Genomic DNA, 461,373 nt, shown 5'->3' on the forward strand with positions numbered 1-461,373 from the left:
ATCCAGAACGAGGTCTTCGGCCCCGTCATCACCGTCCAGTCCTTCACCGACGAGGACCAGGCCGTCAGGTACGCCAACGGCGTCGAGTACGCGCTCGCCTCCTCGGTCTGGACGCAGAACCACGCCCGCGCCATGCGCATGTCCAAGAACCTCGACTTCGGCTGCGTGTGGATCAACACCCACATCCCGCTGGTCGCCGAGATGCCGCACGGCGGGTTCAAGAAGTCCGGCTACGGCAAGGACCTCTCCGCGTACGGCTTCGAGGACTACACCCGCATCAAGCACGTCATGACGTCCATCGAGGACTGATCCTCGAATCGTCGTCGCGGTCGTACGGCCCCGGGCTCCGGCCCGGGGCCGTACGCGTGTCTGGACAAGGTGTGCGGGGTGGACCCGCGCGGCTGGACGCTTGGTCCATTGTCCGCGCGAGCGCCGACCGGCATTCTGCGCGGGTGCGAGCGATCAGGAAGAACCCCATGTCCCGCCGGTCCCTGCTGCGCGCCCTCGGGGCGGGAGCGGCCGGTGCCACGCTGGCCGGCTGCGGGGTGCCCGCGGCCTTCGTCGAGCCGGGGGACCGTGCCGGACACGACAGTTCGGCCACCGACCACACCCTGCACTTCGCCAACTGGCCGCTCTACATCGACACCGACGACGAGGACGAGTCGAAGCGCCCCACCCTGGACGCCTTCTCGAAGCGCACCGGGATCTCCGTGACGTACACCGAGGAGATCAACGACAACGACGAGTTCTTCGGGAAGATCAGCCCCGCGCTGATGAACCACCAGCAGACCGGCCGGGACCTGATCGTCATCAGCGACTGGATGGCCGCCCGCTTCGTCCGGCTCGGCTGGGTCCAGGAGATGGACCGGGCGAAACAGCCCAACGTCGCCAAGTACCTCGACCCCCAACTGCGCACCCCCGCCTTCGACGAGGGGCGCCGCCACAGCGTCCCCTGGCAGTCCGGCATCACCGGCATCGCGTACAACCGCAAGAAGCTCGGCCGCGAGATCCGGTCCACGGGCGACCTGTGGGCCGAGGACCTGCGCGGCCGGGTCACCCTGCTCTCCGGGCTCGACGAGTCGTTCGCGCTGCTGATGCAGGGCAACGGTGTCGACATCACCCGCTGGACGGCCGACGACTTCCACACGATGTGCGAACAGGTCGAGAAGCGGGTCCGCTCGAAGCACATCCGCCGCTTCACCGGCAACGACTACATCAAGGACCTCGCCACCGGCGACGTACTCGCCTGCCAGGCCTACTCCGGCGACGTCATCCAGCTCCAGGCCGACAACCCGGACATCGAGTTCGTCGTCCCCGAGGAGGGCGCCGAACTCTGGGCCGAGTCCCTGATGATCCCCAACCTCGCCCGCCACAAGCGCAACGCCGAGAAGCTGGTGGACCACTACTACGAACCCGAGGTCGCCGCCGAACTCGCCGCCTGGGTCAACTACGTCTGCCCGGTCCCCGCCGCCCGTGACGTCCTCGCCTCCGCCAAGGACGAGGAGACGGCCGCACTCGCCGAGGATCCCCTGATCTTCCCCGACGACGCGATGCGCGAACGGCTCGCCATCGCCCGCGACATCACCTCCGAGGAACGGATGGACTTCGCCAAGAAGTGGAACGGCATCGTCGGCTTGTGAAGCGGTAACAGGGGTGCCGTAAAGGGGCGGTAAACACGGGCGTACGCTGCGGATATGAGCGAGAGACAGGCCCTCACCCGGGGGATACGCAGGTGGCTGGTCTTCTTCATCGTCTGTCTGGTGCTGAGCGGGCTCACGGCCTTCCCGCTCGTCACCGAACTCCGCTGGACGGAGGGCCTGCTGAGCGCCTCAGCCTCGCCGGTCCCCGACCACTTCCCGGCACTGATGGAGTGGATCACCCGGGTCCGCGAAGGACTCGACACGGTCGACCGCGAGCAGCCGTTCATGCTCTACGGCACCGACTGGCTGGCCTTCACCCACCTGGTCATCGCGGTCGCCTTCTACGGCCCCTACCGCGACCCGGTCCGCAACATCTGGGTCATCGAGTTCGGCATGATCGCCTGCGCCGGGATCATCCCGCTCGCCCTCATCTGCGGATCGATCCGCGGCATACCGTTCTGGTGGAGCGTGATCGACATGTCCTTCGGGGTCCTCGGCGTCATCCCGCTGCTGATCGTCCGCCGCATGATCAAGCGGCTGGAGGTGCTGGAGCGGGCGGCGACCGCCGCGAACCCGCCGGCTGTTCCGGCGGGCGCCTGAGTCCCTCCCGGTGACCGCCCGCGCCCTTCCGGCTGCCGTCGCGCCCTCCCGGTGACAGCCCGGGTCAGGCCGCGGGTGGCGGGCCGAAGGCGGCCACCACGATGCCCATCGCCGTCGCGTTGGCGTCCTTCGCCTTCGCGTCCGTCGCGTCGACGCTGTAGACCAGCGTCCGGGAGAGGTCACGCGTGGCCCCCACCGCCGTGTTGTACCCCCAGCGGCCGCCGGACTTGCCCCAGACCTGGCGGCCGCCCAGGGTGAGCACCGAGAGACCGGCGCTGAACTGCGCCGGCTTCCCGGAACCGTACGTGCGCACCTTGGCGTCGGGCAGCGTGAACATCTCCTCCAGGAGCGGCCCGCGCACCACCCGCCCGCCGAACAGGGCGGTGGTGAAGCGCTCCAGATCGGCGGTGGTCGAGATGATGTCCCCGGCCGCCCACCCGTCGGTCGGCCCCCACACCGTGACATCCCGCAGCTCGGCACCCCCGCCCGGCGCAGCGAAGACCTGGTAGCCGCGGTTGTGCGGGCCACGGATCTCGGGGTCGGCGCCGGGGAAGTACGTGGACCGCAGGCCGAGCGGGCCCAGGATCCGGTCCCCGACCTCCCGCTCGTAGGTGTGCCCGGTGACGCGCTCGACCAGCAGCCCCAGCACCGTGTAGTTGATGTTGAGGTAGTGCTGGCTGGAGCCCGGCGCGAACTCCCGCTCCTTCGCCGTCGCGGAGGCCACCATGGCGCGCGGCGTGTGGACGTCGAAGCGGTGCGCGTACCACTCCTCCAGGTTCGTGCCCGGCAGATCCGCCGCGGGGATGCCGCTGGTGTGGTCGAGCAACTGGCGTACGGTCACCTCCCCGTACGAGGCCGGGATCAGGTCCGGCAGGTAGTGCCGGGCGGTGCGGTCCAGGGACAGCTTCCGCTCGCCCGCCAGTTGCAGCACCGTGGCCGCCGTGAACACCTTGGTCACCGATCCCGCGCGGAAGCGGGCCGCCGGATCCGCCGGCCGGCCCGAGGGCAGATCGTGCAGCCCGGCGCTGCCGCGCCACGATCCGGCGCTGCCGCCGACCCGGACGAGCGCCGCGACGGCGTCCTCGCGCGGCAGCCCGGCGATCGCGGCACGCAGGGCCCGGACGTCCGGAGCGTCCTGGGACCGGGGCGCTCCGGATGCCGCCGGACGGGAGCCCGGAGCTCGGTCGGCCGGGGCGCCCGCGGAAACGGGGCCGGCGGCCCCGCCGACGATGCCGAGGGCCAGAGCGGTTGCCAGGAGCGTGCGGACAGATCTGTTCACCGGGTGCCTCCGAGAAAGGGAAGTCGTCAACTGCGTCGCGACTTGATCCTGTTGGCTCGGCCGCCCCGGCGGATCACCCGCCCGGGCGGTCCTCGGCGGGGATGCGGCTCCCGCGCCCGGGGGAGGGCGCGCCGGTGGCTCCCCCGTCCGAGGGAGCCACCAACCCGGTCTCATAGGCGCAGATGACGGCCTGGACGCGGTCGCGCAGCCCCAGCTTGGACAGCACGTTGCCCACATGGGTCTTCACCGTGTGCTCGCTCACCACGAGAGCCGCCGCGATCTCCGCGTTGGACAGGCCCCGCGCCAGGTGCAGCAGGATCTCCCGCTCCCGGGCGGTCAGGACCTCCAGCCGGCCGGCCGACGGCGCGGGCCGGCCCGCCGGGCGCGCGGTGTACTCGGCGATCAGCCGCCGCGCCACCGACGGGGCGACCAGCGACTCCCCGGCGGCCACCACCCGCACCGCGTGCACCAGATCGTCCCGCCGCACATCCTTGAGCAGAAAGCCGCTCGCGCCCGCGTGCAGCGCCTCGTACACGTACTCGTCCGCGTCGAACGTGGTCAGCATGATCGTCCGGCAGGACCCCGCGGCGGCGATCTCCCGGCACGCCGCGATCCCGTCCAGCACCGGCATCCGGATGTCCAGCAGCGCGATGTCCGCCCCGAGCCGGCCCACCGCCGCCACGGCCTGCGCGCCGTCCCCCGCCTCCGCCACCACCTCGATGCCGGGCTGGGCCTCCAGGATCATGGCGAAGCCGCTGCGCACCAGCTCCTGGTCGTCGGCGACCACCACCCGGATCGCCATGCCCGCACCTCTTTCGCCCCGGGCGCGGGCGGCAGCCCGACGACCAGCTCGAAGCCCCGGCCGCCGGGGCCGCCACCGGCCCGCACGGTGCCGCCGTGCGCGGCGGTCCGCTCCCGGATCCCGATCAGCCCGAGCCCCTGGGTGGTCCCGGGGCCCTGCCCGTCGTCCCGCACCGTGATCGTCAACTCCCGCTCCCCGTATTCCACGTCCACGTCCACGCGGTCGGCCCGCGCATGCTTGACGACGTTCGTCAGCGCCTCCTGCACGATCCGGTACACCGTCGCCCCGGTGTCCGGCGGCAGCGCCCGGACCGGCCCCCTCGTCGTGAGGGCGACCTCCGGGCCACCCCCGCGCACCCGTGCCAGCAGGGCCGGCAGCTCCGCGGGCCCCGGCTGCGGCGAACGGGGCGCGGCCACCTGCCCGGGGCCCTCCTCGCGCAGCACCCCGAGCATCCGGCGCAACTGCACCATCGCGTCCCGGCCCGTCTCGGAGATCGCCTCGAACGCGGCCTCCGCACGCTCGGGGGCGGCGCGGACCGCCACCGGACCGGCCTCCGCCTGCACGATCATCAGGCTCACCGCGTGCGAGAGGATGTCGTGCATCTCCCGTGCGATCCGGGCCCGTTCGCGCGCCGCGGCCCGCTCCGCCTCGATCCGCCGGCCCAGCTCAGCCTGGCGCGCCCGGTCCTCCACCGCCGCCACATAGGCCTTACGGGTGTGGCTGAGCCGCCCGAAGGCGTACGCGGCGCCGAACACGAAGAGCGAGAACAGCAGCTCCCGGGCCTCACCCGTGTTCCACGCCACCGACGGGAACACCGCGGCGGCGACCAGCACCGCGACGGCCAGCTGCGCGCGGGGCGGCGACAGCTCGGCCACGGTGTAGAAGGTCACGAGACCGGCGTACGGCAACGGCTGGCCCGGACCGTCGACGGCCAGCGTGTACAGCGCGCCGGCCGCGAGGGTCGCCAGCAGGACGGTGACCGGCGCGTGCCGCCGCGCGACCAGCGGCAGCACGGTCAGGGTCGTCAGACCGTACGCGCCCCAGGTCGCCTCCGGCAGGTCCGGTGCACGCGGCACGACGAACGGCATGGTCACCGCCGCCTGCACCGCGAGAGTGATCCACAGATCGACGGCCCACGGCCCGCGCAGCCGCGCCGGCAGGCTCGCGAGGCGGATCAGGGCTTCCGCGCCACCGCACCGAACTGCGCGACCTCCGGCTCCCGCGGGTTCGTCCGCCAGCGGGAGCAGGAGACGATCCCCGGCTCCAGCAGCTCCAGACCGTCCAGGAACGAGGCGAACTCCGCACGGCTGCGGGCGGTGATCGGCGGGGTGGCGTTCTCGTTCCAGAAGCGCATCGCCGCCTCGTTGCCCTCGCCGCCCAGCTCCAGCGTCGGGTGGGTCAGCACCAGGTGGCTGCCCGGCGGAACGGCCGCCATCAGCGTCCGCACGATGGAGCGGGCCTCGTCCGTGTCCAGCACGAAGTTCAGGATGCCGAGCATCATCACCGCGACCGGCCGGCCCAGGTCCAGGGTGGGCTGGGCGGCCCGCAGGATCTGCTCGGGGCGGTGCGCGTCCGCGTCGATGTACTCGGTCGCGCCCTCCAGCGAACTGGTCAGCAGGGCGCGGGCGTGGGCCAGCACGATCGGGTCGTTGTCGACGTACACGATGCGGGCGTGCGGCGCGGTGTGCTGGGCGATCTCATGGGTGTTGTTCCCGGTCGGCAGCCCGGTGCCGATGTCGAGGAACTGGTCGACGCCCGCGTCGCCCGCCAGATGGCGCACCGCCCGGCCCAGGAACGCCCGGTCCGCGCGGGCCACTTCACCGATGCTCGGGTACATCCCGGTGACCCGGTCGCCCACCGCCCGGTCCACCGGGTAGTTGTCCTTGCCGCCCAGCCAGTAGTTCCACACCCGCGCGTTGTGCGCGACGTCGGAACGTATCCGGGGGGAAGCTGTCTGCGGGCGGGGGTCCATGACGGTCGGCTCCTCGGTGACGGAGGGGGCCCGCATGCCGCGGGGGGCGGTGCGGCGGCGGGCGGTGCGGGCCCTCCATCATGCCGGACCGATCAAGAGCCGCCGAGCCCGGGCGAGTTGGCCAGGAGGCGGTGGAGCGTGTCGATGCGGTTGGTGGTGATCGAATCGACGCCGCGCTCGATCAGCTTGCGCATCGTGCGCTTCGTGTCTGCCGTCCACGCGGAGACGAGCAGCCCGTCCCGGTGCGCCCGGTCCGTCAGCTCCCGGCTGATCAGGCCGAAGCGGTAGTTCAGCCAGCGCGGCTTCACCGCGGCCAGCAGGTCCGGGCGCGGCGGGGCCAGTGTGGTCCAGGTCAGGGCGATCTCGGCGGACGGGTCGGCGGCGCGCACCCGCAGCATCGCGGCCGAGTTCGCGCAGTAGTACGCCCGCTCGCCCGCACCGCACTCGCGGACCGTCCCCACGATCTTCCTCACCGAGGCGTCCGTGGAGCCGGGCAGGTCCACCATCACCCGGTGCGCCCCGGCGGCGAGCAGCGCGTCGCGGAGCGTGGGCACCCCGCCGCCGGTCAGCTCCTTCAGCTCCGCGTGGTCGATCCGGTCCACACGCCGGTCATGGCCCCACAGCCGCTCCAGCGTCGCGTCGTGCAGCAGGACCGGCACCCCGTCGCGGGTCACGCGTACGTCGATCTCGACCGCGTCCGCCCCCCGTTCGAGGGCGGAGCGGATCGAGGGCAGCGTGTTCTCACGGGCGAGGTACGGATCGCCGCGGTGGGCCACGGCGGTGACGCGGGAGACGGTGTTGGCCATGAGGCCATTGTGACGACCGGGGTCAGCTGCCGGGTGCCCGGAGCCAGTTCGCCGTGTACGTGTCGATCTCCTCGGCCAGCTTCCGCTTGCCCGCCGGGTCCAGGAACGAGGCCTCCACGGCGTTCTTCGCGAGGTCCGCGATACCGCGCTCGTCCAGCTCCAGCAGCCGGGCGGCCACCGCGTACTCGTTGTTGAGGTCGGTGCCGAACATCGGCGGGTCGTCGCTGTTGACCGTCACCAGCACCCCCGCCTGCACCATCTCGCGGATCGGGTGGCGCTCGATGTCGGTGACCGCGCGGGTGGCGATGTTCGACGTCGGGCAGACCTCCAGGGCGATCCGGTGCTCGGCCAGGTGCTCCAGCAGCTTCGGGTCCTGCACGGAGCTGGTGCCGTGCCCGATGCGCTCGGCGCGCAGCGCGGTCAGCGCGTCCCAGACCGTCTGCGGCCCGGTGGTCTCCCCGGCGTGCGGCACCGAGTGCAGGCCCTCGGCGATGGCCCGGTCGAAGTAGGGCTTGAACTGCGGGCGCTCCACCCCGATCTCCGGTCCGCCGAGACCGAAGGAGACGAGCCCGTCGGGGCGCCGTTCCACCGCGAGCCGGGCGGTCTCCTCGGCTGCCTGGAGCCCGGCCTCCCCCGGGATGTCGAAGCACCAGCGCAGGACGACGCCCAGCTCGGCCTCGGCTGCCTTGCGGGCGTCCTCCAGGGCCTCCATGAACCCGACCTCGGGGATGTTCCGCTTGGTCGAGCTGTACGGGGTCACGGTCAGCTCGGCGTACCGGATGTTCTGCCGGGCCATGTCCCGCGCCACCTCGAAGGTGAGCAGCCGGACGTCCTCCGGGGTGCGGACCAGGTCCACCACCGACAGGTAGACCTCGATGAAGTGCGCGAAGTCGGTGAAGGTGAAGTAGTCGGCCAGCGCCTCCGGGTCCGTGGGGACCTTGGAGTCCGGGTGGCGGGCGGCCAGCTCGGCGACGATCCGGGGCGAGGCCGACCCGACGTGGTGGACATGGAGCTCGGCCTTGGGCAGCCCGGCGATGAAGGGGTGCGGATCGGTCATCGGAATTCTCCCGGTTCGGCGTGACATCGGCCGGGCGTACCGGCCGCACCGATCATCGCAGGCGCGGTCCGGGCCCGTCAGGCCTGGCCGTAGCATGACGGGACCACGATGGGGGAGGCCCATGTCAGACAACACAGAGCAGCCCGGGGGCGGGGCCGCGCCGCGCGATCCGTGGGCACCGCCGGACAGCACCAGGGTGGATCTGGGCAAGCAGGGCGGGCAGACGCCGCCGCCCGCCGCACAGCAGCCGCCCGCGGTCCATGACCAGCCGACCGTGACGTCGATGCCGAGCGCCGGACCGGGGGACGGCACCGGACCGATACCCCAGGCCGGCGGCTTCGGGCCGGCGCCCTCGGACGTACCGCCGCCGCCGGTAGGCCCGAACGGCCCCGGCCACGCGGGCCCGCCGCCCGCTGCGCACTACGGCTACCCGGCCCCGCCCGCGCAGCCGTACGGCGGATACCCGGGCTACGGCGCCTACGGCGCCGGTCCGGCCGCCTGGGGCCCGGCGCCCAACAACGGTCTGGGCACGGCCGCCATGGTGATCGGCATCATCTCCGTGGTCGGCTTCTGCCTCTACGGCCTCAACATCATCCTCGGCATCCTCGCGCTGATCTTCGGCATCATCGGCCTCGGCCGTGCCAAGCGCGGCGAGGCCACCAACCGGGGCATGGCGCTCGCCGGGGTCATCCTCGGCTCCGTCGGCATCGTCGTCGGCGCCGCGCTCCTCGGCGTGATCATCTGGGCCGCCACGACGGCCGACGACCGGGACAGCGACTACAACGACCCCTACGACGACCCGTTCGCCACGTCGCTGGTCGTCGAGGACCGCCGCTAGCGGACCTCGCGGCGAACGCCGCGACGACCGGCCGGGCAGGGAGCGATCCCCGCCCGGCCGGTCGTCGTAGCAGAGTCTGTACGAAGACGCCTCAGCCCGTCGCGCCCGCCCGCAGCCTCTCCCGGGCCTCCATCAGCGCGAAGCCCAGCAGATTCAGCCCCCGCCACTCCTGCGGCCGCTCCGCCCGCTCGTCGTCCGCCGCGAGCCCGATGCCCCAGATCCGGTCCAGCGGGGACGCCTCCACCAGCACCCGGTCCCCGGTGGACAGCAGATAGCCGGCCAGCTCCGGGTACTGCCCGAACTTGTGCACGCTGCCCGCCACCACCAGGGCGAACCGCTCCCGTATCCACACGTCCTCGTCGAAGCCGCGCACCAGCCGCCCCGCCTTCTTCGCCGCGGCCGGGCTCTTCGCCGTCACCGCCGCCGCCTCGGCCTCCGGATCGCCGAAGATCCGCGCCTTGCCCGCCATCATCCAGTGCTCGGCGCTCGCATACGTCACGCCGTCCACCGTGAACGGCGACGGCCACCACTGACTCAGACAGCTCGCCCCGATCCGTCCGTCGGGACGCGGACGGTGCCCCCAGAACGGCAGATACTTCACCCGCTTGCCCCGCGCCACGTCCGCCAGAAGCTCATCGATCGGTCCCATGGCATGTGAGTGTGGCATCCGCCACTGACACTCCGTACGGGGATTTCCGCACCGACACGACACATGGTCGACAGATTCCGTCGCGTAACCAAAAGGCAACAACGGAATCACTTGTTGGGCTTGAACCCCTCTGTCAGGATCGGCACTCAATTCACGAAGAAGCTACGCCGACCCCGCCCAGCGGGTACAGCGGCGGAGGAGAGCGTCATGAGCAACGGCTTCCAGGTTCAGGACCGCTTCGCGGAAGGTGCGCAGTACATCGGCGGCAAGCTGCTCCCCGGCACGTCCGGCCGCCACCACGACATCGTGAACCCCGCGACCGGCGCGAGCGTGCTCCGCTACGAGCTGGCGGGCACCGAGGACGTGGACGCGGCCGTCGCCGCCGCCCGCGCCGCCTTCCCCGGCTGGTCCGGCGCCACCCCCGGCGAGCGGTCCGACGCCCTGCACCGGTTCGCCGCCGTCCTCGCCGAGCAGGCCGACGACTTCGCGTACGCCGAATCCCTCCAGTGCGGCAAGCCGGTCAAGCTCTCCACCGAGTTCGACGTGCCCGGCACCGTCGACAACGCCGCGTTCTTCGCGGGCGCGGCCCGCCACCTGGAAGGCAAGGCCGCCGCCGAGTACGACGGCGACCACACCTCCTACGTACGCCGCGAGGCGATCGGCGTCGTCGGCTCCATCGCCCCCTGGAACTACCCGCTCCAGATGGCCGCCTGGAAGATCCTCCCGGCCGTCGCCGCGGGCAACACCATCGTCCTCAAGCCCGCCGAACTCACCCCGCTCACCTCGCTGATGTTCGCCCAGGCCGCCACCGAGGCCGGCATCCCCGACGGCGTCATCAACATCGTCACCGGCGCGGGCAAGGACGCCGGCGAGCACCTCGTCGGCCACCCCGACGTCGTGATGACCTCCTTCACCGGCTCCACCGCCGTCGGCAAGCGGGTCGCCGAGGTCGCCACCGCCACCGTCAAGCGCCTCCACCTGGAGCTCGGCGGCAAGGCCCCCTTCGTGGTCTTCGACGACGCCGACCTGGAGGCCGCCGTCCACGGCGCGGTCGCCGGATCCCTCATCAACACCGGCCAGGACTGCACCGCCGCCACCCGCGCCTACGTCCAGCGCCCCCTCTACGACGCCTTCGTCCGGGACGTCGCCGCGCTCATGGACACCGTCCGGATCGGTGACCCCTTCGACGCGTCGACCGATCTCGGCCCCCTCATCAGCCACGCCCAGCGCGACCGCGTCGCCGCCTTCGTCGAGCGGGCCCGCGGCTACGCCCGGGTCGTCACCGGTGGCGAGGCCCCGGGCGGCGACCTCGCCGACGGGGCGTACTACCGGCCGACCCTGATCGCCGGTGCCGCCCAGGACAGCGAGGTCGTCCAGTCGGAGATCTTCGGCCCCGTCCTGGTCGTCCTCCCCTTCGACACCGACGACGAGGGCATCGCGCTCGCCAACGACACCCCGTACGGACTGGCCGCCTCCGCCTGGACCCGCGACCTGTACCGCGCGAACCGCGCCACCCGCGAGATCCAGGCGGGCTGTGTGTGGGTGAACGACCACATCCCGATCCTCTCCGAGATGCCGCACGGCGGATACAAGGCCAGCGGCTTCGGCAAGGACATGTCGGCGTACTCCTTCGAGGAGTACACGCAGGTCAAGCACGTCATGTACGACAACACCGCGGTCGCCCGCAAGGACTGGCACCGCACGATCTTCGGGGACCGATAGCAGCTGCCGCATCCCGGGGCCCGACCACGACCGCGGGCCCCCGCGGCCTCCCACCCGAAAGGGCATACAGCGTATGGAGAGTTACGAGCCCGAGCGCCTCACGCCGGTCCAACTGGCGGCCATGAGGCGGTCCCTGACCAGCGGCAGGGGTGCCCTCACCCGCCGCTCCCTGCTGCGCGCCTCCGGCATGGGCGCGCTGGCCGTCGGCGGCATAGCCACCCTCGGTGCGTGCGGCATCCCGCCCGCCAAGCGCGCCGACGCCGGCCTGGCCTCCGACGACCACTCGGCGAAGGAGAAGGTGCTGAACTTCTCCAACTGGACCGAGTACATGGACGTCAGCGAGGACGAGAAGAGCCGCCCCACCCTGGAGGCGTTCACCGAGCGCACCGGGATCAGGGTCAAGTACACCGAGGACATCAACGACAACGTCGAGTTCTTCGGGAAGATCAAGCCGCAGCTCGCCGCCGGGCAGGACACCGGGCGCGACCTCATCTGCGTCACCGACTGGCTCGCCGCCCGCATCATCCGGCTCGGCTGGGCGCAGAAGCTCGACCCCTCGAACCTCCCGCACGCCTTCGCCAACGTCTCCGCCCAGTTCCGCAGCCCCGACTGGGACCCCGGCCGCGCCTACTCCTATCCGTGGACGGGCATCCCCACCGTCATCGCTTACAACAAGAAGGCGACCGGCGGCCGCAAGGTCGACTCCGTCACCCAGCTGCTCGACGACCCGAAACTCAAGGGCCGCGTCTCCTTCCTCTCCGAGATGCGCGACACCGTCGGCATGACCCTCCTCGACCAGGGCAAGGACCCGGGGAAGTTCAGCGACGCCGACTTCGACGGCGCGATCGGCCGCCTCCAGAAGGCCGTCGACAAGAAGCAGATCCGCCGCTTCACCGGCAACGACTACACCGCCGACCTCAGCAAGGGCGACATCGCCGCCTGCGTCGCCTGGGCCGGGGACGTCATCCAGCTCCAGGCCGACAACCCGGACATCGAGTACGCCATCCCGGCCGCCGGATACATCACGTCCAGCGACAGCCTCCTGGTCCCCGCGCAGGCCCGGCACAAGACCAACGCCGAGAAGCTCATCGACTACTACTACGAGCCCCCGGTCGCCGCCCAGCTCGCCGCGTACATCAACTACGTCTGCCCGGTCGACGGCGTACGCGAGGAACTCGCCAGGATCGACGAGTCGATGGCCTCCAACACGCTGATCCTCCCCGACAAGGAGATGGCGGCGAAGTCCCGCTCCTTCCGCTCCCTGAGCACGGAGGAAGAGACGGCGTACGAAGAGAAGTTCGCCAAGCTCATCGGCGCCTGACCCGGCCGCCACCGGTGCCTCACCGGCCCTGCCCTCTCCGAACTCCCCCCGAACACACTGGGACTGCGACCCATGACACAGCAGCAGCAGACCGCGGGCGGCGATGTCCGCCTCGCCGGGATCAGCAAGACCTACGGCTCCTTCACCGCCGTGCACCCGCTCGACCTGACCGTTCCCCAGGGCTCCTTCTTCGCCCTGCTCGGCGCGTCCGGCTGCGGCAAGACCACCACCCTGCGGATGATCGCGGGCCTGGAGGAGGCCACCACCGGCACGGTCTTCCTCGGCGACAAGGACATCACCGACCTGCCCCCGTACAAGCGGCCCGTCAACACCGTCTTCCAGAGCTACGCGCTCTTCCCGCACCTCGACATCACCGAGAACGTCGCCTTCGGGCTGCGGCGGCGCGGCATCAAGTCCGTGAAGAAGCAGGTCGACGCGATGCTGGAGCTGGTCCAGCTCGGTGACTTCGCCCGCCGCAAGCCGCACCAGCTCTCCGGCGGCCAGCAGCAGCGCGTCGCCGTCGCCCGCGCGCTCATCAACCACCCGCAGGTCCTGCTGCTCGACGAACCGCTCGGCGCGCTCGACCTCAAGCTCCGCCGCCAGATGCAGCTGGAGCTCAAGCGGATCCAGACCGAGGTCGGCATCACCTTCGTGCACGTCACCCACGACCAGGAGGAGGCCATGACCATGGCCGACACCGTCGCGGTGATGAACGGCGGCCGCGTCGAGCAGCTCGGCGCCCCGGCCGACCTCTACGAGAACCCGAGCACCACCTTCGTCGCCAACTTCCTCGGCACCTCCAACCTCATCGGGGGCGAGATCGTCTCCACCGGCGAGAACCTGGTGGTGGCCGCGGGCGGGGGCAAACTCTCGCTGCCCCGCGAGCGATGTTCGGCCTCCTCCACCGCCGCCGGCGGCCGTCTCCTCCTCGGCATCCGGCCGGAGAAGATATCCCTGGCCCACGCCGACGACGCCGATGACATCCCCGCCGGCCGCAACCGCGTCACCGGCCGTATCACCGACTCCAGCTTCATCGGCGTCTCCACCCAGTACGTCGTCGAGAGCCCGGCCGGAACGGCCCTCCAGGTGTACGAGCAGAACATCGACAGGCGCGCGGGACTTCTTCCCGGAGCCGAGGTCGTCCTGCACTGGAACCCCGCCCACACCTTCGGACTCGACGCCGCCCAGGACATCGACGCGGGCGCGACGAGCGTGGAGGACGCGGAATGAGCGTCACCGAGGCGCCGCCCGCGCCGACCCCTGAGGAGCCCCGGGAGCTCACGCTCCGCAAGCCCTCCACCCGCAAGCGGCTCGTCCCCTACTGGCTGCTGCTCCCCGGCATCCTCTGGCTGGTCGTCTTCTTCGCCCTGCCGCTCGTCTACCAGGCCTCCACCTCCGTACAGACCGGCTCGCTGGAGCAGGGCTTCGAGGTGACCTGGCACTTCCAGACGTACGTGGACGCGCTGCGCGAGTACTACCCGCAGTTCATCCGGTCCCTGCTGTACGCGGGCACCGCCACGATCCTGTGCCTGCTGCTGGGCTACCCGCTCGCCTACCTCATCGCGTTCAAGGCGGGCCGCTGGCGCAACCTCGTCCTGGTGCTGGTCATCGCCCCGTTCTTCACCAGCTTCCTCATCCGTACGCTGGCGTGGAAGACGATCCTCGCCGACGGCGGCGCGGTCGTGGACGTGCTCAACACCCTGCACGTCCTGGACGTCACCAGCTGGCTCGGCTGGACCGAGTCCAACCGGGTCCTGGCCACCCCGATGGCCGTCGTCTGCGGTCTGACGTACAACTTCCTGCCGTTCATGATCCTGCCGCTCTACACCTCGCTGGAGCGGATCGACGGCCGGCTGCACGAGGCGGCGGGCGACCTCTACGCCACCCCCGCCACCACCTTCCGCAAGGTGACGTTCCCGCTCTCCATGCCCGGCGTCGTCTCCGGCACCCTGCTGACCTTCATCCCGGCCAGCGGCGACTACGTCAACGCCGAACTGCTGGGCTCCACCGACACCAAGATGGTCGGCAGCGTCATCCAGAGCCAGTTCCTGCGGGTCCTGGACTATCCGACGGCCGCCGCGCTCTCGTTCATCCTCATGGCGATCGTCCTGCTGATGGTCACCTTCTACATCCGCCGCTCCGGGACGGAGGACCTGGTCTGATGCCCGTACTGCGCTGGATACGCCGGAACCTGGTCGTCATCGCGGGTCTGCTGACCCTCGCGTACATGATCCTGCCGAACATCGTCGTGATGGTGTTCTCGTTCAACAAGCCCAAGGGGCGCTTCAACTACGCCTGGCAGCAGTTCTCGCTGGACGCCTGGAAGGACCCCTGCGGCGTCGCCGACCTGTGCGGCTCGCTCTCCCTCTCGCTCCAGATCGCCTTCTGGGCGACGCTCGGGGCGACCGCGCTCGGCACCATGATCGCCTTCGCCCTGGTCCGCTACCGCTTCCGGGCGCGCGGCGCGATCAACTCGCTGATCTTCCTGCCGATGGCGATGCCCGAGGTCGTCATGGCGGCCTCCCTGCTCACCCTCTTCCTGAACATGGGCGCCCAGCTCGGCTTCTGGACCGTGCTGATCGCGCACATCATGTTCTGCCTCAGCTTCGTGGTGACCGCTGTCAAGGCGCGCGTCATGTCGATGGACCCGAGACTGGAGGAAGCCGCCCGCGACCTGTACGCGGGCCCCGTGCAGACCTTCGTACGGGTGACCCTTCCCATCGCCGCCCCCGGCATCGCGGCGGGAGCGCTGCTCGCTTTCGCGCTCTCGTTCGACGATTTCATCATCACGAATTTCAACGCGGGCTCCACCGTCACGTTCCCCATGTTCGTCTGGGGATCGGCCCAGCGCGGCACGCCCGTGCAGATCAATGTCATCGGCACCGCCATGTTCGTCATTGCGGTACTGATGGTTCTTGTCGGACAGCTCATCGCGAGCCGCCGCAAGAGCAACGCTCGAAACTGAAATTCCTGAAGGAGTTGGAAACCATGGCCCCAGCTGCCATGCGTACTGCTGCAGAATCCCTTTCCGGCGCCAAGCCGGTCTCCTACTGGCTCGACGACCCGGCCAAACCCGACGCGCTTCCCGCCCTCACCGGCGACGAGCACACCGACCTCCTGGTCGTCGGCGGCGGCTACAGCGGACTGTGGACCGCGCTCATCGCCAAGGAGCGCGATCCGGAGCGGGACGTCGTCCTCATCGAGGGGCACGAGGTGGGCTGGGCCGCCTCGGGCCGCAACGGCGGCTTCTGCGCCGCCTCCCTCACCCATGGGCTGGCCAACGGCGTGGAGCGCTGGCCCGACGAGATCGCGAAGCTGGAGGAGCTGGGGGAGCGGAACCTCGACGCCATCGAGGCCGCCGTCGCCCGCTACGGCATCGACTGCGAGTTCGAGCGGACCGGTGAGATCGACGTCGCCACCGAGCCCCACCAGCTCGAAGAGCTGCGGGAATGGCACGAGGAGATCGTCAAGCTCGGTATCACGGGCGTGGACTTCCTGGACCGTGACGCCCTGCGAGCCGAGGTCGACTCGCCGACCTTCCTCGGCGGCCTCTGGGACCGGCGCGGCGTCGCGATGCTGCACCCGGCGAAGCTCGCCTGGGGCCTCAAGCGGGCCTGTCGGGAACTGGGCGTACGGATCTACGAGCACACGCGCGGCCTCGACCTCGTCCGCTCCGGGGAGGGGATGGCGGTCCGCACCCCGTACGGCAGGGTCTTCGCCCGCCGGGTCGCGCTCGGCACCAACGTCTTCCCCTCGCTCGTCAAGCGGGTCCGCCCGTACACCGTCCCGGTCTACGACTACGCGCTGATGACCGAACCGCTCACCCCCGAGCAGCTGGAATCCATCGGCTGGAAGGGCCGCCAGGGGCTCGGCGACAGCGCCAACCAATTCCACTACTTCCGGCTTTCCGCGGACCACCGGATCCTGTGGGGCGGCTACGACGCGATCTATCCGTACGGCGGCCGGCTCAGCGCCGATCTCGACCAGCGTCCGGAGACGTTCCTGAAATTGGCCGAGCAGTTCTTCACCTGTTTCCCGCAGCTTTCCGGGCTGAATTTCACCCACGCCTGGGGCGGCGCGATCGACACCTGTGCCCGCTTCACGGCCTTCTTCGGAACGGCCCATCAGGGGCGGGTCGCCTACGCCGCCGGATTCACCGGACTCGGCGTCGGATCCACCCGCTTCGGCGCCGATGTGATGCTCGACCTCCTCTCCGGCGAGGAGACCGAACGGACCCGTCTGGAGATGGTCCGCTCCAAGCCGATGCCCTTCCCGCCGGAGCCCTTCGCCTGGGCCGGGATCGAGATCACCAAACGGTCCCTGGCCCGCGCCGACAGCAACGGCGGCCACCGCAACCTGTGGCTGAAGACCATGGACAAGCTGGGTCTCGGCTTCGACAGCTGACACCCTGTCCAGCAATGTGACTCACGTCACGGTCATTCGTGGCCCCAACCCGCGTCATAGCCGGGGCCGAACGCCCTCTCGCACGTGTACCCACCGGTAGAACCCTGCCGGTGTTCACGTCAACGGGAGGCTGGTCATGACGGGACCGGAAACGAAAGCCGCGGTCGAGTGGCTCACATCGGTGGCACCGGACCCCAGCGCCTGCCGGTGGGAATGGGAGCGCAACCCGCAGGGGATCGCTCTTCTTCCCGCCGGCAGGCGCTGGGACGTGCTGATCCTCCCCGGTGGGCTGGGCTATCCGACGCTCGACGTCCTCACGCGCCTCATCGACCGCCCGGGCCCGGTCCTCGCCGACTTCGGTGAGTCCCGCATGGGCTTCTTCGTCCCGCCGGGCACCGTCTCCCGCTGGATCGGCACCGGGATCAGGGGCTGCGGCCAGGGCACCTGGATCGTCGTCCCGTACCCGGGGCGGGCCACCGGGGGAGTGCGCTGGCTCATCCCGCCGGACGGCACGGGGACCCTCACCGACGCCGCACTCCTCGAAGTCGCGATGCACGAGGCGGCGGGCGCCGCGGCCGGCGAGGCCCGTGGCGATCGCGACGCCCGTGACGATCGCGGCCGCCCGGAGGGCTGAGAGCGACTGCCAGAGGTCTTGACAACCTGATTGGTCTGGACCATGTTGTGCGCACGTCACTCGCCGACTTCCCCTGCGCGGAGGCTGTTGTGGAACGCACCGGACCAACCGTCAGATTCTCCGGACTTCTGGCCGCCGTCACGGCCGCCGTGCTCGCCGCCGGTGCCCTGGTCGCCACGGCGCCGGCGGCCGGTGCGGCGGACGTGGACCTGGCCCGCAACGGCGGATTCGAGTCGGGGCTCGACGGCTGGAGCTGTACGGCAGCCAGTGGGGCGGTCGTCTCCGCCCCGGTGCACGGCGGCACCAAGGCGCTGAAGTCCACCCCGGCGGGCAGCGACAACGCCAAGTGCTCCCAGACCATCACGGTCAAGCCCAACTCCTCGTACACCCTGAGCGCCTGGGTCCAGGGCAGCTACGTCTACCTCGGCGCCACCGGCACCGGCACCACCGACGTCTCCACCTGGACCCAGTCCTCCGGTGCGTGGAAGCAGCTCACCACCACCTTCAGGACCGGCCCCTCCACCACCTCGGTGAGCGTCTACACCCACGGCTGGTACGGCACCCCCGCCCACTACGTCGACGACCTCACCCTCGTCGGCCCCGGCGGCGACCCCGTGGTGATCCCGGCCGTCCCCGCGGGCCTGAAGACCACCGCGATCACCTCCTCCTCCGTGGCGCTCTCCTGGAACGCCGTGTCCGGCGCGAGCGGCTACAACGTCTACCGCGGCGGTGCGAAGGTGGCCACCGCCACCGGCCCTTCCGCCACCGTGACGGGCCTGACGCCCTCGACCGCGTACAGCTTCCAGGTCAGCGCCACCAACGCGGCCGGGGAGTCCGCGAAGTCGGCGGCGATCGCGGCGACCACCACGGCGGGCGGAGGAGGCGGCGGCGACACCAAGCTCCCCGCCCGCGCGCTCGTCGGCTATCTGCACTCCAGCTTCGCCAACGGCTCCGGCTACACGCGGATGGCGGACGTGCCCGACTCCTGGGACGTCATCAACCTCGCCTTCGGCGAGCCCACCTCCGTCACCTCCGGCGACATCCGCTTCTCGCTCTGCCCGGTCGCCGAGTGCCCGAACGTCGAGTCCGAGGCGGAGTTCAAGGCCGCGATCAAGGCCAAGCAGGCCGCGGGCAAGAAGGTGCTGATCTCGATCGGCGGCCAGAACGGACAGGTGCAGCTCGCCTCCACCGCCGCCCGGGACGCCTTCGTCACCTCGGTCTCGAAGATCATCGACACCTACGGCCTCGACGGCCTCGACATCGACTTCGAAGGCCACTCGCTCTCCCTCAACACGGGAGACACCGACTTCCGCAGCCCGACCTCACCGGTGATCGTCAACCTGATCTCCGCGGTGAAGTCCCTCAAGGCGAAGTACGGCTCCGACTTCGTCCTCACGATGGCGCCGGAGACCTTCTTCGTGCAGCTCGGCTACCAGTTCTACGGCTCGGGCCCCTGGGGCGGCCAGGACCCGCGCGCCGGAGCCTACCTCCCGGTCATCCACGCGCTGCGCGACGACCTGACCCTGCTGCACGTCCAGGACTACAACTCGGGCCCGATCATGGGCCTGGACAACCAGTACCACACCATGGGCGGCGCGGACTTCCACATCGCGATGACCGACATGCTGCTCGCGGGCTTCCCGGTGGCGGGTGACACCACCAAGGTCTTCCCGGGCCTCCGCCCCGACCAGGTCGCCATCGGGCTTCCGGCCTCCACCCAGGCGGGCAACGGCCACACCACCCCGGCCGAGGTCAACAAGGCGCTCAACTGCCTGATCAAGAAGACCGACTGCGGCTCCTACCAGACCCGCGGAACCTGGTCCGACCTGCGCGGCCTGATGACCTGGTCGATCAACTGGGACCGCTTCAACAACGGGGAGTTCAGCCGGAACTTCGACGCCTACTTCGGCAGCTGACCCACCACAGGGGCGCCAGCACCAACGGCCCCAGGCACCAACTGGCCAGCACGTCCAGCGGCCAGTGGTAGCCGTGCAGCACCAGACCGATGCCCGTCGCCGTGGTCAGCAGGATCGCGGCGACGGGCATCATCCACGCCCGGGGCCAGGAAGCCTCCCGCAGCCACGCCGGACGCGGCAGGGCCAGCAGCACCAGGGCGGTCGCCCCGTACGCCACGGCGGCCGTCGCCGTATGGCCGGAAGGGTAGTAGTTGACGGCCTCCGTCAGCGGCCCCTGCCGGGCGGTGGCCACCTTCAGCGGAATCACCAGCGCGGGCACCGCCGCCATGGTGAGGGCCGCGTACACGGCGAGCCGCAGGGCACGGCGCCACAGGGCGTACGCGATCGCGCAGGTCAGCACCGGAAGCGCCACGGGCATCCCGCCGAGGTCGGAGAAGACCTGGGTCAGCCCGGCCGGACCACGCTCGAACAGCTTCGCCCCCACCCGCTCGTCCAGCCGGAAGAGCGGGCCTTCGACGGCGACCTGCCAGGTGATCAGCGCGAAGAGGACCGCGAGCAGACCGAGGACGCCGGAAACGAGGGGGGCCGGCCACCCGGGAACAGGGGGGGTTGTTCCGGGATGGCCGGCGAGATCGGTTCGCCGCGCGCCCCGGGGGGTGTGGGGCGGGCGGCCGTCCGATCGGTGAGGAGTCCCGGAGCCATCGGCTCCGGCATGCGCGAACGCACGCTCCGGACGGCGCTGGGGAAGCCCCGACCCGGAGTCGGCCGCGGTTTCCCGAGACCGAGGTGTTTCTCTCATCTGCAGAAACCGTACGGCAGGGGAGGGGCGGCCGACAGTCGCCACGGCCTCCCGCCATCGGCCCCGCACACGTTCTTCACAGGCCCTCACCCGGATGCCGTACGGCAGTGGCGCGGAGCCGCCGCCGTGCGGCATCCGGGTTCGAGGAATCAGAGTGTGCCGAACGCCCGCTCGATGATGTCGAGGCCTTCGTTCAACAGGTTCTCGCCGATCACCAGCGGCGGCAGGAAGCGCAGGACGTTGCCGTACGTGCCACAGGTCAGGACGAGCAGACCCTCGGCGTGGCAGGCCTTCGCGAGCGCGCCGGCCGCCTCCGGGTGCGGGTCCTTCGTGCCGGACTTCACCAGCTCGATCGCGATCATCGCGCCGCGGCCGCGGATGTCACCGATGATGTCGCCGTTCGGGAGCTTCGCCTGCATCTCGGCGAGGCGGCCCTTCATGACCTCCTCGATCCGCTTGGCCTTCGCGTTCAGGTCCAGCTCGCGCATCGTCTCGATCGCGCCCAGCGCACCGGCGCAGGCGACCGGGTTCCCACCGTACGTACCGCCCAGGCCGCCCGCGTGCGCGGCGTCCATGATCTCGGCGCGGCCGGTCACGGCGGAGAGCGGCAGGCCGCCCGCGATGCCCTTGGCGGCGGTGATGAGGTCCGGGACGACACCCTCGTCCTCACAGGCGAACCACTGGCCGGTACGGCAGAAGCCGGACTGGATCTCGTCCGCGACGAACACGATGCCGTTGTCCTTGGCGAACTGCGCGATCGCCGGGAGGAAGCCCTTGGCCGGCTCGATGAAGCCGCCCTCGCCGAGCACCGGCTCGATGATGATCGCGGCGACGTTGTCGGCGCCGATCTGCTTGGTGATCGCGTCGATGGCCTGCGCGGACGCCTCGGCCCCGGCGTTCTCGGCACCGGTCGGCCAGCGGTAGCCGTAGGCGACCGGGACGCGGTAGACCTCGGGCGCGAACGGGCCGAAGCCCTGCTTGTACGGCATGTTCTTCGCCGTCATGCCCATGGTGAGGTTGGTGCGGCCGTGGTAGCCGTGGTCGAAGACGACGACGGCGGTGCGCTTGGTGTAGGCGCGGGCGATCTTCACCGCGTTCTCGACGGCCTCGGCGCCCGAGTTGAACAGCGCGGACTTCTTCGCGTGGTCGCCCGGCGTCAGCTCGGCGAGCTGCTCACAGACCTCGACGTACCCCTCGTACGGCGTGACCATGAAACAGGTGTGGGTGAAGTCGGCGAGCTGCGCGGAGGCCCGCCGCACGACGGCCTCGGCGGACGCGCCCACGGAGGTCACGGCGATCCCGGACCCGAAGTCGATCAGCCGGTTGCCGTCCACGTCCTCGATGATCCCGCCGCCGGCCCGGGCGGTGAACACCGGCAGGGTGGAGCCCACACCTGCGGCGACGGCCGCGATACGACGAGCCTGCAGCTCGATGGAGTTCGGGCCGGGAATGGCGGTGACGACGCGGCGCTCCTGCGGGATTGCGGTCATGCGGGGCTCCTGGGGGTGTTTCGGACGCTCTTCTTTCTGCAGGCTAGGGGTGGGGGAGGGGTGCGGGCATGCTCCGATCGGGAGTGGTGGGGGGTGTGTCCTTGTCCTTGGCGGACAGGTGGGTGGCAGGTGAGGGACCTGCTCGCCGTGTCGGCACGGGCCGGGCCCACGGCGGGCCCGACGGTCACTATCCGGGCGCGTTGCTGAACTCACCGTGTACGCGCACTAGATTGACCGGGGCAGCGGACGGACCGGCAGGTCAAGGGGGCAGTGGTTCATGGACGACGACGGCACGCGGGGTGTACGGGGACCGAGCGCGGACAAGGCCCCCGGGCCGGGCGTTCCGCCACCGCCCGCGCATCCGCCGCGGGTGCCGCACCCCGCCACCGGCACGCATCCGGCCGACCGGAACCAGACCGATCCCGTTCCGGGCGACCGGAACCAGACCGATCCTTATCCTGGCGACCGGAAACAGGCCGACCGCCACCCGGGCCCGTCGGCGGAGCAGTGGCGCGCGGGGGCCGCGTCCGCCCCGGCGGTGGAGCACCGCCAGGCCGGGCCCGCCCCGACGGCCCCGCCCGCCGAGCAGCCCGCCCCCGGATCCCCGGTCGACGCCTGGCTGCGCACCCCCCGCCCGCAGCAGGAACCGGGCGTCTGGCGGTACGGGTACACCCCGCCCCCGCCCGAGGAGTCCGAGCGGGTCTCCGACCGGTCGCTGCTGGTCGGCGCCCTGATCGCGCTGCTCTCCGCGCTGCTGCTGTGGTCGCTGTGGCGCAACGGCTACCTGCCCTACCGCCTCGTCCCGCTGAAGCTCTTCACCCCTGGTGAGTGGTGGAACCCGGGCACCTCCGGCGGCCCCCGCACCATCGAGGGCAGCGACGCCCTCACGGTGTACGAGGCGATCCTCTTCGGTCTGCTGGCCTACGGCTGCGGCCGGATCGGCAACTTCTCCGAGCTCTTCCGCCGCCATGTCGCCGAGCGCGGCCAGCCCTTCCTCGCCCTCGCGGCGGCCGCCGCGGCGGGCCTGACCCAGCTCCTCGTCTGGAAGGAGACGCTCCCGGTCGTCCGTCCCGTCCTGGTGCTCGTCGCCTCCGTCGCGGGCGGCGAGATCTACCAGAGCCAGACCGTCGTGAACGTGATCTACGGGCTGATCGCCGCCGCCGTCCTCTGGCCCTTCGCCCGGCTCGGCCGCTGGCGCGAACTGATCGCCGCCCGCCGGGGCGGTTCTGCCCCCGCGCCCGCCGACCCCTCGGCCCCCGCCACCACGACCTCCGCCGACCAGTGGCCCGAGCTGCGCGCCGCGGGCTGGACCGACGCCGCGGACACCCTCACCGCCGAGGTCCGCACCGGCCGTATGAACGATGTGGACGTGGCCCGGCTGCGCCACGCCTGGCGGCTCGCCACCCGGCGGCCCGACCGGCTCGGTCCCCTCGCGGAGTCCGTCCTGCGGACCGGCGGCGCCGCCGCCCTGCACCCCTCCGGCCACCGCGACCTCCCCCGGCGCACCGCCCGCCACGACGTGCTCACCGGCCAGGTCAGGATCGGCCGGTGCGCCGACGACCCGCACAACCCCTACGTCCGCCGGGGCACGGGCCTCGCCCTGGACCCCGCGCTGCTCGGCACCTCCCTGCTCGCCGTCGGACCGCCCGGCGCCGGGAAGTCCGCCCGGCTGGTCCGGCCGGTCGTCGAGGCGCTCGCCCTGCGCGCGCTGGCCGGACAGGCGGCGGTTCTCGCGGTCGGCGGAGCGGGTGAGCCGCTCGGCCCGGACGAGGCCTTCGACGTCGTCGTCCGGGTCGGCCACCCCGGCTCCGCCCACGACATCGACCTGTACGGCGGCACCACCGACCCCGACGAGGCGGCAGCCGTCCTCGCCGAAGGGCTCGTCGGCGATGTCGGCAGCCTCGACAGCCGCCGCGCCGCCACCGTCCTCGCCCAGCTGCTCGGCCCGTACCGTGCCGCCCACGGCCACTTCCCCTCCGTGCCCGAACTGCGGGAACTCCTCGACGGCACACCGGCCGCGTTCGCCGGGCTCCGCGCCTCCCTCGAAGCCGCCGGTCACCACGCGATGCTCCGCGAGCTGGACGCGCGGTCCCGGCAGGCGGGCGGCCCCGGCGATCCGGCGCCCGCCCTCGCCGACCGGGTGGCCCTGCTCGACCGGCCCACGTTCGCCGGGTTCTTCGCCACCGGTCCGGACGCCCGCCCCTTCGAGCTGCGTGCGCTCGGCCAGTACCCGCTGCGGGTCCGCGTCGACCTGCCGGAGCGCGGCCACGCGGAGGCGTCCCGGCTGCTGACCCGGCTGCTCCTCGCCCAGTTCACCGCGATCACCGCCGCCCGTACCGACACCTCGCTCTTCGTCTGCCTGGTCCTGGACGACGCCACCCACGCCGTCACCGCCGAGACCGTCCGGGGCATCCGCCGGCTCCGCTCGGTCAACGCCGGAGCGGTGCTGGCCCTGCGTACCGTCGACGACGTTCCCGAGCCCCTGCACACCCCGTTGCTCGGCGCGGTCGGCTGCACGGCGGCCTTCTCCGGCATCACGACCTGGGACGGCAAACGGTTCGCCGAGGCCTGGGGCAAGGAGTGGGTGGAGACCCGCGAGGTCGCCCAGCACACCGTCTTCGCCGACCAGCCGTTCACCCGCGCCCTGCACGCCCTGCGCAAGCTGGTCACGGGCAAGGCGGTGACCACGGACGCGGTGACCGTACGGCAGGTGGAGAAGGAGCGCTGGTCGGCCTCGGAACTGGCGTACGCGGTTCCGTCGGGTCACGCAGTCATCCGGTTGGCCAATGTCGACGGCGAACACGCACCCCCCCTCCTCGTCCACCTCGACGGCTGACACGACCGAACCGGCTACCCGGAAGTAACGCGACGGTCGACGGAGAGCGGTTACCGCCACCCTGCCAGCCTGGCAGAATCGGAGGGAGCCGTTCATACGGGACGGCGAAATGCGGGCCATCGTCGCGGCCGGGGATCCGGTCGTCCGTGCGGCGGCACCCGCGACCTCATCCCCGACCCCGAGGGTTCCCGGCTCATGCCCCCCACGCTCGCCTCGCTCGTCCAGCACTCGGCGCTCAAGCTCACCGTGCGGGCGGGCGCGGACCGGCTCGGCACCCCCGTGCGCTGGGCCCACGCCAGCGAGCTCGCCGACCCCGTCCCGTACATGGACGGCGGCGAACTCCTCCTCGTGACCGCCACCAACCTCGACGCCGAGAACGCCGACTCCATGCGGCGCTACGTTCGGCGGCTGGCCGGGGCCGGAGTCGCCGGGGTCGGCTTCGCGGTCGGGGTCAACTACGAGGACATCCCGCAAGCGCTCGTCGACGCCGCCGAGGAGGCCGGCCTGCCGCTCCTCGAAGTGCCCCGCCGCACCCCGTTCCTCGCCATCAGCAAGGCCGTCTCCGCCGCCATCGCCGCCGACCAGTACCGCGCGGTCACCGCCGGCTTCGAGGCCCAGCGCGAGCTGACGAAGGCCGCGCTCGCCGGGGACGGGGCCACCCACATCCTCGCCCGGCTCGCCGCCCACATCGACGGCTGGGCCGCCCTGTACGACACCTCCGGCGCGGTCCTCGCGGCCGCCCCCGACTGGGCCGCCCGCCGCGCCGCCGCCCTCACCCCCGACGTCGAACGCCTCCGGGACAGACCCGCGCCCGCCAGCATCGTCGTCGCCGACAGCGAGGACCGGGTGGAGCTCCAGTCGCTGGGCACCGGCCGCCGGGCGCGCGGCGCCCTGGCCGTCGGTACGGGAGCGGCGCTCGGGACCGCCGAGCGGTACGCCGTGCACTCCGCCGTCGCCCTGCTCACCCTGACCACCGCCCGCTCCCGCTCCGTCCAGGGCGCCGAACAACGCCTCGGCGCCGCCGTCCTGCGGATGCTGCTCGCCGGGCAGCCCGACCACGCGCGGGCCGTCGCCGGGGACCTCTACGGCGGGCTGCTCGACGCACCGTTCCGGCTGCTCATTGCCGAGGCCGCCGCGCCCGCCGGGCCCGAGCTGTTCACCGAGACCATGGAGGCCGCCGCCGCCCGCAGCGGCGAGGCGCTGCTCCTGGTCCCCGAGGGCGAAGGCGAACGCGTCGTCGTGCTCGCCGCCGACGGCGGAGCCGCCGTGGCCGCCTGCGCCGCCTACGCCGAGGCCCAGGATGACCGCGCCCCGCGCGAAGGCGGCGCCGAGGACAGCGACATCGTGGTGGGGCTCTCCGCCCCGGCCGGCCCGATCGCCGTCTCCGCCGCGTACAAGCAGGCCGAACAGGCCCTCTCCGTCGCCCGCCGCCGGGGCAGGGCCCTGGTCGAGCACGAGGAGCTGGCCGCCGGTTCGGTCCTCCCGCTGCTCGCCGACGACGCCGTACGGGCCTTCGCCGACGGCATGCTCCGCGCCCTGCACGAGCACGACGCCAAGGGCCGCGGCGACCTCGTGGCCTCCCTGCGCGCTTGGCTCTCCCGCCACGGCCAGTGGGACGCCGCCGCAGCCGATCTGGGCGTGCACCGGCACACCCTGCGCTACCGGATGCGCCGGGTGGAGGAGATCCTCGGCCGCTCCCTGGACGACCCGGACGTCCGCATGGAGCTGTGGCTCGCCCTCAAGGCGACGGCGGCGACCACGCCCGCCGAGGACTGAACGCCCCCGCCGCACGCCCCCGCCGAGGACTCCGGAGGGCTGAACGCCGCCCGCCGAAGGACCGAGCGCCGCCCGTCGAGCGCGCGGCCCGCGCTCCCCGCACACCCCTGTGCCGCCCGTCGAGCGGGCGGCCCGCGCTCCCCGCACACCCCTGTGCCGCCCGTCGAGCGGGCGGCCCGCGCTCCCCGCACACCCCTGTGCCGCCCGTCGAGCGGGCGGCCCGCGCTCCCCGCACACCCCTGTGCCGCCCATCGAGCGGGCGGCCCGCGCCCCACGCACACCCCTTCCGCCGATTCGGCGCACCCGGCCCCCGCTCCGCTCCACGCCGGACAAACGCCCTGAGCGCCTTCTCCCTTACCGTGGGACCGCAGAGGGGAGCCTCCCGGGCGCCCACGACCTCCGTCACGACTTCGGTCACGACCTCCTCACGACCTCCGAAGGGCCGGAACCTCCATGACTTCGCCCCACGCCTTCTGGGTGGCCGGCCGCCAGGCCACCGGTGCCGACAGCTTCGACGTCACCAACCCGTACGACGGACGCCTCGTCGGCACCGTCAGCGTGCCGACCGACGCCCAGGTCGAGGAGGCCGTCGCCGCCGCCCACGCCGTACGCGACGAGTTCGCCGCCACCCCGGCGCACGTCCGGGCCGCGGCCCTCGACCACGTCGTACGGCGGCTCACGGAGCGCACCGAGGAGATCGCCCAGCTGATCTCGGCCGAGAACGGCAAGCCGATCAAGTGGGCCCGCGGCGAGGTCGGCCGGGCCGTGTCCGTGTTCCGGTTCGCCGCCGAGGAGGCCCGCCGCTTCAACGGCGGGGAGGCCCAGCGGCTCGACACCGACCTCGGCGGCACCGGCCGCCTCGGGCTGACCCGGCGCTTCCCGCGCGGGGCCGTCCTCGGTATCGCGCCCTTCAACTTCCCGCTGAACCTCAGCGCCCACAAGGTCGCCCCGGCCATCGCCGTCGGCGCCCCGATCATCCTCAAGCCGGCCCCGGCCACCCCCATCTCCTCCCTGATCCTGGGCGAACTGCTGGCCGAGACCGACCTTCCGGCCGGCTCCTGGTCCGTCCTGACGGTCCCGAACGACAAGATGCCCGCTTTGGTCCAGGACGAGCGCCTGCCGGTCATCTCCTTCACCGGCTCCGGCCCGGTCGGCTACGCGATCATGGAGTCGGTGCCCCGCAAGCACTGCACCCTGGAGCTCGGCGGCAACGGCGCGGCCGTCGTCCTCGGCGACTACGCCTCGGACGAGGACCTGGACTGGGCGGCCACCCGGATCGCCACCTTCTCCAACTACCAGGGCGGCCAGTCCTGCATCTCGGTGCAGCGCGTCATCGCCGACGCCTCGGTCCACGACCGCCTCGTCCCGAAGATCGTCGCCGCCGTCGAGGCCCTGGTCACCGGCGACCCGGCCGACGACGCGACCGATGTCGGCCCGCTCGTCAGCGAGGACGCCGCCAAGCGCGTCGAGTCCTGGGTCGACGAGGCCGTCCAGGGCGGAGCGGAGTTGCTCACCGGCGGCAAGCGCGACGGCGCCACCTACGCCCCGACCGTCCTCGCCTCCCTCCCCGACGACGTGAAGCTCTCCTGCGAAGAGGTCTTCGGCCCGGTCATGTCGATCCAGAAGGTGGACGGCGAGGCGGAGGCGTTCGCCGCCGTCAACTCCTCCAAGTACGGCCTCCAGGCAGGCGTCTTCACCCACGACCTCCAGACCGCCTTCCGCGCCCACCGCGCCCTGGAAGTCGGCGGCGTGATCATCGGCGACGTCCCCTCGTACCGCGCCGACCAGATGCCGTACGGCGGCGCCAAGCAGTCCGGCGTCGGCCGCGAGGGCGTCCGCTACGCCATGGACGACTACACCTACGAGCGCGTCCTGGTCCTCACGGGCCTCGCCCTTTAACACCCCGGACGACCCCCGCCCGCCTTCCGCCCGGACAGCGAGCGCGGGCGGGGGCGCGCAAGAGAACGGCCTGAGCCCACTGTGCGGGGGCTCAGGCCGTTCGCGTACTCGTGCGCGGGGTCTGGTGCGGGTGCCGAACCACGGGTACAGGGGTTACATACGGACCAGTAGGCAGCGACTAGCAGTCCGTGCGTCCCGGGCGGCCCATCCCTCCGGGTCACGCGCGGCGAGGTGAGGTCCCTCATGTCCGCACCACACAACACCCCCCAGGTACCCAAGGCCCCCAAGGTCACCGAACGCGAAGCGCGACGGGTCGCCGAGGCCGCCCGGGAGCAGGACTGGCGCAAGCCCAGCTTCGCCAAGGAGCTGTTCCTGGGGCGCTTCCGGCTCGACCTGATCCATCCGCACCCTCTGCCACCGCCCGACGACATACGGCGCGGCGAGGAGTTCCTGGCGCGGCTGCGGGCGTTCTGCGAGACGCACATCGACAGCGCGCGCATCGAGCGCGAGGCGAAGATCCCCGACGAGGTGATCAGTGGGCTCAAGGAGCTCGGTGCCCTCGGGATGAAGATCGAGACCAAGCACGGCGGCCTCGGACTCACCCAGGTGTACTACAACAAGGCACTCGCTCTGGTCGGCTCCGCCAGCCCCGCGATCGGCGCGCTGCTCTCCGCGCATCAGTCGATCGGCGTACCGCAGCCCCTGAAGATCTTCGGCACCCAGGAGCAGAAGGACGTCTACCTGCCCCGGCTGGCCACCACCGACATCTCCGCCTTCCTGCTCACCGAGCCGGACGTCGGCTCCGACCCCGCCCGCCTCGCCACCACCGCGGTACCCGACGGGCCGGACTACCTCCTCGACGGCGTGAAGCTCTGGACCACCAACGGCGTCGTCGCCGACCTCCTCGTGGTCATGGCCCGGGTACCCGCCTCCGAGGGGCACCCGGGCGGCATCACCGCCTTCGTCGTCGAGGCCGACGCCCCCGGCGTCACCGTGGAGCACCGCAACGCCTTCATGGGCCTGCGCGGCATCGAGAACGGCGTCACCCGTTTCCACCAGGTGCGGGTGCCCGGAGCCTGCCGGATCGGGCCCGAGGGGGCCGGGCTGAAGATCGCCCTGACCACCCTCAACACCGGCCGCCTCTCGCTGCCCGCGATGTGCGTCGGCGTCGGCAAGTGGTCGCTGAAGATCGCCCGCGAATGGTCCGCCGTACGCGAGCAGTGGGGCCGGCCCGTCGCCCGACACGAGGCGGTCGGCTCCAAGATCTCGTTCATCGCGGCCACCACCTTCGCCCTGGAGGCCATCGTCGACCTCTCCTCGCAGATGGCCGACGAGGACCGCAACGACATCCGCATCGAGGCCGCCCTCGCCAAGCTGTACGGCTCCGAGATGGGCTGGCTGATCGCCGACGAACTGGTCCAGATCCGCGGCGGCCGCGGCTTCGAGACCGCGGAGTCGCTGGCCGCCCGCGGGGAGCGGGCCGTGCCGGCCGAGCAGATGCTCCGGGACATGCGGATCAACCGGATCTTCGAGGGCTCCACCGAGATCATGCACCTGCTGATCGCCCGCGAGGCCGTCGACGCCCACCTCAAGGTCGCGGGCGACATCATCGACCCCGACAAGCCGCTCTCCGCCAAGGCGAAGGCGGGCGCCAACGCCGCCGGGTTCTACGCCCGCTGGCTCCCCAAACTCGTCGCCGGACCGGGGCAACTGCCGCGCACGTACGCCGAGTTCCACCCCGCCGGGCACCGCGACCTCTCCGGGCACCTCCGGTACGTCGAGCGGTGCTCGCGCAAGCTCGCCCGGTCCACCTTCTACGCCATGTCCCGCTGGCAGGGCCGGATGGAGACCAAACAGGGCTTCCTCGGCCGGATCGTCGACATCGGCGCCGAACTCTTCGCCATGAGCGCCGCCTGCGTCCGCGCCGAGCACCTGCGCGGGGCGGAGGAGCACGGCCGCGAGGCCTACCAGCTCGCGGACGCCTTCTGCGAGCAGGCCCGCAACCGGGTCGAGGAACTGTTCACCCGCCTGTGGTCCAACACCGACGACCTCGACCGGCGCGTGGTCGACGGGGTCCTGTCGGGGACGTACACCTGGCTGGAGGAGGGCGTCATCGACCCGAGCGGCGAGGGCCCCTGGATCGCCGACGCCACCCCCGGCCCCGCCGTCCAGGAGAACCAGCACCGGCCGGTCCGCCAAGGCCTGCCCGGCCCCTGATCCGCCGGACACCTCCCAGAGCCGCCGTACGGGGTGCGTCCACCGCGTCCACGCACCGGACGCACCCCGCCCGTCCCGCCCGCCGCAGGGCAGGATGAGCGCGTGAGCGTCATCGACATCCCCGGCTCCAAGTCCGTCACCGCCCGCGCCCTCTTCCTGGCCGCCGCCGCCGACGGCACCACCACCCTGCTGCGGCCGCTGCGCTCGGACGACACCGAGGGCTTCGCCGAGGGGCTGAAGAGCCTCGGTTACGCCGTCGAGCAGGAGGCCGACCGCTGGCGCGTCCAGGGGCGTCCGGCCGGGCCCGCCGCCGACGACGCCGACGTGTACTGCCGCGACGGCGCGACCACCGCCCGCTTCCTGCCCACCCTCGTCGCGGCCGCCGCCTCCGGCACGTACCGCTTCGACGCCTCCGCCCAGATGCGCCGCCGCCCGCTCGCCCCGCTCACCCGGGCCCTCACCGCCCTCGGCGTCGACCTGCGCCACGGGGGAGCGCAGGGGCACCACCCGCTGACCGTGCGCGCCGCCGGGATCGAGGGCGGCGACCTCACCCTGGACGCGGGGGAGTCGTCCCAGTACCTCACCGCGCTGCTGATGCTCGGGCCGCTCACCGCGAAGGGGCTGCGCATCGAGGTCACCGAGCTGGTCTCCGCGCCGTACGTCGAGATCACCCTCGCGATGATGCGCGATTTCGGCGTGGAGGTACTGCGGGAGGGGAACACCTTCACCGTCCCTCCCGGCGGCTACCGGGCCACCGCCTACGCCGTCGAGCCTGACGCCTCCACCGCGAGCTACTTCTTCGCCGCCGCGGCCCTCACCGGCCGCGAGGTCACCGTCCCCGGCCTCGGCATCGGCGCCCTCCAGGGCGACCTGCGCTTCGTCGACGTCCTGCGGGACATGGGCGCCGAGGTGAGCGTCGGCGCCGACGCCACCACCGTCCGCTCCACCGGCCGGCTGCGCGGCACCACCGTCAACATGCGCGACATCTCCGACACCATGCCGACCCTCGCCGCGATCGCGCCGTACGCGGACGGGCCCGTCATCATCGAGGACGTCGCCAACACCCGCGTCAAGGAGTGCGACCGGCTGGAGGCGTGCGCCGAGAACCTCCGCGCCATGGGCATCACCGTCCACACCGGTCCGGACCGGATCGAGATCCACCCCGGCACGCCGAAGCCCACCGAGATCGCCACCCGCGGCGACCACCGCATCGTGATGTCCTTCGCCGTCGCCGGACTGCGCACACCCGGCCTGACGTACGACGACCCCGGCTGCGTACGCAAGACGTTCCCGCGCTTCCACGAGGTGTTCGCCGACTTCGCGCACGACCTCGAAGGGCGCTGAACGGGGTCGCGGGACCGGCTCACCCGGGACGCGCTGTCCTCGCACACAGCCGGAGCGGCAACAATGGGGGACATGAGCGAAAGCCCCGCCCCCCTCGCCGATCCGCATCTCCTCTTCGACGCCGCGGACGGCCGCCGGGATCTCGTGATCCTCGGCTCCACCGGGTCCATCGGCACCCAGGCCATCGACCTGGTCCTGCGCAACCCCGACCGCTTCCGCGTCACGGCGCTCTCGGCCGCCGGCGGCCGGGTCGCCCTGCTGGCCGAGCAGGCCCGCCGGCTGCGCGTGAACACGGTCGCGGTCGCCGCCGAGGACGCGGTCCCCGCCCTGCGCGAGGCGCTGCGGGACCAGTACGGGGCCGGTGAGCCGCTCCCCGAGCTCCTCGCCGGACCCGATGCGGCCACCACTCTCGCCGCGAGCGCCTGCCACACGGTGCTCAACGGCATCACCGGCTCCATCGGGCTCGCCCCGACCCTCGCCGCCCTGAAGGCGGGCCGCACGCTCGCCCTCGCCAACAAGGAGTCGCTGATCGTCGGCGGCCCGCTGGTGAAGGCGCTCGCCGCCCCCGGTCAGATCATCCCGGTCGACTCCGAGCACGCCGCGCTCTTCCAGGCGCTGGCCGCGGGCACCCGCGCCGACGTCCGCAAACTCGTCGTCACCGCCTCCGGCGGACCCTTCCGGGGCCGTACGCGCGAGGAGCTGGCCGACGTCACCCGCGAGCAGGCGCTCGCCCACCCGACCTGGGCCATGGGACCGGTCATCACGATCAACTCCGCGACCCTGGTCAACAAGGGTCTTGAGGTCATCGAGGCGCACCTCCTCTACGACATCCCGTTCGACCGCATCGAGGTCGTGGTCCACCCGCAGTCCTACGTGCACTCGATGGTGGAATTCAGCGACGGCTCCACGCTCGCCCAGGCCACCCCGCCGGACATGGGCGGCCCCATCGCCATCGGTCTCGGCTGGCCCCAGCGGGTCCCGGACGCGGCCCCCGCCTTCGACTGGTCGAGGGCCTCCACCTGGGAGTTCTTCCCGCTGGACACCGAGGCCTTCCCGTCCGTCGGTCTCGCCCGGCACGTCGGCGGGCTCGGCGGCACCGCACCCGCCGTGTTCAACGCCGCCAACGAGGAATGCGTCGACGCTTTCCTCGCCAGGCAGCTGCCCTTCAACGGAATCATGGATACGGTCACGGCTGTGGTGTCCGAACACGGCACCCCCGCCCCGGGAACCTCGCTCAGCGTCGCGGACGTCCTCGAAGCGGAAACGTGGGCCCGCGCACGGGCCCGGGAACTCTCGGCGAAAGCGACAGCGGAGGCGCACGCATGAGTCTGACCTCGATCCTGCTGACGGTCCTGGGGATCGCCGTCTTCGTCGTGGGCCTGCTCTTCTCCATCGCCTGGCACGAGCTGGGCCACCTCTCCACGGCCAAGATGTTCGGCATCCGGGTCCCGCAGTACATGGTCGGCTTCGGCCCGACGCTCTGGTCGAAGAGGAAGGGCGACACGGAGTACGGCATCAAGGCCATCCCGGCCGGCGGCTACATCCGCATGATCGGGATGTTCCCGCCGGGCCCCGACGGCCGCCTCGAAGCCCGCTCCACCTCCCCGTGGCGCGGCATGATCGAGGACGCCCGCTCCGCCGCCTTCGAGGAGCTCCAGCCGGGCGACGAGAAGCGGCTCTTCTACACGCGCAAGCCGTGGAAGCGCGTCATCGTCATGTTCGCCGGCCCCTTCATGAACCTGGTCCTCGCGGTCGCCATCTTCATGGGCGTCGCGATGACCTTCGGCTTCCAGACCCAGACCACCGAGGTCGGCGGCGTCCAGCAGTGCGTGATCGCCCAGAGCGAGAACCGCGACAAGTGCGCGCCGAAGGACCCCGTCTCGCCCGCCAAGGCCGCCGGGCTCCAGGAGGGCGACAAGATCGTCGCCTTCGCCGGGGCGAAGGTCGACGACTGGGCGACGCTCTCGGACCGCATCCGCGAGACGATCGGCCCCGCCACCATCGTCGTCGAACGCGACGGCAAGGAAGTCACGCTCAACGCCGTACTGCTCAAGAACGAGGTCGCCGAGAAGGACAGCAAAGGCGAAATCATCCCGAAGAAGTTCGTCGATGCGGGCTACCTCGGCTTCGCCGCCCGGACCGAGATCGTGCCGCTCGGCTTCGGCGACTCCGTCGTCCGCATGGGCGACATGATCGAGAACGGCGTCGACTCCATCATCGCGCTGCCCTCCAAGATCCCCGCCCTCTGGGACGCGGCCTTCAGCGACGGCGAACGGGCCGACGACTCGCCGGTCGGCGTGGTCGGCGCGGCCCGGATCGGCGGCGAGGTGATGAACCTCGACATCCCGGCGCAGAACCAGGTCGCGATGATGCTGTTCCTGCTCGCCGGCTTCAACCTCTCGCTGTTCCTGTTCAACATGCTCCCGCTGCTCCCGCTCGACGGCGGGCACATCGCGGGCGCGTTGTGGGAGTCTCTGCGGCGCAATGTGGCCAAGGTCTTCCGGCGCCCTGACCCGGGCCCGTTCGACGTGGCCCGGCTGATGCCGGTCGCCTATGTGGTCGCCGGACTCTTCATCTGCTTCACGCTGCTGGTCCTGGTGGCCGACATCGTGAACCCGGTGAAAATCAGCTGACCGCCCCTCGCACCCCTCGCGCCCCACAGGTGTCGGCCGGGCACACACGTCGTGTCCGGCCGGTCACCGAGGGGTGGACATGTCGACACGGGTGCGTCCGCCCGGGCTCCGGTGCCGTAACCTCGAAGCCTGGAGCCCGCCGATCTCGGGACCTTGATCCACACCTTGGGGATGCACAGCGCATGACTGCGATTTCTCTCGGAATGCCGGCCGTTCCGACCAAGCTCGCCGACCGAAGGGTCAGCCGACAGATCCAGGTCGGCACGGTCGCGGTCGGCGGCGACGCACCCGTTTCCGTGCAGTCGATGACGACGACCCGTACGTCGGACATCGGCGCCACGCTCCAGCAGATCGCCGAGCTGACGGCGTCTGGCTGCCAGATCGTCCGGGTCGCGTGCCCGACGCAGGACGACGCCGACGCGCTCGCCACGATCGCCCGGAAGTCGCAGATCCCGGTGATCGCCGACATCCACTTCCAGCCGAAGTACGTCTTCGCGGCGATCGACGCCGGCTGCGCGGCCGTCCGGGTCAACCCGGGCAACATCAAGCAGTTCGACGACAAGGTCAAGGAGATCGCCAAGGCGGCCTCCGAGACCCGCACCCCGATCCGGATCGGCGTCAACGCCGGCTCCCTGGACGCGCGGCTCCTGAAGAAGTACGGCAAGGCCACCCCCGAGGCCCTCGTCGAGTCCGCCCTGTGGGAGGCGTCCCTCTTCGAGGAGCACGGCTTCGGCGACATCAAGATCTCGGTCAAGCACAACGACCCGGTCGTCATGGTCAACGCCTACCGCCAGCTCGCCGCCCAGAGCGACTACCCGCTCCACCTCGGCGTCACCGAGGCCGGACCGGCGTTCCAGGGCACCATCAAGTCGGCCGTCGCGTTCGGCGCCCTGCTCTCCGAGGGCATCGGCGACACCATCCGCGTCTCCCTCTCGGCCCCGCCGGCCGAGGAGGTCAAGGTCGGCCTGCAGATCCTGGAGGCGCTGAACCTCAAGCAGCGCCGCCTGGAGATCGTCTCCTGCCCGTCCTGCGGCCGCGCCCAGGTCGACGTCTACAAGCTCGCCGACCAGGTCAGCGCCGGCCTGGAGGGCATGGAGGTCCCGCTGCGCGTCGCCGTCATGGGCTGCGTCGTCAACGGCCCCGGTGAGGCCCGCGAGGCCGACCTCGGCGTCGCCTCCGGCAACGGCAAGGGCCAGATCTTCGTGAAGGGCGAGGTCATCAAGACCGTCCCCGAGTCGAAGATCGTCGAGACCCTCATCGAAGAGGCTCTGAAGATCGCCGAGCAGATGGAGAAGGACGGCATCGCGTCCGGCGAACCCCAGGTCTCCATCGGCGCCTGATCTGCGCCTTTCCACGCCATGACCGCCCCGCCGGGCTCCGTGCCCGGCGGGGCGGCGGTGTCTCCGGGAACCGGCTCCCGGACTCCAGCGGTGTTCGAGAGGTTTGTCGGTTACAGTGCGGAAATCAGCAGACCGTATGGTGAGGCCCCCTCGTGTTGACGCAGACCACCACCCGGGTCCTCGAACCCAGCGACCTCGGCGCCGCACTCGCCATTCTCGAGAGCGAGCCCGTGGCCAACGCCTTCGTGACGTCCCGCGTGCAGGTCGCGGGGCTCGACCCCTGGCGCCTCGGCGGCGAGATGTGGGGCTGGTACGCCGACGGCAGGCTCCGCTCCCTGTGTTACTCCGGCGCCAACCTCGTCCCCATCTGCGCCGGACCCGAAGCCGTCCGGGCCTTCGCCGACCGGGCCCGCAGGGCCGGCCGCCGCTGCTCCTCCATCGTCGGCCCCGCCGAGCCCACCACCCAGCTCTGGCGGCTCCTCGAACCCACCTGGGGGCCCGCCCGCGAGGTCCGCGGCAACCAGCCCCTCATGGTCACCGAGAGCCCGGCCGCCGACGTCACACCCGACCCGCTCGTCCGCCGCATCCGCAAGGACGAGATGGAGGTCCTGATGCCGGCCTGCGTCGCGATGTTCACCGAGGAGGTCGGCATCTCCCCACTCGCCGGCGACGGCGGCCTCCTCTACCAGGCCCGCGTCGCCGAACTCATCAGCACCGGCCGCTCCTTCGCCCGCATCGACGACGGCAAGGTCGTCTTCAAGGCGGAGATCGGCGCGGCCACCCCCCAGGCCTGCCAGATCCAGGGCGTCTGGGTCGCCCCCGAACACCGCGGCAAGGGCCTCTCCGAAACGGGCATGGCCGCCGTTCTGCGCTACGCCCTGGCCGACGTGGCCCCCGTCGTCAGCCTGTACGTGAACGACTACAACACCCCCGCCCGCAAGGCCTACCAGCGCGTCGGCTTCCGCGAGGTCGGCGCGTTCATGAGCGTCCTGTTCTGAACCGCCGCGCTTACCCGGGAGCCCGCCCCGGCCAGTAGGGTTCCGGCATGGCAGCCCCCGCAGAAGGCCCCCCAGCACCCGACGCCGAGATCGGCCCCGTCGACCTCGCCGCCCGCGTCGACGAAGCCCTGCACGTCCAGGCGGCCGCCTTCGGACTCAGCCAGGACGAGATCGACGTACGCCGCCACATCGTCCTCAGGCACCTGGAACACCCCCGCGCCCGGGCACTCGGCGCCACCGCCCCCGACGGCCGGCTCCTCGGCTTCGTCTACGGGCTGCCCAACGACCGCACCCAGTGGTGGTCCACCGTCGTCGAGCCCTATCTGCGGGCCACGGGGACCGACGGTTGGCTCGACGACTCCTTCGTCATCACCGAACTCCACGTCCTCCCCGGCCACCAGCAGCGCGGCATCGGCCGCACGCTGATCACCACCATCACCGACGCCGTCGACCACCCCCGGTCGATCCTGTCGGCGATCGACAAGGACAGCCCCGCCCGCGCCCTCTACCGCTCGCTCGGCTACCGCGACCTGGCCCGCCAGGTCGTCTTCCCGAGCGCCCCGCAGCCGTATGCCGTCATGGGCGCACCCCTCCCACTGCTGCGCCCGAGCTGAATGGATTTCCGCCCGCCCGCACCGCCCGGTTAACCTCGGGCTCACCACTTTCGCGAGCAGGAGTTCACCATGGCCCAGGTCCAGCGCATGTCCCGATTGATGATCAAGACACTGCGCGACGACCCGGCGGACGCCGAGACGCTCAGCCACAAGCTGCTGGTGCGCGCCGGATACGTCCGCCGCAACGCGGCCGGCATCTGGTCCTGGCTGCCGCTCGGCAAGAAGGTCCTGGACAACATCTCAGGCGTCGTCCGCGAGGAGATGGACGCCATCGGCGCCCAGGAGGTCCTGCTCCCCGCCCTGCTGCCCAAGGAGCCCTACGAGGCGTCCGGCCGCTGGGAGGAGTACGGCGACCTGCTCTTCCGCCTCAAGGACCGCAAGGGCGGCGACTACCTCCTCGGCCCCACCCACGAGGAGATCTTCACCCAGACCGTCAAGGACCAGTGCACGTCCTACAAGGACCTGCCGGTGATGCTCTACCAGATCCAGACGAAGTACCGCGACGAGGCCCGCCCCCGCTCCGGCGTGCTCCGCGGCCGCGAGTTCCAGATGAAGGACTCGTACAGCTTCGACACCACCGACGAGGGCCTCGCGCACTCGTACGCCCTGCACCGGGCCGCGTACATCAAGATCTTCGAGCGCCTGGGCCTCGACCACCGCATCGTCTCCGCCGTCTCCGGCGCGATGGGCGGCTCCGCCTCCGAGGAGTTCCTGGCCCCCGCGGCCGCCGGTGAGGACACCTTCGCCGACTGCCCGAACTGCGACTACGCCGCCAACACCGAGGCCGTGACCTTCGCGCTCGCCCCGGTCGACGGCTCGGCGCACGGTGCGGTCGAGGAGCTGGACACCCCCGACACCCCGACCATCGAGACCCTCGCCGAGCACCTCGGGGTCCCGGCCTCCGCCACCCTGAAGAACCTGCTGGTCAAGGTGGACGGCGAGATCGTCGCCGTCGGCGTCCCCGGCCACCGCGAGGTCGACCTCGGCAAGCTGGGCGAGCACCTGGCCCCCGCCGTCGTCGAGCTGGTCACCGCCGAGGACTTCGTCGGCCGCGACGACCTCGTACGCGGTTACGTCGGCCCCCAGGGCCTGGAGAAGGTCCGCTACCTCGCCGACCCCCGCGTCGCCCCCGGCACCTCCTGGATCACCGGCGCCAACAAGGAGGGCAAGCACGCGAAGAACGTCGTCGCGGGCCGCGACTTCGAGGTCGACGAGTACCTGGACGTCGTCGTCGTCGAGGAGGGCGACCCCTGCCCCACGTGCGGCACCGGCCTGGTCCTGGACCGCGCCATCGAGATCGGCCACATCTTCCAGCTCGGCCGCAAGTACGCCGACACCTTCCAGCTCGACGTGCTGGGCCAGCAGGGCAAGCCCGTCCGCGTCACGATGGGCTCGTACGGCATCGGCGTCTCCCGCGCCGTCGCCGCCCTCACCGAGCAGACCGCCGACGACAAGGGCCTGTGCTGGCCCCGCGAGATCGCCCCGGCCGACGTCCACGTCGTCGCCGCGGGCAAGGCCCTCCAGACAGAGCTGGCCCTCGACGTCTCGGAGAAGCTCAACGCGGCGGGCCTGCGGGTCCTGGTCGACGACCGCCCCGGCGTCTCGCCCGGCGTGAAGTTCACCGACTCCGAGCTGATCGGCGTGCCCAAGATCCTGGTCGCCGGCCGCCGCTCCGCCGACGGCGTCCTGGAGCTGAAGGACCGCCGCACCGGCGAGCGCGAGGAACTGACCGTCGACGAGGCCATCGCCCGCCTGACGGCCGACCTGGCCTGATCCCCCGGATCGCGTACGAGGAGGGCCCCCGCACACCGTGTGCGGGGGCCCTCCTCGTACGTACGGCGAACCGTTACAGCCAGCCCGCGAACTCCAGGTTCACCTCGCCCATCTGACGCCGCCCCTCGGCCAGCGCACGGGTGCCCGACTCGACCGCCCGGAACAGCGTCCAGCCGTGCAGCCGCGCCTGCTCCACCTCCAGCGACTCCGCCAGCTTCCTGACCCGCCGCCGCGCCGTCGCCGGGCCGCCGGGGGAGGCGATCAGATCCTCCGCCCGGTCCCGCACCAGCCGCGCCAGGTCGTAGGCGCGCTCGCCCACCAGCGGCTCGGGTCCCACCGTCAGCCACGGCGCGCGCTCCCCGGACAGCACCTTGCTCTGCCGGAAGTTGCCGTGCAGCAATAGGAGTTCGGGCTCCCCCTCGACCAGCTCCGCCCGGGCAGCGAGCGCCGCGTCCACCAGCGGCGCCAGCTCCGGGTCGGCCGCGGCGGCCGCCCGCATCCCGGCGCTCTGCCGTTCGGTCCGCGTGGCCACCGTCTCGAAGGCGTGCCCGGCGGGTGGCTCCACCCACAGCCGGCGCAGCGTGCCCGCCGCCTCCAGCAGGGCCTTCGCCTCCGGCAGCGAGCGCAGCGACACCTCGTGGTGCAGCCGCTCCAGCAGCAGCGCCCCGGACGCGTCGAGCTCCGCTCCGGCCGGTGCCGGGGAGTCCAGCGGCTTCACCGCGCCCCAGCCGTTCCAGTGCTCCAGCGCCGCCCGCTCCAGCTCCGGCCCTGCGACCGGCGGGGCGAGCTTCAGCGCGGCCGGGGTCCCGTCCGCCCGCCGTACCAGGGCCACCAGGGAGCTGCGCCCGCCGGGGGCGGCCACCCGCTCCACGGTGAGGCCGTCCTCGGCGGCCAGCGCCCGCTCGGTCAGCGCGGGGAGCCCGGCCAGCCAGTCGGCCGCCGCGGCGTCCCCGTACATCTCACCGAGAGCGCGCACCAGGCGCTGCGGCGGTTCGCAACCCATACGTCGTGTGTTCCCTTTCCCGATCCTTCGGATCAGCGCGTTCCGTCCGCGCCCGCGGCCTCCACCGGCCCCGTCTCGGCCGGATCCGCACCGGCGGCCCGCTCGGCGAGCCCCGGAAAGGCTACGTTGCCGCCCCGCCACCGGGCCGACCGCACCGCGGCCTCCCGCAGCGCGCCCGCCGCGTCCCCCCGCCGCTCACCCTCGGTGGCCCGTACGAGATCGGCGTAGGCGCCCGCGATCCGGTCCTCCAGGACCGCGGCGAGCCGCACCGCGGCCCGCTCGTCCGGCACGGCGAACGGCAGGGCGTACGCCGCGTTCGCGGCCACCGGGCGCCCGCCCAGGTCCCGGGCGGTGCGCGCCAGCGCGTCCCGGCGGGCCCGGTGCGCGTCGTGCGCCGCGCGGGCCTCGGCCCCCTGCTTCCCGTCGAGACGGCCGCCGAGCACCCCGTACCCGTACACCGCGGCGTGCTCGGCGGCCAGGGCGGCCTGGACGGCGGTCAGCTCGGGGGAGTCGGCGTCGGAGTCGTCATCGGACCGCCGGATCGAACGGGTGCTCATACGGCTGTCTCCTCGGCCAGTTCGGTCAGCAGATACGCGTGCGCCGCGGCGGCCGCCGCCACCGAGGCCAGCAGCCGGGCCGGCTCCGGCCCGGCCGTGAGCAGGGCCTCGCCGTACCCGTCGGCCCGGCGGCGCTCGGCGGCGGCCAGCTCCCGCACCGCGGTCCTCGGGTCGGCCGACACCGGACCGGCGGGTGCCGGAGGGGCGTCGTCACCCTTCGGCGCGCCCTTCTTCGGTTCGCCCTTCGCGCGCGGCGGTGCCAGTGCCTTCCCGTGCTCGGCCACGGCCGCCCGCAGCGGTTCGAGACCCGCCGCCGTGGCCGGATGCGCCTCGGCCACCAGGTCGTACTGCGCCAGCAGGAGGGCGCCGTCGCGCACCGCCTTCTCGCGCAGCGCCCTCTCGGCCTTCGCGGTGGCCCGCGCGGGCTTTTTCCCCCCGGCGTCTTCGTCGTCGCCCCCGCAGCCGGTCAGCACCGCACCCAGGGCCAGAGCTCCCGTCGCGGTGAGCGCCCCCCTGCGCGTCGTCCCCGTGCGCCGCACGTTTCTCCTTCGGGCCTGGACCGGTCCTGACAGGATCTGTCCTGATGTGATCACCGCAGGCGAGCGTACCCGCGGCCGAGCGGCAGGCGGACGGCAACACCCCTGGCGACCGGATACCCTTTGACCTGACGCACGACGATCCCCACAACAGCACACGCGGCCGAGGAGTCACCCGGATGAGCACCACCCAGAGCGAGAGGCTGCGCGGGCTGCTGGAACCGCTCGTCAGCGCGCAGCAGCTGGACCTCGAGGAGATCGAGGTGTCCCGGGCCGGCCGACGGGGAGTGCTGCGGATCATCGTGGACTCCGACGAGGGCGTCGAGCTGGACGCCTGTGCGGAGCTGAGCCGCGCGATCTCCCAGAAGCTGGACGAGACCGACGCGATGGGCGACGGCGAGTACGTCCTCGAAGTCAGCTCCCCCGGCGCGGACCGCCCGCTGACCGAGCACCGCCACTACGTACGCGCCACCGGCCGGCTGGCCAGATTCCATCTGACCGGCGACGGCTCCGGTGAGCTGGTCGCCCGCATCCTCGCCGTCGACGAGGACGGGCTCGACCTCGAAGTGCCCGGCGTCAAGGGCCGCAAGCCCACCGCCCGCCGCCTCGCCTTCGACGAGATCGCCAAGGCGCGCGTGGAGATCGAATTCAACCGCAAGGACAAGAAGGAAGAGGAGGCGTAGCCGTGGACATCGATGTGAAGCTTCTGAAGGGCTTGGCGCAGGACAAGGAGATCCCCTTCGACGTGCTCGTCGGGGCGATCGAGTCGGCCCTCCTCATCGCGTACCACCGCACCGACGGCAGCTACCGCCGCGCGCGCGTGAAGCTCGACGAGAACGGCCACGTCACCGTGTGGGCCAAGGAGGACCCGGCCGACCTCGAAGAGGGCCAGGAGCCCAAGGAGTTCGACGACACCCCCTCCGGATTCGGCCGCATCGCCGCGACCACCGCCAAGCAGGTCATCCTGCAGCGGCTGCGCGACGCCGAGGACGACAAGACCTTCGGCGAGTACGCCGGGCACGAGGGCGATGTCGTCACGGGCGTCGTCCAGCAGGGCAAGGACCCCAAGAACGTCCTGGTCGACATCGGCAAGCTGGAAGCCATCCTTCCGGTGCAGGAGCAGGTCCCGGGCGAGGAGTACACCCACGGCCTGCGTCTGCGTACGTACGTCGTCCGGGTCGCCAAGGGCGTCCGCGGCCCGTCGGTGACGCTCTCGCGCACCCACCCCAACCTGGTGAAGAAGCTCTTCGCGCTGGAGGTCCCGGAGATCGCGGACGGCTCGGTGGTCATCGAGGCCATCGCCCGCGAGGCCGGTCACCGCACCAAGATCGCCGTTCGCTCCACCCGTGCGGGACTGAACCCCAAGGGCGCCTGCATCGGCCCGATGGGCAGCCGGGTCCGCAACGTGATGGCCGAGCTGCACGGCGAGAAGATCGACATCGTGGACTGGTCCGACGACCCGGCCGAGATGGTCGCCAACGCGCTCTCGCCCGCCCGGGTGAGCAAGGTCGAGGTCGTCGACCTCGGCGCCCGCTCCGCCCGCGTCACCGTGCCGGACTACCAGCTGTCGCTGGCGATCGGCAAGGAGGGGCAGAACGCCCGCCTCGCCGCCCGCCTCACCGGCTGGCGGATCGACATCCGGCCGGACACCGAGACGGACGAGGAGCGGGAGAACGCCGACCGCGAGCGGGCCGAGCGGGCCCGGGAGCGCTCGGAAAGGCGTTGACCCGGAGCCGCTCCAGGGAATAGATCTTGGACGCACGCCGCTGAGATCACGACAACATCCGTTCGATTTTTGCCCCAAAGGGGTGAGGTCGGTACGGGGAGGTAGACTTAAACGTGTCTGGCCGGACGCAAGCCCGCGCTCGCCCCGAGCGAACCTGTGTGGGATGCCGGGAGCGAGTGATCAAGAGCGAGCTGCTGCGCATCGTGGTGGACGAGGGCGCCTGCGCCCCTGATCCACGCGGTACGCTGCCCGGCCGGGGTGCATATGTGCACCCCACCTCTGTCTGTCTCGACCTGGCGGTTCGCCGCCGGGCGTTCCCCCGGGCCTTCAAGGCCAAGGGGCCGTTCGACACCGCGGCACTCACGCGGTTCGTCGAACGGGTGACACCGTAAGAAAGTGAACGGCACGGGACCCCGTGCGGTCAGGTACCTCGCGAGTTGGAAGTAGGTCGAGATTGCGATGAGCACTCGATGAGTACGCGATGAGTACGCCCATGAAGTAGCGACGGTCCGGCGGTAACCCGGACCTCAAAGGAGCGAAGTGGCTAAGGTCCGGGTATACGAACTCGCCAAGGAGTTCGGCGTCGAGAGCAAGGTCGTCATGGCCAAGCTCCAAGAACTCGGTGAATTCGTCCGTTCGGCGTCCTCGACGATCGAGGCGCCGGTTGTACGCAAGTTGACCGACGCACTGCAGGGGCCCGGCGGCAACGCCGGCAAGCCCGCTGCCAAGCCTGGCGCGCCTCGCAAGGCGACGCCCGCGAAGCCCGCAGCGCCCTCCCCGGCCGCTGCGGCACGTCCCGCTGCCCCGAAGCCCGGCGCCCCGGCCCCCAAGCCGGCCGCCGCCGAGGCCCCCAGCAGCACCCCGGCAGCGCCCTCCGCGCCGTCGGCGGGCCCCCGTCCGGGCCCGAAGCCCGCGCCGAAGGCGGCCCCGGTGACCCCGGTCCCGGCCGCCGAGTTCTCGGCTCCGGCGCCCGAGCGCCCGGCTGCCCCGCAGGCCCCGCGTCCCGCCGGCGCCACCCCCGGTCCCCGTCCCACGCCCGCCCGTCCGGCTCCGGCCGGCGGTCAGCGTGACGGCGGCCGTGACGGTGGCCAGCGTGACGGCGGCCGTGGTGGCGAGCGTGGCGGCGACCGCCCCGCGCGTCCCGTCGGCCAGGGCGCCCCGCGCCCCGGCGGCGCCCGTCCGGCCGGTCCCCGTCCGGGCAACAACCCCTTCACCTCCGGCGGCTCCACCGGCATGGCGCGCCCCTCGGCGCCCCGTCCCGGCGGTGCCCCGCGCCCCGGTGGCGGCTCGGAGCGCCCCGGCGCCCCGCGTCCGCAGGGCGGCCCCGGCGGCGCCCCGCGCCCCCAGGGCGGTCAGGGTCAGGGCGGTGCCCGTCCCACTCCGGGCGGCATGCCCCGTCCGCAGGCTCCGCGTCCCGGCGGCGGTCCCGCCGGTAACCGCCCGAACCCGGGCATGATGCCGCAGCGTCCCGCTGCCGGCCCGCGTCCCGGTCCCGGCGGCGGTGGCCGTGGTCCCGGCGGTGGCGGTCGTCCCGGCGGTGCCGGTGGCGGTCGTCCCGGTGGCGGCGGCTTCGCCGGTCGTCCCGGTGGCGGCGGTGGCGGCGGCTTCGCCGGCCGTCCGGCCGGTCCCGGTGGTGGCGGCGGTGCCGGTCGTCCCGGTGGCGGCGGCGGCTTCGGCGGTCGTCCCGGCTTCGGTGGCCGTCCGGGTGGTCCCGGTGGCCGCGGTGGCACGCAGGGTGCGTTCGGCCGTCCCGGCGGTCCGGCGCGTCGTGGCCGTAAGTCGAAGCGGCAGAGGCGCCAGGAGTACGAGGCCATGCAGGCCCCGTCGGTCGGCGGCGTCATGCTGCCCCGCGGCAACGGACAGGCCGTCCGGCTGTCGCGCGGCGCCTCGCTCACCGACTTCGCGGAGAAGATCAACGCCAACCCGGCGTCGCTCGTCGCCGTGATGATGAACCTCGGCGAGATGGTCACCGCCACGCAGTCCGTTTCCGACGAGACGCTCCGGCTTCTCGCCGAGGAGATGAACTACGTCCTGGAGATCGTCAGCCCCGAGGAGGAGGACCGCGAGCTGCTCGAGTCCTTCGACATCGAGTTCGGCGAGGACGAGGGCGGCGAAGAGGCTCTGGTCTCCCGTCCGCCGGTCGTGACCGTCATGGGTCACGTCGACCACGGTAAGACCCGACTCCTCGACGCGATCCGCAAGACCAACGTGGTCGCGGGCGAGGCCGGTGGCATCACCCAGCACATCGGTGCCTACCAGGTCACGACCGACGTCAACGACGAAGAGCGCAAGATCACCTTCATCGACACCCCGGGTCACGAGGCGTTCACCGCCATGCGTGCCCGTGGTGCGAAGTCGACCGACATCGCGATCCTCGTGGTGGCGGCCAACGACGGTGTGATGCCCCAGACGATCGAGGCGCTGAACCACGCCAAGGCGGCCGAGGTGCCGATCGTGGTCGCGGTCAACAAGATCGACGTCGAGGGCGCCGACCCGACCAAGGTGCGCGGTCAGCTCACCGAGTTCGGTCTGGTGGCCGAGGAGTACGGCGGCGACACCATGTTCGTCGACATCTCCGCCAAGCAGAGCCTCAACATCGAGGCGCTGCTGGAGGCCGTCGTCCTCACCGCCGACGCCTCGCTCGACCTGCGGGCCAACCCTGAGCAGGACGCGCAGGGTATTGCGATCGAGTCCCACCTCGACCGCGGTCGCGGTGCCGTCTCGACCGTCCTGGTCCAGCGCGGAACGCTGCGCATCGGCGACACGGTTGTCGTCGGCGACGCGTACGGCCGCGTCCGCGCCATGCTCGACGACAACGGTCAGAACGTCCAGGAAGCGGGTCCCTCGACCCCCGTCCTGGTGCTCGGTCTCACCAACGTCCCGGGCGCCGGCGACAACCTCCTGGTGGTCGACGAGGACCGTACGGCCCGTCAGATCGCCGAGAAGCGCGCCGCCCGCGAGCGCAACGCCAACTTCGCCCGCAAGGGCGTCCGGTTCTCCCTGGAGAACCTGGACGAGGCGCTCAAGGCCGGTCTGGTCCAGGAGCTCAACCTCATCATCAAGGGCGACGCGTCCGGTTCGGTGGAGGCTCTCGAGTCCTCGCTGCTCCAGCTCGACGTCGGTGAAGAGGTCGACATCCGGATCCTGCACCGCGGTGTGGGTGCGGTCACCGAGTCGGACATCAACCTGGCGACGGGTTCCGACGCCATCGTGATCGGCTTCAACGTGCGCGCCGCAGGGCGTGCCGAGCAGATGGCCGAGCGCGAAGGCGTGGACGTCCGGTACTACTCGGTCATCTACCAGGCGATCGAAGAGATCGAAGCGGCCCTCAAGGGCCTGCTCAAGCCGGAGTACGAAGAGGTCGAGCTCGGCACGGCGGAGATCCGCGAGATCTTCCGCTCGTCCAAGCTGGGCAACATCGCCGGTGTGCTGGTCCGCTCCGGCGAGGTCAAGCGCAACACCAAGGCGCGCCTGCTGCGCGATGGCAAGGTCATCGCGGAGAACCTCAACATCTCCGGTCTGCGCCGCTTCAAGGACGACGTCACCGAGATCCGCGAAGGCTTCGAGGGCGGTATCAACCTCGGAAACTTCAACGACATCAAGATCGACGACGTCATCGCGACGTACGAGATGCGTGAGAAGCCGCGAGGCTGATCCGCGGGAGATCCGGAGGGGGTGCGTGAGTCACTCACGGACCCTCCCCACCCCGGTTCCGCAAGGAGCCGGAGGGATTTCGGAGGGGCTCCGCGAGTCGACTCGCGGAGCCCCTCCACCACGGTCGGAGCCGGTCGACGGGTCGTATTTCCGTCGATCGGCTCCGGCCGTTCCGGTACGGTTCTGATGTCCCCGGCAAGCTCTGGCGGGGCACGAACCCGAACCGGCGGGACATCCGGACACACATGTATGTGGGGACCCTGTCCTTCGATCTGCTCCTCGGCGACGTACGGTCGTTGAAGGAGAAGCGTTCCGTCGTCCGCCCGATCGTCGCCGAACTCCAACGCAAGTTCGCGGTGAGTGTGGCCGAGACCGGCGGGCAGAATCTCCACCGCAGGGCCGAGATCGGCCTTGCCGTGGTCTCCGGTGACACCGGACACCTCACGGACGTGCTGGACCGCTGCGAGCGGCTGGTCGCGGGACGCCCCGAGGTGGAGCTGCTGTCGGTCAGACGGCGGCTGCACACTGACGAAGACTGACAGTCGAGCGAAATCAGAAGGAAGAGTGACGGACCGGTGACCGACAACGCGCGGGCCCGCAAGCTGGCCGATCGCATCCAGGTCGTGGTCGCGGAGACCCTGGACCGGCGAATCAAGGATCCGCGGCTGGGATTCGTGACGATCACGGACGCCCGGGTCACCGGCGACCTGCGGGAGGCCACGGTCTTCTACACGGTCTACGGCGACGACGAGGAGCGCGCGGCCTCCGCGGCCGCGCTGGAGAGCGCCAAGGGCGTTCTGCGCTCCGAGGTGGGCCGGCAGACCGGGGTGCGGTTCACGCCGACCCTGGCCTTCGTGCCGGACGCCCTCCCGGACAACGCCCGCACCATCGAGGACCTCCTCGACAAGGCGCGGGCCAAGGACGCGGAGGTGCGCCAGGTCTCCACCGGAGCGACGTACGCCGGTGAGGCCGACCCGTACCGCAAGCCCGAGGACGAGGACGACGAGGCGGACACCCCCGGCTCGACCGACAAGAACGAGGGCCCCGCCTCCGCATGACCGAGCAGACCACCACGCCGGACGGCCTTGTCATCGTCGACAAGCCGTCCGGCTTCACTTCGCACGACGTCGTCGCCAAGATGCGCGGCATCGCCCGTACGCGACGCGTCGGCCACGCCGGCACGCTGGACCCGATGGCGACCGGGGTCCTGGTGCTCGGCGTCCAGCGGGCCACCAAGCTCCTGGGCCACCTCGCCCTGACCGAGAAGGAGTATCTCGGCACGATCCGGCTCGGCCAGGACACCGTCACCGACGACGCCGAGGGCGAGATCACCTCGTCCACCGACGCCTCCGGGGTGACCCGGGAGGGCATCGACGCCGGGGTGGCCGCGCTGACCGGCGCGATCATGCAGGTGCCGTCCAAGGTCAGCGCCATCAAGATCGACGGCAAGCGGTCCTACGCGCGGGTGCGCGGCGGCGAGGAGTTCGAGATCCCGGCCCGCCCGGTGACCGTCTCCTCCTTCCGCGTCTACGACGTCCGCGAGGCGGTCGCCGAGGACGGCACCCCCGTCGTGGACCTCGTCGTCTCCGTCGTCTGCTCCTCCGGGACGTACATCCGGGCGCTGGCCCGCGACCTGGGCGCCGGGCTCGGCGTCGGCGGCCACCTGACGGCGCTGCGCCGCACCCGGGTCGGCCCGTACGGCCTGGACGCGGCCCGCACCCTGGACCAGCACCAGGAGGAGCTGACCGTGATGCCGGTCGCCGACGCGGCGAACGCGGCCTTCCCCCGCTGGGACGTCGACGAGAAGCGCGCCAAGCTGCTCCTCAACGGCGTACGGCTGGACATGCCCGCCTACCCGCCGGGGCCGGTCGCGGTCTTCGGGCCCGACGGCACGTTCCTCGTGCTCGTCGAGGAGGAGAAGGGCAAGGCCAAGAGCCTCGCCGTCTTCGCCTGACCCGAGGCGTGTCCGGCAGACTCGCTGACTGCCTGTCGCCCACGCGCCGACCGCTTGTCGTGGAGCGGGCACCACCCCCCAACCGGTGCCCGCTCCACCCTTTCCCCTCCCCGGCACCATCCCTGCTCCTCGGGGGACACGCTTATTCACCCCATTGGACGGGCGCTCGGAGTGAACAGCGGGGGCGCGGGGGGCGCTTTCCCCGTCCGCGCGCTCCGGGCGATCACCGGCGGCCTACCGTCGGACCATGGGCAGTGGGGACCGGTCGAAGCTGGTAAGAATCTGCGATCAGGCCGGCCGGCCGCGAGGGACGGGATTCGTCGCGGACGAGCGCGGCACGGTCGTCACCGCCCATCAGGCCGTCCTCTCCCCGGGCCCGCTCCTCCTGCACGGCACCGGCGGCCGCACCTGCTCCGTCGCCCCCGACGACATCACCGCGCTGCCTGCCCTCGGCCTCGCCCTCCTGCGCACCGGCGGACCCGACACCCTCGACGCCGAACCGCTGCCCATCGCCGGACGCGACCGCGCCGAGCCCGGCGGCTACGTCGACATCGCCGCCCACGGACGGCGCGAGGCCCGCGTGCTCGGCACCACCCCCGCCACGTACACCGCACCGGACGGCGTCGGCCACCCGGTCCCCGCCGCCCTGGAGCTGGCCCTCGGCACCGACGGGCGCGACGCCCTGCGCTCCGGCGGCGCGGCCATCGGCGGACCGGTCACCGACCCGGCCACCGGAGCGGTCCTCGGCATCCTCACCACCACCCTCACGGCCCCGCACGAGGCGGCCGGCCTCGCCCTCCCGATCACCCGGGGCACGGACGACACCCTGGACGCCCTGCTCCGCCGCAACGCCGCCGTCGCCCCCGCCTACGGCCCCCACCTCAACCTCGCCGGGGCCCTCCAGCTCACCGCCACCTCCGTCGCCTCCGCGGACGGCCCGAAGGCCCGCACCGCGCCCGTCGAGCGCGCGGACGTCCACGCCGAGCTGGCCGCCTTCGCCGCCGGTACGGGCCTGGTCCTCGGCCTCGTCGGCGCACCCGGCACCGGCCGCACCACCGAGCTGGCCGCCCTCGCCGCCCGCCGCGCCGACGGCGCACCCGCCCCCACGCTCTGGCTGCGCGGCGCGGACCTGCTGGCCGAGGACGTCTCGATCGCGGACGCCGCGAGCCGTACGCTCACCCGCTCCGCCCGGATCGTCACGGCGGCGGGCGCCCACGGCGACATGAGCACGGCCACCCCGGAGCGCGTCGCCAAGCTCGCCGCCGACGCCGGACACCCGCTCCTGGTGGTCCTCGACGGCCCCGAGGAGATGCCGCCGCTGCTCGCCCACCGGCTGGCCGACTGGACGCGCTCCACCCTCGGCTGGCTCCGCGAGAACACCGTCCGGCTCGTCGTCGCCTGCCGCCCCGAGCACTGGGAGACCGCGGGCGCCCTCTGGCCCCCGGACGCCCTGCACCGCCCGCACCGCCCCGCCCGCCGACTGCCGCCCGCCCTGCGGCTGGCCGACCTCACCCCCGAGCAGGCCGAAAGCGCCAAGGAGGCGTACGGCATCCCGCCCACCGCCCTGGCCCCCGGCCACGACCGGCACCCGCTGACCCTGCGGCTCCTCGCCGAAGTCCGCGCGGCTCTGCCCCCGGGCGTGCCGGGCCGCCCCGACACCGAGGACGTCTTCGGCGCCCACCTCGACCTGCTGTGCGTGCGCGCCGCTGTCCGGATCGCGGCCGCCGCCGACGAGCAGCCCCGCGGCGCGGCCGTGCGCCGGCTGGCCGCCCGGGTGGCGGGCCAGGTCCACGAGGCGGCCCGCCGCTGTCTGGGCCCGGGCCAGGGCGAGCTGGACCGGGCGGCGTTCGAGGAGATCTTCCCCTGGCGCACCGGCTGGGCCTCCGCCGTGCTCACCGAAGGGCTCCTCGTCCCCGCCGGGGCGGGCTACCGCTTCGCCCACGAGGAGCTCGGCGACTGGGTGCAGGGCGCCCACCTCGACCTGGACGCGGCCCTGCGCTCCCTCGTGCACCGCTGGCACCGGGGGAGCACCGGGACGGTGCGTCCGCCGAGCGCCGAGGGCGAACCCCGCTCCCTGCCCGTGCCCCGGCACCGCATCGGGCCGGTGATCCAGGCGATGGTGCTCCTGGGCCGCCGCCAGGGCACCGCCGCCCTCGCGCACCGGATGGCCGACCTCATCGAGGCGCTGGACCGGCTCTGGACCGACGAAGGACCGCGCGACGAGGACGCCGCCTGGTGGGCGGCCCACCTGCTGAACGGCAGCCTGCTGCGGGTGACCGACGCCCGCCCGTATCTCGGCGTCCTGCGGGTCCTCGCCGGGCGTATCACCCGCCGCTCCGCAGCCCCCGAAGGACCCGGGGACCTCGGGGCGTACGGCGAGTTCGGGCCCTGGTTCTGGCGGCGGCTCCGGCTGCCCGAGGAGGACCGGATCGACCTGCTCCGCCGCCTGGTGCCCGCCGACGGGCTGCCCCGCACCGACGGCGACGAACGGTATCTGGACGCGGTCGCCCGCCGCCTCGCCCTCGACGCCCCGGCCGTCCAGCCGCTGCTGTGCCGCTGGTTCACCGACGAACGCCCGCTGCTCGTGGGCCCCGACGCCCCGGACGTACCCCTGCGCCCCACCGTCGCCGCCGCCGCGCAGGCCCTGCTGTACGCCCGCCGCGAGCTGGACCTCGACGGCCTCGCCGACGCGCTGATCGCCACCCCGCACCAGCGCGCCGGAGAGCTGCTCGCCGCCCTCGCGGAGGACGAGCCGACCGCGCTCTGCCGGGCCGTCGAGCGCTGGGCCCGCGACGAGGACCGCCCGGCCCGCCGCTCCGCCGCCGCCCGCTACGCCGGACTCCTCCAGCAGCGGGTCACCGCCGAGGGCGACCGGGCCCTGCTGCGCTCCGCCGCCGAGATCCTGCTGGAGCGCCCCGAGGACGCCGGCCTGCACGCCGCCGCGCACACCCTCCTCGTCCGCGACCCGAAGGCCCGGGGCCGTCATCTCCCGGGCGCCCTGCGGGCGTTCGCCGCCGGAGACCCCCGGCTGCCCGTCGAACTGCTCGCCGAGGTGTTCCCGTCCCACCAGGAGCCGGTCCTCGCCGCCCTCCGCGCCCGCCTCGCCCGCCCCGGCGACGGCGGGGGAGCGGTGCTGCGGGCCCTGGCCGGCCTCGACACGCCCGCGCTCGCGCTGCACGTCGCCGGGCTCGTACGGGAGTACATCGACGCCCACCCCGACGACGGCACCCACGCCGCCGAGTACGTCGACCTCCGCCTGGAGCACGGCCCGGCCGCCCGCGCCCTGCTGCTGCCCCTGGTCACCGGGCTGCTGAGGGACCGCCCCGCACCGCCCCCGGTGCGTGCCGCGCTCGCCGCCGTCCTCGCCGGGCCGGGCAGCGCGGACTCCCGGCCGCTGCGGGCCGAGCTGCTGGAGGTGCTGCTGGAGTTCGAGCAGACCACCGGCCGCAACCCGGACGTGCTGGAAGCCCTGCTCCGGGCCGCCGCTCTGGGCTCCGAGCGGCGCCCCGAGATCCGTACCCGCGCCCTCGTCCACCGCACCGGCATGCTGCTGGTCCGCACCCCCGAAGGCGCCGCCCGCTTCGACCGGGGCCTGGTCGAGTGCGCCCGAGAGGTGCCCGGCTTCGCCGCCCTCGTCACCCGCTGGCTGGCCGACGCCCCCGAGGTGTGGGCGGCGGTCGTGGGCCCGAGCGCCCGGCGCACGGTGGAGGCGTTGGAGACATCACGTCCGTCCATGCCGATGCCGATGCAGGCGGCGGGACGTGAGCATGGCAGTCTTAGACCTGCGTAATCGACATACACACGTACACAGGTTCGGGCGAGGAGCGGTCACAGTGCAGCGCTGGCGTGGCTTGGAGGACATCCCCCAGGACTGGGGACGCAGCGTCGTCACCATCGGCTCCTACGACGGCGTGCACCGCGGCCACCAGCTGATCATCGGCCGGGCCGTCGAGCGCGCCCGTGAGCTGGGCGTCCCGTCGGTCGTCGTCACCTTCGACCCGCACCCCAGCGAGGTCGTCCGCCCCGGCAGCCACCCGCCGCTGCTCGCCCCGCACCACCGCCGCGCGGACCTGATGGCGGAGCTGGGCGTGGACGCCCTGCTGATCCTGCCGTTCACCGCCGAGTTCTCGAAGCTGTCGCCCGCCGACTTCATCGCGAAGGTCCTCGTCGACCGCCTCCACGCCAAGGCCGTCATCGAGGGCCCCAACTTCCGCTTCGGCCACAAGGCCGCGGGGAACGTCGCGCTGCTGACCGAGCTGGGCGCCACCTACGACTACACCGTCGAGGTCATCGACCTGTACGTCACCGGAGAGGCGGGCGGCGGACAGCCGTTCTCCTCCACGCTCACCCGCCGCCTGATCGCCGAGGGCGACGTCGCCGGAGCCGCCGAGATCCTCGGCCGCCCGCACCGGGTCGAGGGCATCGTCGTGCGCGGCGCCCAGCGCGGCCGTGAGCTGGGCTTCCCGACGGCCAACGTCGAGACCCTGCCGCACACCGCGATCCCCGCCGACGGCGTGTACGCCGGCTGGCTGGAGGTGGACGGCGAGTCGATGCCCGCCGCGATCTCGGTCGGCACGAACCCGCAGTTCGACGGCACGGAGCGGACGGTGGAGGCGTACGCCATCGACCGCGTCGACCTCGATCTCTACGGGCTGCACGTGGCCGTCGACTTCCTCGCGTACGTCCGCGGCATGCTGAAGTTCGACTCGATCGACGACCTCCTGGTCGCCATGGCCGCCGATGTGAAGCGCTCCAGCGAGCTGACCGCCGCGTACGACCGCACCCACTGACGTACGCCGGGGGCGTGCGCCCCGCTCCGCGACGACGGATGCTGACAGGGTGCGCGACATCCTGCCCGACCTCCGTGCCCGGTGCGCCGACGGCGTCCCCCTCGCCCTGGCGACCGTCGTCGCCGTGCACGGCAGCGCGCCCCGCGACCCTGGCGCCGTCATGGCCGTCGACGCGGCGGGCACGGTGGTGGGCAGCGTCTCCGGGGGCTGCGTCGAGGGCGATCTGTACGAGGTCGCCCGCGAGGTCCTGGCTGGTGCGGGACCGCGCGTGGTGGCGTACGGGATCAGCGACGACGAGGCGTTCGGCGTCGGGCTGACGTGCGGCGGCACCATCGAGGTGCTGGTGCGCCCATACGTCTCGGCAGCCGAACTGGCGGATCTCGCCGCTCTCCTGGACCTGATCGCCGCCGACCGTCCGGTGGCCGAGGCGACCGTCCTGTCCGGCGCGGCGGAGACCGGGGCCCGCCTGGTGGTCCGCCCCTCCGACGCCGGGCCCACCACCGGCACGCTCGGCTCCGAAGGGCTCGACGCCGCCGTCACCGACGACGCCCGCGGCCTGCTGGCCCAGGGCCACACCACGATCCAGTGGTACGGGACGCACGGCCAGCGCCGGATGCAGGAGGTGGCCGTCTTCATCCGGACGTACGCCCCGCCGCCCCGCATGCTCGTCTTCGGCGCGATCGACCACGCGGCCGCCACCGCCCGCATCGGCTCGTTCCTCGGCTACCGGGTCACCGTCTGCGACGCCCGCCCCGCCTTCGCCACCCGGGAACGCTTCCCCACGGCCGACGAGGTGGTCCGCGCCTGGCCGCACACCTACCTGGAGTCCACCGAGGTCGACGCCCGCACGGTGATCTGCGTCCTGACCCACGACCCGAAGTTCGACGTCCCCCTGCTCCTCGCGGCCCTGCGCACGCCCGCCGCGTACATCGGAGTGATGGGCAGCCGCCGCACCCACCACGACCGGCTCGCCCGGCTGCGCGAGGCCGGGGCGGACGAAGCGGCTCTCTCCCGCCTCGCCTCACCCGTGGGTCTCGACCTCGGAGCCCGTACGCCGGAGGAGACGGCGGTCTCCATCGCCGCCGAGGTCATCCAGCACCGCTGGGGCGGGACGGGACGGCCGCTGGGGGAGCTGACGGGGGCGATCCACCACGGTGAAACGTCATGACACCGTCTTCGCACCGTCCCGAGCCGCTTCCTCCCGTTGCGCGCCGTCCTCGCGGGAGCGGTCCATGGCCCGCCACTCGGGCCGCACTCCGGCCAGGGTGGTGGTGAGGAAGTACGCGGCCCCGCAGACGAGCAGCACCGGAGTCAGCCCGGCGGCCGTCACCGCCGCCCCGGCGAGCAGCCCGCCTAGGGGGATGCCGGACCAGGCCAGCGAGTCCCCGAGGGCGTTGACCCGGCCCAGCATCCGGCGCGGCACCCGTTCGACGAGCACGGCACCCAGGACGGGGTTGATGAACCCGGCCCCGAACCCGCTGACGGCGAAGACGGCCAGCACCACGGCCAGGGGGGCGTCCACCGCGAGGACCAGGAACCGCGGGGCCCCGGCCAGCAGGAACCCGAGGAGGAACACCGCCCTGCGGGGCAGCCTGTGGGCGGCCATCGCGGCGATGAGGCTCCCTCCGACCGCTGCGGCCCCCAGTGCTGTGCTGACCAGGCCGATCGCCGCCGGGCCGTTCCCGGACTCCTCGGCCCACACAGGGACCATGAGGGTGGTCAGCGCGGCGTCCAGCAGGTTGGTGATCCCGACCACGACGATGACGGCGAGCAGCAACGGCTCGCCCCGCAGGAAGGTGAAGCCCTCGCCGAACCGCCGCCAGTAGCCCGGTTCCTGGGCGTCGGCGGATGCTGCCGGGTCCACGGCCGGACGCCCCGTGCCGCGCGGCAGTGCGACCGCGACGATCACCGAACCGAGGACGAAGCAGCCCGCGTTGACGACCAGACCGGTCATGGGGCCGAGCAGCGCGACCAGGACGCCGCCCGCCGCCGGGCCGATGGTGGAGGCGAGCCGTTCGATCACGCCGGACAGGCCCATGGCCCGTTCCAGGGGTGTACCGGCGCGCTCGGCGGCCTCCGGAACCATGACCTCTTTTGCCAGGTCGCCCGGGCCGCGAGCGGCCCCGATCACCGCGACCAGGCCCAGCAGGACGGGGAAGGAGAGCAGGTCCAGGGTGTGCAGCAGAGGGATCGACGCGGCGGCGGCCGCGCTCGCCAGGTCCGTGGTCCAGGAGACGGTCCGGGGGCCCGTCCGGTCCACCAGTGGGCCGGACAGCGCCTTGACCAGGACGTACGGTGCCATCTCGCAGAAGGCGACCAGCCCGGTCCGGGTGGCGCTGCCCGTGCTGACGAGGACGAACCAGGGCAGGGCGATCAGGGAGATCCGGGTGCCGGTGACGGAAGCGGCGATGGCGGCCAGTACCCCGGCCAGCGGCCGTAAGGACCGCTTGCCCGATAGGGCGGGCCCTTCGTGCGTCACGGTGTCTCCTCTTCCGGAGCGGGCGTGTTCAGCTCGGGCAGGATGTGCGTGATGAGGCCGACGCGCTCCGCACCCGCCGGGGCGGTCGCCGCGTTCTCCGGGGTGTCCCGTCGGTAGCGACCGATGACGTCCCCCAACTCCTGGTAGAGCGCGGCAGTTTCCTCGGGGGTGAGGCGCAGCACCCAGTCGCTCAGATCGAACCGCTCCCGCCAGACGCGGGGCATCGTCTGGAGCTCGTTCAGCGTCTGACGGGTGCGCAGGGCGTAGATGGAGGCGACGGACTGCTGGTAGGCGAGGGCGGCCTCCGGTTCCCGCTCCGCCAGCTCCGGGTCGTTGAACCAGGTCGACCGGTGCACCGAACGCCACCAGCGCTCGCGGGCGTTGCCGCGCTCCGTGTCCTCCTCGACGAAGCCCGCCGCGCCGAGCTGACGGAGGTGGTAGCTGGCCGTCCCGGAGTTCACCCCCAGCCGCTCCGCGAGCCGGGTGGCCGTGGACGGGCCGTGCTTCCGCAGCAGCCCGACCACCTGCACACGGACCGGATGCGCCATGGCGCGCAGCCCTTTGGCGTCCAGGACGACCGATCCCTCGTCCTGTGAGGGGTCGTCAGAAAGGTGCGACGTGGTGTCTGTCATGCGGCAGACTCTAAACCGCAAAGATTTCTTCGCAAAGACTTATTCGCGAAGAACTCTTTGCGGTCGGTCGCGGCGGGAGCGTCGACGCCTTGCCGACCGATGAATTCCTCGGGGCCCGGCGGTCATCATCTGAGGACCGCCGGAAGACGCGCGTCCGTACCGAAGGAGACGCCGTGGCCAAGCTCATCTACTCCATGATCACCTCGCTCGACGGCTACGCCGAGGCGGCGGAGGGCGGCCTCGGCACCGGGGCCGAGGATCCGGAGGTCCACACCTTTGTCAACGACCTCTTCCGGCCGGTCGGCACCTACCTCTACGGCCGGCGCATGTACGAGACGATGGTCTACTGGGAGACCGCGCTCGACGAGCCGGACCAGCCCCCGCACATCGCGCAGTACGCCCGCGACTGGCAGGCCGCCGAGAAGGTCGTGTACTCCACGACGCTCGACGCGGTGTCCAGCGCGAAGACCCGCATCGAGCGGTCCTTCGACCCGGACGCGGTGCGCCGCCTGAAGGCCGAGGCGGACGCCGACCTCACCGTCGATGGCCCGAACCTCGCGGCTCAGGCCATCGCGGCAGGTCTGGTGGACGAGTACCACCTGTTCATCACCACGAGCGTGGTCGGCGGCGGCAAGCGGTTCTTCCCCGACGGCGTGCGCCTCGACCTCGAACTGGTCGAGGAGCGCGCCTTCGCCGCGAGCGGGCTGATCTACGCCCGCTACCGGACCCGCTGAGGGCCACCGGCCTCAGGCCGTCGGTACGTCGGCGTGCCCGCCCACGCCGTCTCCGGCGCACGCCGCCGCCCAGTGGCACGCCACCTGCGCCTCCCCGCCCCCGTTCAGCACCGGCAGATCCACCGTGCGGCAGGCCTCGGCCACGCCCGCCCGCTCCGCCTCGCCCGAGGCCAGGACCTGGCAGCGGACGTGGAACCGGCAGCCCGAGGGCACCTTCGAGGGGTCCGGCGGCTCGCCGGCCAGCACCACCGGTTCGCCCTCCGCCTCCGGGAGGACGGACAGCAGGGCCCGGGTGTACGGGTGCTGAGGGGCCGTGAGCAGTTGCTCGACCGGGCCCGTCTCGACGATCCGGCCCAGATACATCACCGCCACCCGGTCCGCGATGTTCCAGGCGAGCCCCAGGTCATGGGTCACCACCAGCGCCGAGAGCCCCAGCTCGTCCCGCAGGCGCAGCAGGAGCGCCAGGATCTCGCCCCGTACCGACGCGTCCAGCGAGGCCACCGGCTCGTCGGCCACGATCAGCTCCGGCTCCAGCACCAGCGCCCCGGCGATCACGACGCGCTGGCGCTGACCGCCCGACAGCTCGTGCGGGAAGCGCAGGAAGAACCGCTCCGGGGGGCGCAGGCCGGCCCGGGAGAGGGCATCCGAGACGGCCGCCCGCTCGTCCCCCGCGTACCCGTGGATGCGCAGGCCCTCCGCCACCGCGTCGTACACCGTGTGCCGGGGGTTGAGCGAGCCGCTGGGGTCCTGGAGGACCAGTTGCACGCGTTTGCGGTACGCCTTCAGCGCCCGGCCCGCGTAGTCGAGCGGGGCGCCGCCGAAGGTGACCCGCCCCGAGGTGGGCGGGACCAGGCCGAGCAGGGACCGGGCCAGCGTGGTCTTGCCGCACCCGGACTCGCCGACCAGCGCGACGATCTCGCCGGGCCGGATGTCCAGGTCGACGCCGTCGACGGCCCGGGCGGTGGCGGCCCCGCGCCGGCCGGGGAACGCGACCTTCAGCTCCTCGGCGCTGAGGAGGGGGGCGGTGCTGACGAGGGGCGAGGGCGTGGTGCTCAAGAGGTGCTCCTTGCTTCGTCGTCCCCGGGCTGTGTGCCGTCCGCGTGTGCGCCCTTGGCGTCGGGATACGCGCCGTCCGGGCGTGCGCTTGTGGCGTCGGGATACGCGCCGTCCGGGTGTGCGCCGTCCACGTCCACCAGGACGCAGGCCGCCCGGCGCTCCGTCCCGGCCTCCCGCAGCTCCTGGTCCTCGGTGTCGCAGACGTCCAGCGCCACCGGGCACCGCGGATGGAACGTGCAGCCGCCCGGCAGCGCGGCCGGGTCCGGCGGGTCGCCCGGCAGCCCGCGCGGGGCGTGCCGCGAGGACAGGTCCCCGATCTTCGGGAACGCGGCGGAGAGGGCCTTGCCGTACGGGTGGCGGGCGTCCGTGTACACCTCCGCCGCCGGGCCCTCCTCCACGACCCGGCCCGCGTACATCACCGAGAGCCGGTCGCAGGTGTCGGCGAGCACCGCGAGGTCGTGGCTGATCATGATCAGGCCGACGTTCTGGTCGGACACCAGCTGCTCGATCAGGCGCAGGATCTGCGCCTGGATCATCACGTCCAGCGCGGTCGTCGGTTCGTCCGCGACGATCAGCCGCGGATCGCAGGCGAGCGCCATCGCGATCATCACGCGCTGGCGCTGCCCGCCGGACAGCTCGTGCGGATACGCCTGCGCGCGGGCGGCGGGCAGGCCCACCTGTTCCAGCAGCTCTCCGGCGCGCTTGCGGGCGGCGGCCGGGGTGGCCTTGCTGTGCAGCAGGATCGGTTCGGCGATCTGGTCCCCGACCCGGTGCACGGCGTTCAGCGAGTGCATCGCGCCCTGGAAGACGATCGACGCGCCCGCCCAGCGGACCGCCCGCAGCCGGCCCCACTTCATGGTGAGGATGTCCTCGCCGTCCAGCAGGATCTCGCCGCTCAGCTTCGCCGTCGCGGGCAGGAGGCGGAGCAGGGCCAGGGCCAGGGTGGACTTGCCGCAGCCGGACTCCCCGGCGATGCCGAGCTTCTGCCCGGCCTCGACCCGCAGATCGACTCCCCGCACGGCGGGGACGGCGTCGGCCCCGCCGCCGTAGGTGACGGTCAGATTCCGCACCTCCAGGAGCGGGGGATCGCCGACCGGCTCCGAGAGGCCGGGCGATCCTGACGGGTCCGGGTTCGGCGTGGTGGTCGTGGTCGTGGCGGTCAACGGGACACCCCCAGCTTGGGGTTGAGCACGGACTCGATGGTGCGGCCGCACAGCGTGAAGGCGAGGGCGACCACGGCGATGGCGAGTCCGGGCGGAGCGAGGTACCACCAGTTGCCGGAGGAGACCGCCCCGGCCTCACGGGCGTCCTGGAGCAGACCGCCCCAGGAGACGATCGTGGGATCGCTGAGCCCGAGGAAGGCGAGGGTGGCTTCGGTGAGGATGGCGGTGGAGATCACGAGCGTGGTCTGGGCGAGCACCAGCGGCATCACATTGGGCAGGACGTGCCGCGACATGATGTGCCCGTGGCCGCCGCCGAGCGCCCGCGAGCGTTCGATGTACGGGCGGGACTCGACGGACAGCGTCTGGGCGCGGACCAGGCGGGCGGTCGTCGGCCAGGTCGTCACGCCGATCGCCAGGATCGTCGTCCAGATCGACCGGGAGAGGACCGTGGCCAGGGCGATGGCCAGCACGAGCGTCGGCATCACCAGGAACCAGTCCGTCACCCGCATGATGACGGTGGCGTACCAGCCCTTGAAGTGGCCCGCGGTGATCCCGATCAGGGTGCCGATCGCCACGGACAGGAAGGCGGCGAGCAGCCCGACCGTCAGCGACACCCGCGTGCCCCACAGCATCAGGGCCAGCAGGCTGCGCCCGAACTGGTCGGTCCCGAGGGGGAATTCACCGCTCGGCTCCTCCAGCGGGCCGCCCGGGGCGTTCGTCACGCTCTGCGAGTCGGCACCGACCAGCAGCGGGGCGGTCAGCGCCAGCAGGGCGATCACCGCGAGCACGGCGAGCCCGACGAGGCCGGCGCGGTGCGTGCGGTACTGCCGCCAGAAGCGGGCCACCGCCTGCCGCCGCCGGGCCCGGGTCAGGGCGCGCGGGCTCTGTGCCCGTACCTCCCCGGGGGGCTTGCGGGCGTCCGGCTCCTGCGGTTCGGAGGGCTTCTCCGTCGACGTCGTCATCGGCCCACCCGGGGATCGAGCAGCGGATAGATCACATCGGCGAGCGTGTTCATCAGGATCACCGCGGCGGCGAACACGAAGAACAGCGCCTGCACCAACGGCAGGTCGGGCACGCTCAGCGCCTGGTAGAAGAGGCCGCCGAGGCCCGGCCACGAGAACACCGTCTCCACCAGGATCGCCCCCGCCACCGTCGTACCGAGGTTGACGAAGAGAAGCGTCACGGTGGGCAGCATCGCGTTCGGCACGGCGTGCTTCCGGCGCACGAGGTCGTCGCGCAGTCCCTTGGCGCGGGCCGTCGTCAGGTAGTCGCTGCCCATCTCGTCGAGCAGCGAGGAGCGCATCACCAGCAGGGTGCGCGCGTACTCCACGGCGACCAGCGTGACGACGGGCAGCACCAGGTGGTGGGCGATGTCCAGCACCCGGTCGAAGCCCTCGGTGTCGCCGGACTCCATACCGCCGGTCGGGAACATCCCGGGGATCGGGCCGATGCCCACCGACAGGGTGATGATGAGGAGCAGACCGAGCCAGAACGACGGCACCGAGTACAGGGTCAGCGCGAACGCCGTGTTGACCCGGTCCCCGGCACTGCCGTTGCGCCACGCGGAGCGCGCGCCCAGCCAGATGCCGAGCAGCGTGTAGATGACGAAGGCGGTGCCGGTCAGCAGCAGAGTGGCGGGCAGCGCCTCGGTGATCTTGTCGACGACCGGGGCGCGGAACTGGTACGACGTACCGAAGTCGCCGGTCAGCGCCTTGCCGCAGTACTGCGTGAACTGCTGCCACAGCGGCAGGTCGAGCCCGAACTCACGGCGCATCGCCGCGATCTGTTCGGTCGACACCTGACGGCCGCCGGTCATCTGCTTGACCGGGTCTCCGGGGATCAGGCGGAAGAGGAAGAAGCTGGTGACGAGGACGGCGAAGAGGGAGACGGCCGCCCCGGCGAGCTTGCCCGCCGCGTAGCGGGCGTAGGCGGCCGTACTGCGGGAGCGCGGGGAGCGGGCCGACGGCCCGGCCGGAGCCGGCCCGCCGGATGCGGTGCTCTCCACGCCCGCCGCGCCCTTCAGCAGGGCGGGGGTGCTTTCTGAGCTCATGGACTATTCACGGTCTTCCGCGGTGGAGCGGCGACGCATGGCGAACAGGAGTCCGCCACCGGCGAGGACGACGACGGCGATCCCGACCCCGACGAGCACCCCGGTGGAGGAGCCACCGGAGTCGGAGGAACCGGATGAGGAGGCCCCGGCGGCCGGGACCGCCGACCACCAGCTCCAGTAACCGTCCTGGCCGTAGATGTTGCCCGCGGCCGACGGCATGGTGGTGATGGACTCGATGTGGTCGGTGCGGTAGGCCTCGACGGCATTCGGGTACGCCATGACGTTCATGTACCCGGTGTCGTACAGCCGCGACTCCAGTTGCTTGACCAGATCCGCCCGCTTGGCGGGGTCGTACTCCGCCAGTTGCTTCTTGTAGAGGTCGTCGTACTGCTTGTCGCAGATGAAGTTGTCCGTCGCGGCCGATTCCTTCGCCTTGGCCGGCAGGGCGGCGCAGGTGTGGATGGAGAGGACGAAGTCGGGGTCGGGGTTGACGGACCAGCCGTCGAAGGCGAGGTCGTACTCACCGGCGTACCAGGGGTCGGAAACGTTGTCGAGGCAGTCGACCTTCAGCCCGATGCCCTGCTCGCCCCACCACTCCTGGAGGTACTTGCCGATCGCCTTGTCGTTGGGGTCGGTGGCGTGGCAGAGGATGCGGAAGTCGAGCGGCTTGCCGTCCTTGCCGACGCGCTTGCCCGCGCCGTTCTTCTTGTACCCGGCCTCGTCGAGGAGAGAGGCCGCCTTCGCCGGGTCGTAGGCGAGCTTCTGACCGTCCGCGGGCTTCCAGAAGTAGTTGCCGAAGCGCGGCGGGATGTAGCCCTCGCCCTCGACGGCGTGGCCCTGGAAGACCTTGTCGATGATCGTCTTGCGGTCGACCGCCATGAACAGTGCGTGCCGCACCTTCTGGTCCAGCAGCGCCGGGTGTCCGTCGCCGAACTTCTGCCCGTCCTTGGTCCGCGCCCCGGGGTTGACGGCGAGCGCGAAGAAGCGGCGGCCCGGCGCGTCGTTCACCTTGATGTCCGGGGCCTTCTCCAGCGAGGCGGACTGGGCGGGCGTCAGGCTGGGGCTGCCCGCGACGAACGAGACCTCACCCTTGCGCAGGGCGGCCACGGCCGCGTCCTGGTCCTTGTAGTAGCGGAAGACCAGCTCGTCGAACTTGGGCGACCCGCGCCAGAAGTCCTTGTTGGCCTTCAGCTTCACAAAGCTGTCGACCTTGTAGTCCGTCAGGATGAACGGACCGTTCCCCACGACGGGGAAGTCCTTGTCGTTGTTGAACTTCGAGAAGTCGCCGACCTTCTCCCAGACGTGCCGGGGCACGATCGGGACGTCGAGCGCGGCCATCGTGGCCTGCGGCTCCTTGAGCTTGATGACCAGCTTGTCCTTGCTGGGGGCGGTCACCTTCTCGAAGTTGCCGACGAAGCTGCCGTTGGAGGTGGCCGCGCCCTCGTCGGTCATCATCTTGTTGAACGTCCAGGCCGCGTCCTCGGCGGTGGCCTGCTGCCCGTCGGACCACTTCGAGTCCGAGCGGATCGTGTACGTCCACGTCAGCTTGTCCGCGGAGGGCTCCCATGCGGTGGCCAGGCCCGGGATCGCCTTGTTGTCCTTGGCGTCGTAGTTGGTGAGGTAGTCGTACATCAGCCGGTGGATGCTCGTGCTGACGAGTCGCTGCGCCAGGAACGGGCTGAGGGAGTCGACGCTCTGCGCGACGGCGACCGTGAGCGTCGTCTTCCCGTCGTCGGCGCGGGCCTCGGAGGGCGCGGGCGCGAGCGGGTTGCCCGGGACGACGGACCCGGCGGCGAGCGCCAGGGCTGCCGCTCCGGAGGCCAGCAGGAGGCGTAGGCGTCGGCGTGGCCGGACGGAGTGGTGAGGAACTCTTGTGACCATGGACGGGGACCTCGCGTCATCACTCGCTGAAGAAGGCGGGCAGATCTCTGGTTCGCCAGTTGGTGATGCGAAGGTCTATCAGCGGTGGTCGAGCCTCGTCAACGGTGTGTCAAACCGCGTGTGGGCTGCGGGAATGCGGAAGGGCTCGCACCGCGTGAGCGATGCGAGCCCTCATTGGTCTAAACCACTTCGGCCGTTTCGGCGGCCCTCCCGCCGGCCTACTGCTGGGGTGCCGGCGGCGGCTGCGGAGGCGTCTGCTGCCAGCCGGCCGGAGGCACGGGGCCCTGCAGATCGGGCTGGCCTGCCGGGTTGGCCTGTCCGCCCTGCTGCTCCGGCTGCCCCTGCTGCGGCATGCCTGCCCCGGGCGCACCGGGCCCGCCCTGCGGGGGAGGCGACTGCTGCCATCCGTTCTGCGGTCCGCCCGGTGCCGCCTGCGGCGGGTAGGGAACCTGGGACGCGCCCGGCTGACCGGCCGTCTGATATCCCCCGTACGGCGGCTGCCCGCCGTAGGGCTGACCGCTGTAGGGCTGCTGGCCCGGCTGGCCCGGCTGGGGCTGCCCGGGGTGCTGCGGCTGCGGGGCCTGCTGCGGGTAGGGCTGGCCGGGGCCGGGCTGCTGCGGCGCGTACGGCTGCTGACCGGGGATCTGCTGGCCCGGGGTCTGCCGGCCGGGGAACTGGTGGCCAGGGACCGGCTGTCCTGCTGCGGGTTGTCCGGGCATCGGCTGGCCGGGGGCGCCCGGCTGGGCCGGGACCTGCTGGCCCGGGGCCGGATAGCCCTGCTGGCCGGGCATCGGCGGGGCGAACTGCGGCGGCGGGTTCTGGCCGTCCGCCGTCCACAGCCCCTGCTGCTGCTGGGCCCGCGCGAAGTCCTCGGCCACCAGCGCCGAGAGGTGGAAGTACGCCTCACGGGTCTTGGGCCGCATCATGTCGAGGTCGACCTCTGCGCCCGCCGCCAGGTGCTCGTCGAACGGTACGACGACTACGCCGCGGCAGCGCGTCTCGAAGTGCTGCACGATGTCGTCCACCTTGATCATCTTGCCGGTCTCGCGGACCCCGGAGATGACGGTGAGCGAACGCTGCACCAGATCCGCGTACCCGTGCGCCGACAGCCAGTCCAGCGTCGTGGAGGCGCTGGAGGCCCCGTCGACCGAGGGGGTCGAGATGATGATCAGCTGGTCGGCGAGGTCGAGGACCCCGCGCATCGCGCTGTAGAGGAGGCCGGTGCCCGAGTCGGTGAGGATGATCGGGTACTGCTTGCCGAGGACCTCGATCGCGCGCCGGTAGTCCTCGTCGTTGAACGTCGTCGAGACCGCCGGGTCCACGTCGTTGGCGATGATCTCCAGACCGGAGGGCGCCTGCGAGGTGAACCGGCGGATGTCCATGTACGAGTTGAGGTACGGGATCGCCTGGACCAGGTCCCGGATGGTCGCCCCGGTCTCCCGGCGCACGCGGCGGCCCAGCGTGCCGGCGTCCGGGTTGGCGTCGATGGCGAGGATCTTGTCCTGCCGCTCGGTGGCCAGCGTCGAACCGAGGGCGGTGGTCGTGGTGGTCTTGCCCACGCCGCCCTTGAGGCTGATGACGGCGATGCGGTAGCAGGACAGCACCGGCGTACGGATCAGCTCCAGCTTCCGCAGCCGCTCGGCTTCCTCCTTCTTGCCGCCCAGCTTGAACCGGGAGGCGGCGGAGGGGTTACGGCTGCTCTTGGCCTTCTGCTTGCCCCGCACCAGCCGGTCGGAGGAGAGCTCGACGGCCGCGGTGTACCCGAGCGGGGCGCCCGGCACGGACCGCTCGCGCTGGTCGTGGGCGACGGGGGTGGGCCAGGCGCCCCCCGCACGCGGGTCGACGGGCTGCTGCTGCTGATGCGGCTGGGGCTGGGCTTGGGGCTGCTGCCCGTACGCCTCCGGCTGCTGCGGGGCGACGGGCGCGGGGAGATTCGGGGTGCCCTGGGAGGGGAAGGGCGCGTGGGGCTGCGGCTGCTGGGGTGCGTTGGGCGACTGGCCCGGCTGACCCTGCTGCTGAGGCTGCTGAGGCTGCTGACCCGGCTGGCCGGTCTGCGGGAAGCCGTAGCCGCCCTGCGGCGGGAAGCCGTAACCGCCCGCGTTCTGGGGGGAGTGAGGGTGGGCCTGCGGCGGAAGCGATGCGCCCGGGACCTGGCCGGGGAACGGCTGCTGCTGGTGCGCCGGCTGGGGCGTCTGCGGCGGCTGGGCCGCCGGGCCCGCCTGGGGGAAGCCGTAGCCGCCGGGCACCTGATGCGCCGGGGCGGCACCGGGCCACTGCGCCGCGGGCTGCGGTGTGGAGGGTGCCGGAGCGGCCGGCTGGAAGGCGGGCGGCAGGGGCGGCAGCGCGCCGCCCTGCGCGGGCGGCGACCACGGCACCGGTGGGGCGGCGGCCTGCGGGGCGTCGGTGGCGGACGGAGGCGCGTCCTGGGGGGCGGCGTCCTGCGGCACGACGTCCTGCGCGCCCGCGTCCGTAACGGCGGCGTCGGGGGCGGCGGGTGCGTCACCGGCGCCCGGAGTCCCGTCCGTGCCGGTCCCGGCCGCATCGCCGCCCTTGGGGGCCGAGGCGTCCGCGGAGGCGGCTTCGGTGAGGGAGGCGGGGGAGGCCGACGGCTCGGAGGACGTACCGGAAGAGGACGTACCGGAAGAGGATGTACTGGAAAGGGGAGCGTTCTCGGAGTCCGTACCGGAGGAGGCCGAGGAGCGGTCGTTCTCGTCGCCCTTCGCATCGGCGTCGGACGCGCTGTCCGCGGCGGAGCCGGAACCGGCCCCGGCCTCGGACGCCGCCGCGTCCTCCGCCTCGCGCTCAGCGATCTCCCGCTTGAGCGCGGCGGGCGAGAACCGCATCGTCGCGCCGCTCTCCACATCGCCACCGCCGAACGGGCCGGCATCCGCGCTCTCCGCAGCCGGAACGGCAGGAGCCGGAGCGGCAGGAGCCTGCGCCTGCGGAGTCTCCGGAGCGGCGGGGGCGGCTGGGGCCTCCTCAGCCGCGGGGGCAACCGGCGCGGCGGGCGCCGGCGGAGTGGGCGCCCAGTTGGGCTCGAAGCCGCCGGGCGTCGCCGACAGGTCGGGCGAGGACAGGGGCGCACCGACCGGCGGCGGAGGGGGCGCCAGATGCGAGCCCGCTCCGCCCGACGAGTCCCCCGCCGCGTTCTGCGTGTACCAGGCGGGAGGGGTGTAGTCGATGGTGAACTCACCCGTCATCTCGGCGGGATCCGCGTCGGACGACTCGTCGACGGGCAGGTCCCATCCGCCGCGGATCTCGTCCCGATCGCCGTTCACTTTGCCTCCTGGTGTGGTCGAGCACCCTTGTGCCGTGGTGGGTGGGGGCGACCGTTCCCGATGTGCCGGTCCGCCCGGCTCTCCCCCTTGTTCGACGCGCATCACCTGCTCGCAGGTTTCTTCATGCCGCGCCCCACCCACCCTAATCGCCATCCGGCGAACTCAGGCAGGGCGTAGGGCACGGCAAAAGCCGCCCCACCGGCCATGTGTCACAGCCCGGTGAACCCCGTGTGAGGGAAGGGCGGTCGCGAGCCGGGCATTACCGGCCATACGCGCACAAGGCGAAGGGTGGAAGCTCACTTCGGCGGCCGTCCACCACCACGCCCGGCGTCCCCGCGGTGACGAGACCGCCCGACGCCGGACCTACGTGAGGTCGAACTCACCGTCGCGAGCGCCCAGGACGAACGCCGTCCACTCCGCCTCCGTGTACCGCAGGACGGTGTCCGGGTCCAGAGAGGAACGCATGGCGACGCCGCCGCCCGGCAGATGCGCGATCTCGACGCGCTCCTCGGCCTCCTCGGTGCCCGGGGCGCTGAGCCAGGTCACGTCGGAGATGTCGAGAGCGTAGAGCTCGTCCTTTTCCTGCTGGGTGCCCATGACGGCGTCCCTTCGATCGAACGGATTCGGTGCGTGGTCCATGTTCCCCGGCGCCAAGGGCGTTCGTGGGCCGAACGGGACAGGAATCAGTCCATCCGGCGAGCTGTGCCCAGCAGACCGGTCTCGGCGTCGGTCGGGTTCGTCATCACCCAATGGTGTTCGCGCCCCGCGACCCACAGGGTGACCCCGTCCGCCAGCGTGGGCAGCGCCTCGTACTCGGCGCGCGCGAGCCCCAGGATCCGGCCGATCTGCTCGGCCTCGCCGGGGGAGACCCGCTGGACGCCCACCAACGCCGAGGACCGCATCAACCGCGGTGCGACGGGGCTCAGATAGGGGAGCAGCGTCAGCACGGACTGCCACGGCGAGGACACCACCCGGCCACGCGGCGGCCGCATGCCGCAGTCCCGTACGACGACCACGGGGCTGCCCACGGTCGCACCCGTCGGCGGAACGCGGCCCACGTCGTACAGGGACACGCACTCAAGACCGGCGCCCGCCGCCTGGGCGAGCGTCGTCCAGGCCTGGACGCGACCGGTCTCGACCGCCACCCGGGCGCCGGTGCCCGCCGCCCGCAGCGCCAGGACCTGCGCCGTCCACAGCCCGCCGATCAGGGTGACGTCGTACGGCACCGGGCGATGGAACCCGATCAGCTGCGGCTTGTTGTTCGCGTCGTTGCCGATGATCACGCCGTCGTCGCCGACCGGCAGTGACAAGGCGCCCAGATGGTCCGCGGCGACGGTGTGCCCCGCGTGACGGGGGCCGCGCAGCCCGCGCCGGGGCTCGGTCCGGTTGCTCACTGTGCGCCTCCCAGCGGGAGCGTGGCCAGGACACCCGGCAACTGCTCGCGGTCCAGCCGTACCAGACCCACCTTGGCGTGCCGGGCGGCCTGCTCCAACGTCCGTCTCACACCGATGAGTTCGGTGTCCGAACCGCCGGTGACCCGGACATGGCCGGCCACACTCGTCGAGCCCTGGAGAGCCCCGCGGCGCACCGTCAGGCTGAACGTCGTCGCGTACGCGGGCACCGACGTCAGCAGCGCGACCAGCTGCGGCAGCGGCGTCGCACCCCGGCCCAGCTCGGGCCAGCGGTCCACCGCGTACGTGGTGTGCCAGCGGTCGTCGCACCGCCAGACCCGCGACGTCTCCGTGGTGCGCCGCTGCGGTGCGGCGTCCGGACGGCCCGCCCGCCCCGACAGGATGGGATTGGCACACGCGGAGGTGGCCACCGCCGAGTTCAGCTCGTCCTGGTCCAGCACGGCGGCCTGGAAACCGGCGCCCGTGACCCGGCTCGCCACATGGTCGGCGACCCGCACCAGACAGCGCTGCGCCCCCTCCATGCCGCCGCCGCGCGCCTCGATGGCCTCACGGCACAGCTCCGGATCCAGCTTCACCGCCACCCAGGTCATCCGCAGGGCGGGCGCACCGGTCTGGTCCTGCAGCGGCGCGTACGACAGCCGGGCCACCGACTGCTGCGGCAGATGAGGAGCGGGTGCGCACCGCACCTGCTGCACCAGCTGCGCCGACTCCGCCACGATGTCGTCCACCGTGAGGGCGTCGCCGAGCAGAGACAGCGGGAGCGACCGGGCGCCGAACGCGGGCCGCAGCGACTCGCCGCTCGCCTCGACCCGCACCACGGCGGTCAGGAACGTACCGTCGCCGAGCATCCCCACCGTCCGGTGGTTCCGGTCGACGTAGACGTGCGGGGCGAAGCCGGGAACGTTCTCGGCGACCGGGGCCAGCATCGGCTCGGCGTCCGCGGACGCCGGGGCGGCGGCGGCCCGGCGCCGGGCCCGGAGCCCGAGCGCGCTCGACGCCCAGTCCTGGAGCGCGCGGCCCCGTCGGCGTACCACCGCGAGCGCGACCAGCAGGCAGAGCAGCACGAGCGAGGGGATCAGCCACGCGCCGCCCAGCGCCGCACCCACGGCGGCGATCACGAGGCCCGCCTCGACGATCACCAGCTGCCGCAGCACCGGGCGCACCCGGTCGGTCCGCGAGATCGAACGCAGGGTCGCCGCAGCGGGCGCGGTCTGCCCGGGGGCGGCGGAACGCGAGGACGGATCGGCGGCCGGTGCGGGCGACTGGTTGCTGCGTTGCCTCCGGGAAGTCCCGGCGGCTCGACGGCCGGTCCGCCCGGTACGCTCGCGCGTAGCTGAACCCATCGCCGCGTTGCCCCCTCGTGTCCGTATTCACCGCTTTTTACACGGGTGTTGATCGGGTCGTCACCCTACCTGAGCACGGGGAGCGGAGCCCCAGCAGGCATAGTAGAGGCGCGATACGGCAGCGGGGGCCGACGGTGCTTGTGGGACCCTGCTCCGATCACTTTCGATCACTGGGGACGAAGGGTCAGCGGACACATGGCATCACGGCGGGACGAGCTCAACGCCTATACCTTTGCGAAGCGGAGGTTGATCGCACAGTTCCTGCAGCCCAACCCCACCGGTTCCGAGGAAGGCGCCCCCCGGCCGCTGCGTGCGGTGCTGCCCGGGGCCATCATCGCCATCGTGGTTCTCGCCGTGTTCGGCGCCTGGGGCATGTTCAAGCCGGTGGCCCCCCAGAAATGGGACACCCCCAAGGAACACGTCATCATCGCCAGCAAGTCCACCACCCGGTATGTGGTGTTGACGACCGACGGCAAGAAGCAGCTGCACCCCGTGCTGAACATGGCCTCCGCCAAGCTCCTTCTCGCCCCGGACAAGGGCACCGTCGTCAACGTCAACGAGTCCGTCCTGGACAGCGGCAAGATCCCGCACGGCGCCACCCTCGGTATCCCGTACGCCCCCGACCGGCTGCCCGACTCCAAGGAAGCGGGCGCGGCCAAGCGCTGGGCGGTCTGCGAACGCCCCGGGGAGGGCGGCAGGGCCATACAGAAGGCGACCTTCATCTTCGCCGAGCGGGAAGAGAAGAAGACCGAGGGGAAGAACGCCCTGCGGGGCGGCGAGCTGATGTACGTCGAGGGCCCGGACCGGACCCGCTACATCGTGGACGCCTCGGGCAAGGCCTACCCCGTCCAGAAGGACGAACTGCTCCTGCGCACCCTGGTCGACCAGAACCCCAAGCCCCAGCGGGTCTCCGCCGCCTGGCTGGCCACGCTCCACACCGGGGACCCGATCACCTTCCCGACCGTGGACGGCACCCCCGGAGCCCCCGCCGGCGCCCCCGGCATCCTGGACGCGCAGACGAACCGCGTCGGTATGGTCCTGACCGCGACGGCGGGAACCAGGACCCAGAGCTACGTCGTCCTGCCGGGCAGGGTCGCCCCCGTCTCGGACTTCACAGCCAAGCTCCTGCTCAGCAGCCGACAGTTGGTGTCCCTCAAGCAGGCGGGCACAGCGAAGCCGGTCAGCGCCGCCGAGATGAAACCGGGTGCCCCGTTCGGCCAGGAGAGGGACTGGCCGGTCGACCGGCCCGAGTCCGTCAACTCCCCCGACGTCAAGAAGGGCAGCCGGAACACCGTGTGCAACGTTCTGCGAGGCGTTGACGCCGACAGCGGCGCCACCACACTGAGCACCTGGGTGGGTACGAGCTTCCCCGCGACGCTCCCCACCGGCTCCAGCAGCGCCTACGTCACCCCCGGATCAGGTGAGTTCTTCCGCCAGTTCAAGGGGTCCACCACCAGCGCGGGCCCGCTCTTCCTGGTCACCGACACCGGCCTGCGCTACGCGATGCAGTCCAACAGCGACAGCGGCCAGGACGACTCCGGCATCGGCGAATCCGGCAGCAAGAAGGACCGGGACGAACAGCGGCTGGAGGAGCAGCAGGCGCAGAACCGGCTCGGCTACAAGGACGTCGACCCCAACCCCGTACCGGCGACCTGGTCCGCGCTCCTGCCGACCGGCCCCCGGCTCTCCACCGGCGCGGCCGGCCAGCCGCAGGGCTCGTGACGATGGCAGACACCTTTACCGTCGGCCGGACGACCCGCCGCCTCCTGACGGCCACGGCGGCAACGGCTGTCCTCCTGGTCACCCTGCCGGTGGCCCCCGCGGCCGCGGAGGACTCGACCCAGTGCACCTTCCCGTCCAAGAAGTACCCGGGCCGCCCCTGGGCGCTGCAGCGCGTTCTGCTGGACGAGCTGTGGAAGCAGTCCACGGGCAAGGGCGTCCGCGTCGCGGTCATCGACACCGGCGTCGACATAAAGAACGACCAGCTCACGAAGGCGGTCGACGTCAAGGCGGGTCGCAACTACCTGCCGAAGGGCCTCAAGACCGACGACGGCATGAAGATCGAGCGCGGCAAGGAGAACGGCACGACGGACACCGTGGGGCACGGCACCAAGGTCGCCGGCATCATCGCCGCCCGCGAGGCGAAGGGCACCGGCTTCAGCGGCCTCGCCCCCGACGCGACGATCATCCCGATCCAGCAGAACGACGCCGAGGGCCACGGCAACACGGCGACCCTCGCCAGGGCCATCACCTACGCCGCCAACGAGGCGGAAGCCGACATCATCAACATCTCCCAGGACACCGCAGACGCCGTGAAACCGTCGGCGGCCCTGAAGCAGGCCGTCGACAGCGCCCTCGCCCGGAACATCGTGGTCGTCGCCTCGGCCGGCAACGACGGCCTCGGCGGAAACGTCAAGGAGACCTACCCGGCCTCCTTCAAGGGCGTCCTGGCCGTCGCCTCCTCGGACCGCAACAACGAACGGGCGCCCTTCTCCCAGTCCGGAGAATTCGTGGGCATCGCCGCCCCCGGGGTGGACATGATCTCCACGGTCCCCGGCGGCGGACACTGCGCCGACAACGGAACCAGCTTCTCCGCCCCGTACGTCGCGGGGGTCGCCGCCCTGATCAGGGCGAAGCACCCCGACTGGACACAGGCGCAGATCGTCGCGCAGATCCAGCAGACCGCGGAACGCTCCATCGCCGGCCACGACCGCGCGGTCGGCTGGGGCGTCGTCGACCCGGTACGCGCCCTCACCGAGGACGACAAGCCGATCGACCGCCCGATCGCGACCGAAGGCATGAGCAAGGGCAAAGCCCCCACCCCCGCCGAACTCCACCTGGGCGAAACGGCCGACGAGCGGAACGCCCGCCTGGCGACGTACGTCATGGTCGGCGGCGGCGTCCTGGTGGCGGCCATCGCGGGCACGGCGGTGGCGGTCCGGGACAAGCGGCGACGCACGGGGCGGGTGGCCGGGTGAGGCGGAGCGGAGAGACGGTGAAGGTTCGTCATGGGACCGGTCATGAGACAAGTCACGTGGCCACCAAGTCGATTGGCGCTGTCGTAGGCAGTGACTAGAGTTGTCACGATGAGATCGGATCGGACCGTGTCAGTGCGATAGCAACGCGGAACGAGTCGAGCAAACGGGGATGCAGAACGGGGAGGTCGGCGCTGTGGCCGAAGACGGTACGGGGGATCTCAAGCGCGGGGTCGGCGCGCTGGAGAAGTTCAAGAAGAGCGTCGACGCCCTGCTGGCGGACTTCGAGGGCTCGGCGGCCAGCAAGACGAAGGTCGCCGACCAGAAGATCACGCGGGCCTCACTGAGCGGCCAGAACGCCTGCTTCGCGGAGGCGGACGGCCTGTACACCCAGTACAACCGGGTCCACTCCTCCCTTGTCTCGCTCTCCAAGTCGCTGGGCGACCAGATCGAGTACCTGAGCTTGGGGGTGCACGCGGCGGCGGTCGGTTTCGACAATGTTGAGGACGACGTGAGGCGGCGCTTCCACGCGATCCAGGCTCGCTTGGACAAGGAACGCGAGGAGCACGCGAAGTCTGAGAAGGCCCCTGAAAAGACCAACGATGACAAGCAGGTCGACTCCGGGTGGGGAGCGGAATGAGCGACGACAAGCCGGAGAACCTGACGCCTGCCGAGCAGCGGGTGCAGGACCAGGCGCAGGTCAAGATCCAGATGGCGCAGACGGACATCTCCGAGGCCATCGGCCGGATGCCCTTCGCCGGCGGACCCGTCGGCCGTACCTCCTTCGAGGGATTCCAGCTCAACTCCATGATCGACCTGGTGGAGAACACCAAGCCGGAAGACCTGGAGAACGCGGGGAAGTCACTCTGGGACGCCAGGGACGCCATCAAGAAGGCGGCTCAGGAGCTGGAAGACAACATGAAGGGGGTCGACTGGCACGGCGAGTCCGGTACGGCCTTCCGCGCCTTCGGTAAGGGCCTGGTCGCCCACGCCCGGAAGCTGGGCGACTTCGCGGACGTGGCCGGCACACAGATCACGGTCGCGGGCACCGGCCTGGCCTCCGTGCGCAGCGCCATGCCGCCCCGCGACAGCCGTCAGGTACGCAAGGACCCGGACGACATCGAACTCCCGGGCCGGGTCGCGGACAACCCGGAGTACCAGGCCGCCCTCAAGGTGGAGAAGGACCGCCAGGAGGCCATCAACCAGATCAATCGGCTGGCCTCGTACTACTCGGTCTCGGGGGAGCGGCTGGAGGGGCAGGAGCCGCCGAGGTTCGAGAAGGACCTGGGTATCAAGATGCCGCAACCGATTGGGGGCGGCCCGACTACTCTTCCTCCGTCGGGCACTTCCAATGGGGGCCCCGAGACTCTCGGCAGTAGTGCTGCGCCAGGCCCTTCAGGACGCTCTTTCGCGGAGGGGTCCGCTCCAGCAGGGGCAGCCGGCCGACCACCGGCCGAGGTTCTCGGCTCGGCACCTCTGCCGGACAGAACCATCGGCACGGAAATCAACACCGTCGCGCCTCCGCAAGCTCCGACGCCGATCACCGCCACGCCACCGCAACCGTCACCGACGCCCACGACGGGGCCGCCCGGGGTCCCACCGACGTTCATGCCGCCCGGCCTCACCAACCCCGTGCAGGGCGGCACACAGCGCTCGACGGGGCCTACGGGCCGGACGGTAAGTCAGGCCGGCCAGGGAATGGGCAAGGCTCAGCCCACCGGGGTAGGTCCCGTCGCCAAGGGGCAGGGCGGCGCTCCGATCGGTCGTCCCGGCCCGATGGGGGGCGGAGGAGCGGCCAATGGTCGTCCGCCGGTCGGACCGCAGTCGCAGGTGCCGACTGCCGGTCGATCCGGTGTGACGGGCGGTCGGCCCGCCCTCGGCCCCGGTGGTACGTCCATCGGCGCCGGTCCCCGTGCCGGAGGCAGGAACGGCATCGTCGGGGGAACCCCCCAGCAGACGTCGGGTCAGGGCCGGGCCGCAGCTGGAGGTGCCGGTCAGCGCGGAGTGATCGGGGGACGTGGAGCAGCTGTTGCTGGCTCTCGTCCCAGTGGGCGAGCCACTCCCGCTTCCGGCGCCAACGGAGTCGTCGGCGCACCCCGCAAGGCTGCGGGAGTCGGCTCGAATGCCAAGGGCTTCACCGCCGGTGGCGCGGGCCTCGTTCGGGGACCCGCAGGCCGCCGGGACAAAGGCCGGGAGGACGAGGCCAATGGGTCGAACCGTCCCGACTACCTGACAGAAGACGAAGAGACGTGGAATGCCGGTCGGCGCGGGGCCGTGCCGCCGGTGGTCGAGTAGCAGTCCCAGGGAAGGTTCGGAAGCCGGGATGACAGCAGGAATGAGCCGACCTCGGGGGCGCGTGCGTGTGCTCGGTGCGCTGGCTGTGGCCGCTTCGTGGAGTGTGGTGTTTGTCGGCGCGGCTCAGCCTGCCGCAGCCGACACACAGTCGAAGCAGTGGTACCTCGCCTCTATGGAGGCAGAGGACATGTGGAAAGTCACGACCGGGGAAGGCGTCAAGGTCGCTGTTGTCGACACAGGGGTGAACCCGTCCACGCCGTCGCTGCGGGGACAAGTCCTCAAGGGCGTCGACGTCACTGGGGCCCCTGGTGACGAAACCGACGACTACCACGGTCACGGTACGACGATGGCCGAGCTGATCGCCGGAACAGGCAAGGGAGACGGCCTGAAGGGACTTGCTCCAGGAGCCGAAATCATTCCGGTGCGTATGAGTGATGTCGACTTTATGGCGAAGCGCAACACCGTCATTGGCGACTCGGCGAAAGCCATCCGAGCCGCAGCTGACAGTGATGCACGGATCATTAACGTGTCCATGGGCGATGTTCTCTCCCAGCGCGAGGAACACGAAGCGGTCAAATATGCCGAAAGCAAGGGAAAGCTGGTCATCGCAGGCGTCGGCAACGAGGGACACAAGGAGAACTGGCGGCAATATCCAGCCGCATACCCTGAGGTAGTGGGTGTGGCTTCAGCGGACCGTGCGGGGAAGGTTTCGTACTATTCGCAGCACGCGGGCACGGTGGATGTCGCTTCTCCCGGAAGTGACATCCCCAGCTGGTGCGACAACTCCTTCAAGAGCTACTGCGAAGGCGACGGCGGCACCAGCGCCGCCACCGCCATCACCTCCGCCTCCGCAGCCCTCGTCTGGTCTCTCCACCCTGACTGGACCGCCAACCAGGTCCTTAACGTCCTCTTCGACACCGCCGCCCGCGACTGGAAGGACGGCAAGCGCAGCAAATACCTCGGCCACGGCCTCATCCGCCCGTCCATGAACGTCCTCAAGGGCAAGGGCGACCCCGGCGCCCCCGACATCAGCCCGCTCACCAAGGAGAAGACGACCGGCCCCGCCAAGTCGTCCGAGCCTTCCTCCTCCACCTCCGCCTCCCCGCAGCCCGCCAAGAACGGCGCGGAAGGCGAAAAGGCAGCGGCGGTGAAGGAGTCCAACTCCTCCGACAACGGAAACCAGTTGGGCCTCATCCTCGGTGTGGTCGCAGCCGTGGCCGTGCTCGGAGGGGTCGCCTACGCCGTGGTCCGCAGGCGTAAGGCCGCTTGACCACACGTTCCGCATGTACCCGTCGGCAGCCCATGCCGGCCCCGCAGAACCAACCGAAAGGGAAAGAGAACCATGGCAGACCAGAAGGTCTCAGATGCCGCACTCCTGAAGCTGGAGAACGACCTCACCATCAAGTTCAACTCGGTGCAGGGGCAGCTCAAGAGGCTCCACGCGACGATCGATGGCCTCGAAGGCAAGTGGAAGGGCATCGGCGCCAACCAGTTCAACATCACGCAGACCGAGGTCAACAATCGGATGCTGAGCCTGGCCAAGCAGCTCACCCGCTACCAGGAAGCCATCAAGGCCGCCCGCACGATCTCGGGCAACAACGAGGACGAGATCCGGGACGCCCTCAGGGGTGTGGACGTTGTCGCAGGTCACAACGACAAGGCGAAGGAAAACTCGTCCAGCCTGAACGACTTCTGACCCTCATCTCGTAACTCGAAAGCAGCGGAGGACCCCATGGGAAACAACGACGGTACGACGGTTGTCACTTACGCGAGCCTGGATCTCGCGGCCGCCGAGATCAAGAAGCAGGCCAAGCAGCTCGCCCAGGACCTCGATGAGATCAAGTCCATGATCGCGAAGGTTTCGGAGCTGTGGGAGGGTGAGGCGAAGCAGGCCTACATCACCGCTCAGCAGAAGTGGGACTCGGACGCTCACGCCGTCCGCTCCAACCTCGACGACATCGCTCAGAAGGTTCTTGCGGCGTCGCCCACTTACCGCGCCGGTGACAAGCGCGCGGCGGCGAACTTCTGACCGAGTTCCAGCACAGCAGCACATCAGGGTGGACATGCGCGGGAGATGTCCACCCTGAACTGTTGCAGGACGCGGTGTAAGCCGTCGCTCACCAAACGGAGAAGGTGCGGAGCCCCAACGGCCCCGCACCTTCTCTGTTCTTCGGTCCGGCTCTGTCCTTCGGTCCGGCCCCGGACCGGCCCTCCTACCGCTCCCCGTCCATCACCCCGGTCTGCACCAGCGGGTTCCCCCGCCGCCGCGTCACGAAGATGCCCCGCCCCGGCGGCATCGGCCGCGGCCGCACGTTGCCCATGATGTCGCCCTCGCCCGGATCGCCCGACAGCATCAGACCCTGGGCGCCCAGCTCGATCATGCGCTGGAGGAAGGGTTCGTACAGGGCCCGGCTGGCCCCCGCCGAACTGCGGGCGATGATGAAGCGGACGCCCACGTCACGGGCGAACGGCAGCATCTCCGTGATCGGCGCCAGCGGGTTGCCGCTCGACGTGGCGACCAGGTCGAAGTCGTCGATGACGACGTACACCGTGGGGCCCTGCCACCAGCTCTGGTCGCGCAGCTCCTGCGCCGTGACGTCGGCCGACGGCGTGCGGCGCTTCATCAGGTCGTACAGCGCCGTCATGTGATGTTCCATGTTGTTGGACATCGGGATGTACTCCGCCAGGTGCGAGCGCGGAGTCACATCCAGCAGCGAACGCCGGTTGTCGATGACGAAGAGCTTGCACGAATCCCCTTCGTACCGCTCGGTCAGCTGCTTGATGATCAACCGCAGCAGGTTGGACTTCCCGGACTCGCTCTCGCCGAACGCCAGGAAGAACGGGTCCTGTTCGAAGTTCAGGTACACCGGCTCCAGGTTGTTCTCGTCGATACCGAAGGCGATACCGCGCTCCGGAACCGCGTAGCCGGCCGGGAGCTCGCTCGCCGGAAGCTCGCGCGGCAGCAGACGTACCGCGGGTGCGGGCGCCGCCGTCCAGTGGCGGGCGACCTCCTGGTTCATCGCCGCGGTGGCCTCGGAGAGGTCGCTGTCGGAGTTGATGCCGTCGATCCGCGGCACCGCCGCCATGAAGTGCAGCCTCTCCGGCGTCAGACCGCGGCCCGGCACCCCGGCAGGCACGTTGGCAGCCACCTTGCGGTCCAGCTCGGAGTCCATCACGTCGCCGAGCCGCAGCTCCAGGCGGTTCATGAGCTGGTCCTTCAGGCTGGCCCGCACCTCCATGGAACGCGACGCCGTGATGATCAGGTGGATGCCGTAACCCAAGCCGCGGGCGGCGATGTCCGTGACCGCGTCCTCCAGACCCTCGTAGTCCGCGCGGAAGTTGCCCCACCCGTCGATGACCAGGAAGACGTCACCCCACGGCTGGTCCGTCACCGAGATGTCACCGCGCGCCCGCAGCCGGCGGAACGTGGCGATGGAGTCGATCCCGGCGCTGCGGAAGTACTCCTCGCGCCGCGCCATGATGCCGTACACCTCCGCGACCGTACGGCGCACCCGCTCGGGGTCGAGGCGGGACGCCACCCCGCCGACGTGCGGCAGACCGGCGATGGAGGACATGCCGCCACCACCGAAGTCGAGCCCGTAGAACTGGACCTCCGCCGGCGTGTGCGTGAGCGCGAAACCGGCGATGATCGTCCGCAGCATCGTCGACTTCCCCGACTGCGGACCACCGGTGATCTGCATATGACCGGCCGCCCCGGAGAAGTCACGGTAGAGGGTGTCGCGCCGCTGCTCGAACGGCTTGTCGATGACGCCGATCGGAGCGACCAGCCGGCCCGCCCCCTCGAAACCGGGCTGCGTCAGCCCCCGGCCCTGCACCGGCGAGAGGCCCGGCAGCAGCTCGTCCATCGACGGTGGATTGTCCAGCGGCGGCAGCCACACCTGGTGGGCGGAGGCCCCGCGGCCCTCCAGCCGGCGCACGATCACATCGAGCACCGTGTCCGCCAGCGCGTCGTCCTCCGAGCGCTGCTCGGGTACGCCTACGGCCTGCGCCGCCGGCTGGACGTACCGCACCGCAACCGGGGCGGCCGTGAACGGAACCGGCCTGCGGTCCACCGGCAGCGGAGCACCCGGCGCCGCCGCCCGGTGAGCGCCCGAGCGGTACACCCCGGAGACGTACGCGGCCTTGAACCGGACCATCTCCTCCGTACCGAACTTGAGCAGCCCGGAACCGGGCACGTTCGGCAGGTGGTACGCGTCGGGCACGCCGATCGCGGCCCGCGACTCCGCCGCCGAGAACGTCCGCAGACCCACCCGGTACGACAGATACGTCTCCAGACCGCGCAGCCGCCCCTCCTCCAGCCGCTGCGAAGCCAGCAGCAGATGGACGCCCAGCGAACGGCCGATACGCCCGATCTGGACGAACATCTCGATGAAGTCGGGCTTCGCGGTGAGGAGTTCGCTGAACTCGTCGATGACCAGCACGAGCGAGGGAATGGGCTGCAGCGGCGCACCGGCCGCCCGCGCCTTCTCGTAGTCGTGGATGTTGGCGTAGTTGCCCGCGTCGCGCAGCATCTCCTGCCGGCGGTTGAGCTCACCGCGGATGGAGTCACCCATGCGGTCGACCAGCGTCAGGTCGTCCGCGAGGTTGGTGATCACGGCCGCGACATGCGGCATCTGCGCCATTCCGGCGAAGGTCGCACCGCCCTTGAAGTCGGCGAGGACGAAGTTCAGCGTCTCCGAGGTGTGGGTGACGGCCAGGCCGAGCACCAGCGTGCGCAGCAGCTCGGACTTGCCGGAACCGGTGGCGCCCACGCACAGGCCGTGCGGGCCCATGCCCTCCTGCGCCGCCTCCTTCAGGTCCAGCATGACGGGGGAGCCGTCCTCGCCCACACCGATCGGCACCCGCAGCCGCTCCGCCTGCGACCGCGGCCGCCAGGTCCGGCTGACCTCGATCGACGCGGCGTCCCCGAGGTTCAGCAGATCGGTGAACTCCAGGTTGGCCAGCAGGGGTTCGTCGTCGTCCCCGCCCGTCGCCATGTGCAGCGGGGCCAGCTGCCGGGCGAGCGCCTCGGCCGCCTCGTAACTGAGCAGGTCCGGAACCCCGTCGTAGACCAGCCCCTGGCCCGACTCCAGCTGCAGCGTCTTCGGCTGCACCACGACGGACAGGCCCCCGCGGGCCCCGGTCACCTCGCCCGGCACCACCTCGATGACCGTCACGCCCTGCAGGCCCTCCGCGGATGCCAGCACCGACATGGGCGGCACCGACTCACCGTCCAGGACCACGACGACATGCGGCTGCTCCACGAGCGGCTGCCCGCCGGGCTGGAACCGCGGCCTGCCCTCCAGCCGGCCGGCCAGCAGATCCTCCAGGGCCGGCAGACTGGTCGTGATCAGCCGCCTGCTCCCCGCCCCGTCCGCGGGGCCCGGAGCCTGCGCGTGCGGCAGCCACTTCGCCCACTCCCACTGCGGCGCCGCCTCCGTACCCGTCGCGACCGCGATCACCAGGTCCTCGGGGGAGTGCAGGGAGGCGAGACCGCCGACCATCGCCCGTGCCGCCGAGCGCGCGGACTCCGCGTGACCGCTGATCGTCAGGTGGTAGAACGCCCGCAGCGAGACGGCCATGGGCAGACCGTCCAGCGTGGAGTGCGTCGCCAGGAACTGCTGCATCGCCCCGGCGGCCAGCGGCTCCAGCTCGTCCACGGGCGCCGTCTCGGGCGCGATGAGCGGCGTCGCCAGCTCCTGACTGCCCAGACCGATGCGCACCTGCGCGAAGTCCCCGTCACCCGCGCGCCGCTCCCACACCCGGCTGCCCTCGGCGACGAGCGCCCACAGCTGCTCGGGAGAGGGGTGGAGGTAGAACTGCGCGTCGCGCTGCTTGCGGGCCGTCTTCAGCACCGCACGCCGGGTCTGCGTCAGGTACTTCAGGTAGTCGCGGCGCAGATCCGCCAGCTCGCCCTGGGTGCCCCGCCGGTACCGGACGAGCATCGCGATGGCCATACCGAGCGTCGAGGCGATCATGATCATGCCCATGATGCGCATGATCGGGTTCGGCGTCATGAAGAAGAAGACGACGGAACCACCCATGCCCAGCATCGGCAGGAGCTGCATCAGCGCCCCCTCCTGCTGGCCCCGGGGGAGTTCCGGCGGAGGTTGCAAGTGCACCTGCTCGACCGGCACTTCGGTGGGCAGGGCCCGCGGTGGGCGCTTGACGACGATCTGGCTCACAGCTCACCAATTCCCTTGCCGGACGGAAGTGTTCCTATCGGCGCCCCCGTGGCGACGGGCTCCATCCGCGGGAAGGATCCTACTGGCGTGGCGCCACCCCCATGGCGGTAGGGTGTCGCGACGCGTGTACGCATCCGCTAACTGTCGCGCGAAGGCGGTCATTCGGGACGAACGCGGAAGCCGATGCGCAGAACCGAGCAGAGCGACGCAGAAGAAGCGCGTCACCAGCTCACGGAACAAGCGCATCGCGACCTGACGGAACAGGCGCGGCACAGCCCAGAGCAAGCGCAGTACAGGGCAGTACACGTCAGCAGGCAGTACACGTCGGTACCAGTAGGCAGTACAAGTCAGTAGTAGGGGGAGCACCAGGTGACCATGACGGCCCAAGCGGCAGCCACCGGATCCGGTCGGCAGAGTCACGGGACCCCGTCCGGCAGCAGCACCGGATTCTGCCGGGTCACGGTCGTCGCGCCCGACGGCCGGGTCGATGTGGCCCTGCCCGAGGACATCCCCGTCGCCGACCTGTATCCGGAGATCCTCCGGCTGTCCGGCCAGAGCCCCGCCCCCGGCGCCCCGGTCGGCTACCACCTGGTCCGCCGCGACGGCACCGTCCTGGACAGCGCCCGTACGCTCGCCGGCCACCGCATCCTCGACGGCGAGCTGCTGTCGATGCGGCCCTTCTCCGAATCGCTGCCCCCCGCGGTCTTCGACGACGTATCGGACGCCGTCGCCACCGCCGTGGCCAAGGACCGCACACTCTGGGGCGACTCGCTCATGCGCGGCGCCGGCCTCTTCGGCGGCTCCGTCCTGCTGTCCCTGCTCGGCTTCGTGCTGTGGACCGCCGACCCGCGCCACGACATGAACGGCCTGCCCGGCATCCTGGCCGCGGTCGTCGCCCTGCTCCTCCTCGCGTTCGCCTGCGTGCGTGCCCGGGTGTACGAGGACCGGGCCTCGTCGATCGCGCTCGGCATCGGCGCCCTGGTCAACGCGGCCGTCGCCGGTTCCGGCCTGCTGTCCCTGAGCGCCGGGCAGGGCATCGGACGGCTGCAGTTCCTGCTCGCCTGCGCGGCGGTGCTCGTCGTCGCGGTCATCCTGATGATCGTCGCGCCCGGCGGGGACGGCCCGTTCGTCGCGTTCGTCTTCGCGAGCGCCGTCGGCCTCCTGGTCACCTTCATCGCGATCATGACCGGCATGCGGCCGATCGAGGCCGCCGCCGTGTGCTCCCCGCTCGCCGTCGGCGCCCTCGCCTTCCTGCCGGGACTCTCCACCCGCTTCGCCCGCATCCCCATCGGATTCGAGCCTCCCCGCACCACCGTCGGCGACTACGGGACCTCCGAGCCCGGGCCCACCGGCCCGGTGGACGCCGAACGCCTCGCCGCCCAGGCGCGGCGCGGCCACGAACTGCTCCTCGGCCTGGTCGGCGGCTGCGCCCTGGTCGCCGTGGCGGCCGCCGCCGTGCTGGGCTTCTCGGACAACGTCTGGGGCCAGCTGCTCGCCCTGGCCACCGGCGTCGCCATGCTGATGCGCGCCCACCTCTTCCGTTACACCGCCCAGGTCGGCTGCGCGCTCGCCGCGGGCCTCGCGTCCCTGGTGCTCCTCGGCCTCGGGCTGTCCCTGAACCCGCCGGTCGCCATCGTGCGCGACGCACTGCGGGGCGACGGGGCCGCACTCGACATCCGTACGGTGTGGCTCGCCGCCGCGGTCGCGGGCGTCGCCGTACTGATCACCGCCATCGGCCTGATCGTGCCGAGCAAGGGCGTCACCCCGTTCTGGGGACGCTTCCTGGAGATCGCCGAGACGGTCGTCCTGCTGACGCTGCTCCCGCTCTGCCTCGCGGTCTTCGACGTCTACCACTCGATCCGGGCCCTCACCAGCTGATCACCGGGTCACGCCCCGCCGGACAAGCAGATGACCGGCGGGGCGTGACCCGAACGGCTGGTAGTCTGTGCGGTGGCCGTTTGTGTACGCGCCCTCGGATCATCCTGGGGGCTGCGCTCATCGGACCTTCGCCTCCGAGTCACGGAAGCTCCCCTGAGATCAAGACCAGGGGCACTCGTGGGCGCTTCGAACATCAAGAGGAGTACGCGTGCCGCTCGACGCCGCTACGAAGAAGCAGATCATGGCCGAGTTCGCCCAGAAGGAGGGTGACACCGGATCCCCCGAGGTCCAGGTCGCCATGCTCTCCCGCCGGATCTCGGACCTGACCGAGCACCTCCGGACGCACAAGCACGACCACCACTCCCGTCGTGGTCTGCTGATCCTGGTCGGCCAGCGTCGCCGCCTCCTGCAGTACCTGGCCAAGAAGGACATCCAGCGCTTCCGTGCGCTCGTCGACCGCCTCGGCATCCGCCGTGGCGCGGCCGGCGGCGCCAAGTAAGGACGCTGTGGAGAGGGAGCGGTTCCCGCGTTTGAGGGGACCGCTCCCTTTGCCGTACGTGCAGGACCGGTGTCAAGCTCAGTAACCTGGGTGCAGCGACACCCGCACGACCCGTAAGACCCGCGCGACGAAACACGCGCGACCGCATGATCGAGCAAGAACGAGGGAGAGGCGCTACGACGCCGCCGCCGGTCCTCGGTAGTGGCCTCCGGGAACATGCCCGGGAGCTTCGATCGAAGACCGGCCCGCATCCACGGTGCGCCTCTCCCGCACCGTCCCGCGCCACACGGGCGCGCGGACGAAAGACGACGAGTATGGAGAAATCACTAGTGGAGAACGAGACCCACTACGCCGAGGCCGTCATCGACAACGGCACCTTCGGCACCCGCACCATCCGCTTCGAGACGGGCCGCCTGGCCAAGCAGGCCGCCGGCTCCGCCGTCGCGTACCTGGACGACGACACCATGGTGCTGTCGGCCACCACCGCTTCCAAGCGGCCCAAGGACAACCTCGACTTCTTCCCCCTCACGGTGGACGTCGAGGAGCGGCAGTACGCGGCCGGCAAGATCCCCGGCTCCTTCTTCCGCCGCGAGGGCCGCCCCTCCGAGGACGCGATCCTCACCTGCCGTCTGATCGACCGCCCGCTGCGCCCGTCCTTCAAGAAGGGCCTGCGCAACGAGATCCAGATCGTCGAGACGGTCATGGCGCTCAACCCCGACCACCTGTACGACGTGGTCGCGATCAACGCCGCCTCCTGCTCCACCCAGCTCGCGGGCCTGCCCTTCTCCGGCCCGATCGGCGCCACCCGCGTCGCCCTGATCAAGGGCCAGTGGGTCGCCTTCCCGACGCACACCGAGCTCGAGGACGCCGTCTTCGACATGGTCGTCGCCGGTCGTGTCCTGGAGGACGGCGACGTCGCGATCATGATGGTCGAGGCCGAGGCCACCGAGAAGACCATCCAGCTCGTCAAGGACGGCGCCGAGGCTCCCACCGAGGAGATCGTCGCCGCCGGTCTGGAAGCGGCGAAGCCCTTCATCAAGACCCTCTGCAAGGCGCAGGCGGACCTGGCGTCCAAGGCCGCCAAGCCCGAGGGCGACTTCCCGGTCTTCCTGGACTACCAGGACGACGTCCTGGACGCCCTCTCCAAGGCGGTCACGCAGGAGCTGAAGCAGGCGCTCACCATCGCCGGCAAGCAGGAGCGCGAGACCGAGCTGGACCGCGTCAAGGAGATCGCCGCCGAGAAGCTCCTCCCGGAGTTCGAGGGCCGCGAGAAGGAGATCTCCGCCGCGTACCGCGCACTGACCAAGAAGCTGGTCCGCGAGCGCGTCATCAAGGACAAGGTCCGCATCGACGGCCGTGGCGTCACGGACATCCGTACGCTCGCCGCCGAGGTCGAGGCCATCCCGCGCGTGCACGGCTCGGCGCTGTTCGAGCGTGGCGAGACCCAGATCCTGGGCGTCACCACCCTCAACATGCTCCGGATGGAGCAGCAGCTGGACACCCTCTCCCCGGTGACCCGCAAGCGCTACATGCACAACTACAACTTCCCGCCGTACTCCGTCGGTGAGACCGGCCGCGTGGGCTCGCCCAAGCGCCGCGAGATCGGCCACGGAGCGCTCGCCGAGCGCGCCATCGTGCCGGTCCTCCCGACCCGCGAGGAGTTCCCCTACGCGATCCGCCAGGTCTCCGAGGCGCTGGGCTCCAACGGCTCGACGTCCATGGGCTCGGTCTGCGCCTCCACCATGTCGCTGCTGAACGCCGGTGTGCCCCTCAAGGCCGCCGTCGCCGGTATCGCCATGGGCCTGATCTCGCAGGAGATCGACGGCAAGACCCACTACGTCGCCCTCACCGACATCCTCGGTGCGGAGGACGCCTTCGGCGACATGGACTTCAAGGTCGCCGGTACGAAGCAGTTCGTGACCGCGCTCCAGCTCGACACCAAGCTCGACGGCATCCCCGCCTCGGTCCTGGCCGCCGCGCTGAAGCAGGCCCGTGACGCGCGTCTGCACATCCTGGACGTCATGAACGAGGCCATCGACGTCCCGGACGAGATGTCCCCGAACGCCCCGCGGATCATCACCGTCAAGATCCCGGTGGACAAGATCGGTGAGGTCATCGGCCCCAAGGGCAAGATGATCAACCAGATCCAGGAGGACACCGGCGCCGACATCACGATCGAGGACGACGGCACCATCTACATCGGTGCCCAGCAGGGCTCGCAGGCCGAGGCCGCCCGCGCCACGATCAACGCGATCGCCAACCCGACCATGCCGGAGGTCGGCGAGCGCTACCTGGGTACGGTCGTCAAGACCACCACCTTCGGTGCGTTCGTCTCGCTCATGCCGGGCAAGGACGGTCTGCTGCACATCTCGCAGATCCGCAAGCTCGCCGGTGGCAAGCGCGTGGAGAACGTCGAGGACGTGCTCGGCGTCGGCGCCAAGGTCCAGGTCGAGATCGCCGAGATCGACTCCCGCGGCAAGCTCTCCCTCATCCCCGTCATCGAGGGCGAAGAGGACGAGAAGAAGGACGACACCGACAAGTGACGTCCCGTAGTTCCGCGACGACGGCCCGCACCTCCTCGGAGGGGCGGGCCGTCGCCCGTACCCAAACGCTTCTCAAGGGCAGTAACGGCATCGGAACGGTCCGCCGGACCGTCCTCCCCGGCGGTCTGCGGATCGTCACCGAGACCCTGCCCTCCGTCCGGTCCGCCACCTTCGGAATCTGGGCGAACGTCGGCTCCCGCGACGAGACGCCCACCCTGAACGGCGCGACCCACTACCTCGAACACCTCCTCTTCAAGGGCACCGCCCAGCGCACCGCCCTCGACATCTCCTCCGCGATCGACGCGGTCGGCGGCGAGATGAACGCCTTCACGGCGAAGGAGTACACCTGCTACTACGCGCGGGTCCTCGACACCGACCTGCCGCTGGCCATCGACGTCGTCTGCGACATGTTGACCGGCTCGCTGATCGCCCCCGAGGACGTCGACGCCGAGCGCGGCGTGATCCTCGAAGAGATCGCGATGACCGAGGACGACCCGGGCGACTGCGTGCACGACCTGTTCGCGCACACCATGCTCGGCGACACCCCCCTCGGCCGCCCCGTCCTCGGCACCGTCGACACGATCAACGCCCTGAACCGGGGCCAGATCGCCCGCTTCTACAAGAAGCACTACGACCCCACGCACCTGGTCGTCGCCGCCGCGGGCAACGTCGACCACGCCACGGTCGTGACCCAGGTCCGCCGCGCCTTCGAGAAGGCCGGCGCCCTCAGCCGTACGGACGCGGTGCCCATGGCGCCCCGCGAGGGCTCCCGCACCCTGCGCGCCGCCGGCAAGGTCGAGCTGCTGAACCGCAAGACCGAACAGGCCCACGTGGTCCTCGGCATGCCCGGCCTCGCCCGCACCGACGACCGCCGCTGGGCCCTCGGCGTCCTCAACACGGCCCTCGGCGGCGGAATGAGCTCGCGCCTCTTCCAGGAGGTACGGGAGAAGCGCGGCCTGGCCTACAGCGTGTACTCGTACACCTCGGGCTTCGCCGACTGCGGCCTCTTCGGCGTCTACGCGGGCTGCCGGCCCAACCAGGTCCACGACGTCCTGAAGATCTGCCGCGACGAACTGGACCGGGTCGCCACGCACGGCCTGGACGACGACGAGATCACCCGCGCCATCGGCCAGCTCTCCGGCTCCACCGTCCTCGGCCTGGAGGACACCGGCGCGCTGATGAACCGTATCGGCAAGAGCGAGCTGTGCTGGGGCGAGCAGATGTCGGTCGACGACATGCTGGCCCGTATCGCGGAAGTCACCCCCGACGACGTACGGGACGTGGCGGGCGAACTCCTCACCCAGCGCCCCTCGCTCTCGGTCATCGGCCCGCTCAAGGACAAGCAGGCGGACCGCCTCCACGAAGCGGTCTCCTAACTCCCCAGCGCTCGCACCCTAAGGAATCAACCATGACCAAGCTGCGCGTAGCCGTTCTCGGTGCTCAGGGCCGGATCGGCTCCGAGGCCGTACGGGCCGTCGAGGCCGCCGAGGACCTGGAGCTGGTAGCGGCCCTCGGCCGGGGCGACAAGCTGGAGGGCCTCGCCGACGCGGGCGCCCAGGTCGCCGTCGAGCTGACCACCCCCGCATCGGTGATGGGCAACCTCGACTTCTGCGTCCGGCACGGCATCCACGCCGTCGTCGGTACCACCGGCTGGACCGACGAACGGCTCGCGCAGCTGAACGGCTGGCTGGACAACTCCCCGGAGACCGGCGTCCTCATCGCCCCGAACTTCTCCATCGGAGCCGTCCTGACCATGAAGTTCGCGGAGCAGGCCGCCCGCTACTTCGAATCCGTCGAGGTCGTCGAACTCCACCACCCCAACAAGGCCGACGCCCCCTCCGGCACCGCGACCCGCACCGCCCAGATCATCGCGGCGGCCCGCGCCAAGGCCGGCAGCGCGCCCCAGCCGGACGCCACCACCACCGCCCTGGACGGCGCCCGCGGAGCGGATGTCGACGGCGTACCGGTCCACGCGATCCGCCTCCGCGGCCTGCTGGCCCACCAGGAAGTGCTGCTCGGCGGCGAGGGCGAGACCCTCACGATCCGGCACGACTCCCTCCACCACAGCAGCTTCATGCCGGGCATCCTGCTCGGCGTCCGCCGCGTGGTGACCACTCCCGGCCTCACGTTCGGCCTGGAACACTTCCTCGACCTGAACTGACGGGCCCCCATGCGCGCGAAGATCACCTACTTCATCACGGCCGCCGTCCTGGTCTTCTACTTCGTCCTGGTCGGCAGCCGCGGCCTGATGCTCATCCGGCACGGGACTCCGGTCACGGTCACGTTCGGCGTCGCCGTGCTGATCCTGCCGGTGATCGGCGTCTGGTTCCTGTGGAAGAACACCCAGTTCGTCCGCCGCGCCAACGCCCTGGCCGCCGAGCTGGACGCCGAGGGCGGCCTCCCGGTCGACGACCTGGCCCGCACCCCGTCCGGCCGCATCGACCGGGACGCCGCCGACGCGGTCTTCACCCAGCGCCGCGAGGAGACCGAGGACGCCCCGGACGACTGGCGCACCTGGTTCAGGCTGGCGGTCGCCTACCAGGACGCGAGAGACACCCCGAGGGCTCGCAAGGCCATGCAGAGGGCCATCGCGCTGCACAGAACAAGCCCGTCCGGCGCTTGAGGACGAATTCAAGCCCGTCCGGCGATTGAGGACATCTTTCCCGCCGTACGCACGTGAGCCCGGGACCCCACAAGGGCCCCGGGCTCACTCACTCACAGTCGGCGACAGCCAACGGCTCACCCGAGCCGATACTCATCCGCCCAGGCCTCCACCGCATCCGTGGCCCGCTCGAACGCCTCCTCACGCCCGAGGAAGTCCGCGTTGTGGTCGGTGGCCAGCGGCGGCAGCGTCTCACCGCTCCGCCGGACCACCACGAGCGCCTGGCCCTGGACCGTACGGGGAAAGCCCATCCACTTCACGGGCTGCTGGACCGTGCGAACCGCCGACGTGTCGCTCCAGGCCACCGTGACGGTCCGGAAGAACCCGACGCGCCGGACACCGTGGCGGCTGACCCACGCACCGGCCCGCAGCAGCCGCAGGGCGGCGGCGATCACGGCACCGGCGAGCAGCAGACACACCGTGGCGCCCGAAGGCGCTCCGGCCACACCGATGATCATGGCCGCGAGCAGAACGAACGAGGCCAGCAACAACAGGGTGGCCGCCGCCGCGACCCGCCACGGACCGGGGCGGTAGGGCCGCCGCCAGCTGTCGTGGTCGTCGAACGGCAGCGCAACGTCCTCCGCGCTCGCGTCGAATGCGCGGTCGGCCGTCAGAAAGGGCAGGGGCACGACTCATCCTCACTCACAAGCACGCTCGATTGCTGTGCCCGGTGAGGCTACCGAGCGGGCCCCCGGCCCGACCACCCCAGGGGGTCCGTACGAGTCAGCGGCCCACGGCTCAGCGGCCCTGAGACGCGGTGGACTGCTTGTCGTGCCCTGCGGACTGCTCGGCGTCGAGCGCCGGGAGGCCCAGCAGCAGGGAGCCCACGAGACCGGCGACCACGGTCAGCCCGACGAGGGACCGCCCCAGCAGCTCGGGAACGGTGGCGCGGGCGGTGGGAGGGGGAGTGACATTACTGCGGAACCGGTCGGACTCGGCGACGAACGAGAACGGGACGGCTTCACGCCGGCGGAACATGAGGAAGCTCTCCTTGATCTGCATGACGGGTGCTGCTATTGAGTCAGACGTACGACAGCCCGAATCGGTGCCCGAATCGCCGTACTTGTTGGGGGAACTCCACGAACGGCTGCCCGAGACCGCTCCGTACATGCACGGTCCTTCGGCCCGTAAAGTGGTCGCCGCCCGAGCGATGCCCCTGGAAGGACCCCCGTCGGTGACCGACACCCCCGAACCCGCCAAGCCCCACTTCCGCAGTGACGTCACCGTCGAGCTGGTGAAGAGCGACGCGCGCGACGCGGACGTGCTGTTCGCCGCCCGGGTCTCCACCGCCGGCGAGCAGTCGCTCGAAGAGGTCACCAAGGACCCCGAGCGCTCCAAGGGACTCATCAACTACCTCATGCGGGACCGGCACGGCAGCCCGTTCGAGCACAACTCGATGACGTTCTTCATCAGCGCCCCGATCTTCGTGTTCCGCGAGTTCATGCGGCACCGCGTCGGCTGGTCGTACAACGAGGAATCGGGTCGCTACAGGGAGCTGGAGCCGGTCTTCTACGTCCCCGGAACCTCCCGCAAGCTGGTCCAGCAGGGCCGCCCCGGCAAGTACGAGTTCGTCCAGGGCACCGAGGAGCAGTACGACGTCACGACCCGGGCCATGGAGGAGTCCTACCGGGCCTCCTACGAGGCGTACCAGGAGATGCTGGCGAAGGGCGTGGCCCGCGAGGTCGCCCGCGCGGTCCTCCCCGTCGGCCTCTTCTCCTCGATGTACGCCACCTGCAACGCGCGCTCGCTGATGCACTTCCTCGGCCTGCGCACCCAGCACGAGCTGGCGAAGGTGCCGTCCTTCCCGCAGCGCGAGATCGAGATGGTCGGCGAGCAGATGGAAACCCACTGGCAGCAGCTGATGCCGCTCACTCATGCCGCCTTCAACAAAAATGGACGGGTCGCCCCATAGGCGGTGTCCGTATTGCGGCGTTTCGAGAAGTTCATCTAGGCTGATCAAACGGACCCGGCACTGCTTGAACCCCCGAGCAGGCAGTGCCGGGCTCCTCTTCCCCGTCCCCCCGAGGGGACCCCGCGCGCTGAGCAGCGAGTAGCGTGTTACCCATGGCTCCGATCTCCACTCCGCAGACCCCCTTCGGGCGGGTCCTCACCGCTATGGTCACGCCCTTCACGGCGGACGGCGCTCTCGACCTCGACGGCGCCCAGCGGCTCGCCGCCCACTTGGTGGACGCAGGCAACGACGGCCTGATCGTCAACGGCACCACCGGTGAGTCCCCGACCACCAGTGATTCGGAGAAGGACCAGCTCGTACGAGCGGTCCTCGAAGCCGTAGGAGAACGGGCCCACGTCGTCGCCGGTATCGGCACCAACGACACCCGGCACAGCGTCGAGCTCGCCCGGACGGCCGAGCGCACCGGTGCCCACGGTCTGCTCGCCGTGACGCCGTACTACAACAAGCCGCCGCAGGAGGGCCTCCTCCGCCACTTCACGGCCATCGCCGACTCCACCGGCCTTCCCGTGATGCTGTACGACATCCCGGGCCGCAGCGGCGTGCCGATCGACACGGAAACCCTCGTCCGGCTGGCCGACCACCCGCGTATCGTCGCCAACAAGGACGCCAAGGGCGACCTGGGCCGTGCCAGCTGGGCCATCGCCGAATCCGGCCTCGCCTGGTACTCCGGCGACGACATGCTCAACCTGCCACTCCTCTCGGTCGGCGCGGTCGGCTTCGTCTCCGTCGTCGGCCACGTGGTCACTCCCGACCTGCGGGCCCTCATCGAGGCGCACCTGAGCGGCGACGTCCAGAAGGCCACCGAGATCCACCAGAAGCTGCTCCCGGTCTTCACCGGCATGTTCCGCACGCAGGGCGTCATCACCACGAAGGCCGCCCTGACCCTCCAGGGCCTCCCGGCCGGACCGCTGCGCCTGCCGCTCGTGGAGCTCAGCGCCCAGGAGACGGCCCAGCTCAAGATCGATCTCGCCGCCGGCGGGGTAGAGCTCTGATCACAGACTTCACAACTGAACAGCAGAACAGGCGAGGCAACTCGCCAGGGCACTACCCAAGACAACAGCAAGTGCACGAATGACATGCGCGCCACGTGCCTCAGCGGTACGTGGCGTGCGTGGTAAGGAGAGTCTTTTGAGTCATCCGCACCCTGAACTCGGTACCCCGCCGAAGCTCCCGAAGGGCGCCCTGCGGGTCACCCCGCTCGGCGGCCTGGGCGAGATCGGCCGCAACATGACGGTCTTCGAGTACGGCGGCCGCCTGCTCATCGTCGACTGCGGCGTCCTCTTCCCCGAGGAGGAGCAGCCGGGCATCGACCTGATCCTGCCGGACTTCACCACGATCCGGGACCGCCTGGACGACATCGAGGGCATCGTCCTCACGCACGGCCACGAGGACCACATCGGTGGTGTCCCGTACCTGCTGCGCCTGAAGCCGGACATCCCCCTCATCGGCTCGAAGCTGACCCTCGCGCTCATCGAGGCGAAGCTCCAGGAGCACCGCATCCGCCCCTACACCCTTGAGGTGCAGGAAGGGCAGCGCGAGCGCATCGGCGGCTTCGACTGCGAGTTCATCGCGGTCAACCACTCGATCCCGGACGCGCTGGCCGTCGCCATCCGCACCCCTGCGGGCATGGCCGTGGCCACCGGTGACTTCAAGATGGACCAGCTTCCGCTGGACGGCCGTCTCACCGACCTGCACGCGTTCGCGCGCCTCAGCGAGGAGGGCATCGACCTCCTCCTCTCCGACTCCACGAACGCCGAGGTTCCTGGCTTCGTGCCGCCGGAGCGGGACATCTCCAACGTCCTGCGCACGGTGTTCGCCAACGCCCAGAAGCGCATCATCGTGGCGAGCTTCGCCAGCCACGTGCACCGCATCCAGCAGATCCTGGACGCCGCCCACGAGTACGGCCGCCGGGTCGCCTTCGTCGGCCGCTCGATGGTCCGCAACATGGGCATCGCCCGTGACCTGGGCTATCTGAACGTTCCCGCCGGGCTGGTCGTCGACGTCAAGACCCTCGACGACCTCCCGGACGACGAGGTCGTGCTGGTCTGCACGGGTTCGCAGGGCGAGCCGATGGCGGCCCTCTCCCGGATGGCCAACCGCGACCATCAGATCCGGATCGTCCCCGGCGACACGGTGATCCTGGCGTCGTCCCTCATCCCCGGCAACGAGAACGCGGTCTACCGCGTGATCAACGGCCTGACCCGCTGGGGCGCCAACGTCGTCCACAAGGGCAACGCCAAGGTCCACGTCTCGGGCCACGCCTCGGCCGGTGAACTGCTGTACTTCTACAACATCTGCAAGCCGAAGAACCTGATGCCGGTCCACGGCGAGTGGCGCCACCTGCGGGCCAACGCCGAACTGGGCGCCCTCACCGGCGTGCCGAAGGACCACATCGTCATCGCCGAGGACGGAGTGGTCGTCGACCTCATCGACGGCAAGGCGAAGATCGTCGGCAAGGTCCAGGCCGGTTACGTCTACGTCGACGGCCTCTCCGTCGGCGACGTCACCGAGACCTCCCTCAAGGACCGCCGCATCCTCGGCGACGAGGGCATCATCTCGGTGTTCATCGTGGTCGACAGCTCCTCGGGCAAGATCGTGGGCGGACCCCACATCCAGGCCCGTGGCTCCGGCATCGACGACAACGCGTTCGCCGGCGTCACCCCGAAGATCCAGGAAGCCCTGGACAAGTCGGCGCAGGACGGCGTGATGGAGCCCCACCAGCTCCAGCAGATGGTCCGCCGGACGGTCGGCAAGTGGGTGTCCGACACCTACCGCCGCCGCCCGATGATCCTCCCGGTCGTCGTCGAGGTCTGACCCTCACGACCGCCTGACCTGGAGCGGGGCCCTCGATTTGCATCGGGGAGCCCCGCTCCAGTACGTTGACGTCTCCGCCTGAACGGGAAGCACCGCGCGCACTCGTGCGCCGTGAGCACCCTGCAAGGAGTGGGAATTCCGACTCAGAATCTCTGATAAAGTCGGGTCCGCTGAAAGGCAAGGCCACTCCACAGGCCACCGGAAATCGAATTCGGACCGGAAACGGAACGAAAAAGAGTCTGGTAAAGTTGGAACCGCCGGAAAGGGAAAACCGCGAAAGCGAAGAACCTGGAAAGCGAAACTGCACGGCCCGCTTCGACCGGGAATCGGACGCGAAAGAGTCTGATAGAGTCGGAAACGCAAGACAGCAGGACAAAGAAGTAAAGACGAAGGGAAGCGCCCGGAGGGCCCCGGTGATACGGGACCGAAGGAAGCGTCCGTTCCTTGAGAACTCAACAGCGTGCCAAAAGTCAACGCCAGATATGTTGATACCCCGTCTCCAGCATCACGCTGGGACGCGGTTCCTTTTGAAATACACAGCGAGGACGCTGTGAACAACGGGTCTTATTCCGACCGGTTGTTCCGCTCTCGTGTGTGTGCACCCGATTACGGGTAAACATTCACGGAGAGTTTGATCCTGGCTCAGGACGAACGCTGGCGGCGTGCTTAACACATGCAAGTCGAACGATGAAGCCCTTCGGGGTGGATTAGTGGCGAACGGGTGAGTAACACGTGGGCAATCTGCCCTTCACTCTGGGACAAGCCCTGGAAACGGGGTCTAATACCGGATAACACTCTGTCCCGCATGGGACGGGGTTGAAAGCTCCGGCGGTGAAGGATGAGCCCGCGGCCTATCAGCTTGTTGGTGGGGTAATGGCCTACCAAGGCGACGACGGGTAGCCGGCCTGAGAGGGCGACCGGCCACACTGGGACTGAGACACGGCCCAGACTCCTACGGGAGGCAGCAGTGGGGAATATTGCACAATGGGCGAAAGCCTGATGCAGCGACGCCGCGTGAGGGATGACGGCCTTCGGGTTGTAAACCTCTTTCAGCAGGGAAGAAGCGAAAGTGACGGTACCTGCAGAAGAAGCGCCGGCTAACTACGTGCCAGCAGCCGCGGTAATACGTAGGGCGCAAGCGTTGTCCGGAATTATTGGGCGTAAAGAGCTCGTAGGCGGCTTGTCACGTCGGATGTGAAAGCCCGGGGCTTAACCCCGGGTCTGCATTCGATACGGGCTAGCTAGAGTGTGGTAGGGGAGATCGGAATTCCTGGTGTAGCGGTGAAATGCGCAGATATCAGGAGGAACACCGGTGGCGAAGGCGGATCTCTGGGCCATTACTGACGCTGAGGAGCGAAAGCGTGGGGAGCGAACAGGATTAGATACCCTGGTAGTCCACGCCGTAAACGTTGGGAACTAGGTGTTGGCGACATTCCACGTCGTCGGTGCCGCAGCTAACGCATTAAGTTCCCCGCCTGGGGAGTACGGCCGCAAGGCTAAAACTCAAAGGAATTGACGGGGGCCCGCACAAGCAGCGGAGCATGTGGCTTAATTCGACGCAACGCGAAGAACCTTACCAAGGCTTGACATATACCGGAAAGCATCAGAGATGGTGCCCCCCTTGTGGTCGGTATACAGGTGGTGCATGGCTGTCGTCAGCTCGTGTCGTGAGATGTTGGGTTAAGTCCCGCAACGAGCGCAACCCTTGTTCTGTGTTGCCAGCATGCCCTTCGGGGTGATGGGGACTCACAGGAGACTGCCGGGGTCAACTCGGAGGAAGGTGGGGACGACGTCAAGTCATCATGCCCCTTATGTCTTGGGCTGCACACGTGCTACAATGGCCGGTACAATGAGCTGCGATGCCGCGAGGCGGAGCGAATCTCAAAAAGCCGGTCTCAGTTCGGATTGGGGTCTGCAACTCGACCCCATGAAGTCGGAGTTGCTAGTAATCGCAGATCAGCATTGCTGCGGTGAATACGTTCCCGGGCCTTGTACACACCGCCCGTCACGTCACGAAAGTCGGTAACACCCGAAGCCGGTGGCCCAACCCCTTGTGGGAGGGAGCTGTCGAAGGTGGGACTGGCGATTGGGACGAAGTCGTAACAAGGTAGCCGTACCGGAAGGTGCGGCTGGATCACCTCCTTTCTAAGGAGCACTTCTTACCAGGCTTCGGTTTGGTCAGAGGCCAGTACATCGGCGAATGTCCGGTGCTGGTTGCTCATGGGTGGAACGTTGACTATTCGGCACGATGATCTGGTCACTACTAGTACTGCTTCGGCGTGGAACGTGGTGAACGGGGCATCGGGCCGGGCACGTTGTTGGGTATCTGAGGGTGCGGCCGAATGTGGCTGTCCTTCTGATCCGGCCCCAGTGAACTCGTCTGCAAGGACGGGGTGGTGGGTGGCTGGTCGTTGTTTGAGAACTGCACAGTGGACGCGAGCATCTGTGGCCAAGTTTTTAAGGGCGCACGGTGGATGCCTTGGCACCAGGAACCGATGAAGGACGTGGGAGGCCACGATAGTCCCCGGGGAGCTGTCAACCAAGCTTTGATCCGGGGGTTTCCGAATGGGGAAACCCGGCAGTCGTCATGGGCTGTCACCCGCTGCTGAACACATAGGCAGTGTGGAGGGAACGAGGGGAAGTGAAACATCTCAGTACCCTCAGGAAGAGAAAACAACCGTGATTCCGGGAGTAGTGGCGAGCGAAACTGGATGAGGCCAAACCGTATGCGTGTGATACCCGGCAGGGGTTGCGCATGCGGGGTTGTGGGATCTCTTTTTCATAGTCTGCCGGCTGTGAGACGAGTCAGAAACCGTTGATGTAGGCGAAGGACATGCGAAAGGTCCGGCGTAGAGGGTAAGACCCCCGTAGCTGAAACATTAACGGCTCGTTTGAGAGACACCCAAGTAGCACGGGGCCCGAGAAATCCCGTGTGAATCTGGCGGGACCACCCGCTAAGCCTAAATATTCCCTGGTGACCGATAGCGGATAGTACCGTGAGGGAATGGTGAAAAGTACCGCGGGAGCGGAGTGAAATAGTACCTGAAACCGTGTGCCTACAAGCCGTGGGAGCGTCGCTGGCAGCACTTGTGCTGTCAGTCGTGACTGCGTGCCTTTTGAAGAATGAGCCTGCGAGTTAGCGGTGTGTAGCGAGGTTAACCCGTGTGGGGAAGCCGTAGCGAAAGCGAGTCCGAACAGGGCGTTTGAGTTGCACGCTCTAGACCCGAAGCGGAGTGATCTAGCCATGGGCAGGTTGAAGCGGAGGTAAGACTTCGTGGAGGACCGAACCCACCAGGGTTGAAAACCTGGGGGATGACCTGTGGTTAGGGGTGAAAGGCCAATCAAACTCCGTGATAGCTGGTTCTCCCCGAAATGCATTTAGGTGCAGCGTCGTGTGTTTCTTGCCGGAGGTAGAGCACTGGATAGGCGATGGGCCCTACCGGGTTACTGACCTTAGCCAAACTCCGAATGCCGGTAAGTGAGAGCGCGGCAGTGAGACTGTGGGGGATAAGCTCCATGGTCGAGAGGGAAACAGCCCAGAGCATCGACTAAGGCCCCTAAGCGTACGCTAAGTGGGAAAGGATGTGGAGTCGCAGAGACAACCAGGAGGTTGGCTTAGAAGCAGCCACCCTTGAAAGAGTGCGTAATAGCTCACTGGTCAAGTGATTCCGCGCCGACAATGTAGCGGGGCTCAAGCGTACCGCCGAAGTCGTGTCATTCGTACATATATCCCCAACGGGAGTACGGATGGGTAGGGGAGCGTCGTGTGCCGGGTGAAGCAGCCGCGGAAGCGAGTTGTGGACGGTTCACGAGTGAGAATGCAGGCATGAGTAGCGATACACACGTGAGAAACGTGTGCGCCGATTGACTAAGGGTTCCTGGGTCAAGCTGATCTGCCCAGGGTAAGTCGGGACCTAAGGCGAGGCCGACAGGCGTAGTCGATGGACAACCGGTTGATATTCCGGTACCCGCTTTGAAACGCCCAGTACTGAATCAGGCGATGCTAAGTCCGTGAAGCCGGCCCGATCTCTTCGGAGTTGAGGGTAGTGGTGGAGCCGATGAACCAGACTTGTAGTAGGTAAGCGATGGGGTGACGCAGGAAGGTAGTCCAGCCCGGGCGGTGGTTGTCCCGGGGTAAGGGTGTAGGACGCACGGTAGGCAAATCCGTCGTGCATATAGTCTGAGACCTGATGCCGAGCCGATTGTGGTGAAGTGGATGATCCTATGCTGTCGAGAAAAGCCTCTAGCGAGTTTCATGGCGGCCCGTACCCTAAACCGACTCAGGTGGTCAGGTAGAGAATACCGAGGCGTTCGGGTGAACTATGGTTAAGGAACTCGGCAAAATGCCCCCGTAACTTCGGGAGAAGGGGGGCCATCACCGGTGATAGCACTTGCTGCTTGAGCTGGGGGTGGCCGCAGAGACCAGCGAGAAGCGACTGTTTACTAAAAACACAGGTCCGTGCGAAGCCGTAAGGCGATGTATACGGACTGACGCCTGCCCGGTGCTGGAACGTTAAGGGGACCGGTTAGCTGCCTTTCGGGGTGGCGAAGCTGAGAACTTAAGCGCCAGTAAACGGCGGTGGTAACTATAACCATCCTAAGGTAGCGAAATTCCTTGTCGGGTAAGTTCCGACCTGCACGAATGGCGTAACGACTTCTCGACTGTCTCAACCATAGGCCCGGTGAAATTGCACTACGAGTAAAGATGCTCGTTTCGCGCAGCAGGACGGAAAGACCCCGGGACCTTTACTATAGTTTGATATTGGTGTTCGGTTCGGCTTGTGTAGGATAGGTGGGAGACTTTGAAGCGGCCACGCCAGTGGTTGTGGAGTCGTCGTTGAAATACCACTCTGGTCGTGCTGGATGTCTAACCTGGGTCCGTGATCCGGATCAGGGACAGTGTCTGATGGGTAGTTTAACTGGGGCGGTTGCCTCCTAAAGAGTAACGGAGGCGCCCAAAGGTTCCCTCAGCCTGGTTGGTAATCAGGTGTTGAGTGTAAGTGCACAAGGGAGCTTGACTGTGAGACCGACGGGTCGAGCAGGGACGAAAGTCGGGACTAGTGATCCGGCAGTGGCTTGTGGAAGCGCTGTCGCTCAACGGATAAAAGGTACCCCGGGGATAACAGGCTGATCTTCCCCAAGAGTCCATATCGACGGGATGGTTTGGCACCTCGATGTCGGCTCGTCGCATCCTGGGGCTGGAGTCGGTCCCAAGGGTTGGGCTGTTCGCCCATTAAAGCGGTACGCGAGCTGGGTTTAGAACGTCGTGAGACAGTTCGGTCCCTATCCGCTGTGCGCGTAGGAATATTGAGAAGGGCTGTCCCTAGTACGAGAGGACCGGGACGGACGAACCTCTGGTGTGCCAGTTGTCCTGCCAAGGGCATGGCTGGTTGGCTACGTTCGGAAAGGATAACCGCTGAAAGCATCTAAGCGGGAAGCCTGCTTCGAGATGAGTATTCCCACCCTCTTGAGGGGTTAAGGCTCCCAGTAGACGACTGGGTTGATAGGCCAGATGTGGAAGCCCGGTAACGGGTGGAGCTGACTGGTACTAATAGGCCGAGGGCTTGTCCTCAGTTGCTCGCGTCCACTGTGTTAGTTCTGAAATAACGAACAGCCGTGTAAACATCCGGTGTTCATAGTTTCATAGTGTTTCGGTGGTCATTGCGTTAGGGAAACGCCCGGTTACATTCCGAACCCGGAAGCTAAGCCTTTCAGCGCCGATGGTACTGCAGGGGGGACCCTGTGGGAGAGTAGGACGCCGCCGAACAATCTTTGGGGAAAGCCCCGCACCTTCTGGTGCGGGGCTTTCCTGCGTTCCGGACCTTTTCCCGGGCCCGGGGCCCGGACCAGCGGGCCGCGCGGGATCTGAATCTGCGTGCCCACCCGCCCCGCCGATCGCGATTATGCATATCCCCCTGACCCCGTGTATGGTTTACCTCGTTGCCACAGCGCAACGAGGCCCCAATAGCTCAGTCGGTAGAGCGTCTCCATGGTAAGGAGAAGGTCTGCGGTTCGATTCCGCATTGGGGCTCGGAACAACGAAAGGCCCCCGCCACACGGCGGGGGCCTTTCGCGTTGAAGTGGAGCGGACGGGAGTCAGACGAGAGGAGGCTCCGGGACACGCATGGCCAGGATCGCCATGTCGTCCGAGGCCGGCTCGGCGGCGAAGCGTTCCACGGCCCGCAGGATGCGTGCGGCGACCGCTCCGGCCGTCAGGCCCGTACAGGTCGACAGGACGTCCGCCAGGCCGTCGTCGCCCAGCATGCGGGTTCCCTCGCGGCGTTCGGTGACGCCGTCCGTGACGCACAGAAGGACGTCGCCCGGGTTGAGGACGACCTCCTGCTCGTACAGGTCGAGATCCTCGAGCACGCCGAGCAGGGGCTGCGGTTCCGCAGCCGATTCCACGGAGCCGTCCTGGCGCAGGCGCAGCGGCAGCGGGTGGCCGGCGCAGACCACCTTCAGGAGGGCGCTGCCGTCCTCCTGGGGCCACAGCTCGCCGTACAGCAGGGTGAGGAAGCGGCTGCGGGCGCCCTCGTCGAGGATCGCCGCGTTGAGGCGCTCCAGGACCGCCGGGCCGCCGAAGCCCTCGCGGGCCAGCAGGCGCAGTGCGTGGCGGGCCAGACCCGTGACGGCGGCCGCCTCGGGGCCCGTACCGCAGACGTCGCCGATGGCGAAGCCGTACGCACCGTCGCGGATCGGGAAGACGTCGTAGAAGTCGCCGCCTACCTCGTTGCCCTCGCCCGCGGCGCGGTAGATGACCTCGATCTCGACGTTCGGCACGTCGGGGAGGCCCGGGGGCAGCAGACTGCGCTGGAGGGACTGGCTGATCGCCATGCGCTCCGAGTACAGGCGGGCGTTGTCCAGGGCCAGTGCGGCCCGGCGGGACAGGTCCTCGGCCAGTTCCAGGATCTCCTGGCGGAAGTGGTCGTCCGAGGGCTTCCCGAGCGTCAGCATGCCGATCACGCGGTTACGGGCGACCAGCGGGAGGACCACCGTCTCGCCGCCGACCGCCTGGGCCGTGGCGAGCGTCGTGCGGGTGGCCGTGCTCATGCTGAGCGGGGCGTCGTGGGCCAGGCTGCGGGTCGACGTGGACAGGGCGGCTCGGTGGCCCGCCTCCGCAGGGGCGGCCCAGACGCGGGCACCCGGGGTCGGGACCGGATCCGGCGGGGCGATCTTCGAGAGCAGGGCCTTGAGGCCGTCGATGAGGTCCTCGTCCTCGTGGAGCACGTACGAGAGGTACGGCTCGGAAGACTGGTCCGCGATCGTGTAGACGGCGCACCAGGTGGCCAGGGTCGGGACCGTCATCTGCGCCATGAGCGCCAGGGTCTGGTCCCGGTCGAGCGTGCCGGCCAGCAGGTCGGATGCCTCGACGAGGAAGGAGAGGGAGCCGCGGCGCAGCCGTTCCAGCTCGCCGAGGCGGGCGGACTCCACGGCCAGCGCGATGCGGTCGGCGGCGAACTGGAGGCGCAGGGCCTCCTCGTTCGAGTAGCGGCCCGCGCCCTCCGCCGCGACGCCGAGGGAGCCGGTGAGCCGGCCCTCGACCTTCAGCGGGACCGTGACGACCGAGCGCATCCCGGTGTCGGTGAGGAGCGGGACGGCGCCCGGGACGGCGGTGAGGTCCTCGTGGACGGCCGGCATGCGGGCGGAGCCGTAGCGTCCCGTGCCGGCTTCGACGGGGACCCGGGCGAAGCGCTGGCGGGCCGAGGGGAGGCCCGTCGTGGCGCGGACCTCCAGCTCCGTCTCGTCGTCGGTGGCCAGGAGGAGGAACGCGGCGTCGGCGTCGAGCATGTCGCGGGCGCGCTCGACCGTCCGCTGGAGGAGGCCGTCGAGGTCGTCGGGGGCGGGGGAGCCGATGAAGACCTCGAACGGGTCCGCGGTGCGGCTGTCGGAGGAGGAATCGGAGACCGGGGCGCGGACCGGAGTCTGGAGGACGGCGCGCTCGTCGTCGCGGACGAGGAGGCAGACCGTGGACGGGGCGCCGTCGGTGTCGCGGACCCGCAGGTGCGAGGCGTAGACGGCGATGGTCCGGCCGTCCGCGCCGCGGATGCCGTAGCTGCCCTCCCAGCGGGAGAGCTGGAGGGCGTCGGCGATGCCGGTGTTGGTGCCGGGGGTGTGCGGCCAGGCCACGAAGTCGGTGAACTGCTTGCCGGTGACCTGCTCCGCGGTGTGACCGAAGACGTACGCGGCGTCGTCGTTCCACGCGCTGATCGCGCCGGCGCTGTCGATCTGGACGACGGCGACCCGGATCCGCTGGTCGGTGACCGGCAGGAGCGAGGTGGGCAGGACCGGGCCGGCGGAGCGGATCCCCACGGGCCGGTCGGGCAGGTCCAGCTGGAACCAGACGTGCTTGCGGGTGGGGGAGTACTCGACGCCCCAGCGGGAGGCCAGGGCGGCACAGAGCAGCAGACCGCGGCCGTTCTCGCGGTCCGGGCTGCCGAAGTCGAGGGCGCTGCTCTGGAGCGGGACCTCGCGTTCCGGATAGTGGTCGGAGACCTCGACGCGGACGCCTTCCTCGGTGCGCAGGCACAGGACGTCCGCCGCCGTCCCCGCGTGGATGACGGCGTTGGTCACGAGCTCACTGGTGAGGACGACGGCGTCGTCGACGACATCGTTGTAGCCCCACCCCTGGAGCGTGTCCCGGACGAAGGCGCGGGCGGTCGCGACCGAGCGCCCGACCGGTTCGAAGGTGGCGGCCGCGCGCGCGGTGATCACAGCACTCCCCATATTGGTGTCTCGTCGCTTCCCCGAGTCCTGTGCCCGTTTATCGCCGCTTCGATTCGCTTGCCAGGCTAGACGTATCTCAAGGGTGCCGGGTACACGAGGGCCGAGTTCGGGACAAGTCGCCCCGGTGGTGGTGCGCGGGCGCACAAGTATGGACTCCCGGTGCAAGGGATGGGGGGTAACCGGTACAGGTTCCCCCCGGACCTGTTCCGGCCTGGTACGTTGCAACGATTTGACGTCCGCCCGGTCACCCGTTGACGGTGTGCTGTGGCGGTGAGCCAAAGTGGAACTGGGCAAGCTTCCGGATAGGCCCGAGTGAAACGGTCAACCCCTGCGGGAGGGACACGGTGGAGTCTGGCGTGGCGGCGCAGGGTTCGAAGGCGCGTACAAAAGGCGGACAGTCCGTGAAAAAGCAGCGCAATGGCACCGTCGAAGTGGACGCGGCAGCTCTGAACAGAGTGCTCGCGGGCCTCGTGGCGATGCGCGACGGCAATTTCCGCAGGCGGCTCACCGTCTCGGGCGACGGTGTGATGACGGAGATCGCGGCGGTCTTCAACGAGGTCGCCGACCGGAATCTCCACCTCACCGGTGAGCTGGCGCGCGTACGGCGGGTGGTCGGGCGGGAGGGCAAGCTCACGGAGCGGCTGGAGACGGGCGCCTGTGAGGGTTCCTGGGCCGCCGCCATCGACGCCTCCAACGAGCTCGTCGACGATCTCGCGCGACCGGTCTCCGAGGTGGGCCGGGTCCTGTCGGCGGTCGCCGACGGTGATCTGGAGCAGCGGATGGAGCTGCGCTCGCACACCCAGGACGAGACGGTACGGCCGCTGCGCGGCGAGTTCCTGAAGGTCGCCCGTACGGTCAACAACCTGGTCGACCAGCTGTCGGTCTTCACCGAGCAGGTGACCCGGGTCGCCGTCGAGGTGGGCACCGAGGGCAAGCTCGGCGGCCAGGCGCAGGTGCGGGGGATGTCCGGGTCCTGGAAGGACCTCACGGACTCCGTGAACACCATGGCGTACCGGCTGACGGCCCAGGTGCGGGACATCGCGCTGGTGACGACGGCGGTTGCCAAGGGTGATCTGTCGCGGAAGGTCACCGTCCATGTGGCCGGTGAGATGCTCCAGCTGAAGAACACCGTCAACACGATGGTCGACCAGCTGTCCTCGTTCTCCTCCGAGGTGACGCGCGTCGCCCGTGAGGTGGGTACGGAGGGCGAGCTGGGCGGTCAGGCGACCGTGCCGGGTGTGGCCGGTGTGTGGAAGGACCTCACCGACTCCGTCAACACGATGGCGGGCAACCTCACCTCCCAGGTGCGCGGGATCGCGGAGGTGACGACGGCGGTCGCCAGTGGTGACCTGACGCAGAAGGTCACGGTGAGCGCGCGCGGCGAGGTCGCGCAGCTGGCCGAGACGATCAACCAGATGACCGAGACGCTGCGGACCTTCGCGGACGAAGTGACCCGCGTGGCGAGCGAGGTCGGTGGCGAGGGGCTCCTCGGCGGTCAGGCGCAGGTGCCCGGCGCCGCCGGTACGTGGAAGGACCTCACCGACTCGGTGAACACGGTCTTCCGGAATCTGACGACGCAGGTGCGTGACATCGCGCAGGTGACGACCGCGGTGGCCAGCGGCGACATGTCGCAGAAGGTCACGGTCGACGTGGCCGGCGAGATGCTGGAGCTGAAGAACACCGTCAACACGATGGTGGACCAGCTCCAGTCGTTCGGTTCCGAGGTGACCCGGGTGGCCCGGGAGGTCGGCGTCGAGGGCCGGCTCGGCGGACAGGCCGAGGTGCCGGGCGCGGCGGGGACCTGGAAGGACCTCACCGACTCGGTGAACACCGCGTTCCGCAACCTGACCGGTCAGGTGCGTGACATCGCGCAGGTCACCACGGCGGTCGCCAACGGCGACCTGTCGCAGAAGGTCACCGTGGACGTGGCCGGCGAGATGCTGGAGCTGAAGAACACCGTCAACACGATGGTGGCGCAGCTCTCCAGCTTCGCCGACCAGGTGACGCGGATGGCCCGGGACGTGGGGACCGAGGGCCGCCTCGGCGGTCAGGCGCGTGTGGACGGCGTCTCGGGTACGTGGAAGGAACTGACGGACTCCGTCAACTTCATGGCCGGGAACCTCACCTCCCAGGTGAGGCAGATCGCTCAGGTGACGACGGCGGTGGCGCGGGGCGACCTGTCGCAGAAGATCGACGTGGACGCCCGGGGCGAGATCCTGGAGCTCAAGAACACGATCAACACCATGGTCGACCAGCTCTCCGCCTTCGCCGACCAGGTCACCAGGGTGGCCCGCGAGGTGGGTACGGACGGCCGGCTCGGCGGTCAGGCGCAGGTGCCCGGCGTGGCCGGAGTGTGGCGCGATCTGACCGATTCGGTGAACGGCATGGCGGGGAACCTCACCGCTCAGGTCCGTAACATCGCGCAGGTCGCCACGGCGGTCGCGCGCGGTGACCTGTCGCAGAAGATCGACGTGGACGCCCGGGGCGAGATCCTGGAGCTGAAGAACACCCTCAACACGATGGTGGACCAGCTGTCCAACTTCGCGGAGCAGGTGACGCGGGTCGCCCGTGAGGTGGGTACGGAGGGCATCCTCGGCGGTCAGGCCGAGGTGCAGGGTGTCTCCGGCACGTGGAAGGACCTCACGCAGTCCGTCAACGGCATGGCGAACAATCTGACCCTCCAGGTCCGCAACATCGCCGAGGTCACCACCGCGGTCGCCAAGGGCGATCTTTCGAAGAAGATCACCGTCGACGCCAAGGGCGAGATCCTCGAACTGGTCACGACCGTCAACACGATGGTCGACCAGCTGCTGAACTTCGCCGACGAGGTGTCCCGGGTGGCCCGTGAGGTGGGCACCGAGGGGATTCTCGGCGGTCAGGCGCGGGTGCGCGGGGCGACCGGCATCTGGAAGGACCTCAGCGAGAACGTCAACCTGATGGCCAACAACCTGACCAGCCAGGTGCGGAACATCTCCCGGGTCTCCTCCGCGGTCGCCAACGGCGATCTGACGAAGAAGGTCACCGTGGAGGCGCGCGGCGAGGTCGCGGAGCTGGCGGACACGGTCAACACCATGGTGACGACGCTGTCCTCGTTCGCCGACGAGGTCACGCGGGTGGCCCGTGAGGTGGGAACGGAGGGCGAACTGGGCGGCCAGGCCCGGGTGCCGGGGGTCGCCGGTACGTGGAAGGACCTCACCGAGTCCGTGAACTCGATGGCCTCCAACCTGACCGGTCAGGTGCGGCAGATCGCCACGGTCACCACCGCCATCGCCAAGGGCGATCTGACCAAGAAGATCGACATCGACGCGCGCGGTGAGATCCAGGAGCTGAAGAACACCATCAACACGATGGTCGACCAGCTGTCCTCGTTCGCGGAACAGGTGACCCGGGTCGCCCGCGAGGTGGGCACCGAGGGGCAGCTGGGCGGCCAGGCGCGGGTGCGGGACGTCGACGGCACCTGGCGCGACCTCACCGAGTCCGTGAACGAGATGGCCGGGAACCTGACCCGTCAGGTCCGTGCCATCGCGGCGGTCGCCACCGCGGTGACGCGCGGTGATCTGAACCTCAAGATCGACGTGGACGCGGCCGGGGAGATCCAGGTCCTCCAGGACAACATCAACACGATGATCGCGAACCTGCGCGACACCACGCTCGCCAACAAGGAGCAGGACTGGCTGAAGGGCAACCTGGCCAGGATCTCCGGTCTGATGCAGGGCCGCCGCGATCTGGACGACGTGGCCTCGCTGATCATGAGCGAGCTGACGCCGGTGGTCTCGGCGCAGCACGGCGCGTTCTTCCTGGCGATGGCCGCCGGGGACTCCGAGGAGGTCGGGCCCGACAACGGCGAGGCCGGTTCGTACGAGCTGCGGATGCGGGGGAGTTACGGCTACTCCGCGGGGTCGATGCCGACCTCCTTCCGGCCCGGCGAGACGCTCATCGGGACGGCGGCCGAGGAGAAGCGGACGATCCAGGTGGACAACGTGCCGCCGGGCTATCTGAAGATCTCCTCCGGTCTCGGGGAGGCCCCTCCGGCGCATGTGATCGTGCTGCCGGTGCTCTTCGAGGGCAAGGTTCTCGGGGTGATCGAGCTGGCCTCCTTCCAGCCGTTCACGCACATCCAGCGGGACTTCCTCAACCAGCTCGCCGAGATGATCGCGACGAGCGTCAACACCATCAGCGTCAATACCAAGACCGAGAAGCTGCTGGAGCAGTCGCAGGAGCTGACCGAGCAACTGCGTGACCGCTCGCAGGAGTTGGAGAACCGGCAGAAGGCCCTCCAGGCGTCCAACGCCGAACTGGAGGAGAAGGCCGAGCTGCTGGCCCAGCAGAACCGCGACATCGAGGTGAAGAACACCGAGATCGAGGAGGCGCGGCAGGTTCTGGAGGAGCGCGCCGAGCAGCTCGCGGTCTCGATGCGCTACAAGTCCGAGTTCCTGGCGAACATGTCGCACGAGCTGCGCACCCCGCTCAACTCGCTGCTGATTCTGGCCAAGTTGCTGGCGGACAACGCCGAGGGCAATCTCTCGCCGAAGCAGGTGGAGTTCGCCGAGACGATCCACGGGGCCGGGTCCGACCTGCTCCAGCTGATCAACGACATCCTCGACCTCTCCAAGGTCGAGGCGGGCAAGATGGATGTCAGCCCGACCCGGATCGCGCTGGTCCAGCTGGTCGACTACGTGGAGGCGACCTTCCGCCCGCTCACGGCGGAGAAGGGGCTCGACTTCTCCGTACGGGTGTCGCCGGAGCTGCCCGCGACGCTGCACACCGACGAGCAGCGGCTGCTCCAGGTGCTGCGCAACCTGCTGTCCAACGCGGTGAAGTTCACCGACACCGGTGCGGTGGAGCTGGTGATCCGGCCGGCCGGCGCCGATGTGCCGAACGCGATCCGGGAGCATCTGCTGGAGGCGGGTTCGCTGCGGGACGCGGACGCCGATCTGATCGCGTTCTCGGTCACCGACACCGGGATCGGGATCGCGTCCAGCAAGATGCTGGTGATCTTCGAGGCGTTCAAGCAGGCGGACGGCACGACGAGCCGGAAGTACGGCGGCACGGGCCTCGGGCTCTCGATCAGCCGGGAGATCGCGCGGCTGCTCGGCGGCGAGATCCATGCGGCGAGCGAGCCCGGACGGGGCTCGACCTTCACCCTCTACCTGCCGTTGCACCGAGCCGAACTGCCGCCCCAGGGCTACCCCCCGGTGGGTTCCGGTTCCGCCGAGGTGCTGGGCGGCGCTGGCGAGATGGGACAGGTTCAGGCGCCGCAGGGCCAGTCGGCTCCGTACGGCGACCCGGCCAACTCCGCCGGGGTGTTCCGCAGGCGGCGCAAGGCCCTGGGGGACGCGGCCCGCAAGCCCGCGCTGTCGGCCGGGCGCGCGACGCCCGAGAGCGCCCCGCAGCAGGAGGAGTGGGTGCAGGGGAGCCAGGGCGAGAGCCAGGGGCAGGAGCAGGGCGCGGCGGCCGAACCGGCACCCCGGCGGACGTTCCGCTTCCGCGGTGAGAAGGTGCTCATCGTCGACGACGACATCCGTAACGTCTTCGCGCTCACCAGCGTGCTGGAGCAGCACGGGCTCTCCGTGCTGTACGCGGAGAACGGCCGTGAGGGCATCGAAGTCCTGGAGCAGCACGACGATGTGACGGTCGTGCTGATGGACATCATGATGCCCGAGATGGACGGGTACGCGACGACGACCGCGATCCGGCGGATGCCGCAGTTCGCCGGGCTGCCGATCGTCGCGCTCACCGCGAAGGCGATGAAGGGCGACCGGGAGAAGGCCATCGATTGCGGGGCTTCCGACTATGTGACGAAGCCGGTCGACCCTGATCATCTGCTTGCGGTGATGGAGCAGTGGATGCACGGAGAGTGATCGAGAATCTAACGAACTGACGTAAGTTATTGACCGAATGTGCTCGATTGGGTGTGAACGCGCTGCATCCGGGGAACCTTCTGGTCTCCCACCGCGTTTGTGGTATGTGCACAGTGACATCGCGGTGACAGGGTGTGGTGACGGGCGGGGTGCGGCTACCATGACCGGCACAAGGACGGACGGCGTAAGGGAGTCGTCCTCTGGGGCGGCACCCGGTGCATTTCCGGGGCGAGGAGGGCGGGCCATGGTGCAGAAGGCCAAGATCCTCCTGGTCGATGACCGGCCGGAGAATCTGCTGGCGCTGGAGGCCATCCTCTCTGCGCTCGATCAGACACTGGTCCGGGCATCGTCAGGGGAGGAGGCGCTCAAAGCGCTGCTCACGGACGACTTCGCGGTCATTCTGCTGGACGTCCAGATGCCGGGCATGGACGGTTTCGAGACCGCCGCGCACATCAAGCGGCGGGAGCGGACCCGGGACATCCCGATCATCTTCCTCACCGCGATCAACCACGGTCCGCACCACACCTTCCGCGGATACGCGGCCGGTGCGGTGGACTACATCTCCAAGCCGTTCGACCCGTGGGTGCTGCGGGCCAAGGTCTCGGTCTTCGTCGAGCTGTACATGAAGAACTGCAAGCTCCGTGAGCAGGCGGCTCTGCTGCGGCTCCAGTTGGAGGGCGACGGCCACGCGGGCGGCGAGCACGAGAAGGAGCCGGCCGGTCTGCTGGCCGAACTCTCCGCACGGCTCGCGGCGGTCGAGGAGCAGGCCGAAGCGCTCTCCAAGCAGCTCGACGACGAATCCGCGGACGCGGCCGCGGTCGCGACAGCCGCTCACCTGGAGCGCAAGCTGACCGGTCTGCGTCGCGCGCTCGACGCGCTGGAGCCGGGCACCGGCGGGGGCGCGGGCGTCCTGCCCGCACAGGGCTGACATCTCGGGCCCCTGCCGTGAAGCGGCGTCAGTTCCCGGCCGCCCGGCGGCGACACGGACGGGTGAACCAGTAGGCGAACGTGTTCACGGGCTACGACAGCGGTAACCTCGGCACCATGGCCTCACGTACGTCCGGCAAGGGTTCCCAGGGCACGGCGGGCACCACCAAACGCGTCGGCCGTACACCGGGCCCGGCGAAAAAAGCTGCGCCCGCCAAGAAGACCGCACCGAAGAAGTCGGCGGCTCCCGCCAGGAAGGCGCCCGCGAAGAAGGCGGCGGCCAGGAAGCCCGCGCCCAAACCCGCACCGTCACCCACCGGGGGCGTCTACCGGCTGGTGCGCGCGGTCTGGCTCGGTGCGGCACACGGCGTCGGTGCGGTGTTCCGCTCGATAGGGCGTGGCGCCAAGGGACTTGACCCCGCCCACCGCAAGGACGGGCTTGCCCTGCTGCTGCTCGGCCTGGCGCTGATCGTCGCCGCGGGCACCTGGTCCAATCTCCAGGGGCCGGTCGGCGACCTGGTCGAGATGCTGGTGACCGGCGCCTTCGGCCGGCTCGACCTGCTCGCGCCGATACTGCTGGGCGCGATGGCGGTGCGGCTCATCCTGTACCCGGAGCGGCCCGAGGCCAACGGCCGTATCGTCATCGGGCTCTCCGCGCTGGTCATCGGGGTCCTCGGCCAGGTCCACATCGCCTGCGGTTCGCCGGGCCGGGACGCGGGCACCGAGGCCATGCAGGACGCCGGCGGGCTGATCGGCTGGGCCACGTCCAAACCGCTGATCTTCATGATGGGCGAGGTGCTCGCCGTACCGCTGCTGGTACTGCTGACCGTGTTCGGGCTCCTCGTCGTCACCGCCACTCCGGTCAACGCCATTCCGCGGCGGCTGCGTCAGCTCGGCGTCCGTCTCGGCATCGTCGAACCCACCCCCGAGGAGGTCGCGGGGTACGAGGACGACGACGAGCGCTACGACGAACAGTGGCGTGAGGCGCTGCCCGAGCCGACCCGTCGACGCGGCACACGGCGTACGGACGCGGACCCCGACCACGACCAGGCCGAGGAGGAGGCGCTCAGCAAGCGCCGCAGGACCCGCAGGCCCTCCGCACAGCCCGCGATGAACCGGCCGCTGGACGCGGTGGACGTCGCGGCGGCGGCCGCCGCCGCGCTCGACGGGGCCGTGCTCAACGGTATGCCGCCGTCCCCGGTCGTCGCCGACCTCACCCAAGGTGTCTCCGTGGACCGGGAGCGCACCGGGACGCCCGTGCCCGGGGCCCGGGAGGCCGAGGGGGAGGAGCGGCCGAAGCCCGGAGTCCGGAAGTCCGCCCCCGCGCCCGAGGGTGGCGAGGAGCGGTCGGGCGGGGTGCCCGACCTGACCAAGCCCGCCCCCGACTCCTCGCCGGGGCTGCCCGCCCGCGCCGAACAGCTCCAGCTCTCCGGCGACATCACCTACTCCCTGCCCTCGCTCGACCTGCTGGAGCGCGGCGGCCCCGGGAAGACCCGCAGCGCCGCCAACGACCGCGTGGTCGAGTCGCTGACCACCGTCTTCACCGAGTTCAAGGTGGACGCCGCCGTCACCGGCTTCACCCGGGGGCCCACCGTCACCCGGTACGAGGTGGAGCTCGGCCCGGCGGTGAAGGTCGAGAAGATCACCGCCCTGACGAAGAACATCGCCTACGCGGTGGCCAGTCCGGACGTACGGATCATCTCGCCGATCCCGGGCAAGTCCGCGGTCGGCATCGAGATCCCCAACAGCGACCGGGAGATGGTCAACCTCGGCGACGTGCTGCGCCTGGCCGAGGACGACGACCCGATGATGGTGGCCTTCGGCAAGGACGTCGAGGGCGGCTACGTCATGCACAGCCTGGCGAAGATGCCCCACATGCTCGTCGCCGGCGCCACCGGCTCCGGTAAGTCGTCCTGCATCAACTGCCTGATCACGTCGGTCATGGTGCGGGCCACCCCCGAGGACGTGCGGATGGTCCTCGTCGACCCCAAGCGCGTCGAGCTGACCGCGTACGAGGGCATCCCGCACCTGATCACCCCGATCATCACCAACCCCAAGAAGGCCGCAGAGGCGCTGCAGTGGGTCGTGCGCGAGATGGATCTGCGCTACGACGACCTCGCCGCCTTCGGCTACCGGCACATCGACGACTTCAACAAGGCGGTACGCGAAGGCAAGGTGAAGCTCCCCGAGGGGAGTGAGCGCGAGCTGTCCCCGTACCCGTATCTGCTGGTGATCGTCGACGAGCTGGCCGACCTGATGATGGTCGCCCCGCGCGACGTCGAGGACTCGATCGTCCGCATCACCCAGCTCGCCCGCGCGGCGGGCATCCACCTGGTGCTCGCCACCCAGCGGCCCTCGGTCGACGTGGTGACCGGCCTGATCAAGGCGAACGTTCCCTCCCGGCTCGCCTTCGCCACCTCCTCCCTCGCCGACAGCCGCGTCATCCTCGACCAGCCAGGCGCCGAGAAGCTCATCGGCAAGGGCGACGGGCTCTTCCTCCCGATGGGCGCCAACAAACCCACCCGTATGCAGGGCGCCTTCGTCACCGAGGACGAGGTCGCCGCCGTCGTCCAGCACTGCAAGGACCAGATGGCCCCGGTCTTCCGGGACGACGTCGTCGTCGGTACGAAGCAGAAGAAGGAGATCGACGAGGACATCGGCGACGACCTGGACCTGCTCTGCCAGGCCGCCGAGCTGGTCGTCTCCACCCAGTTCGGCTCGACCTCGATGCTCCAGCGCAAGCTGCGGGTCGGCTTCGCCAAGGCGGGCCGGCTGATGGACCTGATGGAGTCCCGCTCCATCGTCGGGCCCAGCGAGGGATCCAAGGCGCGCGACGTCCTGGTGAAACCCGACGAGCTCGACGGGGTGTTGGCCGTCATCCGCGGGGAATCCGCTCCCTAACGGAATCGGCCCGTAAAGGTTTTGTGGGCAACCGTTTCGTACGGTCGTACGTCCAGTTGAAGGGAGGGACGGAAACGTGCTCCTCCCCGCAGCTCGACCCGTCACTACCTCACCCTTGCTCCCACCCCCGTTCGGCCCACTACAGGTTGCCCAGTCCTCGATCGGGGCTGTCCTCCGCCCCCGCTCCGCACCGGAGCCGGTGGCGGGGACGTCCGGCGAACCCGATGGCGTACAAAGTCGTCCCTCCCGGTTGCCCCACCCTTTCGTACCCCCCCTAGACTGAACATCCAGCAGGTGGCTCACGCTCGAAAGGCGCCCCCGTGTCCATCGGCAACTCCCCCGAAGACGACCGGCCTTCGATCGGTCGTGCCCTTCAGCAGGCCCGCATCGCCGCAGGCCTGACGGTCGAGGAAGTCAGCAGCTCCACCCGGGTGCGCATCCCCATCGTGCACGCGATCGAGCAGGACGACTTCTCCCGCTGCGGCGGCGACGTCTACGCCCGCGGCCACATCCGCACGCTCGCCCGTGCCGTCGGTCTCGATCCGGAACCGCTGGTCGAGGAGTACGACGCCGATCACGGTGGCCGTCCCGCCCCGACCACCGCGGCGCCGTTGTTCGAAGCGGAACGCATCCGCTCCGAACCCCGGCGGCCCAACTGGACCGCCGCCATGGTCGCGGCCATCGTCGCCGTCGTCGGGTTCGTCGGCTTCACGCTCTTCAGCGGCGGCGAGGACGAACCCTCCAGCACCGCCCAGGTCGCGGAGGGATCGAAGCCCGACAAGACCGCGGCCAAGCCCACCGCCACCAAGCCCTCCGACCCCAAGCCCGTGCCCTCCGAGAGCGCCATCGCCGCCGCCCCCCGGGACAAGGTGACGGTCAAGCTCAGTGCGGACCGGGACAAGAGCTGGGTCTCGGTCAAGGACCACAACGGACGGCGGCTCTTCGACGGGCTGCTGCTCCAAGGCGAGTCCAAGACCTTCCAGGACAAGGAGCGCATCGACCTCGTCCTGGGCAATGCCGGGGCGATCGACCTCTTCGTCAACGGCAAGCAGGTCGAGGACCGCTTCGGTCCCGGCCAGGTCGAGCGGCTCTCCTACACCAAGGGTGACCCCGAGGCCGGCTGACCCGCCGCTTCGTTTCCCCTGCCGCGTCCCGACGGGCGCCCGGCCTCGTGCCGGGCGCCCGTCGGCGTTCCCGGCCCCGCCCGGCTGCTACGGGGAGTAACGATGACGGGGGCAGGCAACCCTGCACGGCAGGGCGGTCGCCGGGACAAAGTAGTCTTGAGTCCATGCCCGAACGCCGTACCGTCGCCCTTGTCACTCTTGGCTGCGCCCGTAACGAGGTGGACTCGGAGGAGCTTGCAGGCCGCTTGGCAGCGGACGGCTGGGACCTCGTCGAGGACGCCTCGGACGCGGATGTCGCAGTCGTCAACACCTGTGGGTTCGTCGAAGCCGCCAAGAAGGACTCCGTCGACGCCCTGCTCGAAGCCAACGATCTGAAGGACCACGGCCGCACCCAGGCCGTCGTCGCCGTCGGCTGCATGGCCGAGCGCTACGGCAAGGACCTCGCCGAGGCCCTGCCGGAGGCGGACGGCGTCCTCGGATTCGACGACTACGCCGACATCTCCGACCGGCTTCAGACCATCCTCAACGGCGGCATCCACGCCTCGCACACCCCGCGCGACCGCCGCAAGCTGCTGCCGATCAGCCCCGCCGAGCGGCAGGACGCCGCCGTGGCGCTGCCCGGCCACGCCCAGGAGACGCCCGCCCCGGCCCCCGAGGACCTCCCCGAAGGCGTCGCCCCGGTCTCCGGCCCGCGGGCACCGCTGCGCCGCCGACTCGGCACCAGCCCCGTCGCCTCGGTCAAGCTCGCCTCCGGCTGCGACCGCCGCTGCTCCTTCTGCGCCATCCCCTCCTTCCGCGGCTCCTTCATCTCGCGGCGGCCCTCGGACGTGCTCCAGGAGACCCGCTGGCTGGCCGAGCAGGGCGTCAAGGAGGTCATGCTCGTCTCCGAGAACAACACCTCCTACGGCAAGGACCTCGGCGACATCCGCCTCCTGGAGACCCTGCTGCCCGAGCTGGCCGACGTGGACGGCATCGAGCGGATCCGGGTCAGCTACCTCCAGCCCGCCGAGATGCGCCCCGGCCTCATCGACGTCCTCACCTCGACGCCGAAGGTCGCCCCGTACTTCGACCTCTCCTTCCAGCACTCCTCCCCGAGCGTGCTGCGCACGATGCGCCGCTTCGGCGACACCGACCGCTTCCTGGAGCTCCTGGACACCATCCGGAGCAAGGCCCCCGAGGCAGGCGCCCGCTCCAACTTCATCGTCGGCTTCCCCGGCGAGACCGAGGCGGACCTCGCCGAGCTGGAACGCTTCCTCACCGGCGCCCGCCTGGACGCGATCGGTGTCTTCGGCTACTCCGACGAGGAGGGCACCGAGGCGGTCGGCTACGAGAACAAGCTGGACGCCGACGTCATCGCGGAGCGCCTTGCCCACATCTCCCAGCTGGCCGAGGAGCTGACCTCGCAGCGGGCCGAGGAGCGCGTCGGCGAGACCCTTCAGGTGCTCGTGGAGTCCATCGAGTCGGACGAGGACGGCGAGGTCGCGATCGGGCGCGCGGCCCACCAGGCCCCCGAAACGGACGGCCAGGTGGTCTTCACCACACGCGAGGGACTCGTGCCGGGCCGTATGGTCGAGGCAAAGGCAGTGGGCACCGAGGGCGTCGACCTGGTGGCCGAACACCACGAGCTTGCGGAGGCAGCCAGATGACGGGAGTCCCGGCATCCGCGGCAGGCGGCTCCGGCGCGAAGCCGGTCCGCGGCGGCAAGCTGGGGACTGCGGCCGTCAACCAGGCCAGCCTGTGGAACATCGCCAATATCCTGACCATGGTGCGTCTGCTGCTCGTGCCCGGCTTCGTCCTGCTGCTGTTCCACAACGGCGGCTACGACCCGGCCTGGCGCTCGTTCGCCTGGGCGGCCTTCGCCATCGCCATGATCACCGACCTGTTCGACGGCCATCTGGCGCGGACGTACAACCTGGTCACGGACTTCGGGAAGATCGCCGACCCGATCGCCGACAAGGCGATCATGGGCGCGGCGCTGGTCTCGCTCTCCGTCCTCGGCGATCTGCCGTGGTGGATCACCGGCGTGATCATCGCGCGTGAGCTGGGCATCACGCTGATGCGGTTCTGGGTGATCCGGCATGCCGTGATCCCGGCCAGCCGGGGCGGCAAGCTGAAGACGCTCGCGCAGGGCACGGCGGTCGGGATGTATGTCCTGGCGCTCACCGGACCCCTGGCGACCTTGCGCTTCTGGATGATGATGGTTGCCGTCGTGCTGACGGTCGTGACCGGTCTCGATTACGTACGCCAGGCCGTCGTCCTGCGCCGCAAGGGCCTCGCGGCGGAGCGCGCCGCAGCGGCCGAGCGGGCGGCAAGGGCCACGGAGGCCCTGCAGGCCGCGGCCGGGACCACGGTCGGGGGCACGATCGGGGGCACAGCGGAGGGCGCGGTCGGCGCGGGCTCCGCCGCCGGCGCCGTGGCCGGTGCGACGGACGTACGCGGTGGTGTCACCGACGCACGCGGTGGAGTGACGGACGTACGCGGTACGGCCGAGGCGCGCGACGCCGCGGAGGCCGAGCGGTGACAGCCGCTGCCCGGGTGCTCCGGCTTCTCGGGGCGCGGGGCGAGACGCTCGCCGTCGCGGAATCGCTGACCGGCGGCCTGGTCGCCGCCGACCTGACCTCCGTACCCGGAGCCTCGCGGTCCTTCCGGGGCTCGGTGACGGCCTATGCCACCCCTCTGAAGCGGGATGTCCTGGGCGTCGACGCGACCCTTCTGGCGGAGCGCGGGGCCGTGGACCCCGAGGTCGCGCTGCAGATGGCGGCCGGTGTGCGCCGGGCGCTCGACGCGGACTGGGGCGTTTCCACCACGGGGGTCGCGGGGCCGGAACCCCAGGACGGGCAGCCCGTCGGCACCGTCTACGTGGCCGTCGCCGGACCCTCCGGCGTCGAGAAAGTGACGGCTCTGCGGTTGAATGGGGAGAGGGCGGATATCCGTAGTGAGAGTGTGCGAAGCGTCCTCGAACTGCTCGCGAGCGAACTCGGTGAGAATGCGCGGGCACAGGATACGGAACAACACGGGGGGAATTGATGTTTGCAGCCCTGAGTGAACACGACATCGCTCCCCGCACGGCCGCAGCACAAGGCGGTACGGTAGGGCGTGAAGGATGCGGCTACGCGGTCCGAGGAGGGAGCCACCGATGATTCTGCTCCGTCGCCTGCTGGGTGACGTGCTGCGTCGGCAGCGCCAGCGCCAAGGCCGTACTCTGCGCGAAGTCTCCTCGTCCGCCCGGGTCTCGCTCGGTTATCTCTCCGAGGTGGAGCGGGGGCAGAAGGAGGCATCCTCCGAGCTGCTCTCCGCGATTTGCGACGCGCTTGACGTACGGATGTCCGAGCTCATGCGAGAGGTGAGCGACGAGCTCTCGCTCGCGGAGCTGGCCGAGTCGGCAGCTGCCAGTGATCCGGTCCCAGTACCGGTTCGTCCCATGCTCAATTCCGTCTCCGTCTCCTCGGTCGCAGGTGTGCCGTCGGGACGCGTGACCATCAAGGCGCCCGCGGAAGCGGTGGACGTCGTCGCCGCCTGATCCACGCGGCACTGAGCTCGACCGGAGTCCCGGTCGGCCCCTACCGGGGTCGGCCGGGACTTTTGCGTGACGGGTGTGTGAGCCGGGAGCCAGTGGGCACACGAAGGACAAGGCCCACATGACCGTTTTGCTTTATATGTGCCATCGTGGGTGATGCACCGAAACGGTCAGTGAAGTGGCTGACGGATGGGAGTAGCGCGCATGTCTGTGGTCAAGAGCACGTTGTCCGAGGGTGACCTCAAGGTCGTGGGAACGGCGCTCCAGGGCGCCCTGGTCGACCTCGTCGACCTCTCCCTGGTGGCCAAGCAGGTCCATTGGAACGTGGTCGGTCCGCGCTTCCGCTCCGTGCACCTTCAGCTCGACGACGTCGTCGCCACGGCCCGGCAGCACTCCGACACGGTGGCCGAGCGCGCCTCGGCGGTCGGGGTCAACCCGGACGGGCGCGTCGGCACCGTGGCCAAGGAGACGGCCATCGCGTCCGTGCCCGAGGGCTGGATCAAGGACACCGACGCGGTGAAGATCCTGGTCGACGGGCTCGGCGTGGTCATCGGCCGGATGCGGGAGCGCATCGAGGCGACCGACGAGCCGGACCCGGTGACCCAGGACCTGCTGATCGCGCTGACGGCGGAGCTGGAGAAGCACGCCTGGATGTTCCAGGCCGAGAGCGCCTGACCCGCCTGCGCCGACCGGCGACCGCGATACGTCTGACGAACGAAGGAGCGACATCATGAGCGACGGAGCCATGGACAAGCTGAAGGGCAAGGGCAAGGAAGCGGTCGGCAAGCTGACCGGCGACCGCCGCAAGGAGGCCGAGGGCAAGGCCGACCAGACCAAGGGCGGCGTCAAGGACGCGGCTGACGGGCTCGGTGAGCGTGCCAAGGGCGTCAAGGACTCCCTCGGCCGGGACGACGACAAGTAGTCCCGCGGCCCGGGCCGCCCAGGGTTTTCCGTGCCCCCGCCGTTTCGGCGGGGGCACTCCTGTGTGCTCGGGTCCTCTCCTGTGGGGTGGCTCTTCGGCCGGACGTTCTGGATGCACGGCCGTCGCTGCCAGGGGAAACTGCCGGAAAGGACCCCGGCCGCAGGAGGCAACCTTGATACGGCGATGGGTGCCGGCGCTGGTTCTCGGCGGGCTGTGGTGGTGGGCGGTGCTCCGGCTGGTGCTGCGTCCGGACCAGGCGGGGCTGGTGGAGGGGGCGGTGGCGGCGGGCGGCTGGGGGCTGAGCCTGCTGCCGGTTCATGTCGCGTCCGTGGAGCCGTTGGCCTCGCCGAAGGGCCCGGGCGCCGCTCCTGGGCGGCTCACCAGGGCATGGCGACGCCGCCGTTCTGCCGGAGGATCTGGCCGGTCATGAAGGCCGAGGCGTCCGAGGCCAGGTGCAGAACGGTATGGGCGACGTCCTCGGGCTCGCCGACCCGGCCGAGCGGGGAGATCCGGGCCATCGTCGTCTCCGCCCGGTGCTGCCCGGCGGCATCGTGCCGGTCGGTCATCGGCGTACGGATCCAGCCGGGCGCGACGGCGTTCACCCGGATGGCGTGCGGCCCCAGCTCCGTGGCCAGGGTTTTCGTGAGCTGCACCACGGCGGCCTTCGCGACGCTGTAGCAGAGCAGGCCCGCGCTCGCGGAGTCCACGGCGCCCGACGCCATGGTGATCAGCGAGCCGGGGGCGGAGCGGGCCGTCATGGAGCGGGCCACTTCCTGGCAGGCGTACAGCACCCCCTTGAAATTGGCCGCCAGCACGCGGTCCAGGTCCTCGTCCGCCGTCTCCAGCACGCTGCTGGTGTGCATGATCCCGGCCGCGGCGACCAGGATGTCGAGATGCCCCGCGTCGGCGACCGCGGCACGCACCCGGTCGCGTTCGGTGACGTCCAGGGGGTGGGTCCGGGCGCTGCCGCCCGCGCCGGCGATGAGGTCGTACGTCCGGCGTAGGCCGGTCTCGTCGCGGTCCGCACAGTGCACCAGGGCCCCGGCCTCCGCGAGCAGCAGGGCGCTCGCCCGCCCGATGCCACTCGCCGCACCGGTGACGAACGCGGCGCGGCCCGTGAGGTCGTACGCGGAGAGAGCCATGACCGGACCGTACGACCGTATCTGACGGGTCGTCAACTAGGGGGTCGGTCCCGATTGGCAGCGGGGGCACCAGTAGGTGGGCCGGTCGTCCTGGTCGGCGAGGCGGATCGGGGTGCCGCAGCGCAGACAGGGCCTGCGGGCCCGCCCGTAGACGAACAACCGCTCCTGGACGCGGTGGGGTGGGCGTGGCCGGGGGCGGCCGGTGTCCGGGGCCGGCCTGGGGGCGAGGTCCCGATTCGGCGGGGTGCGGAGTTCGGAGATGATCGTCGTCGTGCGGGTGGGGCGGTCGCGGTTGGCGTGCAGCAGGCGCTCGGCGAGGGTGACGAGCCGCGGGAGTACGCCGTCGGGGAGGGCGCCCACGGGGAGCCACGGGGTGACGCGGGCGAGAAAGCAGAGCTCGCACTTGTAGACGTTGCCGATGCCCGCCAGATTGCGCTGGTCCAGGAGCGCTTCCCCGAGGGGGCGGTCCGGTGCGGCGAGCAGCCGGTCCAGGGCGAGGCCGGGGTCCCAGTCGGGGCCCAGCAGATCCGGCCCCAGATGCCCCACGGCCCGGTCCTCCTCGTCGGTGCGCAGCAGTTCCAGCACGGGGAGCCGGTAGCCGACGGCGGTGTGCTCGGTGTTGCCGAGGATCGCCCGGATCTGGTGGCCGGGGCCGCCCCGCCAGCGCTCGTGCGGGGCGAACACCCGCCAGGCCCCGTCCATCCGGAGGTGGCTGTGCAGGGTCAGGCCTCCCTCGATCCGGGTCAGCAGGTGCTTGCCGCGCGCGGTGACGTCCAGGACGGTCCGGCCGGTGAGGTCGGCGGTGGCGAAGCGGGGGACGCGCAGGTCCGACCGGGTCAGCACCTGCCCCGCCAGCGCCGCGTGCAACCGGGTGGCGGTCTGCAGGACGGTATCTCCTTCGGGCATGCCTCCATCATGGGCGCGCGGGGCCGCCCGCGCGTCGACCCGGGTCCGCCGACCGGCCGCGGGCGCGGGTCCGGAACTCGGGTGGCGTGCCGGTCCGTGGCTCGGGCGTGCCGGTCCTCGGTGGGGCGCCGGCCCGGGGCTCAGGTGGCGTGCCGGTGCGGGTCAGGCCCGCAGGCGCAGGCCTCTCGGGGTGGCGAGGAAGCCGGCCGCCTCCAGCGTCCGGCCCAGGGGCGAGGTGAGGGAGGAGACGCCGTTCGTCCGCTCCACCGTCACCGTGCCCAGGGCTCCGGCGCGGGCCGAGGCGGCCAGGGCCTCGGCCGCCGCGCGCAGGGCCGGGGCCTCGGGGTCGGACGGCCAGGCCAGGAGGGTCTTGCCGCCGCGCTCCATGTAGAGCGTCAGTTCGCCGTCGACGAGGACTACGAGTGCCCCCGCCTTGCGGCCCGGTTTGTGTCCGGCGCCGTCCGGGGACTCCGGCCAGGGCAGCGCCGCGCCGTACGCGTTGGCCGGGTCGGCCGCGGCGAGCACCAGGGCCTCGGGCGCGGTGTCCGGATCCCGGCGGTCACGAGCTGTGGAGGCCGCCCGCAGCCGGTCGACCGCCCCGTCCATCGCGAACTGGGCGGCTCCCAGACCCTCGACCACATAGCCGCGCCGGGCCTGCCCGCTGTCCTCGAAGGCGGCCAGGACGCGGTACGTCGCGGAGAAGCCGCCCTCCACCCCCTCGGCCTGCACCGCGCCGCGGGTCACCACGCCGTGCCGGTCGAGGAGGGTCCGGGCCAGGGCGTGGGCGCGGTGGGTCCGCTCAGGCTCGACCGGGGGCAGCAGGGACCAGCGGCCCGACACGGTCGGCGGGCCGGTCCGGGACGCGGTCCTGGCGGCGGCGGTGAGCGAGCCGTAACGCCCGCGCGGGACGCTGCGCCGGGAGCGGTGGGCGGTGGAGCCCGCCGTCCGCCCGGAGCCCAGGAGCGAGCGCAGCGGGGCCAGGGTGTCGTTGGTGAGCCGCCCGGACCAGGCCAGATCCCACAGGGCGTCGGCCAGCTTCTGGTCCGTGCAGTCCGGGTGGGTGGTGGCCCGGACCTGGTCGGCGATCTGGCGGAAGAAGAGGCCGTATCCGCCGGAGAGTGTGGTGAGCACGGACTCGTGGAGCGCCGACAGCTCCAGCGGGTGCGGGGGAGGCAGGAGCAGCGGTGCGCTGTCGGCGAGGTAGAGGGAGACCCAGCCGTCCTTGCCGGGCAGCGCCCCCGCCCCGGCCCAGACGGCCTCGCCCGTGGTCGTGAGCTCGTCGAGCATCGCCGGGGTGTAGCCGAGGACCCGGCTCGGCAGGATCAGCTTCTCCAGCGCCGACGCGGGCACGGGCGCCCCCTGGAGCTGCTCGACGGCGCGGGCCAGCCCGTCGATGCCCCGCAGCCGGTGGGAGCCGAAGTGCTGCCACTGGGGGAGGAAGGAGGCCAGGGCCGCGGGCGGCACCGGCTCCAGCTCCTGGCGGAGCGCCGCCAGCGACCGGCGGCGGAGCCGGCGCAGCACCGTGGCGTCGCACCATTCCTGGCCGATGCCCGCCGGGTGGAACTCGCCCTGGACGGTCCTGCCGGAGGCCGAGAGGCGTTGCAGCGCGCCGTCGGTGACGGCCGTGCCGAGCCCGAAGCGCTCGGCGGCCCGGGCGGCGGTGAACGGGCCGTGGGTCCGTGCGTACCGGGCGAGGAGGTCGCCGAGCGGGTCCTTCACCGGCTCGGTGAACGCCTCGGGAACGCCGACGGGCAGCGCGGTGCCCAGGGCGTCGCGCAGCCGGCCCGCGTCCTCGATGGCCGCCCAGTGGCCGGCGCCGGCGATCCGGACCTGGATTGCCCGGCGGGCCGTCGCCAGCTCCGGCGCCCAGGACGGCTCGGCGCCCCGCTCGGCCAGCTCGGCGTCGGTCAGCGGTCCGAGCACGCGCAGCAGGTCGGCGACCCCTTCGACGTCCTTGACGCGCCGGTCCTCGGTGAGCCACTGCAACTCCCGCTCCAGCTCGGTGAGGACCTCGGGGTCGAGCAGCTCGCGCAGCTCCGCCTGGCCCAGCAGCTCCGCCAGGAGATGGGAATCCAGGGAGAGGGCGGCGGCGCGCCGTTCGGCGAGCGGTGAGTCGCCCTCGTACAGGAACTGGGCCACATAACCGAAGAGGAGCGAGCGGGCGAAGGGCGAGGGCTCCTGGGTGGTCACCTCGACCAGTCGGACCCGGCGCGCCTCCAGATCACCCATCAGTTCCGTGAGCCCGGGGACGTCGAAGACGTCCTGGAGGCATTCGCGGACGGCTTCCAGAACGATCGGGAAGGAGCCGAATTCGGAGGCGACCTGGAGCAGCTGGGAGGCCCGCTGGCGCTGCTGCCAGAGCGGGGTGCGCTTGCCGGGGGAGCGCCGCGGCAGCAGCAGGGCGCGCGCGGCGCACTCCCGGAACCGGGCGGCGAACAGGGCCGATCCGCCCACCTGGTCGGTGACGATCTGCTGGACCTCGCCCTGGTCGAAGACGACGTCGGCCGCCGCCACCGGCGGCTGGTCGCTGTCGTACGCCGGGACTCCGGGCGGGGGGTCGTCCTTCCCGGCGTCGGAGGACCCCGGAGGGTCGAAGTCGAGCAGATCCAGACCCATCATGTCCGCGTCGGGCAGTCGCAGCACGATCCCGTCGTCGGCGTGCATGACCTGGGCGTCCATGCCGTAGCGCTCACCGAGGCGGGCGGAGAGGGCGAGTGCCCAGGGGGCGTGCACCTGGGCGCCGAAGGGGGAGTGCACGACGACCCGCCAGTCGCCCAGCTCGTCCCGGAACCGCTCGACCAGGATGGTCCGGTCGTCCGGCACATGGCCGCAGGCCCGGCGCTGCTCGTCCAGATAGGCCAGGATGTTGTCCGCCGCCCAGGCGTCGAGTCCGGCGGCGAGCAGCCGCAGCCGGGCGTCCTCCTCGGACAGGCCGCCGATCTCACGGAGGAACGCCCCCAGGGCGCGGCCGAGCTCCAGCGGGCGCCCCAGCTGGTCGCCCTTCCAGAACGGCAGCCTCCCCGGAACGCCCGGGGCGGGTGAGACGAGGACCCGGTCCCGGGTGATGTCCTCGATCCGCCAGGACGTCGTGCCCAGGGTGAAGACGTCGCCGACGCGGGACTCGTAGACCATCTCCTCGTCCAGCTCACCGACCCGGCCGCCGCCCTTCTTGGGGTCGGCCCCGGCCAGGAAGACCCCGAAGAGACCGCGGTCCGGAATCGTGCCGCCCGAGGTGACGGCGAGCCGCTGCGCGCCGGGGCGGCCCGTGACCGCACCCCCCACGCGGTCCCACACCACCCGGGGGCGCAGCTCCGCGAAGGCGTCGGAGGGATAGCGCCCGGCGAGCATGTCGAGGACGGCGGTGAACGCCGACTCGGGCAGTGAGGCGAACGGGGCGGCCCGCCGCACCAGGGCCAGCAGGTCGTCGGCCTGCCAGCTGTCCAGGGCCACCATGGCGACCAGCTGCTGCGCCAGGACGTCCAGCGGATTGGCCGGGATGCGCAGCGCCTCGATGGCCCCTTCGCGCATCCGCTCGGTGACCACGGCGGCCTGCACCAGGTCGCCCCGGTACTTCGGGAAGACCACTCCGGTCGAGACCGCGCCCACCTGGTGTCCGGCCCGGCCCACCCGCTGCAGCCCGGAGGCGACGGAGGGCGGGGACTCCACCTGGACCACCAGGTCGACCGCGCCCATGTCGATGCCCAGCTCCAGGCTGGAGGTGGCCACCACGGCGGGCAGCCGGCCCGCCTTGAGGTCCTCCTCGACCTGGGCGCGCTGCTCCTTGGAGACCGAGCCGTGGTGCGCGCGCGCCAGCAGGGCGGGGGCCCCCTTGCCCGCCCCGGACTGGGCCATGATCTCGGCGGGGGCGTGCGCCTCCGGCAGTGCGGGGGCCGGGTCGTCGGGGTCGAAGGCGGTGCCGGTCACCCGTTCGTAGGCGATCTCGTTGAGCCGGTTGCACAGGCGCTCCGCGAGCCGCCGGGAGTTGGCGAAGACGATGGTGGAGCGGTGCGACTGGACGAGATCGGCGATGCGCTCCTCGACATGCGGCCAGATCGAGGGCTTGTCCGCCTGGCCGGAGTCCCCGTCGGTGGCGGGGGAGCCGCCGAGCTCGCCCAGATCCTCGACCGGGACGACGACCGAGAGGTCGAACTCCTTGGTGGACCGGGGCTGGACGATCTCCACCTTGCGCTGCGGCGACAGGAAGCGGGCCACCTCGTCGACCGGCCGGACCGTCGCGGACAGGCCGATGCGCCGGGCGGGACGGGCCAGCAGCTCGTCGAGTCGCTCCAGGGAGAGGGCGAGGTGGGCGCCCCGCTTCGTCCCGGCGACCGCGTGCACCTCGTCGAGGATCACCGTCTCGACGCCCGCCAGCGCGTCCCGGGCGGAGGACGTCAGCATCAGGAACAGCGATTCGGGCGTGGTGATCAGGATGTCCGGCGGCCGGGTCACCATGGAGCGCCGCTCGGCCGGCGGGGTGTCCCCGGAGCGGATACCGACGCGCACCTCGGGCTCCGGCAGGCCCAGGCGCACCGACTCCTGGCGGATGCCGGTCAGCGGCGAGCGGAGATTGCGCTCGACGTCGACCGCCAGGGCCTTCAGCGGAGACACGTACAGCACACGGCAGCGCTTCTTGGCGTCGGCGGGCGGCGGCTCGGCGGCCAGCCGGTCCAGCGAGGCGAGGAACGCGGCCAGCGTCTTGCCGGAACCGGTCGGCGCGACCACCAGGACGTCACTGCCCTCGCCGATGGCCCGCCAGGCGCCCTCCTGCGCGGCGGTGGGCGCGCTGAAGGCTCCGGCGAACCAACTGCGGGTCGCCGGCGAGAACGCGTCGAGCGCTGATCCGGTCATGTCCCCCATCGTGCACCCCGCCACTGACAACGAGCCGGTGACACCGCACGCGGTGGCCCGCTCGGCCGGTCGCGCACGACCCGGACCTGCGAGAATGGCTGTATGGCGGGAGCGGACGGCGTGGCGGAGTGGGCACGGCACTGGCAGTACGCCGCGCTGCCCGACCTTGATCTGCTGCGCGCCCGGTACGTCCGCCACACCTTCCCCCGGCACAGCCACGAGGGCTATGTCTTCGGGGCGGTCACCGGCGGGGTGGAGGACGTGGGGCTGCCGGGCGGCACGGTCCACGCGGTCCCCGGAACCGTCGTCATGATCAACCCGGAGGTACCGCACACCGCACGCTCCGGGGCGCCCGAGGGCTGGGCGTACTCCACGCTCTACCCGTCGGCCCAGGTGATCAACGACATCGCGGCCGATGTGACGTCCCTGCGCGGTACGGTCGGCTTCGCCAAGACCCGGGTGACCGACCCCCACGCCTCCCGGCTGATCACCGAGGTGCACCGGGCGGCGGAGGAGGGCAACGCGCTGGCGGCCGACAGCCTGCTGCGGATCCTGGTCACCCGGCTCCTCAGCCGGCACGGCAGCCCGTTGCCCGGCCTGACCGCGCACGCCGGGGGCGCGCGGAACGCCGTACGCGCCCGTGCCGCGCTGGAGGAGCGCATGGCCGACCCGCCCACGCTGGAGACGCTCGCCGCCGAGCTGGGCACCGGCCCGTTCGCGCTGCTGAGGGCCTTCAAGAAGGAGTACGGGATGCCGCCCCACACCTGGCTCACGGACGCCCGGGTGCGCAGGGCCCGCCGCATGCTCGACGCCGGGGTCGCCCCGGCCGAGGCCGCGGCCGCCGTCGGCTTCACGGATCAGCCGCACCTCAACCGGCACTTCACGCGGATCGTGGGCGTGCCGCCGGGTGCGTACCAGCGCGAGCGCGGAGTGCTGCGACCCGGCCGGTGAAGCGGGCGCGAACGCACCGGAGTCACCGAAAGCACCGTCCGGGCGTGCAAGAACGTACAAGACCGCGCCCCGAAGATCCCCGTAGCGTTCCGGACGTGGCAGAACAGACAGCACCCCCAGAGAGCACCGGCACGCCCGGTGCCATATCCGCCGGTCCGCCCGGCCCGGCGGCCGAGGCCCGACCGGACAAGCCGGACGCGGCCGTCGTCCGGGACGCGCTCGGCGTCGGCATCGCCGTCGGCCTCTCCGGCTTCGCCTTCGGCGTCACCTCCGCCGGATCAGGCCTCAGCCTGCTCCAGACCTGCGTCCTGAGCCTTCTCGTCTTCACCGGAGCCTCGCAGTTCGCCCTGGTCGGGGCGCTGGCCGCGGGCGGCAACCCGTACACCGCGGCGGCCGGGGCGTTCTTCCTGGGCGTCCGGAACGCGTTCTACGGTCTGCGCCTCTCCCAACTGCTCGCCCTTCCCCGCGCGGTACGGCCGTTCGCCGCCCACTGGGTCATCGACGAGACGACCGCGGTCACCCTGCCCCAGCCCACCCGGCGGGCCGCGCGCATCGGCTTCACGGTCACCGGACTCACCCTCTACGTGCTGTGGAACCTCACCACCCTGGTCGGCGCCCTGGGCGCCGAGGCGCTGGGCGACACCGACGCGTGGGGTCTCGACGCGGCGAGTCCCGCGGTGTTCCTCGCGCTGCTCGCGCCGATGCTCAGGAGCACCACCGAACGCGTCACAGCGGGACTGGCCGTCGTCCTGGCCCTGACCCTGCTGCCCGTGCTGCCGGCGGGGGTGCCCGTCCTGCTGTCGGCGCTCGCCGCGCCTGTCGTCCTCTTCCTCATGGGACGGACGAAGCGGGGACCGGGCGGCGAGAAGGGGTCGAACGGCGCGGTGACACAGCGGAAGAAGGGTGAGCGGCACTCATGAACGTCTGGATTGCCATCGGACTGAGCGTGGCGGGCTGCTACCTCGCCAAACTCCTGGGCCTGCTGGTGCCCGCGGGCGTACTGGAGCGGCCGCTCGTCCAGCGGATGGCCGCCCTGCTGCCCGTGGCGCTGCTGGCGGCGCTCACCGCGCAGCAGACCTTCGGCGACGGCCAGCAGCTCGTCCTCGACGCGCGGGCCGCCGGTCTCGGCGCGGCGGCACTCGCCCTGGTGTTTCGCGCTCCCTTTCTGATCGTCGTCGGCGCGGGCGTCGTGGTCACGGCGGTCGTACGGGCGCTGGCCTGAGCATGGGGCCGTACGTCCTGTGCGGTCTGCCGCGGTGGTCAGCCGAGCGGGCGACCGTACGCCCGCAGCGTCTCCAAGGCCCTGAGCGTCACCAGTGGGCGCCCTTCCAGCGCGGTCCCCGGCGCCCACCGGCGCCAGGTCACGGGCCAGCCGCCGTCCTCCTGCTGCTCCGCCTCCAAGTGGTCGAGTGAGCGCTCCAGCTCCTCGTCGGTGAACCAGCGTCGGGCCAGGGACCCGGGCGTACGGGCGTAGTCGTGCGGGAAGTGGTGCTCGCCGGGGGCGTAGCCCGTCGCCACGGGGTACTCCGCCCGGCGGGACGGGGCGAGCACCGCGAGCCGCTGCTCGCGCACCAGCCGGCCGAGGCGGTCGGCGGCCGCCTCGGCGCGGGCCCGGTCCGGGGCGCCGTCCAGAAAGGCGACCGCGGCCTCGACCTCGTAGGGGTGGGACTGCTCCAGAGCCTCGACGGCGCTCCAGCAGAAGTCCGTCGCCCGGAACAGCCAGGCGTTCCACACCTGATTGGCGTGCAGCAGCCCGACGACCGGGCCGGTCGCGAGCAGCTCCGCCGGCGGGTCGTCCACGATCGGGATGAACGGGGCCGCGGGATAGCCACGCTGCGTGGGCAGCAGAGCGGGCAGCGCGCCTTCTTTGGTTGATACATCGGTCAGAAAGCGGCAGATCCGTTCGACGCGCTGTCCGTCGCAGCGGCCGATCGAGTCGAGAACGCTCAGTGCGTGGGCGGTGTGCAACGGCTGGCTGACCGGGCCCCGGAGATCGGGTTCCAGCGCGTGACCGTAGCCGCCGTCCTTGTTGAGGTAGGCGGTCAGGGCCGTCTCGACGGGGTCGGGATCCCCGCCCAGGAAGGCGTGGGCGAACCTCCTCTGCTCGAGGACGCGGGCGGTGAGCCAGATGAACTGCTCGGCACGGGCGAGGGTGTGTGCTCCGGTTCCAGCCATGGACCGACCGTAGAGGGCGAAGGGGCCGGGCACATGCCAGGTGGACCTGCTGCACTCTCAGGAGCGGGATACTGGTGGCATGCGGTTGACGATTTTCTGGGAGCGGATGGCCGACCATTTCGGTGCGGCGTACGCCGACTCCTTCGCCCGTGACCATGTGATGGCCGAACTCGGCGGCCGCACGGTGCGCCAGGCCCTGGACGCGGGCTGGGACGCCAAGGACGTCTGGCGCGGGGTCTGTGCGGCCATGGACGTCCCGGCGGACAAGCGCTGAACGTCTCACGAACGTCCAGGAAGACCCGAACGCCCCGGCCTGCCCCGATGGGCGAGCACTGAGCCTGTGAGACCCCGCTTTCGGCGGGCGCGGAGCCGGAGCGGCCGGTTCGGGTCGGGGGACCGGCTGTCCGTGGCGTAGGCGAGACTTGTCCCGTGTCATCGACAGACGAGAGCGCCCCGGCCCAGCCGTCCGCCTCCCCGCCCGCTCCGCCGGCCGCCCCACCGGCGTCGCCGTCCGGATCCGGCGGGGTCCGTATGCCCGGCTGGCTGCCGCGTGCGATGGTGCTGGCCCTGGCGCTCTACGCGTGCTTCCAGCTCGGCAGCTGGGCGTTCGACCAGCTCATCGGGTTGCTGACGAACATTCTGATCGCGTTCTTCCTCGCGCTCGCCATCGAGCCCGCGGTCGGCCGGATGGCGGCTCGCGGGATGCGCCGCGGACTCGCCACGTTCCTCGTCTTCCTCGCTGTGACGATCTTCGGCGTCGGATTCGTGGTGCTGCTCGGGTCGATGCTCGCCGGCCAGATCGTCGACATGGTCGACGAGCTGCCCAAGTACATCGACTCGGTGATCAACTGGGTCAACCAGACCTTCCGCACCGAACTCTCCCGGGTCGAGGTCCAGGACAGCCTGCTGCACTCCGACTGGCTGCAGAAGTACGTCCAGAACAGCGCCACCGGAGTGCTCGACGTCTCCACAACGGTGCTGGGCGGGCTGTTCCGGCTGCTGACGATCTTCCTGTTCTCCTTCTACTTCGCGGCCGACGGCCCCCGGCTCCGCCGCGCGCTGTGCTCCGTCCTGCCGCCGGCCCGGCAGACCGAGGTGCTGCGCGCCTGGGAGATCGCGGTCGACAAGACCGGCGGCTACATCTACTCGCGCGGTCTGATGGCGCTGATCTCCGGCGTCGCGCACTACATCCTGCTGGTCATCCTCGAAGTGCCCTACGCCCCGGCGCTCGCGGTCTGGGTCGGACTCGTCTCGCAGTTCATCCCCACCATCGGCACGTATCTCGCGGGCGCCCTGCCCATGCTGATCGCCTTCACGGTCGACCCCTGGTACGCGCTGTGGGTGCTCGGCTTCGTCGTGATCTACCAGCAGTTCGAGAACTATGTGCTCCAGCCCAAGCTGACCGCGAAGACCGTCGACATCCACCCCGCGGTCGCCTTCGGATCGGTCATCGCCGGCACGGCCCTGCTCGGCGCGGTCGGCGCGCTGGTCGCCATCCCCGCGATCGCCACGCTCCAGGCATTCCTGGGCGCCTATGTGAAGCGGTACGACGTCATGGACGACCCGCGCGTGCAGGGGGGAAGCACCCGCGCGCCCGGTAGGCCGTTGCCGTCACGCATGCGCCGCCTGCTGCAAGGACCACGGGCCGGCGGCCGCGAGGGAGCGGAGGGCACGCCGGACGGGCCGCGTCAGCGGTAGCGGTGCCCGTTCGGCGAGAACAGCCGACGTCAGCGGTAGACCGTCACGTCGGCCGGGAGGCCCGGGTCCTGGACCTCGTTCAGATAGCGCCAGGCGTCGGGCCGGTCCCCGTCCACGTCGGTGAAGCCGTACACCTGGGCGAGCTGCCCGCTGGAGAGCGACCTGCCGTTCCAGCGGGCCACCTCGGGATCGCCGGCGAGGGCGGCCACGGCACGGCCGACGTACGCGGGTGACTCGGAGATCGCGAAGTGGGGCGTCTGGGCGACGGCGTCACGCCAGGTCGCCTCGGTCACCCCGTGGGCCTGGAGCATGGCCTCGGACCGGAGCCAGCCCGGGGTGAGCGCCACGGCCGTCGCGCCGTGCGGCGCGAGTTCATGGCCGAGGGCGAAGGCCATCCGGTTCACCGCGGCCTTCGCCAGGTCGTAGAAGAACGAGACGCGGTAGTGGGACGCGTTGTACTCGTCCGTCCCGTCGGTCATCTCGACGACCAGCCCGCCCGGCGTCTCGATCAGCAGCGGCAGCGCGAAGTGACTGGTGATCGCGTGGGTGTCGACGGCCAGGCGCAGGGTGTGCAGTCCGGTGTCGAGCGACGACTCCCACACCGGCTTGTCCCACTCGATCTCCGCACCCCAGATGTCGTTCACCAGGATGTGCAGGGCGCCCTGTTCGCTCGCGATCCGGGCCACGAGCGCCCTGACCCGGTCGGGGACCAGATGGTCGACCTGGACGGCGATCCCCCGTCCGCCCGCCGCGTCGACCAGGGCGGCGGTCTCCTCGATCGTCTCGGGCCGGTCCATCTCGGAGCGCTCGGAGCCGCTGGTACGGCCGGTCACGTACACGGTCGCCCCGGCGGCGCCGAGCTGGACGGCGATGCCTCTCCCGGCCCCGCGGGTGCCACCGGCGACGAGCGCCACACGACCGGCCAGATCGGGGCCGGGGTGCTGCCCGCCGTGGGGTGCTCCGGGCTCCGTAGTCGCTCCCATACCGACCGAATATAGGGCGATACGCCGATGTGTGCAGGTGGTCGGTGGCCTGGCCGGGCCGCTGGGGCAGAGCGTCCGCTCAGGACAGGACGCGGTAGGTCACATGGGTCACGGCGTCCCCGTGCGCGTCTCGACCTGCTCGAGATCCAGTGGCGGTACGCCGTCGAAGAGGCGGCTGCCCGCGCCGAGCGTGAACGGCACGATGTGCAGCCGCAGATCGTCGACCAGGCCCGCCGCGAGGTACTGGTTGATGGTCCGCGCGCCGCCGTGGATCGACACGTCGCGGTCTCCGGCGGCCTCGCGGGCCCGACGGAGCGCGGACTCGATGCCGTCGGTGACGAAGTGGAACGTGGTGCCGCCGTCCATCGGCTGCGGGTCGCGCGGATGGTGGGTGAGCACGAAGACGGGGGCGTGGTACGGGGGATTGTCGCCCCACCAGCCCTTCCAGTCGCGATCCCACGCGTCGCGTACGGGGCCGAGCATGTTGCGGCCCATGATGAAGGCGCCGACCGTCTCCAGCCGGTCGAGCTCGGCCTGGCGCAGCTCCGGCGTCGCGAACATCCACGAGTGCAGCCGGTCGCCCCAGCCGTCGCCGCCGTCCTCGCCGAACGGGCGCTGTTCGCTCTGATCGAGCCCGGCCGAGTATCCGTCCACGGAGATCGAGAGGTCGCAGGTGACCCTGCCTGAATGTCCGGTCATGATGCCGTCCTCCTGTGGCGACCGTGCGGCGCCTGCGGGGTGAACCGCCCGATGCGGCTGTCACGGGGGTAGACCGCCGAGGGCCCGAGAACTCATCGTGCCACCGCGCCGCCGCACCCGCGTGGTGCGCTTGACACGAAAATCGAACATCCATTCTGATGGGATTCCGGCCGGGATTTCCCGGGCCCGGCCGTGGAGTTGTCCACAGGCCGGGAGGACGTCGAGGCCCATTGTCAGTGGCAGGGGTTAGCGTCTGTGACGTGAAGCGATCGACTCAAGCAAATCGGGTGGAACCCATGGCAGGAACCGACCGCGAGAAGGCGTTGGACGCCGCGCTCGCACAGATTGAACGACAGTTCGGCAAGGGTGCGGTGATGCGCCTCGGTGAACGGCCGAACGAGCCCATCGAGGTCATCCCCACGGGATCGACCGCCCTCGACGTCGCCCTCGGCGTCGGCGGCCTGCCGCGCGGCCGCGTGGTGGAGGTGTACGGACCGGAGTCCTCCGGTAAGACGACGCTGACGCTGCACGCCGTGGCGAACGCGCAGCGGCTGGGCGGCTCGGTGGCCTTCATCGACGCCGAGCACGCCCTCGACCCCGAGTACGCGAAGAAGCTCGGCGTCGACATCGACAGCCTCATCCTGTCCCAGCCGGACAACGGTGAGCAGGCGCTGGAGATCACCGACATGCTGGTGCGCTCGGGCGCGCTGGACCTGATCGTCATCGACTCCGTGGCGGCCCTGGTGCCCCGTGCGGAGATCGAGGGCGAGATGGGCGACTCGCACGTGGGCCTCCAGGCCCGGCTGATGAGCCAGGCCCTCCGTAAGATCACCAGTGCGCTCAACCAGTCCAAGACCACCGCGATCTTCATCAACCAGCTCCGCGAGAAGATCGGCGTGATGTTCGGCTCCCCGGAGACCACGACCGGTGGCCGGGCGCTGAAGTTCTACGCCTCGGTGCGCCTCGACATCCGCCGGATCGAGACGCTGAAGGACGGCACCGACGCGGTCGGCAACCGCACCCGCGTCAAGGTCGTCAAGAACAAGGTCGCCCCGCCGTTCAAGCAGGCGGAGTTCGACATCCTCTACGGCCAGGGCATCAGCCGCGAGGGCGGACTGATCGACATGGGCGTGGAGCACGGCTTCGTCCGCAAGGCCGGCGCCTGGTACACGTACGAGGGTGACCAGCTCGGCCAGGGCAAGGAGAACGCCCGCAACTTCCTCAAGGACAACCCCGACCTCGCCAACGAGATCGAGAAGAAGATCCTGGAGAAGCTGGGCGTCGGCGTCCGCCCGGACGCCGATGCGGGCGAGCCCGCAGCGGACGCGGCTGCGGCACCGGCGGCCGACGCGGCGGCGAAGCCGGCGGCCACCGCGACCACCAAGGCCAAGCCGGCCAAGACCGCGGCGGCCAAGAGCTAGGCCGTGACGCGTCGTACGGAGTGGCCGGACAGCCCTGCCGAGCCCGGCGACGACGCCGGATCCGGCTACGGGCCCATCGACGCGTCCGCCGCCGCGCGGGGGGCGGCAGCGGACGACGTCGGGGCGCGGTCCGGGCGCCGCTCACGCGAGGGAGCGGGCGCCGGGAGCGGATTCGGCGAGGGGGCGGGCCGCCGCGCCCGCTCCGGCACCAGAAGCAGCGGCTCCCCTTCCTCATCGAGGGCCGAGAAGGGGGAGCCGCGTGACCCGGTCGAGCAGGCGCGCAACATCTGCCTGCGGCTGCTCACCGGGACACCGCGGACGCGTAAACAGCTCGCGGACGCCCTGCGCAAGCGGGAGATCCCGGACGAGGCGGCCGAGGGAGTGCTCGCCCGCTTCGAGGACGTCGGGCTGATCGACGACGCGGCGTTCGCCGGGGCCTGGGTAGAGTCCCGGCACCACGGCCGGGGGCTCGCGCGCCGTGCCCTCGTCCGTGAGCTGCGGACGAAGGGCGTGGACTCCGCCGTGATCGACGAGGCGGTCGGGCAGCTCGACCCGGACCAGGAGGAGGAGACGGCGCGCGAGCTCGTGGCCCGCAAGCTCCGCTCCACGCGGGGTCTGGACCGGGACAAGCGGCTGCGTCGCCTGGCGGGGATGCTCGCCCGCAAGGGATACGGGGAGGGCATGGCCCTGCGGGTGGTGCGTCAGGCGCTGGAGGAGGAGGGCGAGGACACGGAGGGCCTCGACGAGCCTCTCTGACGCTGATCATCCGACGCCGATCATCCGACGCCGATCATTCGACGTCGATCATTCGCCGGTCCTTCGTCAGTTCCTTGTCCGGCGCTACTGTCCGGCCAGGGACGCGCGACGGATGGTGGCGTCGACGAGCGCCAGGGCATCGGCAGCGGTGCGGCCGGGATGGCGGTTCCAGGGGCCGATCAGCCCGGGCCACCCCTGCGCGCGCAGCTCCGTGATCAGCCAGGCGCCGGCCCGGTCCACGGTGTCGAGGGAGCCGTAGCCGAGGCGGTGAGCGGAGACCATCGCGCCGCAGACACAGCGTGCTCCCCGGGCGTTCCGCAGCCGGTACGGGGTGTTCTGCCAGCCCCATTCGGCCAGGATCTGCCGTGCGTGGCCGAGATGGGCCGAGGGACGCAGGTCGCTCTGCCCGACCCGCCGCCAGAGGTGGACGCGGTCGGGCAGCATCGCTCCCAGCCGTCCGGGCAGCGGGCGCTCGTTTGGAGGCGGCGCGGGGAGAGCACGCAGGGTGTCGTCGATCAGCCGGTCCACGGGCACGGACAGCAGGCCCCGCCAGTCGGAGGGCCTTGCAGGTCCGGGGGCGGGGGCAGGGGCGGGCTCGTATGCGGTGTGCCCCCAGCCCGTGACGATCTGCTGCCATGCCTGGGTGTCGTGCAGCCGGGCAGCCTGGCCGTCGAGCTGATCGGGGGTGAGGACAGTGGTCGCCATATGTGGTTATCTCCGTACATTTCGGTCCTCTGTGTGAGGCGAATGTCGGTCACGCGCGGCGATTGCTCCAGCGGAACGTGGCGTTCGGGTGTGTGGCAGCAGAAACCTGGCGTCCGGCACCTGAGGTCAGGTGCCGGACGCCAGGGGGACGGGTACCAGGTTGCGGGGGCCGGGCGTCAGGTGGCGGAGACCGGGAGTCCCGCCGCGCGCCACGCCTGGAAGCCGCCGATCAGATCGGTGGCCCGATGGAGTCCCAGCTGCCGCAGCGAGGCGACCGCGAGGCTGGAGGCGTATCCCTCGTTGCAGATGACGACGACCTGGAGGTCGTGGCCGACCGCCTCGGGCGCACGGTGGCTGCCCTGCGGGTCGAGTCGCCATTCCAGTTCGTTGCGTTCGACGACCAGCGCGCCGGGGATCAGTCCGTCCCGGTCGCGGAGTGCCGCGTACCGGATGTCCACGAGCAGGGCCCCGGCCTCCGCCGCCGCGGCGGCCTCGCGCGGGTCGATCCGGTCGTAGCCGGCCCTGACCCGCTCCAGCAGCTCGTCGATGCCCACCGTGACAGGGGTGTCCGTGCTTCGGTTCTCGCTCACTGCCAGTCATCGGGGCTTTCGGTCTGCTCCAGCCGGAGCACGGCACCGGTGCGGCTGAACCGGCGGATCCGCGGCAGCGGCGGGTAGTAGGCATGGACGGAGACCGCGTGCACGTCCTCGGACTCGTTGAGGACCTCGTGGACGTGGTTCAGCCCGAAGGCCCGGCCCTGACCGGTCGCCAGCTCCCTCGACCGGTCCACCCCGTCCGTCAGCTCCAGCGTCTTCCAGCCGTCGGTGGGCAGCCGCACGGCCAGTGAGTGCTCCTTGAGGGCGCCGGCCGCCGTCGTGAACGCGCCGATCGAGTCGGCGTGATCGTGCCAGCCCGTACCGGTGCCGGGCGGCCAGCCGATCAGCCACGCCTCGCTGCCGCCGGGGCCGTCGAGCCGGATCCAGGTGCGGCCCTCCGGATCGAGGGGCAACGAGGCGATGAGCGCCTCGTCCCGGGCGGTGCGGCGGACGAAGTCCAGCAGTTCCGTGATCGTCGGCGCGGCCGCGGCGGAAGAGGAGGCAGGGGAGGCGGATGAGGAAGCGGAAGGAGAAGGCACCGAGCCGGCCGTGGGCACGGCGGAGTGAGCGGAAGACACGAGGACCGTCCTGAGAGTTCGCGCGGGGTTCCGGCCGTGCGGAAAGCGGCACGGACCGGCAGAGGGAGGCGATTCAGCAGGACGGGCGACACACGCAGCCCGCGTAACGGACGAGGTCCATATGGACCCTCCGCCACAGGCGCACATCGGTGTCGGTCATGATCTGGAGTACACCACGCGTGCCCGTGACGGTCAATGTGCGTCCGCCGCGGACGCAGACGCGCGGCGGACGCCGGACCACCGGTCAGCGATGCCCGGCGGTCCCCTCGGCATGGACCCGCGCCCGGCTCCCCTTCTCGCCGCCGCTCTCCCGGCCCTCGCTCTCCTCGTCCTCCGCCTCCGCGCGCTCCCGCCCGCCACGGGGCGCACCGCCCAGGGCGGCCTGCGCCGCGGTGAACAGCTCCGCGGGCCGTACACCGCCGAAGGCCGCCACCAGATGCCCGTCCGGCCTGACCAGGAGCACGGTATGGGCCGACGCCCCCGGATAGCTCTCGGTGACCAGCAGCTCCGTCGTACCGGGGAGCGCCGCCACGGCGTCCGTGAGGCGGGGCATGACGCCCGCGGTCTGCCAGTGCCGCCGGTCCCAGACACCGGTTCCCGGCGCTACCAGGATCACCAGCGGATGGCCCTGCCCGAGCCGCTCCCGCAGTCGGGTCGTCGTTCCGTCCGGCGCGGTCACCGTCACATCGGCGACCGGCGCACCGGGGGGCGTACTGACAACGGTGTGCGCCTCGGCGTGCGGCGGTGAAAGGGGGGAGTGCGAGTACGAAGGGGGCGCACCCAGTGCTCCGCGGCCCAGATGGCCGTCGGCGAGGAGGGTGTCGTGACCGCGTGCGGCGCCCGGGACCAGGGTCCGCAGACCGCCTCCGCCGCGCAGTATCGGCAGCGACTGATCGGCGGCGCGCAACCGGGCGGCCACGGCGGCCCGCCGCTCCGCCTGGTAGCTGTCGAGCAGCTGCTCGGCCGGGCCGTGATGCCAGGCCTGGGCCAGCTTCCAGGCCAGGTTCTCGGCGTCCCGGACGCCCTCGTCGAGTCCCTGCGTGCCCAGAGCGCCCAGCAGGTGTGCCGCGTCCCCCGCCAGGAAGGCACGCTGCTTGCGCCAGCGCCGGGCGAGCCGGTGGTGGAGGGTGTGGACGCCGGTGTCCAGCAGTTCGTACGCCGGGGTCTCGCCGCACCAGCCGGCCAGCGTGTCCCGGATCCGGGTGATCACCGCTTCGGGGGTGACCAGTTCGCCGCGCGGCGGGAGCAGCCAGTCCAGCCGCCAGACGCCGTTCGGCAGCGGCCGGGCGGAGACCTCCTCGCCGCCGGTCCGCCAGGGCGGCTGCCGGTGCAGAACGGCCTTGTCCGGCCAGGGCAGTTCGGCCCGGAGCGCGGCGACGGCATGGCGCTCCACCGCCGTACGGCCGGGGAACCGGATGTCCAGCAGCTTGCGTACGGTCGAGCGGGCACCGTCGCAGCCGACCAGATAACTCCCGCGCCACCACGTCGATCCCGGCTCCGTGGTGTGCACCGTGATGCCGTCGCGGTCCTGCTCCAGCGTGTCGATCCGGCTCATCGGCACCAGCCGGACCAGCGGTTCCTTGTCCACCGCCGCACGCAGCGCGGTGCTCAGCTCGTGCTGCGGCAGGTGCAGCGGCGAGGGAAGGAGACCGGGGAGCGGCTCACCGTCCTCGTCCGGCCGGCCCCCGCTCAGCGGCATCTCCCGGACCGACTGCTTCCGGCGCATCGAACGCCAGCCCGTCCAGCGCAGCCCGACCCGGTCCAGCTCCCGGCAGCCGAGACGGCTCACCAGGTCGGCGGTGTCCTCGCGCAGCACGACCGTGCGGGCGGGTCGGGGCTCCTCCGTGCCGGAGCCCTCGTCGAGGAGCACCGAGGGGACGCCCTGGGCGGCGAGGGCCAGCGACAGCGTCAGGCCGACGGGCCCGGCGCCGACGACGATCACCGAGTCCACGGCGCGTACCCTCCGGCCCTTACGGTCATGCGGAACGTGGCAGAGGTAGCCGGGTGCGTGATCACAGAACGTATGCAACCCACTGGTGGTGCTTGCGTCAAGTGACCGAGGCAGCGACGCGTGCGCCGCTGCCTCGAATGCTCCTGCCGGGAGGGGCCGGTAAGGCCCCGGGGAGGTCAGTTGCCCGTCACACCGGTCCCACCGGCACCGCCGTCCGTCGGGCCTGCGCCCCCTGCGCCCCCCGCATCAGGGCCGGGAATGGCGGCCGCGGCGGCGAAGCTGTCGGTCTGGACGCCGGGCGCCACCTTGATGCCGGTCTTGGCCCGGCGGCCGCGCTTCTCGATCCACGTCGCCAGCGCCGAGAGCAGCAGACACATCGCGATGTAGATCGTGCCGATGACGACGATCGTCGAGACGTACGGGTACTGGCCGTTCACCTGGGTGTTGGAGGCGATCAGACGCGCGGTCTGGAGCAGCTCCGGGTACAGGATGATGAAGCCGAGCGAGGTGTCCTTGAGGGTCACCACGAGCTGGCTGATGATCGTCGGCAGCATCGACCGGATCGCCTGCGGCATCAGGACGGTCGTCATGACCTGCGTCTTGCTCATACCGAGGGCGTACGCGGCCTCGCTCTGGCCCTTGGGCACCGAGTTGATCCCGGCGCGCAGCACCTCGGCCTGGACGCAGCCGTTGTAGACGGAGAGGCCCGCCGCCAGCGCCCACATCGAGTAGTCGGTGAGGAAGCCGACCCAGATCGCGTAGATGGTGATCAGGAGCGGCAGCGAGCGGAACAGCTCGATGAAGGTGGTCGCCACCCAGCGGACCGGCTTGTGGTCGGAGAGCCGGCCCACTGCCAGGAGCACGCCGAGGACCAGCGAGCCGACCGCGGCGAGACCGAACGCCTTGAGGGTCGCGAGCACCGCGTCGGCGATGTTCTGCCGGATGCCCGCGTAGTTGAAGATGTCCCACATCTCGGGGGCGAGGTGCCCCTTGTCGGCCAGCCGCATGATGCTGACGGCGATCAGCGCCACGATGGCGAGGCTGCCGACGACGGCGTAGATCCGGTTGCGGACGACGGCCTTGGGGCCCGGGGCGTCGTAAAGAACGCTGGCGCTCATCGGGCGACCTCCATGCGGCGCTCCAGCAGCCGGAAGAGGCCACTGATGGTAAAGGTGATGATCAGGTACCCGATGGCCACCCAGATGAAGACGGGGACGATGTCGTAGCCCTTGTCGCTCATCAGCTTCTGCCAGCCGAACAGTTCGGCATTGCTGAAGGCACCGGCGATCGCGGAGTTCTTCGTCAGGGCGATGAAGATGCTGCTCAGCGGCGGGATGACCGTCCGCGTCGCCTGGGGGAGCACCACGATCTGCAGGGTCTGGGCGAAGGTCATGCCGATCGAGCGCGCGGCCTCTGCCTGCCCCAGCGGGACGGTGTTGATGCCGGAGCGGACCGCCTCGCAGACGAAGGACGAGGTGTAGAAGCCGAGGGCCAGGGAGCCGAGGACGAACGGGCTCATCCCCGGGAAGAGGATCTCCGGCACCACGAAGAAGAAGATCAGGAAGAGCAGCGTCAGCGGGGTGTTGCGCATCAGCGTCACCCACGCGGTGCCGAAGTACCGCAGCGGCGGCACCGGCGAGACGCGGAATCCGGCGACCACGACACCGAGAACCAGGGCGATAAGCGAGCTGACGGCGGTGATCGACACAGTTCCTATGAAGCCGTCGCGGAACGCTGGGAAATTGTCGAGCAGTACGTTCATGAGGTCTCCGCGTCGGCGGTCATCGGCATCGGGGCAGGGGAAGGAGCGCCCCGTTCACCCGCCGTCCCCGGTCGGAGGGGGACGGCGGGGGCGTACGGGACGCCGGGGAAACTCGCGGAGCGTCGTGACAGGTGTCGGCGCTCGGACACCCGGAGCTGCCGGGCGCCCGACGATGCCGGGCGCCCGAAGGCGTCAGTAGCGCTCGATGGCCGGCGGGTCGACGAAGTCCGAGCCGGACAGACCGAGGGTGGCCTCGTAGATCTTCTTGTACGTGCCGTCCTTGACGCGGTCCTCCAGCGACTTGCTGATGGCCTCGCGGAGCACCTTGTCGTCCTTGTTCAGGCCGACGCCGTAAGGCTCGTCGGTGAAGGGCTTGCCGACGACCTTGAGCTTGCCCTTGTTGGCCGCGGCGTAGCCCTTGAGGATCGAGTCGTCGGTGGTGACGGCGTCGACCTGCTTGGTCAGCAGCTGCTGCACGCAGTCGGAGTACTTGGCCAGCTCGACGACGCTCGCGCCGTACTCGGGCTTCTTGATCTCCTGCAGCGGCGTGGAGCCGACGATCGAGCAGACCTTCTTGCCCTTCACCGACTCCTTGCCGGTGATCGCCGTCTCGTCCTCGCGCACCAGGAGGTCCGCGCCGGCCTTGTAGTACGGACCGGCGAAGCCGACCTGCTTCTTGCGCTCGTCGTTGATCGTGTAGGTGCCGACGTAGTAGTCGACCTGGCCCTTGGAGATGGCCGTCTCACGGACGCCGGAGTCGACGGTCTTCCACTCGATCTGCTTCTCCGAGAAGCCGAGGTCGGCCGCGACCATCCTGGCGATCTCGATGTCGAAGCCCGAGCGCTCCTTGGTCGCCTGGTCCTCGAAGCCGAGGTACGGCTGGTCGGCCTTGGCACCGATGATGAGCTTGCCGCGCTCCTTGGCCTTCTTGAAGACCGGGGAGTCGAGGGCGACGTCCATGGCGGCGGTGTACTTGGGCAGCTCGGGGGCACCGGAGGCGCCCGGCTGGGTGCCGCCCGGTTTGTCACCGGCGGAACCCTCCTTGCCACCACACGCGGTCGCGGTCAGGGCGAGGACGGCGATGGCCGCCACGGCGGCGGACTTGCGGAGCTTCATGTGAACAATCCTTAGGTCGTGGGTCGTTGTCGTCAGTGGTGAAGGATCTTCGACAGGAAGTCCTTGGCCCGGTCGCTGCGCGGATTGCTGAAGAACTGGTCGGGCGCCGCCTCTTCGACGATCTTCCCGTCCGCCATGAACACGACGCGGTTGGCGGCGGAGCGGGCGAAGCCCATCTCGTGGGTGACGACGATCATCGTCATGCCGTCCCTGGCCAGCTGCTGCATGACTTCGAGGACCTCGTTGATCATCTCCGGGTCGAGCGCCGACGTGGGCTCGTCGAACAGCATGACCTTCGGGTCCATCGCCAACGCTCGTGCGATCGCCACGCGTTGCTGCTGGCCGCCGGAGAGCTGCGCCGGGTACTTGTCGGCCTGTACGCCGACGCCCACCCGGTCGAGCAGGGTCCGGGCTTTCTCCTCCGCGGCCTTCTTGTCGGCCTTGCGGACCTTGATCTGGCCCAGCATGACGTTCTCCAGCACCGTCTTGTGTGCGAAGAGATTGAACGACTGGAAGACCATGCCCACGTCGGCACGCAGCCTGGCCAGCTCCTTGCCCTCCTGGGGCAGGGGCTTGCCGTCGATCGAGATCGCTCCCGAATCGACCGTCTCCAAGCGGTTGATCGTGCGGCACAGCGTGGACTTGCCGGACCCGGAAGGCCCGATGACGACCACGACCTCGCCCCGGGCGATGGTCAGGTCGATGTCCTGGAGCACATGCAGCGCGCCGAAGTGCTTGTTGACGTTGCTCAGTACGACCAGGTCGTTCGCCGCGGGCGCGGCATCCTCGGCGTCCTTGGTCACTGAAACTCCGCTCATCGGCTTCTTGCTCCGTCCTGCTCGGTTGAAGAAGGACACTAATGACGCAGTGCGACCAACGTCATTACATCTGAGCGGAAATTGAGCATAACGATCCGGCGGCAACCGGACACTCCGTGTGAACAGGACGCCCCGCGCCGCCCCGGGGCGTACCGGGTGCATAACGGAAACCCCGCTGTAACCGGCAGACTCTTGACTGGTGTGCCGTTCATCGGCGTGGATGCCTTGAGCGAGGTCGACGCGGAGCGTCGATATCCGGAAGATCGCGGAGAGGGTCTTCCGGATGAAGCAGGGTGAAACGCGGGACAACGCCCGGTGACACCGTGCAACGGTGGCACGTATGAGCCCGAGGAGCCGGACGGCCCCGGGAGAGACGGAAAGGAGGGCCATGAGACTGCTGCTCGTCGAGGACGACGACCACGTTGCGGCGGCCCTGTCCGCCGTGCTCGCCCGGCACGGATTCCAGGTCGTGCACGCCCGCAACGGCGAGGAGGCCCTCCGCGCGCTGCTGCCCGCCGAGAAGGAGCCCTTCGGGGTGATCCTCCTCGACCTCGGCCTGCCCGACCAGGACGGGTACGAGGTGTGCGGCAAGATCCGCAAGCGCACCGCTACCCCCGTGATCATGGTCACCGCCCGCGCCGACGTGCGCTCGCGCATCCACGGCCTCAACCTCGGCGCCGACGACTACGTCACCAAGCCGTACGACACCGGCGAGCTGCTCGCCCGTATCCACGCGGTCGCCCGGCGCACCTCCGGCGCCGAGGACACCGCCCCGACCCCCGTCGCCGCCCTGCGCCTCGGGGCGGTCGCCATCGAGCTGCCGACCCGCCGGGTCAGCGTCGACGGCGAGGAAGTCCAGCTCACCCGCAAGGAGTTCGACCTCCTGGCGCTCCTCGCCCAGCGCCCCGGCGTCGTCTTCCGCCGCGAGCAGATCATCAGCGAGGTCTGGCGCACCAGCTGGGAGGGGACCGGACGCACCCTGGAGGTCCACGTCGCCTCCCTGCGCTCCAAGCTGCGGCTGCCCACCCTGATCGAGACCGTGCGGGGCGTCGGCTACCGGCTCGTCGCGCCGTCCGCGTAACCGAACGGGTACGTTTCCCCGGTGCGCTCCCGCCTGCTCCCGCTGCTCATCGTCCTGATGGCCGCAGTCCTGGTCACCCTCGGCTTCCCGCTCGCGATCAGCGTGGCCGCCGCCGAGCAGCAGCGCCTCGTCATCGACCGGATCGACGACACCGCGCGGTTCGCGGCCCTGGTCCAGGCCATCACCGACACCTCCCCGGACAGCGAGGAGCGCCGCCGCACCCTCCAGACCGACCTGGAGGTCTACGCCTCGGTGTACGACATCCGCGCCGGCGTCTTCTTCCAGGACGACCGGGCCCTGGCCAAGGCGCCCGGCTCCTGGGCCCTGCCCGCCGAGGGGGAGGGGCGCACGGCCTTCGACGAGGCGCTGCTCGGCCGCCGCTCGCACGATCCGCCGCAGGTCTGGCCCTGGCAGAACGGGCGCGTCGTCGTCGCCTCGCCCGTGGTCCGCGACGGTGACGTGGTCGCCGTGGTCGTCATCGACTCGCCCACCGGCGAGATGCGGTCCCGGATCGTGCGGACCTGGCTGTTCATCGGCCTCGGCGAGGCACTGGCCCTGCTGGTGGCGGTCGCCGCGGCGGTCCGGCTCACCGGCTGGGTCCTGCTGCCCGTACGGACCCTGGACGCGGCCACCCGCGACATCGCCGGGGGCCGCATGCGTTCCCGCGTCGCCGCCTCCGCCGGGCCGCCGGAACTCCGGCACCTGGCCCGCTCCTTCAACGAGATGGCGGACAACGTGGAGGACGTGCTGGAGCAGCAGCGCGCCTTCGTGGCCGACGCCTCGCACCAGCTGCGCAACCCGCTCGCCGCCCTGCTGCTGCGCATCGAGCTCCTCGCCCTGGAGCTGCCCGAGGACAGCGAGGAGATCGCGGCCGTGCGCACCGAGGGCAAGCGGCTGGCCCGGGTCCTCGACGACCTCCTGGACCTCGCGCTGGCCGAGCACGCCGAGGCGGACCTCCAGCTGATCGACCTCGTCCCGCTCACCGCCGAGCGGGTCGCGTCCTGGCGTCCGATGGCGGACCGGGAGGCCGTGCGGCTCACCCTGGAAGGGGCCCCGGCGGCCACCGCCTGGGCCGACCCCGTGGCACTCTCCAGCGCCCTGGACGCGGTGATCGACAACGCCCTGAAGTTCACCCCGGCCGGCGAGGACGTCACCGTCACGGTCGCCGCCGGACCCCGTACGACGACCGTCGTGGTCGCCGACCGGGGCCCCGGCCTCACAGAAGCGGAGCTGGAACGCGTCGGGGACCGCTTCTGGCGCAGCACCCGCCACCAGAACGTCAGCGGATCGGGGCTGGGCCTCTCCATCTCCCGGGTGCTGCTCGCGGCGGGCGGCGGCTCGATCGCGTACGAGCACCACGCACCGCACGGCCTGCGGGTGACCGTCTCGCTGCCCCGCGAACGGCCGGGCGGCTGAGCCGGGAATGAGCCAGGCCGGGGGCCCTAGGAGGGGTCAGGGCTTCACCGAGCGGTAGTAGTCCTTGGCGCCTTCGTGCACGTCCAGCGGATCCGTGTAGATCGCCGTCCGCAGGTCCACCAGCTGCGCCGCGTGGACCTCACGGCCGATCCGGTCCCGGCTGTTGATCACCGTCCGGGTGAAGGCCTCGGTCATGGCCGCGTCCGTGCGGTCGGTCGTGACGAGCAGGTTGGCGACGGCGACCGTGGGCACCGACTGGCCCTGCTGGGCCTCCGGATAGGCGTCGGCGGGCATCATGGCCGACCGGTAGAAACGGGTGGGACCGGTCGCCGCCTGCAGCTTCGCGACCAGGTCGGCCTCCAGCGGCACCAGCCGGACGTCGAAGCGCTCCGACAGCTCCTGCACGGCGGCGGTCGGTAGCCCGCCCGACCAGAAGAAGGCGTCCAGCTGCCCCTGCGTCAGCCGTACGGGCATCGTGTCGATGCCCACCGGCACCGGGGTGATGTCGTCGGCCGGATCGAGCCCCGCCGCCTTCAGCAGCCGGTCCGCGACCAGCCGCACCCCGGAACCCTCCTGGCCGACGCCCACCCGCTTGCCCCGCAGATCGGAGGCGCTGCGGATGTCGGAGTCGCGGGGGACGACCAGCTGGACGTAGTCGTCGTACAGCCGGACGCAGCCGCGGAGCCGCTGGGCCCCCTGCCTCCCGTCGCGCAGATAGGTGGCCACGGCGTCGGCCGTCGCGATGGTGAAGTCCGCCTCGCCCGTCGCCACCCGCGCGAGGTTCTGCTGCGACCCCTCGCTGGTCCGCAGCCGTATGGCCACCTCCGGCATGTCCTTGGCGAGCGCGTCCTCCAGCCGCTCCCCGTACCGCTGGTAGACGCCGCTGGGCACCCCGGTGGAGAAGGTGAGCGGACCTCTCGGGTCCCCCTCGTCCCCCCGAGGCTGCAGCCACCATGCGAGCAGCCCGAGCACGACCGCGATCAGGGCGCCCGTCTGAAGGGTGCGCCGGCGGCCGAATCGGGACAGAGCGTGGTGCATGCGCGCGATCCTGCCAGCTCACCCGCCTCCCTGGCCAGGCTCGGCCATGAGGCCCGCCCCACAGCCGGCGGGGGAGTGGAGAGGGGCAGGGCACGGGGCCGGAGGGGCAGCGCCCGGCAACCGCCTACCCTTGTCCCATGAGCAGCGGCAACCGGAGCGAAGCAGTGGACGTCCAGAAGAGCTACGAGGTGCGCACCTACGGGTGCCAGATGAACGTCCACGACTCCGAACGGCTGTCGGGTCTCCTGGAGGGCGCCGGTTACGTCCGCGCCCCCGAAGGCTCCGACGGCGACGCCGACGTCGTCGTCTTCAACACCTGCGCGGTGCGGGAGAACGCCGACAACAAGCTGTACGGGAACCTCGGCCGCCTCGCGCCCATGAAGACCAAACGCCCCGGGATGCAGATCGCCGTCGGCGGCTGTCTGGCGCAGAAGGACCGCGACACCATCGTCAAGCGGGCCCCCTGGGTCGACGTCGTCTTCGGCACGCACAACATCGGCAAGCTGCCGGTCCTCCTGGAGCGCGCCCGCATCCAGGAAGAGGCGCAGATCGAGATCGCCGAGTCCCTGGAGGCCTTCCCCTCCACGCTCCCCACCCGCCGCGAGTCGGCCTACGCCGCGTGGGTCTCCATCTCCGTCGGCTGCAACAACACCTGCACCTTCTGCATCGTCCCGGCGCTGCGCGGCAAGGAGAAGGACCGCCGCACCGGCGACATCCTCGCCGAGATCGAGGCCCTGGTCGCCGAGGGCGTCTCCGAGATCACCCTGCTCGGCCAGAACGTCAACGCGTACGGCTCCGACATCGGCGACCGCGAGGCCTTCTCCAAGCTGCTGCGCGCCTGCGGAAAGATCGAGGGCCTGGAGCGCGTCCGTTTCACCTCGCCGCACCCCCGCGACTTCACCGACGACGTCATCGCCGCCATGGCCGAGACGCCCAACGTGATGCCGCAGCTCCACATGCCGATGCAGTCCGGTTCGGACACCGTTCTGAAGGCGATGCGCCGCTCCTACCGGCAGGAACGCTTCCTCGGGATCATCGAGAAGGTGCGCGCCGCGATGCCGGACGCCGCCATCTCCACGGACATCATCGTGGGCTTCCCCGGCGAGACCGAGGAGGACTTCGAGCAGACGATGCACGCCGTCCGCGAGGCGCGGTTCGCCAACGCGTTCACCTTCCAGTACTCCAAGCGCCCCGGGACCCCGGCCGCCGACATGGACGGCCAGATCCCCAAGGAGGTCGTCCAGGAGCGGTACATGCGCCTGTCCGCCCTCCAGGAGCAGATCTCCTGGGACGAGAACAAGAAGCAGGTCGGCCGCACCCTGGACGTCATGGTCGCCGAGGGCGAGGGCCGCAAGGACGGCGCCACCCAGCGCCTCTCCGGCCGCGCGCCCGACAACCGCCTGGTCCACTTCACGCAGCCCGAGCAGGCCGTGCGCCCGGGTGACGTGGTGACCGTCGAGATCACCTACGCCGCTCCGCACCACCTGCTCGCCGAGGGCACGCCGCTCGCGGTACGGTCCACCCGCGCGGGCGACGCCTGGGAGAAGCGCACCACCGAGGCCGCCGCGAAGCCCGCCGGAGTGATGCTGGGCCTCCCCGGCATCGGCGCCCCCGACCCGCTCCCGGCCGCCGCGGCCCCCGCCTGCGGCATCGGCTGAGAGCCCTGGGCGCGCCGCGGGGCCTGGCCAAGGGGTCGACGCCGAGCGGGCCGGGGGCCGGGGCCGACGGCCCCGCGCCGCCCCCTGTGGCCGACCGGCTCGCGCCACCTTCGGCACGTACGCTGACGGCCCCGCGCCGCCCATCGGCCCCCGTGGCCGACCGGCTCGCGGCCCCTGGCCAGTACGCTGACCGGCATGCTTGTCGCCGCCGCCGTCTGCCCCTGTCCGCCGCTCCTGGTGCCCGAGGTCGCCGCCGGGGCCGCCCCCGAGCTCGACGCCGCGCGTGACGCGTGCCTCGACGCCGTGGGTGTGCTCGCCGCCGCGCGACCGGACCTGCTCGTGGTCGTGGGGCCCGGCGACGAGCCGTCCGAGCCGGGCGAGCACCCGACCGTCGGGCCCTACCCGCCCGGCGCGCACGGTTCCTTCCGGGGCGTCGGCGTGGACCTCGACGTGACGCTCGGCCATGCAGCCGACGGTGACACGACGGCCGGACGCCCCCTGCCGCAGTCCCTCACGGTGGGCGCCTGGCTGCTGGAACGGGCCCACTGGGCCGGCGCCCCCGTGGAAGGGCTCGCCTTTCTGCAGACCGCGGATCCGGAGGACTGCGCGGAGGCCGGCCGCGCCGTCGCCGGACGCACCGACCGGGTCGCGCTCCTGGTGATGGGCGACGGCAGCGCCTGCCGCACCCTCAAGGCGCCCGGCTACCTCGACGACCGGGCCGCCGCGTTCGACGCCCGGGCCACCGAGGCGCTCGGCTCCGCGGACCTCGACGCCATCGCCGCGCTCGACGCCACGCTCGCCCACGAGCTCAAGGCGGCCGGCCGGGCTCCCTGGCAGCTCCTCGCCGGTGCCGCGCGGGACGCCGGGCTCGCCGGACGGCTGCTGTACGAGGACGCCCCGTACGGCGTGGGCTACACCGTCGCAGCCTGGTCCTGAAGAGACCGGCCCGACGAACTGTTTCTGAACAGACCGGCGGCGGGCCCGGAGCGCTCGGCTCCGGACCCGCCGCCGGGGCAGGACCGCTGCGTCAGGGCGCGGGCGGCGGCGGAGGAGGCGTGTTGCCGGGGCCGCCGGGGGTTCCGGGAGCACCGGGGGTTCCGGGCGTGCCGCCGTCCTTCTGGCCCAGCTTGTCCACGGCCTCCTTGGCCTTGCGCGTACCCGAATCGATCTTGTCGCTGTACTTGCCCTTGGTCTTCTGGTCGACCGTGCGCGCGGCCTTGTCGAGGCCCTGCTCGATCTTGCCCCCGTGCTGCTGCGCGAGGTCGCCGACCTTGTCCTTGGCCGGCCCCAGCTTTGCCTTCAGGTTGTCCAGGAACCCCATTGGGTCACCTTCCGTGCAGTGTGGAGGACTGTCTTCGCGGGAACGTTCTCCCGCCCCCATTGTCCGTCACCTGTCCGTTCCTGCCGTTTTTACTCCTCCGACGGCGCCACCCGGTGTGTTCGGGAGGGCCCGGATTTTTGGGACACTGTCCGGGTGATCCCTCCCCACCCCACCCCCCGCGTCATCACCGTCGTAGGCCCCACAGCGGCCGGAAAATCGGATCTGGGGGTCTTTCTCGCCCAGCGGCTCGGCGGCGAGGTGATCAACGCCGACTCCATGCAGCTCTACCGGGGGATGGACATCGGCACGGCGAAGCTGACGCTCCCCGAGCGCGACGGCGTGCCGCACCACCTGCTGGACATCTGGGACGTCACCGAGGCCGCCAGCGTCGCCGAGTACCAGCGCCTGGCCCGCCGGGAGATCGACCGGCTGCTCGCCGAGGGGCGCACCCCGATCCTGGTCGGCGGTTCCGGGCTGTACGTGAAGGGCGCCATCGACGCCCTGGAGTTCCCCGGTACGGACCCCGAGGTGCGCGCCCGCCTCGAAGCGGAGCTGGCCGAGGGCGGCTCCGGCGTCCTGCACGCACGGCTGGCCGCGGCCGACCCGGAAGCCGCCCGGTCCATCCTGGCGAGCAACGGCCGCCGCATCGTCCGCGCCCTCGAAGTCATCGAGATCACCGGCAAGCCCTTCACCGCCAACCTCCCCGGCGACGAGCCGGTCTACGACGCCGTCCAGATCGGCGTCGACGTGGAACGCCCCGAACTGGACGAGCGCATCGCCCTGCGCGTCGACCGGATGTGGGAGGCCGGACTCGTGGACGAGGTGCGCGCCCTGGAGGCGTCCGGGCTCCGCGAGGGCCTCACCGCCTCACGGGCCCTCGGCTACCAGCAGATCCTGGCGGCGCTCGCGGGGGAGTGCACCGAGGACGAGGCGCGGGCCGAGACCGTGCGCGCCACCAAGCGCTTCGCCCGCCGTCAGGATTCGTGGTTCCGCCGCGACCCGCGTGTCGTGTGGCTCGGCGGCGGAGACCATGACCGGGGGGAACTCCCGCACCAGGCACTGACGTTGGTCGAACGAGCGGTCACAGCCTGATCACGTGATGGCATCGGGAAGCTCCGCCCGTCAATTCGGTGCCCGTGACCGTGCCATCATCGAGCATCGATCCACCAGTGGAGTCCGAGTTGGGAGGGCGCGTGGCGATGGAGGCCGGCCCTCGCGACACGGAGCAGCGCGACGCAGAGCACGAGGTGCCGTCACCGCGGGAGACCGCGGGACGGCTGAGCCCCGACGGGCCCGACGAGCAGGACGTGGCCCCCGAGGTCGAGGTCGAGCTGCGGCCCACCCGCAAGCTGCGGATCTGGCAGCTCGCCCCCATCGTCATGCTGGCCGCGGTCGGCTCGCTGATGTTCGCCTTCCCGCTCGCCTTCGAGTTCGGTGACGGCGGCGCCATTGTCGCCATGCTGGGGCTCCTGATCAGCTGCTGCGCGGCCGGCTGGGGCATGATGGCGGCCCGCCGCGTGGGGCACACCTGGCCCGGACTGCCCTCCCGGGGTTCGGGCGACCGCCCCGACTGGCGCGTGATCGCGCTGTACGCCGCGACCGGCCTCGCCCTGGTCGCCCTCGCCGTCTGGCGCGTGGCCCGGCTGCGCTGACGGCAGCGGACCCGCACGACGAGCCCTCGGCGCCCCATGGGCGGCCCGGACGGCGAAGCCGATCGCGGGGGTCCGCGGGAGCGGGTTGTCGGCGCCGCCTCGTACAGTGGGCGTGTGAGCACCTCGCAGATCGCCTTCCTCAAGGGGCACGGCACCGAGAACGACTTCGTGATCGTTCCGGACCCGGACAACGCCCTCACGCTGCCCGCCGCCCTCGTCGCCCGGCTCTGCGACCGCCGGGCCGGTATCGGCGGCGACGGACTGCTGCACGTCGTGCGGTCCGCCACGCACCCCGAGGCGCGGTCCATGGCGGACGAAGCCGAGTGGTTCATGGACTACCGCAACGCGGACGGCTCGATCGCCGAGATGTGCGGCAATGGCGTGCGTGTCTTCGCGCACCACCTCCAGCGCGCCGGCCTTGTCGAGGAGGGCGACCTGACCGTCGCCACCCGGGGCGGCCCCAAGCGCGTGCACCTCGCCAAGAACGGCGACATCACCGTCTCCATGGGACAGGCCCTGCTGCCCGACGCGGGCGTCACGGTCAGCGTCGACGGCCGCAGCTGGCCCGCCCGCAACGTCAACATGGGCAACCCCCACGCCGTCGCGTTCGTGGACGACCTGGACCACGCGGGCGATCTGTTCACCGCCCCGCCCTTCACCCCCGAGGCGGTCTACCCGGAAGGCGTCAACGTCGAGTTCGTCGTCGACCGGGGCCCGCGCCACGTCGGTATGCGGGTCCATGAGCGCGGCTCCGGCGAGACCCGCTCCTGCGGCACCGGCGCCTGCGCCGTCGCCGTCGCCGCCGCCCGCCGGGACGGCGCCGACCCCGCAGTGACCGGTCTTCCCGTCACGTACCGGGTGGATCTCCCCGGCGGCACCCTCGTCATCACCGAGCACCCCGACGGCGCGGTCGACATGACGGGCCCCGCCGTGATCGTCGCCGAAGGCGTCATCGACCCGGCCTGGCTCGAAACCGCCTGAGCAATGGCTTGACGCTTTCCGTCGGACGGTTCGCCGCCCTCCGAGGCGGGGCGCGCTCGAAACGGTGATCGGTCCGGGCTTCGCTCGAATGGGTGATCCGTTTCACGCTGGGCGAGAGCTGGACTGCGCCACGTGGTGGGCTCGATAGCATCAAGCACCGGCCCCGAGGCGCATCCAGCCCTCGCCCCGCCGGTCGAGTCGCCGGAGGTGCCCATGAGTGCAGAGGCCGCCGATCCGGGCGCCCCCCTTCGCAGGCGGAGCCGCCCCCGGATCGATCTGCGCAGACTGGGCCGGGTGGCACTGCGCGGCCCGGTCTCCCGCGACCGGCTGCCCGACGCCATCAGCCATGTCGCCGAGGCGCACCGCGCCCACCACCCCGACGCCGACCTGACCATCCTGCGCCGGGCCTACGTCCTCGCGGAGTCCTCGCACCGCGGCCAGATGCGCAAGAGCGGCGAGCCGTACATCACCCATCCGCTGGCCGTGACGCTGATCCTCGCCGAGCTGGGCGCGGAGACCACCACCCTCACCGCCTCCCTGCTCCACGACACCGTCGAGGACACGGAAGTGACGCTCGATCAGGTCAAGGAGCAGTTCGGCGACGAGGTCTGCTATCTCGTCGACGGCGTCACCAAACTGGAGAAGGTCGACTACGGCGCCGCCGCCGAACCGGAGACCTTCCGCAAGATGCTCGTCGCCACCGGCAACGACGTCCGGGTCATGTCCATCAAGCTCGCGGACCGGCTGCACAACATGCGCACCCTCGGGGTGATGCGTCCCGAGAAGCAGGCCCGGATCGCCAAGGTCACCCGGGACGTCCTCATCCCGCTCGCCGAACGGCTCGGCGTACAGGCGCTCAAGACCGAGCTGGAGGACCTGGTCTTCGCGATCCTGCACCCCGAGGAGTACGAGGAGACCCGCGCCCTCATCGCCGCCGCGACGGGACCGGACGACCCCCTCGAAACCATCGCCGAGAACGTGACGCACACCCTGCGCGACGCGGGCATCAGCGCCGAAGTCCTCATCAGACCACGCCACTTCGTCTCCGTACACCGGGTCCGCAGGAAACGCGGCGAACTGCGCGGCACCGACTTCGGGCGGCTGCTCGTCCTGGTCGGCGAGGACGCCGACTGCTACGCCGTCCTCGGTGAGCTGCACACCTGCTTCACCCCGGTGATCTCCGAGTTCAAGGACTTCATCGCCGCCCCCAAGTTCAACCTCTACCAGTCACTGCACACCGCCGTCGTCGCCCCCGAAGGAGCCGTCGCCGAAGTCCTCATCCGTACGCACCGGATGCACAAGGTCGCCGAGGCGGGCGTCGTCGCGCTGGGCAACCCGTACGCCCAGGACCCCGCCGCGCCCCCGCAGACCGAGCCGTCCGACGAGCGCGCCGACCCGACCCGGCCCGGCTGGCTCTCCCGGCTGCTGGACTGGCAGGAGTCCGCCACCGACCCCGACACCTTCTGGACCACCCTGCGCGACGACCTCGCCCAGGACCGCGAGATCACCGTCTTCCGCACCGACGGCGGCACCCTCGGGCTGCCCGCCGGAGCCAGCTGCGTCGACGCCGCCTACGCCCAGTACGGCGACCTGGCCCACACCGCCATCGGGGCCCGGGTCAACGGCCGCCTCGCCACCCTGAGCACCGTCCTCAGCGACGGCGACACCGTGCAGCCGCTGCTCGCCCAGGACACCGCGTCCGGCCCCTCGCCCGACTGGCTCGACCACGCGCGCACCCCGGCCGCCCGGATCGCGATCACCGGCTGGTTCAGCGACCACCCGGACGAGGCGAAAACCGACACGGAGACCGCCGACGCGACCGGACCCGGCACCCAGGGCGAGCCCGCCACCTCCTCGGAACGCGAGGCTCCGGGGGGCACCGCTCCGGCCCGCAGCCGGTCCGGTCCTCGCCCCACGGGCGTCGTCGTGGACGACCCGAACGCGCAGGTGCGCCTGGCCGGCTGCTGTACGCCGGTGCCCCCCGACGAGCTGACCGGCTTCGTCGTCCGGGGCGGCGCGGTCACCGTGCACCGGCGGGAGTGCCCCGCCGTCGCCGCGATGCAGGAGATCGGCCGTGCCCCGGTCGCGGCCCGCTGGGCGGACGGGGAGGACGGGGAGTCCGACGCGGGCTGCCGGGTCACCCTGGTCGCCGAATCATTCGGCCGCCCCCGGCTCCTCGCGGACCTCACCGAGGCCATCGCCACCGCCGACGCGGCGATCGTGTCCGCCACCGTGGAACCGCCCAGCGAGCAGCGGGTCCGCCACACGTACACCCTCCGGCTCCCCGACGCGGCCGGTCTTCCCGGCCTGATGCGCGCCATGCGCGACGTCGCCGGGGTCTACGACGTCAGCCGCGCCCAGCACCCGGCCCCGACGGGCTGAGCCGCCCCGCACCACCCGTCCTCGTTCGGGTGGTGCGGCGCGCGGCTCCCCGACCGGGCGGCCCCGCGCTGATAGCGGTAGTCCATGCCGCTCCTGACCCGCCGCCTGCGCGCCGCCCTGCTGGCGACCGCCTCGGCCACCCTCGTCGCCGCCGCCCTGCCCGCCCCCGAGCCCCTGGGCATCGGCGACCGGCTCTTCCCCGAGCTGGGCAACCCCGGATACGACGTCCTCGCGTACGACATCGCCTTCACCTACCGCGGCTCCAACACCAAACCCCTGGACGCCGTCACCAAGATCCGGGCCCGCACCACCGCCCCGCTGGACCGGATCAACCTCGACTTCGCCCGGGGCACCGTCCGGGGCGTCGAGGTCAACGGGCAGAGCGTCGACTTCGGCAGCAAGAGGGAGGACCTCGTCCTCCAGGCACCCCGCCGCCTCCCCGCGGGCGTACCGCTGAACATCACCGTCCGGCACACCAGCGACCCGAACGGATCCGGGGACGACGGCGGCTGGGTGCGTACTGCCGACGGGCTGGCCATGGCCAACCAGGCCGACGCCGCCCACCGCGTCTTCCCGAGCAACGACCATCCCTCCGACAAGGCGTACTTCACCTTCCGGATCACCGCCCCGCACCGGCTGACGGCGGTCGCGGCCGGGATGCCCGTGGAGAGGAGCCGGCACGGCTCCTCGACCACCTGGACGTACCGCACCGAGCACCCCATGGCCACCGAACTGGCCCAGGTCTCCATCGGCAGCTCCGCCGTCGCTCACCGCACAGGACCGCACGGTCTGCCGGTGCGCGACGTCGTCCCGGCCGCCGACCGGAAGAAGTTGGAGCCCTGGTTGAAGAAGACCCCGGCCCAGCTGGAGTGGATGGAGCAGCTGGTCGGCCGCTACCCCTTCGAGACGTACGGGGTGCTCGTCGCCGACAGCCCCATCGGGTTCGCCCTGGAGACCCAGACGCTGTCCCTGTTCGGGAAGTCGTTCTTCACCGAGCCCGGCTACCCGGAGTGGTACGTCGACTCGGTGATGATCCACGAGCTGGCCCACCAGTGGTTCGGCAACAGCGTCTCGCCCGCGAGCTGGTCCGACCTGTGGCTCAACGAGGGACACGCCAGCTGGTACGAGGCCCGGTACGCCGAGGAGAACGGCGGCCCCACCCTGGAACGCCGGATGCGCGAGGCGTACAAGCTGTCCGACGGCTGGCGCGCGGACGGCGGCCCTCCGGCGCACCCGGAAGGACCGGCGCCGGGGCAGAAGCTCAGCCTGTTCCGCCCGGTGATGTACGACGGCAGCGCGCTGGTGCTCTACGCCCTGCGCCAGGAGATCGGCGAGGGGGCCTTCGACCGGCTGGAGCGCACCTGGGTCCGGGTGCACCGGGACTCCACGGCGGCCACCGCGGACTTCACCCGGCTCGCCTCCGGCATCGCCGGCCGTGATCTGACCGCCTTCTTCGACGGCTGGCTGTACGGGAAGAAGACCCCGCCGATGCCCGGACACCCGGACTGGAGCAGCGCGAAACCCGCGTGACGGGCCCGGTGGGGCCGTGCCACTATCGAAGCGTCGGCGCGGCGGACCGCACCGGAGTTCCCGAAGGGAATCATCCGGGTAGATCACACGTTGTGACTGACGTAAAGACTTCTATCGACGTTAGGATCCAATGACCTCCTCTTCTTCCCTTCCCCAGGACGCGCAGGACGCGCAGAGCGCAACGGAGAACACCACCGAGAGCCTCACCGAGGCCCGCCGGGCCGACGCCCTGATGGAAGAGGACGTCGCCTGGAGCCACGAGATCGACGGAGCCCGGGACGGCGACCAGCTCGACCGCTCCGAGCGTGCCGCGCTGCGACGCGTGGCCGGTCTCTCCACCGAGCTCGAAGACGTCACCGAGGTCGAGTACCGCCAGCTGCGCCTGGAGCGCGTGGTGCTGGTGGGCGTCTGGACCTCGGGGACGGTGCACGACGCGGAGATCTCCCTCGCGGAGCTCGCCGCCCTCGCCGAGACGGCGGGCGCCCAGGTGCTGGACGCGGTGTACCAGCGGCGCGACAAGCCCGACCCGGCGACCTACATCGGTTCGGGCAAGGCGCTGGAGCTGCGCGACATCGTGCTCGAGTCCGGTGCCGACACCGTCGTCTGCGACGGTGAGCTGAGCCCCGGACAGCTGATCCACCTGGAAGACGTCGTCAAGGTCAAGGTGGTCGACCGGACCGCCCTGATCCTCGACATCTTCGCCCAGCACGCCAAGTCCCGTGAGGGCAAGGCGCAGGTCTCGCTCGCGCAGATGCAGTACATGCTGCCCAGGCTGCGCGGCTGGGGTCAGTCGCTCTCCCGGCAGATGGGCGGCGGCGGTTCCAGCGGCGGTGGCGGTATGGCCACCCGTGGTCCCGGTGAGACCAAGATCGAGACGGACCGGCGGCGGATCCGCGAGAAGATGGCGAAGATGCGCCGGGAGATCGCGGAGATGAAGACCGGCCGCGAGATCAAGCGGCAGGAGCGCAAGCGCCACAAGGTGCCCTCCGTCGCCATCGCCGGATACACCAACGCGGGCAAGTCCTCGCTGCTCAACCGCCTGACCGGGGCCGGTGTCCTGGTGGAGAACGCCCTGTTCGCCACCCTGGACCCGACCGTCCGCCGGGCCGAGACGCCGAGCGGCCGGATCTACACCCTGGCCGACACCGTCGGGTTCGTCCGGCATCTGCCGCACCACCTCGTCGAGGCGTTCCGCTCCACGATGGAGGAGGTCGGCGAGTCCGATCTCATCCTCCACGTGGTGGACGGCTCCCATCCGGTGCCCGAGGAGCAGCTCGCCGCGGTGCGCGAGGTGATCCGGGACGTCGGCGCGGTGAACGTACGAGAGATCGTCGTCATCAACAAGGCGGACGCGGCGGACCCCCTGGTCATCCAGCGCCTCCTGCGCAACGAGAAGTACGCGATCACGGTCTCGGCCCGGACGGGCGAAGGCATCGAGGAGCTGCTCGCGCTCATCGACGCCGAGCTGCCCCGGCCGTCCGTCCAGGTCGAGGTGCTCGTGCCGTACATCCAGGGGGCCCTGGTCTCCCGGGTGCACGCCGAGGGTGAGGTGCTCTCCGAGGAGCACACCGCCGAGGGCACCCTGCTCAAGGCCCAGGTCCACGAGGAGCTGGCCGCCGAGCTGGAGACCTTCGCCCTCGCTGCGCACTGACGGCCGCGGGACCGTACGACGGCCGAAGGCCCGGCCCAAACCCTCCAGAGGGTTTGGGCCGGGCCTTCGGCGTACGGGGTTCAACGCCCCGCGAACTTGTCGCTCATCGTCGCGAAGGTGCGCCGGGCGTCCTCGCCGAGCCGCGGTCCGGCCAGCCAGCCCGAAGTGACCGGTCCGATCGAGGTGTTGGAGACCAGCCTCGACTTCCCGTCCGGCCCGGCGACGAACCAGCCGCCACCGGAGGAGCCGCCCGTCATGGTGCAGCCGATCCGGTACATGGTCGGGGTCCCCGGGGCGATCGAGAGCCGGCCGGGACGGTCGACGCACTGGTGCATCAGCAGACCGTCGTACGGCGGACCCGCCGGGTAGCCCCAGGCGCCCATGCCGCTGATCTGCTGGATCTCCGGAGCGTCGAAGGAGACCGGCAGGGCGTTGCCCACGGTCTCCTCCAGCGACTTCGTCCCGTTCTCGGGCTTCACATGCAGGACCGCGTAGTCGTACGGGGCGCCGGCGCCCCCCGTCGGGCCGCCGCCGGAGATCCACTCGCCGGAGGACGCGGCCCAGTCCGCCCAGTAGGTGCCGTACGGGGCGATCTCCTGCGGCTGCGCGGTCCGCAGCTGCGCCGCGTTCTTGCCCTGGTCGTTGTACGAGGGCACGAAGACGATGTTGCGGTACCAGCCGCCGCCCGCGCCCGCGTGCACACAGTGTCCGGCGGTCCACACGAGGTTGGACTTCCCGGGGTTCTTCGGGTCCTTCACGACCGTGCCCGAGCACACCAAGGAGCCCTTGGGGGAGTCGAAGAAGACCTTGCCGACCGGGGCGGCGTACCGGTGGTAGGGCAGCTTCTCCGGCTTGGCCTGCACCGGGGCGGGCTCCGGGTCGCTGACGTCCTGGCCGGCGGAGAGGTCACCGGCCGCCATCGTCTTGGCGGGCTCCTCCGCCGAAGCCATCCGCTCCGGCTTCCACAGGCCGTCGATGACCGGGTTGACGAAGTCCTCGGCCTTGCGGAGCCAGCCGTCCTTGTCCCAGTTCTTCCACTCCCCCTTCTTCCACTTCTCCGGGTCCACCCCGTGCTTCTCCAGGGCGTCGCCCAGGTCGCCGGGAAGACCGGCGGCCGGGTCCTTTTCGGCCGCCCCGCCGGTGGCCGACGGTTTGGCGGCCGCGGAGTCCTCCTCGGGACCGCAGGCCGTGGCCGTCAGTGTGAGCGCCGCGACGAGGCCGGTGGCGGCCAGCAGCGGACGTATCGATCGCATGGAAGAGATCCCCCTGAACAGCTGATGCGTGCGATGGCGCGCGACCTCGCCCGGCGCGCAAACGCGGTGGTGCGCGGTCGCGGTCGCGCATTTTGTCATGTGCTTGTCATGTGAGATACCGGAGGCGGCCGCCGGTCGTGCACGGCCCCCGGCAGTCGACTGCCGGGGGCCGCGGACCCGCAGGCCCTCGCGAGTACTACTGGCCCGCGTACTTCTCACTCACCGCGCGGTAGATGCCCTCGGCCTCCTTGCCGAGCCGCGGACCGGCCAGCCAGCCCGCCGTGACCGGGCCGATCGAGGTGTTCGACACCAGGGCGGGCTTGCCGTCCTGACCCGCCGCGACCCAGCCGCCGCCGGAGGAACCACCGGTCATCGTGCAGCCGATGCGGTACATCGTGGGCTGCTCCCGGAAGACCGAGAGCCGGCCCGGCTCGTCCTTGCACTGGAGCAGCTTCTGACCGTCGTACGGCGGCGCGGCCGGGTAGCCCGTGGCCGTCATCTCGGCGATCTTCGGCACGGCCGGAGCGTTGAACTCGACCGGCAACGCCGAACCGACCGTCTCCTCCAGCGACTTGCCGCCCGCGCCCTTCTCCGGCGTCACGTGCAGCACCGCGAAGTCGTACGGCGCGCCCTGGCCGCCGGTCGCGGCGCCCTGCTCGATCCACTGCTCGGAGGTCTGGGCCCACTGACCCCACCACACACCGTAGGGAGCGATCTTCTCCTTGGGCGCGGTCTCCAGCTGGGCCAGCGACAGACCGTCGTTGTTGTACGCCGGGGCGAACGCGATGTTGCGGTACCAGCCGCCCTTCTTGCCCGCGTGCACACAGTGCCCGGCGGTCCACACCATGTTGGACTTGCCGGGGTTCGCCGGGTCCTTCACCACGGTCGCGGAACAGACCATCGAGCCCTGCGGGCCGTCGAAGAGCAGCTTCCCGGACTCCGGGGCGTTGTCGTGGTACGGCGTCGCGACACCGGCGGCCCGGACCGGGGCCGGCGTCGGGTCCGTCACGCCGTCGTCGCCCGAGATGTCGTTGTCGACCGGGTTCTCCGGAGGCTTGTCGGCGTCCCGCATCCGGTCCGGGTCCCACAGGCCTTCGATGATCGGGTTGACGAAGTCCTTGGCCTCACGCAGCCACTTGTCCTTGTCCCAGTTCTTCCACTCCCCGTCCCGCCACTGGTCGGGGTCGATCCCGTGCTCCTTGAGGCGGTCCTTCAGGTCGTCCGGGATGGTGACCTTGCCGTCGGCCTGGTCGGCCGAAGCGCTGGGCGTACCGCCCGCGTTGTCCTCCTCCGGACCGCACGCGGTGGCGGTGAGCGCCAGCACGGCGGCGACGGCGGTCGCGGCGAGCGCGGAGGAGGGCATGCGCCGTGCGCGCCTCCCGCGGCGTGCGGTATCGGTCGGGCGAATGGGTCGCATCTCGTGATCCCCCTGGGACTTCGTCACTCGGTACTCGTGCTGCATTGCGGACACTTCGGGCGCCGGAGCAGGTGCTTCCGCGCCGCTGTGCGGCCCCCACTATGCCGGTGCCGATGGTGACGGCACGCGGCAGGTCCACGGTTCCGTCGCCGCGAGGATGTTCCGATGCAACCGTGATCCATTGCGGTCGGCGTCGTTGGTACGTACGGGGGACACCAGGACAGCGTTCACGGCCTCGGTGCGTCCGCGCGAAATCGTACCGACGTGCAACGCAACTGTTACCGCAGGAGGATCAAGAGCCGTGTCCGTGACCGAACCCGCACCGGTGGCGCCGCCCTCCGCGCACGAGGGCATCCTCCGCCGCCAGTCCCTGCGCGAATCGGCGGCCCGCACCTACGCCCGGTCCCTGCCGATCGTCCCGGTGCGCGCCCGGGGGCTCACCATCGAGGGCGCGGACGGCCGCCGGTATCTGGACTGCCTGTCGGGCGCGGGCACCCTGGCGCTCGGCCACAACCACCCGGTCGTGCTCGAAGCGATCCGGAAGGTCATCGACTCCGGCGCTCCCCTGCATGTGCTGGACCTCGCCACCCCGGTCAAGGACGCCTTCACCACCGAGCTGTTCGCCACCCTGCCCCGGCAGTTCGCCGACAACGCCCGCATCCAGTTCTGCGGTCCCGCCGGCACGGACGCCGTCGAGGCCGCGTTCAAGCTGGTCCGCTCCGCGACCGGGCGCTCCGGCCTGCTGACCTTCACCGGCGCCTACCACGGCATGACCGCCGGAGCCCTGGAAGCCTCCGGCGGCGCCGCCGACGTCCGGGTCACCCGGCTCCCCTTCCCGCAGGACTACCGCTGCCCGTTCGGCACCGGCGGCGAGCACGGCGCCACGCTCGCCGCCCGCTGGACCGAACACCTGCTGGACGACCGCAAGGGCGGGGTGCCGGCCCCCGCCGGGATGATCGTGGAGCCCGTCCAGGGCGAGGGCGGCGTCAACCCCGCCCCCGACGCCTGGCTGCGCCGCATGCGCCGGATCACCGAGGAGCGGTCCATCCCGCTCATCGCCGACGAGGTCCAGACGGGGGTCGGCAGGACCGGCGCGTTCTGGGCCGTCGAGCACAGCGGCATCGTCCCCGACGTCATGGTCCTCTCCAAGGCGATCGGCGGCTCCCTGCCCCTCGCCGTGATCGTCTACCGCGCTGAGCTGGATCTTTGGCAGCCGGGCGCGCACGCGGGTACGTTTCGTGGCAACCAGCTCGCCATGGCGGCGGGCGCGGCCACGCTCGCGTACGTCAGGGAGAATCAACTGGCGGACCGCGCAGCGGTCCTGGGGTCCCGGATGCTCGCCCGCCTCGGAGAACTGAGGGCGCATCACCCGGGAATCGGTGACGTACGGGGGCGTGGACTGATGATCGGCCTGGAGCTGGTGGATCCCGAGAGCGCGCCCCTGCCCGCCGAAGCCGGCGACCCCGCCCCGGCCCCGCCGCCCGACCCGGCCCTCGCCCTCGCCGTCCAGCAGGAATGCCTGCGCCGCGGCCTCATCGTCGAACTCGGCGGCCGGCACGGCGCCGTGGTCCGCCTCCTGCCGCCCCTCACCCTCACCGACGAGCAGGCGACTGCCGTCGTCGACCGTCTCGCCGACGCGCTGGCAGCCGCGACAAGCTCCCCGCACCGTCGGACCACCGCCGGGCCGACCACCTGACCCCGGAATCCCCACAAGGAAGAACGCCGTGAACCCCACCCCCGCGCCCGAGGCCGACGGCCCCGGTGACCCCCAGCACCGAGGGCAGGACGGACCGGCCGCCCCCGGCACGGTCGAGGCGACGACCGTGCCCCGCCAGAAATCCCCGCACGAGCCCATCCCCGCCGCGTGTGAACCCGGTTCGGACCTCGCGGCCCGGAGCCAGGGCTTCGACGCGCTCGACGACCCGGACCCGCTGCGGGCCGCCGACGCGGCGGGCACCGAAAGCCTGCTGCGCTGCTGGACCCGGGAGAACGACCTGCCCCGCCCCGACAGCGACACTCTGCGCATCGCCTTCCCCGCCAGCGGCACCGCCCTCCTCGTCCCCGTGCACTACTGGTCCGCCACCGGGGCTCACCGCTTCGGCGCGCCCGCCCTGGAGAACGCCCCCGCCGGCGCCCCGCCTGCCGACGCCGCCACCGTCGCCGTCCTCATCGGCCGCGAGGGCGGCGAGAGCGGCGCGGGCGATCTGGTCGCCCGGGTCGCCGACTCCGTACGCCACACCGCCGGCTTCATCGAGCAGCGGCGGCGCAGCCCGGCCGACCCCGGCGACGCGGACCTCTTCCTCACCGCCGAACAGTCCCTGCTGCTCGGCCACCCCCTCCACCCCACGCCCAAGAGCCGCGAGGGTCTCTCCGAATCGGAGTCCCGCCGCTATTCACCCGAGCTCCACGGCTCCTTCCCGCTGCACTGGTTCGCTGTCGACCGGTCGCTGGCCGCCACCGACTCCGCCTGGAGCGAGGGCGGTCCGGCCACCGCCGAGGAGCTGCTCGCCCCGCACGCCGCAGGGCTGAAGACGCCCCCCGGCACCGTCGCCGTCCCCGTCCACCCCTGGCAGGCCGCGGACCTGATCCACCGCCCCCAGGTCCGCGCCCTCGCCGAGACCGGCCTGCTCCACGACCTCGGCCCGCACGGCGATCACTGGCACCCCACCTCCTCCATCCGCACCGTGCACCGGCCCGGGGCGCGGGTCATGCTCAAGCTCTCCCTCGGCGTACGCATCACCAACTCCCGCCGCGAGAACCTCCGCAAGGAACTGCACCGGGGCGTCGAGGTCCACCGCCTCCTGTCCACCGGCCTCGCCGAGCACTGGCAGCGGGAGCACCCCGGCTTCGACATCGTCCGCGACCCCGCCTGGCTCGCCGTCGACGATCCCGAGGGCACCCCCGTCACCGGGCTCGACGTGATGCTCCGTCACAACCCCTTCGGCCCGGGCGACGACGCCGCCTGCATCGCCGGACTCACCGCGCAGCGGCCCCGGCCCGGTCGTCCCGGTATGCACTCACGGCTCTCCGAGGTCGTCTCCGCCCTGCGCGCCCGCACCGGCCTCACCGCCACCGACGTCTCCGCCGAATGGTTCCGGCGCTATCTGCACCACGTCGTGCGCCCCGTCCTCTGGCTCGACGCCCACGGCGGCGTCGCCCTCGAAGCCCACCAGCAGAACACCCTCGTCCTCCTCGACCCGGACGGCTGGCCCGTCGGCGGCCGCTACCGGGACAACCAGGGCTACTACTTCCGCGACTCCCGCCGCGCCGAGCTGGACCGGCGGCTCCCCGGCATCGGCACCGTCAGCGACACCTTCGTCTCCGACCCGGTCACCGACGAGCGGTTCGCCTACTACCTGGGCATCAACAACGTCCTCGGACTGATCGGGGCGTTCGGTTCCCAGCGCCTGGCCGACGAACAGCAACTCCTCACCGTCCTGCGCCAATTCCTCACCGAGACCGCGGAACTGGGCTCGCCCCTGCCCGCGTATCTCCTGGAGAACCGCCAACTGCGCTGCAAGGCCAACCTGCTGACCCGGCTGCACGGCCTCGACGAGCTGGTGGGACCCGTCGACACCCAGTCCGTCTACGTCACCATCGCCAACCCGCTCCACAGCTGAACCGCCGCACCAGAGAGACTCCGAGCGCAACCCGCACCAGAGAGACTCCGACCGCACCCGCACCGGAGAAGCTCACCGACCGCACCCGGTCCAGAGAGGAGAGCGCCACCGTGCCTCCCGCCGACGCCTCAGCGGAACCCGGCACCGCACCCGACGGCGGGGGCACCGGAGCCGAGGACACCCTCGATCTGAAGCTCACCGAGGAGCTCCTCGCGCTGATCGCCGAGGAGCGCAGCGCCGGGACGCGGCGGGCCACCGTCCCCGGTGACCTGCTGGGCGACCCCGGCTCCTGGCCGCCCGCGCGGACCGCGGCGGGTGAGTTCGCCCTCCTGCCCGTCCGGCTGGAGCGCGACCTCCCCGTCATCAGCCGCTGGATGAACGACCCCGCCGTGGCGGCCTTCTGGGAGCTCGCCGGACCCGAGTCCGTCACCGCCGACCACATCCGGCCCCAGCTGGAAGGGGACGGGCGCAGCATCCCCTGTCTCGGCGTGCTCGACGGCACCCCGATGAGCTACTGGGAGATCTACCGCGCCGACCTCGACCCCCTGGCCCGCCACTACCCTGCCCGCCCCCACGACACCGGTGTCCACCTCCTCCTGGGGGGCGTGAAGAACCGGGGCCGGGGCGTGGGTACCGCCCTGCTCCGCGCTGTCACCGACCTCGTCCTGGACAACCTTCCGCAGTGCGGACGGGTCGTCGCCGAACCGGACCTGCGCAACACCCCGTCCGTATCCGCGTTCCTCAGTGCCGGCTTCCGCTTCTCCGCCGAAGTGGACCTCCCCGACAAACGCGCCGCGCTGATGATCCGCGACCGAACGTGCCGAGCCCAGTTGTGACGTGCTCTCCGCACCGCCCAAACCGCTCGAACCTCATAGGTTCCCTCCGGAGGAGTCCCCGTGCCGATATCTCCCACGAGCCGTGACGCGGCCGCGTCCCCGCAGCTGTTCAGCCCTCCGGAGCTGAACCGGCAGATCTGGGACCGGGCCGCAGCGAGGCTCCTCGCGAAAACGCTCGGTGAGTTCGCCTACGAGAAGATCATCGAGCCGGTTCCGGTGCCCGGGACCGGCGGGCTCCACCGGCTGACCCTCGACGACGGGGGAGTGCTCGCCTTCACCGCCCGGCGCGGCGTCTACGGCAGCTGGCGCGTCGACCCCGAGTCGATCGAGATCACCGCGCAGCCCCAGGCCGCCCAGGCCGACGGCTCGCCCGCCGCGCGGGCCGACGTCCAGTCCAACGGCTCGCCCTCAGCCCATGCCGCCGCGCAGTCCAACGGCTCGCCCGCCGCCTCCCGCCCGTTCCGTGACCCCCTGACCTTCCTCACCCGGGCCCGTGACCTCCTCGGGCTCGACGGGACGACGCTGGGCCACCTCATCCGCGAGCTGACCCTGACGCTCTCCGCCGACGCCCGGCTCGACCACACCGCGCTCACCGCGGACCGGCTCGCCGCCCTGGACTACGCGGAGCTGGAAGGCCACCAGACCGGCCACCCCTGGCTGGTGGCGAGCAAGGGGAGGCTCGGCTTCTCCGCCGCCGACGCCGCCCGCTTCACCCCCGAGACGCGCAGCCCGCTCCGGCTGCCGTGGATCGCGGTCAGCTGCCGTATCGCGGAGTTCCGGGGCGTCGGCCGCGTCTCCACCTCCGACCAGCTGTACGCCGGAGAGCTCGACCCGGACATCCGGGACGCCTTCGCCGACGTACTGCGGGCCCGTGGACACGACCCGCAGCACTACTTCTACCTCCCCGTACACCCCTGGCAGTGGGACGAGTGGATCGTGCCGCTCTTCGCCCCGGCCATCGCCGACGGCGACATCGTGGCCCTGCACACCGACGGCGACGCCCGTCTCCCGCAGCAGTCCATCCGCACGTTCGCCAACGTGGACCGGCCCGAACGGCACACGGTGAAGCTCCCGCTCTCCATCCTCAACACCCTGGTCTGGCGTGGCCTGCCGACCGAGCGGACCCTCGCCGCCCCCGCCGTCACCGCCTGGGTCCAGGGGCTGTGCGAGGACGACCCCTTCCTCCGCGACACCTGCCGGGTCATCCTCCTCGGCGAGGTCGCCTCCGTCGCCGTCGAACATCCGCTGTACGACCACCTCCCCGAAGCGCCCTACCAGTACAAGGAACTCCTCGGCGCGATCTGGCGCGAGCCCCTGCCGCCCCGCCTCGCCCCGGGCGAACGCGCCCGCACGCTCGCCTCCCTCCTCCATACGGATCCGACGGGCCGCGCGTTCACCGCGGAGCTGGTCCAGCGCTCCGGCCTCTCCCCGGAGACCTGGCTGAAGCGCCTCTTCGCCGCGCTGCTGCCGCCCCTGCTGCACTTCCTCTACCGCTACGGCACCGTGTTCTCCCCGCACGGCGAGAACGCCATCGTCGTGTTCGACGAGAACGACGTGCCCGTACGGCTCGCCATCAAGGACTTCGTCGACGACGTCAACGTCAGCGCCCGCGCGCTGCCGGAACACGCCGCCATGCCCGACGAGGTGCGCGCCGTCCTCCTCACCGAGGAGCCGTCCTTCCTCACCCAGTTCATCCACTCCGGCCTCTTCGTGGGTGTCTTCCGCTATCTCTCACCCCTGTGCGAGGAGCAGCTCGGCGTCTCCGAGGACACCTTCTGGTCACTCGTCCGGGCGGAGATCGTGCGTCACCACGCCCGCTTCCCGGAGCTGAAGGAGCGGTTCGAGCTGTTCGACATGCTCACCCCCGAGATCGAACGCCTCTGCCTCAACCGCAACCGCCTGCATGTCGACGGCTATCGGGACCGGGCCAGCCGTCCGCACGCGGCGATCCACGGCACGGTTCCCAACCCGTTGCACCCCTCCGCCCGCGTCCGGGAGTGACCGCCGTTGTCAGTGGTGCGCCGTAGGCTGGTCGGGCTATGACGAAGCCATCCCTCCCCGAGCTCCTGCACGCCGCCGTCACCGCTGTCGGCGGTACGGAACGGCCCGGCCAGGTCACCATGGCCGAGGCTGTCGCCGAGGCCGTCGACGACCAATCCCACCTGCTCGTCCAGGCCGGCACCGGTACGGGCAAGTCGCTCGGCTATCTGGTGCCGGCCCTGGCGCACGGGGAGCGGGTCGTGGTGGCCACGGCCACCCTCGCCCTCCAGCGACAGCTCGTGGAGCGCGACCTTCCGCGTACGGTCGAGTCCCTGCATCCGCTGCTGCGGCGGCGCCCGCAGTTCGCCATGCTCAAGGGGCGGTCGAACTACCTCTGCCTGCACCGGCTCCACGAAGGGGTGCCGCAGGACGAGGAGGAGGGGCTCTTCGACCAGTTCGAGGCGGCGGCCCCGTCCAGCAAGCTGGGGCAGGACCTGCTGCGGCTGCGGGACTGGTCGGACGAGACGGAGACGGGCGACCGGGACGACCTGACGCCCGGTGTCTCGGACCGGGCCTGGGGCCAGGTCTCGGTCTCCTCGCGGGAGTGCCTCGGCGCGACGAAGTGCGCGTACGGCGCGGAGTGCTTCGCCGAGGCGGCCCGCGAGCGGGCCAAGCTCGCGGATGTCGTCGTCACCAACCACGCGCTTCTCGCGATCGACGCCATCGAGGGCGCGCCGGTGCTGCCGTCGCACGAGGTGCTGATCGTCGATGAGGCCCATGAGCTGGTCTCCCGGGTCACCGGCGTCGCCACCGGCGAGCTGACCCCCGCCCAGGTCAACCGCGCGGTCCGGCGGGCGGCGAAACTTGTCAACGAGAAGGCGGCCGACGCCCTCCAGACCGCGGCCGAGGGGTTCGAGCGGGTCATGGAGCTCGCGCTGCCCGGACGGCTTGAAGAGGTGCCCGAGGACCTCGGATACGCGCTGATGGCGCTGCGCGACGCGGCGCGCACCGTGATCTCCGCGATCGGCGCCACCCGGGACAAGTCGGTCGAGGACGAGAACGCCGTCCGCAAGCAGGCCCTGGCCTCGGTCGAGTCGATCCACGGCGTCGCCGAGCGCATCACCCAGGGCTCGGAGTGGGACGTCGTCTGGTACGAGCAGCACGACCGGTTCGGCGCCTCCGTCCGGGTCGCGCCGCTCTCCGTGTCGGGGCTGCTGCGCGAGAAGCTGTTCGCCGAGCGGTCCGTGGTGCTGACCTCGGCCACCCTCAAGCTCGGCGGCGATTTCAACGGCGTGGGCGCGTCCCTCGGGCTGGCCCCCGAGGGCACGGCGGGCGAGGACGTTCCGCAGTGGAAGGGGCTGGACGTCGGCTCCCCGTTCGACTACCCGAAGCAGGGCATCCTCTATGTAGCCCGGCATCTGAACACCCCGGGCCGCGAGGGATCGCGTACGGACATGCTGGACGAGCTCGCCGAGCTGGTGGAGGCGGCGGGCGGCCGGACGCTGGGCCTTTTCTCCTCCATGCGGGGAGCCAAGGCGGCGGCCGAGGAGCTGCGGGAGCGCCTGGACAAGCCGATCCTGCTCCAGGGCGAGGAGACGCTCGGCGAGCTGATCAAGAACTTCGCGGCCGACCCGGAGACCTGCCTCTTCGGCACGCTGTCGCTCTGGCAGGGCGTGGATGTCCCGGGGCCGAGCTGTCAGCTGGTGGTCATGGACCGGATTCCGTTCCCCCGGCCCGACGATCCGCTGATGAGCGCCCGGCAGAAGGCGGTCGAGGAGGCGGGCGGCAACGGCTTCATGGCCGTGGCGGCGACGCACGCCGCCCTGCTGATGGCCCAGGGCGCGGGCCGGCTGGTCCGGGCGACGGGCGACAAGGGCGTCGTCGCCGTGCTGGACCCCCGGCTCGCCAACGCGCGGTACGGGAGCTATCTGCGCGCCTCGCTGCCGGACTTCTGGTACACCACCGACCGTAACCAGGCGCGCCGCTCGCTGGCCGCCATCGACGCCAAGGCCAAGGCGGACGGGGCGTAGGCGGACGGGCTCTGCCGCAGGCTGTGCCGTCCCGGGGCACGGCAAAGCCCCGGGACGACGTCATGATCGACGTGCTAGGGAGTCCCGGGGCCGACAGCCCTCCGCCCGACGCTGCCGTCTTCTCAGACGCGGCGCAGCACCGCCACCACCTTGCCCAGGATGGTCGCCTCGTCGCCGGGGATCGGCTGGTACGCGGCGTTGTGAGGCAGCAGCCATACGTGACCGTCCTCCCGGCGGAAGCGCTTGACCGTGGCCTCGCCGTCGAGCATGGCGGCGACGATGTCCCCGTTCTCCGCGACGGGCTGGCGGCGGACGGTGACCCAGTCGCCGTCGCAGATCGCGGCCTCGATCATCGAGTCGCCGACGACCTTCAGCACGAACAGCTCACCGTCGCCGACGAGCTGACGAGGGAGGGGGAAGACGTCCTCGACGGACTCCTCGGCGAGGATCGGACCACCGGCGGCGATCCGGCCCACCAGCGGCACATAGGACGCGGCGGGCTTGCCGGTCGTGTCGGTGGGCTGGGTGCTGGGCTGGTCCGATCCGCGCACCTCGTACGCGCGGGGGCGGTGCGGGTCCCGGCGGAGGAAGCCCTTGCGCTCCAGGGCCATCAGCTGGTGGGCGACGGACGAGGTGCTGGAGAGGCCCACCGCCTGACCGATCTCCCGCATGGACGGCGGGTATCCCCGCCGCTGCACGGAGTCGCGGATGACCTCGATGACCCGCCGCTGCCGGTCCGTGAGCCCCGAGCTGTCCGCCCGGATGCCGGGAGGCCTGCCGGGCATGGAACGCCCGGGGCGTGCGGGCTCGGGCCCGTCCGTGTTCGTGACTGAGTCATTCATGGCATGCACCGGCTCAAGTCGGCTCTGGGAGCGGTGGTCCCGGGTGGTGATGGTGGCGCTGTCTGCGGTGGTGGTCACGTCGGCCCCTCTCGAATGTTCTCCCTAGCTGGACAACGGTAGTAGCTTTCGAAAGGTTGCGCCAAACACACGTTCGAGTGAAAAACGAATAAAGGGGTGCCGCGGTACTGCCGACAGGTGTATGGGCGCCGTGACGGAGGTCGCGCGGCGGCCTTCTCGCGGCACCGGCCCCAGTCTTTCATCCGGACCTGTGCGCAGACATCCGGACCTGTGCGCGGAGTCTTTCATCCGGGCCCGGGCGCCGAAGCCCCGGCGGCTCGACGGCCCCGCGTTTCCCGTACCCTCTTTCCTGGCTTCTTCGGCCCATGTTCCCCGCTGCTCCCCGCGCGGCCTCCCGGCGAGGTCCGGCGCGCGACACGCGATGGGGTGGGAAACGCGACCGAAACCCTAGATCTAGTGGTTGGATTGTCTCAGTCGCCCAGAAGTTGTGGTCTCGGTTCAATCGCGCCGTGGTCATCGCCTATGCTGGGGACTGCTTCCAGGGGCCCGGACAAGGCCCTGAAGAGGCTATTCAGTCGTGCGCGTGAAGGAGGGTTGGAAGCCATGCACTGCCCCTTCTGCCGGCACCCCGACAGCAGAGTCGTCGACAGTCGCACCACCGACGACGGGACGTCGATCCGTCGCCGCCGCCAGTGCCCCGACTGCTCCCGCCGCTTCACCACGGTGGAGACCTGCTCGCTGATGGTGGTCAAGCGCAGCGGCGTGACCGAACCCTTCAGCCGTACCAAGGTCATCTCCGGCGTCCGCAAGGCATGCCAGGGACGGCCCGTCACGGAGGACGCCCTCGCCAAACTCGGCCAGCGGGTCGAGGAGGCGGTGCGCGCCACCGGCAGCGCCGAACTGACCACCCACGACGTGGGACTGGCCATCCTCGGCCCCCTGCAGGAACTCGACCTGGTCGCGTACCTGCGCTTCGCGTCCGTGTACCGGGCGTTCGATTCCCTGGAAGACTTCGAGGCCGCCATCGTGGAACTGCGTGCGCAGCGGCCTTCCGCGGAGGACTGCGGGAGCGGCGAGACCCTTGAGGTCCCCCCGCCCGCCATTGCCGCCGACTGAGCGGTACGCGCCCGTCACGGTCCGGAGTCACCTCCACCGACCGGCGGCCGGGCGAATCAAGACCTGTTCCCGTGGCCCGAGTGCGGCCCACGGGGCAACGGACACACATTGTGCCTGGGAAGATCTGGGCACTTCAGGGCGTTTTCGCCCACATATGGGAGGCGGCATGACAGAGACGGCGAGCGGCCCGGCACGTGGTTCCCGCACCAAGGGCGCCAAGGCGAGCAAGGGTCTGCGTATCGAGCGCATCCACACCAACCCCGGCGTGCATCCGTACGACGAGGTGACGTGGGAGCGCCGTGACGTCGTCATGACCAACTGGCGCGACGGCTCGGTCAACTTCGAGCAGCGTGGCGTCGAGTTCCCCGACTTCTGGTCGGTGAACGCGGTCAACATCGTCACCAGCAAGTACTTCCGCGGGGCCGTCGGCACCCCGCAGCGCGAGACCGGCCTCAAGCAGCTGATCGACCGGATCGTGAAGACGTACCGGAAGGCCGGCGAGGACAACAGCTACTTCGCCTCTCCCGCGGACGCCGAGATCTTCGAGCACGAGCTGGCCTACGCCCTCCTGCACCAGATCTTCAGCTTCAACTCGCCGGTCTGGTTCAACGTCGGCACGCCCCAGCCGCAGCAGGTCTCCGCCTGCTTCATCCTGGCCGTCGACGACTCCATGGAGTCGATCCTCGACTGGTACAAGGAAGAGGGCATGATCTTCAAGGGCGGCTCCGGCGCCGGCCTGAACCTCTCCCGTATCCGCTCCTCCAAGGAGCTCCTCTCCTCCGGCGGCAACGCCTCGGGACCGGTCTCGTTCATGCGCGGCGCCGACGCGTCCGCCGGAACGATCAAGTCGGGCGGCGCCACCCGCCGCGCGGCCAAGATGGTCATTCTCGACGTCGACCACCCCGACATCGAGAACTTCATCGAGACCAAGGTCAAGGAGGAGGAGAAGATCCGCGCCCTGCGTGACGCGGGCTTCGACATGGACCTGGGCGGCGACGACATCACGTCCGTCCAGTACCAGAACGCCAACAACTCGGTCCGCGTGAACGACGAGTTCATGAAGGCCGTCGAGTCGGGCGGCAAGTTCGGGCTGCGTGCCCGGATGACCGGCGACGTCATCGAAGAGGTCGAGGCCAAGTCCCTCTTCCGCAAGATGGCCGAGGCCGCCTGGGCCTGCGCCGACCCGGGCATCCAGTACGACGACACCATCAACGCCTGGCACACCTGCCCGGAGTCCGGCCGGATCAACGGCTCGAACCCGTGCAGCGAGTACATGCACCTGGACAACACCTCGTGCAACCTCGCCTCGCTGAACCTGATGAAGTTCCTCAAGGACGACGGCCTGGGCAACCAGTCCTTCGAGTCCGAGCGCTTCGCCAAGGTCGTCGAGCTGGTCATCACCGCGATGGACATCTCGATCTGCTTCGCCGACTTCCCCACGCAGAAGATCGGCGAGAACACCCGCGCCTTCCGTCAGCTGGGCATCGGTTACGCCAACCTCGGCGCCCTCCTGATGGCGACCGGCCACGCGTACGACAGCGACGGCGGCCGCGCGCTCGCCGGCGCCATCACCTCGCTGATGACCGGCACCTCGTACAAGCGCTCCGCCGAACTCGCGGCGGTCGTCGGCCCGTACGACGGCTACGCCCGCAACGCCGAGCCGCACCAGCGCGTCATGAAGCAGCACTCCGACGCCAACGCCAAGGCCGTCCACGTCGACGACCTCGACTCCCCGGTCTGGGCCGCCGCGACGGAGGCCTGGCAGGACGTGATCCGGCTCGGCGCGAAGAACGGCTTCCGCAACGCGCAGGCCTCGGTCATCGCGCCCACCGGCACCATCGGTCTCGCGATGTCCTGCGACACCACCGGTCTTGAGCCCGACCTCGCCCTGGTCAAGTTCAAGAAGCTGGTCGGCGGCGGCTCGATGCAGATCGTCAACGGCACCGTGCCTCAGGCGCTGCGCCGCCTCGGCTACCAGCCCGAGCAGATCGAGGCGATCGTCGCCCACATCGCCGACAACGGCAACGTGGTCGACGCCCCCGGCCTGAAGACCGAGCACTACGAGGTCTTCGACTGCGCGATGGGCGAGCGCTCCATCTCCGCGATGGGCCACGTCCGGATGATGGCCGCGATCCAGCCGTGGATCTCCGGCGCCCTGTCCAAGACGGTCAACCTGCCGGAGACGGCGACCGTCGAGGACGTCGAAGAGGTCTACTTCGAGGCGTGGAAGATGGGCGTCAAGGCGCTCGCGATCTACCGCGACAACTGCAAGGTCGGCCAGCCCCTCTCCGCCAAGACCAAGGAGAAGGAGAAGGAAGAGGTCACCGCGAAGGCCGAGGAGACCATCCGCGAGGCGGTCGAGAAGGTCGTCGAGTACCGCCCGGTCCGCAAGCGTCTCCCCAAGGGCCGTCCCGGCATCACCACCTCGTTCACGGTGGGCGGCGCCGAGGGATACATGACCGCCAACTCCTACCCGGACGACGGTCTCGGCGAGGTCTTCCTGAAGATGTCCAAGCAGGGCTCGACCCTCGCGGGCATGATGGACGCCTTCTCCATCGCCGTCTCGGTCGGTCTGCAGTACGGCGTCCCGCTGGAGACGTACGTCTCGAAGTTCACCAACATGCGCTTCGAGCCGGCCGGCATGACGGACGACCCGGACGTGCGGATGGCGCAGTCGATCGTCGACTACATCTTCCGCCGCCTGGCGCTGGACTTCCTGCCCTTCGAGACCCGCTCGGCCCTCGGCATCCACTCCGCCGAGGAGCGCCAGCGCCACCTGGACACCGGCAGCTACGAGCCGTCGTTCGAGGCAGACGGCCTGGACGCGGACAGCCTGGCCCAGTCGGCCCCGCTCCACGCCGAGCCCCTGAAGGCGGTCCCGGCTCCCGCGGAGTCCGCGGCGAAGGCGGCGCCGAAGACGGCGCACACCTCGGCCGAACTGGTCGAGATGCAGCTCGGCATCAGCGCCGACGCCCCGCTCTGCTTCTCCTGCGGTACGAAGATGCAGCGCGCCGGCTCCTGCTACATCTGCGAGGGCTGCGGCTCGACGAGCGGCTGCAGCTGACCGGACGCGGAAGCGTGTGCGCAACCGCGTAGGGCTTGACTGACCCGCGGCTCACGAAGGGGACCGGCCACCGGCCGGTCCCCTTCGGCATGCCACCCCGGGTTGTCCGGAACTGACTGCTGTCACCCCTCGGCGGCCCGGCTTCCCATCGCCGCGGCGAACGTGTCGGGCTCCCCGTCGTAACCGCGTACCACCGACCGGAAGCCCCAGAGGCCCGAACCGTCCCGGGTGAACTCCCCGACCACCGCCGCGGTCGCCCACGCCACGTCGGAGAAGTCGTTCGCCGCCAGCTTCGTGTAGCCCTCGGCGATCTCCATCGCCGTGCTCCCTACGGCGCCGAAGGTCTTGTGACCGTCTCGCTGCTGGATGGCGACCCCGACGACCACGCGCCCGTACCGCTCGGCCAGCCGGTTCAGCTCGATGGTCATGACCTCGTCGAAGCCGAAGCCTTGGCCGGTCCGGCTGTCCCGGTTCAGCGTGATGGTGCCGTCCGGGGAGCGGCTGTCGAAGTGGACCAGGTAGGCGGGGGCGCCGTACGGATCGTCGGCCGGGTACGTTGCCGCGATGATGTCGAGGTCGTTGGCCGCCGCGCCGTGCGGGCTGGGGTCCCATTTGACCCGCACTTCGACCTTCTCGATGTCCTTGTTCGGAGTGCTCAAGAAACTCCCCTCCCGGCCGACGGCCCACGGGCCGTTCTCATCACCCGATACACGACTGACCCGATCATGTACGGAACCGGCCGCCGAACCAACTGCCCCGGATTCGGACGGCGGATTCGGGCCATCCGACGGCCGCCGGTACTCCTGATCCCGCCCGCACCTCAGTGGGGGATCCTGCGCGGCGGGCGCTGCCGTACCTCCTCGCGGAAACCCTCGATCGCACGGCTGACCTGACGCATCAGGTGCGTGTTCTCGATCCGGTCCAGATAGAGGCACTGTCCGGCCAGCCCGTCGAGTTCGAAGGCGAAGTAGAGGGCCATCAGCGGGTTGACGAAAAGCTCGCTCCCTTTGGTGCGGGAGGTGAACTGTACGTCCCCGAACTCCCCTCGTACGGCTGCCGCTATGGAGCCGTTGACGATGCTGGGGTGTTCGGGAGTCTGTTCCTGGGCGTGCGCGACCGCGTCGAGGAACAGGGCGCCCTCCCGGCTCGTACGGGGTACGGAGAACGCCCCCAGATACGCGCCCGCGCGTTCCAGTGCCGCGATGTTCTCCAGGACCAGGCCGTGGCTGACCCCGTGGTAGGCGTCGACCCCGAATCCGATGGACACGACGAGGCGTTCGGGCCCTTCGATCCCGGCGAGCGCGGCGACGCTGGTGAGGTCCTCCTCCGGGGTGCCGAGCCCCGACTCGTCCCCGCGCATCAGGATGTCCGTACCGCCGTCCACGAGGACGACCGCGTCGATGTCGTACCGCTCGATCAGCGCCCGGTACGCGGCGCGCAGCGGCTGGACCCCGACCCGGGCCAGCGCGTGCACCGTGCCCGGGTAGCCGTGCAGGGTGAGCCAGCGGGCGAGGGCGCGCTCGGGGAAGTACGGCTGGTGCGGAGAGGTGTCCGGGGTGATCACCGCCAGATCGGGGGCGGCCCACGAATCCAGCGGAAGGCCTTCGACCGCGCTGAAGGTGAGGTTGGCGAGCTGGACCTCCTTGCCCTGGTGCATCAGCGAGAGCGCCAACGGCAGCCCGGCGTAGATGTCGAAACCTCCTCCCGCTCCCGCGACGAGGATGCGCCGGGCGGAGGCGAGCCGGTCGAACAGGGGATGGGCGTGCAGCGTCGTCATGGTGATCATTGTGGGAGCGGAACGACCGGTTCGGGTGCACTCCCCGGGACCGTGACGCGTGCCACGTTCCGGGCCGTACGATGGCGCGGTGCTGGTGAAGTGGATTCGCTGTTCCGTGGTGGACCGTCATGGTTTCGAGCGGGGGCAGCGGAAGTGGGCGGGGCTGCTCGGCGAGCCGGGGTTCAGAGGACAGAGCGGCGGGTGGAGCCGAACACGCCCCGATGTCGCCCACGTCTTCGCCTTCTGGGAGAACCGCGTCTTCTACGACTCCTTCATGGCCCGCGGGCACGACCGGCTGGCGGCCGGGCAGTCCGGCATGTTCCGCGATATGCAGGTCACGCTCTTCGAGCGCCGCTTCGATGTGAAGACGGGCTTCGAGCCCCACTTCGCGGAGGCCGACGTCGTACGGGTCGCGCACAGCCGGGTCCACGAGGACCGCGCCGAGCACTTCGTGCTGATGCAGCAGCAGGTATGGAATCCCGCCATGGCCGGGTCGCCCGGCATGCTGCGCGGCGTGTTCGGCGAGGCGCCGGGCAACGAGTTCCTGGCGCTGTCCCTGTGGAAGTCGAGCGCCGAGCGCGGCAAGTACCGCGCGGCGGGGGCCGAGCGGCTGGCGGCCCGCGCGCAGACCGAGACGGACGTGATCGCGCTGACGGGAGACGTCGTGGAGCTGGAACCGTCCTGGACGGTGTGACCCGCGCGGTCCTCTCCTGCCGCCCCGACCGATCGTGCGGGTCCGATCCGTTCTAGGCTCGGGACATGGCACGACCGCAGCGCATCGTCCTCGTCCGGCACGGCGAGTCCGAGGGCAACGCCGACGACACGGTGTACGAGCGGGAGCCCGACCACGCGCTCCGGCTCACCGCCACCGGTCTGCGGCAGGCCCGGGAGACCGGCCAGGAGCTGCGCGGGCAGTTCGGCGACGAGCGGGTGAGCGTCTACATCTCGCCCTACCGCCGCACCCACGAGACGTTCCGGGCGTTCGATCTCGACCCGGCGCGCGTCCGGGTCCGCGAGGAGCCCCGGCTCCGCGAGCAGGACTGGGGCAACTGGCAGGACCGGGACGACGTACGGCTGCAGAAGGCCTACCGGGACGCCTACGGGCACTTCTTCTACCGCTTCGCCCAGGGCGAGTCCGGCGCCGACGTCTACGACCGGGTCGGGGCGTTCCTGGAGAGCCTGCACCGGAGCTTCGAGGAGGCGGACCACCCGGAGAACGTCCTGCTCGTCACCCACGGACTGACGATGCGGCTGTTCTGCATGCGCTGGTTCCACTGGTCGGTCGCGGAGTTCGAGTCGCTGTCCAATCCGGGCAACGGCGAGACGCGGACCCTGCTGCTGGGCGAGAACGGCCGCTACACCCTCGACCGGCCCTTTCAGCACTGGCGGACCCCTGAACCGTACGGCCGTACCGGTTAGAGTGGCTGTGCGATGACCGCTGATTCTGCTTCCGCGCGGCGCTTCGAACGCGCCCTGGCCAGCCTGCGTGGGCTGTCCGTGGGAGACGCCCTGGGCTCCCAGTTCTTCGTTCCGGCCAACTACCCCCTGCTGAAACAGCGGGCCCTGCCGCCCTGGCCCTGGCAGTGGACCGACGACACCGAGATGGCCTGCTCGGTCCTGGCCGTGCTCGCCGAGCACGGCCGTATCGACCAGGACGCGCTCGCCCGCTCCTTCGCCGAGTACCACGACTTCGACCGCGGCTACGGCCCCGCCGTCAACCGGCTCCTCCGGCTCGTACGGGAGGGCGGCGACTGGCGGGAGCTGTCCTCGGCGCTGTTCAAGGGCCAGGGCTCCTGGGGCAACGGCTCGGCGATGCGCATCGCCCCGCTCGGCGCCTGGTACGCGGACGACCCGGAGCAGGCGACGCACCAGGCGGAGATCTCGTCGTACACCACCCACCAGCACCGTGAGGCCGTCGTCGGCGCGATGGCCGTGGCCGCCGCCGCGTCGCTCGCCGCCGCCCCCGGCGGGCCGCCGAGCCCCGAGGACCTCCTCGACGGGGTCATCGCGCTCGTGCCCCGCAGCGCGGTCGGCGCGGGGCTGCGCCGGGCCCGCGACATGCTGGACTACCAGGACGCCGGCACGGTCGCCGCCGTCCTCGGCAACGGCCGCCGGACCAGCGCACACGACACCGTTCCGTTCGCGCTCTGGTCGGCCGCCAGAAGCCTCGGGAACTACGAGGAAGCGTTCTGGGTGACGGCCCAGGCGGGCGGCGACGTCGACACGACGTGCGCCATCGTCGGGGGTGTCGTCGCGTCCGGCGAGACCGGAGCACCGCCCGCCGGCTGGCTGGCGCAGACGGAGGAGCCACCGGCGTGGCTGACCCCGTCCCTGCGCTGACCCTCCTGCTCCTCCGCTCCTCTGTCACGGTCCTGCCACAGGATCACTCTGCGTGTCGGCGAACGAGAGTTCGGGACTACTCTTTCGGCCACGCCGCCCCTATTTGATCTTGGGGGTGCGCGCCGAATGAGACACCGGGCCGGGCGTACGGCTGTGGGCCGCGCCCGGAACCGGTGGGGGGAGGGGTCCCATGTCCGATCAGCCGTCCGAGGCGTCCAGACCGCCGGAGCAGTCACCGGAAGCCGGTACGCAACAGCAACAGGAACCGCAACCGCAACCGGAACCACCAGCGCCCGCCGCAACCGCCGCGCCCGACCAGGCCGTCAAGACCACCGCGACCGCCGGCACACCGTCGCGCGCCGGTGCACCGCCGGCCGGACCAGGCAACCCCTGGCAGCACGGTGCGGGGGCACCCGGAGCCAGGAACAGTACGGGCGACGGTGTGACGGCCCGGCTCAGGCCACCCGCTCCACCCCTGATCCGTCCCGCCGTGCTCTGGTCGGTCCTGGCCACCGCCGTCGTGAGCGCGCTCTTCCTGGGCGACGGACTCGGGGTGAACCTGCTGATCGTGGCGGTGCCCGCCGCGCTGGCGGCGTTCTTCGCCGCACGGTCGGCGGGCCGCCGGCTGCGGCCCTGGACCGCGATCTGGGCGGTCGGGGGCCTCGCGCTGCTCGCCGTGCCCGCGCTCCGGGACGCGGGCTGGCCCACGTTCCTCGCCGGGGTCTCCGCCTTCGCGCTCGGCTCGCTGGCACTGCACGGCAGCCGCAACTGGCTGGGCGTACTGATCGGCTCGCTGGGCCTGTTCGACTCGGTCGTACCCGGCGTCATCTGGGGCGTACGGGGGATACGCGCCCGCGCCGACGGCTCCCGGGCGCGCTGGGGGGCGGGCCTGCGCACCACGGCGGTGGCCGTCGTGCTGCTGGTGGTCTTCGGGACGCTCTTCGCGAGCGCGGACGCCGCCTTCGCCGATCTGCTGGGCGACCTCATGCCCGACGTCTCGCTCGGCGAGGGCCCCTGGCGGATCTTCCTGTTCGCGCTCGGTCTGGCCGGTGCGCTCGCCGCCGCGTACGCCGCCGCGGCCCCGGTGCGCTGGGACGGGATCACCGTGTCGTCCGGCAAGCCGCGGGGACGGGTCGAGTGGGCCCTTCCCCTGATCGTGCTCAACCTGCTCTTCGCCGCGTTCATCGCCCTCCAGCTCCTCGTCCTCCTCGGGGGCTACGAGAAGGTGCGGGCGGAGACCGGGCTCGACCACGCCGAGTACGCCCGCCAGGGCTTCTGGCAGCTGCTGTGGGCGACCCTGCTCACGCTCCTCGTCATCGCCCTGGCCCTGCGCTGGGCCCCGCGCGGCGGCAGCCGGGACCGGACGCTGGTGCGCGCTGTCCTCGGCACCCTCTGCGCGCTCACCCTCGTCGTCGTCGCGTCCGCGCTGCGCCGCATGGATCTGTACGTCGACGAGTACGGCCTCACGAGGCTCCGGATATCCGTGGCCGCCATGGAACTCTGGCTCGGGGTGGTGCTGGTCCTGATCCTGGCGGCCGGGGTCTTCGGGGCCCGGTTCCTGCCCCGGGCCATCGCGGTGAGCGCGGCGGCCGGGGTTCTGGCCTTCGGGCTGCTCTCGCCGGACGGACTGATCGCCGAGCAGAACGTCCAGCGCTTCGAAGCCCGCGAGTCCGCCGGCATCGACATCGATTACCTCAAGGACCTCTCCGCCGACGCCGTACCGGCCCTGGACCGGCTCCCCGAACCGGAACGCTCCTGTGCGCTGCGGATCATCCAGCGCGAGGTCCTCCACACCGACACCCCCTGGTACGCGACCAGCTGGGGCGAGGCACGGGCGAAGGAGATCCTGGAGAAGCGCCCGGTGCAGGGCGACGGCCGGGACTGCTACCGCCTGGGCACGGACGGGGTCCGCGACGGCTACGAGCCGGACGGCGACGGCTACGACCCGTACTGAGCAACGGCCTTGCGGGCGCGGCACCGCTCCGAGCCGCCGCACCCTCTGAACCCTGCTGGTTTCAGAGGGCCTCGGGTCCCTTGAACCCGCCCCCGATGGCTGATTCGCAGTACGCACGGTGCCCCGGGGTGTTGCTGCCGTGGCTCTCGGCGTACGCTGGCTGGCGCCATGCCGTACGAACCACCCACGCACACCGTCGAGCGCTCGATTCGCGCTACCACCGGTGCCAGGACCGTCGCCGGTGTCGATGAGGTCGGACGCGGAGCGTGGGCCGGACCCGTCACCGTGTGTGCGGCGATCACCGGCCTGCGCCGACCGCCCGAAGGTCTCACCGATTCCAAGCTGTTGACCCCGCGGCGGCGCGCCGAGCTCGAACCCGTGCTGCTGAACTGGGTCACCGCCTACGCCCTCGGCGACGCCTCGCCGCAGGAGATCGACGACCTCGGAATGACCGCCGCTCTCCGGCTCGCCGCCGTGCGCGCCCTGGAAGGGCTGCCGGTCCGTCCCGACGCGGTGATACTCGACGGCAAACACGACTACCTGGGCGTTCCCTGGAAGGTCCGCACCGTGATCAAGGGCGATCAGTCCTGTATCGCGGTCGCGGCGGCCTCGGTGATCGCCAAGGTGCACCGGGACCGGATGATGGCCGAGCTCGGTGCCGCGTCCGAGGACTGCGGCGACTTCGCCTTCGACGCCAACGCGGGGTATCCCTCGCCGGTGCACCGGGCCGCCCTGGAGGAGCGGGGGCCCACGGCCCACCACCGCCTCTCCTGGTCGTACCTGGACGGGCTGCCCCGGTGGCAGCACCTGAAGAAGGTCCGTATTTCCGCCGAGGCGGCCGCACTCGAAAGCGGGGGCCAGCTCGGCTTCGAATTCTGATCGCGCACACGCGCCCTCTCGACCACGCCGACGACATCGGCGTTCACTCCAGACCACTTTCCTGCCTCTGATCTCCGAGGAGCCTCAGATTCCCGAGAGCGCCCAGGGTCCCCGCGTCACTCCGGCCGCCGGCCGCACCGCGCCGACCCCCCGTCCCGTACCCGGTCCGCGTTCAGCGGCCACCCCGCGTCCCGGCCGTCCGGGCCCCGGCCCCGCGCGCCCCGCGCCCCCGGCGCAGCGCGCCCACCCCACCCCCGCGGCTCCGGCACCGGCCCCCGCCCGTCCGAAGCCGGCCGAGAACCGTTCCGCACCGCAGATCCAGCTGATCCCGGCCCCGGTGGCCGGTGCGCTGGACGCTGCCGAGGAAGCCGTCGACCTGCTGCTGGACTCCGGTCGCGCACCGGGCGACATCCTGGTGCTCACCACCGGCGAACAGCACCCGTGGGCCGGCCACGAGCTGTCCTTCGGCGAAGCCGCGTACTGGGCCCAGCACGACGCGGGCGACGACGTCTTCTTCGCCGACCTCTCCGCGGCCGGCCGGGCGGCGTCCCGGCCCGTGGTCGTCGTCGCGGTCAACGGCGACGACGACGGGACCGTGGCGCGCACCCTGCCCGTCGCCCGTGACCGCGCGGGCGTGCTGCTGATCGTCTGCGGAGACCCGCAGACGATCAACTCCGCACTCGGCGCCGGGGTTTGACCGGCATCCCCGGCCGCCCGCACGGGCGGCCGGGGCCGTCATGGCCGGCCCTCCGGCCATGACCGGGCCGGCCGGTTGACGATCGCCCGTGCCGGGCCGCCCGGTTGAGGATCAGCGCCGTCCGGCAGACGGTCGGTGTCCGCTCAGCGGGCCGCCGTGCGACGCAGCGCCTCCACCGCTCCACCGCCCGACCGGGCCGGGGCGCTCCGGTGTTCGTGGGCGGAGACGGTGTCGGCCAGGAGCGAGGGCTCCGACAGCGAACTGGGCCGCCGCCCGCCCCTCCCCTCGCCGAGCACCTGCCAGCCCCCGCGGGTCAGCGTGATGTACGCGCCGCAGCGCAGCCCGTGCAGGGTGCAGGCGTCCCGGAGGCCCCACATCCACGCGCCGTCCTCCTCGGTCCACCGTTCGTCGCCGTCACGGCAGTACAGAAGGACGGCCGTACGGACCGGCGTACGGCGGCGCAGATCGTGCGGGATCACCCGCCGCAGCTGCGCCAGCAGGGCGTTGCGGAACTCCCAGCCGTCCGCGGCCGCCGTCGACCGGCGGGCGAACGAGGCGCTCGCCGTGAGCCGTTCCTCATGGTCGAGGACAGCGACCACCGCGGTGGCCGGAGTCGGCCGGTGACGGGAGTGCAGGCCGCTGACGACCTCACGGGGGCTGCGCAGCAGAGGGATACCCGCCGAAGCCCACTCCGCCGGTTCGAGCATGCGGGCAAGGCGGTTGACGGAGTCGGCGGAAACCGAGGACGCCGATGTCGACGTGGCTGAGGACGGGGCGAATCCGAAGGTCACGGTCCTCCCTTCGCTACGCGCCCACAGTGCGGGCAGGGTCGGGTGAGGGCGCGCCGCGGCACAGCCCTTCCGGGCCCGACGAGAACTGTGCGGGGGCGCTCCCAATTCTCCCTGGCCCACCGGCAGGCGGCAACGAGCAATTACTGCTGCTGACGGGAATCAGCCGGAATGACACTGATATCCCTGCCCAGACCCGCCCGGGATGAGTCCTCCCGTCACCCCTGAACCGCGAGGACCAGCGGAAACACCCCCTGGGCTCCGGACCGCCGCAGCAGGCGTCCCGCCACGGCCAGGGTCCAGCCGGTGTCCGACAGGTCGTCCACCAGCAGAACGGGGCCGTCGGCCGCCGCCAGTGCCGCCGCCAGATCCGGCTCCACAACCAGGGCCTCGTGCAACGCCCGCACCCGCTGCGCGCTGTTGGTCTGGGACATCCGCAGTTCCTCGGAGCCCGGCGCGTAGGAGACCGTCCCGAGCAGGGGCATCCGGCCGATCTCGGAGATCCGCCGGCCGAGCGACTGGACCAGCTGCGGCCTGCGGCGTGAGGCGACGGTCACCACACCGACCGGCCGGGGAGCCGCGTCCGCCGATCCGGAGGCCCAACCGCCCGGTCCCTTCGCCCAGTCGGCGAGCACGGTGACGACGGCGTCCGTGACATCGTCCGGCACCGGAGCATCCGGAGCCTGTGCCGCCAGCATCGGGCGCAGCCGGTTGCCCCAGCCGATGTCGGAGAGCCGGCCCAGTGCCCGTCCGGCGAAGGACAGCTCGCCCGCGGGGATACGCCCCTTGAGATCGACGCCCACCGCGGGCAGTCCGGTGGGCCACATCTTGCGGGGATCCACCTCGACACCGGGCCGGCCCAGCTCGTGGCGCGCGCCGTCCAGGGCTGCGGTGGAGACCTTGTCGTCGAAACGGGCGCCCGCGCAGTTGTCACAGCGTCCGCAGGGCGCCGCCTCCTCGTCGTCCAGACGCAGCCGCAGGAACTCCATCCGGCACGCCGTCGTCGAGGCGTAGTCGCGCATCGCCTGCTGCTCGGCCTCCCGCTGGCGGGCCACCCAGGCGTAACGCTCGGCGTCGTAGACCCAAGGGGCGCCCGTGGAGATCCAGCCGCCCTTGACGCGCTTCACCGCACCGTCGACGTCCAGCACCTTGAGCATCGTCTCCAGCCTGGTCCGGCGCAGATCGACCAGGGGCTCCAGGGCGGGGAGCGAGACCGGCCGCTCCGCCTGGGCCAGCACGTCCAGGGTGCGCCGCACCTGCTCCTCGGGAGGGAAGGCGACGGAGGTGAAGTACTGCCAGATCGCCTCGTCCTCCTTGCCGGGGAGCAGCAAAACCTCGGCGTGCTCCACACCGCGCCCCGCACGCCCGACCTGCTGGTAGTAGGCGATGGGGGAGGAGGGCGAGCCCAGGTGCACGACGAAGCCGAGGTCGGGCTTGTCGAAACCCATGCCCAGCGCGGACGTGGCGACCAGGGCCTTGACCCGGTTCGCCAGGAGATCGTCCTCGGCCTGCTGCCGGTCGGCGTTCTCGGTCCGCCCGGTGTACGAGGCGACCGCGTGCCCGTTCTGGCGCAGATAGGCGGTGATCTCCTCGGCCGCCGCCACGGTCAGCGTGTAGATGATCCCGGAGCCGGGAAGCTCGCCGAGATGGTCGCCCAGCCAGGCCAGCCGGTGTGCGGCATGGGGGAGTTGCAGCACGCTCAGGCTCAGGCTCTCCCGGTCGAGCGGCCCCCGCAGGACCAGCGCGTCCGTGCCGGCGCCGGTGCCCAACTGCTCCGCGACGTCCGCGGTCACCCGGGCGTTGGCCGTGGCGGTGGTGGCGAGCACCGGCACCCCGGTCGGCAGATCGGCGAGCATGGTCCGCAGCCGCCGGTAGTCGGGCCGGAAATCGTGCCCCCAGTCGGAGATGCAGTGGGCCTCGTCGACCACCAGGAGCCCGGTCGCCGCCGCGAGCTTCGGCAGTACCTGGTCGCGGAAGTCGGGGTTGTTGAGCCGCTCCGGGCTCACCAGCAGGACGTCGACCTCGCCCGCCGCCACCTCGGCCTGGACGCTCTCCCACTCCTCGGTGTTGGACGAATTGATCGTGCGGGCGCTGATCCCGGCCCGGGCCGCCGCCGCGACCTGGTTGCGCATCAGTGCCAGCAGCGGTGAGACGATCACGGTCGGGCCACTGCCCTGGGCGCGGAGCAGCGAGGTCGCCACGAAGTAGACGGCCGACTTGCCCCAGCCGGTGCGCTGCACGACCAGAGCCCTGCGCTTGTCGGCGACGAGCGCCTCGATGGCCACCCACTGGTCCTCGCGCAGCACGGCCGTACCGCTGTCGTCGCCCACCAGGCGGGCGAGGACGGAGTCGGCCGAAGCCCTGAGCGCTGCACGGTCTGCGTTGGTCATGCCCCCCATGCAACCCGATGACCACGACAAACCGCGAACGACGGCGCGAGCCTGTGGATAACGTTATCCACAGGGGTCGCGGGATTCGGCGGCCCGCGGGACCGTCGAGCCATGAACAAGCACCACGAATCCACCGGCCCCGCCGGGGAGCAGCAGATCACCCTGCGCGGCCCCGCCGACCTCGCCGACGCTCTCCCGTATCTCATGGGCTTCTACCCCAACGACAGCGTCGTGATGGTGGCCCTGCACGGCGGCCAGGGCAGGTTCGGCGGCCGGCTCCGCCTCGGAATTCCGCAGGCGCCCGGTGAATGGGGGCCGGTCGCCGACCAGCTGGCGGAGTGCCTGGTGTCGGGGAGCGAGCGTCGCGAAGGACGGCCCGACGCAATCGTGATCTTCCTCTGCCAGGACTCCCCGGACGGTTCGAGCGGCCGGCTGACCATGGAGCGGCTCAGGCCGTTCGCGCAACGTCTACGGACGGCGTGCGGGGCGCTCGACGTCCCCGTCCTCGAAGCGCTCTGCCTCTCCGACGGCCGTTACTGGTCCTACTGCTGCCCCGACCCGCGATGCTGCCCCGACCAGGGAAATCCCCTGGCCATGCCCGGAACGACGGTGATGGCCGCGGCCGCCACCTACGCGGGCGTCCATGTGCGGGGCACGCTGCGCGACATGGAGGCACGGCTCCAGCCCTGGCGGACCCCGGCAGCCGTGCGGGCGCAGGAGAAGGCCCTGGACACGGCCGGCCCCGCGCTGCTGCCGAGACTTCTCGACGAGCGGGTCAGGCGGGAGGTCGCGACGGAGACCCTCGGGCTGGCGCGCAGGCTCATGGACCGGATCGAGGAGGCGCAGCCCGCGCCACCCGCACTTTCGGACGCCGGGGACGACCAGTTGATCGGTTCCGACGAGGCCGCCACCGTCATCCTCGGGCTCCAGGACCGCGAGACCCGGGACAAGGCCGCAGCCTGGATGGAGGGGCCGGAAGCCCAGTCCGCCCTGCGGCTGTGGCGGACGCTGGCACGGCGCTGCGTCGGACCCTACAGGGAGCACGCAGCGGCTCCGCTCACCCTGGCCGGCTGGGTCTCCTGGTCCACGGGCGACGAGCCGGGCGCCCGGGTCGCCCTGTCGCTGGCGCTGCGCGCCGATCCGGATTACACGTTCGCCCAACTGCTGCACCGGGCCTGCAATGAAGGGCTCGATCCGGAGGCCCTGCGCCGCTGCCTGCGCGAGGCGGCCGACGCCGACGATGAGCAGCCGGGCGCCGACGCCGAAGCGGGGGAGGCGGTGGTGGCGTCCGCCACCGACCGGGGCGCCGCCCCTCTGCACGTCCGCAAGGTCCGCCCGCTGCCCGAGGGCGGACGGCGGCGGGCGCGCGCTCTCCGGCCTCAGGGCGCCGAGCGGCGGAAGGCGTCACCCGGCTCGACCCGTCCCCGGGTCCCGGCGGCCGGGCGGCGGACGCACGAGGCCCGGAGGTACGGCCGACGCGGCAGCAGGGCGCGGCGGCATGACTGACCGTCCCGTCGAAGGGCCGCTCCTGCCACGCCGTGGTGCTCCCCGCCCCGGCGATTCCGCAACCGCGGTACCCGGACTGATCACGAGGATGCTGAAGGGAGTGTTTATCGTCAGGCAGACGACTATGATCGCGGCATGCCGCCCTACGACCCGTCGACCTTCCCGCCCTTCGCAGTCACCGTCGACCTGGTCGTGCTCACGGTGCGCCGTCACGCGCTCTGCGCGCTGGTCGTCCGTCGCGGAGAGACCCCGTTCCAGGGCCGATGGGCGCTGCCCGGCGGTTTCGTCAGGCTGGACGAGGACCTGGGCTCCGCGGCAGCGCGCGAGCTCGTCGAGGAGACCGGCCTCTGCGCGCACGATCCGGCGAAACCGGCCGTGGGCAACGGCGCACATCTGGAGCAGCTGGCCACCTACGGCGACCCGGCGCGCGATCCCCGGATGCGGGTGGTCAGTGTGGCCCACCTCGCCCTCGCACCGGACCTGCCCGCCCCCCGCGCCGGCGGTGACGCCAACAGTGCGCGCTGGGCGCCGGTCGAGGATCTGCTGCACCCCGGCACCGGGCGGGAGGGTGAACAGGCGGCGCCGCTGGCCTTCGACCACGCGCGGATCCTGGCCGACGGGGTGGAGCGGGCCCGCTCCAAGATCGAGTACTCCTCGCTGGCCACGGCGTTCTGCCCGCCCGAGTTCACGGTCGGTGAGCTGCGCCGGGTTTACGAAGCGGTGTGGGGCGTGGTCCTCGACCCCCGCAACTTCCACCGCAAGGTCACCGGGACGCCGGGATTCCTGGTGCCGTCCGGCGGGACGACCACACGCCAGGGCGGACGGCCCGCGCAGCTCTTCCGGGCCGGGGCGGCCACGGTGCTCAATCCGCCGATGCTGCGCCCCGAGGTCTGAGTCCCCGGGCGTTCCCCCGCGCCGGTCCCACGGAGCGCCCGTCGGACCGCCCCTGCGCCAAAAGTCTGAAATGTCGCGTTATGTTGCTGCGGTACCCCCTTGCCGCCGAGCGGTCTCACCGTCCGCGAGAGACGCGAGAGAAGCGATGCTTCAGGCCATCGGACTCACCAGCACCCCCCGTCGCGACGCTCCGCCCGCCGTGAACGATCTGACCTTCGAAGCTCCTCCCGGCCGGGTCACGGCTCTGCTGGGCGCCCCCGGCTCGGGCAGGACCACAGCCCTGCGGCTGATGCTCGAACTGGACGCCGGGCGGGGCGTCGCCTACTTCCGGGGGCGGCCGCTGCACCGCATCGCCCACCCGGCGCGGGAAGTGGGCGTGCTGCTCGGCGACGTACCGGGCCATCCCTCCCGGACCGCCCGGGGCCAGCTCCGGATGCTCTGCGCGGCCGCGGGCGTGCCCGCCACCCGGGCCGACGAGGTGCTGGAGGTCGTCGGTCTCGCCGGGCTCGGGGACCAGCGCCTGGGGACCCTGTCGGTGGGGATGGACCGCCGCCTCGGCCTCGCCTCCGCGCTGCTGGGGGACCCGCACACCCTGATCCTGGACGAGCCGGCGGACGGCCTGTCCCCTCGGGAGAACAGCTGGCTGTACGGGCTGCTGCGCGCGCACGCGGCCCAGGGCGGCACGGTCCTCTGCACCACCGGCGACCCCAAGGAGGCGGCTCGCACCGCCGATCGCGTCGTTACCATCGGCGGCGGGCGCCTCGTCGCCGACCAGGACGTCGCCGACTTCGCCCGTACCCGGCTCCGGGCCCGCGTCGCCGTCCGCACCCCGCACGCGGCCCGGCTGGCGGCCGTGGTCAGCCGGGAGGCCCGGGCGGCGCAGCGCTCCGTCGAGGTGGTCGAGGAGGCGGGCGGCCGGCTCACGGTGTACGGCAGTAACTGCGCGGAGATCGGGGACACCGCTTACCGGCACGGCGTCCCCGTGCACCGGCTCGCCGACGAGATCGGTGACACCGGACCCGCCGACCCGGGGCCCGGGGGAGCGGAGCGGGACGACGCGGCCGCCGCCCTGTCCGCGCTGCCGCCCCCGATCCGGGTGCGACCTGCGCGCGGCCCGCTGCGCCCCCTCCGGTACGAACTGCGACGCTCCCTCGGCGTCCGGACAACGACCATGATCATGGCGGCCGTTCTGGTCGTGTCGGCCGCCATGTCCGTCCTGCTCGCCCGTACCGACGGCACCGCCCTTCCCCGCGTGCTCGCCGCCTGGCCCGCTCTGCTCCCGCTGCCTCCCGCCGCGCTCGGCGCGGGTCTGCTCGGGGCGCTGTCCTTCGGGGACGAGTTCCGCTATCCCGCGCTCGCCGCCGCTCGTGGCACCGTGCCCCGGAGGCTCGGGCTGCTGCTGGCCAAGCTCAGCGTGACCGCGGCCTTCGCCCTGCTGCTCGCGGCCCTCACGGTGGTGGGCGGAGCGCAGAGCCTCCGGCTCGTGTACGGACCGGACTTGATCGAGATCCCGTCGAACGCCTTGGCGCTGGGAGCCAGTTGGGCCGGTCTGACGGTCGGCTGCGCCTGGGCCGGGCTGCTGGCCGCCGGCGTCTTCAGGGTGGCCGGTGCGGGTATCGCCGCAGTGCTGGCCGTACCGGTGCTCGTCGTTCCGCTGGTGCAGAAGATCTTCGCGGTGCCGTCCGCGCGTTCGGTCGCCGGGCTCCCGGGCCGGCTGCGTGAACTGGCCGGGTGGCAGCTGCCGCAGGAGGCGGACCACTGGATCCTCGTCGTCGCGCGGGTGGTGGCACAGCCCGTCGGGACCGCGCTCACCCTGTCGTTGTCGGCCCTGGTCTGCGCGTATCTGTTCACCAGCCTTCGAGGAAAGGCGCGTTGGTGATCGCCGCCGCCCCGCGCCGGGGAGAGGGGTCCACAACTCCCTGAAGAATGACTGGTATGTGCGGATATGGCGTCAATTGCGGAGTGGGCGCCGATCACCCTTTCGTGTGCTTTTCACCAAAGACCTCAAGGGGTGAGCGAGCCGCGCCGACAAAGGATGCGTGAGTACCCTTGCGCACACCATGATGACCGCCGCCCGCACCGCCGATTCCGGCCTGGCCGGCTCGGGCGAACTCGACCGCTATCCCTATCCGGAGGCGCCGGCCGGCGAACGTGCCGCGGCCCGGGCCTGGGGCGGCGCCGATTCCGAGCTGGGACGGGCGAGCCGACGGGGCTCGGCCAGCCGGGGGCGCGGTCTCCACGGCCAACTCGTCCAGCAGCTGGGCCAGATGATCGTTTCCGGTGACCTCGGCGCGGACCGCCCCCTCGTACCCGAGGAGATCGGCCAGCGGTTCGAGGTCTCCCGTACCGTCGTCCGCGAATCCCTGCGCGTCCTCGAAGCCAAGGGGCTGGTCAGCGCGCGTCCCAATGTGGGGACGCGGGTCCGCCCGGTCAGCGACTGGAACCTGCTGGATCCCGACATCATCGAATGGCGCGCCTTCGGTCCGCAGCGGGACGACCAGCGCCGTGAGCTGGCCGAGCTGCGCTGGACCATCGAGCCGCTCGCGGCCCGCCTCGCGGCCGGGCACGGACGGGACGACATTCAGCAGCGGCTCGCCGACATGGTCGAGATCATGGGGCACGCGATGGGGCAGGGGGACGCGATCACCTTCTCCCGCGCCGACGCCGAGTTCCACGCGCTGCTCATCCAGGCCGCGGGCAACCGGATGCTCGAACACCTTTCCGGCATCGTCTCGGCCGCCCTCCATGTCTCCGGCGGTCCCGTCACCGGCTGTGACCGTCCCGGCGAGACCTCGCTCGCCCACCACGCACGTATCGCCGACGCCCTGGCGTCGGGCGATGCCGGGGCCGCCGAGACCGCCATGCGTCACCTGCTCGTCGTCCATCCCGACGTCGAACGAGTGGTTCCCGCGCCGCGCGAGCACTGACCGGGGCGGCGGGACCGCGGGCCCGATGCCGCCGGGCCGCACGGGTTCGGCGGCACAATGGAAGGGGATGCAGCCTTTGGTCCCGTACGCCGCAAATGGGGTGTGACTCGGGCCACGCGGATTGGCCGTAACGCTCCTCGAAGCAGCGCGATGACTTAAGAGGTGAGCGCAGCAGAAGGAATACAGCAGCCCTGGGGCGCGCTGTTTCAGTTCTGAGGCCAAGCCCGCGCCGTCGACGACATCCCCAGTCGGCGGTCGTCGGTTCCAGCCCCCTCCAGGGCAGGGCCGGAAGCCGTTTCCATCGTTCCGAGAGGTTGTTCGTGTCGGCCAGCACATCCCGTACGCTCCCGCCGGAGATCGCCGAGTCCGAATCTGTGATGGCGCTCATCGAGCGGGGAAAGGCTGATGGGCAGATCGCCGGCGATGACGTGCGTCGGGCCTTCGAGGCTGACCAGATTCCGCCAACCCAGTGGAAGAACGTTCTGCGCAGCCTCAACCAGATCCTCGAGGAAGAGGGTGTGACGCTGATGGTCAGTGCCGCGGAGTCGCCGAAGCGCGCCCGCAAGAGCGTCGCAGCGAAGAGCCCGGCCAAGCGCACCGCCACCAAGACCGTCGCGGCGAAGACCACCGTGACCAGGACCGTCGCGGCCACCGCCGCCCCGACGGCCGAGAGTGCGGACGCGGTGGCCGACGACGCCGTCGTGGCCGCACCGGCGAAGAAGGCGGCGGCCAAGAAGACCGCCGCCAAGAAGACAGCCGTGAAGAAGACGGCGGCCAAGAAGACCGCCGCCAAGAAGTCCGGCAAGCAGGACGAAGAACTCCTCGACGGCGATGAGCCGGTCGAGGAGGTCAAGGCCGGCAAGGGCGAGGAAGAGGAGGGCGAGGGCGAGAACAAGGGCTTCGTCCTCTCCGACGACGACGAGGACGACGCACCTGCCCAGCAGGTCGCCGTCGCCGGCGCCACCGCCGACCCGGTCAAGGACTACCTGAAGCAGATCGGCAAGGTTCCCCTCCTCAACGCCGAGCAGGAGGTCGAGCTCGCCAAGCGCATCGAGGCCGGTCTCTTCGCCGAGGACAAGCTGGCGAACGCCGACAAGCTCGCCCCGAAGCTCAAGCGCGAGCTGGAGATCATCGCCGAGGACGGCCGCCGGGCCAAGAACCACCTCCTGGAGGCCAACCTCCGCCTGGTGGTCTCCCTGGCCAAGCGCTACACCGGCCGCGGCATGCTCTTCTTGGACCTGATCCAGGAGGGCAACCTCGGTCTGATCCGCGCGGTCGAGAAGTTCGACTACACCAAGGGCTACAAGTTCTCCACGTACGCCACCTGGTGGATCCGTCAGGCGATCACCCGCGCGATGGCCGACCAGGCCCGCACCATCCGTATCCCGGTGCACATGGTCGAGGTCATCAACAAGCTCGCGCGTGTGCAGCGCCAGATGCTCCAGGACCTGGGCCGCGAGCCCACCCCGGAGGAGTTGGCCAAGGAACTCGACATGACCCCCGAGAAGGTCATCGAGGTCCAGAAGTACGGCCGCGAGCCGATCTCGCTGCACACCCCGCTCGGCGAGGACGGCGACAGCGAGTTCGGTGACCTGATCGAGGACTCCGAGGCGGTCGTCCCGGCCGACGCGGTGAGCTTCACGCTCCTCCAGGAGCAGCTCCACTCGGTGCTCGACACGCTCTCCGAGCGTGAGGCCGGCGTGGTCTCGATGCGCTTCGGCCTCACCGACGGTCAGCCGAAGACGCTCGACGAGATCGGCAAGGTCTACGGCGTGACGCGTGAGCGCATCCGTCAGATCGAGTCGAAGACGATGTCGAAGCTCCGGCACCCGTCGCGCTCCCAGGTCCTTCGCGACTACCTGGACTAGAGCGCGGAAGGCGGCTCGCCGAAGGGCGGAACGCCGAAGATTCACCGGCCGAGGGCCCGGAACCCCCAGGGGATCCGGGCCCTCCGGCGTGTCTGCGGGGCCGGACACGGACTGCCTGGATCACGCTGGGTGAAACGGTTTGTCGTCTCAGTGTCAGGAGCCTCCATGCCCCGTCCCGTCGTCCGTGCCCTGACCGGGGCGCTCGCCCTGACCGCCGCCGCGGCCGTGCTGCCGCTCGCCGCGCCCTCCGACGCGGTCGCGGAGAGCATCATCGTCGGCGGACAGCCCGCCCCCGTGGCGGACAGCCCCTGGGTCGTGGCGTTGTCGAGCCGGGACCGGTTCGGAGGTGCGCGCTCCGGGCAGTTCTGCGGCGGTGTGGCCGTGGCTCCCACGAAGATCCTGACGGCCGCCCACTGTCTGAGTGACGAGGCGCTCGGCGGACCGGCGAAGCAGGTGAAGGACCTCCTCGTCATCGCCGGCCGAGAGCGGCTGAGCGAATCCGGCGGCCGGGAGATCCCGGTCCGGCGCATCTGGGTGAACCCGGCCTACGACCCGGTCTCCAACGCGGGGGACCTCGCGGTGCTGACCCTGTCCCGCGCCCTGCCGAAGGGCGCGACCATCCCGATGGCCCGGAGCGGGGACGCCGCCTACCGGGCCGGGACCGCCGCGGACGTCTACGGCTGGGGCGATACGACGGGCAGCGGCACCTACGCCCCCGTGCTGCGCTCCGCCCGGGTCCAGGTCCTGCCGGACGGCGACTGTGCGCGGGCCTACCCGGGCGGCCGGGAGGGTACGTACAAGGCCTCGGCGATGCTCTGTGCGGGCGAGCCCGCGGGGGGCCGGGACGCGTGCCAGGGCGACAGCGGCGGGCCGCTGGTGGCCGGTGGGCGGCTCATCGGCCTGGTGTCCTGGGGCAGCGGCTGCGGGCGTCCGGGCAGCCCCGGGGTCTACACCCGGGTCTCCGCCGCGCTGGAATGGGCCGCGGGCCGCATCTGAGCGACTGCGGGCCGCCACGGACCCCTTGCGTGAGACCGCGGGCCATATCCGAGCCGCACGGGCGCGTACCGAGGCCGTAGGGGCGGCAGAGGCCCCGGAGGGCCATGCCGCGGCCTCTGCGGCCTACGTACCGGCCTCACGACGAGAACGGGCGGCTCCCCCCTGTGGGGGAGCCGCCCGTCGGCCGGTCCTGGACCAGCCCCTGGCTCGTCGTGGATGCGAGGTGTCAGTGTTGGTCCTCGTCGGCAGCAGCCGTCTGTACGGCGGTGAGCCGATCCGTCTCATCCTGTATTTCCGCGGCGATCTTCTTGAGTTCCGGCTCGAACTTGCGCCCGTGGTGGGCGCAGAAGAGCAGTTCACCGCCGCTGATCAGGACGACGCGCAGATATGCCTGGGCGCCGCAACGGTCACAGCGGTCTGCTGCGGTCAGCGGGCTCGCGGGGGTCAGAACAGTAGTCACGTCGCCTCTTCTCTAGCTCGACGAGCTGTCGTACCAGGGTCAACATCCAACCAGGCCGAAAACGTTCCCGCTCGTGGCTTTTCTTCGAAACTTCTTCTCGGTGTGGCTGTCTGTTGCCGGTTGGCGGCGAATGTGCCGTATGCGGAGCGCTACGGTTTCGCATTGCTTGTCTAGGGGGTGGGTCCCGCCGGCCGGCTTGCCGGTTTGTTCATGAGGACGTGCCCGGAGCCTAAATGGTTCATGCGTCGAAGGGAACGTGATGTGCACGTCACTCCAACGAATGATCGAACATCCATGCGAGCCCGGATGGAGCTCGACTAGCATGAGGATTCCCCGAGGGTGGCGTTACAACCGCTCTACCAGGCCTCTGTAGGCTCTCAGCGGCAACCGACGCCCAGCCCGATACCCACGGGGGCCCCAGATGAAATTCAGCGAGGAGCGAACCGCGTGACCGCCGAAACGTCCGTGCCGTCCACCGCGATGCTGGCCGCAGCAGGAGGCGACCGGGACAGCTCCAACTACACCGCGCGGCATCTCCTCGTCCTCGAAGGTCTCGAGGCGGTCCGCAAGCGCCCCGGCATGTACATCGGGTCCACCGACAGTCGTGGCCTGATGCACTGCCTGTGGGAGATCATCGACAACTCCGTCGACGAGGCCCTCGGCGGCTACTGCGACCAGATCGAGGTCATCCTCCACGACGACGCCTCCGTCGAGGTCCGGGACAACGGCCGTGGCATCCCCGTCGACGTGGAGCCCAAGACGGGGCTCTCCGGCGTCGAGGTCGTCATGACCAAGCTGCACGCCGGAGGCAAGTTCGGCGGCGGCTCCTACGCCGCCTCGGGCGGTCTCCACGGCGTCGGCGCCTCCGTGGTCAACGCCCTCTCCTCCCGCCTGGACGTCGAGGTCGACCGCAGCAGCGCGACCCACTCCATCAGCTTCCGGCGCGGCGTCCCCGGTATGTTCACCGAGCAGGGGCCGGACAGCCCGTTCGACCCGGCCAACGGGCTGCGGAAGGGCAAGCGCGTCCCCAAGACCCGTACCGGTACCCGGGTGCGGTACTGGGCGGACCGGCAGATCTTCCTCAAGGACGCCAAGCTCAACCTGGAGACGCTCCACCAGCGGGCCCGCCAGACCGCCTTCCTCGTCCCCGGCCTCACGATCATCGTCCGCGACGAGCGGGGGATCGACGGCGAGGGCAAGACGGAGGAGACGTTCCGCTTCGACGGCGGCATCAGCGAGTTCTGCGAGTACCTGGCCCAGGACAAGGCCGTCTGCGACGTCCAGCGCCTCAGCGGCACGGGCACCTTCAAGGAGACCGTCCCGGTCCTCGACGACCGCGGCCACATGACCGCCACCGAGGTCACCCGTGAGCTCGCCGTCGACATCGCCCTGCGCTGGGGCACCGGCTACGACACGACCGTACGGTCGTTCGTGAACATCATCGCCACCCCCAAGGGCGGCACCCACGTCACCGGGTTCGAGCGCTCGCTGACCAAGACGGTGAACGAGGCGCTGCGCTCCGCCAAGATGCTGCGGGTCGCCGAGGACGACGTCGTCAAGGACGACGCCCTCGAAGGGCTCACCGCCGTCGTGACGGTACGGCTCGCGGAGCCGCAGTTCGAGGGGCAGACCAAGGAGGTACTCGGCACCTCGGCGGCCAACCGGATCGTCGCGGGCGTGGTCGCCAAGGAACTCAAGGCGTTCCTGACCTCGACGAAGCGGGACGCCAAGGCGCAGGCCCGAGCGGTGCTGGAGAAGGCCGTGGCCGCCGCCCGCACCCGGATCGCGGCCCGGCAGCACAAGGACGCCCAGCGCCGGAAGACCGCGCTGGAGTCCTCCTCGCTGCCCGCCAAGCTCGCCGACTGCCGCAGCGACGACGTCGACCGCAGCGAGCTGTTCATCGTCGAGGGTGACTCGGCGCTCGGCACCGCGAAACTGGCCCGGAACAGCGAGTTCCAGGCGCTGCTGCCGATCCGCGGCAAGATCCTCAACGTCCAGAAGTCGTCCGTCTCCGACATGCTGAAGAACGCCGAGTGCGGCGCGATCATCCAGGTCATAGGAGCCGGTTCCGGGCGGACCTTCGACATCGACGCCGCCCGCTACGGCAAGGTCATCATGATGACCGACGCCGATGTCGACGGCTCCCACATCCGAACCCTGCTGCTGACCCTCTTCCAGCGCTACATGCGCCCGATGGTCGAGGCGGGGCGGGTCTTCGCCGCGGTGCCCCCGCTGCACCGGATCGAGCTGGTCCAGCCCAAGAAGGGCCAGGACAAGTACGTCTACACCTACTCCGACAGCGAACTGCGCCAGACCCTCCTGGAGTTCCAGCGCAAGAACGTCCGGATCAAGGAATCGATCCAGCGTTACAAGGGACTCGGTGAGATGGACGCCGACCAGCTGGCCGAGACGACGATGGACCCGCGCCACCGCACGCTGCGGCGTATCAACATCGGCGACCTGGAATCCTCCGAGCAGGTCTTCGACCTGCTGATGGGCAACGAGGTCGCGCCCCGCAAGGAGTTCATCACCAGCTCCGCCGCCACCCTGGACCGCTCGCGCATCGACGCCTGACCCCAAGGTCCCGTCGCACGGCCCTCGCTCCGGTTCCGCCGGAGCGAGGGCCGCGTGCGTTTCCCGGGGCCCTGTCGGGGAAGTGCGCAGCAGTCCCGGAGATCTGTCACCTGAAGGGGTGAAGTCGGGCGAATGACGCGCCCGGGATCCTCCCGAACCGCCCATCGTTGGCCGTGCGGCCGAAAAGGTCCGCGGATCAGGGGAGTTGTTCGGTGGAGAAGGAAGCAGGGCCTCAGACCGCGGGAGTGCGGCTCGACGACCCGTGGGACGACGTACCGGCCCCCGGCCGGGGCGACCAGGACGGTACGGGAGGTGCCGCGGCCCTCGACGCGTCCGGGGTGGCGGGACCCGATCCCCGCCCCAGCGCGGCCGACATCTATCTGGAGGTGCACCGCAGCGACGCCTTCCGCGAGGTGCGCCGCCGCTACCGCCGCTTCGTGGCCCCCGCCGCCCTCGCCTTCCTGCTCTGGTATCTCTCCTACGTCGTCGCCGCGACCACCGCTCCCGCTCTGATGGCCCGCCCGGTCGCCGGAGCGGTGAACGTCGCGATGGTCGCCGGGCTCGGCCAGTTCCTCACCACGTTCCTGCTCACCTGGGCGTACGCACGGCACGCGCGGCTGCGCAGGGACCGGGCGGCGCTCGATCTGCGCTGGGACACCCAGGAGATGACGAGAGGGCTCGGACGGTGAATGGAGACCACCAGACCCTCGCCCTGCTGCTGTTCAGCGCGTTCATCGCGGTGACGCTCTTCATCACCACCTGGGTCAGCCGCAACCGGCAGGGCTCCGCCGAGGAGTTCTACGCCGGCGGGCGCCTGTTCTCGCCCATGGAGAACGGATTCGCCATCGCCGGCGACTACATGTCGGCGGCCTCCTTCCTCGGCATCTCCGGGCTGATCGCCCTCTTCGGCTACGACGGCATGCTCTACTCGGTCGGCTTCCTCGTCGCCTGGCTGGTCGTTCTGCTGCTCGTCGCCGAACTCGTCCGCAACTGCGGCCGGTTCACGCTGGCCGATGTGGTCGCCGCACGGATGGCGGAGCGCCCGGTGCGTACCGCCGTCGGCACCTCGTCCGTCACCGTCTCCGTGCTGTATCTCGTCGCCCAGATGGTCGGCGCGGGCAGCCTGGTGGCCCTGCTGCTCGGCGGGACGAGCGACGCGGCCCGGTCCTGGACCGTCGTCGGGGTCGGCGCGCTCATGGTGATCTACGTGTCCTTCGGCGGTATGCGCGCCACCACCTGGATCCAGATCGTCAAGGCCGTCCTGCTGATGGCCGGAGCCGTCGCGCTCACCGTGCTCGTCCTGGTCCACTTCCACGGGAACATCAACACCCTGCTCAACACCGCGGCCGAACGCAGCGGCCACGGCAAGGACTTCCTCGCCCCCGGCCTGCGGTACGGCGGGGACTGGACCTCGCGCTTCGACTTCATCAGCCTGGGCGTGGCCCTGGTCCTCGGCACGGCGGGGCTGCCGCACATCCTGTCGCGCTTCTACACCGTGCCCACCGCCCGCGCCGCGCGCCGGTCCGTCGTCTGGTCCATCGGCCTGATCGGCAGCTTCTACCTGATGACGATCGTGCTCGGGTTCGGCGCCGCCGCGCTCGTCGGCTCCGCCGAGGTCCGTGCGTCGAACGCGGCGGGCAACACCGCGATCCCGCTGCTGGCCCTCGATCTGGGCGGCGGCGATGGCTCCACCGGTGGAACGATTCTCTTCGCCGTGGTCGCCGCCATCGCCTTCGCCACCATCCTGGCCGTCGTCGCGGGCATCACGCTCGCCTCGTCCGCCTCGGTCGCCCACGACCTCTACGCCTCGCTCCGCCGCCCCGGGCGCAAGAAGCGCAGCGAGGTCGCCGTGGCGCGTACCGCCGCCGCCGGGATCGGTGCGGTGGCGATCGGTCTCGGGCTGCTCGCCCAGGACCTCAACGTGGCCTTCCTCGTCGGCCTCGCCTTCGCCGTGGCCGCGTCGGCGAACCTCCCGGTCCTGCTCTACTCGCTGTTCTGGCGCAACTTCACCACCCGGGGCGCGGTCTGGGCGGTGTACGGCGGGCTGGTCCCGGCGGTCGTCCTGGTGCTGGTCTCACCCGTCGTCTCGGGCAGCCCGACGTCCCTCTTCCCCGGTGTCGACTTCCAGCTCTTCCCTCTGGAGAACCCCGGCCTGGTCTCGATCCCGCTGGGCTTCCTGGCCGGCTGGATCGGTACGGTCATCTCGTCCGAGCCGCCCGACGAGGCCAAGCACGCCGAGGCCGAGGTGCGGGCGCTGACGGGGGCCGGGGCGGCATAGGCCGGGCGGGCCGTGGGCTCAGCCCGCGGCCCAGGCGTACCGGTGCTCCGGGCGGCCCGTCTCGCCGTACCGCAGCGTCAGCCGGACCTTGCCGGTGCGTTCCAGCAGCTTCAGATAGCGCTGGGCCGTCTGCCGGCTCATCCCGGCGCTGTCGGCGATCTCCTGCGCGGAGAGCGGGCCCTCGGCGCCGCGCAGCGCCCCCCGGACGAGCTCGGCGGTGGTGGGGGAGTGGCCCTTGGGGAGGGTCGGCTCGCCCGTCGCCCACAGCGCGCCGAAGAGCCGGTCCACCTCCGCCTGCTCGGCCTCCCCGCCCCCGTCGAGCGTCTGGCGCAGCGCCGCGTACGCCTCCAGCTTCGCGCGCAGACCGGCGTACGTGAACGGCTTCACCAGGTACTGGAGCGCACCGTGCCGCATCGCGTCCTGCACGGTCGCGACGTCCCGGGCGGCCGTCACCATGATCACGTCGACCTGATGGCCGAGGCGGCGCAGCTCCCGGACGACGGCGAGGCCGTTGCGGTCGGGCAGATAGTGGTCCAGCAGGATCAGGCCGACCGGGACCTCCTCCACCGTCGCCAGTGCCTCGGCCGCCGAGTGGGCCTGGGCGGCCACCCGGAAGCCGGGGACCTTGGCGACGTACGCCGCGTTGATCTGCGCCACCCGCACGTCGTCGTCGACGATGAGGACCTCGATCACCGCTGCTCTCCCGTCGTCGCCGGATGGGTGGGGCGCGGCGGACCGTCCGGGGACCCCGCGGGGGGCTCCGCCAGCGCCTCCGGCAGGACGACCGTGAACACCGCGCCGCCGCCGTCCGCCCCGGACACCGCCACGCTGCCTCCCTGGCGCTCCGCGAGCCGCCGTACGAGGGCGAGCCCGAGGCCGCGCTTGCCGTGCGCCGGGACGTCCTTGGTGGACCAGCCCTCCGTGAAGATCGACGCGTGCTGGTCCTGCGGGACGCCGGGGCCGCTGTCGCGCACCCCCAGGATCACCGTACGGCCCTCGGTCCGCAGGCCGACCTCGATCCGCGCCCCGTCCGACCCGGCCGCCGCGTCCGTGGCGTTGTCGACGAGGTTGCCGACCACTGTCACCAGACCCCGGGGGTCGACCACCCGGTCCGGGAGCAGCGTGCCGGGAGCCAGCCGCAGCGAGACACCGCGCTCGGCTGCGACCGTCGTCTTGCCGACGAGGAGGGCGGCCAGCAGCGGGTCCTGGACCTTCTCGGTGACCTGCTCGGCCGTCGCCCGGTGCACGCCCACCACCTCGGTCACGAACTCCATCGCGTCCTCGTGCATCTCCAGCTCCAGCAGCCCCAGCAGGGTGTGCAGCCGGTTCGCGTGCTCGTGGTCCTGGGCGCGCAGGGCGTCGATCAGCCCGGTGGTGGAGTCGAGCTCGCGGCCCAGATGCTCCAGCTCGGTCCGGTCGCGCAGGGTCACCACGGCCCCGCCGTCGTCCGTGGGCATCCGGTTGGCCAGCAGCACCCGGTTGCCCCGTACCGCCAGCAGGTCGTCGCCGACCACCCGCCCGGCCAGCACGTCCGTGGTCCTCCCGTCGCCCAGCACCTCCTCCAGCGGGCGGCCCGCCGCCTCCGGGCCCAGCCCCAGCAACCGCTGCGCCTCGTCGTTCAGCAGCCGGACGCGGCCGGCCCCGTCGAGGGCGACGACCCCTTCGCGGATGCCGTGCAGCATGGCCTCACGTTCGGTCAGCAGCGCGGAGATGTCGGAGAACGCCAGGTCATGAGTCTGCCGCTGCAACCGCCGGGAGATCAGATACGCGGCGAGCGCCCCGACGGCCAGGGCCCCGCCCGCGTACGCGAGCAGCCCCGGGATCGCCGCGAGGAGCCGGGCGCGGACGCTGTCGTACGCGATACCCACCGACACCGCGCCGATCACCTCGCCGGACGGGCCGAACAGCGGCACCTTGCCCCGCGCCGAGCGGCCGAGGGTGCCGCTGTCGATCTCCATCACCTCACGGCCGCGCAGCGCCTCACCCGGGTCGGTGGAGACGACCGCGCCGATCCGGTGGGTGTCGGGATGCGACCAGCGCACCCCGCGCTGGTTCATGACGACGACGTACTCCGCGCCGGTCGCCCGCCTCACCCGCTCGGCGGCCGACTGGACCGGGCCCCCGTCCGACGGGTCCGTGCTGCTCAGGTGCTCCACGATGTCCGGGTCGGCGGCGGTGGACTGGGCGATGGCCAGGGCGCGGCGCATCGCCTGGTCGTCCAGCTGGTCGCTGAGCGGGGCCAGGAAGAGGCCGGTGACCAGGATCGTCACACCGGTGATGATGGCCAGCTGCATCATCAGGACCTGGGAGAAGACCCGCTGGGGCCAGCCGAACCGGCGCGGTCCCCGGCCGGGGGTCGGTGGGGCGTTCATCGTAGAGACGGTAAGGGCCGGGCGGCCGGGGCGGAAATCTCGTCGCTCGGCGCCCGGGAATCCGGGGGGCCTAACCGCGCGGCTCTTGCCTCCGGCCGCCGCGTCTGTGAGCGTTTCAGCGGCGCCTCCGTGAGAGTGCCTGGCGCTGCCTCCCTGAGCGTTTCCAGGGAGTTCGCCATCAACGCAATCCTCTTGCGTTTCTTGCGCTAATCTTGCGTTCATGACGCGACGACTTGCTCAAGTGGCCCAGAAGGTGGGAGTCAGCGAGGCGACGGTCAGCCGGGTGCTGAACGGCAAGCCGGGCGTCTCCGACGCCACCCGGCAGGCCGTCCTCTCCGCGCTGGACGTCCTCGGCTACGAGCGCCCGACCCAGCTGCGCGGCGAACGCGCCCGGCTGGTCGGCCTGGTCCTGCCGGAGCTGCAGAACCCGATCTTCCCGGCCTTCGCCGAGGTGGTCGGCGGCGCGCTCGCCCAGCAGGGGCTGACCCCGGTGCTCTGCACCCAGACCAAGGGCGGTGTCTCCGAGGCCGACTACGTCGAGCTGCTCCTCCAGCAGCAGGTCTCCGGCGTGGTCTTCGCGGGCGGCCTCTACCACCAGGCCGACGCCCCGCACGACCACTACAAGGTCCTCGCCGACCGCAAGATCCCCGTCGTGCTGATCAACGCGGCCATCGAACACCTCGGCTTCCCCGGCGTCTCCTGCGACGACTCCGTCGCCGTCGAGCAGGCCTGGCGTCACCTCGTCTCGCTCGGCCACGAGCGCATCGGACTCGTCCTCGGACCGTCCGACCACGTGCCCTCGCAGCGCAAGCTCGCCGCAGCCCGGGTGCTGGCCGAGGAGACCGGCACGAGCATCCCCGACGAGTGGGTGGCCCGGGCCATGTTCTCCCTTGAGGGCGGGCAGGCCGCCGCGACGCGGCTGCTGGAGCGCGGTGTCACCGGCATCATCTGCGCCAGCGACCCGCTCGCGCTGGGCGCCGTACGCGCCGTCCGCCGCCGAGGGCTCTCGGTGCCCGGCGACGTGTCGGTCGTCGGCTACGACGACTCGGCCTTCATGAACTGCACGGAGCCGCCCCTCACCACCGTCCGCCAGCCCATCGAGGCCATGGGGCGCGCGGCCGTGGAGCTCCTCTCGGTGCAGATCGGCGGGCGGGCCGTGCCCTCGGACGAGCTGCTCTTCGAGCCGGAGCTGGTGGTGCGCGGATCCACCGCCCAGCCGCCGCGCGAGAATTCCCTGTGATCCGTAGCTAATTTGCGCTCCCCGGTGCCCTTGGTCCGGACCTGAGGCCTCGCGCAGGGACGGAGTCCTGGTCAGGGGAGCGGCTGCGGGGGCCGGGGCCCGGTGTACTGCCCGCTCGGCCGGATGCGGAGCGGGCGCTCCCCGTACTCCTCCAGCGCGTGGGCGATCCAGCCCGCCGTACGGGAGACCGCGAACACGGTCTCGCCCGCGTCCACCGCCATCCCCCGGGAGACCGACAGGACGGCCAGCGCCAGGTCGATGTTGGCGTGCAGCGGAGCGTGCCGCGCCGTCGTCGCCACCACCTCACGGGCCGCCGCCAGCGCCCCGGCCGCCTGCGGCACCTCCGCCAGCAGCTCGAACAGGACGGTCGCCCGGGGGTCCTCGCCCCGGTAGATCCGGTGGCCCAGGCCGGGCACCCGCCGCCCGGTCCGCAGATGGTCGGCGACCACGGGGACCGCGCTGCCCCGGTCCACCGCTTCCCGCAGCAGCCGGTGCACCAGGCCGCTCGCCGCGCCGTGCAGAGGCCCTTCCAGCACGCCGAGGCCCGCCGAGACCACCGCGTACGGATGGGCGCGTGCGGAGGCGGCGACCCTGGCGGCCAGGGTGGAGGCCGCCAGGTCGTGGTCGACCAGCAGCGCCAGGGCCGCGTCCAGCACGGCGAGGGACGGGGCATCGGCCGGCTCCGCGCTGAGCCGCGACCACAGCTCCGCCGCCAGCGAACCCCCCTCGGCCGCCGGACCGCCCAGCACCGGCAACGCGCCGACCAGCGTCGGGATCAGGCCGCGCGCACTGTTCAGCACCGCCGTCGGCGACAGGTCGAACCGCAGCGGATCCGTGGCCGCGGCAGCCGTCACCGCCACCCGCAGCCGGTCCGTCGACCCGCTGTGTGCGGGCAGCGCCTCGACCGCCCGGCGGGCCGCCGCGAGGGTCGGTGCGGGCGCGGCGAACCGGGCGCCGGGCCGTAGCTCCCCCGTCCACAGCCACTCGGCGACCTCCTCGTAGCCGTAGTGCCGGGCCAGGTCCGTCGCGTCGACCCCGCGGAAGTAGCAGCGGTCGCCCTCGATGAGCGTGATGCCGGTCCGGAAGGCGAGGTCACCCCCGGCCGGAGTCGGGTCACGGCGGCCCGAACGCCCCGCCAGCGCCCGGACCTCCTCGGCGTCGAACGTGCTGCCCCGCCCTCCGGCGGCCCGCACGCTGCTGAGCTGACCCCGGCTGACGTACGCGTACACCGTCTCCGGCTTCACGCCCAGCAGCTCGGCCGCCTGCCGGGTGGTGAGCCGGGGGGCGTCGTGCCGCTCGGGCTCTGGTTGATCCGTCATGGAAACCACCGTATCCACTCCGCACATGTATTGATTCAATCAATATTGACAGATCTTCAATCAAGCATGGACAGTCGAATCAATGTTGCATGCACGGAGGAGAGAGCAGCCATGACCACCACCCCTGTCGTCCCCGCCGTCCCCCGTGGCCTCGCCGGTGTCGTCGTCACCGACACCGCCCTCGGTGACGTCCGCGGCCGCGAAGGCTTCTACCACTACCGCCAGTACTCGGCGATCGAGCTGGCGCAGACCCGCGGCTTCGAGGACGTGTGGTACCTGATGTTCCACGGCGAGCTGCCCGACCGGGCCGCGGCCGCCGACTTCGCGGCCCGTACGGCGAGCCTGCGCACGCTCCCCGCCGACGTGGCCGAGGCCCTGCCCGCCATCGCCCGCGCGAGCGCCGTCTCGGGCCCCCTCGCGGGACTGCGCACCGCGCTCTCCCTGCTCGGCGCCTCGGCCGGCTTCCGCCCGGTGTACGACATCGACGCCGGGCGCCGACGCGAGGACGCGCTCGCCGTCTGCGCGGCCGTGCCCACGATCCTGACCGCCCTCCACCGCCTCGGCCAGGGCCTGGAGCCGGTCGCCCCCCGCGCCGACCTGCCGCACGCCGCGAACTACCTGTACATGCTGACCGGTTCGGAGCCCGGACCCGACGAGGCCAGGGCGGTCGAGCAGTACCTCGTCTCGACCGTCGACCACGGCTTCAACGCCTCCACCTTCACCGCCCGCGTCGTCGCCTCCACCGGAGCCGATCTGGCCGCCTGCCTGGTGGCGGCGGTCGGCGCGCTCTCCGGACCGCTGCACGGCGGGGCACCCAGCCGGGCCCTGGACACCCTGGACGCCATCGGCACCCCCGACCGGATCGACGGCTGGATCCGCGAACAGGTCCTCTCCGGCCGCCGCATCATGGGCTTCGGCCACCCCGTCTACCGCACCGAGGACCCGCGCTCCCGGATGCTCAAGTCGATCGCCCAGAGCTTCGGCGGCCCCCTCGTCGACTTCGCCGTGGAGGTGGAGGCCCAGGTCGAGGCGATCCTCGCCGAGCTCAAGCCGGGCCGGGAGCTGCACACCAACGTGGAGTTCTACGCCGGGGTGGTCATGGAGCTGTGCGGGCTGCCGCGCGCGATGTTCACCCCCACCTTCTGTGCGGCGCGGGTGATCGGCTGGAGCGCCAATATCCTGGAGCAGGCGGAGGACTCGAAGATCATCCGCCCGGCGGCCCGCTACGTCGGCGCACCTCCGCCGCAGCCGGTCCCGGCACCCTGACGACGTTCCCAGGAAGGCTCCCGTTGACCCCGCCCCGTACCCCGCAGATCCCGGTCGTCGTCCTGGCGGGCTTCCTCGGCTCCGGCAAGACCACGCTCCTGAACCATCTGCTCCGCAACCGTGCGGGCACCCGGATCGGCGTGATCGTCAACGACTTCGGCGCCATCGAGATCGACGCCATGACCGTCTCGGGGCAGGTCGGCTCGACGGTCTCGCTGGGCAACGGCTGCCTGTGCTGCGCCGTGGACGCGAGCGAACTCGACACCTTCCTGGAGACGCTGACCCGGCCGTCCGCCCGGCTGGACGTGATCGTCATCGAGGCGAGCGGACTGGCCGAACCTCAGGAACTCGTCCGCATGCTGCTGGCCAGCGACAACCCGCACATCCTGTACGGGGGTCTCGTCGAGGTCGTCGACGCGGCGGAGTTCGACGCCACCCGGCAGCGGCACCCCGAGCTCGACCGCCATCTGGCCGTCGCCGACCTCGTCGTCCTGAACAAGACCGACCGGGTGGGGGAGGCCGAACGGGAGCGGCTGCGGGCGACGGTCGCCGAGCTGAGCGGCCCTGCCGCCGTGATCTCCACCGAGCACGGGCGGATCGACCCCGAGCTGCTCTTCGACCCCGCGCTGCGGCCGGACGGCGAGGAGATGGCGGGGCAGCTGAGCTTCGAGGACCTGCTGCGTCAGGAGGAGTGCGACGAGCACGAGGAGTGCGACGGGCACGGGCACGCCGACCACCTCCACGCGGCGTACGAGAGCGTCGACTTCACCGCCGACGTGCCGATGGACCCGCGCCGCCTCATGGCCTTCCTCGACTCCCGGCCCGAAGGGCTCTACCGGATCAAGGGGTTCGTCGACTTCGGCGCGGGGGACCCGGACAACACCTATGCCCTGCATGCGGTCGGCCGGTTCCTGCGTTTCGTCCCCCGGCCCTGGGCGCGCGGGGAACAGCGCCTCACCCAGCTGGTCATGATCGGCTCGGGCATCGACGCCGCAGCGCTGCACGAGGGACTGGCCGCCTGCCGCGCGGAGCCGGGGCCCGCCGCACCGGACATCGAACGCGCCATGTGGGGCGTGCTCCGCTACGTACCGGAGCCCGCCCGCGACGGGGACGCGGAGGCCGGCGAGGCGGAGGTCGACGCACCGGAAGCGGCCGCAGAGGTTTAATCGGGAAGCGACCGCAGAGGCGTAACCCAGGAAGCGGCCGCAGAGGCGTCAGCCCTCGCGGCCGCTCCCCACCGCACGCAAGCGGCGTCGGCCGTACGGCTGCGGTCAGTACAGCGGCGGTCCCGCGATCACGGCCACCTTCTCCAGCAGCGGTGTGCCCGAACCGTCCCGCCTCGGGTCCGGCTCCGGGAGCCTCGCCGGGGTGCCGTTCTTCTGGGCGGCCCGGGCCGGGACGGGACCCGCCCAGGCGAACACCAGGACGTCCTCGCCCTTCAGGAACCGCTGGCAGCGCACCCCGCCCGTCGCCCGGCCCTTGCGCGGATACTGGTCGAACGGGGTGAGCTTGGACGTCAGCACCGAATCGTCCAGCGTGCCGTGCGAGCCGGCCACCGTGAACACGACCGCCTCGGCCGCCGGGTCCACCGCCGTGAACGACAGCACCTCGGCCCCGACCGCCAGCTTGACGCCCGCCATGCCTCCGGCGGGCCGCCCCTGCGGACGCACCGAAGCCGCCGGGTAGCGGAGCAACTGGGCGTCGGACGTGATGAACACCAGGTCCTCCTCGCCCGTCCGCAGCTCGGTCGCGCCCACGATGCGGTCACCGTCCTTGAGGGTGATGACCTCCAACTCGTCCTTGTTGGCCGGGTAGTCCGGCACGACGCGCTTCACCACACCCTGGAGCGTGCCGATCGCGAGCCCCGGCGAGTCCTCGGCCAGCGTCGTGAGGCAGATCAGCTCCTCGCCCGCCTCCAGCGTGAGGAACTCGGAGATCTGCGCCCCGCCCGAGAGATTCGGCTCCGCGTGCGTGTCCGGCAGCTGCGGCAGGTCGATCACCGAGAGCCGCAGCAGCCGGCCGCTCGACGTGACCGCCCCGACATCGCCCCGGGCCGTCGCCGCCACGGCCGACACGATCACGTCGTGCTTGGTCCGCCGGGCGTCCTCGGAGATCTCGACCGGATCCGCGTTCGCCGTCCGGGCCAGCAGGCCGGTCGAGGAGAGCAGCACCCGGCACGGGTCGTCCGCCACCTCCAGCGGCACGGACGCGATCTGTGAACCGGCCGACTCCAGCAGCACCGTGCGCCGGTCCGTGCCGAACTTCTTCGCCACGGCCGCCAGCTCCGAGGAGACCAGCTTGCGCAGCTCCGCGTCCGACTCCAGGATCGCGGTCAGCGCCTCGATCTCGCCGTTCAGCTTGTCGCGCTCGCTCTCCAGCTCGATCCGGTCGAAGCGGGTGAGGCGGCGCAGCGGGGTGTCCAGGATGTACTGCGTCTGGATCTCGCTCAGCGAGAAGTGCGCCATCAGGCGCTCCTTCGCCTGCGCGGAGTTGTTGCTGTCCCGGATGATCCGGATGACCTCGTCGATGTCGAGGAGGGCGACGATCAGACCTTCGACCAGGTGCAGCCGGTCGCGCCGCTTGGTGCGGCGGAACTCGCTGCGCCGGCGCACGACCTCGAACCGGTGGTCGAGATAGACCTCCAGCAGCTCCTTGAGGCCCAGGGTGAGCGGCTGGCCGTCGACCAGCGCCACGTTGTTGATGCCGAAGGACTCCTCCATCGGCGTCAGCTTGTAGAGCTGCTCCAGCACTGCTTCCGGCACGAAGCCGTTCTTCACCTCGATGACGAGGCGCAGCCCGTGGGCCCGGTCGGTGAGGTCCTTGACGTCGGCGATGCCCTGGAGCTTCTTCGCCGAGACCAGGTCCTTGATCTTGGCGATCACCTTCTCCGGGCCGACGGTGAAGGGCAGTTCGGTGACGACGAGGCCCTTGCGCCGCGCGGTCACGTTCTCCACGGATACGGTGGCGCGGATCTTGAACGAGCCGCGGCCCGAGGTGTACGCGTCCTTGATGCCGGTGAGCCCGACGATGCGGCCGCCGGTGGGCAGGTCGGGGCCCGGAACGAAGCGCATCAGCGTCTCGACGTCGGCGCCCGGGTGCTTGATCAGATGCCGGGCGGCGGCGATGACCTCGCCCAGGTTGTGCGGGGGCATGTTGGTGGCCATGCCCACGGCGATCCCGGAGACCCCGTTGACCAGGAGGTTGGGGTAGGCGGCGGGGAGGACGACCGGCTCGCGCTCCTGGCCGTCGTAGTTCGACTGGAAATCGACGGTGTCCTCGTCGATCGCCTCGGTCATCAACGACGTGGCGTCAGCCATCCGGCACTCGGTGTACCGCATCGCGGCCGGCGGGTCGTCGTTGCCGAGGGAGCCGAAGTTGCCGTGGCCGTCGACCAGGGGGAGGCGCATCGAGAACGGCTGGGCCATGCGGACCAGGGCGTCGTAGATCGAGGCGTCGCCGTGCGGGTGCAGCTTGCCCATGACCTCGCCGACGACCCGGGCGCACTTCACATAGCCGCGGTCGGGGCGCAGTCCCATCTCGTTCATCTGGGACACGATGCGGCGGTGCACCGGCTTCATGCCGTCGCGGGCGTCGGGCAGGGCCCTGGAGTAGATCACCGAGTACGCGTACTCGAGGAAGGAGCCCTGCATTTCGTCGACGACGTCGATGTCGAGGATCTTCTCCTCGAAGTCGTCCGGCGGCGGGGTCTTCGTGCTACGGCGGGCCATCGCGGCTGCGACTCCTTCAGGGATTCTGTTCGGGCGACCTGAGCTTGTTCGGGACAACACGTGCTGCTGACGCGGTCCATTGTGGACCGCCCCACTGACAACGCCGACCTCGACCCGTCCGAAGGCCTGTCCGAAGCCGCCCGGGCGGTACGCCGTCGAGGGTGCTCACGACACCATCGACGGAAACATCCACCGAACGGGAACTTCGCCAGGTGCCGGTGCGCTTGCTTAGAGTGGCAGGTCTGGCAGGAAGTCCAGTATCGCGATCGAAGGGACGTACATGCCCATGGGTCACACGGCCACCGCACAGGCCGGCTCCGGCGGCTTGACAGCGACCGAGCACCGCCTGGCCAACGGCCTGCGTGTGGTGCTCTCCGAGGACCATCTGACCCCGGTCGCCGCGGTCTGCCTCTGGTACGACGTCGGCTCGCGCCACGAGGTCAAGGGACGCACCGGCCTGGCTCACCTCTTCGAGCACCTGATGTTCCAGGGCTCGGGCCAGGTCAAGGGGAACGGTCACTTCGAGCTCGTCCAGGGGGCCGGCGGCTCGCTCAACGGCACGACGAGCTTCGAGCGGACCAACTACTTCGAGACCATGCCCACCCACCAGGTGGAGCTCGCCCTGTGGCTCGAAGCCGACCGGATGGGCTCCCTCCTCGCCGCGCTCGACGAGGAGTCCATGGAGAACCAGCGCGACGTCGTCAAGAACGAGCGCCGCCAGCGCTACGACAACGTGCCCTACGGCACCGCGTTCGAGAAGCTGACCGCCCTCTCCTACCCCGAGGGCCACCCCTACCATCACACCCCGATCGGCTCCATGGCCGACCTGGACGCGGCCACGCTGGAAGACGCCCGCGCGTTCTTCCGTACGTACTACGCGCCCAACAACGCGGTGCTCTCGGTGGTCGGCGACATCGACCCCGAGCAGACCCTCGCCTGGATCGAGAAGTACTTCGGCTCCATCCCCTCCCACGACGGCAAGCAGCCGCCGCGCGACGGGACACTGCCCGAGATCATCGGCGAGCAGCTGCGCGAAGTGGTCCACGAGGAGGTCCCGGCGCGCGCCCTGATGGCCGCCTACCGCCTCCCGCACGACGGCACCCGCGCCTGCGACGCCGCGGACCTGGCGCTGACCGTGCTGGGCGGCGGCGAGTCCTCCCGGCTGCACAACCGCCTGGTCCGCCGCGACCGTACGGCGGTTGCGGCGGGCTTCGGCCTGCTGCGGCTCGCCGGAGCGCCCTCGCTGGGCTGGCTGGACGTGAAGACGTCCGGCGGCGTCGAGGTGGAGACGATCGAGGCCGCCGTCGACGAGGAGCTGGCCCGGTTCGCCGCCGAGGGGCCCACCCCCGAGGAAATGGAGCGGGCCCAGGCGCAGTTGGAGCGCGAGTGGCTCGACCGGCTCGGCACGGTCGCCGGCCGCGCCGACGAACTGTGCCGTTACGCCGTCCTGTTCGGCGACCCGCAGCTCGCCCTGACCGCCGTGGGCCGCGTCCTGGACGTCACCGCGGAGGAGGTGCGCGCGGCGGCCGCGGCGGCCCTGCGCCCCGACAACCGGGCGGTGCTGGTCTACGAGCCCATCGAGCCGGCCGACGAGGCCGCCGAGGGCGAAGACGGCACCGAGGGCACCGACGCGCACGAGGGGGCGGCCAAGTGAGCGACGCCGCCGTGACTGGAGTAGCCATGGAGTTCCACCCGCAGCCCACGCCCGGCACGGCCCGCCCCTGGGCCTTCCCGGCGCCCGAGCGCGGCGCTCTGCCCAACGGGCTGACCGTGCTGCGCTGCCACCGCCCCGGCCAGCAGGTCGTCGCCGTGGAGATCTTCCTGGACGCACCGCTGGAGGCCGAGCCCGAGGGCCTCGACGGCGTGGCCACGATCATGTCGCGGGCGCTCTCCGAGGGCACCGACAAGCACAGCGCCGAGGAGTTCGCCGCCGAGCTGGAGCGCTGCGGCGCCACGCTCGACGCGCACGCCGACCACCCCGGCGTCCGGGTCTCCCTGGAGGTCCCGGCCTCCCGGCTGGCCAAGGCGCTCGGCCTGGTCGCCGAGGCGCTGCGGGCCCCCGCCTTCGCCGAGAGCGAGATCGAGCGCCTGGTGGGCAACCGCCTCGACGAGATCCCGCACGAGCACGCCAACCCGTCCCGGCGCGCGGCCAAGCAGCTCTCCAAGGAGCTGTTCCCGGCCACCGCCCGGATGTCCCGCCCGCGCCTGGGCACCGAGGAGACGGTCCGGCGGATCGACGCGGCCGCCGTGCGCGCCTTCTTCGACGCCCACATCCGCCCGTCCACCGCGACCGCCGTGATCGTCGGAGACCTGACCGACATCGACCTGGACGCGCTGCTGGCGGAGACCCTCGGCGACTGGTCGGGCAACACCGCCCAGGCCCGCCCGGTGCCGCCCATCACCGCGGACGACACCGGCCGCGTGGTCATCGTGGACCGCCCCGGCGCGGTCCAGACCCAGCTGCTGATCGGCCGCATCGGCGCCGACCGGCACGAGCGTGTGTGGCCCGCGCAGGTGCTCGGCACGTACTGCCTGGGCGGCACGCTCACCTCCCGGCTGGACCGGGTGCTGCGCGAGGAGAAGGGCTACACCTACGGCGTACGCGCCTTCGCCCAGGTGCTGCGCTCCTCCGGCCCCGACTCGGGCGGCGCCGCGATGCTCGCGATCAGCGGCTCGGTGGACACCGAGTCCACCGGACCGGCCCTGGACGACCTCTGGAAGGTCCTGCGGACGCTGGCCGCCGAGGGGCTGACCGACGCCGAGCGCGAGACGGCCGTGCAGAACCTGGTGGGCGTCGCCCCGCTGAAGTTCGAGACCGCCGCCTCCGTCGCGAGCACGCTGGCCGACCAGGTCGAGCAGCACCTCCCCGACGACTACCAGGCCCACCTCTACGCCCGGCTCGCCGAGACGGGCACCGTGGAGGCGACCGCCGCCGTGGTCAACGCCTTCCCGGTCGACAGGCTGGTCACGGTCCTCGTGGGAGACGCCTCGCGGATCGCCGAGCCGGTGAAGGCTCTCGGTATCGGAGAGGTGTCGGTCGTCACCGGCTGACACCGCCCGCGGAACCGGCCGCCACCGTGCGACCACCGCCGCGAACAGGACCCCGACGGAAGGAATTTCGTCGGGGTCCTGTGCTTTTGCCTGCTTGGTCTGCTTCGCACCCTTTTGGGGAGGTGGTTGCCTGTCTGCCCTGTGGGATGCGCGACAAATCTCCTTGTCCGTTTGGTGATGGGAAGTCGCCCCGCCTAGCGTCGGCCCGGCTGTCCGTCACCCGAATGCCGCAGCCGCGGCGCCGGGCAGTCATCGCCGAGTCCCCGTCAGGCGCGAGCCTGGGGAGCCGGGGACCCACGCAGTCCCTGGGGTGAATCGGAGGCCCGTGCCGCGAACCGGCGCGGGGATCCGTAGGAGACCTTCCTGCTCCGAACCCGTCAGCTAACCCGGTAGGCGAGAAGGAAGGAAAGGAACCAGCCCCTCCATGGCGTTCACCCGTGCCACCGGGAAGCACCGTGCCCCGAGCCGCCTCACGCGCCGGAGCGCCCAGGCCGCCGGCATCGCGGCCCTGGCCACCACCGGAGTCCTCGGCTCGCTGTCCTCCCCGGCCCTCGCGGCGGACTCCGAGGCCGCCAAGGTCGCCGACACCGGCCTCACCCAGGCCATCTCCCTCGACACCACCCTCGCCGAGCAGATCGACGCGCAGGCCCACGCCCAGCAGCGGCAGGCCGACGCGGTCGCGAAGGCGAAGGCCAAGGCGGCCGCAGAGGCCCGCGAGAAGGCCGCCAAGGCCAAGGCGAAGGCCGAGGCCGAGCGCAAGGCCGAGGCCCGCGCCAAAGAGGTCCGCGAGGAGAAGGCCCGCGCCGCCCGCGCCGCCGAGCGCGCCCGGCTGAACGCCTTCCACCTCCCGGTCGCCGGCTCCCACGTCACCACCGGCTACAACACCGGCGGCTCCCTCTGGTCCTCCGGCAGCCACTCCGGCGTGGACTTCCAGGCCGCCTCCGGCAGTTCCGTCGTCGCGGTCGGTTCCGGCACGGTCGTCGAGGCCGGCTGGGGCGGCGCGTACGGCAACAACATCGTGCTCCGGATGGCGGACGGCACCTACACCCAGTACGGCCACCTCTCCTCGATCGGCGTCTCCGTCGGCCAGAGCGTCTCCTCCGGCCAGCAGATCGGCCTCTCCGGCTCCACCGGCAACTCCACCGGCCCGCACCTGCACTTCGAGGCCCGCACCACCCCCGACTACGGCTCCGACATGGACCCCGTCGCCTACCTGCGCTCCCACGGTCTGAACGTCTGACCCCGCCCCGCGCGACCCACCGTCCGAAGGCCCCGGCACCCGCCGGGGCCTTCGGCAATTCCCGCGTGAAGATATCCGTGGATTCCGACCTGCCATCGGAAATTCCAGCGGATTGTCATAGAGTCACGGAACAGACGTCGGGCGGCCGCGTTTCGCGGGGATCAAGGCGGAGGTTCGGATATGCGCATTCCCGCGCATTCGGTATGCACGGCGATCCGTGACGACATCGTCTCCGGTGTCTACGAGCGCGGCAGCCGCCTCACCGAGGAGTTGCTGGCCCGCCGCTACGGGGTCTCCCGCGTCCCGGTCCGCGAGGCGCTGCGCACGCTGGAGTCCGAGGGGTTCGTGGTCACCCGCCGACACGCCGGCGCCTGTGTCGCCGAGCCCACCGTCCAGGAGGCCGCCGACCTCCTGGAGGTGCGGATGCTCCTGGAGCCGCTGGGCGCGGCCCGCGCAGCCCAGCGCCGTACCGAAGCCCACCTCAAGGTGCTGCGCGGTCTGGTCAGGCTGGGCCAGGAGCGGGCCCGCCGGGGCGAGGGCGAGGATCTGCGCTCGCTGGGCGGCTGGTTCCACGAGACCCTCGCCCAGGCCTCCGGCAGCCCCGGGCTCATCGCGCTGCTCACCCAGCTCCGGCACAAGATCGCCTGGATGTACGCGGTCGAGCAGCCGGCCCGCCCGGTCGAATCCTGGGCCGAGCGCGGCGCGATCGTCGACGCCGTGGCGCGCGGCGACGCGGAGCGGGCGAGGGCGCTGACCGCCCAGCACGCGGAACGCTCCACCGCCGAGCACCGGCTCCGCCGTGCGGATCTCCCGGGGCGCCGCGCCGCCCCCGTTCCCCCGGTGAGAAGTTCGCAACACGGCGTAAACACGGCGGGCGTCCGGCATTAACAGAAGCGCCGTATACAAAGAGAAGTAATTTCGGGGCGCCATTTCACGCTGCCCGCATTATCGAGGTGCGGATCTTCCCCGGGTCTTTCCCGATTCCCGGAAACGGAAGAGCCGTGGCCTGTGAAGGGATCACGGGTCACGGCTCTCGCGGGGGTCGCATCCGGACGGACCGGAGACGGAGGGGTCAGACGGTCTCCGGAAGCTCTTCCAGGCCCTCGGCGACCAGCTTCGCCAGCCGGTCCAGAGCGGCCTCGGCGTCGTCCGCGTCGGACGCGAGCACGATCTCCTCGCCACCCTGCGCGCCCAGACCGAGCACGGCCAGCATGGAGGCGGCGTTCACCGGGTTGCCGTCGGCCTTGGAGATCGTCACGGGGACGCCGGAGGCCGTGGCGGCACGGACGAAGATGGAAGCGGGGCGGGCGTGCAGGCCCTCGGCCCAACCGACGTTTACGCGGCGCTCAGCCATGGTTCTGCCCTTCACATATCAACGGTTGTCTAGACCAGTCTCTCATGCAGTGCGTGGTGCTGTGCCCGGCCTCCCGTCCGGCCGTAGGCTTTGGCCATGGAGCCCACGCCGGAACAGAGTCCGCATCACGCGTACCCCGATCACTGGGAAGCGGACGTGGTGCTCCGGGACGGGGGCACCGCGCGCATCAGGCCGATCACCACGGACGACGCCGAGCGACTGGTCAGCTTTTACGAGCAGGTGTCCGACGAGTCGAAGTACTACCGCTTCTTCGCCCCGTATCCCCGCCTATCCGACCGGGACGTGCACCGCTTCACCCATCACGACTACGTCGACCGGGTGGGACTGGCGGTCACGATCGGCGGCGAGTTCATCGGGACCGTCCGCTACGACCGCATCGACGACCGGGGCCGCCCCGCCTCCGCCCCCGCCGACGAGGCCGAGGTCGCCTTCCTCGTCCAGGACGCCCACCAGGGCCGCGGCGTCGCCTCGGCGCTGCTCGAACACATCGCCGCGGTCGCCCGCGAGCGCGGCATCCGGCGCTTCGCCGCCGAGGTGCTCCCCGCCAACAACAAAATGATCAAGGTGTTCCGGGACGGTGGGTACACCCAGCGCCGCAGCTTCGAGGACGGCTCCGTCCACCTCACCCTCGACCTCGAACCCACCGAGAAGTCCCTCGCCGTCCAGCGCGGCCGCGAACAGCGCGCCGAGGCCCGCTCGGTGCAGCGCCTCCTCGCCCCCGGTTCCGTAGCGGTCATCGGCACCGGCCGCACCCCCGGCGGCGTGGGCCGCACGGTCCTGCGCAACCTCCTCGCCGCCGGCTACACCGGCCGCACCTACGCCGTGAACCGCGCCTTCGACGAGGGCCTCGCCACCCTCGACGGCGTCCCCGCCCACCGCTCGCTCGGCGAGATCGACGAGCAGGTCGACCTCGCCGTCATCGCCGTCCCCGCCCACCGCGTCCCCGACGCCGTCGCCGACTGCGGCGAGCACGGCGTCCAGGGCCTGGTCGTCCTCTCCGCCGGTTACGCCGAGCGGGGCGCCGAGGGCCGCGAGCTCCAGCGCGAACTGGTCCGCCAGGCCCGCTCGTACGGTATGCGGATCATCGGCCCGAACGCCTTCGGCATCATCAACACCGCCGAGACCGTCCGGCTGAACGCCTCCCTCGCCCCCGAGTCACCCGCGCGCGGCCGGATCGGCCTGTTCACGCAGTCCGGCGCGATCGGTATCGCCCTGCTCTCCGGCCTCCACCGGCGCGGCGCGGGCCTGTCCTCGTTCATCTCGGCGGGGAACCGGGCCGACGTCTCCGGCAACGACTTCCTCCAGTACTCCTTCGAGGACCCGGACACCGACGTCGCCCTGCTCTACCTCGAATCGCTCGGCAACCCCCGCAAGTTCACCCGCCTCGCCCGCCGCACCGCCGCCGTCAAGCCCGTCGTCGTGGTGAAGGGCGCCCGGCACAGCGGCACCAATCCGCCCGGCCACGCCGTCCCGGTCAGCCGCATCCCCGACACCACGGTCTCCGCGCTGATGCGCCAGGCCGGTGTCATCCGGGTCGACACCGTGACCGAGATGGTCGACGCCGGACTCCTGCTGGCGGGCCAGCCCCTCCCGGACGGCCCCCGGGTCGCCATCCTCGGCAACTCCGAGTCCCTCGGCCTGCTGACGTACGACGCCTGCCTCGCCGAGGGGCTGCGCCCACGCCCGCCGATCGACCTCACCACCGCCGCCTCCCCGCAGGACTTCCGCGACGCGCTGGCCGAGGCGCTCGCGGACGGGAGCTGCGACGCGGTGATCGTCACCGCCATCCCGTGGGTGGGGGAGAACGGGGAGGCCGAGACCGGCGACGGCCAGGTGCTGGCCGAGGCCCTGACCAAGGCGGTGGCCGGGGGGTCGGCCAAGCCGGTGGCCGTCGTCCACGTGGAGATCGGCGGCCTCGCCGAGGCACTGGCCGCCGCGAGCAGCACGGCGGCCCCGCGCCCCCGGACGGCGGCGCCCCGGACCGTATCCCCGGAAGCGGGCGCGGACCGGGCGGCGGCCACCGCCCCGGAAGCGACGAAGGACCGGGTGGGGACCACCGCCCCGGCAACGCCCGCCGCCCGCACAGGACCCACCGCCCCCGGAACCGCGACGGCCACGGCCGCCCTCGGAACACCGGCCCCCGGAACACCGGCTGACGCGACGGCCGACCCCGAGGCCCCGCCCCGCCCCGGCCGCATCCCCGCCTACCCCGCCGCCGAACGGGCCGTCCGCGCGCTCGCCGAGGCCGTGAAGTACGCCCAGTGGCGGCGGCAGGCGGCCGTGCCCGGCAAGATCCCCGAGTTCCTCGACGACACCATCGACGAGGCCGGGGCGGCCGCCCTGATCGAGACACAGCTCGCCTCCGCCCCCGACCCGCGCGGGCGCCCGCTCACCCACGACGAGGCCCGCGAACTGCTCGGCCGTTACGGCATCGACGTACGCCCCACCCTGCCCGCCCCCGACCCCGAGGCGGCCGTCGCAGCGGCGGCCCGGCTCGGCTATCCGGTGGCCCTCAAGACCACCGCGCCCCACCTGCGCCACCGCGCCGACCTCGGCGGGGTCCGCCTCGACGTCGCCGACGAGGAGGCGCTGCGCCGGGCGTACGGAGAGCTCACCGACCTCCTCGGCAAGCCCGCCGAACTGCTTCCCGTCGTCCAGGCGATGGCCCCGCGCGGCGTGGACACCGTCGTGCGGGCCTCCATCGACGCGGCCGCCGGGGCGATCCTCTCCTTCGGCCTCGCGGGAGCGCCCTCCGAACTGCTCGGCGACACCGCGCACCGGCTGGTCCCCGCCACCGACCGGGACGCCGCCGAGCTGATCCGGTCCATCAGGGCGGCCCCGGTGCTGTTCGGCTGGCGCGGCTCGGCCCCGGTCGACACGGCCGCGCTCGAAGAGCTGCTGCTGCGGCTGTCCCGGCTGGTCGACGACCACCCGGAGGTGGTCTCCGTCGCCCTCGAACCCGTCGTCGTCTCCCCGCAGGGACTCACCGTGCTCGGCGCGAGCGTCCGGCTCGCCCCGCCGCCCGCCCGGAGCGATGTCGGCCCCCGCCGCCTGCCGAACTACTGAGACCCGGCGGCCGGTGGCCCCCGGGGCGTCCCCGGCAGTCACCGGCCCGCCGTAGGATGGTGCTCATGGCAAAGACCGGTACGACGACCAAGGGGCTGCGCGCGGCGATCGAGCGCAGCGGCTACTACCCGGCCCTCGTGGCCGAGGCGGTGGAGGCCGCCGTCGGCGGGGAGCCGGTCGCTTCGTACCTGGTCCACCAGGAGACCACGTTCGACTCCAACGAGGTCCGCCGTCATGTGACCGTCCTCGTCCTGACCGAGCACCGGTTCATCGTCAGCCACACCGACGAGCAGGCCGCCGACACCAGCTCCCCGACGCCGTACGCCACCACCTCCACCGAGTCGGTGAAGCTGGAGCGGATCTCCTCCGTCGTCGTCAGCCGGGTGGTGGCCAACCCGGAGAAGTACGTCCCGGGCACCCTGCCCCGCGAGGTCGTCCTGACCATCGGCTGGGGCGCGGTCTCCCGGATCGACCTGGAGCCCGCCGCCTGCGGCGACTCCAACTGCGAGGCCGACCATGGCTACACCGGCAGCTCCACCGCCGACGACCTGAGCCTGCGGGTCAGCGAGGCCGGTGACGGCCCCGACGCCGTGCGTCAGACCCTCGCCTTCGCCCAGGCGCTCTCCGAGGCCACGGCCGCCACCGCGGCGAGTGGCCGCTGATGGCGCAGCCCGCCTGGCAGGACCCCGAGCCGCTGGCCGTCGACACCGCGCCCGTACCGGAGTACGGCAGCGGTTCGCTCGCGGACCTGCTGCCGACGCTCGCCGCCGGACTGGAGGTGCCGGGCTTCACCGCCGCGATCCCCGAGCTGACCCCAGCGGACCGCAACTGCGTCTTCCTGATCGACGGCCTCGGCTGGGAGCAGATCAAGGCCCACCCGGACGAGGCCCCCTTCCTGCACTCCCTGCTCCCCACCTCGCGCGGTGGCACCGGCCGCCCGCTCACCGCGGGCTTCCCCTCCACCACCGCCACCTCCCTCGCCTCCGTCGGTACGGGGCTGCCGCCCGGCGAGCACGGCCTGCCCGGTTACACCGCGCGCAACCCGCGGACCGGCGAGCTGATGAACCAGCTCCGCTGGAAGCCGTGGACCGAGCCGAAGGCCTGGCAGCCGTATCCCACGGTCTTCCAGCTCGCCGACGCCGTGGGCGTCCACACCGCGCAGGTCTCCGCGCCGATGTTCGAGCAGACCCCCCTCACCAAGATCGCGCTCAGCGGCGGATCCTTCCTCGGCCGGCTCTCCGGCGAGGATCGGATGGACGTCGCCGCCCAGCGTCTGGCCGCGGGCGACCGCTCGCTCGTCTACACGTACTACAGCGAGGTCGACGGCAAGGGCCACCGCTTCGGCACCGACTCCGACGCCTGGCGCGGCCAGCTGATGTACGTGGACGGGCTCGCCCGCCGTCTCGCCGAGCAGCTTCCGCCGCGCTCCGCGCTCTACATCACCGCCGACCACGGCATGATCGACATCCCGTTCGACGAACAGTCCCGGATCGACTTCGACGAGGACTGGGAGCTGAGCGCGGGCGTCGCCCTCCTCGGCGGTGAAGGCCGAGCCCGCCACGTCTACGCGGTCCCCGGCGCCCAGGCCGACGTCCTGGCCGTCTGGCGCGAGGTCCTCGGCGAGCAGTTCTGGATCGCGAGCCGGGACGAGGCGATCGCGGCCGGCTGGTTCGGCCCGACGGTCGACGAGCGGGTGTACGGCCGGATCGGTGACGTGGTCGCCGCCGCCCACGACGACGTGATCATCACGGCCTCCGTCAACGAGCCGCACGAGTCGGCGATGGCGGGCGTGCACGGCTCCCTGACCCCCGTGGAACAGCTCGTCCCCCTCCTCGAAGTACGCTCGTAACCCCTTCCTGCCGTACCGCCCCCTCCGAAAGGTGCTCGACCCCTCATGCCCGAGCTGGTGTTCTTCTCCGGAACCATGGACTGCGGAAAGAGCACGCTGGCCCTGCAGATCGGTCACAACCGCTCGGCCCGCGGCCTCCAGGGCGTGATCTTCACCCGGGACGACCGCGCGGGGGAGGGCAAGCTCTCCTCCCGGCTCGGCCTGGTGACGGACGCCGTCGAGGCCGAGGAGGGCATGGACCTGTACGCGCACATCGTGGACCGGGTCAGCCGGGGCGGCCGGGTCGACTACGTGATCGTGGACGAGGCCCAGTTCCTCGCTCCGGACCAGATCGACCAACTGGCCCGCGTGGTCGACGATCTGAAGCTCGACGTCTTCGCCTTCGGTATCACCACGGACTTCCGCACCAAGCTGTTCCCGGGCTCCCAGCGGCTGATCGAACTGGCCGACCGCATAGAGGCCCTCCAGGTCGAGGCGCTCTGCTGGTGCGGGGCCCGCGCCACGCACAATGCCCGGACCGTGGACGGTGAGATGGTCGTCGAGGGCGCCCAGGTCGTCGTCGGCGACGTCAACCGGCAGGCGGGCGAGGTCGGTTACGAGGTGCTGTGCCGCCGCCACCACTGCCGCCGCATGACGAGCGGTTCCGCACGTGCCGGAGCGCTCTCGCCCGACGTCCTTCCGGTGTCGTCGGACTGAGGCTTCACGGTTCCGCCGCACACGGCGGGCCGAGGGGCCCGAGTGCTTGTCCTACGAGAACGGCGGCCGGGCATGACAGACGAACGGAGCGGGGGCGCGTCGGCGCCGCTGCCGGCGAAGGCCGGGCTGGAGGTCGTGGCGCGGGGCGTCGCCGATGAGCTCCCCTCGTACGCGCAGGCCTTCCAGGCCGTCGTCAACGTCGAGGTGGCCCCCCGGGCCACCGTGGCGCGCTCGGCGCCTGGGGCGTCGGCGGAGGCCGACCGGCTGTGGCTGGAGCACGCGCGGACCGCTGCCGTGATCGATGACGAGGGCTGCTTCCTGGTCCGGGGAGCCGGTCGCGACTGGGTCCGGGTGCGCCGCACCGCGCACACCGCGCTCTCCGCCGCCCTCGTGCCCGGGGCCGGCTCCATGGTCGTCGCGATATCCCCGGACGGCCGCCGGCTGTGCGCCCTCACCGAGGAGGACGACGACTACTGGATCGTCGTGCACCGTTTCGAGGACCGTGCCGTGTGACCCGGGGCCTGCCCGCCTAAGGGCTCTCGGTGGAGCCGCTGCCGGTCGACCTGATGACCGTGAACACGGCCCCCTCCGGGTCCGCGACCGTCGCCAGCCTGCCGCTCGCCCCCTCGCGCGGCGGCTGCAGGACGCGCCCGCCCAGCTCGACCACCCGGGCCGCGGCCCGGTCGGTGTCGGCGACCTCGAAGTACGTCATCCAGTGCGGCCCCCGGTCGCGCGGCAGCGCATGGCCGACCCCGTGCAGGGCCGCCACCGCCACGTTGTCCAGATGCAGCGTCTGGTAGTCGAAGTCGGCGGAGAGCACCGCCTCCGTCTCGTAACCGAAGACCGTCTGGTAGAACTTCGCGACCATCGAGGTCTCCCGCGTCACCAGCTCGTTCCACACGGGGGTGCCGGGTACGCCCGCCGTCATCGTGCCGATGTGCTCCGAGCCCTGCCAGATACCGAAGACCGCCCCGCTCGGGTCCGAGGCGATGGCGAGCCGCCCGGCCTCGCCCGCGTCCAGCGGTCCGACCGCGACCGTCCCGCCGCAGGAGCGGACGGCCTCCGCGGTGACGTCGGCGTCGTCGGTGGCGAGGTAGGTGGTCCAGGCGATGGGGAGATGCCGGTCGGGCGGCAGCTGGCCGATGCCCGCGACCTCCTCGCCGTGCAGCAGCCCGCGGACGTAGGGGCCCAGTTGTTCGGGGCCCGGCCGGAACTCCCAGTCGAACAGGGCTCCGTAGAACTCCTGGGTCGCGGTCAGGCCGTGCACGATCAGACTCACCCAGCAAGGTGTTCCGGGCGTGCGCCGGGCGGGGGCCTCGGTCATCGTCTTCTCTCTCCTCGGACCGTTGTGGTGGCCGTGCGGGGGAACGGGACAGCGGCGCCGTCCCGGGTCAGGACGTGGTCCGCGTGCCCCGTGCAGATGCTTGCACCCCCCGGCGCGCGAGACGCACCGGCCGCGCCGCGTCGCCCGGGTTCTCGACGAAGGACGGCCGGATCCCGCCGGCCGTCCTGTCCGGTGCTGTTACGGGTGCCGGCCCCGCTGAGCGAGGATGGCACCCATGAAGCCCATCATCACCGCATCCGAATGCGCGAGCGAGTCGGCCGGGTCCCGGCCCCCCGTGCTCCTGGACGTCCGCTGGCAGCTCGGCGGCCCGAACGGCCGTCCCGACTACGAGGCCGGCCACCTGCCCGGCGCGGTCTTCGTCGACCTCGACGCGGAGCTGGCCGGACCGGCGGGCGACGGCGGCCGCCACCCCCTCCCGGACCCGGAGGCCTTCGGTGCCGTGATGCGCCGGGCCGGGGTCGGCCAGGACACCCCCGTCGTGGTGTACGACGGCGGACAGGGCTGGGCGGCGGCCCGCGCCTGGTGGCTGCTGCGCTGGACCGGGCACCGGGACGTACGGGTCCTCGATGGCGGGCTCGCCGCCTGGACCGGCGTCCTCACCACGGAGATCCCGCACCCCGCCGAGGGCGATTTCCGGCCGAAGCCGGGGGCCCTGCCGACCCTGGACGCGGAAAGTTCGGCGGCCTTCGCCCGGTCGGGTCTGCTGCTGGACGCCCGGGCGGCCGAGCGCTACCGGGGCGATGTGGAGCCGATCGACCGCGTCGGCGGCCATATCCCCGGGGCCGTCTCCGCGCCGACCACGCAGAACGTCGACGCCGACGGCCGCTACCTCCCGGCCGAGCAGCTGGCCGCACGGTTCGCCGGGCTGGGGGCGGAGGGCAGCACCGAGGGCGTGGGCGTCTACTGCGGATCCGGGGTCTCCGGCGCCCACGAGGTGCTGGCCCTGGAGATCGCCGGCTTCACCGGTGTCCTCTATCCGGGCTCCTGGTCCGAGTGGTCCTCGGACCCCGACCGGCCGGTCGCCACGGGGCCCGAGCCCCAGTAACCCCGCAGGGCGGCCCAGGCCGGTCCCGACCGGGGCCGCGCCGGACCACGGTGAAGGAGCGGGGGCCGTACGCCATCGCGTACGGCCCCCGCCCCCACCGGTGGTCATCCCCGGTCAGTCCTGCTTCTTGCGCCGGGTGCCGAAGACGATCTCGTCCCAGCTCGGCACGGCGGCACGGCGCCCCGGCCGGACCCCGTCCGCCTCCGCCTGACGGTCCGTCGTCCCGGTCAGCCGGTCGCGATGACCGGCCACCGCGCGCGGCATCAGTACATCCGCGTACGCCGACCCGGCACCGGCCGAGGCGGCGGCGGCCGGCGGCTCGGCCGCCTCCGCCTCTTCCGCCGGTTCCAGCGCGGGCGGCTCGGGCTGCGTGGGCCGCTCGGGCACGACCATGTCGCCCCGGAAGCTCGGCACCGCCTCCAGCAGGCTGGTCAGCGAGTCACGCTCGCCGGCCGACGCGCTGCTCACGTACTCGTCGGGCTCGGCGACCGGCGCGGGCCGCTCGATCTGCCGGTCCAGGGCCCGGTCCAGCGGGCGCTCGCGGTCGGTCTGCCGGTCGAGGCTCCGGTCCAGCGGTCGGTCGCGCGGCAGCCGGGCGATCCGGGGCACGAACGGGAAGCTGGGCTCCGGCGCGGCGACGTCGTCGGTCTCGCCGATCAGCGAGCGCGCCTCGTCGTCCAGCGCCTGGACCAGCCGCCTCGGCGGGTCGTACGTCCAGCTCGCCGAGTGCGGTTCGCCCGCGACCCGGTAGACCAGCAGGACTTCCCAGGTGCCGTCGTCACGGCGCCACGAGTCCCACTGGACGGTTTCCTTGTCGGCGCCGCGCAGCAGGAGACGTTCCTGCACCGCCTCGCCGAGCTGGGGGCCGGTGTTCTCGCCAGGACGGCGGACAGGAGTCTTCCGGGCCCGCTCGGCCATGAAGGCGCGCTCCGCGAGCACGGGGCCCTCGAAGCGGCGTACACGGTCGACGGGGATGCCCGCGAACTGGGCGACCTCCTCCGCGGAGGCACCGGCGCGTATGCGGGCCTGGATGTCGCGGGGCCGGAGGTGGCTCTCCACCTCGATCTCGATCTGGCCGAGCCGGGCGCGGTCGTTGCGCACGGCGGCGCGCAGCCGCTCATCGATCGGAAGCGTGTACTCCGTGCTGTCCGCAGCCTTGAGCACCAGTCGTGTGCCGTCGTTGGAGACGGCCACGACACGCAGTTCGGGCATGGGGACCTCCCGGGTGGTGCCTGCCGACGTCACGTGCGTCGCTGCTTCCGCTAGTCGAGTGTGACCTGCCCGGGTGCAGCCTGCCACAACCTTGCCAAATTGCCCGGCGTGTCGGGCGCTCGCCCTGGTTCGCCCACCTAGGGTGCCGCCGTCGGCCCCCTCCGTTAGCGGCGGATTCCCACGTCGGAGTCCGCCCCAGGGCTCGTCACAGTACTCCATTCGGGCCACCGGGGTGGACCGGCGCGCCGCCCAAGTTCTCGCGGGCTGCGGGAGTTGAGGTACCCAGTTCTCCGCGAAATGCCCCTGATGCGTGTTGTGCTTCACACAATCACCAGAATCGGAACTATCCACTTCGCTCATTTGTCCCTTCCTGTTGCATGGTGGGAGAGATGTCAAGCAGGGGCTGGTAATGGTTCAGAAGCCGGAAAGTGACGCAGAACCCAAGGAAAGGCGCATAGATCTGAGTCTCCCGCAGGTCGCCGGGAGCGCTGTGGCGGCCGTCGCGGCAGCGGTACTGGCCTCGCAGTTGGGCGTGTACGGCACGATCGCCGGCGCGGGCGTGATGAGTGTCGTCGCCACCTGCGGCGGCTCGGTCTTCCAGCACTTCTTCCGCCGCACCGGCGAGCAGATCCGTGAGGTGACGGTCCAGGTGACCCACCCGGAGGGCCGCCAGGTGACCGTGCACACGAAGGAGACGACGCCCGCCGGGCGCAGAGCCGCCGCGCAGCGGACGGAGCCGGAGCCCACGGGGCCGCACCCGGCGGACGACGCCACCACGGTGCTGCCCACGGTCGGCCCGGGCACGGTGCCGGAAGTGATCCCGGACGCGGAGAGCACCCAGGTGCTGAGGCCGGTCGATACGGACCGGACGCAGATGCTGGACCTCGGCGACGAGCGGACCCGGATGCTCCGCGTCCCGCCGGCCGGAGGCCCCGGAGCCGACACGGACCGCACGCAGATGATCCCGCGCGCCGACGACCGTACGCCGATGCTCCCGCAGGCCGGAGCGGACCGGGTCGCCGGTCCCGACGAGGCGTTCGGCGAGGGCGTCACCCACGGGACCCGGCTGCGCGGCTGGAAGCGCCCCGCGCTCGCGGCCGCCGCGGTCTTCGCGGTCTCGATGGCCGGGATCACCGCGTTCGAGCTGATCTCGGGCAACGACCTCAGCGGCGGCCAGGGCACCACCCTCAGCTCCGTCGTGCGCGGCGGCGGCGACCGGGACCCCGGGCCCGCGGACCCCGCCCCCTCCGGAGACACCGGCCAGGACGGGGGAGCGGACGAGCAGTCCCCGACCCCGGGCGACGGCACCGGATCCGCCCCCGCCACGGACGGCGGCGACGGCAGCGGCACGAGCCCGGACCCGGGCAGGAGCACGGGCGGTGAGAACCCGACCACCGGGCCCACCCCGACGCCCTCCGGATCCGCCGGTGAGCCCACGCCCGAGCCGACGCAGCCGACTCCGTCGGACCCCGGCACCGGCGAACCCTCGACCGGCACGGGCGTCGCCCCCGGGCAGGGCGAGCAGGCCCCGCCCGGCGCCGACGCCGAGTGACCCACCGGCGTACCGCGCACAGCACATCGGCCCCGGCCCCCTCCGCAAGGAAGAGGACCGGGGCCGACGGCGTACCGGAACGCTGCCGGACTCAGTCGCCGAGCACGCGCCGCAGATAGTCGTTGCCGAACAGGCGGTCCGGGTCCAGCCGGTCGCGCAGCGCGGTGAACTCGCCGAAGCGCGGGTAGACCTCGGCCAGGTAGGCCGCGTCCCGGGTGTGGATCTTGCCCCAGTGCGGCCGGCCGGCGTGCGCCGTCATGATCCGCTCGACCGCGGTGAAGTAAGAGCGGTGCGGCGTGCCCTTGTAGAGGTGCACGGCGATGTACGCGCTGTCCCGGCCGGACGCGGTCGACAGGGCCATGTCGTCGGCCGGAGCGGTGCGCACCTCGACCGGGAAGCTGATCTTCAGCGGTGACCGCTCGACCATGGCCTTCAGCTCCCGCAGCACCGTCACCGCCTGCTCGCGCGGAACGGCGTACTCCATCTCCACGAACCGCACCCGGCGCGGGCTGGTGAACACCTTGTACGGGATGTCGGTGTACGTACGCGCCGACAGCGCCCGGCTGGAGAGCCTGGCGATCGAGGGGATCGTCGCCGGGACCGCCCGGCCGAGCGAACAGGCCACCTGGAAGACCCCGTTGGACAGCAGCTCGTCGTCGATCCAACTGCTCACCCGGCCGGGCGGGGCGGCAGGGCCGGCGCTGCGGTTGTTGCGCTTGGTGTTGCAGTTCCCGGTGTGCGGGAACCAGTAGAACTCGAAGTGCTCGTTCTCGGTCACGAGCTGGTCGAAGTCCTCGGTGACCCGGTCGAAGCCCATCGGCTCCTCGCGGGCCGTCAGCAGGAAGATCGGCTCCACGGCGAGGGTGACGGCGGTGATCACCCCGAGGGCGCCGATCCCGACCCGGGCCGCGGCGAAGATCTCCGGGTTCTCCTCGGCCGAGCAGACCAGGACCGTGCCGTCGGCGGTGACCAGCTCCAGCGCCCGGATCTGCGCGGATATGGAGGCCGATTCCCGGCCCGTGCCGTGCGTGCCGGTGGAGGTCGCCCCGGCGATCGTCTGCTCCATGATGTCGCCCATGTTCGTGAGCGACAGGCCCTCGCGGGCGAGAGCGGTGTTGAGCCGCTTGAGCGGAGTGCCCGCCTCCACCGTCACGGTCATCGCCTCACGGTCGATGCCCCGTATCCCGGTGAGCAGGTCCGGGCGGATCAGCACCCCGTCGGTGGCGGCCGCCGCCGTGAAGGAGTGGCCCGAACCGACCGGCTTGACCCGCAGGCCGTCCGTGTGCGCCCGGCGCAGCACGTCCGCGAGCTCGTCCACGGACGCGGGTGACTCGGTGCGGGCGGGCCGGGCGGTGACGGTGCCCGCCCAGTTACGCCACGCGCTCGTCGTCCGTGCGTAGGTCTCGGTCATCTTCCCCGCGCCCTCCCGTCGCAGCCGGCCCGGCCAGCCGGCGATATCCCAGGAACGCCACCGCCGCCGCGAGCGCTCCCGCCACGACGGGCACCGCGTACCCCGCCTTCGCCCCGGCGGCGTCGACCACCCAGCCGGCGGCCGAGGAGCCGAGCGCCACTCCGACCGCGAGCCCGGTACTGGTCCAGGTCATGCCCTCGGTCAGCTTGGTGCGCGGTACGTGCGCTTCGACGAGGGCCATGGTGGTGACCATCGTCGGTGCGATGGCGAGGCCCGCGACAAAGAGCGCCACGGCCAGCAACGGAAGGTTCCCGGCCAGTAGGAGGGGGATCATACTCACGGCCATCGCGCCGACACCCACCAGCCACCTGGTCGCGGGGTTCCCCTTCAGGTGCAGCAGGCCGAACACGGCCCCCGCGAGGCACGAGCCGAGGGCGTAGACGGCCAGCACCAGGGAGGCCGCCGCCTTGTGGCCGCGCTCCTCGGCGAAGGCCACGGTCACCACGTCCACGCCCCCGAAGATCGCACCGGTCGCCACGAAGGTGGCCACCAGGACCTGGAGCCCCCGCGAGCGCAGCGCCGAGCCACCGGTGTGCTGCGACTTCGGGTGCGGCATCGGCTCGGTCGCGCGCTGCGCGGTCAGCCAGAACACTCCGACCAGCAGGAAGGCGGCGGCGATCAGCGGCCCGGCCTCCGGGAACCACGCGGTGGAGAGGCCGATGGAGATGATCGGGCCGAAGATGAAGCACACCTCGTCGACGATCGACTCCCACGAGTACGCGGTGTGCAGATCCCGGCCGGAGCCCCGGTAGATCTCCGCCCAGCGGGACCGGACCATCGACCCCACGCTCGGCACACAGCCCGCGCCCACCGAGAAGACGAACAGCGTCCACTCCGGCGCCCCCTGCTGGGCGCAGACCAGCAGACCCGCCACCGCCGCCACCGCGACCAGCGTCACCGGGCGCAGCACCCGGCGCTGCCCGTAGCGGTCGACGAGCCGGGAGACCTGGGGGCCGCACACCGCGGCCGACATCGCCAGGGTCGCCGACAGCGCCCCGGCCAGTCCGTAGCGGCCGGTGAGCTGGGAGACCATCGTGACGACGCCGATGCCCATCATGGACAGCGGCATCCGGCCGAGGAAGCCTGCGGCGGAGAACCCCTTGGTACCGGGGGCGGAGAAGATGGCGCGGTAGGGGCTGGGCAAGGGGGTACTCCGGTCGTGCCTGTCAGGCGTATAGCTGGCCCATACAGCTTACGGTCGGGCGGAGGCCCCGGACACCGGATTTCGGACGGACCCGGGGAGCGGTTCCGGACGGACCGGGAGAGCGGTTCCGGCGGGTTCACCACCGGCCGTTCCGCGCTTTCCCGACGGACCGTCGGATGTCGGTTGCCGCCCCGCCGGAGGAGGGTGGCAGGATCGACGGCATGTCCGATCTGCGCGATCCCGCTCCCTACGACGCCCTGCTGCTGCTCTCCTTCGGCGGCCCCGAGGGCCCGGACGACGTGGTCCCGTTCCTGGCGAACGTGACCCGCGGCCGCGGCATCCCCGAAGAACGCCTCAAGGAGGTCGGTCAGCACTACTTCCTGTTCGGCGGGGTCAGCCCGATCAACGCGCAGAACCGCGCGCTGCTGGAGGCCCTGCGCAAGGACTTCGCCGACCACGGCGTCGACCTGCCGATCTACTGGGGCAACCGCAACTGGGCCCCGTATCTGACCGACGTCCTGCGCGAGATGACCGCCGACGGACACCGCCGGATCGCCGTCCTCGCCACCAGCGCCTACGCCTCCTACTCGGGCTGCCGCCAGTACCGCGAGAACCTCGCCGAGTCGCTGGCCGCCCTGGAGGCCGAGGGGCTCGATGTGCCCCGGGTCGACAAGCTCCGCCACTACTTCAACCACCCCGGCTTCGTCGGCCCGATGGCCGACGGCGTCCTCGCCTCGCTCGCCGAACTCCCCGAGGACGTCCGGGCGGGCGCGCACATCGCGTTCACCACCCACTCCATCCCGACCTCGGCCGCCGACGCCTCCGGCCCGGTGGAGGCCCACGGCGAGGGCGGCGCGTACGTGGCCGAGCACCTCGACGTGGCGCGGCTGATCATCGAGGCGGTGCGCGCCGAGACCGGCGTCGAGCACCCCTGGCAGCTCGTCTACCAGTCCCGCAGCGGCGCCCCGCACATCCCGTGGCTGGAGCCCGACATCTGCGACCACCTGGAGGCGCTGCACGGCGAGGGCATCCCCGCGGTCGTGATGGCGCCCATCGGCTTCGTCTCGGACCACATGGAGGTGCTGTACGACCTCGACACCGAGGCCACCGCCAAGGCGGCCGAGCTCGGTCTGCCGGTCCGCCGCTCCGCCACGGTGGGCGACGACCCGCGCTTCGCCGCCGCCGTACGGGACCTGGTCCTGGAGCGTGCCGCGAGCGAGCGCGGCCGGGCGGTCGAGCGCTGCGCGCTGGGGTCGCTGGGGCCCTCCCACGACCTCTGCCCCGTCGGCTGCTGCCCCGCGAGGGCTCCGAAGCCCGCCGCCGCGGGCGCCGACAGCCCGTACGCGTAGCCCGCAGGACCGCCCGTACGCCCACCCGACCGTGCGCACCGATCACCTGGGAGCACCGTGACCGACCCCGCCCTGTCCGAACTGCTCGACCTCGCTCTCGAAGCCGCCCGCCGCGCCGGAGCCCTGCTGCGCGACGGCCGCCCCGCCGACCTGGGGGTGGCCGCGACCAAGTCCAGCCCCATCGACGTGGTCACCGAGATGGACATCGCCGCCGAGAAGCTGATCACCGGCTACCTCACCGACTTCCGCCCCGACGACGGTTTCCTCGGCGAGGAGGGCGCCAGCTCCCCGGGCTCCACCGGCATCCGCTGGGTCATCGACCCGCTCGACGGCACGGTGAACTACCTCTACGGCCTGCCGACCTGGGCCGTCTCCATCGCCGCCGAGCGCGACGGGGAGCGGGTGGTGGGGGTCGTCGAGGCCCCGATGCGCCGGGAGACGTACCAGGCGGTGCTCGGCGGCGGTGCGTTCGCGAACGGCGAAGCGCTGCGCTGCCGGCCCACCGCGCCGCTGGACCAGGCCCTCGTCTCGACCGGCTTCAACTACGTCGCCCACGTCCGCGCCCACCAGGCGGACGTCGCCCAGCGGCTGATCCCCAGGCTCCGTGACATCCGGCGCAGCGGTTCGGCCGCCGTCGACCTCTGCGACGTGGCGGCGGGCCGGCTCGACGGCTACTACGAGCGCGGGCTGCACCCCTGGGACCTGGCGGCGGGCGACCTCATCGCCCGGGAGGCGGGCGCGCTGACCGGCGGTCGCCCGGGGTTGCCCGCCGACGGCGACCTGACGGTGGCCGCGACCCCCGGCGTCTTCGAGCCGCTGCAGGCCGCACTCGACGAGCTGGGCGCCTGGCACGACTGACCCGAAGCCCCTGGTGGGGCCCTGGGAGCCCGACGGCACGGCAGAGGGCCCCGGATGCCTGGACAGCATCCGGGGCCCTGTGGCGTACGGCTCAGACGCCGGCGGCGCCGACCTGTACGCCGTGCTCGGCGGCGAGACGGTGCAGATCGTCCAGCTCGCCCTGCTCGACATCCGCGAGGAAGTCGTCGCCGTCCTCGCGCGCCCGCGTGAGGTCGGACTCGGTCGTCTTGATGCGTTGCAGCAGACCTGCGGTGAAAGCGTCCATGATGCGCCCCCTCATCGTGGGTCGGTGGCACGGGGGTGTGCCCGGGATACCCCCGGCCGGGGAGCCGGAGGAGCGGGTGATCGCGCCGCCGCTCCGAGGAAAAAGGGCGGACCGTGGCATGCCACGGGACAGGCGTGATCGCGGGTGTGAAGCCCTCTTCCCCATGCCGCAGCTCAGAGAAACCTCAACTGGCCCGGGAAACCGACCGTTTCCCCGCGGAAGGCCGCCGGAAGGCCCGGCCCGCCGCCGTCTTACCGCCGGTTTATGCGCGTTGAGGGCAGGATGGAGGTACACGGTCGGCCCGGCTGCCCGTGTCCGAGCGGCCCCGCGTGGGCCGCTCGCTCTGTGAACCCGACGAAGGACCGAAGGAAGGACTGCGCCGTGCGCGTACTCGTCGTCGAGGACGAGCAGCTGCTCGCCGATGCGGTGGCCACCGGACTGCGCCGGGAGGCCATGGCCGTCGACGTCGTCTACGACGGTGCCGCGGCCCTGGAGCGCATCGGGGTCAACGACTACGACGTCGTCGTGCTGGACCGGGACCTCCCGGTGGTGCACGGGGACGACGTCTGCCGCAAGATCGTCGAACTCGGCATGCCCACCCGGGTGCTCATGCTCACCGCCTCCGGCGACGTCAGCGACCGGGTCGAGGGCCTGGAGCTGGGTGCCGACGACTATCTGCCCAAGCCCTTCGCCTTCAGCGAGCTGACCGCCCGGGTGCGCGCGCTGGGCCGCCGTACGACGGTGGCGCTGCCGCCCGTCCTGGAGCGCGCCGGCATCAAGCTCGACCCGAACCGCCGCGAGGTCTTCCGCGACGACGTGGAGATCCAGCTGGCACCGAAGGAGTTCGCGGTGCTGGAGGTCCTCATGCGCAGCGAGGGCGCGGTCGTCTCGGCCGAGCAGCTGCTGGAGAAGGCCTGGGACGAGAACACCGACCCCTTCACCAACGTGGTGCGGGTCACGGTGATGACCCTCCGCCGCAAGCTCGGCGAACCACCCGTCATCGTCACCGTGCCGGGCTCCGGATACCGGATCTGAGGACCATGGCCACCACACCGGAGCCGCCCGCGGCGCCACCGAAGCCCACCTGGGAGCCCAAGCAGCCGGACCCCCCGTACCCCTGGCTGCGCCCGACCATCCGGATACGGCTCACGCTGCTGTACGGCGGGATGTTCCTGATCGCGGGCATCGTGCTGCTGTCGATCATCTACATGCTGGCCGCGCAGGCGCTCCACGTCGGCAGCGAGCTGCCGTTCGAGATCGTCAGCGGCAAGGTCACCAGCGAGATCTGCGGTCTGCCCACCAACGCCAGCCCGGACGCCTTCAACGCCGCGATGAATGCCTGCGTCAACAACCAGCGCAAGGCGGCCCTGGACACTCTGCTCAATCGCTCGCTCCTCGCCCTGGTCGGTCTCAGCGTGATGGCCTTCGCCTTCGGTTACGCCATGGCCGGACGCGTCCTGTCCCCGCTCGGCCGCATCACCCGGACCGCGCGCCGGGTCGCCGGCACCGACCTCACCCGGCGGATCGAGCTGGACGGCCCGGACGACGAGCTGAAGGAGCTGGCGGACACCTTCGACGACATGCTGGACCGGCTGGAGCGGGCCTTCACCGCACAGCAGCGGTTCGTCGGCAACGCCTCGCACGAACTGCGCACCCCGCTGGCTATCAACCGCACCCTGCTGGAGGTACATATCTCCGACCCGGAGGCCCCGCCGGAGCTCCACCAGCTCGGCAAGACCCTCCTGGCCACCAACGAGCGCAGCGAGCAGCTGGTCGAGGGCCTGCTGCTGCTGGCCCGCAGCGACAACCAGATCGTCGAGCGCAAACCGGTCGACCTGGCGGAGGTCGCCGAGCGCGCCATCGACCAGACCCGGGCGGAGGCGCTGGCCAGCAAGGTCGAGATCCGCGGCGAGCGGGAATCGGCCACGGTGCAGGGCAACGGCGTCCTGCTGGAGCGGATCGCGCTGAACCTCGTGCAGAACGCCGTGCGCTACAACGTGCCCGAAAACGGCTGGGTGGAGGTCACCACCGAGGTGTCGGACGGGCAGGCCCTGCTCGTCGTCTCCAACACCGGCCCGGTGGTCCCGGCGTACGAGATCGACAACCTCTTCGAGCCCTTCAGAAGGCTGCGTACGGAGCGCACGGGCAGCGACAAGGGGGTCGGGCTCGGCCTGTCGATCGCGCGATCCGTCGCGCGGGCCCACGGAGGCCGTATCATCGCGGAGCCCCGCGAGGGCGGTGGTCTCGTGATGCGCGTCACTCTGCCGGTCTGAGGGGCTGCACGATGTGACTCCGCACCGAATCTTCATGTTCGCTTTGGGCGGAATTTTCAGGACCCGTTCCCGGGCGGGTCGTGTGTGATCGATCACAGGGGCGATTTTCCGTCCATCTACTCTCCGTGATCACGACTCTGTCGGAAAGCCGGTAATCGTCCGGGTTTTCAGGGATCGTTATCACGGGAAGTACACGGGGTGGCGCCCGTGAACTGCGCAGTCGGGACCGTGTACGGTCCCCATCGCCACCCAAGCCGAGCCTCGCCGAGGCGGCCGGTTGGGTGTCGATTGAGTAACAGACCTTGATGTGAGGCAAAATCTCCGCCTCAGGTCGGGCACAAGTCCGGCCTCTCACGCGTTACGTGCGCTGAGACACCTAGACACCCAAGAGGGGGAGAGCGACATGGCAACGGATTACGACACCCCACGCAAGACCGACGACGACGTGGACCAGGACAGCCTCGAAGAGCTCAAGGCGCGTCGGAGCGACAAGACGGCCTCCGCCGTCGACGTCGACGAGTTCGACGCGGCCGAGGGCCTCGAGCTGCCCGGCGCGGACCTCTCCAACGAGGAGCTGGCCGTCCGGGTGCTGCCCAAGCAGGCCGACGAGTTCACCTGCATGAGCTGCTTCCTGGTGCACCACCGCAGCCAGCTGGCCCGCGAGAAGAACGGTCAGCCCATCTGCCGCGACTGCGACTGAGGTCGAGTCGGCCGTGGCAGGCGAGACACCGTTCCGGAAGCGGCGCCCCTGGCGTCGGCACGGCCAGCAGGCACCACAGGACGGTACCGGCGGCACAGGCCCGGCAGAAGGCGGTCACGCGCCTGCCGAGCGGTCCGCCGCCCCGCCGGATCACTCCGGCGGTTCCGACGACGAGCGAGGCCGTTCGGCCTCGCTCGAAGTGGCCGGGTCGGCAGCACTGCCGGACCTGGCCGCGCGGCAGCGAGAGCAGGACCGGGCGGAGCCCCAGGCCGGGGGCCGCCTGCACGCAGTGAAACGGGGCGTACGCAAGAGCGGGGAGAGCGCGAAGGCACTGGCCGCACAGCTGGCCGACCGCATCATCGACACGGCTCCACGCGTGCCGGTGCGCGACCTCGCCACCCTGCGCAGGCAGTTTCCAGGCCTCGGGCCCGAGGAGCTGGCCGACAAGCTGGTCACGGGAGCCTGCCGGGGCACCGCGACCGTCGGCGCCGGTATCGGGGCCGCCGCGATGATGCCCGTACCGCCCGCGATGCTCGCCGAGCTGGCGGCGGAGGTCACCGGCGTCGCCGCGATCGAGATGAAGCTCGTCGCCGAGCTCCACGAGGTCTACGGCCGCAGGCCCCCGGGCAATCTCGGCCAGCGCAGCACCGCGTATCTGACCTCGTGGACCGAGGAGCGCGGCATCGACGTCACCCGGCCCACCACGCTCAACGCCGCCCTAGGCGGCCAGATGAAGCGTGAGCTGCGCCAGCAGATCATGAAGCGCATGGCGCGCAATCTGCCCAACCTGATCCCGTTCATGATCGGCGCCGCCGTCGGCGCCACGATGAACCGCCGCGACACCCGCAAGCTCGCCGACCGGGTCAGGGACGACCTGCGCAAGGACCAGATCCCCTGGGACCGGCTGCCCGCGCTGCCGCCGCTGGAGCAGCCGCTGAACCCGGCCGAGCTGCCCAAGGAGATCGAGGGCCCCTGAGGGAGGGCCCCCGGCCGGTCCGGCGAACGGCTCAGGCGGTCCTGGCGCCGCTCAGCGCCGCCGCCAGGCCTCGCGGGTCCCGGGTGGACAGGTAGACGTACGGAGTCGGGTCCTCCGGGTCCGTGACCTCCACGCGCACCGCCGTCTCCACATAGCCGCGCAGCAGCATGAACGCACGGGCGTCCGCCTTGTGCGTGCGCCACGCCCGCGCCTCCTCCGCGTCCAGCACCTCGGGCTCACCGAGCGCCGACAGCGGGATCCGGGCCTCGCCGGCGACCAGGGACCCCGCCACCACCCGGATCCGGGCCGAGCCGTAGCCGCTCACCACGAGGGCCGCCGCGGCCGTCCCGCCGACCAGCCCCGCGAGCATCGGCAGGGTGCCCAGCGGCAGCAGCATCAGAGCACAGGCGACACCGACCCCGAAGGCGATGAACCACCAGGAGCGGGGCGCGGTGAGACGTTCGTCGAAGGGCGGGGCGGAAGGCTGCATGTCACCAAGCTTGGCACGGCGCGACCGGCACACCGCCGCGCGGGTAAGGTCTGCGCCTGTGAGTGGAACATCAGCAGCTCTGACACCCCCGGCCGACGCTGTCGCGCCGGTCCGGCACCCCGACGCGCCGGCCCCCGGCGAGCTCCTCGGGGCGCACTACGAACACTGTTTCGGCTGCGGCGGGGGACAGCCGCACGGACTGCACCTGATGGCGCGCGCCGGTGAAGGCGTGAGCGTCACCGCCGAGTTCACCGTGCAGCCCGCCCACCAGGGCGCTCCCGGCCTCGCCCACGGAGGCGTCCTCGCCACGGCGCTGGACGAGACGCTCGGCTCGCTGAACTGGCTGCTGCGCACGATCGCGGTGACCGGACGGCTGGAGACCGACTTCGTCCGCCCCGTCCCCGTGGACACCGTGCTGCACCTCGACGCCCGGATCACCGCTGTGCACGGGCGCAAGATCTACTCCACCGCCACCGGCCGGATCGGCGGCCCCGAAGGCCCCGTCGCGGTCCGTGCCGACGCCCTCTTCATCGAGGTCAAGGTCGACCACTTCATCGACAACGGCAGGCCCGCCGAGATCCAGGCCGCCATGTCCGACCCCGACCAGGTCCGGCGCGCCCGCGCCTTCGAGGTGAACCCGTGACCCGCAACCCCGTCGACGTACTGATCCGCCGGACCGACCCGGATGTGCCGATTCCGGCGTACGGGCACCCGGGCGACGCCGGTGCCGACCTGGTGACCACCGAGGCCGCCGAAGTCGCCCCCGGCGAGCGCGTGGTGCTGCCCACCGGGGTCTCGATCGCCCTGCCCGACGGGTACGCCGCGTTCGTGCACCCGCGCTCCGGCCTCGCAGCCCGCTGCGGAGTGGCCCTCGTGAATGCCCCAGGGACGGTTGATGCCGGGTACCGTGGGGAGATCAAGGTGATCGTGGTCAACCTCGATCCACGCGAGAGCGTGCGATTCGAACGGTTCGACCGGATTGCCCAACTGGTTGTCCAGCAGGTCGAGAAGGTGCGCTTCCACGAGGTGGCGGAACTTCCCGGCTCGGCGCGGGCCGAAGGGGGCTTCGGGTCCACCGGCGGCCACGCGTCGGTGGACGGCGCCGAGGGCGGGATCACCCACGGTGGGAACAGCTACGCTTCGGTCGTATCCGACCGGGAAGGACAGTGACGTGTTCGGACGTCGCAAGAAGAGTGGTTCCGCCGAGGACGCGGCGGACGAGGTGCGCGAGGCCGAGCAGGTCGCCGACGAGCCCGAGGACGGCGCTGCCGCCGCCGGGGGCTCTCGTCGGATGAATCTTCCGCCGGCCCCCCGGCCGGACGGACCCTGGGACAGCACCGAGGTCTCCCAGCCCGGCGAGGGCCGGGTCGACCTGGGCGGCATCTTCGTCCCCGGGGTCGAGGGCATGGAACTGCGCGTAGAGGTGGCCGGGGACGCGATCGTCGCCGCCACCGTGGTGCTGCGCGACAGCGCGGTCCAGCTGCAGGCCTTCGCCGCCCCCAAGAAGGAGGGCATCTGGGGCGAGGTCCGCGACGAGATCGCCTCGGGCATCACCCAGCAGGGCGGCGTCATCGACGAGGTCGAGGGACCGCTGGGCTGGGAGCTGCGCGCGCAGGTCCCCGTACAGCTCCCGGACGGCACGGGCGGGGTGCAGCTCGTGCGCTTCGTCGGCGTCGACGGTCCCCGCTGGTTCCTGCGCGGAGTGATCTCCGGCCAGGGCGCCGTCCAGCCGGAGGCCGCCGGACTGCTGGAGACGATCTTCCGGGACACCGTGGTCGTCCGCGGCGACGGCCCGATGGCCCCCCGCGACCCGATCGTCCTCAAGCTCCCCAACGACGCCCAGATGGTGCCCGAGGGCGTGCAGCAGGAGGACCAGGAGAGCTCCCGGTTCTCCGGCGGCATGGGCCAGCTCCAGCGCGGCCCCGAGATCACCGAGGTCCGCTAGCGGCACCTTCCGGTACTCCACAGCGACGGCCGGTGGGCCGCACCCCTTCCCGGGTGCGGCCCACCGGCCGTCGCACGTACCGGCCCCGGCCATTGCCCGGCCGTGTGCCCTACACACATACTTGGCGGGCGACGACGCGGGTCAGACGCGGGCCATGTACGTACGACGGGGGAGCAGCATGACCGAGAGCACCAGCGGGCAGTCCGGCACGGCCCTCGCCGAGGGCCCGGCCCGCAGCGCCATGGTCACGGTCGAGGACCTGCACCGCTCGTACGGCAGCGGAGCGGCGGCCGTGCACGCCCTGCGCGGCGTCTCCTTCGAGATCCCGCGCGGCGAGCTGGTCGCGCTCAAGGGCCGTTCCGGCTCCGGCAAGACCACCCTGCTCAACCTGGTCGGCGGCCTGGACACCCCCGACAGCGGCCGGATCACCGTCGACGGCACCGAGCTGGCGGGCCTCGGCGAGAAGGGCCTGCTGGAGCTGCGCCGGGACCGGGTCGGCTTCATCTTCCAGTCCTTCGGCCTCATCCCGATCCTGACCGCCGCCGAGAACGTCGGCGTACCGCTCCGGCTGCGCAAGGCCGACCCGGCCGAGCGCGACGAACGGGTCGCCCTGCTGCTCTCCCTCGTCGGCCTCGCCGACCACGCCGAGCAGCGCCCCGGAGAGCTCTCCGGAGGCCAGCAGCAGCGCGTCGCCATCGCCCGCGCCCTCGCCAACCGCCCCGCCCTCCTGATCGCCGACGAGCCCACCGGGCAGCTCGACGCCGAGACCGGGCTCGCCGTGATGGAGCTGCTCCGCGCGGTCGTCCGCAGCGAGAACGTCACCGCCCTCGTCGCCACCCACGACCCCCAGCTGCTGGGCCTCGCGGACCGGGTCCTGGAGCTGAGCGACGGCCATATCGTCGAACAGGGCTGAGTCCCCGCTCCCGCACTTCCGGCCTTCCCGGCGCGCATCAGAGTTCCGTCAATACGCCCCTCACCTGCACTCCCGGGACCGAACCACGGCTCACGGCGGAGTAGCGTCGATGGCGGCAGCCGCACCGGGCGCGCCACCGGCCCTCCGCAGGACAGGGCCGGACGGAAGAAGACAATGGGGCCATGGGACGCGGCATACTCCGGATCTACCTGGGCGCGGCACCGGGCGTCGGCAAGACGTACGCGATGCTCTCCGAGGCGCACCGCCGGGTCGAGCGCGGCACCGACTGCGTGGTGGCCTTCGTGGAGCACCACGCCCGCCCGCGTACCGAGGTGCTGCTGCACGGCCTGGAGCAGGTCAGGCGCAGCGAGATCAGCTACCGAGGCGCCGTCTTCACCGAGATGGACGTCGACGCCGTCCTGGAGCGCGCCCCGGCCGTGGCCCTGGTCGACGAGCTCGCCCACACCAACGTCCCCGGCTCCCGCAACGCCAAGCGCTGGCAGGACGTCGAGGAGCTGCTCAAGGCCGGCATCGACGTCATATCCACGGTCAACATCCAGCACCTGGAGTCACTCGGCGACGTCGTCGAGTCGATCACCGGCGTCCGGCAGCGCGAGACGGTCCCCGACGAGGTGGTCCGCCGGGCCGACCAGATCGAGCTGGTCGACATGTCGCCCCAGGCGCTGCGTCGCCGGATGGCGCACGGCAACATCTACCAGCCCGACAAGATGGACGCCGCCCTCTCGAACTACTTCCGCCCCGGCAACCTCACCGCCCTGCGCGAGCTGGCCCTGCTGTGGACCGCCGACCGGGTCGACGAGTACCTCCAGCAGTACCGGGGCGAGCACAACATCCGCACCACCTGGCAGGCCCGCGAACGCATCGTCGTCGGGCTGACCGGCGGGCCCGAGGGCCGCACCCTCATCCGCCGTGCCTCCCGGATGGCGGCCAAGGGCTCCGGCAGCGAGATCCTCGCCGTGTACATCGCCCGCAGCGACGGCCTGACCTCGGCCTCCCCGAAGGAGCTGACCGTCCAGCGGACCCTGGTCGAGGACCTCGGCGGCACCTTCCACCACGTCATCGGCGACGACATACCGGCCGCCCTGCTGGAGTTCGCGCGGGGCGTCAACGCGACCCAGATCGTGCTGGGCTCCAGCCGCCGCAAGACCTGGCAGTACATCTACGGCCCCGGGGTCGGCGCGACCGTCGCCCGCGAGTCCGGACCCGACCTCGACGTCCACATCGTCACGCACGGAGAGGTGGCCAAGGGCCGCGGCCTGCCCATCGCCCGCGGCGCCCGGCTCGGCCGCGCCCGGATCATCTGGGGCTGGCTCGTCGGCGTCGTCGGCCCCGTCCTGCTCGCGGTGGTCCTGCGCTCCATGGAGGACGCTCCCGGCCTCGCCAACGACGTCCTGCTCTTCCTCTTCCTGACGGTGGCCGCCGCCCTGCTCGGCGGCCTGAGACCCGCGCTGGCCTCGGCGGCCGTCGGCTGCCTGCTGCTGAACTACTGGTTCACCCCGCCGACCCGCACCCTGACCGTCCAGGACCCGGAGAACCTCGTCGCCATCGTGATCTTCTTCGCGGTGGCGGTGGCGGTCTCCTCCGTGGTCGACCTGGCGGCCCGGCGCACCCACCAGGCCGCCCGGCTGCGCGCCGAGTCGGAGATCCTCTCCTTCCTGGCCGGCAGCGTGCTGCGCGGCGAGACCGCCCTGGACGCCCTGCTGGAACGGGTCCGCGAGACCTTCGCCATGGAGTCCGTCGCCCTGCTGGAGCGCAGCAGCGACGTCGAGCCGTGGACCTGCGCCGGGTCCGTCGGACCGGCCCCGGTCGCCCGCCCCGACGACGCCGACGTGGACATGCCGGTCGGCGACAACCTGGCCCTCGCGCTCTCCGGCCGGGTGCTGCCCGCCGAGGACCGCCGGGTGCTCGGCGCGTTCGCCGCCCAGGCAGCCGTCGTCCTGGACCGCCAGCGCCTGGTCGGGGAGGCCGAGCAGGCCCGCAGACTTGCCGAGGGCAACCGGATCAGGACCGCCCTGCTAGCCGCGGTCAGCCACGACCTGCGCACCCCGCTGGCCGCCATCAAGGCCGCCGTCAGCTCGCTGCGCTCCGACGACGTCGCCTGGTCCGACGAGGACGAGGCGGAGCTGCTGGAAGGCATCGAGGACGGCGCGGACCGGCTGGACCACCTCGTCGGCAACCTGCTGGACATGTCCCGTCTCCAGACCGGCACCGTGACCCCCCTGATCCGCGAGATCGACCTCGACGAGGTGGTCCCCATGGCGCTCGGCGGCGTCCCCGAGGGCAGCGTCGACCTCGACATCCCCGAGACGCTGCCGATGGTCGCCGTCGATCCCGGGCTCCTGGAGCGGGTCGTCGCCAACATCGTCGAGAACGCCGTCAAGTACAACCCGGGCCGGGAGCCCGTCGCCGTGGCCGCCAGCGCACTCGGCGGCCGGGTCGAGCTGCGGGTTGTGGACCGGGGCCGGGGCGTCCCCGACGAGGCCAAGGAACGCATCTTCGAGCCCTTCCAGCGGTACGGGGACGCCCCGCGCGGCGCCGGAGTGGGGCTCGGCCTCGCCGTCTCCCGGGGCTTCGCCGAGGCCATGGGCGGCACGCTGGACGCCGAGGACACCCCGGGCGGCGGGCTGACCATGGTCCTGACCCTCGCCGCGGCACCGGGCGGCGTCCGGGCCGACCCCGAGCTTCCGGCCCAGGTCACCTCATGACCCACCTCCGGGCGCACCCCGGCCCGCCCCGACGTGTTCCCCAGCTCCTCCCCGTACAACCCGGGCAGCCAGTGCAGCCCGTACAGCCCGCACAGCAGAAAGGCAGGTCCGCGATGACCAGGGTGCTTGTGGTCGACGACGAGCCGCAGATCGTCCGCGCCCTCGTGATCAACCTGAAGGCCCGCCAGTACGAGGTCGACGCCGCGCCCGACGGGGCGACCGCCCTCCAGCTCGCCGCCGCCCGCCACCCCGATGTCGTCCTCCTCGACCTCGGGCTGCCCGACATGGACGGGGTCGAGGTGATCAGGGGCCTGCGCGGCTGGACCCGGGTCCCGATCCTGGTCCTCTCCGCGCGGCAGACCTCCGACGAGAAGGTGGAGGCGCTGGACGCCGGGGCCGACGACTACGTCACCAAACCGTTCGGCATGGACGAGCTGCTGGCCCGGCTCCGCGCCTCCGTACGCCGGGCGGAGCCGGTCGGCCAGGAGGGCGGCACCGAGGACATCGCCCTCGTCGAGACCGCCGACTTCACCGTCGACCTGGCGGCGAAGAAGGTGCACCGGGGAGGCCGCGACGTACGCCTCACCCCCACCGAATGGCACCTGCTGGAGGTCCTCGTCCGCAACGCGGGCCGCCTGGTCAGCCAGAAACAGCTCCTCCAGGAGGTCTGGGGCCCCTCCTACGGCACCGAGACCAACTATCTGCGCGTCTACATGGCCCAGCTGCGCCGCAAGCTGGAGGCGGACCCCTCGCACCCCCGCCACTTCGTCACCGAACCGGGCATGGGGTACCGGTTCGAGCGCGACTGACCCCGCACCGGCTCACCCTTTCGAGTGATCATCGCGGCCCCGCGTGTACCACCCGCAGGACCGGTACTCTTCGGGTATGAGTGCTGTTTCCCGATCCGAGAAAGCCGGGAAGGCCGGGAAGGCGGCGAAGCCTTCCGGGCGCTTCCGCCGTATGCTCGACCGGCTCTCCAGTTCCCAGGAGGACCTGGAGTCCCAGGAGCTGCGGGAGGACGCGCAGGCCACCGGGTGCACCCGGATCTCCGAGTGCTCCGACCGGCAGATCGTGAAGGTGGCTGGTACGTTGCGGACCGTCACCCTCCGCCCCCGGGCCGGAGTGCCCGCCCTGGAGGCGGAGCTCTTCGACGGCACCGAGCCGCTGGACGTGGTCTGGCTCGGCCGTCGCTCCATCGTCGGGATAGAGCCCGGCCGCAGGATCATCGCCTCGGGGCGGGTTGCCATGAGCCACGGCCGCCGGGTGCTGTTCAACCCCACATACGAACTCCGACCGCTCGGCAAGGAGTAGCCGGTGACGTCTCTCGACAAGCCGACGTCCGACACGGACCAGCCCCACCGCACCGACCCGCAGCACACCGGCGGGAGGCACGCCGCCCAGCAGGACGCGGAGTCGAAGACCGTCACCGAGGCCGCCCTCTTCGAGGCCTTCGGCGGGGTGCGCGGCATGGTGGAGACAGTCCTCCCCGGGCTGCTCTTCGTCACGATATTCACCATCAACAAGAACCTGAACGCCTCGGCCATCGCGGCCCTGGCGGTGTCCCTGGTCCTCGTCGTCGTCCGGCTGATCCGCCGGGACACCGTCAAGCACGCCTTCAGCGGCGTCTTCGGGGTGGCCTTCGGCGTCCTCTTCGCGAAGATGACGGGCGACGCCAAGGACTTCTATCTGCCGGGCATGCTCTACACCCTGGGCCTGTCGGTCGCCTACATCGCCACCGCCGCCGCCGGCGTACCCCTGATCGGTCTGATCCTCGGTCCGGTCTTCAAGGAGAACCTCTCCTGGCGGACCCGTAACCCGGGCCGGAAGAAGGCCTACACCAAGGCCAGCTACGCCTGGGGCTTCATCCTGCTGGCCAAGTGCGCGATCCTCTTCCCGCTCTACTGGTGGGCCGACACCACCCAGTTCGGCTGGGTGCTCATCGCGCTGAAGATCCCGCCGTTCCTGCTCGCGGTCTACCTGACCTGGATCTTCCTCGCGAAGGCGCCGCCGCCCATCGACGTCTTCGCCGAGATGGAGGCCGAGGAACAGGCCGAGAAGGAGCGCAAGGCGCAGGCCGCCGCAGCGGTCCGCGACCCGGAGGCCTGACCTCCGCACGCTGCACGAGAAGGGGCCCGGAACCGCTGAGCGGTTCCGGGCCCCTTCGCAGGGTGGATCGCTCAGTCGTCCTCGGGACTCCGCCGGACCGACAGCAGATCCTCCAACTGCTCCTCGCGCGCCTGGGCGGCCACGAACAGCAGTTCGTCCCCGGCCTCCAGGGACTCCTCGGGGCTCGGCGTCAGCACCCGCGTACCCCGGATGATCGTCACCAGCGAGGTGTCCGCGGGCCAGGCCACATCCCCGACCCGGATGCCGGCCAGCGCCGACTCCGGCGGCAGGGTCAGCTCCACCAGGTTGGCGTCGCCGTGGCTGAAGCGCAGCAGCCGGACCAGATCACCGACGCTCACCGCCTCCTCGACCAGGGCCGACATCAGACGCGGCGTCGAGACGGCGACGTCCACGCCCCAGGACTCGTTGAACAGCCACTCGTTCTTCGGGTTGTTCACCCGGGCCACCACGCGCGGCACGCCGTACTCGGTCTTGGCGAGCAGCGAGACGACCAGGTTCACCTTGTCGTCCCCGGTCGCGGCGATCACCACGTTGCACCGCTGCAGCGCCGCCTCGTCCAGCGACGTGATCTCACAGGCGTCCGCGAGCAGCCACTCGGCCATCGGCACCCGCTCCACCGAGATGGCGGTCGGCGCCTTGTCGATCAGCAGCACCTCGTGCCCGTTCTCCAGCAGCTCGGCGGCGATGGAGCGGCCCACCGCGCCCGCCCCGGCAATCGACACACGCATCAGTGACCGTCCTCCTCGGGACCCTGGGCGAAGGCCTCTTCGACCTGGGCGATCTCGTCCGTACGCATCATCACGTGGACCAGGTCGCCTTCCTGGAGGACAGTCTGCGAGGTCGGCAGTATGGCCTCGCCCAACCGGGTGAGGAAGGCCACCCGGACCCCCGTCTCCTCCTGGAGCGTGCTGATCTTGTGCCCGATCCAGGACGGCGTCGTGTGCACCTCGGCGAGCTGCACGCCCCCGCTCGGATCGCGCCACAGCGGCTCCGCGCCCGACGGCAGCAGCCGCCGCAGCATCTGGTCCGCCGTCCAGCGCACCGTCGCCACGGTGGGGATGCCGAGGCGCTGGTAGACCTCGGCGCGCCGGGGGTCGTAGATGCGCGCCGCGACGTTCTCGATGGAGAACATCTCGCGGGCCACCCGGGCCGCGATGATGTTGGAGTTGTCGCCGCTGCTGACCGCGGCGAACGCCCCGGCGTCCTCGATCCCCGCCTCGCGGAGGGTGTCCTGGTCGAAGCCGACCCCGGTGACCCGGCGACCGCCGAACCCTGACCCGAGACGGCGGAACGCCGTCGGGTCCTGGTCGATCACCGCGACGGTGTGCCCCTGCTGTTCGAGGGTCTGCGCGAGAGCGGCACCGACGCGCCCGCAGCCCATGATGACGATGTGCACTGTGCGCCTACCCCGCCGTCCTGGTCATCCGGCTGACCTGCGAAAACACGCTGCTCACACTTCTCTCTCGGCTTGCTGGGCAAACAAGGCGGCACACACCCGCGGTGTGGCCCGAAGACGAGCTTAAGCGCCGGGGAGGTCACTCCCTCATCCGCGTGTCCGCATCCGCGCGCACTCCGGTAAAGGAAAAGCAAAACAGGGAGAACGGGTGCAAGGATCGCGTTAAAGAATGCAGCGGTGTTCTCCTCCGACCGCAGGAGATTGCGGGGCCACGTCGAAAGGCCGTGCGTTTCGGCCACGGGCTCCGCTTACGATCCTCTGCGTGTCCAAACTGACCGACCTGCCCAAACGGATCCTGATCGGGCGAGCGCTGCGCAGCGACAAGCTCGGGGAGACCCTGCTCCCCAAGCGCATCGCGCTGCCCGTCTTCGCGTCCGACCCGTTGTCCTCGGTGGCGTACGCACCCGGAGAAGTCCTCCTCGTGCTGTCCATCGCGGGGGTGTCGGCGTACCACTTCAGCCCCTGGATCGCCGTCGCGGTCGTCGTCCTCATGTTCACGGTCGTCGCCTCCTACCGGCAGAACGTCCACGCCTACCCGAGCGGCGGCGGCGACTACGAGGTCGCGACCACCAACCTCGGCCCCAGGGCCGGACTGACCGTCGCCAGCGCCCTGCTCGTCGACTACGTCCTCACCGTCGCCGTGTCGATCTCCTCCGGCGTCGAGAACCTCGGCTCCGCGATCCCGTTCGTCATCGAGCACAAGACGCTCTGCGCCATCGGCGCCATCGTCCTGCTCACCCTGATGAATCTGCGCGGAGTGAAGGAGTCGGGGAAGCTCTTCGCCATCCCCACTTATCTCTTCGTGGCCGGCGTCTTCCTGATGATCCTGTGGGGCGCCTTCCGCGGACTGATCCTCGGCGACACGATGCACGCCCCCACCTCCGACCTGGAGATCAAGCCCGAACACGAGGGGCTGGCCGGCTTCGCGCTCGTCTTCCTGCTCCTGCGGGCGTTCTCCTCCGGCTGCGCCGCCCTCACCGGCGTCGAGGCGATCAGCAACGGGGTGCCCGCGTTCCGGAAGCCGAAGAGCGGCAACGCCGCGACGACCCTCGCCCTGATGGGCCTGTTCGCCGTCACCATGTTCTGCGGCATCATCGGGCTGGCCCTGGTCACCGACGTCAAGATGGCCGAGAACCCGGCCGTCGACCTGATCCGCGACGGTGTCCCGGTCGGCGCGGGCTTCACCCAGGACCCGGTCATCGCCCAGGTGGCCGAGGCGGTCTTCGGCCACGGCTCCTTCCTCTTCATGGTCCTCGCGGCCGCCACCGCGCTGGTCCTCTTCCTGGCCGCGAACACCGCGTACAACGGCTTCCCGCTGCTCGGCTCGATCCTCGCCCAGGACCGCTACCTGCCGCGCCAGCTCCACACCCGCGGCGACCGCCTCGCCTTCTCCAACGGCATCGTGCTGCTGGCGGGCGCCGCGATGCTGCTCGTCGGGATCTACGGAGCCGACTCCACGAAGCTGATCCAGCTCTACATCGTCGGGGTGTTCGTCTCCTTCACCCTCAGCCAGACCGGCATGGTGCGGCACTGGAACCGGCTGCTCGCCGATGAACGGGACCAGGCCAGGCGCCGCCACATGATCCGCTCCCGCGCCATCAACGCGTTCGGCGCGTTCTTCTGCGGCGTGGTCCTGGTGATCGTCCTGGCCACCAAGTTCACCCACGGCGCCTGGGTGGCCCTGCTCGGCATGGTCATCTTCTACGGCACGATGACCGCGATCCGGAAGCACTACGACCGGGTCGCCGCCGAGATCGCCCCCGACGAGACCCCCGCCGACGAGAGCGTGCGCCCCTCCCGCGTCCACGCCATCGTCCTCGTCTCCAAGCTCCACCGCCCCACGCTGCGCGCCCTCGCGTACGCCCAGCTGATCCGCGCCGACCAGTTGGAGGCGCTCTCCATCAGCGTCGACCCGGACGAGACGAAGGCACTGCGCGAGGACTGGGAGCGGCGCGCCATCAACGTCCCCCTCAAGATCCTCGACTCGCCCTACCGCGAGGTGACCCGCCCGGTCATCGAGTACGTGAAGGGCCTGCGCCGCCAGAGCCCGCGCGACGTGATCAGCGTCTACATCCCCGAGTACGTGGTCGGGCACTGGTACGAGCACCTGCTGCACAACCAGAGCGCCCTGCGGCTGAAGGGCCGGCTGCTCTTCACGCCCGGCGTCATGGTGACCTCCGTCCCGTACCAGCTGCAGTCCTCGGAGGCGGCGAAGAAGCGGGCCCGCAAGCGCGCGGACTGGAGCGCTCCGGGGTCGGTGCGCCGGGGCCCGGTGGAGCGGGGGAACCGCAAGGGATGAGGGCGGGGGAGGACGGGGACAGACGGAGAGGCGTGGGCCCGAACGTGGTAACCACCCTCACCAGTCCCACGTAGACTGGTGGGCTGTTGTCCGGCAGCAGTTCGACGCCCACCCTCTTCCTCCCCTTCCTCCCTGGAGCCTCCCCTCATGCAGAACGAACCCACGTCGTCGCTGGTCGGGGAGGAGTACGAGGTCGAGGTCGGCCCCGTCGCACACGGCGGCCACTGCATCGCCCGGACCGCTGAGAACCAGGTGCTCTTCGTCCGCCACACGCTTCCCGGCGAGAAGATCATCGCCAAGGTGACGGACGGCGACACGGACTCGCGTTTCCTGCGCGCCGACGCCGTACGCATCCTCGAACCGTCCAAGGACCGCGTCGAGGCGCCCTGCCCGTACGCGGGCCCCGGCATGTGCGGCGGCTGCGACTGGCAGCACGCGAAGCCGGGCGCGCAGCGCAGGCTCAAGGGCGAGGTGATCGCCGAGCAGCTCCAGCGCCTGGCGGGCCTGACCCCCGAGGAGGCCGGCTGGGACGGCACGGTGATGCCGGCGGACGGCGACAAGCTCCCGGCGGGCGAGGTGCCGGCCTGGCGCACCCGCGTCCAGTACGCCATCGACGCCGACGGCCGGGCGGGCCTGCGCAAGCACCGCTCGCACGACGTGCAGCCGATCGACCACTGCCTGATCGCGGCGCCGGGCGTCTCGGAGCTGGGCGTCGAGAAGCGGGAGTGGCCGCAGATCGCCGCGGTGGAGGCCATCACCGCCACCGGCTCGAACGACCGCCAGGTCATCCTCACCCCGAAGCCCGGCGGCCGGCTCCCCCTGGTCGAGCTGGACAAGCCGGTCTCCGTACTCCGCGTCGACGAGAAGGACGGCGGCGTCCACCGCGTCCACGGCCGCGCCTTCGTCCGCGAACGCGCCGACGACCGCACGTACCGCGTCGGCTCCGGCGGCTTCTGGCAGGTCCACCCGCAGGCGGCCAACACCCTGGTCCGCGCGGTCATGCAGGGCCTGCTGCCCCGCAAGAACGACACGGCCCTCGACCTCTACTGCGGCGTCGGCCTCTTCGCCGGCGCCATCGGCCAGCGCCTCGGCGAGAAGGGCGCCGTCCTCGGCATCGAGTCCGGCAAGCGCGCGGTCGAGGACGCCCGCCACAACCTGAAGGACCTGGACCGGATCCGCATCGAACACGGCAAGGTCGACCAGGTCCTGCCCCGAACGGGCATCACGGAGTGCGACCTGATCGTCCTGGACCCGCCGCGCGCGGGCGCGGGCAAGCAGGTGGTCAAGCACCTGTCGGGCCTGGGCGCCCGCAAGATCGCCTACGTTGCGTGCGACCCGGCGGCTCTGGCCCGGGACCTGGCGTACTTCCGGGAGGGCGGGTACCGGGTGCGGACGCTGCGGGCGTTCGATCTGTTTCCGATGACGCATCATGTGGAGTGCGTGGCGATTCTGGAGCCGGCTGGGAAGGGTCGCTGACCTGAGGTTTGTGAGGGTGGGGCTGAGATTCGAAGTCTTTCCCTGGAGGAAACAGTTCGAGGCGTGATGGCCTGGCTCTGTGGGCTCTGGCCTCGGCTTTTCCGGCGCAGCGGCTGATTGTCGCCTGGTCTGCGGATGGGGTGCCCTGGAAGTCGTGACGCTGAAACGACGCTCGTTCTGACGGGCTTGCAGGTGGGGTCGTACGTGGCCACGGGTGGCTTTCAACGGGTGTCGGCCCCCGTACAGCAGATGTCGAACCAGATCCTCGGCGGCCGTGACACGGCCGAGGCGCCGCGCGCATAGGAGGCAGGCTCTCGGCGCCGGAGGTCCGCAGACTCGGCGAGGAGGCGCTACCCGCGCTTCCGTCCGCCTACGACGACTGCGGCGCAGTCGATGACCTGCTGGCCGTCGCCGCCCGGGAGAAGCAGTTGGCCCCCAGGCTTGAACTCGCCCATGCGGAATGGATCTCCCGGACCGCTGCACATCTGGTGGCTGGCGTCGAGGATGCAGCGAGGTCGGGCTTTGCGCAGGAGGAGTTCTCGCGGGCCTCACCGGCCGAGGCCCGGCGGGCGTGGCAGAGGTGGCAGCGATGCCCCAAGGAGAGGCGAAGAGACCTGGGGCGGAAGCGGAACTCACGCTGCCAGGATCGGAGTTCACATCCCCCATTCGAGCCGCATTCCCGACGGTGCCGGAGGACTGGTGGAGACCGTCGTCAACTGCCCTCTGTGGATGGATCCGGTCGCCCACGGCGGGACCCCGATGAACCGTGCGTTGCAGTACGCGGAGGGGCTCGTCGCCGGCTGGACCGAGCGGTATCCGGCCGGATTCCCGCCCATCGTCATCAACCTGACGGACGGCGAGTCGACCGACGGCGACCCCACCGCGGCCGCTGAGGCCGTCACCTCCCACGCCACAGCGGACGGAGCAGCGCTGCTGTTCAACCTGCATGTCTCCGCCGCAGGCGGTACACCGACCGCGTTCCCCGACTTGGCGGACACCCTTCCGGACAGTTATGCCCGGACCCTGTTCAGCATGTCCAGCCCGCTGCCGAGCCACATGCGCTCGTACGCGGCCTCGCAGGGGCAGCGGGTCAGCGAGACAACTCGCGGTTTCGTCTACAACGCCGACATCACCACGGTCGTCCAGTTCCTCGACATCGGCACCCGGGCCACCGAACTGCGGTGACGACCTCCACTTCCTGCGTGTACGTCACGCACCTGGTGGCCCCCAAGAAGGGAAGCACGGCAGCGGAATGTGAGGACGCCGTGGCCGTGCTTCCCGGGTATCCGCACGATCACATGCTGCAGGAGCCATTCGCGGCAGGTGTCTGCGACGGAGCCACGGAAAGCGCACTGGCCAAGGACTGGGCCAGGCTGCTGTCCCGTGCCGCGGCCGAGCACGCGATGGTGTTGCCGGACGCGCTCGCGGGCGGAACCGCCTTCGAGCAGTTCGCAGCGGCCGTGGTGGCCCGGTGGGATCCCTGGCTGGCCGACTACACACTGGCTCGCCAGGCAGAAGAGCGTCCACTGAAGTGGTACGAGCACACCAAGCTCGCGGAGGGTGCCTACGCGACGCTGCTCACGGTGCGCGTCGACCCGGAGAGCGGAGCCCACGACGGCGAAGCGGCACCGTCCTGGCGGTGGCGTGCCGCTGCGCTGGGGGACAGCTGCTTGTTCCACCTGCGCGACAACCAGCTGATACAGACGTTCCCGGTGTCGGCCGTCGAGGAATTCGGCACCACTCCCGATCTCTTCGGCAGCCGCAACCGTGACGCCGCGCTACTTGCCGACCGCACGAGATTCACCGGAGGGAACTGTTGCCCGGGGGACCGCCTGCTTCTGATGACGGATGCCCTGGCCGCTTGGCTCATGTCGGCTCCGGACCAGGCCGACGCCGTCGGCCAGCTCCTGGAGTACGCCGGGCCCGATGACCTGGACGATTTCAACAACTGGCTGAACGGGTTACGGGACAGCCGGCAGTTGCGCAACGACGATGTGGCACTCGTACGGATCGATTTCGAGGGACGGTGAACACGGGCCCGGCCGCCGGTTCGCAGCGCCGGTTTCCCAGCGGCGCCGAGTACGCGGAAGCCCTGCAGCACACCCAGCTGTGCTTCCACCATCCGGAACTCAGGGGCGCCCGGCCCGAGTTGACCGGACTCGGCCTGCCGCGCCCCATCTCCGGCGCCTTCGCCAGCGTCTTTTCCCTGACCTCGCCCTCATCGGGCCGCCGGTACGCGGTCAAATGCTTCACCCGTCACGTCCCGGACCAGGAACGCCGGTACGAGGCCATCAGCACCCGACTCGCCCTGCTCGATCCGGCGGAGCTCTCCCAGCCGTGGAACCTCGGCTTCGAGTACCTTCCCGACGCCATTAGCGTCGGGCGGGAACGCTACCCGGTCCTCAAGATGGAGTGGGCCGAGGCCGTCACCCTGTCCTCCTGGCTCGACGACAACCACGCGGACCGGATCGCCGTCGATCGCCTGGCCGACCGGTTCGAGGAACTGACCCGGGACCTGGCGAACCACCAGATTGCCCATGGTGATCTGCAGCACGGCAACCTGCTCGTGGCGAGTGACGACACTTTGCGGCTGGTCGACTACGACGGCATGTACGTCCCGGCACTGGCTGGCCTGGGCGGGACCGAGCGAGGGCACCGGAACTATCAGTCGCCCCTACGAGGGAACGACGACTTCGGAGTGGACATTGACCGGTTCTCGGCTTGGGTCATCTTCCTCTCGTTGAAGGCGATCGCCTCCGAACCGGCCCTGTGGTCCCGGTTGCACGAGCCCAGCGGCGAGTTTCTCCTGCTCACCGAGGACGATTTCACGAGCCCGGCCGGGTCCGCACGACTGCAGACACTGCTCACTCATCCCGACCGCATGGTGAGCGGACTCGCCGACCAGGTGCGGACTCTAGCCTGCCAGCCCCTGGACATGCTGCCGCCGCTCACCCTGGCCGTGCCCAGGCAGCGCCAAGCCGCAACGGTCATCACGGACAATGCTGTTCACAGCGGAGCCGCCGCCGCAGGTACGGGCGGTCTGCCCGGCTGGATGGCGGGACACGTCACCTCTACGGTGTCGCCCCCGCAGCCCGCGCCCTCGGTCGTCTCACCGGACAGATTCCAGGTCAGGACGCTGCTGGATGTCGTGGTAGCCGTTGTCTGGCCCCTGATGCTGGCAGTGACCGTACTGGCCCTTGTTGTGGGCCTCTCGACAGTCCCTTTCGGTCCGGCAGTCCCGGTGCTCGCCGCCGCCGCGTTTTCGGTGTTCGGGCGGGCTCGCCGCATTGAACGGGCTCAGAAACGGGCCGTTCTCTCCGGGCTCACAGCAGAATTGGACCAGCTCGACGACCCGGCCAAGGCCGAGCGGAAGCTACGCAAGGACCGGGCGAAGCTCGACGCCGCAGAGACGAAGCGCACCGCGGACCACCCACGAGAACAGAGCAAGCTCACCGCGAGCTACCACGGCGAGCTCCAGCAGATCGAGAAGCGCAGGATCCGTAAGCGGCAGGAGTTGGACAAAAAGATCGCCGGGCTTTCAGCGGAGCGAGGGAAAGAATTACGAACGGCGCTTGCCGCCCGGCAGTCCGCCTACGTGAGGGACCGTCTCGGACGACAGCTGATCGCCCAGAATCCGCCATACGGCATCGGACCGAAGCTGGCCGCGCGACTTGCGGCAGCAGGAGTCCGTACCGCAGCCGACTTCACCGGATGCCGAACCGTGCACAATGCGCACAACAATAGTGTCGGTGCCCAACTGGTGCTCAGCAACGGCCGCCGTATCGACGTCCAGGGCATCGGTGAGACCAAGGCCATCGCGCTCGATGCCTGGCGCAGACAACTGGTCGCCGCTGCCGAAGCCGGTCAGCCCACCGCGCTCACCGCACAAGAACGGCACTCGATCGACCAGGGCATCGAGGTCCGGCGCAGTCGCCTCACCGCTGAACTCCGCTCCGTGGACGCGGCAGCTGAAGCCTCACGGACGAAGGCACAGAAGGAGCTGGAGGACGGCCAGGCGCGGCTCACCCGGGAGAACACCCTGGCCGGCGAGCGGGCCCGCAGACAGCGGCAGGAGTTCAGTCGGCGCGCGGTTACGCTCCAGCAGGTCAGTGCGCGCCATGCGGCGCTGACCTCCGCTGTGGAGACTGCTGAGGCACACCGGCGCAGGCTGTCCCTCACGCGATACCTGCGATTCCCCTACACCGGTCGCTGAACCGAGCCCCTGGAATGCGCGATGTCGCATCCACGGTCGACCTCGTGCTCGATACGGTCGAAGGCGCGCATCGCTACGGAAATGGGATCGCAGTGGCTCAGACCGTGGAGGAGCGCACAGTGATGTCCGGAGGGGGCGGGCTCCATCGGAAGCCTTTCTCGTGGAGGAGGGGCTTAGCCTCGGCGTTTCAGTTGGAGCTGGTGGGCGGCCGCCGGTGTAGCGCGTGGACTCCGTTGCCGTGAGCAGCGGCGTCGGGGGTGCGGGATTGGCCGGATCTGGGTTCGCTCACGCTTATACATCAGTCTGGTACATACGCTATCCTTGGTACATGTCTATGAAGCGGACCAACGTCTATGCGGACCCAGAGGACCTCGCCATCATCAAGGAGGCCGCCAAGCGGCGCGGCATAAGCGAGGCAGAGATCATCCGGCAGGGCATCCACCTCGCGGCCATGGCGAACCGTGTCTGGGGCGAGCCTCTCTTCTCCCGTACTTTCGAGGGTGCCGGTCGCACCCTCGGCAAGAGCGAGGTGCGCGACACTGTGGCCGACGCCGTACGCCGCGAGACCGAGGCCGGTACTGGCGCGTGATCATCGTCATCGCGGACACCTCCGGGCTCCTCGCGGCCCTCGACTCCAACCACCCCGAGCATCAAGCGTCCAATGAAGCGATCATGGCCGCCGGCCTGCTGGTGATGTCACCCCTGCTGCTTGCGGAGATCGATCACGTAGCCACCCGTGAACTCGGCCGTGAGGCTGCGCTCAGCGCGGTCGACGACATCCGGACCTGGATGCGGCGCGGTCGCATCGCTCTCCCTGAGATCACAGAGGACCACCTGGGAGTCGCCCAGTCCGTGCGTGCCCGTTACCGGGGCCTCGACCTCGATCTGGCCGACGCTGTGAATGTGGCCCTAGCAGCCGATTACGACACCGATGCCGTTCTCACTCTCGACCGCCGCGATTTCCGTGCGGTGCGCCCGCTCGGCCGCCACAAGGCGTTCCGGGTGCTCCCGGACGATCTTCCTCTGTGAAGCTGGCGGCCTACGCCTGAGGCGTCGTCTTCGTCGGCCGTGACGCTCATTTGACGCTCAGGGCGTCCTCAAGAAGGGATGCGAGCCAGAAAAGCGCTTCTGACCTGGGGTTTCTGGATCCCGTCCGGGCCGACACCTTTCCGATGACGCATCATGTGGAGTGCGTGGCGATTCTGGAGCCTGCTGAGAAGGGCCGCTGACCTGCTGTTTTAGCGAGTGTGCGTTACGGGCGATATCTCGACGCATGTTCGACGCGCGTGACGCACGCTTGACGCATGAACTGATGGAGCATCAGGCGTTTCTGTGCCCAGGTGGCGATCCGTCAGGTGTGGTCTGTGGGTCTCTGGTCCTGCTGACTTTGGGGCCGAGGGTGAGCCCGGTTCGCGGACGGCTTCACGGTGGCGAGGTACGGCTCAAGATCTGCGCGCTGGGGTGCGGCGGAGGGGGTAGCTTCGGCGCCGAGGCGGCTTTGGTGAGTTGCTGAAGGTGGGCGTTTGTGAACGCGAGCCACTCCTCGATCTCGGTCTTTCCCTGCCCGGGTGGCAGGGATGCGCTGTGGTCGCGTACTGCTGTGACGAATTCGGTCAGGCGCTTGGCTTCTGCCATGCGTCTGTCTGTTTTCCGAGGTGCTGGACACGATAGGCGTGTGCGGCATGGGCTAGGCGTAAGGCGTTCTTCCGTGCTGAGCTGCCTCCTGGGCTTGCTGGTCTGCGTGACGACTGTGTTGCCGTTGTCGGGCTGCCCGACTGCTGGTCACGGAGGCGCCGCGCCGGCTGCTCGTCCGTCCTGCCGAGTTGCTTGTCCAAAGTATGCCCGTTCGCCATGTACTCGTTGGCGGCGAGGTTCAGGTCGTGGTCGCCGTTCGAATCGATCTTCAGCCAGACCTTCGAGTTCTTGAATTCCTGCAGGCCGGGATGCCGAAGCAGCGTGAACGAGCGACGGCGACCTCGAACTTGGGTGTACTCCGGAATGCTGTGTCCAGCGGCCCTCGCAGACCCTCCCCGCGCGTGGTGAGAGGAGAGGTCCCGTACACGTCGGTCGAACCACCGGAACCACCGCCGCGCCGTGATCAACGGGCCCCTGTCCCGGATCCGGTGCGGTGTTCCCGCCCTCGGGGGCCCCCGCCCTTGGAGGCCCCCCCGCCCTCACCCCGGCTGCCAGACGCGGGACAGAGCCGTCGCCGTGAGCACTTCCTCGGGCGGGCCCTGGCCGGTCAGCCGTCCGTCGGCCAGGAGCAGGCAGGCGTCGGCCGAGCGGGCGGCCTCCAGGTCGTGGGTGGCCTGGACGACGGTCGTGCCGTCGGCGACCAGGTCCGTCAGCAGGGCCGTGATCCGGTTCCGGGCCTCGGGGTCGAGTCCGGTCGTCGGCTCGTCCAGGAGCAGCAGGTCGGACTGCTGGGCCAGGCCCTGGGCGATCAGTACGCGTTGGCGTTGCCCGCCGGAAAGCTCGCCGAGCTGGCGGCCGGCGAGTTCGGCGACGCCCAGGCGTTCCATGGCGGAGTCGACCACGGTCCGGTCCTTCCGGGACAGCCGTCGCCAGAGGCCCCGCTCTCCCCAGCGGCCCATCTCGACGGTCTGTCGTGCGGTGAGGGGGAGTGCGTCGCCGACGGCGCCGCGCTGCGGGACGAATGCCGGTGGGCTGCCCTCCGCGTACCGGAGCCGTCCTGATGTGGCATCGATCACTCCGGCGAGCACGCCGAGCAGCGTGGACTTGCCGCTGCCGTTCGGTCCGACCAGCGCGGTCATCGCCAACGCCGGTATGAACGCAGTGAGTTGGTGGAGTACCTGGCGGCCGGGATAGCCCGCGTTCAGCTCGTGGAAACGGACGCGCTCTCTCCGTCGTTCGTCGCCGGGCGAAGCCGCCCCCTTGTTATTGAACATGATTGTCATTGTAGTGTCATCGCATGGAGTGGTTGACGGCCCCCTTCGAGGCGGCCTTTGTGCAGCGTGCCCTGTGGGCCGGGGTCCTGGTGTCGGCGATATGCGCCCTGGCCGGGACGTGGGTGGTGCTGAGGGGGATGGCCTTCCTCGGTGACGCCATGTCCCACGGACTCCTGCCGGGCGTCGCCGTCGCCGCGTTGTTCGGCGGCAACCTCCTGGTGGGAGCGGTGGCGAGCGCCGCCGTCATGACCGTCGGCGTCACCGCCCTCAGCCGCACCCCACGGCTGTCCCAGGACACCGGCATCGGCCTGCTCTTCGTCGGGATGCTGTCCCTGGGCGTCATCATCGTGTCGCGCTCGCAGTCGTTCGCCGTGGACCTCACCGGCTTCCTCTTCGGCGACGTACTCGCCGTGCGCGAGAGCGATCTGGTCCTCCTCGGGGTGGCGTTCCTGCTGGCGCTGGCCGTCTCCGTGCTCGGCCACCGCGCCTTCCTGGCCCTCGCGTTCGACGAGCGCAAGGCCCGGACCCTCGGCCTGCGCCCCCGACTCGCACACGCCGTGCTGCTCGGCCTGCTGGCCCTGGCCATCGTCGCCTCCTTCCACATCGTGGGCACGCTGCTCGTCCTCGGCCTGCTCATCGCCCCGCCCGCGGCGGCCCTGCCCTGGGCGCGAAGCGTCCACGCGGTCATGGCCCTTGCCGCGGTCCTCGGTGCGGCTGCCACCTTCGGCGGCCTGCTGCTCTCCTGGCATCTGCGCACAGCGGCCGGCGCGACCGTCTCGGCCCTCGCGGTCAGCCTCTTCTTCCTGTCCCACCTGGCGTCCGGGCTCCGCCGTCGACGTCGTACACGCCGCACCGGCGACCCCGCCCATGCCGTCGCGTTCACCGCGAACGCCCCCACGACCCGACCGAACGAAACCTGAGGCGATCCCCCTTGTCCGTCCGAACGCATGGCGCGCCCCTGGCGTCCGCACTCCTGTCCGTGGTCCTGCTGACCGCGGGCTGCGCGGGGCAGGACGACGCCAAGTCCCCGTCCGACAGCACTGATACGCCGACCGTTCCCCACGGTTACGTCGAAGGCGCCGCCGAAGCCGCCGAGCAGCAGTCCCGGCTCCTCCTCGGTGACGCCGACTCGGGCGACACCCGCGTGCTGGACCTGATCACCGGCAGAACCCACGACACCGCGCGCAGAGCCGGTGTCACCGCCCTCACCACGGACGGCCGCTTCGGCTTCTTCCACGGCGCGGACAGCACCCAGGTCCTCGACAGCGGCGCGTGGATGGTCGACCACGGAGACCACGTGCACTACTACCGCGCGAAGATCAAGGAGGTGGGCGAGCTCCAAGGCGGCGCCGGCACGAGCATCCGCAGCGACAAAGGCGTCACCGTCGTGACGGCGGCCGACGGGAAGGCGAGGGCGTACCACCGCGCGGAGCTGGAGAAGGGCACCCTCGGTACTCCGGACCGACTCCCGGGCACCTACGGCGGACCCGTCGTGCCGTACGCCGAACACCTGGTCACCCTCACGCGCGACGGCGACGCCCAGGCCGTGGTCCTCGACCGGTCCGGCAAGCGCGTCGCCGCTTTGGAGTCCGCGTGCGAGGACCCGAAGGGCGACGCGGTCACCCGGCGGGGCGTCGTCCTCGGCTGCGCCGACGGCGCTCTGCTCGTCCGCCAGGACGACGGCACCTTCACCGCCGAGAAGATCCCGTACGGCGAGGACGTGCCGGACACGGAGCGGGCCGCGGAGTTCCGGCACCGCCCGGGCAGCACCACACTCACGGCGCACGCGGGCAGGAACGCCGTCTGGGTCCTCGACATCACCGAGCGGGCCTGGAAACGCGTGGAGACCGGGCCCGTGGTAGCCGCCAACACCGCGGGCGAGGGCGCTCCACTCGTCGTCCTGGAGAGCGACGGAGCCCTGCACGGCTACGACATATCCACCGGCGAGGAGACCACCGCCACCGCGCGTCTGCTGAAGGACGTCCCCCGCACCGCCGCCGGCCGCACCGGGACACCGGTGATCGAGGTCGACCGGAGCCGCGCCTACCTCAACGACCCTGAAGGCAAGCGCGTGTACGAGATCGACTACAACGACGACCTCCGGGTCGCCCGCACCTTCGACCTGGACGTCCGGCCCTCCCTGATGGTGGAGACCGGCCGATGAGCGTACGCGTGAGGGCGGCGCGGCTGCGTGCCCTGCTGCTGACCCTGGTCGCCTTCCTCGTCGTCGCCGGTACGGCGACCGGCTGCGGCCCGGGCGACGACCGGCCCCGGATCGTCGTGACGACCAACATCCTCGGCGACATCACCCGGGAGATCGTCGGAGACCAGGCGGAGGTCAGCGTCCTCATGAAGCCCAACGCCGACCCCCACTCCTTCGGGCTGTCGGCCGTGCAGGCCGCCGAGCTGGAGAACGCGGACCTGGTCGTCCACAACGGCCTCGGCCTGGAGGAGAACGTGACGCGGCACGTGGAGGCCGCCCGGCAATCGGGAGTGGCCACCTTCGCCGCGGGTGAGGCGGCCGACCCCCTGACCTTCCACGCCGACGAGGAGGGCGGTCCCGGCGACGGGGCCGGAGCTCCGGACCCGCACTTCTGGACCGACCCCGATCGCGTACGCAAGGTGGCCGGGCTGATCGCCGACCGGATCATCGAGCACGTGGACGGCGTGGACGAGAAGGCCGTACGGGACAACGCCGAACGCTACGACGGGCAACTCGCCGCCCTCTCCAGCTGGATGGAGAAGTCCTTCGCGGCCATTCCCGAAGGCCGCCGCGCCCTCGTCACCAACCACCATGTCTTCGGCTACCTCGCCGACCGCTTCGGCTTCCGCGTGATCGGCGCGGTCATCCCCAGCGGTACGACGCTCGCCTCGCCCAGCTCCTCCGACCTGCGCTCCCTCACCCGGGCCATGGAGAAGGCCAGGGTGCGCACCGTCTTCGCCGACTCCTCCCAGCCCACCCGGCTCGCCGACGTCCTGCGCCGGGAGATGGGCGGTGACGTGAACGTCGTCCCGCTGTACTCCGAGTCGCTGACCGAGAAGGGCGGGGGCGCCGGCACCTATCTGGAAATGATGCGCGCCAACACCTCGGCCATGACCGAAGGTCTCACCGGCGACTGACCGGCTTCCCCCGAGGGCCGGCCCACCGACGGCCGGCCACCCCACCCCACCTGCCCCACCATCCCGTGCCCGCAGGGCCGGAGAGGACATCCACACCATGAAAATGAACAGCTCGATACGCGCCCGCATGCTCACGGGCACCACCCTCGCTCTGACGGCTTCCCTGGTGCTGGCCGCCTGTGGAGGCAGCGGTGACACAGCGTCCGAGGCCGAGCCGAAGCAGGCGGAGCAGGCGAAGAACGGCAAGGCCGCCACGGTTGAGAACCCGCTGGTCGCCTCGTACGACGGGGGACTGTACGTCCTCGACGGCGAGACCCTGAAGCTCGCGAAGACCGTCGAGCTGCCCGGCTTCAACCGGGTCAACCCGGCGGGCGACAAGAACCACGTCGTCGTCTCCACCGACAGCGGCTTCCGGGTGTACGACGCGGCCCGGCAGACCTTCACGGACGCCGAGTTCAAGGGTGCGAAGCCCGGCCATGTCGTCCGGCACGGCGGCAGGACGGTCCTGTTCACCGACGGCACCGGCGAGGTGAACGTCTTCGACCCGGCCGACCTGGCCGGCGGCAAGCGGCCCGAGGGACGCAGCTACACGTCCGCCGACGCCCATCACGGTGTCGCCATCGAACTGGCCGGCGGAGAACTCGTCACCACCCTCGGCACCGAGGAGAAGCGCACCGGAGCCCTCGTCCTGGACAAGAACGACAAGGAGATCGCGCGCGCCGAGAACTGCCCGGGAGTCCACGGCGAGGCAGCCGCCCAGGGCGAGGTGGTCGGCTTCGGCTGCGAGGACGGCGTCCTGCTCTACAAGGACGGCGAGTTCACCAAGGTCGACGCCCCCGGCGACTACGCCCGTACCGGTAATCAGGCCGGGAGCGACGTCTCCCCGATCCTCCTCGGCGACTACAAGACCGACCCCGACGCCGAACTGGAACGCCCCACCCGGATATCCCTGATCGACACCCGTACGGCGAAGATGAAGCTGGTCGACCTCGGCACCAGCTACTCCTTCCGCTCGCTCGCCCGCGGCCCGCACGGCGAAGCCCTCGTGCTCGGCACCAACGGCATCCTCCACGTCATCGACCCGGAGACCGGGAAGGTGGAGAAGAAGATCGAAGCGGTCGGCGACTGGACCGAGCCCCTGGACTGGCAGCAGCCCAGGCCCACCCTGTTCGTCCGGGACCACACGGCGTACGTCTCCGAACCGGGCAAGCGCCAACTGCACTCCTTCGACCTGGAGTCGGGGAAGAAGGGCACGTCCGTGACGCTGCCGAAGGCCACCAACGAACTGTCCGGGACGGTGGACGGTCACTGACCGGTCCGCGCCCAGCAGCACTCCGCCCCTGTCCAGGGAAGCTCTGTCTCCAGAAGCTCTGTCTCCAGGAGCGCTGAACGGCGCGGCGCTACGGGATCAGGAACTCCCGTAGCGCCGCGCCGTTCTGTGGAAGGACAGTCGCGGCGGGGCGCCGCCAGGTCACAGCCGCTTCGCGCTGCGCAGGGTCTTGGCGTAGTAGCCGTTGCCGTCCAGCCGGGAGACCCCGCCGACGTCGCCGATGGTCGGGCCGTTGATCTCCTCGCGGCTGGAGACGAAGATCAGGTGGCCCTCGGTGTCGTAGCCGAGCACGATGCCGACGTGGTCGAGCCGCTCCTTCGTGCGGGCGTCCAGCTTGAAGAAGACCAGGTCGCCGGGCTGAAGCTGGTCGATGGCGGACGGCCGGTCGTCGGGGCCCACACCGGTCAGCGGGAGCACGTCGGCGCCCTCGTCGGAGCGGGCCATGCCGTTGGCGGTGCGCGGCAGTCCGTCGCCCGAGGCGTCCGAGGACATCAGCGGGTAACGGGTGCGGTAGCCGAGCACCATCCGGACGAACCCCGAGCAGTCCAGGGACCTGGCGCGCATGGACTCCGGGGTGCCGGTCTGCCCGTCGCGGAAGGGGTAGGGCAGGCCGAGGTAGTCGTAGAAGTCGGACTGCTCCAGGCGCAGGTCGCCGCCCTCCGCGCGGGTGGTGTTCAGCGGCCCGAAGTTGGCGTCACCGGCGTAGGCGACGCCCTGGTCGTCCTTCTTCTGCGGGGCGCCGGCCACGTACTGGAAGGCGGTGGCGAAGACGTCGTCCTCCTTGCTGTCCGCGTACTCGGCGTGCCAGTCGGTGAACCACTTCTCCTTTTCGGCGCCCTTCTTCCACGGCTCGGGCATCAGACGCACCCAGTCCGTGGTGGAGACCTTGGACGAGGTGGAGGCCGGCTCGGTGAAGGTGCGGGCCGGGCCGGTGAGCGTGGCCAGGCGCGCCCCGTCGGTGAACACCGCCTTGATCTGGCCGTCGGAGCCGCGCAGCACGGAGCGCGCCGGGTTCTCCAGCCGGGACCAGGTGGCCTCGCCCTTGTCGTCGTCGGCCGAGCCGGAGGCCTTGCCGCCGTCCAGGACGCCGACGTTGCGGACCTCGGTCACCCCGGGCGCCTCCTGCTTGCGCAGTTCCAGGGTGAGGTAGCCGGAGGTCGCGACGAGCGCCAGCACCACCAGTCCCGAGACGACGGGCCGTGACTTCTTCTTCCCTGCCATCGGTTACTCCTCGGTTGTTCGTGGGCGGCCGGTCAGACAGCCGGCATGATGCCGAGCAGCAGCCCGGCGGCGACGACGATGTAGGCCATGAGCGAGACCGTGCCGGTGGCCAGCAGGGTCGGACCCTTCGGCTGGCGCACCAGCTGGTAGGCGATCAGGCCGGGCACGATGAAGCCGAGGGTCTGGTTGCCGTACAGCAGCGGGAACTCCAGCGACAGCAGGATCATCACCGTGCTCTGGAGCAGCACGCCGAGCAGCACGACCGAGGCGAACAGCCTCTTGCCATACAGGATCACCAGCCGCTGCATGACCTTCGTGCCGGCATAGGTGAGCGCCGTGACGCCCAGCACCATGGCCGCGCGCTGGACGTCCTCGATCAGCGTCAGCGCGAGCCAGCCCGGGGTGATCATCCCGCCGGGCGAAAGGTTGGTGGTGAGGTAGCACAGCAGCGAGAAGAACAGCCCAATGGCGATACCCAGGGCGGCCATCTCGGGGGTCAGTGCGGCGGTGGTCAACGGGAACTCCGGGCGTCGTCGTGCGGCTCGTCGTGGGGCGGCCAGATGTGCGGGGCGGGCTCGTACGGCTGCTTCCGCGGCGCGCCGGCGAAGAACTCGAAGCGCTGGTCCTGGGTCTGGTCCCGGTCCTGGCCCTGCTGGGCGTACGGCTCACGCTCGGCGGGCCGCTCCTGTTGGGCGTGCCGCTCGCGCTGTGCGTACGGCTCCTGTTGGGCGTGCCGCTCGCGCTGTGCGTACGGCTCCTGTTGGGCGTGCGACTCGCGCTGTGCGTACGGCTCGTGCCCGGTGTACTGCTCGTGGTGTCCGGGCTGCTGCCGGGAGGAATCCGTCGGCTGCACCGGGATGCGGACCACCGGGATCTCCTGCGTCTGCGAAGCCTGGTAGCGCTCCTCGTACGCCGGGTGGTACGAGGCGAACGGGTCCAGGCGGGACGCCTGCGCCGGGTTCGCGGCGACGGGGGCCGGAGCCTCCTCGTCCGCCTCGCTCTCGTCGGCGGGGAGCTCGGCGAGGTACTCCAGCAGCTCCTCGCCCTGGCCGTGGATGTTGCCGATGGCCACCAGGGACGCGCCGTCGGACATCCGGCCGAGCATCGCCGGCATGAACTCCTCGGCGGCCCGCTTCTCGCCGCCCAGGTCGACCGCCCGGTCCTGCCACTCGGCGGGGATGGCGTCGATCGCGCTCTTGGCGGGGTGCCCGATGACGAAGACGTTGTCGGGCTCGAGGTCGGGGATGATCTCGCCCATCTGCCCGTTGCGCTCCACGCGGTCGGGGCGGCAGTTGATCACCACGTTCAGCGGGCGGCGGATGGCGCCGAGGTCGAGGAGCTGGTTGATGTTCATCAGCGTCGACTCGGGGTCGTTGGCCGCGAAGACGTTGGCGAAGGCGAGCCGGTTGCCGTCGGGGGCCACATAGCGCTCCACGGAGAGCACACCCGGGTCCGGCGGAGCGTCGTACATCCCCTGGAGGGCGACCTCGCGCTCCACGCCGAGCAGGTCGGCGACGACCAGGGCGATCGCCACGTTCTCCTTGAAGGTGAACCAGCTGAAGCCGCGCAGCTCCTCGTCGCTGACGGTCTCCGGATCGGCGTACACCAGCCGGCAGTTCCGGGCGTCCGCCTCCTCCTGGAGGATGTGGAAACGTTCCTTCTCGGCGGTGACGCAGATGCCGTCCTCAGGCATCGAGCGGCACAGCGAGCGGGCCACGTCGTCGAGGGTGGGCCCCATCTCGGCGAGGTGGTCCTCGCGTACGTTGCAGAGCACGCCGATCGTCGAGCGGATCAGCTTGCTCTGGTTGACCTCCTGGAGTGCCGGCATCACGGCCATGCACTCGATGACGAGCGCGTCCGGCCGGTAGGTGGCGGCCCGGCGGACGATGCCGATCTGCTCCACCACGTTGGCGATGCCGAACTTGCGGTAGACCGGCTCCTCGGTGGCGTCCGGGTGGATGAAGCGGGCGGCCGTCCCGGTCGTCTTGGCGACGGTGATCAGGTCACCGCCCCGCAGCGCGCCCGCGCAGAGCCGGGTGATGGAGGACTTGCCGCGGATGCCGTTGACGAGCACCCGCGAGGGGATCGTGTGCAGCGAGGCGTAGTGCCGACGCTGCTCCACGATGCCCGCGACGAGCAGGAACACGCTGCCGGTGAGCAGGACGAAGTAGAGGTAGAGCACGCTGGGTCACCTTCCTCCGGCGCCGGGCCGGGACTCGGCGGGCCGGCGCGCCTGGGTCTGCCGACGGGCCTGCAACTGCTGGCGGATCAGTTCGAGGCTCCGGACGACGGCGCCCACCTCGTCCTGGTAGCGGGGGTAGTGCACGGTCTTGAGGTCTCCGTCGGCGAGCTTCTCGGTGGCCGCCGCGAGGGCCCGCAGGGGCCGTACGACGACGAGGTGGATCCAGCCCAGGCAGACCACGATCAGGGCGATGCCGAGCAGACTGGCGAGCACGCTGCGGTCCTCGCGCTCGTAGGCGGTGATCTCGAAGCGGCCGGCGTCCTGCCAGCTCACGACGGTCCAGCCCAGGTCGGCGGCGACGCCGCCGCCGGTGAACGGCGCCGCGGCGGCCACGGTGACGGCGCCACCGTCCCGGATGAGCAGCCCGTTCTCCAGCGGCCCGGCGCCCACCCGCACATTGGCGGCGCGCACCAGGTCGGGCAGCGCGTCCTTCGGCAGCCCCTCGAAGGCCCGGAACCCGTCGCTCGCGGCGAGGGTCCGCGCGTCCGCGTTCACGATCCGGACCTCGCCGAGGCCGGGCCGCTTCAGCAGCGAGTTGAGGAACTCCACCCGCACCTCACCGACGAGGGTCATGCCCTTGCGTTCCGGCACGGGCGCCCCGGCCTGGACGACGGGCCTCTTCTCGCCCTGGCCGGAGACGCGGACCAGCGAGGGGTCCTTCTCCGAGCTCCACGGGTGGGGGTCGCCGCCGGCCCGGGCGACGACGTCGCCGTTCGTGCCGACGACGTACAGCGCCTGGTAGCGGGTGTGTTCGCGCAGGGCGCTCTTCAGCACGGTCTCGGTGGCGGCGGGGTCGTCGAGGTCGAGCAGGCGGGAGGTGGAGACGAGGTCGGCCTGGGCCTCGTTCAGCGCCCGGCGGGCCCGGTCGGCGACCAGGTCGGTGCGGTCGCGCTGGTCGTTGACCATGACGGCGGGGATGCTGACGGTCCCGTCCGTGCGGTTGAGCAGGAGCCCGACGGGAACGCACCACAGCAGCAGGAGAACAGCCGTCAGGGCCAGCGGCCCGCGCGCACCGCCCCGGAACCGGCCGGTTGGGCGCGCGCCGACGGTGCCGTCCGATCCGTGCGGGCCGCCGAGCTGACCGCGGATGCGCTCCAGCGCGGCGCCGATCCGGGCGGCCTCGCCCCAGCGGGGCACCGTGACCGGGCGGACCAGGTCGCCGCGGGCGAGCCGGCGGGACTCCAGGAACAGACCGAGCAGCGGGCGCTGCACGGTCATCCACAGCACGGCGACCGCGAGCAGGCCGAGCAGCACCAGGGCGCCCGCCGCGAGCAGGCCGAAGAGCTGCCGGCTGTCGTCGGTGAGCGTCTGCTGCTGGACCACGGGAAGCAGGGAGACGACCGTGAGGCCGAGACCGGCGGCGACGCTCTCCCCGTCCTCCGGGTCGGAGGCGGCGAGGGAGGCGTACCCGACGGTGGCGACCCGGCCGTTGTAGCCCCCGCCCACCAGGGTTCCGCTGACACCGGGGTAGCCGCGGGAGCCGGGCTCGCGGGCGCTCACCGGGTTCTGCTCGGTCTCCTTCGCGGCCTGGTCGGACAGCCGGGTCATCTGCTTCTGCAGGAAGGTGAGTTCCTTGCGCTCCGCGTCCGAGTTCAGCGCCTCGGACTGCTCGAAGCCGGCGGTCGCGAGGATCTCGCCACCACGTGCGGCGACGGCCATGCTGCGGAACGGGCCCAGGTTGATGGGGGGTACGGAGAGGCTGTTGGAGGCGACCAGCAGTTGCTGCGTCCCCTGCTTCCCCTCCAGCACGGCCATCGTCATCAGGCGTACGTCGCCGGTGTCCAGCCGCACCATCCGCGGGGTGAGCGCCCCGTCACCGGTGAGGACGTCCTTGTCCACCCAGGCGAGCGGGATGCGCTCCCCGCGAGCAGCGAGCACCTTGCCGTCCGCCAGGTCCAGCACCGTGGTTCCGGTCCACTTCTGGTACGCCTTGCTCAGGTCCGACAGCACGCGCTCGGGGTCGGCCGGCTTGCCCGCGTTCAGCGCGGTGGCGGTGCGTTCGAGGTCCGTGACCCGCTCGTCGATCGAGGCGCGCAGGGCGATGGCGCCGTCCTCGGCGAAGTGCTGCTGCGAGGAGAGCACCGCCTTGGGCACGACCGGTTCCGCGCCCGGCCCCAGCACCTTGGCCGTGAGGCCCGCGAGGGCGAGGATCAGCACGCACAGCAGGGCGATCGGCGGCCGGATGCCACCCAGCAACGGCATGTCCGCACGTCTGCGGCTGCGCCGCCGGCCTTTCGGCGCGAGGGGCGCGGCAGGAGTCGATGTCACCGGTTTTCTTCCTTGGTCGCTGCGGGTGCTCAGTGCCCGGAGGAAGCACCGCTGTCGCGTGGCTGCGAGACGTTGTCGTCGAAAAGCACGAGACGCTGTCGTAGAAAAGACGGACAACTGCCTAAAGGGTTGCGTCCGTTGGCGTATGTGGTGGTGTGGGCCTGGTCACTTCTGCGGCGACAGCCGCTTCAGGCCGTCACCGCCCGGGGCTCCCCGGTTGAAGAGGAAGCCGCGCGTCCGGTCCTCGGCCAGCCGGTAGCGGGCGGTCCGGTCGGCGGACAGCCCTTCGGGGTGCTCCAGTGCCTGCTGTACGTCCACCAGCCGGAGGTCCTCGACCGCGCCCTCGGGCGCCTTCTCCCCGGGTTCGAGCTCCGGCGGGATGTCCACGAGCGTGGTGCGGTAGCGGGCGGAGACGTCCCAGCCGTCGGCGGTCTCACGGAACTCGAACCAGCCGATGGCCCCCTCCTCGGTGAGGCCGGTCGGCGAGGAGTGCCGGGCCACCTGGTTGCCGAGGCCGTAGGCGACCCAGGTGCCGTTGACCTTCTGGATCGGCTGCACCACGTGGGCGTGGTGCCCGATCACCAGGTCGACCCCGGTCTCCTCGGTGATCCGCCGGGCCATGTCCAGCTGCGGGACGCTCGGCTCGTTGTAGTGCTCCAGGCCCCAGTGCAGGGAGAGCAGCACCACCTCGGCGCCCTGGTCGCGGGCCCGCTTCTCGTCCTTCTTGATGGTCTCCGTGCGGGAGAGGTTGAAGGCCCAGCGCTGCTTCTCGGGCGTGGGGTTGAGGAAGGACTCCCAGGAGTACGAGAGGTGAGCGACCTTGACGCCGTTGACGTCGCGGAGGGTGATCTGCTCTGCTTCCTTCGGCGTCCGCGCCGACCCGCTGTGCCCGAGGCCCACCTTGTCCATGGTGTCCAGCGTGCGGCGCACGGCTTTCAGTCCATGGTCGAAGGTGTGATTGGAGGCCGTCGAGCAGGTGTCGTATCCGACGTCTTTCAGGCTGGTCAGGATCTGCGGCGGAACCAGGAATTCCGGGTATCCCTGGAAGGGGCCCTCGGGCTTCCCGACGGGTGTCTCCATGTGACAGATCGCGAGGTCGGCCTTGCTGATCACGGGCTTTACCCCGGCGAGCAGCGGCCCGAAGTCCAGGCCGGCCTCCCCGCGTCCGCTCTTCTCGGCATCCTTGGCGGCCTGCTCGACCAGCTCGGGGTGGATGAGAACGTCTCCGGCCGCGGCGACGGTGAAACTGCGGCCGCCGGCCTTGGCCTGGGGCTGCGCGGGTTCCGAGCCGCACGACACGGTGAGGCCGATGGCTATCGCCAGCAGGCCCACCGAACGACCCATACCGAGAGAATTACGGAATGTCACTGAGTCATGGTTACATGAGCATCATGCGTGATCGTCGTATTGCCATCACGAGACGATCACGTTTCCTCCGCATTTTCGTCCCGGTGGGTTTGATCCTGACTCTGGCCGGTTGTCAGGCCGATACGTCCCCGAACCCGGAGGAATCCGTTCCGCGCGCCCGGGAACTGGTCGACCTGCGCAACCGCATCCTCGGGTACACGTCGACGTTCCGCGCCGACGTTCCCTACAGCCCGCCCGGCAAGGCGCAGCGCGCGCGGCTGGCGAAGGCCGTCGGCAGTCTGCTGTCGGGTGACGCCCAGGACGCCGAGCGGCAGCTCGCCCCGCTCGGCCTGGGCCTCACCCGCCTCACCGACACCGACTCGGGCCGCCGCTACGACGAGATCGCCGCGACCGGCCCGGGGGAGAGCGTCCGCTGGGGCCGCGTGTATCTGAACGCCGACTCCACCGTCCGCTGGAACGCCCAGGTCCCGCACCCCGTCTCCGACCGCGACACCGAAGACCTCGGCATCCGGCTCCTGGAGCAGAACCCCGGCGGCGCACTCGTCCTCGCCGGATCCCACCGCCGGGCCGGCGAGGACGGCCAGGCCGATGTCGCCCACCGCGAGGACAGCGCCTTCCACACGGTCGTCGTGGAGCTGCAGAAGCGCGGGGTCCCCGGCGTTCAGCTGCACGGCTTCGCCGACTCCTCCGACCGCCCCTGGGACGCCGTCGTCTCCACCGGCGCCGTCGAGACGGCCCCCGCCGAGGTGGCCGCCCTGGCCGACCGTATGAACGACGACGGGCTCCGGGTCTGCCGGGCCTGGGAGGCGCGCTGCCCGCTGGAGGGCCGGAGCAACGTCCAGGGCCGCTCGGCGCAGCGCGAACACGCGGGCTTCGTCCACGTCGAACTGGCCCGCCACGCCCGCGCGGACGACGGCCGCGACACGGAAGAGGCGGCCGAGGCGTTGGGTGGGCTGGTGGCGGGGTGGAATGCGGGGGGGGGTAGGCGGTCGCGGGACCGCCTTGTTGCGGCAACGCGAACTAGCGCAAATCGGCATACAGGTTGAAGGAAGGCTGGATGTCGGATCATCCTTGCCGTCATGAGTCTGGTCTCCGCTTCCTTCAGTGCGCCCGCAATGGGCGATTACGCCTACGACTGGGCCTTGGTCGACGTGGAGACCTCGGGCCTCATGGCCCGGCGAGACCGTGTGCTGTCCGTCGCGGTGATCACGATCGGTCCGGACGGCGAGCAGACCGGGGAGTTCTCGACGCTGCTCGATCCGGGCTGTGATCCCGGACCGGTGGAGGTGCACGGGCTGACCGCCGAGCGACTGCGCGGTGCGCCGACGTTCGATCAGATTGCCGGGCGGATCGGGGCGATGCTTCAGGACCGGGTCCTGGTCGCCCACAACGCCCAGTTCGACTACGACTTCCTGGCCCATGAGTTCGCCCGCGCGCGGATGTGGCTGCCGGTTTCGCAGCGCCTGTGCACCCTGGCGCTGAATCGTCAGGTGGATCCGCCGGCGGGCGACATGAAGCTCGGCACCCTCGCAGCCCACTACCCGCATCGTCGAACTGGGCGGGTCCGCGGCGATCAACCTGTCCGCAAGCGTCACCGACGTCGTACTTCTGGAAAAGGGGGAGGGTGATCGGCGTATGAGCCGCATCACCACCCTTGAGCTCCCCGTGCATGACATCCACTGGCTCAGCGCCCCGACCGTCGCGGCCGGGACGGCGCCGCGGGCTCAGGAACCGCACGTGATGCCCAGAGGCGGTGTCATCGACCTGCCCGCTCCTCACGGCAGACCGGCGCCGGAGTGGTACATCACCGCAGGCTGGGCCCCGCAGCCGGACTGCGAGATCGACGTCGTCGCGTTCCTCCTCGACGAGGACCAACAGGTCACCTTCGACGAGGACTTCATCTTCTACGGGGTACCTGAGAGCCCGGCAGGGACGGTGCGACTGCTGACGGGCGGTCCTGCCGAACAGACCATCGCCCTCGACCTGGCCTCCCTGCCGCCGGCGACGCGCAAGGTCGTCGTCGCCGCGGCCATCGACGGCGCTGCCACCTTCGGGACGGTCGGTGCGATCCAGATCGGAGCAGCCCTGGGCAGCAGCGGCGCACCGCTGGCCCGGGCCACCCTGGACGCCGCCACGACCGAACGCACCATGCTCCTCGCGGAGATCTACCGCAGAGGTCCGGTGTGGCGCCTGCGTGCCGTCGGTCAGGGCTACGACCACGGCCTCGACGCCCTCGCGCGCGGGTATGGTGTCGACGTCGCCGACTGAACCACTCGGTCTCGTCGCGGCTCAGGGCCGGTGTACTCAGCCGAGCCGAGCACCTCGGCCGCGGTGTGCGCGGCGGACGACCTGGTCTTCGACATGGTCAGCCAGATCCGCATGCCCCGCTGGGCCGACGGCCGGGTGGCGCTGGTGGGCGACGCCGCGTACGCGCCCTCGTTCCTGACCGGCAGGGCTCCAGCCTCGCGCTCGGAGAAGCGCAACGCCCTGCTGCGCGGTCTCGCCGCCACGCCCCCGGCGGCGGAGGGTCGACCGGCCCACGCCGCCCTGGTCCTGCCCGAGTTCGCGCCGACGGCGGCATTGTCCTCGGGCCGGACCGATGTATAGCCTGGGCAATGGCATGTGACATTGCACCTGGAGGTGGCGGTGGACGTCGTGGTCATCGGCGCGGGCATCGTGGGCGCCGCCTGCGCGTTCCACGCCGCCTCCGCCGGTCTCGGTGTCACGGTGCTCGACCGGGGCCCGGTCGGTGCGGGCACCACCAGCCGGGGGGAGGGCAACATCCTGCTCTCCGACAAGGAGCCCGGCCCGGAGCTGGAGCTGGCCCGGCTCAGCCGTGACCTCTGGGATGAGGCGGGAAAGGAACTCGGCCCGGGAGAAGTCGAGTTCGAGAACAAGGGCGGTCTGGTCGTCGCGAGCACCCCCGAGGGCCTCGCAGCTCTGCACGCGTTCGCCGCACGCCAGGCGACGGCCGGAATCCATACCGAACGCGTCGACCACCTCAACGAGTTCGAACCGCACATCGCACCCGGACTCCCGGGCGGTGTCCACTACCCGCAGGACGCCCAGGTGCAGCCGGTCCTCGCGGCGGCCGGACTCCTGCGGGCCGCTGTCCGGCGCGGCGCCCGGGTGCGTACCGGCGAGGCCGTCGCCGCCGTCACCGGAACCGGTGGGCGGGTCACCGGAGTCCGTACGGCCGACGGCGCGGTGCTGGCCGCCGACGCCGTGGTCAACGCGGCCGGAACGTGGGGCGGTGAGGTCGGCCGCCGCCTCGGCGCCCCCGTCGAGATCCTGCCGCGCCGGGGCTTCGTCCTGGTCACCGAACCGCTGCCGCCGATGATCCGGCACAAGGTCTACTCCGCCGACTACGTCGCCCATGTCGCCTCCAGCGACGAGGGGCTGGAGACCTCGTGCGTCGTCGAGGGCACCCGCGCCGGCACCATCCTGATCGGCGCCAGCCGCGAACGTGTCGGCTTCGACACCGCGATGAACCCGGCCGTGGTGGCCCTGCTCGCCGCGCAGGCCTGCCGCCTCTTCCCGTTCCTGCGCGACGTCCATCTCCTCCGCGCCTACCGGGGGTTCAGGCCGTACTGCCCCGACCACCTGCCGGTCGTCGGCCCGGATCCCCGGGCCCCCGGCGTCCTCCACGCGTGCGGCCACGAGGGCGCGGGCATCGGGCTCGCCCCCGGCACCGGCGCCCTGATCACCGCCCAGCTGCTCGGCCGCCCGTGGCGCGGAGCCGATCCGGCCGCCCACACCGGCCTCCTGCCCGACCGATTCCTCACGACCGGAGGTGTGCCGAAGTGACCCGAGCGGCCGCGGAGACCGACGTACCCACCGCACCTGGACTGACCGTGGACGGCGAACCCCTGGCGTTCGTGCCCGGTCAGACCCTGGCCGCCGCGCTCGTCGCCTCCGGCCGGGTCGCCTGGCGGACCACCCGGGGCGGGCAGCGGCCCCGGGGCGTCTTCTGCGGGATCGGCGTCTGTTACGACTGCCTCGTCACCGTCGACGGACGGCGCGGGCAGCGCGCCTGCCTGGTGCAGGCCCGAGCGGGCATGGACGTCGCGACGGGGGAGGGCGACGATGGCTGAGCCCCCGAAGCCCGCCGACCTCGTGGTGGTGGGCGCTGGGCCCGCCGGTATGGCGGCCGCCGTCACCGCCCTGGACGGCGGGCTGCGGGTCGTCCTCGTCGACGCGGGCTCCGCGCCGGGCGGCCAGTTCTGGCGCCACCCCCCGGACCACGCGCGCGAAGCCCTCCCCACCGATGATCTGCACCACGACCTGCGCACCTACCGGGCGCTGCGCGCCGCCCTGGCCGCCCACGAGCGCATCGGACGGCTCACGCTCCTGCTCGACCATCCCGTCTGGACCACGGCCCGCGCGGCGGACGGCTTCACCGTCCACGCCGTGGACCGCAGCCGGCTGCCCGAGGAGCGGGCCGTCGTGCTGCGCGCACCGGCCCTGCTCGTGGCGACCGGCGCCTACGACCGCCAACTCCCGTTCCCCGGGTGGGACCTGCCCGGTGTGCTCACCGCCGGCGGACTCCAGTCGCTGCTCAAGGGCGGGGGAGTGGTGGCCGGCCGGCGCGTGGTCCTCGGCGGCACGGGCCCCTTCCTGCTGCCCGTCGCCGCCGCCCTCGCCGCACGCGGGGCGGAGGTCGTCGCGGTGTGCGAGGCGGCGGTCCCCTCGGCCTGGCTGCGCCACCCCGCATCCCTGCTGCGTAACCCCGCCAAGTGGGCCGAAGCCGCTGGCTACGCGGGCACGCTGGCCCGGCACCGGATCCCGGTCCGCACCCGCACCGGCATCGTCGGCGCCGAAGGGGAGGGGCGGGTCGCCGTTGTACGCACCGCAGCCCTGGACGCCGACGGGGCGCCGCTCCCGGGCCCCGAGCGGCGGATCGAGGCCGACACCGTGGGCGTCGGCTGGGGCTTCGTGCCCCAGCTCGACCTGCTGCTCCCGCTCGGCTGCGACCTCGCCGACGCGGGCGACGGCACCATGGCCGCCGCCGTCGACGCCGGACAGCGCACCACCGTTCCGGGCCTCTACGCGGCGGGCGAGACCTGCGGGGTGGGCGGGGCGGCGCTCGCGCTGAGCGAAGGGCGCGTGGCGGCGGTCTCGGTGCTCACCGACCTCTCCGCGCCGGGCCGACCGGGAATCCGGCCTCTGGCCGCGGAGCGCCGGGCGGTGGCCCGGCACCGCGCCTTCGCCCGCGCCCTGGCCCGGGCACACCCCGTGCCGCGGGACTGGCCCGCCTGGCTGACCGACGACACCACGGTCTGCCGGTGCGAGGAGGTCACCGCGGGTGCTGTCCTCGCCGCCCGTGCCGACGGCTCGGCAGCCGACCACCGGCAGGTCAAACAGCTGACCAGGGCGGGCATGGGCTGGTGCCAGGGCCGGATCTGCGGGCCCGCCGTGCACGGCCTCGTCGCAGCCCGCGCCGAGCCCTACACCCCCGCCGAACGGCTGATCGCGACCCCGATCACCCTCGGCACACTCGCCGATTCCGCCGAGCCCTCCACCGGCGACACCCTTCCGAACCCACCTGAGGAGTCCCCATGAACCGCGTGGACCGCACGGCCCCCGCCCGTACGCCCTGGCACGGTGTCATCGTCGCGACGAGCCTCCCGTTCGGCCGGGACCTCGCTGTCGACCACGGTGCGTACGGGGACAACGTCGCCTGGCTCGCCGAACAGGGCCTGCACGGCGTCGCCCCGAACGGGTCGCTGGGGGAGTACCAGACCCTGACGTACGAGGAACGCGACCGTGTCGTCGAGACCGCCGTCGCCCACGCGCCCGAGGGCTTCACCGTGATGCCGGGCGTCGGGGCGTACGGCGCGATCGAGGCCAGGAGGCACGCGCTCTTCGCCAGGGACGCCGGCTGCCAGGCCGTCATGTGCCTGCCGCCCAACGCCTACCGGGCCGACGACCGCGCCGTCCTGGAGCACTACGCGATGGTCGCCTCCGCCGGACTCCCCGTCACCGCCTACAACAACCCCATCGACACCAAGGTCGACCTGCGCCCCGAACTGCTGGCCAAGCTGTACGCCGAGGGGTTCATCGTGGGCGTGAAGGAGTTCTCCGGGGACGTACGGCGGTGCTACGCCATCAACGAACTCGCCCCCGGGCTCGACCTGGTCATCGGCACCGACGACACCCTCCTCGAAGTCGCCGTCGCCGGGGCCAAGGGCTGGGTCGCCGGATACCCCCAGGTCTTCCCGCGCGCCTGCCTCGACCTGTACAACGCCGCGCTGGCCGGCGATCTCACCACCGCGCTCCCGCTCTACCGCCGCCTCCACTCCGTACTGCGCTGGGACAGCAGGACCGAGTTCGTCCAGGCGATCAAGCTCGGCCAGGACATGATCGGCCGGACCGGCGGCGTCTGCCGGCCGCCCCGCCAGGCCCTGGACCCGGAGACCGAGGCCGTCGTGCGCTCCGCCACCCAGGCCCTCATCGACGGCGGGGTGAACTGACGTGCGTTCCACGGTCTGTTACCACGCGGTCGACTCGCACACCGAGGGCATGCCGACCCGGGTGATCACCGGCGGGGTGGGTGTCCTGCCGGGCGCGACCATGGCGGAGCGGCGGCAGCGGTTCATGGCCGAACGGGACGGGCTGCGCACCCTGTTGATGTGCGAGCCGCGCGGGCACGGAGCCATGTCCGGCGCGATCCTCCAGCCCCCGACCCGGCCGGACGCCGACTTCGGCGTGCTGTTCATCGAGGTCTCCGGCTGCCTTCCGATGTGCGGCCACGGCACCATCGGCGTGGCGACGGTCCTGGTGGAGACGGGCATGGTCGAGGCGGTCGAGCCGGAGACCCTGATCCGCCTCGACACCCCCGCCGGTCTCGTCACGGCACGGGTCACTGTGCGCGACGGCCGCGCCGAGTCCGTCACGTTGGAGAACGTCGCCTCCTACAGCCACGCGCTGGACCAGGTTGTCGAGGTGGCGGGGTTCGGACCGGTCCGTTACGACATGGCGTACGGCGGGAACTTCTACGCGATCGTACGCACCGAGGACCTCGGCATCCCCTTCGACCGGGCGGAGAAGGGCCGGCTGCTCGACGCGGGCCTGGCCGTCATGCGGGCGGTCAACGAACAGAACCCGGTGGTCCACCCGGAGAACCCCGCGATCGACGTCTGCCACCACGTCTATCTGGAGGCCCCCGGCTCCACCGCCGAGCACTCGCGGCACGCCATGGCGATCCACCCCGGCTGGTTCGACCGCTCGCCGTGCGGGACGGGAACCAGCGCCCGGATGGCCCAACTGCACGCGCGGGGAGCGCTGAAGACCGGGCAGGACTTCGTCAACGAGTCCTTCATCGGCTCCCGTTTCACCGGCCGGATCCTGTCGGAGACCACGGTCGGCGGCCGGCCCGCCGTCCTGCCCTCCGTCACCGGCCGCGCCTGGATCACCGGGACCGCGCAGTATCTGCTCGACCCGACCGACCCCTACCCGGAGGGATTCACCATGTGATTGCTGCCGATGCGCACACCGGGCCTCGATGTCAACACCGGTCCTGACGGGGCCACTTCGGTGTCAGTGCGCGCCGATCCTGCGGGACGGGGCCGCGCGTTCGGCCTCCCGCTTCCGGGCCGCCCACAGGGTCCGCACATGCGCGAGGTGGCCGCGCATGTGCTCCTCGGCCGCCTCCGCGTCGCCCTCGATCATGATGTCAAGGAGCGCGGAGTGCTCCTGCGCGGAACCCACCAACGACCCTTCCTGGGACAGGTCGGTGAGCCCGTACAGCCGGGAGCGCTTGCGCAGGTCGGCCACCGTCTCGACGAGGCGCGCGTTTCCCGCGAGGGCGAGGAGGTCGAGGTGGAAGCGGCGGTCCGACTCCAGGTAGCCGATCAGGTCGCCCCGCTGCGCGGCGTCCACGATCTCCTGGGCCACCGGGCGCAGCGCCTCCAACTGCTCGCGTGAGGCGGTGCGGGCCACGCGGCCGATGGTGGGGATCTCGATGAGCGCGCGGATCTCGGTGTACTCGTCCAGGTCGCGCTCGGAGAGCTCGGTGACCCGGAAGCCCTTGTTGCGTACGGCCTCGACCAGGCCCTCCCGGGCCAGATCCAGCATGGCCTCGCGCACGGGTGTGGCCGAGACGCCGTACTCGGCCGCCAGGGTGGGCGCCGAATAGATCACGCCGGGCTGGAGTTCCCCCGCTATCAGCGCGGCCCGCAGGGCGTTGGCCACCTGGTCGCGCAAATGCTCCTGCACCGAGATGAGTTTGCGGGACTTCAGCTCACCCATGCGTTCCCCTCCAGATATGTCACCGCACCATACGATGTCACGTTGCGCGGTGAGTCCGCCTCCTCCCCTCTCTCTGTCGCCTGTGACTTTCCCGAAACGGGCAGCCCCGGGGCGGAGTTCGGTCATGGGCCTTCCCTGTGAAGTGTGACCTGTGCCATTGTACATGTCACGGGGCGTGGCCATGTCAAGTCTGGACATCGATCCCATCCCGTCCGGCCGACAGCACGGCATGGAGAAATCCCCGAGCCGCACCCTGTCCGTCCCATCGGTCACGCGAGCGCGTGGCCCGATCCCTCATGGGAGGAAAAACAACGTGAGAACCACACTCGTCCGCCGAGGTGTGGGTGCCGTTCTGCCGCTGGCTCTGGCCGGGGCGATGGGTGTCGCGCTGCTCGCGCAGCCGGCCCAGGCGCAGCCGAACTCCCCTTCGGCCGCCATGGCATCGAACGCGTCGCAACCGGCCCGCACCACCGCATCGGCCGACCCCGCGCCGCAGGCGCAGCAGGCCTCCGCACCGGACACCGGTCACCGGACCGAGGACCGGCGACCGGTGTCCCAGCTCCCCCCGCTGAGCGCCGACAAGTCCGCCCTCAGGGAGGCGTACGGCGACCACGAAGCCCCGTTATCGGCGAAGGCCGCCGCCTGCGACCCGGCCGACTTCACCGGCCGCACCGGGGCCGAACTGGTGCGCCAGATCAAGGCGTCCACCACCGACTGCGTGAACACGCTGTTCAGTCTGACGGGCAACAACGCCCGACTCGCCTTCCGCGAAGCCCAGATGGCCTCGGTGGCGTACGCGCTGCGCGACAACTCGGCCTACTATCCGGGCGACGGGAGCACCGGCACTCCGCAGCTCGTGCTCTACCTCCGGGCGGGGTACTACGTGCAGTGGTACAACCCGGATGTCGTCGGCCCGTACGGCAGCGCCCTGCGGACCGCCGTCCGCTCGGGTCTCGACAGCTTCTTCGCGAGCCCCCGGTCGCGTGACGTCACCGACGAGAACGGCGAGACGCTGTCCGAGGCGGTCATCCTGATCGACAGCGCCCAGGAGAACGCGCGCTATCTGAACGTCGTCAAGCGGATGCTGGCGGACTACGACTCCTCCTGGAACGGCCTCTCGCGGATGCTCGCCGCGGTCAACGGCGTGTACACGGTGACCTTCCGGGGTCACCAGGTACCCGAGTTCGTCAGCGCCGTCGAGGCGGACCCGAGCCTCATCGACTCGCTGCACCGCTTCGCCGCGGACCACCTCTCCCTGCTCGACGGCGACCACGCGTACCTGACCTCCAACGCCGGGCGGGAGCTGGGCCGCTTCCTCCAGTACCCGAGCCTGCGGGGCAAGGCCCGGCCCCTGGCCACCGACCTGCTCGGCCGCACCTCGATCACCGGCCCCACCGCCCCGCTCTGGGTGGGCATAGCGGAGATGGCCGACTACTACGACCGCGCGAACTGCTCAGCGTACGGCGTCTGCGACCTCCAGGAACGCCTCAGGCGGGAGGTCCTGCCGGTCCGTCACACCTGCAGCCCCGGCATCCGGATCCTCGCCCAGCAGATGACGTCCGCCGAGCTGAGCGCGTCCTGCACCAGCCTCATCGGGCAGGACGCCTACTTCCACCGGATCGCCAAGGACGACGGCCCGGTCGCCGACGACCACAACACCAGCATCGAGGTGATCGCCTATGACTCCAGCGCGGACTACCAGACGTACGCCGGCGCGATGTACGGGATCGACACCAACAACGGCGGCATGTACCTGGAGGGCGACCCCTCCGTCGTGGGCAACCAGCCCCGCTTCATCGCCTACGAGGCGGAGTGGCTGCGGCCGGACTTCCACATCTGGAACCTCAACCACGAGTACACGCACTACCTCGACGGCCGCTTCACGATGTACGGCGACTTCGCCGCAGGCATGAGCACCCCCACCGTCTGGTGGGTCGAGGGCTTCGCGGAGTACATCTCCTACCACTACCGGGGCGAGCCCTACACCGCGGCGATGACGGAGGCCGGCAAGGGCACCTACGCCCTGAGCACCCTCTTCGGAACCGACTACAGCCACGACACCACCCGCGTGTACCGCTGGGGCTACCTCGCCGTGCGGTACATGCTGGAGAAGCACCCCGCCGACATGGACACGGTGCTCGGCCACTACCGCACCGGTCAGTGGGCCGCCGCCCGGACCCACCTCGTCGGCACCATCGGCACGCGGTACGACAGCGACTTCCGGACCTGGCTGGCGGGATGCGCCGCCGGTGACTGCGGCGACGGCTCCACCACCCCCGTCGCCGAGTGCACCGACCCCGACCCCCGCGTCCTGGGCGAGAACTGCCGTCGCGGCGACCTCTCCGCCACCACCGGCAACTACGCCTACCACTACCTGTACATCCCGGCCGGCACCGAGCGGCTGAAGATCACCGTCAGCGGCGGCACCGGCGACGCGGACCTGTACTACAGCGGCACCGGCTGGGCCACCACCGCCTCCCACACCAGTCGCGACACCGGCCCCGGCAACACCCACACCCTGACCGTCACCGACCCGCCTGCCGGCGCGAACTACATCAGCCTGCACGCGGCGAGCACCTTCGGCGGAACCACCGTCACGACCGCCTACTGATCCCGCTCACCGCACCCTCCGGCCGGGGCCGGGCGCCACGCGCGCCCGGCCCCACTGTCAGTGCCTCCCCATGGAGTCGAAGACATCGCTCGGGGAACCCCCCGGGGGGTTCGGGGAACACCGGAGAAGGAGCACCGCCATGTCCGCCAACAGGATCCAGCACAAGGTGAATCACGTCGCTCTGGTCGTGGATGCCTCCGGCTCGATGTACCAGCACCAGGGTCAGCTGATCCGCGTCGTCGACGAGTTCGTGGCGGGGCTGAAGGCCGAGTCGGACAGCCTTGGCCACGAGACCCGGATCAGCCTCTACTCCTTCGACCACCGGGTGGAGAACCTCGTCTGGGACATGGATGTGAAGCACCTCCCGTCGATGCGCGGCCTCTACAAGGTCAACAACGGTGCGACGGCGCTGATCGAGGCCTCGCTGAAGTCCCTGGACGACCTGGGCCACATCTGGGAGGAGTACGGCGAGCACAGCTTCCTCCAGATCGTCGTGACGGACGGCGAGGAGAACGCCTCCGGCGGCGACCGGCGCCACGACGGCGACATGAGCATCCTCGGCCCCTGGCTCGACCGGATCACCGCGAAGATGAACGGGCTCCCGGGACACTGGACCTCCGCGATCCTCGTGCCGAACTCCCTGGCCAAGCGCACCGCCCAGAACTACGGATTCCCGGCCGGCAACATCGCGATCTGGGACGCGGACTCGCAGAAGGGCGTGGAGGACGCGATCGGCACCGTACGCGCCGCCGCCACCAGCTTCCTGCGCGGCCGGGAGCAGGGCGTGCGCGGCACGAAGAACCTGTTCGCCGTCGGCCAGGACATATCCGTGGACGACGTGCGGGCCACCCTCGAACCGGTCGCGGCCGACAAGTACCGGCTGCTGAAGGTCGACAAGGAGATGGAGATCCGCGCCTTCGTCGACTCGCACCCGGGCGTCACGTACGAACGCGGCTCCTGCTACTACCAGTTGGGCTCCCGCGTCCAGGTGCAGCCCGACAAGGAGGTCATCGTCGTCGAGAAGGCCACCGACCGCGCCTACACGGGCGAGGCGGCGCGCAACCTCCTGTTCGGTGCCGGAGTCCGCGGGACCGTCTCGGTGAAGGCGGGCAACAACCCCAAGCTGGAGGTCTATGTGCAGAGCCGTTCGGTGAACCGGAAGCTCAAGGCCGATACGCGCCTGCTCATCATGGTCTGAACCCTTCCCCGGACATTCGTTCAGCCCGAGGCCGCCGGTGCCGAGGTGTCCGTCGCGACCGACACCGCGAGGAGGCCCAGGGCGGTGCCCATCAGATAGCGCTGGGCGCGGAGCCAGGAAGGACGCCGGGCGAGAAAGACGGCGATCGCCCCCGCCGCGAGGACGATGCCCAGATTGACGGTGAGGGCCACCACGATCTGGACGGAGCCCAGCACGAAGCCCTGGAGGAGCACGTTTCCCGCCTCCAGGCTGATGAACTGCGGGATGAGGGACAGATACATGATGGCGATCTTCGGGTTGAGCAGATTCGTCATCAGGCCCATCGTGAACAGCCTGCGCGCGGAGTCGTGCGGCATCTCCTTGGGCGCGAAGACGGAGGCGCCCCCGGGCCTCAGGGCTGTCCAGGCCAGGTAGGCCAGGTAGCCGGCCCCGGCCAGTTTCACCGCCACGTACAGCTCGGGTACCGCGAGGAAGACCACCGACAGACCGAGATTCGTGGCCACCAGATAGACGAGGAAGCCCACGGCCACACCGCCGAGGGAGACCACCCCCGCGCGTCGCCCCTGAGTGATGCTCCGGGAGACGAGATAGATCATGTTCGGCCCCGGGGTGAGCACCATGCCCAGGGCGATCATCACGACGCCCAGCACTCCGCTCAGCTCAACCATGCCTGTCCGCCGCCCTGTTCATGCCATCGGTCCCGACCGTAACCCCCGGTCCCGCCTTCGTTGCTCGGTGCAATCGGAGTCTAGATTCGCCTTTCGGGTCGGTTCAATAGCGGGCATTGCACTCGGTGCAATGATGTGTTTCGATGCGGCGACCAAGGAGGTGAAGCCCGTGAAGGACTTCCGGTCCGTCGCGGACACCGTGGCGGCGGAGATCGCGTCCGGCGGGCTCGGACCGGGGCAACGCCTGCCTCCGCAGCGGGAGTTCGCCCGGCTCCACGCCATCGCTGACTCCACCGCCTCCCGTGTCTACCAGGAGCTGGCCCGCCGGGGCCTCACCGTCGGCCACGTCGGCCGCGGCACGTTCGTCGCGGCCGCGCCCGGCACTCCCGCCCCCGCCCCGGCCCTCTCCGAGCCCGCCGCCCACCGGGTCGACCTGGAGCTCAACCACCCCGTCGTCCCCGAACAGGCCGGGCTGCTCGCCGCCGGCCTGGAGAAGCTGGTGCGCTCCGACGACCTGGAGTCGGTGCTCCGCCCGGTCGGGCCCGCCGGTACGCCCGCCGCCCGCGAGGCGGCCGCCGGTCTCCTGGCGCGGGGCGGCGGGCGGCCCGATCCGGAACGTGTCCTGTTCGCCGGAAACGGCCGGCAGGCCATCTCCGCCGTTGTCGCCGCGCTGACCCGGCCGGGGGCCCGGCTGGGCGTCGAGGAGTACACCTACCCCGTCCTGAAGGCCATCGCCGCCCGGCTCGGCGTCACCCTCGTACCGCTGGCCATGGACGAGGACGGGCTGATCCCCGAGGCGGTGGAGGAGGCGCACCGCGCCGAACCGCTGCACGCCGTCTACGTACAGCCGGTCCTCCACAACCCGCTGTCGCTCACCATGCCCGCGCGGCGGCTCGACCACCTGGCCGACGTGCTGCTGGCATCGGGGATCCAGGCGATCGAGGACGCCGTCTGGGCCTTCCTCCGGGACGACCTGCCGTCCCTCGCCTCGCGGGCCCCCGGGCGCACCGTCCTCGTCGACAGCCTCTCCAAACGGCTCTCCCCGGGACTGTCCCTCGGGTTCGCCGTGGCCCCCGCGGCGCTGGAGGGCCGGGTCACGGCGGCGGTGCGCTCCGGCGGGTGGACGCCCATGCGGTTCCCCCTGGAGGCGATGGTGCGGTGGCAGGAGGACGGTGTCGTCGCCACGCTCGTACGGGCCAAACAGCGCGAGGCGGGGGCGCGTCAGGAGATCGCGCAACGCCACCTCGGGGACTTCCGCACCCGCAGCGACCCGTCCTCGTACCACCTCTGGTGGGAGTTGCCCGCCCCCTGGCGCTCCGACACCTTCGTCGCCGCCGCCGCGCGGCACTCCATCGCGGTGACCCCGGCCGCGGCGTTCGCCGCAGGCCGCCCCCGTGGCCCGCACGCGATCCGCCTCGGCCTGGCGTCCCCCACCAGGGAGGTGCTCTCCCGGACCCTCGCGACTCTCGCCGCTCTCGCCCGTTCCGCCCCGGACGACCTGGCTGGGGACTGAGACCTCGGGCCCTGGGAGCCGACGGGCCCTCAGGGCGCCCCGTCGCCGCGCTCCGCGATCTCCTCCAAGAGCCCGTCGAGGTCCTTCAACCGGTCCAGGCCCTTGACCGCCCTGGCCATCCGGTGGTTGGAGCTCAAGGACTCGCGGTGGCGGTGGAGGAAGGCCCAGTAGCCCGCCGTGTACGGGCAGGCGTGCTCGCCCGTGCGGTCGGTGGGGCGGTAGGCGCAGGGCGCGCACAGGTCGCTCATCTTGTTGATGTAGGCGCCGCCGGAGGTGTACGGCTTGGTCGTCATCCGGCCGCCGTCCGCGTACTGCGACATGCCGACGACATTGGGCAGCATCACCCAGTCGTAGCCGTCGACGAAGCACCGGTGGAACCAGTCGGTCACGGCGGCCGGGTCCCAGCCGTCCTGGAGGGCCCGGCTGCCCAGCACCATCAGCCGCGGGATGTGGTGCGTCCAGCCGGTGTCGCGGACCTGGGCCAGCACGGTGGACAGACAGTTCGCGGTCACCGCGTCGGCGTCCAGGTCGAGGAACCAGTCGGGCAGCGGAGCCCGGTGACGCAGCGCGTTGCGGTCCCGGTACTCCTCCCCGAAGTGCCAGTACAGCTGCCACACGTACTCCCGCCAGCCCGCGATCTGCCGGACGAAACCCTCGACGCTGTTGAGCGGCGCCTCGCCCGCGCGCCACGCCTGCTCGGCCCGCTCCACGCACTCGGCGGGGTCCAGGAGCCCCAGGTTGAGGGGCACGGACAGCAGGCTGTGGCTCATCACGGGGTCGGCCGCGAGCATCGCGTCCTCGTACCGGCCGAAGTCGCCGAGCCGCTGGGCGACGAAGCGCCGGAGTGCGGCCAGTGCCTCCCGCCGGGTGACGGGGAAGCGGCGGGGGCCGTCGCGGCCGACGAACGTGACCTCGCCGTCCCGTTCCCAGCGGTCGAGATCGCGGCGCACCTCGTCGTCGATCTCGTCCTCGTGCGGGCGGTAGGGCGCGGGGACGTCCAGGGTCTTCACGCCCTTGGGCGGCGGCTCGCGGTTGTCGTGGTCGAGGTTCCACGTTCCGCCGGCCGGTTCGTCGCCGTCCATGAGCAGCTCGTGCTCCCGGCGCACCCACCGGTAGAAGCCCTCCATCCGCAGCCGGTCGCCCCCGTGCTTCTTCGCCCACGCCCCGAACTCCTCCTGGCCCAGCAGAAAGCCCCGGGCCGGAAGCACGTCGATCCCGTCCCGGGCGGTCACGAAGTCCAGCGCGGCCCGGGAGGTCGGGTGGCAGACCGTCAGGCGGTCGCCCCCACCGTCGAATCCCGCCTCCGCCAGCCCTTCGGCGTAGGTCCGGGCCCGGACGTAGCGGACCCGGTCGCCCAGTTCGGCCGCCCGGTGCCGCATCGCGGAGAGGACGAGGTGGGCCTTGGCCCGGTGGAAGCGGCGCCGGCGCAGGACGGACCGGGCCTCGATCATCAGGAGGGGGGCGTGGGCGTCCGGGCCGCCGTGGCGCGGGTCCAGGAAGTGGGGGCCGAGCTGGTCGCCGAAGAGCCAGTGGGTGCGTGGTGCCATGAGGTGCGTCTGTCCTGCCGTCGGAGGTCCCGCCTCCACCACGCTAGGGAGGGCGAGGGCGGCTCCCGCGACGCCACGCCGCGCAGACGAGCAAGGCATGTTCGGTCGCCGGTGCGTTCGGCGACGCCCGCTCGGACCGTCACGGCGGGTGCTGCGCCGGACCGGCGGGCCTCGTTCTCCGTGCCACCCGCATCGCCCTGCAGGATCGCCTCCGGTTGACTTGATACCCCTGGGGGGTATTTTGGGCGGTGAGTGGTCGCGATCCGGCGGCCTTGACGAGGGAGTGGGCCATGCAGACCGGTCTCAAGATCGCGGCCTTCGCCTCGGGGCTCGCGGCGACCTCCGGGTCGGCGTACGCGGTGGGCGGTGCACTGGATCCCGTGGCCGCGCCGAAGGAGCCGTCCCATCAGGAGAGCGGGGAGGGTCGCGGCGAGAAGGAGCGCCCTGCGGCCGAGGAGGGTGCGGGGGAGGCGTCCGGGCTTCCCGGTGGCCTCCAGGTCTCCCAGGGAGGCTTCACCCTCGACCTCGACACCCCGCGTGTCGAGGCGGGCGAGCCCGCCGAGCTGCGCTTCGCCGTCGTGGACGACGGCACCTCCCGCAACGTGACCGCGTTCCGCCGTGAGCACGGCAAGAAGCTGCACCTGATCGTGGCGTCGAGCGACCTCGCCACCTACCGGCACCTGCACCCCGAGCGGGCCGCCGACGGCACCTGGTCCACCCCCGTCGAGCTCTCCGAGGCCGGCGACTACCGGGTCTTCGCCGACTTCACCCCGGACGAGAAGAACGCCGAGGGCGTCACCCTCGGCGCCGACCTCGCCGTCTCCGGCGACGCCCGCCCCGAGCCGCTCCCGGAAGCCGAGCGGACGGTGACCGTCGACGGGTACGAGGTCACGCTCGCCGGTGCGCTGCGTCCCGGGGCGGGCAGCGAACTGAAGCTGGCGGTCGAGAAGGACGGCAGGCCGGTCACCGACCTCCAGCCCTACCTCGGTGCCTACGGCCACCTCGTCGCGCTGCGCGCCGGAGACCTGGCGTACCTGCACGTCCACCCGAACGGTGAACCGGGCGACGGGCGCACCGAGTCCGGACCCGAGGTCTCCTTCACCGCGACGGCCCCGAGCAAGGGGGCCTACCGCCTCTTCCTCGACTTCCGGCACGAGGGGAAGGTCCGTACGGCCGCCTTCACCGTGCACGCCGGGGGCGCTGCTCCCGAGAAGCCCGCGCCCGAGGGCGACGAGTCCGCCGATCACGGGCACTGACCTCCGCCCGCGCCGTTCTGCCGGGCCGCCTCGGCGCACCCCCGCCGAGGCTGATCGGGCTCAGCTCACATCGAGGATCTTGCCCACGAGCCGGGTCAGGGTCCGCCGCTCGGCGGCCGTCAGTGCACCGAAGGCCCGGTCCAGCAGCCGCGGCACCCCGCCCTCCGCCTCCGCCAGCACAGGTCCCGCCCCCGGGGTCAGTGTCACCGCATAGGCCCGGCGGTCCGTGGGGTGGCGCTCGCGCCGCACGAGGTCGGAGTCCTCCAGGCCGTCGATACAACCGACCATCACGCTCCGGTCGATGCGCAACTGCGTGCTCAACTCCTGCTGGGAACAAGGGCCCACATCGTTCAGCATCTTCAGTACGAGGTGCTGGGCCACGGTCAGCCCGCGCCCGGTCAGCTCCTCGTCGGTCGAGTGGGCCACCAGCGCCGTCGCCCGGCACATCGCGATGTCGGGGCGCTCCTGCGCCAGCCGGGAGAAGTACCGGTCACGGTCGCCGGCCTCCGGCTGCCTGCGAGGGGAGGCGGGACGGGAAGGCGGTGCGGCGGTCAAGGTTGCTCCTTCTGCGGTTCGGGGCGGCGATCCATATGGTGGGTCGAGACCGCCTGCCCCCGGAGCAGGTTCCCATCCCTTCCTCGGCCTGGGTTTGTCGCCTCAAGACCACGTCGCGCTTCCGCTTCCGCCCCTGCCCCGCCGGGGCTCATGCCGGAGTGGCGGTCCCCGAAGGCCGCGCCGATGACCGGTGGTGAAGGAGGGGTGTGTTTGAGCCACCGACCCCTCTCGCTTAGGCTTGCCTAACCTTCATTGCTCGGCCAACCTGAGGATCCTCCATGCTCGGCTTCACCCGCGTGCGCCGCCACACTCTCGCCGCCACGGCCACCACCGTCGCTCTCGCCGTCGCCCTGGTCGGCTGCTCCTCGGACGGCGACGGCGACACGAAGGACGGGGCGAAGGACTCGGCCAAGAGCGGTGGCGCCTTCCCCGTCTCGATCAAGAGCTCGCTCGGTACCGCGAAGATCGAGGAGAAGCCCGAACGCATCGTCACCCTCGGCCAGGGCTCCGCCGAGACCGCGATAGCCCTCGGCCAGACCCCGGTCGGCATCGAGAGCTACCCGTGGGGCAGCGACAAGTCCGGCTACCTGCCGTGGATCAACGAAGCCGTCAAGAAGTCCGGCGACAAGCTCCCGAAGCAGTTCACGGGCGGCGAGGAGATCGACTTCGAGGCGATCACCGAGCTGGAGCCGGACGTCATCCTCGCCCCCTGGTCGGGCATCACGCAGAAGCAGTACGACGTCCTCAAGGACATCGCCCCCACGGTCGCCTACCCCGACCAGGCGTGGAGCACCGACTGGGACCAGCAGATCGACATCATCGGCAAGGCGCTCGGCCGCACCGAGGACACGAACGGTCTCAAGACGAAGATCGAGAAGCAGCTCGCCGACGCCGCGGCCACCCGGCCGAACTACAAGGACGTCACCTTCTCGTACATCTACAACTCCGGCCCCGGCACCCTCGGCGTCTTCAAGCCCGAGGAGCAGCGCGTCAAGATGGTCTCCTCGCTCGGCCTGAAGGTCGACCCGGTCGTCAACGGCTTCAAGGAGACCCCCGGCACCGACTCGGCCCTCATCGGCCTGGAGAACGCCGAGAAGCTCAAGGACAGCGACCTCGTCTTCACGTTCTACACGGACGCGAAGAACCGCAAGGAGATCGAGGGCCAGAAGCTGTACGGCGAGATCCCCGCGATCAAGAAGGGTGCCGTCGTCGCGAGCAACGACAACTCCTTCGTCACCGCCTCCTCGATCATCAACCCGCTGACCGTCCCGTGGACGATCGAGCGCTACCTGCCGCTCATCGACAAGGCCGTCAAGACCGCCGGCAAGTAACCCCGGCCGGGTATCCGGACCGCCGAGCCCACAAGGCACACTCCACTCCCATGGCAACCACCACGGTCGCACCCCCGAGCGGCGCGGGTACCTCGCGTACCGGCGCCGCTCGGTCGGCGTTCCTCCTGCTCCTCGGCCTGGCCGCGCTGGCACTCGCGCTCTGCGCCAGCGTCATGTTCGGCAGCCGCTCCACGTCGTTCGGCGATGTCCTCGACGTCCTGCGCGGTACCGCGGACCCCGCCGTCACGACCATCATCGAGAGCCGCTACCCCCGCACCGTCCTCGGCGTCCTCGCCGGGGTCTGCCTCGCGGTCGCGGGCGCCCTCATGCAGGGCGTCTCGCGCAACCCGCTGGCCGAACCCGGCCTCCTCGGCATCAACGCCGGCGCCTCCGCGAGCATCGTCGCCGCGACCGCCTGGCTCGGGGCCTCCGGCGCCACCGACACCATGTGGTGGGCGCTGCCCGGAGCGCTGATCGCGGGCGTCCTCGTCCATGTCATCGGCTCCGCCGGTACGGGCACGAGCGTGGTGCGCCTGGTGCTCGCCGGAGCGGTGCTCACCGCCGTCCTGATGGCGTTCATCCAGGCGGTGACCCTCAGCAAACCGCAGGTCTTCGACAGCTACCGCTACTGGGTCGTCGGAGCGCTCGGCGGACGGGACTTCGAGGTCTTCTGGTCCGTCCTGCCGTTCGCCGCCGCCGGCTTCCTGATCGCCCTCGCCCTCGGCCCCGGCCTCAACGCCCTGGCCCTCGGCGACGCGACCGCCGTCGCCATCGGCTCGCACCCCGGGCGCACGCGGGGCGCGGGACTGCTCGCCGCCACCCTGCTCAGCGCCGCCGCGACCGCCGCCGTCGGCCCGATCGCCTTCGTCGGCCTTGCCGTCCCGCACGTCGTACGGGCCCTGGTCGGCGTCGACTTCCGCGCCCAGATCCTCTTCTCCGCCCTGATGGGCCCTACTCTCCTGCTCCTCGCGGACGTGGTGGGCCGGGTCGTCATGCGCCCCACCGAACTCATGGTCGGCGTCGTCACCGCCTTCATCGGCGCACCCGCGCTGCTCATCACCGTACGCAGGATGCGGGGCACCTCATGACCGTCACCGACCGCACCGCCCCCGTCCGGAAGGCGCCCCGGGGCTATCTGACCGTCGGCAGCACCGTGGCGATACCCGTGCGCCGGGCCTCCGTGTTCGCGGCCGCCGGGCTCTTCGTCCTCCTCCTCGCGGCCGCCGTCGCGACCCTGGCCTGGGGACGCCTCGGCATCGACCTCGCCGATCTGCCCGCCGCCCTCGTCGGGGACGCCGAGGGCAAGGACCGGTTCGTCTTCAACCGGCTGCGCGGGCCCCGCCTCACCGTCGCCATCGGCGTCGGCGCGGCGCTCGGCCTGTCCGGCGCGCTGTTCCAGTCCGTCACCCGCAACCCGCTCGGCAGCCCGGACGTCATCGGGCTCTCCGCCGGGGCGGGCGCGGGCGCCGCGTTCTGCGCGCTGATGTTCCCCGACACGATCCCGGTGCCCGTCGGCGCGCTCATCGGCGCGATCCTCGCGATGGCCCTCGTGTACGTCTCCACCGGCACCGGCTTCCGCAACCCCGCCCGGCTCGTCATCGCGGGCATCGGGGTCGCCGCGATGGGCGCGGCCGTCACCCAGTACGTCGTCTACGCCCTGGAACGCGACAAGGCCTCCGTCCTCACCGCGTACGTCAACGGCAGCCTGACCGCACGCTCCTGGACCGATGCCACGACCGTCTGGCTGGTCCTGGCCGCCGCCGCCCCGCTGGCCGCGCTGATCTCCCGGCGGCTCGACATCGGTGAGATGGGCGACGACATCGCCGAGGGGCTCGGCTCCGAGCCGAAGAAGGCCAAGACCCTCGCCGTGCTCCTGGCCATCGCCCTCTCGGCCGCCGCGGTCAGCGTCTCGGGCCCGATCGCCTTCATCGCCCTGACCGCCCCCCAGATCGCCCGGCGCCTCACCCGCGGCTCCGGCCCGCACCTGCTGCTGTCCGCCCTGACCGGCGGTCTGCTGCTGGTTCTCGCGGACCTCTGCTCCCAGCAGCTGCCGCTCTTCGACGACCTGCCGGTCGGGATCTACACGATGGCGATCGGCGGGGCGTACCTGGGCTATCTGCTGGTACGGGAGTGGCGCAAGGGCGTGCTCTGAGGGCCGGGCGCAGCAAGGGGGGGCCTGCGCCGACGGGCGGGCAGGCGGGGCCGGGCTGCCCTGCGGCTCCGGCCGCCCCTCTTCGCCGTTCCTCCCGTCGTCAGACGTCGAGCGCCGTGCCGTACAGCCGGTCCACCGTCAGCCGGCCGTGGTCGAGAACCGCACGATGCGGGCCTCGGGGTCCCAGTTGTAGACCATGGTCGTCAGATGGGGGTGGCCGCTGCGCTTGTTGGTGGCGAGCGTGCCGAACTGCTGCCGGCCGAGCAGCCCGGAGAGGGCTTCGTCGGACAGGGCGCGAGGTCCCGGGCGTTGAGTCATGAAGAGGTCAACCTCCGTGGCCGCCCGGTGATTTCCGGGCACCGCTCGGCCGACCGGAGCAGTGGCGACTGGTCACGTACAGGTTCGTCGACCATACTGCCCGCCGTGGAGCAGAGCATAGATTCGAACAAGAAGCCCGAGTTCGCCGCAGGCACCGACCCGGCGTTCATCCCCCTGCCCGGACTGGCGGCGCCCGCCGGAACGCGCAAGCCGGAAGCGGAGTCGGAGGACGGCCCGGAGGCGGCGGAGATCCGCGACGACGAGGCCGGAACGGCGGCCGCGGAGGGCGAAGCCGACCGGGAACCGGAAGCGGCGGACGAAGCCGCAGCGGTCGACGGCGAGGCTGAAGCTCAGGCCGATGCCGATGCCGATGCCGATGCCGATGATGGGGACGGCCCTGTTTTCGAGGTCAGCGACCGGCGCGGTTCGATCCGGGTGGCCCGGGAAGGCGTCCGGTTCCGGCTGGACGACCAGGAGGCCGAGTTCGGCTGGGACGAGATCGGCGCGGTGGAGACCACCCCGGCCCGGTTCGGCCGCAGGTTCACGGTGACCGTCCACCTGTCGAGCCGCCGCTGGTTCAACGCCGAGGTCGAGGCGGCCAGCCGCAGCGAGCTCAAGAGCTGGCCGGCCGAGCTGGACAAGGCCCTGGACGCCTACTTCGAGGAGTGACGCCCACGTCGAGCCGCGAGCGGTCGTGCGCGGGACACCCCCGACGGGGTGTCCCGTCGACCGCCCCGTGCCGTCAGGGCTTCTCGCGTTTCCGGCCCCGGACCCGCATCGTGACGTAGACGGCCAGGGCGACGACGGCGAGGCCCAGGACGACCTTGGACACGACGCCGACGTACGCCCCGACGACGTCCCACTGGTCGCCGAGCAGGTATCCGGCCATCACGAGCACCGTGTTCCACACCAGGCTGCCCGCCGTCGTCAGCGCGACGAACGCCGGCAGCGGCATGCGCTCCACACCCGCGGGCACCGAGATCAGGCTCCGGAACACCGGCACCATCCGCCCCAGCAGCACCGCCTTCGTGCCGTGCCGGGCGAACCACGCCTCCGTCCGTACCAGGTCGGAGGCCTTGACCAGCGGCAGCTTCGCCCACCAGGCGTGCATCCGCTCCCGGCCGAAGACGGCGCCGACGCCGTACAGGACCACCGCGCCCACGACCGAGCCCAGCGTCGTCCAGAACAGCGCTGAGACGATGCTGAGCACGCCCTGCGAGGCGGCGAACCCCGTCAGCGGCAGGATGACCTCGCTCGGCAGCGGCGGGAACACGTTCTCCAGCGCGATGGCCGCACCCGCGCCGGGCCCGCCGAACGTCTCGACCAGACCGGCGGCCCAGCCGGCGATACCCCCCTGCGGCTCCGAGGCCGCCGACAGCCGGTGGGCCGCCGCGGACAGGGTCAGGTGCATGCCTCCATGGTCTCGCAGCCCCCGCCTCAGGCCCCGTCGAGTACCACCGAGCGGCTCAGATGGCGCGGCAGATCGGGGTCGAGCCCCCGGGCGGCCGCGCGGGCGAGGGCGAGGCGCTGGACGCGTACGAGATCGGCCAGGGGGTCGAGGGAGCCGTTCACCCACCGGGCGCCCGTGGCGCGGACCTGCTCCGGCAGGCCCTCGGGGGCCTCGCCGAACATCCAGGTCGTGGTGCCGGTGGTGGCGATGCTGATGGGGCCGTGGCGGTACTCCATCGCGGGGTACGACTCCGTCCAGGACAGCGACGCCTCCTTCATCTTCAGCGCCGCCTCGTGGGCCAGACCGACCGTCCAGCCCCGGCCGAGGAAGGAGAACTGGGTGCTCCGCAGTAGTTCGTCGGGGAGCGGCTCGGCGAGCGCGGCCTCCGCGTCCGCGACGACCGCGTCGGAGTGCAGCCCGAGGTGGGCCCGCAGCAGGGTGAGGGCGGTCGTGGCGAAGCGGGTCTGGACGACGGACCGCTCGTCGGCGAAGTCCAGGACGACGAGATCGTCGGCCGCCGCCCTGACCGGAGTCCGCGGATCCGCTGTGACCGCCACGGTGCGCGTCGTGCCCCGCAGCCGGTTCAGCAGCTCGAGCACCTCGGTCGTGGTCCCCGAGCGGGTCAGTGCGACGACCCGGTCGTAGCCGCGCCCGAGGGGGAACTCGGAGGCGGCGAAGGCGTCCGTCTCGCCCTGTCCTGAGCCCTCGCGGAGCCCGGCGTAGGCCTGTGCCATGTAGAAGGAGGTGCCGCAGCCAACGACCGCGACGCGCTCGCCCGCGACGGGCAGGGCAACGGCCTCGGGGCCACCGGCCAGGGCGGCGGCGCGCCGCCAGCAGGCGGGCTGACTGGCTGTCTCGGTCTCGGCATACGACACGTCTGCACTCCACGGGAACGAGGTGGACACGGGAACGAGGTGGACCACGGGAACGGGGCTGAGCGGGCCGAACACTCCGCGTGTGGAATTCTGCACGTTACATGGAGTTATCGAGCAAAAACAAGCAAGGTGCAGGTGGGGGGAGAGCTCCCGGCGGGCCCTGTGCGACGCTTGCGGCGGTCCGGCCCCCGGCGACCGCGTTCCCGCGAAACGCGGTGCCCGCGCCGGGCGGTGAGGAGACGCTCTTGTCCAGGGACGCCCGGTGGGACGCGCTGCTGGAACTGGTCGGCAAGCACGGCAGGGTGGACGTCGAGGAGGCGGCGACGGCGCTCGACGTGTCGGCCGCCACCATCCGCCGCGACCTGGACCAGCTGGCCGAACAGCACCTGCTCACCCGCACCCGGGGCGGCGCGGTCGCGCACGGCGTCTCCTACGAACTGGCCCTCCGCTACAAGACGGGCCGCCACGCGCCGGAGAAGCAGGCCATCGGCCGTGCGGTGTCCGGCCTCGTGGCCGTCGGCCAGGTCGTCGGCCTGACCGGCGGGACGACCGTGACCGAGGTGGCCAGGGCGCTGGCGGTACGCCCGGACATCGTGGGCGAGACGGCGGTGGCGGGCGGCCAGCCGACGCTGACCGTGGTGACCAACGCCCTCAACATCGCGAGCGAGCTGGCGATCCGCCCGCAGATCAAGATGGTCGTGACGGGCGGTGTCGCACGCCCCCAGTCGTACGAGCTGACGGGCCCGCTCGCCGTCGGCGTGATGAACGAGATCACCCTCGACGTCGCCGTCCTCGGGGTGAACGCCATCGACATCGAACGCGGAGCGTACGTCCATCACGAGGGCGAGGCCAGCGTCAACCGGCTGCTCGCGGAACGGGCCCAGCGGGTGGTGGTGGCGGCCGACTCGTCGAAGATCGGCAAGCGGGCCTTCGCGCGCGTCTGCGACCTGGGGATCGTCGACGTCCTGGTCACCGACTCGCACATCGGGGCGGAGGCGCGGGACCGGTTCGGCGAGGCCGGGGTGCAGGTCATCACGGTCTGACCGGACCCGTTCGTCATGAACCGACGCCTGCCGGGTATCGGATGCGACACGGAGGCGGACTTCGCCGTGTCGCTGGTACGCCGAACGGGTGAGGGGCGAGAGGATTGCCCGATGAACAGTGAGTGCAGCCGGTGCCCATCCGACCGGCTCGACGACGGGGTGAACCGGTGAGCAGGTACGACAGGTATGACAGATACGACGCCACCGACGAACAGTGGGAGGGGCTCGCCCAGGTCGTACCCCTGCGCGGCCGTGACGAGTGGCCGTCCCGGATCGACCACCGCACCGTCCCCGACGAGCGCGCCGTCGAACAGCGCCGCCTCGTCGTCCTGCGGGTGCAGGTCTTCGCGGATGCCCGGGAGGTCGCCGAGTATCTCGTCGCCCAGGTTCCGGTACTGCTCGACCTGACGGCGGCGGAGACGGACGTGGCGAAGCGGATCCTCGACTTCAGCAGCGGCGTGGTCTTCGGCCTCGGCAGCGGAATGCACCGCGTCGACCGCAACGTCTTCCTGCTCGCACCGGTCGGCATGGAGGTCGAGGGGGTCACGCCCGCGGGCCTCGCCCAGTCGTAGGAAGCGGCGGTCCGGACGGCGGCCGGGAGCGGCGGCAGTCGGTGGGGGCCGCCGCCCCCGGCGCCCACCGGAAGTCCGCATGGGCGGGAGCCGCGCGGAGACGGGCGTGCGGGATGCGTGCCTCGAACGTGCGGATGCGTGCCTCGAACGTGCGAGAGGCACTGTCGGTGGCCGGTGATAGACCTGGTGCCGTGACGGACATCGATGTGGCAGAACTCCAGCGTCGGCTGGTCGCGTTCGCGGCGGCACGGGACTGGGGGCAGTACCACACCCCGAAGAACCTGGCGGCCGCGCTCAGCGTCGAGGCCTCCGAACTGCTGGAGATCTTCCAGTGGCTGACGCCCGAACAGTCGGCCGCGATCATGGAGGACCCCGGATCCGCCCACCGGGTCGCCGACGAGGTGGCCGATGTGCTCGCCTATCTCCTGCAGTTCTGCGAGGTGTTGGGCATCGACCCGACGGCGGCACTGGTGGCCAAGCTGGAGCGGAACGAGCAGCGCTTCCCGCTGCCGAGCGCTGCCGAACCCCCCGATCGTCACTCTTCGGAGTGATCAAGTTATCCACATTCGACTTCGTGTCCACAGATTTCCGATTTCCTCTGGCCTTACGGTGCTGTCTACCTCACTGTGGGTAATGAATGAGGTGAGCGGGTTTTCGTACGGACGGGGGAGACAGATGGAAGCGGAGCGACTCATCGCGGCGGGCCGACGGGCTCTGGCCGACAGCCGGGGCGCGCTGGACGTCATGGCGGAGGCCTGGCAGGCGCAGGCGCTCGCCCGGGCGGTCGGCAGCCGGCTGGCGCTGTGCGGGCCGATGGAATTACGGAGCGAGGCGCGGGCGCTGGGAGAGATCGGCGCCGGATGCTCGGCGCTGGACCATCCGACGGTGATCTCCGGCGGTGCCAGGGCCGCCCAGTTGTCGGGGATCGGCGAGGTCCGGCCGACCCTGGCCGGGCTCGCCCTGCTGCTCGGCGAGGCCGGGATCGCGCTGGTCGGGGTGGCCTGCGACACGGGGGAGGACGGGCTCTACTGGCAGTGCATCGAGGCCATGGACGCGGCGGACGAATCGCTGGACCGTGTGCACGGGATGCTCAGACGCCTGGCGGAAAGGGAGCGGGAGCCGGAGCGGGCGAGGGAGCGCGACGGCCCCTACGGCATACGAGGCCCCGCACCATCGGCCGCAGGACCCTGAGCGGAGGCACGGGCTCTTCCGAGGCGCTCCGAGGGAGCGGCGCCGGCGCCGATCAGGGAAGGCGCGGGGTGATCCGGGGGAGGCGAGGGCCGGGCGACGGCCTCGGGGGAGGCAGGATGGAGGCATGGATCTTCGCATCTTCACCGAGCCCCAGCAGGGGGCCGACTACGACACCTTGCTCACCGTCGCCAAGGCCACGGAGGACCTGGGCTTCGACGCCTTCTACCGCTCCGACCACTATCTCCGCATGGGCTCCGGTGACGGCCTGCCCGGACCGACGGACGCCTGGATCACCCTGGCCGGCCTGGCGCGCGAGACCCGGCGGATCCGCCTCGGCACGCTGATGACCGCCGGCACGTTCCGGCTTCCGGGAGTGCTGGCCATCCAGGTGGCCCAGGTCGACCAGATGTCCGGCGGCCGGATCGAACTGGGCCTGGGAGCCGGCTGGTTCGAGGAGGAGCACAAGGCCTACGGCATCCCGTTCCCGAAGGAGAAGTTCGGCCGCCTGGAGGAGCAGCTCGCGATCGTCACCGGTCTGTGGGCGACGGAGGTCGGCAAGACCTTCAGCTACGACGGGACCTACTACCAGCTCACCGACTCGCCCGCACTGCCCAAGCCCGCCCAGGCCAAGGTGCCCGTCCTGATCGGCGGCCACGGGGCGACCCGCACCCCCCGCCTCGCCGCGCAGTACGCGGACGAGTTCAACATCCCGTTCGCCTCGCTGGAGGACAGCGAGAAGCAGTTCGGCCGGGTCCGGGCCGCCGCGCAGGCGCACGGGCGCTCGCCGGACGACCTCGTGTACTCCAACGCGCTGATCGTCTGCACGGGCAAGGACGACGCCGAGGTCGCCCGGCGCGCGGCGGCCATCGGCCGGGATGTGGAGGAGCTCAAGGCGAACGGCCTGGCCGGATCGCCCGCCGAGGTGGTCGACAAGATCGGCCGCTACGGCGCGATCGGCTCGTCGAGGATCTACCTCCAGATCCTCGACCTGGACGACCTGGACCATCTGGAACTGATCTCCTCGCAGATCCAGTCCCAGCTGACCTGACCTGACCTGACCTGACCTGACCTGACCTGACCTGACCTGACTGAGGAGGCTGAGGTGGCCGCGAGCACGGGCAGTACGCTCGCCGACGCGCTGGACGCCGGGCCCGTCCTGCTGGACGGCGGGCTCTCCAACCAACTGGAGTCGCAGGGCTGCGACCTGACCGACGCGCTGTGGTCGGCCCGGCTGCTGGCCGACGCGCCGGAACAGATCGAGGCCGCCCACCTCGCCTATCTCCGGGCCGGGGCGCGGGTGCTCATCACGGCCAGTTATCAGGCCACGTTCGAAGGGTTCGGGAGGTACGGGCTCGACCGGTCCCGGACCGAGGCCCTGCTCGCCCGCAGCGTGGAACTGGCCCGGGGCGCCGCCGACGCGGCGCGCCGGGCCGGCCCCGGGCGGGAGACCTGGGTCGCCGCGTCCGTCGGACCGTACGGGGCGATGCTCGCGGACGGCAGCGAGTACCGGGGGCGTTACGGACTGAGCGTCGGTGAGCTGGAGCGTTTCCACCGCCCCCGGGTGGCGGCACTCGCGGCAGCCAGGCCCGACGCCCTGGCGCTGGAGACGGTGCCGGACCTGGACGAGGCTGAGGCCCTGGTCCGGGTGGCCGAGGAGACCGGACTGCCGTACTGGCTCTCCTACAGCGTGGCCGGTGGCCGGACCCGGGCCGGCCAGCCGCTGGAGGAGGCGTTCGCGGTGGCGGCGGGGCGCGAGGCCGTCGTCGCGGTCGGGGTCAACTGCTGTGACCCGGACGAGACGCAAGAGGCGGTGGAGCTGGCGGTGGCGGTCACGGGCAGGCCCGCCGTGGTCTATCCGAACAGCGGCGAGGGCTGGGACGCCGGGGCGCGGGAGTGGACCGGGGTCGGCACCTTCGACCCGGGCAGGGTGCGGGCCTGGACGCGGGCAGGGGCCCGCCTCGTCGGCGGCTGCTGCCGGGTGGGTCCTGACCTCATAGCCGAGCTGGCCGGTCGACTGGAGGCGCCGGTGGAGCCGGCAGAGCCGGAGAAGCCGGAGGGGTAGACAAGCCGGAGAAGTAGGCAAGCGGGGCGAAAATGCCTGGTGGGGGCAGGGGGTGAGGATCATACTCGGACAGGTGTTCCTGACAATCGGTACGACCGGCACCCAAGAGCGTCCCGCCACTGATCTGGGCTTCCTGCTGCACAAGCATCCCGACAAGGCGCAGACGTTCTCCACCTCGCACGGCTCCGCGCACGTCTTCTACCCCGAGGCGTCCGCCGAGCGCTGCACGGCCGCACTCCTGCTGGAGGTGGATCCGGTGGCGCTCGTGCGGCGCGGCAAGGGAAAGGGCCGGGGAGGCGCGCCCGACGCGGCGCTCGCGCAGTACGTCAACGACCGCCCCTACGCGGCGTCCTCGCTGCTGTCGGTGGCCCTCGCCGCCGTGTTCAAGTCCGCGCTCGGCGGGGTCTGCCGGGCCATGCCCGAGCGGGCCGAGACCCCGCTGCCGCTGCGGATCGAGGTGCCCGCCCTGCCCGCCCGGGGCGGCGTCGAGCTGGTGCACAAGCTGTTCGCGCCGCTCGGCTGGGAGCGGGTCGAGGTCACGGCCGTACCGCTGGACGAGCAGTTCCCCGCGTGGGGCGACTCGCGCTACGTACGGCTGGTGCTGGAAGGCGAGTTGCGGCTCGCCGACGCGCTGCGGCAGCTCTATGTCCTGCTGCCGGTCCTCGACGACGCCAAGCACTACTGGGTCGCGCCCGACGAGGTGGACAAGCTGCTGCGGGCCGGGGAGGGCTGGCTGGCCGACCACCCCGAGCGGCCGCTGATCACCCGGCGCTATCTGTCCCACCGCTGGGGGCTCACCCGCCAGGCCGACCAGGCCCTGGAGCTGGTCCGGCTCGCCGAGTCGGACGACCTCGACGTGGACAGCGTCGACAACGCGGTGGACGAGAGCACCGACACCGAGGAGAAGCCGGTCCCGCTCGCCGAGCACCGGCGGACCGCGATCCTCGACGCGCTGGGCGCCGCCGGGGCGAGCCGGGTGCTCGACCTCGGCTGCGGCCAGGGCCAGTTGGTGCAGGCACTCCTCAAGGACGTGCGCTTCACCGAGATCGTGGGCGTCGACGTCTCGATGCGCGCCCTCACCATCGCCTCGCGACGGCTCAAGCTGGACCGGATGGGGGAGCGCCAGGCCGACCGGGTCACTCTGCGTCAGGGCTCGCTGACCTACACCGACAAGCGGCTGACCGGATACGACGCCGCCGTCCTCAGTGAGGTCATCGAGCACCTGGACCTGCCCCGGCTGCCCGCCCTGGAGTACGCGGTGTTCGGCGCCGCGCGCCCGGGGACGGTGCTCGTGACCACACCGAACGTCGAGTACAACGTCCGCTGGGAGACCCTCCCGGCCGGCCACGTCCGGCACGGGGACCACCGCTTCGAGTGGACCCGGGCCGAATTCCGGGACTGGGCCGGGCAGGTCGCCGAACGGCACGGCTACACCGTCCGGTATGTGCCGGTCGGGCCGGACGACCCCGAGGTGGGGCCGCCGACCCAGATGGCCGTGTTCACCCGGGCCGAAACCACCACGACCACCGAGAAGAAGAAGGAGGCGGAAGCCGCATGAACGGAGACCACAGCACGACCGGCGCGGAGACCGCCGCTGCCCCGGCCCCCGTACGCGCCCTGCCGGTGACCGACCTCTCCCTCGTCGTCCTCATCGGCGCCAGCGGATCGGGCAAGTCCACCTTCGCCCGCAAGCACTTCAAGCCGACAGAGATCGTCTCCTCGGACGTCTGCCGGGGCCTGGTCGCCGACGACGAGAACGACCAGAGCGCCAGCCGCGACGCCTTCGACGTGCTGCACTACATCGCGGGCAAGCGCCTGGAGGCCGGGCGGCTCACCGTCATCGACGCCACCAGCGTCCAGTCCGAGAGTCGTAAGCAGCTCGTCCAGCTGGCCAGGAAGTACGACGTCCTGCCCATCGCCATCGTCCTCGACCTCCCCGAGGAGGTCTGCGCCGCCCGCAACGCGGCCCGCCCGGACCGCGCCTCCATGCCCCGCCACGTCATCCAGCGGCACCGCCGCGAGCTGCGGCGCTCGCTGCGCGGCCTGGAGCGCGAGGGATTCCGCAAGGTGCACATCCTGCGCACCGAGGAGGAGGCCGAGAGCGCCGAGGTGGTCCTGGAGCGCCGCTACAACGACCTGCGCCACCTCACCGGACCGTTCGACGTCATCGGCGACATCCACGGCTGCAGCTCCGAGCTGGAGACCCTGCTCGGCAAGCTCGGTTACGTGGACGGCGCCCACCCCGACGGGCGCACCGCCGTGTTCGTCGGCGACCTCGTCGACCGGGGCCCCGACAGCCCCGGTGTGCTGCGCCGCGTGATGTCCATGGTGGCGTCTGGCCACGCCCTGTGCGTCCCCGGCAACCACGAGAACAAGCTCGGCCGCTATCTCGCGGGCCGCAAGGTCCAGCTCACCCACGGGCTCGCCGAGACCGTCGAGCAGTTGGAGCGCGAGGACGCCGAGCGCCCCGAGTTCCGGGGCCAGGTGCGGGAGTTCATCGACTCCCTCGTCAGCCACTACGTCCTGGACGAGGGCAAGTTGGTGGTCTGTCACGCCGGGCTGCCCGAGAAGTACCACGGCCGCACCTCCGGCCGGGTCCGCTCGCACGCGCTGTACGGGGACACCACCGGCGAGACCGACGAGTTCGGCCTGCCCGTGCGCTACCCGTGGGCCGAGGAGTACCGGGGCCGCGCCACCGTGGTCTACGGCCACACCCCCGTCCCCACCAGCTCCTGGATCAACAACACCATCTGCCTGGACACCGGTGCCGTCTTCGGCGGGAAGATGACCGCGCTGCGCTGGCCGGAGCGCGAACTCGTCGACGTGCCCGCCGAGAAGGTCTGGTACGAGCCCGTCAAGCCGCTGGTGACCGAGGCGCCCGGAGGCCGGGAGGGCCGGCCGCTGGACATCGCCGACGTCCAGGGCCGCCGCGTCGTGGAGACCCGGCACATGGGGCGCGTCGCCGTGCGTGAGGAGAACGCCGCCGCCGCGCTCGAAGTCATGAGCCGGTTCGCCGTCGACCCGCAGCTCCTCGCCTACCTGCCGCCCACCATGGCCCCCACCGCCACCTCCCGCGAGGACGGCTTCCTGGAGCACCCGGCCGAGGCCTTCGCGCAGTACGCGGCGGACGGCGTCGGGCGCGTCGTGTGCGAGGAGAAGCACATGGGCTCCCGGGCCGTCGCCCTGGTCTGCAAGGACGAGGAGGCGGCGACCGCGCGGTTCGGCACGGCGGGCCCCACCGGCGCGCTGTACACCCGCACCGGCCGCCCCTTCCTGGACGACCCGGCCATGACCGAAGGGATCCTGGACCGGCTCCGCAGCGCCGTCACCGCCGCCGGGCTCTGGGCGGAGTGGGACACCGACTGGGTCCTCCTGGACGCCGAGCTGATGCCGTGGTCGCTGAAGGCGGGCGGGCTGCTGCGCTCGCAGTACGCCGCCGTCGGCGCCGCGGCCGGCGCGGTCTTCCCGTCGGCCGTCGCCGCCCTGGAGCAGGCGGCCGCCCGCGGTGTCGAGGTGGCGGGCCTCGCCGGACAGCAGCGGGCCCGCGCGCAGGACGCCGCCGCGTTCACCGAGGCGTACCGGCGCTACTGCTGGCCCACCGAGGGACTGGAGGGGGTGCGCCTGGCCCCGTTCCAGATCCTCGCCGTCCAGGGCCGCTCACTGGCCGCCGTCCCGCACGACGAGCAGCTCGCCTGGCTCGACCGGCTGGTGGAGCACGACCCGACCGGGCTGCTCCAGGTCACCCGGCGCCTCGTCGTCGACACCGGCGACGAGGCCTCGGTCCGGGCGGGTGTGGACTGGTGGCTGGAGATGACCGGGCGCGGCGGCGAGGGCATGGTCGTCAAGCCGCTCGGCGCCCTCGTCCGGGACGCCAAGGGCCGCCTCGTCCAGCCCGGCATCAAGGTGCGGGGCCGGGAGTATCTCCGCATCATCTACGGCCCCGAGTACACCCGCCCGGAGAATCTGGAGCGCCTGCGCTCCCGGTTCCTCGGCCACAAGCGCTCGCTCGCCCTGCGGGAGTACGCACTCGGTCTGGAGGCGCTGGACCGGCTGGCGGAGGGCGAACCGCTGTGGCGGATCCACGAGGCGGTGTTCGCCGTCCTGGCCCTGGAGTCGGAGCCGGTGGACCCCCGGCTCTGAGTCAGGGGGTGTCCGGCGGATCAGGGCCGGACACCCCCTGATCCAACCGGTAGGCGATTCGCCGGGTGAACGGTGCTCCGCGCGGTGAGGATGAAGGCATGGGATTCCATGTCGACTCCGAAGCCGGGCGGCTGCGCCGCGTCATACTCCACCGCCCCGATCTGGAGCTGAAGCGGCTCACCCCCAGGAACAAGGACGCGCTCCTGTTCGACGACGTCCTGTGGGTGCGCCGCGCCCGGGAGGAGCACGACGGGTTCGCCGACGTCCTGCGCGACCGGGGGGTCGCCGTGCACCTCTTCGGCGATCTGCTGCGCGAGTCGCTCGACATCCCGGTCGCGCGGCGGCTCGTGCTCGACCGGGTCTTCGACGAGAAGGAGTACGGCCCGCTCGCCACCGAGCATCTGCGGGCCGCTTTCGAGGAGCTGCCGGCGGCGGAGCTGGCGGAGGCGCTGGTCGGCGGTATGACGAAAAGGGAGTTCCTGGAGCGGTACAGCGAGCCGACCTCCGTCCGCTTCCACGTCATGGACCTGGACGACTTCCTCCTCGGTCCGCTGCCCAACCACCTCTTCACCCGGGACACCTCGGCGTGGATCTACGACGGGGTCTCCATCAACGCCATGCGCTGGCCCGCCCGGCAGCGCGAGACCGTCCACTTCGAGGCGATCTACCGCCACCACCCGCTCTTCACCGGCCCGGAGGCGGGCGCCTTCCACCACTGGTCGGAGGGGCAGGACGACTACCCCTCCACCATCGAGGGCGGCGACGTCCTGGTCATCGGGCAGGGCGCGGTCCTGATCGGGATGAGCGAGCGCACCACCCCGCAGGCGGTGGAGATGCTGGCCCGCGGGCTCTTCGACGCCGGTTCGGCGCGCACGATCGTGGCCCTCGACATGCCCAAGGCCCGTGCGTTCATGCACCTGGACACGGTGATGACGATGGTCGACGGCGACACGTTCACCCAGTACGCCGGTCTCGGCATGCTCCGCTCGTACACCATCGAGCCCGGCAGCGGCCCCCGCGAACTGAAGGTGACCGACCATCCGCCCGAGCACATGCACCGCGCCATCGCCGCCGCCCTCGGCCTCGACGCGATCCGGGTGCTCACCGCCACCCAGGACGTGCACGCCGCCGAGCGGGAGCAGTGGGACGACGGCTGCAACGTGCTCGCGGTCGAGCCCGGTGTCGTCGTCGCGTACGAGCGGAACGCGACCACCAACACCTATCTGCGCAAGCAGGGCATCGAGGTGATCGAGATCCGGGGCAGCGAGCTGGGCCGGGGGCGGGGAGGGCCGCGCTGTATGAGCTGCCCGGTGGAGCGGGACCCCGTGGCATGAGCGGCCGGCGGAAGGCGAACCCATGGCCCTGTATAGGGATGCGAGGCATCGTATATACTTCCACCCCTGCCGCGCGCAGTGCGCCGATCCCCGCCCGACCCAGGAGCAGTCATCATGGCCATAGACCTCACCGGCCGCCACTTCCTCAAGGAGCTGGACTTCACCTCCGAGGAGTTTCTCGGCCTGGTCGCGCTGGCCGCCGAGCTCAAGGCGGCCAAGAAGGCCGGGGTCGAGGTCCAGCGGCTGCGCGGCAGGAACATCGCGCTGATCTTCGAGAAGACCTCGACCCGTACGCGCTGTGCGTTCGAGGTCGCCGCCGCCGACCAGGGCGCCTTCACCACCTACCTCGACTCCGCAGGCTCCCAGATGGGCCACAAGGAGTCGGTGAAGGACACCGCCCGGGTGCTGGGCCGGATGTTCGACGGGATCGAGTACCGGGGCGACAGCCAGCAGGCCGTCGAGGAGCTGGCCGCGCACGGCGGCGTGCCGGTCTTCAACGGGCTCACCGACGACTGGCACCCCACGCAGATGCTCGCCGACGTCCTCACCATGACCGAGTGCCGCGAGGGCCCGCTCGCGGGGACGGCCTTCGCCTACCTCGGCGACGCCCGCTTCAACATGGGCAACTCCTACCTGATCACCGGTGCCCTGCTGGGCCTGGACGTCCGGATCGTCGCCCCCGAGGCGTACTGGCCGGACGAGGCGGTCGTGGCGCGTGCCCGGAAGCTCGCCGAGGTCAGCGGCGCGACGATCACCCTCACCGGCGATGTGGCCCAGGGTGTCGCGGGCGCCGACTTCGTCGCCACCGACGTCTGGGTCTCCATGGGGGAGCCCAAGGAGGTCTGGGCCGAGCGCATCGCCGCCCTCGGGCCCTACGCCGTGACGATGGACGTCCTGCGGGCCACCGGCAACCCGGACGTGAAGTTCCTGCACTGCCTGCCGGCCTTCCACGACCTCGGCACCCAGGTCGGCCGGGACATCCACGCCCGGTACGGGCTGACCGAGCTGGAGGTCAGCGACGAGGTCTTCGAGTCGCCGCACTCCGTCGTCTTCGACCAGGCGGAGAACCGGATGCACACGATCAAGGCCGTACTGGTGGCGACGCTCGCCGGGAAGTAGCCCCGCGCGATACGTACGGGTACCCGGCAGGGGTTCGCATGCTCATACACCCGATTGGGTGAACATGCGTGCTGGTGGCTACGATGTCGGCTCTTGGTGGGGTTCGGACCCGGGGAGACCCCCGCAGGGTCGAACCCCATACCTGTGCCGCCGCCCGCCGGTGCACGGGCCGTCCCCCCACTGCACCACCAGAGATGAGAACGTCCCGCATGAGCACCGGTCTGCCGCGATCCGGCACCCCGAAGCCCGCCGGCCCCCACCCGTCGGGCCTGCGCCGCAAGAGCCCCGAGCAGCTCATCGCCGAATCCGGCGGCGACCTGGAGGGCCACGGCCTCCAGCGCACGATGGGCCTCTTCCAGCTCGTCTGCTTCGGGGTCGGCGCGATCGTCGGCACCGGCATCTTCGTCGGGCTCTCCGACAGCGTCGCCGAGGCCGGCCCCGCTGTCGTGATCTCGTTCGTCCTCGCGGCGATCACCTGCATCTTCACCGCCCTGTCCTTCGCGGAGCTGGGCAGCGCCATCCCGGTCTCCGGAAGCTCGTACTCCTTCGCCTACGCGGCGCTCGGCGAGCGCACCGCCTTCCTCGTCGGCTGGTGCCTGCTGCTGGAGTACGGGGTCTCGGTCTCCGCCGTCGCGGTGGGCTGGAGCCAGTACGTCAACGAGCTGCTGAACAGCCTGTTCGGCTGGGAGCTGCCCGCGGCCCTGTCCTCCGGGCCCGGTGACGGCGGTGTGGTCAACCTGCCCGCCGTCGTCGTGATCGCCATGGCCGCCACCCTGCTGGTGCGCGGCGTCCGTGAGAGCGCCACGGCCACCGCAGCCATGGCGGTCCTCAAGATCGGCATCCTGGTCGCGTTCTGCGCAGTGGCGTTCAGCGCTTTCCAGGACGACAACCTCATGCCGTTCGCCACGCACGGGCTCGGCGGGATCACCGCGGGCGCGTCGCTCGCCTTCTTCTCCTACATCGGCTTCGACGCCATCACCACCGCCGGCGAAGAGGTCAGGAACCCCCGGCGGAACATCCCCCTCGCCATCCTGATCTGCATCGGCGTCGTCACCCTGCTCTACTGCGCCGTGGCGCTCTCCGCCATCGGCGCGATCGGCTCGGACGCCGTCGCGAACAAGAGCGCCGCTCTTTCGATCGCCGTCAACGAGGTCACCGATTCCTCGGTGGGCGGCGGCATCGTCGCCTTCGGCGCGGTCGTCGCCATCGCCTCGGTGGTGCTCGCCGTGATGTACGGGCAGACCCGCATCCTGATGTCGATGTCCCGCGACGGACTGATTCCGCGCGTCTTCGAGCGGGTCTCTCCCAAGACCCACACCCCGGTCGCCAACACCTGGATCGTCGCCTGTGTCTTCGCGGTCCCGGCCGCGTTCGTCTCGCTCGACGTCGTCGTGAACCTGACGACGATCGGCACGCTCGCCACGATGGTCGCCGTCAATGTGGCGGTGGTGGTGCTCCGGCGCCGCAACCCCGAGCTGAAGCGGACCTTCCGGGTCCCGCTCTACCCGGTCAGCCCGCTGCTGGGCGTCGCCTTCTGCCTGTATCTGATGTACGGGACCGGCTGGACGACCTGGGTCCAGTTCGCGGTCTTCCTGGCCGTCGGCTCGCTCCTCTACGCCGGCTACGGCCGCAAGCGCTCCCGGCTGGTCAGCTCCCCGGCGACGGACCCGGCTGCGCCGGTATCGCCGGAAGCGTGAACCAGACGGCCTTGCCGTGCTCCGTGGTGCGGTGACCGCACGCGGAGCTGAGGGTCCGGATCAGCAGCAGGCCGCGGCCGTGCTCCTGCCAGGGATCGACCTCGAAGCCCGGCTGCGGCCGGGACAGGTCGCCCGGCGGGGCGGGGTCGCGGTCGTGCACCTCGACCTGGCAGCCGGTGGGCAGCAGTTCCACGACCAGCTCGATGGGCTCGCCGCCCAGGGTGTGCTCGACCGCGTTGGCCACCAGCTCGGCGGTCAGCAGTTCGGCGGTGTCGCTGTCGGCCGGGGCGTCGATGTCCGACAGGGCCGTACGGATGAGAGCCCGGGCGATCGGCACGGCCGCGGTGGAGTGCGGCAGGGCGATGCGCCAGGAAGCGGGGACGGGGGCATCGGGCGGCACGGCAGGGTTTCCGTTCGGGAGCGGGTCTACCTGAAGCGGGAGGTCTCGGCTCTCGGGCAGTCGTCTTCTCGGGTTCACGTCGTACTCGTGCCGAGACTTCCTGGTTTCAACCTTACGAACCGCTCCGGCCCAGCCATAGAGGCGGTCGGCCGGAGCAAAGGGGACTTTCGCCACAACAGTCTCATGGATGCCGTATTGCGACCTCGTGACGGCAGTCACGGTTGAGTGATAACTTCGGAGGCGGAACGCGACCCGCGCACGGCCGGCACCCGCCCGATCGCTGAAGGGGACCCCTCCATGAGCCCGTTTCCCAGCTCGGCCCCGAGCACCGAGGAATGGCGTCATCTCCGGCTGACCCGGGACGACGGTGTGGCAACCGTCACATTCTCCCGCCCCGAAAAACTCAACGCGCTCACCTTCGGCGCCTACGCCGATCTGCGCGACCTCCTCGCCGAGCTCTCCCGGGAACGCTCCGTCCGCGCCCTCGTCCTCGCCGGGGAGGGGCGCGGCTTCTGCTCCGGCGGTGACGTCGACGAGATCATCGGCGCCACCCTGGCCATGGACACCGCGCAGCTCCTCGACTTCAACCGGATGACCGGCCAGGTCGTCCGGGCCCTGCGGGAGTGCCCTTTCCCCGTCGTCGCCGCCATCCACGGGGTCGCCGCCGGAGCCGGGGCCGTCCTGGCCCTCGCCGCCGACTTCCGGGTCGCCGACCCCTCGGCCCGCTTCGCCTTCCTCTTCACCCGGGTCGGCCTCTCCGGCGGCGACATGGGCGCGGCCTACCTGCTGCCCCGGGTCGTCGGTCTCGGCCACGCCACCCGGCTCCTGATGCTCGGCGAAGCCGTCCGCGCCCCCGAGGCGGAGCGGATCGGCCTGATCAGCGAGCTGGCCGAGGAGGGGAGGGCCGACGGACGCGCCGCCGAGCTGGCCCGCCGCCTCGCCGACGGACCCGCCCTGGCGCTCGCCCAGACCAAGGCCCTGCTCACCGCCGAGCTGGACATGCCGCTCGCCGCATCCGTCGAGCTGGACGCCAACACCCAGGCCCTCCTGATGCACGGCGAGGACTACGCCGAGTTCCACGCCGCCTTCACCGAGAAGCGGCCCCCGAAGTGGCAGGGGCGATAGCCGTGGCGGGCAGCGGCACGTCCGTCCGGCGCATCGCGGTCATCGGCGGCGGCCCCGGCGGGCTCTACGCCGCGTCCCTGCTCAAACGGCTCGACCCGGACCGCGAGATCACCGTCTTCGAGCGCAACGCCCCCGACGACACCTTCGGCTTCGGCGTCGTCCTCTCCGACGAGACCCTCGGCGGCATCGAGCACGCCGACCCCGAGGTCTACCGCGCCCTCGGCCGCGAGTTCGTCCGCTGGGACACCATCGACATCGCCCACCGCGGCCGGACCCACACCTCCGGCGGACACGGCTTCGCCGCCCTCGGCCGCCGCCGGCTCCTGGAGATCCTGCACGAGCGCTGCGCCGGTCTCGGCGTCGACCTCCGCTTCCGCACCCCGGCCCCGCCCGCCGCCGAGCTCGCCGCCCACCACGACCTGGTCATCGCCGCCGACGGGGTGCACAGCGCCACCCGCGCGGCGCACGCCGACGCCTTCGGCCCGGGCATCACCGAACACCGCAACCGCTACATCTGGCTCGCCGCCGACTTCGCGTTCGATGCCTTCCGCTTCGAGATCGCCGAAACGCCCTACGGTGTCATGCAGTTGCACGGCTACCCGTACGCCGCCGACGCCTCCACCGTCATCGTCGAGATGCGCGAGGAGGTGTGGCGCGCCGCCGGACTCGACACCTGCGACCCGGCCGAATCCACCACCCGCTGCGCCAAGTTCTTCACCGAAGCCCTGGACGGCCGCCCCCTGCGCTCCAACCGGTCCTCCTGGCTCGCCTTCCGTACGGTCACCAACTCCCGCTGGTCCCACGGCAACACCGTGCTCATCGGCGACGCGGCCCACACCGCCCACTTCTCCATCGGCTCCGGCACCAAGCTCGCCGTCGAGGACGCCCTCGCGCTCGCCGCCTGTATCGAGGAACAGCCCGACCTGCCGTCCGCGTTGACGGCGTACGAGGCCGAGCGCCGCCCGGTCGTCGCCTCGACCCAGCGCGCGGCCGCCGCCAGTCTGCGCTGGTTCGAGGAGCTGGCCCACTACGTCGACCAGCCGCCCCGGCGCTTCGCGTTCAACCTGCTCACCCGCAGCCGCCGGGTCACCCACGACAACCTCCGGCTGCGCGAAGCCTCGTTCACCGCCGCCGTCGAGGAGGAGTTCGGCTGCCCGCCCGGCACCCCGCCGATGTTCACCCCGTTCCGGCTGCGCGGTCTGGAGCTGCGCAACCGGGTCGTCGTCTCACCCATGGACATGTACTCCGCCACCGACGGGCTCCCCGGCGACTTCCACCTCGTCCACCTCGGGGCCCGTGCGCTCGGCGGCGCCGGACTCACCATGACCGAGATGGTCTGCGTCAGCCCCGAGGGCCGCATCACCCCCGGCTGCACGGGTCTGTGGAACGACGAACAGGCCCTGGCCTGGCGGCGGATCACCGACTTCGTCCACACCTCCGCCCCCGGCGCGGCCATCGGCGTCCAGCTCGGCCACTCCGGCCGCAAGGGCTCCACCAAGCTGATGTGGGAGGGCATCGACCAGCCTTTGGACAGCGGCAACTGGCCCCTGGCGGCCGCCTCCCCGCTCCCGTACACCCCCGGCGTCAGCCAGGTCCCGGCCGAGCTGGACCGGGCCGGACTCGACGCCGTACGCGAGCAGTTCGTGGCGGCCGCCCGGCGCGCCGCGAGCAGTGGCTTCGACCTCCTCGAACTGCACTGCGCCCACGGCTATCTGCTCTCCGGCTTCCTCTCCCCGCTCACCAACCACCGCACCGACGCCTATGGCGGATCCCTGGCCGGCCGCCTCCGCTTCCCCCTCGAAGTCTTCGACGCCGTGCGCGAAGTCTGGCCGCAGGAGCGGCCGATGACCGTGCGGATCTCCGCCACCGACTGGGCCGAGGGCGGCACCGACGCCGAGGACGCGGTCACGATCGCCCGCGCCTTCGCCGAGCACGGGGCCGACGCCATCGACGTCTCCACCGGCCAGGTCGTGCCCGAGGAGCGCCCCGAGTTCGGCCGCTCCTACCAGACCCCGTACGCCGACCGGATCCGCAACACCGTGGACGTTCCCGTCATCGCGGTCGGCGCGATCTCGTCCTGGGACGACGTCAACTCCCTGCTCCTGGCGGGCCGCGCCGACCTCTGCGCTCTGGCCCGCCCCCACCTGTACGACCCGCACTGGACCCTCCACGCGGCCGCCGAACAGGCCTACACGGGACCGGGCGCGCCCTGGCCCCTCCCGTACGCCGCCGGCAGCCGCACCCCGCCCACCGGCCGCGCCGACGGACCGAAGCCCCGGCTCACCCTGGGCTGACGCCCTCGGACCCGGCGGCCGTCAGGCACGTGTGGCAGAGGCAGGGCGTGGGGTGGGGTGCGCCGTGGTGGGTCTCGCGGTACTCGGCGGCGAGCCGCTCCAGCTGGGCGGCCAGCTCCTCGGCCTCCTCCCGGGACCGCGGGCGCACCCCGACCGCGTCGGCCCGCCGCAGCACGGCCGGCGCGAACACCTGCTTGGCCCGGAAGGAGTGCAGATGGCGCGAGCCCGTGTCGACGGTGATCCAACGGCCGGAGCGGGCCCGCCCGATGGTGGTCACCTGCTCGTGTCCCATGCCCGGGTAGGTGTCGACGACGTACACCTTCGCCCCGCCCCGGTACGACGTCGTCCCCGGCCGCAACTCCTGCCCGCCGTCCCCGTACCGCCGCCACCGCACCACGTTCGCGGCGGCGAGCCACATCGGCTCCGGCTCCACGGACTCCACCGTCACGTGTTCCTCCTCAACTGCACCCGGTCCGCCACCGGCTCGTAACCGATGCGCAGGTACACGCCGTTGCTCGTCGGGTTGGCGAGGTCCGTGAAGAGCAGCACCTCCGCCGCGCCCTCCGCCAGGGCGGCCCGCGAGGCCTCGGCCGTCACGGCGGCCCCGTACCCCCGGCCGCGGAACTCCGCGGGGTGTACACCGACGTCACCCGCACCATGCCCGCCAGCATCAGCGAGCGCCCCGCCAGGGCCAGCGGCGTACCGCCGCTCTCCCAGAGGGCGAGCGACCCGCGTTCCGTGCCCTCGTCCACCAGCCACTCCGCCGAGGACTTGGGCTGCCCGGTCGCCTCCGCGAACCCCTCCACCCATGCCACCAGCAGCGCCCGGTCCGCCCGCGTCGCCGCCCTGGCCCGGCCCTCCGGCGCGGGGGAGGGCGGTCGCAGCGCGCCCAGCCGGTACAGCCGCTGCTCCTGCACGGTCCGGTAGCCCGGCAGCCGGGCGGCCAGTAGCGCCGCGATGTCCCGGTCCGCGTTGACACCGTCGAGGTCGGGGCCCGCCCCCAGGGCCTCCACCAGCGGCTCGACCGCCTCCGGGGGCAGCGCGGTGAGCATCGCCACGTGCGGCGGCGTGCGCACGAGCGTTCCCGCCACCGCCCCGTCCGCCCCGCGCCACCAGCCGAGGACCGGATCGTCGTCGCCGTAGTGATGCGCGCCCGAGCGCCTCAGCCGCTCGGTGACGCTCAGCACCACGGTGTGCTCCACGGGCCCCGCGGCGAGCGACGGGCCCGCCGAGGCGAGGAACACGTCGACGTCAGGGGTGAAGGTCCAGGTCATGCCTCATCCTGCCCGGGGGCGGGCGGCCGGGGCACCCGGATTTCCCGTCCGCCGAGAGGTCACTCCCGGACGAACCGCTCCCCGGCGTCCCGCAGCCGCTCGTGCAGCCGGCCGAACACCTCCGCCGAGCGGCCGCCCGGCCAGTCCGCGGGCAGCAGCTCCGTGGGAAGTCCCGGGTCCGCGTAAGGGAGTTGGCGCCAGGAGTCCAGCGCCAGCAGATAGTCCCGGTAGGCGGTCTGCGGGCGGGGCGGGCCGTCGGCCCCGGACGCCTCCCAGTCCCGCAGCACCGGCTCGTGCAGTTCCAGGAAGTCGTGGTGCAGCCGCGCCACCGTGTCCAGGTCCCACCAGCGGGCGACCGCCTCGCGGGTGGCGGCGAAGCCGAGGTGCTCGCCCCGGAACAGGTCGACGTACGGGTCGAGTTCGAGCCGCTCCAGGGTGTGCCGGGTCTCCTCGTACAGCCCGCCCGGCGCGATCCACACCCCGGGCGCCGCCGTGCCGAAGCCCAGCCGGGCCAGCCGCGAGCGCAGCACATGGCGCTTGCTGCGCTCCGCCTCGGGCACGGAGAACACCGCGAGCACCCAGCCGTCGGCCAGGCTCGGCGCGGGGTGCCGGTAGATCCGCCGGTCCCCGTCGTCCAGCAGCTGCCGGGCGTCGGGCGACAGCGCGTACCCCGCCGAGCCGTCCGAGGCCCGGGCGGCCACCAGCAGCCCGCGTCGTTTCAGCCGCGAGACGCACGAGCGTACGGACGGGGCGTCGACGCCCACCGCGTGCAGCAGGCGGATCAGCTCCGACACCGCGAACGGGGCACCGTCCGCCGGACGGCCGTAGGCGCCGTAGAGCGTGATGATCAGGGAGCGGGGGGTGCGCAACTCGGCCACGTGATCACTCTAGGCTCTGTCTCTCCGGAGGTCTTGCCGAAGGTCTTCCCGGAGCAGGAACCGCTGGAGCTTGCCGGTCGCGGTGCGCGGCAGGGACTCCTCGAACACGAAGACGCGCGGGCACTTGTGCGGGGCCAGGTTGGCCTTCATGTGGGTGCGCAGCGAGTCCGCCGTCTGCTCCGCGCCCTCGCTCAGCACCACGTGCGCCACCACGATCTCGCCGCGCAGCTCGTCCGGCCGGCCCACCACGGCCGCCTCCGCGACCTCCGGATGGCGCAGCAGGGCGTCCTCCACCTCGGGGCCCGCGATGTTGTACCCGGAGGAGATGATCATGTCGTCGGCGCGGGCCACGTAACGGAAGTAGCCGTCGGGTTCGCGGACGAAGGTGTCGCCGGTGAGGTTCCAGCCACGCCGGACGTACTCGGTCTGGCGGGGGTCGGCGAGATAGCGGCAGCCGACCGGGCCGCGTACGGCGAGCAGCCCCGGCTCGCCGTCCGGCAGCTCATCTCCGTGCTCGTCCACCACCCGGGCCTGCCAGCCCGGCACGGGCACCCCGGTCATGCCCGGCCGGATCGCGTCGTCGGCCGCCGAGATGAAGATGTGCAGGAGTTCCGTGGCCCCGATGCCGTTGATGATGCGCAGCCCCGTGGCGTCGTACCAGGCCCGCCAGGTCGCCTCCGGCAGGTTCTCCCCGGCCGACACGCAGCGCCGCAGCGCCGACAGGTCGCGGCCGTTCAGCTGGCCGAGCATCGTGCGGTAGGCCGTCGGCGCGGTGAACAGCACCGACACCCGGTGGTGGACCAGCGCGGGCAGCAGATGCTGCGGACCCGCCTGTTCCAGCAGCAGCGTCGAGGCCCCGGCCCGCAGCGGGAAGACCAGCAGCCCGCCCAGGCCGAACGTGAAGCCCAGCGGCGGGCTGCCCGCGAACACGTCGTCGGCCGAGGGGCGCAGGACATGGCGGGAGAAGGTGTCGGCGATGGCCAGGAGGTCCCGGTGCAGATGCATACAGCCCTTGGGGCGCCCGGTGGTCCCCGAGGTGAACGCGATGAGCGCGACCTCGTCGGCGGCCGTGTCCACCGCCCGGTACGGACCGGTCCTGCCCTCCACCAGCCGGGTGAGGTCGTCGGGCCCGTCCCCGCCGAACAGGGTGATCCGCAGCCCGTCCACATCCGCCTTCGCCAGGTCCTCCGCGGACCGGGCGTCGCACAGCGCGTGGCCGATGCGCGCCAGCGAGCAGATGGTGGCCAGCTCCGTGGCGCGCGCCTGCGCCAGTACGGTGACGGCGACCGCGCCCGCCTTCATGACGGCGAGCCAGCAGGCGGCCAGCCAGGGCGCGGTCGGCCCGCGCAGCAGCACCCGGTTGCCCGGCACCACGCCCAGATCGTCCGTCAGGACACGGGCGATGCGGTCCACGGTCTCCCGCAGCTCGCCGTAGCTCCAGACGACGCCGTCGCCGGAGCGCAGCGCGGGACGGCCGGCGCCGTACTCCTCGACCGTGCGGTCCAGCAGCTCGTGTCCGCAGTTCAGCCGGTCGGGGTAACGCGGCGCCGGATCGTCCAGGAGGAGTTCCGGCCACTGCTCCGGCGGCGGGAGATGGTCGCGAGCGAAGGTGTCGGTGTGGGCGCCGGTGGCGCGCCCGGTCGGCTCGTGAGGCGCGCCTGGGACGCGTACGGACGCGTCGGCGGCGGCTGCGGGCGTGCTCGGCGAGGAATTCGGCTCCATGAAGGATCGCCCCCTTGTCACCTCTGGAGCGTATCGTTTGGGTGACGGTAGTCAACGGTCCGCGATAAGCCATGGCGTGCGATGCGCTGCGACGAGATGCCACCCGACGCGACGGGGCACGCGACACGACGCGACAAGAGAGGCGCCGCCATGACGGCATTCTCCCTCGAACCGGAACAAACCGCCTGGTGCGAGGAGCTCCGTACGCTCGCCGTGCGGGAACTGCGCCCGCTGGCGGAGAAGGGGGAGCCCGGGCGGGTCAACCGTCCCCTGCTGGCCGCCCTCGGCGAGCTGGGCCTCCTCGGCCGGATGCTGGGCTCCGGCGCGCTGGACCTGTGCCTGCTGCGGGAGTCGCTGGCCCGGGGCTGCACTGAGGCCGAGACCGCGCTCGCCCTGCAGGGCCTCGGCGCCACCCCGATCGTCCAGGCGGGTACCCCCGCCCACCGCGAACGCTGGCTCCCCGAAGTCCGGGCCGGCCGGGCCGTCGCCGCGTTCGCGCTGAGCGAGCCGGGGGCGGGCTCCGACGCGGCAGCCCTGAGCCTGACCGCCGAGCCGACTCCGGCGGGCTGGGCGCTGAGCGGCGAGAAGTGCTGGATCTCCAACGCCCCCGAAGCCGACTTCGCCGTGGTCTTCGCCCGCACCACCCCCGGCGCCGGGTCCCGGGGCATCACCGCGTTCCTGGTCCCGTCCGACCGCCCCGGACTCACCGGCTCCGCACTCGACATGCTCTCCCCGCACCCCATCGGCACCCTGGAGTTCGACGGCGTACCGGTCACCGCCGACGACGTCCTCGGCGAACCGGACCGGGGCTTCCGGGTCGCCATGAACACCCTCAACCTCCTCCGCCCCAGCGTCGGGGCCTTCGCCGTCGGGATGGCCCGCGCCGCCCTCGACGCGACCCTGGACCACACCGCCCACCGCACCGCGTTCGGCGGACCGCTGAGCGACCTCCAGGCCGTCTCGCACCAGGTCGCCGAGATGGCCACCCGCACCGAGGCCGCCCGCCTGCTGGTGTACGCGGCGGCAGCGGCGTACGACGCGGGGGAGAGCGGGGTGGCGCGCCGCGCGGCGATGGCCAAGCTGTACGCCACCGAGACCGCGCAGTACGTCGTCGACGCCGCCGTCCAACTGCACGGCGCCCGCGCCCTGCGCCGGGGCCATCTGCTCGAACACCTCTACCGCGAGGTCCGCGCGCCGCGCATCTACGAGGGCGCGAGCGAAGTGCAGCGCACCATCATCGCCAAGGAGCTGTACGCGAACGCGGCCCAGCACCCCGACGCCTCCCCGGCCCCGTAACCTCCTGCCCAGCAGCCGTCCGGACCTCCCCGACCCAGGAGCCGCCCGCATGAGTCCGTCCCACCGGATCAACCCGGCCGAACTCTCCCCGCCCACCGGCTTCAGCCACGCCGTCGTCGCCACCGGCGGGCACCTGGTCTTCCTCGCCGGGCAGACCGCGCTCGACCCGGAGGGCAAGGTCGTCGGGGCCACCCTGCCCGAGCAGTTCGCGCTCGCGCTCGGCAATCTGCTCACCGCTCTCCACGCGGCCGGCGGCGCCCCCGCCGACCTCGCCCGGGTCACCGTCTACGCCACCGACGTGGACGACTACCGCTCCCACTCCGGCGAACTGGGCCGGATCTGGCGCAGGCTCGCGGGCCGCGACTACCCGGCGATGGCCGTCATCGGGGTCGCCCGGCTCTGGGACGCACAGGCGATGGTCGAGATCGACGGGGTCGCGGTTCTCCCGTGAACCGCGTTCAGGGCGGGGCGGGGAGACCCGCCGCACTCGTTCAAAGGACGGAAAGACCCCCGTAAAGAAGTCGTCAAAATGCTCGCGCTAGGCTCTTCCCGTGCGGTACGACGCGGAACGCCTCAAACTCCTGGCGCAGCCATCCACCCGTCCCCAGCTGACGCTTTCTCGGGACGGCGTCCGGTCTCAGCCTGCCGGTAGGCACGCGGCGTGCCGGTCCGGGGAATCCAGCGGGGGCGTATATCTGTATTCGGTGCCCTTTACTCCGGTCTGTTCGCCGCCCGACCCGGACACCGCGCTGTGATCGGGCTCATCATCGGCCACTTCCTCCTGGCCGCCTTCGCGGGCCCCCTGATGCACCGGCTCGGTCGGCGCGCCTTCCTCGTGCTGGCGCTGCCCCCGGCGGCGGCCACCGTCTGGGCGTTCACCCAGTGGAGCACCGCCGCCGCCGGTGACGCGGTCACCTGGAGCTGGAAGTGGATTCCGGACTACGACGTCGGCCTCGATCTGCGGCTGGACGCACTCTCCGAGCTGATGGTCCTGATGGCCGCCGGGGTCGGTGCCCTCGTCCTCGTCTACTGCGCCTCGTACTTCAGGGACGACACCCCGCAACTGGCCCGGTTCGCCGGGAACCTCCTCGCCTTCGCGGGCGCGATGCTCGCCCTGGTGCTCGCCGACGACCTGATCACGCTCTACGTGTTCTGGGAGCTGACCACGGTCTTCTCCTTCCTGCTGATCGGGCACAGCAGCGAACACCGGCACAGCAGACGCTCCGCGCTCCAGGCGCTCACCGTCACCACGCTCGGCGGCCTCGCCATGCTGGTCGGCTTCCTGATCGTCGGTCATGCCGCGGGCACCTACCGCATCTCCGAGATCGTCGCCGACCCCCCGGAGACCGGCCTCGCCATCTCCGTCGCCCTGGTGCTGATCCTCGCGGGGGCGCTGTCGAAGTCTGCGATCTGGCCGTTCTCCATGTGGCTTCCGAACGCCATGGCCGCCCCAACCCCGGTCAGCGCCTATCTGCATGCCGCCGCGATGGTCAAGGCCGGGGTCTACCTGGTGGCCCGGCTCTCCCCTGCCTTCGCCGACGTCCCGGTGTGGAAACCGGTGGTCATCGTGCTCGGAGGCGCGACCATGCTGCTGGGCGGCTGGCGCGCCCTGCGCCTCAACGACCTGAAGCTGGTCCTCGCCTACGGGACCGTCAGCCAGCTCGGCTTCCTCACCTTGCTCGCCGGGACCGGCAACCGGGACGCAGCCCTGGCCGCCGTTGCGATGATCCTCGGCCACGCCCTGTTCAAGGCCCCGCTCTTCCTCGTCACCGGCATCGTCGACCACTCCACCGGTACCCGGGATCTGCGGAGACTCTCCGGTGTCGGCCGCTCCCTGCCGTACGTCGCGGGGGTCGCCGTCCTCGCCGCCGCCTCCATGGCAGCCCTGCCTCCGCTGCTCGGATTCGCCGCGAAGGAAGCGGCCTTCGAGGCGCTGCTGCACGGCTCGGCCGCCGACCGCTGGGCGCTCGCCGCCGTCGTCGCGGGCTCCGCCCTCACCACCGCTTACACCCTGCGGTTCGTCTGGGGGGCCTTCGCCCGCAAGCCCGGCGTCCCCGACACCCCCGTCCACCGGGTCGGCTGGGCCTTCCTGGCCCCGCCCGCCCTGCTCGCGGTGCTCGGCCTGGTGCTCGGCCCCGGCGTCGGCCTGACCGACCGGCTGTTCAGCGCCTACGCCGACAGCTATCCGGCTTCCTCCGACCCCTACCACCTCGCGCTCTGGCACGGCTTCGGCGTCGCCCTGCTGCTCTCCGCCATCGCCTGGATCGCGGGAGCGGCCCTCTTCCTCGCCCGGGACACCGTCGCCGGCGTGTCCCGACGCGTCGCCTGGCCCACCGCCGACAGCGTCTTCGGCCATCTGCTGCTCGGGCAGGAACGTCTCGCCCTCCAGGTCACCGGCTTCGTCCAGCGGGGCTCCCTCTCGGTCTACCTGGCGACGACGCTGCTCGTGATGGCCGGCGGCCAGCTCGCCGTGTTCGCCACCGACCAGCCCTGGCAGGGCGCTCCGGCCCCTCGGCTGTGGGACAACGCGCTCCAGGGCGGCATCGCCGTGCTCACCTGCGTCGCCGCCTTCCTCTGCCTGACCGTACGGCGCCGGATGAAGGCCGTGGTCCTCAGCGGGCTGATCGGCTACGGCACCGCGCTGCTCTTCGTCGTCCAGGGCGCACCGGACCTGGCACTCACCCAGTTCTGCGTCGAGACCGTCGCGATGATCGTCTTCGTCCTCGTGCTGCGCCGGATGCCCGTCCACTTCGAGGAGACCGTCTCACCCTGGCGGCGCGCGATCCGGATCCCGGTGGCGCTCGTCGCGGCCGGTACCGTCGGCGTCGCCGTCTGGGCGGCCGCCGCCGCGCGTACGGCCGAACCGGCGGGCGCGGCCATGGTCGAGGAGGTCCAGGAACACGGGTACAAGGACGTGGTCGCCACCATCCTCGTCGACCTGCGCGCCTGGGACACCCTCGGGGAATCCGCGGTGCTGGCCGCCGCGGCGATCGGGGTCACCAGCCTCATCTACCTGCACCGCCGCAGCGAGGGACCGATGACGGCGGACGAGCTGAAGGGCCGTACCGCCTGGTCCATCGCGGCCGAGCACACCGCACGGCTGCCGCAGGGCGACGAGGTGGCCCCGGAGCGCGACTGGCTCGCCGCCGGATCCACCCTCGCCCCCGAACACCGCTCGATCGTCTTCGAGGTGGTGGCGCGGCTGCTCTTCCACCCGATCCTGATCCTCTCGGTCTACCTGCTGTTCTGCGCCGAGAACATGCCCGGCGGCGGCTTCGTCGCCGGACTGGTCGCCGGGGTCGCCCTCATCACCCGCTATCTGGCGGGCGGTCGCTTCGAACTGGCCCAGGCCGCCCCCCTGCAACCGGGGCTCTTCACCGGACTCGGCCTCTTCATCTCGACCGGGGTGGGCCTCCTCGGCCTGATCGACGGAACCGTTCTGCACGCCTTCACCTACCACGGACATCTGCCGGTGTTCGGCGACTTCCACATGAGCACGCCGATCCTGTTCGACTTCGGGGTCTACCTGCTGGTGCTGGGCGTCGTCCTGGACATCGTCCGGGCCCTCGGAGCCAAGATCGACCGGCAGATCGAGCGGGCCGCCGGCGCGCTGAGCGCCACGGGCGGCCCCGAGGCGGAAGGGGACCCCCGATGACCGTCAGCGCCGCACTCCTCCTCACGGCCGTGGTCCTCTGCGCCGTGGGCGGCATTCTCATGCTGACCCGACCGTTGACACGGATCCTGCTCGGCGCCGTCATTCTGAGCAACGGGGTCAACCTGCTGATCCTCGCCTCGACCGGTACCGCAGGTGCCGCGCCCCTTCTCTACGGGGTCGATCTGCGCCGGGTCACCGACCCGCTGCCCCAGGCGATCGCTCTGACCGCGATCGTGATCACCCTCGGCACCACCGCCTTCCTGCTCGCCATGGCCTATCGCAGTCACCAGATCACCGGCACCGACGAGGTGCACGACGACCTGGAGGACCGGCGCATCGTGCTACGGGCCGAAGTGCTCTCCGAACGCGCCCAGCTGCGGGAGGAGTTCCGCTCCGGATCCGAGCCGACGGCGGACGAGCGCGAACGCTACCGCGAGGAGCGCCGCCGGCTCCGCGACCGGCTCCGCGCCGACCGGGCCCGCCAGGCCCGGGGCCGCGACGCCTCCGGCGACCTCTGGAACGACATCATCGGCGCCGACCCCGAGGACTACGCACGCGACGGCGACGCCAAGGCCGACGACCGCTACCCCCGAGACGAACGAGGAGCCGCCGGATGAACGCGCTCGTCCCGCTGCCGGTGCTCCTGCCGCTGTGCGCCACCGGACTCAGCCTCACCTTCGGCACCCGGCTGCAGCGCTTCCAGCGCTTCATCAGCGTCGCCGTGCTCACCGCGGTCCTGGGGCTCTCGGTCACCCTGATGATCGCCGCCGACCGGCAGGGCCCGCTCTCCGTCCACCTCGGCGACTTCGCGCCTCCGCTCGGCATCACCCTGGTCGCCGACCGGCTCTCCGGACTGATGCTGACCGTCTCCTCGGCCGTCACGCTCTGCGTACTGGTCTACTCCCTCGGCCAGGGCATGACCGACCGGGACAAGGAGACCCCGCTGGCGGTCTTCCACCCGGCCTACCTGATCCTCGTGGCCGGGGTCTCCTGCACCTTCCTCGCCGGCGACCTGGTCAACCTCTTCGTCAGCTTCGAGATCATGCTGGTGGCCAGCTTCGTGCTGCTCACCCTCGGCGGCACAGGCCCCCGGATGCGCGCCGGATCGACCTACGTGATCATCTCGTTGTTCTCGTCGATGGTCTTCCTCATCGCCATCGCGATGACCTACGCGGCCCTGGGCACCGTGAACCTCGCGCAGCTCGCCGAACGGCTGCCCGACCTCTCGCTCGGCGTGCAGACCCTGATCCAGGCGATGCTGCTCACGGTCTTCGCGATCAAAGCCGCCGTCTTCCCGCTGGCCGCATGGCTGCCCGACTCCTACCCGACGGCGCCCGCACCGGTGACCGCCGTCTTCGCGGGGCTGCTGACCAAGGTGGGCGTCTACTGCATGATGCGGACCGAGACCCTGCTCTTCCCGGGCAACCGGATCGGCGACCTCCTGATGGCCGTGGCGCTGGCCTCCATGGTGATCGGCATCCTCGGCGCGGTCGCCCAGACCGACCTGAAGCGGCTGCTCTCCTTCACCCTGATCAGCCACATCGGCTTCATGATCTTCGGTATCGGCCTCGCCACCCGGGAGGCGTACGGCGGTGCCATCGTCTACGTCGTCCACCACATCACCGTCCAGACCACCCTGTTCCTGGTGGCGGGACTCATCGAACGCCGGGGCGGCACCACGGAGCTGACCCGGCTCGGCGGACTGGCCAAGGCCGCACCGATACTGGCCCTCCTCTTCTTCGTCCCCGCCATGAACCTGGCGGGCATCCCCCCGCTCTCCGGCTTCATCGGAAAGCTGGGTCTGATGCGGGCGGGCGTCGCCGACGGCAGCGCCTGGGCCTGGATCCTGGTCGCGGGCTCGGTCGTCACCAGCCTCTTGACGCTGTACGTCACCGCCAAGGTGTGGAACCTTGCCTTCTGGCGGGCGGCGCCGCCCGGACAGGCCGAGTCGGGCACGATCCTGGAGTCCGGGGACGACAGCGACGACGACACCGACGAGGGTCCCGACGGCGTTCCGGGCACCGGTGACGAGGGCATCGCGGTGCTCGACCGTCCGTCCGAGGGCGCGGCCACCGCCACGCTTCGGGCGCGAGCGGTCACCACGACCAACCGCCTGCCCCGGCCCATGATGGCAGCCACCGCGGCGACCGTCGCGCTGGCCCTGTCCTTCACGGTGTTCGCCGGACCGCTCACCGCCTTCACCGACCGCTCGGCCGTGGAACTGCTGGAGCGGACGCCCTACATCGAGGAGGTGCTGGGCCGGTGAGCCGTTTCCTGCGGTTCTCGTTCCGCGACACCGACCTGCCGCCGCTGAGCTGCCGGGTCGGCCGTCGCGGACGCGTGCTGGACCTGCCGCTGATCGCCTGGCTCACGCTCATCTGGGTGCTGCTCTGGTCCACGTTCAATCTGGCCAACATCATCACGGGCGTGATCGTCGCGGCCGCCGTCTGTCTGGCCTTCCCGCTGCCCCCGGTCGACCTCGGCCTCCGGCTCCATCCCTGGGGCATCCTCCGACTGGCCGGGTATCTGCTCTACGACATGTACACCTCGGGCGTGAAGGTCACCCGGCAGATCTTCGCCGGGGTGCCGCACCGGGCCGCCGTCATCGGCGTACCGCTGCGCTGCCGCAGTGACCTGATGCTGGCCGCCGTCGCCGTCGCCGTCTCGAATGTCCCGGGCGGTTCCGTCATCGAGATGCGCCGAGCCACCGCGACCGTCTTCCTGCACGTCCTGGACGCCGACCGGCCCGAGGAACTGGAAGCGGCCCGGCGCCAGGTCTGGCGGCTGGAGGAACTGACCGTACGGGCCTTCGGAACCGCCGACGAGATCGCCCGGGTCGCCGAACCGCCCCCACCACCGCAGCTCGCCGCCGGAAGGCCCGCACCATGAGCGTCTTCGAACAGATCGACCGCGTCCTGCTGACCGCCGCCATCGTCCTGGTTCTGGCAGCCGGGCTCCTGCTGATGGTCCGGATCTGGCGCGGGCCCTCCATGCTCGACCGGGCGATCTCGCTGGACGTCATCGCGGCGCTGATCATCGCCGGGCTGGGCGCCAAGTCCGCCGTGGCGCTGGACTCGTTCTACTTTCCGATCATGCTGGTGCTGGCCTTCCTGGGGTTCACCGGCTCGGTGGGCATCGCCCGCTTCATCGCTGTGCGCGACCGGCCCCAGGCCGTGACGGCGACCGCCCCGTCTCCCGGGGCGGCTCCCGGGACCGGCAGCCGCCCAGGGGCCGACACCGGTTCCGACGCCGGCTCCGGAGCGACCAAGGAGGACCCCAAGTGAACGTCTGGCTCCAGCTCCTCGACACGGCGGGCGCCCTTCTCGTCCTGGTCGGCGCCGCGATCTCGCTGCTCGGGGTGATCGGCATGCTGCGGCTGCCCGACGTCCTCTCCCGCAGCCACGCCGCCACCAAGCCGCAGACCCTCGGCCTGATCCTGGTGCTGGCCGGGGTCGCGCTGCGGCTGCGCAGCGGCATGGACCTCGCCACCCTCGGCCTCATCGCCTTCTTCCAGATGCTCACCGGGCCGGTCGCCTCGCACCTGGTGGCCCGCTCCGCCTACCGCACCGGCCAGGTCGACCACGGCGAGCTGCTCTTCGACGAGCTCGACGAGCAGCTCACCGACAGGAAGTAAGCGCGTACTCCCACCCCGTCGCGGCCAAACACCCCCAGGCCCCGGAACCGCGTGCCATGATGCGGGCACTGCCGGACGCTGGGGGGCGTAGTGGGAAGCACGGGCACCGTGCTGCGCGAATTGCGCGGCGCACAGAAGAGCGCCAAGGGCGTCTCGCTCTACTCGCGGTACGTGAACCGGCCCGCCGGCCGCGTGCTCGCGGCCGGGGCCTACCGGGCGGGTCTGACGCCCAATCAAGTCACGTTGATCAGCGCGCTGTTCACCTGCGGCGCGGTGGCGTCGGTCGCGCTCGTCGAGCCGTCCTGGACGCTCGCCGTCCTGGTCTACGCGGCCCTCGCGGTCGGCTTCGCCTTCGACTCCGCCGACGGGCAGCTCGCCCGGCTCACCGGCCGGGGCGGGCCCGACGGGGAGTGGCTGGACCATGTCGTGGACTGCGGGAAGCTGCTGCTCGTCCACACCGCGGTCCTGATCTCCTTCTACCGCTTCGGTGAACTGCCCTCGGAAGCATGGCTGTTGCTGCCGCTCGGCTTTCAGCTGGCCGCCGTGGTCACCTTCTGTGCGGGGCTCCTGCGCGAACACCTCGGCAAGGCGGCGGCGAGTGCCCGGGGCCCGTCCTGGGCGGCGCCCCCGGCGGCGCCCGTCTCCCGGGTACGGGCCGTGGCCCTGCTGCCCGCCGACTACGGGGTGTTCTGCCTGGTGTTCCTGCTGCTCGGCGCACCCGGGGCCTTCCGCGCCGGGTACGCCGTGCTCGCGCTCGTGCACACGCTGTTCCTGGCGGCCTTCCTCGCCAAGTGGTTCAGGGAGCTGAAAGCGCTCCGGGCCGGCTGACGAGGACGTCCAGCGCTCGCCGCAACTGGGTGCTGGACGTATGCACGGTGTACGGGAAGTAGACGACCTCCACGCCCACTTCGGCGAAGTCGCGCTCCAGCTTCATCCCCTTCTCCGTGCCCCGCCAGTCGTCGCCCTTGAAGATCACGTCGAACCGGACCTGCTGCCAGGTCTCGACCTTGTCCGGCACGGTCTCCACGAACGCGGCGTCCACGAAGCGCACGCTGCGGACGATCTCCAGTCGTTCGCGGAGCGGGATCATCGGCGTATGGCCCTTGGCGAGCGCGGCCATCTCGTCCGACACGACCCCCGCGACCAGGTAGTCGCACTGACTGCGGGCATGACGCAGGATGTTGAGGTGCCCGACGTGGAACAGGTCGTACACCCCGGGTGCGTAACCCACCCTGTGCTGCACCATCCGTATCTCTCCCCCCACGGTGAACGTGATCCGGTGATGTTCCAACGACCTTACTGTGAAGAACACTTGTGCAAGCCGTGAACGGATAAGCTCGACGGGGGCTGTTCCTCGCCGGGAACAGCGGCTGTCGTGGGGGGAAGGCGATCGTCCGATGTCCGATGCTGCAAGGCCGGGTCCGATCCGGGGCCGCCGACTTCTGCTGGTCTCGACCAACTACGCGCCGGAGCTGACCGGCATAGGCCCGTACGCCACCCAACTCGCCGAGCACTGGGCCGCGTCCGGCGCCCGCGTCCGGGCGCTCACCGGCATGCCGCACTACCCCTCCTGGCGGCTGGAGGAGGGCTATCGGGGCGTGTGGCGGACGGTGGAGATACGTGGCGGCGTCGGCGTGCACCGCCGCCGCCACTACGTGCCACCCCGTCAGACTGCCCTGAAACGCGCCGCTTTCGAGGCCAGCATCCTCGCCACGGGACTGATCGCCCCGCCGCCCGGCCGCCCCGACATCGTGATCTCCCAGATGCCCAGCCTCGCCGGCGGGGTCATCGGAGCCCGCCTCGCCCGGCACCACCGCGTGCCCTACCTCCCTGTCGTCCAGGACCTGATGGGCGCCGCCGCCGCGCAGAGCGGCATCCGGGGCGGGGGGCGGGCCGCAGCCGTCGCCGCGGCCGCCGAGCGGTACGCACTGCGCGGGGCCGCCCTCGTCGGCGTCATCCACGAGAGCTTCGTCCCCGGCGTCCGGGCCCTCGGTGTCGACCCCGGCCGCATCCGCCTCGTCCCCAACTGGACCCATGTGCAGGGCCCCACCGCCGACCGGGCCGCGACCCGGGCCCGGCTCGGCTGGCCCGACGGCGTCCCGGTGATCCTGCACTCCGGCAACATGGGCCTCAAGCAGGGCCTGGAGGTCCTGGTGGAGGCCGCCCGCCTCGCCCCCGGCGTCCGCGTCGTCCTGATGGGCGACGGCAACCAGCGCGACGCCCTGCGCGCCCGCGCCGAGGGGCTCGCCAACGTGGAGTTCCTGGAGCCCGCGGGGGCCGAGGAGTTCACCGACGTGCTGGCCGCCGCCGACGTCCTCGCGGTCACCCAGCGCGCCTCGGTCCTCGACATGAGCGTCCCCTCCAAGCTCACCTCCTACTTCACCTCCGGCCGCCCCGTGGTCGCCTCCGTCGCCGACGAGGGCGGCACCGCCGACGAGGTCCGCCGCTCCGGCGCCGGAGTCCTCGTCGCCCCCGAGGACCCGGCCGCCCTGCTGGAAGCCGTACAGAAGCTCGCCGCCGACCCGGCCGCCGCCGACGCCCTCGGGGCCGAGGGGCCGCGGTACGTCGCACGCCATCTGAGCCGGGAGGCGGGACTCGCCCGCTTCGACGACCTGCTCGCCGAGGTCCTGCGGGACGGACAGGACAGTGGCCGCCGATGACATCTGTGAACCGGGTCCCGGACGACCACGACGAGCCGGCGCTCCTGCGCGACCAGTTCCGCCAACTCCTGCGCTACCGAGCCCTGCTGGCCGTCGGCGTGGTCGTCGGACTGCTCGGCGGCGGCTATCTCGCCCTCGGCGGCGAGAAGACGTACACCGCCACCGGTGAGGTCCAGGTCCGGTCCGCCATCTCCGACCCCTTCGCCGCCGGAGCCACCGCCGACAAGGGCATCAACATCGGCTCCGAACGCCAGACCGCCGTCAGCGACACCGTCGGCACCCTGGCCGCCGGCACCCTCCTCAAGGCGGGCGACGACGTCACCGCCCGCAAACTGCTCGCCGGACTCCAGGTCACCAACCCGCCCAACACCCTCACCCTCCGCTTCTCCTACACCGGCGCCACCCCCGAACAGTCCCGCGCCCGCGCCGAAGCCCTCGCAGGCGCCTATCTCGCCCACCGCAAGGCGCGCACCGAGGAGAGCATCGAGAACATGGCGGGCGGCTACCGCGCCCAGCTGAAGCCGCTGGAGGAGAAGCGCGACCAGTTGGAGGAACAGGCCGGCGTCGGAGCGGCCGACGACGTCACCAGCGCCCGCGCCAACATCATCGTCTCCATCTCCGAGCTGAGCCGGAAGATCTCCGAGCTGAAGGCCCTGGACACCACCCCCGGCTACCTCAACAAGAAGCCGGTCGCCCCGACCTCGCCCACCGGCGCGGGCCTGCCCCTGCTCCTCGGCCTCGGCGGCGTCGTCGGCCTGGCGCTCGGGCTGCTGCTGTCCTGGGTGCGGCTCGTCTTCGACCCCGCCGTACGCTCCGACCGCGAGCTGGTCCGCTCGCTCGGCGCCCCCCTGCTGGGCACGCTGCCCCGGGAGCGCGCCGCCGGGGCAGGGATGCTCGCCATCGGCCGCGGCGGCTCCCGGCTCGCCGAGGAGTACCGCGCGGTCGCCTTCCGGCTCGCCTACGACCCGTCGTTCGCCGAGAGCCGCCGCCTGCTCGTCACCGCCCCGCGCGGGGACAACGCGGCAGCCGCCGCCGCTGCCGCCAACCTCGCCGCCGCCTTCGCCGAGATGGGCCGGGACGTCCTGCTCGTCGAGGCCGACCTGCGCACCCCGACCCTCGCCCGGGAGCTGGGCTCCGCCGCCCACGAGACGCGTTCGCCGCGCTGGGCCGCCGAGGAGGGCGACGGCAGCTGGCCCACCGGCACCCGCTCGGGCGTCGACGTCCCCGGCTCCGGGGCCTTCACCCTGATCCCCGGCGCCACCGTCGACAACGTCCCGCGCGCCCTCACCTCCCCGCCCGTCGGCCGGATCGTCGGCGAGGCCGACAGCCCGGGCACCGTCGTCATCGTGCTCGCCCCGCCCGTTCTCGCCTACGCGGACGCGGTCGCCCTCGTCGACCGGGTCACCGGGGTCATGATCGTGTGCGACCCGCGCGAGGTGCACCGCAGCGACCTGGAGCGCATCCGCGAGATCATCAGCGCCTCCGGCGGCTCCGTCCTCGGCGCCCTGCTCCACCCGTCCCGGGGCCGGCTGCGCCGCGCCGAGCGCCGCCCGAAGTCCGCCCGTCGCCGCTCCGGAGGCGGCGGACCCACCGCCCCCACGGCGGAGCCGGACAGGCCCGAGACCACCGGAGACCCCACCGAGACCCTCGGCCTGCGCTCCCTGACCCTTCCGGCATCCCGCCGGTGAGAGCCCGCACCGCCGTCCTCTGCTCGGTCGCGGACCAGGGCGTGGCGGCGCTCACCAACATCCTGGTGCTGGTGGCCGCCGCCCGGCTCTCCACCCTCGCCGACTTCGCCCGCTTCTCCGCGGTCTACCTGGTCTTCACGGTGCTGCTCGGCGTCTCGGGGGCATACACCGGACAGCCGCTGGTCCTCAAGCGCGGCGCGGGGGAGGAGACCCGGGGCGCCTGCCGGTCCGCCGCGGTCTTCACGGTGCTCGCCGCCGCCGTGTTCGGCGCGCTGCTCGCGGCCGTCTGCGCCCTCGTCCCCGGCGACACCGCCCGCGCCCTGCTGATGCTCGGCCTCGTCCTGCCCGTGGTGCTGGGACAGGACGCCGTACGGTACGCCTTCTCCACCCTCCAGCAGCCCCATCTCGCCCTGGCCTCGGACCTGTTGCGGCTGGGCTGTGTGCTCGGGGCCCTCTCCGTACAGGACTACGGGGCGTCCCCGGCCCGGCTGATCGCCGTCTGGGGCTTGTCCGCCCTCCCCGCGCTGCTCCTCTCCGCCACCCTCCTGCACCGCGCCACCGCCGGATCCCCGCTGCGGCTGCGCCCGATGCTGCGGCGCGGCCACCTCGGGCAGCGCTTCACCGTCGAGTTCGGCGTCGGCAACGCGACCGGCCAGTTGTCCGTCCTCGGCCTCGGTGCGGTCGGCAATCCTCTCCTGGTCGGGGCGCTGCGCGGGGCGACCACCTTGTTCGGCCCGCTCAACGTGCTGTTCACCTCGGCCACCTCCTTCGGCCCGCCGATCCTCGGCCGCATCGGCGACGAGCGCCGCCGGATCCGGGCCACCGCCGCTCTCGCCGCCGCCCTCGCGGGGACCGCCGTGCTCTGGGCCACGGTGCTCGCCCTGCTGCCCGACACCGCCGGACGCCAACTCCTGGGCGACACCTGGCCGGTGGCCGCCGACCTGCTCCCGGCAACAGGCAGCCAGTACGCGGCGATGGCCGTCGGCACCTGCGGGCTGCTCGCCCTGCGCATGCTCGACCCGCGCACCACGCTCGCCATCCAGGTCGTCTTCTCGCTCACCGCCGTGGCGTTCCTCGCGGGCGGTTACGTCGTCGGGGGCGTCCCGGGCGCCGCCTGGGGGCTGTTCCTGGGCTCGCTCTGCAAAGCCACCGCGACCTGGATCAGGGTGGCCCGGCTGCGTCGGCGTACGGTGGCGGGCGACGAGGGCGTCACCGCCGACGCCCTGCCCGCCGCTCCCGGTACGTACTGATCGCGACCAGGCACAGCGCGGCGATGGCCAGCTTCCCCGCCGCCTGGAGGAGCGGGCCGCGCAGCAGGATGAAGGTGTACCCGGCGATCAGCGGCGCGGCGATGGCCAGCACACTCCCCGGGCCGGGCCCCGCCCGAGTGACGGCCAGGGCGTAGCGGCGGTCGGTGCGGGCCGACGCGTAGCCGATCAGTGCCATCCCGCCGATCATGCCGGCCGCACCGACATCGACCCAGAACTCGGTCCACAGCGGCGCCGACAGGTTGGTCATCCGCAGCCCCATCCACTGCCCGACCCGGACCCCGGTGTCCTCCGGCTTCCCGCTCCACACCGCGCGCGGCACGAAGAACAGCCCGGAGCCCGCCAGTTGGCGGCCGTAGGTATGGCCCCGGGTGTCGACCCAGGAGATGGTGTTGGCGAACATCACCATCTGGTCGTAGTCCTTGGTCACCAGCGGATCGAAGACCGAGGCCGACTGCACGGACCGCTGGCTCCCCTCCTCGTACCGGAACCTGTCCGCGTACGGGAACAGCACCAGCGCCCCCACCACGCCCGCCGTGAGGACCGTCCGGTAGACCGCCGCACTGCTCGGGAACGCGGCGAACACGAACGCCACCACCACCGTCAGGAACCAGTAACGGGCGTTGGAGACCGGGTTGTTCACCAGCAGGTTCAGTGCCGCCAGTGCCACCCACACCAGCACCGTCGACGGTCTGCGCCGGGCCCGGTAGGAGGTCGCCAGACGGCGGGTGTAGAAGAGCAGCGCCAGCAGAGCCGGGACCTGCCCGAAGCCCTTGAGGAACGCCGAGCCCACATTGGACCCCTCCGCGACCACCCCGCTCGCGGCGACGGTCTCGTTGATCTCCTGCCGGCTGGCGAAGAAGACCGAGGGACCGCCCAGCTTCAGCACGTAGAAGGCGCTCGCCGTGAACGCCAGCAGCACCAGCAGGCGGAGCCGCAGCGGATGGGCGACCGCCGGCCCGCTGACCGCCCCCCGCGCGGAGGGCGTCCGGCGGCGCAGCGGCCGCCGGGAGGCCAGCAGTGCCCCCAGGTCGTAGGCGGCACACCCCACCAGAACCATCGCGATGGCCGTGACCAGGTCCTGGCGCGGCCCCACCATCGGTGTCGGCGTCTGCCCGATCACCACCTGGGCGAACGGCGCCACGCCCATCGCGATGTACACGAACATCCAGAAGACGCCCTGGAGCAGCCGCCGCCGGGTCGAGAGGATCATCGTCGCCAGACGGGCGCCCGCGTAGCAGGTCAGCACCAGCTGGAGCCAGTACGCCGTGTCCCGGACCCCGCTGCCGGGCTGGGCGGCGATCACCGCGGGCAGGAAGCAGACCAGGCCCAGGACGAGCGGCACGGACAGCGCCCGCGACAGCATCGACCAGGCGATCGGCCGCTCCGGAGGGCCACCGGGCCCCCCGGACCCCCGTGGGCCCGTGACGGTGGGAGCGGCCTGCTCCCGCGCCGACGTGTGCACCGACGTCATGCGCCCCCCCGGGATCAGTGAACCGCTGAACACTCTAACGAATCAGCCCACTTGAGGGGGGCCGATGACTACGCTGTGAATACTTGGCCATAGTCGAGGGGAACTCTGGTGAAAATCCTGCACGTTGTCACGCTCCACACCCCGGACCACGCCTTCGGCGGTCCGACGCGAGTGGCGTTCAACCTCTCCAAGGTGCAGCGCGCGCACGGCGACGACGCGCGCGTCATGGCCCTCGGCGACGGCTTCCCCGATGGCGAACTGCCTCGTGAAGTGGAAGGAGTTCCGGTCCATCTCTTCCAGGCCCGGCACATCCTCCCCATGTTCGAGGTCAGTGGCATCACCTCCGCCGGACTGCTGAACACCGCCCGCCGCATGATGCGCGGCGCCGACCTCGTCCACGTGCATCTGATGCGGGACCTGGTGACCCTCCCCGCGGCGCTCCTCGCACTCGCGACCCGTACGCCCCTGGTCGTCCAGACCCACGGCATGATCGACCCCACCGAGAAGAAGGTCGCCCAGCTCACCGACCTCCTCGGGGTCCGCAAGGTGCTGCGCGAGGCGGACGCCGTGCTGCACCTCACCGAGATGGAGCGCGTCGACGTGAACGCCGTCGCCGCGCCCGTCCCGCTCACCCGCACCGTCCGGCTGGTCAACGGCGTGCGCCCGCAGGAGCGCAAGCCCGCCCGCGAGCCCGGCCGCCCGCCCACCGTGCTGTATCTGGCCCGGATCCAGGAGCGCAAGCGGCCCGAGGACTTCGTCGCCGCGATGCCGCACGTCCTCACCCGCCACCCGGACGCCCGCTTCGTGCTGGCCGGTCCCGACACGGGAGCGCTCGCCGGCACCCTCGGGCTCGCCCGGCAGCTCGGGGTGGCCGAATCCCTGCACCATGTAGGCCCGTTGGAGCACGACGAGGTGCTGGCCGCCGATCGCGAGGCCGATGTGTATGTGCTGCCCGCGATCGAGGAGCCGTTCCCGGTCTCGGTGCTGGAGGCGATGTCGGTCGGCACCCCGGTCGTCATCACCCGCACCTGCGGACAGGCGCCCGATGTGGCCGGGGCCGGCTCGGGTCGGGTCATCGACAGCCGGGTCGGCGAGGACGCGGCCAACGCCCGCAAGGTCGCCGACGCGATCCTGGAGCTGCTGGAGCCCGAGGCCGCCGAGCAGGCGGGCAAGGCCGCCTGGGAGCTGGTGAACGAGCAGTTCACCATCGAGGCCGTCACCGCCACCCTCCGGCAGACCTACGAGGACGTGGTCCGCCGGAGGCGAGGATGAGCGGCATACTTGTCAACGTACGGGCTTCTCGCGGGATTTGAGCGCGATCTGCCAGCGGTAGAAGCTCATCGCCAGCGCGAAGTCGAAGCCCGCCCGGCCGTCCAGAAATCCCCGCTTGTAGAGATACATGTAGGCGAAGGACACCACCGGCTTGAACGGCGCCTTGTGGAACAACTGCCCCTGGCGCGACTTGACCTGGCGCACCTGCTCCTTGACCCGGGGGTGGTGCTCCAGCCAGGCCTCCCAGTCCGAGTAGCGGTTGTGCCGCTCGAACCAGGCGGTCACCGGGTCGAGGTCCTGGTGCTCGATGGGGTGGGTGAGGGTGCCCGCGCTCGCCGCGACCGGCTGGTAGTGGCCCTCCACCTCCCCGATCCCCGGCGCGTCCAGGTCCCCGACCTCCGGGTAGTGGCAGCGGGTCCGGTCGGTCAACGACCGCTTGCGGATGGTGTATCCGTGCCGCAGCCGCTTCCCGGAGAACCAGTAGCCGAGCGGTATGTCGTACGCCGCCGGCTTCGGCGCGTCCGGGTTCCGGAAGGTCTCCCGCAGCTCGGCCAGCAGCCCGGGGCTGAGCCGCTCGTCGCCGTCGAGGAGCAGGATCCAGTCCAGGTCGGTGCGGACGTTCTCCAGGCACCACTGCTTCTTCCGGGGGTGCCCGCCGTCCCAGGTGTACGTGACCACCTCGGCCCCGCACTCCTCGGCGATCTTCACGGTGTCGTCGGTGCTGTGGGAGTCCACCACGACGACCGCCTCGAAGTGGCCGAGCACCGACCTCACCGCCTCCGCGATGTTCAGTCCCTCGTTCTTCGTGGGGATCGCCACGGCTATCGGGAGTTTCGGCGTACCTGCGGTCATCCCGCGGCTCCTTCGGGCAGCCAGGCGTAGCAGCCTGTGGACGTGAACGTGACGGCGGAATCGGGGATGGTGATCTTCCGGGACTTCCCGGTGCCGGAGGTGCCGGAGGCCAGCTCCTTGCCGCCCGCCCCCTCGATCTGCCAGGAGCAGTCCGTGGTGGGGGAGGCCGAGCGGTACACGCCCGGCCGGAGCTTCTTCCCGGAGTGCTTGCCGTCCGGGTAGCCGTACGCCGCCTCGTCGACCAGGGCCTGGTGCTGGGTGCACAGCCCGGCGACCGCGTCCTTCGCGTCGGGGATCTCGCCCGTCACGATCGCGCCGACCGCCGTGTCCCGGTCGGCCTTGACGAGATAGCGCAGCTTGTCGCAGGTCTCCTGGCCGGTCTGGAGCACGGCCGCCGGGTCCATGCCCTTCGGCACCCGGTCCTTCAGATACTCCTTCTGTTTCTTCGTGAACGTCCCCGTGGCCGGGGTGATCTCGTCGACGGGCGTCTTCGGGCCCTCGGCCGTGGCGGCCGGAGCGGACGCCCCCGGGGCCGACGGCTCCTCGGTGGGCGGCGTGGCGGGCTCGGTGGCCGGGGTGGCGGAGGGGCCGGGGACGGCGGGCCCGGAGGCCGCGGGGCGCTGGGCGGCCGCGGCCTCCGGGTCGTTCCCGTCCGCGGACGAGCCGCAGGCGGCCAGCGCCGCCGCCGTCAGGACGACGGCGGCGCAGGCCAGGAACGGGTTTCTCATTGCTCAGCCGTTCCTCAGGGCGTAGTGCGCGCTGATGGTGGACCCGCTCAGCGCGGTCGGGTAGATGGCGGTCTCGTCGATCTGCCCCTCGAAGAAGTTGCTGGTGGGGCGGTTCGGCCAGCCGGACAGGTTGTCCCCGCCGACCCGCCAGTAGCCCGGCTGGCTCTCGTTGCCGGAGACCAGGATGTTCGACGCGCGCAGCTGCCCGTCGACGTACAGCGACATGCCCTGACCCAGCGGGCCCTGGGTGGCGACGACGTGGTGCCACTGGCCGTCGTTGTACGCCCCCGAGGTGGCGACGGTGCGGGCCCCGCCGCTCTGGACGCCGAACACGAGGCGCCCGTCGTTGCGCATGTAGATGTGCTTGTCGTGACGGGTGCTGTTCTGCTGGGTCATGTTGCCGAAGCCGACGATCTTCCCGCCCCGGGTCGTGGTCGTCTTGATCCACGTCTCGATGGTGAAGCGGGCCGGCTGGGTGTGCAGCCGGTTGCTGTACGCGTACTCGTCGGTGCCGTTGAACCCGATCGCCGTCGAGGGCCCGGCGACCGCCGCCGGGGTCTGCCGGTAGGCGGGGCCGTTGCGCAGGAAGCCGTTGTTCAGATTGCCGCTGCTGTCGTGCGCGAACGTGGAGGTGCCCTCGTCCCAGCGCCAGTAGAGGCTCGCCCCGTCGGACCTGACCCGCGCCGGGTACGCCTCCGTCGCGCTCGCCACGGTGGCGGACTGGGCCGGGGACTTGACGCTGGTGTTGGTGCCGTCGCTCGCGGTGATCCGGTACGAGTGGGTCTCGCCCGCCGCGACGTCGGTGTCCGTCCAGGTCAGCTGCGGACGGTCCCAGAAGACCGAGTAGCCGGTCGTCGTGTGGATCGGGGTGTTGGAGCCGTCCTTGTAGATCCGGTAGGTCAGCTCCCCGTCGTCGGTGTCGAAGCTGGTCTGCCAGTTCACGTCGATCTGCCCGGGGGTGAGCGTGGAGAGGCTGACGTTGGGCACCCAGGGCGCACCCGTGTCCGGGCCGTCCGCGAACCGGGTCAGACCCTGCTGCGGCTTGGTGTTGACGGTGGTGAACTCGCCGCCCACCCACAGGTAGTGGCGCCCGCCGCTGCTCGTCTGGGCCATCACACGCGGCCCGACCGGCTCCCCGATCCCGTCGTTGGTGTCCGGGAACCAGGGCAGCAGCTTCGGGTCGTCGACCGACTGGGCCAGCAGGTGCTTGCGCGGCTGGTCCGGGAACGCGCCCATGCTGGCGCAGTCGTGGGCGTGGCTGCCGCTGTACAGCACCCCGGAGTACACCAGCACGGACTGGGTCGCGCCCAGGCAGGTGTCCCGCCAGCGCTGCTCGAAGTTGTTCAGGTTCAGCGCGATGCGTCCGTCGAACACGCCACCGCCGGTGCCCTCGTTGCCCGTGTAGAAGCCGCCCGCGTCCGTGGTGATGTCCTGGACCGTGGAGTTGTTGTGGATGAACCCCGGGTAGGACTTGGTGAGCTGGCCCGTCGTCGCGTTGACGACGGCCAGGGCGTGGGTGTTCGTGCCGTTGATCCGGAAGAAGTCCCCGCCGAGCAGCACGTTCTGCCCGTCCGGAGTCACCTCGACGGCCCGTGCGACCTCGTCGGCGTTGGCCGTGAAGGGCAGCAGTGAGGCTCCGGTCGTGACGGCGGCGAAGTGGCTCCTGGTCTGGCCTCCGACCGTGGTGAAGTCGCCCGCCAGATAGACCGTGTCGTCGGTGACGGCGAGACCCCGCACGGTCGCCGACACCCCGATCTTGAAGGTGTTGCTGACCGTGCAGGTCTCGGTGTCGATCGCCGCGATGTTACTCACGCCGACACCGTTCACCGCGCCGAACTGGCCGCCCGCGTAGAGGGTTTCGCCGTCGGGGGAGAGGGCGAGAGCCCGGACGGTCGCGGTCCCCGAGGAGATGGTGAAGGACAGCGAGCAGTCGGTGGGCGCCCCGGTCGCCGCGTCGAACGCGGCGAAGTTCACCGCGGGCTGCTCGTTCGTACCGGGGGCCGCGGTGGGGGGCCGCAGGGTGGAGAAGGTGCCGCCCGCGTAGACGACGCCGTCGCCGGCGGCCATCGACCAGACGATCCCGTTGGTCTGCCAGGTGGTGAGGTCGTCCGCGGTGAGGGCGACCGGCGGTGTCAGCGCCGCGGCCGGAGAGGCCCCGACCGTGGTCGCGGTCAGGACTCCGGCCAGCAGGCCGAGAGCGGCGGAGGCGGCCCGCACACGGCCGCGCCCCCCGCTTCTGCGCCCCGTACTTCCGTTCATCATTCAGCTCCGAAGGTGAGATTCGCGCTGCGGCCCGAAAGCCGCGGATGCTGCCTCGCCCGAACGGCCGGGGGGACGGTGCGTCCCCCCGGGGGCCGGGGCGAGTGGGGAGGCGGGGCCGGGGCCCCGCCCGTGGCCGGCGCGTCGATCTCCACCGAGCGGTCGATGGAGATCGGGGGAGGCGCCGGTGATCTTCCCGGGCACGGGCGCGCTGAGCGCCGGCCGGGAGTCATGGGTGGCCGCCGGCCCGGTGGGGGCGTCGGCGGTCACACGGTCCTGTCGGTCCGGTAACGGGATGGCGGGCCGGCGGCGGAGCAGGCCGGCCCGGCCGCCGGGGGAGCGGCGCCCGTCACGGCGACGCCGGTCCGCCGGCCCACCCGGACAGCCGGCGGGGCCGTTCACCGGCCCGCGCGCACGGCGGCCGTGCCCTGTCACCGGTCCACCCGGACGGCGGCCCCGGACAACTGGTCGGCCAGCTTGCGGATATCGGCGTCGACCATGATCCGGGCCAGCTCCCGGGACTTCACCTCGGGCTTCCACCCCAGCAGCTCCTCGGCCTTCGAGGCGTCGCCGATCAACGCGTCGACCTCGCTGGGGCGTTCGTATTTCGGGTCATAGCGCACGTGCTCGCGCCAGTCGAGGCCCGCGTGCTCGAAGGCGTACTCCAGGAAGTCCCGGACGCTGACGCCCTCGCCGGTGGCGATCACGAAGTCGTCGGGGGTGTCGCACTGGAGCATCCGCCACATGGCGTCCACGTACTCCGGCGCGTACCCCCAGTCCCGGACCGCGTCCAGGTTGCCCAGGTGCAGCCGGTCCTGGAGCCCCGCCTTGATCCGGGCGACGCCGCGAGTGATCTTCCGGGTCACGAAGGTCTCGCCCCGGCGCGGCGACTCATGGTTGAAGAGGATCCCGTTCACCGCGAACATGTCGTACGCCTCGCGGTAGTTGACCGTGGCCCAGTAGGAGTAGACCTTCGCCACGCTGTACGGGCTGCGCGGGTGGAACGGGGTCTTCTCGTTCTGCGGGGGCGGGCTGGCCCCGAACATCTCGGAGGACGACGCCTGGTAGATCCTGGTCTGGATACCGCTGGCCCGGACCGCCTCCAGGAGCCGGATGGTGCCGAGCCCGGTGACGTCACCGGTGTACAGCGGGGCGTCGAAGGACACCCGCACATGCGACTGCGCGCCCAGGTTGTAGACCTCGTCGGGCTGGATGTCGCGCAGCAGGTTCACCAGCGCCACACCGTCGGACAGGTCCGCGTGATGCAGGACGAAGGAGCGCTCCGGCTCCTCGGGACCCTGGTAGATGTGGTCTATCCGCTCGGTGTTGAAGCTTGAGGAACGGCGTATGAGCCCGTGCACCGTGTATCCCTTGTCGAGCAACAACTCGGCCAGATACGAACCGTCCTGGCCTGTCACTCCGGTGATGAGCGCGGTCTTCGCCACGATTCCCCCTTCTCTGCTGATCGCCTCGGTGGCGATGTTCACCGATATTCCGGAATTGGAGCGTTCTGCGGCAAAGCGTCACCGCAGTCCTTTTCTGCTGGCACAATCCGAGCCATGACGACCGAACTCCCCGTCCCGTCCCAGGAATCCGCCCGTTCCCTACTGCGGCCCGGCTCCCGCATATTCGTCGCGGGACACCGCGGCCTGGTCGGCTCGGCGGTGGCCCGCCGCCTCGCCGACGACGGCCACGAGGTGCTCACCCGCGGCCGCGACCTCCTCGACCTGCGCGACGCCGCGCGGACCGAGACGTATCTGAAGGAGGTCCGCCCGGACGCCGTGGTGCTGGCCGCCGCCAAGGTGGGCGGGATCATGGCCAACAGCACGTACCCGGTGCAGTTCCTGGAGGACAACCTGCGCATCCAGCTCAGCGTGATCGCGGGCGCGCACGCGGCCGGGACACAGCGGCTGCTCTTCCTCGGCTCGTCGTGCATCTACCCCCGGCTCGCACCCCAGCCGATCCGGGAGGAGTCGCTGCTCACCGGGGAGCTGGAGCCCACCAACGAGGCGTACGCCCTCGCCAAGATCGCCGGAATCGTCCAGACCCAGTCCTACCGGCGGCAGTACGGCGCCTCCTACATCAGCGCCATGCCCACCAATCTCTACGGGCCCGGCGACAACTTCGACCTGGAGACCTCGCACGTCCTGCCCGCGCTGATCCGCCGCTTCCACGAAGCGCGCAGGGACGGGGCCCCCGAGGTGACCCTGTGGGGCTCCGGCTCGCCGCGCCGGGAGTTCCTCCACGTCGACGACCTCGCCGCTGCCTGCGTGACCCTGCTGGAGGCCTACGACGGTGACGAACCCGTCAACATCGGCTGCGGCGAGGACCTCACCATCCGTGAACTGGCGGAAACCGTGCAGGATGTGACGGGCTACGAGGGGCGCATCGCCTGGGACACCTCGAAGCCGGACGGGACCCCCCGCAAGCTGCTCGACGTCACCCGGCTGAACGCCCTCGGCTTCACGCCGAAGATCCCGCTGCGCGACGGTGTCGCCCGCACCTACGCCTGGTGGCTCGGACAGCTCCCGCCCGGACAGTGACCGCCCGCCGCCGGGAGAGCTCTCCCGGCGGCGCACCGGTGGTGCTCCTCGCATCCGTCCGCCCGCCGCCATTCAGTACGCCCCGCGGCCGTCGGTGACGGCGCGCACGGTGCGGGCGAGAAGTCCCATGTCGGCGGCGACCGACCAGTTGTCCACGTACCAGAGGTCGAGCGAGACGGTCTCCTGCCACGTCAGGTCGGAGCGCCCGCTCACCTGCCACAGGCCCGTGAGTCCCGGCTTCACGGTGAGCCGTCGGTGCTCCCGCTCGTCGTAGCGGGACGCCTCCTCCGGCAGCGGCGGTCTCGGCCCCACCAAGGACATGTGGCCCAGCAACACATTGACCAACTGCGGGAGTTCGTCGATCGACGTACGCCGCAGCATCCGGCCGACCGGAGTCACCCGGGGGTCGCTGCGCATCTTGAACAGCGGCCCGTCGACCTCGTTGACCACGGCGAGCTGTGCCTTGAGCTGCTCGGCGTCCGCCACCATCGTGCGGAACTTCCACATGGTGAACGGCCGGTTGTGCTGCCCCTGCCGGACCTGCCGGTGGAAGACCGGCCCCCGGGAGGACAGCCGGACGCTCAACGCGACCGCCAGCAACAGCGGTGCCAGTGCCAGCAGTCCGAACAGGGCGCCCGTACGGTCCAGCACGTTCTTGACCATCGCCTGCGGCCCTCCGCGCAGCGGCGGCGCGATGTGCAGCAGGGTGAGCCCGGCCGCGGTGACGGGACGCACCCGCTCGGCCGCCACCCCCGACACCTCGGAGAGCACGGACAGGGCGACGCCCCGGTCGTGCAGCCCCCAGCCGAGATGTCGCAGCCGGTCACCGGTCAACTGGGGCCCGGGAGCCACCAGCACCAGGTCCGCTTCATGGGCGTAGACCCCGCCGAGCACCGTCGACACGTCGTCGTCGGCCGGGCAGGAGGCGAGGTGCCCCGCCACCTGTACGCCCTCCAGCTCCAGCCGTGCGGCGCCCACGGGAACGGCGGCGACCAGCATGTAGTCGTGATCGGTACGGGAGTTGAGCAGCCCGGCCGCCCGGCCCACCCCCGGCGCCTCGCCGACCAGCAGCACCCTGCGGACCCGGCCGGCCCGCCGGGCGGAGCGCGGCCACCGCCGCAGCCCCGCCACAGCGGCGGCGATCAGCAGCCCCGGCGCGACGGCCACGACGGCCGTGGCCGGGTCCACCGGACTCCCCGCCGCCGTGTGCAGCACGGCCAGCAGGCCGATGAGCACGAGCCAGTCGCCGACCGCCCCGACCGCGCAGGCCGCGCCGCCGGGAGCGGTCCGCAGCCGGTCGGTGTACCGCCCCCGCGTGCCGCGCAGTCCGGCCCACAGCAGCCCCGCGACCGCGGCGGCCGCCAACGGGCGGGGCTGGTCCCCCGCGCGCAGCAGCAGCCAGGCGGGACCGGCCAGACCCAGCAGGTCGGTCAGTGCGGCGAGGACCGGGCCGCCCGCGGGCAGCCGCCGGGCCGGCACCGGGCCGACCGGGTCGCGCTGAGCCGTCGGGGCCCTCCAGGGCTGCTCCAGGGCTGCTCCAGGGCCGCCGTGCGATTCCGGGAGGCGGCGGTGCGAGGGCGCGGTGCGCCCCGGAGCCCCACCGGTCCGGATAGGTCGGTATCAGGTATTTCGACATGCCCCATGAGCCCCCCAGCCACAGTTGCACCCCCACAAACGGGACGCATCCGCCGATCCCATGGACTGACGGATGCGCCCTCGCTCGGTGCACGATATCCACACACGTGCCATTTCGCTGGAGTTCTCGTGAAGTTCAGACGGCTCGGTCCAGACATCTCCGATCGACCGGAACCGGCCGATGTCGCCTGATGGACAAGGATATTGATGGAGTGCCAGCTGGGTAAGCGCTTGTGTCCGGTGGTGCCGAGTGGGCGGTTCGCGGAGGGTCCGGCCCGGCCGCGCACGGGCGGGAGATGCGTGAACCCCCTGGCGGGCGGTGTGCCCGGCCAGGGGGTTCACGCATCTCCCTCGGTGCCGCGAGGGGTGCGGGGGCTGCTACGACGTCAGAGTGCGCCCTCCGTGCGCCTCCTGGCGCGCCGGTGGACCAGCACCCCTGCGCCAACAAGGCCCGCTGCCGCGAGAGTTACCGACATCACAGTGGCCCCGGTGGCTGCCAGGCTGCCGCCGCCGGACGGGGTGGCGGTTCCGGTGCCGCCCGCGACACCCCCGCCGACCGTGGAACCGGAGCCGTCGGCCGTACCGGTGGAGCCTCCGGACGTGCCCGTGGAGCCTCCGGACGTGCCCGTGGATCCGGAGCCGCCGGTGGAGTCGGAGTCGCCCGTGGTGGAGCCGCCGCTCGACTGCGTACCGCCGTCACCACCTGTCGATCCCTCACTTCCCGTACTGTCGGCACCATTCGAGGCGTCACCGTTGCCGCCCGTGTCCCCGCCGGTATCCCCACCGCCGGTGGACGCGGTGACGGTGAGCGTCACGGCGGCGGTGCGGGTGGTGCCGACGTCGTTGCGGAACTCGGCGCGGTAGCGGTAGCCGTCCTGCGCGGTGCGCGCGGTGAACGTGAGGGCGGACTCCGTCGCGCCCTCGACGTCCTTCCAGGTCTGCGCGTCATCGGTGCTGACCTGCCAGCGGACCGTGGGCTCCGGGGTGCCCTCCGCCTCGGCGGTGAGGGCGACCTCCTCGTCCTCCTTCACCGTGCGGTCGGCGGGCGCGCGGGTCACCAGGGGCGAGACCTGCCGGACCAGCTTGGTGATCTTCCCTTCGGCGGGGCTGGTCACGAAGACGGTGGCGCCGCCCGGTTCGACGGCGAGCGAGGCCGCGCCGGCCTGGGAGTGGTTGCCGGGCAGCGACAGGTCCTTCGCGGCCACGGCGAAGCCCTCGGTGCCGTACACGGTCAGCGTGCCGTTGTTGTCGTTGGCCGGGTCGGAGAGGTCCCCGCCGTCCTGCCAGACGACATAGGCGCGGCCCGACGCCGTGTCGAAGGCGGCGTCACGGGCCAGGTCCTTGCCGACGAGCGTCTTCACCAGGGTGCCCGCGGCGTCGAAGACCAGCACCGACCGGTCGACCCCGACCCACACCGCGCCGGTGGCCGGGTCCGTCTCGGTGAATCCGGCCATGCCCCCCGGCCCGCCGGGCAGGTCGAAGGAGCCGCTGACGGTGAACGACGCGAGGTCCACGCGGTGCAGTTTCCCGGCGGCGAAATCGGTGTACCAGAGAGCGCCCCGCTCGGGGTCGGCGGCGAACTGGGCGCCGCCCGGCAGCGTGAGGGTGCGGGTCGCCGTGCCGGTGGCCCGCTCGGTCTCGGAGAGCGTCGCGCCCTGGGCGACCAGGACCGTGTCCGGGGTGGTGCCGGGGGCGATGTCGGTGATCGTGGACCCGGCGAGCCAGACGCCCGTGGCGGCCTCGTCGCCCGACTTGGCGCTGCCGACGCCCCGCAGCGGGTAGTTGTAGACGACGCCGTCGCCCGGCAGCGGTCCCGCGATGCGCGCGGCGGCCGAGGCCCGCAGCGCACCGGTGGAGCCGGGGGCCTGGCTGATCCGGCTCTCGGACGCCCCGTTCTCGGGGTTCAGCACATGGAGCCCGCGCTCGTCGACGTCGGCCGTGTCGGGGAGGTTGTCCGCACCGACGTACAGCTTCTTCGAGTCGGGGTGCAGCAGCAGGTCCAGCGGTTTGCCGGCGGTGGTGAAGTCGGCGGCGGACTTGTACGAGACGGTCCCCGCGGGGACGTCGACACCTTCGCCGCCCCCGTCGCCGGGGTCCTGGCCGGCGAAGGCGACGGGTATGCGCACGTCCTGCGTACGGTCGCCGGCGGCGCGGTGGTCGGCGCGGGTGACGACGGAGCAGGCCACCTCGGCGCAGTCGAGGCCGTCGCCCTTCTGCGCGATCTCGATCTCCACGTCGAAGGTGCCGCCGGGCCCGAAGGCCTGCGCGAGATCACCCTCGTACGGGTCGCCCGAGGGCACGATCCACTGCGAGGTCCTCGAACCGCCGCTCATGTCCGCGCCGCCGAGGCAGGGGGAGGGCACGCGGTTGTCGCCGTTGTCCTTGCACAGGGCGACGTAGATGCCGGTGGTGAGGCCGTACCCCTCGCCCTGGACCCGGACCTTCTGCTGGGCCGGGTCGAGGCCGGTGGTGGCCGAGACGGTGAGCTTCTGTCCCCGGGGGCCGGTGGCGGTCTTCGGGGTGCCGGCGTCGGCGCTGACCGCCGCGCCGACGGGGATCCCCGCGAGCAGCAGGGCGGCGACGGCGGCCGTGCCCGCGCGGCGTCTGAGCCTGCTCGGGCCGCCGGGCGGGGTGCCGGGAGCTGTGCCCGGAGTGGATGTCATGTCATTCCTCGTCAGGACGCGTGGGAGCCCGGCCCCGGCACGAACGGCCGGGACCGGGCAGAGGGGCTGGAGAACTCGTCCGGTGCTACACGAAGTTGATCGGAGCGTGGACGTCGTACTTGCGGTCGTTGGTGTCGGTGTGGTCGGCGCGGGTCACGATGGCGCACTCGACGGTGTCGCCGCAGACGTTGCCGCCGCCGAGGTCGGCCTTGACGTGTATCCGGACGCTGAAGGTGCCGCCCGCGCCGAACGGCGAGGTGTTGGGGAGGCCGCCGCCCAGGCCGGATACCCAGTGCGAGGCGCCGGTGGTGCCGGACTCGTCCTGGCCGCCGAGACACGGCGACGGCTTGTTGGCGCCCTGGGCGCCGTCCACCACGCACAGGCTCACGTAGACGCCCTGGGCGGTGTTGTAACCGCTGCCGGTGACAGTGATGTTGGCGCCCGAGGCGGCCGCGCTGTCGGGGGCCGTCAGCGACAGGTTGTAGGTGGTACCGCCTTCGGTGACGGTACGGGTGCCGGTCGCGGCGGCGGCGGGGGAGGCGAAGGTCACGGCCAGCGCGGCGGCGGCGAACGCGGCGAGGCTCGTACGGGCGACGGTACGGGTGGAGGGAACAGCACTCACGGATGAGCACCTTTCTCGGCATCGGTAACCAGAACCACGGACACCCAGTCGACTTAGGTAAGGCACACCTAAGTCGAAGTCTGTTGGGTTGTCAACAAAGTTGCTCACTCGGCCCGTACGGGGACTTGGCCCGTACGGAGACTCGGCCCGTACGGAGAGTGGTCAGCCTCCGTCGGCCGGCGGCAGCGCCTGCTCGGTCCAGATGGTCTTCCCGGTCGGGGTGTACCGGGTGCCCCACCGCTGGACGAGCTGGGCCACGATGAACAGGCCGCGCCCGCCTTCGTCGTCCTCCGCGCTGTGCCGCAGGTGGGGGGAGGTGTGCCCGGTGTCCGCGACCTCGCACACCAGGGTGCGGTCCCGGATGAGGCGGAGCCCCAGCGGCCCGCCCGCGTACCGGACCGCGTTGGTCACCAGCTCGCTGACGACGAGCTGGGTGGCGAACACCAGCTCCTCCAGGCCCCAGGCCTCCAGCTGCCCGGTGGCCAGCTCGCGGGCGCGGCCCACCGACACCGCCTCCGCGCTCAGCTCCCAGTGGGCGACCCGCTCCGCGTCGAGCTCACGGGTGCGGACCAGGAGCAGGGCCGTGTCGTCGGCGCTCGTACCGCCGGGCACCAGCTCGGACACCGCCCGGTCGCACAGCTCCTCCAGCGACGCCGAGCGGTCGGTGAGCACCCGGCCCAGCGTGTCGAGGCCGTGGCCGATGTCGTGGTCCCGGGCCTCGACCAGGCCGTCGGTGAACAGGGCCAGCAGGCTGCCCACCGGCAGTTCGAACTCCATCGACTCGAACGGCAGACCGCCGAGGCCCAGCGGCGGCCCGGCGGGCAGGTCCGGGAAGGACACCGTGCCGTCGGGGGCGACGATCGCCGGCGGCAGATGCCCGGCCCGGGCCATGACGCACCGCCGGGAGACCGGGTCGTAGACCGCGTACAGGCAGGTCGCCCCGGTGGTCACGTCGTACGTCTCGACGGCCCCGCCGTACGCGTCCGGCGGCTCCTCCGCGGGCTGCCCCACCAGGTCGTCCAGCCGGGTCAGCAGCTCGTCGGGAGCCATGTCGAGCTGCGCGAAGGCCCGTACGGAGGTGCGCAGCCGTCCCATGGTGGCGGCGGCCTGGAGCCCGTGCCCGACCACGTCGCCCACCACCAGGCCGACCCGGGTCCCGGACAGCGGGATCACGTCGAACCAGTCCCCGCCGACGCCGGTCACATCGTCGGCGGGTAGATAGCGGTAGGCGGTCCGGACCGCGGACTGCGGCGGCAGGTGATGCGGCAGCAGCTGCCGCTGGAGGGCGAGGGAGGCGGTGCGCTCGCGGGTGTAGCGGCGCGCGTTGTCGATGCAGACCGCGGCCCGGGCCGCCAGTTCGTCGGCGAGGGCGACCTCGCCGTTGTCGAACGTGGTCGCCCGGTCGGGGGCGGGCGGCCGGCCCGAGGTGTCGGGTCCCACGCCCCGGTCGAAGGTGACGAGCCCGAGGATGCCGCCCCCGGCCCGCAGCGGGACGACGAGGGTGCCCTCGTCGAGCACGAGCCCGCCGGAGGACAGGCTGCGGTGCTGGGGGGATCCGGGCGGATAGACGACCGGCGGATACGGGTGCCGGTCGCCGTCGCGGGAGCCCGCGGCACCAGGCACGCCGCGCGAGCCGCCCTCCGCGTCTGCGGAATCCAGCGGTCCGGGGTCCACGACGCCGGGGCCGGGCGCGCCGGTCTCCGGGCCTCCCGAGTCCAGCAGTCCGGGCCCGGGGACGCCCGGGCCGGGCGCGCCGGGATCGTCGGGCAGGCCGGGGCCATGCCCTTCCGGGTCCGGCTGGTCGGCGTCGGAGAGGGCCGGGTCGGGGAGGCCCGGGTCCGGGGTGGCGGTGCCCGGCTCCGAGCGGGCCGCGACCCGGAGCAGCGACATGTCCGCCGCGCTGCCCACCGCCGCGGTCTCCCCGGTCATCGTGGCCCGCGTGACATCGACCCGTACGGTCGCGGCGAAGTCCGGCACGGCCACCTCGGCGATCTCCTCGGCGGTGGTGGCCACCTCCAGGACGGTGCCGATCCGGCGGCCGGCCTCGACGAGGAGGGCCAGCCGCTCCTGGACCCGGTAGCGGTCGGTGACGTCGAACGCGTCCTCGCACACGCCGAACACGTGCCCGTGGGCGTCCTCCAGCCGGTAGTAGGAGCAGGACCACAGATGGTCCCGCCCCGGGTCGCTCGGCTGCTGCGCCCTGAAGTTCAGGTCGAGGACCGGCTCGCCCGTCTCGAGGACCTGGCGCATGACGCCGTCGAGCGTCTGCGGATAGCCCGGGGTCACGAACGAGCCGCCGGCGTACAGCTCGTCGGCCCGCTTGCCCCGGAACGCGGTGAGCGGCTGCCCGATCTCCCGTTCGTAGGCGGTGTTGCACCAGGTCAGCCGCAGATCCGTGTCGTAGATCGCCAGCCCGACGGGCGACTGGGTGGCCAGCCCGTGGAGCAGGGCGAGCCGCGACTCCCAGTGCCGCAGTTCCCCCATCTCTGCCGCCACCAGGATCCGGTCCGGCGCGCCGGGGCCACGGTCCGCCGCCCCGCCCGGCAGCGGGCACGTCGCCGTCGCCACCAGCAGCTCCCGGCCGTCCCGGGCGTGGGCCACGTGGATCTCGTTGCCGACGAGGGAGGGCGGGCCGATGCCGCTGGAGGCGGGCGCTCCGGACACGCCGGAGGCTTCGGAAACTCCGGACGCTCGGGCTGCTGCGGCCGGGGGAGTGCCGCCGACCGGGTGCACCGAGAGGAACGCGCTCAGCGGCCGTCCCAGGGCCTCGGCGGGCTCGTAGCCGAGGAGCTCGGCCGCCGCGGGACTCCAGCCGATGACGGTGCTGTCGGCGTCCAGAACCATCGTGGCCGCCCTGGTGATGTCCAGGGGGCCACGGAAATCGGCGCTCTCCGCCGTGTTCGCCGCGCTCACGGCGCGACCCCGGCCCGGTTCATCACTCTCAGAATCGGCCCTGCCCGGGGCCCGCACAACCGCATGCCCCGGGGCGCTGCCCCGGAAAGCCGGGGTCAGCGCACCCCGTCGGGCCGGAACTGCACGCTGACGCGCGGCCCGACGGCCCGCGCCGTCTTGGGGATCGCGTGCTCCCAGGTGCGCTGGCAACTGCCGCCCATGACGATCAGGTCGCCGTGGCCGAGCGGCCTGCGGACGGGGGCGGGGCCCGGGCGGCGCGGCCGCAGCGCCAGATGCCGGGGCGCTCCCAGCGAGAGGATCGCGACCATCGTGTCCTCGCTGCTTCCCCGCCCGACGGTGTCCCCGTGCCAGGCGACCCCGTCCCGCCCGTCGCGGTAGAAGCACAGCCCCGCCGTGGTGAACGGTTCGCCCAGCTCGGCGGCGTAATGCTCGCCGAGCTCGGTGCGGGCGGCCTCCAGGGCCGGATGGGGCAGGGGGTCGTGGCGGCCGAAGAAGGCCAGCAGCCGGGGGACCGCCACCACACGCTCGTACATCACGCGCTGCTCGGCCCGCCAGGCGACGTCGCGCACCAGCGTCTCGAACAGCGTGTCCGCGCCCCGGAGCCACTGCGGCAGGACGTCGATCCAGGCGCCATGGCCGAGATCGGTGCGCCGCAGTCCGCTCAGGGGGCGGGTGCCGACCTCGGCCTCCTGGTCGAAAAGCGAGCTTTGCAGGTGTACGGCCATGGGGAGAGCGTAACGCTATTCGAGCACATGTGCGAATATCTATCGGGTGGCAGGGGTGGGGCCGTCCTTGATCAGATCGGCGCACTTCTCGCCGATCATCATCGTGGTGATGCACGGGTTGACCGCGGGAAGGAACGGCATGACCGACGCGTCGGCCACCCGCAGCCCGGTGACGCCCTTCACCCGCAGCTGGGGGTCGAGCGGCGATTCCGGGTCCTCCGGCGGGCCCATCCGTACGGTTCCGGCCGGGTGGTAGACGGTGTTGTGCGTCTCGCGGATGTAGTCGAACAGCTCCGCGTCCGTGGTCGCGGCGGGTCCCGGGGCCAGCTCGGCCCCCGCCCACGCGGCCATCTCCGGCTGCGCCACGATCTCCCGAGCCAGCCGCAGCCCGTACGTCATCACCCGTACGTCGTGCTCGTCGGTGAAGTAGCGCGGATCGACCCGGGGCTTGTCCCGGAAGTCCCGGGTCCGCAGCCGCACCGTGCCCAGGGAGCGGGCGCGGGTGACGTTCGGGGTCAGGCAGAACGCGTTGTCGGAGGTCGGGTAGCCGCGCCGGTAGGTGTTCATGTCGAACGGCACCGAGCCGTAGTGGAACATCAGGTCCGGCCGGTCGAGCCCCGGCTCGGTGTCCGCGAAGATCCCGATCTCCCACCACTGGGTGGACGCGGTGACCATGGGCTGCTTCGCCTCCCACATGATCACCCCCTCCGGGTGGTCCTGGAGGTGCGAGCCGACGCCGGGGGAGTCCACCCGCACCTCCACCCCGGTCTCCCGCAGATGCCCCGCCGGACCGATGCCGGACAGCATCAGCAGCTTCGGGGAGTCGATCGCCCCGCAGGAGACGACCACCTCGCGCCGCGCGTGCACCGTCCCGCTGTGCACGGTGTCCGGCTCCAGGTACTCCACCCCCGAGCACCGCTCGCCGTCGAACAGCAGCCGTTTCGCCTGGAGCCCGGTCCGCACCTCCAGGTTCGGCCGCTTCCCCAGCACCGGGTGCAGATACGACACCGAGGCCGAGGAACGGGTGCCGTCCTCGCGGGCGTTGATCTGGAACCAGTGCGCGCCCCGGATCACGGTGGAACCCGTGTTGAACGGGACGGTGGGGATGCCCGCCGTAGCGCAGGCCTCCAGCAGCGCCGTACCGCACGGGTCGCGGGGCGGTACCGTCCGGATGGTGACCGGGCCGGAGCGCCCGTGGTGGTCGCCGGGTGCGTCGTTGGTCTCCAGGCGTTGGTAGAGCGGGTAGCAGTCCGCCGCGCTCCATCCGGTGCAGCCGAGCGCCGCCCACTCGTCGAGGTCCTCGGCCGGGGCCCAGAAGGCGATGCAGGAGTTGTGCGAGGAGCAGCCGCCGAGCACCTTGGCGCGGGCGTGCCGCATGAAGCTGTTGCCCCGCTCCTGCGGCTCCACCGGGTAGTCCCAGTCGTATCCGGACTCCAGCAGCGCCATCCACCGGTCCAGCCGCAGGATGCTGTCGTCCCCGACGTCCGAGGGGCCCGCCTCCAGTACGCAGACGGTGACGTCAGGGTCCTCGGTGAGCCGGGCCGCGATGACGGCACCGGCCGTACCGCCGCCGACCACGACGTAGTCGAACGTGGGTACGGAGCTCTCTTCGGGCATCAGGTCTCCAGGGTTCGGGCAGCCGACGGGGTTCCGGGCGGCCGGCGGGTCTCCGGGGTTCAGCCGGCCGGCGGCGGAGCGGTGGGGTCCGCGGACTCGACACGGTGCTCGGCGAGTACGCCGGTCCGGTGCCGCTGGACGAACCAGTAGTAGGCGAAGCCGCCGAGCGCGACGACGCCGATGAACAGGAACGCGCCCCAGCGCAGATACCAGTGCTGCGGGCCGGTCGCGTTGTACACCTCGGCGCGCGGCCAGGCCAGGTTGAGCGACATGGCCGTGCCCCAGAGCACGGCGGCGATGTTCACGGGCAGCCCCCAGCGGCCCAGCGAGAAGGCGCCCTCGCGCGGCTGCCAGTCGCCGCGCAGCCGGCGCAGCAGCATGGGCACGGTGACCAGCAGATACGCCACGTAGATCATGATGATCGCGATGCTGGTGATCACCGAGAAGATCTGCGGCTGGTTGATGTTGACGACCAGGATGACGACGCCCACCACCCCGATCAGCACGGCGGGCACCACGGGCGTCTTGAACCGGGGACTGACCCGGGCCAGCACCGATCCGGCGGGCAGGTTGTTGTCCCGCGCCATGGCGAACATCAGCCGGATCCCGGCGGCCTGCACGGCCAGCACGCACACCGTGATCGCGACGACCACCGCCCAGAGGAAGATCTCCCCGATCGTGTCACCGAGCGTCGCCAGCACCACGTACTGGAGTCCGCCGGTGGACAGCTCCTCGGCCTTGAGGTCCGGCACCGAGAGCAGCGCGAAGAGCAGGATGAACGCGCCGATCAGGAAGGACGCGATGAGCGCCCGCAGGATGGCGCGGGGCGCGTTGCGGCCCGGGTTGTGCGACTCCTCGCCGAGCGAGGACGCGGTGTCGAAGCCGTACATCACATAGGCGGAGGCCAGCGACGCGGTGAGGAACGCCCCGAAGTAGCCGAGCGACTGGCCGCTGCCCAGCCCGTACGTCTCCGTCAGCGCGGTGCTGGGACCCCGGGTGATGTGTGCGGCCAGGAAGATGATCAGGGCGACGGCGGCGATCAGCTCGATGAAGACGCCCGCGGAGTTGATCCGGGCCATGAGCTTGACACCGAACGCGTTGACCAGCGTGGAGAACAGGATCAGCACGGAGCCGAGCAGGACGGCGTTGGCCGCCTGGTCGTTCTTGCCGCTCCCGTCGCCCACGAACTGGAACCACTCGTCGATCTGCGGCAGCGTGATCTGGTAGGCCAGCGCCACGGCCGACAGGGTGACCATGGTGGCCGTCATCATCATCCAGCCGCCGAGCCAGCCGACGTGCGGACCGCCCATCTTCTTGGCCCAGTTGTAGACCGAACCGGCCACCGGATAGCGGGCGGCCAGCTCGCAGAAGCACAAGGCCACCATCAGCTGCCCGCAGAAGACCATCGGCCACGACCACCAGTAGGCGGGACCGCCGAAGCTGACGCCGAAGTAGAACAGCTGGAAGGTGCCGGTCAGGATCGAGATGTAGCTGATCCCGGCGGCGAAGGTGTGGAAGTTGCCGAGTGTGCGCTTCAGTTCGGGCTTGTAGCCCAGCTCGCCGAGCGCGTCGTCGTCGTGACCGCTGTCCGCCGTCTGCCCCTCGGGCCCCTTGGCGCGGTTCACTCGAACCACCGCTGCGGGGTCGCGGAGACATTGCGCCAGATGTGCTTGGCCTCCTGGTACTCGGCGAGCCCCGCGGGCCCCAGCTCACGGCCGAAGCCGGACTGCTTCATCCCGCCCCACTCCGCCTGCGGTACGTAGGGGTGGAAGTCGTTGATCCACACGGTGCCGGCCCGCAGCCGCGACGCCATGCGGTGGGCCCGCCCGCCGTCCTGCGTCCAGACCGCGCCCGCCAGCCCGTACACGGTGTCGTTGGCCAGCCGAATCGCGTCGTCCTCGTCGCGGAACCGCTCGACGGTGAGCACCGGGCCGAACGACTCGTCCCGCACCACGGACATCGAGGTGGCGCACTCGTCCAGCACGGTGGGCGGATAGTAGAAGCCGTCCGCCAGCGCCGGATCGTCGGGCCGCGCCCCGCCGCAGCGCAGCACCGCACCCTCGGCGATGCCCTCCGCCACGTACGCCTCGACCTTGTCGCGGTGCGCGGCGGAGATCAGCGGCCCGCTGCGGGCGTCCTCGTCGAACGGCCCGCCGAGCTTGATCCGGCCCGCCCGCGCCACCAGCTCGTCCACGAACCGGTCGTGCAGCTCGTCCTGTACGAGGAGCCGCGCCCCGGCGGAGCAGACCTGCCCCGAGTGCAGGAACACCGCCATCAGCGCGTAGTCGACGGCGGTCTCGAAGTCGGCGTCGGCGAACACGATGTTGGGATTCTTGCCGCCCAGTTCCAGGGCGACCTTCTTCACGGTGGGCGCGGCGGCCGCCATGATGCGCCGCCCGGTCACCAGCCCCCCGGTGAACGACACCAGGTCGACCCGCGGATCCTCGGTCAGCGGCGCCCCCACCACACCGCCCGCCCCGAGCACGAGATTGGCGACCCCGTCCGGCAGCCCCGCCTCGGCCAGCAGCCGCATCAGCAGGACGGCGGTGTGCGGGGTCAGCTCGCTCGGCTTGAGGACGAACGTGTTGCCGGCCCCGAGCGCCGGGGCGACCTTCCAGGCGGTCTGGAGCAGCGGGTAGTTCCACGGGGTGATGAGCGCGCACACCCCGACGGGCTCGTACACGATCCGGCTGTCGACGTCCGCGAGCCCGGTGTCGACGACCCGCCCCGCGTCCCCGGCCGCGACGAGGTTGCCGAAGTACCGGAAGCAGTTCGCGATGTCGTCCATGTCGTAGGCGCTCTCGACGAGCCGCTTGCCCGTGTCCAGCGACTCGGCCCGCGCGAAGGCGTCCTTGTCCCGCTCCAGCAGCTCCGCCACCCGCAGCAGCAGCCGCCCCCGCTCGGCGGCGGGCGTCCCCGGCCAGGGCCCCCGGTCGAACGCGGCCCGGGCGGCGGCGACGGCGGCGTCGGCGTCCCGGGCCCCGCCCTCGTCGACGGAGGCCACCAGTGTGCCGTCGGCCGGACAGCGGATCTCCCGCGTCCGCCCCTCGGCGGCAGCGGTCCACTGCCCATCGATGAACAGCTCCGGCATGGGCTCCTCCTGTACGGGGCCGGGACGGGCGCCCCGCCGGGCGCGGGTCCCGACGCCGACCGGCTCCCTGCGCGACGACGTCAGCACAGACGGTAGGGGCGGCGGGGCGGGTGCGCATGGCGGGCGCGGCCGATCGTGGCAGGGGCGCGTAGGGGAGCCATCGCCCAAGCGGTGCGGCGCGATGGCCCCCGGTGGCTGACGCCGCCGCTGGTCCTCGCTGCGATCGCGGCGACCAGGTGGGTCCTGGGCGGCTGAGGGGCGTGCTCCTCGGTGGCTGGTGCTCCCGATGGCTCGGGTCGGCGGGCGCGACGCCCCGATAGGATCAAGCCGGGTCCAGACCGCAGGTTTCGGGGGCAACAGCCCTTGATCCAGGGTGATTTACGGCCGGTCGCGCCGCCGTCACGACAACGGTGTCGCTGCCGCCGGCCGCAACGCCCGCAACGTTGAGTGAGTGGAGTGCCAGTCATGCGTGGAGGCAGCGTCGCCGTGGTCGGCGGCAGCATAGCGGGGTGTGCGGCGGCTCTCGCCGCGTCGCGCGGCGGGGCCGAGCGGGTCACCGTACTGGAGCGCGCCGACGACCGGCTCCGTGACAGAGGTGTCGGAATCGCCCTCCACAGCGACCGGTACGACGAGCTGCGGGAAGCCGGGTACGTGGCCCCGGAGATGCCCTGGGCGCCGCTGACCCGGCGGGTGTGGAGCGTGCGTGACGGGGAGGCCGAGCACGGGCGGGTCGTCGGCGAGCAGCCGTTCCCCTTCCGGGCCTACAGCTGGGGCTCATTGTGGAGCGAGCTGCGGCGCCGGGTGCCCGACGGGGTGTCCTACCGGTCCGGGGCCGTCGTCACCGCCGTCGAACCGGACGCCGACGGGGCGACGCTGCGGCTCGCGGACGGGTACGAGGAGCACTTCGACCTCGTGATCGGCGCCGACGGATACCGCTCCGTCGTCCGCGAGGCCATGTTCCCCGGCGCGGACGCCACGTACGCCGGATACATCGGCTGGCGCGGCACCTCGCCGGACGTCGCCGGCCTCCCGTCGGACGGCAACGACGCGCACAACATCGTCTTCCCCGGCGGCCATTGCATGATCTACCGCATCCCGGACGGCCTCGGCGGGCACCGGCTCAACTGGGTGCTCTACACCGCACCCCCGCAGACCGACGGCCTCCACCCGGACCTGCGGACCCCCACCTCCCTGCCGCCGGGCCGCCTCAACTCCGAACTCACCGCGCATCTGCGTGCCTTGGTCGCCGACACCTTCCCGCCGTACTGGGCGGCCCGCGTGCTCCGCACCCCCGCCGAGACCACCTTCATCCAGCCCATCTACGACCTGGAGGTGCCGCACTACACCTCGGGCCGCCTGGCGCTTGTCGGCGACGCCGCCAGCGTCGCCCGGCCGCACATCGGCGGCGGCAGCGTGAAGGCGCTCCAGGACGCCACGGCGCTGGAGGCCGCGTGGGTGGCGGGGGAGAGCTGGAAGGAGGTCCTGGAGGGTTACGACGAACGGCGCGGGGCCGTCGGGGCCGCCATGGTCGCGCTCGCCCGCCGGATGGGCGACGCGCAGGTCGAGAACACCCCCGACTGGACCGCCATGGACCAGGCCGGGTTCGACGCGTGGTGGCAGGCACAGAACAGCGGCTCCGACCGGCGCAGCGGATTCGGCGGGCACAGCATGAAGGCCGGTTAGGGCGGTAGGTGTTGGGGGCGGCGGGCCGGTCGGCGCGGCCTGCCGCTTGCGCCTTGCGCCTTGCTCCTCAGGTTCCCGTCGCCGTCAGCTCCAGCGCCGCGTGCAGCGCCGTCGCGTCGGCGCGGGCGGCCTCCCCGGACAGGCGCAGCGTCATCCGCCCCGACGTGAGGACCGTGAGTGTACGGGCGCACGCGACGGCCTGGGCGGGGCTGGGGGAGACCAGCAGGACGGCGAGGCCCTCGGCCGCCAGCGTGGTCACCAACGCGTCGATCTGGCGCACCAGTACGGGCGCGAGCCCCTCCGTCGGCTCGTCGAGCAGCAGCACCCGCGGCGAGCCGAGCAGGGCACGGGCCAGCGCCAGCATCTGCTGCTCGCCGCCGGACAGGTCCGCACCCCGGTTGCCCCGGCGCTCGCCCAGCCGGGGCAGCAGCTCCAGGACCCGCGGGGGGGTCCACACGCTGGGACGGGTCGTGTCGCCCCGGCGCGGCGGACGGTAGGACAGCCGCAGGTGCTCCTCGACCGTGAGCCCGGCGAACACCCGGCGGCCCTGCGGTACGAGACCGATCCCCGCCCGGGCGATCCGGTGGGCCGGCTGCCCGGTCACGTCCCGGCCGTCCAGGCGTACGGTTCCGGCGCCCGGCCGCATCAGCCCGGCGACGGTGTGGACGAGCGTGGTCTTGCCCGCGCCGTTGTGGCCGACCACGGCATGGACCGTGCCGGCGGGCACCGACAGGTCGAGGCCGTGCAGGACGGTGCCGCCGTGGTAACCCGCGGTCAGGCCGGTGAGTTCGAGCATCGGGGGTCGGTCATCCTCTCGCGTCGGTGGGGGACGGGCAGACGGTCGGGATCGCCTCGGCACGGGCGTCGTCCTGGCCCGTCGACGGGGCGGTGCCGTGGTACGCCTCCCGGACCTCCGGATGCGCCAGCACCTCCTGGGTCGGTCCGTCGACCAGCACCTTCCCCGCCGCCAACACGGTGACGGACGTGGCGAGTTCGGCGACCACCTCGACATGGTGCTCGACCAGGACGACCGCGACGCTCGACGGCAGCGCGCCGATGATGCCGAGCAGCCGGCCGATGTCGCCGTCGGTCAGCCCGGCCGCCGGCTCGTCCAGGAGCAGCAGCCGGGGATCGCCCGCCAGCGCGGCGGCGAGGTCGAGCATGCGGCGCTGCCCGTGCGAGAGCGTGGCGGCCGGCCGCTGGGCGAGGTCCGCGAGGCCGACCGTCTCCAGGTGGCGGCCCGCGGACTCCTTGTGCAGCCGGTGGCGCGACGGCCTGCGCCATGCTCCGCGACGCCGGGGATGGTGCGGCCAGCCCGCCAGCACCACATTGTCCAGCACCGACAACTCCGCGATCACCGATGGCTGTTGGAAGCTTCGGGCGATACCGAGGCGGCTCCGCTTCGCCGTGGGCTTGCGGGTGACGTCGGCGCCGTCGAGGGCGATCGTGCCGTGGTCGGGCCGGTCGGTGCCCGCGATGAGGTTGAGCAGGGTGGTCTTGCCCGCCCCGTTGGGGCCGATGACGGCGTGCCGGGCGCCCGCCGGCAGCCGCAGGCTCACGTCGTCGACGGCGGTGAGCGTCCCGTACCTCCGGGTGAGCCGGTCGAGGGCGAGGACGGGAGGGGGCGGGGTGGTCGGTGCGGGTGTCGGTGTCATGGGGAGGCCTTCCCGGCGGAGGTCGGGGCGGGCGCGGACGGGGGCTGGTCCTCGGCCCCGGAGGTGTCGGAGGTCCCGGGCGCCCCCGGTGTTCCGGGAGCGCCTGTCGTACCGGACGGCGGCCCGCATTGCCCGCCGTCTCCGGATCCGCCGCCCCGCAGACCCGCGAGCCCACGCGGCAGCAGGTACACCGTCGCGACGAACAGCACGCCGAGCAGCAGCGGCCCGTGCCCCGGCCAGGAGCCGGCGACCCAGTCCCGGGTGGCGACGATGAGCCCGGCGCCCAGCAGTGCGCCGATCACCGACGTCGTCCCGCCGATGACCACCGCCAGCAGGGCGAACGCGGCGATCTCGAAACCGACGTCGGCGGGGGAGAGGTACTGCTGGACCGTCACCATCAGCGAACCGCCCACGCCGGCCAGCGCGCCCGCGCCGATGTGGGCCACCAGCAGGTACCGCCCCACCGGGTGCCCGGAGGCCCGCATTCGCGCCTCGGCGCCCCGGGTGCCGGTCAGCAGCTTTCCCGCCGGGGAGCGCAGGACGAGCAGGGTGAGAGCGACGGCGACGACGGCCACGACGAGTGCGTAGGTGTACAGCTCGCTCTCCTCCAGCATCCCCTCCCCGCCCCACAGCGCCTGGGTGGCCGGGAATCCGACGAGTCCGTCGGCGCCGCCGGTGACGGACTTGAGCTGGTTGACGACCGCGCCGGTCAGCTCGCCGATCGCGAGCGTGATCATCAGGACGGTCGTGCCGCGGGCCCGGATCACCGCGGGCCCCACCACCGCCGCGAAGACGGCGGCGGCGAGCGCCGAGAGGACGATCTGGACGGGCCCCACGGTCCACCCGGCGTCCGCGAGGTTCGCGGTGGCGTACGCGCCCACGGCGAACGGTGCGGTCTGCCCGAGGGTGGGCAGTCCGGCGTACCCGGTGAGGACGGTGACGCTGACCGCGAGCAGCCCCAGGGCCAGGGCGGAGCCGGCCAGTGAGATGCTGTACGCGTCCAGCAGGGCGGGCAGGGCGATCAGCACCCCGAGCAGGACGAGCAGCGGGGCCGCCTGCCACCACGCGGCCCTGCCGGGCAGTCGGGCGAGCCACTCCGGGGAACCCTTCCGCTCGGGGAGCCGGTCCAGCACCACCGAGGGGCGCTTGGGGCCGGGAAGGCGGCCCGCCAGCCGGCCCCGGAGCCGGGCGACCGGGTCCGGGCCGGATGGCTCGGAGCCGTGCCCCGCCCCTGCCGGCTCCGCGAACCGGGAGCGCAGCACCAGCACCGCCGCCATCGCCGCGAAGAGCAGATACGGCGCCAGCTCCGGCGCCACCGAGACACCCAGCGTCTGCACCTCGCCCACGGCGACCGCCGCCGCGAACGTCGCCCACAGCGAGCGCAGCCCGCCGAGCACGACCACCACGAGGGAGAGCATCAGCACGTTCTCGGACGTACCGGGGCCGGGGCCGATGATCGGCGCCCCGAGCACACCAGCCGCCCCCGCCAGCGCACCCGCCGCCGCGAGGACGCCGGTGTGCACCGCCCGGGGGCTGTGGCCGGTGGCCGCGAGCATCTGCGGATCGTCCGCGGCGGCCCGTACCGCCGCACCCATACGGGTCCGGGTCAGCACCCAGGTCCCGAACGCCGCGAGCAGCACGGCCATCACGATGAAGCAGAGCCGGTACGCCGGGTAGCGGTGCCCCAGCAGCGTCACCGAGGAGTCGAGCACTTCCGGTACGCGGACGGGGAGTTCGTCCGCACCGAAGAACTGGATGAGCAGGTCACCGCCGATCAGGGCAAGACCGAACGTCAGCAGCGCCTGCGCGAGATGCCCACGCCGGGCCAGCGGAGCCGTCGCCGCGGACAGCCCCGCTCCCGCCACGCACGCAGCCGCCGTCCCGGCGGCCAGACCGAGGGCGAGACCGCCCCAGGTCCCGTCGCTCAGCTCGGCCCCCGTGTACGCGCCGATCGCGTAGAGCATGCCGTGCGACAGATTCAGCACCCCCGCCGTGCCGAAGGCGAGACTCAGACCGGCGGCGACCACGAACAGCAGCAGCCCGAAGGCCACGCCGTCCACCGCCGGTACGAGGTGGGCATCCAGGAGCTCCATGTCAGCTGCCGAGCGTCGCCAGGTCCTGGACCATGACGTTGGCCAACTTGGATCCGTCCGGCCGCACTTGGCGCAGGTACCAGGTCTGCACCGGGGAGTGGGCCTTGTCGCCGAACTCCCAGGCGCCGCGCGGGCTGTCGATCTGGCCGAGCCCCGCGATGGCCTTGTTGATGGTCTGCGGGGTCACGTCGCCGTCCTTCGCCGCGTCGGCGATCGCCTTGTCCAGCACGGCCGCCGCGTCGTACGACGCCATGGCGTAGGTGGTGGGCTGCGTGTCGTGCTCGGCCGTCCAGTCGGCGGCGAACGTCCGGTTGGCCTCGTTGTCCAGGTCGGCCGCGTAGTTCAGGACGGAGTAGATGTCCTTCGCGGCGGGGCCCTGTGCCTGGAGCACGCTGCCCTCGGTGACGAAGGCCGTGTACAGCGGCAGATCGGCGATGTCCGACTGGGCGTACTGCTTGGCGAAGTCGATCGCGGCCTTGCCTGCGTAGAAGCAGTACACCGCCTTGGCGTCCGTCTTGGCTATCTCCGCGAAGTACGGCATGAAGTTGGTCGTCTTCGGGAACGGCGTCCAGGTGGTCTTGCCGTCCGGATTGGCGAGCTTGCCCTTCACCCGCTTGAACTCCTCAGTGAAGCCGCGGAGTTCGTCGTGTCCGCCCTGGTAGTCGGGGCCGATCGCGTAGACCGGGCCGTCGACCTTCTCCTTGATGTACGGGGCGATGGCCTTGCCCGGTTCGTCGGACAGGAAGCTCGTGGTCCACACGTACTCGATGTCCTTGACCGGCGGGCGGGCGTTCGACCCCAGGAAGGGGATCTTGGCCTGCTGGATCAGCGGCAGCACGCCGTTGACCGAGCCACCGCCGACCAGGCCCGTCAACACGTCGACCTTGTCCTTCTTGACCAGCTTGGTGGCCGCGGGCACGGCGGTCGGCGGGCCGTCGCCCTCGTCCGCCACGATCAGTTCGACCTTTCGGCCGCCCAGCTTGTTGCCGTGGGTGTCGAGATACAGCTTGAAGCCGTCCCGCAGCTCCGTGCCGACCGGTTCGTAGGTGCCCGACAGGGAGGCCACCAGGCCGATCTTCACGGTGTCGTCGGCGGAGCCGCTGCCGCCCCCGCTGCAGCCGGTGACGGCAGCGAGCCCGAGGGCGAGGGCGGCGGCGCCGGCCGGGCGGAGGCGGACTCTGCGGCGGTGGAGGGTGGAGGGGGCGAAGGGAAACATGAGGACTCTCACTGGGGGGGGAGGGGGCGAAGGGGCGGTCAGGGAGGGGGTGTTCAGCGCGCGGGCGGCAGGCTCGGGTCGCGGACCTGCGGCGACAGCGAATCGCCGACCTGGTTGATCAGCTCGGACATCATGTAGCTGACCTCGCCGATGTCCGCGTCCCTGGTGGTGGTGACAAGCAGCGAGGCGCCGCTGGAGACCGCCATCGAGAACATGTAGCCGCCCTCCATCGCGGTGAGGCTGTGCTCCACCGGGTCGGTGGCGGTCAACTGGGCTGCCGCGGAAAGCAGGTTGACGACGCCGGACGCGATGGCGGCCAGCCGCTCCGCGTCGTCGCGTTCCACGCCGGTGTACGCCAGCGCGAGTCCGTCCACGGACACGGCTATCGCCTGGGTGACTTCCGGGAGGCGCCCGGCGAAGTCGCTCAGGATCCAGCTCAGGTCGGAGGAGGTGGTCATTTCTCGGTCCGTTCGGTGTGGTCGTCCGGGGCGGAACGCCCCCGGTGGTTCGTGCTTCTGTTGATCCCCTGGGCATAGGCCGCCAGTACGTCGGAGACCTGCCGGGAGTCCCGGCGGCGGGGCGACGGCCGCGGGGCACCGGTGCCGGGGCGCTGTTCGCCGCCGTCCCGTCGGCCTGCGGCGGGCCACTGCTGGGGCGCTCGGCGCTGGCGCAGGGGCAGCCCCGAGGAACTGACACCCGCGACCCGCGACACCGGCTCGTCGTGCGCGGGGCGCGGCGCGGGCTTCGTGCCGTGTCCCCGATCCCGCGCGCCGCCGTCCTGCCCGTCGTCGCGGGGCCTCTCGTGGCCGGGCGGGGTTTCCCGGTCGTGGCCGTCCGCCGGTGCACCGGCCCCGGCAACGCCGATCCCCGCACCCATGCCCGTACCGATTCCCGCGCCCACGCCCGTACCGGCGCCCGCGCCGATCCCCGCGCCGACCGGGGTGCCGTGGTGGCCGGGCCGTTCCCCCGTCCGGGCCGACTGCCCGCGCCCCTGCTGTCCCGGGGGTGTGATCGGCCGGGGCGTCTCGTAGCCGACATCGTTGCCGAGGTCGCCCTGCGACGGCCCCCGGTCCTCCGTGAAGTCCAGGGCCAGCACCTTCGCGGGCAGCGTGACCTCGGCGATGGTGCCGGGTCCCGAGGAGTCGCGCAGTTCGACAACGATGCCGTGGCGCGCGGCGAGCCGCGCCACCACATGCAGCCCCATGGACCGCACGTCGCCGATGCCCGCCTGCGGTTCGAGCAGCGCGGCGTTGTGGACGGCGCGCCGCTCCGCCGTGATGCCCACCCCCTCGTCGACGATCTGCACGACCGCCCGGTCCCACAGCCGCCAGACGGCGACCCCGACCTGCTTGTCCGGGGGCGAGTACCGGGTCGCGTTGTCGAGCAGCTCCGCCAGGATGTGCGCCACGTCGTGGACGGCGCGGGCGGTGATGCCGATGCCCGACTCGATCACGCCGAGCGAGACGCGGTCGAACCGCTCGATCTGCTGCGCGGCCGCCACGATGACGGTGGAGCACCCCACATCGGCCGAGCGGACCCGGGCGTTCCCGTAACCGCCCAGCACCAACAGGTTGTTGGTGTTCCGCTCCATGCGCACCGCGAGGTGGTCGAGAGCGAAGAGGGTCTTCATCCGTACCGGGTCGGCCTCGTCCCGCTGCACGGTGTCCAGCTCGGAGACCATGACCGCGGTGAGCCGGGCGCCCCGGCGCGCGACACCGACCAGCGTCTCGGCCAACTGCTCGTGCGAGTGCGCCTGTTGTGCGGCGAGTCGGACGGCTTCGTGATGGACGGCGTTGAACGCCTCACCGACCTCGCCGATCTCGTCCTGACCCGTGGTCCTGACCGGGTCACCGGTGCGCCGGGCCACTTCCTCGGGCGTCGCGCCGCGCAGCGCGCCGGGCTGGGACAGCTCGTTCATCACCGTGGGCAGCCCGGAGTGGGCGACCTCGTGCGCGGCGTTGCGCAGATCGCGCAGCCGCCGGATCATGACGCGCCCCAGGCGGATCGCGACCACGACGACGCCGACCAGGGTCAGCACCACCAGGGCGACCTCGGCCCCGGCCGTCCAGACGAGGGTGGTGCGGACGTCGGAGACCTGGGCGCGCACGGCCGCGTCGACCCGCTTCTCCACCGAACGCAGCAGCTCCTGGCGGTCGTTGGCCGCCTTCTGCCACTCCTTCGGGGTGACCGTGATGTCCTTGCCGGTGCCCGTGCGCCCGATCTCGTCCTCAAGACGCCGGGCCTCCAGGGCCTGCGCCCCGGACAGGGTGCGTTCCAGCCAGGTCCGCCAGGCGCCCGGGCCGAGGTCGAACATGGCGCCGATCGACTCGGTGTAGCCCATCCGGCCGGCGTCGAAGGTCCGCTGGGAGGCGGTCGTGAACCCGCCCGCGGCCTGCGCCCTCGCCACGGTGACCTGCTGCTGGGCGGTGTGCTCGGCGGCCTCGGACAGGGCGGCCGCGGCGCGGATCCGGTCCGCGATGTCGGCGTCGACGCCGTCGGCCTGCGCGATGCCGTCGCGGTAGCCGTTGAGGTCGGCGATCACGATCCGGTAGCCGAAGGCGAGCGCGGAGACGGTGCTGCTTCCCGAGCGGACCTGGGCGCGCAGCCCGGGCATCTCCTCCGCGAACCGTTCGATACGGTCCAGAGCGCCCCTGGCGCTGCCCGGTACGGCGGAGAGCCCCTCGGCCCGGCTGCGGAATCCGGCGATGCTCCGGTCGGTCTCCTCCGCACGTAACCGGAACTCCTCCGCGTCTCCCTGCTCGGAGACCAGGGCGGTGGCGGCAGCTCGCTCGCGCTGCAGCCGGTAGGTCAACTCACTCGCCCGCTCCGCGACTTCGACCATCGAGGTCAGCCGTCCTGCCTGGAGCGCCTGATTGGTCGCGGGGGCGAGGGCCAGTACGGAGAAGGCGACGGCCACGGTGAGCGGTGCGGTGACGAGGAGGACGAGGCGACGATTGATTTTCACTGCGCGGCTCCATAGCCGGAACCGGGCTTGAGTATCGGTGACACGCGGATACCTGTTAACGGGTTGTGGGGGTCCGGTGGGGGTGTCGGCGACGGCGTGCCGTTGGGGGAGTGAGGCTGGTGGTACGGAAGGGGCCCCCGGGGCACGCGCGGCATGATCCTATGCCGTAAGACGCGCCTTCGGATGGGTAAAGCATCGAAAAAATGCACACCGATCGCACAACGGTGAGTCTTCTTCGCTCACAAGTGAGCAGAAAACAAAGCGCTTTGAGGGGCTGCGGCCGGTTCGGTGGCGGTCTGGTGCCGGTCAGGTGCCCCACGATGACGTGCACACCTGCGGTCGATCCGACGCGGACCCGACGGTGCGCGAGGGCCACCCCATCGCCGGTGCGCCCCCGCCCCACACGTAATCTCCGTGGCATGAGTGTGCGCCGAATCACCCCTGGCCGCCCGCGAACCAAACCCGCCGAGGAGCGGCGCGCCGACCTCCTGGACGCGGCCGAGGGAGTCTTCGCCGAGCGGGGAGTCGATGCTGCTCGGATCGACGAGATCACGGAGCGAGCCGGCGTCGCGATCGGCACCTTCTATCTGCACTTCAGCTCCAAGCGCGACATCATGCTCGCCGTGCAGTCCCGCTTCGTCGACCGGCTGGTCGAGCGGCAGCACGCGGCGGTGCAGAACCTGCCCGCCGACGACTGGACCGGACGCGTGGACGCCTGGCTCAGCGACGCGGTCCGCGCCTATGTGGAACATGCCGAACTGCACGACGTGCTGTACGGCCACACACCGATCAACGCCAGGACGGAGATCCAGGTCAGCCCCGAGAACGCGCATGTCGAGGCGTTCCGGCGGCTCATCACCGAGCGCCCCGATCCGCCGGCGGACGCCCCGAACCCCGCCATGGCGGCGCTGCTGATCCACAGCGCCTGGTACGGCGGCACCCATGCCCTGCTGCACCACGAGGCCGATGACATCGACCGGATGGCCGACGAGCTCATCGCCGACATCACCGACCTCGCCCACCGCTATCTGCGTTCCGACGTCTGAACCGCGCCGTCGACGCTCCTGGCTGTGGACCGCCGGCAGCGGAACGGTTCGGTGACGCGCCCGTCGGGGCGCAACCCCGGCCGGCGGCTGTCAGTGGCTACCGGTCAGTGACTTCCACCGGCGATGCGCCAGTGCCGCGCCCGTTCGTACGGTGAACTCAGCCGCGCGAACGTCCCACCCGTGCGCAGCAGTTCCTCCCGGGTCCCGGACTCCACGACCCGGCCCCCGTCGAGTGAGACCACCAGGTCGGCGGCCTCCAGGGTGGCGGGGCGGTGGGCGATCACGATCACCGTACGGTCGGGGTCGGCGCCCAGGTTCGCGATGGCCCGGGTGATCGCCGCCTCGTTCTCCGGGTCGAGAGCGGAACTGGCCTCGTCGACGAGGACGATCCGCGCCCGCTTGAGCATCGCCCGGGCGATCGCGACGCGCTGGCGTTCGCCGCCCGTCAGCTGCGCGCCGCCCTCACCCACCCGGGTCTGCCAGCCGGCGGGCAGCCGCTCGATCACCTCGTCGAGCCGCGCCGCGGTGGCCGCCTCCCGCAACTCGTCCCAGGTGGCCTCCGGGCGGGCCAGCCGCAGGTTGTCCTCGATGGTGACGTCGAACAGATAGACGTCCTGGAAGACGATGGCGATCTCGTCGAGCAGGGTGGTCGGGTCGAGTCGGCGCACATCGACGCCACCGATGCGCAGCTTGCCCGAGTCGATGCCGAAGAAGCGGGCGATGAGCCGGGTCACCGTCGTCTTCCCGGACCCCGACGGCCCGACGCGGGCGGTGGTGCTGCCCGCCGGACAGCGCAGGGAGACGTTCCGCAGCGCGGGGGTGTCGCCGCCCGGATAGGTGAAGGTGACGTTCGCGAACTCGACCTCCGCCTCGTCGATCCGCCGCACCGGCTCGGCCGGAACCGGCAGCGCCGGAGTGGAGGACAGCTTCTCGATGCGCGCGATCTGGTTCCCCAACGCGCGCAGGGCGCCGATGAGCTCGATGAGATTGCCCAGCGGCTCCGGGAAACGGGCGGCCAGGACGAGCAGCACGATCGCCGTGGCGGCCTCGATCCGCCCGCTGAGCATCAGCTCGGCGGTCAGGGCGAGCACGCGACGAAACCGGCCATGATCACACCGGTGAAGACGAAGAAGGGCTGCCGCGCGCGCCGCATGCCCTCCCGGTACGTCTCGCGGTGGTCCTCCAGCGCGGCGCGCATCCGGGGAGTGCCCTCGGCGTGCCCGGCGGCCCGCAGGACCGGCTGGGCCCAGCTCGATCGCCCGGCCGGCGACCCCGGCCGCCGCCCGCTCCAGCTCGATCTCGGCGATCTCGGAGATCCGCGCGGCACGGCGCAGCGCCAGACAGGCGACCAGGGCGACCGCGCACAGCAGCAGCGCCATCCGCCAGTCGACCGTGAACGTCACGACGACGACCGTCGCGGGCAGCAGCGTCGAGGTGATCACGGGCCCGCCGATCGTCACGGCCAGATGCGCGGCGCTGCCGACGTCCGCGGTCACCGCCCGCGCGAGCCGGGCCTTGTGCTCGGCGGTGAACCAGCCCAGCGTCAGCGTGCTCACATGGTGCATCAGCCGCCGGCGCGGCTGCGCCGCGAGCGCGCCCGCCGCGGCGAAGCCCACCGGGGTGGCGACGATGCTCAGGACCGCGTACACCGCCGCGCCCACCGCGCCGAGCACCAGCCAGGTCGTGGCCGCGCCGATGTCCGGTTCGGGGCGCACGACGGCGTCCAGGATCGGGATGAGCAGGGCGAGCAGCAGACCCTGGAGCACCGCCTGCGCCGCGGTCAGCAGCCACAGCCGGGCCAGCAGTTTCGGATTCGGCCAGAGTCGGTACAGGCGGCGGATCAGGCGAGCACCCCTTCCTTTGCGGCCCACATGCGGGCGTACAGCCCGTCGAGCGCGAGGAGTTCTTCGTGGCGGCCCTGTTCGACCAGCCGCCCGTTCTCGAGTACGAGGATCTGGGCGGCGCCCGCGATGGTGTGCAGCCGGTGGGCGATCGCGATCACGGTCTTGCCCACCGCCAGGTTGGCCAGGGCCTCCTGGACCGCCGATTCGCTGTCGGCGTCCTACGCGGGGGGCAACGCCCAGACGTACGTCCTATGGCGCCGGTACCTGTCACCGGACATCGAGGTGTGCCCCATGCAGCTCCCCGGTCACGGCGAACGGATCGGCGAGCCGCCCCGCCACCGCTGGGACGACCTGCTGACCGACGTCCGCACCCGACTGGCCGACCTGACGAGCCCGTCGGACCGCCCGATCGCCCTGTTCGGCCACAGCCTGGGCGCGCTGCTCGCCTTCGAGTGCGCCCGGAGACTGGTGGCCGAGCACGGCATCCAGCCGGCCCGCCTGCTGGTGTCGGGCCACCGGGCTCCCGACCTCCCCCTGCGCGAGGAGACACTTCACCACCTGCTGGACACGGAGTTCCTCACAAGGCTCAGCGAACGGCCGCGCACGCTAGGCGCGTTGACCGACCCCGAGTTCCGCAAACTCCTCCTGCCCATGCTGCGGGCCGACTTCACCGCGTCGGAGACCTACGCGTTCCGGGAGGGTCCGTCGCTGACCTGCCCGATCACCGCTCTGGGCGGCGAACGGGACGAGGACGCGACCCTGGGCGAGGTCGCCGCCTGGCAACGGCACACCACGGGCCGGTTCGAGCTGACCGCCTTCCCGGGCGACCACTTCTTCATCGACGACGCCTGGGAGGCGGTGGTGACCATGGTCGGCGACCGGCTGCGGTCACGAGCGGGGAGCACACCGAGGTAAACCTGCCGTGACACCGAACCCCACGTGCCATCCTGCGAGTTGTCGGACGGGGGAGCGCCGGAAGCATCGGGGCGCCGGGCACGTGGGGGGAAGGGTCGATGGAACGCGACGGGTTCATCTCGTACAGCCATGCGCGCGACCGGGAGCTGGCGCAGGCCCTGCAGCGGGGGATGCACAGACTCGCCCGGCCCTGGACACGCCGTCAGGTGCTCAGCGTCTTCCGGGACACCACGAGCCTCTCCGCCAACCACGACCTGTGGTCGTCCATCCTCGGTGAGCTCGAACGGTCCCGGTACTTCATCTACCTCGCCTCACCCGAGGCGGCGGCCTCGCGCTGGGTCCAGAAGGAGATCCGGTTCTGGCTGGACAACCGGTCGCCGGACCGCATCCTCATCGCGGTCGGCTCCGGGACCGTCCACTGGGATCCGGCGGCAGGTGACTTCGACTGGTCCCGGACGACGGCGCTGCCGCGCATGCTCGAAGGGGTGTTCCGGGCCGAACCCCTCTGGGTGGATCTGGTCGAGGTCCGCCGGAGCCGGAAGTACTCCTTGCGCCAGGCGGAGTTCAGAAGCGCGGTCGCCGCCCTCGCCGCACCCCTGCACGGCCGCGGCAAGGACGAACTGGACAGCGAGGACCTCCAGCAGCGTCGCATCGCCCTCCGCCTCCTCCGGGGCGCCGTCACCGTCCTCTCGCTGCTCCTCGTCACCTCCCTCGCCGCGGGCGGCTACGCCTGGCAGAAACGTGGCGAGGCTCTGGACCGGGCCCGTGTCTCCGCGTCGCAGGCGCTCGCGGCCCATTCCATGGAACTGGCGGACGCGGACCCGCGGAAGGCCGCCCAGTTCGCCCTGTACGCGCGGGAGGCCGCGCCGACCAGCGAGTCGACGCGGGCGCTGGCCCGGGCGGTGGACGCCAACAGCAGCGTCGCCCGGCATCTGCTGGGCGGTCTGGGCGCCGCGGCCGACTACATGGGCTCGGGAGGCGCCGCCGCCACCCAGGTCGCCGTCAGCGGGGACGGCAGCACACTGGCCTACTTCTCCGACCTCGGCGGTGAGGCGGAACAGGGCGGGGGCGTGCAGGTCTACGACATCCGCAAGGGCCGGGCGATGAAGTCCCTCAAGGCCCGATGGGCCCTGGGCGGAGGAGCACTGGAGCTGAGTGCGGACGGCCGGATCCTGATGCTGGAGACCGCCTACAACCGAATCCAGATCTGGGACGTCCAGCGAGGGAAGCTGCTCCGTACGATCACTGCGAGCGAGGGCGAGGATCTCGCCCAGGCGCTCAGGCACCTGCACGCCTACGCGCTGTCCCGCGACGCCCGATGGATCGCGGCCACGTACCACACACCCGGCGAGGAGGAGACCCAGCACCTCACCGTCTGGAACGTACGCACCGGCGAGCGCGTCGATCACCGGCGGGCCGAGGGGGATCTTCGGCTCTCCTTCTCCGCGGACTCCCGTCTCCTGAGGGCACTGGACGCCTCCCGGGGCGAACTCAGCACATGGAATCCGCGAACCCGGCAGTGGAAGAGCGACGGCAGGCTGCCGGACATCCCGGCCGAGGCCCGCTCCATCACCCTCCCAGGCAGCGGCGATACGGCCCTGTTCGGCTCGACGGACAAGGAGAAGGCGGAACTCTGGAATCTCTCCACCGGCGAGCGGCTCGCCTCGGCCACGGGTTCGCTGCAACGGGCCGTCCTCCCGGCGGACGGCTCCGGTCCGCTCGTGGCCGCCCAGGGAAAGCAGGTCTCCGTCCTGGACTCGAAGCTGCGCCCGCTGCGCACCCTGGGCTCGTTCAGCTGGGCCGTCAGCAGCGTCGCGGCCTCGGACGACGGCCGCTGGGTGGCCGCCGGGTCCGGTGACGGGGCCGTCTCGCTCTTCTCCGCGGACGGAGCGGGCCTTCACCGAACCCTGCCGAACCAGGAACGCCTGAAGGCGGGGGAGTTCGGCACCGACGGAGGGGTCGCCCACCGGTCCGGACCGGAGGGTACGGAGCTTTGGACCGTATCCGAAGGCTCCGGCGGATTCCGGAGACTGGGCCGGATCCCCCGCCCGCTCCACGAACAGGACTCGGCGATCGCCGCCACGGCCGACGGCAGCCGGGTCACCGTGGTCGACCAGGGCGTGTTCTCCTCCTGGGACCCCCGCACCGGGGAACAGGTGGGAGAGGAGAAGGCTTTCGACGACTATGAGCCCGAGTCGGGCCAGAGCTTGCGTCTGTTCTATCTGCCGGACGACATCCATGTGGTGACCGCCTGGTCCCGCGGCGTTCTCCTCATCGACACCCGGACCTGGAACGTGAAGCAAGTCCTCCTCCCCGGGGACGGCATGTTCCAACTGCTGGCCATGAGCGGCGACCGGAAGACCCTGGCGGCCGTCGATTCGGTCGGGGGCGATGTGCACGTATGGAGGTGGTCGGGCAACAGCACCTTCGAGGAGGTCCTGTCGGCCGGGGGGCTCGCCTCAGCCCTCAGGATCCCGAAAGCAGCCGTCAGCCATGGGGGCGAGAGACTGGCCTCGGTGGACGCCGACGGCCGTGTCTCGCTCCTCGACATCCGTACGGGCCACGTCGTCCTCACCTCCGTCGTCCAGGCGCCGGGACCCCAGGACATCGTCTTCAGCCGCGACGCCCGCACCCTGGCCCACGCCTTCACCACCGATACCCGAAGCGGCCTGGAACTCTGGGACGCGGGAAACGGCGAGTACCTGGGGCAGTGGCCGCTGGAAACCCCCACCCCGCCCACCGACGCGGAGGAACCCGCCCTTCGTCTCGCCCCCGGCTCCGGCAGCGACGTCCTCACCCTGGACTCCGGCGGGACCCTTCTGCGCCGCTCCCTCGACATCGCCGACTGGCGCGCCAGGCTGTGCCGCATCGTGGACGACCCGCTGAGCAAGGCGGACCACGACCGGTACCTGACCGATCTGACCGTCGACGCGCCCTGCCGGTCGTAGGGGGGCCTTGCGGTCCGGGGAAGAAGTCCTACGAGGTGACGCCCGGTTCCCCGCCGAGAGCAGGCCGTCCGCGCCCACCCGCCCCCTCAGCTCCGGGTACGTGGGAGGCCGTCCGTCGAGGACCTGTCGTCGCTGCCATTACCGGCTCCGGGCGAGCGGGGAGCGGGAACGACCCCGATCAGCGCCTCGGCCTCACGCACACCGGCGAGCCGGGCGAAGCCGATCGCGTACTCGTAGATGTCCCGCTGGACCTCCCGTAGCGCGGCCCGGCACGCCGCGTTCTCCGGCCACGCCGACTCCTGCCCGTCGGGGTGTGCCCGCTCGAACTCCTGCAGACGCGGGTGCCATTGGGACAGGAAGGGCCTCAGCGCCTGGTTGAGCATCGTGATGGCCAGGTACTCCACGGTCTGCCCGCTCGGCACGGTGGCGGTGGGGCGGCTGGCCTTGAGCGTCTCGCGCGTCGTCGCGAAGAGCCCGTACATCGAGCTGAGCGCCTCGCGGACCACACCCTGGTCGCTGGCGAGCGGCTGGGTGGACACCCGCGTCACCGTCTCCACGAACATCTGCCAGGCCACCTGCCGCGCATCGTTGTTCACCGCGAAGGTGAGCTCGCTCAGCTGCGGGACCGTCACCTTCACCTCGGTGAGACGGGCGGTGCGCTGGTACCACTGGACCGCCAGCACCGCCGCCGCGCCCGCCACACCACCGGTGATCGCGAACAGACTGCGGTTCGTCACCTGGGTCAGACTGAAGACCGCCAGCCCGGTGAGCGCCCCGATGACGGCGGCACCCAGCAGCCGGAACGTGGTGCCCCTCAGGACCCTCCACCTCGGGTTCGGTGCCCCTCCGGGCTGCGTTGCGCTCATCCGTTCCCCCGGTCCCTCATGCCATGGCGTCACCGTGCGATGCACGGCCCGGCAATGTGACCGGGCGGTACGAAGATATCGCCAACAGCCGGGCCACGGGCTCAAAAGACCTTTCGGGCAGAGGTGTTGGCCCTGCCGACCCGCCCATCCAGCGGGAGGAGAAACCTGCTCCTGCATGCGGCGGACCCGACGCCATCTGATGACCGCGCCCGACCACGCACCGAGACGCAGCACCGCTTCGCCTTGTGGAACCACATCGTGCACTAGTCCCCACGGGGCACGACACCCCGCTCGTCAGATGTCCCGAAAGATTTCGATCTGTGCCCCCACCGAGTTGAGCCGCTCCGCCAGCTCCTCGTAACCGCGGTTGATCACATAGACGTTGCGGAGTACGGAGGTGCCCTCGGCCGCCATCATCGCCAGCAGCACCACCACGGCGGGCCGCAGGGCGGGCGGGCACATCATTTCGGCGGCGCGCCAGCGGGTCGGGCCCTCGACCAGGACCCGGTGGGGGTCGAGGAGTTGGAGGCGGCCGCCGAGGCGGTTGAGGTCGGTGAGGTAGATCGCGCGGTTGTCGTAGACCCAGTCGTGGATCAGGGTCTGGCCGTGCGCCGCGGCGGCGATCGCCGCGAAGAACGGGACGTTGTCGATGTTGAGGCCGGGGAACGGCATCGGGTGGATCTTGTCGATCGGGGCCTCCAGCTTGGAGGGCCGCACCGTCAGGTCCACCAGACGGGTGCGCGCGTTGTCGGCCGCGTACTCCGGGGTGCGGTCGCAGTCGACGCCCATCTCCTCCAGGACGGCGAGCTCGATCTCCAGGAACTCGATCGGCACCCGGCGGATGGTGAGTTCGGACTCGGTCACCACGGCGGCGGCCAGCAGGCTCATCGCCTCGACCGGGTCCTCCGAGGGGGAGTAGTCCACGTCCACGTCGATCTGCGGGACCCCGTGGACGGTGAGCGTCGTCGTGCCGACCCCGTCGACCCGTACGCCCAGGGCCTCCAGGAAGAAGCACAGGTCCTGGACCATGTAGTTGGACGAGGCGTTGCGGATGACCGTCGTGCCGTCGTGGCGGGCGGCGGCCAGCAGGGCGTTCTCGGTCACCGTGTCGCCGCGCTCGGTCAGCACGATGGGGCGGTCCGGGGTGACGGTCCGGTCGACCTGCGCGTGGTAGAGGCCCTCCGTCGCGGCGATCTCCAGGCCGAAGCGGCGCAGCGCGATCATGTGCGGCTCGATCGTGCGGGTGCCCAGGTCGCAGCCGCCCGCGTACGGCAGGGTGAACTGCTCCGTCCGGTGCAGCAGCGGCCCCAGGAACATGATGATCGAGCGGGTGCGGCGCGCGGCGTCGGCATCGATCGCCGCCAGGTCCAGCTGCGCGGGCGGCACGATCTCCAGGTCCACACCGTCGTTGACCCAGCGGGTGCGCACCCCGATGGAGTTCAGCACCTCCAGGAGCCGGAACACCTCCTCGATCCGGGCCACCCGGCGCAGGACCGTACGCCCCTTGTTGAGGAGCGAGGCGCACAGCAGCGCCACGCAGGCGTTCTTGCTGGTCTTGACGTCGATGGCCCCGGAGAGCCGCCGGCCGCCGACGACCCGCAGATGCATGGGTCCGGCGTACCCGAGCGACACGATCTCGCTGTCGAGGGCTTCACCGATGCGGGCGATCATCTCAAGGCTGATGTTCTGGTTGCCGCGCTCGATGCGGTTGACGGCGCTCTGGCTGGTGCCGAGAGCCTCGGCCAACTGCGTCTGTGTCCAGCCCCGATGCTGACGGGCGTCACGGATGAGCTTGCCGATACGTGCGAGGTAGTCGTCTGACATGTCGGCAGGCTATCTCAGATATGAGATGAGGATGCTGTGTGGGTGTGCCGTTCGAGTGACAGGTGTGTACCGGCTCCGCGCGCCGGGTCTCCCCATCGTCGCCCGCGCGGGCGGAGACGGCGCGGTCGGTGCGTCCGTACGGGGACGGGCCCGGGCCCCGCCCCTGCCGGTGCTCAGCTTGCCCGGCCGTGCCGGCGGGCGGTGGCGCGCTTCCGGTGGGTGAGCTTGACCGGGACCAGCGCGAGCCAGCACCACATGGCCGCGGGAGGCGAGACGAGATAGGCCACCGGCACCGTCGCGGCGAAGAGCGCGGCGGTCGAGGCGAGATCGGCGGTGACCGCCCGGCCCACTTCGCTGCGGGAGGCCTCCGTCGCATGCTCCGTCTGCCGCCGGCCCGCAAGGAACATCGCCAGCTCCAGCAGGTTCGTGACGGCGACCATGCCCGCGTAGACGGCCACGGCCAGCGGGCGCGCGGCGTACTCGGACAGCAGGGCGGTCGGGAAGGGGACGAGAGCGATGGCGCCCAGCCACAGCAGCGCGAACCGCAGCGCCACCCCCTCGAAGCGCGGGACCAGCCGCACGATCAGCCGATGGTCGCGCCAGAACCCGGCCAGGATCGCGAAACTCAGGGCATAGGCGCCGAGGTCGGGCAGCGCCTGGCGCACGGCGTCGGTGAACGCGTCCTTGTCCAGGCCCGGTTCGACATGGAGGTCCAGGACCAGCAGGGTCATCGCGATGGCGAAGATCCCGTCGGACAGGGTCGTCAGACGGTCCGCGCTCTTCTCGTCGGCCTTCACGTCGGCGGCTCGGGCATCGCTCACCCGCCTCAGGGTGAGGGGGCGACGAGGCTCACCCCGTCATTACGCCGACGGCGGGCAAGCCGGTCCTTCGGGCTCCGGCTCGTCGAGGACGGCGGCCACGGCTTCGATCTCGACGAGCTGATCGGCGTAGCCGAGCACGGTGACGCCCATCAGGGTGCTGGGCACGTCGTGTTCGCCGAAGGAATCCCGCACCACCTGCCAGGCGGTCACGAGATCCTCCTGCCGGGCCGATGCCACGAGGACTCGGGTGCTGATGACGTCCTCGACCGAGGCACCGGCGTCGGCGAGCGCGGTCCGCAGATTCGTGATGGCCTGCGCCGCCTGTCCCGCGTAGTCCCCGACGGCCACGGTCTCGCCCTGCCCGTCGAGCGGGCACGCACCGGCGAGGAAGATCAGCCGGGACCCGGCGGGCGCCGTGGCCGCGTAGGCGTACTCGGCAACGCCGGAGAGGGTACGGGAACGGATCAGCGAAACGGCGCTGGTGCGGGTCACGGTGGGTGCGTCTCCTGCGGAGTAGGGCGTCGCGTGCCGGCTGCGTACGGGGTGATCCTTTCAGCGCGCTCCGGATTCCGCCCCTCCTTTTGCACGGCGGCTCGCACGGCGGCTCGCACGGCGGCTCGCGTCGCGACTCGTGCAGTGACCCGTCCGGCGGGGAAATTCTGATGCCCGTCGAACGGCATCCCCCCCTAGGGTGGCCCGATGACGTCGATCAGGCAGGTCCAGATCACCTTCGACTGCGCGTCGCCCACGCGCGTGGCCCACTTCTGGTGCGAGGTGTTGGGGTACGTCGTACCGCCGCCGCCGGAGGGGTTCGCCAGTTGGGACGACTACTCCCTCTCCCTGCCGCAGGAGAAGCGGGACGCGGGGTTCGTCTGCCAGGACCCCACGGGGGTGGGCCCGCGGATGTACTTCCAGCGCGTTCCCGAGGCGAAGGTCGTCAAGAACCGGGTGCACCTCTGCGTGCGGGTCGGCACCGGGCTCGTGGGGGAGGAGCGTCTCGCCGCACTGGAGGCCGAGTGCGCACGCCTTCTGCCGCTCGGCGCGAAGCGCGTACGGCTGCTCCTCGCCGACGAGGAGAACGAGTCCTGCCTCGTGATGCAGGACATCGAGGGCAATGAGTTCTGCCTCGACTGACGGGCCGCGCACGCGCCGGTACCGTGGCTCGGCATGACCGACTCCGACTCCGAATCCGGCACCGCCGCCGAGATCGAGATCACGGCGGACCTGGTCCGCGACCTGCTCCGGGAGCAGCATCCGGACCTCGCGGAGCTGGCCGTCCGCGAGGTCGCGGGCGGATGGGACAACCAGCAGTGGCGCCTCGGGGACGAGCTGGCCGTACGCATGCCGCGTACGGAACGCGCCCCGGAGCTTCAGCGCAAGGAGTGCCGGTGGCTGCCCCACCTCGCTCCGCGTCTGCCGCTCCCCGTCCCGCGCCCGGTGCGGGTGGGGGAGCCGTCCGCACGTTTCCCGAAGCGGTGGACGATCATGACGTGGGTCCCCGGCGAGCCGCTGGACCGCACCTCGATCAGCCGCGGCGACCACGCGGCGGACACCCTGGCGGACTTCCTGAGGGCGCTCCACGTGGCGGCGCCCGCCGAGGCGCCGGGAGTGGTGGACCGGGGCGCTCACCCGGGCACGTACACCGAAGGCTTCGACCACTTCTTGCGGTCCGTCGCCCTCGACGGCAGGGCCGACGAGGTCCGGGCCGTCTGGGACGACGCGGTCGCCGCCCCCGCGTGGGAGGGCCCGCCGGTCTGGGTGCACGGTGACCTCCACCCCGCGAACGTCGTCGTGTCGGCCGGGACACTCTCGGGCGTGATCGACTTCGGCGACCTGTTCGCCGGGGACCCGGCGTGGGACCTCGCGGCCGCCTGGGTCGTCCTCCCCGAGGGCGCCGCCGTACGGTTCTTCGACGCGTACGCGCACGCGGACGGGGCGACGATCCGGCGCGCCCGTGGACTCGCCGCGCTGAAAAGCCTGTTCCTCATGCTCATGGGCCAGAACGGGGACCGGGGGCTTCCCGGCGGCAAGCCGGCCTGGGGGCCCGCGGGCCGGGCGGCGCTCGCTCGCGTCCTGAGCACCGACGGCCGCCAGGACGTCGCCCCCAGGCCGCGGCCGGGGTTCAGTGGCCGCGCGGCGCGTACATGATCACGGCCATGCCGGCCAGGCAGACCAGGGCCCCGATGATGTCGAAGCGGTCCGGGCGGTAGCCGTCGGCGACCATGCCCCAGGCGATCGACCCGGCGACGAAGATGCCGCCGTACGCGGCGAGGATGCGGCCGAAGTTGTCGTCGCTCTGGAAGGTGGCGACCACGCCGTACAGACCGAGCGCGATGACGCCGGCCCCGACCCACACACAGCCCTTGTGCTCCCGCAGGCCCTGCCAGATCAGCCAGGCTCCCCCGATCTCGAACAGCGCGGCGACGACGAACAGGGCGATGGAACGGGCGACGAGCACGGTGGAGGGCTTCCTGGTGAGTGGTGGGCGGGGCGTCAGTCGGTGGAGCCGAAGAGGTCGGTGAGCAGCGCGCCCCCGTCGGCGGGCGCGCGGACCTCCAGGTGCAGATGCGGACCGTCGAGGTGGATGCGGAAGTCGAAGAACGGGCAGCACTCCTGCTCCGCGGCCGCCAGCTCGGCGATGCGGGTGACCCGGTCGACGGGCAGGGTCAGCCGCAGTCCTTCGGGTACGGCGGCCCGGGTCGCGCCGGTGACGGCCTCGCGCCACCGGGCGGTGCGCTCGCGCAGCCCGTCGCGGCTCAGCGAGCACGCCACCGGGGCGGTACGCCATCGCTCCGCCTCCTCCCGGGCGGCCCGCCGCCCGGGCGACAGGACGACATCGACCGGCTGGGCACGACGGGCCCCGCCGGAGACGGCGCCCGAGCCCGGGGTCGACGAGCCCGGTCCCGGGACCGGGCCTGGTCCCGACACCGCGGCCCGGGCAGACACCGAACCCGCTCCCGTCCTCGCCCCCACCCCCGGTGCCAGGAACCCGCACTCCGGATCGCACCGCCCCGCCCGGTCCGGCAGTGCGTCCAGGTGGGCCAGGGAGCCGCGCAGGGAATCGGTGAAAGCCGCCAGCTCGGCGGCGCGGACCTCGGCCTCGGCGAGCCGGGCGGAGATCCGGGGCCGCAGATCGGCTTTCACATCGCGGCAGGCGCCGGCCTCCCACACCCCGACCAGCTCGCCGATCTCCTCCAGCGCAAGCCCCAGATGCTTGGCCGCGCCGATGAACGCCAGCCGGTCGACCGCGTCCTCGCCGTACATCCGGTACCCGGCGGGGGTCCGGTCGGCGGACAGCAGACCCGCGCTCTCGTAGAACCGGAGGGTCGTGGCCGGCACCCCGCTGCGCTCGGCGAGCTGGGAGATCCGCATGGAGGTCATGCCACCGACCGTAAACCTTCCACCCGGCTGGAAGGTCAAGGCGCCGTCGCTCCACTCCGCCGCTCCGCGCCGTCACCCGTGTCGAGCGCTGCGCGTCAAGCGGTCCGTGTGTCGGCGCGGTCACAGGGCACCTGGGCATGACCGGGCGGCGGCTATGTACTAGAGTTATCTCGACATCGAGATATCTGCCGAGGCGCACTACGGCCGCCGCCCGGTAAGGGTTACCTAACTAAGCCTTACCTTAGCGGATGGCCGGAGCCGTAGGTGGCAAAACGCGGCGCCGGCTGCCAATGAGGCGCGGCGCGGTAGACGCGCACATTGAAGAAGGAGACTGTCGTGTCGGCGAACAGCTTCGACGCCCGCAGCACGCTGCGCGTGGGCGACGAGTCGTACGAGATCTTCAAGCTGGACAAGGTAGAGGGCTCCGCGCGCCTCCCGTACAGCCTGAAGGTCCTGCTGGAGAACCTGCTCCGTACCGAGGACGGCGCGAACATCACCGCCGACCACATCCGGGCCATCGGCGGCTGGGACTCCCAGGCGCAGCCCAGCCAGGAGATCCAGTTCACGCCGGCCCGCGTGATCATGCAGGACTTCACCGGCGTCCCGTGTGTCGTGGACCTCGCCACCATGCGTGAGGCCGTCAAGGAGCTCGGCGGCGACCCGGCGAAGATCAACCCGCTGGCCCCGGCCGAGCTGGTCATCGACCACTCCGTCATCGCCGACAAGTTCGGTACGAAGGAGGCCTTCGGCCAGAACGTCGAGCTGGAGTACGGCCGCAACAAGGAGCGCTACCAGTTCCTGCGCTGGGGCCAGACCGCCTTCGACGAGTTCAAGGTCGTCCCCCCGGGCACCGGCATCGTCCACCAGGTGAACATCGAGCACCTGGCCCGTACCGTCATGGTCCGGGGTGGCCAGGCCTACCCCGACACCCTCGTCGGCACCGACTCGCACACCACCATGGTCAACGGCCTCGGTGTGCTCGGCTGGGGCGTCGGCGGCATCGAGGCCGAGGCCGCCATGCTCGGCCAGCCGGTCTCCATGCTCATCCCGCGCGTCGTCGGCTTCAAGCTGACCGGTGAGCTGAAGCCCGGCACCACCGCCACCGACCTCGTGCTGACCATCACCGAGATGCTCCGCAAGCACGGCGTCGTCGGCAAGTTCGTCGAGTTCTACGGTGAGGGCGTCGCCGCCACCTCGCTCGCCAACCGCGCCACCATCGGCAACATGTCGCCGGAGTTCGGCTCCACCGCCGCGATCTTCCCGATCGACGACGAGACCCTGAACTACCTGCGCCTGACCGGCCGCGACGCCCAGCAGGTCGCCCTCGTCGAGGCGTACGCCAAGGAGCAGGGCCTCTGGCTGGACCCGAAGGCCGAGCCCGACTTCTCCGAGAAGCTGGAGCTCGACCTCGCCACGGTCGTCCCGTCCATCGCCGGACCGAAGCGCCCGCAGGACCGCATCGTCCTCGCCAACGCCGCGCAGCAGTTCGCCCAGGACGTCCGCAACTACGTCTCGGACGACGAGGAGGCGGGCAAGGAGTCCTTCCCGGCCTCCGACGCCCCGGCCTCCTCCAACGGCGTGCCGACCAAGCCGACCACCGTGACGGCCCCCGACGGCTCGACGTACGAGATCGACCACGGCGCCGTCACCGTCGCCGCGATCACCTCCTGCACCAACACCTCGAACCCCTATGTCATGGTCGCCGCCGCGCTCGTGGCGAAGAAGGCGGTCGAGAAGGGCCTGACCCGCAAGCCGTGGGTCAAGACCACCCTCGCCCCGGGCTCGAAGGTCGTCACCGACTACTTCGACAAGGCGGGTCTGACCCCGTACCTCGACAAGGTCGGCTTCAACCTCGTCGGCTACGGCTGCACCACCTGCATCGGCAACTCCGGCCCGCTGCCGGAGGAGGTCTCCAAGGCCGTCAACGACAACGACCTCGCGGTCACGTCGGTCCTCTCCGGCAACCGTAACTTCGAGGGCCGCATCAACCCCGACGTCAAGATGAACTACCTGGCGTCCCCGCCGCTGGTCGTCGCGTACGCCATCGCCGGTTCGATGAAGGTCGACATCACCAAGGACGCCCTGGGCACCGACCAGGACGGCAAGCCGGTCTTCCTGGCCGACATCTGGCCGTCCGAGGCCGAGGTCAACGACGTCGTGGCGAACGCCATCGGCGAGGACATGTTCAACAAGTCCTACCAGGACGTCTTCGCGGGCGACGCCCAGTGGCAGGCGCTGCCGATCCCGACCGGCAACACCTTCGAGTGGGACTCCGAGTCCACCTACGTGCGCAAGCCCCCGTACTTCGAGGGCATGACGATGGAGACGACCCCGGTCGAGGACATCACCGGCGCCCGCGTCCTCGCCAAGCTCGGCGACTCGGTCACCACCGACCACATCTCCCCGGCCGGCGCCATCAAGGCCGACACCCCGGCCGGCAAGTACCTCACGGAGCACGGCATCGAGCGCCGTGACTTCAACTCCTACGGCTCGCGCCGTGGTAACCACGAGGTCATGATCCGCGGCACGTTCGCCAACATCCGCCTCCGCAACCAGATCGCGCCGGGCACCGAGGGCGGCTACACCCGCGACTTCACCCAGGCCGACGGACCGGTGTCGTTCATCTACGACGCCTCGCAGAACTACCAGGCCGCCGGCACCCCGCTCGCGATCCTCGCGGGCAAGGAGTACGGCTCCGGCTCGTCCCGCGACTGGGCCGCCAAGGGCACCGCGCTCCTCGGCGTCAAGGCCGTCATCGCCGAGTCCTACGAGCGCATCCACCGCTCGAACCTCATCGGCATGGGCGTCCTCCCGCTCCAGTTCCCCGAGGGCCAGAACGCCGAGACCCTCGGTCTCACCGGCGAGGAGGCCTTCTCCTTCACCGGCGTCACCGAGCTGAACAACGGCACCACCCCCCGTACGGTCAAGGTCACCACCGACACCGGTGTGGAGTTCGACGCGGTCGTCCGCATCGACACCCCCGGCGAGGCCGACTACTACCGCAATGGCGGCATCCTGCAGTACGTGCTCCGCAGCCTGATCCGCAGCTGATCGGCGAGTGGTACGGCGCGAGGGCCGCGCCCCGGGATGCCCGGGGCGCGGCCCTCGCGCCGTTTCCACGGCCGTGGCCTCAAGCCTCGCGTCAGTCCGACGGAGTGCGCCAGATGTCGCTGATCCGGCAGGTCGTGCCGCGCGGCACCTCACCCACGCCCTGCGCCTTCTTCACAGCGCTCCCGCCGGGCTCCAGGTCGACCACGCCCGCCCCGCCTTCCGCGACCTTGACGCCCTCCTTGTCGAGAAACTCCATCATGATGGTGTAGCTCGCCCTCGTGGACGAGCCGTTCACGACCTTCACCTTCGCCGACTGCCAGCCGATCTGCGGATCCCGCGTGCACGAGATGACCGTGACGTCCTTCTTCGCGTCGGGTTCGGTCATGGTGGGCTCCGGCGCGGGGTCCATCGGCTCCTCGGCGTACGGGTCCTCCTCGTAGGGCTCCTCCTCGTACGGCTCCGAGTAGGGCGCCTCCGACCGCGGCGGCAGCGCGATGGAATCCTGGACCGAGGACATCGCCGCGTGGACGAGCGCCACCACCGCTCCCGCCACGATGAGCCCACCGCCCACGGCGAGCGTCACGATCAGCCCCGTACGCTGCTTCTGCGGCGGTCCCGGGGGCGCGGCCCACGGCGAAGGCTGCGCCGGAGGCGCTCCCACCGGAGCCCGGTGCTCCGGCTCCGGCTGTTCGGGCGGCGGAGGCGGAAAGTTGTCGGACATGCGGTCCCCCCACGGGAAAGTGTTCAGCTGAGGGGCTTACCGTACGTGGCCCCCTCGGCCCCACCCGCACCACCTGTACAGAAAGCGAACGGACCACCATGGGCGAGCTGATCCTCATCCGGCACGGCGAGACCGAATGGTCCCGTTCCGGGCAGCACACGAGCTGGACCGACCTCCCCCTCACCGACGTCGGGGAGCGCCAGGCCCGCGCCCTCGTCCCGCTGCTGGCCGACCGCACCATCGGGCTCACCCTCGTCAGCCCGTCGATCCGGGCCCGCCGCACCGCCGAACTGGCCGGGCTCCCCGCGCCCCGCGTCACCCCCGAGCTGCGGGAGTGGGACTACGGCGGGTACGAGGGCATCACCACCCGGGAGATCCGCCGCACCCGCCCCTTCTGGAACCTGTGGACCGACGGCGTCGACCCCGGCTCCGACGAGCACCCCGGCGAGAGCCCCGCCCAGATCGGCCAGCGTGCCGACCAGGTGCTCGCGGGCGTCCGGTCGGCCGCCGAGGAGGTTCCGGACGAGGAGGACATCGCGCTCGTCGCCCACTCGCACTTCCTACGCGTCCTCACCGCCCGCTACCTCGGGCTGACCCCGGCCGAGGGGCGGCTCTTTCAGCTCGCCACGGGTGCCGTCTCCCGCCTCGGCACGGAACACGGCCGCCCGGTCGTCGCCGCGCTCAACGTCGCCCTGCCCGAGAGCCTTCAGCCGGAGTGAGCCCCGCTCGACGTCGCCTGCCCGAGAGCCCTCTGGACAGCCTCGGCGAGAACCGCTGACACGCCGGCGGCCGGCACCCCGTCCTTCCGGGGTACCGGCCGCCCACGCTCACCGCGTCACGATCAGGACAGCAGCTCCACCTCCGCGAGCGTCGCCGAACCCGTCAGCACCAGCCGGTACTGCGTGTACGAGCCGGGCTTCGCCACCGAGAACACCCGGGTCTGCTTGTCCCAGGCGAAGGACTGGCCGGAGCGGCGGTCGACGTCCTTCCACTTCTTGCCGTCCGTCGAACCCTGGAGCGTCCACCCCTTCGGGGCCTTGTCCGCCGCCGCCGAGGTCAGCGTGTACTGGACGCCCTTCGTGGCCGAGGACACCGGCAGCTCCACCGACTCCACCGTCGCCGAGGTGGCCGAGGTGTCGTCGAACAGCGCGCCGTCACCCTTCAGGGCGTCGCTCTTGGGCGTCGGGACCTTGTCGTCCTTCTGCACCGAGACCGGGGCCGCGTCCTTGCCCGTGCCCCAGGCCGACGGCTTCGGGCCCATGGCGAACTCCAGCGTGCCGCCCTTGGCCAGCACGTCGTGGGGGAGCGCCGTGGAGGTCCACTTCTTGCCGTTGACCTTCACGCCCTGCACGTAGATGTTCTTGTCGCTGTTCTTCGGGGCCTTCACGACCAGCTTGCGGCCATTGTCCATGCGGACGGTGACCTTCTTGAAGAGCGGCGAGCCGATCGCGTACTCCCCGCTGCCCATCACCAGCGGGTAGAAGCCGAGCGAGGAGAAGAGGAACCAGGCCGACTGCTCGCCGTTGTCCTCGTCGCCGTGGATGCCCTGCCCGATCTCGCTGCCGACGTACAGCCGGCCCAGCACCTCGCGGACCTTCTCCTGCGTCTTGTACGGCTGCGAGGCCGCGTTGTACATGTACGTGGCGTGGTGGGCTACCTGATTGCTGTGGCCGTACTGGCCCATCCGCACGTCCCGCGCCTCGGTCATCTCGTGGATGACCCCGCCGTAGCTGCCGACGAACTCCGGGCCCGCCGTCTCCGGCGTCGAGAAGTACGTGTCCAGCTTCTTGCCCAGACCCGCGCGGCCGCCGTACAGGTTGGCCAGGCCCCGGCTGTCCTGCGGGGCGGTGAAGGCGTAGCCCCAGCCGTTGGTCTCGGTGTAGTCGTAGCCCCAGACGCGCGGGTCGTACTGGTCCGAGGGCAGGCGCCAGTCGCCGTTCGGCTTCTTGCCCTGGAAGAACCCGGCCTTGTCGTCGAAGAGCTTGACGTACTTCTGCGCCCGGTTCATGAAGTACTCGGACTCTTCCTTGTACCGCGCCTTCTTCGTCTTCTTGTACAGCTCCTGGCCCATGCGGGCGATGCCGTAGTCGTTGACGTAACCCTCCAGGGACCAGGACAGGCCCTCGTGGGTGGCGGTGTTGGCGTACCCCTTGAAGACCGAGGTCTCCAGGCCCTTGCGGCCGACGCCGGAGGACGGCGGGGCCACGGTGGCGTTCTTGAGCGCCGCGTCGTAGGCCGCCTCGGCGTCGAACTTCACGCCCTTGACATACGCGTCGGCGAACGCCACGTCCGAGCTGGTGCCCGTCATCAGGTCCGCGTAGCCGGGGGAGGACCAGCGCGAGGTCCAGCCGCCGTCCTTGTAGTGCTGGACGAAGCCGTCCACCAGCTCGCCGGCCTTCTTCGGGGAGAAGAAGGAGTAGGCGGGCCAGGTCGTGCGGTAGGTGTCCCAGAAGCCGTTGTTGACGTACACCTCGCCGTCGACGATCTTCGCGCCGGTCTGCGTCGGGGTGTTCTCACCGGTCGCCTTGGAGAAGGGGCTGGCGTACTTGTTCTTGCCCTTCACCTTCTCGTGGCCGGAGTTCGGGTAGAGGTAGAGCCGGTAGAGGCTGGAGTAGAGCGTCGTCAGCTGGTCGGCGTTCGCGCCCTCGACCTCGACGGTCCCGAGGATGTCGTCCCAGGCGCCCTGCGCCTTGCGCTGCACCCGGTCGAAGGAGGTCGACTCCGGGATCTCCATCGCCAGGTTCTGCTTCGCCTGGTCGACGCCGATCAGCGAGGTGGCCAGGCGCAGGTTGACCGTGCGGTCCTTGCCCGCGTCGAAGCGGAAGTACCCGGTGACGTCGTCGCCCCCGCCGCCCTTCAGCTTGCCGCTGTCGGTGACCGGCGCGTCGAAGACGCCGTACACGAACATCCGGGTCGCGCCGGTGGACAGGCCGCTCTTGACGTCCGTGTAACCGGAGAACGAGCTGGTCTTCGGGTCCAGGGTGATGCCGCCGTCGTTCGAGACGTTGTCGAAGATCAGGCTGGCGTCCTTGCCCGGGTAGGTGAACCGCATACGGGCCGCGTGGTCGGTCGGCGTCATCTCGGCCTTGAGGCCGTTCTCGAACGTGACGCCGTAGTAGTGCGGCTTCGCTGTCTCGTTCTCGTGCCGGAAGGGCAGCGCCCGGGCCGTGCGGGAGGCGTCCGGGGTGCCGCTCGCGGCCGAGGGCATCAGCTGGAAGGTCTGCCGGTCACCCATCCACGGACTCGGCTCATGGCTCGCGCCGAAGGCCTGGAGTGTGGGGAGGTTGTCCGCGTTGTTGCCCCGGTGGTAGTCGTACAGCCAGCTCAGCGAACCGGCGTTGGTCACCGGCGTCCAGAAGTTGAAGCCATGGGGGACCGCGGTGGCCGGAATGTTGTTGCCGCGCGAGAAGCCGCCGCTGGAGTTGGTGCCGCGGGTGGTGAGCGCGTAGTCCGACAGATGCGCCTTGCGCTTCTCCGGCTTCTTCGGGGCGATCGAGATGTCGTCGATCCAGCCCTGGAACTTCGCCTTCCCCTTCGGGGAGTCGTACGCCACCAGGATCCGGTCGACCGTCTTGCCCGCGGCGACCGTGCCGAGCCGCGCGGCGACCTTGTTCCACTGGTTGACGTAGAGCCGCTTGGCGTCCGCCTGGCCCTGCGGGGTCAGCAGCCCGCCGTGGCTGTCGGTGGCCTTGAGGTCGCTCAGGTATGTGCCGTCGGTGAAGGCGAGGTCCACCGCGACGTGCGTGGCCGGGTAGTTCAGATCCGTCTCGCCCATCTGCGGATAGACGAGGTAGGACAGCTCGGTGTCCTTGGTGACGGCCGTGTTCACGTCGAAGATCTTGTTGTACGAGTACGCGCGTCCGTCGGGCGTGTGCGTACCCGCGTAACGCAGTGCCTTCTTTCCGGTGAATCCCGCACCCGACTTCGCGGTGGGGGAGCCGGAGGGGCCGCGGTCGGGCTGGCTGCGCATCTCCTCGGGCACCGGGGTCGAGGTGTCACCGTTCGAGAACTGAACGTCGGCGAGCTGGAGCGCGTCCGCGCCGTTGTTCTTGGTGATCTCCAGCCGGAAGTGCTGGTAGGCGGTGTCGCCCGCGAAGTCGTAACTCTTCGTCTCGTGCCGCTTGGCGAAGGACTCGCCGGTGCGGGTGTCGAGGTCGGTCCACTCCTTGCCGTCCGCCGAGCCCTGGAGTGTCCAGTCCTTCGGGTCCCGTTCGGCGTGGTCGTTGGCCGAAGTGAGCGCGTACGTCACGACCTTGACCGGTTCGTCCAGATCGAACTCGGCCCAGCCGGTCTTCGCGAACGTCAGCCACTTGGAGCCGGGCTCGACGTCGACGAGGTTCTCCTTGACCTCGCCGCCCGCGGTGTTCTCGGCGCTCGCGCGCACCTCGGTCACCCGGTCGGTCATATTGCCCGGTATGCCGGAGGAGAAGCCCCCGTCGACACCGGAGGACCGCTTCTTGCCGTCGGGGCCCTCCTCGACGGTGTTGCGCCAGTCCGGCTGCTTCTCGTCCGCCTCGAAGGAGGTGGTGAACGTCCGGTCGCCGGAGGGCTTCCGGTCCGGCGAGGAGGGCTGTGCGGTGGCGACCGCGGGGGCGATCACCACCAGGACGAGGGATGCCGCGAGGGCGGCTGCTGTGGGGGTCCGTCTCCGGCGGGGGGCCGGGCGGGGGACCGCGTGAGGGGCTGTGTCGGAGCCGTGGTTGAGGCCGCGTGGTGGCTGCATGCCGAGCCGTTCCTCCCCGGGAAAATGCCTGGACAACGTTGTCATAGCGGGATGCAAGGTCCAGTAGGGAGCCAAGTGACGGGACGTGTCAAGGGTGTTGCCGCGCGGCCCGTAGGCGAATCGGCCGGAATGGTGAAATAGCCGCCGCGGGAGGAGGGGGCGGGGCGCCGAGGTATCCGTGAGGTCTCAACTCGGGAAAGACTGCCGCCCAAACCTGCTTTCGATCTTGCTCAGTTGGCGACAAGTGGACTATACCTGTCGGCATCTGCACAGCCGTTTCACGCGGGTGTGCGCGGGGGAAACAGGAACGTCGCGAGGACGCCGAGGGCGTCCTCGCTGTACGGTCTCCCGGCATCCTCATCGCACCGGCCTGTCCGGTACATCTGCATATCCGCATGACCCAAGCGCAACTGACCGCGGTGGCGGGGCCCTTCGCCTGAGGCGAATTCTCGACGGGTGACCGGCACACCGCCTGAGTCCTGGAGAAGGCGAGGACTTGAGCATGGGATCCACCTCCGCCCACAACAATGAGGGCCTTGGCCGTCGCGATCTGATCAAGCGTTCTGCCGCACTCGGCCTGATCGCTGTTCCGACGATGAGCTTCCTGTCCGCCTGCGCGAGCGGCGACAGCAGCAGCGACGACAAGGTCGAAAAGGGCGAAAAGAGCGACAAGAACCCGCTGGCCGTCAACGGCAGCGCCCCGCTGGAGATCGTCATCTTCGACGGCGGCTTCGGTACCAAGTACGCCGAGGACGCCAAGGCCGTCTACGAGAAGACCTACCCCGAGGCGAAGGTCAAGTTCTCGGCGACGCAGAAGATCCAGTCGGTTCTTCAGCCGCGGTTCAACGGTGGCACCCCGCCGGACCTGATCGACAACTCCGGTGCGCAGCAGATGGACATGGGCGTCCTGGTCGGCAAGAAGCAGCTGACCGACCTGACCCCGCTCCTCGACGCCCCCTCCATCGACGACCCCGCCAAGAAGGTCCGCGACACCCTGCGGCCCGGCATCGTCGAGATGGGCCAGTTCGACGGCGACCCGGTCTGGATCATGTACTACGCGTACACGGTCTACGGCGTCTGGTACTCGCAGACCGCGCTGGAGAAGCTCGACGCCACGTACCCGGAGAACTGGGACGACATGCTCGCGCTCTGCGCGAAGGCGAAGAAGCAGGGCATCGCCGGCTGGACCTACCCCGGCAAGCACCCCTACTACCTCCCCTTCTCGCTGTACCCCTTCATCGCCAAGATCGGCGGTGTCGAGGTCCTCGACGCGATCGACAACCTGGAGCCGAAGGCCTGGGAGCACCCCGCGGTCAAGGCGGCCTTCGAGGCGTACTACGAGCTCGTCGCCAAGGACTACATCCTCAAGGGCACCCCCGGCCTGGACCACCGCGGTTCGCAGGGCGCCTGGGCCCGCGGCAAGGCGCTGTTCATCCCGAACGGCTCCTGGGTGGAGAACGAGGAGGCGGCGATCATCCCCAAGGACTTCAAGCTGTCCGTGGGCGCCCCCTCCAGCCTCGACTCCTCCGACAAGATGCCCTTCGGCACCCTCTGGGCGTCCGGTGGCGAGCCGTTCATCGTCCCGAGCAAGGCGAAGAACGTCGAGGGCGGCATGGAGCAGCTGCGCATCATGCTCAGCGAGGCCTCCTCCAAGTCCTTCACCACCAGCACGAAGTCGCTGTCCGCCTTCAACGGCGGCACGGACGGCATCGAGCTGTCCGACGGCCTCAAGTCCGGTGTCGCCGCGCTGGAGAAGGCCGGAACCAACGTGGTCAACCCGCGCCTGCAGGACTGGTACGTGAAGCTCCAGAAGGAGCAGATCGGTGTCGCCGCGCTCGGCGAGATGATGGCGGGCCGCGCCAAGCCGGCCGAGACCATCAAGAAGATCCAGGCCTTCGCCGACGCGACCGCCAAGGACCAGTCCATCAAGCACTTCAAGCACCAGTGACCACGCGTCACCAGCGGCGGGCAGCACGGGAAGGTCGGAGTCGGTAACGATGCAACACGGTAAATACCGGTTCATAGTCGGGTTCTTGGTGGTCCCGATGACGTTGTACGTCATCTTCGTCATCTGGCCCTTCATCCAGTCCATCTACTACTCGTTCACGGACTGGACGGGTCTGAGCCCCGACTTCAAGATGGTCGGGTTCGACAACTACACCAAGATGCTCGACGACGACGTCTTCTGGAAATCGCTGCAGCACAGTGTGCTGCTGGCGGTGCTGCTCCCGCTGGTGACGCTGGGCCTCGCGCTCTTCTTCGCCTTCATGCTCAACGTCGGCGGGCGGCGCCGCAAGGGCGCCGCCGTCACCGGCGTACGGGGCTCGGGGTTCTACAAGATCGCGTACTTCTTCCCGCAGGTGCTCTCGATCGCGATCGTGGCCATCCTGTTCCAGTTCGCCTTCGACCCGGCCCAGGGCATGATCAACGGCACGCTGAAGGCCGTCGGCTTCACGGACGTACCGGACTGGCTGGGCGATCCGAACCTGGCCCTGTGGGTCATCATGGCGGTCCTCGTCTGGTGCACCACCGGCTTCTTCGTGGTGCTGTTCTCCGCGGGCATGGCCTCCATCCCCAAGGACTTCTACGAGGCGGCCCTGCTGGACGGGGCGAGCCGCTTCACGACCTTCTTCCGGATCACGCTGCCCCTGCTGTGGGACACGGTCCAGTCCGGCTGGGTCTACATGGGCATCCTGGCGCTCGGCGCCGAGGGCTTCGCCATCGTCCACATCATGAGCGTCGGCCCCGGCGGGCCCGACTACTCGACCACCGTCCTGCCGCTGTACGTGTACCAGTCGGCGTTCCGTGACGGACAGGCGGGCTACGCGACCACGATCGGTGTCGCCCTGCTCATCGTGACGCTGGCGTTCGCCGCCATCGTCATGCGGGTGGGCCGGCGCGAGCGGCTGGAGTTCTGATGAAGACCACTGACACCCCTCCGTCCGGGCCCTCCGGAACCCCGTCCGACGCCGACGCGGCCAAGGTCCCGGCCCAGCGGGCCGGCACGGTCTCCAAGGGCGCCTCCGCCCCCGCGAAGAGCAGCGAGGGCACCGTCCTCAACGTCTTCTCGCACGGGGTGCTGATCCTGTGGGCGATCATGGTCGTCCTGCCGCTGTTCTGGGCGGTGATGTCCTCGTTCAAGACCGACTCGGACATCTTCAACACCCCCTGGTCGCTGCCCAGTTCGCTGAGCTTCGACGCCTGGGGCCGGGCCTGGAGCCAGGCCCATATGAGCGAGTACTTCCTGAACACCATCCTGGTGGTGGGCGGCTCGCTCACCGGCACCCTGGTCCTCGGGTCCATGGCCGCCTATGTGCTGGCCCGCTTCGAGTTCCCCGGGAACCGCTTCATTTACTTCTTGTTCGTCGGCGGCATGAGCTTCCCGATCATGCTGGCGCTGGTCCCGCTGTTCTACGTCATGGACAACATGGGGCTGCTGAACACGATCCACGGCCTGATCCTCGTGTACATCGCGTACTCGCTGCCGTTCACCGTGTTCTTCCTGACCTCGTTCTTCCGTACGCTGCCGACCTCGGTGGCGGAGGCGTCGATCATCGACGGGGCCTCGCACACCCGCACGTTCTTCCAGGTCATGCTGCCGATGGCCAAGCCCGGCCTGATCAGCGTCGGGATCTTCAACTTCCTGGGGCAGTGGAACCAGTACATGCTGCCGACGGTGCTGAACACCGACCCGGAGAAGCGGGTGCTGGCGCAGGGCCTGGTGGAGCTGGCCTCCAGCCAGGGGTACAAGGGCGACTACTCCGGTCTCTTCGCCGGCCTGGTGATCGCGATGCTGCCCGTGCTGGCCGCCTACATCATCTTCCAGCGCCAGGTCGTCTCCGGACTGACGGCGGGCGCGCTGAAGTAGGCCACCCGAAGGTCACGTATGCACAACGGCCCGGTGCCCCGGCGGACTCGATCCGCCGGGGCACCGGGCCGTTATGGGGTGCGCCGGTGCTCAGGTCTTGACGGGAGGCACCCCCGAACGGTCAGCTTAGAGTTCACATGTTGGAGGAAGCGGGGGTCTCATCGCTGCGGCCCCGGCCGGGGCGGTCCTCAGGGGCCGCCCGCCAAGGGCAGGAGTGGATGAGTCGATGGAGACTCCCGGATCGCAGACATCACTGCACAGGGCCAATCTGGAGCGGGTCGTCCGCGCCGTACGGATGGCGGGATCGCTCACCCAGGCGGAGATCGCCCGGAGCACCGGGCTGTCCGCGGCCACGGTCTCCAATATCGTCCGGGAGCTGAAGGAAGGCGGAACGGTCGAGGTCACGCCCACCTCGGCGGGCGGCCGGCGGGCCCGCAGCGTCTCGCTCAGCGGTGACGCGGGCATCGTCATCGGCGTCGACTTCGGCCATACGCATCTGCGCGTCGCCGTCGGCAACCTCGCCCACCAGGTCCTCGCCGAGGAGTCCGAGCCGCTGGACGTCGACGCCTCGTCCGCCGAGGGCTTCGGCCGGGCCGAGGTGCTGGTCAACCGGCTGATCGAGGCCACCGGGATCGGCCCGGACAAGGTGATCGGCGTCGGTCTCGGCGTGCCGGGCCCCATCGACGTCGAGTCCGGCACGCTGGGCTCCACCTCGATCCTGCCGGGCTGGACGGGCATCAACCCCAGCGAGGAGCTCTCCGGCCGCCTCGGCGTGCCCGTGTACGTCGACAACGACGCCAACCTCGGGGCGCTGGGCGAGCTGGTCTGGGGCAGCGGCCGGGGCGTCAAGGACCTCGCGTACATCAAGGTGGCCAGCGGGGTCGGCGCCGGTCTGGTGATCGACGGGACCATCTACCGGGGTCCCGGCGGCACGGCCGGCGAGATCGGGCACATCACGCTCGACGAGTCGGGCCCGGTCTGCCGCTGCGGCAACCGCGGCTGCCTGGAGACCTTCACCGCCGCCCGCTACGTCCTGCCGCTGCTCCAGCCCAGCCACGGCCCCGGGCTCACCATGGAGCGGGTGGTCCAGCTGGCCCGCGAGGGCGATCCGGGGTGCCGCCGGGTGATCGGGGACGTGGGCCGCCACATAGGCAGCGGAGTGGCCAACCTGTGCAACCTGCTCAACCCCAGCCGCGTCGTGCTCGGCGGCTCGCTGGCGGAGGCCGGGGAGCTGGTTCTGGGGCCCATACGGGACTCCGTGTCGCGGTACGCGATCCCCAGCGCCGCCCGGCAGCTCTCGGTCCTCCCCGGGGCGCTCGGCGGCCGTGCCGAGGTGCTGGGCGCACTCGCCCTGGTGCTCAGCGAGATGGGGGATTCAACCCTTTTGGAGAGCACCCTCCCCGTGGCCACTCCTGCCTTCACTTAGATAACGAATGGCACCGTTGTCATCTCGTTAAGGATTTACTCCTTGACGCTGGCGCTGGGGCCGAGTTGACTTCCAGCCACCTCGGCCGCAACGTCGCGGCCTCGTCAGGGAGGTTCGAGAATGAACACGCGTATGCGTCGTGCCGCCGTTGCCGTTGCCGCCACCACGATGGCGATCTCGCTGGCCGCTTGCGGGAGCGCCAAGGAGTCCGGCGACAAGGCCGAGCAGGGCTCGGAGAAGAAGGGCGACGACCTGAAGATAGGTCTGCTCCTTCCCGAGAACCAGACGGCCCGTTACGAGAAGTTCGACCGGCCGATCATCGAGAAGAAGATCAGCGAGCTCACCGACGGCAAGGCGAAGGTCACCTACGCCAACGCCAAGCAGGATGCGAACACGCAGGCCCAGCAGGTCGACACCATGATCACCAACAAGGTCGACGCCCTGATCCTGGGCTCGGTCGACTCCAAGGCGATCGCCAACAGCGTCAAGAAGGCCAAGGACGCCGGCATCCCGGTCGTCGCCTTCGACCGCCTCGCCGAGGGCCCCATCGACGCCTACACCTCCTTCGACAACGAAGAGGTCGGCCGGGCCCAGGGCACCGCCCTGCTGGAGGCCCTGGGCGACAAGGCCGACGGCGGCACGATCGTGATGATGAACGGTGCGATCACCGACCCGAACGCCGCGCTCTTCAAGAAGGGCGCCAAGTCCGTCCTCGACGGCAAGGTGAAGTACGGCAAGGAGTACGACACCAAGGAGTGGAAGCCGGAGAACGCCAACGCCAACATGGAAGCGGCGATCACCGCGCTCGGCAAGGACAAGATCGACGGCGTCTACTCCGCCAACGACGGCATGGCGGGCGGCATCATCACCGCCCTCAAGGGCGCCGGCCTCTCGCCGCTCCCGCCGGTCACCGGCCAGGACGCCGAGCTCGCGGGTGTGCAGCGCATCGTCTCCGGTGAGCAGTTCATGAGCGTCTACAAGTCCTACCCGGCCGAGGGCATCGTCGCCGCGGAGATGGCCGTCGCCCTCGCCAAGGGCGAGAAGCTCGACTCCATCGCCACCTCCAAGGTCGACAGCGCCACCACCAAGGGCATCCCGACGGTCCTCGTCCCGGTCGTCTCGCTGACCAAGGACAACATCCAGGACACCGTCCTCAAGGACGGCATCTGGACGCTGGACGAGATCTGCTCGGCCAAGTACAAGGCCGACTGCGACAAGATCGGTCTGAAGTAGTCCCCCGGGGCTCCGGCCCCAGGGACCCGGCCCGCCCCCGAGCTGCCGGGTCCCGCCCGCTCCACAGCCACCCGGTCCGCCGCGCCCCCGCGTGAGGGCCGGGCGGCCCACCGCCCGCGCGGGCGCAGGCTCCCGGCCCGCCCGCGTCAGGAAGCCTGTCCGGCGTCCCGCACACCAACCGTCCCGCTACCGGGCGGGGCGCCGGACGGAACGCTTCACCGCTCTTCCCGTATCTCTTCTGCTCGACACCGCCGCGCCTTCCCCCGGGCGCGGCATCCCCGCCGGTCAGGCGGCGAAGGAGATGGTTCATGTGTCCGCTACGCCCGTGTTGGCGTTGCGAGGGGTCTCCAAGCGCTTCGGTGCCGTCCAGGTACTCACCGATGTAGAGCTTGAGGTCCACGCCGGCGAGGTGGTCGCCCTGGTCGGCGACAACGGCGCCGGTAAATCAACGCTGGTCAAGACGATCGCCGGAGTGCACCCCATCGATGACGGCGTCATCGAGTGGGAAGGCCGGGCGGTGCAGATCAACAAGCCGCACGACTCCCAGAACCTGGGCGTCGCGACCGTCTATCAGGACCTCGCGCTGTGCGACAACATCGATGTCGTCGGCAACCTCTACCTGGGCCGGGAGCTGCGCAAGTTCGGCATCCTGGACGAGGTGGAGATGGAGCGCCGCTCCCGCGAGCTGCTCTCCACGCTCTCCATCCGGATCCCGAGCGTCCGCATCCCGATCGCCTCGCTCTCCGGCGGCCAGCGCCAGACCGTGGCCATCGCCCGGTCGATGCTCGGTGAGCCCAAGCTCGTCATCCTCGACGAGCCGACCGCGGCCCTCGGCGTCGAGCAGACCGCCCAGGTCCTCGACCTCGTCGAGCGGCTGCGCGAGCGCGGTCACGCGGTCATCCTCATCAGCCACAACATGGCCGACGTGAAGGCCGTGGCCGACAAGGTCGCCGTGCTCCGGCTGGGCCGGAACAACGGTGTCTTCGATGTGAAGACCACCTCCCAGGAAGAGATCATCTCCGCCATCACGGGCGCCACGGACAACGCCGTGACCCGACGTGCGGCGCGCAACGCGGAGGTTTCCAAGTGACCACCGACGAGACCACCAACACGGTGGACAAGAGCAGCACCTCGCTCGACAAGGGCAGCGACCCGGTGGACGCGCCGCCGGTCGGCAACCCGGACGCCGCCGAGGGCGCCGCCACGGTTATCGACCCCCGGCTGCTCATCCGCGAGCAGGGCTTCGCCGGCTACCTCACCGAGTTCAAGCGCAAGATCAGCGGCGGTGACCTGGGCTCGATCCCGGTGATCATCGGCCTCGCGATCATCGCCATCGTCTTCCAGAGCCTGAACTCCGAGTTCCTCTCCGCGAAGAACATCAGCGACATCGCGGTCACCATGGTCGCCACCGGCATGATGGCCGTGGGCATCATCTTCGTCCTGCTGCTCGGCGAGATCGACCTCTCGGTCGGCTCCGTCTCCGGTGTCTCCGGCGCCCTGGTCGCGGTGCTCAGCGTCACCCAGGGCATGAACGAATGGCTGGCGATCGTCGTCGCCATCGTCAGCGGCGCGGTGATGGGCGCGATCCACGGCTTCTTCTTCGCCCGGATCGGGGCCCCGGCCTTCGCCGTCACCCTGGCCGGCCTGCTGTTCTGGCTCGGCTTCATGCTCCAGCTGCTCGGCGACTCAGGCACGATCAACCTGGACGGCGAAGGGGTGGTCGGCCAGCTGACCACGTACTACTTCACCGACGTCGCCGCCGCCTACGGGCTCGCCGCCGTCGCGGTCGTCGGCTACTTCGCCGCCGCCTTCCTGGACACCCGCCGCCGCGAGGCCGCGGGCATCCCGTCCCGCCCGATCGCCGACATCGCCGTGCGCACCGCGGTCCTCGCGCTGTTCGCCTTCGCCGCCGCGTACATGTTCAACCAGTACCGCGGCCTGCCGCTCGCGCTGGTCCTCTTCCTGATCGTCCTGGTCGGCACGGACTTCCTGCTCCGCCGGACGGCCTACGGGCGGAAGATCTTCGCGCTCGGCGGCAGCGTCGAGGCCTCCCGGCGTGCCGGTATCAACGTCACCGCGATCCGGATCTCCGTCTTCTCCATCGCGGGCACCTTCGCGGCGATCGGCGGCCTGTTCTGGGCCTCCAAGATCGCGGCGGCCAACCAGGGCTCCGGCACCGGCGACCTCCTGATGAACGTCATCGCGGCGGCCGTCATCGGCGGCACCAGCCTCTTCGGCGGCCGCGGCCGCACCTGGAACGCCCTGCTCGGCGTCATGGTGATCGTCTCCATCCAGTACGGCCTGTCGCTGGAGGGCATCGCCACGCCGATCCAGTACATGGTCACCGGCGCCGTGCTGCTCGCCACGGTCGTCATCGACTCCGTCACCCGTAAGACCCAGAAGACCGCGGGTCGCGCCTGACCGCACGTTCGCGCAGGTGCCCGGCGTCCCGACAGGGGCTGCCGGGCACCTGCGCGTGTCCGGGTATCGCTACGAACAGGCCCGCCCGCTGCTCACGTCCGGTAGCGGAACATTAGACTCATCGGATCGGCACGCTCGATCAGCTCAAACGCAAGGAGGCACGGGTGGATCTGCTGACCCGCATCAAGGGACCGCGCGACCTGGACCGGCTCAGCCTCGGTGAGCTGGACCAGCTCGCGGAGGAGATCCGCACCTTCCTGGTGGACGCGGTGTCCAAGACCGGCGGCCACCTCGGACCCAACCTGGGCGTCGTCGAGCTCACCATCGCCCTGCACCGGGTCTTCGAGTCCCCCAAGGACAAGGTGCTGTGGGACACCGGCCACCAGGCCTACGTCCACAAGCTGCTCACCGGCCGCCAGGACTTCTCCCGGCTCAAGAGCAAGGGCGGCCTCTCCGGCTACCCCTCCCGCGCCGAGTCCGACCACGACATCATCGAGAACAGCCACGCCTCCGGGGTCCTCGGCTGGGCCGACGGCATGGCCAAGGCGAACGAGGTCCTGAAGAAGGACGACCACGTCGTCGCGGTCATCGGTGACGGCGCGCTCACGGGCGGTATGGCCTGGGAGGCGCTGAACAACATCGCCGCCGCCAAGGACCGCCCCCTCGTCATCGTCGTCAACGACAACGAGCGCTCCTACGCCCCGACGATCGGCGGCCTGGCCAACCATCTCGCCACGCTCCGTACGACCGACGGTTACGAACGGTTCCTGGCCCGCGGCAAGGACTTCCTGGAGCGCACGCCCGTCGTCGGCCGTCCGCTGTACGACACCCTGCACGGCGCCAAGAAGGGCCTCAAGGACTTCATCGCCCCGCAGGGCATGTTCGAGGACCTCGGCCTGAAGTACGTCGGCCCCATCGACGGCCACGACATCGAGGCCCTGGAATCCGCTCTCCAGCGCGCCAAACGCTTCGGCGGCCCGGTCATCGTGCACTGCCTCACCGAGAAGGGCCGCGGCTACACCCCGGCCCTGGAGGACGAGGCGGACCGCTTCCACGCGGTCGGCAAGATCCACCCGGACACCGGCCTGCCGATCTCCACCTCCGGCCTCGACTGGACCTCCGTCTTCGGCGAGGAGATGGTCAAGCTCGGCCAGGAGCGCGAGGACATCGTCGCGATCACCGCCGCCATGCTCCAGCCGGTCGGCCTCGGCAAGTTCCAGGAGGCCTTCCCGGACCGGATCTACGATGTCGGCATCGCCGAGCAGCACGGCGCGGTCTCCGCGGCCGGCCTCGCCACCGGCGGCCTCCACCCGGTCTTCGCGGTCTACGCCACTTTCCTCAACCGCGCCTTCGACCAGGTCCTGATGGACGTCGCCCTGCACAAGTGCGGCGTCACCTTCGTCCTGGACCGGGCCGGCATCACCGGCACGGACGGCGCCTCGCACAACGGCATGTGGGACATGTCGATCCTCCAGTGCGTGCCCACGCTCCGGATCGCCGCCCCACGCGACGCCGACCAGGTCCGCGCCCAGCTGCGCGAGGCCGTCGCCGTCGACGACGCGCCCACCGTGGTCCGTTTCTCCAAGGGCGCGGTCGGCCCCGCCGTCCAGGCGGTCGGCAAGGCCGGCGGCATGGACATCCTGCGCAAGCCCAAGGCGGCCCGCCCGGACGTCCTGATCGTCTCCGTCGGCGCGCTCGCCCCGATGTGCCTGGAGATCGCCGACCTGCTGGACGCCCAGGGCATCTCCAGCACCGTCGTCGACCCCCGCTGGGTCAAGCCCGTCGACGAGGCGCTCGCCCCGCTCGCCGAGCGCCACCGCGTCGTCGTCACCGTCGAGGACAACAGCCGCGCCGGAGGTGTCGGCTCCGCCGTCGCCCAGGCCCTGCGCGACGCCGGTGTCGACGTACCGCTGCGCGACTTCGGCATCCCGCCGGTCTTCCTCGACCACGCCTCGCGCGGCGAGGTCATGGCCGACATCGGGCTGACCGCGCCGGACATCGCCCGGCAGGTCACGGGCCTGGTCGCCAAGCTCGACGGCCGCTTCGAGAGCCGCGCGGTGGAGCCCGCCCGCGACTGACCTGTTATCGGGCCGATGGGCCGGGAAGACGACCCCTGTCCGGGTGGTTCTCCCGGCCCATTCGCATGAAACGGGCCAACTGGCGTGTTCTTGCGCTATTCGGTCCTCATCATGGCGTTCACAACGAGTGCGTGGAGGTACGCAGGTGAGCGCGCAGGTCACACCACCCCGCGGAAAAGGCATGTTCCGCACCAAATCCGTCGAGCAGTCGATCCGCGACACCGAGGAGCCGGAACACGGGCTCAAGAAGTCCCTCTCCGCCCTGGACCTGACGGTCTTCGGCGTCGGTGTCATCATCGGCACCGGAATCTTCGTCCTCACCGGCCAGGTCGCCAAGGAGACGGCGGGCCCCGCCACCGCGATCGCCTTCGTCGTCGCGGGTGTCGTCTGCGGTCTCGCCGCGCTCTGCTACGCGGAGTTCGCCTCCACCGTCCCGGTGGCCGGGTCCGCGTACACCTTCTCCTACGCCTCGCTGGGCGAACTGGTGGCCTGGATCATCGGCTGGGACCTGGTCCTGGAGTTCGCGCTCGGCACCGCGGTGGTCGCCGTCGGCTGGTCCGGTTACATCCGGTCCCTGATGGACAACGCCGGCTGGGCCCTGCCCGACGTGCTCTCGGGGACGGACGTGGCGGCGGGATTCGGCTTCGACATCCTCGCCTTCGCCCTGGTGCTGGTGCTGACCGTCATCCTGGTCATCGGCATGAAGCTCTCCGCCCGGGTCACCTCGGTCGTGGTGGCGGTCAAGGTCGCGGTTGTCCTCATGGTGATCATCGCGGGCCTGTTCTTCATCAAGGCCGAGAACTACAAGCCGTTCATCCCGCCGGCCGAGAGCCAGGAGACGGGCGGCGGCTGGGACGCCCCGCTGGTGCAGCTGATGTTCGGTTACGAACCCACCAGCTTCGGCGTGATGGGCATCTTCACCGCCGCCTCCATCGTGTTCTTCGCCTTCATCGGCTTCGACGTGGTCGCCACCGCCGCCGAGGAGACCAAGCTGCCCCAGCGCGACATGCCGCGCGGCATCCTCGGCTCACTCATCATCTGCACGGTGCTCTACGTGGCGGTCTCGATCGTGGTCACCGGCATGCAGAACTACAAGGACCTGTCCGTCAGCGCCCCGCTCGCCGACGCCTTCAAGGCCACCGGGCATCCGTTCTACGCCGGTCTGATCAGCTTCGGCGCGGCGGTCGGGCTCACGACGGTCTGCATGATCCTGCTGCTCGGCCAGACCCGGGTCTTCTTCGCGATGAGCCGCGACGGCCTGCTCCCGCGCTTCTTCTCCAAGACCCACCCGCGCTTCCACACCCCGTACCGTCCGACCATCCTGCTCGGCGTGCTGATCGCGATCATCGCCGGATTCACCAGCATCGAGGAGCTCGCCACCCTGGTGAACATCGGCACGCTCTTCGCGTTCGTCGTCGTCGCCCTCGGCGTCCTCGTCCTGCGCCGCACCCGCCCGGACCTGCCCCGCGCCTTCCGTACGCCGCTGGTCCCGCTGCTCCCGATCGTCTCCGTAGCAGCGTCGGTCTGGCTGATGCTGAACCTGCCGGTGGAGACCTGGGTGCGCTTCGGCGCCTGGATGGTGCTCGGCGTGATCATCTACTTCGTCTACGGGCGCTCCCACAGCCGGATGGCCAAGGAGGGGCGCTAGGAGTCCGTCGTGAGAGGGGCCGACGTCGGCGGGGGAGCCGACGATGTGCCGATGCCGCAAGGAGGAGCCCCCCGGGTCCACACCCGGGGGGCTCCGTCCTGCGCGGGAGAGCGATCGGCCGAGGCCGTCATACCGTCAGCTTGACGGCCTCGAACCAGTTGTTGTTGTCGGTGGTGCCGACGAACATGTACTCAGGTCGGCCGTTCTTGCAGAACTGCTGCCCCCAGCCGCCGTTCTGCATCTTGGCGGTGTGGCAGACGCTGCCCTTGCCGACGTTCATGGCGAAGCCCGTCAGGAACGGTGCGCCGGGCTTCGAACTGCCGATGTAGTTGTTCTTGCCGTCGCCGACGACGGCTGTCCAGCTCGGAGCCCATTTCGCGCTCGACGAACCCCCTTCGTGCAGCAGAGCGTTGGCCGAGGAGCCTTCGACGTTCCAGACCGCGATGTTGAGGGCCGTGATCTTCTTGCCCTGCCCCGATGTCCCGGTCATCGTCCCGTCGCACACGGCCGACTGCCAGCCCTGACCGGAGACGAAGGCGCGATAGCAGATGTGCCGCCCCTCGGGGTCGCTCTTGGCGAGGCCTGCCAGTGCGGCGGCCGCCGTCCCCGGTGGTGGGCCCGTCGCCGCCTTCTTCTTCGGCTTCGTCTCCGCCGGTTTGCTCGCCGAAGGGCTCGGGGACGGAGGCACGACCACCGGCTTGGGCGCCGGCGGGGCGGAGGGCTTCGCCGTCTCCTTCTTGCTGGGTTTCACGGAGGGTTTCGGCGACTCGCTGGTGTAGGTCTCCGGGGCAGGGAGACGTTGGGCGTCCAGAACCGTGCCCGCCGCGTTCTGGGTCTGGTCCTTCTCCGGCTTGCGGTCGTCGTCCTGCCCCGCTACGAGGAACGGCACCGAGATCAGGACCGCGCCGACGATCGCCGCGGCGGCCAGCATCGGTTTCTTGGGCCTGTTGCCGGGTGGCTCCTCGTCCGTGTGCGTCCCCGCACCGCCGCCCGGAGACGCCACTGCCGTCGCGGCTTCCGGGGATCCGCCGGAGGCGGCTGCCGCGGCCGGTTCCGAGGTGGGCTCCGCCGCCGAAGCCGCGCCCGTTCCCCCGGCGGCGGCTGATGCCTCTGCCGAGGGCTTCCTCTCCGACGGCTTCGGAGTGCCGCTACCGCGAAGGGCCGCGGCGTTGGCAGGGGCCTCCGCCCCTTGCCTCTGCGACGCCGGCTGCTCGGCTTCCTTGTCCTGCTCGGGTTCGCTCGTCGGGCCGTGCGCGCTCGCATCGGGTTCGGACGACGAGGACGGGGTTTCGGAGCGGCCGCGCTGAGCGGCCGGCGCCAGAGCGCCGCCGGGTTCCCCCGCAGTGCCTCGCATGGTGACCGCCCGGCGGACGGAGACCGGTGAACTCGCGGAAGCCCCGGTTCCGGAACCGCCGCTCGTCCCGGACGTGGCCTGCCGTGGTGGTATGTGACTATCAGGATCGTGCTCTTGTGCCATGCGCTTTCCTTACTCACGTCTGGATCAGGAGCCGTGTCGAGAACCTGCGCCGAGTGCACCTCGCCCAGGGCCTCACCCGGCCGGTCTCCGCAGGCCGGGTGAGTGAAGTGCCGGACACGGCAAGCGACTTCGGGTGCGACCGTGCGTACCGACGGGACACAGCGCGGGGCGCGGGCCGACGTGCGGGGGCTCGTGGCACGCCTTGACGGCACGGGGTCGGGGACGACCGTACAGGAGTCCACCCTGCCGCAGGAGTCGCGTCTGCCTCTTCGATCCTGAAAAGGGCAGCCTTTCCCCGAAATCTTCATCAGCCCGACATGCTCTCGTTCCCCGGTCGGCGCGGTGGACGTACCGTACGGGGCCCCACGCACCGGGCCCCGTACGCCTCGATGCGCTGTCGCAGTCCGCGGTCGGCGGTGACGACGACGCACTCCCGGTCCGGGCCTGCGGCGGCCGCCAGTTCGGCGATCAGGTCGTCACCGCTCCCCGGGGCCGATACGACCCGGACCCCGGCCACGGAGTCGACGTCCCGGGCGGCTCCCTCGACCACGAGCACGATCTCGACCGGTCCCGGCAGCCCCGGCAGCCCGGCCGCGGCGTACGGGACCAGGGAGTCGCGCAGCCGGACCGCCGCCCCGCGCCGGTCCCGCCACCAGCCGTCGGGCACGGACCCGACCACATTGGCGGCGTCCACGATCACCAGCACCGCTTCGTCCTCGCTCATCCCGGCAGGATGTCACGGGGAGAGCGGGGCGACGGCCCGTCAGCCTCCGGTGGCGGGGGACTTCTTCGCTTCCTCGGGGATCGTGCTGTCCTCGCGGATCGCCTTCCACAGCTGACCGGACTGCGGTTCGGACGCGATCACCCGGTTCGGGTCGATCTTGTCGTACGCCACCGGCAGCATGATCGTCTCCATGGAGGCCGGGTCGACGCCGTTCATGGAGCGGGCGAACTCCGCCAGCGAGGTGAGCGAGGCGAGCCCCGAGTCGGTGGTGAGCGACTTGGTGGCGGACTTGGCGATCTTGTACGAGTTCGTCGGGCTGCCCAGCAGGTCCTGCGACTTGACCTCGCTCAGCAGGGCCATCAGGAACTGCTGCTGGAGCCCGATACGGCCGAGGTCGCTGCCGTCGCCGATGCCGTGCCGGGTCCGGACGTACGCCAGGGACTCGGTGCCGTCCAGCTTCTGCGGGCCCGCGGTGAGGTGCAGCCCGGACGCCTTGTCGTCGATGTCCTGCGGTACGTCGACGGTGACCCCGCCGATCGCGTCGACCAGGTCCTTGAACCCGGCGAAGTTGATCTCCAGGTAGTGGTCGACGCGGACGCCGGACATCTTCTCCACCGTCTTCACGACACAGGCCGGACCGACCTGCGCGTAGACGGAGTTGAACATGACGCGCTCCTTGCCCGCCACCGTCGAGCCGTCGTCCTTGACGCACTCGGGCCGGGTCACCAGGGTGTCGCGCGGGATGGAGACGGCGACGGCCTTCGACCGGCCCTCGGGTATGTGAACCACCATCGCGGTGTCGGAGCGCGCGCCGCCGACGGAGCCTCCGCCGCCCAGCTCCTTGTTCTCCGCCCCGGCACGGGAGTCCGAGCCGAGGACCAGCAGGTTCTGCCCGCTGGTGGGGAGCTTCTCCGGGCGGTCCTCACCGAGCGCCTTGTTGATGTCGACGCCCTTGATGTTCCCGTCGAGCTGACTGTAGAGCCAGTAGAGGGTGCCACCGGTGGCGAGCAGCAGGACGAGCAGGACACCGAGCGTGATCTTGAGGCCGCGGCGGCGCTTGCGGGGCTTCGCCGCGCGTCGGGAGGCGCGGGGGCCCGGGGGCGTCTCGTCGTTGCTCATCGTGCGCGAGTCCTCACATCTCATGCCCCGCGGGGGCGGGGGAGTACGGGGGACTCGGGTGGGGGGTGTGGCCGGTCCGTGAATGGTCGACTGGCCGATCAGTGTAGAACATTTGTCCAAGCGGTGGGTGGCCCGGATGCCGACCGGCCCGGCCGAGTACCGATACGGGTTCGGGACGTACAGGAAGGAAATCCCGTACGTCCCGAGCTCGTTGGTCCACAGCGGAGTGGCTACGCCGGCACGCTCGCCACACCCTGCGCGAGGAACGGCTTGCCGTTCACCCGCTGGGAGACGCCCTCACGGTCCAGGTACGGCGTGATGCCGCCCAGGTGGAAGGGCCAGCCCGCACCGGTGATCAGGCACAGGTCGATGTCCTGGGCCTCGGCGACGACGCCCTCGTCCAGCATCAGGCCGATCTCCTGCGCCACCGCGTCGAGCACGCGGTCGCGGGTCTGCTCCTCGGTGAGGACGGTGTCGCCCTGCTTGAGGAGCGCCGCGACCTCGGGGTCGAGGACCGGCGCGCCGGAGTCGTAGACGTAGAAGCCGCGCTTGCCGGCCTTCACGACCGCCGCGAGGTTCTGCGAGACGGTGAAGCGCTCCGGGAAGGAGCGGTTCAGGGTCTCGGAGACGTGCAGGCCGATGGCCGGGCCGACCAGCTCCAGGAGCACCAGCGGGGACATCGGCAGGCCGAGCGGCTCGACGGCCTTCTCCGCGACCTCGACCGGGGTGCCCTCGTCGATGACGTTCTGGATCTCGCCCATGAAGCGGGTGAGGATGCGGTTGACGACGAACGCCGGGGCGTCCTTCACCAGGACCGCGGTCTTCTTCAGCTTCCGGGCCACACCGAACGCCGTGGCCAGCGACGCGTCGTCCGTCTGCTCGCCGCGCACGATCTCCAGCAGCGGCAGGATCGCGACCGGGTTGAAGAAGTGGAAGCCGACGACCCGCTCGGGGTTCTTCAGCTTCGACGCCATCTCGGTCACCGACAGCGAGGAGGTGTTGGTGGCGAGGATCGCGTGCGCCGGGGCGACCGCCTCGACCTCCGCGAACACCTGCTGCTTGACGCCGATCTCCTCGAAGACGGCCTCGATGATGAAGTCCGCGTCCGCGAAGCCCTCGGCCTTGTCGAGGACACCGGAGACCAGGCCCTTGAGGCGGTTGGCCTTGTCCTGGTTGATGCGGCCCTTGCCGAGCAGCTTCTCGATCTCGGCGTGGACGTAGCCCACACCCTTGTCGACGCGCTCCTGGTCGATGTCCGTGAGGACGACCGGGACCTCCAGGCGGCGCAGGAACAGCAGCGCCAGCTGCGAGGCCATCAGACCGGCGCCGACGACGCCGACCTTGGTGACCGGGCGGGCCAGGTTCTTGTCCGGGGCGCCGGCCGGGCGCTTGGCGCGCTTCTGGACCAGGTTGAAGGCGTAGATGCCGCTGCGCAGCTCGCCGCCCATGATCAGGTCCGCGAGCGCCTGGTCCTCGGCGTCGAAGCCGGCGGACAGGTCGCCGTCCTTCGCCGCCGCGATGATGTCCAGCGCGCGGTACGCCGCCGGGGCCGCGCCGTGCACCTTGGAGTCGGCGATGGCCCGGCCGCGGGCGACAGCCGCGTCCCAGGCGTCACCGCGGTCGATCTCGGGCCGCTCGACGGCGAGCTCGCCCTTGAGGACGGCCGCGGTCCAGATGAGCGACTGCTCCAGGAAGTCCGCGCCCTCGAAGATCGCGTCGGCGATCCCGAGTTCGTAGACCTGCTTGCCCTTGAGCTGACGGTTCTGGTTGAGCGAGTTCTCGATGATCACCGAGACCGCGCGGTCCGCGCCGATCAGGTTCGGGAGGAGCGCGCAGCCGCCCCAGCCGGGGACCAGACCGAGGAAGACCTCGGGCAGCGAGAATGCCGGGATGGCGGTGGAGACGGTGCGGTAGGCGCAGTGCAGACCGACCTCGACACCGCCGCCCATCGCCGCGCCGTTGTAGTAGGCGAAGGTGGGGACCGCGAGGCCGGAGAGGCGGCGGAAGACGTCGTGGCCGCCCTTGCCGATCGCCAGCGCGTCCTCGTGGCGGCCGAGCAGCTCGACGCCCTTGAGGTCGGCGCCGACGGCGAAGATGAACGGCTTGCCGGTGATGCCGACGCCGGTGATGGTGCCCTCCGACGCCTCCTTCTCGACCTGGTCGATCGCGGCGTCCAGGTTCGCCAGCGACTGCGGTCCGAAGGTGGTCGGCTTGGTGTGGTCCAGGCCGTTGTCCAGCGTGATGAGCGCGAACCGCCCGGCACCGGACGGCAGGTCCAGGTGGCGTACGTGCGCCTGCGTGACGACCTCGCCGGGGAACAGCTCGGCCGCACCCTTCAGAAGCTCAGTGGTGGAGCTCACTTGTTGCCTCCGTCAGCGTTGAAGTGCGGGTTCTCCCAGACGACCGTGGCGCCCATGCCGAAGCCGACGCACATCGTCGTCAGGCCGTAGCGGACCTCGGGCTGCTCCTCGAACTGCCGGGCCAGCTGCGTCATGAGCCGGACACCGGAGGAGGCCAGCGGGTGGCCGTACGCGATCGCGCCGCCGTACTGGTTCACGCGCGCGTCGTCGTCCGCGATGCCGTAGTGCTCCAGGAAGGCGAGCACCTGCACGGCGAACGCCTCGTTGATCTCGAAGAGACCGATGTCGTCGATGGTCAGACCGGCCTGGGCCAGCGCCTTCTCGGTCGCCGGGATCGGGCCGTACCCCATGACCTCCGGCTCGACGCCCGCGAAGGCGTACGACACGAGGCGCATCTTGACCGGGAGGCCCAGCTCGCGTGCGACGTCCTCGGCGGCGAGCAGCGAGGCGGTGGCGCCGTCGTTGAGCCCCGCGGCGTTACCGGCCGTCACCCGGCCGTGGGCGCGGAAGGGGGTCTTGAGGCCGGCCAGCGACTCCAGGGTGGTGCCTGGGCGCATCGGCTCGTCGGCGGTGACCAGGCCCCAGCCCGTCTCGCCCGCCTCGGCGTTGGTGCGGCGCACCGAGACCGGTACCAGGTCCTGCTGGATCTTGCCGTTGGCGTACGCCTTGGCGGCCTTCTCCTGCGAACGCACCGCGTACTCGTCGGCGCGCTGCTTGGTGATCGTGGGGTAGCGGTCGTGCAGGTTCTCCGCCGTCATGCCCATGAAAAGGGCGGACTCGTCGACCAGCTTCTCCGACACGAAGCGCGGGTTCGGGTCGACGCCCTCGCCCATCGGGTGGCGGCCCATGTGCTCGACGCCACCGGCCACGACGACGTCGTACGCGCCGAAGGCGATGGAACCGGCCGTCGAGGTGACGGCGGTCAGTGCGCCCGCGCACATGCGGTCGATCGAGTAGCCGGGGACGGACTGCGGCAGACCGGCCAGGATTCCGGCGGTGCGGCCCAGCGTCAGGCCCTGGTCCCCGATCTGCGTGGTCGCGGCGATGGCGACCTCGTCGATCTTCTTGGGGTCCAGGTCCGGGTTGCGGCGCAGCAGCTCCCGGATGGCCTTTACGACGAGGTCGTCGGCGCGGGTCTCGTGGTAGATGCCCTTCGGGCCCGCTTTGCCGAACGGGGTGCGGACGCCGTCGACGAAGACGACGTCCCGGATGGTACGAGGCACGGTGGCTCTCCTCCAGGGTGCGGGATGGCACTGCTGCGGGGCGCGCCACGGGGACGCACCGCCTGCCCTCATGCTACTTGCGGGTAACCAGACTGCCCACCCCCCACGGCCGGAGCGTCGAAGGTCACACCGCCCCGGGCGGACTTCCCCTCACCGCATCGTCGCCGCGATCGGCCCCGAGGACCGGACCACCTCACGGGCGAACCGGAACCGGCCCGCCCCCAGCCGCCGCAGCGCAGGCCCGTGGTCCACGGCCACCACCAGCGCGACCGCGGCCAGGGCTGCCCGCCACCCGGAGGTGACCAGCACCCGCACCGGCGGCGGCAGCGGGCGCAGCGCGCGGCGCAGGCGGTGGCAGTGGAAGGGCACGTGCCGCTCCTCGTCGGCGAGGATCCGCCCCGCCACCTCCCGCGTCAGGGCATCGTCCGCCCCGTCCCGCAGCGCCCGGTAGTACCGCAGCGCGACGACCTCCGCGATCATCAGGACGAGCAGTTCGAGGCGGAGCCCCAGGGCCCGGCGGAGCGTCACGAAGACCCGGTCGCTCCAGTGCGAGGCGATCACCGGCGCGCCGCCGGAGGCCAGCAGAAGCGCCAGCAACCTGGCGTGATTTCGCTCCTCCGCGACGAACATCCGCACCGCCGACGCGTACTCCGCGTCACCGGCCGCCTCCGCTTTGGTGATCAGCTCGGCCCCGTCACCGTCCTCGCCGACCTGGAAACGCTGGACGCTGCGCCGGATCGAGGGCGCCAGGGCGACCGCGGTCCGCCAATCCGGATCGCCCCGCTCGGTGCGCTCGTCGCGCGCCGCCTCGAAGTCGCGTATCCAGTCCCCGTACGCCGTGGTCCCCATGCCCGCCCCCCCCGGGTCAGCTCCTCGCGGGTGTCAGGCGGTGGCGTCCAGCGCCCGGACCAGGAGCGGGGCGACCTGCTGGATCTGCCAGTTCCGCGCCCCGTACCCGGCGAGGGTGTCCTCGACGGCGCCCGGGGTCGGGTTCTTCGGGGGCTCCCAGCAGAGTCGGCGCACGGTGTCCGGGGTGATCAGGTTCTCCTGGGGCATGTGCAGGCGCTCCGCCAGCTCGGAGACCGCCGTGCGGGCGGCCGAGAGCCGGGCGGCGGCGGCCGGGTCCTTGTCGGCCCAGGAGCGCGGCGGGGGCGGCCCGGCCGGCTGCTGGCCCGGCTGCGGCAGCGCCGACTCCGGCAGCGCCTTGGCCCGGTCCACGGCCGCCTGCCACTGCTCCAGCTGACGGCGGCCCATGCGGTGGCCGAATCCCGGCAGCGCGGTCAGGGCCTGCACGTCGGCCGGCAGCGCGAGCGCGGCCTCGACGATCGCCGCGTCGCCGAGCACCTTGCCCGGCGAGACGTCCCGGCGCTGGGCGACCTGGTCACGGGTGGTCCACAGCTCCCGGACGACGGCCATCTGACGGCGGCGGCGCACCTTGTGCATGCCCGACGTACGGCGCCAGGGGTCCTTGCGCGGCGGGGCCGGCGGCGCGGCGGCGATGGCGTCGAACTCCTCGCGGGCCCACTCCAGCTTGCCCTGCCGCTCCAGCTCCTCCTCCAGCGCGTCGCGCAGGTCGATCAGGAGCTCGACGTCGAGGGCGGCGTAGCGCAGCCAGGGCTCGGGCAGCGGGCGGGTGGACCAGTCGACCGCGGAGTGGCCCTTCTCCAGGGCGTATCCGAGGACGTTCTCCACCATCGCGCCGAGGCCGACACGCGGGAAGCCCGCGAGCCGCCCCGCCAGCTCCGTGTCGAACAGCGAGGTGGGGGTCATGCCTATGTCCCGCAGGCACGGCAGGTCCTGGGTCGCGGCGTGCAGGATCCACTCGGTGCCGTCCAGCGCGGTGCCGAGACCGGAGAGGTCGGGGCAGCCGACCGGGTCGACCAGGGCGCTGCCCGCGCCCTCGCGGCGCAGCTGTACGAGATAGGCGCGCTGGCCGTAGCGGTACCCCGAGGCGCGCTCGGCGTCGACGGCCACGGGGCCGGTGCCCGCGGCGAAGGCGGCGATCACCCGGGCCAGGGCGTCGTCGGACGTCACCACCGGGGGAATGCCCTCGCGCGGCTCCAGCAAGGGGATCGGCGCCGGGGCGACGTCGTCCGGGGGAGCGCCCCCGGTGGTTCGCAGTGAAGTGTCTGCTGCGGTCTCTTGGGCGTCGGTCACGTGTCAAGGGTATCTGTGTATGCACGGAGCCCGTCGACGGAACGTTCCGTCGACGGGCGGCCATGCACGTAATCCAGCCGGAGGCGCATCGGTGCACGTCCCGGCGGGGGTGCGGTCAGTGGATGATGCCCGTTCGCAGGGCGACGGCGACCATTCCGGCGCGGTCTCCGGTGCCGAGCTTGCGGGCGATGCGGGCGAGGTGGGACTTGACGGTCAGGGCGGAGAGGCCCATCGAGACACCGATGGCCTTGTTGGACTGGCCTTCGGCGACCAGGCGGAGGACCTCCACCTCACGTCCGGAGAGTTCGCGGTAGCCGCCCGGGTGGCTCGGGGAGCCGGGAGGCCTGCGGTGCATCCGGGCCGCGTTGGCGCCGATGGGGGCGACGCCGGGGCGGGTGGGGTGGCCGATGTTGGTTCGGGTGCCGGTGACGACGTAGCCCTTCACGCCGCCCGCGAGGGCGTTGCGAACGGCGCCGATGTCGTCGGCGGCGGAGAGGGCGAGACCGTTGGGCCAGCCTGCGGCGCGGGTCTCGGACAGCAGGGTCAGCCCGGAACCGTCGGGCAGGTGGACGTCGGCAATGCAGATGTCGCGCGGGTTGCCGACGCGGGGACGTGCCTCCGCGATGGACGACGCCTCGATGACGTCACGTACTCCGAGGGCCCACAGATGGCGGGTGACGGTGGAACGGACGCGCGGGTCGGCCACGACGACCATGGCCGTCGGCTTGTTCGGGCGGTAGGCGACCAGGCTTGCGGGCTGCTCAAGGAGAACGGACACCAGGCCTCCTGGGGGAGTGGCGGGACGGGCCGGCTCGGGGGTGAAGCCGGGGGCGAACCGTGCTTGAAGGGTCATTGACCTCTTCGGCAGCGGACCCGTCCTCCTTTAGGGGAAGATCACGATTTGGTGAGTAACAATTCGGGCAAATAGGACGCGCGATCGATTGTACGAAAAGAGATCCGGCGTATGTGCGATACGGGTGACGGAGTGTTACGAAACCTGCGGCCCGCGCCGCTGCGGCAGCGTCACCACCGCCGCGTCGGACAGATCGGTCGGCGGCAGCCCCGCGATCTGGCACAGCAGATCGCCCCAGGCCATCAGGTGTGACGCGGTGTCCGGGATGCCGCCGCGCCACTCCCTCGGCGTCCACGAGGCGCGGATCTCGATCTGGGTCGCCGGACGGCGCGCGGAGAGCGCACCGAAGTAGTGCGATCCGGCGCGTGTCACCGTCCCGCCGGCCTCCCCGTACGACAGGCCGCGCGCGTCGAGCGCACCCGTCAGCCAGGACCAGCACACCTCCGGCAGCAGCGGGTCCGCCGCCATCTCCGGCTCCAGCTCCGCGCGGACCAGGGTCACCAGCCGGAACGTGCCCTGCCAGGCGTCGTGCCCCGCCGGGTCGTGCAGCAGGACCAGTCTGCCGTCCGCGAGATCGTCCTCGCCGTCCACCACCGCCGCCTCCAGGGCGTACGCGTGCGGCGCGAGGCGCTGGGGCGGCCTGGTCGCCTCCACCTCCAGCTCCGGTCGCAGCCGCGCCGAGCGCAGCGCGTCGACCGCCGCCAGGAACGCGGGAGGCACGGGAGGGCCCTCCTCCGCGCGGTCCTTGCTTTCAACGCCGTCGGAATGATCGGAAAACTGTCCCTGAGCCGGAGCCATGCGGGGAAGAGTAGGCGGAAGGCGGGCCGCGCGCAGGGAGAGACACCCGTGCGGGGCCGGGCTCCTTCGGCGCGCGTGCGAAGATTCTGTGCGTGAGTGCCAACGACAGCCCTTCGGGCCAGCAGACGACGACCTCCGCCAGCCTCGACGCGGTCCGCAACGCCACCCACGACTCGGCGTTCCTGAAGGCCTGCCGGCGCGAACCCGTACCGCACACACCGGTCTGGTTCATGCGCCAGGCGGGACGCTCGCTGCCCGAGTACCTGAAGGTCCGTGAGGGCATCGCGATGCTCGACTCCTGCATGATGCCGGAGCTGGTGGCCGAGATCACCCTGCAGCCCGTACGCCGCCACAAGGTCGACGCCGCGATCTACTTCAGCGACATCGTCGTGCCCCTGAAGGCCATCGGCATCGACCTCGACATCAAGCCCGGCGTCGGCCCCGTCATCGCCGAGCCGATCCGCACCCGCGCCGACCTGGCCCGGCTGCGCGACCTCACCCCCGAGGACGTCCCGTACGTCACCGAGGCCATCGGGATGCTCACCGCCGAGCTGGGCGCCACCCCGCTCATCGGCTTCGCCGGGGCCCCGTTCACGCTCGCCAGCTACCTCGTCGAGGGCGGCCCCTCGCGCAACCACGAGCGCACCAAGGCCATGATGTACGGCGACCCGCAGCTCTGGACCGACCTCGTGGACCGGCTCGCGGAGATCACCGGCGCCTTCCTCAAGGTGCAGATCGAGGCCGGGGCCTCCGCCGTCCAGCTCTTCGACTCCTGGGTCGGCGCGCTGGCCCCCGCCGACTACCGCCGCGCGGTGCTCCCCGCCTCCGCGAAGGTCTTCGACGCCGTCGCCCCCTACGACGTCCCCCGCATCCACTTCGGCGTCGGCACCGGCGAGCTGCTCGGCCTGATGGGCGAGGCCGGCGCGGACGTCGTCGGCGTCGACTGGCGGGTCCCGCTGGACGAGGCCGCCCGCCGCGTCGGCCCCGGCAAGGCGCTCCAGGGCAACCTCGACCCGGCGGTGCTCTTCGCGCCGACCCCGGCCGTCGAGGCCAAGACCCGCGAGGTGCTGGACGCCGCCGCCGGACTGGAGGGCCACATCTTCAACCTGGGCCACGGCGTCATGCCGAACATGGACCCGGACGCGCTCACCCGCCTCGTGGGGTACGTCCACGAGCAGACCGCGCGCTGAAATACCTCGGGGGCCGGCCGGAAGGCCGGCCCCCGGTGCGTTCAGTTCCCCGCGCCCCGCACCGCCGCCACCGTCTTGCGGGCGGCCACCAGCACCGGGTCCCAGACCGGCGAGAACGGCGGGGCGTAGCCGAGGTCGAGCGCCGTCATCTGCTCCACTGTCATCCCGGCCGTCAGCGCCACCGCCGCCACGTCCACCCGCTTCGCCGCCCCGTCCCGGCCGACGATCTGCACCCCGAGCAGTCGGCCCGTACGCAGCTCCGCGATCATCTTCACCGTCATCGGCTTCGCCCCCGGGTAGTACCCCGCCCGCCCCGTCGACTCGATCGTCGCCGTGACATAGCGCAGCCCCACCGCGCGGGCGTCCTTCTCCCGCAGCCCGGTCCGGGCGATCTCCAGGTCGCAGACCTTGCTCACCGCCGTACCGACCACACCGGGGAACGTGCCGTAGCCGCCCCCGATGTTGGAACCGATCACCTGGCCGTGCTTGTTGGCATGGGTGCCCAGCGCGATGTGCCGGGTGCGGCCCGCCACCAGGTCCAGGACCTCCACGCAGTCGCCGCCCGCCCAGATGTTGTCGTGGCCCACGACCCGCATCGCCAGGTCCGTCAGCAGTCCGCCGTGCGGCCCCACCGGCAGGCCCGCGTCGCGCGCGAGCCCCGTCTCCGGCTCCACGCCGATACCGAGGACCACCACGTCCGCCGGATACGTCCCCGCGTCCGTCGCCACCTCGGTGACCCGGCCGTCGGGCCCCGTGAGGATCTTCGTCACGGCCGCCCCGTTGACCGTGGTGATGCCGAGACCGTCCATCGCATCGTGGACGAGGCGCCCCATGTCCGCGTCCAGCGTCGCCATCGGCTGCTCGCCCCGGTTCAGGACGGTCACCTCGAAGCCCCGCTTGAGCATCGCCTCGGCCATCTCCACGCCGATGTACCCCGCGCCCACCACGACCGCCCGCCGGGGCCGCTCCTGGGAGCCGAGCGCGTCCAGCGAGTCCAGCAGCGCCTGCCCGTCGTCCAGGGTCTGCACCCCGTGCACCCCGGCCGCGTCCATCCCCGGCAGCGCCGGGCGCACCGGACGGGCGCCGGTGGCGATCACCAGCTTGTCGAAGCCCGTCCAGTACGTCTCGCCGCTCTCCCGGTCCAGCGCCTTCACCCGCTGACCGGCCACGTCCAGCTCGGTCACCTCGGTCCGCATCCGCAGATCGATGTCCCGCTCGCGGTGCTCCTCGGGAGTGCGCGCGATCAGGTCGTCCCGGGCCTCGACGTCGCCGCCCACCCAGTACGGGATGCCGCAGGCGGAGTACGAGGTGAAGTGGCCGCGCTCGAAGGCGACGATCTCCAGGGCGTCCGGCCCCTTCAGCCTGCGGGCCTGGGACGCGGCGGACATGCCCGCCGCGTCACCGCCGATGACCACCAGTCGCTCCGCTGCCATGCCGGGTCCCTTCCGCCGGTTCGCCGCATCGGCGAATCAGGGCCCCACGCTACGACGCCGGAGCGTTTCAGGAGGCCGAGGCACCGTCCTTCCCGGCCGGGGCCGCCGTAACCGCCGGAGCCGCACGGCGGTCGGCCTTGCGCTTCCGCAGCACCCGCCACACCACGACCGCCAGGGCCGCTGTGAGCAGGAACGGGAACGCGGCCCCGAACGCCACCGCGATCCACCGCAGCATCGTCACGAACGCGTCCCAGCCGCCGCCCAGCGCGTCCAGGAACCCGGGGTCCTCGTCCTTCGACCCGTCGTCGCCCGGGGCGTCCGGCGGCGTCAGGTCCAGCGTGATCGTCGCCAGCGAGGTCCGGTCCTTCAGGCTCGCCTGCTGGGCCAGCAGCGACTCCAGATCGGACTGACGGCTGCTCAGCTCGCCCTCCAGGGCCACCACATCGCTGATCTTCTCCGCCTGGTCCATCAGCTCCCGCACCCGCGCCACACTCGCGCGCTGGGTGGAGATCCGGCTCTCCACGTCGACCACCTGATCGGTGACGTCCTTCGCGTTCGAGGTGCGCGACAGCAGCTTCCCGGAACCCGCCAGCTCCCGCAGCACCTCCTGGAACCGCTCCTGCGGCACCCGCAGCACCAGATGCGAGGTCTCATAGGTGTCGTCGAGCCGCTCGGTGTTCTCCGACGCGACCAGGCCCCCCGCGCCCTCGGCCGCACCGCGCGCGGCGGCCACGGCTTTCGGGACGCTCTTCACCTCGACGGACAGCGTGGCCGTACGGATCACATGGGTGCCCCCCGGCTTCGGCGCCGCCTTCTTCCCGGCCGCCTTCCCGTCCGCCTGCTCCTCGGGCGCGGCGGAGGCGGCTGCCCCGCCCTCGTCCGTGAACCCCTCGCGCGGCGCGGCCTTTCCGTCCGCCGCCTTCGCGCCGTCCGACGAGTCGCCCGACGCCCCGCAGCCGCCGACGGCGAGCAGCAGGCCGAGCGACCCGGCCACGAGCGCCGCACGTGCGCGGACGAACGATCGCCCGCTCTTGCCTTCCACATCCATAACTGGTCCCCCCAGGACGTTCGTTGATGGTGAACGTTCGACGCGGCGGCTCCGGCACCGGTTGCCGGGAGGTGGTTTCGAAGCGGTCACGGTCGGGACTCGGTACGGGTTTGAGAGAGTGGACCCATGCAGCGTTCTCAACAGCGTGCGGAAACGCCCCCGGGGCACGTCGTCGTCATCGGCGGCGGCATCGCCGGTCTGGCGGCCGCCCACCACCTGGTCGCCACCGGCCTGCGGGTCACCCTCCTGGAGGCCACGGACCGGCTCGGCGGCAAGCTCATGACCGGCGAGATCGCGGGCGTCCAGGTCGACCTGGGGGCCGAGTCGATGCTCGCCCGGCGCCCCGAGGCGGTCGCGCTGGCCGAGGCGGTGGGCCTCGGCGACCGGCTCCAGCCGCCCGCCACCGCCACCGCGTCGCTCTGGACGCGCGACGCGCTGCGCCCCATGCCCAAGGGCCACGTCATGGGCGTCCCCGGCGACCCGGCGGTCCTCGGCGAGGTGCTGTCCCCCGAAGGCCTGGCCCGGATCGCCGAGGACCGCGACCTCACCCCGACCCACGTCGGCGACGACGTCGCGGTCGGCGCGTACGTCGCCGACCGGCTCGGCCGCGAGGTCGTGGACCGGCTGGTGGAGCCCCTCCTCGGCGGGGTCTACGCCGGCGACGCCTACCGGATCTCGATGCGCGCCGCCGTACCCCAGCTCTTCGAGGCGGTGAAGGAGGGCGGCCCGCTGCTCGACGGCGTCCGCCGCATCCAGGAGCGGGCCGCCACCCGGCAGCAGACCGGCCCCGTCTTCCAGGGGATCGCGGGCGGCATCGGCACCCTCCCGGCCGCCGTCGGCGACGCCGTACGGGCCGGGGGCGGCGACATCCTCACCGAGACTCCCGTCCTCGGTCTGACCCGTACGGAATCGGGCTGGGCCGTCCGCACCGACACCCGGACCATCGCCGCCGACGGCATCGTCCTGGCCACCCCCGCCTGGTCGGCCGGCACCCTGCTGGCCGCCGAGTCCCCGGCCGCCTCCGCCGAGCTGTCCGGTGTCGAGTACGCGTCGATGGCCCTGGTCACCCTGGCCTTCCGGCGTACCGACATCGAGGCGTACGAGGCCCTGCGCGGCCGCTCCGGCTTCCTGGTGCCGCCGGTCGACGGGCACACGATCAAGGCGTCCACGTTCTCCAGCAACAAGTGGCAGTGGGTCGCCGACGCCGCCCCCGACCTGTTCGTGCTCCGTACGTCCGTCGGCCGCTACGGCGAGGAGGACCACCTCCACCGCGAGGACGAGGAACTCGTCGCCGTCTCCCTGCGCGACCTCGCCGCCGCCACCGGCCTCACCGCCCGGCCCGTCGACACCGAGGTCACCCGCTGGATCGGCGGCCTGCCGCAGTACCCGGTCGGCCATCTGACCCGGGTCGCCCGCATCCGCGACGAGGTCGCCAAGCTGCCCGCCCTGCGGGTCTGCGGCGCGGTCTACGACGGGGTGGGCATCCCCGCCTGCATCGCGAGCGCCCGCCGCGCGGCCGACGAGATCGCGAGCGAGATCATCGCCACGCCGACCCTGGTTCGGGGCACGGGGAGCGAGGCGGGACAATAGCCGTATGAGTGCTCCTGAGACTGTGACATCAAGCAAGAGTCCGAACGCCGGCAAGAAGGCCAAGGACCTCAACGAGGTCATCCGCTACACCCTGTGGTCGGTCTTCAAACTGCGCGACGTCCTCCCGCTGGACCGCGCGGGCTACGCCGACGAGGTCCAGGAGCTTTTCGACCAGCTCGCGGCCAAGGACATCACCGTCCGGGGCACCTACGACCTGTCCGGGCTGCGGGCCGACGCGGACATCATGATCTGGTGGCACGCCGAGACCGCGGACCAGCTCCAGGACGCGTACAACCTCTTCAGGCGCACCAAGCTCGGCCGCGCGCTCGACCCGGTCTGGTCGAACATGGCGCTGCACCGCCCCGCCGAGTTCAACAAGTCGCACATCCCGGCGTTCCTCGCCGACGAGACGCCCCGCGACTACATCAGCGTCTACCCCTTCGTCCGGTCCTACGACTGGTACCTGCTGCCCGACGAGGACCGTCGCCGCATGCTCGCGGACCACGGCAAGATGGCCCGGGGCTACCCGGACGTCCGCGCCAACACCGTCGCCTCGTTCTCGCTCGGCGACTACGAGTGGATCCTCGCCTTCGAGGCGGACGAGCTGTACCGCATCGTCGACCTGATGCGTCACCTGCGCGCCTCCGAGGCACGGCTCCACGTGCGCGAGGAGGTCCCGTTCTACACGGGCCGCAGGAAGAGCGTCGCAGACCTGGTGGCCGGGCTCGCATAACCAGCGAGTCCCGCACCACCCCAACCCGGAAGATCAGAGAGTCGGGCACCGGGCACCGATCGTGCCGTCCGCCTCTCCAGCGACACCGGGTTCGGCTTCGGGGGCCGTCGCACCGTAAAGGTGCGGCGGCCCCCGCTCCGTTCTCTCCCGACGTCAGTCCAGCGACACGGGGTTGGGCTCCGGGTGCGCCGCACAGTCCGCACCCCGCCCCGGCACCTCGCCGGTCAGCAGATACCGGCGCAGATGATCGTCGACGCAGGTGTTCCCGGCCCCGCCGATGCCATGCGTCCCCGCGTCCCGCTCCGTCACCAGCGACGAGCCGGGCAGCCGCTTCCGCAGCTCCAGCGCCCCCTTGTACGGGGTCGCCGCGTCCCGCTCCGCCGCCAGGATCAGCGTGGGCGGCAGCTCGCCCCACCCCACGCGGACGTCCAGCGGCCGCTGCCGGGGAGCCGGCCAGAAGGCGCACGGCAGGTTCGAGAAGGCATTGTCCCAGGTCTCGAAGGGCGCGACGCGTGCCAGTTCCGTGTGGTCGCGGTCCCAGATCTCGAAGTCCTCGGGCCAGGGCGCGTCGTTGCACTCGACGGCCGTGTACACCGCCTGGGCGTTCTCGTTGTCCTTCGCCGCCACCGCGCGCGGCGACGCCTGCGCGACCAGCGGCTCCGGATTGCCCCGGACGTACTCCGACAGCGCCGTCGCCCGCATCGCCCAGTAGTCGTCGTAGTAACCGGCCCCCAGGAACGCCGAGTGCAGCTGCCCGGGCCCGACCTTGCCGCCCGCCGGCTTCACCGCCAGCTCGGCGCGCACCTCGTCGTAGCGCCGCTGCACCGCCTCGGGGGTGGTCCCCAGGTGGTACACGTCGTCGTGCTTGGCGACCCAGCGGCGGAAGTCCTCCCAGCGCGTCTCGAAGGCCAGCGACTGGCCCATGTTGGAGCGGTACCAGATCTGCTCCGGGTCCGGGTCCACCGCCGAATCGAAGACCATGCGGCGTACGTGGGAGGGGAACAGCGTCGCGTACAGCGCCCCGAAGTACGTCCCGTACGACGCCCCCATGAACGTCAGCCGGCTCTCGCCGAGCGCGGCCCGCAGCACGTCCAGGTCCCGGGCGTTGTTCAGCGAGGTGTAGTGCCGCAGCGTCTCGCCCGCGTGCTCCGCGCACCCCTGCGCGTACGCCTTCGCCCGGGCGACGCGCCGCTCCTTGTACTCCTGGGCCGGGTGCGTCGGCGCCTCGGTCGGGCCCTTCGTGTACGCGGCGGGGTCCTGGCAACTCAGCGACGCGGAAGAGCCGTTCACCCCGCGCGGGGCGTAGCCGACCAGGTCGTACGCCTCGGCGATCTCCTTCCACTCCGGCAGCTCCCCGGCCAGCGGGAAGGTGATGCTGGACGCGCCGGGGCCGCCCGGGTTGTAGACGAACGCGCCCTGCCGCTCCTGCGCCGGGCCGGTGGCGGGCGTCCGGCTGACGGTCAGTTCGAGCTGCCGCCCGTCCGGCTCCGCGTAGTCGAGGGGCACCTTCACCGTGCCGCACTTCAGGGAGTCCGGGAGCATCTCCTCCTCCGGGCAGGCGGCGAAGTCGATCCCGGCGGCGGTGGCCCGGGCGGCGGCGATCGCGGTGCCCCGGGCCTCGGCGGAGCCAGGGCGTTCCCAGGCCCCCGCCGGAGCGGCGGCGAGGGCGGACAGGACCAGGGAGCCGATCGATGTGTAGAGCGCAGCAGTTCTCACGCGCGGGGGCCTCTCTGCGGATGCGGAGAGGAAGGGTCGGGCGGTCAGGCGGATATGTCCAGCACCGCCCCGGAATGTCACCGGAATCCACCCTGACGGCCGATCAAAGTCCTTACGTGCGCGAATGATTCAGGCCCGCGGGGGCCGCTTCAGGAGCCCCCGCCCCCACAGCCGCCCCCGCCGCCCCCGCCTCCGCAACTGGAGCCGCCGGAGCTGCCGCAGCTCGACCCGCCGCCGCCTCCGCACCCGGACCCCGAGGAGCACCCCGAGCCGCCCCCGCAGCTCGATCCGGAGCCGCCCCCGGTCGACCCGCCGCAACTGGAGCCGCCCGGACCGGACGCGGCGCACCAGACCGTCGCCACACCGACGGCGGTGACCCCCGTCGCCGTGGCTCCGCCGACGCGCCCGGAGGACCGCCGACGCGGAGCGCTCAGCCGTGCCGCGGCCAGCAACTGCGCCTGGAACACCGGGTCCGGCAGGGCGCGCAGGCCCAGGGTGGCGACGAGGTGGGCCGGGGTCACCACGTGGGCGTAGGCGGTCCGGAACGACTGGGAGGCGTGGCGCCCCGATGCCGTGAGGCGGCCTGCCGAGGAGTTGGCGACGATCAGCCCGGTGAACGAGCCGATCACGATCGCGGGCAGCATCTTCATGATGAACGGGACCGAGAAGTCCAGGGAGTCGTCCGTGGCGAACTGGACGAACGTGAGCAGCAGGCTCAGCGGCAGCGCGATCATGCACACGATGGCCTGGGTCAGCCCCCACCGCCGCAGTGGGCGGAGCCGGTGGGGCGGCACCAGCAGCCCGCGCGCCGCGAGCCCGTCGCCGACCTCCTGGACCGCAGGGTGCCGCATCACCGCTTCCCGCAGGACGTGCAGGGCGCCGTTCGGGGCGGCGGCCAGCTCCTGGAGCACCGCGCGTTCCACCGGGTCGTTCGCCTGAGCCCGCTGGACGGCGACGATGCCGGGCCCGCCGACGGCCAGCCGGCCATCCGCGTGCAGGGCGGTCAGAGCGGTGTCCACGACCCTCGCCGGACCGCCGTTCAGGAACGCGACCTCGTACAGGTCGTGCAGGGCGACGCCGGAGCCCGGAGAGGGGCGGCGGGACCGCTCGACCACCGCTTGGACGACGAGCAGCACCGACGAGACGACGACCGCGAGGGTCGCCAGCAGAGCGATCGTGTTCATGGCGGTCACTTCCCCACGAGGACGGCACGGGCCGCCCGGACCAGGCGGGTGGTACGGCGCGGGGGCCGGGCACCCGACCGGTCCTGCCACCAGTACGTCAGCCGGCGGCGCGCCACCGGATCGGCGGGACCGCCCGCGATGAGCACGTGCTCCGCGAAGTCCAGGGCGTCACGGCGGTAGCCACCGGACATCGGGCGGCTCCCGGCGTACGCGAGGAACGCGGCGCGGTAGCCGTCGCCGAGGATCTCCGGCAGATCGGGGGCCACCTTGGCGACGACGTCGGCACGCTTGGCGGCCAGCGCCCGGCTCTGCACCCGCAGCCGCCGGTGGTCGAAGCCCTCGGGGGCGGGCGTTCCGGCGACCAGGGCGGAGAGCAGGGCGGTCTGTGCGACGGCGGTACGGTCACGGGTGCCGGCGGGCACGGGGGCGGATGCGGCCGTACGGGCCCCGGCGCCGTCGTCGGACGCGGGAGCCAGGTCCGGGCCTGCGACCGGCCCCCGGGCCGCCGAAGGGGCGGCCTTCCGGGCCGCCGCCCGGTCCGGTCCCGCGTCCGCCGAGGGCGCCGCCTTCCGCAGCGTCGCCCGGATCGCGTCCAGTTCGCCCGCCAGCTCCGCGCCCGGCGGGAAGGCGTCGTCCCGCTCCAGCAGCACGCCGGGCGGATCGACCCGGGAGCGCAGCTCGGCCAGCACCTCCAGGACGGGTTCGGACACCGGGTGGGCGTGCGTGTCGTGCCAGACACCGTTCTTCTCGACCCCGCCCGCCACATGGACGTACGCGATGGCCTCAACCGGCAGCTCGTCCAGCGCCTTCGCCGGGTCCTGGTCGAGGTTGACGTGGTTGGTGTGCAGATTGGCCACGTCGATCAGCAGCCGCACCCCGGTCCGCTCGACCAGCTCCGCCAGGAACTGCCCCTCGGTGAGCTCCTCGCCCGGCCAGGTGATCAGCGCGGCGATGTTCTCCAGGGCGAGCGGCACCGGCAGCGAGTCCTGCGCGATCCGCACGTTCTCGCACAGCACGTCCAGCGCGTCCCAGGTGCGGGGCACCGGCAGCAGATGCCCCGCCTCCAGCCTCGGCGACGCGGTCAGCGGCCCCCCGGCCCGTACGAACGCGATGTGCTCGGTCACCAGGGGCGCCCCCAGCAGTTCGGCGCGCGCCGCGAGACCGGCGAGCCGGTCGGGGGCGGGGCGGTCCGCGCCGCCGAGGCCGAGCGCCACCCCGTGCGGCACGACCGTGACCCCGCGCTCGCGGAGCCGCACCAGGGAGTCCGGGAGGTGGTCGGCGCAGAGGTTCTCCGCGACCGCCTCCACCCAGTCGATCCCGCTCAGCGACTCCACCTCGGCCGCGATCTCCGGCCGCCAGCCGATACCGATCCCCAGTTCCATGACGCCCCCGTCCCCCTGCTCACCTCGTTCTGTTCAGGGGTCATGGCCCCGTCGCGCGGCGATGAACCCGACCGGGGGGACGTTCAGAGCTTCATTTGAGGTTCCGGACCCGCCGCCGTCGTTATGGCATCGGCATCATCGTGGGCGGCACCGGGCGCGAGGTGAAGGACTGGTCGCCGGTCGGCGTCACCGGCACCGGGGCCAGCGGGGCCTGGCCGTCCCGGGGCATCGACGGGCCGGAAGGACTCGACGTCGACCCGCTCACCGCTTCGCGCGCCAGGGCGTCGAAGTCGACGAACCCGGTCGCCTCCAGCATGGTGATGTGGTCCAGCACGGTCTGGTTGGCATCGCTCGCCAGCTGCCGGATCAGCGTGTTCCGGGTGGTGTGGCGGACCTGGCCGATCAGGCCGAAGACCTTGCCGTGGGCGGCGCGCAGGATGTTGGCGAACTTCCGCTCGTACGCGTCCCCGCTTGCCGCCGTCAGCTCCCGCAGCCACTCCTGCTGCTGGGCGGTCGGCTGGTTCGGCAGCTCCACCCCGAGCTTCGCCGCCACGTCCCGGGCTCGCCGGTCCAGGTCCGTGTGCCCGACGACGAGGTGGTCCCCGGCGGCCTTCGTCGCCTCGCTGGGCGCCCGCTCGATCGCCTGCTGCCCGGCGGGCAGCTCCCACAGCCCGGCGAGCCGCACCTTGACCAGGAAGTCCCGGTCGGTCGCGGAGAGCGGCCCCCACTGGGTGGCGACGCTGGAGGCGTTGAGATTCGCCTCGCCGGTGCCCGAACGGTCCGCGTAGGACCAGACGGGGAACGCGATCGCGCCGAGTGTGGCGACCAGTGCCGCGATGATGAGGGCCGTGCCGTTGATGCGTCGCAACAAGGTGTCTCCCGGGCCGAGGCGTGGCAGCGTCGATCGAACAGGCGTCAATCAACCGCCAATCGACTGGCTGTGCAGGCTACTTGGCGGTAATGCCGATGGGGCAGTACCGGGAGATACGTCAGAGGAACCGGAAGCGTTCAGCGCGCGGGAGATGTGGTCGCGGCTCCGCGACGGGGGCCCGCTGCGGTCGCCGTCCCGTTCAGCGGCGCAGCGCCGGGTGGTCGGCGATCACCGTGCAGGAGCCCGGGGCGATCTCGGTGAACCCCGCGTCGCGCACCACCGGCAGCCCGCTGGCCGTCAGCTCCCGCCAGCGCTCCGCCCCGGGGGTGGCCACGGAGAGCGGGAACCCGGCCTCGCGCCAGGCCTTGCGCTCGGTGTCGGACAGCTCCCACCAGGCGAGCTGCGCACCGTGCCCGGCCTGGGCCATCGTCTTGCCCGCCGACATGTCGACATCGGGGTTCAGCCACAGCACCGGGCCCGAGAGGTCCGGGGCGGCGGGCGGCTCGGGGTCGTCCAGGTCGGTGCCCGACACCTGGAGCTTGGCCAGCTCCTTGGGCCAGCCGTCCAGCGGGATCGGCGGGAACACCCGTACTTCCGCGCCGTCCTCGCCGGTCACCGTGATGCCGTCGAGCGCCGCCGCCTTGCGCCACTCCGCACCGCGTGCCCGGCGCACGACCTTGCGGATCCGCGCGTCCTGCCAGTCCCGCATGGCCGCGGCCCACTCGCCGTCGCCGAGGGACCGCTCGTCGGAGAGGATGGTCAGCACCGCCCGGGCGGCGGCCCGCAGCGCGTCGGTGCGGGCGGGCGGGTCCGTCTTCTCCAGGTGCAGTACCAGAGGCAGCACGAACTGCGGCGCCTGATCGCGGTCGGTCGGGCCGCTGCGGAACGGGCTCCCGGGGGCGGGGGAGGGGGTGTCATGGCTGGTCACCGTCCCAGTCTGCCAGGCGGCCGAGGTCACCTGCTTGGCGGAACGACCGGGTCCGGGTGAGGATGCTCCGCATGAAGAGCGATCTCTTTTCCAGCGAGCACATGGCCCAGCCGGCCACCGCCCCGGGGATGACCCTGCAGAACGCGAAATCCATCAAGTACGCCGTCAACGGGGAGATGCACGCCCGGCAGGGCTCGATGATCGCCTTCCGCGGCAACCTCCAGTTCGAGCGCAAGGGCCAGGGCATCGGCGGGATGCTCAAGCGCGCCGTCACCGGCGAGGGCCTCGCGCTGATGGCCGTCCGGGGCCAGGGCGAGGCATGGTTCGCGCACGAGGCGGCGAACTGTTTCATCGTGGAGCTGGACCAGGGCGACTCGATCACCATCAACGGCCGCAACGTCCTCTGCTTCGACCCCACGCTCTCCTACGAGATCAAGACCGTGAAGGGCGCCGGAATGGTCGGCGGCGGCCTCTTCAACAGCGTCTTCACGGGTTACGGCAAGCTCGGCCTGATGTGCGAGGGCACCCCGATCGTGATCCCCGTGACGGCCGCCCAGCCGGTGTACGTGGACACGGACGCGGTCGTCGGCTGGAGCCAGCAGCTCACGACCAGCCTGAACCGCTCCCAGAGCGTCGGCTCGATGGTCCGCGGCGGCTCCGGCGAGGCCGTCCAGCTGATGCTCCAGGGCGAGGGCTTCGTCATCGTCCGCCCGAGCGAGGCCCGGCCCGAGAAGACCGCCAATTGAGCCGGGAAACGGACGACCCGTACGACGGGGGCACGTACTGCGACTCCCCGGAGCCGAGCACGACCGCCCCGCCCGCCGGAACCGCCGAGGGCCCTCCGTACGCCGAGTGCGTGCTGTGCCGCGAGCCGACCGAGTACCCGGAGTCGACGAAGGGCGCCACGCTCTGCCCGGTCTGCGCCTGGCAGGAGGCGGGCCGCACGGCGTGTTCCGGCTGACCGGCGACCCGGCCCCGGCTCAGCTGCCGTCCTCCATCAGCTCCGACACCTTCACGAAGCGGAACCCGCGCTCCCGCAGCTCCGGCACGATCCGGCGTACCGCCGCCTCGGTGGCCGGGGCCGCGCTGCGGGTGCAGTGCATCACCACGAGCGAGCCCGGCCGGACCCCGTCCAGCACCTGCTCGGCGACCGCGCCCGCGTCCGTGGCGAAGGCGTCGCCGCTGACCACGTCCCACTGGACGGCCGTCACGTTCGCCGGGGCCAGAGCGCGCAGGGCCGTGTCGTCGTAACAGCCGCCGGGGAAGCGGAAGTACGGCACCACGTTCCGTACCCCCGCCTTCCGGAACGCGGCGAAGGCGCGTTCGACGTCCTGGGTCATCGCGTCCTTGCCGACCACCGGCAGCCCGTAGCAGGGGGAGCTGAACGCGTGGTGGCTGTAGGAGTGGTTGGCGACCTCGAACAGGGGGTCGGCGCCGATGGCCTTCGCCTGGGCCGGGTACTCCTCGGCCCAGCGGCCGGTCATGAAGACCGTGGAGGGCACCTTCAGCCGGCGCAGCAGCGCGACCAGCTCCGGATTGTCGAACCGCTCGCCCGAGGCGGCCCGGGGGCCCTGATCGGCTGTCATGTCGGCGTCGAACGTGAGTGCCACGACCTTCTCCGCCGAGCCGCCGCCCGCGCCCCCGTCCGTCGTTCTCCGTTCGAAGACCGGGGTGCGGCCCGCCGGGCCGGGGGCCATCGTCGGCGGTTTCTTCGGGGTGGGGGAGGCCGAGGCGGCGGCCGGGGGTGGGGGAGTGGGTGCGGGGGGCTCGCCCCCGCACCCACTCAGGGCGGTGCCCGTCAGTACCCCCGCGACCGCCAGAACCGTCGTCTGCCGGGTCTTCCGCGTCTTCCGCGCAGCAGTGATCACCCACGGAAAATATCCGACAATATGGATATATCGGTCGACGGCGCTCCGAGGGTGGGAGCAGGGAAGGGGTTACCTCAGCACCACGGCCCCGTCACGGCGAACGTCGTCCCCGGCGTGTAGCAGTTCACGTACATCGTCGAGCCGTCCGGTGAGAACGTGACCCCCGCGAACTCGCCCCACTCCGGTTCCTCGGGCGTCCCGATGTTCTGCCGCCCGCGCGCCATCGCGTACACCTCGCCGCGCCGGGTCACCCCGAGCACGTGCTGCGCGCCGCCGCCGTCCTCGCAGACCATCAGCCCGCCGTCGGCCGCCAGGCAGATGTTGTCGGGGGACTCGCCGGGCAGCTGGATGTCGGTGTCCGGGCCGAAGATCACCACCAGGGTGAGCCTTCGCTTCTTCGGCTCGTAGCGCCACACCTGCCCGTAGTGGTCGGCCGCCGAGCCCTCGTCGCGGTGGGCGAAGCTGGAGACGAAGTAGACCGAGGAGCCGCCCCAGTAGCAGCCCTCCAGCTTCTGCGCGTGCGTGATCCCCTTGGGCCCGAAGTCCTGGAGGCGGATCGCCGTCTCCTTCGCCAGCGGGTCCGGTACGGGGACCCACTCGATCCGGTCGAAGGTCGTGCCGGTCTCCTGGACGACGGAGAGATCGGGCACGCCCGGGACCCGCATCGCCTCCAGCTCCCCGCCGGCCCGGAGCGAACCGGTGCCGCCGAGCGGCTTCTCGGGGAGGAAGCGGTAGAAGAGCCCGAACGGCTTCTCGAACGCGTCCTCCGTCTCGTACACGATCCCCGACTTCGGGTCGACGGCGATCGCCTCGTGCTGGAAGCGGCCCATCGCGGTCAGCGGGACGGCCCCGGTGCGGCGCGGATCGGCGCCGTCCACCTCGAAGATGAAGCCGTGGTCCTTGGTGTACCCGTTGGTCCCGGCCTTGTCCTCGTTCTCCTCGCAGGTCAGCCAGGTGCGCCAGGGGGTGGGCCCGCCCGCGCAGTTGACCGCCGTACCCGCGATGGCGACCCGCTCGCCGAGCACCTTGTTGCGGCCGTCCAGCTCCAGCGACGTACAGCCGCCCTTGGCCGCCGGGTCGTACGTCAGCCCCGGAATCGTCGGCACGCCGATCTCGGCCGTGTGCCGGTTCTCGTGATTGCGGACCAGGTGGATCCGCCCGTTACGGCCCCGCAGGGCCGCCATGCCGTCGTGGTTGCTCGGCACCGGGCCCTCGCCGGAGCGCAGCGGCTCGCCCTCCCGGGACAGCACCCGGTAGCGGAATCCTTTCGGCAGGTCGAGCAGACCGTCCGGATCGGGGACGAGGGGGCCGTAACCGTTGTGGCCGCGCGCGGCTGCCGTGCCCGCGAAGAGTTCGGAGAAGGCCCCCGTGAAGGCGATCGCTGCGGCTGCGCCGCTGCCTGCCAGGACCTGACGTCGGGTTGCGGTGGTGCGGGGTGCGGTTGACATGAGGTGACTCCCTGTTGGCGGACAGGTGAAGTGACCCGCACGTGTGTAGCACGCACAGAGGCGCGGGGGAACCATGCGCGCCCCCGCGCCCCGTGTTGCTGCTGGGACGGCCCAGAGAGGAAGGGCCGCCCGTGGACCGGTCGGGCCGGCGAAGCCGACAGGTCAGGCCGGCCTGCCCCGGCCGGTCAGGCCAGCGAAGCCGACAGCGTGATCGTCGTGCCCGTCAGCGCCTGGCTGACCGGGCAGTTCGCCTTGGCGTCCTCGGCCGCCTTCACGAAGCCGGCCTCGTCGAGACCGGGGACCTCACCCACGACACTGAGGTGGATTCCGGTGATACCGGTGCCGGGCTGGAAGGTGACATCCGCCTTCGTCTCCAGCTTGGTCGGCGCGGTGCCGGCCTGGGCAAGACCGTGCGAGAGCGCCATCGAGAAGCAGCTGGAGTGCGCGGCGGCGATCAGCTCCTCCGGGCTGGTCTTGCCGTTCGCCGCCTCGGAGCGGGACGGCCAGGAGACGTCGTACTCACCGATGCCGGAGGAGTCGAAGGTGACGACCCCCTTGCCCTCGATCAGGTTGCCTTCCCAGACCGTGTGCGCCTGACGCGTGGTAGCCATGCTGGATCCCTTCGAACGGTGTGCGCGGTTGTACGGGATAACACCGGGCACCTCGCGGTGTCCCGTTGCGTTACGCCCCCGAACCTACTGCGCCACCAGTCCCTTCGCGTCACGCGCCAGCGCCGTCAGCCGGGAGATCGCCCGGAAGTACTTCTTCCGGTACCCGCCGTTCAGCATCTCGTCGCTGAACAGCCGGTCGAACGGCAGCCCGGAGGCGAGTACCGGGACCTCCCGGTCGTACAGCCGGTCGGCCAGCACCACCAGGCGCAACGCGGTCGACTGGTCGGGCACCGCCGTCACCCCGGTCAGGCAGACCGCGCCCAGCTCGTCGGTGAGCGCGCCGTACCGGCTCGGGTGCACCTTCGCCAGGTGGTCCAGCAGCCCCGGGAAGTCGTCCAGCGACGCGCCCGCCGTGGCGTACGCGGCCCGGGTCACCTGCTCGTCGCTGTACGGCGGCGGGGCCTCGGGCAGACCGCGGTGCCGGTAGTCCTCACCGTCGATGCGCAGCGGGCGGAAGTGCGCGGACAGGCCCTGGATCTCGCGCAGGAAGTCGGCCGCGGCGAACCGGCCCTCGCCGAGCTTGCCCGGCAGCGTGTTCGAGGTCGCCGCCAGCGCCACCCCCGACTCCACCAGCCGGCTGAGCAGCGAGGACACCAGCACGGTGTCGCCCGGGTCGTCCAGCTCGAACTCGTCGATGCACAGCAGCCGGTGACCGCTGAGCGTCCGCACGGTCTGCTGGAACCCCAGCGCGCCCACCAGGTTGGTCAGTTCCACGAACGTCCCGAACGCCTTCAGCGACGGCTCGGCGGGCGTGGCGTGCCAGAGGGAGGCCAGCAGGTGGGTCTTGCCGACGCCGTAGCCGCCGTCGAGATACACCCCGCGCGGACCGGCCGGCGCCGCCGGCTTCTTGCTCCCGAACCACTTGCGGCGGCCGGAACCCGTCGCGTGCGCCCCGCCGAGCCCGGCGGCGAACCCCTCCAGGACCGTGACCGCCTCGCTCTGGCTGGGCTGGTTCGGGTCCGGTACGTACGTGTCGAAGCGCACCGAATCGAAGCGCGGCGGCGGCACCATCTCGGCGACCAGACGGTCGGCGGGGACGTGCGGCTCGCGGGCGCACAGGGACAGCGGGGCCGTTTCGGCAAGGGGGCTCTGCCCCGGAAACGCGGTGGATGACGACACAACTCTCCACCCTAAGGCCCGTGCCAGACTGCAACCCATGCGAAGCCTGTTCCCTGTGACGGACCTGACAACGACGGGCGCCGCCGCCCCCGACCGCGAGTGGAGCCTCGACGAGCTGGCGGAGGCGTACGCCTACCCCGCCGCCCTCCCCGCCGGGACCTCCTGGCTGCGCGCCAACATGGTCTCCACCCTCGACGGGGCCGCCCAGCACGACGGCCGCTCGCAGCCCATCTCCTGCGCCGCCGACATGCGGATCTTCGGCACCCTGCGAGGCCTGGCCGACGTGGTGATCGCCGGGGCCGAGACCGTACGGCAGGAGGGATACCGCCCGGCCCGCGCCCGGGAGGCGTTCGCGGAGCGCCGGGCGGCCGCCGGGCAGGGTCCCGCGCCCGCCGTCGCGGTGGTGACCGGCTCCCTGGACCTGGACTTCTCGCTGCCGCTGTTCACCGAGCCGCTCGTCCCGACCCTCGTCGTGACCGCCGCCGGAGCCCCCGCCGACCGGATCGAGGCGGCCCGGAAGGCGGGCGCCGACGTGGTGATCGCGGGCGACGGGACCCGGGTGGACCCGGCCCGCGTGGTGCGCGAGCTGACCGCCCGGGGGCTGCGCCGCCAGCTCACCGAGGGCGGGCCCCGGCTGCTCGGCCAGTTCGTGGCGGCCGGCGCGCTGGACGAGCTCTGCCTGACGCTCTCCCCGATGCTCACCGCGGGTGACGCTCAGCGCATCGCCGGGGGCCCCGGGGTCGCCGTGCCGGAACGTTTTTTCCTGGCATCGCTGCTGGAAGAGGCCGGTTTCCTCTTCTCTCGGTACCGTCGGACCGACAGTTAGCGGAATTTACCGTTCCGCTTAGCCTCGGCTGGGCACACTTACCCCTGCAACCCCGTGGAAGCGCGGGGAAGGATGGTTTCAGCAAACGACCGTCGACGGTCGAGCCGGCGGTCGACGAGACGAAGAAGCGGAAGGGCGCCTGTCGTGTTCACAAGCGTTTTGATGATCGAGAAGCCGCTCACTCCCGAGGACGTGGACTTCGTCACCACGCTCCACGGCGAGGAGCGGATCTCGTTCGTCGTTCTGTTGCAGCCGCGCGGTGACCAGGCCGATGTTCTGCTGCGCGCGATCGACGACGTGGCGATGGGAGAGCTGAAGGAAGCGGTGCGCGAGGGGGAGGAGCCGGAGGGCAGCGAGGCCCGTGAACCCGCCGAGATCGGCCTGGAGTACTCCCTACGGGCCCTGCGCCAGGCGGGCTCCGAAGCCGTCGGACAGGTGGTCGAGGATCACCCTCTGGACAAACTGACGACCGTCGTCGAGGAGTCGGGCGCGGACGAGGTCATCGTCCTGACGGCCCCGCACTACGTGGAGGAGTTCTTCCACCGCGACTGGGCCTCCCGGGCCCGCCACAAGGTGGGCGTCCCGGTGCTCAAGCTCTTCGCGCACAGCGAATAGGCTGGGCTCGCGGACCGGAGTGGCACCGGGCCCGCGTACGCAGCGCACACCCCAGAGGAGCACAGATGGCACCCGGCATTCCCGCCGCCATGGAACGACCCCACTTCATCGGCATCGGCGGCGCCGGAATGTCGGGCATCGCGAAGATCCTCGCCCAGCGCGGAGCGAAGGTGGCGGGCAGCGACGCCAAGGAGTCCGCCACCGCCGAGTCGCTGCGGGCGCTGGGGGCGACCGTGCACATCGGGCACGAGGCCGGGCACCTGGCCGAGGACGCGTCCTGCGTGGTCGTCTCCAGCGCCATCCGCGCCGACAACCCGGAGCTGCTGCGGGCCAACGAGCTGGCCGTCCCGGTCGTCCACCGCTCGGACGCCCTGGCCTCCCTGATGAACGGCCTGCGGGCCATCGCGGTGGCCGGCACGCACGGCAAGACGACCACCACCTCCATGCTGGCCGTCGCCCTCTCCTCGCTGAGCCTGGCCCCCTCGTACGCCATCGGCGGCGACCTGGAGGGCCCCGGCACCAACGCCACGCACGGCGAAGGGGACATCTTCGTCGCGGAGGCGGACGAGAGCGACCGCAGCTTCCAGAAGTACGACCCCGAGGTCGCGATCGTCCTCAACGTCGAGCTGGACCACCACGCGAACTACGCCTCGATGGACGAGATCTACGACTCCTTCGAGACCTTCGTCGGCAAGATCGTCCCCGGCGGCACCCTGGTCATCTCCGCCGACCAGCCCGGCGCGGTCGAGCTGACCCGCCGGGTGCGCGACCTCTCCGACCTGAAGGTCGTCACCTACGGCTCGGCCGAGGACGCCGACGTACGCGTCCACAAGGTCACCCCGCGCGGCCTGACCAGCGAGGTCACGGTCCTCCTCAACGGCAAGTTCCTCACCTTCACGGTCTCGGTCCCCGGCGCCCACTACGCCCACAACGCGGTCGCCGCGCTCGCCGCCGGGGTCGCCCTCGGCATCCCGGCGCACAACCTGGCCTCCGCCCTCGGCAGCTACACCGGGGTCAAGCGCCGCCTCCAGCTCAAGGGCGAGGCGGCGGGCGTGCAGGTCATCGACTCGTACGCGCACCACCCGACCGAGATGACCGCCGACCTGGAGGCCATGCGCGGCGCGGCCGCCGACGCCCGCATCCTGGTCGTCTTCCAGCCGCACCTGTTCTCCCGTACGCAGGAGCTGGGCACCGAGATGGGCCAGGCCCTCGCCCTGGCCGACGCCTCCGTGGTCCTGGACATCTACCCGGCCCGCGAGGACCCGATCCCCGGCATCACCAGCGCCCTGATCATCGACGCGGCGAATGCGGCGGGCGCCGAGGTCGCCGCCGTCCATGACCAGGCCGACGTACCCGCCGCGATCGCGGGAATGGCGAAGCCCGGCGATCTCGTTCTCACCATGGGAGCGGGCGACGTCACCGACCTCGGCCCGCGCATCCTGGACCACCTGTCGAGCGCCCGGTAGCCGAGGGGCGACCGGAGCGAGCGACCACCTGTCGAGCTGAGGAGCGAGCCGTGCCGTACGACGTCGAGAAGCCGGACGAGCAGTGGCGGGAAGAGCTGACCCCCGCCGAGTACGCGGTGCTGCGCCAGGCCGGCACCGAGCCCGCCTTCCGCGGTGAGTACACGGACACCAAGACGGCGGGCGTCTACTCCTGCCGGGCCTGTGGGGCGGAGCTGTTCCGCTCCGACACCAAGTTCGAGTCGCACTGCGGCTGGCCGTCCTTCTACGACCCGAAGGACACCGACGCGGTCGAGCTGATCGAGGACCGCAGCCACGGCATGCTCCGCACCGAGGTGCGCTGCGCCCGCTGCGGCTCGCACCTGGGCCACGTCTTCGAGGGCGAGGGCTACCCCACCCCGACGGACCAGCGTTACTGCATCAACTCGATCTCGCTGACGCTGGCGCCCGACGGGAGCTGAGCCGTACGCCGACGGAGCCGTACGCCGGCGGAGTGGAACGCGACGATGCCCGCACAGGGAGACCTGTGCGGGCATCTTCTGCGTACGCTTCCCGGCGCCGCTCCGGCCGTCCGCCGGAGCGCCGGGGTCACCGCCGCCCGCGCAGCCGTCCGAGCAGGCCGCGAGCCTGGGCGCGCTTGCGGGGGTCGGCCGCGGCGCGCCGGGCCGACGCGATGGTCCGCCGGCCCTGGGGGCTGCGGGTGAACTGGGTGATGCGGGCGATCAGGCGGGACATGGTTCCTCCTCGGGGGCGTCTGCCTCTCGCCTACCCCGTAATCGCCCGGTCGCACGCCCACGGTGACGGCGTCTTCACCGAGGGGCACGCCTCACCTGCAGCCGGCTGTCCTGGCCGTTACTCCTGGCCGGGGCCCTCGGCCGCCTCCGACCGCAGCAGCGGGTGAATGACCCCTGGGAAGACGGTCGCCTGCACGACCTCCTCGGCGGCCCCGCCCTTGACGACGGTCTCGGCGACGCCCCAGGGCCGCCCGGCCAGGTGGACGTTGATCGTGTACGAGGAGGAGCAGCCGGTGCACTCGTAGCGGTCGGCCCAGGTCTCGACCTCGGTGGTGGAGCCCGGGTAGCGCTTCACGTGGCGGTGGCGGGCGTGGCAGTGGTCGCAGGTCTCGCCCGGCTCGCAGGTCCCGCCGCAGGGGCAGGGCACGTCGAGCGAATCGGCGGGCGTCCAGCGCTGCACGAGGACGGCGTCGCGGGTGGCGGCGGTGTCCTTCATGGCCTTGAGATTGCGGGCGGCGACGTTGTACGACTCGCCGGTGGCGGCCATCCGGTCGCGGATGACGTCCTTGCGTCCACGGTTGGTCGTCATGGTGGGGCAGGTCCTCCTGGGTCTGGGTGCACGCAGCCCGTCAGGAGGCTCACGAGTCGTACGGATCTCCCTTTACGGTACCGGCCCGGCCCGGGCGCTCCCGCCTCCCCCGTGCGGCGGAGGCGGATCATCACGGGGCGCGACGTGCCGGGCCGGGCGGTGCGGGAGGTTCGGGTCATGACGACGAATTCCACCTCACCCCCTTCCCGGGTGCCGCCGCCTCCGCGGTGGGCGGTACGCGCCGCGCAGGTCGTGGCCTGGTCGACCGCCCCCTCCGGGGTGTGGCGGATCGCGCTCGTCCTCGGGGTGCCGGTGGGGGTGATGGAGCGGGAGGAGTTCCTCGCTGGGTTCCCCGACCACTCGCCGTTGATCGCGATGGCGTACGTCCTGCTGATCGGCGCGGTCGCCGAGACCGCCTCGTACCTCACGCTCGGCCTGGTACGCCCCTGGGGCGAGGGGGTCCCGCGCTGGATTCCGCTCCTCGGCGGGCGCCCTGTGGACCACCGGTTCGCGGTCCTCGCCGCTGCGCTGGGAGCCCTCGCGGTCACGGTCCTGTGGTGGATCCTCTTCCTCGGCGGTCTGCTGACCGCGCCGAGCCCGGACCCCGGCGTATCGGCGGGTGAGGTCCTCTTCGTCGCCTCGTACGCCCCGCTCCTGCTGTGGGGCCCGCTGCTGGCGGCGGTGACCTGGTCGTACCACCGACGGCACCGGGTACGGGGCGGGTGTGCGGCCCGAAGAAGGGTAGGAAGTGAATGACAGGTGTAGCGGCGGGTACAGCGGTTACTTTCCCGCTATGCGACGACATGACCTGATCGTTCTCGGCGCCGGTACGGGCAACGCCCTCATCGACGACCGCTTCGCCGGCTTCGACATCGCCCTGGTCTCGGCCGGGCCTTTCGGCGGCACCTGCCTGAACGCGGGCTGCATCCCGAGCAAGATGCTCGCCGCCACGGCCGATGTGGCGGACTCCGTCCGGGAGTCGGGACGCCATGACGTCGACGCCGAACTGCGGGGGGTCCGCTGGCGGGACATCCGCCGCCGCGTCTTCGACCGGCTCGACGCGGCGGCCGAGGAGGGCGAGAAGGGCCGCCGCGAGTCCGAGCACATCACCGTCTACCGGGGCACGGCCCGCTTCACCGGTCCGCGCCGGCTCACCGTGGAGACCGAGGACGGGCCCGTCGAGATCGAGGCGGAACGGATCGTGATCGCCGCGGGCGGGCGGCCCGTCGTTCCTCCGGTGGTGGCCGACTCCGGTCTGCCGTACGAGACGTCGGACACGGTGATGCGCCTGGACGAGGTGCCGCGACGGCTCGTCGTCCTCGGCGGCGGGTACATCGCCGCCGAGCTGTCCCACGTCTTCCACTCCCTCGGCAGCCGGGTCACCGTCATCGAGCAGGCGGACCGGTTGCTCGCACAGCAGCAGGACGAACTGGTCTCCCGGACCTTCTCCGACCTCGTGCGCGACGAGTGGGATCTGCGGCTCGGGCGCGAGCTGACCGAGGTCTCCGGCAGCCCCGGCGATCTCCGCCTCACCCTGGACGACGGCTCCGAACTGACCGCCGACACCCTGCTGGTGGCCGTGGGGCGGCGGCCGAACAGCGACCGGCTGGGCGTGGCCGCCGCGGGCGTCGAGACCGGCGAGGACGGGCGCATCATCGTCGACGAACACCTGAGGACCACCGCCGACGGGATCTGGGCCCTCGGCGACATCTCCACGCAGGTCCCGCTGAAGCACGTCGCCAACCGCGAGGCGGAGATCGTCGCCCACAACCTGCTCCACCCCGACGACCGGCGGACCATGTCCTACGACGCGGTGCCGTCGGCCGTCTTCACCCGCCCGCAGATCGCCCAGGTCGGGCTGACCGAGCAGGAGGCCCGCGAGCAGGGCCTGGACTACGCCGTGGCGGTCCACCGGTACGCGGACGTGGCGTACGGCTGGGCGCTGGAAGAGACCGAGGGATTCTGCAAGGTGCTGGCCGACCGTCGCACCGCCCGCCTGCTGGGCGCACACATCCTCGGGCCGCAGGCGGCCACCCTGGTGCAGCCGTTGGTCATCGCGCTGGCCAACGGCATGACCGTACGTGAGCTCGCCGAGCAGCCACTGTGGATCCACCCGGCGCTCACCGAGGTCGTCGAGAACGCGCTCAAGGACCTGGATCTGGAAGCCGACGGGACGTGACGGTGCAGTGGTGCCCCGCCCGCCTCATCCCCGACCTCCGGCGACTGCCTGCTGCCGCAACGCGATCTCGGGGCTCAGCCCGACGTCTGGATCCCCGCCGCCTCGATCACCTCGCTGCGCGTGCTCGCCGAGCAGAGCGCGGCGGCCGGAACAGCCGCGAAGCTCGACCCGTTGGGCTCTGTCGCGTACACCCCCATGGTCCTCGCCGTACCCGCCGAAGCGGGCCGGAAGCCCGACCCTGCCGACCGCCCCGCACCGCTGGCCGACCTGGTCGCCGGAATCCGGGACGCCGGCGCGGACGGTACGGAGCCCTACCAGGTGTTACGTCCCGACCCCGAGGGCGGAGACGGCGCGCTGCTGTCGACCACCGCGCTGTACGGGACCGACGACCGCCGCCCCACCGACGTCGAGGCCGTCCTCACCGATGACCGGCTTCCCCCGCAGCCCACGGCGCGCGATCTGATGTGCGGCCTCGCCGACGGGTCCCGGAACGAACTGGAGGACCGGGCCGCGGTGCTGATTCCCGAGCAGACCATGGCCCTGTTCAACCTGCCTTCCGCGAGCGGGGAGGCAGGCCCCGTGGGACGGCCGGCCTGCGCCAGCGACGTCCTGGAGCACCGTGCGGCCCGCTACCCCACCGACGTTCCCGTACTCGACCTTCCCTTCTTCCATGTCACCTGGTCCGGGGCGGACCGGGACGCGGCCGCGCGCGAGCAGGTCGTGCGGGACTTCTACGACTGGCTGGCCGAGGACCCCGAGGCCCGCGCGGTCTTCGTGCGGGACGGCTTCCGCACCGGACCGAGCGGGAAGCCGTCGCTTCCCTCCGCCGCCTCTCCGCTCACGGCGAAGGCCAACGAAGGGGGCGGTGAGCCTCCTCCTGCCGCCCTCGAACCCGCCGACCTCGGCCTCCGAGGTCACCGAGACGCTGCGCGACTACCGCCAGGCGCTCGGTCCCGGCCGGGTCCTCTACCTGCTGGACGACTCGACCTCGATGGAGGACAACCGGGTCTGGTCGGGGCCGGGCCGGGCCAAGGACCTGGTGGCCCGGTCCACCGCCTCGATCGGTCCCGACGACACCTTCGGGGTGTGGGGGCTCTCACCCGGAGACGCCGCGAACCACACGGAACCGGTCCCCTTCGGCCGCCCCGACCCGGACCCGGGCCCGGCCCGCGAGGCGATCGGCCGGGCCCCGGCGGTGAACAAGAACGCGCGCGTCCTGGACGGCCTGCGCGACGGGCTGTCCGAGCTCCGGTCGGGCCAGGAGGGCCCCGTCCCCCGGCTGCTCGTGCTGGTCACGGACGACGAGGACTCCGCCGATCTCCGGGGCGAGGACGTCCGCGCCCTGGTGGAGACCGCGACCGATGGGCCGCCGGTCCGCGTGGTCACGGTCTCCCTGCGCGGGGGCGGATGCGCACCCGGCCTGCTGAACCACCGGCTCGCCGAGGCGACCGGCGGCCGTTGCCTGGACGCCGCAGACGACCTGGCCACCGAGCTGACCGCCGAGGTCGCCAAGACCGGGACGGGGGACGCCCGGTGAGCGGCACGCGGACCCGTCGCCCGCGTCGCCTCCTCGTACTGGGGTGCCTGCTGCTCACCCTGGTGGCCGCCTGTAGGGAGGGCGGCACCGACAGCCCGTCACCGACGGCCGGGACGCAGGCACCGGGCCCGATCATCGTGGCCAGCGGCCTCGACGTGACCGGATCCGGCGGGGTGCGCCAACAGCTCATCGCCGAGTGGAACCGCCAACACGAGGACGAACCCGCTCTGCGGGCCCAGCTCGTCGAGCTGCCCGGCGGCGCCGACCAGCAACGCAGCCAGTTGCTCGGCGCACTCCAGTCCGGCAGCGCCGCGTACGACCTCGTCAACCTCGACGTCACCTGGATACCGGAGTTCGCCGAGGCCGGACTGATCCAGGCGCTGCCGGGCCCCGATGTCGAGGACCCCGACGTCATCCCCGAGGTACTGAGCACGACTCGGTGGAAGAGCCGGACCTACGCCCTGCCCTTCAACACGGACGTCGGCCTGCTCTACTACCGCAAGGACCTGATCGAGCAGAGCGGCATCAACGAGAACCGCCAGCCGACGGGCGACTGGTCCTGGCGGCCGGAGAAGGGCTGGACCACACAACTCGCCCCTTACGAGGGGCTGACGGTCAACGTGATGGACGCCTTCGCAGCCGCCGATGTCCAGCTCGCGAGCGCCGACGGCAGGTACACCGCCACGCCGGACACCCTGAGGAGGGGGCTGAAGGAGTTCCTCACCCATGTCGACGGCAACCGCACGCTGCGGCCCAGAGCGCTGACGTCGAACGAGGACGCCACCCTGGACGACTTCGCGCAGGGGCGGGTGGCGTACATGCGGAACTGGCCCTATGCGTTCGGCGCGCTCCAGAGCCGCCTGGCCCCGGAGCAGTACGCCGTCGTCCCGCTGCCCGGCCGCTCGGTGCTCGGGGGCCAGAACCTCGCCGTCTCCGCCGCGTCACCGCGCTCCACCGCCGCCCGTGAGCTGCTCGCCTTCCTCACCGGGCCCCGCAGCGAACGGTGCCTGCTGGACGCCGGGTTCGCCGCCACCCGCCTTTCGTCCTACAGCTCGGAGAAGACCGGGTCGCCGACCTGCTGGGAGGCGGTCACCGAGGCGCTGCGGCCGGGCACGGCCTCCGGAGACCCGGCGGCACGGGAGGGCAGTGCCCGCATCCCGTCCGAGCGGGAACGGTCCGAGTACATCGGGAGCATACGGCGGGCGCTGGAGGAAGCGGTGCAACGCCCGCGCACGCCGTACTACGGGGCGTTCACTCGGGCCTTGCAATCGACGGTGCACGGACTCCTGACAGTGGAGTCCCCTGATCTCGACGGGGCGGCCGAGGCACTGGACGAAGCCTTGAAGGAGGCGTTCGCAGGCCGTTAGGGCCGGGGCTCCTGCCGGATTCGGGTGGCGCTACCGCGCGGGAGCGACCGCCGGGGGCCTGACCGTCGCGGTGGCCCTGGCGGACGGCTCCGAGGCGAAGGGGGTGGACGCGGGGAGGGAGTACCCCGCAGCGTCGTGGCCCTCGCAGAAGCGGCTGTCCGCCAGATACCGACGGCGCCCCGGGCCGGTCCCGGCGGCGTCGGGCTGGGGCAGCCAGGACCGGTCGGGGTGCCGGAACCGCAGGTGCGACATGGCACGGCGCACCACGCGCCCCTCGGACAGGGACAGAGGAACGCGCGTGGTGGTCATCTGGCCGGCCGGGCACCGGTCGCAGAGCCGGTAGGAGAACTCCCCGACGACTCTGCGGTGGTGGACCAGGAGCAGATGATGCTCACTGGACCCGGCCGAGGGCGCACAGGGCGTCCACTCCAGGCGGTCCAGCAGGCGCGCGAGAACCCGCTTGCGCGCCCAGCGTCGCCGAACAGCTTCGAACCGACCTTTCCCGACCATTCCCATGCCCCCCGGGTGCCCGCGCTCTCGCTCGTAATGCGTAGCGGTTCCTGACCCGCCCCGGAGGTCAGTTCTGGACGGCGTATGAGAGGAAGTGCGTCCAAGCTGCCGGGGCGAGGGCGAGCTGCGGGCTCTCGTCGAGCTTGGAGTCGCGGACGTGGACGGTGGAGGGGCAGGTGGCGACCTCGACGCAGTCGTCGCCGGAGCTACCGCTATAGCTCGACTTGCGCCACTCCAGGGCGATCTCCACACACGAGTCGCCGGAGCCGCTGCTGTAGCTGCTCTTGAACCAGGCCAGGGGTGTGGTGCTCATCTCGCTCCTCGCATCCGCCGCATCAGGCTCTGGGAGTCTTCCAACGAGAGAGCCTGTGAACGCATACTGGCACACCGCTTCTGGATCACGCTGACCACTTTGGGGTCGGCGATGAACTGGCCGTACATCTGTCCTTCGGAGTAGGCGTACCACTGGTGATCTGGTGTCTCCAACAGCCGCATCGGTCCGTCCAGTCCAGCGTGATGATGCCGTACCAGCGGCATGATCTGGATCCCGACGTTGCGTAGCTCGGACAGGGCGAGGATGTGGTCGATCAACTCTCGCGTGACCTCCTCACCGCCCAAGTCCCGCAGCAGCAGATGTTCTTCGAGGATGAAAGTAAATGCGGTGTTCGGCCGCTCGTGCAGCAGTTGTTGACGCTCGAGCCGGGCTGCGAGCTGCGCCTCGATCTGCTCGTCTGTGAGTGACGGCAACCGATCCGCGAACAACGTCCGGGCGTACGCCGGTGTCTGCAACAGCCCCGGAATCAACCGGCACTCGTACGTGTACAGGCTCAGCGCCGACAGCTCCAGCTCCGCCCACTGCCGGAACCAACTCGCCAGCCCCTTCCGCCGCGTCAGATGCTTCGCCGCCGCCAGGATCACCCCGAAGGCGTCGAGGATGCTGTCCGCCCGCTCCGCGAAGTCCGGCGGCGGGAGGCGGCGGCCCTGCTCGATGGAGGCGACGGTCTCGGGGGAGTACCCGACGAGCGGGGCGAACTGTTCCTGCGTCAGCCGTGCCCGCTTGCGGAAGGTCTTGACGACTTCCCCGAACATCTTGAGGCTGTACTGCGGTTCGGGCTCGGCGCTGCGCACGCCGCCGTTGCCGAAGGTCCCGTGGATCGGGCTGTCCATGCTGTCCGTGCCGTGCGTCATGTACGGCCACCTCCCCGTGCGCGTTCCTGGTTCGCAACCCGTCCATGCTCACGGAACGTGACCCGTACCGTCTACCCTTCGTGCCCGTACGCTGACGCAGCGTACGGGTTGCTGACCTGGTGAGTGAGGCCCGCGCCCCGGAATCTAGGGGCATGGAAGCGCCTACGACGACTCAACCTCCCGTAACCGTACGTGTGTTCAACCGGCAATTCGTGTCGGAACCACGCGGCGCCCGGCTCGCCCGCCGCGTCGGCCTGCACAAGCTGCACACCTGGGGCATCCCGTACCTCGGTGACGCCTCGGAGTCGGCGGCCCTGATCATCGGGGAGCTGACGGCCAACGCGGTGACCCACGGCCGCGTCGCCGGCCGCAACTTCGAACTGCGCTTGTCGCACATGCCGGGCGACCCGGAGACGCCGGGCCTCCTGCGGATCGAGGTCTCCGACACCCGGGGCGAGCGCCGACCGCCGGGGCCCGGCGAGGTCACAGCCCCGGCGGACGGCTCCGACAGCGGGCGCGGGCTGCTGATCGTGGAGGCCCTGGCGGACCGCTGGGCGGTGCTCGACCGCAGCCCGGGCAAGACGGTCCGGGCGGAACTGGACCTGCTGTACTGAGCGACGGAGCCGGACGTGCGGCGGGTGGGCTCCCGGGCTGTTCTGCCAGTGGCAGAACAGCGGCCTGCCCGGGCTCGACGGTCGGTACGGTCCCGTCTTATGGCAACTACGACGGCGAAGGCAGCGGTGACGACGCGTACGGTCGAGTACCCGGCCGACGGTTTGACGATGGTCGGGTACCTCGCTCTCCCGGCCGGTGCCGACCCCCGGCCCGCCGTTCTGCTCGGGCCGGAGGGCATGGGGCTCAGCGACGTCGAACGCCGCCGGGCCGACGCGCTGGCCGAACTGGGCTACGTAACGCTGGCGTTCGACCTGCACGGCGGGCGCTACGTGGGCGATCCGGAGGAGATGCTGGCCCGTTGCCTGCCGCTGCTCGCCGACCCGGACCGGATGCGGGCCATCGGTCACGCGGCGCTCGACGTGTTGCACGCCGGACCACGGACCGACCCCGACCGGATCGCCGCCGTCGGCTACGGCACCGGAGGGGCCATCGGGCTGGAACTTGGGCGCGACGGTGTCGACCTGCGTGCGATCGGGACGGTCAACGCGACGACCACGGGCCGACCGGGCGAGGCGGCGAACATCCGCTGCCCGGTGTGGGCCGGGGTCGGGTCGGAGGATCCGATCATGTCGCCCGAGCAGCGGAACGCGTTCACCGCCGAGATGCAGGCCGCGGGCGTCGACTGGCGCCTCACGGTCTACGGCGGCGCCTTGCACGCCTTCCACCACCCGACGGTCGACCACGCCACAGTCCCCGGCGTCGGCCACCACCCCCGGCACGCGCGACGCGCCTGGCGCGACGTCGTCGACCTGCTCGCCGAGTGCGTGCCGGTGGCGGACGAGCTGGGGGCGTGACCCAGGGGCTGGTGGGCTATGCGGGGCCGCGCAGTGAATGGATCATGCTCCGGAGGGCCCGGAACGCGTTCTCCTGCTCGCCCTCGGTCATGCCGGCCAGCATTCTGACCTCGACGGCCCTGACCGCCGCGGACGCTTCCTCCAGGCTCTCTCGTCCTCGACGTGTGAGCTGTGCGGGAAGAGCCTTCCCCACTGCCGCCTCGGCGGGTCTGGTCACGTAGCCGTCCCGCTCCAGGGCCTGGAGCAGCACGTTCATCGACTGGCGTGTCACGAACGCACCGCGCGCGAGCTCGGAGTTCGACATGCCCGGCCTTTGCGCCAGCAGTTCGAGGCAGGAGTAGTGCGTCACGGTCATCCCGAGGGGGCGCAGGACCTCCTCCATGGCTACCCGCAGGGCGGTGGAAGCCTCTTTCAACAGGTAGCCCAGTGACTTGTCCAGGTCGACGCCAGCGCCCTCTTTGCTCATGTCAGAAGTCTGACATACGGTGTTGTGTGTCAGGAAGCTGACACGAATCGAAGGAGTGCCACCATGCCCGCCACCGGTCCCGACTTCATCTCGTTCCAGGCGCGCGACCTCGCCGCCTCGCAGGCGTTCTACGAGCAGTACCTCGGCCTCGTCCGCTCACCGGCCGGACCTCCGCACGCCGTCGTCTTCGAGACGAAGCCGATCGCGTTCGCCCTGCGCGAGGTCATTCCCGGGACGGATCTCGCGTCGGTCGCCCAGCCCGGCATCGGCGCCGCGATCTGGCTCCATGCCACGGACGTCCAGACCATCCACGACGCGCTCGCCGCCGACGGCCACACCGTCGTCTCGGCACCGATCGACGGCCCCTTCGGCCGGACGTTCACCTTCGCGGACCCGGACGGCTACCACGTCACGCTGCACGATCGTGCGTGACGGGCCGGTCCTGTATAGGGGTGACCCCGCGGAGGCGCGTCACGACATCTCCGCGGGATCACCCCCATACAGGGAAATCCGCATGTGGTGGTACTGGGCGTACGTGGTGGTGAGCGCCCAAGGGTCGTCGCGCACTTCCAAGAACTCGAGGACCAGCGAGAACAGGTGGTCCACGGCCTGCCGCTCCTGCTCCGGCTCGAACCGGAGGCTGTCGAATCCTCGGAACGTGAACCCCGGTAGCGCTTGGGTGAGGACCCTCACCATCCAGTGCTGACTCGACAGCTCTCCCTCGCGTACGGCCAGCCACTCGTGGAACCCGCGAAGCAAGCCGCCGGAACGCGCCTGGTTGAACCCCAGGAGAAGGGCGGCGGTCGGGTGGTAGGTGCTGCCCAGGCCATGCATCTCCGGATGGTCCCGGACCTGTTCGACGAACTGCTTGTCGTTCATGCGCCACCAGAGCCTTCGGCCTGCGAGTGGAGTGAGTGGTATTTCCCGTACATGCGAGCCAACGCCATCACGTCATCCCGCATCGTCAGGAACTCGTGCAGCAGGGAGAGGAGCAGCCGCACGGCCTCCTTCTCCTGCTGTGAATTCGAGTTGTACAGCTTGCTCCAGCCCCACCCTTCGGCGTCGGGAAGTGCCTCGTCAAGGGCGAGTGCCTGCCAGCCGAAGCTGGAGCACTCACCCTTGCGCACGACCAGCCACTCCGTGAATCCGCGCAGAAGTCCACCCGAGCGAGCCTCGTCAAATCCTGTGAGGAAAATGACCGTATTTCTGTACGAACCTTCGATGCCGTAAAGACCGGGGCGGGCCTTTACGCCTTCGAAGTATTTCCTGTCGTTCACTTATGTCCCCTGAATCCCCGTAGCGGTCGACGAAGGAGGCAGTGCTCTCCGGCCGCCCGTCGAAGTGTGTAGCCCCCGAGTGCCGCCCCCGAGAGGTCGAGAGCCCAGAACGCCAACCTATCCCGGGCGCGCAGAGGAAACGTATGCGTGTGTGACTTCGAGACAGTCGGCAGGCCGGTTCCAGTGGGAGAGACGCGTGAGCGGGAACAACTTCGATCTGCCGTCGAAAGCCACCCCGGAGGTCATCGCTGAGCGCGAGCAACTGGCCGACGAGGCCTGCCGTGCACTGGTTCGGGCGGGTATCTCCGCCTGCGGAGAGAAGCTCGACGCGGATTCTGGCGGCAGACCCGGTGCGCACGTCCGGGTGGATCCTCTGGCGGACGGTGGTGTCCTGGTGGACTGGAATGTCCAGGCGGAACTGACGGCCGCAGCGGTAGACCTTCTGGAGCGGGGTGTTGATCCGTCGCATCTGCCCTGGGAGATCCGCCACTTCGAAACTGTGCAGACCTGTATGCGGGACGCCGTCCTGGGCATTCTTGCCTCGGCAGGGTTCCAGGTGGAGAAGGCGGACGCGCACAGTTACGGAAGTGCCGTTCAGGTGAAGGGATTCACCCGCTGACCCCACACGGTCGGATGGCTCTCGGGGCTCACCCCCGCCGCACCCGCCCCGCGATCCGGCGGCCCAGACGGCCCAGCGTGCTCGAACGGTTCCAGGTGCGGAAGGCGTCGGCCCGGCCGCTGCTGCCCGTGCGGCCCACCGTCGCCTCGACCTCCGCGACGTCCTCGGCCGACATGGCGCGGACGGCCGGGCGCAGGACCTCGTCGAGGAGTGCGGCGGCGACCGGGGGCCAGGTCCTGCCCGCGTGCGGGTGGGCCGTCCAGACGGTGAAGCAGTCCGCCGCGTAGGCGGGCTGGGTGCGCAGCCGGGTCCGTACCGTCTCCGTCCGGGCGGTGCGGTCGTACGCGGCGATCAGCTCGGCGTCGTCGCCGTGGACGAAGTCGTACAGCTCGGCACCCGGGCGGTCCGGGGCCAGCAGCCGTTCGACCAGGGCCGCGTGGGCCCGCTCCCTCAGTGCCGGTTCGACCGGTTCCGCCTGGGCACACAGGGTGCGGACCGTCTCCGCCCAGCCGGGTTCCGGTGCGCCCGTACGCAGTTCGCGGACCAGGTCCAGCAGCAGGAGACCCGCCCGCTCCCGGCCGCCTATCTCCCCGGGGAAGCCGCGCAGCAGGTCGTGGGCGAGGGCGGCCGCCTCGTCGGTGCTCGCAGCGGGCGGGCCGGCGGGCGTTCCGGTGGCGGACGGCTCGGCGGCGGGCGCGCCCAGTGCCGCGTCGACCAGGCGGGCCCACGTACCGGCCACGCGGTGCGAGTCCGAGGTGGCCGCGTCCAGCAGGAGGCGGGCCTCCTCGACCGTCGGGGCCCGGTCCTCCCACACCAGGCCCACCGCCGTGCGCAGGACCAGCGGCTCGGCGAAGGGGGAGAGGCCGGCCGCCCGCAGCACCCGGTGCCACACCGCCGCCCGGTCCCCGCCCAGCGTCGCCATCGCCCCCGGTACCTCGGCGCACATCCGCAGGTGCGGCAACGCCTGCGTCCCCGTGAACGGCAGTGTCACCCGCTCCAGGAACCGGGCCACCGCCCCGGGGTCCTGGGGGGCGATCCGGTCCAGCGCGCCCAGCAACGCGGTCCGCACCTCGAACTGCTCGTCCAGCAGCTCCAGCAGAGCCGGGGCGAAGTCCGGGGTGTCCGTTCCTGCCTCGGCCGCAGCCTCCGCCAGTAGCGCCGGGGCCAGGCGGTCCACGACGCCTGGCAGCGCATCCGTACCGTCCACGCCCAGCAGCCGCGCCACCCGCAGCAGTTGTACGGTTCGCTCCGCCGAACGGGTCCCGGCTGCGTCGCTCAGCTCGGTGAGGATCTCCGGGGCGAGCCGCTCCGCGACCGCCGCGCCCTCCGGCCCCACGAACGCGTCCCGGCGCGGCAGTTCCAGCGAGCCGTTGCCGCCCCGTACGGCCTCCGTCACCAGCATCGCCGCCAGCGGAGCGGTCACCGCTGCGGGGCAGCGGCCCTCCAGAGCACCGAACAGCCGTCCCGCCGCGTCGAATTCGAGGCCCGTACGGTCGTCGATCCCGGGGGAGGTGAGGGCCTCCACCAGCTGGCCCGTGCGTTTGGCGTCCAGGGCGTACGGCCGGTCCGCCGCCCAACCGGCCGCCGCCGCACGCTCGTCCGGCCCGAGCGCGATCCCCGCGCACAGGGCCGTCACCGCCAACGGGCCCGCCGCGAACGGCTCCCCGGGCAGTTCCCGCGCCTCCCGGAACAGCTCCGGCGACCGGCTACGCCAGACCCGCGCCGCCGTCGCCGCCCACGCGTCGCCCGTACCGCCGCCCGACGGGGGCTGCCCCGCGCACACATGCACCCGCAGGCCCGCCGCGCGGGCCGCCTCCGCGTCCTCGGGCAGCACCCCCACCACCCGCGCCGCCGAACTCCCCGGCCGCCGGGTGTACGTGGTGAACGTCAGCCGCTCCGCGCTCTCCCTCGGCAGGGTCACGGACGCGAGCCCCAGCCACCGGGCCACGTCCGCGCATTGCCGCTCCACCAGCACCACCGGCCGCCCGCCGGACTCCGTCGGCTCGCTCGCCCGGCGCAGATCCGCCAGGACGGCCGCGAGCCAGGGCCCGCGCGACACGGCGAAGTCGTCCAGCCCCTCCGAGACCGCCGTCGGTCCCGGCGGCAGCGTCAGCGGGTCCGGTATCGCGCCGCCGGGCGTCACCGCCACCCAGTGCGGCGACCGCCACGCCTCGACGGGCAGCCGGTCGCCCGGCAGCGGCACCCCCGGCGGCAGATGCACCCCGTGCGCGTGGAACCGGACCCCCGGCCCCACGCCGCCACCCGTGGCCCGTACCGGGACCGACCGGGACACCAGACGGCTGCCGTCGGAGAGTGCGGCGTACGTGAACGCCTGCGGCAGCGAACGCAGTTCGCCGTCCGACGGGTGGTCGGCGACACCCTCGGGCAGTTCGTAGCGCAGCAGGGGCTCGAGCTCCGCCAGCAGGGCACCGGACACCCCGGGGCCCACCACCGTGAACCGGCCCGCCGTTCCCTCGTCCCCCGGCGCGGCGGAGGTGTAGTGCACCTGTGCAAGGCTCATCTGTCGGCCCTCTTCGTCCTGCCGCGCCCGGTCCCCGTGCCCACCCCGTACGGCTGGGTCGGGGGAGAAGTCCGCAGCCGCGGGGGCGACGTTATCAAGGACGGGGAGGTAATCCCTACGCTGCGTCAGGTGCTGGCCCGAGGGCGGCCGGACTATGTTGACCGCATGGGCGATGTGAGGCTTTCGGCGGGCGTGATCGAGTACCGCGACACCGGTGGCTACGGGCCCGTCGTGGTCCTCCTGCACGGCGTGGCCATGAACGGTTCGCTGTGGGACGAGGTCGTCGCCGGACTCGGCGACGGGGTGCCCGCCCGGCGGCTGCCCATGACCTGGGGATGGATGAGCAAACGGCCTGTCCCGCACGCCACGATGGACGACTGGTTCCGGCCGCTGCTGACCTCGGCCGAGATCCGGCGCGATCTGCGCGCCTAGGTCCTCGGCGTACCGGAGAAGGCCGAACTCCTGCGCTGGGCCGAGGAACTGAGTGCCTTCGACCGGCCCGCGCTGGTGGTCTGGGCGACCGAGGACCGTGTCATGCCGCCGGACCATGGGCGGCGCCTCGCCGACATCCGCCCGCAGGGACGGCTGGTGGAGGTGGCCGACAGCTACACGCTCCTTCCCCAGGACCGGCCGGACGCCCTCGTCGAGCACCTCCGCGCCTTTCTGGCGGAGACCGGCTGACCCGGAGCCGAGAAGGCTCCGGGTGAGGCGGAGCGCCTGCATGCCCCGATGAGGCAACAGTGCCCGTACCCCTCCACGGCGACGGCCCGCCGAACCTATGATCGATACGGCGTCGAGGAGGAGCGGGGGAAGCGCTGTGACCTGTCACGTGCCGTTAAGAGGAGGCCGGTTCGCGCCGTCCCGCGCCCCGGCCGCTGTGCTGCTGACCGGTTGCGCGGGTGCGGCGGACGAACACGGGACGGCGCAGCGGCCCCCCACCTCGTCGAGCCCGTCCCCGGGCTCCGGGGACGGGCTCGACGAGGTGGGGGAGTACCGGAGCTTTGAACTCGGCGGGCCGCACCCCTACGCCTGGCAGCAGGCGCCGACCCTCCAGTTCACCGTCGCCGTGACCGGCGAGGGGGCGAAGGGGCGCACCCGGGACGAGATCGACGACCTGGTCGTCCAGGCACAGGCCGCCCTGCCGGCCCGGCTGGAATCCGCCGTCGAAAAGCAGAACTGAGGCCCGGCGATGGACGACCTGCGACCCGCCGACCCCGCCCGACGGCGGTTCCTGCTCCTCGCGGCCGGGGGTGCTCTCGCCCTCGGCGGCGGAGCCTTCGCCGCCCTACGGCCCGCCGGCGACGAAGCGGAGGGTGCGGGAGGCGACGGGGCTCCCGGCGGACGGCGCCTGATCATCGGCGTGCACGCCGACCTCACCGGGCCCCTCAGCGCCGCCGGGCGCGCCCAGGAACGCGGCGTCCGGCTCGCCGTCGACCGCTTCAACTCCCTCGACGGACGGCCCTTCCGGCTCGCCGTGAAGGTCCTCGACGACCAGGGGGACCTCACCCGCTCGGTCCGGGTCGCCGAGGAGTTCGCCCACGACCAGGAGGTCGTCGCGGTCATCGGTCCCACGGGCGACGAGGCGGCGGGGGCCGCCCTGTCCGCGTACGACGAAGCCGTGATGCCGCTCCTGACGGTCTCGGCCCTCCACACGACCTTCCCGCGCCGCGCCAACGCCTCCTTCTTCCAGGCCGTCCCCTCCTACGCCTCGCTCGCCGTGCCCATCGTCAACCGCCTTCTCCTGCGCTCCGACGCCGACCGGCTGGGCGTCCTGATCGACCGGTCCGGCGGGCAGGCGGCCTACCAGTCGGGCTACTCGGCCAACCAGCTGACCCCCAGGCTCACCGCCGGCACCGCCCACCCCCGCGTGGTGCCGGCCGGGACCACCGCCTTCGGACCGGTCATCACCGACCTCCTCTCGCAACGGAGCGACGCCCTCTTCTACGCCGGTGACGCGGCCGGCGCCGCCCGGGTCGCCCGCATCCTGGCCGGCCGCTCCTACGCCGGACCGCGGATGGCTCAACACACCGTTATGGGGCCGGAGTTCCTCGAACTGGCGGGCGCGGCGGCCGATGGCTGGGAGTTCGTCGCCCCCTTCACCGACGCCACGGCCCCGGCCGCCGCGACGTTCGCCGCCGCCCACCGCAAACGCTTCGGCGCCGCGCCCGCCGCCTGGTCCGCCGAGGCGTACGACGTGGCGGGGCTCGTCGCCCGCGAGCTGGCCGCGCTCGCCGAGGCGGCGGTCAAGGAGGCGTCCGCGGGCGTCACGCCCTCCGGCGACGGCCTGCCCGACCGGTCGGCCCTCACCGCCGCGATCGCCGCCGCCCGGTACGAGGGGGTCTCGCGCTCCTACGCCTTCGACGACGAGCGCCGGCAGCTCGTCGGCCGGGACGCCCACCTGTACCGGGTGGAGGACCGCAGCCTCCGCTACCTCGGCCCCGCTCCGGAGCCGAAGAGCTGAGGCGCGGGTCGCTCACCGCCGTCGAGGTGAAGGGCCGAGCACGGCCGCCCCGCTTCCTGGGCCCGTACGGAGAGGTCCGGGAGGCGTCCGGCGGCAGCGGTCGGTGAAGCCCCGGCCAGGTGTGAAGATCTCCTGCGGCGGCGCTTAAGAAATCCTCGATGGACCGGGGCCCCGCCGTACGGCAGCCTTCTCGGTGACGGCCGGGGACGGCGCGTGGAGCTTTCCGAGATGCTCCGTCCCGTCCCGCCGAACCCCCACCATGGGGGGTGACACCCAAGACCACCCCGGGCCACAGGGTTCTCCGACATGCCCCGCGGCCCGGGGTATTCACTCGCGTACCGACGTCAGGGAGCCACAGCCGTGAAGGCACTCGTCAAGCAGAAGGCCGAGCCCGGACTGTGGCTGATGGACGTGCCGGAGCCGGAGTACGGCCCCACCGACGTCCTGATCAAGGTCCTGCGCACCGGCATCTGCGGCACCGACCTGCACATCCGCGCCTATGACGGCTGGGCCCAGCAGGCGGTCACCACCCCGCTGATCCTCGGCCACGAGTTCGTCGGCGAGGTCGCCGCGACCGGCTCCGACGTCGCCGACATCGCCACCGGCGACCTGGTCAGCGCCGAGGGCCACCTCGTCTGCGGCAAGTGCCGCAACTGTCTCGCAGGCCGCCGCCACCTCTGCCGCTCCACGATCGGCCTCGGGGTCGGTCGCGACGGGGCGTTCGCGGAGTACGTCGTCCTGCCCGCCTCCAACGTGTGGGTGCACCGGGTTCCCGTCGACCACGACATCGCGGCGATCTTCGACCCGTTCGGCAACGCCGTGCACACCGCGCTCTCCTTCCCGCTGGTCGGCGAGGACGTCCTGATCACCGGCGCGGGCCCGATCGGCATCATGGCCGCCGCCGTCGCCAAGCACGCAGGCGCCCGCAACGTCGTCATCACCGACGTCAGCGAGGCCCGCCTCGCCCTGGCCCGCAAGGTCGGTGTCAGCCTCGCCCTGAACGTCGCGGAGAGCACCATCGCGGACGGGCAGCGCGAACTCGGCCTGCGCGAGGGCTTCGACATCGGCCTGGAGATGTCCGGCCGCCCCGAGGCGATGCGCGACATGGTCGCGAACATGACGCACGGCGGCCGGATCGCCATGCTCGGCCTGCCCGCCGAGGAGTTCGCCGTCGACTGGGCCCGCATCGTCACCTCGATGATCACCATCAAGGGCATCTACGGCCGCGAGATGTTCGAGACCTGGTACGCCATGTCCGTCCTGCTGGAGGGCGGCCTCGACCTCGCCCCCGTGATCACCGGCCGGTACGGCTTCCGCGACTTCGAGGCCGCCTTCGACGACGCGGCGAGCGGCCTCGGCGGCAAGGTCATCCTCGACTGGACCGCCTGACCGCCTCCCACCTGGTCCGTTACCTGATCTCTTAAGGAATCCGCATGTTCGACTCCGTACGCGACGATCTGCGCACCACCCTCGACGAGATCCGCGCCGCCGGGCTGCACAAGCCCGAGCGCGTGATCGGCACCCCGCAGTCCGCGACCGTCGAGGTCACCTCCGGCGGCCGCCCCGGCGAGGTCCTCAACTTCTGCGCCAACAACTACCTCGGCCTCGCCGACCACCCCGAGGTCATCGCCGCCGCCCACGCGGCGCTGGACCGCTGGGGCTACGGGATGGCCTCGGTCCGCTTCATCTGCGGCACCCAGGAGGTCCACAAGGAGCTGGAGCAGCGGCTCTCGGCCTTCCTCGGCCAGGAGGACACGATCCTCTACTCCTCCTGCTTCGACGCCAACGGCGGAGTCTTCGAGACCCTGCTCGGCCCCGAGGACGCCGTCATCTCCGACGCCCTCAACCACGCCTCCATCATCGACGGCATCCGGCTCTCCAAGGCCAAGCGCCACCGCTACGCCAACCGCGACATGGCCGAACTGGAGACGCAGCTCAAGGAGGCGTCCGGCGCGCGCCGCCGCCTCATCGTCACCGACGGTGTCTTCTCCATGGACGGGTACGTCGCCCCGCTCCAGGAGATCTGCGACCTGGCCGACCGCTACGACGCCATGGTCATGGTCGACGACTCGCACGCCGTCGGCTTCGTCGGCCCCGGCGGCCGCGGCACGCCCGAGCTGCACGGCGTGATGGACCGGGTCGACATCATCACCGGCACCCTCGGCAAGGCGCTCGGCGGAGCCTCCGGCGGTTACGTCGCCGCCCGCGCGGAGATCGTCGCCCTGCTGCGCCAGCGCTCGCGCCCGTACCTCTTCTCCAACACCCTCGCCCCGGTCATCGCCGCCGCCTCCCTCAAGGTCATCGACCTGCTGGAGTCCGCCGGGGACCTGCGCGAGCAGCTCGCCGCCAACACCGAGCTGTTCCGCACCCGGATGACCGCCGAGGGCTTCGACATCCTGCCCGGGGACCACGCCATCGCCCCCGTCATGATCGGCGACGCGGGCAAGGCGGGCCGGATGGCGGAACTGCTCCTGGAGCGCGGTGTGTACGTGATCGGCTTCTCGTACCCCGTCGTCCCGCAGGGCGCGGCCCGCATCCGCGTCCAGCTCTCGGCCGCGCACTCCACCGCCGATGTGAACCGCGCCGTGGACGCGTTCGTCGACGCCCGGGCCGCGCTGGAGGCGGAAGCCGCCTGACCCGCGAACCGGGTCGGTGGTTCCGCCACCACCTGGGACAATGGGCACATGATCGATGCGCGGCGGCTGCGAATCCTCCGTGCGGTGGCCGACCACCGCACCGTGACCGCGGCCGCCGCCGCGTTGTACCTGACGCCCTCCGCCGTCTCCCAGCAGCTCGCCGCCCTGGAACAGGAGACCGGCCACCGCCTCGTCGAACGCGGGGCACGCGGTGCCCGGCTCACCGCCGCCGGGGAGATCCTGCTCAGCCACACCAACCTGGTCCTCGCCCAGCTGGAGCGGGCCGAGGCGGAGCTGGCCGACTACAGCGCGGGCATCGCCGGTACGGTCACGGTCGCCGCGTTCGCCACCGGCATCGGCCTCGTCCTCGCCCCCACCCTCACCGAGCTGGCCCGCACCGCGCCCGGCATCCGGGTCAAGGTCCAGGACGCGGAGGGCGACGCCAGCGTGCCGATGGTGCTGGACCGGCAGGTGGACGTGGCGGTCGCCGTCGAATACCGGGGCGCGCCCGCCGAGGACGACCGCCGGCTCACCCGCGTCCCGCTGTACTCGGAGCCGTTCGACGCGGTGCTCCCGGTGGGCCACCGCCTCGCCGGCCAGGTCCAGGTGGCGGTCGCCGACCTGGCGAAGGACCCGTGGATCGGTCCTTACCCGGGCAACCCCTGCCATGACGTGGTGGTCCTGGCCTGCGAGTACGCCGGTTTCGCCCCGCGCCTGGACCACTCGTCGGACGACTTCCACGCGGTGGTCGCCCTGGCCGGGGCGGACGCCGGGGTGGCGCTGGTGCCCCGCTCCGCGCTGCGCGGGATGGAGCTGACCGGGGTCGTCGTCCGCCCGGTCGAGGGCAGCGCCCCCACCCGCCGGGTCTTCGCGGCCGTACGCCAGGGGGCCGAGGGCCATCCGCTGATCCGGCCGGTGCTGGACGCGATGGAGGCGGTGGCCGTACGCGAGGCGGGGCTGGCCGCCCGGGCCTGACCCCAGGGCGCCAGTACACCCAGTCCTGGCCTGAGGGCTCCGGGCCCCCGCTCAGGCAACCCGAGGCACCGACCGTCGGAGCCTGCGCCACCGCCGCCCCGACGGACCCGCTCCCGGCGCCCCCGGGTCGTAGGCGATCTGCCAGCAGACCAGCGCCACCAGGATCCAGATCGTCGCCCAGGCCGGCAGCGCCGCCCCGAGCGGGGCCAGCGCGATCGACACCGCCACGCACGGCACCGCCCAGCCCAGCAGCCAGATCCGGTCGGACCGGTCCGCGAGCGGCAGCGCCGCCACCAGACCGGCCGCGAAATACCCGGCCATCGCCCCGCACAGCAGCCAGTGCTGGCCCTTCGGCAGCACGTCGTCGACATGCGCGACCGCCGAACCCAACGCCGTGGCCAGCGCGACCAGGAAGCCGGTCATCACCGCGTGCAGCAGCATCGCCAGCCTCGGCGCGAGCGCTCCCTTGCGCAGGTGGGGGATGCCGTTGGTGCCGTAGAGCAGGCTCAGCGTGCAGATCGCGGCCAGCAGCCCGAACGCCCCGAGGCCGGTGGCGGCGAGCGGCCCGTCCCAGCCGTCGCGCTCGGACGCCGCGTCGATGATCTGGATGACGCCCTCGCCCAGCACGATGATCACGTACAGCCCGAGGCGTTCGCCCATGTGCGCGGCGTCGATCCGTGACTCGCCGAGCCGGGGCGGTTCGGCGACCGGACCGTGTGCGGGGCCCGGCGGCGGGCGGCCGTCGCGGCGACGCGCGGCCCGCTCGCCCGCCCGCCGCAGGGTGCGCTCGCGGGTGGAGACCAGCAGGGTGACGATGTCCAGCGCGATGCCGAGCGCCCAGAGCCAGTAGCGCAGCGGGGTGTCCACGAAGAGCGAGACGAGCCACGGCACCGCGCCCGCGCCGAACTGGGCCAGCGGCCAGTCCACCACGATGCTGCCCCGCCGCCAGACCTGGCCCGCCTGCCACCGCAGCGCCACATAGGCGATGACGAAGGCGGTCGCGTGGCTCGACTGGACCGTGTGCACGGAGGCGGCCATCACGGCCATGCCGAACATCGCGATCAGCAGCGTACGGACCCGGGTCTCGGAGGCCGCGATGTCCCCGTAGACGGCGAACCCGGCCCAGGTGGTCCAGAAGGCCAGGTAGACCACCGCGTACAGGGCGAGGTCCGCCGGCTCGGGGCCGTCGTGCAGCAGACGGGCCAGCTGGCCCGCCCCGGCGACGACGACGAGGTCGAAGAACAGCTCGTTCCAGCCGGCGTGCCGCTCGGCCGGTGCGGCGCTCACCGTGGACTCCTTGGCCTCCATGGACCCATGGTCGTCAAAGGGCGTTCGGCCGCGCCTCGGCTGTGGGCCGAATGCCGACTGCCGACGCCCCCGGCGGTCCGGACCAGGGGCGTCGGCCCTCACGACGGGAGTGCGGCGGGCCGGGAGCCGGCCGGTTCCGCCGGGGGCTCCGCCCGGCCCGTACCCCGCAGCCAGGCGATGGAGAAGAGACCCGCCGCGGCCATGACGACGGCCGCGCCGACCGCCGCGAAGCTCATCCCGCGGGTGAAGGCGTCGCGCGCGGCCGTCAGTACGGCATCGGCGGTCTCGCCGGGCAGCCGGGCCGCCGCGGCCGTCGCGCCGCCCAGCGTCTCGCGTACGGCTTCGGCGTGCGGCATCCCGGCGGGCAGGGCGTCGGCCATCTCCCGGCTGTAGACCGCCGCGCCGATGGATCCGAGGACGGCCATCCCCAGCGCTCCGCCGAGCTCCTGCCCCGACTCCAGCACGGCCGCGGCCGAACCGGCACGCTCCGGTGGCGCCGCGCCGAGGGCGAGTTCGTTGGCGAGGGCCATCGCGGCGACCAGACCTCCCGCGTAGACGGCGGCGCCGGTCAGGGCGAACCAGAGCGCCGAGTCGGCCCGCACCTGGGTCATCCACAGAAGCCCGCAGGCGGAGACGAGGAAGCCGCCGCCCATGACGTACGCGCGGTCGACGCGCTGGGCGAGCGCGGCCGCCACCGGAGCCGCGACGGCCGCGCCGACGGCCGGCACCAGACTCCACAGGGCGGCCCGGAACGGGTGCAGACCGAGGACGGACTGCAGGTACTGGGTGAGGAAGACGGCCATCCCCACGGTGGCGAACATCGCCAGGAGATTGGCGAACACCGGGCCGCCGAACGTACGCCGCCCGGGCAGGCCGAGGTCGGTGTTAGCCGGCCGGCTGGAGCAGATCCCACCGGTTGCCGTACAGGTCCTCGAAGACCGCGACCGAGCCGTACGTCTCGTGGCGCGGCTCCTCCAGGAAGCGCACCCCGGCCGCGCGCATCCGCGCGTGCTCGGCCGCGAAGTCCTCGGTGTGCAGGAAGAAGCCGACCCGGCCGCCCGTCTGCGACCCCACCGCTCCGGCCTGCGCCTCGTCCTTCGCCCGGGCCAGCAGCAGCCCCGTGCCGTCCGCCGCCCCGCGCGGGCGCACCACCACCCAGCGGGTGCCGTCGCCCCAGTCGGTGTCCTCCACCAGTTCGAAGCCGAGCGCGTCGCGGTAGAACGCGAGCGCCTCGTCGTAGTCGCGGACGACCAGGGTGACCAGGGCGATGTGGGACATGGGGGGCCTTTCGGAAGCTCCAGGGCGGCGAGGGTCCGGGAGCGATGACGTTATACGTAACACTAGCGCTTCGGTCCCCGGCCGCCGGGCACAATGCGCCGCATGGACTTCGTGGACGCTACGAGCACCGGCGGCCGGGCCGCGCTGAACGACCGGGCCCGCGCCCTCGCGGACACCGGACAACGGCGCATCCTCGGGATCGCGGGCCCGCCCGGTGCCGGGAAGTCCACTCTGGCGGACCGGCTGGTCGCGGCCCTGGACGGACGCGCCGCGCTCGTCCCGATGGACGGCTTCCATCTGGCCGCCGCCGAGCTGGACCGCCTCGGCCGCGCCGACCGCAAGGGCGCGCCCGACACCTTCGACGCGGCCGGGTACGCGGCCCTGCTGCGGCGGCTGCGGTCGCCGGACCCGGTGCACGCGGTCTACGCCCCGGCCTTCGACCGGTCCCTGGAGGAGCCGGTCGCCGGGTCGCTGCCCGTCCCGCCGGACGTCCCGCTCGTCGTCACCGAGGGCAACTACCTGCTGTACGACGACGGGCCCTGGGCCCCGGTGCGCGGACTGCTGGACGAGGTGTGGTTCCTGGATCTCGACCCGGAGGTCCGGGTGCGTCGACTTGTCGACCGGCATGTGCACCACGGCAGGCTCCGGCGCGACGCGGAGGAGTGGGTGGCCCGGTCCGACGAGGTGAACGCCCGGCTGGTCGAGCGGGGCCGCGACCGGGCGGACCTGGTCGTGCGGCTGCCCGACGGGCGACGGTCGACGGCGGCCGAGGTCTGACGGTGACCGGCGCGACCGACGGCCGGTGGCGACCGAGGTCTGACGGCGACCAGCCACCAGCCACCGGCCACCGGCCAGGCACGCCGGGCCGGAAGCCGGTCGCGGACACGCCGAGCCCTGACACGCGGCCCGAAGTCGGTCGCGTACCCCCCGCCCGGCGGGCAGGATGCTGTGTGCCGTGTCGCACCGCCAGGAGGTCCTGATGTCGAGCCCGAGCCCCTTCGTCCAGCCGTCCGCTCCGCCCGCGCCCTTCACCGTCGGCGACTACCGGGCCCGGATGGCACGGGCCGCCGAGTCCGCCGCCGAGGCCGGGCTCGCCGGGGTGATCGTCGCGCCGGGCCCCGACCTCGTCCACCTCACCGGCTACCGCCCCGTGAGCACCGAGCGCCTCACCCTCCTCGTGCTGCGGGCCGGCCACGACCCGGTGCTGGTGGTGCCTACCCTGGAGGCCCCCGACGCGGCCGCCGCCACCGGGGCGCCCGCGCTGACCCTGCGGGACTGGACCGACGGCAAGGACCCGTACGAGGTGACCGCCCCGCTGCTGGCGGCCGAGGGCCGCTTCGGCGTCAGCGACAACGCCTGGGCGATGCATCTGCTGGGCCTCCAGCGGCAGTTGCCCGGCACCTCCTACACCGCGCTCACCGAAGCCCTGCCGATGCTCCGCGCGGTGAAGGACACCGCCGAGCTGGAACGGCTCGCCGCCGCCGGGGCCGCCGCCGACGCCACGTACGAGGAAATCCTCAAGGTGCGCTTCTCCGGCCGCCGGGAGGTCGACGTGGCCATGGATCTCGCCGCGCTGCTGCGGGAGTTCGGGCACTCCCAGGTGGACTTCACCGTCGTCGGATCCGGCCCCAACGGGGCCAACCCGCACCACGAGGCGGGCGAACGCACCATCGAGCGAGGCGACATGGTCGTCCTCGACTTCGGCGGCCTGAAGCACGGCTACGGCTCCGACACCTCCCGTACCGTCCACGTCGGCGAGCCCACCGCCGAGGAGCAGCGGGTCCACGACATCGTCCGCGAGGCCCAGCAGGCGGGCTGCGCCGCCGTCCGGCCCGGTGTCGCCTGCCAGGAGATCGACCGGGCCGCGCGCGCGGTGATCACCGAGTTCGGCTACGGCGACCGGTTCATCCACCGCACCGGCCACGGCATCGGCGTCACCACCCACGAGCCGCCCTACATGATCGAGGGCGAGGAGCAGCCGCTCGTCCCCGGCATGTGCTTCTCCGTGGAGCCGGGCATCTACCTCCCCGGCCGCTTCGGGGTCCGGATCGAGGACATCGTGGCGGTCACCGAGGACGGCGGGCGGCGGCTCAACACCACCGCCCGCGAACTGGCCGTCGTGGAGTAGGAGCAGGAGCGCGGATGAGGGAGTTCAGTCGTCCGCCAGCACCACGCACGACTCCGGCGGCAGGTGCAGCACCCCGTCAGGCCCCGGCGCCTCGACCGGCTCCCAGGCCGCCAACACCCTGCCGCCGGAGCGGCGGTGGCGTCCGAGGCCGAGCGGGATCGCGGCCGGCTCGTCCGCCAGGTTCACCACGACCCGCAGATCCCCCCTGCGGTAAGCGAACCACCGCGCGTCCTCGTCGAACGCGGTCTTCACCGCCGCCAGGTCGGGATCGTGCAGATCGGGCAACGTGCGCCGCAGCGCGATCAGTTCGCGGTACCAGGCGAGCAGGCGTGCGTGCGGTTCACGCTCCGGCTCGGACCAGTCGAGGCAGGACCGGTCCCGGGTCGCCGGGTCCTGCGGGTCGGGGATCTCCTCCTCCGCCCAGCCGTGCGCCCCGAACTCCCGCCGCCTGCCGTTGCGTACGGCCTCGGCCAGCTCCCGATCCGTGTGGTCGGTGAAGAACTGCCACGGGGTGCGCGCCCCCCACTCCTCGCCCATGAACAGCATCGGGGTGAAGGGCCCGGTCAGCACGAGCGCGGCGGCGCACGCCTGGAGGCCGGGGGAGAGGGAGGAGGCAAGCCGGTCGCCCAGCGCCCGGTTGCCGATCTGGTCGTGCGTCTGCGCGTACCCGACGAAGCGGTGCGCCGGGGTGCGGGACACGTCGACCGGGCGGCCGTGGGTGCGGCCCCGGAAGCTGGACCACGTCCCGTTGTGGAAGAACGCCGACGTCACCGTCTTGGCGAGGGCGGCCAGCGGGGCGCGGGCGAAGTCGGCGTAGTAGCCCTGGGACTCGCCGGTGAGCGCGGTGTGCAGGGCGTGGTGGAAGTCGTCGTTCCACTGGGCGTGCAGCCCGAGGCCGCCCGCCGGGCGCGGGGTCGTGGTGCGCGGGTCGCAGAGGTCGGACTCGGCGATCAGCCCGAGCGGCCGGCCCAGCTCCACCGCCAGCGCGTCCACCGCCGCCGACAGCTCCTCCAGGAAGGTGAGCGCCCGGGTGTCGGCCAGTGCGTGCACCGCGTCGAGCCGCAGCCCGTCCAGCCGGTAGTCGCGCAGCCAGGCCAGGGCGCTCCCCAGCAGGAACGCCCGCACCTCGTCCGAGCCCGGCGCGTCCAGGTTGACCGCCGCGCCCCACGGGGTGTGGTGGGTGTCGGTGAAGTACGGACCGAAGGCGGGCAGGTAGTTGCCGGAGGGGCCCAGATGGTTGTGGACGACGTCCAGGACCACCCCGAGCCCGAGCCCGTGCGCTGTGTCGACAAAGCGTTTAAGGCCCTCCGGCCCGCCGTACGGCTCGTGCACCGCCCACAGCGAGACGCCCTCGTACCCCCAGCCGTTGACCCCCGGGAACGGGCACACCGGCATCAGCGACACATGGGTGACCCCCAGCTCCGCCAGATGGCCCAACCGGGCCGCCGCCGCGTCGAACGTGCCCTCCGGCGTGTACGTCCCCACGTGCAGCTCGTACAGCACCGCCCGGTTCAGCCGGCGCCCCGCCCACCCGTTGCGCCAGGCGTACGCCTCCTGGTCGACGACCGCGCTCGGACCGTCGGGCCCGTCCGGCTGCCGCCGCGAACGGGGGTCCGGCAGGAGGGGCCCGTCGTCCACCCGGAAGCCGTACCGGTCCCCGTCCGAGGCCTCCGCCCGAGCCGTCCACCACCCCTCGCGCTCCGCGTCACGCTCCATGGGGGACCGGACGTCCGCCGCCTCCAGCACGACCGAGTCCGCGTCGGGGGCCCACACCTCGAACTGCATCCACCACTCCTCGTCCCTGGGCGGGGCGCGCGGTCGCCCGGGGCCCGGGCTCCACGATCCTCGCGACAGGCTCTGTTGCCGCCCGCCACCGGCGATTAAGGTCTGGTCCTGATCATTGCCCGGCGAGGCGCCCGCTCATACGGATTCCCACGTACGGCTGCTGGAGGCCGCGATGTCCCTGCCGATCTTCCCGCCCGGCTTCCTCTGGGGAGCCTCCGCCTCCGCGTTCCAGACCGAGGGGGCGGTGGACGCGGACGGCAAGGGCCCCTCGGGCTGGGACGCCTTCGCCGCGCTGCCCGGCCGGATCAAGGACGGCACCGACACCACCCGGGGCACCGGCTTCCACGCCCGCTACCGCGAGGACGTCGCCCTGCTGGCCGGGCTCGGCGCCGACGCCTTCCGGTTCTCCGTCAGCTGGCCCCGCGTGGTGCCCGGCGGCAGCGGGGCCGTCAACGCCGACGGGCTCGACTTCTACGACCGGCTCGTCGACGAACTGTGCGCCCACGGCATCACCCCCGCCCCGACCCTCTACCACTGGGACACCCCGCTCCCGCTGGAGGAGGCGGGCGGCTGGCTCGACCGGGACACCGCCTACCGCTTCGCCGAGTACGCCGGCATCGTCGCCGAACGCCTCGCCGACCGGGTCCCCATGTGGATCACGATCAACGAACCCGCCGAGGTCACCCTCCTCGGCTACGCCCTGGGCGAGCACGCCCCCGGCCGCACCCTCCTGTTCGACGCCCTGCCCGCCGCCCACCACCAGCTCCTCGCCCACGGCCTCGCCGTCCGCGCCCTGCGCGCGGCGGGCGCCGACAACATCGGGGCCGCCTTCTCGCACGCCCCGGTCTGGACGGCCGGGGACAGCGAGGAGGACCGCTTCGGCGCGGAGCTGTACGACACGCTCACCAACTGGCTCTTCGCCGACCCCGTCCTCACCGGCCGCTACCCGGACGACGGCCTCGCCGCCCTGATGCCGGGCCCGGTCGCCGAGGACCTGAAGGTCATCTCCACCTTGCTCGACTGGTACGGCATCAACTACTACAACCCGACCCTCGTCGGCGCCCCCCGACCGGAGGCCCTGGAAACCTTCTCCGGCTTCACCATGCCCGCCGAACTCCCCTTCGGCATACGCGAGATCGAGGGGTACGAGAAGACCGGCTTCGGCTGGCCCGTCGTCCCCGAGGGCCTCACCGAGATCGTCACCACCCTGCACACCCGCTACGGCGACCGCCTCCCGCCGCTCTACATCACGGAGAACGGCTGCGCCCTGGAGGAACCGCACGCCGACGACCGCCGGATCGCCTACCTGGAGAGCCACCTCACCGCCCTGCGCGCGGCGATGGACGCCGGGGTGGACGTACGCGGCTACTTCACCTGGTCGCTGACCGACAACGTGGAGTGGACGGAAGGGGCGTCGCAGCGGTTCGGCCTGGTCCACATCGACTACGAGACCCTGACCCGTACGCCGAAGGCCTCGTACGCCTGGTACCGCGACCTGATCCGCGCACAGAAGACACAGAAACAGACGACACAGAAGCGGAACCCGGCGGTCGAGGGGGCTTACGCGGCACCCCCCGAGTGATCAATACTTCCCGCCATGGTCGCTTCATGGTGGTCCCGGGCCCGGCTGGGGATCTTCGTTCACTGGACACCCGCATCCGTCCCCGGCTGGGCCCCGCCCTACGTCCCCGCCGCCGAACTCCCGGCGGCGGGACGGCGTGCGCCGCTGGGCTGGACCTCGTACGCGGAGTGGTACGAGAACGCGCTCCGCTTCCCGGGCTCCCCGGGCGCCGCCCACCACCGCGCCACCTACGGGAACCGCCCCTACACGGACTTCGGCCGCGACTTCGAGGACGGGCTCGCCGGCTGGGACCCGGCCGCCTGGGCCCGCTCCTTCCGTGAGGCGGGGGCCGGATACGCCGTCCTCGTCACCAAGCACCACGACGGGTTCTGCCTCTGGCCCTCGGAGACGGAGAACCCGCACCGCACCGGCTGGCACACCACCCGGGACGTCGTCGGCGAGTTCACCGAAGCCGTACGGGCCGAGGGCCTGCGCTTCGGCGTCTACTACTCCGGCGGGCTCGACTGGACCTTCGACGACCGGCCCATCGGCACGGCGGCCGACATGTTCTCCGCCGTCCCGCGCGGACGCTACCCCGCCTACGCCGACGCGCAGATGCGGGAGCTGATCCGCCGCTACCGGCCCGACATCCTCTGGAACGACATCGCCTGGCCCGCCCCCGCCGACGAGATCCGCTCACTCGTCGACTTCTACCGCTTCACCGTCCCGCACGGCGTCGTCAACGACCGCCTGCTGCCCTACGCACCGCACTGGCGGGGCCTGGGCCTGCCGGGCGCGAAGGCGCTGTACAACTGGTGGGACCGCCGGACGGTGGCGCAGGGCGAGGGCTTCGTCCCGCGCACACCGCCCGTCTTCGACTTCCGTACGCCGGAGTACGCCCGCTACGAGGGCTCCGACCCGTACGAGATCACCCGGGGCGTCGACCACAGCTTCGGCTACAACCGCAACTCCGGCCCGGACGCCTTCATCGACCGCGCGACCCTGACCTCACTGGTCCGCGACACGGCGGCCGACGGCGGGAACGTGCTGCTCAACGTGGGGCCGCGCGGGGAGGACGCGACGATCCCCGCCGAGCAGCGGCTCCGCCTGGAGTGGCTGGCCGAGGAGGCCGGCGCCCTCACGCCAGATGGACCCACTCCTGGATGACCGGGTATCCGGCGCGGGCGAACGCGGCGGCCATCGGCGCGTTCCCCTGGTCCGTGGCACCCGCGACGAACTCGGCGCCCTGCTCGACCAGGAAGCGGGTGCACTCCACCAGAAGGTCGTAGCCGTAGCCGTGCCCGCGCACCTCGGGCACGACCCCGATGAAGCCGACGCAGGGCCCCGACGGGTTGTGCGCGGGCACCTGGATGCCCGCCACCTCCCCGTCCGGGGTGTACGCGAGCCGCCACCACTCCCTCGGCGAGGGGCACCAGTGGAAGAACTCCAACTCCTCGCGCGCCGCCGCCTCCAGACCGCCGGGGCCCTCGATGGCCTTGCGGGCGTGGGCGTCCAGCGTGGCCGAGTGCACCCGGCGCAGCACATCGAGGATGACCTCGTCGTCCGGCTCCGGGCGGTAGGTGAGCCGGCCCGTCCGCTCGGGCAGGGGGCAGCCGGGGGTCCAGCGGTAGCGGTAGCGCTCGACCAGCGGCTTCATCCCGGCGGCCGTCGCGGCGGCGACCCGCTCCTCGACGGCGGCCCGCACCGCCGGATCGTCCCGCCATCCGGCGGGCGCGATCAGCTCGTACTCCTTGTCGAACGGGGCGCGGCGCAGGAGTTCGGCGCCCGCCTCCGCCTCGCCGTCCGCGAAGTCGAACCAGTTGAGGACGACGGGCTGGGTGTCCTCGGGCCCGCCCCACCAGGCGGCCCTGGCGACCACCTTGCCGTCGCGCAGGGCGACCCAGGTCCAGTCGGGGCGGTACTCGCCGCCGTCGGCGGTCGAGGTGTAGTGGTGGCCGAAGGCGGCCCGGCCGACGAAGGGGCTGTCCTGGAACGTGGTGAAGAGTGCGGCGTCGCTCGGCGTGAGCGCGCGGATGACCAGCTCGGTCATGAAGGTGTCCTCCGGGACGGAATGCCGCGCTCCCGGTCAGACGAGGTCCGACACCGCCCGGTGGACGGGACGGGAGCGCGAGAGGGAGTTACTGCGGGTGGTGGTGCGGCTGTCGGCGCGCATGTCTCTCGCCTCCTTCCACGACGGGCGTCGGATGTCGAAGCAGACCGTAGCCGCCGCCGACGCCCGCCGTCCACCGCATATCCGGAAAGCCGTTGGGGATCCGCCCCCGTCCTGGTCCTAGCCCTCGGCCTGACCCTTCTCCACGTCCCACACCATGGTGAACGCCCGCTCGAAGTTGACGTACCCGAGCCGCTCGAAGGACGTCGCCATCGGTACGTTGCCGAGGTCGGTCGCCGCCCGGATCCGCTCCACGCCCTCGGCCGCCAGCACCCGGGTGCCCTCGGCGAGGAGATCGTCGATGTACCCCTGGCCGCGCCGGGTGGGCAGCACCCCGATGTACGCGATGATCGGGTGGTAGTTGTTGCGCGAGGGGATCACGAAGCCGACCGGTTCGCCGGTGGGCAGTTCGGCTATTCGCCACCAGGCCACCGGGGTCGCATAGCCCGCCAACTTCTTGTTGTAGTGCTTCTCGGCCGCCGCGCGGGTGTCGAGGCCGGACGCCAGGTCCTCCTGCCCGCGGGCGTCGGGGGTGCCTCCATCACCGGCGTCATCAGCGCCAGCAGATCCTCCCGGCCGGTGACCGGGCGGAACACCAGCCGCCCGGAGTCCTCCGGCACCGGCGTACCGGCCCGCCACTCCAGCCGCAGCCGCTCCACCAGCATCCGCGCCCCGGTCGCCTCCGCCGCCGCGATCCGGGCCCCGACGGCCTCCCGGACCGCCGGGTCCTCGCGCCAGTCCGGCGGGACGAACCGCCCGTACTCGGGCCGCTGCGCACCCGGTCGGAACCACAGCAGCCGTCGCCGTCTCCAGCAGCCGGACGCCGATCCCGACCCGCTCCGGGGCGGGCAGCGCGTCGTCCAGGTCGAAGAAGTCCAGCGCCAGCGGCTCGCCGCCCGGCGCGTTCGTCCACCAAGCGGCCCTGGCGACGACCCGCTCGCCGTCCAGGGCGACCCACATCCACTCCGGGAGGCGGCGCCCGGCGGCGAGGTCGTCGGCCAGCTCGTGGTCGAGTACGTACGAAAGGCGGCGGAACAGGTCGAGTTCGCCGGGCCCGGACAGCGGACGGGTCGTCAGGCGGGATGGCGCAGGGGGCACACGGTCTCCTCGTGACGGGGAGCGGCAGACCCTAGCAAGGGGCCCGGCGGCCGTCGCGCGATAAAGCGGCGCAGGTCAGCGCGGGAGGAAACACGGCCTCGTCTGGACACTCCGGGCCCTTCGGCCCGACAATCGTCGACGTGACATCCTCCTTCGAGTTCCACACGAGTGCCGCGCGGCTGTCGGACGCCCAGCGCGACCGTGTCGTCGGCGTGCTCAGAGAAGGTGCCGCACAGGGCAAGCTGTCGCACGACACCTTCATGCGCCGCATGGAACTCGCCCTCGTCGCCCGTCGCCCGGAGGAGCTGGCGGCCCTCACCGCCGATCTGGAGAGCGGCGGCCGCTGGTCGACGGGGCTGGTCCGCGCGGTGGGCGGGATCTCCGCCTTCCCCGGGCGGCTGCGCCGCGCCTGGCAGACCGAGCGGCTCCCCAAGCTGCTGCTCCCCGCGCCCGGCCCGTATCCGCTGCTGATCGGCCGCGACCCGGCGAACGGGCTGCGCCTCAACCACGAGACGGTCTCCCGTCTGCACGCCGAACTCTCCGGGCAGAACGGCCGCTGGGTGCTGCGCGACCTCGGCTCCACCAACGGCACCTGCGTCAACGGCCAGCGGCTCGTCGGCTCCATCCCGGTGCGCGACGGCGACCAGGTGAGCTTCGGCCGGATGAGCTTCCGCCTGACCGCCCCGGACCGCCTTCCGGCGCAGCTGTCCCGCCCGCAGGACCGCCTGCCCGAACTGCCCCCGCACGCACCCCCGCCGTCCGCCGCCGCCCCGCCCCAGCTCCCGCCGCACGCCCCCGAACCCCTGTCGGACGGGCCCGGCCGCCCGCAGCCCGGCTCCGACCGCCCGCCGCAGGGGCCCGGCCTCCCGCCCGGCTGATTCAGGATTCAGGCCTTCCGCCGCAGAATCCGGGCGTCCCGTCTGTCCGGGTGTCTGCCTCCAGAGCGGCGAACCCTCACCCGAACGGCCGTACGCCGACTGCGGCGCGCCCCCGTCGGTGGTCCGCTGAGAGGACGCGCGCCGACCACCGGCGCACCGACTCCAGGGGGTGCGGGATGCCGGTCGACCGCCCCGACGCCCTGCCCGCCGCCCGTCGTCCGCACCGGCTCTCGGGCGGCCTGCCGGGCCTGCTGGCACCGGGGGCCACGACGGATCCCTACCGGCTGCGCCTGTACCGCCTGCTGCGCACCGACTACCCCCTCGGCTACGACCCGGCCCTCGGCGCCTGGCTGCTGAGCCGGTACGGGGATGTGGCCCTGGCCCTCACGGATCCCCGGTTCACCGGCTATCCGCACGACGGGGCCCCGCGCGGCCGGGCCCCCGTCCCGCTCGGCCTCTGCCGGGGCAGCCTGGTCTGCGGCCCGCTCACCGTGCCGTGGAGCACCGCCGCCCCCGCCGTCGAGCGGACGGCGTACGTCCTGGCCCGCCGGATCGCCGGGCGCGACCGGGCGGATCTGGTCGCCGACTTCTGCCGGTGGCTGCCCGCCGGGGCCGCCGCCGCCGCGGCCGGGCTCGCCCACCCGGACCTGAGCGCCCTGCACCGGGGCGCCCGCCATCGGCGTGCCCTCACGGGAGCCGGTGACTGCACCGGGTCCACCGCGCTCCGCGAGCACGCCCTCGCCTCGTTCCTCGCGAACATGCTCGACGACCCCGACCTGCTGGCCGCCGCGACCGCCGGAGCAGCGCGCGGCGATGGCTCCGGGTCGCTGATCGGGCGGGCCTGGGCCGAGACGCTGCGCCGCGATCCGCCCGTCCAGATCGTGCTGCGCCGCACCCGCACCGAGGTCGCCGTCAGTGGCGGCACGCTCCCCGCCGACGCACCCGTCGCCTGCCTCATCGGCGCGGCGGGCCGCGACCCGGCCCGGTTCGCCGCACCCGACCGGTTCGACCCGCTGCGCGCCGACGGCGACCCGCTGCTCATCGGTCCGGCCGGCTGCCCCGCCGCCCTCCTCGGCAGGCTGGAGGCCGAACACGGCCTGCGCGCCCTGCTGACGGCGATGCCCGGGATCCGCTGGGCCGACGGCTTCCGCCCGGTGGCGGGCGGGCTTCTCACCCGCGGGCCGCGCGCCCTGCTCGTACGCCCGTCCTGAGGGCGGGAGCGCGGGCCGCCCGCGCACGCCCCGGGCGGGCACCTCCCCGGCGACGCGCGGCCGCTCTCCGGGGCCTGCTCCTCAGCCGCCCACCCGCCGCAGCAGCGCCACCGGCCGTTCGGCGAACAGTTCGCCGGCCGCCACCGTGCCCCCCGTGAACTCCCGGCCGGGCGACGCCGACAGCACATTCCGCCACGGGCCCCCGTCCGGCAGTTCCAGCACCGTGTCCCGCCAGCCCCCGCTCTCGGCCAGCCGCAGCGACAGACGGGTCACCGCCGTGACCACCTCGCCCGAGCGGCAGAAAGCCAGCAGATGCGGGGCGGCCGGGCCCGTCGCCGTCAGCGGTGCGTACGTCCCGGACTCGCCGAACAAGCCCGGCAGTTCGCGGCGCAGCCCCAGCGCGGTCGCCGTCAGTGCCTGCTTCTCGTCCGGAACGTCCGGCCGCCGGAACGGCCGCCGGTTGTCCGGGTCGACCAGGGCCAGGTACTCGCTCTCCGTGCCCTGGTAGAGATCCGGCACTCCCGGCATCGTCAGGTGCACCAGCGCCGCCCCCAGCACCTGGGCCCGGACATGCGGGGCGAGCGCGTCCGCGAACTCGGCGATCAGCCTCCGGGGCGCGCCCTCCCCGCGCCCCGGCCCGGCCGCGACGAAGTCCGACACCGCGCGCTCGTAGGCCGGGTCCGACTCCGTCCAGCTGGTGAAAAGCCCCGCCTCGCGCACCGCCTTCAGCAGTGCGGGCTCCAGCCGCCCGCCCAGCTCGTCGGGCGGCAGCTCCGCGCAGCCGTACGCCGACTGCCAGGCCGCCCAAGCCAGTTGCGGGTCCGGGGCGGCGACCGGCGTCGCCGCCGTCAGCTCCGCCATCAGCTCCGCCCACCGCTCCGGGCACTGCGACAGCACCGCGATCCGGGCCCGGACGTCCGCGCTGCGCTTCGTGTCGTGCGTGGTCAGGACCGTGCCGGTGGCGGGCCAGTCGCGGGCGATCCGGGCGGCGAAGGAGTGGAACTCCTCCGGTGACACGGCGGGTTGCCCCGGGTCGCCACCCACCTCGGTGGCCGAGATCAGCGGGACGTACCGGTAGAACGCGGTGTCCTCCTCCGACTTGGCGTGCAGCGCGGACGCGGTCTGGGCGAACCGGGCACAGAACGCCGCCTGTTCCTCCCCGCCACCCAGCCTGCCGAGCGCCAGATCCCGTACGACGTCGACGGCCGCCGCCTCCTCCGGCACGGAGAACACCGTCTTCGCGTCCCGCACCGCCGTATCGGTCAGCGTCTCCTCGGCGATCCGGGTCGGCGGCTCGCCCGCCGTGACGTACGGCCGGTAGACCGGGATGCGCACGAGCAGTTCCCGGATCGCGGTCCGCAGCGCCCACGGGGCGTGGTCCCGCAGCGCCGGGTCCCGGTCGCAGATCGCGGCCGCCAGCCGGGTCAGCCACGCGGTCTCGGCGGCCAGTTCGTGCGTCGCCACCCGGTACGCGGCCCGGCGCACCGTCGCCGTCCAGTCACCACCCCGGTCGCCGGGCGGGCCCGCGAACTCCCGGTAGTGGCCGACCAGTTCCTCCGCCCCGGACGGGTCGGTGAACAGCCCGTCGATCCGGTGCAGGGCGTCGTACCCGGTGGTGCCCGCGACCGCCCACTCCGCCGGGAGGTGCTCGTCGCCGGTGAGGATCTTCTCCACCACCGTCCAGCGCCCGCCGGTGGCCTCGTTCAGCCGCTCCAGATAGGCGGCGGGGGCGGCGAGACCGTCGGGGTGGTCGATGCGCAGCCCGTCGAGGACGCCGTCGCGGAGCAGTTCGAGGACCTTGGCGTGGGTGTCCTCGAAGACCTCCGGATGCTCGACGCGGACCCCGATCAGCTCCGGCACGGTGAAGAACCGCCGGTAGTTCAGCTCGGTGCGGGCCAGCCGCCACCAGCCGAGCCGGTAGTGCTGCTCCTCCAGCAGCTCGGGCAGCGGGAGGTCCGCCGTGCCGGCCCGGAGCGGGAACTCCAGGTCGTGGTAGCGCAGCACCTCCCCGTCCACGGCCAGGTGCTCCAGCTCCTGGCCGAGCGGCCCGGCGAGCACCGGCAGGAGCACCTGGTCCCCGCCCGCCGCCCAGTCGATGTCGAACCAGTGGGCGTACGGGGAGGCCGCGCCCTCGCGCAGCACCTCCCACAGCCGGCGGTTGTGCCGGGGCGAGGCGGCCATGTGGTTGGGCACGATGTCCAGGACCAGCCCGAGCCCGTGCTCCCGGGCGGCCGAGGCCAGCGACCGCAGCCCCTCCTCACCGCCCAGCTCGGCCCGGACCCGGCTGTGGTCGACCACGTCGTACCCGTGGGTGGAGCCGGGGACCGCCTCCAGGACGGGGGAGAGGTGGAGGTGCGAGACGCCGAGCGCGGCGAGATACGGCACGGCCTTCTCGGCGGCGGCGAACGGGAAGTCGGGCTGGAGCTGAAGCCGGTACGTGGCGGAGGGCGTCATGGACTTCTACGTACCCCGCCCGGGGCGATCTGTGTCACCCCGGGCGGGACGCTCACCCTCGTCGCCCTCAGGCGGGACGCTTCAGCACGGTCAGGCTGCGCCCGATCAGGGTCACCTGCTCGCCCTCGGCCACCTTCGGCCCCGTGCCGGGCGGCACCCCGTCGGGGACCGCCGTGTCGACGACGACCTGCCACTGCTCTCCGTGGGCGACCGGGACGGCGAAGTCCAGCGTCTCGGCGCTCGCGTTGAACATCAGCAGGAACGAGTCGTCGGAGATCCGCTCGCCGCGTGGCCCGGGCTCGGAGATCGCATGGCCGTTCAGGAACACGGTCAGTGCCTTGGCATGGGCCGCCTGCCAGTCCTCCTGGGTCATCTCCTCGCCGTCGGGCGTGAACCACGCGATGTCGGACAGGTCGTCGTGCGTGCCCTCCACCGGCCGTCCGTGGAAGAAGCGGCGGCGCCGGAAGACCGGGTGGTCGCGGCGCAGCCACACCATGGCCCGGGTGAACTCCAGCAGGGTGGACGCCGGGGCGTCGGCCGGCTCGTTGGGATCGGGCCAGTGCACCCAGGCCAGCTCGTTGTCCTGGCAGTAGGCGTTGTTGTTGCCCTTCTGCGTACGGGCGAACTCGTCGCCGTGGCTCAGCATCGGCACGCCCTGCGACAGCATCAGCGTGGCGATGAAGTTCCGCATCTGGCGGGCCCGCAGCTCCAGGATCTCCGGATCGTCGGTCTCGCCCTCGGCGCCGCAGTTCCACGAGCGGTTGTGGCTCTCGCCGTCCCGGTTGTCCTCGCCGTTGGCGTCGTTGCGCTTCTCGTTGTACGAGACCATGTCGTGCAGCGTGAAGCCGTCATGGCAGGTGGTGAAGTTGATCGAGGCGAGCGGGCGGCGGCCGTCGTCCTGGTAGAGGTCGGACGAACCGGTGAGCCGCCCGGCGAACTCCGCGAGCGTGCGCGGCTCGCCCCGCCACAGATCGCGCACCGTGTCGCGGTACTTGCCGTTCCACTCGGTCCACAGCGGCGGGAAGTTGCCCACCTGATAGCCGCCCTCGCCGACGTCCCACGGCTCCGCGATCAGCTTCACCTGGCTGACCACCGGATCCTGCTGCACCAGGTCGAAGAACGAGGACAGCCGGTCCACCTCGTGGAACTGGCGGGCGAGCGTGGCCGCCAGATCGAAGCGGAAGCCGTCCACATGCATCTCGGTCACCCAGTACCGCAGGGAGTCCATGATCATCTGGAGGACGTGCGGGGACCGCATGAGCAGGGAGTTTCCCGTGCCCGTGGTGTCCATGTAATAGCGCTGATCGTCGGTCAGCCGGTAGTAGGAGGCGTTGTCGAGACCGCGGAAGGAGAGCGTGGGCCCGAGGTGGTTCCCCTCGGCGGTGTGGTTGTAGACCACGTCGAGGATGACCTCGATGCCCGCCTGGTGCAGCGCCTTCACGGCTTGCTTGAACTCCAGCACCTGTTCGCCGCGGTCGCCCCAGGAGGCGTAGGTGTTGTGCGGGGCGAAGAAGCCGATCGTGTTGTAGCCCCAGTAGTTGGCCAGCCCCATGTCCGCGAGGCGGTGGTCCTGGACGAACTGGTGGACCGGCATCAGCTCGATAGCGGTGACGCCCAGTTCGGTGAGGTGGGCGATCACCTCCGGGTGCGCGAGCCCCGCGTAGGTGCCGCGCAGTTCGGGCGGGAGCGCCGGATGGAGCATGGTCAGGCCCTTCACATGGGCCTCGTAGATGACGGTCCGGTGGTAGTCCGTACGGGGGAGGCGGTCGTCGCCCCAGTCGAAGTACGGGTTGACCACCACCGAGCTCATGGTGTGCGGCGCGGAGTCGAGGTCGTTGCGGGCGTCCGGCTTGCCGAAGGGGTAGCCGTACACCGCCTCGCCCCACTCGATCTTCCCGGCGATCGCACGGGCGTACGGGTCGAGCAGCAGCTTCGCGGAGTTGCAGCGCGTCCCGTTCTGTGGTTCGTAGGGGCCGTGCACCCGGAAGCCGTACCGCTGCCCCGGCATGATCCCGGGAAGGTAGGCGTGGCGCACGAACGCGTCCGACTCGCGGAGTTCCACCGCCGTTTCTGAACCGTCGTCGTGCAAGAGGCACAACTCGATCCGGTGGGCGGCCTCGGAGAAGACCGCGAAGTTGGTTCCGGCGCCGTCATACGTGGCGCCGAGGGGATAAGCGTGTCCCGGCCAGACCTGCATGATGAGAACTCTTCCATTCCTGATCCGGGTTCGGGGGCTTTCCGCGGTCCTTCACTCCCCGCATGTTCCCCGAAAACGCGATGCCCACCTAGGACGTCACGCGGTACGTCGGACTCCGTCGCCCCTGTCCGGCCGACCGGTCAACTTCGGACACCCCCGTGCCGCCCCGGACGTGCTTGCGGACCCCGGCGTTCGGTGAGCGTCCGGATTCCGCTCTGTGGCGGGGTCCCAATCACTATGAATCCGCTCACTCCACCCGATCTCGCCGCAAGGAACAAGCCTTACGATCAGGGGAGTTGAGAAAGTCGCCTGCGCATCGGGCTGCGTCGGATCACGCTCCCGGAGTACCCTTCCTTGATCGTTGGGTGGGGGAGTGGAAGGCGGTACGCGGGTGAGCTCGGGAGGGTTCGAGCTACCCCCAGGTGACGCAGGTCACGAGGGGGAATCGACCGATGCCCCGCCCGGGGCGGTGTCCCTCGCGCAGCCCATGGAGATAGGCGCCGAGCTGGACTGGGGATCGGAGGCCTGGGGCGAGGTGCGCACGCGCGCCCAGCGCGCCGGGCGGGCCTATATCTGGCTGAATCTGGTCGAACAACGCCTACGGGCCGTCGTCGCCGCGGTGCTCCGGCCGATCTACGAGCCGGTGCACGGCGAGGAGTGGGTGGTGGCCGCGGCCGGGCCGGCCGGGCAGGAGTGGGTGCAGCGCGCCGTCGCCGTACGCGAGGTCTCGCGCCGCAAGGGCTATCTGCTCGACCCGGCCGACGACAACGTCCTCAGCTTCCTGACGCTGCCGCAGCTGCGTGAGCTGATGGTCCAGCACTGGCCGTGCTTCGAGCCGTACTTCGACGACCGGCGCGATGTCGAGCTGGCCCTGGACGAGCTGGAGGTCGCGCGCAACGTGGTCTCCCGCAACCGCGCGCTGAACGAGGCGGTCCTCGCCCAGGCCGAGCGGGCCTCCGCCCGCCTGCTCGACATCCTCGGCAGCGGGGCCGGGGTGCCGTCGGCCGACCGGCTGCCGGTGGACGCGGTGGAGGAGCTGGTCGGCGACCGGTACGCGGACGTGGTCTCCGTCCACCCCGACCGGGTCCGGCTCCAGCGCCAGCTGCCCGCCGAGGATCTCTTCGGCGGGGCGCGGCGGCTCGACGCCATCGGCATAGGCCTCAACCTGCTCGTGCAGAACTTCTCCGGCCGCCGGCTCGTCCGGCTCGCGGAGTCGGGCTGCCGGGTCCGGCTGCTGTTCATCAACCCGGCCAGCAGCGCGGTGCGCCGCAGGGAGCGGGAACTCGGCCTCAAGAAGGGCGAGCTGAGCCGCTCGGTGGAGATGAACATCCTGCACATGCGCCGCGTCCGTTCCAAGCTCCGCGACCCCGGCGCGTTCCAGATCCAGGTCTTCGACGAGACCCCGCGCTTCACCGCCTACCTGGTGGACGGCGACGGCCCGGACGCGGTGGGCGTCGTCCAGCCCTATCTGCGGCGGGCCCGGGGCATGGAGGCGCCGGTGCTGGTGCTGCGCGGCGGGGGCAGACGCACGGTGGTGCGGGAGGGCCAGGACAACGAGCACGGGCTCTTCGAGACGTACCGCGAGGAGTTCGAATCGGTCTGGACGGACTCCCGGCCGGTCTCGTGACCCGCCTGACCCTCCACCGGCGTTGTCAGTGCCCCGTGCGAAGGTGGTCATCACTCGGGGGAGCACCACGGGGGAGCACCACGAAGGAGGTATCGGGATGAGCTGGCACCGGGGCACACTGGTCGGCTTCGACCTGGAGACGACGGGGACCGACGTCGAGAGCGACCGGATCGTCACCGCCGCACTCGTCCGGCTGGACCCGGACGGCACGGTCGCCGGGCAGCGGACCTGGCTGCTCGATCCGGGCGTGGTGATACCGGAGCAGGCCTCCGCGATCCACGGCATCGGCACCGACCACGCCCGCAAGCACGGGGCGCGGGCCGCCTCCGCGGTCGAGGAGATCGCCCGGGCGGTCGCCGAAGTGCTGTGCTCGGACGTCCCGCTGGTGGTGATGAACGCCCGCTACGACCTCTCGCTGCTGGACCGCGAATGCCGCAGGTACGGACTGCCGTCGGTCGAGGAGCGCGTCGGCGGCGCGCCGTCACCCGTCATCGACCCGCTGGTCATCGACAAGCACGTCGACAAGTACCGCAAGGGCAAGCGGGCCCTCCAGGCGCTGTGCGACCACTACGGGGTCACGCTCGACGGAGCCCACGACGCGACCGCCGACGCGGTGGCCGCGGTGCGCGTGGTACGCCGGATGGGAGAGCGCCACCGGCCCGTCGCCACCCTGCCGCCCGACGAACTGCACGCCCTTCAGATACGGGCGGCGGCCGAACAGTCGGCCTCGCTCCAGGCCTATCTGCGGCGCACCACGGATCCGGCGGCGGTGGTGGAGTCGGCCTGGCCGGTCATTCCCCGCGGCGCCTGAGCCGGACAGTCGCCGAGCCGGCGGTCGTCCACGTGGCCGACGGGCCGCTCAGAGCTTGCCGAAGACCACGCCGCGCCAGGTCCAGCCCGCGTCCAGGGTGGTGTTCCGGAGCGGGTTGGTCAGTTGCGCGCTGTCGAAGCTGAAGGACTCGGTCATCTCCAGACGACCGCTCTCCCCCCGGCGCAGGGTGTACTGGCGCGAGATGGTCCTGCCCCCGCCACGCCCGTACGTCCCCGAAGCCTTCAGGCGCGGAGGATTCCCGACGCGGGTGACTTCCCAGCTCTCCTCGACGGCGCGTACCTCGGGGACGTCCTCGGCGAGGCGCATCCGGATCCGGATGGCGTGGGTCAGCTGGGACTGGACGAAGACGTGCTGCCAGGTGGGCTCGGCGATCCGCCACTCGGCCACCAGATCGGCGCCGTGCGCCGAGCCGTGGCTGATGACGTAGGGGACGTCCGGGCCGTTCAGAGCGAGCAGGGCCTTCCGCAACTCCTCGGCCGATCGAGGCGCAACCCCGGCCTCGGGGTGCTTCGTTCCGGTCAGCTTGTCGAAGAATCCCATGAGGTCAACCTAGGGGATGGCAGGGCCCGGAACCGTACGCCCCCGGTCGTTCAGAACGGGTACCAGCGGACCTCGGAGTCGCCCTCGCGCAGCGACGCCACCCGGCGGCGGAACTCCGCGAGTGCCTTCGGGTTGGCCGGGGCGTGCTGGGAGACCCAGGCGCAGC

General features: G+C 71.5%; 375 protein-coding genes, 1 tRNA gene, 3 rRNA genes, 9 pseudogenes and 1 riboswitch (2 of these 389 running past the window's edge). Of the genes and pseudogenes, 235 read left to right on the forward strand and 153 right to left on the reverse strand.

Annotated features, from left to right (window positions below; genetic code table 11):
* The 3 genes from WQO_RS26260 to WQO_RS26270 form a co-directional block, all read left to right on the forward strand.
* Positions 1–309, forward strand: the end of a protein-coding gene (locus WQO_RS26260; RefSeq protein WP_010061927.1) for a gamma-aminobutyraldehyde dehydrogenase. Its footprint begins 1,131 nt before the window's first position; only the last 309 of its 1,440 coding nucleotides appear in the window; its start codon lies beyond the left edge, outside the window; it ends in the stop codon at positions 307–309.
* Between the two features lie 167 nt (positions 310–476).
* Complete coding sequence (locus WQO_RS26265) at positions 477–1,640, forward strand: polyamine ABC transporter substrate-binding protein (RefSeq protein WP_010061926.1); 1,164 nt, start codon at positions 477–479, stop codon at positions 1,638–1,640.
* A 54-nt stretch (positions 1,641–1,694) separates the two neighbouring features.
* Entirely contained in the window at positions 1,695–2,240 is a 546-nt protein-coding gene (locus WQO_RS26270) for a hypothetical protein (protein WP_010061924.1), read from the forward strand.
* Positions 2,241–2,304: 64 nt separating this feature from the next.
* On the opposite strand, the gene WQO_RS26275 is transcribed toward WQO_RS26270, so the two are convergent.
* From WQO_RS26275 to WQO_RS26300, 6 genes are all read right to left on the reverse strand, one after another.
* Positions 2,305–3,519 carry a serine hydrolase domain-containing protein gene (locus WQO_RS26275; RefSeq protein WP_010061923.1) on the reverse strand — a complete coding sequence of 405 codons (1,215 nt, stop codon included), beginning with the start codon at positions 3,517–3,519 and terminating at the stop codon, positions 2,305–2,307.
* Positions 3,520–3,592: 73 nt separating this feature from the next.
* Positions 3,593–4,321: a response regulator gene (locus WQO_RS26280; protein ID WP_010061922.1), complete on the reverse strand. Its 729-nt coding sequence runs from the start codon at positions 4,319–4,321 to the stop codon at positions 3,593–3,595.
* Positions 4,261–5,481 carry a sensor histidine kinase gene (locus WQO_RS26285; RefSeq protein WP_470433564.1) on the reverse strand — a complete coding sequence of 407 codons (1,221 nt, stop codon included), beginning with the start codon at positions 5,479–5,481 and terminating at the stop codon, positions 4,261–4,263. Before WQO_RS26285 ends, WQO_RS26280 begins: the two co-directional genes overlap by 61 nt.
* 14 nt (positions 5,482–5,495) lie before the next feature.
* On the reverse strand, positions 5,496–6,293 hold the full coding sequence (locus WQO_RS26290) for an SAM-dependent methyltransferase (RefSeq protein ID WP_010061920.1): 798 nt from the start codon (positions 6,291–6,293) through the stop codon (positions 5,496–5,498).
* A 92-nt stretch (positions 6,294–6,385) separates the two neighbouring features.
* Positions 6,386–7,099 (reverse strand): glycerophosphodiester phosphodiesterase, encoded by a 714-nt coding sequence (locus WQO_RS26295; protein WP_010061919.1) that lies wholly within the window; start codon positions 7,097–7,099, stop codon positions 6,386–6,388.
* Between the two features lie 22 nt (positions 7,100–7,121).
* A complete protein-coding gene (locus WQO_RS26300; protein ID WP_010061918.1) occupies positions 7,122–8,156 on the reverse strand; it encodes an adenosine deaminase in 1,035 nt (344 codons plus the stop codon).
* Positions 8,157–8,277: 121 nt separating this feature from the next.
* Between WQO_RS26300 and WQO_RS26305 the strand changes: the two genes are divergently transcribed.
* Entirely contained in the window at positions 8,278–8,994 is a 717-nt protein-coding gene (locus WQO_RS26305; RefSeq protein ID WP_029182416.1) for a DUF4190 domain-containing protein, read from the forward strand.
* Positions 8,995–9,085: 91 nt separating this feature from the next.
* Here the strand turns inward: WQO_RS26305 and WQO_RS26310 are convergent, their stop codons facing one another.
* Positions 9,086–9,643, reverse strand: a complete 558-nt coding sequence (locus tag WQO_RS26310) for an NADAR family protein (RefSeq protein WP_010061915.1) — start codon at positions 9,641–9,643, stop codon at positions 9,086–9,088.
* A gap of 207 nt (positions 9,644–9,850) precedes the next feature.
* Between WQO_RS26310 and WQO_RS26315 the strand changes: the two genes are divergently transcribed.
* From WQO_RS26315 to WQO_RS26350, 8 genes are all read left to right on the forward strand, one after another.
* Positions 9,851–11,365 (forward strand): gamma-aminobutyraldehyde dehydrogenase, encoded by a 1,515-nt coding sequence (locus WQO_RS26315; protein ID WP_010061914.1) that lies wholly within the window; start codon positions 9,851–9,853, stop codon positions 11,363–11,365.
* A gap of 73 nt (positions 11,366–11,438) precedes the next feature.
* Positions 11,439–12,686 carry an ABC transporter substrate-binding protein gene (locus WQO_RS26320; protein WP_010061913.1) on the forward strand — a complete coding sequence of 416 codons (1,248 nt, stop codon included), beginning with the start codon at positions 11,439–11,441 and terminating at the stop codon, positions 12,684–12,686.
* A gap of 72 nt (positions 12,687–12,758) precedes the next feature.
* Positions 12,759–13,916, forward strand: a complete 1,158-nt coding sequence (locus WQO_RS26325) for an ABC transporter ATP-binding protein (RefSeq protein WP_010061912.1) — start codon at positions 12,759–12,761, stop codon at positions 13,914–13,916.
* The gene (locus tag WQO_RS26330) at positions 13,913–14,848 is read left to right on the forward strand and encodes an ABC transporter permease (RefSeq protein ID WP_010061911.1); all 936 of its coding nucleotides are present in this window, start codon (positions 13,913–13,915) and stop codon (positions 14,846–14,848) included. Before WQO_RS26325 ends, WQO_RS26330 begins: the two co-directional genes overlap by 4 nt.
* On the forward strand, positions 14,848–15,651 hold the full coding sequence (locus WQO_RS26335; RefSeq protein ID WP_010061910.1) for an ABC transporter permease: 804 nt from the start codon (positions 14,848–14,850) through the stop codon (positions 15,649–15,651). The genes WQO_RS26330 and WQO_RS26335 overlap by 1 nt, the downstream gene beginning before the upstream one ends.
* Before the next feature lie 23 nt (positions 15,652–15,674).
* Positions 15,675–17,090: an NAD(P)/FAD-dependent oxidoreductase gene (locus WQO_RS26340; RefSeq protein WP_029182415.1), complete on the forward strand. Its 1,416-nt coding sequence runs from the start codon at positions 15,675–15,677 to the stop codon at positions 17,088–17,090.
* Positions 17,091–17,226: 136 nt separating this feature from the next.
* Positions 17,227–17,724 (forward strand): hypothetical protein, encoded by a 498-nt coding sequence (locus WQO_RS26345; RefSeq protein WP_010061908.1) that lies wholly within the window; start codon positions 17,227–17,229, stop codon positions 17,722–17,724.
* Positions 17,725–17,813: 89 nt separating this feature from the next.
* Entirely contained in the window at positions 17,814–19,640 is a 1,827-nt protein-coding gene (locus WQO_RS26350; protein ID WP_010061907.1) for a chitinase, read from the forward strand.
* Here the strand turns inward: WQO_RS26350 and WQO_RS26355 are convergent.
* Both WQO_RS26355 and gabT read right to left on the reverse strand, forming a co-directional pair.
* Positions 19,606–20,439 (reverse strand): phosphatase PAP2 family protein, encoded by an 834-nt coding sequence (locus tag WQO_RS26355; protein ID WP_029182414.1) that lies wholly within the window; start codon positions 20,437–20,439, stop codon positions 19,606–19,608. The genes WQO_RS26350 and WQO_RS26355 overlap by 35 nt on opposite strands.
* A gap of 149 nt (positions 20,440–20,588) precedes the next feature.
* Positions 20,589–21,929 carry a 4-aminobutyrate--2-oxoglutarate transaminase gene (gene gabT / locus WQO_RS26360; protein ID WP_010061904.1) on the reverse strand — a complete coding sequence of 447 codons (1,341 nt, stop codon included), beginning with the start codon at positions 21,927–21,929 and terminating at the stop codon, positions 20,589–20,591.
* 277 nt (positions 21,930–22,206) lie between these two features.
* Between gabT and WQO_RS26365 the strand changes: the two genes are divergently transcribed.
* The 11 genes from WQO_RS26365 to WQO_RS26415 all read left to right on the forward strand — a co-directional run bounded on the left by WQO_RS26365 (position 22,207) and on the right by WQO_RS26415 (position 39,359).
* Complete coding sequence (locus WQO_RS26365) at positions 22,207–24,765, forward strand: ATP/GTP-binding protein (RefSeq protein ID WP_010061903.1); 2,559 nt, start codon at positions 22,207–22,209, stop codon at positions 24,763–24,765.
* 195 nt (positions 24,766–24,960) lie between these two features.
* Positions 24,961–26,541 carry a PucR family transcriptional regulator gene (locus WQO_RS26370; protein WP_010061902.1) on the forward strand — a complete coding sequence of 527 codons (1,581 nt, stop codon included), beginning with the start codon at positions 24,961–24,963 and terminating at the stop codon, positions 26,539–26,541.
* Between the two features lie 453 nt (positions 26,542–26,994).
* Entirely contained in the window at positions 26,995–28,440 is a 1,446-nt protein-coding gene (locus tag WQO_RS26375) for an aldehyde dehydrogenase family protein (RefSeq protein ID WP_058954107.1), read from the forward strand.
* A gap of 243 nt (positions 28,441–28,683) precedes the next feature.
* Complete coding sequence (locus WQO_RS26380) at positions 28,684–30,657, forward strand: acyl-CoA dehydrogenase family protein (protein ID WP_010061899.1); 1,974 nt, start codon at positions 28,684–28,686, stop codon at positions 30,655–30,657.
* Between the two features lie 102 nt (positions 30,658–30,759).
* Positions 30,760–32,001 (forward strand): 3-phosphoshikimate 1-carboxyvinyltransferase, encoded by a 1,242-nt coding sequence (gene aroA, locus WQO_RS26385; RefSeq protein ID WP_010061898.1) that lies wholly within the window; start codon positions 30,760–30,762, stop codon positions 31,999–32,001.
* A 72-nt stretch (positions 32,002–32,073) separates the two neighbouring features.
* Positions 32,074–33,327, forward strand: coding sequence for a 1-deoxy-D-xylulose-5-phosphate reductoisomerase (gene dxr / locus WQO_RS26390; RefSeq protein ID WP_029182413.1), 1,254 nt, complete (start codon positions 32,074–32,076; stop codon positions 33,325–33,327).
* Positions 33,324–34,634, forward strand: coding sequence for a M50 family metallopeptidase (locus WQO_RS26395; RefSeq protein ID WP_010061895.1), 1,311 nt, complete (start codon positions 33,324–33,326; stop codon positions 34,632–34,634). Before dxr ends, WQO_RS26395 begins: the two co-directional genes overlap by 4 nt.
* A 182-nt stretch (positions 34,635–34,816) precedes the next feature.
* A complete protein-coding gene (gene ispG, locus WQO_RS26400) occupies positions 34,817–35,974 on the forward strand; it encodes a flavodoxin-dependent (E)-4-hydroxy-3-methylbut-2-enyl-diphosphate synthase (RefSeq protein WP_003965892.1) in 1,158 nt (385 codons plus the stop codon).
* A gap of 152 nt (positions 35,975–36,126) precedes the next feature.
* A complete protein-coding gene (locus tag WQO_RS26405; protein ID WP_010061894.1) occupies positions 36,127–36,972 on the forward strand; it encodes a GNAT family N-acetyltransferase in 846 nt (281 codons plus the stop codon).
* Between the two features lie 47 nt (positions 36,973–37,019).
* On the forward strand, positions 37,020–37,586 hold the full coding sequence (locus tag WQO_RS26410; RefSeq protein WP_010061893.1) for a GNAT family N-acetyltransferase: 567 nt from the start codon (positions 37,020–37,022) through the stop codon (positions 37,584–37,586).
* A gap of 69 nt (positions 37,587–37,655) precedes the next feature.
* The gene (locus WQO_RS26415) at positions 37,656–39,359 is read left to right on the forward strand and encodes a proline--tRNA ligase (RefSeq protein WP_010061892.1); all 1,704 of its coding nucleotides are present in this window, start codon (positions 37,656–37,658) and stop codon (positions 39,357–39,359) included.
* A gap of 73 nt (positions 39,360–39,432) precedes the next feature.
* On the opposite strand, the gene WQO_RS26420 is transcribed toward WQO_RS26415, so the two are convergent.
* From WQO_RS26420 to WQO_RS26430, 3 genes are read right to left on the reverse strand one after another with little or no spacing between them, the layout of a single operon-like run.
* The gene (locus WQO_RS26420; protein ID WP_010061890.1) at positions 39,433–40,362 is read right to left on the reverse strand and encodes an aminoglycoside phosphotransferase family protein; all 930 of its coding nucleotides are present in this window, start codon (positions 40,360–40,362) and stop codon (positions 39,433–39,435) included.
* 32 nt (positions 40,363–40,394) lie between these two features.
* Positions 40,395–40,919 (reverse strand): ferritin-like domain-containing protein, encoded by a 525-nt coding sequence (locus WQO_RS26425; protein WP_010061889.1) that lies wholly within the window; start codon positions 40,917–40,919, stop codon positions 40,395–40,397.
* Positions 40,916–41,458, reverse strand: coding sequence for a hypothetical protein (locus tag WQO_RS26430; protein ID WP_058954108.1), 543 nt, complete (start codon positions 41,456–41,458; stop codon positions 40,916–40,918). The genes WQO_RS26425 and WQO_RS26430 overlap by 4 nt, the downstream gene beginning before the upstream one ends.
* Positions 41,459–41,634: 176 nt before the next feature.
* Here WQO_RS26430 and rimP point away from each other — a divergent pair, with 176 nt between their 5' ends.
* The 10 genes from rimP to WQO_RS26480 all read left to right on the forward strand — a co-directional run bounded on the left by rimP (position 41,635) and on the right by WQO_RS26480 (position 54,747).
* The gene (gene rimP / locus WQO_RS26435) at positions 41,635–42,138 is read left to right on the forward strand and encodes a ribosome maturation factor RimP (RefSeq protein ID WP_010061887.1); all 504 of its coding nucleotides are present in this window, start codon (positions 41,635–41,637) and stop codon (positions 42,136–42,138) included.
* 2 nt (positions 42,139–42,140) lie between these two features.
* A complete protein-coding gene (gene nusA, locus WQO_RS26440) occupies positions 42,141–43,181 on the forward strand; it encodes a transcription termination factor NusA (RefSeq protein WP_006127966.1) in 1,041 nt (346 codons plus the stop codon).
* Between the two features lie 113 nt (positions 43,182–43,294).
* Positions 43,295–43,573, forward strand: a complete 279-nt coding sequence (locus WQO_RS26445) for a YlxR family protein (protein ID WP_193407233.1) — start codon at positions 43,295–43,297, stop codon at positions 43,571–43,573.
* A gap of 148 nt (positions 43,574–43,721) precedes the next feature.
* The gene (gene infB / locus WQO_RS35355; RefSeq protein ID WP_029182411.1) at positions 43,722–46,835 is read left to right on the forward strand and encodes a translation initiation factor IF-2; all 3,114 of its coding nucleotides are present in this window, start codon (positions 43,722–43,724) and stop codon (positions 46,833–46,835) included.
* Between the two features lie 245 nt (positions 46,836–47,080).
* Entirely contained in the window at positions 47,081–47,374 is a 294-nt protein-coding gene (locus WQO_RS26455) for a DUF503 domain-containing protein (RefSeq protein ID WP_006127969.1), read from the forward strand.
* A gap of 36 nt (positions 47,375–47,410) precedes the next feature.
* Positions 47,411–47,893, forward strand: coding sequence for a 30S ribosome-binding factor RbfA (gene rbfA, locus WQO_RS26460; protein ID WP_010061881.1), 483 nt, complete (start codon positions 47,411–47,413; stop codon positions 47,891–47,893).
* Entirely contained in the window at positions 47,890–48,789 is a 900-nt protein-coding gene (truB, locus tag WQO_RS26465) for a tRNA pseudouridine(55) synthase TruB (RefSeq protein WP_010061880.1), read from the forward strand. The genes rbfA and truB overlap by 4 nt, the downstream gene beginning before the upstream one ends.
* A 247-nt stretch (positions 48,790–49,036) precedes the next feature.
* Entirely contained in the window at positions 49,037–52,579 is a 3,543-nt protein-coding gene (locus tag WQO_RS26470; protein ID WP_010061879.1) for a hypothetical protein, read from the forward strand.
* Between the two features lie 43 nt (positions 52,580–52,622).
* Entirely contained in the window at positions 52,623–53,579 is a 957-nt protein-coding gene (locus WQO_RS26475; RefSeq protein WP_073820840.1) for a bifunctional riboflavin kinase/FAD synthetase, read from the forward strand.
* 49 nt (positions 53,580–53,628) lie between these two features.
* Positions 53,629–54,747, forward strand: coding sequence for an XdhC family protein (locus WQO_RS26480; RefSeq protein ID WP_058954110.1), 1,119 nt, complete (start codon positions 53,629–53,631; stop codon positions 54,745–54,747).
* Here WQO_RS26480 and WQO_RS26485 read toward each other — a convergent pair.
* Both WQO_RS26485 and WQO_RS26490 read right to left on the reverse strand, forming a co-directional pair.
* Positions 54,742–56,058 carry an MFS transporter gene (locus tag WQO_RS26485; RefSeq protein WP_010061874.1) on the reverse strand — a complete coding sequence of 439 codons (1,317 nt, stop codon included), beginning with the start codon at positions 56,056–56,058 and terminating at the stop codon, positions 54,742–54,744. The two genes, WQO_RS26480 and WQO_RS26485, sit on opposite strands and share 6 nt — an antisense overlap.
* A complete protein-coding gene (locus tag WQO_RS26490; protein WP_010061873.1) occupies positions 56,055–56,690 on the reverse strand; it encodes an ArsR/SmtB family transcription factor in 636 nt (211 codons plus the stop codon). The genes WQO_RS26485 and WQO_RS26490 overlap by 4 nt, the downstream gene beginning before the upstream one ends.
* 173 nt (positions 56,691–56,863) lie before the next feature.
* On the opposite strand from WQO_RS26490, the gene WQO_RS26495 reads away from it, so the two are divergent.
* Positions 56,864–57,424, forward strand: a complete 561-nt coding sequence (locus WQO_RS26495; RefSeq protein WP_010061872.1) for a dihydrofolate reductase family protein — start codon at positions 56,864–56,866, stop codon at positions 57,422–57,424.
* Positions 57,425–57,436: 12 nt separating this feature from the next.
* Here WQO_RS26495 and WQO_RS26500 read toward each other — a convergent pair whose 3' ends face one another.
* From WQO_RS26500 to eccE, 9 genes are all read right to left on the reverse strand, one after another.
* On the reverse strand, positions 57,437–58,480 hold the full coding sequence (locus WQO_RS26500; RefSeq protein WP_010061870.1) for an oligopeptide/dipeptide ABC transporter ATP-binding protein: 1,044 nt from the start codon (positions 58,478–58,480) through the stop codon (positions 57,437–57,439).
* Positions 58,477–59,643, reverse strand: coding sequence for an ABC transporter ATP-binding protein (locus WQO_RS26505; protein ID WP_010061869.1), 1,167 nt, complete (start codon positions 59,641–59,643; stop codon positions 58,477–58,479). The genes WQO_RS26500 and WQO_RS26505 overlap by 4 nt, the downstream gene beginning before the upstream one ends.
* A complete protein-coding gene (locus tag WQO_RS26510) occupies positions 59,640–60,605 on the reverse strand; it encodes an ABC transporter permease (RefSeq protein ID WP_010061868.1) in 966 nt (321 codons plus the stop codon). The genes WQO_RS26505 and WQO_RS26510 overlap by 4 nt, the downstream gene beginning before the upstream one ends.
* Complete coding sequence (locus WQO_RS26515; protein WP_010061867.1) at positions 60,602–61,693, reverse strand: ABC transporter permease; 1,092 nt, start codon at positions 61,691–61,693, stop codon at positions 60,602–60,604. The genes WQO_RS26510 and WQO_RS26515 overlap by 4 nt, the downstream gene beginning before the upstream one ends.
* Positions 61,694–61,696: 3 nt before the next feature.
* Positions 61,697–63,574, reverse strand: a complete 1,878-nt coding sequence (locus WQO_RS26520) for an ABC transporter substrate-binding protein (RefSeq protein ID WP_010061866.1) — start codon at positions 63,572–63,574, stop codon at positions 61,697–61,699.
* 218 nt (positions 63,575–63,792) lie between these two features.
* Positions 63,793–66,852, reverse strand: a complete 3,060-nt coding sequence (locus tag WQO_RS26525; RefSeq protein ID WP_010061865.1) for an SCO5717 family growth-regulating ATPase — start codon at positions 66,850–66,852, stop codon at positions 63,793–63,795.
* 363 nt (positions 66,853–67,215) lie between these two features.
* Complete coding sequence (locus WQO_RS26530) at positions 67,216–67,449, reverse strand: DUF397 domain-containing protein (RefSeq protein ID WP_010061864.1); 234 nt, start codon at positions 67,447–67,449, stop codon at positions 67,216–67,218.
* An 86-nt stretch (positions 67,450–67,535) separates the two neighbouring features.
* The gene (locus WQO_RS26535) at positions 67,536–68,246 is read right to left on the reverse strand and encodes a hypothetical protein (protein WP_010061862.1); all 711 of its coding nucleotides are present in this window, start codon (positions 68,244–68,246) and stop codon (positions 67,536–67,538) included.
* A complete protein-coding gene (gene eccE, locus WQO_RS26540) occupies positions 68,243–69,607 on the reverse strand; it encodes a type VII secretion protein EccE (RefSeq protein WP_029182410.1) in 1,365 nt (454 codons plus the stop codon). Before eccE ends, WQO_RS26535 begins: the two co-directional genes overlap by 4 nt.
* 195 nt (positions 69,608–69,802) lie before the next feature.
* On the opposite strand from eccE, the gene eccB reads away from it, so the two are divergent.
* From eccB to WQO_RS26575, 7 genes are all read left to right on the forward strand, one after another.
* Positions 69,803–71,329, forward strand: coding sequence for a type VII secretion protein EccB (eccB, locus tag WQO_RS26545; RefSeq protein ID WP_029182409.1), 1,527 nt, complete (start codon positions 69,803–69,805; stop codon positions 71,327–71,329).
* Positions 71,330–71,331: 2 nt separating this feature from the next.
* On the forward strand, positions 71,332–72,585 hold the full coding sequence (mycP, locus tag WQO_RS26550) for a type VII secretion-associated serine protease mycosin (protein ID WP_058954111.1): 1,254 nt from the start codon (positions 71,332–71,334) through the stop codon (positions 72,583–72,585).
* Between the two features lie 169 nt (positions 72,586–72,754).
* Positions 72,755–73,222: a hypothetical protein gene (locus tag WQO_RS26555; RefSeq protein ID WP_010061857.1), complete on the forward strand. Its 468-nt coding sequence runs from the start codon at positions 72,755–72,757 to the stop codon at positions 73,220–73,222.
* Positions 73,219–74,877: a hypothetical protein gene (locus WQO_RS26560; protein WP_010061856.1), complete on the forward strand. Its 1,659-nt coding sequence runs from the start codon at positions 73,219–73,221 to the stop codon at positions 74,875–74,877. The genes WQO_RS26555 and WQO_RS26560 overlap by 4 nt, the downstream gene beginning before the upstream one ends.
* Positions 74,878–74,905: 28 nt before the next feature.
* Positions 74,906–76,147, forward strand: a complete 1,242-nt coding sequence (locus tag WQO_RS26565) for a S8 family serine peptidase (RefSeq protein WP_032748771.1) — start codon at positions 74,906–74,908, stop codon at positions 76,145–76,147.
* A gap of 72 nt (positions 76,148–76,219) precedes the next feature.
* Entirely contained in the window at positions 76,220–76,573 is a 354-nt protein-coding gene (locus WQO_RS26570) for a WXG100 family type VII secretion target (protein ID WP_010061854.1), read from the forward strand.
* Between the two features lie 36 nt (positions 76,574–76,609).
* Complete coding sequence (locus WQO_RS26575) at positions 76,610–76,906, forward strand: WXG100 family type VII secretion target (RefSeq protein WP_010061852.1); 297 nt, start codon at positions 76,610–76,612, stop codon at positions 76,904–76,906.
* A gap of 184 nt (positions 76,907–77,090) precedes the next feature.
* On the opposite strand, the gene eccCa is transcribed toward WQO_RS26575, so the two are convergent.
* Complete coding sequence (eccCa, locus tag WQO_RS26580) at positions 77,091–81,062, reverse strand: type VII secretion protein EccCa (RefSeq protein WP_079055598.1); 3,972 nt, start codon at positions 81,060–81,062, stop codon at positions 77,091–77,093.
* Between the two features lie 375 nt (positions 81,063–81,437).
* On the opposite strand from eccCa, the gene eccD reads away from it, so the two are divergent.
* The 6 genes from eccD to WQO_RS26610 all read left to right on the forward strand — a co-directional run bounded on the left by eccD (position 81,438) and on the right by WQO_RS26610 (position 88,605).
* Complete coding sequence (eccD, locus tag WQO_RS26585; RefSeq protein ID WP_029182406.1) at positions 81,438–82,940, forward strand: type VII secretion integral membrane protein EccD; 1,503 nt, start codon at positions 81,438–81,440, stop codon at positions 82,938–82,940.
* 208 nt (positions 82,941–83,148) lie between these two features.
* Complete coding sequence (rpsO, locus tag WQO_RS26590) at positions 83,149–83,439, forward strand: 30S ribosomal protein S15 (protein ID WP_006127995.1); 291 nt, start codon at positions 83,149–83,151, stop codon at positions 83,437–83,439.
* A gap of 329 nt (positions 83,440–83,768) precedes the next feature.
* A complete protein-coding gene (locus WQO_RS26595; protein ID WP_010061847.1) occupies positions 83,769–85,982 on the forward strand; it encodes a polyribonucleotide nucleotidyltransferase in 2,214 nt (737 codons plus the stop codon).
* A complete protein-coding gene (locus WQO_RS26600) occupies positions 85,979–87,358 on the forward strand; it encodes a M16 family metallopeptidase (protein WP_010061846.1) in 1,380 nt (459 codons plus the stop codon). Before WQO_RS26595 ends, WQO_RS26600 begins: the two co-directional genes overlap by 4 nt.
* Before the next feature lie 32 nt (positions 87,359–87,390).
* On the forward strand, positions 87,391–88,143 hold the full coding sequence (gene dapB / locus WQO_RS26605; protein ID WP_010061845.1) for a 4-hydroxy-tetrahydrodipicolinate reductase: 753 nt from the start codon (positions 87,391–87,393) through the stop codon (positions 88,141–88,143).
* Between the two features lie 9 nt (positions 88,144–88,152).
* Complete coding sequence (locus tag WQO_RS26610) at positions 88,153–88,605, forward strand: tetratricopeptide repeat protein (protein ID WP_010061844.1); 453 nt, start codon at positions 88,153–88,155, stop codon at positions 88,603–88,605.
* 116 nt (positions 88,606–88,721) lie between these two features.
* On the opposite strand, the gene WQO_RS26615 is transcribed toward WQO_RS26610, so the two are convergent.
* Both WQO_RS26615 and WQO_RS26620 read right to left on the reverse strand, forming a co-directional pair.
* Complete coding sequence (locus WQO_RS26615) at positions 88,722–89,273, reverse strand: hypothetical protein (protein WP_010061842.1); 552 nt, start codon at positions 89,271–89,273, stop codon at positions 88,722–88,724.
* Positions 89,274–89,382: 109 nt separating this feature from the next.
* Entirely contained in the window at positions 89,383–89,622 is a 240-nt protein-coding gene (locus WQO_RS26620; protein WP_010061841.1) for a hypothetical protein, read from the reverse strand.
* A 196-nt stretch (positions 89,623–89,818) separates the two neighbouring features.
* Between WQO_RS26620 and thyX the strand changes: the two genes are divergently transcribed.
* From thyX to WQO_RS26655, 7 genes are all read left to right on the forward strand, one after another.
* On the forward strand, positions 89,819–90,556 hold the full coding sequence (thyX, locus tag WQO_RS26625) for an FAD-dependent thymidylate synthase (protein ID WP_006128002.1): 738 nt from the start codon (positions 89,819–89,821) through the stop codon (positions 90,554–90,556).
* 152 nt (positions 90,557–90,708) lie between these two features.
* A complete protein-coding gene (dapA, locus tag WQO_RS26630; RefSeq protein WP_010061840.1) occupies positions 90,709–91,608 on the forward strand; it encodes a 4-hydroxy-tetrahydrodipicolinate synthase in 900 nt (299 codons plus the stop codon).
* Between the two features lie 136 nt (positions 91,609–91,744).
* Positions 91,745–93,430 (forward strand): ribonuclease J, encoded by a 1,686-nt coding sequence (locus WQO_RS26635; RefSeq protein WP_010061839.1) that lies wholly within the window; start codon positions 91,745–91,747, stop codon positions 93,428–93,430.
* A 619-nt stretch (positions 93,431–94,049) separates the two neighbouring features.
* Positions 94,050–95,575: ribosomal RNA gene (locus WQO_RS26640) — 16S ribosomal RNA — on the forward strand.
* Between the two features lie 302 nt (positions 95,576–95,877).
* Positions 95,878–99,002, forward strand: a 23S ribosomal RNA gene (locus tag WQO_RS26645).
* A 78-nt stretch (positions 99,003–99,080) separates the two neighbouring features.
* Positions 99,081–99,197 (forward strand): 5S ribosomal RNA (rrf, locus tag WQO_RS26650).
* Together the 16S, 23S and 5S rRNA genes with 1 tRNA gene alongside form the textbook arrangement of a ribosomal RNA operon.
* Positions 99,198–99,388: 191 nt before the next feature.
* A tRNA-Thr gene (locus tag WQO_RS26655) sits at positions 99,389–99,461 on the forward strand.
* Positions 99,462–99,526: 65 nt separating this feature from the next.
* On the opposite strand, the gene WQO_RS26660 is transcribed toward WQO_RS26655, so the two are convergent.
* Positions 99,527–102,154 (reverse strand): SpoIIE family protein phosphatase, encoded by a 2,628-nt coding sequence (locus WQO_RS26660; RefSeq protein ID WP_058954112.1) that lies wholly within the window; start codon positions 102,152–102,154, stop codon positions 99,527–99,529.
* Between the two features lie 401 nt (positions 102,155–102,555).
* Between WQO_RS26660 and WQO_RS26665 the strand changes: the two genes are divergently transcribed.
* The 11 genes from WQO_RS26665 (at position 102,556) to WQO_RS36950 (ending at position 117,836) form a co-directional block, all read left to right on the forward strand.
* A complete protein-coding gene (locus WQO_RS26665) occupies positions 102,556–108,015 on the forward strand; it encodes a HAMP domain-containing protein (RefSeq protein WP_029182614.1) in 5,460 nt (1,819 codons plus the stop codon).
* A 244-nt stretch (positions 108,016–108,259) separates the two neighbouring features.
* Positions 108,260–108,943 (forward strand): response regulator, encoded by a 684-nt coding sequence (locus WQO_RS26670; protein ID WP_006128007.1) that lies wholly within the window; start codon positions 108,260–108,262, stop codon positions 108,941–108,943.
* A 116-nt stretch (positions 108,944–109,059) separates the two neighbouring features.
* Complete coding sequence (locus WQO_RS26675; protein ID WP_050992361.1) at positions 109,060–111,843, forward strand: DNA translocase FtsK; 2,784 nt, start codon at positions 109,060–109,062, stop codon at positions 111,841–111,843.
* A gap of 320 nt (positions 111,844–112,163) precedes the next feature.
* Positions 112,164–112,967 carry a helix-turn-helix domain-containing protein gene (locus WQO_RS26680; protein ID WP_010063525.1) on the forward strand — a complete coding sequence of 268 codons (804 nt, stop codon included), beginning with the start codon at positions 112,164–112,166 and terminating at the stop codon, positions 112,965–112,967.
* Between the two features lie 164 nt (positions 112,968–113,131).
* Complete coding sequence (gene rimO, locus WQO_RS26685; RefSeq protein ID WP_029182613.1) at positions 113,132–114,613, forward strand: 30S ribosomal protein S12 methylthiotransferase RimO; 1,482 nt, start codon at positions 113,132–113,134, stop codon at positions 114,611–114,613.
* Positions 114,610–115,488 (forward strand): CDP-diacylglycerol--glycerol-3-phosphate 3-phosphatidyltransferase, encoded by an 879-nt coding sequence (gene pgsA, locus WQO_RS26690; RefSeq protein WP_010063520.1) that lies wholly within the window; start codon positions 114,610–114,612, stop codon positions 115,486–115,488. Before rimO ends, pgsA begins: the two co-directional genes overlap by 4 nt.
* Positions 115,485–115,994, forward strand: coding sequence for a CinA family protein (locus WQO_RS26695; protein ID WP_010063519.1), 510 nt, complete (start codon positions 115,485–115,487; stop codon positions 115,992–115,994). The genes pgsA and WQO_RS26695 overlap by 4 nt, the downstream gene beginning before the upstream one ends.
* Before the next feature lie 109 nt (positions 115,995–116,103).
* Positions 116,104–116,487, forward strand: coding sequence for a helix-turn-helix domain-containing protein (locus tag WQO_RS26700; protein WP_003965837.1), 384 nt, complete (start codon positions 116,104–116,106; stop codon positions 116,485–116,487).
* A gap of 201 nt (positions 116,488–116,688) precedes the next feature.
* Positions 116,689–117,159, forward strand: a complete 471-nt coding sequence (locus WQO_RS26705; protein WP_010063518.1) for a Dps family protein — start codon at positions 116,689–116,691, stop codon at positions 117,157–117,159.
* 55 nt (positions 117,160–117,214) lie between these two features.
* Positions 117,215–117,406 carry a CsbD family protein gene (locus WQO_RS26710; RefSeq protein ID WP_010063517.1) on the forward strand — a complete coding sequence of 64 codons (192 nt, stop codon included), beginning with the start codon at positions 117,215–117,217 and terminating at the stop codon, positions 117,404–117,406.
* Between the two features lie 172 nt (positions 117,407–117,578).
* Positions 117,579–117,836 carry a hypothetical protein gene (locus WQO_RS36950; protein ID WP_079055599.1) on the forward strand — a complete coding sequence of 86 codons (258 nt, stop codon included), beginning with the start codon at positions 117,579–117,581 and terminating at the stop codon, positions 117,834–117,836.
* Here WQO_RS36950 and WQO_RS26715 read toward each other — a convergent pair.
* From WQO_RS26715 to WQO_RS26725, 3 genes are all read right to left on the reverse strand, one after another.
* Positions 117,784–118,548 (reverse strand): SDR family NAD(P)-dependent oxidoreductase, encoded by a 765-nt coding sequence (locus WQO_RS26715; RefSeq protein ID WP_029182612.1) that lies wholly within the window; start codon positions 118,546–118,548, stop codon positions 117,784–117,786. The two genes, WQO_RS36950 and WQO_RS26715, sit on opposite strands and share 53 nt — an antisense overlap.
* Positions 118,549–118,584: 36 nt before the next feature.
* Positions 118,585–119,454: an Fpg/Nei family DNA glycosylase gene (locus WQO_RS26720; protein WP_010063515.1), complete on the reverse strand. Its 870-nt coding sequence runs from the start codon at positions 119,452–119,454 to the stop codon at positions 118,585–118,587.
* A 162-nt stretch (positions 119,455–119,616) separates the two neighbouring features.
* Positions 119,617–124,302, reverse strand: coding sequence for an Lhr family ATP-dependent helicase (locus WQO_RS26725; RefSeq protein WP_010063514.1), 4,686 nt, complete (start codon positions 124,300–124,302; stop codon positions 119,617–119,619).
* Between the two features lie 102 nt (positions 124,303–124,404).
* Here WQO_RS26725 and WQO_RS26730 point away from each other — a divergent pair, with 102 nt between their 5' ends.
* From WQO_RS26730 to WQO_RS26740, 3 genes are all read left to right on the forward strand, one after another.
* Positions 124,405–125,253, forward strand: a complete 849-nt coding sequence (locus WQO_RS26730) for an AraC family transcriptional regulator (protein ID WP_010063511.1) — start codon at positions 124,405–124,407, stop codon at positions 125,251–125,253.
* A 95-nt stretch (positions 125,254–125,348) separates the two neighbouring features.
* Positions 125,349–126,173, forward strand: a complete 825-nt coding sequence (locus WQO_RS26735; protein WP_010063510.1) for an AzlC family ABC transporter permease — start codon at positions 125,349–125,351, stop codon at positions 126,171–126,173.
* On the forward strand, positions 126,170–126,475 hold the full coding sequence (locus tag WQO_RS26740; protein WP_010063509.1) for an AzlD domain-containing protein: 306 nt from the start codon (positions 126,170–126,172) through the stop codon (positions 126,473–126,475). Before WQO_RS26735 ends, WQO_RS26740 begins: the two co-directional genes overlap by 4 nt.
* Positions 126,476–126,513: 38 nt before the next feature.
* On the opposite strand, the gene WQO_RS26745 is transcribed toward WQO_RS26740, so the two are convergent.
* Positions 126,514–127,428, reverse strand: coding sequence for a hypothetical protein (locus WQO_RS26745; protein ID WP_029182611.1), 915 nt, complete (start codon positions 127,426–127,428; stop codon positions 126,514–126,516).
* A gap of 79 nt (positions 127,429–127,507) precedes the next feature.
* Between WQO_RS26745 and WQO_RS26750 the strand changes: the two genes are divergently transcribed.
* Positions 127,508–127,702 carry a DUF3046 domain-containing protein gene (locus WQO_RS26750; protein WP_010063507.1) on the forward strand — a complete coding sequence of 65 codons (195 nt, stop codon included), beginning with the start codon at positions 127,508–127,510 and terminating at the stop codon, positions 127,700–127,702.
* 257 nt (positions 127,703–127,959) lie between these two features.
* The gene (locus WQO_RS26755; protein ID WP_010063505.1) at positions 127,960–129,126 is read left to right on the forward strand and encodes an AI-2E family transporter; all 1,167 of its coding nucleotides are present in this window, start codon (positions 127,960–127,962) and stop codon (positions 129,124–129,126) included.
* 29 nt (positions 129,127–129,155) lie between these two features.
* On the opposite strand, the gene WQO_RS26760 is transcribed toward WQO_RS26755, so the two are convergent.
* Both WQO_RS26760 and WQO_RS26765 read right to left on the reverse strand, forming a co-directional pair.
* Positions 129,156–130,040 carry an SDR family oxidoreductase gene (locus WQO_RS26760; protein ID WP_010063504.1) on the reverse strand — a complete coding sequence of 295 codons (885 nt, stop codon included), beginning with the start codon at positions 130,038–130,040 and terminating at the stop codon, positions 129,156–129,158.
* 148 nt (positions 130,041–130,188) lie between these two features.
* A pseudogene (locus tag WQO_RS26765) lies at positions 130,189–130,808 on the reverse strand (dihydrofolate reductase family protein).
* Between the two features lie 296 nt (positions 130,809–131,104).
* Here WQO_RS26765 and recA point away from each other — a divergent pair.
* Together recA and recX are read left to right on the forward strand one after the other, a co-directional pair.
* Complete coding sequence (gene recA, locus WQO_RS26770; RefSeq protein WP_010063502.1) at positions 131,105–132,229, forward strand: recombinase RecA; 1,125 nt, start codon at positions 131,105–131,107, stop codon at positions 132,227–132,229.
* A 3-nt stretch (positions 132,230–132,232) separates the two neighbouring features.
* Entirely contained in the window at positions 132,233–132,985 is a 753-nt protein-coding gene (recX, locus tag WQO_RS26775) for a recombination regulator RecX (RefSeq protein ID WP_058954113.1), read from the forward strand.
* An 84-nt stretch (positions 132,986–133,069) separates the two neighbouring features.
* On the opposite strand, the gene WQO_RS26780 is transcribed toward recX, so the two are convergent.
* From WQO_RS26780 to WQO_RS26815, 9 genes are all read right to left on the reverse strand, one after another.
* Positions 133,070–133,690: a DUF6197 family protein gene (locus WQO_RS26780; protein WP_010063498.1), complete on the reverse strand. Its 621-nt coding sequence runs from the start codon at positions 133,688–133,690 to the stop codon at positions 133,070–133,072.
* A 176-nt stretch (positions 133,691–133,866) separates the two neighbouring features.
* On the reverse strand, positions 133,867–134,280 hold the full coding sequence (locus WQO_RS26785; RefSeq protein WP_010063497.1) for a rhodanese-like domain-containing protein: 414 nt from the start codon (positions 134,278–134,280) through the stop codon (positions 133,867–133,869).
* Positions 134,277–134,864 (reverse strand): cupin domain-containing protein, encoded by a 588-nt coding sequence (locus WQO_RS26790; protein WP_010063495.1) that lies wholly within the window; start codon positions 134,862–134,864, stop codon positions 134,277–134,279. The genes WQO_RS26785 and WQO_RS26790 overlap by 4 nt, the downstream gene beginning before the upstream one ends.
* 73 nt (positions 134,865–134,937) lie before the next feature.
* Entirely contained in the window at positions 134,938–135,024 is an 87-nt protein-coding gene (locus WQO_RS37435; protein WP_311605579.1) for a putative leader peptide, read from the reverse strand.
* A gap of 84 nt (positions 135,025–135,108) precedes the next feature.
* Entirely contained in the window at positions 135,109–136,815 is a 1,707-nt protein-coding gene (locus tag WQO_RS26795; RefSeq protein ID WP_058954114.1) for an FAD-dependent monooxygenase, read from the reverse strand.
* A gap of 176 nt (positions 136,816–136,991) precedes the next feature.
* Positions 136,992–137,933: an amino acid ABC transporter permease gene (locus WQO_RS26800; RefSeq protein ID WP_010063493.1), complete on the reverse strand. Its 942-nt coding sequence runs from the start codon at positions 137,931–137,933 to the stop codon at positions 136,992–136,994.
* Positions 137,930–138,577, reverse strand: coding sequence for an amino acid ABC transporter permease (locus WQO_RS26805; RefSeq protein ID WP_006128036.1), 648 nt, complete (start codon positions 138,575–138,577; stop codon positions 137,930–137,932). Before WQO_RS26805 ends, WQO_RS26800 begins: the two co-directional genes overlap by 4 nt.
* 192 nt (positions 138,578–138,769) lie before the next feature.
* Positions 138,770–139,693, reverse strand: coding sequence for a glutamate ABC transporter substrate-binding protein (locus tag WQO_RS26810; protein ID WP_010063492.1), 924 nt, complete (start codon positions 139,691–139,693; stop codon positions 138,770–138,772).
* Positions 139,694–139,725: 32 nt separating this feature from the next.
* Positions 139,726–140,511, reverse strand: coding sequence for an amino acid ABC transporter ATP-binding protein (locus WQO_RS26815; RefSeq protein WP_029182610.1), 786 nt, complete (start codon positions 140,509–140,511; stop codon positions 139,726–139,728).
* A gap of 388 nt (positions 140,512–140,899) precedes the next feature.
* On the opposite strand from WQO_RS26815, the gene WQO_RS26820 reads away from it, so the two are divergent.
* Together WQO_RS26820 and WQO_RS26825 are read left to right on the forward strand one after the other, a co-directional pair.
* Complete coding sequence (locus WQO_RS26820; RefSeq protein WP_010063490.1) at positions 140,900–141,592, forward strand: response regulator transcription factor; 693 nt, start codon at positions 140,900–140,902, stop codon at positions 141,590–141,592.
* Between the two features lie 21 nt (positions 141,593–141,613).
* Entirely contained in the window at positions 141,614–143,008 is a 1,395-nt protein-coding gene (locus tag WQO_RS26825; RefSeq protein ID WP_010063488.1) for a sensor histidine kinase, read from the forward strand.
* 36 nt (positions 143,009–143,044) lie between these two features.
* Here WQO_RS26825 and WQO_RS26830 read toward each other — a convergent pair whose 3' ends face one another.
* The gene (locus tag WQO_RS26830; RefSeq protein WP_010063486.1) at positions 143,045–144,046 is read right to left on the reverse strand and encodes a TAXI family TRAP transporter solute-binding subunit; all 1,002 of its coding nucleotides are present in this window, start codon (positions 144,044–144,046) and stop codon (positions 143,045–143,047) included.
* Between the two features lie 137 nt (positions 144,047–144,183).
* On the opposite strand from WQO_RS26830, the gene miaB reads away from it, so the two are divergent.
* Both miaB and WQO_RS26840 read left to right on the forward strand, forming a co-directional pair.
* Positions 144,184–145,704, forward strand: a complete 1,521-nt coding sequence (miaB, locus tag WQO_RS26835) for a tRNA (N6-isopentenyl adenosine(37)-C2)-methylthiotransferase MiaB (protein ID WP_050992360.1) — start codon at positions 144,184–144,186, stop codon at positions 145,702–145,704.
* 195 nt (positions 145,705–145,899) lie between these two features.
* Entirely contained in the window at positions 145,900–146,640 is a 741-nt protein-coding gene (locus tag WQO_RS26840) for a class III extradiol dioxygenase subunit B-like domain-containing protein (RefSeq protein WP_010063484.1), read from the forward strand.
* 91 nt (positions 146,641–146,731) lie between these two features.
* Here WQO_RS26840 and WQO_RS26845 read toward each other — a convergent pair whose 3' ends face one another.
* Positions 146,732–147,025: an antitoxin gene (locus WQO_RS26845; protein ID WP_010063483.1), complete on the reverse strand. Its 294-nt coding sequence runs from the start codon at positions 147,023–147,025 to the stop codon at positions 146,732–146,734.
* Positions 147,026–147,178: 153 nt separating this feature from the next.
* Between WQO_RS26845 and miaA the strand changes: the two genes are divergently transcribed.
* From miaA to hflX, 6 genes are all read left to right on the forward strand, one after another.
* Positions 147,179–148,117 carry a tRNA (adenosine(37)-N6)-dimethylallyltransferase MiaA gene (gene miaA, locus WQO_RS26850; RefSeq protein WP_010063482.1) on the forward strand — a complete coding sequence of 313 codons (939 nt, stop codon included), beginning with the start codon at positions 147,179–147,181 and terminating at the stop codon, positions 148,115–148,117.
* Positions 148,118–148,224: 107 nt separating this feature from the next.
* Positions 148,225–148,677 (forward strand): hypothetical protein, encoded by a 453-nt coding sequence (locus WQO_RS26855; RefSeq protein WP_010063481.1) that lies wholly within the window; start codon positions 148,225–148,227, stop codon positions 148,675–148,677.
* A gap of 114 nt (positions 148,678–148,791) precedes the next feature.
* Positions 148,792–149,658 carry a diaminopimelate epimerase gene (gene dapF / locus WQO_RS26860; protein WP_058954222.1) on the forward strand — a complete coding sequence of 289 codons (867 nt, stop codon included), beginning with the start codon at positions 148,792–148,794 and terminating at the stop codon, positions 149,656–149,658.
* 213 nt (positions 149,659–149,871) lie between these two features.
* Positions 149,872–152,040, forward strand: coding sequence for a RelA/SpoT family protein (locus WQO_RS26865; RefSeq protein ID WP_029182609.1), 2,169 nt, complete (start codon positions 149,872–149,874; stop codon positions 152,038–152,040).
* 84 nt (positions 152,041–152,124) lie between these two features.
* On the forward strand, positions 152,125–153,570 hold the full coding sequence (locus WQO_RS26870; RefSeq protein ID WP_010063477.1) for a M1 family metallopeptidase: 1,446 nt from the start codon (positions 152,125–152,127) through the stop codon (positions 153,568–153,570).
* A 130-nt stretch (positions 153,571–153,700) separates the two neighbouring features.
* Positions 153,701–155,221, forward strand: coding sequence for a GTPase HflX (gene hflX, locus WQO_RS26875; protein WP_010063476.1), 1,521 nt, complete (start codon positions 153,701–153,703; stop codon positions 155,219–155,221).
* An 80-nt stretch (positions 155,222–155,301) separates the two neighbouring features.
* Here the strand turns inward: hflX and WQO_RS26880 are convergent, their stop codons facing one another.
* Positions 155,302–156,474, reverse strand: coding sequence for a trypsin-like serine peptidase (locus WQO_RS26880; RefSeq protein WP_010063475.1), 1,173 nt, complete (start codon positions 156,472–156,474; stop codon positions 155,302–155,304).
* 196 nt (positions 156,475–156,670) lie between these two features.
* Positions 156,671–157,837 (reverse strand): trypsin-like serine peptidase, encoded by a 1,167-nt coding sequence (locus tag WQO_RS26885; protein ID WP_010063473.1) that lies wholly within the window; start codon positions 157,835–157,837, stop codon positions 156,671–156,673.
* Between the two features lie 355 nt (positions 157,838–158,192).
* Between WQO_RS26885 and WQO_RS26890 the strand changes: the two genes are divergently transcribed.
* From WQO_RS26890 to WQO_RS26910, 5 genes are all read left to right on the forward strand, one after another.
* A complete protein-coding gene (locus WQO_RS26890) occupies positions 158,193–159,587 on the forward strand; it encodes a diaminobutyrate--2-oxoglutarate transaminase family protein (RefSeq protein ID WP_010063471.1) in 1,395 nt (464 codons plus the stop codon).
* A 28-nt stretch (positions 159,588–159,615) separates the two neighbouring features.
* Entirely contained in the window at positions 159,616–161,511 is a 1,896-nt protein-coding gene (locus tag WQO_RS26895; protein WP_010063470.1) for an IucA/IucC family protein, read from the forward strand.
* A gap of 110 nt (positions 161,512–161,621) precedes the next feature.
* Positions 161,622–162,347: a GNAT family N-acetyltransferase gene (locus tag WQO_RS26900; RefSeq protein ID WP_010063469.1), complete on the forward strand. Its 726-nt coding sequence runs from the start codon at positions 161,622–161,624 to the stop codon at positions 162,345–162,347.
* Between the two features lie 60 nt (positions 162,348–162,407).
* A complete protein-coding gene (locus tag WQO_RS26905) occupies positions 162,408–164,348 on the forward strand; it encodes an IucA/IucC family protein (protein ID WP_010063468.1) in 1,941 nt (646 codons plus the stop codon).
* Between the two features lie 38 nt (positions 164,349–164,386).
* Complete coding sequence (locus WQO_RS26910; protein WP_010063467.1) at positions 164,387–166,357, forward strand: ATP-dependent DNA helicase; 1,971 nt, start codon at positions 164,387–164,389, stop codon at positions 166,355–166,357.
* Between the two features lie 122 nt (positions 166,358–166,479).
* Here WQO_RS26910 and lexA read toward each other — a convergent pair whose 3' ends face one another.
* Positions 166,480–167,277, reverse strand: coding sequence for a transcriptional repressor LexA (gene lexA, locus WQO_RS26915; protein WP_010063465.1), 798 nt, complete (start codon positions 167,275–167,277; stop codon positions 166,480–166,482).
* Between the two features lie 543 nt (positions 167,278–167,820).
* On the opposite strand from lexA, the gene nrdR reads away from it, so the two are divergent.
* Together nrdR and WQO_RS26925 are read left to right on the forward strand one after the other, a co-directional pair.
* The gene (gene nrdR / locus WQO_RS26920) at positions 167,821–168,333 is read left to right on the forward strand and encodes a transcriptional regulator NrdR (RefSeq protein WP_010063463.1); all 513 of its coding nucleotides are present in this window, start codon (positions 167,821–167,823) and stop codon (positions 168,331–168,333) included.
* 166 nt (positions 168,334–168,499) lie between these two features.
* Complete coding sequence (locus tag WQO_RS26925; RefSeq protein ID WP_010063462.1) at positions 168,500–171,397, forward strand: vitamin B12-dependent ribonucleotide reductase; 2,898 nt, start codon at positions 168,500–168,502, stop codon at positions 171,395–171,397.
* Between the two features lie 122 nt (positions 171,398–171,519).
* Here WQO_RS26925 and WQO_RS26930 read toward each other — a convergent pair whose 3' ends face one another.
* Complete coding sequence (locus WQO_RS26930) at positions 171,520–172,056, reverse strand: TerD family protein (RefSeq protein ID WP_010063461.1); 537 nt, start codon at positions 172,054–172,056, stop codon at positions 171,520–171,522.
* Positions 172,057–172,217: 161 nt separating this feature from the next.
* On the reverse strand, positions 172,218–173,174 hold the full coding sequence (locus tag WQO_RS26935) for a DUF1152 domain-containing protein (protein ID WP_010063460.1): 957 nt from the start codon (positions 173,172–173,174) through the stop codon (positions 172,218–172,220).
* Between the two features lie 88 nt (positions 173,175–173,262).
* Between WQO_RS26935 and WQO_RS26940 the strand changes: the two genes are divergently transcribed.
* From WQO_RS26940 to WQO_RS26965, 6 genes are all read left to right on the forward strand, one after another.
* Positions 173,263–173,868 (forward strand): YdbC family protein, encoded by a 606-nt coding sequence (locus WQO_RS26940; RefSeq protein ID WP_029182608.1) that lies wholly within the window; start codon positions 173,263–173,265, stop codon positions 173,866–173,868.
* A 65-nt stretch (positions 173,869–173,933) separates the two neighbouring features.
* Positions 173,934–174,593 (forward strand): histidine phosphatase family protein, encoded by a 660-nt coding sequence (locus WQO_RS26945; RefSeq protein ID WP_010063458.1) that lies wholly within the window; start codon positions 173,934–173,936, stop codon positions 174,591–174,593.
* A 12-nt stretch (positions 174,594–174,605) separates the two neighbouring features.
* Positions 174,606–175,514 carry an ADP-ribosylglycohydrolase family protein gene (locus tag WQO_RS26950; protein ID WP_010063457.1) on the forward strand — a complete coding sequence of 303 codons (909 nt, stop codon included), beginning with the start codon at positions 174,606–174,608 and terminating at the stop codon, positions 175,512–175,514.
* Between the two features lie 190 nt (positions 175,515–175,704).
* Positions 175,705–177,468 carry a DUF4153 domain-containing protein gene (locus tag WQO_RS26955; protein WP_029182607.1) on the forward strand — a complete coding sequence of 588 codons (1,764 nt, stop codon included), beginning with the start codon at positions 175,705–175,707 and terminating at the stop codon, positions 177,466–177,468.
* Positions 177,469–177,636: 168 nt separating this feature from the next.
* Complete coding sequence (locus tag WQO_RS26960; RefSeq protein WP_010063454.1) at positions 177,637–178,347, forward strand: ribonuclease HII; 711 nt, start codon at positions 177,637–177,639, stop codon at positions 178,345–178,347.
* A 61-nt stretch (positions 178,348–178,408) separates the two neighbouring features.
* The gene (locus tag WQO_RS26965; protein ID WP_029182606.1) at positions 178,409–179,044 is read left to right on the forward strand and encodes a hypothetical protein; all 636 of its coding nucleotides are present in this window, start codon (positions 178,409–178,411) and stop codon (positions 179,042–179,044) included.
* A 143-nt stretch (positions 179,045–179,187) separates the two neighbouring features.
* Here the strand turns inward: WQO_RS26965 and WQO_RS26970 are convergent, their stop codons facing one another.
* On the reverse strand, positions 179,188–179,835 hold the full coding sequence (locus tag WQO_RS26970) for a hypothetical protein (protein WP_010063452.1): 648 nt from the start codon (positions 179,833–179,835) through the stop codon (positions 179,188–179,190).
* Between the two features lie 215 nt (positions 179,836–180,050).
* Entirely contained in the window at positions 180,051–182,222 is a 2,172-nt protein-coding gene (locus WQO_RS26975; RefSeq protein ID WP_010063450.1) for a RecQ family ATP-dependent DNA helicase, read from the reverse strand.
* A 111-nt stretch (positions 182,223–182,333) separates the two neighbouring features.
* Here WQO_RS26975 and WQO_RS26980 point away from each other — a divergent pair, with 111 nt between their 5' ends.
* The 6 genes from WQO_RS26980 (at position 182,334) to WQO_RS27005 (ending at position 190,413) form a co-directional block, all read left to right on the forward strand.
* Positions 182,334–183,728: a DUF4192 domain-containing protein gene (locus tag WQO_RS26980; RefSeq protein ID WP_010063448.1), complete on the forward strand. Its 1,395-nt coding sequence runs from the start codon at positions 182,334–182,336 to the stop codon at positions 183,726–183,728.
* 135 nt (positions 183,729–183,863) lie between these two features.
* Positions 183,864–184,622 (forward strand): NUDIX hydrolase, encoded by a 759-nt coding sequence (locus WQO_RS26985; RefSeq protein ID WP_010063447.1) that lies wholly within the window; start codon positions 183,864–183,866, stop codon positions 184,620–184,622.
* A gap of 145 nt (positions 184,623–184,767) precedes the next feature.
* Entirely contained in the window at positions 184,768–186,501 is a 1,734-nt protein-coding gene (locus WQO_RS26990) for an ATP-binding cassette domain-containing protein (RefSeq protein ID WP_010063446.1), read from the forward strand.
* Between the two features lie 181 nt (positions 186,502–186,682).
* Complete coding sequence (locus tag WQO_RS26995) at positions 186,683–187,549, forward strand: FadR/GntR family transcriptional regulator (protein ID WP_010063445.1); 867 nt, start codon at positions 186,683–186,685, stop codon at positions 187,547–187,549.
* A 320-nt stretch (positions 187,550–187,869) separates the two neighbouring features.
* Positions 187,870–189,417: an RNA polymerase sigma factor gene (locus WQO_RS27000; RefSeq protein WP_010063444.1), complete on the forward strand. Its 1,548-nt coding sequence runs from the start codon at positions 187,870–187,872 to the stop codon at positions 189,415–189,417.
* Positions 189,418–189,582: 165 nt separating this feature from the next.
* Complete coding sequence (locus tag WQO_RS27005) at positions 189,583–190,413, forward strand: S1 family peptidase (RefSeq protein WP_010063443.1); 831 nt, start codon at positions 189,583–189,585, stop codon at positions 190,411–190,413.
* 226 nt (positions 190,414–190,639) lie between these two features.
* Here the strand turns inward: WQO_RS27005 and WQO_RS27010 are convergent, their stop codons facing one another.
* Positions 190,640–190,873 (reverse strand): DUF7455 domain-containing protein, encoded by a 234-nt coding sequence (locus WQO_RS27010; RefSeq protein WP_006128079.1) that lies wholly within the window; start codon positions 190,871–190,873, stop codon positions 190,640–190,642.
* A gap of 447 nt (positions 190,874–191,320) precedes the next feature.
* On the opposite strand from WQO_RS27010, the gene WQO_RS27015 reads away from it, so the two are divergent.
* The 3 genes from WQO_RS27015 to WQO_RS27025 all read left to right on the forward strand — a co-directional run bounded on the left by WQO_RS27015 (position 191,321) and on the right by WQO_RS27025 (position 195,725).
* Positions 191,321–193,447 carry a DNA gyrase/topoisomerase IV subunit B gene (locus WQO_RS27015; protein WP_010063442.1) on the forward strand — a complete coding sequence of 709 codons (2,127 nt, stop codon included), beginning with the start codon at positions 191,321–191,323 and terminating at the stop codon, positions 193,445–193,447.
* Between the two features lie 245 nt (positions 193,448–193,692).
* Entirely contained in the window at positions 193,693–194,136 is a 444-nt protein-coding gene (locus WQO_RS27020) for a DUF485 domain-containing protein (RefSeq protein ID WP_010063440.1), read from the forward strand.
* On the forward strand, positions 194,133–195,725 hold the full coding sequence (locus WQO_RS27025) for a solute symporter family protein (RefSeq protein WP_010063439.1): 1,593 nt from the start codon (positions 194,133–194,135) through the stop codon (positions 195,723–195,725). The genes WQO_RS27020 and WQO_RS27025 overlap by 4 nt, the downstream gene beginning before the upstream one ends.
* 18 nt (positions 195,726–195,743) lie before the next feature.
* On the opposite strand, the gene WQO_RS27030 is transcribed toward WQO_RS27025, so the two are convergent.
* Positions 195,744–196,418, reverse strand: a complete 675-nt coding sequence (locus tag WQO_RS27030) for a response regulator (RefSeq protein WP_010063438.1) — start codon at positions 196,416–196,418, stop codon at positions 195,744–195,746.
* Positions 196,415–198,097, reverse strand: a complete 1,683-nt coding sequence (locus WQO_RS27035; protein ID WP_010063436.1) for an ATP-binding protein — start codon at positions 198,095–198,097, stop codon at positions 196,415–196,417. Before WQO_RS27035 ends, WQO_RS27030 begins: the two co-directional genes overlap by 4 nt.
* Before the next feature lie 220 nt (positions 198,098–198,317).
* Here WQO_RS27035 and WQO_RS27040 point away from each other — a divergent pair, with 220 nt between their 5' ends.
* Complete coding sequence (locus WQO_RS27040; protein ID WP_010063435.1) at positions 198,318–199,337, forward strand: LacI family DNA-binding transcriptional regulator; 1,020 nt, start codon at positions 198,318–198,320, stop codon at positions 199,335–199,337.
* A 71-nt stretch (positions 199,338–199,408) separates the two neighbouring features.
* Here the strand turns inward: WQO_RS27040 and WQO_RS27045 are convergent, their stop codons facing one another.
* A complete protein-coding gene (locus tag WQO_RS27045; RefSeq protein ID WP_010063434.1) occupies positions 199,409–200,656 on the reverse strand; it encodes a citrate synthase in 1,248 nt (415 codons plus the stop codon).
* Between the two features lie 111 nt (positions 200,657–200,767).
* Between WQO_RS27045 and WQO_RS27050 the strand changes: the two genes are divergently transcribed.
* Positions 200,768–201,922, forward strand: a complete 1,155-nt coding sequence (locus WQO_RS27050; RefSeq protein WP_010063433.1) for a citrate synthase/methylcitrate synthase — start codon at positions 200,768–200,770, stop codon at positions 201,920–201,922.
* Positions 201,923–201,945: 23 nt separating this feature from the next.
* Positions 201,946–203,088, forward strand: a complete 1,143-nt coding sequence (locus WQO_RS27055) for a CobW family GTP-binding protein (protein WP_010063432.1) — start codon at positions 201,946–201,948, stop codon at positions 203,086–203,088.
* Positions 203,089–203,193: 105 nt separating this feature from the next.
* On the opposite strand, the gene WQO_RS27060 is transcribed toward WQO_RS27055, so the two are convergent.
* Positions 203,194–205,650: a DNA gyrase/topoisomerase IV subunit A gene (locus WQO_RS27060; protein ID WP_010063431.1), complete on the reverse strand. Its 2,457-nt coding sequence runs from the start codon at positions 205,648–205,650 to the stop codon at positions 203,194–203,196.
* A 280-nt stretch (positions 205,651–205,930) separates the two neighbouring features.
* Here WQO_RS27060 and WQO_RS27065 point away from each other — a divergent pair, with 280 nt between their 5' ends.
* From WQO_RS27065 to WQO_RS27080, 4 genes are all read left to right on the forward strand, one after another.
* A complete protein-coding gene (locus WQO_RS27065; protein ID WP_010063430.1) occupies positions 205,931–207,304 on the forward strand; it encodes a M16 family metallopeptidase in 1,374 nt (457 codons plus the stop codon).
* 26 nt (positions 207,305–207,330) lie between these two features.
* Positions 207,331–208,701: a M16 family metallopeptidase gene (locus WQO_RS27070; RefSeq protein WP_010063429.1), complete on the forward strand. Its 1,371-nt coding sequence runs from the start codon at positions 207,331–207,333 to the stop codon at positions 208,699–208,701.
* A 243-nt stretch (positions 208,702–208,944) separates the two neighbouring features.
* Positions 208,945–209,111, forward strand: a riboswitch (cyclic di-AMP (ydaO/yuaA leader).
* Between the two features lie 14 nt (positions 209,112–209,125).
* Complete coding sequence (locus WQO_RS27075) at positions 209,126–209,941, forward strand: M23 family metallopeptidase (protein WP_058954115.1); 816 nt, start codon at positions 209,126–209,128, stop codon at positions 209,939–209,941.
* Between the two features lie 180 nt (positions 209,942–210,121).
* Positions 210,122–210,829, forward strand: coding sequence for a GntR family transcriptional regulator (locus tag WQO_RS27080; RefSeq protein WP_010063427.1), 708 nt, complete (start codon positions 210,122–210,124; stop codon positions 210,827–210,829).
* A 184-nt stretch (positions 210,830–211,013) separates the two neighbouring features.
* Here WQO_RS27080 and WQO_RS27085 read toward each other — a convergent pair whose 3' ends face one another.
* On the reverse strand, positions 211,014–211,295 hold the full coding sequence (locus WQO_RS27085; protein WP_010063426.1) for an HPr family phosphocarrier protein: 282 nt from the start codon (positions 211,293–211,295) through the stop codon (positions 211,014–211,016).
* Between the two features lie 96 nt (positions 211,296–211,391).
* On the opposite strand from WQO_RS27085, the gene WQO_RS27090 reads away from it, so the two are divergent.
* The 5 genes from WQO_RS27090 to WQO_RS27110 all read left to right on the forward strand — a co-directional run bounded on the left by WQO_RS27090 (position 211,392) and on the right by WQO_RS27110 (position 217,440).
* Positions 211,392–214,382, forward strand: a complete 2,991-nt coding sequence (locus tag WQO_RS27090; protein WP_058954116.1) for a bifunctional acetate--CoA ligase family protein/GNAT family N-acetyltransferase — start codon at positions 211,392–211,394, stop codon at positions 214,380–214,382.
* A 65-nt stretch (positions 214,383–214,447) separates the two neighbouring features.
* On the forward strand, positions 214,448–215,044 hold the full coding sequence (locus WQO_RS27095; RefSeq protein WP_006128099.1) for a DUF5998 family protein: 597 nt from the start codon (positions 214,448–214,450) through the stop codon (positions 215,042–215,044).
* A complete protein-coding gene (locus WQO_RS27100) occupies positions 215,044–216,231 on the forward strand; it encodes an alkaline phosphatase family protein (protein WP_010063423.1) in 1,188 nt (395 codons plus the stop codon). Before WQO_RS27095 ends, WQO_RS27100 begins: the two co-directional genes overlap by 1 nt.
* A 45-nt stretch (positions 216,232–216,276) precedes the next feature.
* Positions 216,277–216,927: a thymidine kinase gene (locus WQO_RS27105; protein WP_010063422.1), complete on the forward strand. Its 651-nt coding sequence runs from the start codon at positions 216,277–216,279 to the stop codon at positions 216,925–216,927.
* A gap of 72 nt (positions 216,928–216,999) precedes the next feature.
* Positions 217,000–217,440, forward strand: a complete 441-nt coding sequence (locus WQO_RS27110) for a hypothetical protein (protein WP_010063421.1) — start codon at positions 217,000–217,002, stop codon at positions 217,438–217,440.
* Positions 217,441–217,456: 16 nt separating this feature from the next.
* Here the strand turns inward: WQO_RS27110 and WQO_RS27115 are convergent, their stop codons facing one another.
* Positions 217,457–218,251, reverse strand: a complete 795-nt coding sequence (locus tag WQO_RS27115) for a VOC family protein (RefSeq protein ID WP_010063419.1) — start codon at positions 218,249–218,251, stop codon at positions 217,457–217,459.
* Between the two features lie 235 nt (positions 218,252–218,486).
* Here WQO_RS27115 and WQO_RS27120 point away from each other — a divergent pair, with 235 nt between their 5' ends.
* On the forward strand, positions 218,487–219,317 hold the full coding sequence (locus tag WQO_RS27120; protein WP_010063418.1) for a sulfurtransferase: 831 nt from the start codon (positions 218,487–218,489) through the stop codon (positions 219,315–219,317).
* A 114-nt stretch (positions 219,318–219,431) separates the two neighbouring features.
* Here WQO_RS27120 and sepH read toward each other — a convergent pair whose 3' ends face one another.
* Positions 219,432–220,529, reverse strand: a complete 1,098-nt coding sequence (sepH, locus tag WQO_RS27125; RefSeq protein WP_010063417.1) for a septation protein SepH — start codon at positions 220,527–220,529, stop codon at positions 219,432–219,434.
* 490 nt (positions 220,530–221,019) lie between these two features.
* On the opposite strand from sepH, the gene WQO_RS27130 reads away from it, so the two are divergent.
* The gene (locus tag WQO_RS27130; RefSeq protein ID WP_010063416.1) at positions 221,020–222,081 is read left to right on the forward strand and encodes a hypothetical protein; all 1,062 of its coding nucleotides are present in this window, start codon (positions 221,020–221,022) and stop codon (positions 222,079–222,081) included.
* A 91-nt stretch (positions 222,082–222,172) separates the two neighbouring features.
* On the opposite strand, the gene WQO_RS27135 is transcribed toward WQO_RS27130, so the two are convergent.
* Both WQO_RS27135 and WQO_RS27140 read right to left on the reverse strand, forming a co-directional pair.
* The gene (locus WQO_RS27135) at positions 222,173–223,492 is read right to left on the reverse strand and encodes a D-arabinono-1,4-lactone oxidase (protein WP_010063415.1); all 1,320 of its coding nucleotides are present in this window, start codon (positions 223,490–223,492) and stop codon (positions 222,173–222,175) included.
* The gene (locus tag WQO_RS27140) at positions 223,452–224,696 is read right to left on the reverse strand and encodes an MFS transporter (RefSeq protein WP_010063413.1); all 1,245 of its coding nucleotides are present in this window, start codon (positions 224,694–224,696) and stop codon (positions 223,452–223,454) included. The genes WQO_RS27135 and WQO_RS27140 overlap by 41 nt, the downstream gene beginning before the upstream one ends.
* 221 nt (positions 224,697–224,917) lie before the next feature.
* On the opposite strand from WQO_RS27140, the gene WQO_RS27145 reads away from it, so the two are divergent.
* Positions 224,918–226,045, forward strand: a complete 1,128-nt coding sequence (locus WQO_RS27145; protein ID WP_010063411.1) for a ferrochelatase — start codon at positions 224,918–224,920, stop codon at positions 226,043–226,045.
* A gap of 57 nt (positions 226,046–226,102) precedes the next feature.
* Positions 226,103–226,903, forward strand: a complete 801-nt coding sequence (locus WQO_RS27150; protein ID WP_010063410.1) for an inositol monophosphatase family protein — start codon at positions 226,103–226,105, stop codon at positions 226,901–226,903.
* A gap of 91 nt (positions 226,904–226,994) precedes the next feature.
* On the opposite strand, the gene WQO_RS36475 is transcribed toward WQO_RS27150, so the two are convergent.
* Entirely contained in the window at positions 226,995–227,168 is a 174-nt protein-coding gene (locus tag WQO_RS36475; protein ID WP_010063409.1) for a hypothetical protein, read from the reverse strand.
* A gap of 381 nt (positions 227,169–227,549) precedes the next feature.
* On the opposite strand from WQO_RS36475, the gene WQO_RS27155 reads away from it, so the two are divergent.
* The 4 genes from WQO_RS27155 (at position 227,550) to WQO_RS27170 (ending at position 231,117) form a co-directional block, all read left to right on the forward strand.
* A complete protein-coding gene (locus tag WQO_RS27155) occupies positions 227,550–228,203 on the forward strand; it encodes a response regulator transcription factor (RefSeq protein WP_010063408.1) in 654 nt (217 codons plus the stop codon).
* Positions 228,204–228,208: 5 nt separating this feature from the next.
* Entirely contained in the window at positions 228,209–229,441 is a 1,233-nt protein-coding gene (locus WQO_RS27160; RefSeq protein ID WP_010063406.1) for a sensor histidine kinase, read from the forward strand.
* A 403-nt stretch (positions 229,442–229,844) separates the two neighbouring features.
* Positions 229,845–230,141, forward strand: coding sequence for a DUF4193 domain-containing protein (locus tag WQO_RS27165; protein WP_003965732.1), 297 nt, complete (start codon positions 229,845–229,847; stop codon positions 230,139–230,141).
* 13 nt (positions 230,142–230,154) lie between these two features.
* A complete protein-coding gene (locus WQO_RS27170; RefSeq protein WP_058954117.1) occupies positions 230,155–231,117 on the forward strand; it encodes a hypothetical protein in 963 nt (320 codons plus the stop codon).
* Between the two features lie 31 nt (positions 231,118–231,148).
* On the opposite strand, the gene WQO_RS27175 is transcribed toward WQO_RS27170, so the two are convergent.
* Entirely contained in the window at positions 231,149–231,607 is a 459-nt protein-coding gene (locus tag WQO_RS27175; protein WP_010063403.1) for a DUF3093 domain-containing protein, read from the reverse strand.
* Positions 231,608–231,665: 58 nt separating this feature from the next.
* Between WQO_RS27175 and WQO_RS27180 the strand changes: the two genes are divergently transcribed.
* The 8 genes from WQO_RS27180 to WQO_RS27215 all read left to right on the forward strand — a co-directional run bounded on the left by WQO_RS27180 (position 231,666) and on the right by WQO_RS27215 (position 239,297).
* Positions 231,666–232,250: a PaaI family thioesterase gene (locus tag WQO_RS27180; protein WP_029182603.1), complete on the forward strand. Its 585-nt coding sequence runs from the start codon at positions 231,666–231,668 to the stop codon at positions 232,248–232,250.
* Entirely contained in the window at positions 232,247–232,777 is a 531-nt protein-coding gene (gene dut / locus WQO_RS27185; protein WP_010063401.1) for a dUTP diphosphatase, read from the forward strand. Before WQO_RS27180 ends, dut begins: the two co-directional genes overlap by 4 nt.
* Position 232,778: 1 nt before the next feature.
* Positions 232,779–233,552: a DUF3710 domain-containing protein gene (locus tag WQO_RS27190; RefSeq protein WP_010063399.1), complete on the forward strand. Its 774-nt coding sequence runs from the start codon at positions 232,779–232,781 to the stop codon at positions 233,550–233,552.
* 178 nt (positions 233,553–233,730) lie between these two features.
* The gene (locus WQO_RS27195) at positions 233,731–234,465 is read left to right on the forward strand and encodes an ABC transporter ATP-binding protein (RefSeq protein ID WP_010063398.1); all 735 of its coding nucleotides are present in this window, start codon (positions 233,731–233,733) and stop codon (positions 234,463–234,465) included.
* Between the two features lie 182 nt (positions 234,466–234,647).
* Complete coding sequence (locus WQO_RS27200) at positions 234,648–237,191, forward strand: sensor histidine kinase (protein ID WP_058954118.1); 2,544 nt, start codon at positions 234,648–234,650, stop codon at positions 237,189–237,191.
* Between the two features lie 113 nt (positions 237,192–237,304).
* The gene (locus tag WQO_RS27205) at positions 237,305–238,000 is read left to right on the forward strand and encodes a response regulator (RefSeq protein ID WP_010059600.1); all 696 of its coding nucleotides are present in this window, start codon (positions 237,305–237,307) and stop codon (positions 237,998–238,000) included.
* Between the two features lie 76 nt (positions 238,001–238,076).
* Entirely contained in the window at positions 238,077–238,502 is a 426-nt protein-coding gene (locus WQO_RS27210) for an OB-fold nucleic acid binding domain-containing protein (protein WP_179255748.1), read from the forward strand.
* Positions 238,503–238,505: 3 nt separating this feature from the next.
* Positions 238,506–239,297: a DUF3159 domain-containing protein gene (locus tag WQO_RS27215; protein ID WP_010059598.1), complete on the forward strand. Its 792-nt coding sequence runs from the start codon at positions 238,506–238,508 to the stop codon at positions 239,295–239,297.
* Positions 239,298–239,368: 71 nt separating this feature from the next.
* Here the strand turns inward: WQO_RS27215 and WQO_RS27220 are convergent, their stop codons facing one another.
* On the reverse strand, positions 239,369–240,046 hold the full coding sequence (locus WQO_RS27220; protein WP_010059597.1) for a potassium channel family protein: 678 nt from the start codon (positions 240,044–240,046) through the stop codon (positions 239,369–239,371).
* Positions 240,046–240,714: a potassium channel family protein gene (locus WQO_RS27225; RefSeq protein WP_010059595.1), complete on the reverse strand. Its 669-nt coding sequence runs from the start codon at positions 240,712–240,714 to the stop codon at positions 240,046–240,048. The genes WQO_RS27220 and WQO_RS27225 overlap by 1 nt, the downstream gene beginning before the upstream one ends.
* 322 nt (positions 240,715–241,036) lie before the next feature.
* Here WQO_RS27225 and WQO_RS27230 point away from each other — a divergent pair, with 322 nt between their 5' ends.
* From WQO_RS27230 to WQO_RS27260, 7 genes are all read left to right on the forward strand, one after another.
* On the forward strand, positions 241,037–243,073 hold the full coding sequence (locus WQO_RS27230) for an APC family permease (RefSeq protein WP_010059593.1): 2,037 nt from the start codon (positions 241,037–241,039) through the stop codon (positions 243,071–243,073).
* A gap of 147 nt (positions 243,074–243,220) precedes the next feature.
* Positions 243,221–244,549: a class I SAM-dependent RNA methyltransferase gene (locus tag WQO_RS27235; protein WP_010059591.1), complete on the forward strand. Its 1,329-nt coding sequence runs from the start codon at positions 243,221–243,223 to the stop codon at positions 244,547–244,549.
* 699 nt (positions 244,550–245,248) lie between these two features.
* Positions 245,249–245,734, forward strand: a complete 486-nt coding sequence (locus WQO_RS27240) for a vWA domain-containing protein (protein WP_010059589.1) — start codon at positions 245,249–245,251, stop codon at positions 245,732–245,734.
* 17 nt (positions 245,735–245,751) lie between these two features.
* Positions 245,752–246,579, forward strand: coding sequence for a hypothetical protein (locus tag WQO_RS27245; RefSeq protein WP_237274170.1), 828 nt, complete (start codon positions 245,752–245,754; stop codon positions 246,577–246,579).
* A complete protein-coding gene (locus tag WQO_RS27250; RefSeq protein ID WP_010059586.1) occupies positions 246,576–248,762 on the forward strand; it encodes a protein kinase family protein in 2,187 nt (728 codons plus the stop codon). Before WQO_RS27245 ends, WQO_RS27250 begins: the two co-directional genes overlap by 4 nt.
* Before the next feature lie 328 nt (positions 248,763–249,090).
* Positions 249,091–249,351 carry a ribbon-helix-helix domain-containing protein gene (locus tag WQO_RS27255; RefSeq protein WP_029182195.1) on the forward strand — a complete coding sequence of 87 codons (261 nt, stop codon included), beginning with the start codon at positions 249,091–249,093 and terminating at the stop codon, positions 249,349–249,351.
* Entirely contained in the window at positions 249,348–249,791 is a 444-nt protein-coding gene (locus WQO_RS27260) for a PIN domain-containing protein (protein ID WP_010059582.1), read from the forward strand. The genes WQO_RS27255 and WQO_RS27260 overlap by 4 nt, the downstream gene beginning before the upstream one ends.
* 393 nt (positions 249,792–250,184) lie before the next feature.
* On the opposite strand, the gene WQO_RS35370 is transcribed toward WQO_RS27260, so the two are convergent.
* Positions 250,185–250,397: a hypothetical protein gene (locus tag WQO_RS35370; protein WP_193407235.1), complete on the reverse strand. Its 213-nt coding sequence runs from the start codon at positions 250,395–250,397 to the stop codon at positions 250,185–250,187.
* A gap of 539 nt (positions 250,398–250,936) precedes the next feature.
* Entirely contained in the window at positions 250,937–251,680 is a 744-nt protein-coding gene (gene aztA, locus WQO_RS27265) for a zinc ABC transporter ATP-binding protein AztA (RefSeq protein ID WP_079055601.1), read from the reverse strand.
* 14 nt (positions 251,681–251,694) lie between these two features.
* Here aztA and aztB point away from each other — a divergent pair, with 14 nt between their 5' ends.
* The 4 genes from aztB (at position 251,695) to aztD (ending at position 256,103) form a co-directional block, all read left to right on the forward strand.
* The gene (gene aztB, locus WQO_RS27270; protein WP_010059580.1) at positions 251,695–252,591 is read left to right on the forward strand and encodes a zinc ABC transporter permease AztB; all 897 of its coding nucleotides are present in this window, start codon (positions 251,695–251,697) and stop codon (positions 252,589–252,591) included.
* An 11-nt stretch (positions 252,592–252,602) separates the two neighbouring features.
* Positions 252,603–253,835 (forward strand): hypothetical protein, encoded by a 1,233-nt coding sequence (locus WQO_RS27275; protein WP_010059579.1) that lies wholly within the window; start codon positions 252,603–252,605, stop codon positions 253,833–253,835.
* Positions 253,832–254,791 carry a zinc ABC transporter substrate-binding protein AztC gene (gene aztC, locus WQO_RS27280; RefSeq protein WP_010059578.1) on the forward strand — a complete coding sequence of 320 codons (960 nt, stop codon included), beginning with the start codon at positions 253,832–253,834 and terminating at the stop codon, positions 254,789–254,791. The genes WQO_RS27275 and aztC overlap by 4 nt, the downstream gene beginning before the upstream one ends.
* 103 nt (positions 254,792–254,894) lie before the next feature.
* Complete coding sequence (aztD, locus tag WQO_RS27285; RefSeq protein WP_010059576.1) at positions 254,895–256,103, forward strand: zinc metallochaperone AztD; 1,209 nt, start codon at positions 254,895–254,897, stop codon at positions 256,101–256,103.
* A 159-nt stretch (positions 256,104–256,262) separates the two neighbouring features.
* On the opposite strand, the gene WQO_RS27290 is transcribed toward aztD, so the two are convergent.
* From WQO_RS27290 to WQO_RS27310, 5 genes are all read right to left on the reverse strand, one after another.
* Entirely contained in the window at positions 256,263–257,342 is a 1,080-nt protein-coding gene (locus tag WQO_RS27290) for a C40 family peptidase (protein WP_010059574.1), read from the reverse strand.
* A 32-nt stretch (positions 257,343–257,374) separates the two neighbouring features.
* Positions 257,375–257,857: a poly-gamma-glutamate biosynthesis protein PgsC/CapC gene (locus WQO_RS27295; protein WP_006128197.1), complete on the reverse strand. Its 483-nt coding sequence runs from the start codon at positions 257,855–257,857 to the stop codon at positions 257,375–257,377.
* Positions 257,854–259,524, reverse strand: a complete 1,671-nt coding sequence (pgsB, locus tag WQO_RS27300; protein WP_058954119.1) for a poly-gamma-glutamate synthase PgsB — start codon at positions 259,522–259,524, stop codon at positions 257,854–257,856. The genes WQO_RS27295 and pgsB overlap by 4 nt, the downstream gene beginning before the upstream one ends.
* A gap of 6 nt (positions 259,525–259,530) precedes the next feature.
* Positions 259,531–261,786 carry a cache domain-containing protein gene (locus WQO_RS27305; RefSeq protein ID WP_010059569.1) on the reverse strand — a complete coding sequence of 752 codons (2,256 nt, stop codon included), beginning with the start codon at positions 261,784–261,786 and terminating at the stop codon, positions 259,531–259,533.
* 231 nt (positions 261,787–262,017) lie between these two features.
* Entirely contained in the window at positions 262,018–263,196 is a 1,179-nt protein-coding gene (locus tag WQO_RS27310) for a CapA family protein (RefSeq protein WP_029182194.1), read from the reverse strand.
* A gap of 113 nt (positions 263,197–263,309) precedes the next feature.
* Between WQO_RS27310 and WQO_RS27315 the strand changes: the two genes are divergently transcribed.
* The 8 genes and pseudogenes from WQO_RS27315 (at position 263,310) to WQO_RS27350 (ending at position 270,696) form a co-directional block, all read left to right on the forward strand.
* Positions 263,310–264,266: a hypothetical protein gene (locus WQO_RS27315; protein ID WP_010059567.1), complete on the forward strand. Its 957-nt coding sequence runs from the start codon at positions 263,310–263,312 to the stop codon at positions 264,264–264,266.
* Between the two features lie 33 nt (positions 264,267–264,299).
* Positions 264,300–265,488 (forward strand): annotated as a pseudogene (locus WQO_RS27320) (TerD family protein).
* A 45-nt stretch (positions 265,489–265,533) separates the two neighbouring features.
* Positions 265,534–265,827, forward strand: a pseudogene (locus WQO_RS27325) (hypothetical protein); the annotation flags it as partial.
* Positions 265,828–265,866: 39 nt separating this feature from the next.
* On the forward strand, positions 265,867–267,027 hold the full coding sequence (locus WQO_RS27330) for an NAD(P)/FAD-dependent oxidoreductase (protein WP_010059563.1): 1,161 nt from the start codon (positions 265,867–265,869) through the stop codon (positions 267,025–267,027).
* Positions 267,024–267,314, forward strand: coding sequence for a (2Fe-2S)-binding protein (locus WQO_RS27335; RefSeq protein ID WP_010059560.1), 291 nt, complete (start codon positions 267,024–267,026; stop codon positions 267,312–267,314). Before WQO_RS27330 ends, WQO_RS27335 begins: the two co-directional genes overlap by 4 nt.
* Positions 267,307–268,782 carry an FAD/NAD(P)-dependent oxidoreductase gene (locus WQO_RS27340; protein ID WP_010059558.1) on the forward strand — a complete coding sequence of 492 codons (1,476 nt, stop codon included), beginning with the start codon at positions 267,307–267,309 and terminating at the stop codon, positions 268,780–268,782. The genes WQO_RS27335 and WQO_RS27340 overlap by 8 nt, the downstream gene beginning before the upstream one ends.
* Positions 268,779–269,693, forward strand: coding sequence for a dihydrodipicolinate synthase family protein (locus tag WQO_RS27345; protein ID WP_010059557.1), 915 nt, complete (start codon positions 268,779–268,781; stop codon positions 269,691–269,693). Before WQO_RS27340 ends, WQO_RS27345 begins: the two co-directional genes overlap by 4 nt.
* 1 nt (position 269,694) lies before the next feature.
* Positions 269,695–270,696: a proline racemase family protein gene (locus WQO_RS27350; RefSeq protein ID WP_010059556.1), complete on the forward strand. Its 1,002-nt coding sequence runs from the start codon at positions 269,695–269,697 to the stop codon at positions 270,694–270,696.
* Positions 270,697–270,759: 63 nt separating this feature from the next.
* Here the strand turns inward: WQO_RS27350 and WQO_RS27355 are convergent, their stop codons facing one another.
* A complete protein-coding gene (locus WQO_RS27355) occupies positions 270,760–271,470 on the reverse strand; it encodes a GntR family transcriptional regulator (RefSeq protein ID WP_010059555.1) in 711 nt (236 codons plus the stop codon).
* Between the two features lie 376 nt (positions 271,471–271,846).
* On the opposite strand from WQO_RS27355, the gene WQO_RS27360 reads away from it, so the two are divergent.
* Both WQO_RS27360 and WQO_RS27365 read left to right on the forward strand, forming a co-directional pair.
* Complete coding sequence (locus WQO_RS27360; protein WP_237274227.1) at positions 271,847–274,081, forward strand: M9 family metallopeptidase; 2,235 nt, start codon at positions 271,847–271,849, stop codon at positions 274,079–274,081.
* A gap of 139 nt (positions 274,082–274,220) precedes the next feature.
* Complete coding sequence (locus WQO_RS27365) at positions 274,221–275,279, forward strand: vWA domain-containing protein (RefSeq protein ID WP_010059553.1); 1,059 nt, start codon at positions 274,221–274,223, stop codon at positions 275,277–275,279.
* Between the two features lie 20 nt (positions 275,280–275,299).
* Here the strand turns inward: WQO_RS27365 and WQO_RS27370 are convergent, their stop codons facing one another.
* Positions 275,300–275,947, reverse strand: a complete 648-nt coding sequence (locus WQO_RS27370) for a LysE family translocator (protein WP_010059551.1) — start codon at positions 275,945–275,947, stop codon at positions 275,300–275,302.
* Positions 275,948–276,116: 169 nt separating this feature from the next.
* On the opposite strand from WQO_RS27370, the gene WQO_RS27375 reads away from it, so the two are divergent.
* On the forward strand, positions 276,117–277,460 hold the full coding sequence (locus WQO_RS27375; RefSeq protein ID WP_010059549.1) for an aminotransferase-like domain-containing protein: 1,344 nt from the start codon (positions 276,117–276,119) through the stop codon (positions 277,458–277,460).
* Positions 277,461–277,489: 29 nt separating this feature from the next.
* Here the strand turns inward: WQO_RS27375 and WQO_RS27380 are convergent, their stop codons facing one another.
* The gene (locus tag WQO_RS27380) at positions 277,490–279,007 is read right to left on the reverse strand and encodes a cryptochrome/photolyase family protein (RefSeq protein ID WP_010059547.1); all 1,518 of its coding nucleotides are present in this window, start codon (positions 279,005–279,007) and stop codon (positions 277,490–277,492) included.
* Positions 279,008–279,297: 290 nt separating this feature from the next.
* On the opposite strand from WQO_RS27380, the gene WQO_RS27385 reads away from it, so the two are divergent.
* Entirely contained in the window at positions 279,298–280,263 is a 966-nt protein-coding gene (locus WQO_RS27385) for a hypothetical protein (protein WP_010059546.1), read from the forward strand.
* A 60-nt stretch (positions 280,264–280,323) separates the two neighbouring features.
* On the opposite strand, the gene WQO_RS27390 is transcribed toward WQO_RS27385, so the two are convergent.
* The gene (locus tag WQO_RS27390) at positions 280,324–280,818 is read right to left on the reverse strand and encodes a MarR family winged helix-turn-helix transcriptional regulator (protein ID WP_010059544.1); all 495 of its coding nucleotides are present in this window, start codon (positions 280,816–280,818) and stop codon (positions 280,324–280,326) included.
* A gap of 278 nt (positions 280,819–281,096) precedes the next feature.
* Here WQO_RS27390 and WQO_RS27395 point away from each other — a divergent pair, with 278 nt between their 5' ends.
* The 3 genes from WQO_RS27395 to WQO_RS27405 are packed head-to-tail and all read left to right on the forward strand — an operon-like array spanning position 281,097 to position 284,301.
* Complete coding sequence (locus WQO_RS27395) at positions 281,097–282,149, forward strand: iron-siderophore ABC transporter substrate-binding protein (RefSeq protein WP_010059542.1); 1,053 nt, start codon at positions 281,097–281,099, stop codon at positions 282,147–282,149.
* Between the two features lie 50 nt (positions 282,150–282,199).
* Positions 282,200–283,237, forward strand: coding sequence for a FecCD family ABC transporter permease (locus WQO_RS27400; RefSeq protein ID WP_010059541.1), 1,038 nt, complete (start codon positions 282,200–282,202; stop codon positions 283,235–283,237).
* A complete protein-coding gene (locus WQO_RS27405) occupies positions 283,234–284,301 on the forward strand; it encodes a FecCD family ABC transporter permease (RefSeq protein WP_010059540.1) in 1,068 nt (355 codons plus the stop codon). The genes WQO_RS27400 and WQO_RS27405 overlap by 4 nt, the downstream gene beginning before the upstream one ends.
* A gap of 144 nt (positions 284,302–284,445) precedes the next feature.
* Here WQO_RS27405 and WQO_RS27410 read toward each other — a convergent pair.
* Positions 284,446–284,619 (reverse strand): annotated as a pseudogene (locus WQO_RS27410) (pyridoxamine 5'-phosphate oxidase family protein); the annotation flags it as partial.
* A gap of 105 nt (positions 284,620–284,724) precedes the next feature.
* Here WQO_RS27410 and WQO_RS27415 point away from each other — a divergent pair.
* Positions 284,725–285,288, forward strand: a complete 564-nt coding sequence (locus WQO_RS27415; RefSeq protein ID WP_058954120.1) for a hypothetical protein — start codon at positions 284,725–284,727, stop codon at positions 285,286–285,288.
* A 73-nt stretch (positions 285,289–285,361) separates the two neighbouring features.
* Here the strand turns inward: WQO_RS27415 and WQO_RS27420 are convergent, their stop codons facing one another.
* Positions 285,362–286,030 carry a DedA family protein gene (locus tag WQO_RS27420; RefSeq protein ID WP_010059537.1) on the reverse strand — a complete coding sequence of 223 codons (669 nt, stop codon included), beginning with the start codon at positions 286,028–286,030 and terminating at the stop codon, positions 285,362–285,364.
* A 26-nt stretch (positions 286,031–286,056) separates the two neighbouring features.
* Entirely contained in the window at positions 286,057–286,944 is an 888-nt protein-coding gene (locus tag WQO_RS27425) for an SIS domain-containing protein (RefSeq protein ID WP_010059536.1), read from the reverse strand.
* A gap of 245 nt (positions 286,945–287,189) precedes the next feature.
* Between WQO_RS27425 and WQO_RS27430 the strand changes: the two genes are divergently transcribed.
* The 11 genes from WQO_RS27430 to WQO_RS27480 all read left to right on the forward strand — a co-directional run bounded on the left by WQO_RS27430 (position 287,190) and on the right by WQO_RS27480 (position 300,102).
* Complete coding sequence (locus WQO_RS27430; RefSeq protein WP_058954121.1) at positions 287,190–287,987, forward strand: DeoR/GlpR family DNA-binding transcription regulator; 798 nt, start codon at positions 287,190–287,192, stop codon at positions 287,985–287,987.
* Between the two features lie 167 nt (positions 287,988–288,154).
* Positions 288,155–288,559 (forward strand): cell division protein SepF, encoded by a 405-nt coding sequence (locus tag WQO_RS27435; RefSeq protein ID WP_010059533.1) that lies wholly within the window; start codon positions 288,155–288,157, stop codon positions 288,557–288,559.
* A 191-nt stretch (positions 288,560–288,750) separates the two neighbouring features.
* On the forward strand, positions 288,751–289,110 hold the full coding sequence (locus WQO_RS27440; RefSeq protein WP_010059532.1) for a nucleotide pyrophosphohydrolase: 360 nt from the start codon (positions 288,751–288,753) through the stop codon (positions 289,108–289,110).
* A 124-nt stretch (positions 289,111–289,234) separates the two neighbouring features.
* Positions 289,235–289,750, forward strand: coding sequence for a DUF6099 family protein (locus WQO_RS27445; protein ID WP_010059531.1), 516 nt, complete (start codon positions 289,235–289,237; stop codon positions 289,748–289,750).
* 124 nt (positions 289,751–289,874) lie between these two features.
* Complete coding sequence (locus tag WQO_RS27450) at positions 289,875–290,798, forward strand: LLM class F420-dependent oxidoreductase (RefSeq protein ID WP_058954122.1); 924 nt, start codon at positions 289,875–289,877, stop codon at positions 290,796–290,798.
* Between the two features lie 54 nt (positions 290,799–290,852).
* Positions 290,853–291,812, forward strand: coding sequence for a homocysteine S-methyltransferase (mmuM, locus tag WQO_RS27455; RefSeq protein ID WP_010059529.1), 960 nt, complete (start codon positions 290,853–290,855; stop codon positions 291,810–291,812).
* Between the two features lie 73 nt (positions 291,813–291,885).
* Complete coding sequence (locus WQO_RS27460) at positions 291,886–293,370, forward strand: 3' terminal RNA ribose 2'-O-methyltransferase Hen1 (protein WP_010059528.1); 1,485 nt, start codon at positions 291,886–291,888, stop codon at positions 293,368–293,370.
* A complete protein-coding gene (locus WQO_RS27465; RefSeq protein ID WP_010059527.1) occupies positions 293,367–295,952 on the forward strand; it encodes a polynucleotide kinase-phosphatase in 2,586 nt (861 codons plus the stop codon). Before WQO_RS27460 ends, WQO_RS27465 begins: the two co-directional genes overlap by 4 nt.
* Positions 295,953–296,050: 98 nt before the next feature.
* Positions 296,051–297,286 (forward strand): arginine deiminase, encoded by a 1,236-nt coding sequence (locus WQO_RS27470; protein ID WP_010059524.1) that lies wholly within the window; start codon positions 296,051–296,053, stop codon positions 297,284–297,286.
* A gap of 114 nt (positions 297,287–297,400) precedes the next feature.
* Positions 297,401–298,405 (forward strand): ornithine carbamoyltransferase, encoded by a 1,005-nt coding sequence (gene argF, locus WQO_RS27475; RefSeq protein WP_010059522.1) that lies wholly within the window; start codon positions 297,401–297,403, stop codon positions 298,403–298,405.
* Positions 298,406–298,614: 209 nt separating this feature from the next.
* Positions 298,615–300,102 carry an amino acid permease gene (locus tag WQO_RS27480; RefSeq protein ID WP_058954123.1) on the forward strand — a complete coding sequence of 496 codons (1,488 nt, stop codon included), beginning with the start codon at positions 298,615–298,617 and terminating at the stop codon, positions 300,100–300,102.
* Here the strand turns inward: WQO_RS27480 and WQO_RS27485 are convergent.
* Positions 300,053–300,502 (reverse strand): ATP-binding protein, encoded by a 450-nt coding sequence (locus tag WQO_RS27485; RefSeq protein WP_010059518.1) that lies wholly within the window; start codon positions 300,500–300,502, stop codon positions 300,053–300,055. The genes WQO_RS27480 and WQO_RS27485 overlap by 50 nt on opposite strands.
* Before the next feature lie 297 nt (positions 300,503–300,799).
* Here WQO_RS27485 and WQO_RS27490 point away from each other — a divergent pair, with 297 nt between their 5' ends.
* Complete coding sequence (locus tag WQO_RS27490; RefSeq protein WP_010059517.1) at positions 300,800–301,627, forward strand: enoyl-CoA hydratase family protein; 828 nt, start codon at positions 300,800–300,802, stop codon at positions 301,625–301,627.
* Positions 301,612–303,921, forward strand: coding sequence for a bifunctional salicylyl-CoA 5-hydroxylase/oxidoreductase (locus tag WQO_RS27495; RefSeq protein ID WP_010059516.1), 2,310 nt, complete (start codon positions 301,612–301,614; stop codon positions 303,919–303,921). The genes WQO_RS27490 and WQO_RS27495 overlap by 16 nt, the downstream gene beginning before the upstream one ends.
* On the opposite strand, the gene WQO_RS27500 is transcribed toward WQO_RS27495, so the two are convergent.
* The 4 genes and pseudogenes from WQO_RS27500 to WQO_RS27515 all read right to left on the reverse strand — a co-directional run bounded on the left by WQO_RS27500 (position 303,908) and on the right by WQO_RS27515 (position 307,795).
* Positions 303,908–304,369: a hypothetical protein gene (locus tag WQO_RS27500; protein WP_010059515.1), complete on the reverse strand. Its 462-nt coding sequence runs from the start codon at positions 304,367–304,369 to the stop codon at positions 303,908–303,910. The genes WQO_RS27495 and WQO_RS27500 overlap by 14 nt on opposite strands.
* Positions 304,366–305,195 (reverse strand): annotated as a pseudogene (locus WQO_RS27505) (GNAT family N-acetyltransferase). The gene WQO_RS27500 and the pseudogene WQO_RS27505 overlap by 4 nt, the downstream one beginning before the upstream one ends.
* A gap of 59 nt (positions 305,196–305,254) precedes the next feature.
* Positions 305,255–306,073: a PaaX family transcriptional regulator gene (locus WQO_RS27510; RefSeq protein WP_010059514.1), complete on the reverse strand. Its 819-nt coding sequence runs from the start codon at positions 306,071–306,073 to the stop codon at positions 305,255–305,257.
* Positions 306,074–306,082: 9 nt separating this feature from the next.
* On the reverse strand, positions 306,083–307,795 hold the full coding sequence (locus WQO_RS27515) for an AMP-binding protein (protein ID WP_010059513.1): 1,713 nt from the start codon (positions 307,793–307,795) through the stop codon (positions 306,083–306,085).
* Positions 307,796–307,945: 150 nt separating this feature from the next.
* Here WQO_RS27515 and WQO_RS27520 point away from each other — a divergent pair, with 150 nt between their 5' ends.
* From WQO_RS27520 to WQO_RS27560, 9 genes are all read left to right on the forward strand, one after another.
* Positions 307,946–309,091, forward strand: a complete 1,146-nt coding sequence (locus WQO_RS27520) for an acyl-CoA dehydrogenase family protein (RefSeq protein ID WP_010059511.1) — start codon at positions 307,946–307,948, stop codon at positions 309,089–309,091.
* Positions 309,092–309,140: 49 nt separating this feature from the next.
* Positions 309,141–309,542, forward strand: coding sequence for a RidA family protein (locus WQO_RS27525; protein ID WP_010059510.1), 402 nt, complete (start codon positions 309,141–309,143; stop codon positions 309,540–309,542).
* 300 nt (positions 309,543–309,842) lie between these two features.
* Positions 309,843–312,746, forward strand: a complete 2,904-nt coding sequence (locus tag WQO_RS27530) for a Na+/H+ antiporter subunit A (RefSeq protein ID WP_010059508.1) — start codon at positions 309,843–309,845, stop codon at positions 312,744–312,746.
* Complete coding sequence (locus WQO_RS27535) at positions 312,743–313,363, forward strand: Na(+)/H(+) antiporter subunit C (RefSeq protein ID WP_010059506.1); 621 nt, start codon at positions 312,743–312,745, stop codon at positions 313,361–313,363. The genes WQO_RS27530 and WQO_RS27535 overlap by 4 nt, the downstream gene beginning before the upstream one ends.
* The gene (locus tag WQO_RS27540; protein WP_010059504.1) at positions 313,360–315,012 is read left to right on the forward strand and encodes a Na+/H+ antiporter subunit D; all 1,653 of its coding nucleotides are present in this window, start codon (positions 313,360–313,362) and stop codon (positions 315,010–315,012) included. The genes WQO_RS27535 and WQO_RS27540 overlap by 4 nt, the downstream gene beginning before the upstream one ends.
* Positions 315,009–315,635: a Na+/H+ antiporter subunit E gene (locus WQO_RS27545; protein WP_010059502.1), complete on the forward strand. Its 627-nt coding sequence runs from the start codon at positions 315,009–315,011 to the stop codon at positions 315,633–315,635. The genes WQO_RS27540 and WQO_RS27545 overlap by 4 nt, the downstream gene beginning before the upstream one ends.
* Complete coding sequence (locus WQO_RS27550) at positions 315,632–316,030, forward strand: MrpF/PhaF family protein (protein WP_079055602.1); 399 nt, start codon at positions 315,632–315,634, stop codon at positions 316,028–316,030. The genes WQO_RS27545 and WQO_RS27550 overlap by 4 nt, the downstream gene beginning before the upstream one ends.
* Positions 316,027–316,380: a monovalent cation/H(+) antiporter subunit G gene (mnhG, locus tag WQO_RS27555; RefSeq protein WP_010059500.1), complete on the forward strand. Its 354-nt coding sequence runs from the start codon at positions 316,027–316,029 to the stop codon at positions 316,378–316,380. The genes WQO_RS27550 and mnhG overlap by 4 nt, the downstream gene beginning before the upstream one ends.
* A 90-nt stretch (positions 316,381–316,470) precedes the next feature.
* On the forward strand, positions 316,471–317,208 hold the full coding sequence (locus tag WQO_RS27560; RefSeq protein WP_010059499.1) for a CDP-alcohol phosphatidyltransferase family protein: 738 nt from the start codon (positions 316,471–316,473) through the stop codon (positions 317,206–317,208).
* Here the strand turns inward: WQO_RS27560 and WQO_RS27565 are convergent.
* Entirely contained in the window at positions 317,177–317,626 is a 450-nt protein-coding gene (locus WQO_RS27565) for an FAD synthase family protein (RefSeq protein WP_010059498.1), read from the reverse strand. The genes WQO_RS27560 and WQO_RS27565 overlap by 32 nt on opposite strands.
* A 151-nt stretch (positions 317,627–317,777) precedes the next feature.
* Here WQO_RS27565 and WQO_RS27570 point away from each other — a divergent pair, with 151 nt between their 5' ends.
* From WQO_RS27570 to WQO_RS27580, 3 genes are read left to right on the forward strand one after another with little or no spacing between them, the layout of a single operon-like run.
* A complete protein-coding gene (locus WQO_RS27570) occupies positions 317,778–319,040 on the forward strand; it encodes a glycosyltransferase (protein WP_010059497.1) in 1,263 nt (420 codons plus the stop codon).
* Positions 319,037–320,728, forward strand: coding sequence for an LPS biosynthesis protein (locus WQO_RS27575; RefSeq protein ID WP_029182188.1), 1,692 nt, complete (start codon positions 319,037–319,039; stop codon positions 320,726–320,728). Before WQO_RS27570 ends, WQO_RS27575 begins: the two co-directional genes overlap by 4 nt.
* On the forward strand, positions 320,725–321,978 hold the full coding sequence (locus WQO_RS27580; protein ID WP_010059494.1) for an MATE family efflux transporter: 1,254 nt from the start codon (positions 320,725–320,727) through the stop codon (positions 321,976–321,978). The genes WQO_RS27575 and WQO_RS27580 overlap by 4 nt, the downstream gene beginning before the upstream one ends.
* Here WQO_RS27580 and WQO_RS27585 read toward each other — a convergent pair.
* Positions 321,938–323,470: a hypothetical protein gene (locus tag WQO_RS27585; protein WP_029182187.1), complete on the reverse strand. Its 1,533-nt coding sequence runs from the start codon at positions 323,468–323,470 to the stop codon at positions 321,938–321,940. The genes WQO_RS27580 and WQO_RS27585 overlap by 41 nt on opposite strands.
* 108 nt (positions 323,471–323,578) lie before the next feature.
* On the opposite strand from WQO_RS27585, the gene WQO_RS27590 reads away from it, so the two are divergent.
* Entirely contained in the window at positions 323,579–324,742 is a 1,164-nt protein-coding gene (locus WQO_RS27590) for a glycosyltransferase (protein ID WP_010059492.1), read from the forward strand.
* Positions 324,743–324,754: 12 nt separating this feature from the next.
* Here WQO_RS27590 and WQO_RS27595 read toward each other — a convergent pair whose 3' ends face one another.
* The 4 genes from WQO_RS27595 to gmd form a co-directional block, all read right to left on the reverse strand.
* Complete coding sequence (locus WQO_RS27595) at positions 324,755–325,594, reverse strand: glycosyltransferase family 2 protein (RefSeq protein WP_010059491.1); 840 nt, start codon at positions 325,592–325,594, stop codon at positions 324,755–324,757.
* Positions 325,591–326,322, reverse strand: coding sequence for a hypothetical protein (locus tag WQO_RS27600; protein WP_010059490.1), 732 nt, complete (start codon positions 326,320–326,322; stop codon positions 325,591–325,593). The genes WQO_RS27595 and WQO_RS27600 overlap by 4 nt, the downstream gene beginning before the upstream one ends.
* 3 nt (positions 326,323–326,325) lie before the next feature.
* Complete coding sequence (locus WQO_RS27605) at positions 326,326–328,584, reverse strand: LamG domain-containing protein (RefSeq protein ID WP_050992292.1); 2,259 nt, start codon at positions 328,582–328,584, stop codon at positions 326,326–326,328.
* 428 nt (positions 328,585–329,012) lie between these two features.
* Positions 329,013–330,026, reverse strand: a complete 1,014-nt coding sequence (gmd, locus tag WQO_RS27610) for a GDP-mannose 4,6-dehydratase (protein ID WP_010059488.1) — start codon at positions 330,024–330,026, stop codon at positions 329,013–329,015.
* Between gmd and WQO_RS36170 the strand changes: the two genes are divergently transcribed.
* Together WQO_RS36170 and WQO_RS27615 are read left to right on the forward strand one after the other, a co-directional pair.
* The gene (locus WQO_RS36170) at positions 330,007–330,144 is read left to right on the forward strand and encodes a hypothetical protein (protein ID WP_158514073.1); all 138 of its coding nucleotides are present in this window, start codon (positions 330,007–330,009) and stop codon (positions 330,142–330,144) included. The two genes, gmd and WQO_RS36170, sit on opposite strands and share 20 nt — an antisense overlap.
* Positions 330,141–331,124: a GDP-L-fucose synthase family protein gene (locus WQO_RS27615; RefSeq protein WP_010059486.1), complete on the forward strand. Its 984-nt coding sequence runs from the start codon at positions 330,141–330,143 to the stop codon at positions 331,122–331,124. Before WQO_RS36170 ends, WQO_RS27615 begins: the two co-directional genes overlap by 4 nt.
* A 72-nt stretch (positions 331,125–331,196) precedes the next feature.
* On the opposite strand, the gene WQO_RS27620 is transcribed toward WQO_RS27615, so the two are convergent.
* The 8 genes from WQO_RS27620 to WQO_RS27655 all read right to left on the reverse strand — a co-directional run bounded on the left by WQO_RS27620 (position 331,197) and on the right by WQO_RS27655 (position 344,390).
* Complete coding sequence (locus WQO_RS27620) at positions 331,197–332,603, reverse strand: exopolysaccharide biosynthesis polyprenyl glycosylphosphotransferase (protein WP_058954124.1); 1,407 nt, start codon at positions 332,601–332,603, stop codon at positions 331,197–331,199.
* 542 nt (positions 332,604–333,145) lie between these two features.
* The gene (locus WQO_RS27625; RefSeq protein ID WP_010059481.1) at positions 333,146–335,422 is read right to left on the reverse strand and encodes a hypothetical protein; all 2,277 of its coding nucleotides are present in this window, start codon (positions 335,420–335,422) and stop codon (positions 333,146–333,148) included.
* An 85-nt stretch (positions 335,423–335,507) separates the two neighbouring features.
* Positions 335,508–336,044, reverse strand: coding sequence for a hypothetical protein (locus tag WQO_RS27630; RefSeq protein ID WP_010059480.1), 537 nt, complete (start codon positions 336,042–336,044; stop codon positions 335,508–335,510).
* Between the two features lie 162 nt (positions 336,045–336,206).
* The gene (locus WQO_RS27635; RefSeq protein ID WP_010059479.1) at positions 336,207–338,957 is read right to left on the reverse strand and encodes a SpoIIE family protein phosphatase; all 2,751 of its coding nucleotides are present in this window, start codon (positions 338,955–338,957) and stop codon (positions 336,207–336,209) included.
* A gap of 95 nt (positions 338,958–339,052) precedes the next feature.
* Entirely contained in the window at positions 339,053–339,682 is a 630-nt protein-coding gene (locus WQO_RS27640; RefSeq protein WP_010059478.1) for an alpha-ketoglutarate-dependent dioxygenase AlkB, read from the reverse strand.
* A 39-nt stretch (positions 339,683–339,721) separates the two neighbouring features.
* The gene (locus WQO_RS27645) at positions 339,722–341,299 is read right to left on the reverse strand and encodes a GMC family oxidoreductase (RefSeq protein ID WP_010059477.1); all 1,578 of its coding nucleotides are present in this window, start codon (positions 341,297–341,299) and stop codon (positions 339,722–339,724) included.
* Between the two features lie 59 nt (positions 341,300–341,358).
* Positions 341,359–342,924 carry an APC family permease gene (locus WQO_RS27650; protein ID WP_010059476.1) on the reverse strand — a complete coding sequence of 522 codons (1,566 nt, stop codon included), beginning with the start codon at positions 342,922–342,924 and terminating at the stop codon, positions 341,359–341,361.
* The gene (locus tag WQO_RS27655; protein WP_010059475.1) at positions 342,921–344,390 is read right to left on the reverse strand and encodes an aldehyde dehydrogenase family protein; all 1,470 of its coding nucleotides are present in this window, start codon (positions 344,388–344,390) and stop codon (positions 342,921–342,923) included. Before WQO_RS27655 ends, WQO_RS27650 begins: the two co-directional genes overlap by 4 nt.
* A 465-nt stretch (positions 344,391–344,855) precedes the next feature.
* On the opposite strand from WQO_RS27655, the gene WQO_RS27660 reads away from it, so the two are divergent.
* Positions 344,856–346,073, forward strand: a complete 1,218-nt coding sequence (locus WQO_RS27660) for an FAD-dependent monooxygenase (RefSeq protein ID WP_029182186.1) — start codon at positions 344,856–344,858, stop codon at positions 346,071–346,073.
* Between the two features lie 67 nt (positions 346,074–346,140).
* On the opposite strand, the gene WQO_RS27665 is transcribed toward WQO_RS27660, so the two are convergent.
* From WQO_RS27665 to WQO_RS27690, 6 genes are read right to left on the reverse strand one after another with little or no spacing between them, the layout of a single operon-like run.
* On the reverse strand, positions 346,141–346,869 hold the full coding sequence (locus WQO_RS27665) for an ABC transporter ATP-binding protein (RefSeq protein ID WP_010059472.1): 729 nt from the start codon (positions 346,867–346,869) through the stop codon (positions 346,141–346,143).
* 10 nt (positions 346,870–346,879) lie between these two features.
* Positions 346,880–347,728 (reverse strand): ABC transporter ATP-binding protein, encoded by an 849-nt coding sequence (locus WQO_RS27670; protein WP_050992293.1) that lies wholly within the window; start codon positions 347,726–347,728, stop codon positions 346,880–346,882.
* A complete protein-coding gene (locus WQO_RS27675) occupies positions 347,725–349,821 on the reverse strand; it encodes a branched-chain amino acid ABC transporter permease (RefSeq protein WP_010059468.1) in 2,097 nt (698 codons plus the stop codon). Before WQO_RS27675 ends, WQO_RS27670 begins: the two co-directional genes overlap by 4 nt.
* A gap of 1 nt (position 349,822) precedes the next feature.
* On the reverse strand, positions 349,823–351,037 hold the full coding sequence (locus WQO_RS27680) for an ABC transporter substrate-binding protein (RefSeq protein ID WP_010059466.1): 1,215 nt from the start codon (positions 351,035–351,037) through the stop codon (positions 349,823–349,825).
* 53 nt (positions 351,038–351,090) lie between these two features.
* Positions 351,091–351,495 (reverse strand): roadblock/LC7 domain-containing protein, encoded by a 405-nt coding sequence (locus WQO_RS27685; protein ID WP_010059464.1) that lies wholly within the window; start codon positions 351,493–351,495, stop codon positions 351,091–351,093.
* Entirely contained in the window at positions 351,492–354,002 is a 2,511-nt protein-coding gene (locus WQO_RS27690) for a sensor histidine kinase (protein WP_010059463.1), read from the reverse strand. Before WQO_RS27690 ends, WQO_RS27685 begins: the two co-directional genes overlap by 4 nt.
* Positions 354,003–354,421: 419 nt before the next feature.
* On the opposite strand from WQO_RS27690, the gene WQO_RS27695 reads away from it, so the two are divergent.
* Complete coding sequence (locus WQO_RS27695; RefSeq protein ID WP_010059462.1) at positions 354,422–355,048, forward strand: TetR/AcrR family transcriptional regulator; 627 nt, start codon at positions 354,422–354,424, stop codon at positions 355,046–355,048.
* 104 nt (positions 355,049–355,152) lie between these two features.
* Here WQO_RS27695 and WQO_RS27700 read toward each other — a convergent pair whose 3' ends face one another.
* Together WQO_RS27700 and WQO_RS35375 are read right to left on the reverse strand one after the other, a co-directional pair.
* A complete protein-coding gene (locus WQO_RS27700) occupies positions 355,153–356,919 on the reverse strand; it encodes an ABC transporter ATP-binding protein (protein ID WP_010059461.1) in 1,767 nt (588 codons plus the stop codon).
* Positions 356,889–357,110 (reverse strand): annotated as a pseudogene (locus tag WQO_RS35375) (ABC transporter ATP-binding protein); the annotation flags it as partial. The gene WQO_RS27700 and the pseudogene WQO_RS35375, both read right to left, overlap by 31 nt.
* Between WQO_RS35375 and WQO_RS27705 the strand changes: the two are divergent.
* Together WQO_RS27705 and WQO_RS27710 are read left to right on the forward strand one after the other, a co-directional pair.
* Positions 357,070–357,807: a thioesterase II family protein gene (locus WQO_RS27705; RefSeq protein ID WP_237274228.1), complete on the forward strand. Its 738-nt coding sequence runs from the start codon at positions 357,070–357,072 to the stop codon at positions 357,805–357,807. The pseudogene WQO_RS35375 and the gene WQO_RS27705 sit on opposite strands and share 41 nt — an antisense overlap.
* 98 nt (positions 357,808–357,905) lie before the next feature.
* Entirely contained in the window at positions 357,906–360,755 is a 2,850-nt protein-coding gene (locus tag WQO_RS27710) for a toll/interleukin-1 receptor domain-containing protein (protein WP_010059455.1), read from the forward strand.
* 86 nt (positions 360,756–360,841) lie between these two features.
* Here the strand turns inward: WQO_RS27710 and WQO_RS27715 are convergent, their stop codons facing one another.
* The 4 genes from WQO_RS27715 to WQO_RS27730 all read right to left on the reverse strand — a co-directional run bounded on the left by WQO_RS27715 (position 360,842) and on the right by WQO_RS27730 (position 364,758).
* Positions 360,842–361,621 (reverse strand): hypothetical protein, encoded by a 780-nt coding sequence (locus WQO_RS27715; RefSeq protein WP_010059452.1) that lies wholly within the window; start codon positions 361,619–361,621, stop codon positions 360,842–360,844.
* A 294-nt stretch (positions 361,622–361,915) separates the two neighbouring features.
* Complete coding sequence (locus tag WQO_RS27720; protein ID WP_010059451.1) at positions 361,916–363,445, reverse strand: helix-turn-helix domain-containing protein; 1,530 nt, start codon at positions 363,443–363,445, stop codon at positions 361,916–361,918.
* A gap of 173 nt (positions 363,446–363,618) precedes the next feature.
* Entirely contained in the window at positions 363,619–364,266 is a 648-nt protein-coding gene (locus WQO_RS27725; RefSeq protein WP_010059450.1) for a TMEM175 family protein, read from the reverse strand.
* A 39-nt stretch (positions 364,267–364,305) separates the two neighbouring features.
* The gene (locus WQO_RS27730; protein WP_010059449.1) at positions 364,306–364,758 is read right to left on the reverse strand and encodes a RidA family protein; all 453 of its coding nucleotides are present in this window, start codon (positions 364,756–364,758) and stop codon (positions 364,306–364,308) included.
* Positions 364,759–364,965: 207 nt separating this feature from the next.
* Between WQO_RS27730 and WQO_RS27735 the strand changes: the two genes are divergently transcribed.
* Complete coding sequence (locus tag WQO_RS27735; RefSeq protein WP_010059448.1) at positions 364,966–365,400, forward strand: VOC family protein; 435 nt, start codon at positions 364,966–364,968, stop codon at positions 365,398–365,400.
* Between the two features lie 33 nt (positions 365,401–365,433).
* The gene (locus WQO_RS27740; RefSeq protein ID WP_010059447.1) at positions 365,434–366,414 is read left to right on the forward strand and encodes an aminoglycoside phosphotransferase family protein; all 981 of its coding nucleotides are present in this window, start codon (positions 365,434–365,436) and stop codon (positions 366,412–366,414) included.
* On the opposite strand, the gene WQO_RS27745 is transcribed toward WQO_RS27740, so the two are convergent.
* Entirely contained in the window at positions 366,389–366,724 is a 336-nt protein-coding gene (locus WQO_RS27745) for a YnfA family protein (RefSeq protein ID WP_010059445.1), read from the reverse strand. The two genes, WQO_RS27740 and WQO_RS27745, sit on opposite strands and share 26 nt — an antisense overlap.
* A gap of 35 nt (positions 366,725–366,759) precedes the next feature.
* Positions 366,760–367,647 carry a MerR family transcriptional regulator gene (locus tag WQO_RS27750; protein WP_010059444.1) on the reverse strand — a complete coding sequence of 296 codons (888 nt, stop codon included), beginning with the start codon at positions 367,645–367,647 and terminating at the stop codon, positions 366,760–366,762.
* Positions 367,648–367,983: 336 nt separating this feature from the next.
* Here WQO_RS27750 and acnA point away from each other — a divergent pair, with 336 nt between their 5' ends.
* The gene (acnA, locus tag WQO_RS27755; RefSeq protein WP_010059442.1) at positions 367,984–370,698 is read left to right on the forward strand and encodes an aconitate hydratase AcnA; all 2,715 of its coding nucleotides are present in this window, start codon (positions 367,984–367,986) and stop codon (positions 370,696–370,698) included.
* A 91-nt stretch (positions 370,699–370,789) separates the two neighbouring features.
* On the opposite strand, the gene WQO_RS27760 is transcribed toward acnA, so the two are convergent.
* Positions 370,790–371,419: a hypothetical protein gene (locus WQO_RS27760; RefSeq protein WP_029182183.1), complete on the reverse strand. Its 630-nt coding sequence runs from the start codon at positions 371,417–371,419 to the stop codon at positions 370,790–370,792.
* 98 nt (positions 371,420–371,517) lie between these two features.
* Between WQO_RS27760 and WQO_RS27765 the strand changes: the two genes are divergently transcribed.
* Positions 371,518–372,138: a histidine phosphatase family protein gene (locus WQO_RS27765; RefSeq protein WP_010059438.1), complete on the forward strand. Its 621-nt coding sequence runs from the start codon at positions 371,518–371,520 to the stop codon at positions 372,136–372,138.
* 122 nt (positions 372,139–372,260) lie between these two features.
* Here the strand turns inward: WQO_RS27765 and WQO_RS27770 are convergent, their stop codons facing one another.
* Positions 372,261–376,142: a GH92 family glycosyl hydrolase gene (locus WQO_RS27770; RefSeq protein ID WP_029182182.1), complete on the reverse strand. Its 3,882-nt coding sequence runs from the start codon at positions 376,140–376,142 to the stop codon at positions 372,261–372,263.
* Positions 376,143–376,644: 502 nt separating this feature from the next.
* Between WQO_RS27770 and ngcE the strand changes: the two genes are divergently transcribed.
* The 9 genes from ngcE (at position 376,645) to WQO_RS27815 (ending at position 388,816) form a co-directional block, all read left to right on the forward strand.
* Positions 376,645–378,090 (forward strand): N-acetylglucosamine/diacetylchitobiose ABC transporter substrate-binding protein, encoded by a 1,446-nt coding sequence (gene ngcE, locus WQO_RS27775; protein WP_010059434.1) that lies wholly within the window; start codon positions 376,645–376,647, stop codon positions 378,088–378,090.
* Between the two features lie 49 nt (positions 378,091–378,139).
* Positions 378,140–379,060, forward strand: coding sequence for a carbohydrate ABC transporter permease (locus WQO_RS27780; RefSeq protein ID WP_029182181.1), 921 nt, complete (start codon positions 378,140–378,142; stop codon positions 379,058–379,060).
* A complete protein-coding gene (locus WQO_RS27785) occupies positions 379,060–380,010 on the forward strand; it encodes a carbohydrate ABC transporter permease (RefSeq protein WP_010059432.1) in 951 nt (316 codons plus the stop codon). The genes WQO_RS27780 and WQO_RS27785 overlap by 1 nt, the downstream gene beginning before the upstream one ends.
* Positions 380,011–380,236: 226 nt before the next feature.
* On the forward strand, positions 380,237–381,436 hold the full coding sequence (locus WQO_RS27790) for an ROK family transcriptional regulator (RefSeq protein ID WP_010059431.1): 1,200 nt from the start codon (positions 380,237–380,239) through the stop codon (positions 381,434–381,436).
* 120 nt (positions 381,437–381,556) lie between these two features.
* Positions 381,557–382,669: a sugar ABC transporter substrate-binding protein gene (locus WQO_RS27795; protein WP_010059430.1), complete on the forward strand. Its 1,113-nt coding sequence runs from the start codon at positions 381,557–381,559 to the stop codon at positions 382,667–382,669.
* A 301-nt stretch (positions 382,670–382,970) separates the two neighbouring features.
* Complete coding sequence (locus WQO_RS27800; RefSeq protein WP_010059429.1) at positions 382,971–383,759, forward strand: ATP-binding cassette domain-containing protein; 789 nt, start codon at positions 382,971–382,973, stop codon at positions 383,757–383,759.
* On the forward strand, positions 383,756–385,090 hold the full coding sequence (locus WQO_RS27805; protein WP_193407239.1) for a sugar ABC transporter permease: 1,335 nt from the start codon (positions 383,756–383,758) through the stop codon (positions 385,088–385,090). Before WQO_RS27800 ends, WQO_RS27805 begins: the two co-directional genes overlap by 4 nt.
* A gap of 164 nt (positions 385,091–385,254) precedes the next feature.
* Positions 385,255–387,168: a 1-deoxy-D-xylulose-5-phosphate synthase gene (gene dxs / locus WQO_RS27810; RefSeq protein ID WP_010059428.1), complete on the forward strand. Its 1,914-nt coding sequence runs from the start codon at positions 385,255–385,257 to the stop codon at positions 387,166–387,168.
* Between the two features lie 181 nt (positions 387,169–387,349).
* Positions 387,350–388,816 (forward strand): amino acid permease, encoded by a 1,467-nt coding sequence (locus WQO_RS27815; protein WP_010059427.1) that lies wholly within the window; start codon positions 387,350–387,352, stop codon positions 388,814–388,816.
* A gap of 127 nt (positions 388,817–388,943) precedes the next feature.
* Here WQO_RS27815 and WQO_RS36955 read toward each other — a convergent pair whose 3' ends face one another.
* From WQO_RS36955 to WQO_RS27860, 9 genes are all read right to left on the reverse strand, one after another.
* Positions 388,944–389,747 carry a hypothetical protein gene (locus WQO_RS36955; protein WP_010059425.1) on the reverse strand — a complete coding sequence of 268 codons (804 nt, stop codon included), beginning with the start codon at positions 389,745–389,747 and terminating at the stop codon, positions 388,944–388,946.
* Between the two features lie 853 nt (positions 389,748–390,600).
* The gene (locus tag WQO_RS27825; RefSeq protein ID WP_010059423.1) at positions 390,601–391,017 is read right to left on the reverse strand and encodes an NYN domain-containing protein; all 417 of its coding nucleotides are present in this window, start codon (positions 391,015–391,017) and stop codon (positions 390,601–390,603) included.
* A 39-nt stretch (positions 391,018–391,056) separates the two neighbouring features.
* Positions 391,057–392,136, reverse strand: a complete 1,080-nt coding sequence (locus tag WQO_RS27830; protein WP_010059422.1) for an LCP family protein — start codon at positions 392,134–392,136, stop codon at positions 391,057–391,059.
* 230 nt (positions 392,137–392,366) lie between these two features.
* Entirely contained in the window at positions 392,367–394,496 is a 2,130-nt protein-coding gene (locus WQO_RS27835; protein WP_010059421.1) for a 3-hydroxyacyl-CoA dehydrogenase NAD-binding domain-containing protein, read from the reverse strand.
* Positions 394,493–395,719, reverse strand: coding sequence for a thiolase family protein (locus tag WQO_RS27840; protein WP_010059420.1), 1,227 nt, complete (start codon positions 395,717–395,719; stop codon positions 394,493–394,495). Before WQO_RS27840 ends, WQO_RS27835 begins: the two co-directional genes overlap by 4 nt.
* Before the next feature lie 150 nt (positions 395,720–395,869).
* Positions 395,870–396,568, reverse strand: a complete 699-nt coding sequence (locus WQO_RS27845; RefSeq protein WP_010059419.1) for a ferritin-like domain-containing protein — start codon at positions 396,566–396,568, stop codon at positions 395,870–395,872.
* 33 nt (positions 396,569–396,601) lie between these two features.
* Complete coding sequence (locus tag WQO_RS27850) at positions 396,602–397,876, reverse strand: HRDC domain-containing protein (protein WP_073822919.1); 1,275 nt, start codon at positions 397,874–397,876, stop codon at positions 396,602–396,604.
* A 115-nt stretch (positions 397,877–397,991) separates the two neighbouring features.
* On the reverse strand, positions 397,992–398,654 hold the full coding sequence (locus tag WQO_RS27855) for a response regulator transcription factor (RefSeq protein ID WP_003965521.1): 663 nt from the start codon (positions 398,652–398,654) through the stop codon (positions 397,992–397,994).
* A 210-nt stretch (positions 398,655–398,864) separates the two neighbouring features.
* Complete coding sequence (locus tag WQO_RS27860) at positions 398,865–399,527, reverse strand: DUF3000 domain-containing protein (RefSeq protein WP_029182179.1); 663 nt, start codon at positions 399,525–399,527, stop codon at positions 398,865–398,867.
* A 92-nt stretch (positions 399,528–399,619) separates the two neighbouring features.
* On the opposite strand from WQO_RS27860, the gene hemE reads away from it, so the two are divergent.
* The gene (hemE, locus tag WQO_RS27865) at positions 399,620–400,717 is read left to right on the forward strand and encodes a uroporphyrinogen decarboxylase (protein WP_010059412.1); all 1,098 of its coding nucleotides are present in this window, start codon (positions 399,620–399,622) and stop codon (positions 400,715–400,717) included.
* Between the two features lie 41 nt (positions 400,718–400,758).
* Here the strand turns inward: hemE and WQO_RS27870 are convergent, their stop codons facing one another.
* Together WQO_RS27870 and WQO_RS27875 are read right to left on the reverse strand one after the other, a co-directional pair.
* Entirely contained in the window at positions 400,759–402,150 is a 1,392-nt protein-coding gene (locus WQO_RS27870) for an FAD-dependent oxidoreductase (RefSeq protein WP_010059411.1), read from the reverse strand.
* A gap of 67 nt (positions 402,151–402,217) precedes the next feature.
* The gene (locus WQO_RS27875; protein WP_010059410.1) at positions 402,218–403,198 is read right to left on the reverse strand and encodes a DUF4349 domain-containing protein; all 981 of its coding nucleotides are present in this window, start codon (positions 403,196–403,198) and stop codon (positions 402,218–402,220) included.
* A 126-nt stretch (positions 403,199–403,324) separates the two neighbouring features.
* On the opposite strand from WQO_RS27875, the gene hemG reads away from it, so the two are divergent.
* Together hemG and hemQ are read left to right on the forward strand one after the other, a co-directional pair.
* A complete protein-coding gene (gene hemG / locus WQO_RS27880) occupies positions 403,325–404,788 on the forward strand; it encodes a protoporphyrinogen oxidase (RefSeq protein WP_010059409.1) in 1,464 nt (487 codons plus the stop codon).
* Between the two features lie 4 nt (positions 404,789–404,792).
* On the forward strand, positions 404,793–405,521 hold the full coding sequence (gene hemQ, locus WQO_RS27885; protein WP_029182178.1) for a hydrogen peroxide-dependent heme synthase: 729 nt from the start codon (positions 404,793–404,795) through the stop codon (positions 405,519–405,521).
* A 153-nt stretch (positions 405,522–405,674) separates the two neighbouring features.
* Here the strand turns inward: hemQ and WQO_RS27890 are convergent, their stop codons facing one another.
* The 5 genes from WQO_RS27890 to WQO_RS27910 form a co-directional block, all read right to left on the reverse strand.
* Complete coding sequence (locus WQO_RS27890) at positions 405,675–407,237, reverse strand: alpha/beta hydrolase (RefSeq protein ID WP_010059406.1); 1,563 nt, start codon at positions 407,235–407,237, stop codon at positions 405,675–405,677.
* Between the two features lie 149 nt (positions 407,238–407,386).
* Positions 407,387–408,421 carry a TIGR04222 domain-containing membrane protein gene (locus WQO_RS27895; protein WP_010059404.1) on the reverse strand — a complete coding sequence of 345 codons (1,035 nt, stop codon included), beginning with the start codon at positions 408,419–408,421 and terminating at the stop codon, positions 407,387–407,389.
* 5 nt (positions 408,422–408,426) lie between these two features.
* Positions 408,427–409,803, reverse strand: a complete 1,377-nt coding sequence (locus WQO_RS27900; protein ID WP_010059402.1) for an MbnB/TglH/ChrH family RiPP precursor modification enzyme — start codon at positions 409,801–409,803, stop codon at positions 408,427–408,429.
* Positions 409,804–409,924: 121 nt separating this feature from the next.
* Positions 409,925–410,671: a DUF4142 domain-containing protein gene (locus WQO_RS27905; protein WP_010059400.1), complete on the reverse strand. Its 747-nt coding sequence runs from the start codon at positions 410,669–410,671 to the stop codon at positions 409,925–409,927.
* A gap of 202 nt (positions 410,672–410,873) precedes the next feature.
* Positions 410,874–411,602, reverse strand: a complete 729-nt coding sequence (locus WQO_RS27910; protein ID WP_010059398.1) for a peptidyl-tRNA hydrolase — start codon at positions 411,600–411,602, stop codon at positions 410,874–410,876.
* Positions 411,603–411,673: 71 nt separating this feature from the next.
* Here WQO_RS27910 and WQO_RS27915 point away from each other — a divergent pair, with 71 nt between their 5' ends.
* Both WQO_RS27915 and WQO_RS27920 read left to right on the forward strand, forming a co-directional pair.
* Entirely contained in the window at positions 411,674–412,348 is a 675-nt protein-coding gene (locus tag WQO_RS27915) for an AIM24 family protein (protein WP_010059397.1), read from the forward strand.
* A complete protein-coding gene (locus WQO_RS27920) occupies positions 412,345–412,563 on the forward strand; it encodes a hypothetical protein (RefSeq protein ID WP_010059396.1) in 219 nt (72 codons plus the stop codon). The genes WQO_RS27915 and WQO_RS27920 overlap by 4 nt, the downstream gene beginning before the upstream one ends.
* 19 nt (positions 412,564–412,582) lie before the next feature.
* Here WQO_RS27920 and WQO_RS27925 read toward each other — a convergent pair whose 3' ends face one another.
* The 4 genes from WQO_RS27925 to zapE form a co-directional block, all read right to left on the reverse strand.
* Positions 412,583–413,299: a polysaccharide deacetylase family protein gene (locus WQO_RS27925; RefSeq protein ID WP_010059395.1), complete on the reverse strand. Its 717-nt coding sequence runs from the start codon at positions 413,297–413,299 to the stop codon at positions 412,583–412,585.
* A 245-nt stretch (positions 413,300–413,544) separates the two neighbouring features.
* Positions 413,545–414,918: an alkaline phosphatase PhoX gene (locus WQO_RS27930; protein WP_010059394.1), complete on the reverse strand. Its 1,374-nt coding sequence runs from the start codon at positions 414,916–414,918 to the stop codon at positions 413,545–413,547.
* A gap of 185 nt (positions 414,919–415,103) precedes the next feature.
* The gene (locus WQO_RS27935; RefSeq protein WP_010059393.1) at positions 415,104–415,529 is read right to left on the reverse strand and encodes an OsmC family protein; all 426 of its coding nucleotides are present in this window, start codon (positions 415,527–415,529) and stop codon (positions 415,104–415,106) included.
* Positions 415,530–415,613: 84 nt separating this feature from the next.
* Entirely contained in the window at positions 415,614–416,708 is a 1,095-nt protein-coding gene (zapE, locus tag WQO_RS27940; RefSeq protein ID WP_010059392.1) for a cell division protein ZapE, read from the reverse strand.
* 37 nt (positions 416,709–416,745) lie between these two features.
* Between zapE and WQO_RS27945 the strand changes: the two genes are divergently transcribed.
* The 4 genes from WQO_RS27945 (at position 416,746) to msrB (ending at position 420,073) form a co-directional block, all read left to right on the forward strand.
* A complete protein-coding gene (locus WQO_RS27945) occupies positions 416,746–417,534 on the forward strand; it encodes a pyrimidine reductase family protein (RefSeq protein ID WP_032748158.1) in 789 nt (262 codons plus the stop codon).
* 162 nt (positions 417,535–417,696) lie between these two features.
* Positions 417,697–418,149 (forward strand): hypothetical protein, encoded by a 453-nt coding sequence (locus WQO_RS27950; protein WP_032748157.1) that lies wholly within the window; start codon positions 417,697–417,699, stop codon positions 418,147–418,149.
* Positions 418,150–418,214: 65 nt separating this feature from the next.
* Complete coding sequence (murC, locus tag WQO_RS27955; RefSeq protein WP_010059385.1) at positions 418,215–419,615, forward strand: UDP-N-acetylmuramate--L-alanine ligase; 1,401 nt, start codon at positions 418,215–418,217, stop codon at positions 419,613–419,615.
* 50 nt (positions 419,616–419,665) lie between these two features.
* A complete protein-coding gene (msrB, locus tag WQO_RS27960; protein WP_010059384.1) occupies positions 419,666–420,073 on the forward strand; it encodes a peptide-methionine (R)-S-oxide reductase MsrB in 408 nt (135 codons plus the stop codon).
* Positions 420,074–420,200: 127 nt separating this feature from the next.
* Here the strand turns inward: msrB and WQO_RS36480 are convergent, their stop codons facing one another.
* Both WQO_RS36480 and WQO_RS27965 read right to left on the reverse strand, forming a co-directional pair.
* Complete coding sequence (locus WQO_RS36480; RefSeq protein WP_010059383.1) at positions 420,201–420,347, reverse strand: hypothetical protein; 147 nt, start codon at positions 420,345–420,347, stop codon at positions 420,201–420,203.
* 117 nt (positions 420,348–420,464) lie between these two features.
* The gene (locus WQO_RS27965) at positions 420,465–420,935 is read right to left on the reverse strand and encodes a hypothetical protein (RefSeq protein ID WP_010059382.1); all 471 of its coding nucleotides are present in this window, start codon (positions 420,933–420,935) and stop codon (positions 420,465–420,467) included.
* A gap of 177 nt (positions 420,936–421,112) precedes the next feature.
* Here WQO_RS27965 and WQO_RS27970 point away from each other — a divergent pair, with 177 nt between their 5' ends.
* The 4 genes from WQO_RS27970 to WQO_RS36035 all read left to right on the forward strand — a co-directional run bounded on the left by WQO_RS27970 (position 421,113) and on the right by WQO_RS36035 (position 426,018).
* Complete coding sequence (locus tag WQO_RS27970; RefSeq protein ID WP_010059381.1) at positions 421,113–421,691, forward strand: hypothetical protein; 579 nt, start codon at positions 421,113–421,115, stop codon at positions 421,689–421,691.
* A 37-nt stretch (positions 421,692–421,728) separates the two neighbouring features.
* Complete coding sequence (locus WQO_RS27975; protein WP_010059379.1) at positions 421,729–423,114, forward strand: mycothione reductase; 1,386 nt, start codon at positions 421,729–421,731, stop codon at positions 423,112–423,114.
* Positions 423,115–423,979: 865 nt separating this feature from the next.
* Complete coding sequence (locus WQO_RS36960) at positions 423,980–424,651, forward strand: vWA domain-containing protein (RefSeq protein ID WP_010059375.1); 672 nt, start codon at positions 423,980–423,982, stop codon at positions 424,649–424,651.
* Positions 424,648–426,018: an extracellular solute-binding protein gene (locus tag WQO_RS36035; protein WP_010059373.1), complete on the forward strand. Its 1,371-nt coding sequence runs from the start codon at positions 424,648–424,650 to the stop codon at positions 426,016–426,018. The genes WQO_RS36960 and WQO_RS36035 overlap by 4 nt, the downstream gene beginning before the upstream one ends.
* A 30-nt stretch (positions 426,019–426,048) precedes the next feature.
* Here WQO_RS36035 and WQO_RS27995 read toward each other — a convergent pair whose 3' ends face one another.
* The 3 genes from WQO_RS27995 to WQO_RS28005 form a co-directional block, all read right to left on the reverse strand.
* Complete coding sequence (locus tag WQO_RS27995) at positions 426,049–426,528, reverse strand: hypothetical protein (RefSeq protein WP_010059371.1); 480 nt, start codon at positions 426,526–426,528, stop codon at positions 426,049–426,051.
* Between the two features lie 67 nt (positions 426,529–426,595).
* Complete coding sequence (locus tag WQO_RS28000) at positions 426,596–426,841, reverse strand: DUF397 domain-containing protein (protein ID WP_010059369.1); 246 nt, start codon at positions 426,839–426,841, stop codon at positions 426,596–426,598.
* The gene (locus WQO_RS28005) at positions 426,838–427,716 is read right to left on the reverse strand and encodes a helix-turn-helix domain-containing protein (protein ID WP_010059367.1); all 879 of its coding nucleotides are present in this window, start codon (positions 427,714–427,716) and stop codon (positions 426,838–426,840) included. Before WQO_RS28005 ends, WQO_RS28000 begins: the two co-directional genes overlap by 4 nt.
* A 152-nt stretch (positions 427,717–427,868) precedes the next feature.
* On the opposite strand from WQO_RS28005, the gene WQO_RS28010 reads away from it, so the two are divergent.
* On the forward strand, positions 427,869–428,330 hold the full coding sequence (locus WQO_RS28010; RefSeq protein WP_029182176.1) for an ATP-binding protein: 462 nt from the start codon (positions 427,869–427,871) through the stop codon (positions 428,328–428,330).
* 99 nt (positions 428,331–428,429) lie between these two features.
* Positions 428,430–429,185: a dienelactone hydrolase family protein gene (locus tag WQO_RS28015; RefSeq protein ID WP_032748153.1), complete on the forward strand. Its 756-nt coding sequence runs from the start codon at positions 428,430–428,432 to the stop codon at positions 429,183–429,185.
* 16 nt (positions 429,186–429,201) lie between these two features.
* Here WQO_RS28015 and WQO_RS28020 read toward each other — a convergent pair whose 3' ends face one another.
* The gene (locus WQO_RS28020) at positions 429,202–429,651 is read right to left on the reverse strand and encodes a MarR family winged helix-turn-helix transcriptional regulator (protein WP_010059364.1); all 450 of its coding nucleotides are present in this window, start codon (positions 429,649–429,651) and stop codon (positions 429,202–429,204) included.
* 63 nt (positions 429,652–429,714) lie between these two features.
* On the opposite strand from WQO_RS28020, the gene WQO_RS28025 reads away from it, so the two are divergent.
* Positions 429,715–430,083 (forward strand): VOC family protein, encoded by a 369-nt coding sequence (locus WQO_RS28025; RefSeq protein ID WP_010059363.1) that lies wholly within the window; start codon positions 429,715–429,717, stop codon positions 430,081–430,083.
* Between the two features lie 39 nt (positions 430,084–430,122).
* On the opposite strand, the gene WQO_RS28030 is transcribed toward WQO_RS28025, so the two are convergent.
* Both WQO_RS28030 and WQO_RS36040 read right to left on the reverse strand, forming a co-directional pair.
* The gene (locus tag WQO_RS28030; protein WP_010059361.1) at positions 430,123–430,530 is read right to left on the reverse strand and encodes a hypothetical protein; all 408 of its coding nucleotides are present in this window, start codon (positions 430,528–430,530) and stop codon (positions 430,123–430,125) included.
* On the reverse strand, positions 430,527–430,928 hold the full coding sequence (locus tag WQO_RS36040; RefSeq protein ID WP_148660133.1) for a hypothetical protein: 402 nt from the start codon (positions 430,926–430,928) through the stop codon (positions 430,527–430,529). The genes WQO_RS28030 and WQO_RS36040 overlap by 4 nt, the downstream gene beginning before the upstream one ends.
* Before the next feature lie 196 nt (positions 430,929–431,124).
* Between WQO_RS36040 and WQO_RS28040 the strand changes: the two genes are divergently transcribed.
* On the forward strand, positions 431,125–431,547 hold the full coding sequence (locus WQO_RS28040) for a hypothetical protein (RefSeq protein ID WP_010059358.1): 423 nt from the start codon (positions 431,125–431,127) through the stop codon (positions 431,545–431,547).
* 28 nt (positions 431,548–431,575) lie between these two features.
* Here WQO_RS28040 and WQO_RS28045 read toward each other — a convergent pair whose 3' ends face one another.
* Positions 431,576–434,068: a GTPase-associated protein 1-related protein gene (locus WQO_RS28045; RefSeq protein WP_032748152.1), complete on the reverse strand. Its 2,493-nt coding sequence runs from the start codon at positions 434,066–434,068 to the stop codon at positions 431,576–431,578.
* A gap of 165 nt (positions 434,069–434,233) precedes the next feature.
* Here WQO_RS28045 and WQO_RS28050 point away from each other — a divergent pair.
* The 6 genes and pseudogenes from WQO_RS28050 to WQO_RS28075 all read left to right on the forward strand — a co-directional run bounded on the left by WQO_RS28050 (position 434,234) and on the right by WQO_RS28075 (position 440,140).
* A pseudogene (locus WQO_RS28050) lies at positions 434,234–434,749 on the forward strand (alpha/beta fold hydrolase).
* A 280-nt stretch (positions 434,750–435,029) separates the two neighbouring features.
* Positions 435,030–435,248 (forward strand): annotated as a pseudogene (locus tag WQO_RS28055) (hypothetical protein); the annotation flags it as partial.
* A gap of 9 nt (positions 435,249–435,257) precedes the next feature.
* Positions 435,258–436,529, forward strand: coding sequence for an ABC transporter substrate-binding protein (locus tag WQO_RS28060; protein WP_010059352.1), 1,272 nt, complete (start codon positions 435,258–435,260; stop codon positions 436,527–436,529).
* Between the two features lie 360 nt (positions 436,530–436,889).
* On the forward strand, positions 436,890–437,918 hold the full coding sequence (tdh, locus tag WQO_RS28065; RefSeq protein ID WP_010059351.1) for an L-threonine 3-dehydrogenase: 1,029 nt from the start codon (positions 436,890–436,892) through the stop codon (positions 437,916–437,918).
* Between the two features lie 44 nt (positions 437,919–437,962).
* Positions 437,963–439,165 carry a glycine C-acetyltransferase gene (locus WQO_RS28070; RefSeq protein ID WP_010059350.1) on the forward strand — a complete coding sequence of 401 codons (1,203 nt, stop codon included), beginning with the start codon at positions 437,963–437,965 and terminating at the stop codon, positions 439,163–439,165.
* A gap of 48 nt (positions 439,166–439,213) precedes the next feature.
* On the forward strand, positions 439,214–440,140 hold the full coding sequence (locus WQO_RS28075; RefSeq protein WP_010059349.1) for a LysR family transcriptional regulator: 927 nt from the start codon (positions 439,214–439,216) through the stop codon (positions 440,138–440,140).
* Between the two features lie 51 nt (positions 440,141–440,191).
* Here the strand turns inward: WQO_RS28075 and WQO_RS28080 are convergent, their stop codons facing one another.
* The 3 genes from WQO_RS28080 to WQO_RS28090 all read right to left on the reverse strand — a co-directional run bounded on the left by WQO_RS28080 (position 440,192) and on the right by WQO_RS28090 (position 442,726).
* Complete coding sequence (locus WQO_RS28080) at positions 440,192–441,448, reverse strand: low temperature requirement protein A (protein WP_010059347.1); 1,257 nt, start codon at positions 441,446–441,448, stop codon at positions 440,192–440,194.
* 98 nt (positions 441,449–441,546) lie between these two features.
* Positions 441,547–442,290, reverse strand: coding sequence for an MFS transporter (locus WQO_RS28085; RefSeq protein ID WP_010059345.1), 744 nt, complete (start codon positions 442,288–442,290; stop codon positions 441,547–441,549).
* Positions 442,291–442,333: 43 nt separating this feature from the next.
* A complete protein-coding gene (locus WQO_RS28090) occupies positions 442,334–442,726 on the reverse strand; it encodes a VOC family protein (RefSeq protein WP_010059343.1) in 393 nt (130 codons plus the stop codon).
* Positions 442,727–442,828: 102 nt separating this feature from the next.
* Between WQO_RS28090 and WQO_RS28095 the strand changes: the two genes are divergently transcribed.
* Both WQO_RS28095 and WQO_RS28100 read left to right on the forward strand, forming a co-directional pair.
* The gene (locus tag WQO_RS28095) at positions 442,829–443,503 is read left to right on the forward strand and encodes a nucleoside/nucleotide kinase family protein (RefSeq protein WP_010059340.1); all 675 of its coding nucleotides are present in this window, start codon (positions 442,829–442,831) and stop codon (positions 443,501–443,503) included.
* A 202-nt stretch (positions 443,504–443,705) separates the two neighbouring features.
* Complete coding sequence (locus tag WQO_RS28100; protein ID WP_029182174.1) at positions 443,706–444,854, forward strand: aminopeptidase P family protein; 1,149 nt, start codon at positions 443,706–443,708, stop codon at positions 444,852–444,854.
* A 24-nt stretch (positions 444,855–444,878) separates the two neighbouring features.
* On the opposite strand, the gene treZ is transcribed toward WQO_RS28100, so the two are convergent.
* Positions 444,879–446,639, reverse strand: coding sequence for a malto-oligosyltrehalose trehalohydrolase (gene treZ, locus WQO_RS28105; protein WP_010059337.1), 1,761 nt, complete (start codon positions 446,637–446,639; stop codon positions 444,879–444,881).
* A gap of 172 nt (positions 446,640–446,811) precedes the next feature.
* Between treZ and WQO_RS28110 the strand changes: the two genes are divergently transcribed.
* Together WQO_RS28110 and WQO_RS28115 are read left to right on the forward strand one after the other, a co-directional pair.
* Positions 446,812–448,221: a GH1 family beta-glucosidase gene (locus WQO_RS28110; RefSeq protein WP_010059336.1), complete on the forward strand. Its 1,410-nt coding sequence runs from the start codon at positions 446,812–446,814 to the stop codon at positions 448,219–448,221.
* A gap of 15 nt (positions 448,222–448,236) precedes the next feature.
* Complete coding sequence (locus WQO_RS28115) at positions 448,237–449,367, forward strand: alpha-L-fucosidase (RefSeq protein WP_010059335.1); 1,131 nt, start codon at positions 448,237–448,239, stop codon at positions 449,365–449,367.
* Here WQO_RS28115 and WQO_RS28120 read toward each other — a convergent pair.
* Positions 449,339–450,250: a GNAT family N-acetyltransferase gene (locus WQO_RS28120; protein WP_010059334.1), complete on the reverse strand. Its 912-nt coding sequence runs from the start codon at positions 450,248–450,250 to the stop codon at positions 449,339–449,341. The two genes, WQO_RS28115 and WQO_RS28120, sit on opposite strands and share 29 nt — an antisense overlap.
* 240 nt (positions 450,251–450,490) lie before the next feature.
* A pseudogene (locus WQO_RS28125) lies at positions 450,491–451,468 on the reverse strand (GNAT family N-acetyltransferase).
* A 140-nt stretch (positions 451,469–451,608) separates the two neighbouring features.
* Here WQO_RS28125 and WQO_RS28130 point away from each other — a divergent pair.
* Positions 451,609–452,346 carry a DUF1707 and FHA domain-containing protein gene (locus tag WQO_RS28130; RefSeq protein ID WP_010059330.1) on the forward strand — a complete coding sequence of 246 codons (738 nt, stop codon included), beginning with the start codon at positions 451,609–451,611 and terminating at the stop codon, positions 452,344–452,346.
* 176 nt (positions 452,347–452,522) lie between these two features.
* Complete coding sequence (locus WQO_RS28135; protein WP_010059328.1) at positions 452,523–453,557, forward strand: cytochrome P450; 1,035 nt, start codon at positions 452,523–452,525, stop codon at positions 453,555–453,557.
* An 81-nt stretch (positions 453,558–453,638) separates the two neighbouring features.
* On the opposite strand, the gene treY is transcribed toward WQO_RS28135, so the two are convergent.
* Together treY and glgX are read right to left on the reverse strand one after the other, a co-directional pair.
* The gene (gene treY / locus WQO_RS28140; protein WP_010059326.1) at positions 453,639–456,011 is read right to left on the reverse strand and encodes a malto-oligosyltrehalose synthase; all 2,373 of its coding nucleotides are present in this window, start codon (positions 456,009–456,011) and stop codon (positions 453,639–453,641) included.
* A gap of 67 nt (positions 456,012–456,078) precedes the next feature.
* Positions 456,079–458,208, reverse strand: a complete 2,130-nt coding sequence (glgX, locus tag WQO_RS28145) for a glycogen debranching protein GlgX (protein ID WP_010059324.1) — start codon at positions 458,206–458,208, stop codon at positions 456,079–456,081.
* A gap of 391 nt (positions 458,209–458,599) precedes the next feature.
* Here glgX and WQO_RS28150 point away from each other — a divergent pair, with 391 nt between their 5' ends.
* Together WQO_RS28150 and WQO_RS28155 are read left to right on the forward strand one after the other, a co-directional pair.
* A complete protein-coding gene (locus tag WQO_RS28150) occupies positions 458,600–459,835 on the forward strand; it encodes an SAV2148 family HEPN domain-containing protein (protein WP_029182173.1) in 1,236 nt (411 codons plus the stop codon).
* 97 nt (positions 459,836–459,932) lie between these two features.
* Positions 459,933–460,646: a 3'-5' exonuclease gene (locus WQO_RS28155; RefSeq protein ID WP_010059320.1), complete on the forward strand. Its 714-nt coding sequence runs from the start codon at positions 459,933–459,935 to the stop codon at positions 460,644–460,646.
* A 48-nt stretch (positions 460,647–460,694) separates the two neighbouring features.
* On the opposite strand, the gene WQO_RS28160 is transcribed toward WQO_RS28155, so the two are convergent.
* Both WQO_RS28160 and WQO_RS28165 read right to left on the reverse strand, forming a co-directional pair.
* Complete coding sequence (locus WQO_RS28160) at positions 460,695–461,207, reverse strand: hypothetical protein (RefSeq protein ID WP_010059319.1); 513 nt, start codon at positions 461,205–461,207, stop codon at positions 460,695–460,697.
* Positions 461,208–461,257: 50 nt separating this feature from the next.
* Positions 461,258–461,373, reverse strand: partial view of a phosphotransferase enzyme family protein gene (locus tag WQO_RS28165; protein WP_010059318.1) — the final stretch only. 751 nt of this gene lie beyond the right edge of the window; the window shows 116 of its 867 coding nt (coding positions 752–867); its start codon lies beyond the right edge, outside the window — the gene reads right to left on this strand; the stop codon is at positions 461,258–461,260.

Origin of the sequence: Streptomyces globisporus C-1027, from assembly GCF_000261345.2 — a bacterium.
GTDB classification, from domain to species: domain Bacteria; phylum Actinomycetota; class Actinomycetes; order Streptomycetales; family Streptomycetaceae; genus Streptomyces; species Streptomyces pakalii.

Coding starts and splice junctions, on each gene's coding strand:
- WQO_RS36475 (WP_010063409.1), bottom strand. CDS start 227,168: ATGGACGCTTTCACCGCAGGTCTGCTGCAACGCATCAAGACGACCGAG.
- WQO_RS28045 (WP_032748152.1), bottom strand. CDS start 434,068: ATGAGCCTTGCACAGGTGCACTACACCTCCGCCGCGCCGGGGGACGAG.
- WQO_RS26730 (WP_010063511.1), top strand. CDS start 124,405: ATGGCGGGAGCGGACGGCGTGGCGGAGTGGGCACGGCACTGGCAGTAC.
- WQO_RS26330 (WP_010061911.1), top strand. CDS start 13,913: ATGAGCGTCACCGAGGCGCCGCCCGCGCCGACCCCTGAGGAGCCCCGG.
- WQO_RS27200 (WP_058954118.1), top strand. CDS start 234,648: ATGGGACGCGGCATACTCCGGATCTACCTGGGCGCGGCACCGGGCGTC.
- aztD (WP_010059576.1), top strand. CDS start 254,895: ATGAACAGCTCGATACGCGCCCGCATGCTCACGGGCACCACCCTCGCT.
- WQO_RS26815 (WP_029182610.1), bottom strand. CDS start 140,511: ATGAGCGGAGTTTCAGTGACCAAGGACGCCGAGGATGCCGCGCCCGCG.
- WQO_RS26410 (WP_010061893.1), top strand. CDS start 37,020: ATGGCAGCCCCCGCAGAAGGCCCCCCAGCACCCGACGCCGAGATCGGC.
- WQO_RS27465 (WP_010059527.1), top strand. CDS start 293,367: ATGAACGGAGACCACAGCACGACCGGCGCGGAGACCGCCGCTGCCCCG.
- WQO_RS26345 (WP_010061908.1), top strand. CDS start 17,227: ATGACGGGACCGGAAACGAAAGCCGCGGTCGAGTGGCTCACATCGGTG.
- WQO_RS27095 (WP_006128099.1), top strand. CDS start 214,448: ATGGCAAAGACCGGTACGACGACCAAGGGGCTGCGCGCGGCGATCGAG.
- pgsA (WP_010063520.1), top strand. CDS start 114,610: ATGACGGGAGTCCCGGCATCCGCGGCAGGCGGCTCCGGCGCGAAGCCG.
- WQO_RS26950 (WP_010063457.1), top strand. CDS start 174,606: ATGACCGCTGATTCTGCTTCCGCGCGGCGCTTCGAACGCGCCCTGGCC.
- WQO_RS27565 (WP_010059498.1), bottom strand. CDS start 317,626: ATGGTGCAGCACAGGGTGGGTTACGCACCCGGGGTGTACGACCTGTTC.
- WQO_RS27380 (WP_010059547.1), bottom strand. CDS start 279,007: ATGGCACCACGCACCCACTGGCTCTTCGGCGACCAGCTCGGCCCCCAC.
- WQO_RS26945 (WP_010063458.1), top strand. CDS start 173,934: ATGGCACGACCGCAGCGCATCGTCCTCGTCCGGCACGGCGAGTCCGAG.
- WQO_RS27760 (WP_029182183.1), bottom strand. CDS start 371,419: ATGTCCGACAACTTTCCGCCTCCGCCGCCCGAACAGCCGGAGCCGGAG.
- WQO_RS28120 (WP_010059334.1), bottom strand. CDS start 450,250: ATGACCGAGCTGGTCATCCGCGCGCTCACGCCGAGCGACGCCGCACTC.
- recA (WP_010063502.1), top strand. CDS start 131,105: ATGGCAGGAACCGACCGCGAGAAGGCGTTGGACGCCGCGCTCGCACAG.
- WQO_RS27370 (WP_010059551.1), bottom strand. CDS start 275,947: ATGGTTGAGCTGAGCGGAGTGCTGGGCGTCGTGATGATCGCCCTGGGC.
- WQO_RS26295 (WP_010061919.1), bottom strand. CDS start 7,099: ATGGCCAACACCGTCTCCCGCGTCACCGCCGTGGCCCACCGCGGCGAT.
- WQO_RS28080 (WP_010059347.1), bottom strand. CDS start 441,448: ATGGAGGCCAAGGAGTCCACGGTGAGCGCCGCACCGGCCGAGCGGCAC.
- WQO_RS27770 (WP_029182182.1), bottom strand. CDS start 376,142: ATGCAGCCACCACGCGGCCTCAACCACGGCTCCGACACAGCCCCTCAC.
- WQO_RS26705 (WP_010063518.1), top strand. CDS start 116,689: ATGTCTGTGGTCAAGAGCACGTTGTCCGAGGGTGACCTCAAGGTCGTG.
- WQO_RS26425 (WP_010061889.1), bottom strand. CDS start 40,919: ATGAGCACCCGTTCGATCCGGCGGTCCGATGACGACTCCGACGCCGAC.
- WQO_RS27830 (WP_010059422.1), bottom strand. CDS start 392,136: ATGAGCAACGACGAGACGCCCCCGGGCCCCCGCGCCTCCCGACGCGCG.
- WQO_RS27925 (WP_010059395.1), bottom strand. CDS start 413,299: ATGGCCCCCGGCCCGGCGGGCCGCACCCCGGTCTTCGAACGGAGAACG.
- WQO_RS28020 (WP_010059364.1), bottom strand. CDS start 429,651: ATGAGCAAAGAGGGCGCTGGCGTCGACCTGGACAAGTCACTGGGCTAC.
- WQO_RS27135 (WP_010063415.1), bottom strand. CDS start 223,492: ATGACCGAGACCTACGCACGGACGACGAGCGCGTGGCGTAACTGGGCG.
- hemG (WP_010059409.1), top strand. CDS start 403,325: ATGCAGCGTTCTCAACAGCGTGCGGAAACGCCCCCGGGGCACGTCGTC.
- WQO_RS36480 (WP_010059383.1), bottom strand. CDS start 420,347: ATGTCCCGCCTGATCGCCCGCATCACCCAGTTCACCCGCAGCCCCCAG.
- WQO_RS28100 (WP_029182174.1), top strand. CDS start 443,706: ATGTCGAGCCCGAGCCCCTTCGTCCAGCCGTCCGCTCCGCCCGCGCCC.
- ispG (WP_003965892.1), top strand. CDS start 34,817: ATGACTGCGATTTCTCTCGGAATGCCGGCCGTTCCGACCAAGCTCGCC.
- WQO_RS26470 (WP_010061879.1), top strand. CDS start 49,037: ATGGGCAGTGGGGACCGGTCGAAGCTGGTAAGAATCTGCGATCAGGCC.
- WQO_RS27255 (WP_029182195.1), top strand. CDS start 249,091: ATGTCTATGAAGCGGACCAACGTCTATGCGGACCCAGAGGACCTCGCC.
- WQO_RS28015 (WP_032748153.1), top strand. CDS start 428,430: ATGGCAACTACGACGGCGAAGGCAGCGGTGACGACGCGTACGGTCGAG.
- WQO_RS26925 (WP_010063462.1), top strand. CDS start 168,500: ATGACAGAGACGGCGAGCGGCCCGGCACGTGGTTCCCGCACCAAGGGC.
- WQO_RS26990 (WP_010063446.1), top strand. CDS start 184,768: ATGCTTCAGGCCATCGGACTCACCAGCACCCCCCGTCGCGACGCTCCG.
- WQO_RS26885 (WP_010063473.1), bottom strand. CDS start 157,837: ATGCCCTCCTCCGCGCTCGCCGCGACCGCCGTCGCCGCCGTGCTGGCG.
- mycP (WP_058954111.1), top strand. CDS start 71,332: ATGGCAGACACCTTTACCGTCGGCCGGACGACCCGCCGCCTCCTGACG.
- WQO_RS28115 (WP_010059335.1), top strand. CDS start 448,237: ATGGTCGCTTCATGGTGGTCCCGGGCCCGGCTGGGGATCTTCGTTCAC.
- rimP (WP_010061887.1), top strand. CDS start 41,635: ATGAGCACCACCCAGAGCGAGAGGCTGCGCGGGCTGCTGGAACCGCTC.
- gabT (WP_010061904.1), bottom strand. CDS start 21,929: ATGACCGCAATCCCGCAGGAGCGCCGCGTCGTCACCGCCATTCCCGGC.
- WQO_RS27600 (WP_010059490.1), bottom strand. CDS start 326,322: ATGAGAAACCCGTTCCTGGCCTGCGCCGCCGTCGTCCTGACGGCGGCG.
- WQO_RS28070 (WP_010059350.1), top strand. CDS start 437,963: ATGTTCGACTCCGTACGCGACGATCTGCGCACCACCCTCGACGAGATC.
- WQO_RS26310 (WP_010061915.1), bottom strand. CDS start 9,643: ATGGGACCGATCGATGAGCTTCTGGCGGACGTGGCGCGGGGCAAGCGG.
- WQO_RS26415 (WP_010061892.1), top strand. CDS start 37,656: ATGGCCCAGGTCCAGCGCATGTCCCGATTGATGATCAAGACACTGCGC.
- WQO_RS27520 (WP_010059511.1), top strand. CDS start 307,946: ATGACGGCATTCTCCCTCGAACCGGAACAAACCGCCTGGTGCGAGGAG.
- WQO_RS27970 (WP_010059381.1), top strand. CDS start 421,113: ATGACGACGAATTCCACCTCACCCCCTTCCCGGGTGCCGCCGCCTCCG.
- WQO_RS27080 (WP_010063427.1), top strand. CDS start 210,122: ATGCGCATTCCCGCGCATTCGGTATGCACGGCGATCCGTGACGACATC.
- WQO_RS27595 (WP_010059491.1), bottom strand. CDS start 325,594: ATGACCGCAGGTACGCCGAAACTCCCGATAGCCGTGGCGATCCCCACG.
- WQO_RS35370 (WP_193407235.1), bottom strand. CDS start 250,397: ATGGCAGAAGCCAAGCGCCTGACCGAATTCGTCACAGCAGTACGCGAC.
- WQO_RS27470 (WP_010059524.1), top strand. CDS start 296,051: ATGGGATTCCATGTCGACTCCGAAGCCGGGCGGCTGCGCCGCGTCATA.
- WQO_RS27405 (WP_010059540.1), top strand. CDS start 283,234: ATGACCGTCACCGACCGCACCGCCCCCGTCCGGAAGGCGCCCCGGGGC.
- WQO_RS27005 (WP_010063443.1), top strand. CDS start 189,583: ATGCCCCGTCCCGTCGTCCGTGCCCTGACCGGGGCGCTCGCCCTGACC.
- WQO_RS37435 (WP_311605579.1), bottom strand. CDS start 135,024: ATGACCGACACCGATGTGCGCCTGTGGCGGAGGGTCCATATGGACCTC.
- WQO_RS27815 (WP_010059427.1), top strand. CDS start 387,350: ATGTTCCGCACCAAATCCGTCGAGCAGTCGATCCGCGACACCGAGGAG.
- WQO_RS26300 (WP_010061918.1), bottom strand. CDS start 8,156: ATGACCGATCCGCACCCCTTCATCGCCGGGCTGCCCAAGGCCGAGCTC.
- WQO_RS27035 (WP_010063436.1), bottom strand. CDS start 198,097: ATGAACGCCCCACCGACCCCCGGCCGGGGACCGCGCCGGTTCGGCTGG.
- WQO_RS27085 (WP_010063426.1), bottom strand. CDS start 211,295: ATGGCTGAGCGCCGCGTAAACGTCGGTTGGGCCGAGGGCCTGCACGCC.
- WQO_RS27575 (WP_029182188.1), top strand. CDS start 319,037: ATGACATCTGTGAACCGGGTCCCGGACGACCACGACGAGCCGGCGCTC.
- WQO_RS27040 (WP_010063435.1), top strand. CDS start 198,318: ATGACGCGACGACTTGCTCAAGTGGCCCAGAAGGTGGGAGTCAGCGAG.
- WQO_RS26335 (WP_010061910.1), top strand. CDS start 14,848: ATGCCCGTACTGCGCTGGATACGCCGGAACCTGGTCGTCATCGCGGGT.
- WQO_RS27875 (WP_010059410.1), bottom strand. CDS start 403,198: ATGGATGTGGAAGGCAAGAGCGGGCGATCGTTCGTCCGCGCACGTGCG.
- WQO_RS26745 (WP_029182611.1), bottom strand. CDS start 127,428: ATGGCTGGAACCGGAGCACACACCCTCGCCCGTGCCGAGCAGTTCATC.
- aztA (WP_079055601.1), bottom strand. CDS start 251,680: ATGACAATCATGTTCAATAACAAGGGGGCGGCTTCGCCCGGCGACGAA.
- WQO_RS27665 (WP_010059472.1), bottom strand. CDS start 346,869: ATGCTCGAACTCACCGGCCTGACCGCGGGTTACCACGGCGGCACCGTC.
- WQO_RS27935 (WP_010059393.1), bottom strand. CDS start 415,529: ATGGCTACCACGCGTCAGGCGCACACGGTCTGGGAAGGCAACCTGATC.
- WQO_RS26960 (WP_010063454.1), top strand. CDS start 177,637: ATGCCGTACGAACCACCCACGCACACCGTCGAGCGCTCGATTCGCGCT.
- WQO_RS27800 (WP_010059429.1), top strand. CDS start 382,971: ATGGTTCATGTGTCCGCTACGCCCGTGTTGGCGTTGCGAGGGGTCTCC.
- WQO_RS27615 (WP_010059486.1), top strand. CDS start 330,141: ATGACGACCGAACTCCCCGTCCCGTCCCAGGAATCCGCCCGTTCCCTA.
- WQO_RS28005 (WP_010059367.1), bottom strand. CDS start 427,716: ATGACGCACGGCACGGACAGCATGGACAGCCCGATCCACGGGACCTTC.
- WQO_RS26375 (WP_058954107.1), top strand. CDS start 26,995: ATGACTTCGCCCCACGCCTTCTGGGTGGCCGGCCGCCAGGCCACCGGT.
- WQO_RS28000 (WP_010059369.1), bottom strand. CDS start 426,841: ATGAGCACCACACCCCTGGCCTGGTTCAAGAGCAGCTACAGCAGCGGC.
- WQO_RS27360 (WP_237274227.1), top strand. CDS start 271,847: ATGGGTGTCGCGCTGCTCGCGCAGCCGGCCCAGGCGCAGCCGAACTCC.
- WQO_RS27120 (WP_010063418.1), top strand. CDS start 218,487: ATGAAGCCCATCATCACCGCATCCGAATGCGCGAGCGAGTCGGCCGGG.
- WQO_RS26980 (WP_010063448.1), top strand. CDS start 182,334: ATGAACAAGCACCACGAATCCACCGGCCCCGCCGGGGAGCAGCAGATC.
- WQO_RS27695 (WP_010059462.1), top strand. CDS start 354,422: ATGAGTGTGCGCCGAATCACCCCTGGCCGCCCGCGAACCAAACCCGCC.
- WQO_RS27680 (WP_010059466.1), bottom strand. CDS start 351,037: ATGTTTCCCTTCGCCCCCTCCACCCTCCACCGCCGCAGAGTCCGCCTC.
- WQO_RS27785 (WP_010059432.1), top strand. CDS start 379,060: ATGAAGACCACTGACACCCCTCCGTCCGGGCCCTCCGGAACCCCGTCC.
- WQO_RS28060 (WP_010059352.1), top strand. CDS start 435,258: ATGGACGACCTGCGACCCGCCGACCCCGCCCGACGGCGGTTCCTGCTC.
- WQO_RS27290 (WP_010059574.1), bottom strand. CDS start 257,342: ATGGCAGGGAAGAAGAAGTCACGGCCCGTCGTCTCGGGACTGGTGGTG.
- WQO_RS27740 (WP_010059447.1), top strand. CDS start 365,434: ATGACCGACTCCGACTCCGAATCCGGCACCGCCGCCGAGATCGAGATC.
- WQO_RS27045 (WP_010063434.1), bottom strand. CDS start 200,656: ATGACGGATCAACCAGAGCCCGAGCGGCACGACGCCCCCCGGCTCACC.
- WQO_RS27900 (WP_010059402.1), bottom strand. CDS start 409,803: ATGGAACTGGGGATCGGTATCGGCTGGCGGCCGGAGATCGCGGCCGAG.
- WQO_RS26780 (WP_010063498.1), bottom strand. CDS start 133,690: ATGGCGACCACTGTCCTCACCCCCGATCAGCTCGACGGCCAGGCTGCC.
- WQO_RS27450 (WP_058954122.1), top strand. CDS start 289,875: ATGGATCTTCGCATCTTCACCGAGCCCCAGCAGGGGGCCGACTACGAC.
- WQO_RS26700 (WP_003965837.1), top strand. CDS start 116,104: ATGATTCTGCTCCGTCGCCTGCTGGGTGACGTGCTGCGTCGGCAGCGC.
- WQO_RS27345 (WP_010059557.1), top strand. CDS start 268,779: ATGAACCGCGTGGACCGCACGGCCCCCGCCCGTACGCCCTGGCACGGT.
- WQO_RS27765 (WP_010059438.1), top strand. CDS start 371,518: ATGGGCGAGCTGATCCTCATCCGGCACGGCGAGACCGAATGGTCCCGT.
- WQO_RS28155 (WP_010059320.1), top strand. CDS start 459,933: ATGAGCTGGCACCGGGGCACACTGGTCGGCTTCGACCTGGAGACGACG.
- WQO_RS27795 (WP_010059430.1), top strand. CDS start 381,557: ATGAACACGCGTATGCGTCGTGCCGCCGTTGCCGTTGCCGCCACCACG.
- WQO_RS27145 (WP_010063411.1), top strand. CDS start 224,918: ATGTCCGATCTGCGCGATCCCGCTCCCTACGACGCCCTGCTGCTGCTC.
- WQO_RS27065 (WP_010063430.1), top strand. CDS start 205,931: ATGCCCATGGGTCACACGGCCACCGCACAGGCCGGCTCCGGCGGCTTG.
- WQO_RS27675 (WP_010059468.1), bottom strand. CDS start 349,821: ATGGAGCTCCTGGATGCCCACCTCGTACCGGCGGTGGACGGCGTGGCC.
- WQO_RS27235 (WP_010059591.1), top strand. CDS start 243,221: ATGCAGAACGAACCCACGTCGTCGCTGGTCGGGGAGGAGTACGAGGTC.
- WQO_RS27945 (WP_032748158.1), top strand. CDS start 416,746: ATGCGAAGCCTGTTCCCTGTGACGGACCTGACAACGACGGGCGCCGCC.
- WQO_RS27310 (WP_029182194.1), bottom strand. CDS start 263,196: ATGGGTCGTTCGGTGGGCCTGCTGGCGATAGCCATCGGCCTCACCGTG.
- WQO_RS26800 (WP_010063493.1), bottom strand. CDS start 137,933: ATGAGCGCCAGCGTTCTTTACGACGCCCCGGGCCCCAAGGCCGTCGTC.
- WQO_RS27445 (WP_010059531.1), top strand. CDS start 289,235: ATGGAAGCGGAGCGACTCATCGCGGCGGGCCGACGGGCTCTGGCCGAC.
- miaB (WP_050992360.1), top strand. CDS start 144,184: ATGAGCAGCGGCAACCGGAGCGAAGCAGTGGACGTCCAGAAGAGCTAC.
- WQO_RS28090 (WP_010059343.1), bottom strand. CDS start 442,726: ATGTCCCACATCGCCCTGGTCACCCTGGTCGTCCGCGACTACGACGAG.
- WQO_RS27750 (WP_010059444.1), bottom strand. CDS start 367,647: ATGACCTCCATGCGGATCTCCCAGCTCGCCGAGCGCAGCGGGGTGCCG.
- WQO_RS27710 (WP_010059455.1), top strand. CDS start 357,906: ATGGAACGCGACGGGTTCATCTCGTACAGCCATGCGCGCGACCGGGAG.
- glgX (WP_010059324.1), bottom strand. CDS start 458,208: ATGCAGGTCTGGCCGGGACACGCTTATCCCCTCGGCGCCACGTATGAC.
- WQO_RS27670 (WP_050992293.1), bottom strand. CDS start 347,728: ATGACACCGACACCCGCACCGACCACCCCGCCCCCTCCCGTCCTCGCC.
- sepH (WP_010063417.1), bottom strand. CDS start 220,529: ATGCCCGAACTGCGTGTCGTGGCCGTCTCCAACGACGGCACACGACTG.
- WQO_RS26755 (WP_010063505.1), top strand. CDS start 127,960: ATGCCCGGCTGGCTGCCGCGTGCGATGGTGCTGGCCCTGGCGCTCTAC.
- WQO_RS26320 (WP_010061913.1), top strand. CDS start 11,439: ATGGAGAGTTACGAGCCCGAGCGCCTCACGCCGGTCCAACTGGCGGCC.
- nrdR (WP_010063463.1), top strand. CDS start 167,821: ATGCACTGCCCCTTCTGCCGGCACCCCGACAGCAGAGTCGTCGACAGT.
- WQO_RS26750 (WP_010063507.1), top strand. CDS start 127,508: ATGCGGTTGACGATTTTCTGGGAGCGGATGGCCGACCATTTCGGTGCG.
- WQO_RS27210 (WP_179255748.1), top strand. CDS start 238,077: ATGAGTGCTGTTTCCCGATCCGAGAAAGCCGGGAAGGCCGGGAAGGCG.
- WQO_RS26995 (WP_010063445.1), top strand. CDS start 186,683: ATGATGACCGCCGCCCGCACCGCCGATTCCGGCCTGGCCGGCTCGGGC.
- WQO_RS27480 (WP_058954123.1), top strand. CDS start 298,615: ATGAGCACCGGTCTGCCGCGATCCGGCACCCCGAAGCCCGCCGGCCCC.
- rimO (WP_029182613.1), top strand. CDS start 113,132: ATGCCCGAACGCCGTACCGTCGCCCTTGTCACTCTTGGCTGCGCCCGT.
- WQO_RS26265 (WP_010061926.1), top strand. CDS start 477: ATGTCCCGCCGGTCCCTGCTGCGCGCCCTCGGGGCGGGAGCGGCCGGT.
- WQO_RS27110 (WP_010063421.1), top strand. CDS start 217,000: ATGACAGACGAACGGAGCGGGGGCGCGTCGGCGCCGCTGCCGGCGAAG.
- WQO_RS27870 (WP_010059411.1), bottom strand. CDS start 402,150: ATGGCAGCGGAGCGACTGGTGGTCATCGGCGGTGACGCGGCGGGCATG.
- WQO_RS27930 (WP_010059394.1), bottom strand. CDS start 414,918: ATGTCAACCGCACCCCGCACCACCGCAACCCGACGTCAGGTCCTGGCA.
- WQO_RS26355 (WP_029182414.1), bottom strand. CDS start 20,439: ATGAGAGAAACACCTCGGTCTCGGGAAACCGCGGCCGACTCCGGGTCG.
- WQO_RS27050 (WP_010063433.1), top strand. CDS start 200,768: ATGACCACCACCCCTGTCGTCCCCGCCGTCCCCCGTGGCCTCGCCGGT.
- WQO_RS27720 (WP_010059451.1), bottom strand. CDS start 363,445: ATGTCAGACGACTACCTCGCACGTATCGGCAAGCTCATCCGTGACGCC.
- WQO_RS27780 (WP_029182181.1), top strand. CDS start 378,140: ATGCAACACGGTAAATACCGGTTCATAGTCGGGTTCTTGGTGGTCCCG.
- WQO_RS26865 (WP_029182609.1), top strand. CDS start 149,872: ATGAGTGCAGAGGCCGCCGATCCGGGCGCCCCCCTTCGCAGGCGGAGC.
- WQO_RS27105 (WP_010063422.1), top strand. CDS start 216,277: ATGCCCGAGCTGGTGTTCTTCTCCGGAACCATGGACTGCGGAAAGAGC.
- WQO_RS27715 (WP_010059452.1), bottom strand. CDS start 361,621: ATGAGCGCAACGCAGCCCGGAGGGGCACCGAACCCGAGGTGGAGGGTC.
- WQO_RS27950 (WP_032748157.1), top strand. CDS start 417,697: ATGATCGAGAAGCCGCTCACTCCCGAGGACGTGGACTTCGTCACCACG.
- WQO_RS26880 (WP_010063475.1), bottom strand. CDS start 156,474: ATGCGATCGATACGTCCGCTGCTGGCCGCCACCGGCCTCGTCGCGGCG.
- dxr (WP_029182413.1), top strand. CDS start 32,074: ATGAGCGAAAGCCCCGCCCCCCTCGCCGATCCGCATCTCCTCTTCGAC.
- WQO_RS27540 (WP_010059504.1), top strand. CDS start 313,360: ATGAACGCGCTCGTCCCGCTGCCGGTGCTCCTGCCGCTGTGCGCCACC.
- WQO_RS27825 (WP_010059423.1), bottom strand. CDS start 391,017: ATGAGCGAGGACGAAGCGGTGCTGGTGATCGTGGACGCCGCCAATGTG.
- WQO_RS27975 (WP_010059379.1), top strand. CDS start 421,729: ATGCGACGACATGACCTGATCGTTCTCGGCGCCGGTACGGGCAACGCC.
- WQO_RS27895 (WP_010059404.1), bottom strand. CDS start 408,421: ATGAACACGATCGCTCTGCTGGCGACCCTCGCGGTCGTCGTCTCGTCG.
- WQO_RS26520 (WP_010061866.1), bottom strand. CDS start 63,574: ATGGTCACAAGAGTTCCTCACCACTCCGTCCGGCCACGCCGACGCCTA.
- WQO_RS27735 (WP_010059448.1), top strand. CDS start 364,966: ATGACGTCGATCAGGCAGGTCCAGATCACCTTCGACTGCGCGTCGCCC.
- WQO_RS27115 (WP_010063419.1), bottom strand. CDS start 218,251: ATGACCGAGGCCCCCGCCCGGCGCACGCCCGGAACACCTTGCTGGGTG.
- hemQ (WP_029182178.1), top strand. CDS start 404,793: ATGAGTGCTCCTGAGACTGTGACATCAAGCAAGAGTCCGAACGCCGGC.
- WQO_RS27525 (WP_010059510.1), top strand. CDS start 309,141: ATGAGTCCGTCCCACCGGATCAACCCGGCCGAACTCTCCCCGCCCACC.
- WQO_RS26380 (WP_010061899.1), top strand. CDS start 28,684: ATGTCCGCACCACACAACACCCCCCAGGTACCCAAGGCCCCCAAGGTC.
- WQO_RS27995 (WP_010059371.1), bottom strand. CDS start 426,528: ATGGTCGGGAAAGGTCGGTTCGAAGCTGTTCGGCGACGCTGGGCGCGC.
- WQO_RS26555 (WP_010061857.1), top strand. CDS start 72,755: ATGCAGAACGGGGAGGTCGGCGCTGTGGCCGAAGACGGTACGGGGGAT.
- WQO_RS27535 (WP_010059506.1), top strand. CDS start 312,743: ATGACCGTCAGCGCCGCACTCCTCCTCACGGCCGTGGTCCTCTGCGCC.
- WQO_RS27625 (WP_010059481.1), bottom strand. CDS start 335,422: ATGACATCCACTCCGGGCACAGCTCCCGGCACCCCGCCCGGCGGCCCG.
- WQO_RS26985 (WP_010063447.1), top strand. CDS start 183,864: ATGCCGCCCTACGACCCGTCGACCTTCCCGCCCTTCGCAGTCACCGTC.
- WQO_RS27860 (WP_029182179.1), bottom strand. CDS start 399,527: ATGGCTCCGGCTCAGGGACAGTTTTCCGATCATTCCGACGGCGTTGAA.
- WQO_RS27685 (WP_010059464.1), bottom strand. CDS start 351,495: ATGACCACCTCCTCCGACCTGAGCTGGATCCTGAGCGACTTCGCCGGG.
- WQO_RS26570 (WP_010061854.1), top strand. CDS start 76,220: ATGGCAGACCAGAAGGTCTCAGATGCCGCACTCCTGAAGCTGGAGAAC.
- WQO_RS26805 (WP_006128036.1), bottom strand. CDS start 138,577: ATGAACGTACTGCTCGACAATTTCCCAGCGTTCCGCGACGGCTTCATA.
- WQO_RS26270 (WP_010061924.1), top strand. CDS start 1,695: ATGAGCGAGAGACAGGCCCTCACCCGGGGGATACGCAGGTGGCTGGTC.
- WQO_RS26305 (WP_029182416.1), top strand. CDS start 8,278: ATGTCAGACAACACAGAGCAGCCCGGGGGCGGGGCCGCGCCGCGCGAT.
- WQO_RS27790 (WP_010059431.1), top strand. CDS start 380,237: ATGGAGACTCCCGGATCGCAGACATCACTGCACAGGGCCAATCTGGAG.
- WQO_RS26710 (WP_010063517.1), top strand. CDS start 117,215: ATGAGCGACGGAGCCATGGACAAGCTGAAGGGCAAGGGCAAGGAAGCG.
- WQO_RS26660 (WP_058954112.1), bottom strand. CDS start 102,154: ATGGGGAGTGCTGTGATCACCGCGCGCGCGGCCGCCACCTTCGAACCG.
- WQO_RS27845 (WP_010059419.1), bottom strand. CDS start 396,568: ATGGGGACCACGGCGTACGGGGACTGGATACGCGACTTCGAGGCGGCG.
- WQO_RS26820 (WP_010063490.1), top strand. CDS start 140,900: ATGAGACTGCTGCTCGTCGAGGACGACGACCACGTTGCGGCGGCCCTG.
- WQO_RS27365 (WP_010059553.1), top strand. CDS start 274,221: ATGTCCGCCAACAGGATCCAGCACAAGGTGAATCACGTCGCTCTGGTC.
- WQO_RS26675 (WP_050992361.1), top strand. CDS start 109,060: ATGGCCTCACGTACGTCCGGCAAGGGTTCCCAGGGCACGGCGGGCACC.
- murC (WP_010059385.1), top strand. CDS start 418,215: ATGGCACCCGGCATTCCCGCCGCCATGGAACGACCCCACTTCATCGGC.
- WQO_RS26530 (WP_010061864.1), bottom strand. CDS start 67,449: ATGGGCACCCAGCAGGAAAAGGACGAGCTCTACGCTCTCGACATCTCC.
- WQO_RS27420 (WP_010059537.1), bottom strand. CDS start 286,030: ATGCACCTGACCCTGTCCGCGGCGGCCCACCGGCTGTCGGCGGCCTCG.
- WQO_RS26840 (WP_010063484.1), top strand. CDS start 145,900: ATGCTTGTCGCCGCCGCCGTCTGCCCCTGTCCGCCGCTCCTGGTGCCC.
- WQO_RS27220 (WP_010059597.1), bottom strand. CDS start 240,046: ATGCGTGTGTCGATTGCCGGGGCGGGCGCGGTGGGCCGCTCCATCGCC.
- WQO_RS26365 (WP_010061903.1), top strand. CDS start 22,207: ATGGACGACGACGGCACGCGGGGTGTACGGGGACCGAGCGCGGACAAG.
- WQO_RS28095 (WP_010059340.1), top strand. CDS start 442,829: ATGGACTTCGTGGACGCTACGAGCACCGGCGGCCGGGCCGCGCTGAAC.
- WQO_RS27585 (WP_029182187.1), bottom strand. CDS start 323,470: ATGACGTCGGTGCACACGTCGGCGCGGGAGCAGGCCGCTCCCACCGTC.
- WQO_RS26810 (WP_010063492.1), bottom strand. CDS start 139,693: ATGAAGCTCCGCAAGTCCGCCGCCGTGGCGGCCATCGCCGTCCTCGCC.
- WQO_RS27305 (WP_010059569.1), bottom strand. CDS start 261,786: ATGCCGTTGCTGGGTGGCATCCGGCCGCCGATCGCCCTGCTGTGCGTG.
- aztC (WP_010059578.1), top strand. CDS start 253,832: ATGAGCGTACGCGTGAGGGCGGCGCGGCTGCGTGCCCTGCTGCTGACC.
- WQO_RS27075 (WP_058954115.1), top strand. CDS start 209,126: ATGGCGTTCACCCGTGCCACCGGGAAGCACCGTGCCCCGAGCCGCCTC.
- WQO_RS26725 (WP_010063514.1), bottom strand. CDS start 124,302: ATGACCGGATCAGCGCTCGACGCGTTCTCGCCGGCGACCCGCAGTTGG.
- eccD (WP_029182406.1), top strand. CDS start 81,438: ATGACGGCCCAAGCGGCAGCCACCGGATCCGGTCGGCAGAGTCACGGG.
- WQO_RS26670 (WP_006128007.1), top strand. CDS start 108,260: ATGGTGCAGAAGGCCAAGATCCTCCTGGTCGATGACCGGCCGGAGAAT.
- WQO_RS27395 (WP_010059542.1), top strand. CDS start 281,097: ATGCTCGGCTTCACCCGCGTGCGCCGCCACACTCTCGCCGCCACGGCC.
- WQO_RS28110 (WP_010059336.1), top strand. CDS start 446,812: ATGTCCCTGCCGATCTTCCCGCCCGGCTTCCTCTGGGGAGCCTCCGCC.
- treY (WP_010059326.1), bottom strand. CDS start 456,011: ATGACGCCCTCCGCCACGTACCGGCTTCAGCTCCAGCCCGACTTCCCG.
- WQO_RS26830 (WP_010063486.1), bottom strand. CDS start 144,046: ATGCACCACGCTCTGTCCCGATTCGGCCGCCGGCGCACCCTTCAGACG.
- truB (WP_010061880.1), top strand. CDS start 47,890: ATGACCGAGCAGACCACCACGCCGGACGGCCTTGTCATCGTCGACAAG.
- WQO_RS27605 (WP_050992292.1), bottom strand. CDS start 328,584: ATGATGAACGGAAGTACGGGGCGCAGAAGCGGGGGGCGCGGCCGTGTG.
- WQO_RS26490 (WP_010061873.1), bottom strand. CDS start 56,690: ATGACAGACACCACGTCGCACCTTTCTGACGACCCCTCACAGGACGAG.
- WQO_RS27490 (WP_010059517.1), top strand. CDS start 300,800: ATGAGCCCGTTTCCCAGCTCGGCCCCGAGCACCGAGGAATGGCGTCAT.
- WQO_RS26395 (WP_010061895.1), top strand. CDS start 33,324: ATGAGTCTGACCTCGATCCTGCTGACGGTCCTGGGGATCGCCGTCTTC.
- WQO_RS28010 (WP_029182176.1), top strand. CDS start 427,869: ATGGAAGCGCCTACGACGACTCAACCTCCCGTAACCGTACGTGTGTTC.
- WQO_RS26455 (WP_006127969.1), top strand. CDS start 47,081: ATGTATGTGGGGACCCTGTCCTTCGATCTGCTCCTCGGCGACGTACGG.
- WQO_RS27090 (WP_058954116.1), top strand. CDS start 211,392: ATGGAGCCCACGCCGGAACAGAGTCCGCATCACGCGTACCCCGATCAC.
- WQO_RS26575 (WP_010061852.1), top strand. CDS start 76,610: ATGGGAAACAACGACGGTACGACGGTTGTCACTTACGCGAGCCTGGAT.
- argF (WP_010059522.1), top strand. CDS start 297,401: ATGGCCATAGACCTCACCGGCCGCCACTTCCTCAAGGAGCTGGACTTC.
- treZ (WP_010059337.1), bottom strand. CDS start 446,639: ATGCAGTTCGAGGTGTGGGCCCCCGACGCGGACTCGGTCGTGCTGGAG.
- WQO_RS28160 (WP_010059319.1), bottom strand. CDS start 461,207: ATGGGATTCTTCGACAAGCTGACCGGAACGAAGCACCCCGAGGCCGGG.
- WQO_RS27340 (WP_010059558.1), top strand. CDS start 267,307: ATGGCTGAGCCCCCGAAGCCCGCCGACCTCGTGGTGGTGGGCGCTGGG.
- WQO_RS27570 (WP_010059497.1), top strand. CDS start 317,778: ATGTCCGATGCTGCAAGGCCGGGTCCGATCCGGGGCCGCCGACTTCTG.
- WQO_RS26560 (WP_010061856.1), top strand. CDS start 73,219: ATGAGCGACGACAAGCCGGAGAACCTGACGCCTGCCGAGCAGCGGGTG.
- WQO_RS36955 (WP_010059425.1), bottom strand. CDS start 389,747: ATGCTGGCCGCCGCGGCGATCGTCGGCGCGGTCCTGATCTCGGTGCCG.
- WQO_RS26565 (WP_032748771.1), top strand. CDS start 74,906: ATGACAGCAGGAATGAGCCGACCTCGGGGGCGCGTGCGTGTGCTCGGT.
- WQO_RS27355 (WP_010059555.1), bottom strand. CDS start 271,470: ATGGGTGAGCTGAAGTCCCGCAAACTCATCTCGGTGCAGGAGCATTTG.
- WQO_RS27175 (WP_010063403.1), bottom strand. CDS start 231,607: ATGCAGCCTTCCGCCCCGCCCTTCGACGAACGTCTCACCGCGCCCCGC.
- WQO_RS27550 (WP_079055602.1), top strand. CDS start 315,632: ATGAGCGTCTTCGAACAGATCGACCGCGTCCTGCTGACCGCCGCCATC.
- dapA (WP_010061840.1), top strand. CDS start 90,709: ATGGCTCCGATCTCCACTCCGCAGACCCCCTTCGGGCGGGTCCTCACC.
- WQO_RS26870 (WP_010063477.1), top strand. CDS start 152,125: ATGCCGCTCCTGACCCGCCGCCTGCGCGCCGCCCTGCTGGCGACCGCC.
- eccE (WP_029182410.1), bottom strand. CDS start 69,607: ATGGGTTCAGCTACGCGCGAGCGTACCGGGCGGACCGGCCGTCGAGCC.
- WQO_RS26290 (WP_010061920.1), bottom strand. CDS start 6,293: ATGGACCCCCGCCCGCAGACAGCTTCCCCCCGGATACGTTCCGACGTC.
- WQO_RS27205 (WP_010059600.1), top strand. CDS start 237,305: ATGACCAGGGTGCTTGTGGTCGACGACGAGCCGCAGATCGTCCGCGCC.
- WQO_RS26325 (WP_010061912.1), top strand. CDS start 12,759: ATGACACAGCAGCAGCAGACCGCGGGCGGCGATGTCCGCCTCGCCGGG.
- WQO_RS36170 (WP_158514073.1), top strand. CDS start 330,007: ATGAGCGCGGTCTTCGCCACGATTCCCCCTTCTCTGCTGATCGCCTCG.
- WQO_RS26340 (WP_029182415.1), top strand. CDS start 15,675: ATGGCCCCAGCTGCCATGCGTACTGCTGCAGAATCCCTTTCCGGCGCC.
- WQO_RS26610 (WP_010061844.1), top strand. CDS start 88,153: ATGCGCGCGAAGATCACCTACTTCATCACGGCCGCCGTCCTGGTCTTC.
- aztB (WP_010059580.1), top strand. CDS start 251,695: ATGGAGTGGTTGACGGCCCCCTTCGAGGCGGCCTTTGTGCAGCGTGCC.
- WQO_RS26975 (WP_010063450.1), bottom strand. CDS start 182,222: ATGACCAACGCAGACCGTGCAGCGCTCAGGGCTTCGGCCGACTCCGTC.
- WQO_RS27915 (WP_010059397.1), top strand. CDS start 411,674: ATGAAGAGCGATCTCTTTTCCAGCGAGCACATGGCCCAGCCGGCCACC.
- WQO_RS26910 (WP_010063467.1), top strand. CDS start 164,387: ATGACGAAGCCATCCCTCCCCGAGCTCCTGCACGCCGCCGTCACCGCT.
- WQO_RS26620 (WP_010061841.1), bottom strand. CDS start 89,622: ATGTTCCGCCGGCGTGAAGCCGTCCCGTTCTCGTTCGTCGCCGAGTCC.
- WQO_RS28025 (WP_010059363.1), top strand. CDS start 429,715: ATGCCCGCCACCGGTCCCGACTTCATCTCGTTCCAGGCGCGCGACCTC.
- WQO_RS26715 (WP_029182612.1), bottom strand. CDS start 118,548: ATGGCTCTCTCCGCGTACGACCTCACGGGCCGCGCCGCGTTCGTCACC.
- WQO_RS27165 (WP_003965732.1), top strand. CDS start 229,845: ATGGCAACGGATTACGACACCCCACGCAAGACCGACGACGACGTGGAC.
- WQO_RS27195 (WP_010063398.1), top strand. CDS start 233,731: ATGACCGAGAGCACCAGCGGGCAGTCCGGCACGGCCCTCGCCGAGGGC.
- hflX (WP_010063476.1), top strand. CDS start 153,701: ATGACCTCCTCTTCTTCCCTTCCCCAGGACGCGCAGGACGCGCAGAGC.
- WQO_RS27515 (WP_010059513.1), bottom strand. CDS start 307,795: ATGGAGCCGAATTCCTCGCCGAGCACGCCCGCAGCCGCCGCCGACGCG.
- WQO_RS26370 (WP_010061902.1), top strand. CDS start 24,961: ATGCCCCCCACGCTCGCCTCGCTCGTCCAGCACTCGGCGCTCAAGCTC.
- WQO_RS26740 (WP_010063509.1), top strand. CDS start 126,170: ATGAACGTCTGGATTGCCATCGGACTGAGCGTGGCGGGCTGCTACCTC.
- WQO_RS27400 (WP_010059541.1), top strand. CDS start 282,200: ATGGCAACCACCACGGTCGCACCCCCGAGCGGCGCGGGTACCTCGCGT.
- WQO_RS26935 (WP_010063460.1), bottom strand. CDS start 173,174: ATGACGACGCTGCACGCCCATCCCCTGTTCGACCGGCTCGCCTCCGCC.
- WQO_RS27100 (WP_010063423.1), top strand. CDS start 215,044: ATGGCGCAGCCCGCCTGGCAGGACCCCGAGCCGCTGGCCGTCGACACC.
- WQO_RS27965 (WP_010059382.1), bottom strand. CDS start 420,935: ATGACGACCAACCGTGGACGCAAGGACGTCATCCGCGACCGGATGGCC.
- WQO_RS27070 (WP_010063429.1), top strand. CDS start 207,331: ATGGAGTTCCACCCGCAGCCCACGCCCGGCACGGCCCGCCCCTGGGCC.
- WQO_RS26515 (WP_010061867.1), bottom strand. CDS start 61,693: ATGAGCTCAGAAAGCACCCCCGCCCTGCTGAAGGGCGCGGCGGGCGTG.
- WQO_RS26280 (WP_010061922.1), bottom strand. CDS start 4,321: ATGGCGATCCGGGTGGTGGTCGCCGACGACCAGGAGCTGGTGCGCAGC.
- WQO_RS26855 (WP_010063481.1), top strand. CDS start 148,225: ATGGAGGCCGGCCCTCGCGACACGGAGCAGCGCGACGCAGAGCACGAG.
- WQO_RS27655 (WP_010059475.1), bottom strand. CDS start 344,390: ATGCCGGAGCTGTTCATCGATGGGCAGTGGACCGCTGCCGCCGAGGGG.
- WQO_RS28135 (WP_010059328.1), top strand. CDS start 452,523: ATGCCGGTCGACCGCCCCGACGCCCTGCCCGCCGCCCGTCGTCCGCAC.
- WQO_RS28075 (WP_010059349.1), top strand. CDS start 439,214: ATGATCGATGCGCGGCGGCTGCGAATCCTCCGTGCGGTGGCCGACCAC.
- eccB (WP_029182409.1), top strand. CDS start 69,803: ATGGCATCACGGCGGGACGAGCTCAACGCCTATACCTTTGCGAAGCGG.
- WQO_RS28030 (WP_010059361.1), bottom strand. CDS start 430,530: ATGAACGACAAGCAGTTCGTCGAACAGGTCCGGGACCATCCGGAGATG.
- WQO_RS27385 (WP_010059546.1), top strand. CDS start 279,298: ATGCAGACCGGTCTCAAGATCGCGGCCTTCGCCTCGGGGCTCGCGGCG.
- WQO_RS27660 (WP_029182186.1), top strand. CDS start 344,856: ATGCGTGGAGGCAGCGTCGCCGTGGTCGGCGGCAGCATAGCGGGGTGT.
- ngcE (WP_010059434.1), top strand. CDS start 376,645: ATGGGATCCACCTCCGCCCACAACAATGAGGGCCTTGGCCGTCGCGAT.
- dapB (WP_010061845.1), top strand. CDS start 87,391: ATGACCAAGCTGCGCGTAGCCGTTCTCGGTGCTCAGGGCCGGATCGGC.
- WQO_RS27160 (WP_010063406.1), top strand. CDS start 228,209: ATGGCCACCACACCGGAGCCGCCCGCGGCGCCACCGAAGCCCACCTGG.
- WQO_RS27645 (WP_010059477.1), bottom strand. CDS start 341,299: ATGCCCGAAGAGAGCTCCGTACCCACGTTCGACTACGTCGTGGTCGGC.
- WQO_RS26845 (WP_010063483.1), bottom strand. CDS start 147,025: ATGGGGTTCCTGGACAACCTGAAGGCAAAGCTGGGGCCGGCCAAGGAC.
- WQO_RS26315 (WP_010061914.1), top strand. CDS start 9,851: ATGAGCAACGGCTTCCAGGTTCAGGACCGCTTCGCGGAAGGTGCGCAG.
- WQO_RS26955 (WP_029182607.1), top strand. CDS start 175,705: ATGTCCGATCAGCCGTCCGAGGCGTCCAGACCGCCGGAGCAGTCACCG.
- WQO_RS27640 (WP_010059478.1), bottom strand. CDS start 339,682: ATGGCCGTACACCTGCAAAGCTCGCTTTTCGACCAGGAGGCCGAGGTC.
- WQO_RS27060 (WP_010063431.1), bottom strand. CDS start 205,650: ATGGCCCGCCGTAGCACGAAGACCCCGCCGCCGGACGACTTCGAGGAG.
- WQO_RS26720 (WP_010063515.1), bottom strand. CDS start 119,454: ATGCCCGAAGGAGATACCGTCCTGCAGACCGCCACCCGGTTGCACGCG.
- WQO_RS26510 (WP_010061868.1), bottom strand. CDS start 60,605: ATGACGACGTCGACGGAGAAGCCCTCCGAACCGCAGGAGCCGGACGCC.
- WQO_RS26420 (WP_010061890.1), bottom strand. CDS start 40,362: ATGGGTTGCGAACCGCCGCAGCGCCTGGTGCGCGCTCTCGGTGAGATG.